General features: G+C 40.2%; 376 protein-coding genes, 21 tRNA genes, 7 pseudogenes, 3 riboswitches and 1 other annotated feature (1 of these 408 running past the window's edge). Of the genes and pseudogenes, 119 read left to right on the top strand and 285 right to left on the bottom strand.

Translation table 11 applies throughout. The features are described 5' to 3' along the window. Nucleotides 1-447 precede the first annotated feature (447 nt). On the bottom strand, nt 448-1,071 hold the full coding sequence (locus tag MK805_RS10715) for a TetR/AcrR family transcriptional regulator C-terminal domain-containing protein (protein ID WP_240875872.1): 624 nt from the start codon (nt 1,069-1,071) through the stop codon (nt 448-450). Nucleotides 1,072-1,190: 119 nt separating this feature from the next. On the opposite strand from MK805_RS10715, the gene MK805_RS10710 reads away from it, so the two are divergent. Next, nucleotides 1,191-2,798 carry an FAD-dependent monooxygenase gene (locus MK805_RS10710; protein ID WP_240875871.1) on the top strand — a complete coding sequence of 536 codons (1,608 nt, stop codon included), beginning with the start codon at nt 1,191-1,193 and terminating at the stop codon, nt 2,796-2,798. Nucleotides 2,799-2,891: 93 nt separating this feature from the next. Here the strand turns inward: MK805_RS10710 and groL are convergent, their stop codons facing one another. The 8 genes from groL to MK805_RS10670 all read right to left on the bottom strand — a co-directional run bounded on the left by groL (nt 2,892) and on the right by MK805_RS10670 (nt 7,978). Next, nucleotides 2,892-4,532 (bottom strand): chaperonin GroEL, encoded by a 1,641-nt coding sequence (groL, locus tag MK805_RS10705; RefSeq protein ID WP_240875870.1) that lies wholly within the window; start codon nt 4,530-4,532, stop codon nt 2,892-2,894. 29 nt (nt 4,533-4,561) lie between these two features. After that, entirely contained in the window at nt 4,562-4,846 is a 285-nt protein-coding gene (gene groES, locus MK805_RS10700; protein ID WP_240875869.1) for a co-chaperone GroES, read from the bottom strand. A gap of 120 nt (nt 4,847-4,966) precedes the next feature. After that, on the bottom strand, nt 4,967-5,716 hold the full coding sequence (gene tatC, locus MK805_RS10695; protein WP_240875868.1) for a twin-arginine translocase subunit TatC: 750 nt from the start codon (nt 5,714-5,716) through the stop codon (nt 4,967-4,969). Between the two features lie 11 nt (nt 5,717-5,727). Next, a complete protein-coding gene (locus MK805_RS10690; protein ID WP_240875867.1) occupies nt 5,728-6,387 on the bottom strand; it encodes a redox-sensing transcriptional repressor Rex in 660 nt (219 codons plus the stop codon). 73 nt (nt 6,388-6,460) lie between these two features. Then, nucleotides 6,461-7,009, bottom strand: a complete 549-nt coding sequence (locus MK805_RS10685) for a 5-formyltetrahydrofolate cyclo-ligase (RefSeq protein ID WP_240875866.1) — start codon at nt 7,007-7,009, stop codon at nt 6,461-6,463. Between the two features lie 222 nt (nt 7,010-7,231). Then, nucleotides 7,232-7,501 carry a PIN domain-containing protein gene (locus MK805_RS10680; protein ID WP_240875865.1) on the bottom strand — a complete coding sequence of 90 codons (270 nt, stop codon included), beginning with the start codon at nt 7,499-7,501 and terminating at the stop codon, nt 7,232-7,234. After that, nucleotides 7,479-7,733 carry a PIN domain-containing protein gene (locus MK805_RS10675; RefSeq protein ID WP_240875864.1) on the bottom strand — a complete coding sequence of 85 codons (255 nt, stop codon included), beginning with the start codon at nt 7,731-7,733 and terminating at the stop codon, nt 7,479-7,481. The genes MK805_RS10680 and MK805_RS10675 overlap by 23 nt, the downstream gene beginning before the upstream one ends. Further along, entirely contained in the window at nt 7,730-7,978 is a 249-nt protein-coding gene (locus tag MK805_RS10670) for a UPF0175 family protein (protein ID WP_240875863.1), read from the bottom strand. The genes MK805_RS10675 and MK805_RS10670 overlap by 4 nt, the downstream gene beginning before the upstream one ends. A gap of 266 nt (nt 7,979-8,244) precedes the next feature. Here MK805_RS10670 and MK805_RS10665 point away from each other — a divergent pair, with 266 nt between their 5' ends. Together MK805_RS10665 and MK805_RS10660 are read left to right on the top strand one after the other, a co-directional pair. After that, the gene (locus tag MK805_RS10665) at nt 8,245-8,550 is read left to right on the top strand and encodes a hypothetical protein (protein ID WP_240875862.1); all 306 of its coding nucleotides are present in this window, start codon (nt 8,245-8,247) and stop codon (nt 8,548-8,550) included. 766 nt (nt 8,551-9,316) lie between these two features. Further along, entirely contained in the window at nt 9,317-9,664 is a 348-nt protein-coding gene (locus MK805_RS10660; protein ID WP_240875861.1) for a hypothetical protein, read from the top strand. A 170-nt stretch (nt 9,665-9,834) separates the two neighbouring features. On the opposite strand, the gene MK805_RS10655 is transcribed toward MK805_RS10660, so the two are convergent. The 22 genes from MK805_RS10655 to MK805_RS10550 all read right to left on the bottom strand — a co-directional run bounded on the left by MK805_RS10655 (nt 9,835) and on the right by MK805_RS10550 (nt 17,329). Next, nucleotides 9,835-10,230 (bottom strand): hypothetical protein, encoded by a 396-nt coding sequence (locus MK805_RS10655; protein ID WP_240875860.1) that lies wholly within the window; start codon nt 10,228-10,230, stop codon nt 9,835-9,837. 259 nt (nt 10,231-10,489) lie between these two features. Further along, nucleotides 10,490-10,978, bottom strand: coding sequence for a hypothetical protein (locus tag MK805_RS10650; protein ID WP_240875859.1), 489 nt, complete (start codon nt 10,976-10,978; stop codon nt 10,490-10,492). A gap of 232 nt (nt 10,979-11,210) precedes the next feature. Beyond that, nucleotides 11,211-11,651: a hypothetical protein gene (locus MK805_RS10645; RefSeq protein ID WP_240875858.1), complete on the bottom strand. Its 441-nt coding sequence runs from the start codon at nt 11,649-11,651 to the stop codon at nt 11,211-11,213. 189 nt (nt 11,652-11,840) lie between these two features. Beyond that, a complete protein-coding gene (locus MK805_RS10640; RefSeq protein ID WP_240875857.1) occupies nt 11,841-12,134 on the bottom strand; it encodes a hypothetical protein in 294 nt (97 codons plus the stop codon). Between the two features lie 76 nt (nt 12,135-12,210). Further along, a complete protein-coding gene (gene tsaD, locus MK805_RS10635) occupies nt 12,211-13,209 on the bottom strand; it encodes a tRNA (adenosine(37)-N6)-threonylcarbamoyltransferase complex transferase subunit TsaD (protein ID WP_240875856.1) in 999 nt (332 codons plus the stop codon). Beyond that, nucleotides 13,199-13,663, bottom strand: coding sequence for a ribosomal protein S18-alanine N-acetyltransferase (gene rimI / locus MK805_RS10630; RefSeq protein WP_240875855.1), 465 nt, complete (start codon nt 13,661-13,663; stop codon nt 13,199-13,201). Before rimI ends, tsaD begins: the two co-directional genes overlap by 11 nt. Next, nucleotides 13,660-14,361: a tRNA (adenosine(37)-N6)-threonylcarbamoyltransferase complex dimerization subunit type 1 TsaB gene (gene tsaB, locus MK805_RS10625; protein ID WP_240875854.1), complete on the bottom strand. Its 702-nt coding sequence runs from the start codon at nt 14,359-14,361 to the stop codon at nt 13,660-13,662. The genes rimI and tsaB overlap by 4 nt, the downstream gene beginning before the upstream one ends. Next, nucleotides 14,358-14,804: a tRNA (adenosine(37)-N6)-threonylcarbamoyltransferase complex ATPase subunit type 1 TsaE gene (gene tsaE, locus MK805_RS10620; protein WP_255724584.1), complete on the bottom strand. Its 447-nt coding sequence runs from the start codon at nt 14,802-14,804 to the stop codon at nt 14,358-14,360. The genes tsaB and tsaE overlap by 4 nt, the downstream gene beginning before the upstream one ends. A gap of 118 nt (nt 14,805-14,922) precedes the next feature. After that, a tRNA-Gly gene (locus tag MK805_RS10615) sits at nt 14,923-14,996 on the bottom strand. A 12-nt stretch (nt 14,997-15,008) separates the two neighbouring features. Next, nucleotides 15,009-15,085 (bottom strand) — tRNA-Pro (locus tag MK805_RS10610). 53 nt (nt 15,086-15,138) lie between these two features. Continuing rightward, nucleotides 15,139-15,224, bottom strand: a tRNA-Leu gene (locus MK805_RS10605). 23 nt (nt 15,225-15,247) lie between these two features. Further along, nucleotides 15,248-15,331 (bottom strand) — tRNA-Leu (locus MK805_RS10600). Nucleotides 15,332-15,344: 13 nt separating this feature from the next. Continuing rightward, nucleotides 15,345-15,420 (bottom strand) — tRNA-Lys (locus MK805_RS10595). Between the two features lie 26 nt (nt 15,421-15,446). Beyond that, a tRNA-Gln gene (locus MK805_RS10590) sits at nt 15,447-15,521 on the bottom strand. Nucleotides 15,522-15,536: 15 nt separating this feature from the next. Continuing rightward, nucleotides 15,537-15,612, bottom strand: a tRNA-His gene (locus tag MK805_RS10585). 10 nt (nt 15,613-15,622) lie between these two features. Next, nucleotides 15,623-15,699 (bottom strand) — tRNA-Asp (locus tag MK805_RS10580). Between the two features lie 28 nt (nt 15,700-15,727). Further along, nucleotides 15,728-15,803 (bottom strand) — tRNA-Val (locus tag MK805_RS10575). A gap of 5 nt (nt 15,804-15,808) precedes the next feature. Beyond that, nucleotides 15,809-15,885 (bottom strand) — tRNA-Glu (locus MK805_RS10570). Nucleotides 15,886-15,903: 18 nt separating this feature from the next. Continuing rightward, nucleotides 15,904-15,994: transfer RNA gene (locus tag MK805_RS10565), tRNA-Ser, on the bottom strand. Between the two features lie 5 nt (nt 15,995-15,999). After that, nucleotides 16,000-16,075 (bottom strand) — tRNA-Asn (locus MK805_RS10560). A 177-nt stretch (nt 16,076-16,252) separates the two neighbouring features. Then, complete coding sequence (locus tag MK805_RS10555; RefSeq protein ID WP_240875853.1) at nt 16,253-16,951, bottom strand: Bax inhibitor-1/YccA family protein; 699 nt, start codon at nt 16,949-16,951, stop codon at nt 16,253-16,255. A gap of 60 nt (nt 16,952-17,011) precedes the next feature. Further along, nucleotides 17,012-17,329: a hydrolase gene (locus MK805_RS10550; RefSeq protein ID WP_240875852.1), complete on the bottom strand. Its 318-nt coding sequence runs from the start codon at nt 17,327-17,329 to the stop codon at nt 17,012-17,014. Nucleotides 17,330-17,475: 146 nt separating this feature from the next. On the opposite strand from MK805_RS10550, the gene cmpA reads away from it, so the two are divergent. Then, nucleotides 17,476-17,610 (top strand): cortex morphogenetic protein CmpA, encoded by a 135-nt coding sequence (gene cmpA / locus MK805_RS10545; protein WP_240875851.1) that lies wholly within the window; start codon nt 17,476-17,478, stop codon nt 17,608-17,610. Between the two features lie 56 nt (nt 17,611-17,666). Here the strand turns inward: cmpA and MK805_RS10540 are convergent, their stop codons facing one another. The 9 genes from MK805_RS10540 to acpS all read right to left on the bottom strand — a co-directional run bounded on the left by MK805_RS10540 (nt 17,667) and on the right by acpS (nt 25,306). Then, nucleotides 17,667-19,823, bottom strand: a complete 2,157-nt coding sequence (locus tag MK805_RS10540; RefSeq protein WP_420833068.1) for a Tex family protein — start codon at nt 19,821-19,823, stop codon at nt 17,667-17,669. A 155-nt stretch (nt 19,824-19,978) separates the two neighbouring features. Beyond that, a complete protein-coding gene (sigB, locus tag MK805_RS10535; RefSeq protein ID WP_240875850.1) occupies nt 19,979-20,764 on the bottom strand; it encodes an RNA polymerase sigma factor SigB in 786 nt (261 codons plus the stop codon). Then, nucleotides 20,730-21,185 (bottom strand): anti-sigma B factor RsbW, encoded by a 456-nt coding sequence (gene rsbW / locus MK805_RS10530; protein WP_240875849.1) that lies wholly within the window; start codon nt 21,183-21,185, stop codon nt 20,730-20,732. The genes sigB and rsbW overlap by 35 nt, the downstream gene beginning before the upstream one ends. 222 nt (nt 21,186-21,407) lie before the next feature. Continuing rightward, nucleotides 21,408-21,758 carry a type II toxin-antitoxin system PemK/MazF family toxin gene (locus MK805_RS10525; RefSeq protein WP_240875848.1) on the bottom strand — a complete coding sequence of 117 codons (351 nt, stop codon included), beginning with the start codon at nt 21,756-21,758 and terminating at the stop codon, nt 21,408-21,410. 5 nt (nt 21,759-21,763) lie between these two features. Then, nucleotides 21,764-22,015, bottom strand: coding sequence for a CopG family ribbon-helix-helix protein (locus MK805_RS10520; protein ID WP_160800440.1), 252 nt, complete (start codon nt 22,013-22,015; stop codon nt 21,764-21,766). A gap of 313 nt (nt 22,016-22,328) precedes the next feature. Next, entirely contained in the window at nt 22,329-22,466 is a 138-nt protein-coding gene (locus MK805_RS10515; protein WP_240875847.1) for a hypothetical protein, read from the bottom strand. Between the two features lie 114 nt (nt 22,467-22,580). Continuing rightward, a complete protein-coding gene (gene alr, locus MK805_RS10510; RefSeq protein WP_240875846.1) occupies nt 22,581-23,759 on the bottom strand; it encodes an alanine racemase in 1,179 nt (392 codons plus the stop codon). 79 nt (nt 23,760-23,838) lie between these two features. Further along, complete coding sequence (locus MK805_RS10505) at nt 23,839-24,840, bottom strand: outer membrane lipoprotein-sorting protein (protein WP_240875845.1); 1,002 nt, start codon at nt 24,838-24,840, stop codon at nt 23,839-23,841. 115 nt (nt 24,841-24,955) lie between these two features. Then, nucleotides 24,956-25,306 carry a holo-ACP synthase gene (gene acpS, locus MK805_RS10500; protein ID WP_240875844.1) on the bottom strand — a complete coding sequence of 117 codons (351 nt, stop codon included), beginning with the start codon at nt 25,304-25,306 and terminating at the stop codon, nt 24,956-24,958. Nucleotides 25,307-25,737: 431 nt separating this feature from the next. Here acpS and MK805_RS10495 point away from each other — a divergent pair, with 431 nt between their 5' ends. The 3 genes from MK805_RS10495 (at nt 25,738) to MK805_RS10485 (ending at nt 26,935) form a co-directional block, all read left to right on the top strand. After that, entirely contained in the window at nt 25,738-25,899 is a 162-nt protein-coding gene (locus MK805_RS10495; protein ID WP_240875842.1) for a hypothetical protein, read from the top strand. 59 nt (nt 25,900-25,958) lie between these two features. Continuing rightward, on the top strand, nt 25,959-26,408 hold the full coding sequence (locus MK805_RS10490; RefSeq protein ID WP_240875840.1) for a DUF2269 family protein: 450 nt from the start codon (nt 25,959-25,961) through the stop codon (nt 26,406-26,408). Between the two features lie 338 nt (nt 26,409-26,746). Continuing rightward, nucleotides 26,747-26,935: a hypothetical protein gene (locus MK805_RS10485; RefSeq protein WP_240875837.1), complete on the top strand. Its 189-nt coding sequence runs from the start codon at nt 26,747-26,749 to the stop codon at nt 26,933-26,935. 38 nt (nt 26,936-26,973) lie between these two features. Here the strand turns inward: MK805_RS10485 and MK805_RS10480 are convergent, their stop codons facing one another. The 4 genes and pseudogenes from MK805_RS10480 to MK805_RS10470 form a co-directional block, all read right to left on the bottom strand. Continuing rightward, nucleotides 26,974-27,201 (bottom strand): heavy-metal-associated domain-containing protein, encoded by a 228-nt coding sequence (locus tag MK805_RS10480; protein ID WP_240875835.1) that lies wholly within the window; start codon nt 27,199-27,201, stop codon nt 26,974-26,976. 196 nt (nt 27,202-27,397) lie between these two features. Then, complete coding sequence (locus MK805_RS10475; RefSeq protein WP_240875888.1) at nt 27,398-27,664, bottom strand: phosphocarrier protein HPr; 267 nt, start codon at nt 27,662-27,664, stop codon at nt 27,398-27,400. Nucleotides 27,665-27,882: 218 nt separating this feature from the next. Further along, nucleotides 27,883-27,975: pseudogene (locus tag MK805_RS18155) on the bottom strand (family 1 glycosylhydrolase); the annotation flags it as partial. 55 nt (nt 27,976-28,030) lie between these two features. Further along, nucleotides 28,031-28,990, bottom strand: a complete 960-nt coding sequence (locus MK805_RS10470) for a helix-turn-helix transcriptional regulator (protein ID WP_240875834.1) — start codon at nt 28,988-28,990, stop codon at nt 28,031-28,033. Between the two features lie 108 nt (nt 28,991-29,098). On the opposite strand from MK805_RS10470, the gene MK805_RS10465 reads away from it, so the two are divergent. Both MK805_RS10465 and MK805_RS10460 read left to right on the top strand, forming a co-directional pair. Then, nucleotides 29,099-29,605, top strand: a complete 507-nt coding sequence (locus MK805_RS10465; RefSeq protein WP_240875832.1) for a dihydrofolate reductase family protein — start codon at nt 29,099-29,101, stop codon at nt 29,603-29,605. Nucleotides 29,606-30,326: 721 nt separating this feature from the next. Continuing rightward, nucleotides 30,327-31,145 (top strand): alpha/beta fold hydrolase, encoded by an 819-nt coding sequence (locus tag MK805_RS10460; RefSeq protein WP_240875830.1) that lies wholly within the window; start codon nt 30,327-30,329, stop codon nt 31,143-31,145. 378 nt (nt 31,146-31,523) lie between these two features. On the opposite strand, the gene MK805_RS10455 is transcribed toward MK805_RS10460, so the two are convergent. Then, nucleotides 31,524-31,661 (bottom strand): hypothetical protein, encoded by a 138-nt coding sequence (locus MK805_RS10455; protein WP_240875829.1) that lies wholly within the window; start codon nt 31,659-31,661, stop codon nt 31,524-31,526. Nucleotides 31,662-31,913: 252 nt separating this feature from the next. Between MK805_RS10455 and MK805_RS10450 the strand changes: the two genes are divergently transcribed. Continuing rightward, a complete protein-coding gene (locus MK805_RS10450) occupies nt 31,914-32,606 on the top strand; it encodes a hypothetical protein (protein WP_240875827.1) in 693 nt (230 codons plus the stop codon). A 597-nt stretch (nt 32,607-33,203) separates the two neighbouring features. Here MK805_RS10450 and glmS read toward each other — a convergent pair. The 4 genes from glmS to cdaA form a co-directional block, all read right to left on the bottom strand. Then, a complete protein-coding gene (gene glmS / locus MK805_RS10445; RefSeq protein ID WP_240875817.1) occupies nt 33,204-35,030 on the bottom strand; it encodes a glutamine--fructose-6-phosphate transaminase (isomerizing) in 1,827 nt (608 codons plus the stop codon). Nucleotides 35,031-35,397: 367 nt separating this feature from the next. Further along, the gene (gene glmM / locus MK805_RS10440) at nt 35,398-36,741 is read right to left on the bottom strand and encodes a phosphoglucosamine mutase (RefSeq protein WP_240875814.1); all 1,344 of its coding nucleotides are present in this window, start codon (nt 36,739-36,741) and stop codon (nt 35,398-35,400) included. Between the two features lie 55 nt (nt 36,742-36,796). Next, complete coding sequence (locus MK805_RS10435) at nt 36,797-37,768, bottom strand: CdaR family protein (protein ID WP_240875807.1); 972 nt, start codon at nt 37,766-37,768, stop codon at nt 36,797-36,799. Next, the gene (gene cdaA / locus MK805_RS10430) at nt 37,761-38,564 is read right to left on the bottom strand and encodes a diadenylate cyclase CdaA (protein WP_240875805.1); all 804 of its coding nucleotides are present in this window, start codon (nt 38,562-38,564) and stop codon (nt 37,761-37,763) included. Before cdaA ends, MK805_RS10435 begins: the two co-directional genes overlap by 8 nt. Before the next feature lie 189 nt (nt 38,565-38,753). Between cdaA and MK805_RS10425 the strand changes: the two genes are divergently transcribed. Next, a complete protein-coding gene (locus MK805_RS10425) occupies nt 38,754-38,897 on the top strand; it encodes a cytochrome P450 (RefSeq protein ID WP_240875803.1) in 144 nt (47 codons plus the stop codon). A gap of 253 nt (nt 38,898-39,150) precedes the next feature. Here the strand turns inward: MK805_RS10425 and rocF are convergent, their stop codons facing one another. The 10 genes from rocF to MK805_RS10375 all read right to left on the bottom strand — a co-directional run bounded on the left by rocF (nt 39,151) and on the right by MK805_RS10375 (nt 41,160). Continuing rightward, a complete protein-coding gene (gene rocF, locus MK805_RS10420) occupies nt 39,151-40,056 on the bottom strand; it encodes an arginase (protein ID WP_240875802.1) in 906 nt (301 codons plus the stop codon). A 305-nt stretch (nt 40,057-40,361) separates the two neighbouring features. Next, nucleotides 40,362-40,435 (bottom strand) — tRNA-Gly (locus MK805_RS10415). A 5-nt stretch (nt 40,436-40,440) separates the two neighbouring features. Further along, nucleotides 40,441-40,515, bottom strand: a tRNA-Gly gene (locus tag MK805_RS10410). A 35-nt stretch (nt 40,516-40,550) separates the two neighbouring features. Next, nucleotides 40,551-40,626, bottom strand: a tRNA-Lys gene (locus MK805_RS10405). Between the two features lie 13 nt (nt 40,627-40,639). Then, a tRNA-Gln gene (locus MK805_RS10400) sits at nt 40,640-40,714 on the bottom strand. 25 nt (nt 40,715-40,739) lie between these two features. Continuing rightward, nucleotides 40,740-40,824, bottom strand: a tRNA-Tyr gene (locus MK805_RS10395). Nucleotides 40,825-40,830: 6 nt separating this feature from the next. Further along, nucleotides 40,831-40,906 (bottom strand) — tRNA-Val (locus MK805_RS10390). 11 nt (nt 40,907-40,917) lie between these two features. Further along, nucleotides 40,918-40,994, bottom strand: a tRNA-Glu gene (locus tag MK805_RS10385). Nucleotides 40,995-41,007: 13 nt separating this feature from the next. Next, nucleotides 41,008-41,083, bottom strand: a tRNA-Thr gene (locus MK805_RS10380). A gap of 1 nt (nt 41,084) precedes the next feature. Continuing rightward, nucleotides 41,085-41,160, bottom strand: a tRNA-Asn gene (locus MK805_RS10375). 660 nt (nt 41,161-41,820) lie between these two features. Here MK805_RS10375 and MK805_RS10370 point away from each other — a divergent pair. From MK805_RS10370 to MK805_RS10350, 5 genes are all read left to right on the top strand, one after another. Then, a complete protein-coding gene (locus tag MK805_RS10370) occupies nt 41,821-42,252 on the top strand; it encodes a MarR family winged helix-turn-helix transcriptional regulator (RefSeq protein ID WP_240875800.1) in 432 nt (143 codons plus the stop codon). Between the two features lie 4 nt (nt 42,253-42,256). Continuing rightward, a complete protein-coding gene (locus MK805_RS10365) occupies nt 42,257-42,871 on the top strand; it encodes an HlyD family secretion protein (protein WP_240875798.1) in 615 nt (204 codons plus the stop codon). A 12-nt stretch (nt 42,872-42,883) separates the two neighbouring features. Next, nucleotides 42,884-43,516: an HlyD family secretion protein gene (locus tag MK805_RS10360; protein WP_240875796.1), complete on the top strand. Its 633-nt coding sequence runs from the start codon at nt 42,884-42,886 to the stop codon at nt 43,514-43,516. A gap of 15 nt (nt 43,517-43,531) precedes the next feature. After that, nucleotides 43,532-45,139, top strand: a complete 1,608-nt coding sequence (locus MK805_RS10355) for a DHA2 family efflux MFS transporter permease subunit (RefSeq protein WP_240875794.1) — start codon at nt 43,532-43,534, stop codon at nt 45,137-45,139. 287 nt (nt 45,140-45,426) lie between these two features. Then, complete coding sequence (locus MK805_RS10350) at nt 45,427-45,894, top strand: CcdC protein domain-containing protein (protein WP_255724582.1); 468 nt, start codon at nt 45,427-45,429, stop codon at nt 45,892-45,894. 112 nt (nt 45,895-46,006) lie between these two features. Here the strand turns inward: MK805_RS10350 and MK805_RS10345 are convergent, their stop codons facing one another. The 4 genes from MK805_RS10345 to MK805_RS10330 all read right to left on the bottom strand — a co-directional run bounded on the left by MK805_RS10345 (nt 46,007) and on the right by MK805_RS10330 (nt 49,701). Then, nucleotides 46,007-46,453, bottom strand: coding sequence for a hypothetical protein (locus MK805_RS10345; RefSeq protein WP_240875791.1), 447 nt, complete (start codon nt 46,451-46,453; stop codon nt 46,007-46,009). Nucleotides 46,454-46,622: 169 nt separating this feature from the next. Continuing rightward, on the bottom strand, nt 46,623-46,937 hold the full coding sequence (locus tag MK805_RS10340; protein ID WP_240875786.1) for a thioredoxin family protein: 315 nt from the start codon (nt 46,935-46,937) through the stop codon (nt 46,623-46,625). A 12-nt stretch (nt 46,938-46,949) separates the two neighbouring features. Continuing rightward, the gene (locus tag MK805_RS10335) at nt 46,950-48,641 is read right to left on the bottom strand and encodes a tetratricopeptide repeat protein (protein ID WP_240875785.1); all 1,692 of its coding nucleotides are present in this window, start codon (nt 48,639-48,641) and stop codon (nt 46,950-46,952) included. Between the two features lie 118 nt (nt 48,642-48,759). Continuing rightward, nucleotides 48,760-49,701, bottom strand: a complete 942-nt coding sequence (locus MK805_RS10330; RefSeq protein WP_240875784.1) for a ribose-phosphate diphosphokinase — start codon at nt 49,699-49,701, stop codon at nt 48,760-48,762. Nucleotides 49,702-49,948: 247 nt separating this feature from the next. Between MK805_RS10330 and MK805_RS10325 the strand changes: the two genes are divergently transcribed. The 4 genes from MK805_RS10325 to MK805_RS10310 all read left to right on the top strand — a co-directional run bounded on the left by MK805_RS10325 (nt 49,949) and on the right by MK805_RS10310 (nt 52,538). After that, nucleotides 49,949-50,671 (top strand): MBL fold metallo-hydrolase, encoded by a 723-nt coding sequence (locus MK805_RS10325; RefSeq protein WP_240875782.1) that lies wholly within the window; start codon nt 49,949-49,951, stop codon nt 50,669-50,671. Beyond that, nucleotides 50,671-51,234 carry a TetR/AcrR family transcriptional regulator gene (locus MK805_RS10320; RefSeq protein WP_240875781.1) on the top strand — a complete coding sequence of 188 codons (564 nt, stop codon included), beginning with the start codon at nt 50,671-50,673 and terminating at the stop codon, nt 51,232-51,234. Before MK805_RS10325 ends, MK805_RS10320 begins: the two co-directional genes overlap by 1 nt. Before the next feature lie 279 nt (nt 51,235-51,513). Continuing rightward, nucleotides 51,514-52,158 carry a DUF2238 domain-containing protein gene (locus tag MK805_RS10315; protein WP_240875780.1) on the top strand — a complete coding sequence of 215 codons (645 nt, stop codon included), beginning with the start codon at nt 51,514-51,516 and terminating at the stop codon, nt 52,156-52,158. Nucleotides 52,159-52,265: 107 nt separating this feature from the next. After that, on the top strand, nt 52,266-52,538 hold the full coding sequence (locus MK805_RS10310) for a hypothetical protein (protein ID WP_240875778.1): 273 nt from the start codon (nt 52,266-52,268) through the stop codon (nt 52,536-52,538). A gap of 64 nt (nt 52,539-52,602) precedes the next feature. Here MK805_RS10310 and argF read toward each other — a convergent pair whose 3' ends face one another. From argF to MK805_RS10235, 15 genes are all read right to left on the bottom strand, one after another. Then, nucleotides 52,603-53,568, bottom strand: coding sequence for an ornithine carbamoyltransferase (gene argF, locus MK805_RS10305; protein ID WP_240875776.1), 966 nt, complete (start codon nt 53,566-53,568; stop codon nt 52,603-52,605). 5 nt (nt 53,569-53,573) lie between these two features. Then, nucleotides 53,574-54,761, bottom strand: coding sequence for an acetylornithine transaminase (locus MK805_RS10300; RefSeq protein ID WP_240875774.1), 1,188 nt, complete (start codon nt 54,759-54,761; stop codon nt 53,574-53,576). Next, nucleotides 54,745-55,533, bottom strand: coding sequence for an acetylglutamate kinase (gene argB, locus MK805_RS10295; RefSeq protein ID WP_240875887.1), 789 nt, complete (start codon nt 55,531-55,533; stop codon nt 54,745-54,747). Before argB ends, MK805_RS10300 begins: the two co-directional genes overlap by 17 nt. A 24-nt stretch (nt 55,534-55,557) precedes the next feature. After that, nucleotides 55,558-56,790 (bottom strand): bifunctional glutamate N-acetyltransferase/amino-acid acetyltransferase ArgJ, encoded by a 1,233-nt coding sequence (gene argJ / locus MK805_RS10290; protein ID WP_240875772.1) that lies wholly within the window; start codon nt 56,788-56,790, stop codon nt 55,558-55,560. A 43-nt stretch (nt 56,791-56,833) separates the two neighbouring features. Further along, the gene (gene argC / locus MK805_RS10285; RefSeq protein ID WP_240875770.1) at nt 56,834-57,862 is read right to left on the bottom strand and encodes an N-acetyl-gamma-glutamyl-phosphate reductase; all 1,029 of its coding nucleotides are present in this window, start codon (nt 57,860-57,862) and stop codon (nt 56,834-56,836) included. Nucleotides 57,863-58,024: 162 nt separating this feature from the next. Continuing rightward, complete coding sequence (gene hisIE / locus MK805_RS10280; protein ID WP_240875767.1) at nt 58,025-58,648, bottom strand: bifunctional phosphoribosyl-AMP cyclohydrolase/phosphoribosyl-ATP diphosphatase HisIE; 624 nt, start codon at nt 58,646-58,648, stop codon at nt 58,025-58,027. Next, nucleotides 58,630-59,403 carry an imidazole glycerol phosphate synthase subunit HisF gene (gene hisF / locus MK805_RS10275; protein WP_240875764.1) on the bottom strand — a complete coding sequence of 258 codons (774 nt, stop codon included), beginning with the start codon at nt 59,401-59,403 and terminating at the stop codon, nt 58,630-58,632. The genes hisIE and hisF overlap by 19 nt, the downstream gene beginning before the upstream one ends. Beyond that, nucleotides 59,400-60,131, bottom strand: a complete 732-nt coding sequence (gene hisA, locus MK805_RS10270; RefSeq protein ID WP_240875762.1) for a 1-(5-phosphoribosyl)-5-[(5-phosphoribosylamino)methylideneamino]imidazole-4-carboxamide isomerase — start codon at nt 60,129-60,131, stop codon at nt 59,400-59,402. Before hisA ends, hisF begins: the two co-directional genes overlap by 4 nt. A gap of 1 nt (nt 60,132) precedes the next feature. Continuing rightward, entirely contained in the window at nt 60,133-60,735 is a 603-nt protein-coding gene (gene hisH, locus MK805_RS10265) for an imidazole glycerol phosphate synthase subunit HisH (protein WP_240875760.1), read from the bottom strand. Next, nucleotides 60,732-61,322 (bottom strand): imidazoleglycerol-phosphate dehydratase HisB, encoded by a 591-nt coding sequence (gene hisB / locus MK805_RS10260; RefSeq protein WP_240875758.1) that lies wholly within the window; start codon nt 61,320-61,322, stop codon nt 60,732-60,734. Before hisB ends, hisH begins: the two co-directional genes overlap by 4 nt. After that, the gene (hisD, locus tag MK805_RS10255; RefSeq protein ID WP_420833071.1) at nt 61,319-62,590 is read right to left on the bottom strand and encodes a histidinol dehydrogenase; all 1,272 of its coding nucleotides are present in this window, start codon (nt 62,588-62,590) and stop codon (nt 61,319-61,321) included. The genes hisB and hisD overlap by 4 nt, the downstream gene beginning before the upstream one ends. Next, the gene (gene hisG / locus MK805_RS10250) at nt 62,586-63,203 is read right to left on the bottom strand and encodes an ATP phosphoribosyltransferase (RefSeq protein ID WP_240875886.1); all 618 of its coding nucleotides are present in this window, start codon (nt 63,201-63,203) and stop codon (nt 62,586-62,588) included. Before hisG ends, hisD begins: the two co-directional genes overlap by 5 nt. 21 nt (nt 63,204-63,224) lie before the next feature. Beyond that, nucleotides 63,225-64,346: an ATP phosphoribosyltransferase regulatory subunit gene (gene hisZ, locus MK805_RS10245; protein ID WP_240875754.1), complete on the bottom strand. Its 1,122-nt coding sequence runs from the start codon at nt 64,344-64,346 to the stop codon at nt 63,225-63,227. Nucleotides 64,347-64,523: 177 nt separating this feature from the next. Next, nucleotides 64,524-64,988 carry a GNAT family N-acetyltransferase gene (locus MK805_RS10240; RefSeq protein WP_240875752.1) on the bottom strand — a complete coding sequence of 155 codons (465 nt, stop codon included), beginning with the start codon at nt 64,986-64,988 and terminating at the stop codon, nt 64,524-64,526. 269 nt (nt 64,989-65,257) lie between these two features. Further along, nucleotides 65,258-65,659, bottom strand: a complete 402-nt coding sequence (locus MK805_RS10235; protein ID WP_240875750.1) for a hypothetical protein — start codon at nt 65,657-65,659, stop codon at nt 65,258-65,260. A gap of 284 nt (nt 65,660-65,943) precedes the next feature. Between MK805_RS10235 and MK805_RS10230 the strand changes: the two genes are divergently transcribed. Further along, nucleotides 65,944-66,678 (top strand): MerR family transcriptional regulator, encoded by a 735-nt coding sequence (locus MK805_RS10230; protein ID WP_240875748.1) that lies wholly within the window; start codon nt 65,944-65,946, stop codon nt 66,676-66,678. 183 nt (nt 66,679-66,861) lie between these two features. Here MK805_RS10230 and MK805_RS10225 read toward each other — a convergent pair whose 3' ends face one another. The 5 genes from MK805_RS10225 to MK805_RS10205 all read right to left on the bottom strand — a co-directional run bounded on the left by MK805_RS10225 (nt 66,862) and on the right by MK805_RS10205 (nt 70,715). Further along, nucleotides 66,862-67,458: a GNAT family N-acetyltransferase gene (locus tag MK805_RS10225; RefSeq protein ID WP_240875746.1), complete on the bottom strand. Its 597-nt coding sequence runs from the start codon at nt 67,456-67,458 to the stop codon at nt 66,862-66,864. 317 nt (nt 67,459-67,775) lie between these two features. Continuing rightward, nucleotides 67,776-67,919, bottom strand: coding sequence for a hypothetical protein (locus MK805_RS10220; protein ID WP_240875743.1), 144 nt, complete (start codon nt 67,917-67,919; stop codon nt 67,776-67,778). A 426-nt stretch (nt 67,920-68,345) separates the two neighbouring features. Further along, entirely contained in the window at nt 68,346-68,843 is a 498-nt protein-coding gene (locus MK805_RS10215) for a hypothetical protein (RefSeq protein ID WP_240875741.1), read from the bottom strand. Nucleotides 68,844-69,108: 265 nt separating this feature from the next. After that, the gene (locus MK805_RS10210) at nt 69,109-69,273 is read right to left on the bottom strand and encodes a hypothetical protein (RefSeq protein ID WP_240875739.1); all 165 of its coding nucleotides are present in this window, start codon (nt 69,271-69,273) and stop codon (nt 69,109-69,111) included. A gap of 116 nt (nt 69,274-69,389) precedes the next feature. Beyond that, a complete protein-coding gene (locus MK805_RS10205) occupies nt 69,390-70,715 on the bottom strand; it encodes a hypothetical protein (protein WP_240875737.1) in 1,326 nt (441 codons plus the stop codon). Between the two features lie 188 nt (nt 70,716-70,903). Between MK805_RS10205 and MK805_RS10200 the strand changes: the two genes are divergently transcribed. The 6 genes from MK805_RS10200 to MK805_RS10175 all read left to right on the top strand — a co-directional run bounded on the left by MK805_RS10200 (nt 70,904) and on the right by MK805_RS10175 (nt 74,000). Beyond that, nucleotides 70,904-71,107 carry a hypothetical protein gene (locus tag MK805_RS10200; protein ID WP_240875736.1) on the top strand — a complete coding sequence of 68 codons (204 nt, stop codon included), beginning with the start codon at nt 70,904-70,906 and terminating at the stop codon, nt 71,105-71,107. Further along, nucleotides 71,064-71,444 carry a hypothetical protein gene (locus tag MK805_RS10195; protein ID WP_240875735.1) on the top strand — a complete coding sequence of 127 codons (381 nt, stop codon included), beginning with the start codon at nt 71,064-71,066 and terminating at the stop codon, nt 71,442-71,444. Before MK805_RS10200 ends, MK805_RS10195 begins: the two co-directional genes overlap by 44 nt. Beyond that, nucleotides 71,441-71,617: a hypothetical protein gene (locus tag MK805_RS10190; RefSeq protein ID WP_240875732.1), complete on the top strand. Its 177-nt coding sequence runs from the start codon at nt 71,441-71,443 to the stop codon at nt 71,615-71,617. Before MK805_RS10195 ends, MK805_RS10190 begins: the two co-directional genes overlap by 4 nt. A 148-nt stretch (nt 71,618-71,765) precedes the next feature. Beyond that, nucleotides 71,766-72,038 carry a hypothetical protein gene (locus tag MK805_RS10185; RefSeq protein ID WP_240875731.1) on the top strand — a complete coding sequence of 91 codons (273 nt, stop codon included), beginning with the start codon at nt 71,766-71,768 and terminating at the stop codon, nt 72,036-72,038. 399 nt (nt 72,039-72,437) lie between these two features. Then, entirely contained in the window at nt 72,438-73,439 is a 1,002-nt protein-coding gene (locus MK805_RS10180) for a hypothetical protein (protein WP_240875729.1), read from the top strand. A gap of 261 nt (nt 73,440-73,700) precedes the next feature. Further along, nucleotides 73,701-74,000 (top strand): hypothetical protein, encoded by a 300-nt coding sequence (locus MK805_RS10175; RefSeq protein WP_240875728.1) that lies wholly within the window; start codon nt 73,701-73,703, stop codon nt 73,998-74,000. 115 nt (nt 74,001-74,115) lie between these two features. Here MK805_RS10175 and MK805_RS10170 read toward each other — a convergent pair whose 3' ends face one another. Continuing rightward, on the bottom strand, nt 74,116-74,643 hold the full coding sequence (locus MK805_RS10170) for a DUF4309 domain-containing protein (RefSeq protein ID WP_240875726.1): 528 nt from the start codon (nt 74,641-74,643) through the stop codon (nt 74,116-74,118). Nucleotides 74,644-74,975: 332 nt separating this feature from the next. Here MK805_RS10170 and MK805_RS10165 point away from each other — a divergent pair, with 332 nt between their 5' ends. The 3 genes from MK805_RS10165 (at nt 74,976) to MK805_RS10155 (ending at nt 78,735) form a co-directional block, all read left to right on the top strand. Continuing rightward, nucleotides 74,976-76,067 (top strand): quinone-dependent dihydroorotate dehydrogenase, encoded by a 1,092-nt coding sequence (locus tag MK805_RS10165; protein ID WP_240875724.1) that lies wholly within the window; start codon nt 74,976-74,978, stop codon nt 76,065-76,067. Between the two features lie 44 nt (nt 76,068-76,111). After that, nucleotides 76,112-76,328, top strand: a binding site (T-box leader). 59 nt (nt 76,329-76,387) lie between these two features. Beyond that, nucleotides 76,388-77,503: a glutamate 5-kinase gene (gene proB, locus MK805_RS10160; protein ID WP_240875722.1), complete on the top strand. Its 1,116-nt coding sequence runs from the start codon at nt 76,388-76,390 to the stop codon at nt 77,501-77,503. After that, entirely contained in the window at nt 77,488-78,735 is a 1,248-nt protein-coding gene (locus MK805_RS10155) for a glutamate-5-semialdehyde dehydrogenase (RefSeq protein ID WP_240875721.1), read from the top strand. Before proB ends, MK805_RS10155 begins: the two co-directional genes overlap by 16 nt. Before the next feature lie 1,048 nt (nt 78,736-79,783). Here the strand turns inward: MK805_RS10155 and MK805_RS10150 are convergent. Both MK805_RS10150 and lgt read right to left on the bottom strand, forming a co-directional pair. Next, nucleotides 79,784-80,236 carry an acyltransferase gene (locus tag MK805_RS10150; protein WP_240875718.1) on the bottom strand — a complete coding sequence of 151 codons (453 nt, stop codon included), beginning with the start codon at nt 80,234-80,236 and terminating at the stop codon, nt 79,784-79,786. Between the two features lie 46 nt (nt 80,237-80,282). Further along, nucleotides 80,283-81,200: a prolipoprotein diacylglyceryl transferase gene (gene lgt, locus MK805_RS10145; protein ID WP_240875716.1), complete on the bottom strand. Its 918-nt coding sequence runs from the start codon at nt 81,198-81,200 to the stop codon at nt 80,283-80,285. Between the two features lie 180 nt (nt 81,201-81,380). On the opposite strand from lgt, the gene MK805_RS10140 reads away from it, so the two are divergent. Continuing rightward, entirely contained in the window at nt 81,381-81,599 is a 219-nt protein-coding gene (locus tag MK805_RS10140) for a hypothetical protein (protein ID WP_240875710.1), read from the top strand. Between the two features lie 14 nt (nt 81,600-81,613). Here MK805_RS10140 and hprK read toward each other — a convergent pair whose 3' ends face one another. Beyond that, nucleotides 81,614-82,537, bottom strand: a complete 924-nt coding sequence (hprK, locus tag MK805_RS10135; protein ID WP_240875708.1) for an HPr(Ser) kinase/phosphatase — start codon at nt 82,535-82,537, stop codon at nt 81,614-81,616. Nucleotides 82,538-82,854: 317 nt separating this feature from the next. On the opposite strand from hprK, the gene MK805_RS10130 reads away from it, so the two are divergent. Continuing rightward, nucleotides 82,855-83,475 carry a class D sortase gene (locus tag MK805_RS10130; protein ID WP_240875706.1) on the top strand — a complete coding sequence of 207 codons (621 nt, stop codon included), beginning with the start codon at nt 82,855-82,857 and terminating at the stop codon, nt 83,473-83,475. Between the two features lie 84 nt (nt 83,476-83,559). Here the strand turns inward: MK805_RS10130 and MK805_RS10125 are convergent, their stop codons facing one another. From MK805_RS10125 to MK805_RS10115, 3 genes are all read right to left on the bottom strand, one after another. Continuing rightward, complete coding sequence (locus tag MK805_RS10125; protein ID WP_240875703.1) at nt 83,560-84,429, bottom strand: cation diffusion facilitator family transporter; 870 nt, start codon at nt 84,427-84,429, stop codon at nt 83,560-83,562. A 197-nt stretch (nt 84,430-84,626) separates the two neighbouring features. Further along, on the bottom strand, nt 84,627-85,397 hold the full coding sequence (locus MK805_RS10120; protein WP_240875701.1) for a metallophosphoesterase family protein: 771 nt from the start codon (nt 85,395-85,397) through the stop codon (nt 84,627-84,629). Between the two features lie 285 nt (nt 85,398-85,682). Next, the gene (locus MK805_RS10115; RefSeq protein ID WP_338057497.1) at nt 85,683-86,561 is read right to left on the bottom strand and encodes an RNA-guided endonuclease InsQ/TnpB family protein; all 879 of its coding nucleotides are present in this window, start codon (nt 86,559-86,561) and stop codon (nt 85,683-85,685) included. A 281-nt stretch (nt 86,562-86,842) separates the two neighbouring features. On the opposite strand from MK805_RS10115, the gene MK805_RS10110 reads away from it, so the two are divergent. Next, the gene (locus MK805_RS10110; RefSeq protein WP_240875697.1) at nt 86,843-88,180 is read left to right on the top strand and encodes an MATE family efflux transporter; all 1,338 of its coding nucleotides are present in this window, start codon (nt 86,843-86,845) and stop codon (nt 88,178-88,180) included. Nucleotides 88,181-88,233: 53 nt separating this feature from the next. Here MK805_RS10110 and MK805_RS10105 read toward each other — a convergent pair whose 3' ends face one another. From MK805_RS10105 to MK805_RS10050, 12 genes are all read right to left on the bottom strand, one after another. Beyond that, nucleotides 88,234-88,560, bottom strand: coding sequence for a phage holin family protein (locus MK805_RS10105; protein ID WP_240875695.1), 327 nt, complete (start codon nt 88,558-88,560; stop codon nt 88,234-88,236). A 103-nt stretch (nt 88,561-88,663) separates the two neighbouring features. Next, nucleotides 88,664-91,522 (bottom strand): excinuclease ABC subunit UvrA, encoded by a 2,859-nt coding sequence (gene uvrA / locus MK805_RS10100; RefSeq protein ID WP_240875693.1) that lies wholly within the window; start codon nt 91,520-91,522, stop codon nt 88,664-88,666. 3 nt (nt 91,523-91,525) lie between these two features. Beyond that, nucleotides 91,526-93,547: an excinuclease ABC subunit UvrB gene (gene uvrB, locus MK805_RS10095; protein ID WP_255724578.1), complete on the bottom strand. Its 2,022-nt coding sequence runs from the start codon at nt 93,545-93,547 to the stop codon at nt 91,526-91,528. Between the two features lie 266 nt (nt 93,548-93,813). Beyond that, the gene (locus tag MK805_RS10090) at nt 93,814-94,911 is read right to left on the bottom strand and encodes a PDZ domain-containing protein (RefSeq protein WP_240875688.1); all 1,098 of its coding nucleotides are present in this window, start codon (nt 94,909-94,911) and stop codon (nt 93,814-93,816) included. A gap of 78 nt (nt 94,912-94,989) precedes the next feature. Further along, nucleotides 94,990-96,435, bottom strand: coding sequence for a S41 family peptidase (locus MK805_RS10085; protein WP_240875686.1), 1,446 nt, complete (start codon nt 96,433-96,435; stop codon nt 94,990-94,992). Nucleotides 96,436-96,631: 196 nt separating this feature from the next. Beyond that, nucleotides 96,632-97,717: a M23 family metallopeptidase gene (locus MK805_RS10080; protein ID WP_240875683.1), complete on the bottom strand. Its 1,086-nt coding sequence runs from the start codon at nt 97,715-97,717 to the stop codon at nt 96,632-96,634. 26 nt (nt 97,718-97,743) lie between these two features. After that, nucleotides 97,744-98,814, bottom strand: coding sequence for a murein hydrolase activator EnvC family protein (locus MK805_RS10075; RefSeq protein WP_240875680.1), 1,071 nt, complete (start codon nt 98,812-98,814; stop codon nt 97,744-97,746). Nucleotides 98,815-98,846: 32 nt separating this feature from the next. Continuing rightward, a complete protein-coding gene (ftsX, locus tag MK805_RS10070) occupies nt 98,847-99,743 on the bottom strand; it encodes a permease-like cell division protein FtsX (protein ID WP_240875679.1) in 897 nt (298 codons plus the stop codon). Continuing rightward, nucleotides 99,733-100,419, bottom strand: coding sequence for a cell division ATP-binding protein FtsE (gene ftsE, locus MK805_RS10065; RefSeq protein ID WP_240875885.1), 687 nt, complete (start codon nt 100,417-100,419; stop codon nt 99,733-99,735). The genes ftsX and ftsE overlap by 11 nt, the downstream gene beginning before the upstream one ends. 411 nt (nt 100,420-100,830) lie before the next feature. Continuing rightward, nucleotides 100,831-102,255 (bottom strand): argininosuccinate lyase, encoded by a 1,425-nt coding sequence (gene argH, locus MK805_RS10060; RefSeq protein ID WP_240875675.1) that lies wholly within the window; start codon nt 102,253-102,255, stop codon nt 100,831-100,833. Beyond that, nucleotides 102,203-103,462 (bottom strand): argininosuccinate synthase, encoded by a 1,260-nt coding sequence (locus MK805_RS10055; RefSeq protein WP_240875884.1) that lies wholly within the window; start codon nt 103,460-103,462, stop codon nt 102,203-102,205. Before MK805_RS10055 ends, argH begins: the two co-directional genes overlap by 53 nt. Nucleotides 103,463-103,667: 205 nt before the next feature. Continuing rightward, the gene (locus MK805_RS10050; RefSeq protein WP_240875674.1) at nt 103,668-104,330 is read right to left on the bottom strand and encodes a hypothetical protein; all 663 of its coding nucleotides are present in this window, start codon (nt 104,328-104,330) and stop codon (nt 103,668-103,670) included. Nucleotides 104,331-104,427: 97 nt separating this feature from the next. Between MK805_RS10050 and MK805_RS17845 the strand changes: the two genes are divergently transcribed. The 3 genes from MK805_RS17845 to MK805_RS10040 all read left to right on the top strand — a co-directional run bounded on the left by MK805_RS17845 (nt 104,428) and on the right by MK805_RS10040 (nt 106,943). Further along, nucleotides 104,428-104,550: a hypothetical protein gene (locus MK805_RS17845; protein ID WP_255724576.1), complete on the top strand. Its 123-nt coding sequence runs from the start codon at nt 104,428-104,430 to the stop codon at nt 104,548-104,550. A 585-nt stretch (nt 104,551-105,135) separates the two neighbouring features. Next, a complete protein-coding gene (corA, locus tag MK805_RS10045; RefSeq protein WP_240875672.1) occupies nt 105,136-106,098 on the top strand; it encodes a magnesium/cobalt transporter CorA in 963 nt (320 codons plus the stop codon). Beyond that, nucleotides 106,095-106,943: a polysaccharide deacetylase family protein gene (locus tag MK805_RS10040; protein WP_240875669.1), complete on the top strand. Its 849-nt coding sequence runs from the start codon at nt 106,095-106,097 to the stop codon at nt 106,941-106,943. The genes corA and MK805_RS10040 overlap by 4 nt, the downstream gene beginning before the upstream one ends. A gap of 30 nt (nt 106,944-106,973) precedes the next feature. On the opposite strand, the gene MK805_RS10035 is transcribed toward MK805_RS10040, so the two are convergent. From MK805_RS10035 to metK, 16 genes are all read right to left on the bottom strand, one after another. Beyond that, nucleotides 106,974-108,239: a glutathionylspermidine synthase family protein gene (locus tag MK805_RS10035; RefSeq protein ID WP_240875667.1), complete on the bottom strand. Its 1,266-nt coding sequence runs from the start codon at nt 108,237-108,239 to the stop codon at nt 106,974-106,976. Beyond that, entirely contained in the window at nt 108,205-108,432 is a 228-nt protein-coding gene (locus MK805_RS10030) for a hypothetical protein (protein WP_240875666.1), read from the bottom strand. The genes MK805_RS10035 and MK805_RS10030 overlap by 35 nt, the downstream gene beginning before the upstream one ends. Beyond that, nucleotides 108,429-109,127, bottom strand: coding sequence for a TerC family protein (locus MK805_RS10025; protein ID WP_240875664.1), 699 nt, complete (start codon nt 109,125-109,127; stop codon nt 108,429-108,431). The genes MK805_RS10030 and MK805_RS10025 overlap by 4 nt, the downstream gene beginning before the upstream one ends. A 357-nt stretch (nt 109,128-109,484) precedes the next feature. Continuing rightward, on the bottom strand, nt 109,485-110,165 hold the full coding sequence (locus tag MK805_RS10020) for an alkaline shock response membrane anchor protein AmaP (protein ID WP_240875662.1): 681 nt from the start codon (nt 110,163-110,165) through the stop codon (nt 109,485-109,487). 27 nt (nt 110,166-110,192) lie between these two features. Continuing rightward, on the bottom strand, nt 110,193-110,981 hold the full coding sequence (locus MK805_RS10015; RefSeq protein WP_240875661.1) for an enoyl-CoA hydratase/isomerase family protein: 789 nt from the start codon (nt 110,979-110,981) through the stop codon (nt 110,193-110,195). Nucleotides 110,982-111,064: 83 nt separating this feature from the next. Further along, nucleotides 111,065-112,172 (bottom strand): peptide chain release factor 2 gene (prfB, locus tag MK805_RS10010; RefSeq protein WP_240875660.1). Its coding sequence is split into 2 segments (ribosomal slippage): nt 111,065-112,099 and nt 112,101-112,172, totalling 1,107 coding nucleotides; the frame shifts between segments, so codons are not numbered across the junction. Between the two features lie 18 nt (nt 112,173-112,190). Continuing rightward, entirely contained in the window at nt 112,191-114,710 is a 2,520-nt protein-coding gene (gene secA, locus MK805_RS10005) for a preprotein translocase subunit SecA (RefSeq protein ID WP_240875657.1), read from the bottom strand. A gap of 234 nt (nt 114,711-114,944) precedes the next feature. Further along, entirely contained in the window at nt 114,945-116,177 is a 1,233-nt protein-coding gene (locus MK805_RS10000) for a glycosyltransferase family 4 protein (protein ID WP_240875651.1), read from the bottom strand. Nucleotide 116,178: 1 nt separating this feature from the next. Next, nucleotides 116,179-117,243 carry a non-hydrolyzing UDP-N-acetylglucosamine 2-epimerase gene (gene wecB / locus MK805_RS09995; RefSeq protein WP_240875648.1) on the bottom strand — a complete coding sequence of 355 codons (1,065 nt, stop codon included), beginning with the start codon at nt 117,241-117,243 and terminating at the stop codon, nt 116,179-116,181. Between the two features lie 116 nt (nt 117,244-117,359). Further along, nucleotides 117,360-117,557: a cold shock domain-containing protein gene (locus tag MK805_RS09990; RefSeq protein WP_240875647.1), complete on the bottom strand. Its 198-nt coding sequence runs from the start codon at nt 117,555-117,557 to the stop codon at nt 117,360-117,362. 315 nt (nt 117,558-117,872) lie between these two features. Next, entirely contained in the window at nt 117,873-118,148 is a 276-nt protein-coding gene (locus tag MK805_RS09985) for an HU family DNA-binding protein (protein WP_240875645.1), read from the bottom strand. 183 nt (nt 118,149-118,331) lie between these two features. Further along, a complete protein-coding gene (locus tag MK805_RS09980) occupies nt 118,332-119,051 on the bottom strand; it encodes a ComF family protein (protein WP_240875643.1) in 720 nt (239 codons plus the stop codon). Between the two features lie 6 nt (nt 119,052-119,057). Continuing rightward, on the bottom strand, nt 119,058-120,413 hold the full coding sequence (locus MK805_RS09975; protein ID WP_240875641.1) for a hypothetical protein: 1,356 nt from the start codon (nt 120,411-120,413) through the stop codon (nt 119,058-119,060). 65 nt (nt 120,414-120,478) lie between these two features. Then, nucleotides 120,479-120,895 (bottom strand): hypothetical protein, encoded by a 417-nt coding sequence (locus MK805_RS09970; RefSeq protein ID WP_240875639.1) that lies wholly within the window; start codon nt 120,893-120,895, stop codon nt 120,479-120,481. Between the two features lie 200 nt (nt 120,896-121,095). Beyond that, the gene (locus MK805_RS09965) at nt 121,096-121,545 is read right to left on the bottom strand and encodes a hypothetical protein (RefSeq protein WP_240875637.1); all 450 of its coding nucleotides are present in this window, start codon (nt 121,543-121,545) and stop codon (nt 121,096-121,098) included. Between the two features lie 127 nt (nt 121,546-121,672). Continuing rightward, the gene (gene metK / locus MK805_RS09960; RefSeq protein ID WP_240875636.1) at nt 121,673-122,857 is read right to left on the bottom strand and encodes a methionine adenosyltransferase; all 1,185 of its coding nucleotides are present in this window, start codon (nt 122,855-122,857) and stop codon (nt 121,673-121,675) included. A gap of 266 nt (nt 122,858-123,123) precedes the next feature. On the opposite strand from metK, the gene MK805_RS09955 reads away from it, so the two are divergent. Next, nucleotides 123,124-124,206, top strand: a complete 1,083-nt coding sequence (locus MK805_RS09955; RefSeq protein ID WP_240875632.1) for an LCP family protein — start codon at nt 123,124-123,126, stop codon at nt 124,204-124,206. Nucleotides 124,207-124,259: 53 nt separating this feature from the next. Then, the gene (locus tag MK805_RS09950; RefSeq protein WP_240875630.1) at nt 124,260-124,880 is read left to right on the top strand and encodes a YigZ family protein; all 621 of its coding nucleotides are present in this window, start codon (nt 124,260-124,262) and stop codon (nt 124,878-124,880) included. 72 nt (nt 124,881-124,952) lie between these two features. On the opposite strand, the gene MK805_RS18150 is transcribed toward MK805_RS09950, so the two are convergent. The 3 genes from MK805_RS18150 to MK805_RS09940 form a co-directional block, all read right to left on the bottom strand. Then, complete coding sequence (locus MK805_RS18150; RefSeq protein ID WP_420833070.1) at nt 124,953-125,156, bottom strand: DUF397 domain-containing protein; 204 nt, start codon at nt 125,154-125,156, stop codon at nt 124,953-124,955. A gap of 269 nt (nt 125,157-125,425) precedes the next feature. Then, nucleotides 125,426-126,847: an alpha/beta hydrolase family protein gene (locus MK805_RS09945; protein ID WP_240875628.1), complete on the bottom strand. Its 1,422-nt coding sequence runs from the start codon at nt 126,845-126,847 to the stop codon at nt 125,426-125,428. A gap of 206 nt (nt 126,848-127,053) precedes the next feature. Then, a complete protein-coding gene (locus tag MK805_RS09940) occupies nt 127,054-128,220 on the bottom strand; it encodes a cytochrome P450 (RefSeq protein WP_240875627.1) in 1,167 nt (388 codons plus the stop codon). Between the two features lie 305 nt (nt 128,221-128,525). On the opposite strand from MK805_RS09940, the gene MK805_RS09935 reads away from it, so the two are divergent. Further along, nucleotides 128,526-128,900, top strand: coding sequence for a hypothetical protein (locus MK805_RS09935; protein WP_240875626.1), 375 nt, complete (start codon nt 128,526-128,528; stop codon nt 128,898-128,900). A 132-nt stretch (nt 128,901-129,032) separates the two neighbouring features. On the opposite strand, the gene MK805_RS09930 is transcribed toward MK805_RS09935, so the two are convergent. The 15 genes and pseudogenes from MK805_RS09930 to MK805_RS09860 all read right to left on the bottom strand — a co-directional run bounded on the left by MK805_RS09930 (nt 129,033) and on the right by MK805_RS09860 (nt 141,889). After that, the gene (locus MK805_RS09930; protein ID WP_240875625.1) at nt 129,033-129,839 is read right to left on the bottom strand and encodes a MetQ/NlpA family ABC transporter substrate-binding protein; all 807 of its coding nucleotides are present in this window, start codon (nt 129,837-129,839) and stop codon (nt 129,033-129,035) included. A gap of 12 nt (nt 129,840-129,851) precedes the next feature. Next, nucleotides 129,852-130,520 (bottom strand): methionine ABC transporter permease, encoded by a 669-nt coding sequence (locus tag MK805_RS09925; protein ID WP_240875624.1) that lies wholly within the window; start codon nt 130,518-130,520, stop codon nt 129,852-129,854. Nucleotides 130,521-130,551: 31 nt separating this feature from the next. Further along, nucleotides 130,552-131,259, bottom strand: a pseudogene (locus tag MK805_RS09920) (methionine ABC transporter ATP-binding protein); the annotation flags it as partial. Between the two features lie 85 nt (nt 131,260-131,344). Continuing rightward, a riboswitch (SAM riboswitch) is annotated at nt 131,345-131,449 on the bottom strand. A gap of 647 nt (nt 131,450-132,096) precedes the next feature. Continuing rightward, on the bottom strand, nt 132,097-132,294 hold the full coding sequence (locus MK805_RS09915) for a hypothetical protein (protein ID WP_240875623.1): 198 nt from the start codon (nt 132,292-132,294) through the stop codon (nt 132,097-132,099). Between the two features lie 94 nt (nt 132,295-132,388). Next, the gene (locus MK805_RS09910) at nt 132,389-133,084 is read right to left on the bottom strand and encodes an exopolysaccharide biosynthesis polyprenyl glycosylphosphotransferase (RefSeq protein ID WP_420833067.1); all 696 of its coding nucleotides are present in this window, start codon (nt 133,082-133,084) and stop codon (nt 132,389-132,391) included. Between the two features lie 88 nt (nt 133,085-133,172). Next, nucleotides 133,173-134,105 carry an NAD-dependent epimerase/dehydratase family protein gene (locus MK805_RS09905; RefSeq protein WP_240875622.1) on the bottom strand — a complete coding sequence of 311 codons (933 nt, stop codon included), beginning with the start codon at nt 134,103-134,105 and terminating at the stop codon, nt 133,173-133,175. Nucleotides 134,106-134,164: 59 nt separating this feature from the next. After that, complete coding sequence (locus MK805_RS09900; RefSeq protein WP_240875620.1) at nt 134,165-134,911, bottom strand: acyltransferase; 747 nt, start codon at nt 134,909-134,911, stop codon at nt 134,165-134,167. Between the two features lie 12 nt (nt 134,912-134,923). After that, nucleotides 134,924-136,231: a nucleotide sugar dehydrogenase gene (locus tag MK805_RS09895; RefSeq protein WP_240875619.1), complete on the bottom strand. Its 1,308-nt coding sequence runs from the start codon at nt 136,229-136,231 to the stop codon at nt 134,924-134,926. A gap of 14 nt (nt 136,232-136,245) precedes the next feature. Next, nucleotides 136,246-137,349 carry a DegT/DnrJ/EryC1/StrS family aminotransferase gene (locus MK805_RS09890; protein WP_240875617.1) on the bottom strand — a complete coding sequence of 368 codons (1,104 nt, stop codon included), beginning with the start codon at nt 137,347-137,349 and terminating at the stop codon, nt 136,246-136,248. Beyond that, nucleotides 137,349-138,395 carry a Gfo/Idh/MocA family protein gene (locus MK805_RS09885; RefSeq protein ID WP_240875615.1) on the bottom strand — a complete coding sequence of 349 codons (1,047 nt, stop codon included), beginning with the start codon at nt 138,393-138,395 and terminating at the stop codon, nt 137,349-137,351. Before MK805_RS09885 ends, MK805_RS09890 begins: the two co-directional genes overlap by 1 nt. A gap of 406 nt (nt 138,396-138,801) precedes the next feature. Continuing rightward, a complete protein-coding gene (gene fabZ, locus MK805_RS09880) occupies nt 138,802-139,245 on the bottom strand; it encodes a 3-hydroxyacyl-ACP dehydratase FabZ (protein WP_240875613.1) in 444 nt (147 codons plus the stop codon). 76 nt (nt 139,246-139,321) lie between these two features. Then, a complete protein-coding gene (pgsA, locus tag MK805_RS09875; RefSeq protein ID WP_255724574.1) occupies nt 139,322-139,840 on the bottom strand; it encodes a CDP-diacylglycerol--glycerol-3-phosphate 3-phosphatidyltransferase in 519 nt (172 codons plus the stop codon). A 64-nt stretch (nt 139,841-139,904) separates the two neighbouring features. Next, nucleotides 139,905-140,588 (bottom strand): DNA-directed RNA polymerase subunit beta, encoded by a 684-nt coding sequence (locus tag MK805_RS09870; protein WP_240875612.1) that lies wholly within the window; start codon nt 140,586-140,588, stop codon nt 139,905-139,907. Between the two features lie 194 nt (nt 140,589-140,782). Next, on the bottom strand, nt 140,783-141,064 hold the full coding sequence (gene spoIIID / locus MK805_RS09865) for a sporulation transcriptional regulator SpoIIID (protein WP_240875610.1): 282 nt from the start codon (nt 141,062-141,064) through the stop codon (nt 140,783-140,785). Nucleotides 141,065-141,205: 141 nt separating this feature from the next. Next, a complete protein-coding gene (locus MK805_RS09860; RefSeq protein WP_240875608.1) occupies nt 141,206-141,889 on the bottom strand; it encodes a M23 family metallopeptidase in 684 nt (227 codons plus the stop codon). Between the two features lie 138 nt (nt 141,890-142,027). Here MK805_RS09860 and MK805_RS09855 point away from each other — a divergent pair, with 138 nt between their 5' ends. Together MK805_RS09855 and MK805_RS09850 are read left to right on the top strand one after the other, a co-directional pair. After that, nucleotides 142,028-142,258, top strand: a complete 231-nt coding sequence (locus tag MK805_RS09855; RefSeq protein WP_240875606.1) for a spore photoproduct lyase family protein — start codon at nt 142,028-142,030, stop codon at nt 142,256-142,258. Between the two features lie 96 nt (nt 142,259-142,354). Next, complete coding sequence (locus tag MK805_RS09850; protein WP_240875604.1) at nt 142,355-142,621, top strand: hypothetical protein; 267 nt, start codon at nt 142,355-142,357, stop codon at nt 142,619-142,621. A 116-nt stretch (nt 142,622-142,737) separates the two neighbouring features. On the opposite strand, the gene MK805_RS09845 is transcribed toward MK805_RS09850, so the two are convergent. The 7 genes from MK805_RS09845 to MK805_RS09815 form a co-directional block, all read right to left on the bottom strand. Then, the gene (locus MK805_RS09845; RefSeq protein ID WP_240875602.1) at nt 142,738-142,938 is read right to left on the bottom strand and encodes a hypothetical protein; all 201 of its coding nucleotides are present in this window, start codon (nt 142,936-142,938) and stop codon (nt 142,738-142,740) included. 67 nt (nt 142,939-143,005) lie between these two features. Beyond that, nucleotides 143,006-143,998, bottom strand: coding sequence for a stage II sporulation protein D (spoIID, locus tag MK805_RS09840; RefSeq protein ID WP_240875600.1), 993 nt, complete (start codon nt 143,996-143,998; stop codon nt 143,006-143,008). A gap of 77 nt (nt 143,999-144,075) precedes the next feature. Next, a complete protein-coding gene (gene murA / locus MK805_RS09835) occupies nt 144,076-145,371 on the bottom strand; it encodes a UDP-N-acetylglucosamine 1-carboxyvinyltransferase (RefSeq protein WP_240875598.1) in 1,296 nt (431 codons plus the stop codon). A 20-nt stretch (nt 145,372-145,391) separates the two neighbouring features. Further along, nucleotides 145,392-146,105: a YwmB family TATA-box binding protein gene (locus MK805_RS09830; protein ID WP_240875595.1), complete on the bottom strand. Its 714-nt coding sequence runs from the start codon at nt 146,103-146,105 to the stop codon at nt 145,392-145,394. 68 nt (nt 146,106-146,173) lie between these two features. Continuing rightward, nucleotides 146,174-146,416, bottom strand: a complete 243-nt coding sequence (locus MK805_RS09825; protein ID WP_240875593.1) for a DUF1146 family protein — start codon at nt 146,414-146,416, stop codon at nt 146,174-146,176. 494 nt (nt 146,417-146,910) lie between these two features. After that, complete coding sequence (locus MK805_RS09820) at nt 146,911-147,123, bottom strand: hypothetical protein (protein WP_240875591.1); 213 nt, start codon at nt 147,121-147,123, stop codon at nt 146,911-146,913. Between the two features lie 185 nt (nt 147,124-147,308). After that, nucleotides 147,309-147,935, bottom strand: a complete 627-nt coding sequence (locus MK805_RS09815; RefSeq protein ID WP_255724600.1) for a Vat family streptogramin A O-acetyltransferase — start codon at nt 147,933-147,935, stop codon at nt 147,309-147,311. A gap of 81 nt (nt 147,936-148,016) precedes the next feature. Here MK805_RS09815 and MK805_RS09810 point away from each other — a divergent pair, with 81 nt between their 5' ends. Then, nucleotides 148,017-148,373, top strand: a complete 357-nt coding sequence (locus MK805_RS09810; RefSeq protein ID WP_240875589.1) for a hypothetical protein — start codon at nt 148,017-148,019, stop codon at nt 148,371-148,373. 46 nt (nt 148,374-148,419) lie between these two features. Here the strand turns inward: MK805_RS09810 and MK805_RS09805 are convergent, their stop codons facing one another. The 11 genes from MK805_RS09805 to ndhC are packed head-to-tail and all read right to left on the bottom strand — an operon-like array spanning nt 148,420 to nt 157,991. Next, on the bottom strand, nt 148,420-149,868 hold the full coding sequence (locus tag MK805_RS09805) for an NADH-quinone oxidoreductase subunit N (protein ID WP_240875587.1): 1,449 nt from the start codon (nt 149,866-149,868) through the stop codon (nt 148,420-148,422). 2 nt (nt 149,869-149,870) lie between these two features. Then, complete coding sequence (locus MK805_RS09800) at nt 149,871-151,334, bottom strand: complex I subunit 4 family protein (protein WP_240875585.1); 1,464 nt, start codon at nt 151,332-151,334, stop codon at nt 149,871-149,873. Beyond that, nucleotides 151,334-153,178 (bottom strand): NADH-quinone oxidoreductase subunit L, encoded by a 1,845-nt coding sequence (nuoL, locus tag MK805_RS09795; RefSeq protein WP_240875584.1) that lies wholly within the window; start codon nt 153,176-153,178, stop codon nt 151,334-151,336. Before nuoL ends, MK805_RS09800 begins: the two co-directional genes overlap by 1 nt. A gap of 13 nt (nt 153,179-153,191) precedes the next feature. Continuing rightward, nucleotides 153,192-153,497, bottom strand: coding sequence for an NADH-quinone oxidoreductase subunit NuoK (gene nuoK, locus MK805_RS09790; RefSeq protein WP_240875583.1), 306 nt, complete (start codon nt 153,495-153,497; stop codon nt 153,192-153,194). A 1-nt stretch (nt 153,498) separates the two neighbouring features. Then, complete coding sequence (locus tag MK805_RS09785; RefSeq protein WP_240875582.1) at nt 153,499-153,996, bottom strand: NADH-quinone oxidoreductase subunit J; 498 nt, start codon at nt 153,994-153,996, stop codon at nt 153,499-153,501. After that, a complete protein-coding gene (gene nuoI, locus MK805_RS09780) occupies nt 153,993-154,454 on the bottom strand; it encodes an NADH-quinone oxidoreductase subunit NuoI (protein ID WP_240875580.1) in 462 nt (153 codons plus the stop codon). Before nuoI ends, MK805_RS09785 begins: the two co-directional genes overlap by 4 nt. 16 nt (nt 154,455-154,470) lie before the next feature. Next, on the bottom strand, nt 154,471-155,448 hold the full coding sequence (nuoH, locus tag MK805_RS09775) for an NADH-quinone oxidoreductase subunit NuoH (RefSeq protein WP_240875579.1): 978 nt from the start codon (nt 155,446-155,448) through the stop codon (nt 154,471-154,473). Then, complete coding sequence (locus tag MK805_RS09770; protein ID WP_240875578.1) at nt 155,448-156,548, bottom strand: NADH-quinone oxidoreductase subunit D; 1,101 nt, start codon at nt 156,546-156,548, stop codon at nt 155,448-155,450. Before MK805_RS09770 ends, nuoH begins: the two co-directional genes overlap by 1 nt. Nucleotides 156,549-156,550: 2 nt before the next feature. Further along, entirely contained in the window at nt 156,551-157,111 is a 561-nt protein-coding gene (locus MK805_RS09765) for an NADH-quinone oxidoreductase subunit C (RefSeq protein WP_240875577.1), read from the bottom strand. Then, nucleotides 157,108-157,581, bottom strand: a complete 474-nt coding sequence (locus MK805_RS09760; protein WP_255724597.1) for a NuoB/complex I 20 kDa subunit family protein — start codon at nt 157,579-157,581, stop codon at nt 157,108-157,110. Before MK805_RS09760 ends, MK805_RS09765 begins: the two co-directional genes overlap by 4 nt. A 35-nt stretch (nt 157,582-157,616) precedes the next feature. Beyond that, nucleotides 157,617-157,991 (bottom strand): NADH-quinone oxidoreductase subunit A, encoded by a 375-nt coding sequence (gene ndhC / locus MK805_RS09755; protein ID WP_240875575.1) that lies wholly within the window; start codon nt 157,989-157,991, stop codon nt 157,617-157,619. Between the two features lie 505 nt (nt 157,992-158,496). On the opposite strand from ndhC, the gene MK805_RS09750 reads away from it, so the two are divergent. From MK805_RS09750 to MK805_RS09725, 6 genes are all read left to right on the top strand, one after another. Beyond that, nucleotides 158,497-159,033, top strand: coding sequence for a M23 family metallopeptidase (locus MK805_RS09750; protein WP_240875574.1), 537 nt, complete (start codon nt 158,497-158,499; stop codon nt 159,031-159,033). A 262-nt stretch (nt 159,034-159,295) separates the two neighbouring features. Next, nucleotides 159,296-159,667 (top strand): GntR family transcriptional regulator, encoded by a 372-nt coding sequence (locus MK805_RS09745; RefSeq protein WP_240875572.1) that lies wholly within the window; start codon nt 159,296-159,298, stop codon nt 159,665-159,667. After that, the gene (locus MK805_RS09740; RefSeq protein WP_240875570.1) at nt 159,664-160,560 is read left to right on the top strand and encodes an ABC transporter ATP-binding protein; all 897 of its coding nucleotides are present in this window, start codon (nt 159,664-159,666) and stop codon (nt 160,558-160,560) included. The genes MK805_RS09745 and MK805_RS09740 overlap by 4 nt, the downstream gene beginning before the upstream one ends. Then, nucleotides 160,557-161,228 (top strand): hypothetical protein, encoded by a 672-nt coding sequence (locus MK805_RS09735; protein WP_240875568.1) that lies wholly within the window; start codon nt 160,557-160,559, stop codon nt 161,226-161,228. The genes MK805_RS09740 and MK805_RS09735 overlap by 4 nt, the downstream gene beginning before the upstream one ends. 97 nt (nt 161,229-161,325) lie before the next feature. Beyond that, entirely contained in the window at nt 161,326-161,961 is a 636-nt protein-coding gene (locus MK805_RS09730; RefSeq protein WP_240875566.1) for an acyltransferase family protein, read from the top strand. Nucleotides 161,962-161,998: 37 nt separating this feature from the next. Further along, nucleotides 161,999-162,217: a hypothetical protein gene (locus MK805_RS09725; RefSeq protein WP_240875565.1), complete on the top strand. Its 219-nt coding sequence runs from the start codon at nt 161,999-162,001 to the stop codon at nt 162,215-162,217. Between the two features lie 88 nt (nt 162,218-162,305). Here the strand turns inward: MK805_RS09725 and MK805_RS09720 are convergent, their stop codons facing one another. Then, complete coding sequence (locus tag MK805_RS09720; protein ID WP_240875564.1) at nt 162,306-163,313, bottom strand: medium chain dehydrogenase/reductase family protein; 1,008 nt, start codon at nt 163,311-163,313, stop codon at nt 162,306-162,308. A gap of 205 nt (nt 163,314-163,518) precedes the next feature. Here MK805_RS09720 and MK805_RS09715 point away from each other — a divergent pair, with 205 nt between their 5' ends. Next, nucleotides 163,519-164,352: an alpha/beta fold hydrolase gene (locus MK805_RS09715; protein WP_240875563.1), complete on the top strand. Its 834-nt coding sequence runs from the start codon at nt 163,519-163,521 to the stop codon at nt 164,350-164,352. Nucleotides 164,353-164,369: 17 nt separating this feature from the next. Continuing rightward, nucleotides 164,370-164,957, top strand: a complete 588-nt coding sequence (locus tag MK805_RS09710) for a TetR/AcrR family transcriptional regulator (RefSeq protein ID WP_240875561.1) — start codon at nt 164,370-164,372, stop codon at nt 164,955-164,957. Nucleotides 164,958-165,073: 116 nt separating this feature from the next. On the opposite strand, the gene MK805_RS09705 is transcribed toward MK805_RS09710, so the two are convergent. From MK805_RS09705 to upp, 12 genes are all read right to left on the bottom strand, one after another. Further along, a complete protein-coding gene (locus tag MK805_RS09705) occupies nt 165,074-165,325 on the bottom strand; it encodes a hypothetical protein (protein WP_240875559.1) in 252 nt (83 codons plus the stop codon). Between the two features lie 193 nt (nt 165,326-165,518). Continuing rightward, nucleotides 165,519-165,914, bottom strand: coding sequence for a F0F1 ATP synthase subunit epsilon (locus tag MK805_RS09700; RefSeq protein WP_240875557.1), 396 nt, complete (start codon nt 165,912-165,914; stop codon nt 165,519-165,521). A 15-nt stretch (nt 165,915-165,929) separates the two neighbouring features. Beyond that, nucleotides 165,930-167,330, bottom strand: coding sequence for a F0F1 ATP synthase subunit beta (gene atpD, locus MK805_RS09695; protein WP_240875555.1), 1,401 nt, complete (start codon nt 167,328-167,330; stop codon nt 165,930-165,932). Nucleotides 167,331-167,352: 22 nt separating this feature from the next. After that, on the bottom strand, nt 167,353-168,219 hold the full coding sequence (gene atpG, locus MK805_RS09690; protein ID WP_240875553.1) for an ATP synthase F1 subunit gamma: 867 nt from the start codon (nt 168,217-168,219) through the stop codon (nt 167,353-167,355). Between the two features lie 40 nt (nt 168,220-168,259). Beyond that, nucleotides 168,260-169,774, bottom strand: a complete 1,515-nt coding sequence (gene atpA / locus MK805_RS09685; protein WP_240875551.1) for a F0F1 ATP synthase subunit alpha — start codon at nt 169,772-169,774, stop codon at nt 168,260-168,262. 21 nt (nt 169,775-169,795) lie between these two features. Next, nucleotides 169,796-170,326, bottom strand: coding sequence for a F0F1 ATP synthase subunit delta (locus MK805_RS09680; RefSeq protein ID WP_240875549.1), 531 nt, complete (start codon nt 170,324-170,326; stop codon nt 169,796-169,798). Continuing rightward, entirely contained in the window at nt 170,323-170,811 is a 489-nt protein-coding gene (gene atpF, locus MK805_RS09675) for a F0F1 ATP synthase subunit B (RefSeq protein WP_240875548.1), read from the bottom strand. The genes MK805_RS09680 and atpF overlap by 4 nt, the downstream gene beginning before the upstream one ends. Nucleotides 170,812-170,980: 169 nt before the next feature. Beyond that, nucleotides 170,981-171,205, bottom strand: a complete 225-nt coding sequence (gene atpE, locus MK805_RS09670) for a F0F1 ATP synthase subunit C (RefSeq protein ID WP_160800256.1) — start codon at nt 171,203-171,205, stop codon at nt 170,981-170,983. A gap of 23 nt (nt 171,206-171,228) precedes the next feature. Beyond that, nucleotides 171,229-171,966 carry a F0F1 ATP synthase subunit A gene (gene atpB / locus MK805_RS09665; RefSeq protein ID WP_240875546.1) on the bottom strand — a complete coding sequence of 246 codons (738 nt, stop codon included), beginning with the start codon at nt 171,964-171,966 and terminating at the stop codon, nt 171,229-171,231. A 9-nt stretch (nt 171,967-171,975) separates the two neighbouring features. Next, nucleotides 171,976-172,350 carry an ATP synthase subunit I gene (locus tag MK805_RS09660; protein ID WP_240875544.1) on the bottom strand — a complete coding sequence of 125 codons (375 nt, stop codon included), beginning with the start codon at nt 172,348-172,350 and terminating at the stop codon, nt 171,976-171,978. A gap of 8 nt (nt 172,351-172,358) precedes the next feature. Further along, the gene (locus MK805_RS09655; RefSeq protein WP_240875542.1) at nt 172,359-172,574 is read right to left on the bottom strand and encodes an AtpZ/AtpI family protein; all 216 of its coding nucleotides are present in this window, start codon (nt 172,572-172,574) and stop codon (nt 172,359-172,361) included. Nucleotides 172,575-172,790: 216 nt separating this feature from the next. Then, complete coding sequence (upp, locus tag MK805_RS09650; RefSeq protein ID WP_240875540.1) at nt 172,791-173,420, bottom strand: uracil phosphoribosyltransferase; 630 nt, start codon at nt 173,418-173,420, stop codon at nt 172,791-172,793. Nucleotides 173,421-173,728: 308 nt separating this feature from the next. Here upp and MK805_RS09645 point away from each other — a divergent pair, with 308 nt between their 5' ends. The 8 genes from MK805_RS09645 (at nt 173,729) to MK805_RS09610 (ending at nt 180,979) form a co-directional block, all read left to right on the top strand. Then, nucleotides 173,729-174,502: an MATE family efflux transporter gene (locus tag MK805_RS09645; RefSeq protein ID WP_240875537.1), complete on the top strand. Its 774-nt coding sequence runs from the start codon at nt 173,729-173,731 to the stop codon at nt 174,500-174,502. Nucleotides 174,503-174,708: 206 nt separating this feature from the next. Further along, the gene (gene bioA / locus MK805_RS09640) at nt 174,709-176,058 is read left to right on the top strand and encodes an adenosylmethionine--8-amino-7-oxononanoate transaminase (protein WP_240875534.1); all 1,350 of its coding nucleotides are present in this window, start codon (nt 174,709-174,711) and stop codon (nt 176,056-176,058) included. Further along, nucleotides 176,051-176,758, top strand: a complete 708-nt coding sequence (bioD, locus tag MK805_RS09635; protein WP_240875532.1) for a dethiobiotin synthase — start codon at nt 176,051-176,053, stop codon at nt 176,756-176,758. Before bioA ends, bioD begins: the two co-directional genes overlap by 8 nt. 3 nt (nt 176,759-176,761) lie before the next feature. Continuing rightward, nucleotides 176,762-177,748: a biotin synthase BioB gene (bioB, locus tag MK805_RS09630; RefSeq protein WP_240875529.1), complete on the top strand. Its 987-nt coding sequence runs from the start codon at nt 176,762-176,764 to the stop codon at nt 177,746-177,748. Next, complete coding sequence (gene bioF, locus MK805_RS09625; RefSeq protein WP_240875528.1) at nt 177,745-178,923, top strand: 8-amino-7-oxononanoate synthase; 1,179 nt, start codon at nt 177,745-177,747, stop codon at nt 178,921-178,923. The genes bioB and bioF overlap by 4 nt, the downstream gene beginning before the upstream one ends. Beyond that, on the top strand, nt 178,920-179,654 hold the full coding sequence (locus tag MK805_RS09620) for an alpha/beta fold hydrolase (RefSeq protein ID WP_240875526.1): 735 nt from the start codon (nt 178,920-178,922) through the stop codon (nt 179,652-179,654). Before bioF ends, MK805_RS09620 begins: the two co-directional genes overlap by 4 nt. Then, the gene (gene bioC / locus MK805_RS09615) at nt 179,641-180,444 is read left to right on the top strand and encodes a malonyl-ACP O-methyltransferase BioC (RefSeq protein WP_240875523.1); all 804 of its coding nucleotides are present in this window, start codon (nt 179,641-179,643) and stop codon (nt 180,442-180,444) included. The genes MK805_RS09620 and bioC overlap by 14 nt, the downstream gene beginning before the upstream one ends. Before the next feature lie 142 nt (nt 180,445-180,586). Further along, complete coding sequence (locus MK805_RS09610) at nt 180,587-180,979, top strand: hypothetical protein (protein WP_240875522.1); 393 nt, start codon at nt 180,587-180,589, stop codon at nt 180,977-180,979. A 72-nt stretch (nt 180,980-181,051) separates the two neighbouring features. Here MK805_RS09610 and MK805_RS09605 read toward each other — a convergent pair whose 3' ends face one another. From MK805_RS09605 to MK805_RS09590, 4 genes are all read right to left on the bottom strand, one after another. Continuing rightward, complete coding sequence (locus MK805_RS09605; RefSeq protein WP_240875520.1) at nt 181,052-181,612, bottom strand: NUDIX hydrolase; 561 nt, start codon at nt 181,610-181,612, stop codon at nt 181,052-181,054. A gap of 86 nt (nt 181,613-181,698) precedes the next feature. Next, nucleotides 181,699-182,172, bottom strand: coding sequence for a DinB family protein (locus MK805_RS09600; RefSeq protein WP_240875518.1), 474 nt, complete (start codon nt 182,170-182,172; stop codon nt 181,699-181,701). A 54-nt stretch (nt 182,173-182,226) separates the two neighbouring features. After that, a complete protein-coding gene (locus tag MK805_RS09595) occupies nt 182,227-182,574 on the bottom strand; it encodes a hypothetical protein (protein ID WP_240875516.1) in 348 nt (115 codons plus the stop codon). A 5-nt stretch (nt 182,575-182,579) separates the two neighbouring features. Continuing rightward, nucleotides 182,580-182,852: a hypothetical protein gene (locus MK805_RS09590; protein ID WP_240875514.1), complete on the bottom strand. Its 273-nt coding sequence runs from the start codon at nt 182,850-182,852 to the stop codon at nt 182,580-182,582. Nucleotides 182,853-183,150: 298 nt separating this feature from the next. Between MK805_RS09590 and MK805_RS09585 the strand changes: the two genes are divergently transcribed. Further along, complete coding sequence (locus MK805_RS09585; protein ID WP_240875512.1) at nt 183,151-184,539, top strand: helix-turn-helix domain-containing protein; 1,389 nt, start codon at nt 183,151-183,153, stop codon at nt 184,537-184,539. 243 nt (nt 184,540-184,782) lie between these two features. Here MK805_RS09585 and MK805_RS09580 read toward each other — a convergent pair whose 3' ends face one another. Beyond that, a complete protein-coding gene (locus MK805_RS09580; RefSeq protein WP_240875511.1) occupies nt 184,783-185,076 on the bottom strand; it encodes a hypothetical protein in 294 nt (97 codons plus the stop codon). Between the two features lie 151 nt (nt 185,077-185,227). Next, nucleotides 185,228-185,458 carry a helix-turn-helix transcriptional regulator gene (locus MK805_RS09575; RefSeq protein WP_240875509.1) on the bottom strand — a complete coding sequence of 77 codons (231 nt, stop codon included), beginning with the start codon at nt 185,456-185,458 and terminating at the stop codon, nt 185,228-185,230. Between the two features lie 485 nt (nt 185,459-185,943). Between MK805_RS09575 and MK805_RS09570 the strand changes: the two genes are divergently transcribed. The 9 genes and pseudogenes from MK805_RS09570 to MK805_RS09530 all read left to right on the top strand — a co-directional run. Beyond that, nucleotides 185,944-186,306 (top strand): DUF1048 domain-containing protein, encoded by a 363-nt coding sequence (locus MK805_RS09570; RefSeq protein ID WP_240875508.1) that lies wholly within the window; start codon nt 185,944-185,946, stop codon nt 186,304-186,306. Nucleotides 186,307-186,479: 173 nt separating this feature from the next. Beyond that, complete coding sequence (locus tag MK805_RS09565; protein ID WP_240875506.1) at nt 186,480-186,866, top strand: DUF1048 domain-containing protein; 387 nt, start codon at nt 186,480-186,482, stop codon at nt 186,864-186,866. Nucleotides 186,867-187,308: 442 nt separating this feature from the next. Next, the gene (locus MK805_RS09560; RefSeq protein WP_240875880.1) at nt 187,309-188,535 is read left to right on the top strand and encodes a serine hydrolase domain-containing protein; all 1,227 of its coding nucleotides are present in this window, start codon (nt 187,309-187,311) and stop codon (nt 188,533-188,535) included. Nucleotides 188,536-188,944: 409 nt separating this feature from the next. Next, nucleotides 188,945-189,532: a TetR/AcrR family transcriptional regulator gene (locus MK805_RS09555; RefSeq protein ID WP_240875503.1), complete on the top strand. Its 588-nt coding sequence runs from the start codon at nt 188,945-188,947 to the stop codon at nt 189,530-189,532. 123 nt (nt 189,533-189,655) lie between these two features. Further along, nucleotides 189,656-190,210: a DUF6022 family protein gene (locus tag MK805_RS09550; RefSeq protein WP_240875501.1), complete on the top strand. Its 555-nt coding sequence runs from the start codon at nt 189,656-189,658 to the stop codon at nt 190,208-190,210. A 59-nt stretch (nt 190,211-190,269) separates the two neighbouring features. Next, nucleotides 190,270-190,443, top strand: a complete 174-nt coding sequence (locus MK805_RS09545; RefSeq protein WP_338057494.1) for a VOC family protein — start codon at nt 190,270-190,272, stop codon at nt 190,441-190,443. Nucleotides 190,444-190,549: 106 nt separating this feature from the next. After that, the gene (locus tag MK805_RS09540) at nt 190,550-190,963 is read left to right on the top strand and encodes a DUF4267 domain-containing protein (RefSeq protein WP_240875500.1); all 414 of its coding nucleotides are present in this window, start codon (nt 190,550-190,552) and stop codon (nt 190,961-190,963) included. 232 nt (nt 190,964-191,195) lie between these two features. Further along, nucleotides 191,196-191,369, top strand: a complete 174-nt coding sequence (locus tag MK805_RS09535) for a hypothetical protein (RefSeq protein WP_240875499.1) — start codon at nt 191,196-191,198, stop codon at nt 191,367-191,369. Then, nucleotides 191,353-191,400 (top strand): annotated as a pseudogene (locus MK805_RS09530) (hypothetical protein); the annotation flags it as partial. The gene MK805_RS09535 and the pseudogene MK805_RS09530, both read left to right, overlap by 17 nt. Nucleotides 191,401-191,699: 299 nt before the next feature. On the opposite strand, the gene MK805_RS09525 reads toward MK805_RS09530, so the two are convergent. The 4 genes from MK805_RS09525 to MK805_RS09510 form a co-directional block, all read right to left on the bottom strand. Next, complete coding sequence (locus MK805_RS09525; RefSeq protein ID WP_240875498.1) at nt 191,700-192,449, bottom strand: ABC transporter permease; 750 nt, start codon at nt 192,447-192,449, stop codon at nt 191,700-191,702. Then, a complete protein-coding gene (locus MK805_RS09520; RefSeq protein WP_240875497.1) occupies nt 192,450-193,211 on the bottom strand; it encodes an ABC transporter ATP-binding protein in 762 nt (253 codons plus the stop codon). It lies immediately after the preceding gene. Between the two features lie 172 nt (nt 193,212-193,383). Next, nucleotides 193,384-193,725: a DUF1048 domain-containing protein gene (locus MK805_RS09515; RefSeq protein WP_240875496.1), complete on the bottom strand. Its 342-nt coding sequence runs from the start codon at nt 193,723-193,725 to the stop codon at nt 193,384-193,386. 70 nt (nt 193,726-193,795) lie between these two features. Continuing rightward, nucleotides 193,796-194,116: a PadR family transcriptional regulator gene (locus MK805_RS09510; protein WP_240875495.1), complete on the bottom strand. Its 321-nt coding sequence runs from the start codon at nt 194,114-194,116 to the stop codon at nt 193,796-193,798. Between the two features lie 639 nt (nt 194,117-194,755). Here MK805_RS09510 and MK805_RS09505 point away from each other — a divergent pair. From MK805_RS09505 to MK805_RS09490, 4 genes and pseudogenes are all read left to right on the top strand, one after another. Then, nucleotides 194,756-195,079 carry a PadR family transcriptional regulator gene (locus MK805_RS09505; RefSeq protein ID WP_240875493.1) on the top strand — a complete coding sequence of 108 codons (324 nt, stop codon included), beginning with the start codon at nt 194,756-194,758 and terminating at the stop codon, nt 195,077-195,079. Next, nucleotides 195,079-195,462, top strand: a complete 384-nt coding sequence (locus tag MK805_RS09500; protein ID WP_240875491.1) for a DUF1048 domain-containing protein — start codon at nt 195,079-195,081, stop codon at nt 195,460-195,462. The genes MK805_RS09505 and MK805_RS09500 overlap by 1 nt, the downstream gene beginning before the upstream one ends. Before the next feature lie 277 nt (nt 195,463-195,739). Continuing rightward, nucleotides 195,740-196,075 (top strand): annotated as a pseudogene (locus MK805_RS09495) (DUF1048 domain-containing protein); the annotation flags it as partial. A 54-nt stretch (nt 196,076-196,129) separates the two neighbouring features. Beyond that, entirely contained in the window at nt 196,130-197,404 is a 1,275-nt protein-coding gene (locus MK805_RS09490) for a serine hydrolase domain-containing protein (protein ID WP_240875879.1), read from the top strand. 343 nt (nt 197,405-197,747) lie between these two features. Here MK805_RS09490 and MK805_RS09485 read toward each other — a convergent pair whose 3' ends face one another. After that, nucleotides 197,748-198,977 (bottom strand): serine hydroxymethyltransferase, encoded by a 1,230-nt coding sequence (locus MK805_RS09485; RefSeq protein WP_240875489.1) that lies wholly within the window; start codon nt 198,975-198,977, stop codon nt 197,748-197,750. Nucleotides 198,978-199,285: 308 nt separating this feature from the next. On the opposite strand from MK805_RS09485, the gene MK805_RS09480 reads away from it, so the two are divergent. Continuing rightward, entirely contained in the window at nt 199,286-200,530 is a 1,245-nt protein-coding gene (locus tag MK805_RS09480; RefSeq protein ID WP_240875487.1) for a macrolide family glycosyltransferase, read from the top strand. 148 nt (nt 200,531-200,678) lie between these two features. Here MK805_RS09480 and MK805_RS09475 read toward each other — a convergent pair whose 3' ends face one another. The 5 genes from MK805_RS09475 to MK805_RS09455 form a co-directional block, all read right to left on the bottom strand. Beyond that, on the bottom strand, nt 200,679-201,098 hold the full coding sequence (locus MK805_RS09475; protein ID WP_240875483.1) for a DMT family transporter: 420 nt from the start codon (nt 201,096-201,098) through the stop codon (nt 200,679-200,681). 108 nt (nt 201,099-201,206) lie between these two features. Continuing rightward, on the bottom strand, nt 201,207-201,755 hold the full coding sequence (locus tag MK805_RS09470; RefSeq protein ID WP_240875482.1) for a TIGR01440 family protein: 549 nt from the start codon (nt 201,753-201,755) through the stop codon (nt 201,207-201,209). Continuing rightward, the gene (rpiB, locus tag MK805_RS09465) at nt 201,756-202,199 is read right to left on the bottom strand and encodes a ribose 5-phosphate isomerase B (protein ID WP_240875481.1); all 444 of its coding nucleotides are present in this window, start codon (nt 202,197-202,199) and stop codon (nt 201,756-201,758) included. Nucleotides 202,200-202,207: 8 nt separating this feature from the next. Further along, nucleotides 202,208-202,657 (bottom strand): low molecular weight protein arginine phosphatase, encoded by a 450-nt coding sequence (locus MK805_RS09460; RefSeq protein ID WP_240875480.1) that lies wholly within the window; start codon nt 202,655-202,657, stop codon nt 202,208-202,210. A gap of 94 nt (nt 202,658-202,751) precedes the next feature. Further along, nucleotides 202,752-203,315, bottom strand: a complete 564-nt coding sequence (locus MK805_RS09455; RefSeq protein WP_240875478.1) for a manganese efflux pump MntP — start codon at nt 203,313-203,315, stop codon at nt 202,752-202,754. Between the two features lie 292 nt (nt 203,316-203,607). Here MK805_RS09455 and MK805_RS09450 point away from each other — a divergent pair, with 292 nt between their 5' ends. After that, nucleotides 203,608-204,375 carry an SDR family NAD(P)-dependent oxidoreductase gene (locus MK805_RS09450; protein ID WP_240875477.1) on the top strand — a complete coding sequence of 256 codons (768 nt, stop codon included), beginning with the start codon at nt 203,608-203,610 and terminating at the stop codon, nt 204,373-204,375. Nucleotides 204,376-204,707: 332 nt separating this feature from the next. After that, entirely contained in the window at nt 204,708-205,475 is a 768-nt protein-coding gene (locus MK805_RS09445; protein WP_240875476.1) for an SDR family NAD(P)-dependent oxidoreductase, read from the top strand. Between the two features lie 284 nt (nt 205,476-205,759). Here the strand turns inward: MK805_RS09445 and MK805_RS09440 are convergent, their stop codons facing one another. Next, nucleotides 205,760-207,292, bottom strand: a complete 1,533-nt coding sequence (locus tag MK805_RS09440; RefSeq protein WP_240875475.1) for a hypothetical protein — start codon at nt 207,290-207,292, stop codon at nt 205,760-205,762. Nucleotides 207,293-207,589: 297 nt separating this feature from the next. Here MK805_RS09440 and MK805_RS09435 point away from each other — a divergent pair, with 297 nt between their 5' ends. Continuing rightward, on the top strand, nt 207,590-208,453 hold the full coding sequence (locus MK805_RS09435) for a COG4705 family protein (RefSeq protein ID WP_240875474.1): 864 nt from the start codon (nt 207,590-207,592) through the stop codon (nt 208,451-208,453). Between the two features lie 110 nt (nt 208,454-208,563). Here MK805_RS09435 and MK805_RS09430 read toward each other — a convergent pair whose 3' ends face one another. The 4 genes from MK805_RS09430 to spoIIR all read right to left on the bottom strand — a co-directional run bounded on the left by MK805_RS09430 (nt 208,564) and on the right by spoIIR (nt 211,502). Then, the gene (locus MK805_RS09430; protein WP_240875473.1) at nt 208,564-209,037 is read right to left on the bottom strand and encodes a GNAT family N-acetyltransferase; all 474 of its coding nucleotides are present in this window, start codon (nt 209,035-209,037) and stop codon (nt 208,564-208,566) included. A 13-nt stretch (nt 209,038-209,050) separates the two neighbouring features. Continuing rightward, nucleotides 209,051-210,094 carry an L-threonylcarbamoyladenylate synthase gene (locus tag MK805_RS09425; protein WP_240875878.1) on the bottom strand — a complete coding sequence of 348 codons (1,044 nt, stop codon included), beginning with the start codon at nt 210,092-210,094 and terminating at the stop codon, nt 209,051-209,053. Nucleotides 210,095-210,149: 55 nt separating this feature from the next. Then, the gene (locus MK805_RS09420; protein ID WP_240875472.1) at nt 210,150-210,575 is read right to left on the bottom strand and encodes a hypothetical protein; all 426 of its coding nucleotides are present in this window, start codon (nt 210,573-210,575) and stop codon (nt 210,150-210,152) included. 291 nt (nt 210,576-210,866) lie between these two features. Then, entirely contained in the window at nt 210,867-211,502 is a 636-nt protein-coding gene (spoIIR, locus tag MK805_RS09415; RefSeq protein WP_240875471.1) for a stage II sporulation protein R, read from the bottom strand. Between the two features lie 112 nt (nt 211,503-211,614). Between spoIIR and MK805_RS09410 the strand changes: the two genes are divergently transcribed. Next, on the top strand, nt 211,615-212,142 hold the full coding sequence (locus MK805_RS09410) for a superoxide dismutase family protein (RefSeq protein WP_240875470.1): 528 nt from the start codon (nt 211,615-211,617) through the stop codon (nt 212,140-212,142). Between the two features lie 74 nt (nt 212,143-212,216). On the opposite strand, the gene MK805_RS09405 is transcribed toward MK805_RS09410, so the two are convergent. Continuing rightward, entirely contained in the window at nt 212,217-213,011 is a 795-nt protein-coding gene (locus tag MK805_RS09405) for a helix-turn-helix domain-containing protein (protein ID WP_240875469.1), read from the bottom strand. Nucleotides 213,012-213,184: 173 nt separating this feature from the next. On the opposite strand from MK805_RS09405, the gene MK805_RS09400 reads away from it, so the two are divergent. The 3 genes from MK805_RS09400 (at nt 213,185) to MK805_RS09390 (ending at nt 218,451) form a co-directional block, all read left to right on the top strand. Continuing rightward, on the top strand, nt 213,185-213,859 hold the full coding sequence (locus MK805_RS09400) for a response regulator transcription factor (RefSeq protein ID WP_240875468.1): 675 nt from the start codon (nt 213,185-213,187) through the stop codon (nt 213,857-213,859). Further along, a complete protein-coding gene (locus MK805_RS09395) occupies nt 213,856-215,211 on the top strand; it encodes a sensor histidine kinase (RefSeq protein WP_240875467.1) in 1,356 nt (451 codons plus the stop codon). The genes MK805_RS09400 and MK805_RS09395 overlap by 4 nt, the downstream gene beginning before the upstream one ends. A 123-nt stretch (nt 215,212-215,334) precedes the next feature. Continuing rightward, a complete protein-coding gene (locus MK805_RS09390) occupies nt 215,335-218,451 on the top strand; it encodes an efflux RND transporter permease subunit (protein WP_240875466.1) in 3,117 nt (1,038 codons plus the stop codon). Between the two features lie 177 nt (nt 218,452-218,628). Here the strand turns inward: MK805_RS09390 and trxA are convergent, their stop codons facing one another. The 4 genes from trxA to MK805_RS09370 all read right to left on the bottom strand — a co-directional run bounded on the left by trxA (nt 218,629) and on the right by MK805_RS09370 (nt 221,098). Continuing rightward, nucleotides 218,629-218,946: a thioredoxin gene (gene trxA, locus MK805_RS09385; protein WP_240875465.1), complete on the bottom strand. Its 318-nt coding sequence runs from the start codon at nt 218,944-218,946 to the stop codon at nt 218,629-218,631. Nucleotides 218,947-219,166: 220 nt separating this feature from the next. Next, the gene (locus MK805_RS09380; protein ID WP_240875464.1) at nt 219,167-220,246 is read right to left on the bottom strand and encodes a hypothetical protein; all 1,080 of its coding nucleotides are present in this window, start codon (nt 220,244-220,246) and stop codon (nt 219,167-219,169) included. 170 nt (nt 220,247-220,416) lie between these two features. Next, nucleotides 220,417-220,656, bottom strand: coding sequence for a hypothetical protein (locus MK805_RS09375; RefSeq protein WP_240875463.1), 240 nt, complete (start codon nt 220,654-220,656; stop codon nt 220,417-220,419). A gap of 136 nt (nt 220,657-220,792) precedes the next feature. Next, on the bottom strand, nt 220,793-221,098 hold the full coding sequence (locus MK805_RS09370) for a hypothetical protein (RefSeq protein WP_240875461.1): 306 nt from the start codon (nt 221,096-221,098) through the stop codon (nt 220,793-220,795). Nucleotides 221,099-221,287: 189 nt separating this feature from the next. On the opposite strand from MK805_RS09370, the gene MK805_RS09365 reads away from it, so the two are divergent. Further along, nucleotides 221,288-222,613: a tetratricopeptide repeat protein gene (locus MK805_RS09365; RefSeq protein WP_240875460.1), complete on the top strand. Its 1,326-nt coding sequence runs from the start codon at nt 221,288-221,290 to the stop codon at nt 222,611-222,613. A 698-nt stretch (nt 222,614-223,311) separates the two neighbouring features. On the opposite strand, the gene MK805_RS09360 is transcribed toward MK805_RS09365, so the two are convergent. The 5 genes from MK805_RS09360 to prfA form a co-directional block, all read right to left on the bottom strand. Then, nucleotides 223,312-223,668, bottom strand: a complete 357-nt coding sequence (locus MK805_RS09360) for a hypothetical protein (protein ID WP_240875458.1) — start codon at nt 223,666-223,668, stop codon at nt 223,312-223,314. A gap of 103 nt (nt 223,669-223,771) precedes the next feature. Beyond that, nucleotides 223,772-224,959, bottom strand: coding sequence for a macrolide family glycosyltransferase (locus MK805_RS09355; RefSeq protein WP_240875456.1), 1,188 nt, complete (start codon nt 224,957-224,959; stop codon nt 223,772-223,774). 3 nt (nt 224,960-224,962) lie between these two features. Continuing rightward, nucleotides 224,963-225,706 (bottom strand): Fic family protein, encoded by a 744-nt coding sequence (locus MK805_RS09350; RefSeq protein WP_240875454.1) that lies wholly within the window; start codon nt 225,704-225,706, stop codon nt 224,963-224,965. Nucleotides 225,707-225,769: 63 nt separating this feature from the next. Continuing rightward, complete coding sequence (gene prmC, locus MK805_RS09345; protein ID WP_240875452.1) at nt 225,770-226,645, bottom strand: peptide chain release factor N(5)-glutamine methyltransferase; 876 nt, start codon at nt 226,643-226,645, stop codon at nt 225,770-225,772. Next, nucleotides 226,635-227,702 carry a peptide chain release factor 1 gene (prfA, locus tag MK805_RS09340; RefSeq protein WP_240875450.1) on the bottom strand — a complete coding sequence of 356 codons (1,068 nt, stop codon included), beginning with the start codon at nt 227,700-227,702 and terminating at the stop codon, nt 226,635-226,637. Before prfA ends, prmC begins: the two co-directional genes overlap by 11 nt. A 100-nt stretch (nt 227,703-227,802) precedes the next feature. Between prfA and MK805_RS18035 the strand changes: the two genes are divergently transcribed. Together MK805_RS18035 and MK805_RS09330 are read left to right on the top strand one after the other, a co-directional pair. After that, the gene (locus MK805_RS18035) at nt 227,803-228,777 is read left to right on the top strand and encodes a CPBP family intramembrane glutamic endopeptidase (protein WP_240875448.1); all 975 of its coding nucleotides are present in this window, start codon (nt 227,803-227,805) and stop codon (nt 228,775-228,777) included. A gap of 183 nt (nt 228,778-228,960) precedes the next feature. Beyond that, complete coding sequence (locus tag MK805_RS09330) at nt 228,961-229,530, top strand: DUF4309 domain-containing protein (RefSeq protein ID WP_240875446.1); 570 nt, start codon at nt 228,961-228,963, stop codon at nt 229,528-229,530. Nucleotides 229,531-229,828: 298 nt separating this feature from the next. Here the strand turns inward: MK805_RS09330 and MK805_RS09325 are convergent, their stop codons facing one another. Beyond that, nucleotides 229,829-230,245, bottom strand: a complete 417-nt coding sequence (locus tag MK805_RS09325) for a thiol-disulfide oxidoreductase DCC family protein (protein ID WP_240875445.1) — start codon at nt 230,243-230,245, stop codon at nt 229,829-229,831. Between the two features lie 165 nt (nt 230,246-230,410). On the opposite strand from MK805_RS09325, the gene MK805_RS09320 reads away from it, so the two are divergent. Together MK805_RS09320 and MK805_RS09315 are read left to right on the top strand one after the other, a co-directional pair. Continuing rightward, a complete protein-coding gene (locus MK805_RS09320) occupies nt 230,411-231,016 on the top strand; it encodes a DUF5819 family protein (RefSeq protein ID WP_240875443.1) in 606 nt (201 codons plus the stop codon). Continuing rightward, a complete protein-coding gene (locus MK805_RS09315; RefSeq protein WP_240875441.1) occupies nt 231,013-231,993 on the top strand; it encodes an HTTM domain-containing protein in 981 nt (326 codons plus the stop codon). The genes MK805_RS09320 and MK805_RS09315 overlap by 4 nt, the downstream gene beginning before the upstream one ends. Nucleotides 231,994-232,344: 351 nt before the next feature. On the opposite strand, the gene MK805_RS09310 is transcribed toward MK805_RS09315, so the two are convergent. Further along, on the bottom strand, nt 232,345-233,253 hold the full coding sequence (locus MK805_RS09310; protein WP_240875439.1) for a LysR family transcriptional regulator: 909 nt from the start codon (nt 233,251-233,253) through the stop codon (nt 232,345-232,347). A 114-nt stretch (nt 233,254-233,367) separates the two neighbouring features. Here MK805_RS09310 and MK805_RS09305 point away from each other — a divergent pair, with 114 nt between their 5' ends. Continuing rightward, nucleotides 233,368-234,135 (top strand): class I SAM-dependent methyltransferase, encoded by a 768-nt coding sequence (locus MK805_RS09305; RefSeq protein ID WP_240875438.1) that lies wholly within the window; start codon nt 233,368-233,370, stop codon nt 234,133-234,135. Between the two features lie 52 nt (nt 234,136-234,187). Here MK805_RS09305 and MK805_RS09300 read toward each other — a convergent pair whose 3' ends face one another. Next, nucleotides 234,188-235,423, bottom strand: a complete 1,236-nt coding sequence (locus tag MK805_RS09300; RefSeq protein WP_240875437.1) for an MFS transporter — start codon at nt 235,421-235,423, stop codon at nt 234,188-234,190. Between the two features lie 357 nt (nt 235,424-235,780). Between MK805_RS09300 and MK805_RS09295 the strand changes: the two genes are divergently transcribed. Then, complete coding sequence (locus MK805_RS09295) at nt 235,781-235,963, top strand: hypothetical protein (RefSeq protein ID WP_240875432.1); 183 nt, start codon at nt 235,781-235,783, stop codon at nt 235,961-235,963. 1,072 nt (nt 235,964-237,035) lie between these two features. Here MK805_RS09295 and pabB read toward each other — a convergent pair. The 3 genes from pabB to MK805_RS09280 all read right to left on the bottom strand — a co-directional run bounded on the left by pabB (nt 237,036) and on the right by MK805_RS09280 (nt 240,246). Continuing rightward, a complete protein-coding gene (gene pabB / locus MK805_RS09290) occupies nt 237,036-238,751 on the bottom strand; it encodes an aminodeoxychorismate synthase component I (RefSeq protein ID WP_240875430.1) in 1,716 nt (571 codons plus the stop codon). 65 nt (nt 238,752-238,816) lie between these two features. Beyond that, nucleotides 238,817-239,020: a 50S ribosomal protein L31 gene (rpmE, locus tag MK805_RS09285; RefSeq protein ID WP_240875428.1), complete on the bottom strand. Its 204-nt coding sequence runs from the start codon at nt 239,018-239,020 to the stop codon at nt 238,817-238,819. A gap of 245 nt (nt 239,021-239,265) precedes the next feature. Beyond that, the gene (locus MK805_RS09280) at nt 239,266-240,246 is read right to left on the bottom strand and encodes a M23 family metallopeptidase (RefSeq protein WP_240875425.1); all 981 of its coding nucleotides are present in this window, start codon (nt 240,244-240,246) and stop codon (nt 239,266-239,268) included. A 232-nt stretch (nt 240,247-240,478) separates the two neighbouring features. Between MK805_RS09280 and MK805_RS09275 the strand changes: the two genes are divergently transcribed. After that, nucleotides 240,479-240,883 (top strand): hypothetical protein, encoded by a 405-nt coding sequence (locus MK805_RS09275; RefSeq protein WP_240875423.1) that lies wholly within the window; start codon nt 240,479-240,481, stop codon nt 240,881-240,883. Nucleotides 240,884-240,941: 58 nt separating this feature from the next. On the opposite strand, the gene rho is transcribed toward MK805_RS09275, so the two are convergent. The 5 genes from rho to MK805_RS09250 form a co-directional block, all read right to left on the bottom strand. Then, nucleotides 240,942-242,210, bottom strand: coding sequence for a transcription termination factor Rho (gene rho / locus MK805_RS09270; RefSeq protein WP_240875421.1), 1,269 nt, complete (start codon nt 242,208-242,210; stop codon nt 240,942-240,944). A gap of 25 nt (nt 242,211-242,235) precedes the next feature. After that, a complete protein-coding gene (gene glpX / locus MK805_RS09265) occupies nt 242,236-243,204 on the bottom strand; it encodes a class II fructose-bisphosphatase (protein WP_240875419.1) in 969 nt (322 codons plus the stop codon). 224 nt (nt 243,205-243,428) lie between these two features. Next, nucleotides 243,429-244,070, bottom strand: coding sequence for a fructose-6-phosphate aldolase (gene fsa / locus MK805_RS09260; RefSeq protein WP_240875417.1), 642 nt, complete (start codon nt 244,068-244,070; stop codon nt 243,429-243,431). A 27-nt stretch (nt 244,071-244,097) separates the two neighbouring features. Then, the gene (fba, locus tag MK805_RS09255; RefSeq protein ID WP_240875415.1) at nt 244,098-244,952 is read right to left on the bottom strand and encodes a class II fructose-1,6-bisphosphate aldolase; all 855 of its coding nucleotides are present in this window, start codon (nt 244,950-244,952) and stop codon (nt 244,098-244,100) included. 301 nt (nt 244,953-245,253) lie between these two features. Further along, entirely contained in the window at nt 245,254-245,619 is a 366-nt protein-coding gene (locus tag MK805_RS09250; RefSeq protein WP_240875413.1) for a response regulator, read from the bottom strand. A gap of 264 nt (nt 245,620-245,883) precedes the next feature. On the opposite strand from MK805_RS09250, the gene MK805_RS09245 reads away from it, so the two are divergent. Continuing rightward, nucleotides 245,884-246,804 (top strand): ketopantoate reductase family protein, encoded by a 921-nt coding sequence (locus tag MK805_RS09245; protein WP_240875411.1) that lies wholly within the window; start codon nt 245,884-245,886, stop codon nt 246,802-246,804. An 11-nt stretch (nt 246,805-246,815) separates the two neighbouring features. On the opposite strand, the gene MK805_RS09240 is transcribed toward MK805_RS09245, so the two are convergent. The 9 genes from MK805_RS09240 to MK805_RS09200 all read right to left on the bottom strand — a co-directional run bounded on the left by MK805_RS09240 (nt 246,816) and on the right by MK805_RS09200 (nt 252,459). After that, nucleotides 246,816-247,121 carry a cytochrome C oxidase subunit IV family protein gene (locus tag MK805_RS09240; RefSeq protein ID WP_240875404.1) on the bottom strand — a complete coding sequence of 102 codons (306 nt, stop codon included), beginning with the start codon at nt 247,119-247,121 and terminating at the stop codon, nt 246,816-246,818. Between the two features lie 220 nt (nt 247,122-247,341). Further along, nucleotides 247,342-248,121 (bottom strand): isoprenyl transferase, encoded by a 780-nt coding sequence (locus MK805_RS09235; protein WP_240875403.1) that lies wholly within the window; start codon nt 248,119-248,121, stop codon nt 247,342-247,344. Nucleotides 248,122-248,166: 45 nt separating this feature from the next. Beyond that, complete coding sequence (locus MK805_RS09230) at nt 248,167-248,931, bottom strand: ABC transporter permease (protein WP_240875401.1); 765 nt, start codon at nt 248,929-248,931, stop codon at nt 248,167-248,169. Next, nucleotides 248,909-249,856, bottom strand: coding sequence for an ABC transporter ATP-binding protein (locus MK805_RS09225; RefSeq protein WP_240875399.1), 948 nt, complete (start codon nt 249,854-249,856; stop codon nt 248,909-248,911). The genes MK805_RS09230 and MK805_RS09225 overlap by 23 nt, the downstream gene beginning before the upstream one ends. Before the next feature lie 16 nt (nt 249,857-249,872). Then, nucleotides 249,873-250,394, bottom strand: coding sequence for a hypothetical protein (locus MK805_RS09220; RefSeq protein WP_240875398.1), 522 nt, complete (start codon nt 250,392-250,394; stop codon nt 249,873-249,875). A 65-nt stretch (nt 250,395-250,459) separates the two neighbouring features. Further along, the gene (locus MK805_RS09215) at nt 250,460-250,675 is read right to left on the bottom strand and encodes a helix-turn-helix domain-containing protein (RefSeq protein ID WP_240875396.1); all 216 of its coding nucleotides are present in this window, start codon (nt 250,673-250,675) and stop codon (nt 250,460-250,462) included. Between the two features lie 9 nt (nt 250,676-250,684). Beyond that, nucleotides 250,685-251,137 (bottom strand): DUF2975 domain-containing protein, encoded by a 453-nt coding sequence (locus tag MK805_RS09210; protein WP_240875394.1) that lies wholly within the window; start codon nt 251,135-251,137, stop codon nt 250,685-250,687. Nucleotides 251,138-251,744: 607 nt separating this feature from the next. Beyond that, on the bottom strand, nt 251,745-252,110 hold the full coding sequence (locus MK805_RS09205; RefSeq protein ID WP_240875393.1) for an FAM171 family protein: 366 nt from the start codon (nt 252,108-252,110) through the stop codon (nt 251,745-251,747). A 10-nt stretch (nt 252,111-252,120) separates the two neighbouring features. Then, on the bottom strand, nt 252,121-252,459 hold the full coding sequence (locus MK805_RS09200; RefSeq protein ID WP_240875392.1) for a hypothetical protein: 339 nt from the start codon (nt 252,457-252,459) through the stop codon (nt 252,121-252,123). Between the two features lie 193 nt (nt 252,460-252,652). Here MK805_RS09200 and MK805_RS09195 point away from each other — a divergent pair, with 193 nt between their 5' ends. Next, nucleotides 252,653-253,972: a helix-turn-helix domain-containing protein gene (locus MK805_RS09195; protein WP_240875390.1), complete on the top strand. Its 1,320-nt coding sequence runs from the start codon at nt 252,653-252,655 to the stop codon at nt 253,970-253,972. Nucleotides 253,973-254,282: 310 nt separating this feature from the next. After that, on the top strand, nt 254,283-256,856 hold the full coding sequence (locus tag MK805_RS09190; RefSeq protein WP_240875388.1) for a YfhO family protein: 2,574 nt from the start codon (nt 254,283-254,285) through the stop codon (nt 256,854-256,856). Nucleotides 256,857-257,083: 227 nt separating this feature from the next. Here MK805_RS09190 and MK805_RS09185 read toward each other — a convergent pair whose 3' ends face one another. Further along, the gene (locus tag MK805_RS09185; RefSeq protein ID WP_240875386.1) at nt 257,084-257,659 is read right to left on the bottom strand and encodes an IS200/IS605 family accessory protein TnpB-related protein; all 576 of its coding nucleotides are present in this window, start codon (nt 257,657-257,659) and stop codon (nt 257,084-257,086) included. A gap of 250 nt (nt 257,660-257,909) precedes the next feature. After that, nucleotides 257,910-258,055, top strand: a riboswitch (FMN riboswitch). Nucleotides 258,056-258,223: 168 nt separating this feature from the next. Between MK805_RS09185 and MK805_RS09180 the strand changes: the two genes are divergently transcribed. Further along, nucleotides 258,224-258,787, top strand: a complete 564-nt coding sequence (locus tag MK805_RS09180) for an ECF transporter S component (RefSeq protein ID WP_240875384.1) — start codon at nt 258,224-258,226, stop codon at nt 258,785-258,787. A gap of 327 nt (nt 258,788-259,114) precedes the next feature. On the opposite strand, the gene MK805_RS09175 is transcribed toward MK805_RS09180, so the two are convergent. The 10 genes and pseudogenes from MK805_RS09175 to MK805_RS18030 all read right to left on the bottom strand — a co-directional run. Then, on the bottom strand, nt 259,115-259,417 hold the full coding sequence (locus MK805_RS09175; protein WP_240875382.1) for a hypothetical protein: 303 nt from the start codon (nt 259,415-259,417) through the stop codon (nt 259,115-259,117). Nucleotides 259,418-259,497: 80 nt separating this feature from the next. After that, complete coding sequence (locus tag MK805_RS09170; protein WP_240875380.1) at nt 259,498-259,800, bottom strand: hypothetical protein; 303 nt, start codon at nt 259,798-259,800, stop codon at nt 259,498-259,500. A gap of 80 nt (nt 259,801-259,880) precedes the next feature. Then, nucleotides 259,881-260,183 carry a hypothetical protein gene (locus MK805_RS09165; RefSeq protein WP_240875377.1) on the bottom strand — a complete coding sequence of 101 codons (303 nt, stop codon included), beginning with the start codon at nt 260,181-260,183 and terminating at the stop codon, nt 259,881-259,883. A gap of 861 nt (nt 260,184-261,044) precedes the next feature. Continuing rightward, nucleotides 261,045-261,389 carry a hypothetical protein gene (locus MK805_RS09160; RefSeq protein WP_240875376.1) on the bottom strand — a complete coding sequence of 115 codons (345 nt, stop codon included), beginning with the start codon at nt 261,387-261,389 and terminating at the stop codon, nt 261,045-261,047. Between the two features lie 132 nt (nt 261,390-261,521). After that, complete coding sequence (locus tag MK805_RS09155) at nt 261,522-261,863, bottom strand: hypothetical protein (RefSeq protein WP_240875374.1); 342 nt, start codon at nt 261,861-261,863, stop codon at nt 261,522-261,524. A 153-nt stretch (nt 261,864-262,016) separates the two neighbouring features. Then, nucleotides 262,017-263,645, bottom strand: coding sequence for a CTP synthase (locus MK805_RS09150; RefSeq protein WP_240875372.1), 1,629 nt, complete (start codon nt 263,643-263,645; stop codon nt 262,017-262,019). 156 nt (nt 263,646-263,801) lie between these two features. Next, nucleotides 263,802-264,266: a DNA-directed RNA polymerase subunit delta gene (gene rpoE / locus MK805_RS09145; RefSeq protein WP_240875371.1), complete on the bottom strand. Its 465-nt coding sequence runs from the start codon at nt 264,264-264,266 to the stop codon at nt 263,802-263,804. A gap of 143 nt (nt 264,267-264,409) precedes the next feature. Further along, on the bottom strand, nt 264,410-264,613 hold the full coding sequence (locus MK805_RS09140; protein WP_240875370.1) for an Lrp/AsnC ligand binding domain-containing protein: 204 nt from the start codon (nt 264,611-264,613) through the stop codon (nt 264,410-264,412). Nucleotides 264,614-264,726: 113 nt separating this feature from the next. After that, a complete protein-coding gene (locus MK805_RS09135) occupies nt 264,727-264,906 on the bottom strand; it encodes a VOC family protein (RefSeq protein ID WP_240875891.1) in 180 nt (59 codons plus the stop codon). Between the two features lie 7 nt (nt 264,907-264,913). Continuing rightward, nucleotides 264,914-264,979, bottom strand: a pseudogene (locus MK805_RS18030) (hypothetical protein); the annotation flags it as partial. A 146-nt stretch (nt 264,980-265,125) separates the two neighbouring features. Between MK805_RS18030 and MK805_RS09125 the strand changes: the two are divergent. Further along, nucleotides 265,126-265,353 carry a VOC family protein gene (locus MK805_RS09125; protein WP_338057492.1) on the top strand — a complete coding sequence of 76 codons (228 nt, stop codon included), beginning with the start codon at nt 265,126-265,128 and terminating at the stop codon, nt 265,351-265,353. 561 nt (nt 265,354-265,914) lie between these two features. After that, nucleotides 265,915-266,520 (top strand): SPFH domain-containing protein, encoded by a 606-nt coding sequence (locus tag MK805_RS09120; protein ID WP_240875369.1) that lies wholly within the window; start codon nt 265,915-265,917, stop codon nt 266,518-266,520. 146 nt (nt 266,521-266,666) lie between these two features. Here the strand turns inward: MK805_RS09120 and icmF are convergent, their stop codons facing one another. Genes icmF through MK805_RS09090 form a run of 6 tightly spaced genes read right to left on the bottom strand, consistent with a single transcriptional unit; the run spans nt 266,667 to nt 275,183 of the window. Continuing rightward, complete coding sequence (icmF, locus tag MK805_RS09115; RefSeq protein ID WP_240875877.1) at nt 266,667-269,849, bottom strand: fused isobutyryl-CoA mutase/GTPase IcmF; 3,183 nt, start codon at nt 269,847-269,849, stop codon at nt 266,667-266,669. Between the two features lie 27 nt (nt 269,850-269,876). Further along, on the bottom strand, nt 269,877-270,827 hold the full coding sequence (meaB, locus tag MK805_RS09110; protein WP_240875368.1) for a methylmalonyl Co-A mutase-associated GTPase MeaB: 951 nt from the start codon (nt 270,825-270,827) through the stop codon (nt 269,877-269,879). Between the two features lie 13 nt (nt 270,828-270,840). Continuing rightward, nucleotides 270,841-271,983, bottom strand: a complete 1,143-nt coding sequence (locus tag MK805_RS09105) for an acyl-CoA dehydrogenase (RefSeq protein ID WP_240875367.1) — start codon at nt 271,981-271,983, stop codon at nt 270,841-270,843. Then, a complete protein-coding gene (locus MK805_RS09100) occupies nt 271,980-273,137 on the bottom strand; it encodes an acyl-CoA dehydrogenase (protein ID WP_240875366.1) in 1,158 nt (385 codons plus the stop codon). Before MK805_RS09100 ends, MK805_RS09105 begins: the two co-directional genes overlap by 4 nt. Next, nucleotides 273,137-273,997, bottom strand: a complete 861-nt coding sequence (locus MK805_RS09095) for a 3-hydroxybutyryl-CoA dehydrogenase (RefSeq protein WP_240875876.1) — start codon at nt 273,995-273,997, stop codon at nt 273,137-273,139. The genes MK805_RS09100 and MK805_RS09095 overlap by 1 nt, the downstream gene beginning before the upstream one ends. Before the next feature lie 7 nt (nt 273,998-274,004). After that, nucleotides 274,005-275,183: an acetyl-CoA C-acetyltransferase gene (locus tag MK805_RS09090; RefSeq protein WP_240875365.1), complete on the bottom strand. Its 1,179-nt coding sequence runs from the start codon at nt 275,181-275,183 to the stop codon at nt 274,005-274,007. Between the two features lie 307 nt (nt 275,184-275,490). On the opposite strand from MK805_RS09090, the gene MK805_RS09085 reads away from it, so the two are divergent. From MK805_RS09085 to MK805_RS09070, 4 genes are all read left to right on the top strand, one after another. Next, on the top strand, nt 275,491-276,429 hold the full coding sequence (locus MK805_RS09085; RefSeq protein WP_240875364.1) for a DMT family transporter: 939 nt from the start codon (nt 275,491-275,493) through the stop codon (nt 276,427-276,429). Between the two features lie 104 nt (nt 276,430-276,533). After that, entirely contained in the window at nt 276,534-276,920 is a 387-nt protein-coding gene (locus tag MK805_RS09080; RefSeq protein WP_240875363.1) for a hypothetical protein, read from the top strand. A 485-nt stretch (nt 276,921-277,405) separates the two neighbouring features. Continuing rightward, a complete protein-coding gene (locus tag MK805_RS09075; protein ID WP_240875361.1) occupies nt 277,406-277,999 on the top strand; it encodes a hypothetical protein in 594 nt (197 codons plus the stop codon). Nucleotides 278,000-278,277: 278 nt separating this feature from the next. Continuing rightward, nucleotides 278,278-278,835: a hypothetical protein gene (locus tag MK805_RS09070; RefSeq protein WP_240875359.1), complete on the top strand. Its 558-nt coding sequence runs from the start codon at nt 278,278-278,280 to the stop codon at nt 278,833-278,835. Between the two features lie 294 nt (nt 278,836-279,129). Here the strand turns inward: MK805_RS09070 and MK805_RS09065 are convergent, their stop codons facing one another. Then, entirely contained in the window at nt 279,130-279,651 is a 522-nt protein-coding gene (locus MK805_RS09065; protein WP_240875357.1) for a YfiT family bacillithiol transferase, read from the bottom strand. A gap of 290 nt (nt 279,652-279,941) precedes the next feature. Then, entirely contained in the window at nt 279,942-281,951 is a 2,010-nt protein-coding gene (locus tag MK805_RS09060; RefSeq protein ID WP_240875356.1) for a (Fe-S)-binding protein, read from the bottom strand. Nucleotides 281,952-282,607: 656 nt separating this feature from the next. Here MK805_RS09060 and MK805_RS09055 point away from each other — a divergent pair. Further along, the gene (locus MK805_RS09055) at nt 282,608-283,705 is read left to right on the top strand and encodes a radical SAM protein (RefSeq protein WP_240875354.1); all 1,098 of its coding nucleotides are present in this window, start codon (nt 282,608-282,610) and stop codon (nt 283,703-283,705) included. Between the two features lie 393 nt (nt 283,706-284,098). After that, complete coding sequence (locus MK805_RS09050; protein ID WP_240875353.1) at nt 284,099-284,539, top strand: DUF4309 domain-containing protein; 441 nt, start codon at nt 284,099-284,101, stop codon at nt 284,537-284,539. 205 nt (nt 284,540-284,744) lie between these two features. Here the strand turns inward: MK805_RS09050 and MK805_RS09045 are convergent, their stop codons facing one another. After that, entirely contained in the window at nt 284,745-285,104 is a 360-nt protein-coding gene (locus MK805_RS09045; RefSeq protein WP_240875352.1) for a peptidase inhibitor family I36 protein, read from the bottom strand. A gap of 388 nt (nt 285,105-285,492) precedes the next feature. Between MK805_RS09045 and MK805_RS18145 the strand changes: the two genes are divergently transcribed. Beyond that, nucleotides 285,493-285,603 (top strand): IS3 family transposase, encoded by a 111-nt coding sequence (locus MK805_RS18145; RefSeq protein ID WP_420833066.1) that lies wholly within the window; start codon nt 285,493-285,495, stop codon nt 285,601-285,603. Between the two features lie 102 nt (nt 285,604-285,705). Here MK805_RS18145 and MK805_RS09040 read toward each other — a convergent pair whose 3' ends face one another. Then, complete coding sequence (locus tag MK805_RS09040; protein WP_240875351.1) at nt 285,706-286,245, bottom strand: hypothetical protein; 540 nt, start codon at nt 286,243-286,245, stop codon at nt 285,706-285,708. A gap of 636 nt (nt 286,246-286,881) precedes the next feature. Between MK805_RS09040 and MK805_RS09035 the strand changes: the two genes are divergently transcribed. Genes MK805_RS09035 through MK805_RS09025 form a run of 3 tightly spaced genes read left to right on the top strand, consistent with a single transcriptional unit; the run spans nt 286,882 to nt 287,992 of the window. Further along, nucleotides 286,882-287,130 (top strand): hypothetical protein, encoded by a 249-nt coding sequence (locus MK805_RS09035; protein ID WP_240875350.1) that lies wholly within the window; start codon nt 286,882-286,884, stop codon nt 287,128-287,130. 10 nt (nt 287,131-287,140) lie between these two features. After that, a complete protein-coding gene (locus tag MK805_RS09030; protein WP_240875347.1) occupies nt 287,141-287,467 on the top strand; it encodes a hypothetical protein in 327 nt (108 codons plus the stop codon). Between the two features lie 15 nt (nt 287,468-287,482). Next, entirely contained in the window at nt 287,483-287,992 is a 510-nt protein-coding gene (locus MK805_RS09025) for a hypothetical protein (protein ID WP_240875345.1), read from the top strand. A gap of 277 nt (nt 287,993-288,269) precedes the next feature. Here MK805_RS09025 and MK805_RS09020 read toward each other — a convergent pair whose 3' ends face one another. From MK805_RS09020 to MK805_RS09005, 4 genes are all read right to left on the bottom strand, one after another. After that, nucleotides 288,270-288,740, bottom strand: a complete 471-nt coding sequence (locus MK805_RS09020) for a DUF2690 domain-containing protein (RefSeq protein ID WP_240875343.1) — start codon at nt 288,738-288,740, stop codon at nt 288,270-288,272. Between the two features lie 277 nt (nt 288,741-289,017). Next, nucleotides 289,018-289,926 (bottom strand): homoserine O-acetyltransferase MetA, encoded by a 909-nt coding sequence (gene metA, locus MK805_RS09015; RefSeq protein ID WP_240875341.1) that lies wholly within the window; start codon nt 289,924-289,926, stop codon nt 289,018-289,020. 18 nt (nt 289,927-289,944) lie between these two features. Then, a complete protein-coding gene (locus tag MK805_RS09010) occupies nt 289,945-291,228 on the bottom strand; it encodes a homocysteine synthase (RefSeq protein WP_240875339.1) in 1,284 nt (427 codons plus the stop codon). A 76-nt stretch (nt 291,229-291,304) separates the two neighbouring features. Further along, nucleotides 291,305-291,412, bottom strand: a riboswitch (SAM riboswitch). 409 nt (nt 291,413-291,821) lie between these two features. Then, on the bottom strand, nt 291,822-292,268 hold the full coding sequence (locus MK805_RS09005) for a hypothetical protein (RefSeq protein WP_240875337.1): 447 nt from the start codon (nt 292,266-292,268) through the stop codon (nt 291,822-291,824). 515 nt (nt 292,269-292,783) lie between these two features. Between MK805_RS09005 and MK805_RS09000 the strand changes: the two genes are divergently transcribed. The 4 genes from MK805_RS09000 (at nt 292,784) to MK805_RS08985 (ending at nt 295,438) form a co-directional block, all read left to right on the top strand. Continuing rightward, a complete protein-coding gene (locus MK805_RS09000; protein WP_240875334.1) occupies nt 292,784-293,542 on the top strand; it encodes a sporulation protein in 759 nt (252 codons plus the stop codon). Between the two features lie 225 nt (nt 293,543-293,767). After that, a complete protein-coding gene (locus MK805_RS08995) occupies nt 293,768-294,196 on the top strand; it encodes a hypothetical protein (protein ID WP_240875333.1) in 429 nt (142 codons plus the stop codon). Between the two features lie 330 nt (nt 294,197-294,526). Beyond that, entirely contained in the window at nt 294,527-294,985 is a 459-nt protein-coding gene (locus MK805_RS08990; RefSeq protein WP_240875331.1) for a hypothetical protein, read from the top strand. A 60-nt stretch (nt 294,986-295,045) separates the two neighbouring features. Further along, a complete protein-coding gene (locus MK805_RS08985) occupies nt 295,046-295,438 on the top strand; it encodes a VOC family protein (protein WP_240875330.1) in 393 nt (130 codons plus the stop codon). 89 nt (nt 295,439-295,527) lie between these two features. Here MK805_RS08985 and MK805_RS08980 read toward each other — a convergent pair whose 3' ends face one another. From MK805_RS08980 to speE, 10 genes are all read right to left on the bottom strand, one after another. After that, complete coding sequence (locus MK805_RS08980) at nt 295,528-297,288, bottom strand: type IV secretory system conjugative DNA transfer family protein (protein WP_240875329.1); 1,761 nt, start codon at nt 297,286-297,288, stop codon at nt 295,528-295,530. 48 nt (nt 297,289-297,336) lie between these two features. Then, nucleotides 297,337-297,537, bottom strand: coding sequence for a hypothetical protein (locus MK805_RS08975; protein WP_240875328.1), 201 nt, complete (start codon nt 297,535-297,537; stop codon nt 297,337-297,339). A 17-nt stretch (nt 297,538-297,554) separates the two neighbouring features. After that, nucleotides 297,555-300,434, bottom strand: a complete 2,880-nt coding sequence (locus MK805_RS08970; protein ID WP_240875326.1) for a hypothetical protein — start codon at nt 300,432-300,434, stop codon at nt 297,555-297,557. Nucleotides 300,435-300,450: 16 nt separating this feature from the next. Further along, on the bottom strand, nt 300,451-302,874 hold the full coding sequence (locus MK805_RS08965) for an ATP-binding protein (protein WP_240875324.1): 2,424 nt from the start codon (nt 302,872-302,874) through the stop codon (nt 300,451-300,453). Then, entirely contained in the window at nt 302,849-303,265 is a 417-nt protein-coding gene (locus MK805_RS08960) for a TcpE family conjugal transfer membrane protein (protein WP_240875322.1), read from the bottom strand. The genes MK805_RS08965 and MK805_RS08960 overlap by 26 nt, the downstream gene beginning before the upstream one ends. 13 nt (nt 303,266-303,278) lie before the next feature. Continuing rightward, a complete protein-coding gene (locus tag MK805_RS08955; RefSeq protein ID WP_240875320.1) occupies nt 303,279-303,569 on the bottom strand; it encodes a hypothetical protein in 291 nt (96 codons plus the stop codon). A gap of 17 nt (nt 303,570-303,586) precedes the next feature. After that, the gene (locus MK805_RS08950; protein ID WP_240875318.1) at nt 303,587-304,558 is read right to left on the bottom strand and encodes a conjugal transfer protein; all 972 of its coding nucleotides are present in this window, start codon (nt 304,556-304,558) and stop codon (nt 303,587-303,589) included. Nucleotides 304,559-305,027: 469 nt separating this feature from the next. Then, nucleotides 305,028-305,429 (bottom strand): YwiB family protein, encoded by a 402-nt coding sequence (locus tag MK805_RS08945; protein WP_240875316.1) that lies wholly within the window; start codon nt 305,427-305,429, stop codon nt 305,028-305,030. 193 nt (nt 305,430-305,622) lie between these two features. Beyond that, nucleotides 305,623-306,501: an agmatinase gene (gene speB / locus MK805_RS08940; protein ID WP_240875315.1), complete on the bottom strand. Its 879-nt coding sequence runs from the start codon at nt 306,499-306,501 to the stop codon at nt 305,623-305,625. A gap of 5 nt (nt 306,502-306,506) precedes the next feature. Then, nucleotides 306,507-307,343 (bottom strand): polyamine aminopropyltransferase, encoded by an 837-nt coding sequence (speE, locus tag MK805_RS08935; RefSeq protein ID WP_240875875.1) that lies wholly within the window; start codon nt 307,341-307,343, stop codon nt 306,507-306,509. A gap of 201 nt (nt 307,344-307,544) precedes the next feature. Here speE and MK805_RS08930 point away from each other — a divergent pair, with 201 nt between their 5' ends. After that, nucleotides 307,545-309,581, top strand: a complete 2,037-nt coding sequence (locus tag MK805_RS08930; RefSeq protein WP_240875313.1) for a transglycosylase domain-containing protein — start codon at nt 307,545-307,547, stop codon at nt 309,579-309,581. Between the two features lie 204 nt (nt 309,582-309,785). Here MK805_RS08930 and MK805_RS08925 read toward each other — a convergent pair whose 3' ends face one another. From MK805_RS08925 to MK805_RS08910, 4 genes are all read right to left on the bottom strand, one after another. Next, nucleotides 309,786-310,280 carry a YwhD family protein gene (locus MK805_RS08925; RefSeq protein WP_240875312.1) on the bottom strand — a complete coding sequence of 165 codons (495 nt, stop codon included), beginning with the start codon at nt 310,278-310,280 and terminating at the stop codon, nt 309,786-309,788. 23 nt (nt 310,281-310,303) lie between these two features. After that, nucleotides 310,304-312,031, bottom strand: a complete 1,728-nt coding sequence (locus tag MK805_RS08920) for a sensor histidine kinase (protein WP_240875310.1) — start codon at nt 312,029-312,031, stop codon at nt 310,304-310,306. Nucleotides 312,032-312,265: 234 nt separating this feature from the next. Beyond that, nucleotides 312,266-312,838 (bottom strand): hypothetical protein, encoded by a 573-nt coding sequence (locus tag MK805_RS08915; protein WP_240875309.1) that lies wholly within the window; start codon nt 312,836-312,838, stop codon nt 312,266-312,268. Between the two features lie 255 nt (nt 312,839-313,093). After that, the gene (locus MK805_RS08910) at nt 313,094-313,846 is read right to left on the bottom strand and encodes a YheC/YheD family protein (RefSeq protein WP_240875308.1); all 753 of its coding nucleotides are present in this window, start codon (nt 313,844-313,846) and stop codon (nt 313,094-313,096) included. 174 nt (nt 313,847-314,020) lie between these two features. Here MK805_RS08910 and yycF point away from each other — a divergent pair, with 174 nt between their 5' ends. The 8 genes from yycF to rlmH all read left to right on the top strand — a co-directional run bounded on the left by yycF (nt 314,021) and on the right by rlmH (nt 321,696). Next, a complete protein-coding gene (yycF, locus tag MK805_RS08905) occupies nt 314,021-314,734 on the top strand; it encodes a response regulator YycF (RefSeq protein WP_240875307.1) in 714 nt (237 codons plus the stop codon). 4 nt (nt 314,735-314,738) lie between these two features. Beyond that, nucleotides 314,739-316,562: an ATP-binding protein gene (locus tag MK805_RS08900; protein WP_240875306.1), complete on the top strand. Its 1,824-nt coding sequence runs from the start codon at nt 314,739-314,741 to the stop codon at nt 316,560-316,562. Then, entirely contained in the window at nt 316,546-317,937 is a 1,392-nt protein-coding gene (gene yycH / locus MK805_RS08895) for a two-component system activity regulator YycH (protein ID WP_240875305.1), read from the top strand. Before MK805_RS08900 ends, yycH begins: the two co-directional genes overlap by 17 nt. Beyond that, entirely contained in the window at nt 317,937-318,680 is a 744-nt protein-coding gene (gene yycI, locus MK805_RS08890) for a two-component system regulatory protein YycI (protein ID WP_240875302.1), read from the top strand. Before yycH ends, yycI begins: the two co-directional genes overlap by 1 nt. A 73-nt stretch (nt 318,681-318,753) precedes the next feature. Then, nucleotides 318,754-319,569 (top strand): MBL fold metallo-hydrolase, encoded by an 816-nt coding sequence (locus MK805_RS08885; protein ID WP_240875300.1) that lies wholly within the window; start codon nt 318,754-318,756, stop codon nt 319,567-319,569. A gap of 134 nt (nt 319,570-319,703) precedes the next feature. Further along, a complete protein-coding gene (locus MK805_RS08880; RefSeq protein ID WP_240875298.1) occupies nt 319,704-320,888 on the top strand; it encodes a S1C family serine protease in 1,185 nt (394 codons plus the stop codon). Between the two features lie 174 nt (nt 320,889-321,062). Continuing rightward, nucleotides 321,063-321,245: a CxxH/CxxC protein gene (locus MK805_RS08875; RefSeq protein ID WP_240875297.1), complete on the top strand. Its 183-nt coding sequence runs from the start codon at nt 321,063-321,065 to the stop codon at nt 321,243-321,245. Continuing rightward, nucleotides 321,235-321,696, top strand: a complete 462-nt coding sequence (gene rlmH, locus MK805_RS08870) for a 23S rRNA (pseudouridine(1915)-N(3))-methyltransferase RlmH (RefSeq protein WP_240875295.1) — start codon at nt 321,235-321,237, stop codon at nt 321,694-321,696. The genes MK805_RS08875 and rlmH overlap by 11 nt, the downstream gene beginning before the upstream one ends. A 2-nt stretch (nt 321,697-321,698) precedes the next feature. On the opposite strand, the gene MK805_RS08865 is transcribed toward rlmH, so the two are convergent. From MK805_RS08865 to rpsF, 20 genes are all read right to left on the bottom strand, one after another. After that, on the bottom strand, nt 321,699-322,991 hold the full coding sequence (locus MK805_RS08865) for a hypothetical protein (protein ID WP_240875293.1): 1,293 nt from the start codon (nt 322,989-322,991) through the stop codon (nt 321,699-321,701). A 140-nt stretch (nt 322,992-323,131) separates the two neighbouring features. Further along, on the bottom strand, nt 323,132-324,436 hold the full coding sequence (locus tag MK805_RS08860) for a hypothetical protein (RefSeq protein ID WP_240875291.1): 1,305 nt from the start codon (nt 324,434-324,436) through the stop codon (nt 323,132-323,134). A gap of 87 nt (nt 324,437-324,523) precedes the next feature. Continuing rightward, nucleotides 324,524-324,910: a hypothetical protein gene (locus tag MK805_RS08855; protein WP_240875289.1), complete on the bottom strand. Its 387-nt coding sequence runs from the start codon at nt 324,908-324,910 to the stop codon at nt 324,524-324,526. A gap of 96 nt (nt 324,911-325,006) precedes the next feature. After that, the gene (locus MK805_RS08850; protein ID WP_240875281.1) at nt 325,007-325,825 is read right to left on the bottom strand and encodes a hypothetical protein; all 819 of its coding nucleotides are present in this window, start codon (nt 325,823-325,825) and stop codon (nt 325,007-325,009) included. A 27-nt stretch (nt 325,826-325,852) separates the two neighbouring features. Next, entirely contained in the window at nt 325,853-327,757 is a 1,905-nt protein-coding gene (locus MK805_RS08845; protein WP_240875279.1) for a VirD4-like conjugal transfer protein, CD1115 family, read from the bottom strand. A 78-nt stretch (nt 327,758-327,835) separates the two neighbouring features. Then, nucleotides 327,836-329,413 (bottom strand): conjugal transfer protein TrbL family protein, encoded by a 1,578-nt coding sequence (locus tag MK805_RS08840; RefSeq protein WP_240875278.1) that lies wholly within the window; start codon nt 329,411-329,413, stop codon nt 327,836-327,838. A gap of 3 nt (nt 329,414-329,416) precedes the next feature. Further along, a complete protein-coding gene (locus MK805_RS08835) occupies nt 329,417-331,297 on the bottom strand; it encodes a VirB4 family type IV secretion system protein (protein WP_240875276.1) in 1,881 nt (626 codons plus the stop codon). Between the two features lie 2 nt (nt 331,298-331,299). Then, nucleotides 331,300-331,944, bottom strand: coding sequence for a hypothetical protein (locus tag MK805_RS08830; RefSeq protein ID WP_240875274.1), 645 nt, complete (start codon nt 331,942-331,944; stop codon nt 331,300-331,302). Further along, nucleotides 331,944-332,285 (bottom strand): hypothetical protein, encoded by a 342-nt coding sequence (locus tag MK805_RS08825; protein ID WP_240875271.1) that lies wholly within the window; start codon nt 332,283-332,285, stop codon nt 331,944-331,946. The genes MK805_RS08830 and MK805_RS08825 overlap by 1 nt, the downstream gene beginning before the upstream one ends. 15 nt (nt 332,286-332,300) lie before the next feature. Continuing rightward, on the bottom strand, nt 332,301-332,567 hold the full coding sequence (locus MK805_RS08820) for a pilin (RefSeq protein WP_240875269.1): 267 nt from the start codon (nt 332,565-332,567) through the stop codon (nt 332,301-332,303). Between the two features lie 110 nt (nt 332,568-332,677). Continuing rightward, entirely contained in the window at nt 332,678-332,851 is a 174-nt protein-coding gene (locus MK805_RS08815; protein WP_240875267.1) for a hypothetical protein, read from the bottom strand. Nucleotides 332,852-332,916: 65 nt separating this feature from the next. Further along, a complete protein-coding gene (locus tag MK805_RS08810) occupies nt 332,917-333,249 on the bottom strand; it encodes a beta/gamma crystallin-related protein (RefSeq protein WP_240875265.1) in 333 nt (110 codons plus the stop codon). A gap of 163 nt (nt 333,250-333,412) precedes the next feature. Beyond that, complete coding sequence (locus tag MK805_RS08805) at nt 333,413-334,699, bottom strand: adenylosuccinate synthase (protein WP_240875263.1); 1,287 nt, start codon at nt 334,697-334,699, stop codon at nt 333,413-333,415. A 204-nt stretch (nt 334,700-334,903) separates the two neighbouring features. Continuing rightward, entirely contained in the window at nt 334,904-336,241 is a 1,338-nt protein-coding gene (gene dnaB / locus MK805_RS08800; protein WP_240875261.1) for a replicative DNA helicase, read from the bottom strand. 29 nt (nt 336,242-336,270) lie between these two features. After that, nucleotides 336,271-336,726, bottom strand: a complete 456-nt coding sequence (gene rplI, locus MK805_RS08795) for a 50S ribosomal protein L9 (RefSeq protein WP_240875259.1) — start codon at nt 336,724-336,726, stop codon at nt 336,271-336,273. 1 nt (nt 336,727) lies between these two features. Further along, complete coding sequence (locus tag MK805_RS08790) at nt 336,728-338,680, bottom strand: DHH family phosphoesterase (protein WP_240875258.1); 1,953 nt, start codon at nt 338,678-338,680, stop codon at nt 336,728-336,730. Between the two features lie 414 nt (nt 338,681-339,094). Beyond that, nucleotides 339,095-339,406 carry a MazG-like family protein gene (locus MK805_RS08785; protein WP_240875256.1) on the bottom strand — a complete coding sequence of 104 codons (312 nt, stop codon included), beginning with the start codon at nt 339,404-339,406 and terminating at the stop codon, nt 339,095-339,097. Nucleotides 339,407-339,653: 247 nt separating this feature from the next. Continuing rightward, nucleotides 339,654-339,881 carry a 30S ribosomal protein S18 gene (gene rpsR, locus MK805_RS08780; RefSeq protein WP_160800395.1) on the bottom strand — a complete coding sequence of 76 codons (228 nt, stop codon included), beginning with the start codon at nt 339,879-339,881 and terminating at the stop codon, nt 339,654-339,656. A 37-nt stretch (nt 339,882-339,918) separates the two neighbouring features. Next, nucleotides 339,919-340,383, bottom strand: a complete 465-nt coding sequence (locus tag MK805_RS08775; protein ID WP_240875254.1) for a single-stranded DNA-binding protein — start codon at nt 340,381-340,383, stop codon at nt 339,919-339,921. Between the two features lie 42 nt (nt 340,384-340,425). Then, nucleotides 340,426-340,716 (bottom strand): 30S ribosomal protein S6, encoded by a 291-nt coding sequence (gene rpsF, locus MK805_RS08770; protein ID WP_240875252.1) that lies wholly within the window; start codon nt 340,714-340,716, stop codon nt 340,426-340,428. A gap of 804 nt (nt 340,717-341,520) precedes the next feature. On the opposite strand from rpsF, the pseudogene MK805_RS08765 reads away from it, so the two are divergent. Then, a pseudogene (locus MK805_RS08765) lies at nt 341,521-342,947 on the top strand (IS4 family transposase). A gap of 102 nt (nt 342,948-343,049) precedes the next feature. On the opposite strand, the gene MK805_RS08760 reads toward MK805_RS08765, so the two are convergent. The 3 genes from MK805_RS08760 to MK805_RS08750 all read right to left on the bottom strand — a co-directional run bounded on the left by MK805_RS08760 (nt 343,050) and on the right by MK805_RS08750 (nt 345,115). Beyond that, nucleotides 343,050-343,424, bottom strand: coding sequence for a hypothetical protein (locus MK805_RS08760; RefSeq protein WP_240875245.1), 375 nt, complete (start codon nt 343,422-343,424; stop codon nt 343,050-343,052). 343 nt (nt 343,425-343,767) lie between these two features. Next, on the bottom strand, nt 343,768-344,868 hold the full coding sequence (gene ychF / locus MK805_RS08755; RefSeq protein WP_240875244.1) for a redox-regulated ATPase YchF: 1,101 nt from the start codon (nt 344,866-344,868) through the stop codon (nt 343,768-343,770). Nucleotides 344,869-344,899: 31 nt separating this feature from the next. Beyond that, nucleotides 344,900-345,115: a DUF951 domain-containing protein gene (locus MK805_RS08750; RefSeq protein ID WP_240875243.1), complete on the bottom strand. Its 216-nt coding sequence runs from the start codon at nt 345,113-345,115 to the stop codon at nt 344,900-344,902. Between the two features lie 157 nt (nt 345,116-345,272). Between MK805_RS08750 and yyaC the strand changes: the two genes are divergently transcribed. Beyond that, on the top strand, nt 345,273-345,845 hold the full coding sequence (gene yyaC / locus MK805_RS08745) for a spore protease YyaC (protein WP_240875240.1): 573 nt from the start codon (nt 345,273-345,275) through the stop codon (nt 345,843-345,845). A 202-nt stretch (nt 345,846-346,047) separates the two neighbouring features. Here yyaC and MK805_RS08740 read toward each other — a convergent pair whose 3' ends face one another. From MK805_RS08740 to noc, 5 genes and pseudogenes are all read right to left on the bottom strand, one after another. Next, nucleotides 346,048-346,905, bottom strand: coding sequence for a ParB/RepB/Spo0J family partition protein (locus MK805_RS08740; RefSeq protein WP_240875238.1), 858 nt, complete (start codon nt 346,903-346,905; stop codon nt 346,048-346,050). Further along, a pseudogene (locus MK805_RS08735) lies at nt 346,898-347,614 on the bottom strand (ParA family protein); the annotation flags it as partial. The pseudogene MK805_RS08735 and the gene MK805_RS08740, both read right to left, overlap by 8 nt. 115 nt (nt 347,615-347,729) lie before the next feature. Further along, nucleotides 347,730-347,879 (bottom strand): HNH endonuclease, encoded by a 150-nt coding sequence (locus tag MK805_RS18140; RefSeq protein ID WP_420833069.1) that lies wholly within the window; start codon nt 347,877-347,879, stop codon nt 347,730-347,732. Next, nucleotides 347,818-349,566, bottom strand: coding sequence for a group II intron reverse transcriptase/maturase (gene ltrA, locus MK805_RS08730; RefSeq protein ID WP_240875236.1), 1,749 nt, complete (start codon nt 349,564-349,566; stop codon nt 347,818-347,820). The genes MK805_RS18140 and ltrA overlap by 62 nt, the downstream gene beginning before the upstream one ends. A gap of 669 nt (nt 349,567-350,235) precedes the next feature. Beyond that, nucleotides 350,236-351,001: the 3' portion of a nucleoid occlusion protein gene (gene noc / locus MK805_RS08725; protein WP_240875234.1), read on the bottom strand. The gene runs 59 nt beyond the window's last position; 766 of the gene's 825 nt are visible here — the last part of the coding sequence; the start codon falls outside the window, past its right edge; the stop codon is at nt 350,236-350,238.

Below are 351,001 nucleotides of genomic sequence, written 5' to 3'. Positions count from 1 at the left end.
AGTAGCTTCTCCTACTTGGTTCCTTGGTGAATCATTACATTCACCCGGTGTTTTGCAACTTGACGAAAAAGACACACATGTCTTTCTCTTCATCTATTTCCTATCCAATTTTCAAAGTGCGACTGTCTCACTTGTTAGTGTTTCAAGCGCGACTTTTATATTTTATAACAACTCGTCCCGAAAATCAAGTAGAAGTTGTTGTCAGTCAGCCGTTTTGTGTGTTGCTCGCGGCGACAAGAAATAATATAACACGGTCAATAAAAGATTGCAACCCTTTTTTTATAAAAAATTTACGATAATCCAATGCCAAAAGAAAGAATATTAGTTGCACCCAATAGGTTCAACTCCAAAGAAAGAAAAAAACAACAGTCCAAGGTAAAGGAATGTTGTTTCATTTTTAGACATCTGAACTAATAAAACCATTCTCTTTGATTGCTTGATTGTACTTCACAATTTACTCTTAATCCCTGCGATTAATACTTCTAATCCAAATTGAAATTCTTTGTCCATATTTGGAATCGAAAGTTCAAAAGGAAGTCCATTTTCTTTCTTATTAGAAATTGGACTATCAGTTTTCAATCTTTTTACATCTATGAAACGATATTCCTCAATAACAAATGCAGATACATAATTGTTTAACATCCATGACACAGAGAATATATCTTCTTTATCAAATCCGAGTTTCATAAAAATATCACTGAACTTTTGAATTGATTTCAGACGGTGTGGTGTAGATGGTGGTGTTTCAACAAGAATATGTGCAGAATCACGAATGGTTAGTAAAACCGATCTCATTTGATGAAATAATTGTATTAATTGTTCTTCCCAAGGTAGTTTTTCATCAGGAAACGGAATTTGTTTGCTTATTTCTTCTGCCATGTATGTCATTAATTCCATTTTATTTTTAAAGTGCCAATATAAAGATGCGCCTTTGATTTCTAGTCTCTCTGCCACTTTTCGCATTGTTAATTTTTTAATTCCTTCTTGATTAAGAAGCTCCAATGAAGCTTTAACAATTGAATCTTTATCGATGTTTTTGCTATTTTCTTGATTCGAAAAATTCCCTGTCACTTTCGAACACTCCCTTCTTGACAAGTATATCATCTTTATTGTAATCTAACATTGTTAGCCAACTAACATTGTTAGATTACTTTGCTAATAAATTCAAATTGGAAAGGTAGATAAATAATATGAATAATAAAGTTCAATCTCATGATAAAACGATTCCAGTCCTCATAGTTGGAGGTAGTTTGGTAGGTCTTTCCCTTTCTCTTCTTCTTGCTCGGCAGGGGATTTCTTCGATGGTAGTAGAACGTCATCCAAACACCGCTATTCATCCACGTGTTGCAGGTTTAACCGCTCGAACTTTGGAAATTTTTCGCTCTTTAGGAGTCGAAGCAGATATACGAAACGTTGAACCGCCGTTCTCGAAGGAGAGTAAAGTTTTCCAAGCGGAAAGTCTTGTAGGTGAAGTGTTTAATCAAACAATTGAGGAAATGAGTGCCTTCTTTCCAGATGACAGTCCTGCAAAAGGAAGCTGTATCGCACAAGATATACTTGAGCCCATACTTCGAAAACATGCCCAGCAGAATGGAGTTGATCTTCGATACCATACAGAGATGACCTCCTTTAAACAAGATCAAGATGGGGTATCAGCTACTATTCGAAATCGATCCAACAACACTACCCAACAAATTCGAGCCAATTTCATGATAGCTGCTGATGGCGGTAAGAGTGGAATTCGAAAACAACTTGGTATTGAACAACATGGAGCAGGAACGATTATGCATAATATGAGCATGGTTTTCGAATCAGATATCGCAGAGTTATTTGCAAAACGAAATGCTGTTATGGGTTTTGTTCGAAATGAAAAAGTTATGGGAGCATTTGTACCTTATCCTGGTACCTCTGTACGATCTAATCTCTATCGAATAGATATTTGGTACGATCCATCCAAAGAATCAATCGCAGATTATCCAGAATCTCGATGCATTCCTTTGATTCGTGCAGCAATTGGGATTCCTGACATTCCAGTAAAATTAAAGACAGTACTTTCTTGGGAAATGGCCGCTCGTGTATCCGATCGCTTTCAAGAAAAACGAATTTTCCTTGTGGGTGACGCTGCCCGTGTACAACCACCAGCTGGCGCTTTAGGAGGTAATACAGGGATTGCAGAGGCACAAAACCTAGCTTGGAAATTAGCTGCAGTGCTTCGTGGTGATGCGAACTATGGTCTGCTCAATACTTATGAAGCAGAACGCTTGCCAATAGCCGATCTAACTGTCAAACAAACTACGGCTTTATCACAACAGCGTGCTACTGAGGAGATCGATCAAATTACAGTAAATACGCTGATGATTAACATGGGTTATCGTTACTTAGAAGGTGCATTTGTCCCAGAAGATAAGCCAGATACCACACAAATAAAACTACCTAACGAGTGGAGAGGACTTCCAGGAACTCGTGCACCGCATGTTGCTTTAGAACAAAACGGCAAGCAAGCTTCAACCCTTGACTTATTTGGTACTAATTTTGTTCTAATGGTTGGATCTGATGGTGAGAATTGGATTCATGCAGCTAATAAAGTAGCAAAGAAATTTAATCTTGCGCTATCTGTTCATCATATAGGGGCAGAATTCACAGACAAGGATGGACAATTCTGTAGCTCTTATGGAATCAAAACAACTGGGGCTGTTCTAGTAAGACCCGATGGAATTGTAGGTTGGAGAAATTCCGATATGGCAGATAATCCAATACAGTCTCTAGAAAGTGCGCTTTCGATTATACTTTTTAAGTAATTATTGCCCACGAGAGCGGTAAAAAACCATTAAATTTGGCCTAAAAAAAGATTCCCTTCCAATGGAAGGGAATCTTTTTGGAACATAAAGCTATTACATCATGCCGCCCATTCCACCCATGCCACCCATATCAGGCATAGCTGGAGCTTTGTTATCTTCAGGCTTATCTGCAACAACAGCTTCAGTGGTAAGAACCATTGCAGCTACAGATGCTGCGTTTTGAAGAGCAGAACGGGTAACTTTAGCAGGGTCAACTACACCAGCTTGAATCATGTTTACCCATTCTCCAGACAGAGCATTGAATCCTACTCCAACGTCTTCTTTTTTCAGACGCTCTACAATAACAGAACCTTCTAGACCTGCATTGTGTGCAATTTGGCGTACTGGCTCTTCTAGGGAACGTTTGATGATAGATACACCTGTTTTTTCATCCCCGATTGGAAGAGAAGCCTCTAATTCTTCTACTGCACGAATTACGTTAACAAGAGCAGTACCTCCACCGGATACGATACCTTCTTCCACTGCTGCACGTGTGGAGTTTAGAGCATCTTCGATGCGAAGTTTTTTCTCTTTCAATTCGGTTTCAGTAGCCGCACCAACTTTGATAACTGCTACACCGCCAGAAAGTTTTGCCAAGCGCTCTTGTAATTTCTCTTTGTCAAATTCAGAAGTGGTTTCTTCAATTTGTTGACGGATGTGAGAAACACGAGCTTTGATGTCGGTAACTTCACCAGAACCATCTACGATAATGGTGTTGTCTTTGTTTACACGTACTTGACGTGCATTACCTAGAGATTCTAAACCAGTTGTTTTCAAATCGAGACCGAGATCTTCTGTGATCACTTGACCACCGGTGAGAATAGCGATGTCTTCTAACATAGCTTTACGACGATCACCAAATCCAGGAGCTTTAACAGCTACAGCAGTGAAGGTTCCACGTAATTTGTTCACAACAATGGTGGTAAGTGCTTCCCCTTCTAGATCTTCAGCAATGATCAAGATAGGACGTCCTTGTTGTACTACTTTTTCCAAGATAGGAAGAATCTCTTGGATGTTGCTGATTTTCTTATCTGTGATAAGAATGTATGGATCATCTAATACTGCTTCCATTTTATCTGTATCGGTCACCATGTAGGATGCGATATATCCACGGTCAAACTGCATACCTTCTACTACTTCAAGTTCGGTAGTAATTCCTTTGGATTCTTCTACAGTGATAACGCCATCGTTGCCTACTTTTTCCATCGCTTCAGCAATAAGTTTACCTACTTCATCATCGTTTGCAGAAATAGCTGCTACTTGAGCAATAGACTCTTTGCCTTCGATTGGTTTTGCAATCTCTTGGATTTGGGTTACAGCTGCTGCAACTGCTTTTTCAATACCTTTGCGAACGATCATAGGATTTGCACCAGCAGCTACGTTTTTCAAACCTTCGCGAATGATCGCTTGAGCTAGTACAGTAGCAGTAGTAGTTCCATCCCCTGCGATATCGTTTGTTTTGGTAGCTACTTCTTTTACCAATTGAGCTCCCATGTTTTCGAAAGCATCTTCTAGTTCGATTTCTTTTGCAATGGTAACACCATCGTTTGTAATAAGTGGAGAACCAAATTTACGTTCCAATACAACATTACGGCCTTTTGGCCCCAAAGTTACTTTTACTGCATCTGCAAGTGCATCTACACCGCGAAGCATCGCACGGCGAGAATCTTCACTGAACTTAATATCTTTAGCCATTTTTAAAAATCCCCCTTCTTATGTAGAAATTACTCAATTACTGCAAGGATATCGCTTTCACGTAAAATGAGGTATTCTTTTTCGCCATATTTTACTTCTGTTCCAGCATATTTGGAGAAAATAACAAGGTCACCAACGTTTACTTCTACTGCAACGCGGTTTCCGTTCTCATCGACACGGCCGCTGCCTACTGCAACAATTCTGCCTTCTTGTGGTTTTTCCTTAGCGGAATCAGGTAGTACAATACCGCTAGCGGTTGTTTCTTCTTTCTCAACAGCTTCTAGAATGACTCGATCACCAAGTGGTTTGATCATGATAAGAAAACCTCCTTTTTGTCGTTCGTTTGTTAGCACTCGTCGTCGGTGAGTGCTAACACCCACTACTTATATTAATCATCTAAGTTACATTTTGCAAGGTCTCTGTGAAAAAAAATCCTAGTCTTCGTTCTCCTTTTCTTCTAATAATGATTCTCTTTCAATTCGCCGATATAACCAAACAGATAATCCAATGCTCACCTCATATAACAAGATCAATGGAACAGCTACCAAGAAGTTGGAAAGTAAATCTGGTGTGATAATCAGGGCGATTACAATTAAAATCATATACGCAACCCTACGCACTTTGATCAATAAGGATGGTGTGATCAGTCTCAGACGTGTTAAAAAGAGAACAACAACAGGTAACAAAAATAATAGTGCCAGTGGGACAATCACGTTCATCATAAAACTGATGTACTGATAAATCCCATACATCTGTTTAACACCAAGTTCTTTCGATATATTTGAGAGAAAATCAATCATCAATGGAAAAACCAAAAAGTACCCAAAGGCTAACCCCCCGATAAAAAGAAGGAAAGCGACTGGAATATAAATGAGAGCTGCTTTTTGTTCCCTTTCTTCCAGTCCAGGACGTACAAATTGCCAAAGATGATAAAGAAGTACAGGTAAAGCGAGAACAAATGCTGCAACCAGCGAGATTTGCATATAAATTTTAAATGAATCAGCTGGTGACAAAGCATACAAAGCAAAGTGTTGATTGGCATCTTTGCTGATGATCTTAAAAATATCTGCTGCATAGATAAAACTCACCACTAAACCAACAACAAAAGTAGCGAGCACCCATATAAGGCGTCGCCTAAGTTCAATGAGATGATCTGTTAATGGTTGGTATTCTTCTTCGCTCATGGATATACCCCTTAAAACTCTTCCTCTTCCAGACTTTCATCTGTTGGAAACTTTTTCAGAAAATAAATTAGCGTCTGAAGTTCCGTAGTAAGATCTATATGATGAATACGTACATGATCAGGTGCTGTTATACGTGCAGGTGTAAAGTTTAAGATTCCTCTAATTCCAGCATCTACAATAAAGTCGGCAGTTGGCTGAGCTACATTTAAAGGAACAGTCAGAATTGCTACTTCCACATGATGCAACAAAATTACTTCAGCTAACCGATCCATGGAATAAACCGGAATACCATCTATATCGGAGCCAATCTTACTTAACTCTTGATCAAAACCAGCAACAATCTTTGTGTTGTGAGAGCGGTAAAAATTGTACCGCAATAAAGCTGTCCCTAAATTCCCAACACCAATGAGTACCACATTTGTGACCTCATCTTGTTTAAGAAAATCTCTTAAAAACTGCAATAGATAAGTAACGTTGTAACCATATCCTTTTTTCCCAAGTTCGCCAAGGTAGGAAAAATCACGCCGGATGGTGGCTGGATCGATCTGTAATGCTTCACTTAAGTCAGCAGAAGAAATCCGCTGTTTGCCAATGGCATGTAATTTTTCTAAATAGCGGTAATATAATGGCAATCTTTTTGCAGTTACTTTTGGGATTTTCTGTTCTGCCAAGGATAGCCACCCCCTCCCAGCTTATATTATACGGCAAAAAATCGAACAGGCAAAATATCAAAGGAGCATATTTTTATATCTCCTTGTTAGGTGTAAGCACAAAATCCATAGGAATATCATGTACTTCTGGATAAATGGTTTCCACTATTTGTTCATCGTAAGCGATTCCACACTTGTAGACATCAGGTAATTTTTCAAAAAACCGATCATAGTGACCTTTGCCAAAACCCAATCGATATCCTTTTCGATCAAAAGCAACACCAGGAACCAAAACCAGATCGAGTTTGGTGATATCTATCTTTTCACAAGACTTATCCGGCTCCATAATATGAAAATCTCCTGTTTCCAAAGCACTAGGTGTCGTGAACAAGCGCGGAACGATCTTATCTTGTTCCATACTGGGGAGCGAAACCCTCTTTCCTGATCTCCAAGCATCTTCGAAAAGCGGATAGAGACTGACTTCATTGCGAACAGCAAAATAAGCCAATATAGAAGTCGCTTCTTGGTAAATGGGAAGTTGCTTGATTTTCTCACAAATTTTACGCGATGCTTGTATACGGTCTGGAGAACTCATTTTTGTCCGAAGTGCTATCATATCTTTTCGTATTGTTTGTTTTTTCAATACATTTTCACCTACGCTCTATCTTTCACATGAACTTATTTATCATACCACTTTTTGAGAGACATGAAAAAACCAAGCTGTATTTTGCTTGGTCAACGTTACTGAAGTCCACAGATGGACAGGCTGGTTGTATGAGAGAATACCAAGATGTTGTTACGTAAGAATTAACTTAATTAAAGAATCAGAAAGTCTAAAAACAAAGAGACAAGAAAGCTAGCTCAACTAAATCTCTCCTACATCGCGAAGGATCTTTGTGTAAAATTGTTTAGAAAGATAAAAATTTACATCAATCAATCGATCAAGAAGAGGTTTAACTTTCCCTATAAAGCCACTTTCTTTTCCCAGTACTAAAATACCAACAGTTCCAATGGGTTTAAGCATCATCGTTCTTGCTGTTTTTCTAGCACTCTGGTCATCCAAAATAACACGTTCTATCTCTAACTCCTTTGCAGCAACCATCACTTTAATCTCACCGGCATGCAAGTAACCCATACATTTTTTTCACAACTTCACCATTTTTCACTTCATATCTTTGGAATGTTTCGTTTTCCACAAGCCTAAGAAGTTCTTTACACCCATACATCTCACCATTCTGATCACTTACCGTTTCCCTATAAACTGCATTTGGAATATAAACTCTATCAAACAGTTCATCTAAAATTTCTACATGACCGATTTTAGATAAAGCGATTATGGGACTTGTATTGCAAACGATTTCTTTCATTTGGATGATCCATTCTCCTCTAACCAACTATCGATAAACTCTCTATCTTGCTCATAATGTTCTGCTGTATATTCACCCCATGGTATACGATTTCTCTTTAATACTTCCATAAATTCAAAAAGTGACAGACCAGATAATCCAGCAGCTCGTTCCAAAGACACTTTTTTCTCAACAAAAAGGAATACTGCAAGAGACAATTGGATTACTTTTTGGTCATATCCTTCAAATTCTAGGTTTTTAACCATTTCATCGGGAAGCTGAACTTCCCATTTTTTTTGTGGTTTATACCCATCCGTTCCACTTCCTTTTTTGTTCTTATCTTACTATATGCACTCCGAAATCTGCTAGCAATGCAAAAACCAGTCCACTCTTAGTCTGCACAATTTATATAAAAAGCCCAAGGTGAAATTTACCCCTTGGTTTGAATACATAAAAGTAATTCCCTCATTTCAAATGCTACTTGCTACTATCATCTATGTCGTCGATTCTTATTTTTGGGGGACGAATGCTTATGATAGTACCACAAACAAACGTCCATCCACCCTTTCCAGCCCCAACTTTAAAGAGCCGAATTTTAAAGGGTGTCTTTGTTTCTCTCCTTACATGCAGCCCCAAAGATCAGGAAGCAGAGGATCAATATCAAGCCTTCCCATACCAGTGGGTTCGCAAAGGAGAGAGAAAACAGCGTCTCCTTGAACTCACGACAAACACCAGCTCTGATCAAAGCTACAGGCTTATCGTCTGGAGAGAACTGCTTCAAAACAGCAGAGAACATAGAAGCCTCATTCGTTACGAAATGTTATCTACAGGTACGTAATCAGTATACCTGTTGTGTTTGGTTTTCAAAAGATATTTTCTAATTTGTAAAATAAGACAGAAGAAGGCTAGCCATAAGGCCAGCCTCTTTTTTATATCAATGAGTTTTTTATCGGGGGACAGATATACGAGGAAGTATGGATACCTCAACTCGACACACTGTCCTTCCGTCCAAATAAGCTGTTAGTGGGGATTGTCTCTCCCTTGAATCAACGAAAGACTAGTACTTCTTGTTCCGCTTGGACTTAGTGCACGCACATACCGACATAAAGGGCGATTCAAGCGATGACTTCAAGAGCAGAGTCGAGATCCTCACTGATCTTAGTCACGGATTTCCGACCTTCAGACCGATCAAACCGAGTCCAGATTCCAGCGTTTCGAGCTCCGCTCGAATGATCGAAAGGATGAAAACACCAGCGACTGCCACAGCGAACAGTGCGACACGGATCCTCATGATTCCAGCTCCCTAGTTACTGAACGGATGTTGTTATGCGTCTAGTATATTAAAAGGAAAGGAGAATACAACCCTTTGTAAAAAAGTACAAAAAGGAGGCCAGCCTTCTAGGCTAACCTTTCTGTGGTCTATATGAAAGTTATGGATTTACAGGGGACAGCGATGTGGACGAATGAATAATCATCGCAACATCACTGCCCTCCCGCCCCTTCGGGTGAGTGGTTGCTCAGTTTCGCTTGAATGGGGCCAAGATGGCATTCCCGATGATGAGCACCATCGTCAGGATACCCGCGGTCACAGAAGTCCACACAGCGTGATACCCGAGGAACTGCCAAGCAGAGTGCACCATGGACATCCCATGCGAAATGACGGGCCAGTGAGACCTCTGCTCCATGCTGGGACCATCTACTGGCGACATCTGGATCGGGGACTCATGGGCGGGATGCTTCGCCTCGTAGTCGGCAGGACCCTTCATCAAGACAAGAAAGAAGAAGCTCATGACCATGGCAAACAGCCCGGAACAGAAGGCGCCACTGATCTTTTCCCGGTTCAAGCGTCCACGGAACTTGTTCATAACTCTCCCTTTCCCAGCATCATGCTGGATTGTAGGACGGGAATGGTCGGTACCTTTATTATATATAGATTTTTCTTTAAAATGTAAAATTATTTTAACTTGATGTTCCGTTCACAAAATTTATTTGCAAACAAAAAAGCTAGCAAAGATACTAGCTTTTCTCATCTATATGGTCTTTCATTATATTGCGGGGGACAGTGATGTGGATGAGTGAGTACTCGATCCGACATAACTGCCCTCCCGTCCTACGGGTGTGATCAGAAGCTCTGGTACCTGCGGAACGGGTCACCGCTGCCGGCAGCTGCGCACATCGCTATGAAGCCGATGGTTCCCGCCGTCAGGAAGGGGTGCTGCAGAGCGCTCTTGGTGGAGTCCCCGAAAGACTTCATGGCGTTTTCGGAGAACTCCGCGATGTTGCGGACAACCGGAATCTGCTCAACATGGAAATCGATGACGGGACGGTGCCGCGAGTGCTCGACCGGGGCGGTGGCCACGGGAGCAGACTTGCGGTGCTCAGCCCCGTTTTCCACGCTCTTCACCACGTACATGGCGAAGAGGCAAAAACCAGAAACGAACAGGAAGACACCGGCCAGAGCCAGGGCCTGGACCAAGAACTGACGGGTACGCTCGGAAAGCTTGGACAGCTTGAACATCTGATGCTCACAATCTCCAGCTATTGCTGGTTGCAGGACGGGATACGATACTTTTATTATATACAAATATTCCTTGTAAACAAAGGCTAATCTACATACATGACAATACGAATTTTATACATCAAAAAAAGCTAGCATTTCAGCTAGCCTTATTTCATCTATATGGACTTTCATTACATTGCGGGGGGACAATTGGTGTGTACGATTGGGTGTCGTAACAGCAATTGTCCGTCCCGTCCGTGGAGCGGTCAGTGTGCGGTCACTGCCCCGAAGGGCGGATGACCGTGGGATTGACCACAATGACCATGCGCTCGATCACGATGACCATGCGTTCGACCACGACGATCACGCGCTCGACCACGACGACCATGTGGAACTGAATCTCGACGTCCAGGCGGGGCTGAGTCTCAACGACCGTAACCGGCTGAGCCTCGATGATGGCACCCCTGGAGATACGGTTCCGACGAGCGGTGTGCACCCGGTAGGCGACGTAGATAATCCCGATGATGCCATAGAGGACCAAGACGATGCTGTAGAAAAACACCAGGTAGATGAGCCAGTGCCTCAGCTCGCTCGAATTGGCGATCGACAGAAGCTGGTCCTTCGACCAGCTGTACAGCGGGAGGACCTCCTTCCGAACCGCGCCAGCCTTCTTAGGGCTGAAGAGGAAGAGTGCCCCAAACAACACGAGGAGAGCGGCGATGATCCTAGCGATGCCGTGCGCGATGGCGTGAATGTTGAATCGCATGGCTGACCTGCTTCCTTCAATCAATGGACGGGACATTCATTATTACTCTTAGTATATGGAAAAAACCGCGAAATGGGAATATTAAAAATATGGAATGAAAAAAGCTAGCACCTCTGCTAGCCTGGTTCTCATCTATATGGACTTTCATTACTTTACGGGGGACAATTGGTGTGTACGACTGGGTGTCGTAACAGCAATTGTCCGTCCCGTCCGTGGAGCGGTCAGTGTGCGGTCACTGACCGGAGGTGATCGCCTTGCGCTCCGGGCGACGCTGCTCTCGCACGTTGGTGATCACGTTCCTGATCTTCGACTTCATCGCCTCGATCTTCACCTCGATCATCTCCTTGAGGAAGTTGACCACGGCGAGGATCACGGGGTCGATGTAGCGCTTCGCGAGGAACGCGATGATGAGCGACAGACCCCAGTGGTGGATGACCCACGACATGCCGGTGTTGTTCACCATGAAGTCACCGATGGCGATGAGCTTGTGAACGAACTCCGCCTTGTGCTCATCCGTCAACTGGACGAAACCGTCCTTCAACTGGGTCAGACCCAGGAGGAGCTGGTGGAGGCCCAGGAGGATGTGCTTCTGAATCGCCTCGGCCCAGTCAGGGCGGACGATGAGGACGGCGATGACGACGACCAGAACCTTGGTGTTGAAGATGCGACGCATGATGTTGACCTGCTCTCTTCGACTAAATCGAATGGACGGGATACTAGTTGACTCTTAATATCAGTATATGGTAAATTCCACAAAATGAGAATACTTAAAATATGTTCATAAACGCAAAAAAGCTAGCAATATCTGCTAACTTTGTCTTTTTTCTTTGTTGTTTCATCTATCAATTTAACCCAAGAAAGTTTATTTACTAGTAGTATTATTCTCCTCAGATTGAACCAAATCTGCCGAACCAAAAATCTTCTCCCAAAACCCATATTTTTTTAATAAAACATATAGTATTGCAGAGTAAATCAACACGCTCTCTATCAAATGAAGTGCTTTTGTCAGATCCAGCACAAAACCATTTATCGTAAAAACAACTTGAACAGGTGCTAATAGTTTCCAAATAACCAATTGTCCTATACTAAATGCAGCGACAAATATAACGAGTTTGCCGAATTTTCTCCATTCTGACTGATTCATACTGCTCTTCATTTCCCCTAATAAATAAACCTATATCATCGAATTGTATCGTAATTATACAAAATCTAGAAGGGAAATTTGCAATAAATTAAACCAATGGGAGATTTGCTACTGCATTTAATTCCAGATCCGCTTTTTTCTCAGCATCATAAAAAAAGTATGCTGCAGATGCAATCATTGCCGCATTATCGGTACAGAGTTCAAGCGGCGGTATACATAATGTCCTATTATTTTGCTTTGCTCTATGATGCAATCGGCTGCGCAGACCGCTATTTGCCGCTACCCCGCCAGCTACAACAAGATGTTCTACACCTCTTTGCTCCATCGCTCGAAATGTCTTCTCTACAATGACATCCAACACTGCATCTTGGAAACTTGCTGCTAAGTTTTTTTCGGAGTAACGCTCATTTTGTTTGATAAACTGCATGACAGCAGATTTTAAACCACTAAAGCTAAAATCGAGTGACTCTTTTCCCAGCCATGCACGAGGCAAGGGATAAGCAGGAGAGCCTTGAGCCGCTAAACGGTCAATGTGCGGCCCTCCTGGATAAGGAAGGTTCATCAACCGAGCAACTTTGTCAAATGCTTCGCCCACTGCATCATCGCGTGTGCGTCCAATCCGCTCAAAACGCATATGATCTTCCATATAAATGAGCTCCGTATGACCACCAGAAACGACTAAAGCGATCAAAGGAAAGCGAAGAGGTGTTACCAAGTGATTGGCATAAATATGCCCTGCGATATGATGAACGGGGATCAAAGGAATACGCAAGGCAAACGCTAACGCTTTTGCGGCTGCCACCCCAATGAGCAGAGCACCGACTAAACCTGGGCCTTGGGTAACTGCTATGGCACTAAGCTGATCTTTGGTTACATTTGCTTCTGTTAATGCTTGTTCGATAATCAACGTAATCCGCTCAACGTGGCGCCTGGAAGCAACTTCCGGAACAACACCGCCAAAAGCTTGGTGAATCTCCATTTGAGAACTTATGACGTTCGACAACACTTTCTCTCCATTTACAACTACAGATACACTTGTCTCATCACAACTTGTTTCGATACCCAGTATCACGGTTTTATCCTTCATTTAAGACCAACCCCATCAGTATGGCATCTTCTCCATTGTCTGGATAATAATTTTTTCTCGTTCCGATCACAGTAAAGCCCAAGTTTCGATAAAGATGTTGAGCTCTTTGATTGGACTTTCTGACCTCGAGTGTCACTTTGGAAGCCCCCAGTTGTTTAGCCAGTTCGATCATATAAGCCACGATTTCTTTTCCTGTACCCTGTCCGCGATAATCAGGATGAAGAGCGACATTGGTAAGTTGAGCTTCATCCAGTACTACCCACATTCCCGCATATCCAACTACGTTTCCATCTACAAGGGAGACTATATAATAAGCCAAATCATTTGCAGTAATCTCATCTTCAAACGAGATTTCACTCCAAGGATCAGTGAAAGAAAGTTTCTCAATCTCCATAACGGAAGAAATATCCGTTACCTTCATCGGGCGAAACAAAACCGTTTTGATAGAGTTCATGTTAAACGCCCCAATAAATTTTTCTCAGCCAATGTCAATTGCAAATAATTAGGAGAGAAGTCATGTCGTTCACCCTTACCTGTTTCCAGCCATTTTTGCAGGGATAATATGCCAAGATTACTTGCACGTGGAAGATTATGACTAGTCGGCGCCATAATCGCTCTTTCTTTTAATGCAGATGTTATTTTATCGCTAAACATAGTGACATCATCACCAATGAATAGTGTCTCATTTTGGTCTTGTTTCAACTGCTCCAGGAGATCATCCACCAAAATAATTTGTTCTGGCAATTTAAGTTGCAGACGGTCTTCTTGCCCTTGGTATACTGCCGTATAGGCTTGTTCACGTCTTGCATCAATTAATGGAACAATATTTCCTGGGAAATGCAGTCCGTTCATCGCGATAACTTCCAGTGTGGAGACAGCAAGAAATGGTTTATGTAAAGCCCATGCAAACGTTTTAATGGTTGTAACACCGATTCGAACTCCTGTATAGGAACCAGGCCCTGCGGTAACTGCAAATAAATCCATATCCGATAACGTCATATCTAAATCTGTTAACAGTTCGCTGATAGCAGGCATCAATCGAACAGAATGATTTTTCTTCAGATTGGTAGTCTTCTCTCCAAGTATTTTTTGCTCATTTAATACAGCAATACTTAGTACAAGCGTAGAAGTATCCACTGCTAATATATTCATAGTCCCCTTAACTCCTTGTACAATGTGGAAGAATCGATTTTAATGGCTCTATCCCCTGTGGGCAGGGCTTCTATTTCAATAAAAATGGTCTCTTTCGGTAACAACGAAACAATTCGTGATGGCCATTCGACTAAACTCACACCATCTCCATATAAATACTCATCTAAACCTAGTTCTTCCACGCTGTCTTCCTCTAATCGATACACATCCATATGATAAAGAGGTAATCTTCCCTCATAAACTTTTAAAATGGAAAAAGTTGGGCTGTCTACATACTCTTCTACACCAAGCCCCTTAGCTAAACCTTGCGAAAAAGTTGTTTTACCTGCTCCCAGTTCACCAGATAAAGCAATAACGGCTCCCTTAGATAACTTCGTGCCTATTTGAAATGCTAATGCTCTTGTTTCCGTTTCATTTGCTGTATAAATAATCGGTTTATCCAAGGTTTAAACACCGTCCATGTTTATGAAATAATACTATCTTACCAAGAAACAGGAAAAGAAGAAAGTTTTGAGGCTCCAGATAAAGGAAAAAGCTGTGCAGATGCACAGCTCTTTGTGATGGAGCGGGTGAAGGGAATCGAACCCTCACATTCGGCTTGGAAGGCCGATGTTCTACCATTGAACTACACCCGCATATATGAAGTTTGGTCGGGGCGACAGGATTTGAACCTGCGACCTCCTCGTCCCGAACGAGGCACTCTACCAAGCTGAGCCACGCCCCGGCTTTGGTATAAAAAAAGAAAAGTTACAGTCATAACTCTTCGATGTGTGAAATTGGTGCGGTCGATGGGACTCGAACCCATACGGCCTAGGGCCACTACCCCCTCAAGATAGCGTGTCTGCCAATTCCACCACGACCGCAAAATATAAAGTTTATAAAAATATGGTACGGGTGAAGGGACTTGAACCCCCACGCCTCTCGGCGCCAGAACCTAAATCTGGTGCGTCTGCCATTCCGCCACACCCGCATATTTTTGAAAATGGTGAGCCATGAAGGACTCGAACCTTCGACCCTCTGATTAAAAGTCAGATGCTCTACCAACTGAGCTAATGGCTCTTACTTATTTAAACTTGCCTAAAAAATGGCTGGGGAGGAAGGATTCGAACCTTCGGTACACGGTACCAAAAACCGATGCCTTACCTCTTGGCTACTCCCCAAAAGTGTGAAAAAAGTGGGGCGATCGAAGGGATTCGAACCCTCGAGTGCCGGAGCCACAATCCGGTGTGTTAACCGCTTCACCACGACCGCCACAAAAAAATGGCGGGGCTGACGGGATTCGAACCCGCGGTCTCCTGCGTGACAGGCAGGCATGTTAGGCCTCTACACCACAGCCCCGTATAGGTAAAGATATATATTTTGAATCTGGTGGGCGTTGACGGGATCGAACCGCCGACCCCATGCTTGTAAGGCATGTGCTCTCCCAGCTGAGCTAAACGCCCAAAAATGGTGACCCGTAGGGGATTCGAACCCCTGCATGCCAGCGTGAAAGGCTGGTGTGTTGAACCGCTTCACCAACGGGCCATTGAAAACCGAAATGTCTGGCGGAGAGAGAGGGATTCGAACCCTCGCATGGCTGACGCCATCTAACGGTTTAGCAAACCGTCCTCTTCGGCCTCTTGAGTATCTCTCCTAAGTTGGCTCCCAAAGCAGGACTCGAACCTGCAACCTATCGGTTAACAGCCGATTGCTCTGCCAATTGAGCTATTTGGGAACATTTTTGAAGACAAGAGTTATTTTATCAAAAAGTGCTACTTAATGCAAGCTTTTTTTATCCGCTTCAAGCGACTTCTATAATCTAGCATGATTTGTCCTTTCACGTCAAGCATAAATTTTCATTCTTACAAAAAAACCTCCTCACCTGATGTGAGAAGGCTTTGCTTACTGCTAATTAGTCTCTGCTCAAAATGTTGATCAAGTTTTGCAAGATCGCAATAAAGTCAATATAAAGCATCAACGCGCCATAAATAGCTACTTTTGTAGCTGTGTTTTCATCCATGGATTGAATGCCAGCACTCATATGTTTAATATTTTGCACATCATAAGCGGTAATCCCGCAAAAAACGACGACAACAATATAGGAAAGGATTAAACTTCCTGTACTACTGTGCAAAAAGAATACATTCACCAAAGTAGCGAGTGTCAATCCCAAGAGAAGCATCAAGAAGATAGAACCCATTTTAGAAAGATCAGCTTTGGTAATAAATCCAATCGCTGCCGAGATACCAAACATACCAGCTGTTATTATAAAAGCTGAACCTATTGTACTGACTTCTACATAAGCAAAATATAAGCTAAAGGTTACCCCATTTATAGCTGCATACAAGAAAAACAAAAACGTCGCTGTGAAAGCAGATATCCTGCCGATCAAAGCCGAGATAGCCATTACAATTACAATTTGAACAATGATGGCACCCCAGATGATACTTCTGTGAAATTCAATTAGGCCAGATATATTTATATTACTACTTAAGAAATAAGCAATAATTCCTGTAAGTAGTAAGCCAGCAAACATCCACGAAAAAACGCGTTGAAATAAGCCTCGATCTGTTCTAACCGCAGAAGAAGATTGATAGTATTGTGGTCCCACTACTCATTCCTCCAATATGGATATAAAAACAATTTCTCAACTCCAAGTATACTTATTTGATCAAGAAAGATCAAGCAAACCTAGACTTTCTATGCTCTTTTTCGTCTCTTCTGTTCCCAATTGGTAAATCGTCGAATAAATTTCTCGAACATTTTCGTCTACATCTGTACTCGCTTTTTGCCGGTCTTCTGTTTGAAAAGGCATATGCGACTGGACAAAAGTATCCCACTCTTTATTATATGTTTGTTGAAACAAATCTTGTAAGTCTTTTATTTCCTGATCTGTTGCCTGAATTTCAAAATCATATGGTGCATCGTCTAACAACTGCTCGGAGTGAATGGTTCCATCAACTGTTACATAATAGGTTTGTTTTTTCATTTAAAATTCACCTCTTCTACCTTTTTCCCTCAAACTTTTCATTTCATGCATACTTTTTTCGCGAATTCTTATAAGTGTAGGCACAAGACAACCCCTGTCTGTAATAAACATAAGTAAATATCAGTTTTATACAGGGGGAATATGCCATGCCCAATTGGCTTAGTAAGCAATTGATGCAAGCATTTCGGCAAAAAGATCGCGGTCAAATACGTTTTTTAAACCGATGCTGGTTTACTTTTATAAAAAAAGAATACGAGAGCAAAGATAAAAATTTATTTTGAGATTGAAAATGAGGAGTTTCAGCAAAAAAAGCTAGGCATCTACCTAGCTTTCTTTTTTATTCTTGTACCATAGTGAGACTGACCCGGTCACGGATTTTATCGACAGAAAGCACCCACACATCCACAATATCCCCTACTGTAACTATATCCATCGGATTACGAACAAATCGGTTGCTGAGCTTGGAAATATGGACAAGACCATCATTTTTTAATCCTATATCTACAAATGCCCCAAAAGCAACAACGTTGCGAACAGTTCCTTTTAAGTGCATTCCTGTCTCCAAGTCTTCCGCTTTTAACACATCGGATCGAAGAATGGGACTAGGTAAAGATTCTCTGGGATCTCTTCCTGGACGGAGCAGGGAATCAATCATATCTCTAAGTGTTGGTACGCCACTATTTAATTCCAATGCCATCTTTGAGACATCGACATTTTTTAACTTTTCCTTGGATTGATCCAGACCCAATTCTTCTACTGAAATACCGAGTTTTAGCAAAAGTTGTTCAGCAATGGGATAAGATTCGGGGTGAATAGGTGTTTTATCGAGTGGATTATCACCTTCGCGAATACGCAAAAATCCAACACATTGTTCGAATGTTTTTGCTCCGAGTTTTGGTACTTTTGTAAGCTGCTTTCGGTTTGTATATTTTCCAATCTTTTCACGCTCTGCTACTATGTTTTTTGCTACTGTCTTGCTCACTCCTGAGATATATTGGAGCAAAGATGGAGAAGCAGTATTGACGTCCACTCCAACATAGTTAACAGCTGACTCTACGACTTGAGTTAATGACTCTGATAGTCTCTTTTGATTTACATCATGTTGGTATTGTCCAACACCAACTGATTTTGGATCGATTTTAACCAATTCTGCTAGTGGATCTTGCAGCCTCCTTGCTATAGAAACTGCACTTCTTCTAGCTGCATCTAACTCAGGAAACTCTTCTTTCGCCAATGGAGAAGCGGAATAAACACTGGCACCAGCTTCATTGACAATCACATAGTACAAGTCTTTATCGGATTCTTGAATCACTTCTGCAATGAAATCTTCTGTTTCTCTTGAAGCAGTTCCATTTCCAATTGCAATTAAACTAATTGGGTATTTTTCTAATAGCGCGTAAACTTTTTCCTTTGCTTCTTCTACTCGATCATTTGGCTTTGTGGGATAGATGACATCAATATCTAATAATTTACCTGTATCATCAACTACTGCTAATTTACATCCAGTCCGGTAAGCAGGGTCGACACCAAGAACTACTTTTCCAGCAATCGGTGATTGGAGTAATAGATGTTTTAAGTTCTCTTTAAAGATATCAATTGCTTTTTCTTCCGCATCTGCCAGCATTTTCGCATGAATTTCTCGATCGATAGAAGGAGCGATCAAACGCTTATAGCTATCTTGCATAATCGGAAGTGTATATGTATTTTCATGAGGGAACCATTTACGAAGTAAAGTATAAACCTCTTCCTCTTGTACCTTAATTTTTAGTTTCAGCACCCCTTCTCTTTCCGCTCTGCGAACGGCAAGAACACGATGAGAAGGCATGGTTCGTATGGATTCTTGATAATCATAGTACATCTCATAAACAGTAGACTCATCAGCATCTACTGCCTTTGATTCTAGTATCCCTTGATTCCAAGTATAGGTGCGTACCCATTTCCTCGTGTCAGCATCTTCTGAAAGCTCTTCTGCCAGAATATCCAGTGCCCCTTTTATGGCTTCCTCAATGGATTTGACATTTTTCTCCTCGTTTACAAAAGAAGCTGCCAATTCTTCGCTATTTACAGTCTCTCTGGACTCTAAAATAATTTTAGCTAATGGTTCCAAACCTTTTTCTCTTGCCATACTCGCCCTAGTTTTACGCTTTGGACGATAAGGGAGATATAAGTCTTCTAACTCTTGGAGTTTGGTCGCTTTCACTAATTTTTGATGCAGTTCTTCTGTCAGCTTCCCCTGTTCATCTATCAATCGGATAATTTCATCTCGACGAGCATACAACCCTGCAATATAGCGATATCTTTCTTCAATTTGGCGAAGCTGTTCTTCATCCAGCTCTCCAGTCATTTCTTTTCGATAACGCGCGATAAATGGTATTGTGTTCCCTGCTTCTAACAATTCCATCGTTACTTTTACTTGCTCTACTCGAAAGGATAACTCTCGAGCAACTTGCTCGATTAAATCCATAACGTCTACAGTTGCTTCCATAACTTCCATCTTTGCACCACCTAAACTTGTGTTCGCTCTATTTTGGCATACTTGGCTATCTCGTGTAAAACAGGATAACGAAAAAAAATTGCCCACAAAGTGGACAAGTTGTAGCTTTCTTCAGCGGGCGCGGGAAAGCATTTGTTATGTAGAATCACAGGTGTCTAAATGATTTCCGACAAATCCATGCGTATCGTTTGACGAAGCTTTTTGAGGGCACGACGCTGCAATCGGGAAACATGCATTTGAGAAATTCCTAGGCGATCCCCCACCTGCTTTTGACTCAAGTTTTCAAAGAAAATCAATTCTAAAATTTCTCTTTCTCGACTACTGAGCGATTGAAAGATCTTCTCTAATAATAATTGCTTATCAATTTTTTCGAATGCTTCATCCTCTGCCCCTACAAGATCAAATAATGTCAGGGGATTTCCCTCGGTTGAAGATTCGATTGGAGAGTCCATGGAGACCGCTTGATAACTTCGACCCATTTCCATTGTCTCTAAAATTTCTTCAGGTGTGACTTCTAGATATTCTGCAATTTCCGTAACCAATGGGGATCGTTGTAGATTGATGGTGAGCTGCTCCACTGCTTTTTTAATACGAGGACCTAGTTCTTTAATTCTGCGGGGAACATGAACACTCCAAGTTTTATCACGTATATGACGTTTTACTTCTCCAACGATCGTAGGGACAGCAAAACTTTCAAAACTTCTGCCCACTTCTGGATCATATCGTTTAATCGCAGCGAGTAAACCAATCATGGCTACCTGTACAAGGTCTTCATATAATTCCTGCCCGCGTGAAAATTTGTATGCGACGGATTCCACCAAGTCGCGAAACTGGGTGACTAGCTGTTCCTGGGCTTCTCTATCTCCTTCCCGCCTATACCGATCGACTAGCTCAATAATTTGATCTTCATCGAGTCGGGTAGGATGCGGGCGACCCGGCATGCTCCTCCACTCCATTCTCTTTTATAAATTTAGTCAGCTTAACTACTACCCCTCCTTCGTCTTGAATATCGACTTGATCCATCAGGGATTCAATAAAATATAATCCCAAATCTTGTTCGCGTAATGCCTTTAGTTCTTGGCTTTCTAAATCTTCTTCGTTTATACACTGATCTGCTACTTCAATTTCGAGGCGATTGGAGAATATATTGCAACATACTCTTATGTCACCATCTCCATCTGTATATAGTGCATCTACTGCATTTGTACAAGCTTCAGATACTGCTAATTTTAAATCCTCAATATCATCATAAGAAAAACCCATCCGATTGGCAATCCCAGAGACCGCTAAACGAGCAATACTGACAAAGTCACTTTTGGCGGGAATGACTAAATTCACCAGATCAAGGGGTTGTTCCTTCATTGCAATTCATCCTCCTGAGGGTTTCAAAATCAAAAACCTTCTTCAATTTGTTTACTTCATTTTTTCCCAATAGATACTGGACATGCTCTTCGCTTGAAACGAACCAAATACATTGTTATGCAAGTGTTAATGAACATTAGATGAATTCACAAGATCATTTCCCCGTAAAGAAAAGTTGTAAACATAAAAAAAAGCAGGCACCATGACCTGCTAAATGAAATGTTAAAAATCAATAAGTCCTAAACTTATCTGAAGTGCATCATTTACTCTACTCATCATTTCTTCATCAAGATGAGTGATTTTATCTGTTAGCCTCTGCTTGTCAATCGTCCGGATCTGTTCCAGCAAAATGACCGAGTCTCGATCAAAACCATATGCTTTAGCATTAATCTCCACATGGGTAGGTAGCTTGGCCTTTTGTATCTGGGCAGTAATCGCGGCGACGATAACAGTGGGGCTAAAGCGGTTTCCTATATCGTTTTGAATAATCAAAACAGGCCGAACCCCACCTTGTTCGGATCCGACCACAGGGGAAAGATCAGCAAAATACACATCGCCACGCTTTACGATCAAGATACCTACACCCCGCTAACCAAACGATCCAAGGTACAATCAGCTTCCTCTTCCGCTTGAAAAGCTTCGTGTGATATCCCTAGATTAATTCGAGCCATTTCCATGTACCCTTTTTTCATCATTTCTCGAATGAAGCGCTTTTTTCTCTCACGGAGATACAACTTCATCGCTTGACGAATAAATTCGCTTCGATTGGAGTTATCCTGTTCTACCAAACCATCCACTTCTTGAAGCAAATTTTTCGGTAGGCTGATCATGATTCTCTTGGTACTAGACAAAATATGTGCACCCCCAACCAATCTACACCGTTAGCGATATTTAGTAAAACCTACAATTTTTACTGTAATGTCCCTATAACACCACATAATACTACCATTATGTTGAATGGAACGCAAAAATATACGATATAAAACATCGCAAACGAAAAACATTCCTAGCAAATATAAAAATAGTCCATATTGAGATTCTACACGATTAAATCGTGAGATTGTTAGGCAGTTAACGCACAATTCATTTCTGTTTTGTGCGACTCCCAAGTTAAGGGCTGTCTCATCAGCCCATTCTATGCAGTTAAAAATGTACCTGCATAGGTGGAATACCTGCTGCCAGCGTTCTCGTTTTTTTACCTCGAACGAATTTACCTCTGAGAAAATTATTGTCTGAAGAAATCCCAATAAAGAGGTAACTTACTGCCAGTAGGATGAGCACTGCTCATGTGCTCTAATTTACAAAATATTCCCTTCGCTTGCAACTATTTTTTAAGGCTTTCAAGAAAGGAAGTATTTATTGTAACTTTATTCGTGCAAAAAAGGAAAATTCCTTTTATCTTTTGTTTCCCTCTTCAGAATGAAGTGCATTCCGAGTTGAAACAAGTTGGCCATTTTGGAAATACAGGCGAGGTACTCGGCTGCCGAGACGGGTTACAATCTCATAGTGAATCGTATCGATTTGCTCTGCAATCTCATCAGCTGTAATCTCCTCAGCCCCTTGTTTGCCAATCCAAACCACTTCATCATGGACAGCCACCGGCATTGCCTTATTTACTCTCAGCATCACTTGATCCATACAAACGCGACCCACGATCGGAACCCGAGTACCACCGACAAGCGCTGTCCCTTTGTTAGACAGATGTCGGGGCAGTCCATCTCCATACCCGATTGGAATGGTCGCGATCCATTCATCGGTGGAAGTCGTATACGTTTTGCCATAACTAATACCTGAACCCTTAGGCAAACATTTAAGTTGTGTGATAGATGATTTCAAACTCAGTGCTCGTTTCAACTTGACATCTGGATTTGATACATCCTGAAATCCATACATACTAATACCTATGCGTACTAAGTTACACCATTTCTGCTTCATACGCAAAGCACCAGCACTGTTAGCAGCATGTCTAAGCGGAATTTCAATTCCTAATTCATCTAATTGTTGCAGAATCTCCTCGAATAGATGCAACTGATGATCAAAGTAATCCGAATTTTCATCATCGGCTGTAGCAAAATGCGTATATATTCCTTCAAGTTCCACCCATTTCAAGTTATTAACCTGGTTGATAAAGGAAATAACTTCACTCGGTGCTATTCCCAATCTACCCATCCCTGTATCTACTTTTAAATGGACCTTCGCAGTTTTCCTCAATCTCTGCGCTACCTGTTCAATCTGTCTTACATGATTTAGATCAAAGACCGTAAAAGTCAAATTGAACGAAAGAGCAGCTTCGATAGCATGTGGAGGAATATATCCAAACACAAGAACAGGAGCTCTTATCTGTGCCTCTCTTAACTGAATGCCCTCATCTACAAATGCTACACCTAAATGGCTTGCTCCTGCAGAGATTGCAGCAAGAGACACAGTAACAGCTCCATGTCCATACGCATCGGCTTTTACCGCCGCAAGGATCTTCGTTTCAACTGGTAAAATTCGGCGAAACTGAGTAATGTTATGCTCAATCGCATCAAGATCCACTTCAATACGGGTATCTCGATAATACGTATGCTCCACTTCCGTTCACCTCAGCAATAGCCAAATGAAAATAATTAGTCTTATTATAACAAAATTGGCTATAGCTTAAAACAAATTATTATTTTTCAGTTTGATTCAATACCGAATTAGCAATTTTTTGCATTTCTTCTAATGGGATATTTCCTACCAGTTCAAAATCTTTCCCATCCATTGTCCAAGAAAGATGCTGCTGGGTAGCAAATTTCATCCAAACACCTTCTGCGTCGTCTAAATCAATGGGATCACCTTTCATCGACGTACTAACTTCCATTGTTTTCGCTAACCTTTGGGTGAGTGTAAACGGTTGTTTCCCCATAAATCGCATCACAACAATAGGTCCATGCATACCTTGAATGGTTTCTTCATCTATTAATCTACTGCCACTAGGCAAGTAACCCGGGGTTACAGCAGATAATGTTTTTGACGTATTTGCCATCGTTTGTTTTGTGTTCTCTGGTAATCCTTGAAGATTACGGTCCATATCAAAAGCATCTTTGTCAAATGTAGTATCCAGTTTAAACTTATCGTATTTGACTTGAACCATTACATGATTATTCTCATCTAAAATGTTAACCCGTTTTGGCAAATAATCTCGATCCAGCCAAATTTGTTGTTTCACCCAAGTACGATGGTAATCATTATTCGTAGCTACATCAAAACGATAATCATTCTTTTCGGTTCGAAATTGCCGCTTTGGGTCTGTGATCACATTTTGTAAAATGGATTGGTACAAATAAATTTGTCCACTATTAAGCGGCCAGTCACTTTGGAAGCGAAAACTTTTTTTCAAGTGTGGAGTTAAAACATATACACCACTTTTGTTTTTTAATAAGATTTGTGTAATATTTTTCTTTGTGTTTGTAAGTGCGACTCGATAAAAATTAGGCTTCTGATACCAAACCTCAATATCAATGGATTGTGGCTCTTGTCCATTGTTTATCGTCATAGTTCCATGACTGGAATACGACTCCAAGTGCTGAGATCGATCAGTTAAATCTTCTATGACATCTTTGGAATCTTTCGGACCACAAGCAGTCAACAATAAAAATAAGCAAAGTACACCAGCCCATCTTGCTTGCATTTCTCTCCTCCTTATCATTTTTAGGAAACAAGATATGTCTGTCCTTTAATTGGTACATGTTTATGCTTGCAAAAGCTGGTTATTCGTGAAAAAAAATAGCCCTTCAACAGAAGAGCTATTTTTCCAATACAACCATCGCCACTGCATAATGATCACTGTGAGAAATAGACAAATGAATGTTAGGTTTATTTTCTGAATTTCCCCACACTGCTTGAGGCGCTCCTAACGAATTAGCAAGTATAGATACATCATGAAAACCAAAATCCGCCCCGATTCCAGTACCTAAAGCCTTGGAAACTGCTTCTTTTGCGGCAAAACGACCTGCTACAAACTCTATCTTTCGCTTCTCTTTTTCTGGTACCAAAGCCTGTTCGCTCGGGGTTAAAATTCGGTTTATCAATCGGTCGATTCCAATCTGCTGAATACGTGACAACTCTACAATATCTGTCCCTATGCCTACAATCACTGCTTCACACCTTCCCAAATTTCTAACTCTATTTAAAGTTTATAAAAAGGCTGAAACCCATAATCAGCTAACCTCCAACATCTTAACTATAACAAGAAAATGCAAAAGTTAGCACATGATGACTGTCTATTTTTTCTATTAAAATTTTCGTGATAATGATGTTATAGTAACGATGTATTATTGGATCTATCTTGGAGAATTCCCATGGGAACTCATCCTGCAGTAGCCTTTCGAGCTTTCGTGGAGTACGTCAACGAGCGATATGGGACGGGCCTTAAGTTGGGACCCACAGGCACTGATGCCTCAAATGGCAGAGTCACTGTCTTGCTTATGGGTACCAAGGTCGTACATCACCAGACCAACGCCCGTTCGAGTATCACCAACGCTCGCGGGGTCATAGCTGATGATCTGGGGCTTTCCTGAGGTAGAACATGAGTGGTGAGACCTCTTCACCACCAGCTGGGCGGCAGCCAGTCGACCCAACACCACCATTTTCATTTGAATACAATCAGCCACTCTTTTTAGGAGTGGCTTTTACAATTTCTATCTCACATCATCCTGATAAGTGGAATCTTTGTTTTGCTTCATGTTAAACTATCATTGACAATTATGTAACATATTTTACATAGGGAAACGAAGGAGCAATACAAACATGTGGGATGTAAAAATTAGCTTGTTTATTCATGTATTCAGTGTAGCAACTTGGTTTGGTGCAACTACTTTAATGGCAATGTTTCTTCGCAATGCAACTCGTACTGATGATGCAGCGATTATGACCAATTCACTAGCAACAGCACATCGGTGGAACCTCACGATGATGATACCAACTTCCGTACTAGCTTTAATAACAGGAATATATATGCTGATGCAGTATGATGCAAACAAACCACTCTGGCTCTTGGTAAAAGAACGAGTTGGATCACTATTTATCATCGTTTTTATTTTAGTTATCGCACTTTATGGTAAAAAACTACTAAAAGCAGCAAAAGATTCTGCTTCAAACAGTACTACTGCTTCCATTGTAAAAAGATATATCATGATATTAAATCTATCTGTGCTCGTCATGTTAGTTCTCATTTTCTTTGTAACTACAAAAATATAGGCAGAAATACGATTTCCAGCTAGCCTGATCAAGGCTAGCTTTTTTATCTTCACAAAGAATATTTGGATTTATAATGGATGTAAGACTTTCGACATCCAATAGACACATATCATCCCCAGTTTTCTTACTAAATTTGTAAAAATGTGAATATTGCAGACGGGTAATATATGGTTTATCATTAAAAATGTATCATAATTGGGGGTGGAGGGATGCTTAATGGAAGAAGATTATAAAAGTGGACAAGAGCGGAAAGAAGAACTCCAAGAAAAAATTCTTCGCGACATCGAGGATCTAAAAGAAACCACCGACCAAGCAGAAAAAGAGGGTTGGTACTAGCCGTGAGCGATCGAAAAAGTTATGAAAAATGGACAACGGAAGAATTTGTGATCAAACGGGATGGCTTACGAACAAGAATAAAAAATGATATTGATTGGTTAGACCAAGTAATCGCACAAGAAGAAAGAGAACTAGCTCAATTAGAAGTAAAAACGAAATCGTTTCTATCATACTTATTTTTACGCAAATAATGGGCTGACCAATAGGAAGCCCAATTTATTTTTGCATCTTATACACCAACTAATTGCTTTTTTCCTACTTCATATCCTTCTTCCAATATAGCATCCACGATCTGTTCGATCTCTAATTGCTGTTCATCGAAAGACACTGATACTTCCTGTTTATTTAAATCAACCACTACTGTGTTCGTCCCCTTTAGTGCGCCAACTGCTTGTTTAATAGCTCGAACACAGTGTTGACAAGACATCCCATTTACAGATAAAAGTATTTTCGACATAACCTTCTCACCTTTCAAATCGATAGTAGTTAATTCGGCAAAACGAAGGAAAAACCTCCCTGTGCTAGAATTATAACTTTTTTCCTCAAAGTATGCCCACATCTAAGAATACTAAAAACCACTTCTAAAGCGGTTTCTTGATAAAAGTAAAAAAGCGCTGTATCTTTCAGTAAGATCAGCGCTTATTCTTCTATAATTAACTAGCCATATTTGAACTTTTTAGCAACTCTTCCAACTTCACAATCGCATCATCTTCATCTGAGCCTTCTGCGGTTATTTTAATTGTCTCCCCTTTTTTAATACCTAATGCCATTACACCCATGATAGATTTTAAATTAGCTTTTTTGTCTTTATATTCTATGTTGATTTCTGAACTAAATTTGCTAGCATTACTCACTAAAAGACTAGCTGGACGCGCATGTATACCTGCTTCTTCTATCACAGTAAATGTTTTTTCTTTCATCATGATCCTCCTGATTTTTTGTAAGAATAAAAAAATCCCTAAAACAAAAATATAAAATTCTTCTTTCCCTACAAACTCTTTTGCTATGTACAGTGCACTGGAGTTAAAGAAAGGTCAGATAAGGTTGTTCTGGTAGTATATTCATAACTAGGATGAAATACACAACCTCATCTTCCCACATTATTTAGAACTATAATTTTTATCCAGTATATTTAGTATTACAGTTCTTCGCCATTAGATGCAACAACATTTTTATACCAATAAAAGCTATCTTTCTTTCTCATTGACAGAGTTTCATTTTCTAGATCGTCTTTACATAGAATGGCGCGCCAGATAGAAAAATATAAAGAAACAGCCGGTCTCGATTCATTGGCTGTTTTCTTTATATTGGTCCATGATATTAACTAGTATTCTCCTCATCTCATTCACTAATTCTACTGGTTTTTGTACCATAGCATCTGTTCCTAAACCAATAAATACTTTTGCTAAAAATAACGTATCTCGTGTATGAATTTTATCTTCCAGCCACCCAGTTCCATCTCTCCGCACATTTACTTGGAAGCGACTCCCGATATCAGCTTCACAACGCTGAACACCTTCTGAAGTCAACTCTACATATAAATCTAGTGAAGCATTCTTCCCTTTTCGCATCGATACACGGTTTCCAAGATGAACATGCTTAAGATCAATTGGTTTTGTCTCGGAAAATTGGATATCAGAAGTGATTTTATCACAACGAAACAGTCGGATATCCTTTCGAATAAAACAATATGCTGGACAATACCATAAACCGCTGCTAGCATATACTCCAATTGGTTGAATTTCTCGAGTAGTTTGCTCTGTCTTGGATTTATATTCTATTTTAATTACTCTTTGCTCGACGGCTGCCTGTAATAAAATCGACAAATAAGGTGTTTTTTGCTGACGTATAGGAATAACAAAATCAAATCGATTTTTCATTTGGTCAATTCGATCACGAACATCCCCTGTCATATAAAAATAAAACTTCTTTAAAGCTGAAGCAGTTTCCTCTTCAAAAGGCAATGAAGAATAGTGCCTTAAGGCATGGCTCGCAAAAAACATAGCAACAGCTTCTTCCTCTGTAAAAGCAATGGGCGGCAATACACGTTCATTTAACACTTGATATCCACCATGCGGGCCGACTTCTGAATACAAAGGAACTCCCAGTCCACTTAACTCCTGCAAATCTCGTAATATTGTCCTCCTAGATACACCAAATTCATCAGCCAATTCTCTTACTGTAAATTTCCTCTTTCGATTAACTGTCATCATCAATTCAATCAGTCGCTGGGATTTATTGGACATTTGTTTTATTCCTTTTTTCATTTTTTAACTATGACAAGTTTTGTCACCATCATAGTCTAAGATAAAATCAAGTTCAACATAGAAAATGATTTTAAGGAGTTATCTAACATGAAAACAATCTTATGGGCAACTTTATCTGCAAACGGAAACTATGCACAATCAAGTCCAGAAAATCCACCAAAAAAAGAAGCTCTTGAAGACTTTATCACTCATGCAAAAGCTGCTGGAAACTTTATTGTCGGTCGAAAAACGTTTGAAGGAATGCTGGCGAGCGGGGGAGGGGGAGAAGATTTTGCAAATTTAGACATAGTCGTTATTTCTCGCAGCAATAAAGAAATACCAGGTGCCACCATTGTCTCCTCTCCACAAGAAGCTTTGCAGTTTCTAAATGAAAAAGGGCATCATACTGCACTTCTCTCTGGTGGAGCTGATCTGCACAACAGCTTTCTTACGGAAAATCTAGTTGACGAAATTGTCTTAAATATTGCCCCAGTACTCGAGGGAAAAGGGTTGAATTTACTTATAAACAAAAGCAAATATACATTTAAGCCCATCGAATTGCTAAATGTTAAATCGCTAGGAAATGGAGTTGTACATCTGCATTACAAAGTCTAACAATAAAAACGTGAATACTTTGACGACTAGCTTTCCGCACACACAAACCCAGCTACTCACAAAAACCGTTGAGTAGATTGGGTTGTTCTATTTAAACGAAATTATTTACTGGCTCCGTAGCAATATGAATCACTACGGATGGTGAATAACTGAAGAAGAAACAGGAGTTCTCTGAGCCCCTACATCTCTTGCAGCCGCCAGATGTGCTCTTCACTACCCTCACCATTGATGTTGACAGTCGCGTTGACAGTTCTTATACAGTTTTAAAACCACTTGAAGTTTTCTAATAAATGTTTTATAGAGATATAATTGTGATGAGAGAAGCTTGTCCTTGGAGTTCCATCCATGAGATGTAACTACTCCTATAAACATTCATGTTTAGCATGATCGCACACTCCACTGCGACTGTAAGCATAGTCTGCCGATTGTCTCAAATAAGACCAAGTCATATTACTAAAATGATCTTATTATTCCCAAAATATATAAAGGTTAAATACTCCATATTCCCCATTAGTAAATATGAGAAAAAATTTTAACACTACACTCTTCTTTTATTTTTATCATTATTGAAACTGATCAATACCATAAGAAATACGAAATTGATGCAATACCAACAGGAAAGTATATTTATATTGTAATCAAAAAGAAGTTGAACAGTAGATGAAGATGTTTATGGAGAATGGAATTAAATCGTTAGGGATAACTAAGGAGGAATAGGCAAATGCCATACTTTGAATCAAAAGATCAAACAAAACTTTTTTATCGTGAATGGGGAGAGGGAAAACCAGTCATTTTTATTTCTGGGTGGTCATTGAGTTCTACTATGTGGAATTACCAAATGATCGATCTAAGCAGCAAAGGGATACGTTGTATTGCTTATGATCGCCGTGGACATGGGCGTTCAGATGATCCAGGGAAAGGATACGATTATGATACACTCACAGATGATCTCCGTGCATTAATTGAGCATCTGGATCTTCATAAAGTTACCCTCATCGGTCATTCCATGGGCTCTGGAGAAGTCGTCCGATATTTAACACGCTTTGCAAGTGATCGGATAGAGAAAATTGTATTACTTGCTGGAAGTGTACCTTACCCAGTTAAATCAGAAGATAATCCTGAAGCATTTGATAGACAACTTTTTGAAGTTGTGCGATCTTCTTGGAAAAAAGATTTTCCTTTGTGGCTGATTGAAAATGAACCAGGTTACTTTGGCTATGAGCTGCCAGATTGCAGTGTTTCACCTCAAATCGGAGAATGGACAAGATCAGATATGCTCCAAACATCGCTTAAAGCTATACTCGATTTCCACTTGGCTGGCATAACGACTAATTTTACAGACGAAGTTGCAAAAATAGATGTCCCTACTTTAATCATTCACGGTGACAGAGATGAATCCATGCCAATTGAATTTTGCGGGGCAATATCAGCACAGCTGATACCCAATAACAAATTTATCGTATATGAGAATGCTCCTCATGGTCTATATATTACACACCGGGAACGACTCAACAAAGATTTACTTGAATTTATTAAGTAAAATTCACTAAATGGAATACGAAATATTCGATGAATAAACAAATAAAAGATCATCTGAAAAATCAGATGATCTTCTTTATCGTATCAATTGTTTATCTCAGTATGCAGACCAACCTGTATCTGCCGTATTGACAACTCCGCACGGCTAAAGCCTTTGGATTCTTGGGACGATAGCCTCTTGACTATTTCATTACCAAGCTAACCCCGTGTGTATGCATCGAGCAATATCAGAACGTTTCATTTAAAAGAAATAATCTACCTAAAAACGCTGAATATTGGCGTTCTTTGCTTTGTATATATTTTGAATACTATTGAAATCAGTATATATCTATGATTAAATACATTTAGTTCCTGTTTTGGTTTGATTTTCGGTCGAGTATTACTCCCGAATAGGCTGAATCCTTTGGATTTCCATCAAATCAGCTGCAAGTAAACAGGCGCCTTGCGGATACGCTTGTGGCAATTGCTTCGATCGTGTGCTGGCTGCTTCTGGTGCACCCGCGCGATCAGTCATCATTAAGCACCCTCGTTGGATGAGTGATGACATTGGTAGTACAAGCTTAGTTGTTTCACGTTTTATGTTTCATGCTTTACGCTTTACGTTTGTGCTTTATGTTCACAATCTTGTGAACACTGTAACACCCTTATGATGTGGATAGTGGGAACGAAAATCGAATACGTGTGGGCGCATGAGAGATCCATTTTCTGTCAGGTGATGACACTGTCGCTTTGTTTTATGGACAAAACATCATCTGAGGAGAGATTTATAATGGATAATAAAAAACTTTCATGTGTGGAGCAGTCTTTTTTACCTCTTACGGGGAGCATCGATGCGGAGAAAGTGGAACAAATCGTTGCTCGTGTATTACCGGAAACTGTCGATCAGCAGCAGGTCATCGTCCAAGTCATTGTCCAATGCGGAATGAATGATGCAAAATTGGAACAAATATTGGATCAAAAATTGGACCAGCGGCTTCAGCAGCATCGGCAGGAGACGAAACAGGACATACAGGAAATTGTAGGTCAAACCGAGGCGCGCGAAGTGAAACGAGATGAGCGGCTTCACAAACGAGTCGATTTTATTCGCTCAGCTGTGATGTTTCTCAAACGACATATCGTCAAAATCTCGTTAAGCGCAACTGGTGTATCTACGAGTGCTTGGGTAGTTTTTTCTCAAGATGTATGGAATGATCTCAAAAAAGAGGTAATCAAGCTTGTTGTGGAGAAAAAACTCGAAACAATTGCAACGGGAATACAGCTGGGTTTACATGGTCTGATTGACCCAGTAGCACCTGTAATAGTGCCCGTATTGTCAGCGCTTTTGCCAGAGTTAGAACTCCATAAAAAAACAGCTACCGCATTGCTGCAAGTAGCTGCCTTTTTCCTAAACCACACGGTACTGGATTGGACCCCCGTCCGTCGTGGTTTAGCATTTATCAGAAGCATGTTTGCTTCTAAATAAACCTGACAGAGGATCGAAGCGTTCACACGCTTTCGATCACTGTCCACATCATTATAAAAAATCCAGATATTTCTGTCAAGGAATGCTGGCTCATTAGACACAAACAAAGCTCACTGTTTTAAATAGTGGGCTGTTTGTGTTTCATACCTTTTTTCACACTCCATACGGCTAAAGCCGTAGGATTCTTGGGACTGTAGTCTTGTGACTACTTCATTACCAAGCTAACCTCGTGAGCCCCACGATTGAACAGGATATTTTATTACCTCATGGAATAGACCTACTGCTTGGTTTTCGCATTTCAGACTATCCATTACATGTAATCGGAAATAGTTTACCATACGGATATGTGTTCGTAAAGATATTTTCTGAAAAAGTGTTGGACTTTTGAGAAGGACAAACCCTCTCTCATCCAACGCTCGTTATCATCCCACGATTCAAACTGTGGGTTTTCTCACTCGCAAATCTATAAAAAAATGGCTAACGACTTTGAGCCGTTAGCCATTTTTTATAATGATAGGTAAGCTTTTGAAGTTATCTCCAGCTTTTCTCCCGCTTCACACCGTACAGGCGGGTTTCCCAGCCTTCATCTCATGTTATTTACTCTACGGTTACACTTTTTGCCAGGTTACGTGGTTTGTCAACATCATATCCACGCTCCACACAAGCATAGTAAGCAAGAAGCTGTAGAGGCACTACTGCTAACACAGGAGCAAATAGATCATGGATAGCAGGAATATACATTACTTCATCGACTGATTTTAGAAGTTCCTTATCGCCTTGTGAAGCCAACCCGAGTACATGTGCACCACGAGCTTTTACTTCTTGAATATTGCTGACCATTTTTTCAAACACTGCGTGTTGAGTAGCAAGTGCAATAACTGGAATACCTTCTTCGATCAAAGCGAGTGTTCCATGTTTTAACTCTCCAGCTGCATATGCTTCGGAATGAATATAGGAAATCTCTTTTAGCTTGAGTGATCCTTCTAATGCTACTGCATAATCCATTCCACGACCTAAGAAGAACAGGTGTTCATGGTGAACAATTGATTTGGTAAAGGCAGCAATCTTATCTGCTTGCGCTAGTACCTCTTCTGTTTTTTCAGGTAAGGACTGAAGTTCTTCCAGCAGATTACCAAATGAAGCAACTGCACTTGTCTCTAACAATTGTGCTAGATACATCCCTAGTAAATAAATAGCGATCAATTGGGAAGTATAAGCTTTCGTCGATGCCACCGCAATTTCTGGTCCTGCCCAAGTGATAATTACATCATCTGCTTCACGAGAAACACTGCTGCCTACAACGTTGGTGATAGCCAAAACACGAGCACCATGTCTTTTTGCTTCTCTTAATGCAGCCAATGTGTCTGCGGTCTCTCCAGATTGGCTCACCACAATAACCAATGTATGCTCATCAATAATCGGGTTACGATATCTGTATTCAGAAGCAACATCGATCTCAACTGGAATACGAGTTAACTGTTCTAAAACCGTTTTACCCACTAACCCTGCATGATAAGCTGTACCACATGCGACGAAATGTATTTTATTGATCTGTTTTACACTTTCTGCTGTCAATCCAACTTCTTGAGACAGGTCAACCAATCCATTTTTGATCCGTCCAGCTAAAGTATCTCGAATTGCCTTTGGCTGTTCGTAGATTTCTTTTAGCATAAAATGGTCGAATCCGCCTTTTTCAGCTGTTTCCATATCCCATGTTACACGCAAAACGTCACGCTTTACAGGTGTACCGTCTGTGGTCATCAATTCCACACCGTTTTCATCCAAAACAGCCATTTCTCCATCTTCCAAGATATATACATCACGAGTATGTTTCAAAATAGCTGGGATGTCAGAAGCGATAAAGTTTTCCCCTTCACCAATACCTACTACTAGAGGGCTGGCCAATCGTACAGCAACTAATTTGTCAGGCTCATAGTTACTGATGATTCCAAGTGCATATGCCCCTCGAAGGCGTGCAACTACTTTTTTCACTGTCGAAACAAGATCTCCATCGTGCATATCCGATAACAACTTAGCAACTACTTCTGTGTCCGTTTCAGAAGTAAATGTATGACCTTTGCTGATGAGCTCTTCTTTCAACTCAATGTAATTTTCAATAATACCATTATGAACAACAGCAAACTGCTCTTCTCCATCAACATGTGGATGGGAATTTGCATCGGATGGTTTGCCATGTGTAGCCCATCGGGTGTGACCTATTCCAAGTTGGCCAGTTAATGCTTTCTCATCAAGATGGCCAGCCAAATCAGCCAACCGGCCTTTTGTCTTTTTCACTCCGATCGTATTTCCGTTGTAAATAGCTACCCCAGCGGAGTCATATCCACGATACTCCAGCTTTTCTAGTCCTTCTAAAAGTACATTTTGAGCTTGTTTCAAACCAATATATCCTACGATTCCGCACATATGCAAAACCTCCATCTATTATCAAATTTTCAAGGTGCTAAACCTTACTCTCCTTTTCGCCTTCTCTCTATTTTTGCTCAGCTGGTCACCCAATTGAATTGTATAGAGAGTCGTCGGTGCAGACGAAACACCGGGAGGCATCCGCCGATAAAAATCGATAAACCTCCTCCTCGTCAACTGCAACGCTTGCAGTCCTGGCGCTTACAACATATAAAAAAATATACTCTTCCCTTCTTTCCAAGCATCACCCCTTATTCGAAAGTTAGATAAACTTTTTAGAATCCACTACACTATCCTATTCAATTTACAAGAAAAAGTAAAGGGTTAAGGAAGAAAAAGCCAAGTTCAACCAAGAACCTGGCCGGATTTATTTTCCCATTTCACGTTGAATGACATCTGCAATCTTTTGCACATACTGTTTCACTACCTCTTGATCTGGTCCTTCTGCCATGACACGAATCAGAGGTTCTGTACCGGAAGGACGAACAAGAACCCGACCATTTTCCTTTAATTGCCCTTCTACTTCATGGATTGCAGTTTGGATTGCTTCGTTTTGTTCCCAGCCTTCTTTGCTCTTTACTTCTACATTTTTTAGCAGCTGAGGATATGTTGTTACACGAGCACTCAGATCAGACAAACGCGCTCCTGTTTCTTTCATCACCTGCAATAGTTGAATTGCAGAGAGCAGTCCATCACCTGTTGTATTATAGTTGAGAAAAATAATATGACCGGATTGCTCACCACCAAGGTTATAACCTCCAGAAAGCATCCGCTCTAATACATATCTATCTCCCACTTTGGTTTTTTCTGTGAGCAGACCTGCATTTTCGGCAGCTTTAAAAAAGCCAATGTTACTCATAACAGTTGTCACAATGGTATCTTGATTTAATTGACCATGTTCTTTGAGATATTGCCCGCAAATAAAGAGAATCTTATCCCCGTCGAGCAATTCACCTTGTTCATCTACTGCAATTAATCGATCTGCGTCCCCATCAAAAGCTAAGCCGATATGAGCACCTTTTGCAATTACTTCTTGTTGCAGCGATTCTGGATGAGTCGACCCGCATTCAACATTTATATTTTTCCCATCAGGTGTACTGTGAATAGTAGTTACATCTGCACCGAGCTCACGAAGCAATTGGGGCGCTAATTGGTATGCTGCTCCGTTTGCTCCATCGACCACTACATGAATACCGCATAAATCAATATCAATAGTCGATTTTAAATGATTTAAATAATGCTGATAAGATTTGGAATCGTCTACTACACGTCCGATTTTATCGGCTATCGGTCTTTGCAATGTATCTTCATTTTCATTGAGTAGCTGTTCAATTTGATCTTCTATATGATCTGCTAACTTTTGACCATTAGCATTGAAAAATTTTATTCCATTATCCGGGAAAGGGTTATGGGAAGCTGAGATCATTACCCCTGCATCTGCTTCCAAATGCTTGGTTAAAAAAGCAACCCCAGGCGTACTGATAACACCTAATCGAACTACATCAACACCAACTGAAGTGATACCTGCAATTAATGCGGCTTCTAACATCTCTCCAGAAAGCCTGGTATCTCTTCCGATTACCATTTTAGCATTTTGGTTTTGTTTGGTTAGTACATAAGCTCCAAAACGCCCTAAACGGAAAACTAGTTCTGGTGTTAATTCTAAGTTAGCTACTCCCCGAACACCGTCGGTTCCAAAATATTTGCCCATGTTATTCCTCCATCATCAAAAAAACAAAAATAACCGATTCGATCATATTCTGCCTTTAAGAAGGCGTCCGACTCATTTTAACATAAATCTCTATCCAGTTGGGGGTCACTTTTTCGACCGGCGAAACAACCTTTACTTCTTGTTTTATCGTTGTATCTTCTGTAACTTGTGACAAATCGATCGATCCAGCAGGATACGTTTGTAGTGTTTTTAGTTTTTCAACAGGTCCATAAACCCTTATATTTAGGGGATTAGTCGTTATCGATTCGACTTTATACCCTTCTGGCGGCGGCTTGCTCACCGTTATTTGAATGGGAATATCTCGGTATCCATATTCCACTTGCGGCTGAGGAGGCGGTGAGACTACAGGTAACTTTTCAATCGGGATAGTTACCTGTGCTTGAATTGGCATGACTTTCACTTTTGGCTTTTTCGCCGTATTGCTATGTACAGCTAAATAAATATCTTGATTAATGGTTTGTTGTAATCCATTTACATTTACTAAAGCTGTAATGTCAGTGACCTTTTCCACTTCTTGTCGAATCCCAGATACACTTACGTAAGTTGGGGTATATGTAAGAGGCAACAACTTATATCCATCTGCCACTGCTCCCCTTGTAATGATTGTAATAGGGATAGTTTTGGTAACTTTTTCTGCTATTTCGACCGATATCGTACTGGGATTTGGCCGAACTTGCACATTGGCAGGTAAACCCTCGACGGAAACTGGTAAAGCTAAATATCTGCCGGCTGACAACTTCCTTAAATCCACAAAAACACGATATGACGGCAAACGATTGATCGTGTTTTTGTCTCCAGTGAACACAAGATCTACTTTATGCTTCTCGCTCAAAACTTGGTACTTTTTTGTATTATATCGATATTCAACTTCAATTCCTCTTACAGTAGTAGAACTGCGGTTAACAGAAATAGGGAGAGTTGGCTCTGATACCATAAACCACAAAATAGCAGCCAGAATGAGCGAAATAACCCGAAGCACCCATTCCCGTTGGAACCAACTAGCCATTTTGAACACCCCTCTCTTTACCCAACTTTACTGGTTTCTGTTTTAATAGTTGGAAAAGATGAGATAAAAATGCTTCATTGGATAAATTTGTTTCCAACAGCCCATTTTGAGCAATGGATACCACACCACTTTCCTCTGAAACTATGATGACAATCGCATCTGATATCTCTGACATACCCAATCCCGCACGGTGCCTGGTTCCTAATGATTTTGATATTCTCGTACTTTCACTCAGCGGCAAAAAACATCCTGCCGCTGTTATCTTAGATTCTTGAATAATAATAGCTCCATCATGAAGAGGTGTGTTTGTAGCAAAAACCGTTCGGATCAGCTCGGAGCTGACATCTGCATTCAGGGTAACACCAGTACGTATATAATCATATAATCCTGTTCTTTGTTCTAGTACGATCAATGCTCCAACATGATTAGAAGAAAAATATTGTACCGCCTTTGCGATCTCCCCTACTAATTGGTTCACTTCTTCTTCCCGAATCACTCGATGGCGACTAAAAAATCCCCCTCTGCCAATTTGCTCTAGTGCACGGCGTACCTCAGGCTGGAAGATGACAATAATCGCTATCACACCGACGGAAAAAAGATTTTCAATCAACCACGTAACAGTACGAAGCTCAAAGTAACGGCTGATGATCCAGAGTAATACAACAACACTAATTCCTTTTACAAGTTGGACAGCTCTTGTCCCTCTGAGCAATAGCAGCAGCTGGTAAAATATGAAACTGACGATAAGGATATCAACTAGATCACTCAGATATTCTTTAACATCGCTGGTTAACATGGATGGGCCTCCAAGAAGTTTCTTGTACCCTTAGTATGCACTATTTTTAAAAAAGAAGTTAGATTCAAAGGAAAAATCATGACGCTATAAATCTAACAAATACAAATCAAAATATTTTCTGTTTATTACAATTAATTGATAATTATAATTAAGTTCAACCATCCCTCTTGTCCTTGGAGGACAGGGAACATGGATAATCCGCAGGAGCTCCTCAAGGGGAGCCAGAACCAGACTGAGAACGACGCGGTGAGCATGGAATATCTGCAGGCGCTTCTCAAAGAGACCCAGGACCTCCGCCGTAAGCTCCAATGGCTTCTGCGTCCATTGTCCTGAGGGAAAGGGGCACCGCTTTGAGTTCTTCTAGACTCGAAGCCGGTGCCCCGCCTGATTGAGCTTACTATAATAGTTATTTTGGAACTCAGTTCAAAACTTAACCTTTTAAAATTAAGTTCTTAACCTTATTTTTCCCATTAACTACTCATGAAAAATCCATCACCATATTATGGTCATTTTCCCATTTGAATTATTGGAACTTAAACTATTTTTTATAGAGAGCTTGATCCTTTAACACTTGATATCTCCCCAACTAGAGAATTTTCTTGCCAAATAAAGAACTGATAAGAGCCACTGCTACTTTCGCTGTAATATTTTCCCGGTCGAGTATCGGATTAACCTCCACAAATTCAGCAGAAGTAATTAGCCCCGACTCCGACATCATCTCCAAAGCAAGGTGACTTTCCCGATAAGTGACCCCGCCAGGTACAGGAGTACCAACACCAGGAGCATCACTTGGGTCTAGTCCGTCTAAGTCAAAACTTAAATGTACTCCATCTGTATTTTTTCCTACTATCGATAAAGCTTCTTCCATTACCCGCGTCATTCCTAAGCGATCGATTTCATGCATGGTAAATACTTTTAATCCCATTTCCCGGGCAATAGCCTGCTCTCCTTTATCCAGCTCACGAACACCGATGAGAACTACATTTTCAGGTTTTACTTTTGGTGTATATCCTCCTATATGAACCAAATCAGGATGACCAATACCTAGACTCGCCGCTAGTGGCATGCCATGGATATTTCCAGAAGGTGATGTTTCTCCTGTATTTAAATCCCCATGGGCATCGTACCAAATAAGCCCGAGATTATGATAATGTTTGGCTACTCCAGCAACGGTTCCGAGCGCCATGCTATGATCTCCGCCAAGCACGAGCGGAAAGCGCTTTCTTTCAATCACATCAGATACGACATTTGCTAAAGATTCATTGACATCACATACAGCTGTTAAAAATTTTAAATGATGATCTCCAATATCAATCGATTCTGGACTAGGCACTTGAATATCACCAAGATCCTCTACATCAAACCCTAAAGCTTTCAAAGCTGTTTGTAATTGAGCGTAACGGATTGCGCTTGGTCCCATATCTACACCACGTCTGCCTTGACCTAGGTCCATTGGCATTCCTATCACGCTTATTGGATTATGTTTGCTCATAGGTTTAACCCTTCTTTCTGATTCTGATAAGCGCATTGTATCATTTTTTAATATAATTTGTAAAATTTTAATATTTATTCTAGAAAATGTATATTTATGATCGCCAATTACATACACGAATTACTTTTCCCGAAAAAGATAAAAACATAGCTGATAAAATTTAATCAAACAAATTTGTAAAGAAACTTAGAAATTTCCCCTAATCTAACTACTACATACATTTGGGTTCATTTCCATAACTTATTAAGTATTGTTCAACGTCACTAAAATAAAAAAAGATACCCATTAAGGTATCTCTTCATCTATGGAGCGGGTGAAGGGAATCGAACCCTCACATTCGGCTTGGAAGGCCGATGTTCTACCATTGAACTACACCCGCATATATGGAGCGGAAGACGGGATTCGAACCCGCGACCCTCGCCTTGGCAAGGCGATGCTCTACCACTGAGCCACTTCCGCAATATATATTTAATCCTATGATCAAAGGTTATAAATGGTGAGCCATGAAGGACTCGAACCTTCGACCCTCTGATTAAAAGTCAGATGCTCTACCAACTGAGCTAATGGCTCTCAAGATGTAAAATGGCTAGGGAGGAAGGATTCGAACCTTCGGTACACGGTACCAAAAACCGATGCCTTACCACTTGGCTACTCCCTAAAAGTAGTTTTATATTTCATATAAGTGGTGGAGGGAGTAGGATTCGAACCTACGAAGTCGAAGACAGCGGATTTACAGTCCGCCCCAGTTGGCCACTTTGGTATCCCTCCGTAAAATGGTGGGCGCTGACGGGATCGAACCGCCGACCCCATGCTTGTAAGGCATGTGCTCTCCCAGCTGAGCTAAGCGCCCATATGAAACTGTGGTGACCCGTAGGGGATTCGAACCCCTGCATGCCAGCGTGAAAGGCTGGTGTGTTGAACCGCTTCACCAACGGGCCGAGACAATGGTTGTGGAGCTCTCTACCAGGCTCGAACTGGTGACCTCTTCCTTACCATGGAAGCGCTCTGCCGACTGAGCTAAGAGAGCATGGCTCCCAAAGCAGGACTCGAACCTGCAACCTACCGGTTAACAGCCGGTTGCTCTGCCAATTGAGCTATTTGGGAATAATCTTTCATTTCGACAAAGTGTATTTTAGCAAGAACACTTATGTATTGTCAAGTTATATCATTATTTATAGCTTTTGTTGCTTTTGGCGACAAGAATTAATATAGCACAGGTAGTATTCCATTGCAAGGACTTTTTTATAAAAAAGAGATATTTTTTCTTAGTACTTAAAAATAGATTGTAAGGCTTCCTATTTATTGCTTTAAAGAAACATATCCATTCATAATTTCACTACTTTTTATGACATAAATTCTTTATCGAAAGACTGAAAGAAAAGCAATAAAAGCGGATGAAGGATAAACAAGATCTGAAAATAATCTCCTATTCCGTCAATAAAAATTCACATTCGAGCAGAATCCTTATAAAATCGGTCTTTTGATATTAAGTTCTAAAGAAACCTGCAATACCTATTTTTCCATTACCTAAATTTAAAAAGAAAACACGACCATAAGTAATATTTACCTAGAGAAAGAAGCGAATGAGTTGGGAAAAGTAAAGTTGTGAAATGTATATTTCTCACGCTATGATTTCCTTTTTTACACTTACCAGGCATATAAAAGTAATTTTTATTAGATATTTTTCCTATTGATATTTCGGATTCGAAACATTATAATACAAAATGTTAATGAGGTGAAATATTAATGTGAGGTGATATTCGATTGACGGATGATGAAGTACTAGAATTTGTTAGTGCCATGCGATATTGTGTGAAACGATCTTTTCACATCCTGCACGAGCATTTCAAAAAGTACAACCTGACTATTCCACAAGGGCAGGTTTTAAGAGTGCTTAATCAAAAAGGCCCCTTGTCTCTAGCGGAAATCAGCAAAGAATTGGATTCAAAACCCAGTTCTATGAGTGGACTGATTGACCGCTTAGTGAAAGCGGGCATGGTGACTCGAAAACGAGATGAAGAGGACCGCCGAGTGGTTTGGATCGCATTAAGCGATAAAAGCAAGCAAATATTTGCTAATTTCCCATTTACACAAGCGCAATATTATCGGACTTATTTAGAAAAACTTTCAGATGAAGAGTTTACTCAACTCTCCGTTAATCTACAGAAGCTTGTGAAAATCTTAGAGGAAGGATAAACCTATGAAACAATGGTTAGCTACGTTTGTCGTAATTATCGTGGTCTTGGGGATAGCCGTTTTTGGATATCAATATGTCACAGATGCACAAACGTATGTTTCTACCGACAATGCAACTTTAGAAGCCGATACGTACTCTATTGATGCAGAGCAGACGGGGGTATTAACGGATTGGAAGATTAAAGAAGGAGATAAAGTAAAAACAGGAGATATAGTAGGGAAAATCCAAAATAAATCTCTTACTTCCAAAGTAAATGCAACGGTTGTAAAAACTAGTGTTTATGCCAATCAAAATGTTTTCCAAGGTCAAACACTAGCCAAAATGGCAAACCTAAATGAAACATACGTATTAGCCTATATTGATGAAGATCAGATCAGTAAAGTCAAAAACGGCAAAGATGTCAAAGTCACGATAGAATCACTATCTTCTGAACCCTATGATGGAAAGGTAATACAGGTCGGATCGGGTGCAGGTGGAGTATACGAGTCAAGCCCTACTACTTCTTCTTCCCGTTCTGAAAAAGAAGTTCAACGTGTTCCTGTAAAAATTTCCGTCAACAATTTACCTATTGATCGTTTGACTCTAGGAGTCCATGCAGAAGTTAAAATAGAAAGATAAGGTGATAAAAAAATGAAAACCGGTAAACTTATTGCAATTAATACCGTTGTATTCTTGATTGTAATAGCAGTCGGAATCGTAGGTATCAACTACTACCAAAATACTGTAAATTATATCTCAACAGATAATGCCAAAGTCTCTGGTGATATGGTACCCGTTACTGTTGTGAATGCTGGTAAAATAACAGATTGGACAGCAACCGTTGGACAACAAGTAACCGAAAATGAAGCAATTGGTAAAATCACTGGTACTAGCACTACTTCTATCACTTCTCCTATCGCTGGTACAATTGTTCAAAGCAAAGGGATGAAAGGTGAAACAGTAGCACCTGGTCAATCTCTAGCTCAAGTAGTAGATCTTAGCAAATTGTATGTCATTGCAAATATTGAAGAAACAGAAATCAAAAACGTAAGTATCGGTCAAGATGTAGACGTAATTGTAGATGTTGATAAAGGTACTACTATTAGCGGAAAAGTAACAGAAATCGGGAAAGCAACGAACTCCGAGTTTTCCTTATTACCATCCCAAAATGCAAGTGGTGATTACACCAAAGAAGTAGAATATGTACCTGTGAAAATCGAACTGGAAAGTTATTCTGCTCAAGTTGTTCCTGGAATGAATGCAACTGTAAATATACATCGCTAAAGGATGTGAATGAATATGACAGATTCATCGAATCATACTATCCGTTCACAGATTCCTTTGCTTGCGATTATTATGCTAGGAATGTTTATATCCGTCTTAAACCAAACGTTGTTAAATGTAGCAATACCACATTTGATCACCGAATTTAATGTGACCGCAACCGATGCAGAATGGTTATTGACTGGATATATGCTCGTGAACGGGATCTTGATTCCTCTATCTGCATTTCTGATAGAACGTTTTGGAATTCGTAATTTATTTATCACAGCAATGATCTTTTTTACTGGTGGATCATTTGTTTGTGGTCTAGCTCCTACTTTTTCGATACTTTTAATAGGTAGATTATTACAAGCTGTTGGTGCTGGGATTCTCATGCCACTGAGTATGACCCTTATCTTGTCTATATTCCCACCTGAAAGCAGAGGGAAAGGGATGGGGATTTTTGGACTTGGTATTATGTTTGCCCCAGCTATTGGACCTACTCTTTCTGGTTGGGTGATGGAACATTATAGTTGGAGATTATTATTTAATGGTATCGCTCCGCTAGGATTATTGGTCCTAATCCTGTCTATCTTTTTATTGAAAGATTTAGGGGGAACCAACAAAAACCTGAAACTCGACTTAATTGGAACGATTTTATCCACCATTGGTTTTGGAGCATTACTTTATGGACTCAGCGAAGCAGGAAGTAAGGGTTGGGATGATCTAATCGTCGATGCATCCCTAGTAGTTGGAGTGATATGTATTTTCTTGTTTGTCATTCAACAATTGAACTCCAAACGTCCAATGTTAGATTTTCGGATTTTGAAATATCCTGTCTTCACTCTATCCAGTATCATTAATATGATCACTACCATCGGGATGTTTGGCGGTATGTTCCTCGTGCCGATTTATTTGCAAAATTTACGAGGATTTACGCCTCTAGAATCAGGATTACTCATGCTTCCGGGTGCAATTCTCATGGGAATTTTATCTCCTGTCTCAGGTGTCTTATTTGATAAAATAGGACCACGTCCATTAGCTGTGGTAGGAATGTTGATCACCCTTGTCACAACTTATGAATTTACAAACTTAACATTGGCAACAAGTTATACCTTTATCGTCGTGCTATATATGGTTCGAATGGTTGGAATGGGTCTTTTGATGATGCCTATCCAAACTGCTGGAATGAACGAATTGCCACGGGAAAAAAATGCTCACGGTACAGCGTTAGCCAACACAACCAGACAAATTGCGGGTTCCATTGGGATTAGTTTTATCACAACGATCTTTACCAATCGCACCACATTTCATATGGGACTATTGCGAAACTCAGCCAATACAATGGACCCTCAGTTTCAGCAATCGTTTATGGATCAAGCTATCCAAATGTCTCAGCAACTCGGGATTCCCATTGAACAGGCAAAAGCTGCAATAAGCAATGTCCTGTATGGTCAAATCGGTCTACAGAGTTCCATGTCTGGTATACAAGATGCATTTTACTGGACAACCGGCATTACGGTACTAGCGTTTATCCTCAGCTTTTTCTTGACAGATGTTCGCAAAAGAAAGAAACCAGTAGTACCTACAACTGCTCCTAAATTAGAAAAACCAAAAGAGTCTTTAGAACCAGTTACAACTTGATAAGAAAAGCTGCTGATCAACTAAAGTGCCCTTTTACAAAGAGGATACACTTTAAACATCAGCAGCTTTTTTACATACTATAAAAATTTCAATCCGCCTGCTGAATGCAAACAGATTGAAATAAAGATTTAATTATAATGAGCATATGTTTTTATGCAACAAACCAATTTGAATGAAACCTGATTTTTCATACCAAAATACATAAAAAAATTTTTGAATACCTATTGCATTAAGTGTATTAGTTGTTATAATACACTTAATGAGAATGATAAAGGAGCGAGATTCAAATGTATAATTACGCTATATATGGCCTTGTATTTCTTATTATAATTTTAATTATTTGGAGGAGAATGAGAATTGGGACGAAACCAATCAAAGGCAATGGTATTGGTATCTTAATTCCTATTCCCATTTTCTTGCTGATGTGTTTCCTAGCTGTCTCACAACAAAAAGGGGCATTCCATGTTTGGTATGAACTTGCGGGGATAATATTTGGATTTGCAATGTCTATTCCGTTAATACTTGCAACAAATTATGAAATTCGTGAAGAAGGACAAATTTTTGCAGTGAGAAATAAAGTTTTCATTTATACTTTTATCGCGATTATTATCATCCGAATTCTTCTTCACCAATACTTGCAAATGTTAGGAACGCAGACAGAAATGATGATATTGCTTGCAGTTGCTTCTGGATATTTGATTCCTTGGAGAGTTGCTTCTTACCTTAAATTTCGTAAGATAAAACAACTAGCTTAATAAGTTGCCATAAAACCTTAAAAAACTTACGGGTAAGTACTGAATCGGCCCGTCCACACATGCAAACACCCCACCTTTGAAGGCAAATTCAAAAATGGGGTGTTTTACTGATTTAATGAGAAGTAGGTGTGAAACCTTTTGGTTTATAGTTATAGACAGTAGCCTTTGCGTTGCATTTCTTTGTATTATCATCCCAATAGTCATCTGAACAATAGATTCTAAGCTGATATTTACCATATAACCCTTTGAATATATGTCTTTTTTCACCTTTATTGGTTAAACCATGTGTAGAAACTCCATCTGTTGCTGATATTTTTTTCTTTGTTTTTACATCCATCAAGTAATAACGAATATCAAATTTGTTGTAGTTATCAACCACAACATAAAGGGTGTGGTTAGAATTTGCAGCTATTACAGGTGTCCAATGGTTATTACGCGTTCCTTTGATGTAAGTTGAAACAGAATAGTTGCCAACAGCCGCATAAGAATTAGACTGAACTGTAAAGATAAACACAAATGCTAAAAATCCTGCAACAAAAGGTATCCATAGCTTTTTCATATAATCTCCACCTTCATAAATTCAAATATAAGTCTCATACTAACATTAAATTTCCGTTTTTTTGAATTAAAAATTTATAGAAATTTTGAAAGTAGTTTTAAAAGGTAAAACTTTCGAAGGAACAATACCTTTTGAGTAAAAAATCCACCTCATTGAGGTGGATTTTTTTTTATTTCATCGAGTCCAAAAACTCGATTACTTGTTCTTTTGTTTTGGCGTATCTACTTGGAAGGCGTCCTACTTCTTTTCCTTCTTCAAAAACGATAAAAGTAGGAATTCCTTTAACATTATATTGCTCGGCAACTGCTTGTTCACTGTCTACATCAATCTCAGCAAACTGAAACTCATCAGCAAATGTTTGTGTGATCTCAGGCATATCTGGTGCAATTCGCTTGCAATCCCCACACCAGTCTGCACTAAACTCAACTACTTTTCTTCCGGAACTCGTAAATTCAGCAAATGTTTTTTCGTTGAGCATGTCCATTGTAAATCCTCCTCAAATCTGTTTGAAGTAGTGGTGTAATAATGGCAATATGAGCTTAGCATTTCTTGCTACAGTAGAAGATGCAACTTTATACTTCTCCGCTACTTGTGCCTGAGACAGCGATAAATCATAGTATTTTGCGACTACATATTCTATAGCGGCTGCCATTCCTTCGACTTTTCGAATCATAATTTCGGAAAACTGCCGAAGGAAATCCCAGAGCATCTTTGCATCTTGTTGTTGGGCACTTTCATAAGTATCCATGTTTTCTAGGAGACGAGCCAGAACTTGCTGCCACTTTTTCTCCTGACTGTTAGAGGAATCCTCTAGTGCTAACATCTCACCATTATATAATACCTCATATGGAGGTTCTGCATCCATATGACGCAATGCAAAGAACGCGATCTGTTTTAATTCGTCATCTTCCGTTGGCTTACGCAAAAAATGGCGCAACAAAGCCTCAGCTTCTTTATGTTTAATCCAACGCATGAAGGTGAGCACTTGTAACTTTGTCTGACGGTCACCATGAGTAAGTGCCCATGTCAAAGAAGTATGGAGAAGTGAATTTTTTTCATATTCCAACGCAACTTTTTCAACCATCTCTCCTTGATTGATCTTTAACATATACTCTTCAAAAGGAAGATGATAATGATAGCAAGTTAGAGATGGAATCGAGGTTGGATTTTTCATCCAAATCTCCATTTGTTCTAAATAAAACTTTGGTATCTCTGAGCGTGGATCAAGCCAAGCAGCTCTTCTCCAATACCGATGTGCAGTAGAAAGTTTCCCCACATGAACAGCTGCTGTTGCTGCATGATGATACAGACTTGCCTCGGGCTGTTCGTCTACTTTTAAAAGCCAAGAAAACAACTCATATGCTACTTGATGTTCTCCTAACATTCCCATTGTGACTGCTAATTTATAGGCAGCAGCCGGTTGAACAGGAACTAGATTTTTCAGCATATCCATGATCCCTCTGGTCATGGTTTCGTTTCCTTCATGTTGACTCAATATCGCTAAATTACATAATGCATGTAAATTGTTAGGATCTGTTTCCAAAATAGTGGTTACTATCTCACGAGCTTTTTCCAGTTGACCAGTATAAAAATAAGCCAAACCAAGATTATGATAAGTTGGGAGATAGTCGGGGTTTTCTTTCGCTAATTCTTCTAGCAATTCCGTAGCCTGTAGAAAACGGCCTTCTTCTAAATGCCATTCTGCTTCTTCATGTTTCTCCCGGAATCCAGGCAGAGGAGCAATCAATTGCTTTGGTAATCGTCCCATTTCATAAGCTACCATGTACAACATTTCTTCTGCTTCTTCTGAATATTCGCCTTCGGGTTCATGTCGTAAATATTCAATTAGGTAGTCTTCTGCCTGTTCAAACGCTTCCATATTTATGGCGTTATTTGCCATATAATAATAACATTCTGCCATAGATGGATCTACATCTTGAAGAACAACTTGTAAAATTTCATTTGCTTCCTGATAGTTACCCAACTCAGCTAAAACGCCAGCTACATTGCAGTAATTAGCAGGATTGTCAGGTTCTTTTTCCATGACAACGCGAAAATACTTTAAGGCCTTATCATACTGATGACGTTCTAGTGATTTAATAGCTCGATCAAAAAAGGTGCTTGCATCCATCTCCAATGAGATGACCTTATGATCTGATTTATGTTTAGGAATGGATATCTTTTTCATATTTTCCTCCCAACCAGTCAGCATCCAAAAAATGCCTGATGGTTTGGTACCCCACCAGTATAACATATTTGGAATTGTTTGCTTACATGAATTGGGAATCTTTCTCCTCTTCTATCTTTTAACCAGAGTCTGAACGAAATAATGTACTTATCGAACCTCCAGTAATAATTATTTTAATCGCATCACTTAATAAAGGTGCCACAGACAATACTCTAAAAGAATTACCTAAGTTCTCAAAAGCAATAGAATCCGTTACTACTACTTCCTTGATACCAGGATGAATCAATTTTTGTACAGCGTTATCCGAAAATAAAGGATGTGTTGCACATATATAAGCTGGATTAGCACCCTTTTCCTGCAAACCTTCCACTACGCTCACAATGGTACCGCCTGTATCGATCATATCTTCAATAATGATAGGTGTACGATTGGTTACTTCACCAATGATATGAGTAATTTTAGCAGCATTGTGTTTGGGTCTCTTTTTTAACATAATCGCAAATGGCGCATCGAGCAAAGTTGCTAATTTCTCTGCCATTTTTGCTCGCCCGGCATCTGGGGAAACAATAACTGGATTTAAAATTTTACTTTGAACTATATGATCGCAGATTAAGTGCAAAGCTGACAAATGATCTACAGGAATATTAAAAAACCCTTGAATAGCAGGTGCATGTAAATCTAAAGTGACAACACGAGATACTCCAACTGTCGACAGGAGATCAACAATCATTTTTGCAGTGATTGGTTCTCTAGGAGCATCCTTTTTCTCTTGTCGTCCATAAGCAAAATAAGGAATTACCGCGCTAATACTTCGTGCGGAAGCACGCCTGGCAGCATCTACCATGATCAGAAGTTCCATCAAATTTTCATTTACAGGATGACCCAGTGTCTGAATTAAAAATACATCTTGATTGCGGACACTCTCTTCAAAATGTACATATATCTCGCCACTTTTAAATCTACTAATTCTAACTTTACCTAGTTCTTTATCGAGGTGAGATGCAATGTCAGTTGCTAATGACAAATTGGAGGTACCTGAAAAAATTTTAACGTTGTTCATCCTTTTGACCTCCATTAGCTTGCATTTCTTGTTTTTATTATAGCAGTCCTTTTGTGACATTGAAAATTAATCGAATAGTAGATTGTTAGACTATTTTCATATGGGAAGGTATAAGAGGGTTTTTCTCCCTCTACCTAATATTTTAACTTCATATACATATCCGTTTTTCAAAAAAGAACTTTACAAAACTAATGATATTAGTTATTATACTAATATCATTAGTTTTCATGATAAGGAGCGGATATAAATGAAAGTCACGAAAATGGATACAACCTATCAACTTAGTTTTTTAGCCAATGTATTTCCAGTAAACTGCTATCTGGTAGAAGAAAAACATGAACTTACCCTTATTGATTGTGCTCTGCCCTATAGTAATAAAGCTATTTTAAAAACGGCAATAGAGATCGGAAAACCGATTACCCGCATCGTATTGACACATGCACATGAAGATCATATTGGAGCATTGGATAAATTAAAACAAGCACTGCCAGAGGCTCGTGTATTCATTTCAAAGCGAGATGCAAAACTATTGCGAGGAGACAATAGCCCTGAGGAAGGAGAAGAAAATACTCCTATTCGAGGAGCTATACCTAAACCCCAATCCATTAAGACAGTTCCAGATCAGTTACTCGATGAGTCTGACACCATCGGTTCACTCCAAGTGCTGCTAACTCCAGGTCATACACCAGGGTCTATCAGTCTGTTAGACAATCGAAACAATCATCTTATCGTGGGAGATGCTTTACAAACTCGTGGGGGCGTAGCGGTTTCTGGTGACATGCGACTTTGGTTTCCCTTCCCTGCGATTGCTACTTGGAGCAAACTAGCAGCTTTAAACAGTGCAAGGAAAATAAAGAATACCGAACCAAGTCTTATAGCTACAGGACATGGAAAAATGTTAAAAAACCCTAATGATTCATTAGCAGCAGCAATACAGCGAGCGGAGAACAAATGGAAGGAGCAAGCATAATGCCACGGGTTGGTTTAGATCAAAGTAAAATCATACATGCTGCAATAGAGTTAGCAAATGATCAAGGATTAGAACAAGTTACGATTGCAGCATTAGCAAAAAAACTCGGAGTTCGCCCTCCGTCTCTATACAATCACTTTAGTAGTCTCATCGAAATACGCACGAAAATCGCGAGAGAGGGGATGCAAAAACTCGAAGATACCTTAATTCGCTCTGTTGCTGGAAAATCTGGAGAAGAAGCCATATTATCATTTTCCAAACAATACCTTACTTTTGCAAATGCGAATCCAGGTCTCTATGAAGCAACGATACAGCCGATGAATGTTCCTGACAATGTTGTTGCTGACACAAGTAAAAATATGATTGATCTTTTGGTTCAGTTACTCTCTGCTTTTTCCTTAACAGAGCAAGAATCTCTTCATTTGGTCAGAGGCCTGCGAAGCATTGTTCACGGCTTTGCTTCCCTCCAACGTGCCGGAGGTTTTCAAATGAATTTTAAAGTAGAAGATAGCCTCTTATATACCATCAAACTATTATGTGATGGAATGAAAGCCAAACAATAAGGTGAGGTGCAAAACATCATGATACTCATCAAGATATCGAAACAGCAGTTCTTGGAATACTGGGATATTGGGGATTTAAAAGTAAAAGCACTTGTGGATCTCCAGCGCAAATGTAGAAAAGCAAAAAAATAGAGGATGTTGATGAAACTATTCCTAGGAACGACTCCAAACAAAAATCTATTAATAATCTTTTCAATAAACGAATAATGACTTCAATTTTATGATATTTTTTTAATATAACGAAATATTTTCACTTCATCCCTTGGGGAGGACCTTCTTTTGAAACGATTAAGTCAATGGCCGCTACTTCTTATGATTATTGCTTATACTGCTGTTTGGCTATGGGCTGCATGGTCGCCTGTTGACCGGTTTGGTTGGTTTTTAGAAAATCTACTGCTTGTCCTGTTTCTTGTTATTTTTATCATCCTGCATCGGTCCTTTTCATTTTCCTATTTCGCCTATTTCTGTATCCTGCTCTTTTTAACTCTCCACACGATCGGAGCCCACTATTCATACCGAACACCCATCGATCCCTGGCTGAAACAATGGTTTGAATTAGATCGAGCGTATTATGATCGGGTTGTACACTTCTCCTTTGGCTTTCTGATGGTTATTCCTTTAAAAGAATGGTATCAGCAAATAATAAAGGTAACACCAAAAATGTATGCATTTATCTCCATCACCACTATCTTTTCTGCTGGAGCATTTTATGAATTGATTGAAATGTGGGTAACGATGATAGTAGATCCAGCATCAGGTACAACCTTTATTGGTATTCAGGGTGATCAATGGGATACCCAGCATGATATGGAATTAGCTCTTTATGGAAGCACTATCATGATTCTAATTGCCACTCTTATCGAGAAAATAAAAGCAAGGTCTTCATTGATGCAACAGAAAAATTCAGATCACATCAAAAGCTAGCAGAAAAATGCTAGCTTTTGTCTCGTTTACTTGAATAATTTTTTAAGATGTATGATTTCCACATCAAAAGCTCATACTATCCAACAACTTAATGGAGGGATATTTGTATGAGATTTTCTTTAGAAGAAATGAACATTCTCACTGAAAAACTAGAAAAAGAAAAAGCGCAGATTTATCAAGACTCCGCGTATGATCCATCTGCAAATGACGTCCATCACTTAGAGACAATTGCTTATCTCCAGCAGCGGTTAGAAGACCAAAAAACCGAACTTTATGAAGAAGAAAAACAATATTTAGCAAGCTTGATCCAAGATGAAATCGGACATATTCATGGAAATGGAGAAGCGGTCTACCAGTCTATTTTAGAAAAAATACAGTAAAAAAACCGAGGCTGGATGCGGATCACTCCAACCCAGCCGGAAAGCTCACTCAGCCTTTCTTTTATTAGAATTCTCCTAGTAGTGCTACTAATAGAGCTTTTTGCGCATGCAGTCTGTTCTCCGCTTGATTAAATACTACCGACTGAGGACCATCTAGTACTTCTGCCGTTACTTCTAACTCCCGATAAGCTGGCAGGCAATGCAGAAAAATGGCATCTTCTTTTGCTTGATCCATCATTGCTTGATTCACCTGATATTCAGCAAAATCTTTCAGTCGTTTCTCTTTTTCTTCTTCTTGTCCCATACTCGCCCAAACATCCGTATAAACTGCGTCAGCCTCTTGTACAGCAAGAAGTGGGTCTGTGTAGAATGTGATGGATGCACCGGTTTCCGCAGCTAGAATCTCCGTTTCTTTCCAAACTGCTAGGTTTGGTTCATACCCGGCAGGAGTCGAAATCGATAGATGTACACCTGTAGCTGCTGCACCATGCATCAAAGAATGCAATACATTGTTGCCATCACCGACATAAGCCACCTTTAATCCAGTCAGATAGCCTTTTTCCTCTTGAAGGGTCAACAGATCAGCGAGAGCCTGACAAGGATGGTAATAATCCGTCAGCCCATTGATAACTGGTACAGTAGATGTTTTCGCTAATATATCTACTGTCTCGTGGTCATATGTCCGAATTAATATCCCATCGATATAACGGGACAGTACTTTTGCTGTATCTTCAACCGTCTCTCCTCTGCCTAACTGAATATCTTGGCGATTGAGATTCATTACATGACCGCCTAGCTGCACCATTCCTACTTCAAAGGAAACACGTGTCCGAGTAGAAGGTTTATCAAAAATCATAGCGAGCGTTTTGCCTGTCAAAGGCTTATAAGCTATTTCGTTCTTTTGAAGTTTTTTCAATTCGTGAGCAAGGCTGAGCAGACTGGTAATCTCATCTGGAGCAAAATCGGTTAGAGTCAGTAAACTCTTTCCAGTACAGGTCTTTAGCGGAGAAGGAATCGATAGGGTAGCCATGTAAATCAACCTCCATTTTGGATGATAGTAAGTTGAGTTGGTTCGCAAACTGCTTCTTTGATCAGATGTACAGCTTGATTCAATTGTTCATAAGTGACAACGAGTGGCGGTAACAATCGCAATACATTTTCTCCTGCTGGCAGGGTGACGATTCCTTGTTTTAACAACTGTTTGATAATTGGTGCAACCGGTTTGGATAATTGTATTCCGATCATGAGACCAAGTCCTCTGATCGCTATGACAGCCTCGCTATCAGATAATTCTTCCTTTAGTGATTCTAAGAAATATCTACCTTTTTCTTTTACATCATGAAGTAAGTTGTTATTTTCAATCTCCGTCAATACGGTTTTCGCCACCGTCATCGCCAGTGGATTTCCACCAAATGTCGTCCCATGTGTTCCAGGTCGAAAAACAGGTTTTAATGCTTCTTTTGCCAGCATTGCTCCAATGGGAAATCCATTGCCCAAGCCTTTCGCCAGCGTGATAACATCTGGCCAGATGCCATAATGTTGAAAGGAAAACCATTCTCCCGTGCGCCCGATTCCGGTTTGTACTTCATCCACTATTAGTAAAATGTTATTTTTCTCACACCAGTTTGCAAGCTCCTGTACAAAGGAATAAGAGGCAGGGTAGACTCCTCCTTCTCCTTTGACCATTTCCAATAAAATTGCCGCAGTTTGCGGATTCGTAGCTTGTTTTACTGCATCGATATTTTCAAAAGGCACCGTGATAAATCCAGCAGGAAGGGGACCAAATCCAGTTTTCACCTTCTCTTGACCAGTTGCTGTAAGGGTTGCTAAAGTCCGACCATGAAAGGAACCTTCAAAAGTGATAATTTCTGGTTCCAAGACCTTCTTCTCTTCTTTTGCCCATTTCCGTGCCAATTTGATCGCTGCTTCATTTGCTTCTGCTCCACTGTTACAAAAAAATGCTGCCCCAAGTCCACTATGTCTACAGAGCAAGGAAGCCACTTCTTCCTGTAGAGAAATAGGAAATAAGTTTGAAACGTGCCAAAGTTGATGAATTTGCTGTATGAGTGCATGAGTAAGGGCTGGGTGATGATGGCCTAAGTTGGTAACGCCAATCCCTGATCCAAAGTCTAGATAGGTTTTGCCAGCTTCATCCCACAGCACAGCACCTTCCCCTTTGACAAATGAAACATCATACTTGATATAGTTAGGAAAGAGTGACATGACTCGATACCTCCTGACGCAGACATGTACCTTCAAATGGATGAAGCATGTCAAATGCAAATGCTTTTGAACCATTTGCGATCCATACTTCTTTTACTTTTTGTAATGCTTTGATTCCAGAACGCGCTTTGGGGATCATACCACCAGAGATTTCACCTGACTCAATATAGCGCTCAATTAAACTCGGTGTTGCTTCTGTCAGTAATTTTCGCTCTGATCCAGTTCCAATAAATATTCCATCGACATCACTTATTAAAATCAAATGACTTGCATTCATCGATTGCGCTATTGCGGCGGCTGCCTCATCAGCGTTGATATTGTAATGAGTCTCATCCCTGTCAACACCAAGAGAAGCAATAACTGGAACCCACCCAAGGTGTAAAATAGTGTGCAGGACAGCGTTATTTACTTCTGTCACGTCTCCAACATAACCCATATAGGGATCATGTTGTTTTGCCTGTATTAACTGCAAATCTACACCGCTTAGACCAACCGCTGATAAACCAGTTGCATGGAGTTTACTTACCATTCGTTTATTGACTGTTCCTGCTAATACCATCTCCGCAATGGTGAGCATCTCATGGTCGGTGACCCGGTAACCATTTATAAAGGTCGATTCTTTTCCTGTTTTTTGTGCCCAAGATGAAACTAGGGGTCCACCGCCATGTACGATTACAAGAGAATACCCTTGGTTTTTTAATTCGGCACAAGCGGCAAAAAAGTTAGGATGCAGATCAGTTAACACACTTCCTCCAATTTTGATCACAATCACTCGAGACAAAAGTGACCCTCCTATCTAAGTACGATAACTTGCATTGATCTTCACGTAGTCGTAGGTGAGGTCACAACCCCACGCAACCGCTTGATATGCTCCCTGTTGAAGATTGATGTGAATATCCACTTTTTCTTGGTTTAATATTTCGGATGCTTTTGTTTCATCGAAGGGAACAGGCAGCCCTTTGTCCACAACCGCAACCGTTCCTAATTTCACTTGAACTTGTTCAGGACGCAATAAAGGCTCCCCGTATCCCGCTGCACACAAAATTCGCCCCCAATTTGCATCAGCACCAAAAACCGCTGATTTTACAAGATTGGAACCAACGATTGCTTTCGCAACTTTCCGTGCCATTTGCCTGCTAGAAGCTCCTGTTACTTCTACTTCAATCAAACGAGTTGCACCTTCGCCATCTTTGGCGATTTTCTTTGCTAACTCTTGACATACATAAGTGAAAGCTGCTTGAAAAGCATCCCAATCGGCATGTTGTGGATTCAGTGATTCATTTCCAGCAAGTCCACTTGCCATCACAAACACGCTGTCATTTGTACTGCAATCACCATCCACTGTGATCATGTTGAATGTTTTATCTGTTGTTTCCTTCAACAGCAATTGGAGGTGATTGGACTCAATCGCTGCATCGGTAGTAATAAAGCCCAGCATGGTAGCCATATTAGGGTGAATCATCCCAGATCCTTTTGCCGCACCTGCAATGGTTACTTCCTTCCCATCTACTTGTAATTTGACTTGAACTTGTTTGGTGAAGGTATCCGTCGTTAAAATGGCTTCTGCAAAGTCATATCCACCTGCTTCATTCGCAGTCGGGATGACTTTTTCTAAACCAGATGTCAATTTGTCCATCGGTAAATACTGTCCGATAACACCAGTAGAAGCGACCCCTACATAGTGTGCAGGGATTTCCAAAAGCTGTGCCGCTTGTGAGGCAATGGCCTTTGCATCTTCTATCCCGCGTTCTCCAGTACAAGCATTGGCAACTCCGCTGTTGACCACAATTGCTTGCAGTTTTCCTTCTTTGTTGATATTTTCTTGGGAAATTTTCAGTGGAGCAGCTTGAAAAGCGTTCGTCGTATAAACCGCGGCAGCTGTAGCTGGAACGGTACAAATAAGTACCCCTAAATCCCGTTTCCGTTTGCGTATCCCAACATGAATACCTGCTGATACAAAGCCTTTAGGAGAGGTAATACTCGCTTGATCTATTATTTGAAAAAAACAGGCTGGGACTGCTAGACTCATCTTCCTATCACTCCTCATCTTTGATTTTCCTTTGGTTTATTGATTATGGGTAAAGGGGTGAAAACAAGAGGCCAGCCGTCTCAGGAAACCCAAAGCGAATGTTGGCATTTTGGATTGCTTGCCCTGCGGCTCCCTTCATCAAGTTATCGATCGCAGATAATAAAATAATGCGTCCTGTTCGTGCACCTACATGAAAACCGAGATCACAATAATTACTCCCTTGCACAAACTTCGTTTCCGGCCATTGCTGCCCTCTGATTCGGACAAAAGGAGCTTGCTCATATGCTGAATGGTAAAGGTTATACAAATCTCTATTTGTATAATTATTCATATTGCCCGCATAAATACTGACCAGAATTCCTCTACTCATCGGTACTTGTTGAGGAACAAAACTCACTGCTACTTCAGTTTCCGCAAAAAGACTCGCATACTGTTCAATTTCGGGTACATGTTGATGCCTATCTACTTTGTAAGGACGAACATTTTCATTTATTTCACTAAACAACATTCCTTGATGTACGCTTCGTCCGGCTCCAGTTACCCCTGATTTAGCATCGATAATAATGGAAGCGGGATCTATTATCTTCTCTTGAAGAAGTGGCGCCAATGCCAACAAAGTAGCTGTTGGATAACATCCCGGATTTGATATAAGCCGGGCATGTCGCAAATCATTTTGAAACCACTCACTGAGCCCGTATACTGCTTGATCGAGATAATCACTCGATGCTGCTGGTTTTTGATACCAACTCTCATATACCTTTGGATCAGCTAAACGAAAATCTCCAGAAAGGTCTATCGCACAGATTCCACGCTCTAATAGCTCCGGAATCCACCTGCTGCTCACACCTGGAGGAGTAGCAAAAAAGACAACTTCTATCCCGTCACACATGCTGTCTACACTCAATTCTTCAAAAATAAGTGATGACTCCAGATGCGGATAAACGGAACTTAACCTCTCTCCCGGCTGCGAAGAAGAAAACACTGCCCCTATTTCAAAATAGGGATGTTGCTCCAATAAGCGGATCAATTCTACCCCGCCATATCCCGAAGCACCTACAACAGCTACTTTCACCAACCTTCACTCCTAACAACACACTCTATAATGAATTATTATACATATTAATTCATATTTATTCAATTGTTTTAATAGAACGCTCTGTAAAAAATTATCTCGGATATATTCTCTATCAAACTAAAAAACGATCCCTATACTTAAATAAGGATCGCTTCTCTATTATTTGCTCGTTCTACCAATATATCTGCTAGCTAATTCATCATAGATTTCATTCATAGGAACTCCTTGATTTTGCAAGAGCACCATCAAATGATATATTAAATCTGCTGCTTCATATCTCAATTCTTCTTTGGAGTTATTTTTTGCTGCAATAATGACTTCTGCTGATTCTTCACCAATTTTTTTCCCGATCTTATCTACGCCTTTTGAAAATAGATAAGTAGTATAGGAACCTTCAGGCAGTTTCTCATGGCGGTCAGCTATTAAGGCTTCTAAGTCTATCAACACTTGACTTGGCGGTGTTTGCATTTCTTCAGCTCCTTCAAAACAGCTTGTACTACCAGTATGACACGCAGGACCATTTGGAATAACACTCAATAAAATAGCATCCTGATCACAATCATAAGAAATATCCACTACTTTTTGTGTATGACCAGAAGTAGCTCCTTTATGCCACAGTTCTTGGCGAGACCTGCTGTATAACCATGTTTCTCTTAACTCTAGTGTCTTTTGATATGCTTCTCTATTCATGTAAGCAAGGGTAAGCACTTGTTTGCTTTCTGCGTGTTGGATAATAACAGGTACAAGTCCATCTGTATCCCATTTTATCTCGTTGATATCCATCTGACTTCTTCTCCTCTTTCACGTAATAATGCTTTTACTTCCATAATGTCTACTTCTTCATAGTGAAAGATCGAAGCTGCAAGTGCGGCTGATGTTTTGGTTTTGGTAAACACTTCGACAAAATCCTCTGCACTGCCCGCTCCACCTGATGCGATGACTGGTACAGTAACAGCATCTGATACAGCGCGAACTAACGACAGGTCAAAACCATTTTTTTGTCCATCTTGATCCATACTCGTCAGCAAAATCTCCCCTGCACCTAGCTCCACTACGTGCTTTGCCCAATCTAGTACGTTCCAATCTGTTCGTTCCCGGCCTCCATGTGTATACACAAACCAAATATCCTCTTTAGCATCATACTTAGCATCTATTGCCACTACAATACACTGAGCTCCAAAGCGGCGTGCGCCCTCTTGAATAAGCTCCGGATTTAATACCGCAGCAGTATTGAGCGAAACCTTATCTGCTCCTGCTCTCAATATCTTTGTCATATCCTCTACACTGCGAATACCGCCACCTACTGTGAAAGGGATCGTTAATTTACTTGCTGCAAGGCGCACCACATCGATCATCGTCTTTCTGCCTTCATGGGAAGCCGAAATATCTAGAAATACGAGTTCATCTGCGCCAGTTTGATCATACAGCGATGCCAGTTCAACAGGATCGCCAGCATCTCGTAAGCCAACAAAGGAGACTCCTTTTACCACCCGGCCATCTTTTACATCCAAACAAGGAATAATGCGCTTGGTAATCATCGGTTTACCTCCCCTAGCACGTCAGCTAGTTTCACTGCACCAGTATATAATGCTTTTCCTACAATAACTCCTGTAATACCTTGGGCTTCTAATGATTTTAGCTGCTCGATATCTTTTGTTGTTGCTACTCCACCTGATGCAATGACTTGTCCACCTGATGATTTGGCTATCTGTATTGCAATATCACTATTTACGCCAGAGAGTAATCCATCTTTTGCAATATCGGTAACAATAAAAGTGGTAGCTCCATAATCGGCCATCTGTTTGGCTAACTCAACCGCTGTAGTTGTTCCTTGGTTCAGCCATCCATGTGTGGCAACATATCCATCCCTCGCATCTAACCCTATTGCAATTTGTTTCCCATATTTGGCTAGTGCTTCTTTTACAAACGTTGGATTATCAATAGCGGCTGAACCAATAATCACGCGCTTCACGCCTAAGGACAGAAGATATTCCAAACGTTCCAAATCACGAACACCACCACCAACTTGAACCGATACACCAGATTCCTTGGCAATGGACGCAATCACTCCACTGTTTGTCAATTCACCTGAACGCGCTCCATCTAAATCTACCAAGTGAAGCCAGGATGCTCCCTCTATAACCCATTTTTTCGCCATTTCAAGTGGCGAATCATGAAAAATAGTCTCTTGATTATAATCTCCTTGAATCAGCCTTACACATTTTCCATCGCGAATATCAATTGCTGGATAGATGGTAAATCCCATTTTATATTCTCCCCTCTGCAAATTGATGGAGGAGCTGCATACCAAGTTGACCGCTTTTTTCAGGGTGAAACTGCATACCAATAACATTTTTACGAGCTACAATAGCGGTGATATCTTCACTATAGTCGGTTGTTGCGATCACATCTTCCGAATTTGTCGCCTTCACATGATAGGAGTGAACAAAATAGACATGTCCTTCTTCGAGGCTGCGAAACAGAGGATGGGGGTGACGGAAAGATAACCAATTCCAACCCATATGTGGAATCGGCAAGTCCATATTCAATTTTTCTACTTGACCAGATAATAAATTTAATCCACTATAATATCCATGTTCATCACTGCTAGTAAAGAGTAACTGCATTCCTAAACAAATACCTAGTAAAGGTTTACCTTGTATAGCTTCCTCCACAATAAGATTTGTCAATTTACGTTTACTCAACTCTTCCATCGCATCGCCAAATGCCCCAACTCCAGGAAGAATTAGCTTATCCGCTTGTTGTATAGTATCCATATCGTCTGTGATTACATATTCATGATCCAATCTTTGTAAGGCTTGACTAAGGCTAAATAGATTCCCCATGCCATAATCAATAATCGCTATCACCCTAATACCCCCTTAGAAGAAGGAACACCTTTGATACTTGGATCAATTCTCGTGGCCTCATGCAAAGCTCGTCCCAACGCCTTAAAGAGTGATTCTATCATGTGGTGCGTATTGCGTCCGTAATGAAGGATAACATGTAAATTCATCTTGCTTTCCAATGCAAGTTTCCAAAAAAATTCGTGCACGAGCTCAGTGTCAAAGTTTCCTACTCGATTACTTGGAAATTCAGCACGGAATTCAAGATGTGACCTGCCTGAAAGATCAATTATCACTTGTCCCAGAGATTCATCCATTGGAACAAAGGCATTGCCATATCTTCGAATACCTGCCCTGTCCCCTAACGCTAGATCAATTGCCCTGCCGATACAGATTCCTGTATCTTCTACCGTATGATGATCATCAATATGATTATCACCGATCGCCCGGACAGCTAAATCAAATTGCCCATGTTTAGCAAATAAATCCAGCATATGTTCTAGAAAAGGCACACCAGTGTGTAAATTAGCTTTCCCTTCTCCATCTAAAGAAAGATTTACATCTATTTGCGTTTCTTTAGTGGATCGATCCACATGTCCTCTTCTGTTCATTTTCCATCCTCCATCCGAATGCGAATCGAAGCCGCATGTGCTCCTAAACCTTCTTGTTCCGCAAGTGTTATCACTTGCTCGCTGTCTCTTTGCAATGCTTCTTTACTATAAGAAATAAGACTCGTTTTTTTCACAAATGTATCTACACTCAGAGCAGAGGAGAATCGAGCTGTGCCACTAGTTGGCAATACATGGCTGGGCCCAGCTATATAATCTCCTACTGTTTCTGGACTCATCGAACCTAGAAACACAGCCCCCGCATGCCGCACATAGCTGAGATATTCCCATGGGCTAACTAACATCAGTTCTAAGTGCTCTGGTGCTACCTGATTAGATAAAGCAAATGCTTCTTTGATATCCGAAGTGAGCACAATGGCACCATGTTTCTCCAAAGATGCTTCAATAACAGATACTCGATCCAACTTCTTTGTCTGGTTTGTTACTTCCGCTGCTACTTTTTTAGCAAGCTCCTCTGATGGGGTAAATAACATTGCAGCCGCTTCTGGATCGTGTTCTGCTTGTGCTAACAAATCGGCTGCTACAAATGCTGGATTTGCCTGCTCATCAGCGATTATCACCACTTCACTTGGACCTGCAAAACTATCAATATCCACTTGACCATATACCAATTGCTTTGCTGTAGCAACATATTGGTTTCCCGGGCCTACAATTTTATCCACTTTCGGAATTGTCTGTGTCCCGTATGCAAGTGCTGCAATTGCCTGTGCTCCGCCTACTTTGTATATTTTTTCAATCCCTGCAACTTGTGCTGCTACAAGAGTTGTCGCAGGAATTACCCCATTCTTATCAGGAGGTGTGACCATTATGATATCTTCCACACCTGCTACGATAGCAGGAATGGCGTTCATTAACACAGAAGAAGGATATGCTGCCCTTCCTCCTGGCACATAAATCCCTACTCGATCCATTGGCCGAACAAGCTGTCCCAAAATCGAACCATCTTTCTCCATGTTCCACCAAGAAGTATCTCTCTCCTTCTCATGAAACAAACGAATTCGCTCAGCTGCCGTTTGAAGGGCTTCTACAAATGATGAATTCACCTGCTGCATAGCAAATTGCTTTTCCTCTTCTATTACGAGCAAAGATTCGAGGTTTGCACCATCGAACTCTTTCGTATAAGCAAATAATGCTGTATCCTTTTTGATCCGAACTTCGTCAATAATGCGTTGGACAGTTGAAATAATATCTCCCTTTTGCTCTACAAGATTCTCCCTAGGCTGCCATTCATCCACCCGAACAATCTTAATCAACTTTCCCCCTCCGTTCGATATGCTTCTTCAATTGATCATAAAAGCGATTTACACGTTTGTATTTCAACTGATAACTTGCACGATTAGCAATAAGTCGAGAAGTAACAGAGGTGATCGTTTCTAGTTCCACAAGCCCATTTTCCCGAAGAGTCTGACCTGTCGAGACGATGTCCACAATCCGATCTGCCAATCCAATCAATGGTGCCAACTCGATAGAACCGTTTAGTTTGACTACTTCGACTTGCTCACCGATGCCACGAAAGTATTTTTCCGCAATGGATGGGTATTTCGTAGCAATCCGACCATTCACTGTATCTTTATCAGGAAGACCAGCAACGGATACACGGCATGGACTAATCTGCAAATCTAGTAATTCGTAAACATTTCTCGATTCTTCCAATAAAACATCTTTACCAACGATCCCTAGATCCGCTACACCATACTCTACATAAGTTGCTACATCCATCGGTTTGGCTAAAAAGAAAGCAAGCTGAGCTTCAGGAGCTGTCAAGATCAGCTTGCGTGTTTCTTTTGTTAGATCATCAGGCACAGGAATACCAGCATCTGCAAGTATTGCTAATGCTTCTTCAAAAATTCTCCCTTTTGGCATGGCAATCGTTAAAAGCTCCACCTATTCTTCCCTCCATACGATATCTGTCTGTGTATCGTCTATCTGAAGTACCACCGTATATCCTAGTTCCCTTAGTTCTTTGGATTTTGCTATTGCTGCTTTTCGCTGTAACTTAGGATAGAACAGCGTCGTTTTCTTTGGTTCCATGCACTCGATGTTACAAGTTTCGATTAAGTTATTCATCCGAAAGGCAAAACCTGTAGCTGGCAGCGGCCTGCCAAACTGTTCATAAAGTTGATCATATCTGCCTCCACTTAATATGGCAAAGCCAACTCCATCCGCAAATCCTTCTAAATACATCCCTGTATAGTAATTGATATTGCCCAGTAAACGTATATCTACAGTCAAATAAGATTCATAACCGTAGTCTTCTAAAATATCCCAAATACGAATGAGCTGTTTTGCTGCTTTTACAACACGATTGGACGAGTGAGACAAAAGAGGCTCTAAATACTCTTTGTGATCCAATCCTCTACAAAGCTGCAAAATATCTGCTACAGCTTCTTTATCTTCTAACTGCTGCAATAACGCTTCAAATCCAACATAGTCACGGTGGATCAGAAAATCGGTCAATTGTGCTCTTTGCTCCTCTGATGGGCAAATAGATTCTAATAAGCCTCTAAGTAACTCCACATGCCCTACAACTAAGCGGAAAGAAGAAGTTTGGCAAGCCTGCAAAGCCGTTATAGCTAAAGCTAATAATTCGGCATCTGCTTTAACTCCCGGCTCCCCTATTAACTCCACGCCTGATTGATAAAGTTCGGCACGACGGCCAGCCGCATATTCTTGGGTCCGAAAAACACTTGCATGATAAAACAAGCGCAGAGGCAGGGCTTCGTGTTGTAGTAAAGAATTTACCATTCGAGCGATAGGGGCAGTCTGGTCTGGCCGGAGAATCAACATCGCTCGTTCCTGTCCAATTAAACGAAACATCTTATCTTCCGAAATTGCACTTGCACGTCCTACTGTTTCCGCATATTCTAACATCGGTGTCATCACTTCTTGATAACCCCAACTGGAAAATACATGTGATAAACGCGACTCTATTTCTCGCTTTTTTCTAGCAAGCTTTGGTGGAACATCTTGAAACCCAATTGGTTTCTCAAATGCTTCTGGACTCATTTTTCACACTCGCTTTAGTATGCTAATGTATTAAAGTAATTGTTAGTTATTGTAACATAATACAACAAGTATGGCTACAACATGCAGAAAAAGATACATCATTATTGTGAAATGATGATCAAGTTATGTATGGAATATGGACTAACAAAAGAAGTATATATAGATTCAAATGATTGTTTATTTCAAAATGAATTCATAGTGATCGCTATGGACATCTTTTTTATACCCTATTGATTCATACAGTCTTTTCGCTTGATGATTCGTAACAGCAGTTTCCAAAATCAAGCCTTTGGCTCCTGTTTCACTTGCATAATCAATTGCTCTGGCCATTAATTGTCTTGCGATTCCTCTCTTTCTTGCAGAAACTTCTACATATAAATCGTTTAAAATCCAAAGTTTTTTCATAGAAACAGATGAAAAAGACGGATACAATTGAACAAATCCTAATGGATAAACCTTACTTTTTTCGTTTTCTAATGCTAAAAAAATAACAGATTGGTAGTTCTCCATTCTTTCTCGAATGAATTTTCTACCACCCTCTAAATCTGATGTTTGATTATAAAATACCCGATACTGATCGAATAACTGTGCTACGTAATCTAAATCGGACAAATCTGCCTGTTTTATAATATATTTATCCATTTCATAATCTCCCTTCCATCTGTATAAATAACAACTTCTGTAAATGCAATTATTCCTATTAGGATTATAGCAAATATTGAAATATCATCTTTTTGAGGATATCGCTAGATCGAAAACGCGGGATTTTCCTGTTATTTAAGCTTTTTTCATATAATTGCGTCGCCCCCATACAAAAACCAAGCCTAACCAAGGTTGATCCTGTAAGGGGGCGGTTCACACAGGAGAATGCCTTCTGATCCAAAAAGGCTGAGGTTCACTCCGAAGGATACTTATTTCTTAGAAAATTGGAACCAACGATAGCTGGCTCCTTGCTTTCGAATGAACCAGAAATCCGAAACACTCTCCACCCATGCGATCTGACCGTCGGTCATGCCATTTAGGTTGACAGTGTATCCAATCCAATAACCATCTTTCAGCACTTCGGGCTTGATGCATCCTCCGAAAGAGTAACCCCACTCGAAGAACAGCATCCCTTCTGAAATAATACTTCGAATCTGAATATTTACTGGATGGTTCCGCGACTGGTTGAACGTTTTTGCGAGGTCTGAACCCAAGCACAAGCCATTGACTGTAGGCTCGTTAAAAAGCTTCCTGACCGACGCACTCGTCTGAAAACCGCCAAGCTTATCCATCTCACGAAAGAAGGCTTCCATTGCGAACAAATCGCTCATCACAAGTCCTTTACTAAGAGACATCACCCTGCATGTAAAAAGTATAACAAAAAAGCAGGATAACGATAATAAAACAATTTATAGCACTCCATATCTTGAAATAAATAGAATAGCTCTTTCGCATCATGCGACATAACTTTTCCAAAATTATGATTATATTCAATATTTTTTATGGAGACGAAAGGACTTTTCAAATCAAAAAATAATAAAAAAGTCTTGATCCCAACGTAACGTCAGGTCGTATAGTAAGGTTACCGGTAAAATCACTCGCGCGAAATGAGGAGATGAAAATAACTAAAAAGCATTGGAAAGTAGGAGAACTTGCTAAACAGACTGGGCTTACAGTTCGAACCCTCCATCATTATGACCAGATTGGATTATTTTCCCCTTCACAGTATTCCGATACAGGCCATAGACTCTATGCCGAAATGGATATCGTGAAGCTACAACAAATACTGTCTCTCAAACAGTTAGGTTTTTCTTTAGATGAAATAAAAGAAGCCATGGAAAATCCGAATTTTGACCCGATTAAAGTTATCAAAATGCAGTTAGAAAGTGTAAAAGAGCATATTCGTCTGCAAGAAGAGCTGCGGAGTAGATTAGAGGGAATCTATAAATTGCTTCATGCTCAACAAGAAGTCAAAACAGAACAATTTATAAAATTAATTGAGGTGATTCAAATGAGTGTAGAGAAATACTTTACTCAAGCACAACTAGAGGAAATGAAAAATCAAACCGCACAATGGAGTCCAGAAAAAAGACAACAAATCGAAAATGAGTGGAAAGAATTGATTGCAAACGTACAGGAGGAAATGAAAAAGAATACACCACCTGAAAGCCCAACAGCCGTAAAATTAGCAAAACGTTGGAAGGAATTGACCAACATGTTTACTGGCGGTGACATGGAGATCGTCCAAGCAGCGGAACGTTTTCATGCAGAGAATGCAGGTAATGCCTTGCAGTATGGGGTAGACAAGGAGCTCTATCAATATATAAAAACGGCCATGGCACATATATAACAATAACTATTTCCGTGGATCGAACCTTCTCATTCATTACCATTAACAATGTCAAATAATCTTTCTACAACGCCATTCTATCCTTTGAAAAAGGGAAAGTTGGCGTTTTTCTTTAGTGTTTAAAATATCAGGCACGAGTCAACCTAACTGTTAGGAGGCTGACTCGTACCGCTCAACGATCACTTACAAGCATGTGCTTTTCTGCTTGATCCGGTCGACGAGCAGGGGCCTTTTTTCAGGCCACTCATCACGAAGAATGCTGTACATCCTCACATCTGCTGAACCGCTTACTTGTTTGATATATTGCCGCAGTGTTCCTTCCAGCTTAAAGCCCAGCTTTTCAACTGCATGTTGCGAGCGAGAGTTTTCAACAGCAACGATCGTTTCTACTCTGTTTACTTCTAGCTCATTGAATGCATGATCTAGAAGGAGAAGCTTACTCTCTACGTTGTAGGGCCCACCTTGAAATTTGCTGCCGAAAAAAGTCGAACCGATCTCGAGTCGACTATTCGACACCTCAATGTGACGATAGGAAGTGGAGCCAGCTACTTCGCCATTAATAATGCAGGCGAAGGGGAGCCTTTCCCCTTTAGAAAAGGCACAGTCTGCTTTTGCGATGTACTGCTTCATTTCCTCAGGAGATTGGGGATTGCTGGTAAACCAGTTCCAGATTCCTGAGTCTCTCCCTACTGCGCACCACAATCCTGCAGCATGCACCTCAGCAAGCGGAACCAATTGAACGTATTTTCCCCGAAGGGTAGTAAGTACTGGTCGTTTCACAGATGCTCCAGTGATAGTTGAGCCAATAGTACTAATTGATTATATCAGACCCTGATCAAAAACATGGAATTTTCTATTATTTTGACTTAGCTGTTCACCATTATATGAAGTTAACTTCATACGATTCTCAGATGGTTTCAAACCTTGAAAAAAGCTTTCAACCGAGGAAAGGTACAATATGCGTGACATAGGCACAATGTTTGATAAACCCATCCACAGCATACATACTATGGAGGCTAGGATTTTCATTATTAAATAGAAAAGAATGAAAACAAAATGTATAATCTTAAATAGGGTTGGTCTGTATTATTCAGACCTCAAGTCACATGAGGAGCTGGCATGTCTCGCAACGAGATTCCCGTCGTCAAGACGCTCAACTTCAAGAAGTAATGTGCGACATTGGGGACGGTTCTATTTGTCGCATAAAATACATCATATTTCCATCTATCGGAAAATGGCATACCAATGGTCTCCCGCAGGATCACCATCCCCACCACCACACATAATTTGCGGGCATTGGGGACAGTTCTCTTGTCACATGGTCAAGATACAATAGAATCGCTCTCTTAATCAAAATAAAAACTTAAACAGTAGCCAAATTCAATGATCTTTTGTTATGTTCCAGTAACAAGTGCATCGTAGAGAAAAGAATCTGATTAACTAGTTGTAAAGTAGAGTAATCTTCATATGGAATGGTTATTCTTGTTTTGATCCCTCAGTTCCATAACAAATCTGGAGCTTGTCCAGCTCAGGATAGAGGTAATTTCTCCAAAGTCAATTTACATCTTCACTCACTGTCCCTATGGAACTAGCACAATGTATACCACAATAATGCAGACCTACTCTTTGCAGCTCTAAATATGGATTAATGGGCTTACGTATAATAGTTATGTATACACAGGCTTGAAATGAAGAAACTGGGCACACTGCTCTGTTCCATACTTTAATTCATCAAAATCTCGATAATGAACAACAATTTGTACAGGTTCCTCTTCATAAAACACCTTGAGCTTCAGTGGACTGTTATGCCGATAACGCTCCCATAACCATAAAGTGTTTTCTTCTATGTTTTCAACATGACTCATAAATTGAACACCACAATACAACATATTGACTTTAACACTTTGAAAATACCGAGAAGCTTCCTTCATATTTTGCTTTCGCTTCACTTGATAATCCGCAAAAAAAGCTGTAGCCTTTGGTGGATATCCGAGCACATCACCAAAGAGTTTTATGTATTCCGAGCTGGTACGATCCTTTCCAGCTATGGAGTTTAAGAATTGTTGCTTTAGCCCTTCGTCACAAAAATATAAAGTAAACTCGTCGTTATCCTCATACTGAGGATAGACTCTTAGCTCGTACACTTGGGCAGCAGTTAACTTCATACGATTCTCATAACACGATGGTTTCAAACCTTGTAAAAAGCTTTCAACCGAGGAAAAGTACAATAGAATCGCTCCTAAAAATGTTTTTTGATATTTATACTATTTATATCAGAAAAGGGAGCAAAACTCCCCTCTTCCTAAGTCTCTTTCATTTCACTGAAATCTTCCGCCCCACACTCTGGACAGTACTTCACTCCATCATGCGTGGTTTTAGTAGTGCGACATTGGGGACGGTTCTCGTGTCGCACTGTGCTCTAAAAAAGTCTTACTTGTCCATAGAATTGGCAGGGCAAGAAAGAATGATGGATTCTTCACCATTCTTAAAAATAAACATTTCATCTACACTTATCTTTTTTAATGTGGTGCAAATTCCCCAATCTATTCTTTCAATATCGGTATTCCTAGTATCTTTTAAAAATTTAACTAGCATTACTTTTCATATAAACGATTGTGCGACAGGAGAACCGTCCCCTTGTCGCATTTCACCAAAAAATAACATGCCATTGTTCTCCCTCAGGAACAGTAGAACCACCACCATCATACATATTAGCTAACTCCTCTCTCTGAACGATATAACTTTGTTGCATATGTTAAGAAATTAGTTTCGTCTTGTAAAGCATCATAACAATTGCATAAACTCGTCATGCTTTTGGTGATTAACTCATCAAATGCATACTCCCTTGCAATCTTTTCTGCTTCAAGACAATAGGGAACAGCCTGATCATATTGACTTTGTTGTATATACCACTCTCCAAAAACTAAACAAGATTGTACAAGAAGCCAGTTATCTTTAATTTTCCGACAGATTTTAATGGAACGCTCAATCAATTGTTTTGACTTGCCCCATTGTTGTTTTCCAATTAATAGCTTTGCAAAGTGAACAAAAGCAAACGGAAAAAGATTTTCTTTGTCTTGCAAGTTAGGCTCTAATTCTAATGCTTTTAAATAATACCTTTCTGCATTAACTAGATCACCTAAACTTTCATATATAATACTGATTTGAGCCCACAGTCTAAATAAGTGATCATAGCTATGGTTAGTCCGTGCTAACCGAATCCCTTTTTTTGCATATTCCAATGCTCGTTCATTCATGCGTAGCTTGTTTAAGATCGTTGCATACAATGTATACATTTGGATAATGACCGATATACGAAATTCTTGATCAAGTGAAAGGTTAATCTTAATATGTTTTTCTAGTTCTTCGACACAGAGCAGGGCTTTTTCCAACAAGTTTAACCGTTCTAAATAAATGCTCTTGTTGAGTAGGAGTAGCCCATAGTGAAATCCTCGATCTTCGCTATGCTCGTAATAATCCAATCCTTTAACTGTAGAAGTCAAAGCTTGATGAAACTGGTCTTGGTGATAATAAACAATACCCAAATTCAAAAAACACCTAGGTATTAGCTCATCTACTGCTAACTCTGGTTGCGCTTCTGCGATATGAATCGCTTGTAAAAAAGAATCCATTGCCCATTTCCAATCTTTTTGAGCCGAGTAACATCTTCCTTTTAAATAATAAACATTGGGCTGTAAAATCGGAATGCTCTCTATTTCTTCTGTTTGATTTAATTTTCCTAAGTCGAGAAATGCCTTTTCTGGATTCCCAAGCAAAGTTTCCTCAATATCTTCTAACTTCTCTTTCAAAGCAATAATTTTCTTATCCGCTTCACTAGCCATCCCAAATAAGATGCCTTTGCCTAACTTCTCGGCATAATACTGATATTTCTCTAGGCTAACAGTTGGCATTCCCCGCTCTATCAAGCTGATCGTTGTACCGCCTAGAGCAATTTCCTCAGCCATCCTCTCAATACTTTTGCCTAGTTTTTTCCGTTCTGCACGTAAAATCCCACCAATTCGAACAAGATCAAGCAACTTTGATCTCTCCTACGGTAGATAGTACCCCATCTACTGTTTATTCTCCTAATTACAGGTATAACATTCCGAAAATTAGGAAGTCAACTGTATATTGTTCTGATATTTCGGATTAGTAAAAATAGGGGAGCCCGATTAAAATTAAGCCAAGTAAAGTTAGATTTACCAAGCAGGAAGAGGGGATAAAAATGAGCTTAAAGTTACAAATTGAGGGAGATAGTAAGGTGGTCCGGGACTTTATTCATTATATTCGCATGGATGAACGCTACACCTTTTATGAATCTGCAAAATATGTATTTTCTCCTGAAAAAGATCAAGTCGAGTTTATCTTTGCTGGGAGGGGTATGGATGACACTAGCGGATATGAAACAGATCGGGAAAGAGTTGGCTAGATATCTGGTCTATTGCTGTGAACAAGAAGATTATGTTACCCGTATGGATCATTTACGCTTAGCGACTTCGCGTCTTGCGCTGATCGAGGCAATCTACTTCCTCTATCAAGATGGGGAGCCAATCGCTGTCCAAAGTACAAAGACAATCCAGCTCACTTCTCAGCAAATAGAGGAGTTATGTACGTTTATCCGCACAGGTGACATACACGATGTAAGACAGCTTCATACTTCGATGATTTGTGATATTGCTGCTTTTGATCTGGAGAAAATCCATCAGATCGAACAGTATATCGAGCAGCTGCTAGCTGATAGGAGTGAAGGAGAGATCAACCGATGACGGAGACAACCAAAGTAACCTATGTGACGTTAGAAACAGAAAATGGCTCTATTGTAATTGAATTACTAAATGCCAGCAAAACACAAAATGATGATCATACTGTTCAGGTGAAAGGTGTAAACTATGATATCTTTGCAGTTCCTGTAAATCACCGAAATCATTCTAATGACTAATTTTTTTATAGCTCAGGACTTTCTTTATTGACTTAAAATGCACCGCCCCCATACAAGATATCGATCCTTAACAAGGATGATCCCTGTATGGGGGCGTGATTACGCAGGGGGGCTTAGGTCAGATTCATCCTCCTACTAGCTTGAGCAAGTGGTACCAGAGGAAGGAGTTTCCTACCCTCTGGATGATCCAAATCTCAGAATCACTGTGAACCCAAGCTACCTGATCATTCACCAGGTCGTTCAGATTGACAGTGGTTCCACACCAGCCATCGGTCATCCTCTCTTCGGGCTTGGTCCATCCCCCGAAAGAAGAATCGCTCCTGAAGAACAGCGTTCCCTCTGGCATGTTCGACCAGGTAGCCGGACGGCCTTGCTTCTTGTGGAACATCGTCGTCAGATTCATAAGCGAACTACATCCTGAGCCGACACCAAGAAAAGGAAGTAGGCCATTGTCGTCAAGACATCCAGCAATTTCCTTAAGGACAGCCTCGACATCGAGCTTAGGGCTCATACCATGACCTTTCCGAATGCCCTGTAGGACACCCTCCAGCATAACGAATGGAACTAGCATGTATTATATCAAACATTTTAATCATCAAGAAAGATATTTCTATAACACAGAAGATTGGAAAGAACCGAAAACAAGTAAACAAAAAAGGAGCAACAGATATTGCCCCTTCCATTTGTTTAGACAATTAGTATTAGTTCAAAAAAACGTTAAGCTCACTTTCCTCATTTTCTATGTTCATGAATAGAATACTGATTTAAAATAGGAGTAGGCAAGTAACAGTCCACATCCGAGCGAAAGTGAAGGCAAACCATGGAGTTGATGTCTCTCTCCGGCCACCGCATCTTCCTCAGCGATGACGCGGACGGTGAGCATGTCCTCATCGTCAACATCCACAGCGGTGGGGTGTATGAGCGAGTCGAGGTTGAAGACGGAGCCGTGTTCACCCCTCTGATGGTGAACACCTGGCACTACTGGGAGGCAACTGAGGCGACCAGCAACCAGCGGCTCAGTCTGGCGGAGATGGATGAGGAGAAGTGGGAGGAGTACTGCTCCAACCCCCTCAGCAACCAGCTCTACGTTCCCGCATCGTCGGAGGACAAGTACTGGAGCTTCATCCGCGTCTTCAACGGCCTCGAAGTGAGGGGCATGCCCAACGACGGCGCTCCTCTCTACGGCGGCGAGTTCCGCATCACCGGCGACCAGCTCACGCTGAGCGAATTCTGCTGGGAAGACGGTACCGATCCACTGCTGAGCACCCGGACGTACACGGAAGCTCTTCAAGTGGGCATTCTGAAGGACGGAACGGACCGTTACGAGTACGGGAAGTTCGCGGTCGCAAACCGTCAGAGCCCCCAGTTGTACTCGGAGAAAAACCCCGGCGTGATTCGAGGGATCCATGGTCTGACCTCCGACTACTTCAAGCTTGGCGAGATCAACGTGATCCCCATCCCTTCCACTTGGACCCCAGACATCGAGAAGCAGGACAGTGTCTGGGAACGCAAGGGTGTCGGCCAGATCACGGTACTGGTGCAGGAGACTCAGTCTGGTCCCCAGTTCCGCGGCATCCTGCACAAGGAAGACGGCACCGAGATCCCGCTGACACCGATCGAGGATGGAGTCTGGTTCGACGGAATCACCCTCGGGTGTGAGGGTATGGGTCAGTTCAACCTCTGGACTGACTGGACCGGGGAGACCACGACGGCCCGGTGGATCGACAACCGTCATCTGGGCAAGGCGAGGAAGTGCCTCGGACGAGTCAACAAGCAGTGGGCCAAGGTCATGAATAGGCTGAAGGAACCGGCTGCTGCGTGACCCCTTCATAGCCGCATACCGGATGTGGGCCTCCCCTGTGCTGTTTCAGCGCAGGGGACCCATTTATAAGAAAGAATATCAAGATAGCTTGAAGAAAATGTTCAATCCTTCAAATTGATTTCTATACGCTGTTATGGCATTTATTTATAAATTAATACAATGCGTCTGAAATTTATTCCCTTTATTTAAGTTTTAAGGATTAGTAACAGAGAGGCAGAGGAAAAGAAAAAGAAAGTATTTTGCACAGAAAGGAACATCCCATTGACGGATTATCCCGATTTTGGTTTATCTTTTGAAGAAGGATTTATATTGGGGATAAAACCTGCTATTTATGATTGGAAGGAAGACCCTCTTTACGATCGTTATCAATTCTACCCTGCTCTATCGATGAACAAATTACGAGGAGACAACATGGGATATCGGTTGTTTTTCCAAACCGAAGCATTACGAGAAAATTTTTGGAACAATCAAAAAAATCCAGAGACAATACTCTACCTACTAGTCTCTTTCAATTTTCTCCTCTACACTATATTCAGTAGAAGCAGGGCTTTCTTTACATAATACGCCACTTCCGATTTTACATCTTTTGCAAATTTATTTTCTGCCTTTTTGAAACATAAAAAAAGCAATTCCAATATAACAGAATTGCTTTGTTACAAAAGCCTATAATCAACTATTAATAAACAGATACTTCTTTAATGGTATCAGGAGCATTGCCTGCTTTGTTGTAATAAAATGCAATCTCTAAAGCATGTTTTCCTGCTTTGTAAGTTACGTAAATTCCATCTTCACCTTTTCTTTCTTTACTAGGCTTTCCTAATTCCCTTTTGACTTCTTTATAAGTAATGCCACTATATTTTTTATCGTTCGAAACAATCAAATTTACACGACCAGATGTTGCAAAGAATCCGATTTTTCTTTTATTGTAACCAAGATACTCTGCATCTGATCCCTGATCTGGTTTGCCCCATTTTTTCACAATATCTTTCGTTTTGGAACCTATAGAGAAGTTTTCACTGTTTGTTGTTTTCCCAGCTATTGCACGTTTTTTCATTTCTTTAATGGTTTGTTGATGGACAATTTGATGGATTTCCACTTTTTTCTCAGCAGCGTGTGTAACATTTATAGTAGTGGTTGCAACACCAGTTATGAACAGTCCAGTTGCCAAGCTAAATGCAATTGCAGTATTTTTCCAATTTTTCACAGGCTTTCACCCTTTCATTGAATGTATTTTCATTTTAAATTATCGTCTATCAAAATAAATATTCATTTATGTCTGCATTGTTTCGAAATAGTGTGTAAAATCGGACATATTTATTCATATACTTTTCTATTTTATATGATAACCATGAGAAACTTTTCTGTACGAGATAGTTGCAACTTAAATATTCTAAAACCCCACTTCTTTATTGGGAAACTAGATTGTTCGAAAGTTTAAAATAGACTACATACAATTTCTAACACAAAGTATCCTCTCGTTTCTCAGCATTCTATGGTATGCTACTTTAGATATGTTTTGTAGAAAGGACGCTACCAATGGTATATAAATCGCTTCGTAAATTGCTTTTCCGGATGAATGCGGAACAAGCTCATACCATGACGATTCGCGGCTTGCAAGTCATGCAGAGCACACCTAAAATCAGCAAATTTATTCAAAAGAGATTTACCATAATAGATAAACGTTTAGAAAGTACAGTATGTGGTCTCTCCTTCCCTAATCCTGTAGGCTTAGCAGCTGGATTTGATAAACATGCCAATGTTTATCATGGGCTGTCTGCTTTTGGGTTTGGTTTTGTCGAAGTGGGAACATTGACTCCCAGGCCCCAGGTTGGAAATCCAAAGCCCAGGCTTTTCCGCTTGATAGAAGATGAAGCCATCATTAATCGCATGGGCTTTAACAATCATGGGATAGAAGATGCAAAAAATACGTTTCAAGCCCTCTCCAAACCAAATATCCCGATCGGGATCAACTTGGGTAAAAACAAAGATACCCCCAATGAACAAGCAAGCAGTGATTATCGAAGCGGATTGATGAGTCTCTATGATTACGCAGACTACTTCGTTCTTAATGTCAGCTCTCCAAATACAGAAGGACTTCGTGATCTTCAACATGTGGATGCACTCCAAAAATTACTCACTTCTGTACTATCTACACGTGATGAGTTACTAAAAGAGACAAGCTCCTATCGCCCTGTTTTTTTAAAAATCGCCCCAGATCTCAGTCTGGAACAAATGAAGGATATCATCCAAACGGCAATAAAGTCTGGAATTGACGGTATCATAGCTACTAATACGACTATTTCCCGGGAAAACTTGCATCCTTCTCCTTATACAAAAGAGAGTGGAGGGTTAAGCGGGCGGCCACTAACCCAGAAATCGACGGAATTTGTTCGCCACATTTACCATATCACCGAGGGTAAAACTCCTATTATTGGAGTAGGTGGTATATTCTCTGGAGCAGACGCATATGAAAAGATATGTGCAGGAGCAAACTTGATTCAAGTGTACACTGGGATGATTTATGAAGGACCGGGAATAGCCCGTAAAATCAATACAGAACTACTCGCCATCTTAGAAGAAAAAGGGGTTCACTCCTTAAATGAAATCGTTGGTTCGAAAACTAGTTGACAACTAACTTGTAAATTCGGTATCGTAATAAAACAGTTATACTTCGGCAAGCATTGATGGAGTGAAGTCTGTCTTAATTGGGATGTTTAGAGAGTAGGATTCTCGGCTGGAAAATCCTATCATCCTAGAGACAGATCCCGCCTCCGGAGCTACTCGTGAAAAGCGAGTCGGTGAGAAACCGTTAGCGTCTAATAGAGTGGGTTTTATATGTCCTCATATAAAATCAATGAAGGTGGTACCACGAAGCCATTCGTCCTTCTCTGGGATGAATGGCTTTTTTAATTTTTATAAAATCACTTCGAAAAAGGAGGGATTTCCATTTGAAAAGGATTGTTGTAAAAGTAGGTTCTAGCAGCTTGGTTGATGAATCTGGTTCCTTGTGCCGATCTAAAGTGAATCAATTGGTCACACAATTAGTATATCTTCATCAACAAAAGCTCCAATTGATCCTCGTCACTTCAGGCGCTGTTGCAGCAGGTGTTGGTGCTTTAGGTTGGAATCGAACTACCATGACTATGCCTGAAAAACAAGCAGCGGCAGCAGTAGGGCAATCTGTTTTAATCCAGCAGTATCAAGAAAGTTTTGCACATCACGATATACCTGTAGCTCAATTATTACTCACTCGATCTGACATCGAAGATCGAAAACGTTTTATTCATATCCGCAATACGATAGAACCTCTTTTGCATCATGGCATTATCCCTATTATTAATGAAAATGACACAGTAGCAGTAGAAGAAATTCGTTTTGGAGATAACGACACCCTTGGCGCATTGGTTTCCTTAGTTGCAGCAGCCGACCTCTATGTCATGTTATCAGATATTGATGGGTTGTATACTTCGAATCCCCGAATAGACAAAAATGCAAAACTGCTCCACCAAATTGAAGCGATCACGCCAGAACTTTGGCAGATAGCTGGAGGAAATGGAAGTTCAGTCGGCACTGGTGGAATGAAAACCAAACTGCAAGCCGCTCAGATTGCTACTCAATCTGGTGTAAATGTTCGAATCGCAAATAGTAATAGACCGAATGTTTTACAACACATCATCGCTGGTAACGCAATTGGAACACACTTCATTGCTGATACTCCGTTAAAGAAGAAAAAACCATGGATTGCCTATGGTACAAGGGCGGAAGGAAGTGTAATCGTGGATACTGGTGCATATGAAGCTTTGACAAAAGGAAACTCTAGTTTATTACTAGCAGGTATTTTATCAACAACAGGTGATTTTGTAGAAGGTTCTGTAGTGGAAATTTGCCACCATGAACAAACAATTGGCAAAGGTATTGTTCATCTGTCGAGTCGTGATATAGACCAACTCATCAGCAAACGCCATGAAGGAGAGCCCCTGCCTCTTCTTCCAGAAGTGATCCATCGGGATCAACTTGTCTTACTATCATCCAAAAGGAGTGTTTCCCTTTGCTCGAAAAGCTAACAACACAAGCAAAAACAGCATCACGCAAACTTGTCACCCTAAGCAGTGAAGAAAAAAACGAAGCAATCCGCCATATTGGCAAAGTACTTTGGCAACAAAGAGAAACCATATTAAGTGCAAATGAAAAAGATTTAGATGCGAGTAGAAAACAGGGATTAACAGAGTCTAAATTGGATCGTTTACGTTTAGATGAGACTCGGATACAGGACATGATCACAGGACTTGAACAAATCGCAGACCTAGCGGATCCTGTGGGTCAAAGCCTACAAACAATCGAGCGGCCAAATGGGCTCACAATTGAACAGATTCGTGTTCCCTTTGGTGTTATTGGTATTATTTATGAATCAAGGCCAAATGTAACCGTAGATGCAGCTGGGTTGACTTTAAAAACTGGAAATGCTGTTATATTACGCGGTGGAAAAGAAGCGATTAATACCAACATCGCCTTAGTAAATGCCCTTCGAGATGGATTGAAAGAAACATCACTCCCCGAAGATGCTATTCAAATCATCCAGCAAACGGAGAGACAAACCATCGAGCAATTGATTCGCAGCAAAGGGAAGGTCGACTTAATCATTCCTCGAGGTGGTGCTGGACTTATTCAATATGTTTTGGAACACTCTCTCGTTCCAGTTATCGAGACAGGTGTAGGAAACTGTCACGTCTATGTTGATAAAGATGCCAATCTGCAAATGGCACTCGATATTGCCATCAATGCAAAAGTTCAGCGTCCTTCTGTCTGCAACGCGATTGAATCTTTACTTGTACATGAACAAATCGCACCTGCTTTTTTACCTGCACTCGTCCCGCTCCTGAAAGAAAAAGGAGTTACGATTCGCGGCTGTGAGCAGACACAAGCCCTGCTTCCTAATCAAGCTATCGAAGCGGCGACAGAAATAGACTTTGATACTGAATTTCTCGATCTGATTTTAGCTATTAAAGTGGTAAAGAATACAGAAGAAGCAATTTCCCATATCGACCGCTTTGGAACCAATCATTCAGAAGCAATTGTTACTGATAATCAAGAAACAGCAAACCAATTCCTCACAAGTGTAGATGCAGCAGCAGTTTACCACAACGCCTCCACTCGCTTTACCGATGGATTTGAATTTGGCTTTGGAGCCGAGATCGGCATCTCCACACAGAAACTGCATGCAAGAGGACCGATGGGATTAAAAGAATTGACAAGTTATAAGTATTTGATTCATGGGAATGGGCAAATAAGAGAATAAAATTTAGGAACTAAAATCAGATAAAGAGCGGATTATACTCCCTCTATATCTGATTTTTCTTTTTATATTGGACAAAAAATCCTTTATGAAAGAACGTGAGAAATTTTTGCGAATTAGTATCTCGCTAGAGCAAATCGAGAAGTGGGTTCGGATGATTATCGAAGAAGTGAGACGTAAAGTCAAATCTCTATCAATAATATCCAAGATATTTGTGCGACACAAGAACCGTCCCCTTGTCGCACGTTATGGATGTTCCTGATATAAAACAATCTCCATCTGCTTCTAGGAGACAATTTTTGTATTCTAGAATACGATCAGTAGCCGAATCAGTAAGTTTAGTAATACCAATATAATTAAACCCAGAATCATTTAAATTGGTTGTATAAAATGGATCAAAATCAGAAAGTCCCATTTCCCAGAACGGAATTTGCAATATAGTACATAAATTTCGTAGTGTTTGAGGGTCAGTTATGTTCTTTATACCTCTTTCCAGATCTGACACATAATTTTCACTTACACCAATTCCCCCATCTGCTTTTGGCCAGGATATATCGTAAAGTTTTTATTTCCCCATGGTATGGACAACAATGAGCGATGGATTCACGCCTTGATTCGCATGGAAATAAGGCACTTAACAAAATTAGAAAAAAAGGACTGAAGCGGAAATGTCATTAAAATTTACTGTTGTAGGTGACAGAGATAAAGTACAGGATTTCGTTGAATCCATAAAAATGATCCCTCAGTAGCGTTTTTATAGTGGATCGAAACTTTCGATTGGTGGAAACGAACTACGGATGGAGTACTACTTTGACAAAACTCCTTATGAAAAACCTTTTATCAAAACAAAAAAGATCAGTAGATTATCCATTACTAGTGAACAATAAAAAAATAGACATCGATTTACTAGATGCAGAAGTTTACAGACATAGGAAATGGGATTACTTATATACATGGAAAGAACTTTGACATTTTTGCTAACTAACAACAGCTGGATTTTATATGAAATAAGGGACATTTGATGATCAATGTCCCATTTTTATGAAATTCCTTATGAGGAACTCCTACTGCCTTTCCCATTGCTCATCACTCTCATTGGGTTGCCAGCAACAAAAGTATAAGGTGCTACATCCTTGGAGACAACTGTACCTGCACCGATGACTGCCCCATCTCCGATCTGAATTCCCGGAAGAATCGTTGTATTCGCTCCGATCATCACATTATCTCCTATGACCACTTCTCCGATACGGTATTCATTTATTAAGTATTCATGGGTCAAAATCGTAGTGTTATACCCAATTATCGTATTTTTCCCAATGCTTATTTTCTCTGGATAAAGCAGATCCATCATGACAAAAAAGGCAATTGCTGTATGTCTTCCGATCTTCATCCCTAAACATCTGCGGTAAAAGCTATTTTTTAACCGAAAAAAGGGAAGATATCGGACTCCCCAGCATACTAGGGTATTCCGCAATACCTTCCAAAAAGAAATCGTATGATACATCTGCCAAAGAGAATTGCTCCCTTTGACTGAGATACGGGTAATCTTTCTAGTTATTGGTCTTCACCTCAGTTGTCACAGCTTTTACTTGTTTTGTGTTTGTAACCTCTGTTTTTTTCGTACGTCTGTATATAATAATTCCTACTGTAACAAAAACAGTTAGCATACTTACAAGCTGAGCAATGCGTATATTCCCACCAGTCAACTGGCCGGCTTGAAAGAGAAGACCCATCGGAGACCAGAAAAATTGAAGCACAGCCGCTAACCAGTCAGGACCATTGAACGCTAAGCTGTCTGTTCGCAGACCTTCAATAAAGAAGCGTCCTAGTGAATACCAGATCATATAACTGAACAAAATTTCCCCGCGTTTTGGCACCACTACATAGCGTAGAAATAAGAGAACACCAAAACCAACCAAATTCCAGAGTGATTCATACAAAAACGTCGGATGATAGGTAACTCCGCCGATTGTCATTTGCCCGATGATCCAATTCGGCAAATGAAGGGAGTGTAAAAAATGGACACTTACTGGACCACCATGAGCTTCTTGGTTAATAAAATTGCCCCAACGTCCAATTGCTTGGGCCAATAAAATACTTGGTGCACAAATATCTGCTAGTTGTAAGAAAGAAAGTTTATGTTTGCGTATGTAGAGATAACCGACCGAAAAAGCAGCTATCAATCCACCATGTATCGCAAGTCCACCCTTCCAAACAGCAATAATATCCTCAGGATGGGTGGAATAATACTCCCATTCAAATAACACATAGTACAATCTTGCTCCGATAATAGCAGAAGGTAACACCCAAATCATCATATCTAAAAGCTTATCTGTATCTATACCTTGCCTTTTTCCTTCCAAAACGGCAAGATACAGACCGAGCATAGCTGCTGTTCCCATAATGATTCCATACCAATGAATTTGGAATGGCCCCAGTGCGATTGCTACAGGATCTATCACAAGCATATGTTCCATCCTTTCAACACTTTACTTCACAAAGTCATTGTACAAGAAAAACAGAATAAAAGAAAACGAGGTGATAAAAACCCTAGTATTCCGATCTTACTTAAAAATAATATTATTTATCAATATAGACAAATTTCATATTACATCTATAGGGTAAAATGTAAAAGGAGGGTGATTATCGTGTTAAATGTAGAAACCTATACAAATATAAATAGTATGGAAACAAAAGGATATGATTGCTTGGAGTGTGGACGAAAAACGAGTGTTCTGGAAAGGGATGGCTATGGAACCTGCCAAACCCCAGGATGTCTCTACCACAATCCCATTCAATTTGTTTACTATCCTAACTGGCTGGAACCAAAAATCAGCCGTGCTGGTCGTACTATTTGGTTTCTGTAGCACCTTAAACATTGTTACTTCTCTTCTAACGAATTTTCTAAACGGGTAACAAACTGTTCTGCTGCATGATACCCAAGTATTTTAGAACGGTAATTCATGGCAGCAACCTCAATCAAGACAGCTACATTTCGACCTGGTCGTACAGGTATGGTCAATTTTGGCAGCTCCGTATCCATTATCCGAATCGTTTCTTCTGACAATCCCAATCGATCATATGGATAATTTTCGCGCCATGTTTCCAATCGAACCACTATGGAGATATTCTTTTTATTCCGCACTGCACCAGCACCAAATAATATCATCACATCCATGATCCCCAAACCGCGAATTTCTAATAGATGTTTGATGATTGGTGGAGCAGTCCCCGATAGTTCTCCTTCTGTCACTTGGGTTATCTCAACAGCATCATCTGCAACCAGCATATGCCCACGCTTGATTAGTTCTAAAGCCGCTTCACTCTTGCCAATTCCACTCTCGCCTGTTATTAAAACGCCGATTCCGTATACATCAACTAATACACCGTGCAGCGTAGATACAGGTGCAAGTCGATTTTCTAAATAATCGGTTACCTTTCCAGCGAACTTGGTTGTGGGCAATGTAGTACGTAATACTGGTACCCCTATCTCATTTGCAGCTTTCAATAAATCTGCGGGAGTATTAAGATTCCGTGTGATACATATTGCTGGTACTTCAGGATGACATATCTTTCTCATTCTTTCTTCACGAACATCAGCTGATAAACTTTCAACGAAAGACAGTTCCGTCTTTCCTAAAAGTTGCAGCCTATCGACTGGATAGTAGGTAAAAAATCCGGCCAATTCCAAGCCAGGGCGGTATAAATCACTCGTTTGAATCATTCGTTCTAACGAAACGCCTTCACCAATTAGTTCTAAATTAAATTTCGCTTGTAATTCCTCGATCTTTACGCCAATACTCATCCAATTCCGCTCCATTCAGCCACATCTTCAAATTATACTTTTCGATCTTCATGTGAGAATATGCTAATATGATGACAACTAGAGTTACTAGGTATCTTATCACATTTTCGTCAAACATATCGAATATGGAGAAAACAATCCGAGTAACTTGGTTTTATACCAATAAATAATGTGCGGATAACATCGTTTTAACTTCTTCACTCACTACCAATTTTGTCTATTATGTAACAATGAAGGTTTTATTATCAAAACTGACAAATCTAATTAGTTAAGGTATAATATTCAGGGTTTTTCAACATCTAAAGGAGTGTTTTCTTTTGATACGGAAGCTGGCTTGGATCATTATCATCGTAGGAGTATTCATGATGGTTTTCAATGGTTTCCAGTGGTGGGATCAACTACGAAGAGTAGTGTATGATCCGATCGCCTCCAAGAAAGTGGCTGCAAACTGGGATGATCGACACACACAAAAGGCATTATCAGAAGGGATAGCCAGCAAAAATACGAAGCTAAAAGTAAGCGGGCAGATCGGAGAGCTTATCATTCCTCGCATGGGAGCAATTCTCCCCATTGTTCAAGGAACAGATGATGAATCGCTAAAAAAAGGGGTAGGACACTATATCGGCTATGGTACTGTAAACCCTGGAGAGACAGGACATGTGGTCTTATCCGGACACCGTGATACTGTATTTCGAGGAGCAGGTCAGTTAAAGATAGGTGACCGACTCTATGTGAAATTTCAAGGGCATATCTACACCTATCAAATTCGCAAAACATGGATAACAAACCCTGAGGATCGAACCATTATCGTCCCTATACCAAAACCAGTACTGACCCTTACGACTTGTTATCCTTTTGATTATATTGGAAGTGCCCCAGAACGATATATTATTCGGGCTGATCTGATTGAAGTTAAAAAAGATAATGGAGCCGTTTAGAGCAAATAAAAATAGACTAAGCAAAATAAGCCAACTCATATGTTGGCTTATTTTTTTAATTTCAACTCGCCATACTCACATGATTTAGCTTGGTTCTACATGAATATGAACATCATAAATGTCATGAGTTTGAATCAATTCGTTTTCCACTTCTGTAGAGATATCGTGGGCATCTTTTATTGCTAAATTTGCACCAACACAAAGGACTACATCAACAACTGCGTTGTTTCCATAATTTCTTGCTTTGATTTCTTTTACAGCTGTAACACCATTTACATTTAAAACCGTTTCTTTGTATTTTTCGATCAAGGCTTCATCATAGCCATCCATCAAATAATGAGTTGCTTCACGGAATATATCCCAAGCTGTCTTACAAATAAGAAGTCCTACAATGATAGCTGTAACTGTATCCAGCCAAGCAAGATGAAACTGTGATCCGATAATACCCACAACCGCTCCAATACTTACATAAGCATCAGAAAGATTGTCTTTTGCTGCTGCCATTACAGCCTGGCTGTTCGTCTTAACAGCAAGCTTTTTGTTATAACGATAAACACAGATCATAATTCCTGCACAAAAGGCGCCGACTCCAGCTGCAACTAAGTTCGGAGGTTCTTCTTTCCCGCCTACTATTGAAGTAATTCCTGTATATAAAACTTGAATCCCAACTGACATCATGATAAAAGAAGCGATGAGAGAGGATAGTGTTTCTGCTTTCCAGTGTCCATATGGATGATCATCATCAGCTGGCTTTTGTGAAAAACGCAGCCCTATGAACACTGCAATCGAAGCAACAATATCCGTGGCATTGTTTAATCCATCTGCTCGAAGAGCTTCGGAATTTGCCATATAACCTATACATAATTTCAGAGCGGATAAAAGGAGATAAGCAATAATACTGATGATTGCACCTTTCTCACTCTTTTTTAAATTCTCATATCGCTCCTGATTCAAATCAACATCTCCCCTCCAGCACAAATGCTATCCCATTCTAACAGCTAATGATGATGTGGGTCTAGAGAAACGTTTTTTTGTAGGTCATAAAAAGTAAACGAGAGCAAAAAATGTTGCGCTTATACAAGGCGCCCCTCTCTTTTTTGTAGAGAGGGGCGCAACACTGTTGGTGCTTTATGGCAGATCTACTGAAAATCCTAACTATCCTTTTTCCTTTGTTGTTCTGCCAGCTTTTCTATCATATTTATCGCTTGTTCTTCCTGCATCGTATTCCGAATATAATTCTCTACAAATTCTTCTGCCTGTGGATCACCGCTCTTAAGGATTGCTTTTGATGCTTCCTCTAGATCATAGGCGGTATATTTTAATTCGAATCCATTTTCATCGATAAGTGCCCAATATGCACCTGGAGCCCCAGTAAAAGGCATACCGACACTCCCTGGATTAATAATCTGCTTATCACCTATTTTCCGCACGAACGGAAGATGAGTATGTCCACAAAAAATCAAAGGCTGTTCTACAGTGTGAAACATCGTTTCTACCAGTTCATCTGGAGTTAGAGGAGTGAATATTTCCTCATCACTTTGCGGTGTAGCATGGCAAAATAAAATCTCTCCTAATCCCTTTACTTCTAGTACCATCGTCTCTGGTAATTCAACTAGAAATTGTCGATCAGATGGAGTCAATTGTTCCCCAACCCATTTTTGTTTCTCCACTCCTTTTTCAGATAAAAAAGGGATCGTCTTCCCTTCTGATACCTCTACCACTTCCCGCTCGCCGTTTCCACGAATCATCTGAACATTACCTGGGAAATTTCTTAGTGTTTCCAACGTCTGTAGTGGCATGGGTCCTGAAACAATGTCTCCTCCAATAAAGAGGACATCAGGTTTGATAGATTTTAATTCTTCTAGTACAGCATGTAAAGCCGGCAAATTGCCATGTATATCATATAAAACTGCTATTTTCATTTTCTTGTTCCTTTCTTTTTATATTTCGAACAAACCTCCAATGAATAAACCAAAAAATAAGTAAAATACACACACAACTAATAATTGTAGGCAAAGGTTGAGTTATTGATTTTGACCATAAAAATATCTCCTCAGGTTGGATAATGAAGTAACCTATACTACTCCTTTTGTGAAAGTCACATCGGCAACCAAATAGATGAATTAACTGAAAAATATAATTTTAAATCCATTTTAAGTGAACCTCTCACGACTAAAGTCGTAAGCTTCGTCTACGAAGGTTGATAGCTAGTCTATCCTTATTCGTACAGGCGTGTCCACTTCGCCTCTAGTGTATAAGCCCGTTAGGGCTACAACGTTACTTTTTCGCAAGATGTTTAATGCGCCATGGATATCTGCGTTCATCAACATTCCCGAAGACGTACGATATAAGCCACGTTTCACCCGTGCACCTCTAAAGGTATACGTTTTCGAGTTGGATGGATCATAGGTGGGCAGTTCATCTTGATCCCAAAAACTCGCTTTGGACGTGTAACTTTCTTCTTGTTGCACAAATGTAATCCCATATAACTGACACAAATATTCCAACTTCGCTTTGATCATCCCAATAGGGATATTCACAAAATTTTGGTTGTTGCGTTTACCTAAGTTGGTGCCTTTTTGCAGATTTTCGTTATATCCGATAACCAGTGTCCCAATGCGATATTTCAAACAATAATGGATTATCTTACGACAGGTCTTGTTCAGGTAATCGTTCACCAAACGATTTCGTTTTGCCACCAAAGCAACTTGTTGATGCGTATGCCCTTTCTGCTTTTGTTTGTCTTTGATTCGCTGCAAATGGGCATTGCGTTTGTTATACCATTGGTTGATTGCCTTTAGTCTTTTTCCATCGATCAGAAAACTTTTCCCTTTGGAGGTGACACAAGCCGCGAGATTGCTAATCCCCAAATCCTGGTTTTTATCGGTATCCCTTTGAACTGCCTGCTCTTCATACGTGTAATGCACTTCAAAGAACCTTGCTCGATGTTTGGGAAGAATACGAATCTCTTTGATTTTCTTGTCCGCCAACAAGGGAGGAATGCGAACCATCAGTGCAAACCAAAAACCGTAACGATTCATCCCACGAATGAATTCACGGGTGTTCTCGCCACAAAAATAAACTATAATGTTAGTAAAGATTCACTCTATTTGAAGGAATATTATGCGTTTCAAACACCTGCGAGAACTCAGTAGACAAGGGTTGCTTGGTATTTTTACGAGCCTCTCCCAGATTAGCCTCAATTTCGCTGACGCTTGGTTTGTGGCAAAGATCAATTTGGTGGCAGTGACTGCCGTAGGAATTGCCGGTGCCATCCTTATCTTGGTACAGAGCCAGATTCTGAGTCCACTAGCTGGTACCACGTCCGTATTTGTCTCTCAAAGTCGCGGAGGCAAAAACCTGTTGGATGATGACGACTCCAAGCTGTTGTCTGATCCATCCAACCAGATTCGGCTTGCTGTTCATCTGCTTTGCTCCGGTACTCGTACAGATCCTCTATGGAGCAGATCCACAGACCACAACAGACGCAGTGAACTACTTGCGGATTCTGGGTGGATGTGCCATCATCCCTTGCATGTTGGGAATGACAGGCGCTATCCTTCGTGGTAACAAAGACAGCAAAGCTGTCTTCCGCGTTGGGGTAACGATGAACTTGATCCATCTTCCACTGGATTATGTATTCATCTTCACCTTTGGTCTTGGAGTAAAGGGTGCAGCATTGGCAACTGTGCTCGCCAACCTCTTTGGACTGGTATTCATGTGGATGTCGGTAAAGTCGTCGATCTTTCTCAAAAAGACTTGGTCGAACGACTGGATGATCCACAAGCTGCTGTTCCAGCAATCCCTCCTCAATAGAAGGAGTGGTGCCCCTTGGAAGACAGTAATCACCCATCTCTTTGAGCTGAACTACACATGGTGGAAGCTACAGAAAAAGATCTTTGCTGACAGGTTTTCTTGGCGTCGTAACGCGATGCTCCAAAAAAAACTGATCGAGCAATCCCTTTCCACGATGGGTACCTTAATTGTCGCCCAAATTTCGGCGTTGTATCTCAACCGAACCACACTTCAGTATGGAACGGAAATCTACGCAGCTGGGCGCATTGCGAAACAAATCAAAGAGCTGTTCGATGTGGCATGGATTACGGGTTTTTCCAATGCGGTATCTCCTCTAGTTGCAGAGTGCTTTGGAAAGAGAAATTACAAAGAAGCCATTCGATACTGCAATTGGGCTGTTGGAGTAGTAACAGTAGGCTCCGTAATCATGTGGGCGATCCAATCCTTCACAGGAAAATGGATCATCGGTCTGTTTACAGATAATGCCCACGTTATCACGACAAGCTATTGGATGCTTTCCATTCTCGTTATCATGGATGGTTTTTGGGCCATTCAAGCTTGTGTATTCTTTTCCCTTCGAGGGGTCTCCTTCACCAAGTGGCAGTTCACCTGTAGTTTGATTGCCAATCTGCTTATTATGATGGCGATCTGGGTCTCAAATCACAATGGATGGGATTACAAAACCATCTACTATATCGAACTGGTCTACTGGATCATGCTTTGTCTTTTTGAGGTAGCACGATTCTATTCGTGCAAGTGGATTCCTGCGCGAACCCCGAAGCATACTGAGCTATGGATTCAAACATGGAGACCGACATGGTCAACGGCTTGGACACCAGCTGGGCTTCCGATGTGGTCCTCCATCTGGTTCCCGCAGTGGAATCGACAAACGGTCGATGATTCTCAATAGATCAAAAAGCACACTCCCCTATGCAAGAGGGAGTGTGCCGCACTTTTCAAAGCTTATTTTAAAATTCCTCTGGCAATGGATGATGCCACTGTCAATATCAATCCTCCGAGAACCGCAGGTACAAACCCATCAATAGTAAATCCATTTACAAAGAAACTAAGACCCCAAAATAATGCGATGTTAATAATTAAACCAAATAGACCAAGTGTTACAAGTGATAAAAGCCATTTGATTGGCCAGATGAGGATATTGATGACCGCTAACAAAATTGCAATCCAAAATGCCGTGCTCCAAGAATCAACATGTACTCCAGGTAAGTAATTCGCAATCAAAAACACAATGACTGCATTTATAACAATTCCTAAAATCCAACGCATCATTCACCTCTCCTCTCAATAAAAGTATATCGATGTTCATCAGTAGTCTCAAGCAACGAAAAGGATTAAAAGAGACCATAGCAAGATCGCTATGGCGCACTTCAGACTAATTCCCTACTGTTACAGCTTGTTTCAAGCGTTTTTGATCTCTTTTAAGGATCGGAGCTAAGTATTCGCCTGTGTAAGAACCTTTTTTCTTTGCCACCTCTTCAGGTGTACCTGTCGCCACAATGGTTCCTCCACCTTTGCCGCCTTCAGGACCTAAATCCACGATATAATCAGCCGTTTTAATTACATCTAAATTATGCTCAATGACAAGAACGGTGTCTCCATTATCCGCAAGTCTTTGCAAAACAGTGAGCAGTCGAGCAATATCATGAACATGAAGTCCTGTCGTCGGTTCGTCTAACACATAACAAGTCCGCCCTGTGCTCCGTTTGTGTAATTCTGAAGCTAATTTTACTCTTTGGGCTTCTCCACCAGATAACGTCGTTGCAGGCTGGCCTAGTTGGACATATCCCAAGCCTACATCCAAAAGTGTTTGGAGTTTTCGTTTGATTTTTGGGATGTTAGCAAAAAACTCTACCGCATCTTCTACTGTCATACTTAGTACATCCGCAACGTTTTTCCCTTTGTAGCGAATCTCTAAAGTGTCACGGTTATATCTTTTTCCTTTGCACTCTTCACAAGGTACGTAGACATCTGGTAAAAAGTGCATCTCAATCTTGATAATCCCATCCCCACGACAAGCCTCACAACGTCCGCCTTTGACATTGAAACTAAAACGACCTTTGAGATAACCGCGTACTTTTGCCTCTGTTGTCGAAGCAAAGACATCACGAATATCGTCAAACACACCCGTGTAAGTTGCAGGATTACTTCGAGGAGTACGTCCAATGGGAGATTGGTCAATACTGATCACTTTATCGAGGTGTTCGATACCGTCGATTTTTTTATGTTTTCCAGGTACTGTTTTGGCACGATTTAGCTGCTTCGATAACGATTTTAGTAAAATTTCGTTGATCAATGTACTCTTCCCAGACCCCGAAACACCTGTTATACAGGTTAGAAGTCCAATTGGAAAAGATGCAGAAACATCCCGTAAATTATTTTCGGATGCTCCAACCACTTTTATCCACTTATCTGTCGCTTCTCGTCTTTTTTCTGGTAATGGGATAAATTTTCGACCGCTCAAATAGTTACCAGTAAGAGAATCTGGATTTTCCATGATCTCTTTTGGAGTACCAGCTGCTATTACTTGTCCGCCATGAACGCCTGCACCCGGACCAATATCCAAAATATAATCAGCACTCATCATCGTATCTTCATCGTGTTCTACCACAATCAATGTATTTCCGATATTTCTCATTTGCTCTAACGTGGTGATCAAACGGCTATTGTCTCTCTGATGAAGTCCGATACTTGGTTCGTCTAAAATATAAAGAACACCCATTAAACTAGACCCGATTTGAGTAGCAAGCCGGATACGCTGTGCTTCTCCCCCTGATAAAGTTCCGGCGGACCGACTTAAGGTGAGATAATCCAACCCGACATTGGACAGAAATCCAAGTCTACTCTCGATTTCTTTTAACACCAATCTAGCAATTTGTCTCTCTTTCTCTGTCAGCTCGAGAGTCTCAAAGAATGTGAGTGATTCAGCAATCGTCAAACTCGTCACATAATCTATATTTTGACCGCCAATCAGTACATGCAGCATCTCTTCTTTTACCCTTGCCCCTCTGCAAGTCGGACAAGGTTTCGTACTCATATAACCTTCCAATTGCTCACGTACCATGTCAGATGCAGTTTCTCGATGTCGACGAGTTAAATTATTTACTACACCCTCAAACATTGTATGTGTATCACGGGAAAAGCCCATATCATTGGTGTATTGAAAACGAAATCTCTCTTTGGAGCCAAATAAAATGATATTTTGTTGTTCTTCTGGAAGTTTCTCAAATGCTTTTGTCTTACTAATTCCAAAATGTTTACAAACAGCATCTAACAGCTGGTTGTAGTAGTTACTAGACGAACTAGCCCACGGTTCGATTACCCCTTTGTTGATAGACAGCTTTGGATTTGCAATCACTAATGTCGGATCTATTTCCATTCGGTTTCCGAGCCCATCGCACGTTGGACATGCACCAAATGGGCTATTAAAAGAAAACATACGAGGAGTGAGCTCAGGAATACTATAACCGCACTCTGGACAAGCAAGATTTTGACTGAATAACATTTCTTCTCCATCGATGACATCGACAAGAACTTCCCCATCTGACAGACGCAATGCCATTTCTACTGAATCCGTAAGACGGGAAGTGATTCCTTCTTTGATCACAATACGGTCGACAATGACCTCAATCGTATGTTTTTTATTTTTCTCCAGTTTTTCTACTTCTGTTACTTCTTGTATTTCTCCGTCAATCCGAACCCTTACAAATCCTTGCTTTTGAATATCTGCTAATATTTTTTCGTGTTCTCCTTTTTTGCCTTTCACGATGGGAGCAAGAATTTGTATCCTCGTTTTCTCAGGTAAAGCCAAGATATGATCTACCATTTGCGGGGTAGTCTGGGACGTGATTTCGATTCCATGACGCGGACAATAAGCTCGTCCAATACGTGCAAACAACAAACGTATATAATCATAAATTTCCGTAACGGTACCAACAGTAGAACGTGGATTGCGGCTTGTTGTCTTTTGGTCGATGGAGATTGCAGGAGACAAACCTTCAATACTATCCACATCAGGTTTGTCCATCTGCCCTAAAAACTGTCTGGCATACGCAGATAAAGACTCCACATATCTCCTCTGCCCTTCTGCATAGATGGTATCAAAAGCAAGGGAAGATTTACCGGAACCACTAAGACCTGTGATCACTACCAATTTATCGCGAGGGATGGTAACATCTATATCCTTTAAATTATGGACACGTGCTCCTCGTATCTCAATATTTTCAATCGCCAACCGTTAGTCCCCACTTTCTGCTTTTAACTCTAAAAGAATATCTCGTAATTCCGCTGCACGTTCAAACTGCAAATCTTTGGCCGCTTGTTTCATTTCCTTTTCCATCTTCTCTAGGAGTAATTGACGTTCTTTCTTAGTCATCTTCTTGCCACTGCGGTCTGTTGTATAGGTTGCCTTCTCTTCTGCAACTTTTGTTGTCGCTTCGATTACTTGGCGGACTTTCTTCTGAATCGTCATCGGTGTAATTCCGTGTTTCTCATTGTGCGCAATTTGAATGGTACGGCGACGCTCTGTCTCTTCGATCGCTTTTTGCATGGAGTTGGTTATCTTATCTGCATACATAATAACTTCACCATGAGCGTTACGTGCGGCACGGCCGATAGTCTGAATCAGCGAACGCTCTGCACGTAAGAAACCTTCTTTATCCGCATCGAGGATAGCAACCAAGGAAACCTCAGGAAGATCAAGTCCTTCACGAAGAAGATTGATTCCAATGAGAACATCAAACTCACCCAAACGAAGATCACGCAAAATTTCCATCCGTTCAATCGTCTTGATATCTGCATGTAAATAACGAACTCGAATCCCTATTTCTTTGAAGTAGTCTGTTAAATCTTCCGCCATTTTCTTCGTCAAGGTCGTAACCAAAACACGTTCGTCCTGATCCACACGTTTATTTATCTCCCCGATCAAATCATCAATTTGACCTTTGATAGGACGAATATAAATTTTTGGATCAAGCAAACCAGTCGGCCGGATAATTTGCTCTACCATCTCTGGAGTTTTTTCTAACTCATATGGCCCTGGTGTCGCGGATACAAACAAGATTTGATTAATCTTACTTTCAAATTCTTCAAATTTGAGCGGCCGGTTATCTCGAGCAGAAGGTAGACGAAAACCGTGTTCTACCAGCATATTTTTACGAGCTTGGTCTCCATTAAACATCGCACCAATTTGTGGGATCGATACATGGGACTCATCTACCACGATCAAAAAATCATCAGGGAAATAATCGATCAACGTATATGGCGGCTGGCCGGGTTCCGTACCGATCAGGTGCCTAGAATAATTTTCAATTCCTGAACAAAATCCAATTTCACGCATCATTTCCATGTCATATCGTGTGCGTTGTTCTAGGCGCTGTGCTTCTAAAAGCTTCCCTTCTTGTTTAAAGAAAGCCAACTGTTCTTCTAGTTCTGCTTCAATCGTTTTCAGGGCTCTTTCCATGACTGCCCCACGGGTGACATAGTGAGAAGCTGGAAAAACAGCGACATGTTCCCGCTCTCCGATGATTTCTCCAGTCACCACATCGATTTCTCTGATTCGTTCAATCTCATCACCAAAAAACTCTACTCGGACTGCTTGTTCACTTCTTGAAACAGGGAAAATCTCGATTACATCTCCACGCACGCGAAATGTACCACGAGTAAAGTTAATATCATTTCTTTGGTACTGAATATCAACTAATTTACGAAGAACTTCATTTCGTTCTTTTTCCATTCCAACACGCAGAGACAGCACCAAATCACGATACTCAATCGGCGAACCAAGCCCATAAATACAAGAGACACTAGCAACGATAATCACATCTTTTCGTTCGATTAATGCGCTTGTCGCTGAGTGCCGTAGTTTATCTATCTCATCGTTAATGGAAGAATCTTTTTCGATAAAAGTATCAGTTTGAGGGATATATGCTTCTGGTTGATAGTAGTCATAGTAACTGACAAAATATTCAACTGCATTATGAGGGAACAATTCTTTTAATTCCCCACATAACTGTGCTGCTAATGTTTTATTGTGAGCGATCACAAGGGTGGGTTTATTCACATTTGCAATAGTCGATGCAATAGTAAATGTCTTACCTGTACCTGTAGCCCCTAACAAGGTCTGTTGTTTTTTTCCTTCTTTTATTCCTGCTGTTAAGGCTTCAATTGCTTTTGGTTGATCTCCACTAGGCTCAAATTCAGACACCAACTGAAAAAGCTTTTCCACGCTTCTCACCGTCCTATTCCTGCAATTCAACATCTATATAAATCCATTATCTCTTATTCACAGCATCCACCATTATAGCATACTTTCGGTGTCAAGCGAAACATTCGTTCCGATATGAATCTCTCGGTTGAAACCACATCCCTAATATCTTACGGTGTGACGAGTAAAACTCTTAAATGGTAAAGTGTTTACTATCCATTTTGTTCTGAACAGTCTTCCAGATGACCTCACAGTGTAACGAAATAAAAAAGGGTGCCGTTTATCGGTACCCTTTTCTAAATCATTAAACTACATATTCTCTACAAGGGATCAGCTCCAACTATTCCCAAGTGTTTAGGGTCTTTCTCATAAATTGCCCGTTGAAGAAAGTGGCTGTCCTGTTGTTCATCTAATACTTCTAACTTACAAAAAGAGGAGAGTGAAACAGCTTGTTCCAAATCTTCTGCTGTCTGAATACGCACCCCATTTAAACGGTGGATAATATCTCCTGTCTTGATTCCTAATACAGCAGCAGGAGTTTGCGGAAGAACGGCTAGTACCTTTAGCCCTTTTTCATCGGAGACGAACAGGGGTACTTTACGTCGTTCCATAAATCGGCTCCAAAGATACATTACTTCATGACCGAACAACGCAAAAACAGCAGCTGCCCATATCCACTCCTTTTGAAATGTTCCTAACCACACAATAATGGACAACACACCTGCATATAACAGTGTAAGCGTGGAAATAAGCCTCTTTTTTTGTTTGAGAGGTTTCGAACAAGTCTTGCTGGCAAATCCCATCATGATAGGCAAAGGCAGCCATCCTGCTGGAGTAAAAGCAACCAAGGAAATAGGCCAAGTTTTGGCAAGCAGATAACCAGGTACACTCTTTCCAGATATATGATCAAGCCGGACTGGTGTACTGGAATTAGAACCTTCTGCTCGAATTAAAATCCATTCTAAGAAATGGGCGAAACCAACGATATACAACCAATTCATCACAGAAAAATGCTCGACTACGTAATACCACTTTACTAGTCCGATTGGTAAGACCGTTATATGCATATAAGGCAGGGCTAAATGAAGCAAGGAAATAAACCCCACAGAGTATGCAATACAGGCAAAACGCCGACGAAATACAGCAAAAGAAATCGTCATAATCCAAACCAAAAATAGCTCGTCTTTATTTATATCAAACATAAAGGAAGATAATGCCAATGAGAGTGCTAATCCCGTCAATAAACCATAACAACACGTTCGGAAAATGGTTGGTAACGGTGCTTCTACAATGTGACCAAAATGCTTTCGCTCTAAGAGGTTGGTATAAATCGTAAATAGGATAGGAAGTAACAATGCAATAATCCATAGTGGCTCTGTCCATAGAAATATCCAAGTTTTCATAAACCCTAGATGCAAAAGGAACCCCCTCCAGTGCAAACATCTACTAGAGAGGGTTTTCGACATAAGTACCAAATATTCCTTTGAGTTCACTATTTATTCACTAATATGAGCCAAAAATTGGATAGCAGTCTGTAATTGTTTATCATTCTTTGGATCTCGCAATAAACTTTGATATGCAATTCCCAAAAATTTTGCTGTCTGTGCATCCAACTCTCCATTTTCTGGAATATTATTGGACTTTTGGAAGTTTTTCAATGCTGCCTCTGTAGCTGTATCAAAGTAGCCATCGGTTCTACCCGGTTTAAAACCAAGCGCATCTAAAATTAACTGCATATTTTTCACATCAGTAGAATTACTATCAGGCTTCCAGGTTTGTTTTCCTTCTGGTAAATTCGCTTGTGTAAAAGCAAATGGAGCAACTTCGATATTTGGAGACAGTCCTTTTGTTCCACCATGTTGATCGATCCATGTACCATTGGGTGTCAACCATTTTGCGATCGTCAGTTTTAAGTTACTGCCATCGGAATATTCAATACTGGATTGAACACTACCTTTTCCATATGTTTTCTGACCGATCACCGTATACTTACCTGACTGTTGAAAAGCGGCGGCCATGATCTCTGCTGCACTAGCACTACTTCCATCTACCAATATTGTGATGGGATACGATTTTACCTGAGTTCCTTTTGCACGATATACTTCTTTGTTTCCTGCTTTATCTTGTGTACTAACGATAATTTTGCCTTCAGGTAGCAACTGCTGACACATATTCACTACTACCTTTAACAATCCGCCTGGATTGCCGCGCAGATCAATAACAAGACCTTTCATTTTCTGCTTCTCTAACTGTGAGATAGAAGTGAAAAATTCTTTATCGGTTGTCTGCGAAAACTGAGAAATACCAATGTATCCAATCTTATTATCCAACATTTTATTGCTAACCGTTTGTTGTGGAATATCTTTTCTGATCGCAGTTACTGTAAAAGGTGCCCCTCCCCCTCGGACTACTTCCAATGTAACTTTGGTTCCTTTTGGACCCCTAATCTTGGCTACTGCTTCATTTAGTTTAAGTCCAACGATACTTTTTCCATCCACTTTGCGAATTTGATCATTTACCTGCAACCCTGCATGTTCCGCTGGTGAATCCTTTACAATTGATTCGATCGTCACTTGTCCGTCCTTTATCACTACGCCAGCACCTATTCCGGAAAAAGAGGAATTCATAATGGAGGAAAGAAATTGTTTTGCCTCTTGAGGATTCATATACTCAGAATGTGGATCACCTAAAGCTGCAATCATGCCACGCAGAGCACCATCCATTAGAGCTTGGTCCGAAATATTCCTCACATAACTGCTTCGAATAGTATCATAAGTCTTTTTCAGTTTTTCTTCATATGCTTTATATTCTTTTGATTCGCTTGAAACTTGATTAGGTAAGTTGCTTGTTTCCTGTCCCATAAAAAACAAGGAAGTTAGCAAACTGCCTAGAGCCATAGCTGCTATCACCATAAGCGCAACTGTTCTACTACGAAAAGTCATATCTCCAGCCCTTTCTTCATCAACAACGTGATCCAGTCTCTCTATGATGTAACACGAAAACGGAGCCCTCCATGATGCCCGTCCATTTTGGTTCTACTCTAACATATTCCTATCGTTTGAGAAATAGAAGAAGGACATCTTTCACGCTGCGAAAGCGTTACCGGATGTCCTTCTTCCATGCTATATACCAAATGGATTAACTACCAAAATATTTCATTGGGTCTTTCGCAGGTGGTTTTGCACCATAACCAATTCGCACTTCAAAGTGAAGGTGAGGACCTGTAGAGTGTCCATTATTCCCAACAGCAGAAATAATTTCTCCTTTGGTTACTTCTTGTCCTACTTTTACTTTTACTTCATAAGGATAACTATGTGCATATCGCGTATAGAAAGGCTGCCCGTTATATTCACCATGATAAATCGTGATAAGCCATCCATATCCAGAAGATACACGACTTTCTACTACAACCCCGTCAGCTGCTGCTCTATATGGAATTCCTATTTTCCCTTGTGTTCCAAAGTCAACCCCTTCATGCATCCTGCCCCAACGAAATTTAAATCCAGATGTAATAGGATAATCCATAGGTCTTTGTAATGGGCCGGTATATGGGAATTTTAATTTTCCACTGCTAATTAATGCTTTATTGATATCGATTAATTCAGACTCGTTGGCATCTTCCATGCCTTGGAGTTCTTTTAATTTTCCTTTGCTTTTGTTTATTTCTGCCATCATTTTATTAAAAGCATCTTTTGATTTATCTACTTCTTTTTGCTGTTTCGCAATCAGTTGGTTTAATTTATCAATCTGCACTTGCACCTGTTCTGTCGCTTTTTTCTTATCTTCTAATAAAGCATAATCTTGTTGAGCTAAAAGTCGAACCATCTCAAATCGAACCAAAAACTCGCTAAAATTATTAGATTGAAGCAATTGAGACATGTAGCCTGTTTCGCCTCTTTCATACAACTGGCGAAGTCGTTCATTAAACTTTTTCTGATAGACTTCTTCTTTTTGTTCGGCTTGCTTTTTAAGAACATCGACCTTATCTACTTGTACTTGAACGTCATCAATCGCTTTTTGACTTGCTGCCATCTGTGCATTATATTTTTCTAATGTCTTATTTCCGCTCGCAATAGAATCCATCACTTTTAATTTATCTTTACGGATTTGCATTAATTCTTCACGTGTTGTTTTGGCATCCACTTCTGTGCTGCTGCCTACAATTATACTGGCACAAACCAAAACAGCTATCGTAGCCGTGAGTATTCGCTTTGTCCTTTGCAACTCAACGTCCTCCCAGAATGTAGCTATTAAGATATGTATGGCATCGGATCAACTGCTTCTCCATTTTTATGTACTTCAAAATGCAGGTGTGATCCAGTAGAGTGTCCGTTGTTGCCGATATCAGCAATCCATTGTCCTTTTTTGACATGCTCTCCGACTGATACACGCACAGTGCTTCGATACATATGACCATATAAAGTGGATAGCTCATCTGAATGTTTGATCACAATGTAATACCCAAAACCATCAGGATCAGATTTAGTTAGAATAACTACTCCGTCATCCGCTGCAAAAATTTTCTTACCGTCAGGACCAGGCTTGTTATCATCGATGTCTATACCTTTGTGTTGTCTCCCCCAACGATAACCAAACCCTGAAGTAATTGATCCAATTCCAGGTTTCATCAATACACCGGTGCCAAAATTCCCACTATATTGCTGAGATGCTAATTTTTCCAATCGCTCTTGCTCTTTAATAGCTGCTTCTGTAACTTCCTCATCATGTTGAATATTAGCAAGTTCTTTGCTGATTCCTTGTGTTTTCTTTTCGATTTCTGCGATTTTGGCTTTTTCTTTTGCAAAAAGCGGTTGAATCTTTGCTCGTAAAACCTCAATGGATTTCTTTTTATACGCAATAGACTTTGCTGTTTGCTTGTACTCTGTCAACAAGTTACTATCATTCTTCACGATGAGACGAATACCTTCTACACGAGCAAAAAATTCCCCAAAAGTTTTGGCAGAAATCAATTGCCCCATATAACCCATTTCGCCGCTTTGATAGAGATGGATCACTCTTGCATTTAACTGTTTTTGCTGCTGCTTTAACAACTTTTCATTTGCTGCGATGTCTTTATTCAGTTGTAGAAGCTGAGTATCATATTGATCCATTTGTTTTTCGATCGGTGCGATTTCCTTCTTCAACTGGTTCAATTCGCTCTGAGCTTGTCCGAGCTGTTGATTTTTCGACTTTTTATTTTCTTGTATATGCTTCAGCTTTTCTTGTTGTTCGGATTTCTTTGAAGGTGCAGCATAAGCATCTGCACCCCATAAACTAAATGCTAGGCAAGTAGATAGGCTAGCAATAAATAGGCGTCTCATATAATCCCCCCAAGTTCTGTGGTGTCAAAAATCTATATTTTGAGGAACTTACGAACAGAGAGTAAACTACCAGAGATACCAATTATTGCACCTAAAACAAATGTACTGACTGCTAAATATGCCCCTAGGGAAGTTACAGGCATCATCTGAATAACGGTATATGCAGCACCTGAATTCACTGTATCGAAAAATGCTTGGTACAAGATCAGCAAAATCCCTATCGGTAATATAGCACCAACTACCCCGATAAAAGCACCCTCGATGAAAAATGGCCAACGAATAAACCAGTTACTCGCACCTACGAGTCTCATAACTTCAATTTCTTTCCGTCTTGCAATAATGGTCAGTTTAATTGTGTTGGAGATGAGGAACGCAGCTAACACAGACAATGCGATACCGAAAATAAGAATGACATTTCGAACTACACCAGAAAATCCAAGTAAGGTTTGGGTCACTCCACCACCAGAGTCTGTTGCTACAATACCATCGATGCTTTTAGCTTGTGATTCCAGTTCTTTCACTTTTTTGGGGTCGCTTGGCTCGATTCGAATAATGTCTGGTAATGGGTTTTGATCACCGGACTTCAAACCTTCAATAAAGTTTGCATCTCCCCAGCTTTTCTTCATCTCTTCTAAACCTTGATCTTTAGGGACAAGATCAGCTTTTTTTACGAGCGGATTTTGTTTCACTTTATTGAGAATCTCTACTTGTTTGGCTTTTGGCATGCCATCTTGAAGAGATGCTCGCACAGCTAATTGCTTGTCCAATTCTTTGGTCAAGTAATTGATGTTAAACGCAAAAATAAGGAACACTCCAAAAATCAAAAGTGTTACAGCCACAGTACCCATTGCCGCAAAGCTCATCCATGAGTTTTTCATGATTCCGCGATACGCTTCGCGAAAATGGCGACCTAAGGTTTCAATCTTCATAACCGTATTCGCCTCCCAATTCGTCTCGCACAATCACGCCTTGTTCGATCGCAATAACTCGTTGGCGCATCGTATTTACGATTTCTTTGTTGTGTGTTGCCATAACAACTGTCGTCCCGCGTGCGTTAATCTCTTCTAAGAGGTACATGATATCCCAAGAGTTTTCTGGGTCTAAGTTCCCAGTAGGCTCGTCTGCGATAATAAAAGTGGGATTATTGACAATTGCCCGAGCAATGGAAACCCGCTGTTGCTCCCCACCAGATAACTGGGATGGCAAGGCCTTCATTCTATCTCCCAATCCTACTAACTCTAACACTTCTTGAACGCGAGGCTTCATTTCACGTTTTGGTGTTTCTACTGCCTCCATTGCAAATGCAACATTCTCATATGCAGATAAGTGTGGCAATAACTTATAGTCTTGAAACACAACACCAATCCGGCGTCTCACATAAGGAATTTTCCAGTCACGAACACGTTTTACATTTACACCATTAATCAAAACAACGCCATGAGTTGGTTTTTCTTCCCGGTACATGAGTTTGATAAAAGAACTTTTTCCTGCACCACTTGGCCCTACTATATAGACAAATTCACCTTGGTCTACCTTTACATCGATCCCTCGCAGTGCTTCAATTCCATTGGGATAGACTTTCCATACATCGTGCATTTCTATCATAAAATCACCTTCCGTTTTAGCACAGCATTTGTCGTTAGCGATTTTGCCTATCACTTAGGATAGGTAGTCAGGTATTTCTCGAAACTTCTCTCAGTTTCCTCTTTTAATAGGAATAATAGTCAATAAATAAAGAATAACATTCCAAGTCAACAGTATTTGGTAATCAAAAGTAAAAGAAAACTTTCTTCCAATTTGCTATCGAGTTTGTGTTTCTAGAGTAAAAGAATCCACTGTCCAAAAAACCTGTTTTCTATTATAGCATCATTCTTAACGTTTCCTAGACTAATATTTTTCTAAATGATGATATATTCGAATTTGACAGCAAAAATCTCCAGTATAAGCAATAATACTTACTGGAGACTTATTATAACAGATCTTGTCTTTTTCATCGTTGGCAAGAAAAACCAAATATTAGACTTGAATGAGCCTCTTAGCAGTTTCCGCTGCTTTTAACCATTGCTTTGTCTCATCAAGAGACCGACGTCTTAATATTAATTGATTCTCGACTTGTGCTCTAGCTGTGCCACCTTCACTCTTTCTAGCTTCTACTACATTTTCTTCAGCTAGAAATGCATAGATATCTTCTTCTACGATGGGAGAGAATTGTTGGTATTCATCTAACGATAATGCCAGTAAATATTTTTGTTTTGAAATAGCATAAAGTACCGTTTTTCCGGTAATTTCATGCGCTTGTCGAAAAGGCACTCCTTTTGAAGCCAAATAATCTGCTAAATCTGTTGCATTGGAATAACTCTGTTGTATATTTTGTAACATTTTTTCCTTTTTGACAACCATCGTTTCGATAACAGCACTCATCAAGGTTAGACAATTTTCTGTTGTTTCGACTGCATCAAATAAAGCTTCTTTATCTTCTTGCATATCTTTGTTAAAGCTGAGCGGCAGAGCTTTCAGCATGGTCAGAAGACCCATCATATCCCCAAAGACTCTCCCTGTTTTCCCTCTGACCAGCTCGGGAATATCTGGATTTTTTTTCTGGGGCATCATACTGCTGCCTGTGCAATATGCATCATCTAGTTCGACATATTGAAATTCTTCACTCGTCCAAAGAATAAGTTCTTCAGCCAACCGTGACAAGTGCACCATGATCAAGGAACATGCAGAGGTTAATTCCACAATATAATCGCGATCGCTCACTGCATCCATACTATTCTCATAGAGGTTTGCAAAATGGAGACGATCCTTGACATATTGGCGATCGATAGGAAAAGTAGTACCTGCAATCGCTCCTGCTCCAAGCGGACACATATCTGTCCGTTTATAACTATCGATTAATCTACCCATATCCCGCTCCAGCATACTCGCATAAGCGAGCAAGTGGTGGGCAAATCTCACTGGTTGTGCCCGTTGCAAGTGCGTATACCCAGGCAGCAGGGTATCTACATTTTCCTCTGCCTGTGAGAGCAGCGCTTCTGATAAAGCAACTGCCTGTTCTACCAGTTCCACTGTTTTTCTTCTCGCATACAGATGCACATCTAATGCACTTTGATCATTTCTGCTCCGACCTGTATGTAACTTACCCCCAACTGGCCCGATGAGATCAATCAGCATTTTTTCAATGTTCATATGAATATCTTCATGTTCTACGGTATATTGCAATTCTCCAGCTTTTGCTTTTTCCAGTAACGTTTTCAGTCCAGCTTTGATCGTTTCGGTCTCTTCGATCGTCAAAATTTCATTGGCGCCCAGCATCTCGACATGCACAATGCTTCCAATGATATCTTCCATCACTAACTTTTGGTCAAAAGAGATCGATGCTTGAAATTCAAGCGCCAGTTGATCCGTCGACTTGGTAAAGCGACCGCCCCAAAGTTTCATCTGCTTTCACCTCATCTTCATGTATCGTTGCATAAATATGCGTCGGTAATCCCCATAATTTAATAAAACCGACAGCAGCTTGATGATCAAATGTATCATCTGTAGAATAAGTAGCCAACTGTTCGTTATACAAGGAGTATTCTGACTCCCGACCTGTAACTGTTGCAGTTCCTTTGTACAATCTCACACGCACAGTACCTGTTACAAATTTTTGCGTTTCATCGACAAATGCATCCAATGCCAATTTCAAAGGAGAGAACCAGAGGCCGTCGTAAGCAAGTTCTGCCCATTTCTGTTCGATCGATGGTTTAAATCTCGCTACATCGCGTGTCAAAGTCAAATATTCTAACTCTCTGTGCGCAGTAATCAATGTAATCGCTGCTGGGCACTCATATACTTCCCGTGACTTGATTCCTACTAAGCGGTTCTCCACGTGATCAATTCGACCGACACCATGTTCGCCTGCAATTTGGTTTAACGTGGTGATCAATTGATGCAAAGGTAATTTTACACCATCTAATGCCGTTGGAATCCCTTTTTCGAAAGTAATGACTACTTCCACTGCTTCATCTGGTGTATTGTCAATGGATTTCGTCAACTCATAAGCACCTTCTGGTGGAGCAGTCCAAGGATTTTCCAGTACACCGCATTCACAACTGCGTCCCCAAAGGTTTTGATCCACACTGTAAGGGTTGTCTAAGTCAATGGGAATTGGAATATTGTGTTCCTGTGCATATTTGATCTCTTCATCACGGGACATCGCCCATTCCCGAACAGGAGCAATTACTTTGAGATTTGGATTTAAAGCTTGAACCGAAAGATCGAATCTCACTTGGTCGTTTCCTTTCCCAGTACATCCATGTGCAACGGCAACTGCTCCTTCTTCCTCTGCTACTTGCACCAAAATCTGCGAGATCAAAGGACGAGACAATGCAGATACGAGAGGGTATTTCCCTTCATACATCGCATTAGCTTTTAAAGCAGATGCGAGAAAATGTTTCGCATAATGTTCTTTTGCATCGACAACAACTGATTTTACAGCTCCTACTTTCAACGCTTTTTCTTTGACAAAATCCAAATCTTTTCCTTCCCCTACATCAAGCGCAACAGCAATCACATCATATCCATAGTTTTCCGTCAACCAGCGAATCGCTACGGAAGTATCTAAACCGCCCGAATAGGCAAGTACAATTTTTTCTTTACTCATCATTCATCCGCTCCCATGTAATAAAAATTCATCTCAATGAGTTATTATACATGATTATGCAAAAAAATGTATCAAAAAGTTATTTTTTTATAACTTCTTCTTTCTGGCAATGGTAATATACATATTTTCCCCCATAAAACCACGCGGCGGACACCGCTCTCCTTGACGTTTGTCTTAGAGAGCTGCGCCCGCCACATTTGACTGGTTACTTGCGCTTGCCGCCGGACATGCCGCCCGAAGACGACGAGCCGCCCGAGCTGCCACCCTTGGACGTGCCGCCCGAAGACGAGCTACCCGAGCTGCCGCCCGAAGACGAACCACCCGAGCTGCCGCCCGTGGACGTGCCACCGGAGGTCAGCGTCTTCGGCTTGGACGGAGTCGCCGGGGTCAGCGTCTTCGGCTTGGACGGCGTCCCCGGGTTGACGTTGTTCGACGTTCCCGGCGTGGACGGCTTCCACGACGGGGTCGCCTTCCACGTGCTCACCGGCATGGCCGTGGCCTTGCGCTTCTTCTGGCCCTCGAAGCAGAACACCAGCTTCCTTCCCGTCCCCGGGACGAAGCTCAGCTTCTTGCCGCGACCGCACCAGTACTTGATGGTGAGGCGCCAGTTGTTGACCGGCGTCATCACCGCGGTCTTGGAGGGCTCGTAGCACTTCTGGATCTTGCGCCCACTGTCCTTGTAGACCGCGTACTCGTCGCGCTCGCAGCGAACCTTCACCGCCTTGGACTTCCAGTCGGCGATCGGCGTCGCGTCGAGCCGAGACGCCTTGACCGCACCGTAGTGTGCCGGCGTGGACGAGCATCCCGCAACGAGCGATACGGCCACAGCGGCCGTACCGAGGGCTGCCAGAGGCTGCTTGAACTGCATGGGTCCTCCCCAGTCAAAAGTATCTCCCAGATGGAGATTCTTATATCTATCGTAATCAAAAACGAACAAAAGGTAAAGGAAAATTATTAAAATTCCAATGAAATGGCGCGGCGGACAGCTGCTCCTCTCTAACCGAAGTCAGAGAAGTGCTGCTGTCCGCCTTGATCAGTCTCAGCGGATGTCGCAAGTGTCAGCGGATGCTGTTTCTACCTTCTTCTAGCTTCACCCTGTGGCCGTAAGGGCCAAAACGGCGAAGAGGACAGCTGCGACAAATCGCTTGAAGTTGCTCCCCCTGTAATTCCACAAAGGGGCGACTGATGTTTCTTTTGTTTATCTCACATTTACTGACCTTTCAAGATCGATGGGCATGGATTAGTTCATGTTCGGTTTGCCCTTCCTCCGCCTCCAGCGTTCCTCCGGAGTATGGGGATCATGCTGGTGTTCCTGTTCGTGCTTCGTATGTTCCATGAAGTGATGAGACATACTGTTCCAAACCTGCTCGACTCCGACCTGTTGGAGCCCCAGCACACATGCCACTAGAAACGACAGGAGGATTTCAAGGAGGATTTCATATGGTCGCAGAAGCATATCTGTCTCTTTCTCTGTGTTTTTGCTTCCTGTCTTCCTCATCTTACGTGTACTGCGACAGGTGTATAAGTCTCGTTGGCATTTCTTATCCTACTGTTAAACAGATATTTATACACTCTTAATAGAAACCGTTTTCTATTAATTTTTCGTATAGTTGTGCTGTGATTTTTTTCAGTCTAAAATGAAAGGTATGCTATGAAGAGGAGTTTATGAAAATATGATTCGTATACTGGCCTATAGCAAATCAGGAGAAGTGCTAGAAGATTTAAAGCTTGAAGATATGGAACAAAAGCGTAATGAATTAGCATGGTATTGGATTGATTTCAATGAACCGACAGCAGAAGAAGCCAATGAATTGTACAAGCTCGGATTCCATGAATTAGCAATACTCGATTGTCTTCATCTGCAACAGCGTACGAAGCTGGATGATTATGATGATTATCATTTTTTCGTAATCAATGCGATTGATAAAGATAACCTCAGGCCAAAAGAAATAGATATCTTCCAGCATCGTCAATATGTCGTCACTTTCCACTATAATCCCCAAGATGAAATTAATATCGTGTGGAAAAGAATGCTGAGCGACTCCAATGCTCAATCGCTTGGCAGCAGATATATCTGTTATAAAATCATCGACAAAATAACAGATTCTTTCTTTCCAGTGGCAGAAAAATTGGAAGATCGATTGACACAAATTGGTATGCGCCGGGAAAGAGCAGGGAGAATGCAGAAACAGATGGATGAAGTATTTCACATTCGCCGGAAATTACTGCGCTTGCGCCATGCTGTCTATCCTCTGCGTGATCTCATCTTTCGAATCACGCAATCGGATCATCTCTCTGGCAGTGACGAAGAACGGCGGTACTATATGGATGTCTATGATTATTTGAGCAAATTGAGTTCGATGATTGATTCTAGCAGAGAAATGGCATCCGATATTCGCGATAATCATATCTCTATCAACTCCAATCGAATGAACATCATCATGATGACATTGACTTTGTTCACGACCATCTTTATGCCGCTTACATTCATCGTTGGTGTCTATGGCATGAATTTTGAATACATGCCAGAGTTAAAATGGCATTATGGTTACTTTATGATCCTCGGTATTATGCTTATTATTGCACTAGTGATGTACACATGGTTCAAACGTAAAGGATGGTTTTTTAAAGAATGAAAAACTACCTCATTGTCTTTGCTTCCTTATGTCTATTGACAGCTTGTTCGATTGTTTCAAAATCAGAACTACAGCGGGTCCAACAAACACAAGTGAAACAACACACTACTGCTTTGAAGAAAAAAACAACCATTCCTTCCAAAACACAAGAAATAAAACGTTATCAAAATCGCAAACCAATAAAATGGGGAGTGGATGTTCCAGGAGTGGTGCGAAAACTGCCGACGAACGGCAAAGTAATCGCGCTTACCTTTGACGCTTGTGGAGGGAAACATGGAAGTGGTTACGATAAAGCTATTATTCAATATTTAAACAAACACCACATTCCTGCTACTTTGTTTATCAATTCCAGATGGATCGATGCCAATCCTGATACATTTATGGAGCTTTCTCATAACCCATTATTTGAAATCGAAAACCACGGAACGGAACATCGGCCGTTATCGGTAACAGGGCGAAGCGTCTACGGGATACAGGGAACCAAAAATGTTTCAAATGTTTACAATGAAATTAACGGCAATGCACAAAAAATAAAAAAACTAACTGGCAAATTCCCTAAATTTTTCCGTTCTGGAACTGCCTATTATGATGATATCGCTGTCCATATCGTGAACGACTTAAATGAAATCCCCGTTAATTTTGATATTATCGGAGATGCTGGGGCAACCTTTACTACCAAACAAGTAGAACATTCGATGCTTCGTGCAAAACCTGGTTCCATTATCATTTTGCATATGAATCAACCGAAAGGAGATACTGCTGAAGGAATACAAAAAGCAATACCACGTTTGTTACAGGAAGGCTATCACTTTGTAAAATTAGAAAACTACTTAAAGACCAAATAAAACGCGACCTCACGAAGAAGTCGCGTTTTATTATTTTAAAGCCAAAGGTAAGAAATAAGACATATCATGCGTAATCCCTTTATCTACACGGCCAATTACCGCTGATGGTTTACCACCCACTAAAAATGAACCTAACAATAATTTTCCCGTATATAAACCATTGGATGTTTCCACTGTTATGGCAGGCAATTCCACTTTTGTTTGATAGACCATAGGTTGATCCCAGTAGTATTTTTCTATATCTGCTGTCTCTAATGTTCCATCTGCATCATAGATAGAAACTGCACCGCCTTCCCGGCCAAAGAAAGGTTTCTTCACATATGGAATTTCCCCACGAAACTGATTTTCCAAGTACGTAGGAAGGCAGTAAGTGGATATTACTTCCCTCTCTTCAGCTGAGAAAAAAATATTCGATTCATATAAATTCCAAATAAGTGCTTGAAGTGCTTTTGTCTGTGCGATAAATCCAGATGGAGGGTTAATCATAGTCAACCTCTTTTTAGCCACCAATTCCAAAAGCTTTGATCCGATTGGAAAGCCTTTGGTAGTCCGGTCTTTCGCCATCATTTCCAATGCATGCAATCGGTAGAGGACGTCTACTTGTCGATATTCCCCGTCCGCCAATCTCGTTACGAGGCATTCCGTATTTGGGTCATATGCTAAATGCAAAATAGGAGAATAAATACCTGACAGCCCAGATTGCTTTAATAAATACTTGGTGGTTCCTTGATCCTCATCATCGGCCGAATCACAGCAAAAAACAATATTTTTTGTGGCATGACCTTTTTGTCGATAGTAATCAACGATGTCCGTAAATGCCTTTTTAATATCAGATGTTGTACCATCATTCATATTTTCAACTTGATAGTAACGACAAACTTCTTCATTGACATAAAACGCCTCAACGATACTCGTGGGTGTATCGCTATTAAACTCCAACATCTTTAAACCATCTGATGTGTAAGCGAAATCAAATCTTCCAATCGTAGTAATCGCCTTATAATCAGTAGACAGTGAGATTGCTCTCCACGTTTCTGGAGGATAGCCGAGTTCTCTCCACAATTCCTCTGATCCGAGTCTTACTACTTCCGCAACCCGAACAAAAATATTTCCTAATAACTTCGTAGCAAGCTCTATTTCTGTTTTCCACGTTTGATCAATTACAGCAAATGACGCTAAGGCATATTCTTGACCGTTCCAAATATCCCACGAAAAAGTATCTCTTATCGGTTCATAGATTCGCTTTCGATGATAATGATAATCACCCACCACTGCTGGATGAGTCGTAACTATCATAAACGATATATGCCTCCCGTTTACCATTTATCACTACATAGGAATTTGGGTCTACTTGGTCAGAGGAATCATCACAATATTGATCATTATCGTTATCATAACAAAGGGTATAATTGTCCAGATCATTATCATCGCACCCAGCTAATAGAAGCATGCTAGAAGCAAATAACGAAACAACTAATTTACTCTTCATCCATTGCCTCCCATTGTATGTGTTATATTATTTTCTTTCTTCTGTTTACGGAGGTAACCAGCAAGCAGCACTAATACTATTAATACTATATTTACTGCGTACTCAATCCAAGGAAAATCTTTTATAAAATCATGAATGATAGGCTCTTCCGCAATCATTCCTCCAGCCGTCCAAGCTAGCACTCCTGAACCAATATATAAAATGATTGGAAATCGATCTACTAATTTTATAAATAAGGTACTTCCCCAAACTACTAATGGAACACTTATCACTAACCCGATCACTACTAGTAAAATGCTTCCATGTGCGGCCCCGCCTACCGCTAACACATTATCCAAACTCATAATTGTATCTGCTAATATAATGGTTCGAAGTGCGGACCAGAAACTCGTTCCAGCTTTTACATCTTCATGATTATCGTTATCCACTAATAAATTATAGGAAATCCATACTAAAATGAGCCCTCCAACGAGTAACAGCCCAGGTATTTTAAGTAGCCATACAATCGATACAGTTGCTATTATCCGCAGCGTGACAGCTCCAGCTGTCCCCCAAAAAATTGCTTTTTTTCGCTGCTCCTGCGGCAGCTTTCGTGAAGCCAAACCAATTACAATCGCGTTATCCCCAGCTAATACTAAATCAATAACAACAATAGTCAGTAACTTAGACAGAAACTCAAGTGATAATATTTCCATTTTTCCCCTTCCTTTCCTAGGCATAATAAAAACCCTTACTTGCTAGCTTTTAAGAAGCTAGAAGTAAAGGTCTCGCAAACAACGTCCTAGTTGCCAACAAAGCCGGAGATCGCTCTCGTAATGACGACTTTGTTGTAGTAGCTACTCCCCTTTATCTAAAAAGGTGCACGTACTATTCTATTCACCCTCATCATACTGGACAAATATGCAGCCTGTCAAGGATGTTCAAAATTTTACCATTCTAATGATATTTTACCCCTTATTTGAAGATTGAATTAAATTGATTTCCTTTTGACCCTTTACTGCCCCATTATCGCTATTTTTGGACCAAAAAAAACCACCTTCTGAAAAGGCGGCTTAAAACATTCTCTTGGAACGTCGATTAGGAAAACGAGGGGATGGATCTTCTTCTGTATTGGCAGTACTGTTTGAATCCTTGCGCAAAGAAGGATAAGCAGTTTTGTTCGTCAAAGGCCTGCGTAAGGGCGACCGAGAATTATTTGTCGTCGTATTTGTAGTGCTGGTATTATTGTTCGAATTTAGTGGTGTTCTTCTCGCAAATGATGGACGTTTGTTAGTGAAATTTTCATCGGTCGTAAGTGCCGTGTTCCGAGATTGTAAAATACTTGATTTATATTGTTTCCGATTGAATTGGCGATCTGAGGTCAATGAATCTTGTACTGCTGGAAGGTTTAGATTCTCTTCTTCTTGCTCATAATCATCTAACTCTAGATCATCCTGTTCTTCCTGTTTATTCACATACTCCTGCTTATCCAACTCTAATACATCTTCACGTGGTTGACGACGCGGTAAATGTTGAGATGCTTGCTTACGTTGTTGACGTGCTAATGTAGATCGTCTTACTTTCTCTACAGGAATACGAGTAGTATTATCCAGTTCACCATCTGGAAAATATGTACCCAATTCATCTACTTCTCTACTACGCTTACTACTTATTAAAGCAGATAATACAATAATTGCAACAATCACAAGGGCAACACCAATCCAAAAAATTGGGCTCATGACTAAACTCCACATGTTGTATCCTCCATTCCCCGGGAAATATTACTCTCCCCGAAAAGTTGGTTTGCGCTTCTCAAGAAAGGCGTTCATTCCTTCCGACCGATCCGCTGTTTGAAAGGTAAGCCCAAAATAAGAGGCTTCTAGCTGTAGTCCTTTTTCCAAGGGCATCTCTAGACCATTATGAATGGATTTTTTCATATAATGAAGGGCAATTGGTGCCAGTTTTGCTAATTTTTTTGCAAGTGTTTTTGCTTCTGGTAATAATTGATCGATAGGAAATATCTTTTGAACAAGGCCAAGTCGAAATGCTTCTCTGCTGTCAAAGCTCTCACCGGTAAAAGTATAGTACTTAGCGTTTTTCTCTCCGATTGCTCGTGCTAAACGCTGGGTACCGCCATATCCTGGCAGAATACCAAGATTAATCTCCGGCTGTCCAAATTTAGCATGTTCAGCAGCAAGTATGATATCACCAGCAAGTGCCAATTCACAACCTCCACCAAGTGCAAATCCATTGACTGCCATTATAACAGGGATCGGCATATTTTCCACCATATCAAAAACACTCTGCCCAAGTAAAGCTTGTTTTTCGGCCTCAAAGCCATTTTTGATCTTACTCAACTCTGTTATATCAGCACCAGCTGCAAAAGCTTTTTCACCAGTACCAGTGATAATAAGCGCTTTGATTTCACTACGGGTCATGACATGATGCAGGGCGTCCCTTATTTCTGTTAACATTTGCACATTCAGTGCATTCAACACTTTTGGACGTGATAACCGCAATATCCCAATTGACTGTTCGAATTCGAGGGTAATACAGCTCCAATCTGTCATTTGCATCGCCCCTTTAGGAATCTTTCCTATTTTATCACAGAAAAGCGAACCCTCCAACCTGATAGAGAGCTCGCTTTTCTTTATTACTTTGTTTCTACTTGTTTTTTGAGAAAGGCTTCCATAAATCCATTAATGCCACCGTCCATAACTGCTTGAACATTTCCATTTTCTACAGACGTGCGATGATCTTTTACTAAGCTGTATGGATGGAATACATAAGATCGAATTTGGTTACCCCAACCGATTTCTGTCTGTTCCCCTTTTATCTCATTTAGCTTTTGTTCTTGTTCTTCCATTTTCTTCTCATACAAACGTGCTTTTAATACTTTCATCGCTTTGTCACGATTTTTGATCTGAGACCGTTCAGATTGACAGGTAACCACTACTCCAGTTGGAATATGTGTTATCCGTACTGCTGAATCAGTTGTATTAATATGCTGTCCACCTGCACCGCTAGCGCGGTAAGTGTCTACTTTTAGATCTTCTGTACGAATTTCAATTTCCACATCGTCATCTAATTCAGGGACCACGTTTACCGAAGCAAAGGAAGTATGTCTTCGCCCCGATGCATCAAACGGGGAGATTCGAACCAAACGGTGAATTCCTTTTTCTGTCCTCAAATACCCATAGGCATTTATTCCTTTGATCAGCAGAGTAACACTCTTCAAACCGGCTTCATCACCTGGTAAATAGTCAATCATTTCAATCTTATATCCACTTTTCTCCGCCCAGCGTGTATACATTCTCAGGAGCATTTCAGCCCAATCCTGAGATTCTGTACCCCCAGCTCCTGGATGCAGCTCCAAAATTGCCGAATTACGATCATATGGGCCGCTTAATAACTGCTGTAATTCAAATTCATTTACCTGCTCCTGGAATGTTTTTAAACTCGCTTCACATTCACTTAAGAGAGATGGATCTTCTTCCTCCTGTAACAATTCCATCATCACTTGTATTTCGTCGTTTTGAGCAGTCAATTGCTGCACTTGTTCTACAATATCTTTGACTTCCCGCAACTGTGCGATCTTCTGTTGTGCTTTCTGCTGATCATCCCAAAATGTCTCTTCTGCCATCTCTGCCTCAAGAGACACCAGCTTAGACTGCTGTTCTTCTAAGTCAAAGAGACCCCCTAAGATCAGCTAAACGTTTCGCTGTAATATGAAACTCTTGTTTTAATGCTTGTAAATCCAATTCAGTCAGCCCCTTGTATTATTTCTTATAGTGACAGTTTTTATATTTTTTGCCGCTTCCGCATGGACAAGGGTCATTTCTACCAACTTTATCTGCACGACGGAGAGGTACTACTTTTGGTTTTTCTTCTCCAGTATCCCCACCTGAAATAGGGGTTACATTCATCGTAACCTCTTCTCTTGTCAGTGTTTCTTCCTCTTGCACAACAGCTTTCATGACATATTTGACTACTTCTTCTTGAATTTCTTGAACCATCGCTTCAAACATCGCAAATCCTTCAAATTGATAGGATCGAAGCGGATTGTCTTGTCCATATGCACGTAGATGGATACCTTGTCGAAGCTGGTCCATCGCATCAATATGATCCATCCATTTGCGATCAACCGTACGCAGAACTACAACTTTGGAGAATTCATTCATCCGCTCGTCCCCAAGCTCTTGTCTGCGCTCTTCATAATACTTCTTTGCTTCCTCGTAGAGAAACTCAACTAGTTCTTCAGGATTTTTATCTTCTACATCTTCTTCATCGATTCGATCTTCTGGCAATACATTTCCATGAATGTATTCTAAAATATCGTCTAGTTCCCACTCTTCCTCATCGCTGCCAGCTGTGTGAACTTCGACAATCCGCTCGATCGACGATTTTACCATCGGCAAGACAACATCATCGAGATTTTCACTTGTAAGTACTTGACGACGCTGTTTGTAAATAATTTCACGCTGTTGGTTGAGGACATCATCGTACTGCAAGACCCAGCGTCTAGCATCAAAGTTGTTGTTCTCCACTTGTTTTTGTGCATTTGCTATTGATTTTGTAAATATATTACCCTCTAGTGGCTCACCATCATTCATTACACGACTGATCATAGCTTTGACCCGATCAGGGATGAATCTCTTCATCAAGTCATCCTCAAAAGAAAGATAAAACTGTGTAGAACCTGGATCACCTTGACGACCTGCACGGCCTCGAAGCTGATTATCTATCCTTCGGCTTTCATGCCGCTCTGTACCAATTACATGAAGTCCACCTAATTCAGCTACATTTTCTCCAAGCATAATGTCCGTACCGCGACCGGCCATGTTGGTAGCAATGGTAACAGCTCCATATTGTCCAGCTTCGGCAATAATTTCTGCTTCTTTGGCGTGGTTTTTCGCGTTGAGCACTTGATGCTTAATCCCTTTTCGCTTTAACAGCAAAGATAATTTCTCTGAGTTTTCAATGGAAACAGTACCCACAAGAACAGGTCGCCCAATCGAATGCATTTGCTCTATTTGTTCAATAACGGCTGAAAATTTTTCTTGTTCTGTTTTATAAAGAACATCAGACAAATCTTGACGAACTGTTGGCTTGTTAGTCGGAACAATGACTACATCCATGTTGTAAATACGGCGGAACTCTTCTTCCTCTGTTTTTGCTGTACCAGTCATACCCGCCAACTTGTCATAGAGCCGGAAGTAGTTTTGCAGCGTTACTGTTGCCAGCGTCATACTTTCATGCTGTACTTCAATGTTTTCTTTTGCTTCAATTGCTTGGTGCAATCCATCACTATAACGACGCCCATGCATCAAACGACCAGTAAACTCATCCACTATCACTACACCATGTTCGGCATCTACTACATAATCTTGATCACGATGCATCGTAACATGTGCTTTTAATGCTTGTTGAATGTGATGGTTTAGGGTGATATTTTTCATATCATAGAGATTGTCTACTTTTAGAGCATTCTCTACTTTTTTGACTCCTTCGTCTGTCAAAGAGATTTGCTTGGTTTTGATATCAAGAGTGTAATCATCTTCCGCTTTCAACCGACTCACCACTCGATCAGCAGTGTAATAAAGATCTGTCGCTTTATTTGCTTGTCCACTGATAATGAGTGGTGTTCTGGCTTCATCGATCAAAATACTATCTACTTCATCGACTATCGCAAAGTTTAATTCACGCTGAGTTAATTGTTCTTGGTATGCAACCATATTGTCTCTTAAATAATCAAATCCAAATTCATTGTTGGTACCATACGTGATATCTGCTTGATATGCTTCACGTTTTTCATCAGGCGAAAGAAAAGGTACATTTAATCCTACTGTCAACCCAAGAAACTCAAATATTTGCCCCATCCACTCTTTATCTCGTCGAGCCAGATAGTCGTTGACAGTAACAACATGCACCCCTTTACCAGTTAGAGCATTGAGATATGCAGGCAAAGTGGATACTAAAGTTTTCCCTTCCCCTGTTCGCATTTCAGCAATATCACCATTGTGCAAGACCATTCCCCCGACCAATTGCACACGGAAGTGACGCATTCCAAGTACTCGCTTAGAAGCTTCACGAGTTACTGCAAATGCTTCAGGAAGAATATCGTCCAAAGTTTCCCCTCTGGATAATCGATCTTTAAATTCTCCCGTCTTTGCTCTTAGTTCCTCATCAGACAAACTAGAAATGGACTCTTCTAGCGCATCAATTTGTTCTGCAATTTGAAAATACTTTTTTACTTGACGTTCATTTGGATCAAGTAACCGTTTTATTGTTTTTAACATCAGGCATCCCCCTGCAATCTATCTATCGTTACCTATTTCCCGTATAAGTAAACATACTATCTAACAGTGTAACAAAAAATAGGATTTTTTTCACTTCCTGACTGGTGACATTTGGGGAAACTCAAAAACCTAGTCATCACTAGGACTAGGTTTTAAGTCTATTACAGCAATTCATTTACAAGTTAAAATTGTTCCGATAGAAAAGGGATCATGACAATGCCCTTTTTTTCTAAGCTATTTAACAACCAAATTTTTCAAAATACCATAAAACTTTTTGGCTAATTTTTGGCGATCCCCTTCTCGATCAATAAAGGCACGACCATTAACTTTGATTTGCGCCAATTGCTCATCCGAATAACTACTCAATTCTACCATCGCTTCTGCTAAGCCTTTTGGGTTTTCTGCCCCACTGAAAACACCAACTTTGTTTTCCTCTACAATCTGCCGGACTTCACCGTCCACTGTAGTAATGATAGGCTTCCCTAAGAATGTATAATCAAATAATTTATTAGGACGTGCTCCACGAAATACTTCATTATCCGCAAGGGAGATAATTCCAAAGTCAGCCGCATTTGTATAATCAAAAATCTCCGCCTTGGGTACAGGGTCTTTCAAGTGAACATTTTTCAACCCTAATTCTGCAACTCTTTTTTGTAAACGTTCTTTATCTGGACCATCCCCAATAAGAACAATGGAGTATCCTTCTTCCGGTAAATACTGCCCTGCTTGGACAACATACTCCAGCGCATTTGCTGGTCCGTGAGCTCCTGTATAGACTGCTACATAGTCTGATTCTGAAACTCCAAGTTTGGCGCGATATTCTTTTCGTTTTGTTTCATCAGGAGACCAAGATCCGACCACTACGCCATTGGGAATCAGATCAATCTTATCCATCGGAACTCCTCGATTGGCAATATATTGGCGTTGGTGTTCCGCTAAAACAATTATTTTATCAGACTTCTTATACAGTTGGTTTTCCATCCATGTTAACGCTTTAAGTACCGTGCCTTCTCGAACTCCACCCATCTTTACAAGAGAATCCGGCCATAAGTCCCGCACTTCAAATACAAATGGAATCCGCTTGATTTTAGCTACCAGTAATCCTGCATACGCAAGGAAGAGGTGTGGTGAAGAAGCGATGAATACATCCGGTTTACGACGGAAAAGAGCAGCAAAAAAGAATACAAATGCAAAACTGATCATGTTAATGATTCGACGAAAATCATTCACTTTATGCGGGAAAGACCAAAGCCATGCTAATTTCAGTCCATCCACTTGCTCGATTTGCGCTTTTTCTTCTGGTGTGATAAAAGTTCTGCGGGGATGGACAAACTTAGATAAAAATAATGTTACTTCTGCATCTTCTTCCTTTGCCCATTCTCTTGCTAACTCAAAATGACGAGTAATACCGGCAATATTTGGCGGTACAGCATAGTGGTTAGCGAGCCAAATTTTAAACCGTTTCATGTTATAAACCCCGTTTGATGATCTCGACCAATTTTTCTGCTGTTTTTCCATCACCAAATACGTTTGGAATATGGGAAAAATCTACTGTAAACTCGGAAACTGCCTGTAAAATAAGATCCGTATTTGCACCAACTACTTTGTTTGCTCCATAAGTAACCGTTTCGGTCCACTCTGTTTCATCTCTCATCGTGATGCATGGTACTTGAGCAAAAAATGCTTCTTTTTGTACACCACCGGAATCAGTCAAGATCAATTTCGCTTGGAATTCAAGTTGAATCATATCCAAATACCCAACTGGTTCGATCACATGGACATTATCATTGGAAATACTAAGACCACTTTCTCTCAGCTTACCAACCGTACGAGGGTGAAGTGGTAATATTGCCGGGATCGGCAATTGATTGATAGCGTCTACAATTGCTTTTAATCTCACAGGATCATCTGTGTTTTCTGCACGGTGAAGAGTAATCAAAGCATATGACTTTGGTTGTACAGGAAGGCTGCTTAAAATTTTTGCTTTTCCTTCTGCTAACTGGGTATTGTAGTTAAATGCATCTAACATCACATCACCCACAATATGGACACCTTCTGTGATCCCTTCTTTTGCTAAATGCTTCACAGCAGTATCAGTCGGGCAGAAGAGCCATTGAGAAATGTGGTCAGTCAATACACGATTCACTTCTTCTGGCATTCTACGGTTAAAACTTCTTAGTCCTGCCTCGACATGGGCAACAGGAATATGTAATTTTGCCGCAGCTAGTGCACCTGCAAGGGTAGAATTCGTATCTCCATAAACCAGTAATGCATCAGGTTTCTCTGCAAGCAAGACTTCCTCTACCTTTTTTAGCATTTCTCCGGTTTGTGCACCATGCGACAGAGACCCTACATGCAAGTTGTATTCTGGAACTGGTATCTCCAACTCTTCAAAAAATACATCAGACATGGATTTATCATAATGTTGACCGGTATGTACTAAAATTTCTTCTCCTTCGGCACGCAATACTCGGGATACAGGAGCTGCTTTGATAAATTGCGGGCGTGCACCAACAACTGTTACTACTTTCATGAATGAGAACCTCCCTTATTTCAAAAACGACTGCCACTATAATAACACAAGAGATTGCTTGAAAAATTGTATAAATCAAAAACTCCCCACGATCGCGTGGGGAGTTTGCTAAACTCTTATTTTTTTTCAACGTTGGCTGCTTGTGGCCCACGGGAACCTTCAACAATATCAAATTCTACCGTTTGACCTTCTTCGAGGGTTTTAAAACCTTCAGATTGAATAGCAGAGTAGTGTACGAATACATCGTCACCGTCTTCACGCTCGATGAAACCGTAACCTTTTTCAGCGTTAAACCATTTTACTTTGCCTTGCATGGAAAAACATCCCTTCTTCTAAAAACTGAAATCTTAGTACAAGAACTATTCTCCTGTAATTTCAATATAACATTTGGAAAAAATTAATGTCAAGCAACCAACTTTTCCCTATATTATGAATAGCTATATACAACATTTAAACACAATATTATCCACAACATCCACAAAAACAAGTAAAATAGGAGTTATTCTATTCTTATTTTTCCCATAACTCGATATCCAAAATACTGATACTTTTGCAAGGGATGTATAGTTTTAAAAAAATGGATGGTTTCTATTCTGTAAAATAACAAAATAGATACCATCCATTTTCCTCTATGAATTAACCGATTCTTTTAATTGTTTTCCTGGTTTGAAAGAAGGAACTCGGCTAGCTTCGATTTGAATTTCTTCACCCGTTTGTGGATTACGTCCAGTTCTAGCAGCACGCTCACGAACTTCAAAGTTTCCAAAACCAATCAACGTAACTTTATCTCCATCTTGAAGAGCGGAAGAAATAGAACTCAAAACTGCATCGACTACTTGCCCCGCTTCTTTTTTGGTTTTTCCTGTAGACTCTGCTACTTTTTCAATTAGCTCTGTTTTATTCATGCTTTATTTCCCCCTAGAATAGGTAATTTCAGACAGTCTCCCATATATTTAGGGAATTCTTGGTGAATAGACTATTGCTATTTTTAAACCCAAGCTAACCCCGTCTGTCAAACGGTTAAAAGTAAAACCGCTATCACTGGTTTTGCCCAGTAATAACATTTCCATACATGCTCCTTCTACAAATTATCTCGCAAAGGTAACAGCATAGACAGTTTGAGCACCTGCATGACGGAGGATTTTCGCACACTCTCGTATCGTAGTACCAGTTGTGTACACATCATCCACCAACAAAATCGTTTGAGATGTAAAATCTAGTTGCATCTTATCAGGCTGAATCCCAAAGCAATCACGTAATGACTGAATCCTAGCATTTCTGCCCAGGTTAGCCTGAGGTGGCGAGGCTTTTATTCTTTCCAATAGGCTTGGAGCGGGCAAGCCTAAACTTTTTCCGATCTGTTCTGCAAGAAGCTGGGATTGATTAAAACCACGTTCTTTTATTCGATTTTGGTGAAGAGGTACACTGGTTATCAAAGTAAATGGAATAGGAGAGTAATGCTTCTCCACCGTATCACACATGATAGTACCGATATATTTGGCATAGCCTTCATCACCTAAATACTTAAAGCGAGCTAACACTTTCTTTGTCTTACTCGTATAAGAAACAGCACTTACATTTTGAACTCTATCTCGATGTGATATCTGAAGACAATCACCACACACATTCATATCATCATCTAGCGGCCGAAAACAAATCTCACATATAGGTGGATGTATAGGAGATAGGTTTACTGTACACTCCTTACAAACTTTAGACCATGCACTAGCAAAAAATAGCTGCTCTATGGATTGATCACAAAACCAGCAACTAGGACGAACCGGAAATAAGGAAGACCACCACCTCATACGGTATTACGCCTCCTTTTGTAAATATCCTTCTTTTTTAGCCAACTCATTTAGATAAATGTGTTCTTTTTTTGTCTGGACGATCATTTCCGTATTCATTTCCCCGATAAACAAAACTTCACATTCAGGAAAATAAGCGTTTAATCCGATAAAATGAGTCAATTCTACTAATCGTTTACGATCAAATGTTGGATGATCAGCATGAAGTAAACAAAGATGTAAATTTGCAATTTGCATCTTTTCCATTAATTGTTGAGGCATAAGCATAAACATAAATTTTTGCTCAGAAAATAAAATTCTTAACTCTTCAGATTCTTCATTCTCCACCAAAATACTGCAAGTTTTATTTGCAACTTCAGGCATTACGGTTTGAAGCCACTTTAAGGTTACTTCTACTTCTTCTTTTGTAGGGACAAGAATCAGTGCTTGGCCGTTTAACGCTTGTACCTCTTCCACAAATATATGAAAAGGATGAATAGGCTTATTTCTCTTGATGTGTTTGCGGAGATTTCGATATTGGACAAATTTTGGAATGGGTATAGGATATCGATGCAAGCGAACCGGATGAACAACATCATTGCGATCCCACTTAGAAAGGGTGGTACGGATCACTAACTGTCGACCTTTTTCTGCCATCGATCTTTCCCAAGCATGACATGCCTCTGGTACTAAACCATCCCAAATCACCAGATCAAACTGCTGATTGTAAGTCAGCAGATCCCATTTTGTCCCTAAAACCAATGTTGTATCTTGACTATCTATGTACTTGACCAACTTTGGCATTAACAAGGTAAGTTGATCCATCGTTTTTGCTATTTTCTTTTTCTCTTGACACCAAAAAATCCGCTTCTTCTTATGAAGAAGATAGATTAAAAAATCCAATAAGATGAGTAATTCACCACTTCCGGGGATAAGTACAGCATGAATATGTTTGGTAGTTCTTTCATATAATGATTTTAGGTTGCCGCTGGTATGTTGTAGTACTGCTGTAAGTGGCAAATTAGCATGGATTAAAAAATCTTGTTTTCCCTCCGTTGTTGGCAAAAAAGAAAATAAGGGAGTACAACTTTTGACTCTTCCGTAAAATAAGCATCTTCTGCAATAAAAACATGTTTTGTTGCTGCAATGAACACAGTCACTCACTGCTATGTCAGATGCTCCAGCACCACACTTGTTGCATTTTCGGAAAATAGACCAATTTGAGTGCTTGATCGCAGGTTCTTTTTTCAACACACCTTCTTCTTCCCAGGCTTGAAGTAGATGTTGTATATTACCTGACTCCTTTTCATCCAAAATCTGTCTCATATCACAGATCGTCAAACATCTTCCAGCAAGTTTGTTGAAAGCAGATAAAAATTCCAATAAAACGCCTCCAACAAAAAAATCAGCCACCCTAGGTGACTGATTTTTTTGTACTCTTGTTAGTGTTATGCAGTTTCTTTGTCTTCATCAATATCACGCAAATCCAGTACAACCACTTTTTCTTTCTGCTGCTCCGCTTTCAGCCATTGGGTCAGCTCTTCTTCTGTAGAGAGTTTATGCGAAAATACATCTAGATGGTCATACTTCTGCTTTAGCCGTTCAATAATGGAAATAGTGTCATCCGATGATCCCATATCCAAACAGGTAATCCGCCCTTTTTTCAAGCCATCAGCTCTAAGATGATTCGCTATGTGATAAGAACGAATTAGCCATTCAATGGACTGTTGACTATTGTTCGTAATAATCACAAGATGTGATGCTTTATGGTGATATAACCCCTTGCCAAATGTGAGCAACCTTTTGTACAGGAACACGAAAGCGACGACGAGAACTGCCCCAATCAGGAGGTACCAGTAACCCATACGCCCATCCTCCTCTTATATCAGTGTGTTTACGGTTACTTTTAGGTAAGAGTTTACTCGCAGTATATGCTGTCTTTTAACAAATGGTTTAACGGTTCTTTCGAAAATGTAATACTATTTACATTTTACCACTTTCCTGTGATAAATAAAACGTCTGAATGTAGCAGGCAGCGATGACCCCGTCATCACTGCCTTTGTCGCTACAGCTGGAACATTTCAGAAAAGGGACAGCTGTAGCTTGTCTCTCCCATTTTGCAGGGTTCGAGCTTTTCACCATCCGTTCGGGTGAGTCTTTCGAGACTCCAATCTCCCTCGATTAGGAGGTCTGACGGCTTATCCTTCTCAATTACCAGCTTGGGAGCGAAGAGGAACAGGTCACCACAACGAATGAAAGCAGAGCCATTTCTTGGATCTTTATCCCGTCCCGCCTTCTTATCTGGAGTACTTTTCACCGTATCTCCCAGCAACTCTCTCATCGTTCGAAGGGGATCGTACCCCAAACGATATCCATGGAGTTCAATACGGTTTTCATCTCCCTCTACTCGGTAATAACCGACCCTGCATGGATGTTCTCGACTGTCCGAATTACGGTAAACAGCAGATTGATAGACAAACCCAGGCGAAATAGGATCAGAAAGCAGGGTAAGCATCGTTTTCCTCTCTATCGCACACCTACTTCTTGCCATTAATTTTATCAAAAAGTTACATACTGAACATGAAAAAATAAGTTAAAAAACATCTTCCTTTTATTAGAAAGATGTTTTTCTCATTCTCTACTTATGCTTCTGCGCGTAGAATATCTGCTTTGTCAGTTTTCTCCCAAGGGAGCTCGATGTCAGTACGGCCAAAGTGCCCATATGCAGCTGTTTGTCTGTAGATAGGGCGACGTAAGTCCAAAGAACGAATAATTCCAGCTGGGCGAAGATCGAAATGCTTTTCTACTAATTCGACAAGACGATCTTCCGAAACAGTTCCTGTTCCAAATGTATCCACCCGGACCGACACAGGACGAGCAACACCAATCGCATAAGCGAGCTGAACTTCACACTTTTCAGCTAAACCTGCGGCAACGATGTTTTTAGCAACATATCGTGCAGCATATGCAGCAGAACGGTCCACTTTTGTCGGGTCTTTTCCAGAGAATGCTCCTCCACCATGTCGAGCATAACCACCATACGTATCAACAATAATTTTGCGTCCTGTTAGACCAGCATCTCCAAGTGGACCTCCGATTACAAAGCGACCAGTTGGGTTGATGAAATACTTGGTTTGATCATCCAGCATTTCTTTTGGTACGATAGGAGCAATAACATGGTGATGGATATCTTCTTTAATCTGCCCGATGGTGATATCTTCAGCATGCTGGGTAGAGCAGACAATCGTATCGATGCGTACGGGTTTGTTACCATCATACTCGACAGTTACTTGAATTTTACCATCTGGACGAAGATAACTTAGCGTTCCATCTACACGAACTTCATGCAGCCGACGCGCAAGTTGGTGAGCCAATGAAATAGGCAATGGCATAAGTTCAGGTGTTTCGTTCACTGCAAAACCAAACATAAGACCTTGATCACCAGCACCAATTGCTTCGATTTGCTCTTCACTCATGGTACCTTCTTTTTTCTCATAAGCTTCGTCAACACCTTGAGCAATATCCGCAGACTGTTCATCAATGGAAGTCAATACAGCACATGTTTCTGCATCAAAACCATATTTCGCTCGATCGTACCCTATTTCCTTAATAGTAGAACGAACTAATTTTGGAATATCCACATAACAATTGGTACTAATTTCTCCAGCGACTAAAACCAAGCCAGTGGTAACAGATGTTTCACAAGCCACACGGGCATTTGGATCTTTTGATAGAATAGCATCTAAAATGGCATCTGAAATTTGGTCACAGATTTTATCTGGGTGTCCAGCTGTAACAGATTCAGATGAAAATAGAGTACGACTCATTTGATTGTTATCCTCCTTTACTTTATCCAGAAAAAGTTATTTTCCGTCCTTTTCGGCACAATACTCATAGATTAACGTATCAGATACAGAAAAACAATAACGAATACAAAAGATATTTATATCGAAACAACAAAACGAATGGGAAAATAAAAAAAAGTAGTCAACATTGTGTTTTTTTCCCTATATCCTTGAAATAAACTATCATTACATTGTAGTATGTTTTATAGTGCGAAATTATTATCTTTTATTAGGAAGGAAATGGACCGATGATGGAGCGCGTGGAACATAGCCGTAAAAAACGGGTTAATCATAAAAAACGAAAAAAATGGGTTCTACGGATTTCTCTATTCTCTTTAGTGGCCATTTTAATCGTAGGAATTTACTTTGTTGGTACCATCTGGGGTGCTCTGACTAAGGGACATGATACCGACCAGCAAAAATCTAAATTCCGCACACAAGAAGTTGATATAAATAAAGATCCCTTTACTGTATTATTTATCGGAACGGACCAATATGATGCAAAAGCGGAAGAAGAAACATACCGCACTGATGTACTGATGGTTGCAGCAGTAAATCCACAGAAGAAAACGATTAAATTGGTAAATATACCAAGGGATACCTATGCGACTATTGCCCATACAGATGGCTTTAAAACGAAAATAAACGCTGCCGCCTTTTGGGGTAAACAAAAAGGCGTAAACCCAATACAAAATACTCGTGAAACGGTAGAAACCTTATTGTATGGTGTGCCAATCGATTACTATGTGAAGATTAATTTTAAAGGTTTCATTGATATCGTCAATGCAGTTGGCGGTGTAGACGTAAACGTCCCAATGACCTTTAGAATCAGTACATTTGACCGAGTCGTTCAATTTAACAAAGGACCTATGCATCTAAGCGGAGAAGAAGCACTGCCTTATGTGCGAATGAGAAAGAAAGATCCACTAGGTGATCACGGCCGAAACAAACGCCAACAAGAAGTAATCAATAAAATTTTGGATAAGATAGTGAGTTTTAACTCTCTCTCCAATTTTTCCAAGATAACAGATGCAGTTGGGAATAACTTAACTTATAGTATTAATCCAGATGAATTTTTAAGTCTTGCTACCATTTATAAAAACACTCCAAAATCTGGCATTCAAACTTTGACAGCGCAAGTAGAAGATAAAAAAGTAGATGGTGTATGGTATAGCTTCATGAAAGAAGACGAACGCAAACGACTTAGTAAAATATTGAAAGAGGAACTAGGTCTGCCAACAACAGATAACGGAGAAGTTGATTCCAACACAGATAGTAGCAATGGTGGAGACAGTAGCGGAAGCGATAGCTCAAACAGTACCAATAACTAACAACTACAGAATAGAGCGGCCTTGTGCCGTTCTATTTTTTTGGGGGTCATGCTATGGGAATGACGATAGGTGAATTTGGAAAAACAGAAATAACCATTCAGAAATCCCGGTTTATTTGTCAGGCGAAGAGAGTAGAGACAGAAGAAGAAGCAAATCAATTTTTAACCACAATACGCAAAAAATATTGGGATGCTACTCACAATTGTTATGCCTATATCGTCACAGATCAAATCCAAAAATCTTCCGACGATGGGGAACCAGCAGGAACGGCCGGCCGCCCGATTTTGGAAGTCATCCATAATAAAAGACTGACATATACTGCAATTGTCGTCACTCGATACTATGGAGGGATAAAATTAGGCACAGGTGGTTTGGTTCGCGCCTATAGTCAAGGAGCTACTGCTGCTATCGAAGCCGCAGGCATCGCCCTTCGTTCCTGGTATCAACAACTCATCCTCACCTTTGACTACTCATTCTTAGGAAAAATGGAACATGAACTTCATCAGGCTGCCCTTATTTTAGATACTCCAGTGTACAGCGATAAAATAACATGGTCGGTCTGGGCTCCTGTTGATAAAGCGGATTACTATAAACAAGCCTTTATCGATTGGACAGCTGGGCAGGGTACAGTCATGGAGGGAATACAAGAAGAAAAAATAATAGCAGAGACATAGATGTGCCCCTAGACGATGATCACTCACCATCTAGGGGCTTTTCCTTTACCTGCTCGTTAGATCAGAGCAGGCTCAGGGCTTGAAGGTCTGGATGAAGGCCTCCCAAGCTCCGGAGGAAACGGTGAAGGTCGGCCCTGAGACACGCTTACTGTCGCGAACCTCGATCACCGTGGCGACTGAGGATCCGACGGTGTCAGAGGCACAGACCTCTACGCAGTTCCCGCCGTTTCCGCCGGATTCACTGGACTTCGTCCAGACACCTCGTTCGAGTGCCATAAATTTCTCCAACCGCTCTCTCTTCACACCATTGTCTAATGGTGTTTCTTTACCGCATTTCCATTGTAAAGTAATGCGAACTAAAATTTAATTATTTTATAATAGTAGCAATTACTGTATTGAGGTAAAACCAGCACGCAACAAACTGTAATCCCAAAAAACAAAGAAATGACTTGAGTTCCCTTTTTAACAGGCTTCTCAAGTCATTTCATAATTTCTATTTGAACGTAAAGGAAGAAGGATACAAATTTAGAGAACCTACTACTAAGTTATAGCAGTGTCAACATCCCCCAATAATAAGCCCAAATACTAAATAAGATACCTAAGAACACTAACAGACTATATCGAAATATATCAGGTCTAAGGGCTTTGTTACTAAATCCACGGAGAGCCAAGATGACAGAAAGTAGAGTTGTAAGCCATGCAAACATTTGAATGATCATCCAGATGAGCGGGCGATCCCACATGATTGGGCCTATGATTTTCGCCCCTTTGGACCAAATCATAATAAAGTAAGTCGCAAAACTAAGAGTAGCTATTAGTCCTGAGGTGATAGTCCAGCCTGCATATCCTGTAATCGGGGATGCTTTCTTTTCTTTTCGATGAAACATGGAATTTAGTATGGCAACAAGGTAACCGATCAACAAGATACTGAGTACTGCAATTTCCACACCTAGTGAATCATACACCTTCACGTCTTGAATGAGATTGTGATAAACCTCTACATCTTGTACAGGAGTTTGTCCATATACTTTCGATACTGGAGGTTTTCCTTTTACTACTTGATCCAACCAACTTGTTACTCCCTCCTCATAACCTGCTGCAAAAGCATCATACCTTTCAAATCCCGTTTTATCTGTTTGATGAGCAGCATGATCTGCATTTGCCACAAATAAAACCGATCCATACTTGTTGCCATTTTCCCTCCATATTTGTTTTAGTTTTTCTGATCCTTCTACAGCAGGAGTAAGACGATCTTTTGCTCCCCAAACTGCGAGAATTGGTTGCTTTACTTGTTTTAAATAGTATTCGGCATTATGGTCTGCTTCTGGAAACATACCAGAAGTAAATACAAATCTCGATCCTTTTATTACTAAGGAATCCATAACATTTTGCGATATAACCCCATTTTGCACGAAGCGGTTTTGGATATTGTATGTTTGTTGTTGAATCGGAGTAATCACTGGTGTTCCTAATAAAACTACAAACGAAATATCTTTTGATTTGGCAGCGGCCATCGGAGCAACCCATGCACCTTCGCTAAATCCCCAAATCCCAACTTTTTGTTTATCTACACCTGATTGAGATTGAAGAGTATGCACTGCTGCTAAAGCATCTTCTGATAATACTTCTAATGTACGATTTTTGGATTTGTCTCGTTTATCATAGATCAAAGTCGCAAAGCCTGCTTTAGCAAATACTTCTGCATCTTGTCTTAACTTTTCTCTTTCTTTTTGACCTGAACCGTGAACCAGAACAATACCTGGATGTTTTTCTGTCCCTTTAGGCATCAAAACGGTGCCGTGCATGGTAGTATTTTGGCTTTGAAACGCTATCTCTTTCTCTGCATAATCGTTGATAGGTGCAGCATGAACATATAAGACATTTGTCAACACAGTAAAACATATCAGAATTAGCATTATTGCCGTAAGACGAAGTATCGATTTAGCGGAGGTTATTTTTGATTCCACTTTATATTTCCTCTCTTCTTCTTATTTAATAATTCGATTATAGGAAGCATTAAATATGAAGGCATCAAGCAGAGGATGGGAATTCCACTAAGACCTGAGTCCCAAAATGTTTAGGACTACAGGTAAGTTGATCCTTAAAAAAGATAATAAAAAGACTCGAGCTTTAATTTAAACTCAAGTCTTTTCACAAATCCAAGCAAACTGCATTAACGCTTTTTAAATACAATAGGCAGTGATTTGATGGAAAACATAAGATTTATTTCATTCATCTCTAGTTCCTTGCTAGTATCTTTCAATTCTAGTTGTTTAAACTGGGAAAATAGTAATTCCAAAACAATTTTCGCTTCTAATCTTGCTAATGGTGCACCTAAACAAAAATGAATACCATGACCAAAGCTTGTATGCTTTAAATTCGTTCTGTTTAAATCAAATGTATCTGGATTTTCAAATACAGATGCATCTCTATTTGCTGATCCCATCCAAGCATTGATTAGGTCACCTTTTTTTATAGTTTGACCACCTAATTCAACATCCTTTGTAGCAATTCGATTGATGTATTGTACAGGCGCTCGATATCGTAATATTTCCTCAATTGCTGTTGGAATAACTTCAGGATATTGGTAAAGATGCTCTTGAATTTCTGGATTTTCGATAAAAGTATATATAGCAGCACTGATCAAATTAGTTGTTGTTTCATTCCCAGCAACTAATAAAGTAATACAGAATGCAAGGAGGTCTTGTTCTGATAGTTTTTCTCCTTCTAGATCAACTCGTTGTAAGTGGGAAATTAGATCGTCTTTTGGATCTTTCAATCTTTCTTCAAATAGATTCATAAAATACTGAGCCATTTCTTGCTGAGCTTGGAAGTATCCGTTGACTCCACCTTCTACTTCTGTAGGGTTTTTCACAATGATAGTGGACCAAAATTTAAATTTGTCTCGATCCTCATACGGAACACCAAGCATTTTAGCAATTACTTGTATGGGTACTGGAACAGCTAAATCAACTGTAACATCCATTTCTCCTTTATCCGCTACTTTATCTAACAATTCCTTCGTTATTTCTTGGATCCAAGGTTTCATGTTCTCAATCACATTAGGTGTAAATGCTTTGGATACGAGTAACCGAAGTTGTTTATGGCGCGGGGGGTCTGTTACTTGAATAGCAGCCGATAAAATATTGTCTACTTTTGGGGCATATTCAGATGAAAAGTTTTCCCAATCGTAAAGTACTGTCTGCACATCGTGATAGCGAAATACATGCCAAGCTCCTTTTGCACCGAAATAATGCATGTAATCTTTATCATAATAGACTGGATTCTCCGCAGACATTTTTTTATACCAAGGAAAAGGATTAGAAACGGAATGATTCAATTGATCTCCTCCAGAAATAAAATTCAATCTATCTCATATTCTATTCTATTACAGGAAGAAAATAAATCAAAATTACCACTATTAATATTATTATGTTTATGTAGTGGGAAAATAATGTACAATACATATTATATGGATGCAATATTAATCCATCCATATTATAATAATTAAATCTATTCAAAATAAGTAGAATTAAAAATAACATGTTATCCATTTCACCCATATACCAACAAACTTAACATCATTAGTTTTGTAAATATTATTAAATCTAAAAAAAGTAGACCATTTGAGAAAGGATAAAAATTATGATTAAAACAATAACGATGTTTAAAAAAATAGAAAATGTTGATGCTCTTCTCAAGTTTTATATTGAGACCATCTTTCCAACCATTCACCAAATCCCAGGAGTTCTCTGTACAGATATCACAAAAGTATATGATGTAAGCCCCGATATCGACCAAGATGTCAAAGGACTTGATATCATTATGGAGACTCACTTCGAATCAGAAGAAGTAATGAACGGACTTGTTTTTTCGAAAGAAGGGTATGAATTAATGTCCAAAGCAACTCAAGTATCTGGTTGTGAAATCTCTTTTTTTGTTGGTAAAGAAAAAAGGTTTTCCGGTGAACTCACAGATGATTTGCGAAAAACAATCGCTAAAATCGGGTATGAAGAATAGCATCACCTTAATAAGCATGAATTCAAATAAGTACTGTTCTTTTTTATATGACCAACTAACCTGTTTCATTAGATTACATATTCAAAACCGAATAAATTTAAAAGAAGATCCTTTAATAGGATCTTCTTCTCATTAAAATGCTGGTACTACAGCACCTTTGTATTTATCTTCTATAAACTTTTTCACTTCAGGAGAATTCAACACTTTAGCTAGCTTTTGAATACGAGGATCATTCTCTTTTCCTTTTTTCGTTGCGAGCACATTCACATATGGAGACTTAGAATCTTCGATAAAGATTGCATCTTTTGTAGGATTTAGTTTTGCTTGAAGTGCATAGTTGGTATTGATGATCGCAAGGTCAACTTGATCTAGAACCCTTGGTAACATAGCTGCTTCAAGGGGCTTGATTTGGACATGTTTTGGGTTAGAAACAATGTTTTTAACGGTTTTCTCACCATTTCGATTGTCCAGCTTGATCACACCATTTGCATCAAGCAATAGCAGAGCACGAGTGATCTCTGATGTAGCATTTGGAACAGCGATCGTAGCACCATTTTTAATTTGAGACTTATTTTTGATCTTTTGAGAGTAAGCACCCATTGGCTCAATGTGAACACCAACTACTTTTACCAAATGAAATCCGTTTTCTTTATTTGTTGTTTCCATCCAGGGAATGTGTTGAAAATAGTTAGCATCAATTTGTCCTTCTTCTACAGCACGGTTTGGTAATACGTAATCTTGAAAGACTTTTACTTGAAGATCAACACCTTGTTTTTTCAAAATCGGTTTTACAAAATTTAAAATTTCTGCATGAGGGACTTGTGTTGCTCCTACTGTCAATGTTTGTGATCCTGTACTTTTACTAGTATCTGTGTTTCCACAAGCAGACACGATAACTGCAAGGATGAGAGAAAAACTCAATAATAGCCACTTTTTCATTACCATTCACCTCTATGATTGTAGATTTCGTTTATCTAAGCGACGGGAAATAAAATCCCCGATCCATTGAACCAATTGCACCATTACCACAAGTAGTATTCCACAAGCAAACATCATTTTTTCATCAAACATCTGAAATCCATAGCGGAGTGCAAGGTCACCAAGACCTCCTCCTCCAACCATACCAGCCATTGCAGAATAACTGATTAAACTAACACAGGAAACAGTCAAACCCGAGATGATCGCCGGCATTGCCTCCGGCAGAAACACCCGCAATATAATGGTGAAGGGTCCTGCACCCATTGCTTCTGCTGCTTCTACTACACCACGGTCAATCTCTCGGATAGCAGTCTCCACCATCCGAGCAAAAAATGGTGCTGCACCAGCAATCAATGGAATGGTCGCTGCAGTTGTTCCAAGTGATGTACCTAAAATCCATTTCGTAACTGGAAATAAAAATAAGATCAAGACGATAAAGGGTACAGCACGAAAAATATTAACAATAAATCCTAACACCTTTTGCAGCCAAGTTAGTTCCCAAAATTGTCCTCGATCTGTGACTACTAACAAAACACCTAAAGGTACACCAATCAGTGCAGCAAAAAAGGTAGAAATCGCGACCATCCACAATGTTTCTTGCGTTCCTTGTAAGATGAGATTCCAATCTAAACTAGGAGACATTTCGATTCCCTCCTTTCTTAGGAGTTAGACCCAAAAAAGATTTGGTTACATCGTGCCTAGGGTTGGAGAAAACGTCCTCTACTTTTCCTGTTTCCACGATGCGGCCAGCCTCTAGGACTGCAACTTGGCTGCAAACTTTTTCTACAACAGACATCTCGTGAGTAATAAACACAAACGTAATACCTGTCTCCCGATTAATCTCTTGAATTAATTGTAAGATGGAGTCTGTCGTTGCAGGATCAAGTGCAGAGGTGGCCTCATCACAGAGTACAATCTCTGGATGATTTGCGAGTGCTCTAGCAATTCCTACACGCTGTTTTTGCCCACCACTTAGTTGTGAGGGATAAGCATTTTTCTTGTCCGAAAGTCCGACACGTTCTAACAACTCTTCGACGCGAGCCTTGATCTCAGACTTTTTCTTGCCCACAATTTGCATCGGAAACGCGACATTTTGAAATACGGTTCGGGACGATAACAAATTAAAATGTTGGAAAATCATTCCAATATTACTGCGAAGCTGACGTAATTCCAACTTGTTTAGATCCGTAATATTTTTACCCTTAATCAAAACATCGCCCTCAGTTGGCTGTTCCAATCCATTTATCATTCGCAGCAAAGTACTTTTACCTGCGCCGCTATGACCAATAATCCCAAGCATTTCTCCTGTCTGTACTTCTACAGACACACGATCAAGTGCTGTTACTTCAGCATATCGTTTGGAGACGTTTTGCAACTGGATGAAACTCAATTTCAAAGCACCTCCTAAAATAATAAAAAACCCTTTTTGCACAGATGCAAAAAGGGATACATTTTCATATCGCCTTCTCTCATCTGTCAGAACCAAAAATTCTGTAGGAATTGGCACCTTTCCTTAACGGATGGTTGCCGAGGTATCATAGGGCCTGTCCCTCCACCTCTCTGGATAAGAGAACTACATATCAAGTTAACTTTATTATAACGAATAAAAATATAAAAATCAACATGGAAATATAAAGAATAAACATAGAAACCTATTTCAGGGTCGACCGAAGTTGTAACTGCTCAACGAATTACCTCGAAATTATGAAAGTCCAAAAAATATCCGTCCCCCGTGCTTTGACAGCCACGGAGGACATCAAATTAGACCAATTTATTTCATGCCAACATCATTCTGAAATAATAGAAGTGCCAAATTGTAACAATGACAAATGATATTACCCCAACATTACAGTTCATTTACATTTCTCCCCAAATCCTTTAAACCTCACACATTTTGAATATAATAAAGACATCAGATCAAAACGGAGGTGTCTTTGATGCAATACACAGTGGTAGGTAAGTTTTTCTGGTTGGGAGTTATGAATGCAGTTTTACTCAGTATTCCAATGTGGGGTCTTATCTACTTGGCGCTAAAAAGCATTTTTTAGACCCTGTGTAAGAAAATCAGGACACTTATATAGAAATAGCACCCCAAGGGTGCTATTTTTTATCTATAAAACAGGCCATTCGCAGCCCTTGTAATCATCCCCCTGCTTTTTGGCATCTAACTCCAATTATCAGGGGCTCGCTTTCCTCTCGGAAAGGAGGTCAAGGTGCGTCATCTCAGATGGATAGAATGAAGCACAGTATCATTCACAAATGCCAGTTCAAAGACCGCAGCAGCTGGCTTGCCGTCCATCCCAAGTTTGCGAATACGAGGGAGACGAGCGTCATAACTTCGAGCCTCTTCCTCCGACATTTCAATTAGCTTATTGAGTACTTGGTGGAGGTACCTGTTGTACTCATCAAAACTCATGTCTATCCCATCAAAAAGACGTCACCTGCCAACACTAAAATAATACTTTATCTCAACCAAAATAAAAAGATGGAGCAGATAGCTCCATCTTTTCTTATCTAGCTCCATCCCCAGTAAAGACAACTTTAATGGTACGGAAAAAGATTTTTGTATCTAATTTAAAAGATTGTTTTTGAATGTAGTACATATCCAAATCCAATTTCTCTGCTGGGGTCATTTCATAACCACCATTGACTTGCGCCCAACCCGTAAGACCTGGTTTTACCAACAATCGATTTTTAAATCCAGGGATCTCTTTGTCAAATTGCTCGGTAAACATGGGACGTTCGGGACGTGGACCGATTAAGCTCATTTCACCATTCAAAACATTGAATAATTGTGGTAACTCGTCAATCCGCGTTTTACGAATAAAACTTCCTACTTGTGTAACACGTGCATCATTTTTTGAAGCCCATTGTGGTCCATTTTTCTCAGCATCATTACGCATCGATCTTAATTTCCATACGTTAAACAGTTTTCCGTTTTTGCCAACTCGTTCTTGTTTATAAAAGATAGAACCAGGTGACTCAAGTTTAATCGCAATCGCAGTGACGAGAAGCACCGGCAATGTGACAACCAGCAGTAAAAGGGAAAATAATATTTCAAAAGTACGTTTTACCGCAGGATACATAATCCTACTTATACCTGTATCCCCAAAATACAACTGTGTCTGGTTTTCCGCCATTACTTTGGAACGCATCTCTTCACCACTCCTACTTCTATATCTATATCCAAATTTGTTTGATTTCATTACGAAAGTAACATTTATGTTACAGGAATATTTCATGACCTGTAACTTAGTATAAAATAGTTGTAATGAAAGTACAAGAGGTTAAATGTTACAATATTTTAGTAGAATTTTGAAGTGAATAATACTGATAAGTCTTACGTAAACCCTCATCCAATGATACTTCTGGAGTCCAATGTAAATTGTTTTTTGCCTTATTTACAGTGAAATAACTGTGCTTAATATCTCCAAGCCGCTCTTTTTCATATATGGTTTCTAGAGCCTTCCCACTGATTTGCTGTAGTTTTTCCACCAACTGATTCAGAGTAGTATGTACACCTGTTCCAATATTAAACACTTCGTTATTTCCGGCTTTCAGCGCTGCCAGATTTGCTTTGGCGACATCTTCCACATATATATAATCTCTTGTTTGCTCTCCATTCCCAAAGATCGTAAAAGGACTTTCCGCCAGCACTTTATCGATGAAAATAGAAATAACTCCGCCTTCGCCTTGAGGGTCTTGACGAATACCATACACATTTGCGTAACGTAAGATGGTGAATTCCATCCCATACATTTGCTGATACACCCGTAAATACTGCTCTGGTGTGTATTTGGAAATCCCGTATCCAGAAAGTGGACCTACAGGATGTCTTTCATCAATGGGTACATACTGTGGATCTCCGTAAACTGCTGCCGAAGATGCATAAACAAACTTTTTAGTTCCATAAAGACGTGCTGCCTCAAGAAGATTAATCGTACCGAGAATATTCATATGTGCATCATAAACTGGCTGACGGACGGATGTCTGCACAACAGTTTGTGCTGCCTGATGAATAACTGTTTTCGGTTTTTCTCGTTGAAAAACTTCTTGGATTTTAGCATCTTCCATATCGATGCGATAAAAAGCTGCCTTTGGATTTAGGTTTGTCTCTTTACCGGAGGACATGTTATCAATAATGACCACTTCATGACCTTTTTCCAGCAATTGATCGACAATATGTGAACCGATAAAACCAGCTCCACCCGTTACAAGAACCTTCATCTCCTTCACTCCTCTCCTATGAAAATGGGAACAAGTTTTTTGCTTGTTCCCCATTGAGATTACTCTTGGTTTTCCAGTTTTTCTTTGTCTGGCACATCACGCAAGGTACGAGCAGGAACACCAACATATACTTTTGCTCTTTCTGTATCTTTGTTAACCAATGCCCCTGCTGCAATAAAACTCTCTTCTGCAACAGTAACACCCGGCAACAAGATAGAAGCTCCTCCAACTCGAGCGCCTTTCTTGATAAGTGGCCCACGAACCAATTTAAACCGCTCTTTGGTACGACCCATAAAGTTATCGTTGGTTGTCGTAACAGTTGGAGCAATAAATACTCGTTCTTCGATAGTTGTATAAGCGGTAATATAGGCATTGGTTTGAATTTTGGTATAGGACCCAATCTCTACTTGGTTTTCTACTGCTACTCCTCGTCCAACCACAACGGAGTCACCAATAAAAACTTTCTCTCGAATAGATGCTTGATCTCCCACCATCACTTCACGACCGAGTTTACTGCCTCGATAAAGTACTGTATTTGCCCCTAATGTAGTTCCTTCGCCAATTTCAAGTGCAGGCAAGCTTGTATCTACTTTTACAGTAGAAGCTTTAGCCGGTCTTGGCCAACGGCCAACTACACAATTATCCGAAATGAACACATGATCCTTGACAACTGTATCAGCATGAATGGTGACATTGTTTCCAATGGTAACATTATCCCCAATCACTGCTCCTTCTTCTATCACAGAAAAATAGCCGATCTTGACATTCTGTCCCAATTTTGCTGTGTCATGAATGTAATGTTTCATAAGACACCTACTTTATAATTTTTCGTAGTAAGCTTTGATGTTTTTGATATCTTTTAGGGCATTTCGTGTATCGAAAATAGCAGCGGAAGTATCAGCAATTTGTTGATAGTCAAATGCAGTATGATCCGTTGTAATCAATACCAAATCTGCTTCTTTTAGTTTCTCTTCTGTCAGTTCAACCGTCTCATAAACCTTTCCATCAAGTCGGAATGAAGAAATATGTGGATCTACTAATTCAAAATTAGATTGGTAATTCTCGAGCAGCTTAATGATCTCCATAACAGGTGATTCGCGATAGTCATCAATATCTTTCTTGTAAGCTACACCGAGTACTAACACATTCGCACCTGAGAGTGACTTTTGATAGCGGTTCAAGATTTTCATCGTACGATCAACTACGAAGTTCGGCATTTCATTGTTGATCTCACCAGCCACTTCGATCAAACGAGTATGATAATTGTATTCACGTGCTTTCCAAGTAAGGTAGAAAGGATCAATTGGAATACAGTGTCCACCTAAACCCGGCCCTGGATAAAAGGCCATAAATCCATAAGGTTTTGTTTTGGCTGCTTCGATTACTTCCCATAAATCAATGCCCATTTTATTACAGAGTATAGCCATTTCGTTTGCTAGGCCAATGTTGATATTACGGAATGTATTTTCCAATATCTTTTCCATTTCAGCTACCTTTGGGCTAGAAACTTCATGCACATCGCCTTCTAATACACTGCGGTACATGGCAGCAGCGATTTTGGTACAAGCAGGGGAAACACCACCCACTACTTTTGGCGTGTTTTTTGTATTAAAGGTTTTATTTCCTGGGTCTACACGTTCAGGTGAGTAGGCAAGATAAAAGTCTTTTCCTACTTTTAAGCCTGTTTCTTCCAAGATCGGTTGCAGCACTTCTTCTGTCGTACCAGGGTACGTAGTACTTTCTAATACAACCAGCATGTTTGGATGGAGATATTTTGCAATTTCTTTACCAGATGCCTCCACATATGTAGTATCTGGTTGTTGATACTTATCCAAAGGAGTAGGTACACAGATTGCAACAGCGTCTACCTCTTGGATTCTTGAATAATCGACAGTAGCAGTTAATTGACCTGTACGAATAATTTGCTTTAGTTCATCATCTACAACATCACCGATGTAGTTTACACCATCGTTCACCATATCAACGCGTTTTTGCTGCACATCGAAACCGATTACTTTATAACCAGCTTTTGCTTTTTCTACTGCAAGGGGCAAGCCTACATAACCTAGGCCCACAACCCCGATTACTGCTTGTTTCGACTCAATTTTTTCGAGCAAACCGTTCACGAGCGTTCATCCCTTTACTCAAAGTAGTTTCTCACAACTTGAACAATATGATCAATTGTCTCTTCATCGAGCTCTGGATAGAGTGGAAGAGCAAATATTTTTTTGGAAATGGTTTCTGCGTTTGGTAAATCTCCCTCTTTGTAACCAAGCTCTTTATAAACTTCTTGTAAATGAAGTGGCAGAGGGTAATAGATACCGGAAGCGATACCATTTTCTTTTAGATGAGCCATTAAACCTTCACGGTCTTCTGTCTGTACATTGTACAAATGGTAAATATGTTTACGATCTTCAGCACGATAGGGAGTTACCACTGGCAGTTCCGCTAATTTTTTGTTGTAGTACTCAGCTTTCTGTGCACGTGCATTGTTCCAATCATCTAAGTGCCGTAATTTAATCCGCAATGCAGCAGCTTGAATCTCATCCAAACGACTGTTGTAACCAATCATGCTGTGATAATATTTTGGACTACTTCCATGCACACGCAAAATACGAAGTTTTGCAGCCAATTCATCATCGTTGGTAACAATCATTCCACCATCGCCATAACCACCGAGGTTTTTCGTTGGGAAGAAGGAAAATGTAGCAGCATGACCCCAAGATCCAATTCTCTTTCCTTTGTACTCTGAACCAATTGCTTGTGCCGCATCTTCTAAGACGAAGATATTGTGTTGTTCGGCGAGTTCCATAATAGCATCCATTTCAGCTGGTTGGCCAAAAATGTGTACTGGAATAATCGCTTTTGTTTTGGGAGTAATAGCTTTTTTCAATTGCTCTACATCTAGGTTGTATGTTTTGGGATCAATGTCCACAAATACAGGAGTAGCTTTTAATTGAGAGACAACTTCAGCAGATGCAAAGAAGGTAAATGGAGTGGTAATGACTTCATCTCCCTCTTTTACTCCAGCAGCATCTAAAACGAGTTGCAGAGCATCTGTACCGTTTCCTACACCAATAGCATGCTTTACGCCGCAGTATTCCGCTATTTCTGTTTCTAATGCTTTTGTTTCAGGACCTAAAATATAATGTCCACTTTCCAATACACGATCAATTGCATCACGTACTTCCTCACGAATACCTTCATATTGTTTGGTAAGATCTAACAAAGGAATTTTATTCATTAATTAATAGCTCCTTCTCGAGATTTTAACAACTGATCCATGCGTACAGGTTGACCTGTTTCCGCAGCTTGTTGGCATGCAATTACAAACGCTAAGGCTTCTCTGCCTTCTTTACCAGAAACAACTGGAATATAATCTTGAGCGATTGCATTGGTCATATCTTGGATAATACACTCATGTCCAGGAATACCAAATGGATCTTGATCTATTTTTTCAATCGTTTTTTGTTTTTCTTCTTCACTTAATCCTTCAAAATTCCAAGTCTTAATCCAGTTTGCATTCGGTCCGCCAATTATTGCAGTACCTGTTTCTCCAAAAATAGATAAAGATTCTTCTAGATTTTTTGGATAGATGGTAACTGCCGCTTCTAAAACTCCCAGTGCTCCGTTTTTAAAACGAATAACAGATAAAGAAGTATCTTCTGCTTCGATATCACGCAAACGCGTAGCATTGTAGGAGCTAACTTCTTCGATTTCTCCCATCATCCATAGCATCAAATCCATGTTATGGATTGCTTGGTTCATCAAAACTCCGCCATCCATCGCTTTGGTTCCTCGCCATGGTGCTTGATCGTAATATGCTTGATTGCGATTCCAACGCACTGTCGCATTTGCATGACCAATCTTGCCAAATGCACCCTTATCCAACTGTTTTCTTAGCTCAATAATAGCCGGACGGAAACGATTTGGATGGACAACTGCCATTTTTACATTGTTTCTTTCACAAGCCTCCATCATCGCATCTGCATCTTCTAAGGTAAGTGCCATTGGCTTTTCCACTACAACGTGCTTTTTAGCTTCTGCAACTTGAATAGTTAGTGCTTTATGTAGCCCACTTGGAGTACAAATGGAAACAACATCTACTAGGTCGCTGGAGAGCATGTCTTTTAAGTCCAAAAAACCTTGGACATTATCTGTGACAAATTCCTGTAATCGTTCCTCATTGGTATCACATACAGCAGTCAAAACCGCGCCTTCCACATTTGCAATAGCCGCAACATGTTTTTTGGCGATATGACCGCAACCTACTATTCCATAGCGGATCATGTTATGTTACTCCCTCTCTTTAAGCAACATTTAATGTTACAGTAACATTACAACCACTGTAACACAAATGAAATGTTTTTGGTATAGTCAACCATAAATAGACACACTTTTTTGTCAGTCTTTGTATGTATTACAAGGATCTTGCCTACTAAAAGCCCACGTAATACGTGGGAAAAAAGAGTCTGTTGCAATTGTCATAAAAAAATAAAGAGCCACATAGATAACGATTAGAATGCACCATTAATAATGGTAATCATTATAACTCCTTCTATAAAATAAAGAGCCACATAGATAACGATTAGAATGCACCATTAATAATGGTAATCATTATAACTCCTTCTATATAACTCTACATGCGATTGGCTGGTCCATCTGATCTAAAAATTCCATAGATATATGTGGAGTATTACTTATCATTATCTCCATCCATGATAGCAAACATGATTTCTCCGTCAGCAACTATTTTGTCACCAACACGGGCTACAGCATTCCCTTTTCCCATTTTCCCACGTAAACGCGTCATCTCTACCTCAAGTCGAAGAGTATCTCCTGGCTTTACTTGTCCACGAAAACGGACACGGTCAATCCCAGCAAAGAAAGCAATTTTCCCTTTGTACTCATCTAATATAAGTATCGAACATGCTCCCACTTGTGCCAAAGCTTCTACAATTAAAACACCAGGCATCACTGGGTATTCTGGAAAATGCCCTTGAAAAAAAGATTCATTCATCGTTACATTTTTGATTCCAACCGCTTTTTGACCAGGAACTACTTCTATGATCTTGTCAATTAACAGAAATGGATAACGGTGAGGGATAACTTCCTGAATCTTATTAATATCCCATTCCATGTTTTTTCAACTCCTTTTCGCTAGCCATCTATACTCGATACAGTTTAGCATACGTAGTCAACGATGACGAGATAAGTTACTCTTTATTAGCAGAACGAATGAGAACGAAATAGATAAGAGAGGTCAAATAAGATAATCCGATGACAAACCAAAGAAATGTTTGTGCACCATTAATGGAAAAGAGAAGGGTAAACAAAGCAATATAGAAGAGCACCGTTGTAAGTTTCCCCATAATATTTGCTGGGATTGTCTTCTTACCTTTTAAGTGAAACAGTGTGGAATAAATAATCATGGAAATATCACGCAAAAAGACAGCAAATGCTGCCCATAAAGTAATTTTATGTGTAATGAGAAGAGATAAAAATACGGCAATAATCATTAATTTATCTGCTAAGGGATCAAGAAGACTGCCTATTTCAGTTACAAGATTATAACGCCTTGCTATATATCCATCCACCACATCTGTAATTCCAGCAAGTAATATAATTGCTACAGACCAAAATAATTTACTAGGTATATCAGAAAAATATATAAATAGATAGGTAGGGACCAAGAAAAAGCGAAAAATAGTAAGGATATTTGGTATGTTTATCATCTAAGACCCTCCAGCCTACCACAAAGAATCCCGTCTTTGTGGCAATTCACACAGACGGGGTTGTTTATCCATAAATTAAATTGTAAACATGCATCCACATATTCATATCAAATATATCACTAACCGGCTGGCCGCCTACAACCGTGTGACCAATAATTAAACTAACAAATAAAACAATAACTAAAAGTGCAGGGATTCCTAAGATCCATATACTACGTTTTACCCATCTGGAATCTGTTGTATACTCTTCTTCGTCTTCCTCATACTCAACATGATCTTTTAGCGGAGGCTGATGATGAATGGTGTTTAATTCTTCTTCTAATTTTTGCGGATTCAACGAATTTAATTCCTGTTCAATCGCTTTTAATTGTTCTGCATCAAACTCATAAGTTTTAAAATCAATTGGAGTCAGGGTATCTTCAATTCCTGCGAGTGGATCTTGTTTCTTCTCTTCCTTCTCCTCTTGGGATGAAACATCTGCTTCTTGTTCTTTCTCTACTTCCAATAAGGTTGCTGAAACCTCAGATTGAACACTATCTTTCTCAGTAGATTCTTGTTTTTTTTCTTGTTTTTTTTCTTGTTCTTTTTCCGCTATTACTTTTTCTTTGCTTTCTTTTTGCTCTTCTTCAACCTGACCCTCTTGTTGTTCCTTGCTCCACTTTAATTCCCCAACAGGCAAACGATTGTCATCCTGTTCTACTTTGACTTTGTCGTTCTTTGTATCTTTTTTATCTTCTAATTGACTCATGTGTCATACCTCTCCAATTACGATATGCTTGTCCATCGAAATCACATAACAAAAATATAACAAAGCATACCTTGATTCGTCTACTAACACCAGTGAATATTGTATTATATATTTTACCATATAATCAGAAGGTCGGAGATGAGATGATTATGTAAATTTTGAATACATCCGACCTTCCAAAATATGGAAATTATTTATATAGAAATCCGTGCTACATCCTTGTTCCCTGCTTTGCGCTTATATTTTATTTTGGTAGCTTCTCCACCACGTAGATGTCTTATGGATTTATGATATTCTAATATTTCTTTTACTTCATTAGCTAAATCCGCATTTATTTCTGGAAGTCTTTCTGTTAAATCTTTATGCACTGTACTTTTTGAAACCCCAAATTCCTTCGCTATTACTCGTACAGTACTTTTGGTCTCTACAAAATATTGACCAATTTTTATCGTTCTCTCTTTTATATAATCATGCAACTCTCCTCTCCTCCTTTCTGCTTGTTTGATACATTATATGAAGCGTACAACCGGTTATGCTGGTACAAGCCAGAAAGGATAGTTGTTATAAAGTTGAATGAAGAAACCACAAAAAAACGCCCTGATCATAAGGGCGCATTTTTATTTTACATAGTCATTTGGATTTAAAGCTTGGTTATTCTTCCGAACTTCGAAATGAAGATGTATACCTTCGTTTTTCTCAAATTGGTTTTGTCCTGCTTCCGCAATGACATCCCCTTTAACGACTGTTTGGTTCATTGTTACCTTTACATTGGACAAACTTTGATAAATGGTGGTTAATCCATTTTCATGTTTGATCTCTACTATTTGACCAAGAACAGGATTTTTCTCTACTCTGACTACTTTTCCGGATGCACTGGCAACTACATCAAATGATTTTCCATTTTTTCTAGCGAAATCAATTCCTGTATGAGGCCAATAGGTATCCGCATATTTGACCAATGCGCTTTCCTTCGCTTTATCACTAGCATTTGCATCATAAAAATCCATTGTTTTGGTAACTGTTGGATCACTGGCCACTGGCAAGGAAATCTGTTTTAGATTGTCAGATGGAACTTCTTCCACTGGTAAAACAGTATCGACATCTGGACTGTTTGTCCGAGTTACATCCTGTTGTTTAGCAGACTGGTACCACCATGCCATCCCGAGTACACATACTGCAACAGTCATATAGAGCGCTGGAAAAAACCATTTTTTGTCTAAAAGTTGAGTAGGTTTTTTTGTTTTTTGGTTTTTGTTTTCATCCAGAAAAGAAACTTTGTTTTTTGGTTCTTCTGGTTTCATAAGCCTGATCACCTCTAGTGACCAGTCTCGACGCATATTCACCTGTTTATACCTTTGTTGGTAAATTTTGTTTTATCTTTAAGAAAAAACGGAACACTTGGTTTATATTTGGCAAGAGACAAGTGAGGGAATGCCGATTTGATTCAAAAGTTACATAAAACTGGTTACCCATCGATTTACAAAAACGGGCAAAATATTATTGAAAAAAGGTATCCTAAAACAAAATTGGTGATGAACGAAGAGAAGGGCGAAAAAAGAAATGGGGGCATTATTGAAAAACGAAGTATCTATACCAATGCACATATGGAGGCAATTCGTGTGCATATGAAAAAACTTGTGGAACAAGCAAAAATCAGCTATTTGACTTAGTTCTTGTCTAAAATGAATTAAAATGGGCTCAGGATGAGTCCGGACCACTTATGTGATCCAGTCTCACCCTGAGATGTCCCGGAGGACTGCTACTGGATGCGGCCCTTACGTCCCCTGGACCCCGATCCGCTGGTTCCCGGGACAGGCACGACCGCTCGTATGGTGCCCACCGTCGACCAGTGGGTGCTCTCCTTCCGCTTGGAGCGGGGGACGGCCGTCTTCGGCTGGTTCCGCGTCTTGACGCGCTTGCCCTGCTTGGCCACTGTTCCTCCAGAACTTGGCTCGTTCGATCATCTTCATTATATTCAAAAGAAAAAGGAATTTCAATCAGGAAATACTTTACTTATTGTTTATTGCAAATAAAGAAAAAACACCAGCATACAAAAGAGTTTGCTGGTGTTTTCCTTTATATATAGAATTTCATTTTTGCCTTCAGACTGCCATACATGACGCATGGCAGTCCTTTTGAATGACCCGAGTTACTTTACCAGCAGGAGATCGGATCGTTCCTTAGAAGCAATGTCATAGACATGTGCTTCCACGTAGATCTCTACACCATCTTCCGGATCAGGGAGACGGCGGACCTTTCCATCCCGTACATACGCCGGCATGATCACTGGGACTTCCTTTCCGTCCTCCTTAATGATTCTCTCGGTTGCATTCAAAGAACGACTCGCCATGATTCCTCTTCTCGTCTTTCACGGACGAAACCTTTTTGATTATAAAAAAATTATAATCAAACATCAACTAATTTGTTATATTTTTAATCTTCACATGTTGGTAGTAATGATAAATAATTTGTTCTGCTGACTTTCCTTGCTTTGCCATCAAATTTGCCCCCCATTGACTCATGCCGACACCATGTCCAAAGCCATGGGTGATAAAAGTAATGTGACCTCCCGCTTGCCTCCAAGAAAAATCAGAAGATGCTAATCCCAATGCCTCTCTTACATCTCTTCCAGTAAAAATGTGATCTCCTATTTTTATTTGAGCAATTCGTTTTCCAGACGTTCTCTTTAAAATTATTGGATGACTTTGTGAGAAAGCAGTGATGGAAACTTTTTTCCCAGTGTGTTGTTCCAACGCTTTGACGACAAAAGATAAAGGTAATGTTTTACTGCGCATAAACTTTGGAGATCGTCTATCCCAAGTAGAAGGGACACTTCGCAAGTATGGGTAGGCTTCTTTAAAATATTCCTCGGAGTTTTCTGTGTACCCATTGCTAGTAGAAAAGAAAGCTGCATAGATCGGTTTATTTTGATAGGTGATAATTTTTCCTTTGGTTGAGTTTACTGCCGCACGAACTTTTATCATATTTTGTTGATAGTAAATTCCCCATTTTTCCTTTAGTTTTTCATCTGTAGCATATACTTGATCTTTAACCGTATCTGTAACGGTTGCTTCCTTATTTTTTACACGACTATAAATATAAGTTCGAGCCGCAATCGCCTGTGCCCGAAGGGATTCGGGCTCGAATTCTACTGGCATCTCAGAAGCTACCACCCCGCGAATATAATCTTCTAATGGCAGTCGAACGGTCTTTTTTTCAACAGATAACTTTACATTTATATAAATTTTGGAGTCATCGGCTAGGTTATTGTTATGTTCAGGAGCGAAAGCATCTACTTTTATACCACCTTGCTGAAAGTCTACTAAAACCATTGGAATCAATACGATCGCTAGTGGTAAAAGGACAAAAAGAGAACACATCAATCCAACAAATTTGTAGTTATAGGACAAAAAAAAACCTCCTAACAGGAATCTTTCTCTTAGCCTATTAGGAGACTTACTAGGTTAGAACTATCTATCAAATTTCCTTATGCATAGGAATGACTAGTTGCTGAAACTTCCTCTTCCACACTCACACGCTTGATTTTTGCACCTAGTGACTGTAGCTTCCCAACAATATCCACATAACCACGATCCACATGATGTAAACCGTACACTTCCGTATCTCCATCTGCTACAAGCCCAGCTAAGATCAAAGCTGCTCCTGCACGCAAATCTGTAGATGTCACTTGTGCACCTGAGAGAGGATGGCCACCTTCGATCACAGCTGTTCTGCCATCGATTTTAATATGAGCACTCATCCGTTTAAGCTCTTCCACATGCATAAAACGATTTTCAAATACAGTTTCGGACATGAGACTCGTACCTTTGGCAGTTAATTGAAGTGCCATCACCTGTGATTGGAGATCAGTAGGAAAGCCTGGGTAAGGTAAGGTTTTGACATCAATTGGTTTTAATTCCCCTTCTGCCCGAACCAAAATACCATCTTCACTCACCATCACTTGGACACCCATCTCTCGTAATTTCGCAATAAGAGGGATGAGATGATCCGCTATCGCCCCTTCTACAAATACTTCCCCACGAGTGATAGCAGCAGCTACCATATAAGTTCCCGCTTCAATCCGATCCGTAATCACGGTATACTCGGTTCCATGTAAAAAATCGACTCCATCAATGCGAATCTCATCGGTTCCAGCACCTCGAACCTTTGCCCCCATTGCATTGAGGAAATTTGCTAGATCGACAATTTCCGGTTCACATGCTGCATTCTCGATAACCGTACGACCATTTGCAAGGCTAGCTGCCATCATTATATTTTGGGTAGCACCAACACTTGGGAAATCCAAATAAATGCTCGCCCCTTGCAGTCGGTCTGCAACTCGGCCTTCAATATGTCCAGCCTCAATTTCAAATTGGACTCCCATTGCTTCTAAACCTTTTAGATGCTGGTCGATCGGACGGCTGCCAATCGCACATCCTCCAGGTAACGGAATTCGCGCATGTTTTTTTCTCGCCAGAAGTGGACCCATAATAAGAAACGAAGCCCGCATCTTCCGAACTAAATCATAAGGAGCTTGTGTCGTCTCAAATGTTTGAGCATCGATGTGTACGCTATCTTCTCCGAGTTCTGCTTTTATTCCTAGGCTAGACAACATTTTGGTAATCGTTTTTACGTCGTCTAACATAGGTACATCCAAAATGGTAATACTTCCTCTTGCCGGCAAAATAGATGCCGCTATCAACGGCAGAACCGCATTTTTAGCACCATGTACTTTTACTCTGCCTTGCAAACGGTTACCACCTTGAACGATAATTTTTTCCACATGTCTTCCCCCCAGATGATCTAATATTCTACTGTAATAATTGGTGAACCAATTGTCACGATTAGCTTGCCATCTTTAACATCACGATGGGTCGCTACTTGGAGGTTCATTTTTCCTCCCCCAGTTTGGATACTCTCCGAAAACAAAGATGAGTACGCGGAAATACTCACGGTCTGATCGGTTTCCATTCCTTCTATCTCTTTTGCATCTAATAGTTTTACTATGTTATGAGCTGTCTTTATTGTATCTGTAGAATGATCTAAATTTCCTTGTATCGAGTAATGCAGATGTGTAGGAATCTCTTGTTTGAAAAGGAATTTTTGGATTCGTTCCGCCGCCTTAGGCCAATCATCTTTTGGCTTTCCATGGCCTGTCACTTGTATCGCTATGTATGGCTTTGATACTTTTGCCTCAGGTTGGTCGATGATCATATAAAAAGAGACCTCTAAATTCCCCCATTTTCCAGAAGCATCATAGCGAATACCATCTTGATCCGTACGTTTTTCAACTTTGCCTAGTGAAAGCTCATTCACCCATTGTCGCATGTTTTTCCCTGCTTGTGAAGCAGATACCAGGTGACCCGTACGACCACTGTGATGAACAACATAAGATGTCGGCTCGATCTCCATTTTGTAAGCTACTCCAAGTAACGTTTGAGGTACCGCTGAACCTGGTTGGCTACTTCCCATCAAAAAAATACTGCTAATAAGCAAAATACCAATCCATCGCAACATGATAAACTCTCCCTATAGCCATTTGCTATCCATTGTGTACGAGCGAATGAGAGTTTATACAAATGATGCTAGAAAAGATATTGCCCTATAATCCTAGACCAATCTAAATAATTGATAAAGAAAAGTGCTAGTTGATGGCCAATGATAATCGACAACATCATCATGACAATAAAAGCAAACCAAGGCTCTTTTATCTTCAATATCGCTTCGATCCGAACACGGAGTAACACCCACCATGTAAAGGCAATCAAGATTAATGAGAAGATGATGTTTGTAAGGGAAGAAACACCAAGTTCTGTTGCTTGCTCCATGACAGCACCTCCATAGTTCACGGTTCACACAACAAGTCTATCGTACACGAAAAAACAGTTCCACCGCAAAACATTTTTTGAGATTATTCATGCAAAAGGTTCAGATAATGGACATTAACCCCCTCTATATCTATGTATGTAACGGAATTTAACTAATTTATTCTTTGTAGTTGAATTAAAAGGAAATTAGAAGTATAATAAAATTCTTAATATGTGTCGACCACCGATGCGGGAAGGTAGCGTATGCGTCTGCATATGTAGCCGACCTAAGGTCGGCACGTGCAAAGCTGCACTCCGCTTGATATAGAGGTACGACTGGGCCCACAACACGAGTCGCGAATCGGGTTGCCGGCCGGCCGAAACTCATGTCGGGTGTGATCCAAGTGTAGCTGGTGCGGTATTCATTATTGTATGAGTGCTGCACCCCGTGTGAATAATGAACGAGCCTATATACAAAATCCTCCCTCATCACATGATGAAGGAGGATTTTTCTACTAAAATAACCAAAAAGCTAAGCCAAAACCAAAAGTAAACAAAAGCAAAAAAATGATAAACAAACCAATAATAAGACCAGCAAACCAGATACCCAAACCAGGGATAGAGATACGCTGTGTACGATAAGTGCGTTTCAAACCATAATACAACAACTTACCAAAAAGAAATGCCAATATAGGCAAAAGAAAAAGTAGTATTTTTAGAATAATCATTCTATTCTCTTACCTCTATCCTCTCTAAAATCACCTTCTTCCCTCTTATTTTACAATGAAAGTGAAAAGAAAATCATATATCATTTCAGAATAACATGATAATAATTGCATTTCCCTTTATTTACGAAAGAAAAAGATCTCAACAAACAGGTCTTTCTCCTCTTACAATTCTAGAAATAAAGATGCTATTTTGCCGCTCGCTTTAAACCATCCAAATCGCCGCTAACAATCTTATCAATGTTTGCAGATATGAGTTCAATATCCCAATCCCACCACTTTATTGTTAGCCACTCATCTATTTTTTCTTTCGAAAATCGTTTTTTTATCTCTTTTGTTGGATTTCCTCCAACAATCGAATAGGCTTCTACATCTTTGGTAACAACTGCATGAGCAGCGACAATCGCACCATCGCCAATTTTTACTCCCGGCATAACCGTCACGTTTCTTCCAATCCAAACATCATTACCAATGACAGTATCACCTTTAAACGGAAGATCCTCTAGTGATGGTACAAACTTTTCCCATCCATTTCCAAATAAATGAAATGGATAGGTTGATCCATCCATTTGGTGATTAGCTCCATTCATAATGAAAGTAGTACCTGCTGCAATAGAGCAAAACTTTCCTATGATCAGTTTGTCTCCATAAACATCATAATGAAACAATACTTGATCTTCAAATGGCTCCCCATTCTTGGAATTGTAATAAGAATAGTCCCCAGCTTGTATATTAGGATTAGTGACGATATTTTTTATGAATTGTACGTTAGGATTTTGCTCCATTGGGTACTTTGTATTTGGATTAGGTCCCAGCACTTTGATCCCTCCAGTAATCGTTGCAAAAAGCAAATGAATATATATGTTACAATAATAACACCCAATACGTTTGGAGGGATGAAAATTAATACGGATTTTATTCATATCAAACGATTTTCAGGAGAGTTAGTGATTTCTCAGGTGAAATATCCTTATCGATATACTTTGACAAAGAAAGAATTTATCTTTCAAAAGCCACATATGACCTATCATCTCATGCTCTCAGATATCATTGGGATGATTCCTTATACACTTCCCAAAAATGAACTTCAACACCCAACTTGGCAGCACTATCAGATTCGTGCCAAAGCTCTACATGTAGTGAGTCGTAACGGTACATTTGAAAAGGAATCTGCTGACTTGATCCTGCCCCTTCATCCTCGAATGGTTCGTGCGTTAGCAGAAATGGATAACTTTGTACAAATTGGTGATTAAGATATAGATAGGAAATCCCCATCTACTAAAGATGGGGATTTCTGCTTTATGCGATCCATGCGCTCAAGCTTTGTAATACAAAACTTGGCATAATTCCAAATAAAAATGTCCCTATAAGCGTTATTGCAATTACGATTCCTGTTGACCAATGAATTTTGTCTAGCGATACTTTGTCATCATCTTGCCAATACATCTGACGGATCAATCGGAAGTAGTAGTAATAGGAAATGACAGTCGTGAGCAGCATAGTGCCAGCGAGCCAAAATAAACTATTGCCAAATGCGCTGATGAGTATGGTAAATTTCCCAATAAAGCCTGCCGTAAATGGAATTCCTGCTAGGGACAATAAAAATACAGTCAAACAAAATGCAAGCCATGGTGACCTCTTATACAAACCACTCAGCATTTTTTGGTCAGGACTGCGCTCTTTGGCGATTACTTGTAAAATAGCAAAAGCACCTGCGCTAGCCAATAAATAAGCAACAAAATAATAATATAAGCTGAAAAATGCTTCTTTTTCTTTACTCAATAATAAACTTATGACCGCAACAAGCATATAACCTGCATGCCCGATACTAGAGTATGCCAATAGCCGTTTTAAGTTTGATTGTTTGAGCGCTACGACATTTCCGACGATCATAGACAGCATGGCAATGACCAGTAATGCAGGGACAACCACCATATGTACAATTGGCTTGAGTCCATCCGAAGGAAACAATCCACTCAACAATCGAAGGGCAAAGACAAAACCAGCGATCTTAGAAACAACAGCTAAAAAAGCAGTGACTGTTGTAGGCGCACCTTGGTAAACGTCAGGAGCCCACATATGAAACGGAACAGCAGCGATCTTAAACCCAATCCCAATGAACAGAAGCACTAGTCCTAGATATAGTAACAACCCATGTTCATTATGGTAGGCAATAGAAAGTGAATCAGACATGCCCACTAATTTTGTGGTGCCTGTTAAACCGTAGAAAAAAGACATTCCGTAAAGCAAAAAGGCCGAAGATGCACCGCCATAAACTACATATTTCCATGCTGCTTCACTTGAGATCATTCGATCCCGCTGCATACCTACCAATACATATGAAGAGAGACTGAGCAGTTCCAAGCTGACAAATAAAGAAATTAACTCAGAGGAGCTTACTAGTGTCATAGCGCCTAGTAAAGCTGCTAAAAGAAGTAGATAATATTCTCCTTTTGCAGAAACTTTTTCGGCAAATGAGAGAATGAGCACAAGTAAAGTCCCTACAATAAGCAGAATTTTGATAGATCGAATAGTGGTATCACTTATGAAGCTCCCGCTGAATAAGTTGATAACTTCTCTGTCTTGCAGTAACACAAACAGTCCTGAAGCAATCACCGTTAAAATAGAAATAAAACCCAAAACAAACCGCGAGCTATCTTTGTTTAACAAAATCTCCCCAACTAGTACTAAGGCAATCCCTACTAGTAAAATCCATTCTGGAGAGAGTTGCATGATCATTTCATTCATCTTTAACCCCTCCATCCAGATGCTATGGTATTAAGCGCACCATTTAAAGTGTTGCTTATCAGTTCAGGATAGATTCCAATTCCAATGATGAGTAAGACCAAGACAAACATAGGAAGCCATTCTTTCCAATCCATGTCCCTTGCTTTAAAGGCTTTTTGCTGCCCGCCAAAAGTAACTGACATCAAAGCCCGTAAGGTATAAACTGCTGCTAAAATCAAGCCTAATGTCCCTACAGCAGCATAAATCGGATGTTTTTCAAACAACCCTAATAAGGAAAAGAACTCACTTATAAATCCTGATAACCCTGGAAGTCCTAATAATCCCAGACTCGCTACCATCAAAATACCTGAAAAAATCGGCATTGACTTTGCAAGCCCTCCAAAATCCTCTAATTGGGTTGATTTGGTTCGCTGATAGAGAGCACCAACTAAGAAAAAGAAAAGAGCAGATAACAATCCATGGGAAATAGATTGAAAGACAGCACCTTGCAATCCAACCTGATTTACAGCTGCGATCCCTAATAGCACGATTCCCATATGACTGATACTGGAGTATGCCAACACACTCTTTAATTCTTGCTGAGCAAAAGCTAAAATGGCTCCATATAGCAAGTTGATAAGTCCTAACACAGCTAAAACAGTAGAAATGTACTCCATATAATTCGGAAACATACCGACTCCAAATCGAAGTATCCCATAAGCACCCATTTTTAATAAAATCCCTGCGTGAATCATGACGATAGAAGGAGGTGCTTCTACATGGACAAGTAACATCCAGCGGTGAAAAGGGAAGATTGGCAGCTTGATTGCAAAAGCTATCAATAAAAATGTCAACAGTGTCCAAATAACTCCAGAAGAGGGACTTACGGCTATTGCTTGCTTCAAAACCTCGTAATCCACCGATCCATAAATTACGTATATTCCCACAATTCCTATGAGCAAAAATGCTGAACCTATTCCGTTGTAGATCAAAAAATGATAAGCTGCTTTCTCTTTTTGGGAATATCCCCAAATTCCAATCAAGAAAAACATGGTTACTAATGTAACCTCAAAAAATAAGAAAAACAAAAATAGGTTAGATGCTAGAAAAACTCCCATCATCCCGAATTCTAACAATAAAAAAAGTGAGAAATAGGTCTTTGTACGTTCTTTAACATAGATTGAAGCCATGGACGCAATAAAACTAACTAACGTAGTGAGGACGAGTAATGGCAAAGATAGCCCATCTATTCCAAGACTATAGAAAAAACCATCTGTTGATCCAAAATGAAACCAAGATATATTTTCTTTAAACTGTAATCCTTGACTCGCTTGGAATGGAAAGTATAAGTATAGGCTGAAAACAAAAGCGATAAAAGTAAAGATACTAGCTAGAACACGATGCGATCTTACTGCTGTCTTAGACAAAAATTGAATTACTACCACACCTAAAAGCGGAATACTTAGCAAATAAGAAAGAAGTCCCATCAGAAGATCAACCTCCCCGCTGTGATCGTTAGGAGAAGAAGCAGAAAACCAAAGACACTTATTAAAAGATAGCGTTGAACTTGACCATTCTGTACATATGAACCTATCGTACCAAGTTCATATGGTAATGATTTGATGAAACGAGCAATACCTCCAATAATAAAACGGTCCCAACCCATCAATACCCAGCCTAATCCTTTAAGAGACCATACAAATAACGCTTGGTAGCACTCATCTACATAAAACTTACGATAAGAAAGTCGATAGCCAAAACCACTATACTTCATGAGAGATGAGGCAGATATCCATTGTTTTTGGTACACCGCATAAGCCAAAAATATACCTAACAGAGCAACGAATGCAGCCAGAAGGGCTATCCACCATAAAGTTCCACTTTCCGAACTCTTCAACCATTGTCCTAAAATAGGTTTTGGAAATTGAACAAAACCAGAAATTACGGGAAAAACAGCCAATACCCATATTGGTACTTGATAATACCAAGAGAAGGTCTTCGTTTGACCCACTGCTCCTCTTCCTGTGAAAACGAGAAAATAGAGTCGAAATATATAAAAAGCGGTACAAAAAGCGGTTAGCAATGCTGCTGCAAACAAGTCATATTTTCCACTTTGATATACTGCTGCAAAAATTTCATCTTTTGAAAAGAAACCGGAAAATGGAGGAATCCCAGATATACTAAGCCCGCCGATCAAAAATGTAATCCCCAGCCATTTCTGTTCTTTTCCTAATCCACCCATTTTTCGAATATCCTGTTCATTGCTAAATGCTACAATGACTGCACCTACAACCAAAAATAGCAAAGCTTTAAAAAATGCATGGGTAAATAAGTGGAATAAGCCAGCCGTTAAACCTAACGAACCAAGCCCTAACATCATATATCCCAGCTGACTTACAGTAGAATACGCGAGTACCCGCTTGATATCCGTTTGAGTCAAGGCGATAAGAGCTGCAAATAATGCTGTAAATGCCCCTATATACGATACAACAGTTAAGGCAGTAGAAGATGCTTCAAATAACCAAAAAGTTTCCGCCACAAGAAATACTCCTGCTGCTACCATAGTCGCTGCATGGATTAAAGCACTGACCGGTGTAGGCCCTTCCATAGCATCAGGCAACCATGTATGAAGCGGAAACTGACCGGATTTTCCCGCCGCCCCTGCAAAGATCAAAATAGCGATAAGGGTAATCATACCAGCAGATATTTGATTGGTTTTTACTGCTTCTTGTATGATGGAAAAATCGAAACTACCGACTTTCCAAAACAATAGGCAAATCGCGATAAATAAACCAACATCACCGATTCGAGTTACAATAAATGCTTTTTTAGCAGCTTGTTTCGCTGATTCTTTATAAAAATAAAACCCAACAAGCAAGAAGGAACACACACCAACTAACTCCCAGAAGAAGTAGAGTTCCAGGAAATTCGGTGCAATCACCAAACCGAGCATAGAAAACGTAAAAAGCGATAAATAGGCAAAAAAGGTATTACTTCGTTCATCAGCCTTCATATAACCAATGGAATAAATTTGAACCAAACAACTAACAAAAGACACAATAAAAAGCATGAGCACTTGAAGGGGCGCAAAACTAGCACCAACCGTAACGACTTTTGAACCAATATGTAACCAGTTGATTTGCCATGTTGGGATGTTGTGATTCCAAATGAAACTCTGTGCAATGAGATAAACAGCAAACACAAAAGACAAAAACGTCAGCCCAACTCCAATGAAGGATACAAGTTTTTTCGTGCCTTTTGTTCGCAGTAATAATTGCACAACAAATGCAAGCAGCGGAAGCAAAGGGACTGCCCATGCTAAACCTGTCATTGTTATCAGCCTCCTAACCTTTCAAAGAATTGTATTGATCCGCTTCTGCTGTCTCTTTTTTACGATATAAGGAAATAAGGATTGCTAACCCAACCGCAGCTTCAGCTGCTGCAACGGTGATGGTAAAAAAGGTAAAAATTTGCCCATCTATATTTGGAAATAACCCTAAACGCGAAAATGCAACCAGATTTAAATTGACAGCGTTTAGCATCAACTCAACGCTAAATAGCAACATCACCGCATTCCTTTTGCTCAATACCCCATAAAGACCAATACAAAATAAAATAGCTGCCAAAGCCAAGTAAGAAGTCAAATACATATCACTTCTGCTCCTTTCTGGCCAGTACAATAGCCCCAATTAATGCAACCAACAATAAAATGGATGCTAACTCAAAGGGAATAGCATATTGTTTAAATAAAATACTGCCTATCTGTTGCACACTAGGGCTAGATACCTTTTCGGCAGGGGTAAAGATTGGTGATTGATAAATAATGACCATAATAATTACAAAAAAGCTAATTATCGTAGCAAGACTAATCCATTGATGGTACTGAAAAGATCGACCAGGACTTCCTTCTTCCGGCTTTGTCAGCATAATCCCAAAAATCATCAAAATCGAAATTCCCCCCGCATAGATCAACACCTGTACAACAGCTAAAAACTCTGCTTGTAACAAAAAATAGATTCCAGCGAGACTAAAGAATGTAAAGGCAAGAGAAATAGCCATATGCATCACACGGACTGAGTTAAGAAAAAAAACCGCACCTCCTATAGCAAAAACCGACAAAATAGAAAAAGCGAAAAACTCAGCATTCATGAAGGTGATCCTCCTTTTGGCTTTTTTGCTGGAAGAGGATTTAATGTATTTTCAGAACGGATATTTTCATCATTAGCAAATAACCATTCTCTATTTTTGAACAATTCATCACGGGAATACGTCGATAACTCAAAATTATTGGTCATCACCACTGCTTCTGTAGGGCAGACTTCTGTACATAAGTCACAAAGGATACAGATTTCAAAATTGATATCGTACGTATCGATCACTTTCCCCTTTTGCTCAGGATCAGGATTCTTTTTGCCAGTTAAAGAAATGCAATCAGTTGGACAGACACGAACACATTGATTGCAAACGATACATTTATCTGGATCAAAATATTGTATCCCGCGAAATCGATCAGGCATCTTAAGGGGTTCCTTGGGATAGTTGTAGGTTACTTTTGGTTTCACCATATTTTTCAAGGTGACATTTAAACCTTTCATCAAACCAAGCATTTTTAAGACCCTCCTTTTAGTAGTATAGAGTAAAAAAAGGAACTTCTTTTAATAAAGTAGTGATCACAATATTTGCTAAGGCCAGAGGCAGCAATACTTTCCATGCAAACTGCATCAACTGATCGACACGAATCCGGGGCATCGTTGCTCGTACCCAATATAAGAAGAAAACAACCAGCGCAAATTTTATGATAAACCAAACAATTCCCGGCAAAAATGTTAGACCAAACGGGGCATTCCAGCCTCCCAAAAATAAAACCGTAGTAAGAGAAGACATCGCAAAAATATATACATATTCCGCCAACATAAAAAAAGCGAAACGAAAACCACTGTACTCCACATGATAACCTGCTACGAGCTCTGATTCTGCCTCAGGCAGATCAAAGGGAGTACGATTTAATTCCGAGACAGAAGCAATGATAAAGACAACAAATCCAATTATTTGGGGAAACACAAACCATGTTTTCTGTTGCGCCGCAACGATTTCATTTAAATTAAGGGAACCAACTGTTAATACAATTCCGACTACAGATAAAACAAGCGGAATCTCATAACTAATCATTTGAGCCGCCGAGCGCATACCTCCTAATAGAGCATATTTATTATTGGAGGCCCATCCTCCTATCAATATGCCGATAGTAGTGATACTAGAAATCGCCATATAATAAAGCAGGCCTACACCGATATTTGCAAACTGTATTCGGGAACTAAACGGCATCACCGCAAGTACGGCAAAAGATGGCACAAATGCAAGGATAGGAGCGAGTTTAAACAGACTACGATCTGCATTTTTTGGAATGGTATCTTCCTTGATCAGCAGTTTTAAAATATCCGCCACTGTTTGTAGAAGTCCCCAAGGACCTACTTGGTTAGGGCCTATTCTTCCCTGTATCCAGCCGATCACCTTTCGTTCCGCTAAAATGGCATAAGTGACAAAACCGAGCACAATGAACAATAAAATAACAGGGCCTAAGTACAGGAGCAATGCATCCATCAACCATCCACCTCACCCAATACAATATCGATTCCACCCAAGATAGCTACCAAATTGGAGATATTTTCATCTTTTAGCAATGTTGGGAGGATTTGCAGATTATAAAAGGATGGCCGACGAAATTTAAGCCGCCATGGTTTATCCTTCCCTTTACTCACGATATGACATCCTAATTCTCCGCGTGGAGATTCAATCCCAACATATACTTCTCCTTCTGGCACGCGCAAAACACGTGGTACTTTTCCCATGATCTTTCCTTCAGCTGGGAAGTCATCAACTGCTTGAGCTACTATTTTTAGTGATTCGTCTATTTCTCTCATCCTACAAAGGTACTTTTGGTAGAGATCACCTGCTTCACCTACAGGGACCTCAAAAGTGAATTTTTCGTAGATGGAATAGGGTGAATCCTTGCGTAAATCCCAATTCAAACCGGTAACGCGCAGGTTCGCTCCTGAAAGGGCAAAGCTTATGGCAGTTTCTTGGTCATAAACACCAATCCCTTTCGTTCTTTGCATGAAAATTTCGTTCCCTGTTACCAGTTGATGATACTCTTTCATTTGCTTTTGCAAATAGGTAACAAAATGGTCCACTTTTCCTATCCAACCGCTTGGTGCATCCCATTTTACCCCACCGACACGCATATAGTTGTAGGTCAGCCTCGCTCCGCATAACTCGTTAAATAAGTCCAAAATTTGTTCGCGGTCCCGAAATGCATAGAGAAATGGACTCATTGCTCCTATATCAAGCAGATATGTACCCATCCAAACCAAGTGGCTCGCAATCCGATTTAATTCCATTACGATTACTCGTAAAAACTCAGCTCGTTCAGGAATTTCCAACCCCATCATCTTTTCTGTTGCATGTACAATGGCATAATTATTGGTCATCGCAGATAGATAATCCATTCGGTCTGTATAAGGAATGATTTGCGTATAGGTTAAATCTTCGGCCAATTTTTCGGTACCACGATGTAAGTAGCCGATTACTGGTTCAGCTTCTACAATGCGCTCTCCATCCACCTTTACCAGTAAACGAAGTACACCATGTGTACTAGGGTGCTGCGGCCCAACATTTAAGAGCATTTCTTCTGTCCGAATCAAGGCTACACCTCCTTATCCAAGGCAACATAATCTTTTCGTAGCGGATGGCCTACCCATTCATCTGGTAATAAAATTCGTTTGAGTTCAGGATGACCTGTGAAATGAATTCCCATTAAATCGTACATTTCCCGTTCATTCCAATTTGCCGCAGCAAATAAATGAGAAGCACTTGGAAGAACAGCTTGCTCACGGTCGAGTTTTACTTTTACTGCAACCCGTTCTTTGCGATTTAAATCATGCAGGTGAAAAACCACTTCTAAATGTGTTTCATAGTCAATGGCAGAAGCATTTTGTAGATAGGTAAAATGTAGATCAGGTTCATTTTTTAAAATAGATAAAACATCGATCCACTTTTCCTGGGAAATAATAAGGGTAGGTAAATGGTCATTTGGTTGGTTAATATAACCCTCTAAGACTGCCCGTTCTCCCAATTTTCCTTTTAACTGAGTGACGAGATCATCCACAACAGGTTGTTTTGGGGAAGGTGGCAGTGCCTTCTCATCTACTACTTTTTTGGCGGCTGGCTTTGGACGCACAGGTGGCTTTTTATCTTCCTCACTCACTGACTCGTCACCCTCTTTCCAGTTTTTGCTTCATAACGTATTTTCTCTTGCAGTTTATGGATTCCATAGATTAGAGCGGCAGGATTTGGTGGGCACCCAGGAATATAAACATCTACAGGTACGATCTGGTCGACACCTTTCACGACCGAATATGATTTGACATACGGCCCGCCTGCTGTCGCACATGATCCCATTGCAATAACCCATTTTGGTTCGGGCATCTGATCATATAACCGACGTAACAATGGAGCCATTTTCTTTGTCACCGTACCAGCGACAATCATCAAGTCCGATTGTCTAGGAGAAGCTCGGAATATCACACCAAATCGATCGAGATCATAATGTGAACCTCCTGTTCCCATCATTTCAATCGCACAACATGCAAGTCCAAATGTCAGCGGCCACATGGAGTTACTTCTTGCCCATGCCTTTACTTGATCTAAGGTAGTAGTAAGAACATTTCTGTCCATCGTTTGACGTGTCAAAGGGTCTATATTTTCAAAGTTTACTTCCACTCTAACACCTTCTTTTTCCAAGCATAAATAAGTCCCAACACCAGAAAGCCGATAAATAGTCCCATCTCCAACAAGATGGCTAATCCTATATCAGATCGTAAAACATCATAAGCGGCTGCCCAGGGGAAGAGATATATCGCTTCCACATCAAAAACAACGAAGAGAAGAGCATACAAGTAATATCGAACATGAAACTGCACCCAACTGCTTCCAACCGATTCAACACCGCTCTCATAAGTTTTCGCTTTCTCATCTGTCGGCCTAGAGGCTCTCAATATACGGGCTAGTATAAACGCGGCTATCGGCAGTAAGACAGCGATAATAAAAAAGATGGAAATAATCAGAAATGCTTTGGTAATCGGCATAAAAGAATCCCCTTTGCATTCATCCTCTGTCAAAATAAAACGCTTTCAGTTTTTTAAATAAAAAGAATATAGTTGTCCTTAGAAGGTAAATTTTTTATTTCCCTTCATCTTTATTCGAGTTGGTTATTCAACTTGCTACACAATACTAGACAAAATTTTACGAAAAGAACTATCTTTTGACCTGATTATAGCAAAAAAAGAAGAGTTGTGTCTAATTATGCACAAGAAATAGAATATACTGTTGCAATTATATAGTATTTTTTACCTTATAAGTTGGCATGTCTATATGAAAAAAATTAAGTTCTATTACGTACAATAGAAACAGAACGAAAAGAGATTTCCTAAAATTCCACTTCTATTTATCCTGAGTACCTAAGAAAGAATAAATTACTAGAGTTACTGGATAACATAATTCCAATCCGATTTGCGTCCATATTTTGAATATAATTTCATTTATAAAGGAAAACATTGCTTTATCTCTAAGAGATATACAGGGGGTGTTTTTGTGAAAAAAATAAAATCCTGTTTTTTATCTCTTGTCCTTTTCTTCTCTTGTTTTTCTATTGTAGAAATAAGTCCTGAGCAGAGCTATGCTGCTCCCTCCTTTCAAATGCCATTTCCTTGTGGACAAACGTGGAAAGGAGAAACTCGAAAAGACCATAATCCAAAGCTATCCATCGATCTTAGCCGAAAAAATGGTTATGGAGATACAGTTGTCGCTTCTGCTTCTGGAAAAGTGAAAAAGATTGGAAACCTCGGTAATAGAAGCTATGGAAAGTATGTCTACATTGATCATGGAAACGGGTGGGAAACTCGTTATGCACATCTTAGTAACATCAGTGTAAAGAAAGGACAGACAATCGAAGCAGGTCAAAAAATTGGAAATGTAGGCACCTCAGGTAATTCCTCTGCTCCTCACCTACACTTTGAAGAGAAGCATAATGGTGTTATAAAACCTGTCTATTTTAACTCTAAAAAAGTTTATTACTTTGGAAAAAGAAACTATAAAAGCGCAAATAAATGCTCTTCTCAAAAGAAATAGCGATAACTAGAAATAAAACTAACAAAATATTCAATAATCCGGTCGATATTTCCCTATTATCGGTCTAATAAGTGTATTACTACTGAACCCGAGGTAAAACCTCGGGTTATTTCTATTTAAGTAAACTACTTTACCTTTGAGAACATTTTACTTGTTCTGATGTGTTGAGTTTTTCAAAAAATATATAGAAATTGTTGACAACAAAAATTTAATCCTATATGGTTAGTTACATGAGTAATTAACCAGTTTGGTGGTGAAGGTTATGGATAGTTTAATCGATGATAGCCGTCCGATTTTCGTGCAAATTGCTGAACGAATCGAGGACGATATCATCAAAGGAGGGCTACTTGAAGAATCGCAGGTCCCTTCCACGAATCAATTTGCTTCTTTTTACCGGATCAACCCGGCTACGGCCGCAAAAGGGGTGAATTTGTTAGTGGATCAAGGAATTTTATACAAAAAACGCGGCATCGGTATGTTTGTCGCGAAAGGGGCACACGCGAAATTGATGGAGAAACGGAAAGAACAATTCTTTGCACAGTATGTCGTGAAGATGATTCAAGAGGCAGAAAAGTTGGGAATCACATCGGAAGAATTGACAGACATGATTAAGAGAGGGGTAAAAACAAAATGAGTCATGCAGTTGAAGTACACCGACTGACAAAATCATATGGAGACGTAACAGCAGTCCATGATGTCAGTTTCTCCATCGAAGCAAATAAAATTTACGGGCTGCTTGGAAGAAACGGTGCCGGCAAAACAACGCTCATGAAAATAATTACTGCTCAAATATTTGCAACATATGGGGAGGTAAAAGTTTTCGGTGAAGTCCCTTATGAAAACAGTCATGCGCTTAGTCAAATTTGTTTCATTAAAGAAAGCCAAAAATATCCGGAAAACTTTCGCATTATGGATGTATTGGATGTGGCTGCTTCGATTTTTCCAAACTGGGATATGGAATATGCCTATACATTGATTGAGGATTTTGAGCTTCCACTGAAGAGAAGAATGGAGAAGCTTTCCCGAGGAATGCTCTCCTCTGTCGGAATTATTATCGGACTAGCCAGCCGTGCACCGCTTACGATATTCGACGAACCTTATTTGGGACTCGATGCCGTGGCTAGAAGCTTGTTCTATGATCGATTGATTGAGGATTACGGGGAACATCCGCGAACCATCATTTTATCCACACACCTGATCGACGAAGTAAGCCGGTTTTTAGAGCATGTTATCGTCATCGATAACGGCAAGATACTTATCAATGAAGATAACGATGTTCTTCGCGAACGCGCAATTACCGTCACTGGGCAGACAACAAAGGTAGAAAGCTTTACAGCAGGAAAAGATGTGATTGATCGTACACCGCTTGGTGGATTTCTCTCAGCCCATGTCATGGGGGAACTAAGTACAGAAGATCGCAAACAGTCTGAAGAACTTGGACTTGAACTCACTCCAGTATCGTTGCAACAACTGATCGTTCATCTGACAAGTGCAAAGACTCATAAAAAGGAGGAGGAAGTACAATGAACCACATAACAGGTGTCATGAATATGCACTTTAAAGCGAAATGGTGGTTTTTCATCCCATGGATCATTACGTTTCTTATCTTTGGTTCCAATCTTGTCATCAGCTTTCTCATCGGTGTGCCGATCTCTTATCCTGGCAGTATCGCCCCTACCTGCATTAGTTTGCTGGTTATAGCGATCGTTATTGTCATTCGCATGTTTCCATTTGCACTTGGATTAAGCGTACGAAGAACGGATTTCTTTTTAGGTGCCACAAGCATTTTCGCTGTGATAAGTGCTGGATTTGCAATTGTATTGTTTCTGTTTTCACTTGTAGAGCAGTGGACAGGTGGATGGGGTACGAAATTACACTTTTTCCACCTTTCGTATTTAAATGACGGGTCAGTTATAGAGCAACTATTAACGAGTTTTGTGTTCATGCTGAATATGTGTTTTCTTGGGGTTGTTATAGGGAGCATCTTTCAACGATTTGGTCGTACCGGACTACTTATTTTCTTCGGCACCGTCTTTGTTGTTGCCACCATCGGTTCGTTAATTTATGGATGGTGGGTAGATATCTTTCATTTGTTCATCCAGCATTCCGCATTTGAACTTGCGATCGGCTCCATACCATTGGTTGTCATCTATATCCTTGCATCATATGTAATGCTTCGTAAAGCGACCGTTTAAACGGAAGATAAAGAACTCTCTTATTAAACTGCATTTTATGGGTGGGTTGGTAGATACATTTTTAAACATCTTTAGAAAAGGAAACATAGATATTACCATGAATACAATAAATAACATTCATATAGAGAAATCATCGTCTCAAAAAGCCGGTCGGTTATTCTTTATTGATAACCTAAGGTCAACACTCACCATATTAGTAGTGCTGCATCACTTGGTTTTCTTTTCCATTGCTACGAATGTGTTCAAACCCGAATCAATTGAAGCTACTATTGGAAACCTATTCCTCTCTATCAATCAAAGCTTTTTCATGGGTCTGTTCTTCCTTATTTCAGGCTATTTCGTTCCATCTTCTTTGGAGCGTAAAGGAGCCAAACGTTTTCTCCGAGATAGATTCATTCGACTGTTTATCCCTATCATCTTTTACGATTTCATCCTTAGCCAAACCCAAGCAATCGATGCTTATATTTTCAATCGGGAACCGTTGACATGGAAGACCTATTTCTCCCATATAACATATGGGCCTGTGTGGTTCGTTGGAGTACTTCTGATTTTCATTTGTTTATATGTATTTTGGGTAAAAGTCATTAGAAAACACACCAAGTTAACTGATCGCCAGAATATCTCCCTTACCTACACCAAGATCATCATTTTCGTCATCCTATTAGCAGCAGCAAATTTCATTGTTAGACTGTGGGTCCCGGCTTTTGGTCTACCTGGTGGCTCAACTCGATAAATACAAGGTACAATAAGCTATTGATTATATTTAATTATTGATGAGATTATATAGATACTTGTTATTTTCCAAACAAAGGAGTAGCCAAAAAAATGTCTCTGTCGGTCAAGATCCAAAGTCACTAAATGTAGACTTTTCAGGAAGCAATGTTCAATCTGATTTTCCTATTCAACAAGGAACTATCTCTACATCAACAAACGAAGTTGATAATCGCCAGCTCAAAGGGGTTATTGGTACAAGTGATGCAAACACATAATGGAGATATAGTCTTTATCCGATAATAATCTAGAAATAATAATGAGCACTCTAACTAAAAGAGTGCTCACTTCATTTGCTTTTTATTTTTAGGTATATAAAATAATTTTCCCAACTTTATTTGATGTTTCTATTAATTCATGAGCTTTTGCAACTTCGCTCAATGGAAAACGTCCAAAAATGATAGGCTTTATCTCTTCCTTTTCCAACAAAGAAAAAAGATACTTTAAGTCTTCTTGAAACCAGTCTAGATGGTCTTTTTTAAACCCAGAAATGGTGTACAAATAAGTCTTATTCCCATTCTCTGTCTCACCTTTCGAAGTTAATTCATCCCAGTCTCTAGCCCAGTCTTGAGCATTTCCTTCCTTAAGAATAGAAGTGTAGCCAAAACCAACAAATCTGCCTTTCTCACTTAGTATGTTTTGGGATCGCTTATAGTTCGTACCACCAATTGGATCAAATACAACATCGATTCCTTCAGGTACTTCTCTCTGCAAGATTTCCACGAAATCTTGGTTTTGATAATCGATCGGGACAGCACCAAAAGAGGAAACCACATCATGTTTCATTTTCGAGGCTGTTCCATACATTTTCAATTTGGCTCGTCTTCCTAGATCCAACAAGGCCGTTCCGACCCCTCCACTCGCACCATGAATCAATATGCTTTCCCCCTCAGTCACTTTTGCCACTCGATGCAGCATTTGATATGCGATCACATAATTCAAAATGATCGCTGCACCCATTTCTGGCTCTATCTTTGGCGAAATCACAACCAGCTCATCTTCTTTTGCATAAACATAAGATGCATATCCACCCGTTCCACCAAAGAAATATGCTACTTTATCTCCAATCACAAAACCATTGGTTCCCTCTCCTAACTCCTCTACTATTCCAACGCCATCATATCCAAGAGTCAGGGGAAGAGATAAAGCTGATGGAAACTTCCCAACTCTACGCATAACGTCTCCAAGTGCAACACCAGCAGCTAAAACCTTAACACGAATTTCCCCTTGTGTCAGCTTTCTAATAGGTTCCTCTATTACTTCCAATACATCTGGACCGCCAAATTGATTGATCTGGACACATGTATTTTCCATTTTCAAAAACCTCCTCTTTTCATGAAACAGAATACTACTTCGAGGATGCTCTAAGTCAATGTGGATAACTGCTATTAAATTAAAAACTTAATATTCATATATTGATAAAACTCCTTGCATGTTTAGAAGTATCCATATAATATATCAATAAATTAATTGATTGATCGACTTAGTCAATCAAAATACAAACAGGTGGGGCTTGAAAATGACAACAAAAACAGAATTTATCAACTCAACGATTATATCCAATGATGGTACTGTTATAGGCTACAAAAGTATTGGCCAAGGTCCAGGGGTACTTATCATTCATGGTGCTTTAAGTGACTCCAATGACTTTACTTCCCTAGCTATTGAACTTTCTTCTTTTTTTACTGTGCACATTGTGGATCGCAGAGGACGCGGCATAAGTGGACCACAAGGGAACAACTTCTCCATTCAAGTTGAGTGTGAAGATGTGAAAAAAATACTAGAAACTACTGGGGCAAACTTAATTTTTGGACATAGTTTTGGAGGTCTTATTGCACTTGAAGTTGCAAAATCATTTCCAACTGCCAAATTAGCTCTTTATGAACCTGGTGTAGTGATTATGAAAGAAAATTGGGATTGGCTGAGCGAATATGAATCGGATATGAAAAAAAGAGACTATCGCGCGGCATTTGCAAGTTTTGTTAGAGGCTCTGCCCAATCTCCTTTATCAAGGCTTCCAAAATGGTATGCAAAATTCATCTTGAGACTAGTCATTCGGGGTGAGCATTGGCAGAAGATATATAGTCTATTAGAAGAAAATCTGTCCGAGCACAAGGAAGTACATCGACTTGCAGGAACTTATCGAGACTATGATAATATAAAATCTGATACCCTTTTCATGTTTGGAGAAAAAAGTCCTACATCAGTCAAACAAATGACCGAAACATTAAATGGAACCATCCAAAAAACAAAGGTGATATCATTCCCAGAGTTAGATCATTTTGGACCGAATAATAAGAATAAACCGGTAGAGATTAGTAAACATATCGCAAATTTCTTTCTTCAAAAATAACAAAGGTGGAGAAAAATATGCCACGGTTGGCAAAAGAACAACTGGAACAAATCCATAAGGAACGAAAAATACAGATAGCTCAAGCTGCTACCAAGGTGTTTGCTAAACACGGTATTGCTGGAACTAAGATGAGTATGATCTCACAAGCTGCTGGTATTAGCCATGGGCTTTTGTATCACTACTTTAACTCAAAAGATGAACTGTTCACTTCACTAGTTAAAAGTGCAATAGAGACATCCACAACTGAAATACAAAAATTGATCGAATGGACCGGCGGCACACCATTAGAGAAAATAAAACTATTAACAGAATCTATCATAGATGAAGATGGTGCGCCTTTCTTCCAATTACTTCATATTGCAAGAAATTCAAAAGATGTTCCAGATGAGGTAAAAGAGCTCCTTACAAACTACTCTTTGGACTTTTATATTAAACAGTTATTTCCGTTATTTAAAGAGGGTCAGGAAAATGGACAAATGGTGGAGGGTGATACAGCAGAACTGATTGCCGCTTATTTTACCGTTCTTTCAGGAGTGATGGTTCTAGGAGATGGCTATCCGCTTCCAAGACCTGAATTACTGCTACGAATCCTAATAAAACCTTAATATTTTTCGAGTTATTGTTAAAACAATTTGCCCCATCTAAAATCATGTAATCTTTATTGTTATTGGCCCAGCAAGATATCAACGATACCTTGCTGGTTGCCCAAAGAATTACTCCATTATACCTTTTTCCTTGGAGTCACCTTGTTCGACAACTCTACTTCTACTCCAGGGAATCTTGGCTCCAGCTCTTCCTTCTGAGCCTCAGCGGCCTTGATGGCGGAATCCGAATCAGGAAACGGGACTCCATTCTCATGGGGAAGTACCTTTACATACTCTCCTGGTACCTCTACCCTCACAACCCAACCCGATGGGTTGCCCATGTAAGGCACGCATTTCAAGATTCGAATGTTTGGGGTGATGTTGTCCATGAACTTCTCTCTAGGCAGCAAACATTAGAAAATATTATAACAAAATTACAATTATGATGGATATACAAAAATTATCTTTACATATACTTAACTTATTAATAGAAGGGAATCTCCCTTTTTAAAATCCAACTTAGATATCCATATTCACATAAAAAAACACTTCCTTATACAAGGAAGTGTCTTCTTTGATATATTATTTCCACTTAGCTACTTCTAAACGATTTACTGCGCGTTTGAGTGCAAGTTCCGCACGTGCTAAGTCTCCTTCGTGTTCTGCGATTCGTCCTTGGGCTCTCTCTACAGCAGCTTCTGCCCGTTCTACGTCAATATCAGTAGAGAGCTCAGCTGTTTCTGCAAGAATAGTCACACCACTTGGGCGAACTTCCAAAAATCCTCCGCTTATCGCGATCCGCTCTTCGTTACCTTCATTTTTCACTCTTACGACGGTAACAGATAAGGGACTAACAAGTGGAGCATGGTGAGGAAGAATACCGATATCCCCATTTGCAGCACGAGTAATGACCATTTCTACATCTTTGGAGTAAACTTTTCTTTCTGGGGTCACGATGTCCAGTTGCATTTTACTCATTTGACAACACTCCCACTAGACGGTAACGCCAAGGGATTTTGCTTTTTCAATGGCTTCGTCAATATTTCCAACCATGTAAAAAGCATCTTCAGGAAGATGGTCGTGTTTACCTTCCAAGATCTCTTTGAAACCACGAACGGTTTCTTTTACTGGTACATACACCCCAGGTTGTCCGGTAAACTGTTCTGCAACGTGCATGTTTTGGGAAAGGAACTTCTCGATTCTACGCGCACGAGCAACCAATTGTTTGTCATCTTCCGATAGTTCATCAAAACCTAGAATTGCAATGATATCTTGTAATTCATTGTAACGCTGCAAGATTTGTTGTACACCGCGTGCAACATTGTAATGTTCTTCTCCAACAACCGCAGGAGTTAAGATACGTGAGGAAGAAGCTAGTGGATCAACCGCTGGGAAGATACCTTTTTGTGTTAAGCGGCGTTCCAAGTTGGTGGTTGCATCCAAGTGCGCAAACGCAGTTGCTGGTGCTGGATCTGTATAGTCGTCCGCAGGAACGTAAATCGCCTGAATAGACGTTACAGAACCAGTCTTGGTCGAGGTGATACGCTCTTGCAATTGACCCATCTCCGTTGCAAGCGTTGGTTGGTAACCAACCGCTGATGGCAGACGACCAAGAAGTGCGGACACTTCAGAACCTGCTTGGGTGAAACGGAAAATGTTGTCAACGAAAAACAATACGTCTTGACCTTCATTGTCACGGAAATATTCAGCCATGGTAAGACCAGTTAACGCAACGCGCATACGTGCACCTGGCGGCTCGTTCATCTGACCAAATACCATTGCGGTTTTGCTGATAACGCCAGAGTCTTTCATCTCATGGTAAAGGTCGTTCCCTTCACGGGTACGCTCTCCAACACCGGAAAATACAGAAAGACCACCGTGTTCTTGTGCAATGTTGTTAATCAATTCTTGAATCAATACGGTTTTCCCTACACCTGCACCGCCAAAAAGACCAATTTTTCCACCTTTTGCATATGGTGCTAGCAAGTCTACTACTTTGATTCCGGTTTCCAGCATTTCTTGTTCAGTTGATTGCTGTTCAAAACTTGGAGCCGGACGGTGAATCGGTAGTGTTTCTTTTACATCTACAGGCCCTGCTTCATCGATTGGTTCACCCAACACATTAAAAATCCGACCAAGTGATGGACGACCAACTGGAACAGAAATAGGAGCACCTGTATCTTCTACATCCATTCCCCGAACTAAGCCATCGGTAGATGACATAGCAATTGTACGTACGTTGTTATCTCCAAGATGAAGAGCTGTTTCTAATGTGAGCGATGTTCCATCGCTTTTCTTAACGACAAGAGCATTATTGATTTCAGGCAGTTGTCCACGTTCAAACTCAACGTCAACGATCGGACCCATTACCTGTAAAACTCGCCCTAGACCCATCTTATTCCCTCCTTAACAAAAACTATAATGCTGCGGCGCCACCGACAATTTCGGCAATCTCTTGTGTAATTGCTGCTTGACGAGCTCTGTTAAACTCAAGGGTCAAATTGCCGATAATCTCAGTCGCATTATCCGTCGCATTTTCCATTGCATTCATCTGTGCCGCATGTTCACTTGCTTTTCCTTCTAAAAGTGCATTATAAATCAAAGTCTCCGCATATCGAGGCAGTAGCTCGGCTAATACCTCTTCTTCCGATGGCTCATATTCATAAGCGGTTTTTTGACTTTTTTCTTCTTGCACCAACTCATCTGATGCTAATGGTAAGAGTCTTTTTTCCATAGGACGCTGAACAACAGGATTTACAAACTCGTTATACAACAAATATAGTTCATCATAATTACCATCCGCATAGTTACTCACAGCATCTTTAGCAATATTGATTACCTCTGAAAACTGTGGAATAGCAGATACCCCTGTCGTTTGACCGATGATAGGAAGGTTGCGTTTTTTCAACACTTCCAAACCTTTGCGACCAATAACAAAAACTACGTACTCATCTTTTGAGCTATGCCGTTCTTCCAACTTTTGCATGAGCAGACGGATCAAGTTACTGTTATAACCACCCACAAGCCCACGATCTGAAGTTACGATCAGATATCCGGTTTTAGAAACTGGTCGTGACTGTAGCATCGGATGTTTCACACTTGATCCACCTTGTGCTAAACCTGTGATAACTTCTTTTAGTTTTTCTGCATAAGGACGGCTTGCTTCTGCCTGTTCTTGTGCCTTACGGAGATAAGAAGCAGCTACCATTTTCATCGCTTTTGTTATCTGCTTGGTTTTCTCAAAAGAATTTATCTTTAATTTAATCTCTCGCATCGTTGCCATCGTTGATTCACCCGCCTTTCCTCTCAGGCTTCATCAGTCTTTACGCTGTTACAGAAAAACCTTTTTTAAAGCTTTCAATCGCAGCTTTTAATTTCTCATCGTTTTCATCTTCCATCTTCTTATGTTCACGAATACTAGCCAAAATATCTTCATGACTTGCATCCAAGAAAGAATGGAATTCTTTTTCAAAGCGGCGTACATCAGCAACTGGAATATCATCCAAATGACCTTTGGTTGCCAGGTAAATGGATATAACTTGCTTTTCTACTGCCATTGGCTCATTTTCATCTTGTTTCAAAATCTCAATGACTCGCTCACCACGTGCAAGTTTTGCTCTTGTAATTGGGTCCAGATCAGAACCGAACTGAGCAAATGCCGCAAGTTCATTGTATTGGGAAAGGTCTAGCTTTAAGCTACCTGCTACTTTGCTCATTGCTTTGATCTGAGCAGAACCTCCTACACGGGATACGGAAAAACCTACGTTTACTGCTGGGCGAACACCTGAGTAGAACAAGTTAGACTCTAAGAAAATTTGACCGTCTGTAATCGAGATTACGTTGGTAGGAATATAAGCGGAAATATCGCCTGCTTGTGTTTCGATAAATGGCAATGCGGTAAGGGAACCGCCTCCGCGCTCATCGGATAATTTTGCAGCGCGCTCTAATAAACGGGAATGCAGGTAGAATACATCCCCTGGATATGCTTCACGACCTGGTGGGCGACGTAGAAGAAGGGATAATTCACGGTAAGCAGCCGCTTGTTTGGATAGATCATCATATACACATAGCACATGTCCGCCATTGTACATGAAAAATTCACCCATCGAACATCCAGCATACGGTGCCAAGAATAGTAGCGGAGCTGGATCAGATGCGCTTGCTGCTACAACGATGGTATATTCTAATGCACCATGGCGACGTAGTTTTTCCACTACTTGTGCAATGGTTGATTGTTTTTGTCCGATTGCTACATAAACACAGACTACATTTTTACCTTTTTGGTTGATGATGGTATCGATCGCAATCGTCGTTTTCCCTGTTTGACGGTCTCCGATGATTAACTCCCGTTGTCCACGACCAATTGGTACCATCGAGTCAATTGCTTTTATACCAGTCTGCATCGGCTCATGAACAGATTTCCGATCGATAACCCCAGGTGCAGGGGACTCTATAGCACGAAATGCAGTGGTGTTAATTGGGCCTTTTCCATCTAGTGGCTGTCCAAGAGGATTTACTACACGTCCGAGTAATTCTTCTCCTACAGGTACTTCCATCAGACGACCCGTACGTTTTACTTGATCACCTTCACGAATTTCACTGTAAGGACCTAAAATAACAACCCCAACGTGATTTTCTTCTAAGTTTAAAACCATTCCCATAATGCCGCCTTTAAACTCTAAGAGTTCACCAGCCATTGCATTTTGGAGACCGTGAACGCGGGCAATACCGTCCCCAACTTGGATAACGGTACCGACATCGCTAATTTCAAGGTCCGCTTGATAATTTTCGATTCGTTCTTTAATCAGCGAACTGATCTCTTCTGCACGAATGCTCATACCGATTTTCACCCCTATGCTTTAAGCATTTAGACGTTCTTGAAAACGGAGCAATTTGGTTTTGAGGCTGCCATCATAGAGGCGGTCGCCTACCTGTACAATTACTCCACCTAATATATCTGAATCCACTCGCTCTTCGATCACTAGTTTCTTGCCGATAATCTCTGCAAAAGTAGTCACTAGTTCTGCTTTTTCACTAGCAGTCAACGGGTATGCAGCTGTTACAACTGCTTCTGCCATACCAGTTGCTTCTAAGGCCAGTCTTTTATACTCAGCAGCAATTCCCGTAAGTTCATTTTCCCGTCTCTCATCTACCAACAAATACAAAAAGTTTTTGGTAAGAGGTTGAACTTCTGCAAAACTATTTTCTAAAATAGCTTTTTTCCGCTCTGAGGAAGTTGCCGGATGAGATAACCACTTTGAGATATCCGAACGTGCAATTGATTCGAGTATAAGTTTCAAATCAGCCCCTATTTCTTGGAGCAAGCCATGTTTTTGGGCGACTTCAAACAAAGCTTTTCCATATCGTTTTGCTACTAACGATATATTCATTGCATTCTTCCTACTTGTTCAAGATAACGGTGTACCAACTTTGATTGATTGGTCTGATCCAATTCTTGACCGATCAATTTTGTAGCCAGTTGTACACTCAATTCTCCTACTTCTAGACGAAGAGCAGACAATGCTTTTTCCTTCTCACGGTTAATTTCGTTTGTCGCCTCTGCTATCAACCGTTCTGCTCTTTCGTTAGCTAAACGGATAATTTCTTCCGCTTCACGCTCTTTTTGGACTTTTGCCCGCTCAATAATTTCTTTTGCTTCTTCTTTTGCTTGTTGCAAGGCTGCTTTTTGATCCTCGATTAGTTTTTCTGCATCTGCACGTTGCTGTTCAGCCGACTTGATTTGTCCATCTATATAATCTTGTCTTGTACGCATTGTTGCGAGCATAGGGCGAAGTGCAAATCGAGAAACCAAAAGCATCAGAATAAGGAAAATCACCAACTGAGCTAACATTGTCCCCAAATTTAAGCTTAACAAAGGAGGTCACTCCTTTCGGTTATAGTGGATAAACCAATACAAATATTTTCGTTACTAAGAACAGTTGTATCTCCTAAAGTTAAAACAATAGCGGGAGATTTTGTGCCCCCGCCCATTTACTGAGATCCCGCAAAAGTTCCTTTACGGTTGGACTAGCACATTACCTGACTTAAATAACTCCAAAGAGAAGAAGAATACCAAGAGCCACACCGATAATTGGCAGCGCCTCGATCAATCCGAACAAAATCATGGTTTGACCAAATAGTTTGCTTTGAGATTCAGGTTGACGTGCGATTCCTTCGATATATTTTGCGAAAAGATTACTGTTACCGATTGCTGCTCCGAGTGCTGCGAAAGCGATCATGATTGCACCTGCAAGAATATTTAAATCCATTTATATGTTCCTCCCAAAAAAGTTTAATGATCTGATGTCATCTTTTGTGCGATATACACATTTGCTAGTACAGTAAAAATATAAGCTTGGATTGCCCCGACGAATACAGAGAATCCCATCCATGCTAACATTGGTATCCCAGTCAAGTAGATTGGACCTTTTGTAAGCATAATAACGATCAAAACTTCCCCAGCAAAAATATTTGCCCATAGACGCATAGCATGAGTTGCTGGTTTTGAAAATTCTTCGATTACATGAAGTATACCTAGCGGACTCAAGAAGTGTTTAAAATATCCCTTTACACTCGTCCGAAGTCCCATATAGTTTGCAAACAGGGCAATAGCAACAGCCATCGATATCGTTACATTCAGATCCGCAGTAGGAGATTTTAACCATGAAACTTCATGAGTCTTTTGCAAAAGCCCCTCTGTAATCCCTAGTGCAGGAACTGCATGGTGGGCATCAGCTGATACCATCATGATGACCCCAAGTTGGTTCGCTATCAAAATAAACAAAAAGAGAGTGAAGGTAAACCCAAGATATTTTTCTGCTGTCCGGTCATCAAAACTCATCCGTGCTATTCCACGGCTAAAGTCGATCACCATCTCTACTACATTTTGAAGTTTACCGGGTCTCATTTGACGTCCACGGGTAGCAAGAATAGTAATGATGAGTACGATAACAGCAGTTAGCAACGAACCGATTATGACAGTTAAATCGAAAGTTAAACCGAGAAAAGTAACCTTTGGTGATAATTCCATTCCGATAAGTCACCCCCTTTGTGCTTTAGGAGTTGTAAAGTAGGAGAAAATAGATAGGATATAGCAAAGTGGCAGCCCAATGAGTACACTCTTTACATCAAATGTAGCAGGATATTTGGCCGCAATAAGCATAGCGAAAGCTACCACGAAGAAACGATTGATCATTCCAGTTCCTCTGATTTTGTTACCTGCTAGGGCATTTTTGAGTACAAGCTCTAGCTTCCAAGATAAGTACCAAAAATTATACAGGCTTACAGATGTCCCCAAGAGGAGTCCGCAAAAAAAAGCACGGTATGGGGTCAGAAAAACCATGATCAGAAACACGATGAGGAGTCCAGTAGTGAGGACCATCACGCGACGGCGAGTGGTTAGTTTTGATTCCATGAGGGAAGTCATTCCTTTAAAAAAGCTTTTAGCGTGAAGGCAGCACTGACAAAACCGATCGAAAGACCTAAAACTAGGCCGATAAGAAGCCACAAAGGCTTGGTATGCCAAGTATCGTCTGCCAGTTTCCCTAACCAAGCGCCACCAACAGATAGGATTATCACTTCCGTACCCATTGAACCAACCATCGCTACCAGACGTAACGCACTTTTATCTTGATTCACACGGAAAACCCCCTATTGGAAGTAATTTAATGGGGTATTGGTGAAAAATTGTTGGTTCGAGGGTAATTGTCTCAATTAGTCGTTTCCCCTGCTAATACTACCGGATGCCTTCTTTCATTGTCAACGCTTTCGTACCCTAGAATGTGAATAATTCGTCACATATTTGCAATATCCTTGAATTAACCCTGTAAAATCAATGTAATCTCCGTGAAAAAATTACTTTGTTCCAAATAATCTATCCCCTGCATCTCCCAAACCTGGTACAATGTAGCTTTTTTGGTCTAATTTTTCATCTACTGCTGCAACATAAATATCAACATCAGGATGATCTTCTTGCAACCTCGCGATTCCTTCGGGAGCAGCAATCAAGCACATAAATTTCATGCTTGTCGCCCCAATTTTCTTCAATTGATCGATTGCAACCGATGCTGATCCGCCTGTAGCAAGCATAGGATCGATCACAATCAATTCACGTTCTCCTATATCTGATGGCATTTTGGCATAATATTGGACTGCCTCCAAAGTCGCCGGATCGCGATACAATCCAATATGACCCACTTTTGCTGCTGGAATTAGTTTTAATACGCCATCAACCATCCCAAGTCCTGCACGTAATATGGGCACTAAGCCAATCTTCTTTCCTTCAATCATTTTACATGTCATGGTGGTCACAGGTGTCTCGATCTCTACTTCCTTAAGCGGTAAATCTCGAGTAATTTCATATGCCATCAAAGTTGCTACTTCATCTACCAGTTCCCGAAATTCCTTAGTTCCTGTATTTTTATCCCGAATATACGTCAATTTGTGTTGAATCAAAGGGTGATCAAAAACGTATACATTGCTCATATTCTCATTCCTCTTTTCTTGTATCCATTATCGACGATGTACTTTTTTCCATACCTAAAAAAAGCCCCTTATTGAATATAGAGGTTCTGAAAAGAAATTACTAGCTTTAAGAATGAATCAATAGTATCTCTTGATTAAAAATCTCCTCCTCTTCCATATGGTTTCTATTCTTATGCTAGAATAAAAATATTCCGACTATAGTTAAGGACAGTACAGTGGATCAGAAATCCCGTACACGCAGAATACTCGACACCGTCGGGTGGTCTGGTACAGGGCAACTCTCGAAAACAGTCACAGGCTTTATCAACATGCTGCTGGTTGCTCACCTCGGTATCCAAGCGGTGTTGATCGTGGCGTCGACCTTTATGGTTACGCTCGTCTATACGGCAATCGATCAATCTTATGGTGGTACTACATCACCATGGGTCAGCCAGTGCACTAGTGAAAAGAAAAAAAATCTGCCGAAAAGCTTGCAAGTCCTGAAAGACCCATGCAAGGATATGGCAGAAAATCAGACGTTGCTCGTACAAACGATCATACTCCAAACATTGTGGTTTTCCATGGTATTTGGGTTGCTTGTGGGATGGATTGCTATTGTCTTCCCAAGCGAACTCCTTCAGCTATTCGGCAGCAGTGAAACAGTCGCACAAGCAGGATCTGCCTACTGTCAAGTGATGATCGGGCTGATTTGTCTGTCCTCCTTTTCCAACGTACTGGAAAACACTTTGCAAGGGCTGGAACAAGCCAAACGTTCCGCACAAGCGAATGTCGTCAAGAATGGAACACATCTGCTGCTCGGTCTGGGAGGGATCTATTTCCTGCACTCTGGAGTAGTAGGGATTGCATGGGCAGCGATTTTGGGACAGGCAGCAGGATTGATGTATGCCGCCCGTTTCCTGCGGAAATTGGGGTTCCAGACAAAGCTCATCCTCCGTCCTAACTGGAACTTCCAGAAGGATGCCCTCCATAACGCGGCTCCACTGATGGCGGACATGTTGTTCTACCAAATGAATAACATCTTCATGTTCAACATTCTGCGAAGTTACGGTGAGGTCGTTTTTGCATCTGCAAACTGTACATAAACGATCTTAAAAATGTTTACTTCCAATAACAAAAAAGTTAACCACAACTCTTTACGCTGGTTAGCTTTTTTCATTTGTTCCAAACAAATATAAACCCCAAAAAACCGAACTGAATAAAAAATCCCCCTTGTTGTGTCAAGAAAGTTCTGTTATATTCCCAATTGTAAACTAACATAAAAATATAGTTTACAATTGGAGTGTGAATTTTGGAAAATTACGAAGAATTATTACAAAAAAACAGTCAATACCTTTGGAATCCCTTTACCCAAATGAAGGAGTATTTGCAGGAGGAACCACTGATCATTGAGCGAGGTAAGGGAGTAAAGCTCATCGATGTCAGAGGCAGAGAGTACTACGACGGAAATGCTTCCGTATGGCTAAACGTATTTGGGCATAACCGTAAAGAACTAAATGATGCACTCTCTGAACAATTGAGTCGAATCGCTCATTCTACGCTGCTGGGGATGTCTAATGTACCTGCAATTTTATTAGCGGAACGATTGGTACAAATAACACCTGATCGTGTCCAAAAAGTATTTTTCTCGGACAGCGGAGCGGAAGCTGTAGAAATTGCATTAAAGATGGCCTTTCTCTACTGGAAACACCGAGGAAAACCAGAGAAGCACATTTTTCTCAGTATGCAGAACGCTTACCACGGAGATACAGTCGGCGCAGTAAGTGTCGGTGGAATTCCAACATTCCATCACGCATTTGACCGATTGTTATTTCAAACTGAAAAAGTACCCTATCCATATCCTTATCGCTTTTCTGGAACCGAACAAGAATGTGTAGAAACATGTTTAGCTGAACTTCAAAAGAAATTGGAGGAGAAGGCTGATCAGATTGCTGGATTAATTGTTGAACCGATGGTACAGGGTGCAAGTGGAATTATAGTCGCTCCCAGAGGCTATATGGCGGAAGTAGAAAAACTATGCCGCCAGTATGATATTTTGCTATTGGCAGATGAAGTAGCTACAGGATTTGGAAGAACGGGAAAAATGTTTGCTTGTGAACATGAGGCAATAGAACCTGACATTCTAACAGTTGGAAAGAAATTAACGGGAGGTTATTTACCAGTAGCCGCAACTTTAACCTCCGATGAAATCTATCAAGCTTTTTATGGTGATTATGCAGACCAGAAAACTTTCTATCATGGGCATTCTTATACAGGCAACCAATTGGGCTGTGCAGTTGCACTAGCAAACTTAGATCTTTTTGAGCAGGAAAAGATAATCGAACATGTCAAAGACACCAGTGAGCAAGTTGCCCAGTGGTTAAAAGAATTTTACCAACTCTCCCACGTTGGAGAAGTTCGTCAGCTGGGATTGATGATAGGGATCGAATTAGTGAAGGAAAAAGAGAGCAAAAAACCCTATCTTCTTGAAGACACAATCGGTCAACGAGTATGCAATCGAGCAAAAGAACTCGGTTTAATCACTCGACCTTTGGATTCTGTAATCACTTTTCTGCCTGCCCTTATTGCTGCGAAAGATGAGCTGCGGGAAATGCTCGATATTCTCTATCAAGCAATTCAAGAGGTAACAGAAAGTGAATAAAGGAATTTTTATCACGGCTACTGGAACTGAGATTGGCAAAACAGTCATAACTGCTGGACTTGCTTTGGCGCTTAAAGCGTGTGGTTATCGAGTAGGAATCATGAAACCTGTTCAAAGCGGTCATCTGATCCATGCAGATGAAAGTGATGGAATGCGTCTGAAATATTGGGCTCAAATAGAAGACCCCATTGAACAGATTGTAACGTATAGTTTTCCCGAACCTGTTGCACCACAATTAGCAGCAGAAATCTATCAAGTACAGATGGACCCCTCTATCATCTTAAACCAATTGGCACAGTTAACGAACAAATATGATGTAGTCCTTGTAGAAGGGGCAGGGGGACTAATGACACCAATAAGTGAGCAATACTGCATAGCTGATCTAGCACGAGATATCGGTTTTCCTCTTCTCGTGGTCGCTCATCCCTTGCTGGGAACAGTAAACCATACTGCCTTGACAGCCCTCGGTGCTCATCAATACGGGCTATCTCTAGTCGGTGTTATTTTAAATGGATTAAAAGAAACAGAAAAAGACCCAAGCGTACCACATAACCCTCGGTTCATTGAACAGATAGCAAAGGTTCCAGTGCTCGGAACAGTACCTTGGTTAGATTCCTTTACACCTGAAAAATTACAACAAATCATGCAAGCTAACATAAATATTCCAAAACTTATACCCCGTCTAGGCTGGGAGGCATAAAAAATGAACACCTTAAACTGGGAGACATATGCGGATAAAGCTTTATCAGGTGATTTATTATCGGCAAAGGAAGCAATGTCTGTATTAGAAGCGGATGATATTGAGCTGTTAGCATTGCTGCAAGCTGCTTTTCGCGTCCGTCACCATTACTTTGGTAAAAAAGTAAAACTGAACATGATCATCAATGCGAAAAGCGGTTATTGTCCAGAAGATTGCGGTTACTGCTCCCAATCTATCCTCTCCAAAGCACCTATTGAGAAATATACCATGCTGAATAAAGATGTCATCGTTGATGGAGCTAAGGAAGCAGTAAACCGTAAAGCTGGTACTTATTGTATCGTCGCTAGCGGTTATGGACCTACTGCCTCTGAACTAGAAGAAGTGATAGAAGCAGTGAAGGAAATAAAAAGAGACACAAAATTAAAAGTTTGCGCTTGTCTTGGAATACTGCGTGATGACCAAGCTTTGAAATTAAAAGAAGCTGGAGTGGATCGATACAATCACAATTTAAATACGAGCAGCGACCACTTTGCCAATATTACAACTACTCATACTTATGATCAACGTATACAAACTGTAGAAATGGCAAAAGAAGCAGGAATTTCCCCATGCTCTGGATGTATTGTGGGAATGGGTGAAACAAAGGAACAAGTTATTCAGATCGCCGCCGCATTGCGTGAACTAGATGCCGATTCCATACCGGTTAATTTCCTAAACCCCATCAAAGGCACACCATTGGAACACACAAAAGAGTTAAACCCTCGTTATTGCTTGAAAGTTCTAGCTTTAATGCGATTTATGAATCCAAGCAAAGAGATTCGTGTATCCGGTGGAAGAGAAGTAAACCTTGGACAACTGCAAGCCCTCGCTCTTTATCCCGCTAATGCTATGTTTGTGGGAGATTACTTGACAACAGAAGGTCAAGCAGCAAATCTTGATCATCAAATGATTAAAGATCTCGGATTTGAAATCGAACTTTGTGCCCTATGAAGAACTGGGAACTAGAAGTAAACAATGAATTACACCAACTGGCTGATAAAGACTTAATGCGTGAACTGAAAATTACTCTTCATGCTGCTAATTCTGTGTGTATGCGAGACGGAAAAAAATTGCTGAACTTCTCCTCCAATAATTATTTGGGACTAGCTAAGCATCCTTTGCTGATTCAAGCCATGCAAAAGGCTGAAGAAGCAGGTTCACCTTCTTCTCGTTTACTAGTGGGACATGAAGATGCAACACATTATTTAGAGGAACAACTGGCAAAATGGCAGCAAGCTGAATCTGCTCTCGTATTCAGCAATGGATATATGGCCAATCTTGGTGTTTTATCTGCTTTTTTAAACAGCAGGGACGCGGTTTTTAGTGATCAATTCAATCATGCCAGCATTGTCGACGGTATTCGTTTAAGTGGTGCAAGGTCATTTCGATATCGACATAACAACATGAATCATCTGGAAAGCCTGCTGCAAAGAGCGTCTAAGAAGAACTATAGACGAAAACTTATTGTCACAGATGCTGTATTCAGTATGGATGGAGATATCGCACCTCTCCGCGAAATCATCTTATTGAAAGAAAAGTATGGAGCGGCTTTATTTGTCGATGAAGCGCACAGCGTTGGAACAATGGGGCCTCTTGGAAGAGGTTTAGCCCATCATTTGGGCATTGCGGATCAAGTAGACTTACACATGGGTACATTCAGCAAAGCATTTGGGGTATACGGAGCTTATGTAACAGCTAAAAAAGATTGGATTCGATATCTCATCAACACTTCCCGGAGCTTTATTTATACTACTGCTCTGCCACCCTGCATAATAGCAGCAATTATTCAGTCTTTAAAGGTGATCCAAAAAAGCGATAAATCTCGCCATCTATTGCATCGCAAGAGTATGGAATTTCGTTCTGAGCTTACAAAGTATGGATTCGATACAGCAAATTCCTCTACCCAAATTGTTCCGATTGTAATCGGCGACAGTTTCCAGGCATTAACCTTCAGTCAAAAACTTATGGAAAAAGGAGTCTTGGCTGTAGCCATCCGTCCGCCAACCGTACCAGTTGATGGTGCAAGGCTTCGATTCTCTTTGATGTCCAGCCATCGAGAGGAAGATATCCAAAAAGCAATAAAATCCATAATTCAAATTGGAAATGAATACGGTGTGATCCGATGAAAAAACAACATTCTTTTTTGTGGATTTCGGGATGGTCTCTAACTTCAGATATGTGGAAACCTTTTATCAAAAAGTGGCCAAATGTGCATCATCACAGCCTCTCCTTCGAAAATTGTAAAACGGTTGAACAAATCGAGGAACATGCGGTCCAAATTTTTCAAAAAATCGAACACAAACCCGTCATTATTATTGGATGGTCACTTGGAGCAATGATAACACTACAACTTGCTCTTCAATATCCAAAACAAATAAATCATCTATTCTTGATAGCTGGTGTATCCTCATTTATCCGAACAAAACATCATAAATTTGGATGGCATGAATTAGCAATCAAGAGAATGAAAAAACAGTTGGATAGAGATGTTCATCAAACCATTCGGCTGTTTGATCAAACAATGTTCACTCAACATGAAAAGCTCAGTGGCTGTGAAGAAGAATGGCACAAGGAAATGCGGGAAAATATTCCTTCTGTGTCATCCCTTCAGGCTGGATTGGATTACCTACAGCAATTTTCTTTTGATGAACACACAAAATTTATTCATACCCCTGTTTCGTTACTCTCTGGCGAAAAGGATGAGATTTGCTCTTTGAACTCAACACAATACTTAGCAAATCAACTTGCCTCTTCTACCCATTCCGTCTGGAAAGAGACTGGACATGCTTGTTTTTATACAAATCAAGAGAAGTTTCATCAGTGGATACAGGAGGGATTGCCCCATGCGGGTGAATAAATCATTGGTTGCACGAAGATTTGACCGATCATCCTCCACTTATGACCAATATGCTGTGATCCAAAAGCAAATAGCGCATCGATTACTCCAAACTTTGGACAAATGCAATCAACCAATAAGACGCATTTGCGAAATAGGCTGCGGAACGGGATATTTGACAAATCTACTCATACAAAAGTATCCAGATGCAGAGTTAACAGCCATAGACCTAGCGCCAAAAATGATCGAAACAGCAAAAAGAAATATCCCACATCCAAACATCCATTGGCACACTGGGGACGCAGAAGATGTCCATGCATACTTATCAGGTAAATATGATCTGATCATTTCCAATGCAACAATTCAGTGGTTATCAAATTCGAAAGAGACCATCATGTCTTGGGGAAAAGCACTCCAACCGAACGGGGTGCTTCTAGCATCCACGTTTGGCATAGATACTTTCCAAGAACTTACAAACCTGTTTCAAAAGTTAGAGAAAAAGCAAGCTGACCAACATCACTTAACCATGCACCCCTCTACCTTTTGGAAAAAGCTGTGGGAGTTAGCTGGGCTTACTTCTGTTAATGTCCAAGAAAACAGGGAAAAAGTTTCTTACTCTAACTGCCGATCTTTTTTACGTAATATAAAAGCGACTGGAGCCAATTATTCCGTATCGCAATCCTCCTCACTGGCAAATCATTTGTTATTAAAAAATGTCATGGAAGAATACGATCGGTTATATCGGGAAGAAAATGGAGTATACGCTACCTATCATGTCATCCATTTATATGGCCAGAAAACCAGTGAGTAGACAGTCATCTGTTATTAATGTGAAAAGGGGAAATAGGGAAGTACTCATTTACCCTTTTTTGGTTTTGTACATCAGGTAAAATAATAATAAATGAACCGAATTCATAGAAGGTTCTGCGACTTACAAAAAGGGGATGATTCTATTGAAAAAATGGTTGGGAGCTTTATTTGCTTTTGTTGTGATGTTCGCTGTTCAAGTTAATGTGACTCATGCTGCTACAACTTACTGGTCTGGTTATGCACATTTTAGTACGAGTTTCACCACGAAAACCTTTTATTTATCTAACAAACAGTTAGTACTTGACTTCGAAAAATATGCAAGCCCTAAAGATGGTTCCTTTCGAATTGAGTTGCGGAAAAAAGGCTCAGGCAAACAAGTAGACTACTGCATAGGTGATGCATATGCAGACAAAAAAGGCTACGATGCACAATGCTTTTTCGATAGTAAAAGAAGCGCAGGCAACTACTATTTGAAATTCGTCAATCTTACCAAAGGCACCACTATTCATATCCCAAGCTATACATTGCATGATTAAAAAACTATCTGTAAGCAAACAAGACGGCGTTCCATTATAGAATTGCCGTCTTTGTGTTTTTTTAAGACTGGATTAGATGTTCGTTTTTTGTATGATGAAATCATTTAATTTGTTTGCTAACAATCGCATAGGCATTTCCTCAAGAGACAGCCATGCATAATCGGTCACTTCTTCTTCCTGTAAAATAATACTTTGAGAGGAATCCAAACGAAATACAAATCGAAAATCGGCATGCCAATGCCCGGGTTCATCCTTTTGGGGATTAGACGGTATTTCATGTAAGTCAATATCAATTGGTACATTTTCCTCCTGTATGCAGTGGAGACAATTCAAAGGAATACCAGTTTCTTCAACTGCTTCCCGTAAACTAGCATCGATAAGAGATTGATCTGTCTCCTCACAATGCCCTCCAGGCAGCAGCCACTTCTTTAAAATCTTATGTTTAATGTGTAGTACCCTATTATTTGGGTCTATAATCACAGCACTAGTAGTGACATGTCCGGATACGTTTGTACGTAAGGTTATAGACGTATTCATAGATTCACATAGCGGTTGTAATGATGCTATGTTATCACTTGGAAATTGGATGGAATACAAATGGATCACTTGCTTGATTTCCTCTTGCATTATCATGGGAACACATATCCTTTTAAGAGAGATTAGAAAAATGGGGAAATAACTCCTTGATGCGCTAATGTTAAACTAACGGGTGCGTTAGTTTAATAGGTTTGGTTCTCTTGATATGCCTTCTTTACCCGTTCAATCTGATCAAGGTGGTCGCGGACATGTTGCACTCGATATTCCAGCAATTGCTTAAATGTGAACCGCCCCTGATCGACATACACCCCTACTCGTTTGCTTTGTTCACTAGTTAGATGGTCCAGAATAGGCTGCATACTGGAACGCAGCAATTTGAAAAGAAGCAAATGCTGTTCACGGTCCAACAAATCATACCCCAAGTTATTAGCCCATGCGTCTTGGTCAAATGAAATCAGAATCGGCTCATCCTCCGCCAAGACTTTTTTTAGCCGAGATGTGGACGAGATCTCAGAATCCGTTACATGTATGAGAATTTGATGAATGCTCCATTTGTTTGATGCGGGCTTGTAACGAAGCTGCTCTTCGGTCAATCCTTCAATGGCTTCCCGAAGCATTGTGTATCCTAAGGCATATTCCTTAATTAACTCCTCCAATTCAATACCTCCTAATTACAAGTAATATCTTTACATCGAAAACCTTCCCTTAACTTAATCTGCATTTTCAACTTCTTTCCCTTTACCTGAGGCGAAAATATCAAAATTTTTACCTCGTATATAGGTCACACCATTTCCCATCTCTATCACTTCCGCATCAAGTAATATAATCCCTATCTCTTTCCCACGCTCGCTGGTAATCGATAATTTACTCACTTTCCTAGTAGAGATGCTGGGCTTAACGTACGGATTTTCATCAAAAAAATAGTCAATCCGAAGCTCATTCCCTCCAATCGAAAGCCTAGTCCGCTTATAAAACCGCCACTGATGGCTTATATTTAAAAAATCCACAAATGCCCTTACCTTCTCCCGGCATCCTTCCACCATTAACCTCAAAGCCATTTCGTTCACCTCTGATGTTTTGTATTTGCGATTTGTTGTAATCGCCTAATTTCCATGCGAATCAAAGCATGTATCCATCTTTCATGGTGATCCAATCCATACGGAAAGAGAAACCGAACAATATATTCCTTCTCTAAACATCGGAGTTCTTCCACCACTTCCTGCTTATGCTGATGCATCACATCCACTGAATATTGGTGTTTATCTGCTATTTCCTGTAAGACGTTCGTCACTTCCAGCGGGATCGTTTTGTTTTCTATTATCCAATCTAAATCCATGCGGGATATAAGTTCATCACTGGAATACTCGCTTTTCTTCGTCTCATAGCAGCCCCCTCTTTCTAGGAAAAAATCACCTATTGCTTCTTTATCTGGAATTGTACTATAATTCCGATTAATATTAAAATTTCATAAATAGATTACTATCGATCTATATAAAATCTAAATAATGATCAATTTACAATTAATTAAATCGATACTTTTATTGATTTCGTTTTTAGGATTGTAATTCAGATATTTCTTCCCCTTTCCACTCACTTTTTCAAGAAAAAATTATTTCAACTGGAGGTAAATAGAAATGTATCATTGGAATTTAGCAAAAATGGGCAGGCTGCTGCGAGATAAGCGGAAAAAAGCGGGTATTAACATGACAGCATTAGCAGATAAACATATTTCGATGGCGACCATATCGGATATCGAGACAGGAAAGCGGAAGGTCGGGGAGAAAAAGATACGCTATTATTGCGAAAAGCTAGGAATTAATTACGATCAACTGCTGACTTTGTTGGAAGAAAAAGAAGAGGATTATGAAAGACAAGCAGCCAGAATCCGCCTAAGACTGCAAGCCATCGAAGATGAAATCAAATATACAAGTCCAAAAACCGCATTGCGCAGCTTAAAAGAAATCCAATCGAAACTAAAGAAAAATGATGTCTTTCAATGTGTCCTTACCTTTTTATTTGCAAAGTGTTACCTCAAAGATAAAAAGCGGGAAAAAGCCTATGACTACTATCTCAAAGCGATTCGCTTATATGAAGAACATCAAAGCGACCCCGAAATACAGCAAAGCAACATCAAAGCAGCCAGTTTATATGGACTGGGGATCATTTATTACCGGCAAAATGATTTAGAAAAAGCGTTGTCATGTACAATCGATGGTTTGGAACACTTTACTCCTCATGCAAAGCGAAGCGTCTTTAAATATGCTTTACTCATCAATCAAGCGATTTTTATGGAGAAGATGGGGGATCGGGATAATGAAGCCTTACAAATTTTAGAGGAGAAAATGTGGCCTTACCTGCATGAAATCGATTCAGAAATTGTGCTAACAATGTATGATCTGCAAGCAACACTCTACAATAAATTCCGAATGTACCCCAAAGCGATTGAGTATGCAGAAAAAGGCATTGAACTCGCCCGAGATGTAGGAAATATAGACCGAGGATATGAGTTGTGGACCACACTGGGAAAAATTTATATTAACTTACAGCAATTTGATTTAGCGAAAATTTGTTTTGAAGCGACTTCCAAGCTAGAAGATAAAGTAAAGAGACAATTCCTCTCTGTTTCTATTTATAACAACACCCAACTTGCATTGCTTTATTTAAATGAGAAAGATTTAGAGAAAGCAGCAAGAAGCATAGAAAATGCTATCTACCTAGCAAAAGAGAAAAATGACAAGCTAGGTCTCTGCGAAGCTTTTATTGTACAAGCGGATTATTATTTTATTTTAGGAAGTAGCAAAGATGCAGTTATTTTATTAGAAAAAGCTATGGAAATTGCGGATCAGTACTCCCTTCAAACACAAACGTTAACCATCGTATTGAAATTATCACAATACTATGCAACGATAGATACAATAAAACAACAAGAATATTCTATTTTATTTTGCAATCTTAGCGACCAATATGCTAGGAGGAATCAAATACATGGCACAAGTTACTCTTCGGTTTACAAAACCACCTGACCACTAAACATTTCGAAAGGAGACACAAGAGATGAAACGAGTCACTTTTCGGTTTACAGACCCAGATGATGAAAAGTAAACAAAAATGCTCAGAAAGATTAGGATAAAAAAGTCAAGGATAATACTTAGCATCCTTGACTCTTTCCTATAAAACAATCCTTTTCAGCGAATCAAAACGATAAACCATTTGAAAATCCGCATACCAATGCCGGGCTCAACTCTATTGTTTTTCCTGCTATTCCCTTACAATTTCTTACTTAAATACACCCAATAACCCAATCCCAAAATGATCGTAAGAGACATAAGAGTGGTGATACAAACTCTCAGTTGTGTATAATCGATCGTTTTCCACCCTGTAACAAAGATAACAAGTGCCAATCCAACCCATAAAAATACAAGCAGGAAACGAAATAATTTGTAACCCATCAATTGCGCTCTTTCATCTTTGCCTTCTTTTGAAATCAAAATTACCAATACGATTAAAGCCAAAAAAGCAAATACAGCCAATCCATTTGTAATGGTGATAATTGTTCCCATTATCTTCTCTCCTCTTTAACCTGTTGAAATACTTTCATTCATCTTCCAATCCATTAGCATCTTTAGACTTTTAGGATCAAACCTATTACTAAAGCGAGACTAATAAAAACCAGCACAGCTAATGGTCTATGATCCATCCATACTCTCCTCATCATTTCCCCACTTCTCCTTTGTTGTATTGAAACACTTCATTGATATCTACTCCAAAAGCATTTGCAATTTCAAAACCTAGTGCTAGAGAAGGAGTATATTTCCCCTTCTCAATTGAAATGATGGTTTGCCTGCTCACCCCTGCCTTTTGGGCGAGCTCTTGTTGCGTCATTTTATATTCCGCTCTTAAAACGGCTATTCGATTGATCAACTCTCCGGCTCTTTCTCCCATTCACACACCACCTTAACCAAATGTAAAGTTTGTTTTACTCATTGTAATGTTTATTTTACCTAATGTAAAGTAATTTTTACTTTTTGTAAGCTCTATTTTACTTTTAATCACAGAACCAGCAATTGCACTTCGAACTTTAAATGGATCAACAAAATGAAAAAACCGATATTTACTTCATATCGGTCTGTTTTACACAGAAAAGAAAAAGATCACACAGTTATATTCTTCTTAAGCTCCTGAAAAAGGTAATTTCAAATACACTACAAGCGATCGCCTACTTGCATGTCCAGAAAGACTGAATGAGTGTATCATTGATTCTCTTCAAACCATTTCAAAAAAAATAAATCAGACGATTGACACTGCCATCTACTTAGTATTATTATATAGAAGTACTGAGTGATACAAAATAGAAACAGAACGCAATCAACTTCAAGCCTTTTGGCGTTTTATCCCATCAAAAATAAACGAATTAAAGGAGAATCAAGATGGAAAATATTTTTACAACTTTAAACAGATGGAAAAAAGGAAAAGCCGAATATAAAAGATACAAAAAACGGATGAATGCTCTGCCAAGCAATTATCAAACCATGATGAAAGAGATAGAGCACTATTTATGGACTTTTGAGTCTGGTGCTGATGATGGCATGGGCATGATTAAGATCCTGACGGATGTAGTGAAACGATTTGAATCAAACGCTCAAGAAGGAAAGGATGTACTGGATGCAGTGGGTCAAGATATCAGTGGTTTTTGCGATGATCTTCTAAAAGACGTTAAGACTGAAACATGGGAGGAGCAAAGAAAGAAACAACTGAATCAAACCATATACAAAAGACTTAGAAGAGCCTGACAGAAACCTCTCTAGAAAAAAATTAAATCAGACTATTGACACGGCTGACTACTATGTATTACTATATAGAAGTAATAAGTGATACAAAATAGAAAAAGACGAAATCAACTTCAAATCTTTTGGCGTAAATGAGATTTAACCATCAAAAATAAATGCATAAAAGGAGAATCAAAATGGAGAAAAATATTTTTTCAAAATTAATAGATTTGGCTATTGGAGCGAAATGGAAACAAGAAAGAGAAGAATATAAAAGGTACAAAAAACGGATGAATGATCTGTCAAAGGATTATCGAATCGTGATGAAAGAGATAGAGAATTATTTATTGACTTTTGCATCCGACACGGAATCTACCATGGCTATATTTAAAGCACTAAGAGACATACTGGAACTTTTTGAGTCAAGTGCACAAGAGAGAAAGGATGTGCTGGATGTAGTAGGGCAGGATATTGGTGGTTTTTGCGATGACCTGTTACAGCAACTTCAAGTGCAAACCTGGACCGAAAAAAGAAAACAACAATGGAGCGATAACATTCGCAAAAAGTTCAGTAAAGGAGCATAACGATGGCACAAAACTAGACTGCACTCCTCCAAAAAAATAAATAGACGATTGACACCGCCTACTACCTAGTTTTACTATATATCGCTGAGTGTTACTTAATAGGAGAGAGATTCACTTTGGAAAACTCGACTGAGATGCTAAAGGAAGTGCGGATGATGCGGAAGGATGAAATAAAAAACAAACCTAATCAACAAATATTTCTAGATGGGAGACAGCCTAATAAAAGCCAATAAAGAGTTTTACCAATAAGTATAATAATACTATTTATATAAATAAAATTATACCTATCTTTAGTAATATTCATCCTTTATACTAAATGAGGATGAATATATATGTGACGATCATTAGGGCTGATAAAAAAGTAAAAAAAAGAAACCAAATGAAAAAGATGACAACAGAAGATTCTCGCTCATTAGGAAATAGAAAAAAGGAGAGATGCATGATGGGACAAAGTAACAAAGGCTTCTCCAAAACAGGGCTGCAAAAAATACGCGAAGTGCTGACACGTTATGTTGATTCCGGAAAGATTCCTGGGATCGTTGCCCTAGTCAGCCGGAATGATGAAACACATGTCGAAGAGATCGGCACGATGCGCCATGATGGTGGCGCGCCGATGCGCCGGGACACGATCTTTCGGATGGCTTCAACGTCCAAGCCGGTCGCAGTGGCGGCGGCGATGATTTTGCTTGATGAGTGCAAGCTGCGGCTGGACGACCTAGTAGAGCAGTGGCTGCCGGAGCTCGCCAATCGGCAGGTACTGAAACGGATCGACGGACCATTGGATGATACCGTGCCGGCAAAACGCCCGATCACCGTACGGGACGTACTGACCTCCACGTTCGGACTCGGCATGGATATGACAGCACTGGGCACTCCGATCATGAACGCGATCTTAGGGCAGGGACTGACTCCCAATGTGCCACCGATGCCTGATCCGGATGAGTGGCTGCGCCGCCTTGGTGCGCTTCCGCTGATGCACCAACCCGGAGAGCGCTGGCAGTACCAGATCAGCAACGATCTAATCGGTGTGCTCGTAGCCAGAGTCACCGGCCAGTCATATGGGGCGTTCCTGCGCGAACGCATCTTCGAGCCGTTAGGCATGAAGGACACTGGTTTCTACGTTCCCGAAAGCAAGATCGACCGGCTGCCGCCCCTCTACGCTCCCGATCCGCAAACCGGAGAGTTCCACGTGTGGGATGAGGCCAAGGGGGGACTCCACAGCCAGCCTCCGGCGTTCGAGAGCGGTGGCGGCGGACTTTCTTCCACCGTTGATGACTATTACGCCTACTTCAAGATGCTGCTGAATCACGGGATGCATGGGAACAAACGGATCTTGTCCAAACAAGCTGTCGAACTGATGACCACCAACCGCCTCACGCCCGAGCAGCTGGCAGCCCGGGACGAATTGGCCAGAAACAGTGTACATGTATCATTTGGCCAAGGTCAGCACGGCGGCTGGGGCTTCGGGATGGCAGTGCGTACTTACCGCGGCGACTACGCACCCATCGGCCAGTTTGGCTGGGACGGCGGAAGCGGCACCTCGACCTATGCCGATCCTGAAAACCAGCTCATCGGAATCCTGCTCACCCAAGTTGGAGCGTCCGTTCCGGATCCGGTTCATCTTATGCTCGACTTCTGGACCATGGTCTACCAAGCAATCGAAGACTAAGATCAGTCGACTTAGGTCTTATTTAAAAGAAAACGCCAAGCCAGAACTCATAGGCTTGGCGTATATTTTTGTTCATATGAGATTCTAATATTAGAATTTACATATATCCATCTGCTTTGCGGATAATTCATTTATTCGTTTAAAAACAAGGATTACTAAACATTTTTAGGAACTTAAGTACTGAAAAATAGTCGTGAAAGTCATCTTAATCCTTTATATATCAAGGATTTACCTCTTAAAAGCCCTATGGGATCAGCCACCATCCATTGTGGCTTTGGTAACAGGTACCACTTAAAAGCAAGCTGGATAATCAAACAGACAACCCACATTGAATTTAATATCTTGACTTCTCGCTATATTGTGCTATGATAATGATAGTTACTAATAACTAACATTAACGAGTGGTGGAATGATGCAGAAATCAGAAACAGGGACCGCAGACCGGATTTTACAGGCAGCCATACAACTGATGAAGGACAAAGGTTTTAAAGCAGTTACCATTAAAGAAATTGCACAAAGTGCACAAGTAAGCGAAATGACGATTTTCCGGCATTTTGAGACGAAAAAAAGGTTATTGGAGACCGCAATTGAAAAACACTCCATTGTTACATCATTCCAAAATCTTTTTGAAACCCAAATTACATGGGAGCTGGAAAAAGATTTGTATCTCATCGCTTCGACTTATTTGGACCAAATGGAAGCAAACCGTTCTATTTTCCTTATTTCTGTCCAAGAGCGAACGACAATGCCAGAGTTAAGTTATCATGTCTCCCATAATCCAAAAAAACTAAAACAATCCTTAGCTCACTATTTTCAAGTGATGAGTGAAAAAAAGAAAGCAAAGATCGAAGACCCAGATAAACAAGCAATCTCTTTCTTAACTTTCTTTTTTGGATATTTTGCTTCTCTCACATTCCTAGGAAACCAATTTATTACGGATTCAAAGGAAGATTTTATCCAACATTGTGTGCAAACCTATTGCCGCGGTATCACTTAATTTTTTTTGCTTCAAAATGTTAGTGACTAATAACTATCATTTATTCCTGCTGTCTCTTGTCTCTATCATCCATTGATAGACAGAAGAGGCGGAAACGCCAATACCTTACAGGAGTGATGTGTCATGACCGCAACACTTGTTTCCTATCTCGAAAAAAATCAAAATAAAGCCAAGATTTTTGCTGTTGGCCAATTTCTAGAAGATCATGTAACCGCAACCTGGGATGTTATCTTAACAGAGAAGAAAGCACAGTTGGACCATGCATTTGCAACCGTAGGTGAACCTTCGTATGGAACCTATTTAAACTTCCTCTACCAAAATATCCATTCCCAGTTGAAAGATGCTGGGCTACGGGTTTCTACCCGACTCCCTGGTGATATGGAAATTTCAAGAGAATGGGGAACAAACCCAGATGAATCCGATCAGTATCGCTGCATGTGGAGTACATTGTATGAACATGAAACGGATGAGCCGCTTGGAACCATCGTCACTGTTTTGCCACATGATCATACTCAGTTTCGCGTACCAGCAAAACCGCCTGTCTTCGCTTTAGCAGAAACAACCAAAGATGAAGTTGTAGCAACTCTGTCCAAACGGTATGCAGCATTCGATTTTGCTAATCTTCCTGAATTCCATGTTTATGTCGCTCAGTTAAGAGCCAATCAAAAGAATCAATAGTTTATCCTTCCCCTCACTCTATTGGGTGAGTCATCGGTTCCATATCCAAAAACTTTCATGTGGGGTTCAGTCAAGAAAGCAAAGAGCAAGTGAATCAGATCAATCAACGCTTAAAAGAAGATGGATATACAGTAAAACCTCCAACACAATTGCATACATGGACGTTTTATGTTGAAACACCAGATAATTTTACGGTTGAAGTCTATCATGAAGTAGATCGAAATAAGCGTTGACGAAAAAAATTCCTTCATAGAAGTACCGTACTTAAAAATGCGGTACTTCACGTTATATTTCCATTATTTTAAAAATATAGTAGAGCTGAAAAAGGAGATCGACAAAATGAGTCCATTCTATTGGGGACCAAAGGCTGTAACGTTTTGGCTGGTAGGTGTTGTTACACTATTGCTGTTGTGGATAGGAGTAGAAGGATTTCTTACTCCAGAAACGGCAATACAAAGTTTTGGACTGCCATTGCAAAATGCCGCGGACAAATCCATTGTTTGGATTAAAGCGGACCGTGATTTATTCCTAGGAGTATTTTTACTAGCTTTGATGGTGCTTCGGATGAGAAAAGCATCCATGGTATTTTTATTAGCTGCAGCAGGTATGCCTGTAGTAGATGCGATTTTAGTATTGCAAAATGCAGTAGATAAAACGCCATCATGGATTCATATCGTAACAGTAGTATACATGTTGATCGTGAGTTGGATGTTGTACCAACAAGAGAAAAAAGCAAAACATTCCAATGAATAGAAAAGCAGGAGGACAATCTCCTGTTTTTCTGCATGTGTTCGCAATCATTATCATACGCAACCTTTCCTTTTATTCCTAAAAAACCATGAAATATGGATATCATAACGCGGTTTTCATTCGTGTGTATCCGCAGAAAGAGATATTATGGAAATTTTGGAGCGTTAATATGAGCAGTTGGAGAAAAAGAAGTTATCCAGCAGTTGGTTTCACACCATGCCAGAATTAAAAAACGGTGATCTATTGGGTTGGCAAAAACCTCATACCAGATAATCCTTGTGATGAGGTAGAGCTGATCCCAGAAGATCGTTTTAAAACAAAGTGGATAGATAAACAGGTAGAGCGTCGATTGATCACAGCACTTATGGGCAAGAGGTTACTTTTGTGCGACAGTTGGTGCTGTGAATAAGGAAACCATTTGCAACTATATGGAAGGATAGCAAGATGAGCAGGATGATGTGTTTAATATTAAGGAATAACAGGCTTTAGCCTGAATATGCGACTTTCTTCAGTCGCAATGGGAACCTACCGGCTTTAGTCCGTAGTGGTTCAGTTTACTCTTCACCACAGATGAATCCTTTCACACAGAACCAACAATTGAACGACGAAATCGGCCAACGGAAGTAAATAACAGCATAGAAAAAAATCGATTCCTTTTATGTTTAGGAACCGATTTTTTAATTTGGCTTATTAAGCTCAAAGGCTGACTATTGGTATAGCTAATCCCATAATGGTGTTTTTACCCTAAATGACGTTTAAATTGTTTACTGGCGAAAAAGTAAGAGATGACCATGATGCCGACGCACCAAGCAAGCGCGATCCAAATACCGTTGCCAACAGATCCTCCATATAAGAGAGCACGAATGGTATTCACGATGGAAGTCACTGGCTGGTTCTCAGCAAACACACGGACCATTTTAGGCATGGTTTCAGTAGGAACAAACGCCGAACTGATAAATGGCAGGAAAACCAGCGGGTATGAATAGGCTGTCGCCCCTTCCATAGACTTCGCTGTCAATCCGGGAATGACCGCCAGCCATGTCAGCGCCAGCGTAAACAGCCCGAGTATCCCAGCTACTGAGAGCCAATCCAGGATATCCGCATTGGAACGGAAACCCATCAAGAGAGCGATGAGGATAACCACCACGACAGTAAGCGCATTGGAAACAAGCGAAGTCCATACGTGAGCCCACAAAATCGACGAACGCTTGATGGGCATGGTAATGAAACGCGCCATCAGTCCGCTCTTTACATCCGTAAACAGCCGCAGGGAAGTGTAAGCGACGCCGGATGCAATAGCCATCAGCAAGATTCCTGGCAATAAATAATTGACGTAGTTGTCCGTGCCTGTCTTTATGGCGCCGCCAAATACGTAGACAAACAGCAGCATCATCATAATCGGCGTAATCGCCACCGTGATAATCGTATCCGGGCTGCGCATGATGTTGCGCATTAAACGCCCTAGTAATACCCCTGTTTTGCTTTTCATTTACATCTCCTCCTTTTTGCCGATGATCGAGAGGAAAATCTCCTCCAATGTCGGCTGCTTCTCGATGTACTCCACTTTCGCTGGCGGGAACATCGCTTTGAGTTCAGTAAGGGTACCTGTCGCAATGATTTTCCCGCCATGCAGGATGGCGATACGATCCGCCAGTTGTTCGGCTTCCTCCAGGTACTGGGTCGTCAGCAAGATGGTCGTGCCGCCGTCGGCAAGCTCCTTGACGGTATTCCAAACTTCAATCCGCGCTTCGGGATCAAGCCCTGTCGTCGGTTCATCGAGAAAAATGACCGCTGGCGTCCCAATCAGGCTCATGGCGATGTCAAGTCTCCGCTTCATCCCGCCGGAATATTGGTCCGCCCGCCGATTGGCTGCATCGGTCAGGCTGAATCTGGCAAGCAGATTGTCCGCGACTTGTGCGGGATTGGACACACCCCGCAACTTGGCGATCATTATCAGGTTTTCCCGTCCTGTGTGCATGCCGTCTAAAGCTGCGAATTGTCCTGTCAGGCTGATGCCCTGGCGGACATGATCCGGTTGACGCTGGACGTCAAAGCCGCTAATAGCTACTTCGCCGCTATCAGGCTTCATCAGCGTCGAGAGGATGTTGACCGTCGTCGTCTTGCCCGCTCCATTCGAGCCCAGCAGTGCGAAAATTTCGCCGCGCCGCACCTCAAAATCCACTCCCTTTAAGACTTCCTTGTCTTTAAAGGATTTCTTTAACCCTTTTACAGAAATTGCTGCATTGCTCATACTTTTTTCCTCCTTATAAAAGCGCCTTGCAAAGTTGGATTTCCTATATATCCTCCTATTTAGTCTGACTGATAATCTGTACCACTTATTACTAGGTTAAAAATATAACTGAATAGCGAAGGCTGCAATTCACATTTGTAACCAGCTAATCAGTTGGCATTATCTATTGAATTTATTTTTTTCTCAATTGCTTCATGATACTCTGATTCAAATCTTCACGATACTTAGCGACATAAGTTTTAGCGTTTGTCACTAGTTCGTCGGCAAAAGACGCTACATCATCTCCGGTGATTTCCAGCACTTGTCTGCCTTCTGCCGCACCGGCTTCGAACAACTCGATTAATTCATACTGAATGCGCAGCATATCCATCCCGTTGCCCGCTGAGAAATTCCACATGTAGGTTTGAATTTTCTTAAATACAAACTGGTAGTCCTCTGGCAGGGCTTCCACTCGTGCCATCATCATCTTATATTCTTTTTTATCAGCAATCATTTTTTTGAACATTTCCATCATGTTATTTTACCTCCTTATTTATAAAGCTAACAAGACACTCCAAAAGCATCGGACAAAATATCTTATGAAGCTAAATTGACTTTAAGGCGTTGATTTTTGATGATACAAAATCCCATTTTTTCCAAAACAATTCAAGTTCTTGGCGACCAGCCTCATTAAGGGAGTAAAACTTGCGAGGCGGTCCCATATCTGACGGTTTCTTTTCAATGTTCACAAGTTTTTTCTTTTCTAATCGCACGAGGATGGTGTAGACCGTCCCTTCCACGACTTCAGTAAACCCAAGATCGTTCAGTCGGCGGGTAATCTCGTAGCCATAGGTTTCATGACGGCTGATGATTTCCAAGACACAGCCTTCCAGCGAACCCTTCAGCATTTCAGTTAAATTTTCCATATTCTTAAGCCTCCTTTATTTCGTCCCTCCTCAATGAAGTCTGACTTATATTCAGTATTTTGGGGAAACACACTATTAAGTATTACTCATTACATGTACACTGTAACACTGATTAGTAGAGGGTGTCAACATTTTTCTTAAAATATTTTTGCGCCTTACTATTCAGTGGTGTCGGTATTAAGTGAAACTAACTACAGGTAAATAGTAACACGTAGTAGACAAACTTGTCAACTGGATTTCCAAGATATTTTTAAAAACAGCTATCCCCATTGGATACGGCCGATATTCTTTATGGAGATTTTACTTCTTCCTATTATAAAGAGGTTGTTGCATAAATCTAATTTGAACAATGAACAAAGTTGTTTATGTTTTCCGCCACTGCCCACTGAAAACCACAAAGAACCCCATCGATGCAAAGCGAGACTAGGAGCTTTGCGACTTAGCGAGACTTGTGCCCTTGGTGCAAAGCGAGACTAAAAGTTCAATTGATGGCTGGCATGTCCAGAATTACGCTAAAAAGTCATCATCTATTCCCTGCAATCCATTTTAAGAAAAAATAAATCAGACTATTGACACGGCTATCTAATCAGTATTATTATGTAGTAGTATTAAGTTATACAAAGTAGGGAGGTGTTCGTTATGGAAAATTTGACGGAGATGCTAAAAGGGGTTTTGGAAGGTTGTGTCTTGGAAATCATCAGCCGAAAAGAAACATATGGCTATGAGATCGTGAGAAGGCTGAATACTCTAGGCTTTGAAGATGTTGTCGAAGGAACCGTATATACCATTTTACTGCGGCTGGAAAAGAAAAAATTAGTCGACATTCAAAAAAAGCCATCGAAAATCGGACCGCCCCGAAAGTTCTACACACTCAACAATGCGGGACGAAGTCAACTCCATACCTCTTGGCGCAAATGGGCTTTTGTCACATCAAAAATAAGTGAGTTAAAAGGAGAATTATAATGGATAATATTTTTTTGAATTTGAAAGATTTGATTTTGGGGGAGAATTGGAAACAGGAAAAAGAGGAATATAAAAAGTACAAAAAACGGATAAATGCTCTGCCAAGGGATTATCAGATCGTGATGAATGAGATCGAAAATTATTTATTTACTTTTGCATCCGACACGGACTCTACCATGGCCATATTACAAGTGCTAAGAGATGTGCTGGAACTATTTGAATCCAGTTCTCAAGAGGGAAAGGATGTACTTGACGTAGTGGGACAGAATGTCGGTGATTTTTGCGATGATCTGTTAAAAGAAATTCAGGTTCCAACATGGACGGGACAAAACAAAGAACAACTAAACCAAACCATACACAAAATGCTTAGAAAAGATAAATAATAATATCGCATACTGAAATCCTTTCAGAAAAAAATAAATTACCCTATTGACACCTCACCTACTTAGTATTATTATATAGTTGTACTAAGTAATACGCAGTAGTAGAAGTGCTCCAGCTCTGGGATATTTGACCGAGTTGCTAAAGGGAATTCGATAGAAAAGAACAAATAGGACCACCTAGAAAATTCTACTCACTGAACATGAACAGTCAAAATCAACTCCAAACCTTTTGGCGAAATGGGATTTTACACATCAAAAATGAATGAATTAAAGGAGAATGAAGATGGAATACAATATTGTTTCGATTTTAAAGAGATGGAAAGAAGAAAAAGCCGAATATAAACGTTACAAAAAACGAATTCATTCACTGCCAAGAGATTATCAGATCGTGATGAATGAGATCGAAAATTACTTATGGAATTCTGCATCTAACCATGACTCCGCTATGATCATGTTTAAAATGATGCAAGATATATTAGAATTTTTCGAATCAAATGCACAAGAGGGAATAGATGTGCTGGATGTAGTGGGTCAGGATGTAGGCGAATTTTGCGATGATCTGTTGCACGAGCTTCGAGGGCAAACCTGGATCGAAACAAGAAAAGAACAATGGAACGAAAAAATTCGCAAAAAGCTCGGAAAAGAGAAAGTAAGAGAGGGAAACCAAATGGAAAAGAACACAACAGAAGATTTTAGTCTGTCAGAAAATACAAAGGGACGAACCAACAAAGGATTCTCCGAAACAGGGCTTCGCAAAATGCGTGAGGTACTAGCACAGCATGTCGATTCTGGGAAGATTCCAGGGCTCGTCGCTCTAGTCAGCCGAAACGGCGAGACCCATGTCGAAGCACTTGGCACAATGCGCCATGATGGCGGTGCACCGATGCGCCGGAACACGATCTTCCGACTGGCGTCCACTACCAAACCAATCACGGTTTCAGCGGTAATGGTCCTGCTCGATGAGTGCAAACTGCGCTTGGACGACCCAGTAGACCAATGGCTGCCTGAACTCGCCAACCGGCAAGTGCTGAAACGTCCGGACGGTCCACTGGATGAAACTGTACCAGCGCGGCGCCCAATCACCGTGCGTGATCTGATGACTTCCACATTCGGGCTTGGAGTGGATCATTCGTTGCTGGGCTCCCCGATCATGAACGCGTTCTTTGAGAGTGGGGTATTTGACACACCAGGGCAGGAAATGCCTGATCCAGATGAGTTTATGCGACGCCTAGGCAAACTCCCGTTGATCTACCAGCCCGGAGAGCGCTGGCAGTACCATATCAGCCTTGAAGTGCTCGGTGTGCTCGTTGCCAGAGTTACAGGTCAGACATTCGAAGAGTTCCTGCGCGAACGCATTCTCGATCCACTGGGAATGAAAGACACCGGTTTCTATGTGCCCGAGAGCAAGATTGACCGGCTGCCGCCTGCCTACATCCCCGATCCGCAGACCGGAGAGTTCAACGTGTGGGACGAGGCAGCAGGCGGACGCTACAGCAAGCCTCCAGCGTTCCAAGCAGGCGGCGGTGGGCTGCTCACAACCGTTGACGACTATCATGCATATTTGCAGATGCTGCTGAACCACGGGATGTACGGAAACAAACGAATCCTGTCCCAACCCGCAGTTCAGCTGATGACCACCAACCGCCTAACGCCAGAACAACTAGCCTCTCGGGAAGAATTGGCCAGAAACAATGTCCATTTGTCATTTGGCCAAGGGCAGCACGGCGGATGGGGCTTCGGAATGGCAGTGCGCACCTACCGCGGCGACTACGCGTCTATCGGCCAGTTCGGCTGGGACGGCGGAAGCGGCACCGCGGCATACGCTGACCCAGAGAAACAGCTCATTGGAATTCTGTTCACCCAAGTTGGGATGTCCACTCCAGATTCAGCACATGTTATCCAAGACTTTTGGACTACTGTCTACCAGGCAATCGAAGACTGATTCCTTGATCAGTCAAGATTTAGGTATTGTTTAAAAAACGCCAAGCCGAGAAGCATACTCAGGCTTGGCGTATATTTTTGTTAATAGGAATATCTAATATTAGGATTTACATATATGTCCATCTACTTTGCAGGTGACCAGCTTAGCTGCGAACCTTGATCCAAATACTGTCTGTTCGGTCTCTGATCTTCCATTAAAGCGACTGGTTGCTGATTAATTGCTTCAACAACTTGACAAAATTAGGTTTTTCAGTGGACAGTGAGCCAAAAAATTCCTCATCGATTCTTTCAATGACAGGTAACTACTGATTGGTTTAAACATAAAAAGACATGAGTCCGGATGCTTACGCATATAAAGGAAACTGACTTGTCAACTTCGCAACTCGTGCTCGTGCTTTTTCAGCCGTAGAAGCATCTTCTCTCTCTTTCAATGTAAGAGCGATAATAGCTGCGATCTCGGCCATCGCCTCTTCATCCATGCCACGACTGGTTGCAGCTGGAGTTCCGATGCGAATACCACTTGTTACAAAAGGACTTTCTGGATCAAATGGGATTGCATTTTTGTTCGTGGTAATGCCTACTTGATCAAGCAAATGCTCCGCTTCTTTTCCAGTTAATCCGAGGTTTCGAACATCGATGAGCAAGAGATGGTTATCTGTTCCACCAGAAATCAGTTTTAGACCATGTTCCACTAGTTGATCCCCGAGTACTTTTGCATTTTTCACTACTTGCGCCCCATATGCTTGGAAAGATTCACTAAGTGCCTCTCCTAATGCTACAGCTTTCGCCGCGATCACATGCATCAATGGACCGCCTTGAATTCCAGGGAAAATCGATTTATCGATGGCCTTGGCATACTTTTCTTTGCACAAGATCATTCCGCCACGTGGACCGCGAAGGGTTTTATGAGTGGTGGTCGTAACAAAATCTGCATATGGAACTGGGCTTTGATGCTGCCCTGTAGCCACAAGCCCAGCGATATGTGCCATATCGACCATGAATAAAGCTCCAGCCTCATCCGCGATTTCCTTTAACTTCGCAAAATCAAATTCACGAGGATATGCACTTGCCCCAGCTACTAATAACTTTGGTTTATGTTCTAACGCCAATTGGCGTACTTCTTCATAGTTAATGCGATGTGTTTCTGCATCCACACCATAAGCTACAAAATTATATAAGATACCAGAAAAGTTAACAGGACTTCCATGTGTCAAGTGCCCGCCATGAGCAAGATTCATCCCCAATACCGTGTCCCCTGGTTCCAGCACAGTGTGATATACAGCCATATTTGCTTGTGCTCCTGAGTGGGGCTGCACATTGGCATGCTCTGCACCAAAAAGTTTTTTCGCACGGTCACGAGCTAAGTTTTCTACGATATCTACATGCTCACAGCCACCATAGTATCTTTTCCCAGGATAACCTTCTGCATATTTGTTAGTAAGCACAGAGCCCTGTGCCTCCATGACTGCGGGACTTACAAAATTTTCGGAAGCAATCAATTCAATATTGTTTTGTTGTCTCTTTAATTCAAGCTGAATTGCTTCAAAAACTTGTGAATCTTGATCTTTTAACATGGGTTTTCCCCCTATTTCCGAATATTTTCCTCTATCATCATAACAAATGTTAATATTTTTTGCTACCGTCCCATTACATTAATTTCATATCCATTTCACCAGATGCCTGTTTCCTTATTTTTCGTATACCTTGCTTCCTTCATACAATGAACTCATTTTACTACTACGCCTAATACATGTCGATTTTTAGAACAAACAAATATAAAAGTATTTATATATTGTATAATCTGAATAATTTATACATTTTTTTCAGATTTACGTTCTCCATTCATACAATAAAATGATACGATTTTTATATTTGAAATGAGGTGTTTATAATAGCTAAGGTATTAGTCGTCAATTATTTAGGAGAAGGACATGTTAATCCTTCTATTGGTCTTATAAAAGAACTAGTCCAGCGTGGTGAACAAGTCACTTATTACACAAGTGACCTGTATAAAGAAAAGTTACAACAAACAGGGGCAGAATTCCGTCCGATCTCCATGAAAGCACAAGCATTGATGAAAGAGCTTGTAGCAAATTTCCAAGATCATAAAAACAAAAGCCCCGTTATTGGAAATATGGATAAAATGATGCAGTCCATGGAATGGATTACGGATGAAATTTTAGCAGATATTCAAAATGAAGTTTATGATTATGTAATATTTGATGCCCAAAGTTTCCCTGGGAAATGGGTAGCAGACATAAAGAAATTACCATCATATGCACTTTGGTCTACTTTCGCTTCCAGTGAAAAGACGAGCTTTTTCAAAAAAGTAATGGAAAAATGGTCACCTGAAATGAAAGAACAATTTCTAGCAAAACAACAAGAAATGGAGCAAATCACAAAACGATTAGAACAAAAGTATGGTGTTCCCATCCCTAGTTTTCTAACTGGAATGGTCGTCGATGCCGAACTGCACATCATCTTTACTTCACGCTTGTTTCAACCAGAGTCAGAACATTACAATGAAAATTATGTATTTGTGGGGCCATCTGTCACAGATCGACCAGAGCAATTGGATTTCCCGATTGAAGAAATTCAAAACAGACGTGTTGTGTACATGGCATTAGGTACGATTGTTAATAAGCGAGTAGATCTGTACCAAATGTGCATAGAAGCTTTAAAAGATCTCGATGTAAAAGTTGTTCTCAGCATTGGGAATTATTTATCACCAGATGACATTGGATCGATCCCTGATAACTTTATCGTGCGCAATTATGTCCCTCAATTGGAAGTTTTAAATCATAGTGATGTTTTCATCACGCACTGTGGAATGAACAGCACAAACGAAGGATTATATTTTGGAAATGCCCTTGTCATGCTACCACTTGTAAACGATCAACCAGTTGTGGCAGAACGGGTAGAGAAGCTAGGGGCCGGCCTCTTGCTTGATCCACAAAACTTAGATGCAGATACATTGCGAAAATCGGTTCTAGAAGCTTTAAACAATCCTGTATACAAAGAAAACAGCTTAAAAATAAGCCGTTCTTTTCAAAAAGCTGGTGGATATGTTAAAGCAGTGGATGAATTGTTAAAAAGTACAAGAAAAAAAACAACAAATAATTTATAAAGATTAAAGAAAAAACTCCTAATCCAGAGAAAAGGAATACTTTCAAAATTGACAAAAAGCACTTCTGAGAGAAAACTCAGAGGTGCCTCTTCGATTTGAATCTACCACTTTTTACTGTTTTTATATTTTCTTCAAAAAACTTTTCCTTTTATGTCCCTTTATATATACAGATCATTCCTGAAATCAGCAATAAAACTCCAATAAGGCGAGGTGTATTAAATAACACTTGTGTACTTTGAAACAAACCAAAATGATCGATAACCATACTCATAATAATCTGACCTATGACTACACAAACTAACGCAAGACCTATACCTACCCTTGGAACTGAAAAAGCTAGAACAGATATGTATATTGCCCCTAACATTCCTCCAATCAACTGCCATTTAGGAACATCTACAACTGCATAAAGATTTCCTTTTCCCATAAACATAACCACAATAAACAAACAGATAGTTCCGATAACGAAAGAAACTAAAGCTGCTTGAACCGATCCAATTGCTCTGCCCAGTGCCCCATTGATACTTCCTTGAATGCTCAATCCAAATCCAGATAAAACCAGAAGCATAGGGATTATAATATTTTTCATATTTTAAGAGCCTCGATTTTAATAATTTTATACTATCGGTAAATGATATTTACCAAAAGAACGCCACTGTCAGCGCTCTTTTGGCATTTATTCATTTTCTAGTATATAAACAGCACGACTTCCCCCGATTAACTTTGGTCTAGTCCTCGCCATCGTAACATAAGCTTGTCCAATATAAGACTTTTTGGGGCGTACGGGAACTGCCACAGGTTTTAAATGCATTCCGATCAATGTACTGCCTATATCTATTCCCGCATCTGCCGCTATGGATTCTACTAATATACTATCTGGCAGTTGGCGAAACGCATATGAAGCCATCGCTCCTCCAGCATGTCTTACTGGTACTGCTGCAACTTCTGTTAGATGTAAACGCGTGGCTGTTTCTCTCGACACAACAAGTGCACGATTGAGGTGTTCACAGCATTGAAAAGCGAGCATAAATCCAAATCGCTGCCTATATTCGGAGAAGACCTCATAAATAGACTCAGCAACTCGATCGCTTCCATAGCTCCCAATTCGCTCACCTAACACTTCGCTCGTACTCACACCAACGACAAGCAATTTCTGTTCATCAAGCGGAAAAGCATCAAGTAAATCTTGGAGAGCCGCTACTGTCTCCTGATGAATCTGTTCCATTTAAAGCAATTCCTCAAGTTTGGCGATCTTTTTAATACGTCTTTCATGTCTACTGCCTTGGAAAGAAGCTTTAAGCCATGCATCAATAATCGACAATGCCAAATCTCGGCCAACTACTCGCTCACCAAGACAGAGGATGTTGGCATTGTTGTGTTCACGGCTCATTTTGGCAGAAAACTCATCAGAAACAACCGCTGCACGAATTCCTCTAATTTTATTTGCAGCGATGGACATGCCTATGCCTGTCCCACAAACTAAAATACCTAAATCCACTTCTTTATTTACCACTTTATTCCCTACAGGAGCTGCATAATCAGGGTAATCGACAGACTCTTCCACATATGCACCACAATCTTCAAATGCGATTTCTTTTGACTCTAGATAACTGATGATCTCTTTCTTTAAGTGAATTCCACCATGATCTGAACCAAGTGCTATTTTCATTTTTTAAACTACTCCCTCGACCACTTTTTTATTAGGTCTTCCAGATGCTGATGTATCTCTTCTGCACATCGACGATATACTTCAACAGAAGAACCATATGGGTCTATAATATCAAATGAATCATCTGTTATATATTCTGTTAGTGTATAAACTTTTTTATCCGACGAAGGCGATTCTAACAAAATTGCATTTTTGTGTTGAAGTGTCATGGTAAGAATCACATCTGCCCATTCGAGTAGTTCATGATCTAATCTTTGAGCACAATGGTCTGTTTGGATACCTTCTGAAGTCAGCACTTCTTTCGCTTGTGGGCTAATATCGGCTCCAGGTACAGCATAAATTCCCGCTGAACGAACCTCTAGCGGGAATTGTTTTTGTTTTGACATATGGGTAAGAATTGCTTCTGCCATCGGACTTCGACATGTGTTACCTGTGCAGACAAACAAAACACGTTTCAACTTATTTCCCACCTTTCTTCATTCCTTTCAGTGGGTATGCGCAAAAAGGACCCCACAACATGTATAACACATTCCAAAAATATTTGACAAATACTTACCAAATAAATTGGACTCCAAGTGTAATGAGAACAAATCCACCGAATACTTCTCCATATTTCCCGATCCAGCTGCCCATTAAACGCCCAAAATACAATCCAAACCAAGACATTATTCCTCCAGCTAATCCACAAAGAAAGACCGTTAACATCGGGTCTGTTGCAAAGAAACCTAAACTTAACCCAGCCGATAGCGAATCTAAACTTACACTGAATGCAATCAGCATGATTCCAATAATCGTTCTATCACTAAATGGTAGAGTATCTTCCCTGTCTTGAATACTCGACCAAAACATTTGTAGACCGAGTAAGCAGAGCAATGCACCACCAATAATAACTGCAATATGGTGAAAGTAAAGACTTAAATACTGTCCAATCCAGATTCCAATCAAAGGCATGAAAATATGAAAAATAGCAATAAAAATACTGATTAAAATGGCTTTGCTACGGGTAGGTTTTCGCATACCAAGACCCAACCCAAGTGAAAAAGCATCCATTCCTAAAGCAATAGCAATGATGCTGAGTGTAAAGAATTGCCCCCATGCCAATGTGTTGATATCCATGGTAACCTCCTTGTCCTTGGTTCATAAGACAAGGTTATGCAGAGAAGAAGAAAGATAGAATCTAGAAAAATAGGGTATGCGAATGATAATGAAATGTGTTCCATTTCTATCACAAAGCTTACATCTTCTCGTGAACTAATTAGCAATTTCTACTTTAAATATCTTGATTATGCTATTATTTCATTATAATTAACTTATATTTAGTTTAATTATCAATCTTTAAAAGATAATTAGCAATTTCTATTAGTTTTTCCGATTTTTATCAGAAAACTCCATGAAAGGGTGAACAAAATTGGATTTTCATGACAAAGTTGTGATGATCACTGGAGCTGCAGGAGCTATTGGGAAGGTATTAAGTAAACGTTTTCACGAAGAAGGAGCTATCTTAGTACTAATCGATAAAGATAAGGAAAGTTTAGATGCATTAAAAAATTTCCTGCCAAAAGATGTTGAAGCATTATACTTCCATGCAGATTGTGCAAACGAGGAGATGGTAGAACATTATGTAAACAAAACAGTGGATTTGTTCGGTGGAATTGATGCATTTGTTCATTGCGTAGGTATTACAGGTGATGTAAAACCTGCTACCACACTCGACACATCTCATTTGATGGAAATTTACCAATCAAATGTTATCACCGCATTTTTAAATTATAAATACGTTTACCCAGTAATGCAAAAGCAACGCTATGGTTCGATTTTGTTTACATCTGCTGTGTTCGGTATTCGCGGCCTGCCACATTTTGCAGCATACTCTACTGCTTGTCATGCATTACTTGGATTTATGAAATCCGTAGCACTTGAAGCAGCACTCACTGGTGTAAGAATAAATGCACTAATACCTGCACCAACTAACTCTCCTGTGATGGAGGAAGTGGAGAAGGCACTATTCCCAAGTGATCCAGACATAGGACGAAAGCATATTTTAGGATTTCTTCCTTTTGGTCGATACGTAGAGCCAGAAGAAATAGCGGAAACAGCGGTGTACATGTCTTCCCATCGAGCGAAATATATTAACGGTACATCTCATATTATTGACGGCGGTATGTTAGCAAAATAATGTATGTAAGCTTGAAACAACTATTACCTTTCTCAATTTCATTTTTATTTGGATGGAATAAACGGCAAAATGGATATATCCCTCACTATTATTAAGTAATCAGTTTGCTGTACATATCCGATAAACAAAAATTAAAAAAGAATCAGGAATTTCAGCACTATCCACGAGATAGACGCAACTCCTAAAAATCGAAAATATTTATTTATAAATCCCATATTTTTTACTCATTTATTCAAAATATAACAAAGAGGGAAGCGATTATGTCATTCCATTAATACAAATAAATAACTTCTCCTCTATGGAGAAAAACCTTTAATAAAGGATGATTCTAGGTGGAATTTAAAGATAAAGTTGTGATGATCACTGGAGCTGCAGGAACGCTTGGGACTTCATTGAGTAAACGATTTCAAGAAGAAGGCGCTATTCTAGTTCTTATTGATAAGGATAATGATAAGTTAGATGAACTAAAAGAAAAATTGCCAATTGGATCAGATTCCATTTTTATTCCAGCTGATTGTAGAGATGATGAACAAGTAAAACTCTATGTCAATAAAACAGTCGATCTATTAGGTAGTATTGATGTCTTAATCAATTGTGTGGGCATTTATGGCCCTATTACCCAAGCTTCTGACATTTCATCACATTACATAATGGATACGTTTGAAACCAATGTATTAACTTCCTTTTTGAATTACAAATATGTGCTGCCAGTCATGCAGAAACAACATAGTGGATGTATCCTTTTTGTATCAGCTGTTTTTGGATTACGAGGGTTGCCATTCTTTTCTGCCTATTCGATGGTATCTCATGCACTGCTTGGATTTATGAAGTCGGCTGCATTGGATTGCGTCTCATCAGGAGTACGAGTAAACGCAGTAATTCCTGCACCTATGAAATCATCTATGATGGATGAAGTGGAGAAAATACTCTTCCCAGATGATCCAATGATGGGAAGACAGCAAATTTTAAGCTTGCTTCCAATGGGACGTTATTTGGAAGCAGATGAAGTAACTGAAAGTATTTTATTTTTAGCTTCTGACAAAGCAAAATACATTACTGGAACATCTCACATTATTGATGGTGGAATGACTGCAAAGTAGTGAAGAAATGGTTATCAAAAAAATATACTTAAGCATCAATACAAATCTGTAAGTTTTATATTTATTCTGCACATATTCTACATTTATTAAATAAAGGATCATACCTAAGTCAAAACTAATTGGTATGATCCTTTGTATTTTTTTGGCGATAGCTCCATATTGTTGAATACTGTACTTAAGTCTGCTGGTATTCAAGGAAAGCCTTTAATAGGAAGGATTGGCTCCGAGATGAGCCTGACCTACCCGACTGGACAAAACACCCAATTTTTGATTTCCTAAAATTTTTATTTATTTGCTGCGTTTATAACACTAAGTGAATGGTTAAGAGCAGACTTGCACTTGCTGGCTTCAGGGTTTGACGAACGAATGGATGCTAATACAACGTCAATCGTTCCATCAATTTTCGTCCATGTTGTGCCATCAATTGCCCTAAGTCTAGGTTCCTGTGTATCCCATTGATGTTCCAGATCGTCCGCATCTTTTTTTGCTGTGGAAAAGTCATTTGAGTTTACAGCTTTTAGCATATCATTTTCAATTTTAACAAAATCCGTTAATTGCCTACTTAATGTGGTTGCTGATGAAGTACTATTTGATGCTGATTTATTTGCACCATCTAAGACTTTAAGCGAGTCCTTAAGTGCAGATTTAGACTTGTTAACATCGGGGCTAGATGAACGCACCGATGATAATACCACATCAATCGTCCCATCGATTTTTGTCCATGTTGTGCCATCAATTGCCCTAAGTTTAGGTTCTGCTGCATCCCAATCGTGTTCCAATTTGTCCGCATCTTTTTTTGCTGTAGAAAGGTCATTTGAGTTTACAGCTTTTAACATGTCATTTTCAATTTTGATAAAACCTTGTAACTGTCCAGCTAAAGTCGTTTGCGCTGTATTAGATTGTGATGCGATATAGTTACTGCGCCAAATATAACTTCCTACTCCAAGAACTAAGAAAATACATAATGCCGCAATGGTTTGTACCAGAACATTTTTCTTGTTTCCATTTTTCTCTACGGTTTCATTTCTGGTGGCTGTTATATCAATTTTTGAAACAGCAAGATAGATGATGATTAGTAATATAGCTAACAGAAAAATAACACTTGTAACCGTTGTTCCTAAACCTAATCCTCCATTAGCTTTTGGTTGAGATAGGTAATCTCCGAGGGATGCTCCAAGCGGACGAGTTAAAATATATGCAATCCAAAACGCTAGTATTCCATCTAATTTCATTTTCCATGCCAAGAATATACAAGCAATGATGACAATGACTGTTAATCCCGTTTTAAGATAGCCAAACCCTAATTGTTCAGAATATAAATCACCAACTGCTGTTCCAAGTGCAAAAGTGAAAAGAATGGTAAGCCAGTAGAAAACTTCTCTTTTTATTGTATAAATCGAGTGGATCGACAATGTTTTTTCACTAAGATACCAAAAAAGAAAAGTTAATCCAAGGAGTACGGAGAAAACGATTGTACTAACCTCAAGTCGTATTCCCATATTATCTGTCATATTATCCGTTACCAATGTACCAAATACGCTTATAAGCACAACTGTTAACCAATAAATGCCGGGAACATATTTTCTTACACTAAATTGAAGAAACAAAACAATAAAAAAAGCGACTCCCATAATGATCGTAGTATTCATTAATCCAAATCCAAGATTGAAATTCAAAAAATCAGCAAATGTTTCCCCGACAGTTGTACATAAGACTTTGATGATCCAGAAGAAAATAGTAACTTCTGGTACCTTGCTTAAAATTTTCCGACGTTGGCCTGAATAAGTTTGTTCAAGACCGGCTAAGTTTCCGTTCAAAGAACTCATCTCCTTTTTGGAAGTAGTCATTGCTGCATCTCTATTTTCTGTTTTTATCATCTAACTATGAAAATTAGTTGAAAAAGCGCACGATTTCCATTCTAGTATGTGGAATCATTTCCTAAATATGTAATAAAAGAACTAGCCCTCTATTTAAAGCTGGTTCAGCTTAAGATATGTACGGTAGCCCCTAACAGCCCGACCTTACAATACAAAAAGCCTTTTTTTCATCGTTCTTTCATAGTTGGATGCGAGAATTGTATTTTAAAAATTAAAATAAAAGGGGAGAGTACATAAATGTCAACTGCTAAAAAAATCGTAAATTCATCGATTAACAAGATTCCTCAATTGACACTTCTATTTTGGATTATGAAGATCGCAGCAACAACACTGGGGGAAACAGGCAGTGATTTAGTTACTGTACCTGGAACGCAGGATAATTATTTAACTCCATTTCTATTTTTCTTAGGTGTTTTTGCTGTCTTTTTAACCATTCAGTTGTTTGTTAAGAAATATGTTTCTCCTGTTTATTGGACAGTTATTCTTTCAACCAGTCTTGCGGGAACAGCATTTTCGGACTATATGGACCGTTCATTAGGATTAGGATATATGAAAGGTTCTTTTATATTAATAAGTTTGTTAGCAATTATCTTGGCATTTTGGTATTTCACTGAGCCAACATTAAATGTTAAAAGTATTGCAACAAAACGGGTTGAAGTTCTATATTGGATTGCTATTTTAGTTTCGAATACACTAGGAACAGCTGCAGGTGATTTTTTATCTCACAAGGCAGCAGGAGTTGGAACGTTAGCTAGTGGAAGCAGCTATCTTGAACAAGGATTAGGACTTACAATTGCTCAAGGCGCAATGCTAACAGGAGGATTAATATTAATCATTCTTTTAGCGTATAGATTTACGAATATAAATAGAGTGTTTTTATTTTGGGCAGCATTCGTGTTGACTCGTCCGTTTGGAGCTACTTTCGGGGATTTCTTGATTAAACCTCAAGAAAAAGGCGGTCTAGGACTACAAAATGGATCACAAATCGCTTCTGCTATTTTATTAGCTGTTCTTGTAATCTGTCTAATTATTGAGTTCGTAAAAAGTAAACCGAAACAAGATGGATCTATTGAGTCTGAAACATATGAAAGTGCTATCTAATCAGTCCTTATGATAAGAGCATTGAGAAAAATTTTCTTTCAATGCTCTTTATTTTTGCTTAGAAAATGATAGAGCATTATATTAATAACTTGATTTCTACCTACTTTTTTTTAAAAGCGGGTGATTTCTGATGAATTTCTATAAAGGACAGTTAAAGACAGCATCGATTTTATCATCAATTGATCTACTTTTTGGAAACCCAAGGAAAGATACAAGTTAATTGCTGGTGCATTAACAGAACCAGTTTGAACTTTAAATCCGCTTACTTGATTCTCATATTTATGAAATAAAAATTGAATCATTGTTCTGCCTATCCCTCTGCGAAAATAAGCTGGATGAACGAAAACCCGATGAATATCTAACACCTTTTCGATGATTTGAAAACTAATCACACCAACTAGTATTTCCTCATGATAATACCCAAAAAATGTTTCTGTTGTGCTTTGCAAGCTCTCTATTGTATCTTTTAGCGGCGGTATATCTTCCATCCCTATTATTTGTGCTTCCACTTGGTATGCTCGAATTTGTAGTTGAAGAACTTGCTCAGCAGTGTACCTGTCCGTTATATTTAGCAGTTTTATCATGGCATTCACCTAACTATGAGATTGTTTTTCCTTCCGCTGCTTTATTTAATCGATTCATTACAGACAAATATAAACCACTTAATGGGAACGTCTCAGATAGAATGAAATCTATATCCATTAGATCAAACTTACGTAATACATCATATAATCCTTTTGCCACAGATTCTGGAGAAGTGCGACTGCCACAAACTACGATTTGAGCTCCCGTATATTTATCTTCATTTTCAGATGTAGTTAATATACCGACACGATATCCGGATTTCATCTTTTCCCGGGAAATAGTTTGAATCTTCTTCACCATGTCTTCACCTGTCACCAACCACATTTCCCCTTTCGGAGCATAATGGCGATATTTCATCCCAGGAGATCGAGGTTGTTCTTGTAGAGCAGTATCCACTAATACATCTCCTACTACTGACTGTAAATCTTCTAATGTAATTCCCCCTGGCCTTAGTAAAACAGGAGTCTGACCTGTTACATCAATCACAGTGGACTCTACCCCAACCGATGTACTCCCGCCATCCAAAATGAGATCGATTTTCCCATTCAAATCCTCCTCTACATGGCTTGCACTTGTAGGACTCGGCCGGCCAGACCGATTGGCACTCGGAGCAGCGATTGGAACATCCGCCAGTTCTAACAGAGCAAGAGCAAGTGGATGATCAGGTATACGAATACCAACAGTAGTAAGTCCAGCAGTTACACTCGTTGCAAAATCTCCCCTGTGTTTCATCACATAAGTAATAGGCCCTGGAGAAAATCGCTCCATGAGTTGTCTAGCAACACTTGGGACTTCACTTACCCACTGTTCGATTTGCTCTAATTTAGCTAGATGTACAATCAGCGGGTTATCACTTGGTCTGCCTTTGGCTTGAAAAATCTTGCGAACTGCTGCCTCATTTATTGCATCAGCGCCTAATCCATATACTGTTTCGGTCGGAAATGCTACTAAGCCGCCTGTTTGCAAAAGATGGGCGGCTTTTTTTATATCAGAGAGCTGGAGATAAAAGTCTCGTTTTTGTTCATATGGAAGATTAATTACGGTTGTCACTTTGATACCCCTTGTTTTTTATTATCTTTTCAAGGTATCGAATTGGGCACAAAAATGCAAATTAAGGATGAAGCGGATAGCTTAATAGCATGCCACTTGAAGCTACTTGTCTGTAGTGGGGTGAATTTTCTATACTTTCTGGTACCTCACCTGACGGTGTGAAACCCAAATCTAGCATCCATTTTGATGTTGGCGGAACAACCAAACAGAGTTGTTTTTTTCCTTGTTTCTGACAATACCTCATGAAGTGATCGAATAAAGCACCTAATTGTTCTATTGTAGGGATTCCATTTGTAAACCTCAATGAATGCAAGTATCCTACGTCTTCATGTAACTCTATCGCCAACATCCCAATGGGTTTTTCATCCACTAAGGACTGCAAAATAAAATAATCATCGATTTTATGTATAGGCTCACTAGAGACACTCAAATTACAAGTATTTATCCATTTTCGATCTTCTTCTACTGCTTTGCGTAAAAAAAACATTCCAAAACTCCTTTTTGTTCATAGTTTGTTTCTAATCTATGAAACAAGAGCTTATTTAGAACTATTTTTCCAGATGAAAGGCTTAGTTTTTCCATAAAGTGAATAACATGACTTTTTGGATAAATCCAAGCTACGATGAAAAGAGAATCCCAGTCTGAAAGGACATCACAACAGATGACCATCGGTAAGGACTTCCAGCGGCTGAACCTCGCGATCGTGGCGGCGGCTCTGCATTACCCATGTGAAAGCATGTCGATAAAGCAGAGCCGCCGCGACATTTGTAGGACTTTTTTAAAATAACTCCTTCACTTCATCCAACAATAAAAACCGAACTTCTAAATGGTTTGCTTTGACTTGTTTTTTGTCTTTACCAGCCTCTGCGTATACTTCTCCCTCGGGATGAACATCAGTGGACAAAACCGCACCACTGTCATTTTTCGGAAAAGCCTCACCTTTCCCCATATCCACAAAACAGAGGGGAGGAAAAAGCACACACCACCAGTTACCCCCCTTACCAGAACCAATAGTCACTAAAAGTGCTTCATAATTGCCAGCTGCATATACTTGATCCCCATATAGCTTTGTAGGAAAAGGAACTTGTCCAAATTGAACTTTAACTGGATAAGAAAAGCCATATTTCTTGATCGTCTCTTTGGCTAACTGTTGAAACAATAGCAGATGCTGGCGAACCATTTGCCGGGCTTCTGCTATGTTTTTTGGTTTATGTACCCATGTTTTCATTTCACTCACAATTTCATTACGAACTTGACGTTTGAGCCACTGATCTTGAACAGAATCACTATTGGCGAGAATCCGAAGCCTTACCGCTTCATTTGGAATACTTGGTACACGGCTTTCCACTGAATGGTGACTAGATACAATCCACATCGATAAGAAAAATGTTATAAGTGCAAAAAACTTTTTCATGTAGTTCCCTCCTCCCTATTCAGTATGGACAAATGAGAGGAAGTTTAGTCGTGTTACCATTCGGAAAATTTTGTTATAATTACAAATAAATATTTTCGAGGAGGGACTTCGTATGCGTATTTATCTCCTTTTGTTACCTTTTTTGGTATCTTATCTCACATTAGGCTGTACATCACACGCATCCAAACAAGCCGTAGCAACGTTAATTGATTCCAAAGGAATGAATGTAGGAACGGTGAAAATAACGGAGAATCACGATGGGGTACAAGTAGAGGTAAAAGCACAAAATTTACCTGCAGGTCCTCATGCCTTCCATATCCATGCGATTGGAAAATGCTCTGCCCCAGATTTTAAATCCGCTGGTCCTCATTTTAATCCAACCGGAAAACAACACGGTCATCTCAATCCACAGGGAAGTCATGCAGGGGACTTGGGAAATATCACTGTCAAAAGTGATGGAACATTTCAATTAACCAAAAAACTTGAAGGAATTACATTGGAAGCGGGACAAAAAAATTCACTCTTTCAAAGTACAGGTACCGCTTTTGTGATTCACGAAAAACCAGATGATGAGAAAACTGACCCAACTGGAAACGCTGGTAATCGTATCGCTTGTGGAATAGTGAAGGTTTCAAAATAAAAATTACATACTTTTCCATATAATCTGGCTCATGAAGACAACAGTAAATGTCTTCATGAGCCGTTTTTCCCTTGTCAGAAGAGGATTGGAATACCTCTCTTCTCCATCCGCTGGAGAGCCTCCTTAGCTTCTGTACTGCCTAGTGGAGAAAGCAGGTAGTGTATGTTTTTATCTCTCAAGAACTTCCCAACCAATTCCTCGTGATACAACCTTTCGAGGAATGTGTCGGTGGCTTCAGGAATCTCGTCTGCCTGAATTTCATTTTCACCTTGCAGCAAAAATAGGAGCACCTTCAGCCGTGATTCTATAAGCAGCCTATCAGGACTTGTTTGCAGTGCTACTACAAACGCCATAAACTGGTCCACTGAAATAGAACCATTGGTTGAGCCTACTTCAATCGCGGAAAGCCGGGCACTTTTCATACGGACTCCCAGAGCTTCTACCTCTTCAGAAAACTGCTTGACAGACCATCCATACGTTATCCTCATTTCCCGAACATTATCAGCAACAACTCGAGCGTAATAGTTTTTCGGGTAAGGGACAAGCTCTTCTCTCTCGAGGATGACAAAATCCCTCAAGTCAAGCTTATCTGGATGCTCCGTAAGCAGCCACTCAGGGGTTGTACGAAATATCTTCGCACAGGCTATGAGTTGATCTATAGTCAAAGTAGGTACTGCCTGAGAAAAAGGTATACCTCGTTCGATTAGGGAAATGTTCTTGATTCCCACTCCCAGCAAACGAAGCTTTAGCTCGCAGACTCGCTGCGACCAGCCCCAATACGCTCTGATCAGCGCGATATTCCTTCCCACCACTCCAGAATAATAAGTTTCCACTTCTGTTCGTGGGCCATTCTTCCATGCAGATGGCATTTTTCTTCCTCAAGGGATAACGACAATACCAACTGATTATACTGAAAAAGAATAGTTTTATAAACATAATCAATAAATATTAATGAATTTCTATACAAATTTAAATAAATACAGTTTGATCTCATCCATCAAACATGGTAATCTTACCCAAAAAACAGCTGTGAGGGCAACCTATGGTACATATTCTCATCGTAGAAGATGACATTCATATTCGAAATATGATTGCATTTTATTTAAAAAAAGAAGGCTTTGAAATTCATCAGTCGGAAAATGGTGATCATGCTCTCACTACGATAAACTCCAAACCGATCGATCTGGTAGTTCTAGATATTATGTTGCCAGAAAAAGATGGATGGGAAGTTTGCCGAGAAATTCGTAAGGCTCGCGACACCCCGATTTTGATGGTAACTGCAAAACGGGAAACCAATCAAAGGATCAAAGGGTTGGAGATTGGAGCAGATGACTATATCACGAAACCATTTGATCCATTAGAACTAGTTGCAAGGGTAAAGGCGTTACTTCGACGTGCTCGGATGACCTCCCGTAACTGGGTAAAAATAGGGGATACCATTATTGATGCAAATAGTTATACCGTCAACACAGGACACCAAATGATACAACTCCCTCCGAAAGAATTTGAGCTTCTTTTTCAATTAGCCAGCTACCCTGGTCAAATATTTACTAGAGCTCAATTGATTGAAAGAATCTGGGGCATTGACTTTGTTGGTGATGAACGAACAGTTGATGTCCATATCAAGCGGCTGCGACAACGCTTTGATCAAGAAACCAATGCTTTTCAGATCACTACGGTTCGAGGTCTTGGCTACCGATTGGATGTGCCCTCATGATACGCACCTTATATTTTCGGTTGGTTGTTACTTTCATTGGTGTCGTTTTTATAAGTTTAGTCATTTCATTTTTTACCGCTGATATACTTTATCGCCAAGACATAGAAAAGCAAATCCAGCAAACTATCGTCCGCCAAGGGAAAGAAATAATCTCTTTATACCAACAAAATCCTTCAAAAAACATAGATTCATATCTGAAGAGTATTTCCCGACTCCATTATGATATCTGGTTATTTACTAACTCCAAAAATGGAAAATATTTTAGTGTGAATTCCAAAAAAACAAGTGCCCCTTTTACGAATAAAGATATTCAATTTGTGAAGAAAGGCGGAATTTATTATGGAAAACCGAATACGAAATCGTTTCAAGTGGTAGGACTGCCTTTCCAAATTAATAACCAACCCCATGCACTCTTCATTAAACTCAATGAACTGAGATTTAGTGAAAAAATAAACCAAATTGTACACACGATTCTTTACAGCGTTTTTATCATAGGCAGTATTTTGATTTTGATTGCATCTCAATACCTTGTAAGACCGTTAAAAGCGATGACATCGGCAACCAAAAAGCTATCCCAAGGCAACTTTGATATTCATCTTGAAGTAAAACAAAAGAACGAGCTGGGCACGCTAGCACATAGTTTTAATCGGATGGCTAAAGAATTAAGAGAGCTGGAACAAATGCGGCAAGACTTTGTGTCCAATGTATCTCATGAAATCCAATCGCCTCTCACGTCCATACGAGGCTATTCCGAAATGTTAAAAGACCAAACCATTTCCATCGAAGAACGAACTGCATTTCTCGATATTATCCAGCAAGAAACCGAGAGATTGTCCCGTTTGAGTGAAAACTTGCTAAAATTAGCTTCCCTTGAATCCAATCACCATCCTTTTCATGCTGAATCTTACCGTTTGGATGAACAACTTCGAAGACTTGTAGCCTTCTTGGAGCCACAATGGTCAAAAAAGCAGTTAAAAGTAACAGTGAAGCTAGAAAAAATAACGGTCTTTGCTGATCAAGACCAGCTCAGTCAAGTATGGCTGAATTTGCTCAGCAATAGTATCAAGTTCACACCGGATGAAGGAAGCATTCACATCCAACTTACAAATACAGAACGACAAATCATCGTTCAAGTAACAGATACAGGGATTGGCATCCCAAAGGATGTCCAACCGCATATTTTTGATCGCTTTTACACCGGAGATCCTGCTAGAAACCGTCTGAAATCTGGTAATGGACTTGGATTATCCATCGCCAAAAAAATAGTGGAATTACATGATGGTCAAATAAAAGTAGATAGCGAAGAAGGCAAAACGACAACTTTTACTGTTACTTTGCCAAAACAAATATAAAGCAACCTTTTTCCAAAGATTGCTTTTTTATTCACCATTTTGTCAAAACTATAGTCGTTTGTTCATACTGTGTTCATCTTGGACGACTACTTTTATAGCAGCAAAATAAAGGAGGAGCCCTTCGTGACAAAATGGAGCTTAAAAAATAACATTGTTATTATCTTGCTCGCCATTATTGTGATTGTTTCTGGTGTGCTTGTTACAGGAAAGCTGAAATTAGAAACAATCCCAGATGTAAGCAACCCGATACTTACTGTACAAGCCAATCAACCCGGCGCTAGTGCAGAAGATATAGAAAAAGATGTAACAAAACCGCTTGAAGATGCCATCAAACAACAAAATGATTATGAGAGCTTTACGAGTACTTCAAGCGATAATGTAACAAGTATTCAAATCACATATCCTTATGGAACAGATTTGGATAAAAAAGAACAGGAATTAAACAATAATTTTGCAAAAGTGGCTTTGCCAGAAAAAGCAGAGTTTCAAATTAAACGCATTAGCCTAGAGGACTTGCCTGTTTATTCCGCTGCACTTTCCACCAAATACGAAGCGGATTTGCAAAAAGAATTAGAAGACAAGATCATCCCTGAACTAGAAAAAACAGATGGCGTTAATGAAGTAACCCTAAAAGGAACAAAAACTACAAAGGTCGCAATCCAAGTAAACCTGGAAAAAGCCAGACAAAAAGGGTTATCGCTGAGCACGATTCAGCAGTCAATCCAAAATCAAGAGTATGCACTGCCTGCTGGTTCTGCTGAAACAAAAGACAATACCATAGCGGTTCGTTTAGTCGGACACATTCAAAAAGTCGCGGATTTAAAAAATATCCCGATCATCCCTACAGCAGCAGGAGCAAACCCACAGCTTGCTGCATCCGTAAAACCAGTTAAACTGGGAGATATTGCCCAGATCAAAACGATCTCAGAGCAAAATGAAATCAGCAAAGTCAATGGAGAAAATGCATTTCAGATCGAGGTCACAAAAGATAAAGATGCCAACACAACGGACGTCTCTAAAGCGGTACGGGATATACTGGCGAAGTACCAGCAAAATGTCGCTTTTAAAATTCATACGATCGCAGATCAAGGAGATGCCACAGAAAAATCGATTTCCAGTTTGATTCACGAGGCCCTGTATGGAGCAATATTTGTCGTGTTGATCATTGCCCTCTTTTTGCGCAATATCCGGGCAACCATCATCGCCTTAATTTCTATTCCGATCTCCATTCTAGTTACATTAAACTTGATGGAACCGATGGGATATACCTTAAACATTATGACCCTTGGTGGACTAGCAGTCGCTGTTGGACGAATTGTTGATGACAGCATCGTGGTAATCGAAAATATTTTCCGTTGGAAGCAGCAAAAAGGAAATGAACTTACCCAGAAGCAAATTGTACTAAGAGCAACCAAAGAAGTGGGAACTGCTGTAGCTTCTTCTACCTTCGTTACGATCGCAGTCTTTCTTCCACTTGCCTTTGTCTCTGGTATGGTTGGAGAAATTTTCCGTCCCTTTGCTTTAACAGTAGCTATCTCCATCCTAGTGTCTTTGATCGTGGCATTTACCTTGATCCCTATGCTGGGAGCATCGTTCTTTAAAAAAGTTGCCTATCATTCCGAAGAAACGAGACTTTCTCGTATCTATGGAAAATTACTGCATGGTGCGCTGCGTCAGAAGGCGTTGGTGATCATTGCATCCCTTTTCTTATTGATCGGTTCACTCGCAATGATTCCTCGTCTCGGCTTTTCTTTCTTACCATCAGGAGATGCAGAACTTGTTACGTCTGAGATTACCTTACCGACTGGTACAACACTTGGCGCTACAGAGGATCTGGCAAATAAATTAGAGAACAAAATGAAAGAAATGAATCTCTTTGACAAGCGGCAAGTGACAGTTGGTATGTCGAATATGCTTCAGATGGCAGATACAAATCAACAAAAGATAACATTTACATTAGAGCTGAAAAACGGCGTATCCGTCGATGATGCTCTAACCAAAGTAGAAAAAGAAATGACGAAAATAAGCCAAGATAAATATCCAAATGCAAAAGTCAAAGTATCCGAACAAGCACATGCAGGACCTGGATCAGGAAATAATGTCGAGGTCAAACTATATGGAGATAATCTAAAAAATTTAACAACAGCATCGAATCAAATAGAAGATCTATTCAACCAAAATAAAGACCTAAAAAACGTTACCAATAATAGTCAAGAAACCCGTAAGGCATGGAACATCACCTTAAATCAAGAAGGAAAAGACTTAGGTCTTACCCCAGGCCAAGTAATGCAGACAGTGAGCGAACATCTTCAACCATTAGATGTCGGAACTTATACATTGGATGGGTTGGATAAAAGTCTCGTACTCGAATATAACGATAAAATTTCAACAGAAGCACAGTTAAAAGCGATAAAAATCCAAACAGCTAAAGGAGAAAAAGCATTATCGGACATCGCAGATGTTAAATGGAGCAATGTCCCAGCATCAATTCTGCATGAAAATGGTGACACATATACCAAAGTAACTGCCTTAGTGAAAGGGAACAATACGTTAAAGGTTACCGATCAAATCAAGCAAGATATTGATGCCTTATCTCTCCCAAGCGGCATTACGGTGCAAGTTGGCGGCGGAAATCAAGATATTACAGATGGACTCACTAGTCTTGGTATCTCAATCGTCATAGCCATCGGATTGGTATTTGTCATCTTGAGCATGACCTATGGCGGATTACTGACCCCATTGGTAATCTTGTCCTCTCTCTTGTTTGTTCCCATTGGAGCGATAGCAGGATTATTGATAACCGGACAACCGATATCGATGAGTGTGATGATCGGCCTGTTGATGCTCGTTGGGATCGTCGTCACCAATGCAATTGTGCTGTTAGATCGAGTAGAAAGCAAACGAAAAGCAGGATTGGGCTTACAGCAAGCTCTGATGGATGCAGCAAAAACGCGTCTGCGTCCGATCTTAATGACAGCTCTCGCTACCATCTGTGCCTTGATCCCATTGGCTCTGTCTACCGATTCTAGTTTGCTGATTTCCCAAGGGCTGGCAATAACAGTTATCGGCGGTTTGACAACCTCAACACTATTGACACTGTTCTTTGTTCCTGCACTCTATGCTCTTGTTGGGAAGTTTCGGAAAATCGAAGTTGATGCAGCAGAACTGGAATTAGAACAAAAAGTAAGTCCGAAAAAAGAGGAAAACAAGGAAAAAGAAAGAGAATTGGTAGAGGTTTAAGACAGCACATAAACACCTTCTGTTATCGTATATCGATGAGAAGGTGTTTATTTTTTCTCTTCATTTAAGAACATTAAATCACTCAGACGTTTTATGGTATACATTCATCATCAAATGACAAGAAACCTACTCTGGGTTTTATATAAGATAAACAGAAAATTCCCAACTGGAACGTATCTATTGATGCCTATCTACAAACTGTTTCAACCTTTCTTTAGACAGTAACCCAAACTCTTTATCTACTGGTTTCCCATCTTTAAACAAAATGACAGCAGGGATACTCCTAATTCCAAATTTAGCAAATGTATCTTTATTTTCATCTACATTCATTTTTATAATTTTGACTCTCCGTTTCTCTTCTGCACCATATGCCTCCAGTATAGGAGCGAACATCTGACAGGGTCTGCACCAAGGCGCCCAAAAACTCACGAGGGTCAAACCTTTATTCTGTATATCCGCTTTAAGGGAAGCATCTGTCCCATGATAGATAGCCATTTTAAAGTTCCTTTCTGCTTTGAACATATTTTTATTTATATGAACCCTTGTTTCATTGGTGAGGCTATTTCAGAACTTGTACATATACCTATTACTGGAACACTGACAAATGAATATGGTTACTGTCTGAATTACATCGAAGGGAAAAAGGATATATCACTAAAAAAACAAAAAACGATAAGGACTTCTATCCTTAACGTTTTTTATATCAAACCATATATTACAACCTGACTTTTTCTAGCAAACGTTTATACTTACGCTGTCGTTTCACATTAGCCAACTTCTCCGCACATTTACTTCCCTTTTCCAATAAAGAAACAGAAGGATTGTGGATCTTCTGGAACAGATATTGTCCTTGCCAAAAGCTCTGTTTTGCTAGTTTCTTTTTCTTTTGCCGGTAACATCCAAGACTTATATCAAACCATGTCTCGGTTAACGATCTCCCTAAGTTCGTCTCCCTCCAGCCCTGAAAATTCTTCAAATGTTTACCCCATGTTTTTGCAGTTAAAAATGCATTTCGATAGTCTTCTGTGGAAATATAAAGTTTCACAAGTTGATGAATAGCAACTGCTTTATCCCAATCCAATTCTAATTCCTCAATATGTCTAATCTGATAGTAAATTGCCTTTTCTATATTCCCAGCATCTTCTGCATAATGGGACAGCTCTTGATCACTTCGTCCCTCTTGCTTTTCCACTTGTAAAAATAGCTTTTCTGCCTCAATGCTATCCTCTAGTAGAACAGCTTGTTCGAAGAGAGTAGCTATATCTTCGTCTTCTTTTTGCTTTGGATATCTCTTCTTCATTCCTTCGAGAAACCGATCTATGGATTGTTCTGTATACATCCCCCGCAGATGATCTCGATGCTCCCATAAATAAAGGTTGTCTTCTGTTATTTGCTGTTCCTCTAAATACGCACATGTTGCTTTTACCCCTGCTGAAAAAATAAACTCTGCATCATATCCACAGTATGTATCAAAATTCGCATACTTCGCTTTCTCAAACAGCCAGACATTTTCCACTTCTCGGTAAGAAGCCAGAAGATACGATAAAAGCATAAGCACATCACTGTTTCCTTGAAACGGATCACTTTGCCTGCTCTCTACCTCTTGTTCCAGTAAATATTTGATTAATGATTTATCTGTCGGCTGATGATCATATTGCAATGCCGTTGCCAATGCATATCGTTTCTGGTAGTTCACATCTTCTGATTGATCATTTTGGACAAATGCAAACTCATCCCATAATTGTCGTGTCTTTCGGATATTGGAAAGATTGTTTTCCACTTCCTTTATCTCCATAAGCTTCACCCTTCTCTTGTTGTCTATAAGATGATTTTACACGACTTAATAAACGAAAAATTACGAAAGTATATCAAAGTTTTTACCAATTATCAGAATGTAGCATTCAAGCTAGAAGAAAACGAAAATTTAGGGTAGATTCAACAAAATATCTGAATCTACCCTAGTGCTCAATGCCTTCTTCGTCTGATAAATTTTGCAGCAACATAAACAATAACAATGAAAGCAAGAAAAAAATATACAAGGATACCAGTAATTCCACTGTCCCCATCGATGTCATTACCATGGGAAATAGAAGAATGATGCGAGTGATAGGAATGATGCGATTTAGCATAGCTTTGTTCGGTTTGAAACAAAAATAGAACAAAGACAAGAGTTATGGAAAGTAATAAGGATGTAATACGTATCAAATAAAGACCTCCATTAAATTAAGATAAATCTATTTTACATGAATAAAAGAAAAAGAGGAGTGTAATCTAGTCTGTTTAAAGAGTTTCCAAAAGAATAAATTTTCCTATTTATTAGATTCCGAGAATCAGTGAAAATCTAGGAAAAAATATCAAAGTTTTTACCTATGATCAGCATAGTTCCATTCATATCGATAACCTTTGAATCTAGCAAATCAAACTCAATTGTTCGCTGTTCATCTACCTTTAATGAAATCCTTTTGATATCTCGTTTTTCCTCTCGTAGAAATCGTGATTCATCAAAATAATATTCCACCCGCATTTCTACCGGGCTAATAAAATACTTAGATCGATCATAAAAACGATATGTTTTATAGCTAAGAATCTCTTTGATAAAACCTCGTACTTTTTCATTTTCTCCCTCTACAACCAGCTTTAAAGCCATCTCATCCCCACCATTTCGATATGTAAAATTCTTACTAACAGTCTATTCATTTACATAATTTTTAGCAATAACAAAATAATTTTACTTTTATTCTGTTATTTATTTATCAATTTGTAATTTGTTTCAAGTTCAGATAAAATCACCGAAAAATCTATTATCCATTACGGAGAAAAAAAGGAGAGTGGCAAAATGAGAAAAGATATCGTAGGTCCTGTCTTACTGGAAGAGCGAAGAAAACAAGGGAAAACACAACAAATGATGGCAGATGCCCTTGGAATAGGAACAACCACCATCAGCAGTATCGAACGCGGATTGCCCACCGTTGCCGATGAAAAATACATCGAGTATGCGAAGTTTCTTGGAAAAGCAGAAGAATTATTTGGGATTATTGATGAAATGATGGAGCGGGAAAGAGGTGTGATGCAGGAATTACAGCATATCGAAGATGTCCTGACTGCTGTACCTGAAACCGCCCTTAAGCAGATAGATGGATTCCCAGACTTACATATATTTCGTGATGCCAGTGCATTTGCCTCTTTCTTACGAGGTCGTGTCTACTATGAGCAAAAGAAATATGGCAAGGCGAAAAAACAGTTGGAGTTAACATTAAAAACACTCGACCAATGCCCCAATCTTGCAAACTCCAACCTGCCGCCGATTTGCTATAACGATCTTGCACGTATCGCTTTTTATGAGAGCAATGACTATGAAAAAGCTTGGCAGCTTACCCAAAAGGCAATTGACTGCTTTGTAGACGATGGGGACAGAAAATATTACAAAATCTTTCTATACTTCAATCAAGCGATCTACTTGGAACAGCTAAACAGAATCGAAGAAGCATGTCAGTATCTGGAGTACTTATTAGATAATCCAGATTCTTTTAAAGACCATTTATCGATTTCCATTCAGGTATATGAACGGTATGCTTTGCTATTAAAAAAATTGGATATGCCTTTGAAAGCACTTAAATATGTCCAAAAAGGTCTGCAAAAGGCTTGGAAAAACCGATCTTATAAACGATTATTCTCCATTTGGTCTACAATGGGTAGTATTCTAACTCAATTAGGGCAATTAGATGAAGCAAAAATTAGATATCAAAAATCGTTGGATTTAGTTTCCTATGTGTCTAAAAATTCACCACTGATTGCAGACACTTATTACCGCTTTGGAAAACTATTAAGGGATAGGAAAGAATATAAGGAAGCAGAACAACAACTATTACTTGCCACTAAGTACTCCGAAAAAACCAATGATATTGATACAAGATTACACAGTTACGCAACATTAGGAGATGTACAACTAAAGTTAAATAAAAAATCATCTGCAAGTGAATCATTCAATAAAGTCAGAGAATTACTTGATTCACCTAATGATGAAAATGTAGTAACAGTAGATATTTACATTATGCTGAGCGACTTCTATAGTATTATAGGAGACGAGAGTATGTTAAAACATTATCAAGATTTAGCTTGGAAAGAGTGGAGAAAAGGAGGTGTTAAACATGTTGTACTATGATCCAAAAGGTGATCCAGAACCAGATTAGCTAAAAATAATTCGAAACCTTCTTACATCAGTAAGAGGGTTTTTTATTCACTTTACAGAGATCCATATCCCAGTCTACCGGAAAAGTGCAAATATTGGACTTCGGAAATATGAAAGCAGCAAATCTGCGGGATAATAATCAGAAAATATTGATATTGATAATATATTACATATTATTTAAAATATTTACAGATTTAAAAAACTAGAAAATAATGGGAGGCATGAAAAAATGAGCATATTTATTACGCATAGAGGTTACGAGAGCCTTAAGAACATACATGGAAAATTAAATAGAAGTATTTCAATATCAGTAAGTTTGTCTTAGTCAAAGTACTGCCAAACTTTTTATTTTATTTGTTTATACATTCTATAATTCTATTTGGCGAAGATATTTCTTTTACATAAGAGCCCTAAGTCAATAACCGATGAAAAATAATCGGAAGTAAGTGATTGAACAACGGCTTTAGTGGGAATAGCATAGGGCATTTTCACACTTATATGGCACATAAAAGCGAGACTAAGTATCAGTTACAAATTCGTTAACTTTCACTTGTCTCGCACCTAGCTTCATTTATCTGAACAAAAACGAATGTACGGGCGGCTGACTCTTAGGATCAAGAGTAGCCGTCCTCCAAAGCAAAGTGCCTTGGAGGAACCGCCCACCCTAGGGCTCACCGCAGACGCGGGAGCTTGGCGTCTCCCCAGAACTTGTAGCCCTTGGGAAACTCCACGAGCTTGTAGCCACCCACTTCCCCGCAGGCGAAGTAGTAGCAACCACCCCACACGACAAGCTTCTGGGTCCACTCGGGGACATCTACGATCTGGAGACCGCAATTGTCCGCCTCACGTGCGATGGTCATGGTGAGCTTCTCACCGTCCCACGAGAGAAGGTGGAGCGGGAGCATGTACTCCTGCTCAAACACAATCTCCTCTTCCGGGTTGTCAGCGGTGAGGATCGCGCCCTCCTCCGTGTTTTCGAGGGTGCAGGTGACGTTGCCGATCACGATGCCAGGAATGGTGTTGATCATGGGAACTCTCCTCAGGTATTACGGGCGGTTGTTGAGTACCTATAGTATACCAGATGGAAATAAGTTTAAAAATATTCGTTTTGTTAAATAATATTCCGACAGATCACTCAAAAGTTGAACCTTTCCATTCAAATATATCATCTACAACCTTCTGGTATCCCCCTGCTCCTCGAAACGAATCTCCTATTTTATGGGCATGTTGCTTGTACGTCGAATCAGATAATAGAAGCTCTGCTGTTTCTCGCAAAACAGCTGGTGTTACTCGGTGAAAATCTAACTGAATACCGGCTCCTAGTTCCTTAACCCGTTTTGCAACCATCGGTTGGTCATTGGATATAGGCAACACTGCTAATGGTGTAGCAAAATACAATCCTTCACTCGCACTATTCATGCCGCCATGTGTGAAAAATACATCTGTATGCTGGAGTATTTCTAGTTGAGGCACATAGTTACGAACAATAAAGTTATCAGGAATAGTTCCTAACTCTTCGATCTTTGTGTTTTTCCCAACAGAAAGGACTACTTTAGCATCCATACCCGCAAACGCTCGGAAGCATTTTTGGTAGAACTCGACTTGCTGATTCACAATCGTACCCATTGAAATATAAATGACTGGTTTCCCTTGTAACTTTTCATATGGAAAGTTTTCTGCATCTTTTCGCAGAGTGATAGATGGGCCAACAAATCGGAATGTTTCATCAAATTGATCCGCATTATTTTGAAAATATTTCGATGTAAAGACAAAAGTGAGATCGCCCGGAAAAGACATGATCCGCTTAAAGTCATGTAGTGGGATGGAATTCAAAGCATAAGCTTTTTTTAAATTATTTAATATCTCCTTTGATTTAACCAAGTATTCCCTATCAACTTCGGTATAAGATTTTCGATCCACCTTGGGATTTCGTTGATCCATCGCAAGCATGGAGCAGGATGAGATTTTCGGAAGATGCAAAATATCTGCGATGATCCAACCAGCAGCACAACTGCTATCAAAAATCACATAGTCATACTCTTCCTCTTGTACTTTAGGTAAAATCGTACGAATTCTATGTTCTGTATCGCGGAGCATGTGATAGATCAAAAACATCATAGGTGTATCTGGTGTATTTGTTTTATCTAATCTTTTCTCATAGGCACGAAACGTTGCACCAGTTTGTTCTATTCGATCTCGATACTCTCTAGAACAATAATATGTTACTTTCTCCCCCCGATTGACCAATTCTTTGATAATCCCCAATGTTGGATTTACATGACCATCTCTGGCGACATTAAAAAACAATACATTTGACATTATCTATACTCCTTTATTAAATACAGATAAATAAAAGGATAGGGACTTTTCAGCCAATCTAGTAATTAAAACTAAGAAATCAGCGGGATTTCTCGTATCATCATATTTTTGCAACGCTTCATAGTAAGAGACTCGTTCCTCGACAGGCAAGATAACAGGTGGATAGCCTTGTTTCATTAGTTCAAGATTGGTTATAAGCCTTGCTGTCCGTCCATTTCCATCGATAAAAGGATGGATACGAACAAAGTCACAATGTAAATAAGCTGCTTGTTCGAAAGGGTGAAGGGTACTCCACTGATCGTAATATTGTTGTATGAGCTGTTCCATCTGAATCGGTACTTCCCATGGTTGTGGCGGTATATGATCACCAACCGTCACAGGTACACTTCGATATCGGCCAGCATCCGCTGGTCGAATCCGCCCAAGTACGATAGCATGCAGGTGTTTGACATGCATCTCACTTAGTCTTTCTTCTTTTTGTGCGAGTTCTTCTAGATAGAGAATTGCTTCTTTATGATCAACAGCTTCTAAATGATCTTTGAGCGATTTACCTCCAACTGTCATTCCGCTTTCCAATACTACTCTTGTCTCCATCAAAGAAAGGCTGTTTCCTTCAATCGCATTGGAATGATAGGTCCAATCCACGATAAACTTCTCTCTGATACTATTTTCTGTGTCGGGATGGATTTGATTTTTTTGTCGAATTGCTTGTAACTGCTCTCTCATCTCGTCAATTTTAGCAAACATGGTATTTCCCCTTTTGGCCTTCGTATTTCTCTATTGACATATCCTATATGTTAATCTCGCTACCTAACCACGTTCCACCAAACCAATTACATATCGATCTCGACCACTCATATCTTGTAGTACTTCTACTTCTCTACTTTTAGGCAGTTGTTGTACAAGATTTGCTACCTGCTCTCCTTGCTCATCTCCGATCTCAAATGCGATCAACCGTTTCCCGCGAGCCGGCATCTGGGCTATTTGAGAGATAATCTGCCTGTAAGGATATATTCCATCTTCTCCTCCATCTAAGGCTAAATGAGGTTCATAATGTTGTACTTCTTGATCCAGTGTACCAATGACCTCCGAAGGAATATAAGGAGGATTGGAAACGATGACATCTACGGTTTCCACTCTTACAGGTTCTAAAAACGAGCCTTGTAAAAAGGTAATTTTATCTTCAACGCCATGTCGTTTCGCATTGTCTTTTGCAATTTGCAGTGCATCTGCTGATAGATCGATAGTGGTTACTGACCAGTGGGGACGTTCCAACTGCAACGTAATGGCAATACAACCGCTGCCTGTACCCACTTCTACTACACGTATCGGACGATCTCTATAGAGAACATCTGCCTTATGGAGGACATGTTCTACCAACAATTCTGTTTCTGGGCGAGGGATGAGGACATCAGGTGTGACGTGAAAAGGCCGGCCGTAAAAATCAGCTTTGCCGAAAATGTATTGCAGCGGCTCATGATCACCTCTGCGCTGAATCCACTGGTAATACTTCTTAGCTTGCTCTTCTGTCAATGTCTTGTCCCACATTAGAAAAAAAGACGCTCGATCAACTGCTAATAACTCGCGAAGCATCCACTCCGCCTCAAATAATCCGTCTGCTATTCCCTTTTGCTTCAAAAAAGAGGAAGCCTGATGGAAGGCTTCCCGAATGGTGTTATTGTGCATGTTTTAATTGCTCCGTCTGCTCATGTAAGATCAAAGCATCAATGACTTCTTCCAAGTCACCATCTAAGATCATGTCCAGTTTGTGCAGAGTCAAACCAATCCGATGGTCCGTCACCCTGCTTTGTGGAAAGTTATACGTACGAATACGTTCACTGCGGTCTCCAGTACCTACCGCCGATTTTCTTGCATCTGCGTATTTTGCCATCTCTTCTTGTTGTTTCATATCATAAAGACGGGCACGCAATACACGCATCGCTTTATCTTTGTTGCTGATCTGCGACTTCTCATCTTGACAAGATACAACGATACCAGTAGGAATATGTGTGATTCGAACTGCCGATTTGGTAGTATTTACACTTTGTCCTCCAGGACCGCTAGAACAGAACGTATCAATCCGTAAATCTTTATCATGAATCTCGATTTCTACATCTTCAGCCTCAGGCAGTACTGCAACAGTAGCAGTAGAAGTGTGGATTCTTCCACCGGACTCTGTCGAAGGTACACGTTGTACACGATGGGCTCCACTTTCGTATTTAAGACGGCTGTAAGCTCCTTGGCCTTGAATAGAAAACACAACCTCTTTCATCCCGCCAAGTCCAGTTGAATTGGCTTCTAATACTTCTATTTTCCATCCATGGCGTTCCGCATATCGTCCATACATCCGATATAAAGAAGCAGCGAACAATGCAGCTTCGTCTCCGCCTGCTGCTCCACGAACTTCGACAATCACGTTTTTATCATCATTCGGGTCTTTTGGAAGAAGTAAAATCTTGATGTGTTCTTCCAATTGCTCTTTTCGTTCAGACAATTCATCGACTTCTGCTTTAACGAGTTCACGCATCTCATCATCCAGCTTTTCTTCTAACATTGCCTTGGCTTCTTGCAGCCCTTCTATTACTTGTTTATACTCCAAGTAGGCATTGTTTTGTTCTTCTAGATCACGCTGCTCTTTTGAATATGTGCGTAATTTATTTGGATTATTTATCACTTCTGGTTCACATAATAATGTACTTAGCTCTTCATAACGATTATGAATGGACTGGAGTCGATCCAGCATTTTTCTCACTCCCATTTTTTAACCATAAGTCAATTGATTGTAACATATTTATAAACGAGTGGAAAGAACATCAAATTTATCTTAGAAGGGGACCCCATTTGTGTTAGATATTGCTTTGCAAGTCGCGCCTTTTTTGCTTGTCTTTTTCTTCCTCCAATTTGGGATCAAACAACGAGGCACACACCCTAGACTATATGAATGGATTACACGTATTATTTTTACGATTATTATTGCTGCATATGCAATAGTGGCTGTCACCAATGCAACCGCATTTTTACATTTGAATCACATCCGTGAAAAGGATGTTTTGCAATCCTTAGCCCTATTCATCGTCTCAGTGGCTGCACTATTGGTCTTTATCCCGCCAATACGCAGACTGATCAGTCATTCGATATCGATAGAACCTGATAATGACGTACATACAATCTCCCTCAGTCTCAGTTTTATTGTCTTTCATGTTTATATTTTAACTGCTTTTTCCCTGGAACAGCTAATCCAAAATACATCTGAGGGAACAACCATAGCCAGCTTGTGGACACAAGATATTTTGCTTGCTCTAATCGCACTATTTGGTGTTGGCTGGCTCCAAAAAAGGGATACAAAAGAAACATTAGCTCGTCTTGGTCTTGTTCGGCCAACCTGGAAAATGTTCTTTATTGGCATATCATTTGCCATCGGCTTTGTCCTTGTAAACATTCTATTAGAACAAATAGCCAGCATCATAGGTTTTGGGATCGATCCCAATGTGGACAAAATCACCAATCAACAGTTAGGACCACTATTTGGAACGATACCCGGTATTTTAACACTAGGATTAGCTGCTGCTTTAGGGGAAGAACTGATATTTCGCGGTGCAATGCTGCCGAAGTTTGGGTTGATCTATACAAGTATATTATTTACCTTGATCCATGCCAATTATGGTTTAAGTGTTGCTACCCTCATCGTATTTATACTCGCTATTACTTTGGGGATACTTCGAAAACGTCACAGCACCACGCTCACGATGATCACTCATGCGAGTTATAACATTATATTAGGATTGATCGCTCTAGCAGGTTCTCATCTTGCTCAGTAAACCTATTTTTCGCATATAGGACTAGATATGTTATTACACGTATCTAGTCTTTTTGTTCCATCTGTATAAGCAACTTCATATTTTCGCTACAGACGGTTTACATTTAGGAAACAATTTGTTTATTTTCATGAAAAATTCCCTCTGTAGAATGAACTTACATTCAAAACAAAGGGGAAACAAATAATGAATAAAAAAGATTTTGGAAAAGGCATTTTGGTTGCTACTTTAGCAGTTGGAACTTTATTTGGAGGATTGATTGCGACACAACCTTCCTATGCAGCAAATAACATTCATGCTGCACAAGCACATAATGAGCAGAATCATGCCAAGCTACTGAAACAAACCATGCAACTTGCCAATAAAGGAAAAGTAATATCAAGTGGAGAATTTGGCATCTATTCTTCCCAAAAATCAATTGAATCCAAATGGGGGAAACCTGACTCCGACAGTAATCGAGCAGAAGGAGAAATGAAATACAACAAACACGCTACTCTTTTTTACGTTGGAGATGATGTTACAGATCACGGTGGAGAAACAGTCGTTTATCAACTACAAACTACAGATAAAAGGTATGCATCCGTTACCTATAAAGAGATCCAAAAGACATTAGGAAAAGGCTATGTATACAAAGATAAGAATGGCGGTTTTGTCAGTTATGAAGTTGCTGATGCAAAATCACTTACCTTTTACTTCAACGTTGACAAGAAAGGTAATTTCACTAAGATCAAATACGTAGAAATCACATTACCTTAAGGAAGTAAAGACTTAGTCTTCTTGAATCAGAAGCCTAAGTCTTTTTTATTCTTGACATACAACAAAGCACTCAAAGATCTTTTAAAGGAGAGATTGGTGCAGATGAATCCATTTGTTGTCGGATATATCAAATAACTCGAAAGGGTGCTTCATTGAAAGAACAATGTTAAGTAACCTAATGAATGGTGTGTAACTTACAAAATTCATTTTCATGAATTCATGTATATACCAAAAAACTGCCTGTTATAGGAAGTTTTTTTACCTTAAATCCTCCAATAAATTAATATGGCCTTCTTGTTCAAAGAAAACGCTGCCGTATCTCAGGTGTAGGAATCATGCAGCTCTCCTGTTGTCCAAACCAGCGATATCGGTTTTTGGCGAACCAGTGATAAAACGAATCCCGAATGAATTTCGGTATGATTTGAAATACAGATAACACTTTCCACATACCTGTTAATTTTCGGAATATCTGCAAGATAGCAGTTGATTCTGTATATACTTTTCCATTTTGAACGAAGACGATAGAATCTAGTGAAATTTTTTGATTATGGGCTAGTAAGATCTCCTGACCTTCCTCTGATTGAAGAGAAGCAAACTTGAAAATTCCTTTGGGATCGCGTTTGATGATAAACTTTACCCAGTTATTACATACGTTACATACCCCATCAAATAGCACATATGTACCTGCTGCATCTATTTTTATATCGGTTGACATAGGATGTCATCCCCTTTGAATTTGTCCATTATTTGAATTCCCGCATCCACTGCTTTTAAAACTAGCGGTTTACCTATACTTGACATATTCATTCTACTACTTCCTTTTGCAAATTTGTGTTATTTTTATATTACCTTATTTTTAAGAAAAGGGAGAGAGAACTCCTTGTCACGAAAAATACTCGTTTTCACTACAAGTGCGATATTGTCGATCGTTTTATTGATTCATTTTAGCTTTACCTTTCTCTACTTATCGCCAGCGAATCCGTTTAAAAGCAAACACTGGGATATGATAATTGGCTATATGAATCCATTGTTTACGCAAAATTGGAAACTATTTGCTCCAAATCCTGCCAGTCAACAAGAGAACTTGGATATCCGGGTTCAATATGTGGATAACCAAGGAGCGACAAGAGAAACGGACTGGAAAAGTATCACCTTGCCTGTCATCAAAGAACTGCAATCCAATCGTTTTTCCACCAATGCCCGCTTCTCCGAATTTCAGAGTTCATTGATCAGTGACTTCGTATGGGGAGAAAAAGAGGATAAAGAAAGCGCTTTTCGTTCCATGCAGACTTATGTGAAATATGTGCTTACCACGAAGAAATTCACCGTGCCCGGAACTATTAACAAAATACAGCTGCGTGCAGTGATCAACAAATTCCCTGACTATGAAAATAGGACCAAGCCTGATTCGGCAGGGAAAATCTCTTATTACTATAGCAACTGGTGGGAACCTTCCAGTGTGAATACAGGAGGTGGTAAAGCATGATCAATCGACTTATAAACTTTCTCACCACAAAACAATCTCTGATTGGATTGAGTTTGGTTCGCATTATATTCGGTGTTGCTATGTTGTATGAGCTGGCACTCAATATACCCACTCGGTTTTTACTTTGGGGGCCGAATGGAATCGTTTCTTATGAAGCTTATCAAAAAATTACAGAGAGTAACAACATACATACCTTATTTGACTTGGGCCCTGATCTTTGGGTCGTGAACGCGGTCATCTTCGGTGGGATTGCTGTTAGTATTCTTTACATCATCGGTTTCCAGACACGTATTATGGGGGTCTTGATCGCGATCTTGATGTTCTCCATCTACACACGGGATTACAGTATTACCCATGGTGGAGACAATATGTTGCGACTCCTATTAGTTTATCTGATCTTTGCTAAAACAAATGCGTATTTCTCTGTAGATGCATGGTGGAGAAAGCGGCGTAAAAAGAAGTTGTTTGCCAAAATCCGTGATAATCAAGGGATCCGTGATTTTGTCGCCATCATTCACAATTTTGCATGGATAACGTGTGTAATCCAGCTCATATTTATGTATTTTGCTTCTGGCAGCTATAAAGTCATGGGCGAACTATGGCAAAATGGTACAGCTCTCTACTATGCCAGCCGTGTCCAAGAATTTTACACCCCAGGAATTAATGATTTACTGTGGAAATACGAACCATTGTTAATTTTTGCAACCTATGCGACAACCATTTTCCAAGTAGCATTTCCATTTTTACTGCTCAACCGATATACCAAATACTTTGCCATCTTTTCCGCTTGTCTCCTCCATATTGGAATCGCGGTTTCCATGGGACTCGTGGACTTCTCTTGGGTCATGATCGGTTGTGAATGTATGTTGTTATTCGATAAAGACTACCATCAACTTGCTGTTTGGTGGAAACGTATCTTTAGCAAAAAAGAAACCAAAACAGAAGCACCGCCAAACGAAACTCCTGTTGCAACCTAAAAAAGCCTGCATTAATCTTATTCGGATTAATGCAGGCTTTTGAATTCATGTAAGCAATTTTGCTTATTTATCGGTTATGTTGCCCGTACGGACAGTGTCAGGCGACCACGAATGGTCTCACTTGACTAGCAGCCGCCCTCACCCGGCCGGAGAGTCCTGGGCGGCGGGGTTCGAGATTGGGGCGGGAGTCCGTTCGAACCTTCCCCACCACAGACAATGAACATACACCCTCCTTGGGGTGATTTGAATGGGTCCTTCCTATCTAATTTTCATTATATTCTAATAATTATTATCCGTAAATACATCCATCAAAAATTCTCCCTCTTCTAAAACTTATCCCTTTTCTTTACGCTAGTAAGTATCCATAAATGTTCTTGCAACATTACTCAAATACCGGTCTTCCCGATAGGCAAACACCAACGTACGAGTTGGTTTCCCTTCTAATGGAAGGTATAACATATCTGTCCGCTCTCTTGTTACCATCAATGGGACAATCGTAACACCTAAGCCTGAAACTACAAACGATTGGGCTGTTTCCATATTACTTGTCAAAAAGTGAACATTAGGCTGAAAACCAGCTTCCGCACACAAATCCAATACGATACGGCGAAAACCGTACTCTTCTTTTAATAAGATAAAAGGTGCTTCTTGAACATCTCCTATAGGCACTGATCTTGTTTGATACGCTTTTTTTCCAGCATGTCGTACCACATTGCGTAATTTTTCCGGCATCCAACTTTGTTCTTTTCTTGGCACCGCTAAAAAAAGCGGTTCTGTCACCATAGTATGAGTAGTTATTTTTTCATTTTCTACAGGCAGCGATAAAACAGCTAGGTCTACTTTTCCTTCAAGGATCAACTGCTCTAATTTTGCTGGTGTTTCTTCTACTAGCTTTATTTCAACTTGCGGATATCTCTCCAAATACATTTGAATAAGTGGAGGTAAAACATAGCCTCCTGTAACAGCAGGTGTCCCTATGGTTAGGGTAGATCCAATACCTTCTTTATGATCTTTCATCTCCCGCAAAAGATCATCATGAGCTCGCACGATCTTCTCTGCTCTCTTCATAAACTGAAGGCCTTCGGGTGTAGCCTCTACTTCATTTCTTGTCCGATAAAACAAAGTTACTCCTAATTCTTTTTCCAACTTTCCAATTTGCTGACTGAGAGAAGGCTGAGCAATATGTAAGCGATTTGCCGCTTTGGTAAAACTTTTTTGTCGGTATATTTCTAAAGCATAACGCAAAACACGCACTTCCATGATGATCATCTCCATAGGTAAAAACTATGGTACTGATTATATCTATATCTTCGACTTATGGAAAATCCTCTAATAAAATAAGAAAAAATGAAACATTGTGTAGGAGGAGACAGGATGACATCCGCTTCTGAACAATTTGCAAAAAATCCTGAGCAATACCGAGACAACAAAATCTTTGCAGCAGGAAAAGATTTAGAAAAGATGAAACATGCAGTTAAAATTCCCCGTATTCAAACGCTGTTAGACATAGGAGCAGCAGCAGGTCACACTGCAATAGCCTTTGCAGATATTGCAGAACAATGTGTAGGGATTGACGTTACTCCTGAAATGGTAAAGGTTGCGAATCAATTTGCCAAAGATAAAGGAGTAGAAAATGTACATTTTCAAGTAGGTGATGTAGAATCACTTCCCTTTGAAGACGAAACGTTTTGCGTTGTTACCTGCCGGTTTGCCGCTCATCACTTTCCCCAGATTGAAAAAGCGATGAAAGAAATCAGTCGTGTATTAAAACCAGGTGGAGTCTTCCTGTTGGTAGACCACTATGCACCAGACAATCAAGAGCTGGATAGATTTATTAACGAAATTAATCAGACACGTGATCCTTCTCAAGTTAGGGAGTATTCCTTGTCAGAATGGAAGGAACTCATTCAAAAAAACGAGCTGACCTATGAAGAAATAGCCAAATGGGATCTTCCACTCCAATACGATAATTGGGTATCTCGTTCCTCTACACCAGAAGCAGCAAAGGAAAAGTTGCAGCATTTATTTCAATCTGCATCTCCTTTAGCAAAAGATACTTTTTCTATCACTTATAAAATGGATGGATCAATTGATACTTTCTGTTTAAAATCGATCTTAGTTCGCGGTGCCAAAAAACAATAAAATGCAAAAGAAGACGATAAGGTTGTGCCTTTTCGTCTTCTTTCATCATATGTCAAGTTAAACTATCCGCTGTCTGCTTATTTTCTTGGGGAATGAAACTACGTCTTTCATCTATTCTTTTTAATAAGAATGCATAGACAATTAACAACATACTAGAGACTATATAGATCCATTTTATGTTGACGAGATCACCCAAAGGTCCAGCTACCAGCATCGCAAGCGGCGACATAATAGAGGAGATACCCATCACTAGAGAAAATACACGACCCATATATGCTGGCTCCACATTTTCTTGTAGCACTACTGTTAGTACTGTTGTCATTACTGGCAGAAACACACCTGCTAATGCAATCAAGATGACATACATACTGAAATAGGGAGAGAAACCGATAATTGCCGTCAATACGCCAAACATAATCATAGATAACACCAAAGTCCGTATTTTGTTGTTGATTTTTAGTCTCATTAACAACATACTGCCAACAAGGGAACCTAGTCCCCAAGCTAACTCTCCAATAGACAGCAATTGTACATCTGCACCAAACGTACGTTGAATAAATAAAGGCGCTAGATAGGCAACTGGGGTTAGCAGAGCGAAAATCACTAAGGAAGAGACAAACATACTTTTTAAAAGAGTAGATGTCTTGATATAAGCAATGCTGTCTTTAAAATCAGTAAATAATGTAGTTGATTCTTTCTTTTCTCTCACAATGGTTGGTACAAAAATGAATGCTAGCAGGCTGAGTTCGATGAATGCAGTAGCAGTATCGATATAAAATGTTAGTTCTAAACCAAACTGGCCAAATACAAACCCGCCTATTACAGGACCCAAAATGAGAATCAATGCTTGTGCACCTTGAAACAAACCATTGATTTTTGTCAACTCTTCAGCTGGTACAATTTGCTGAACCAGAGCATTACCTGCGGATTGTTGGATCGCTTGTCCGATCGAACGCAGGGTGGAAATAACCAGCAACAAAATAATATTTTGAAAACCAAAGTGAAAGAGAACTGCTGTGCAGAGTGTGAGAAGAGCAATCGAACCATCTGAGATCATAATTAAAGATTTGCGGTTAAATTTGTCTACCAATGTACCAGCAATTGGTGCAAACAAGGCTAACGGTAAATTTGCAGCGATCATCCCTAATGTAAGCCATAACCCTGAACCCGTTTTTAATGAGATATACCAAATCATCGCATACGTAACAATTGCAGAACCAAATAAAGAAAAAAACTGTCCGATAACAAATAAGTATGTTTTTGTTTTCCAATTATCAACTTGTGTCATGTTGATCCTCCTCATAGATGACTAACCATTCATTCATTTTTTGGGTCAAAAAAATTTCTGTTTCATAAATTTGCTATCTTTTTCTTACTGCCAAAAAGCTTATGGTATGCATTTAAAGTGAAATGATATCTATCTAACAATACGATAGCACTATTTAATAACCACTTAAATGACTGACTGTATAGTCATTATATTTGGTAGTGATGAATTCGTCAATACTTTTTTATCTCTTGATTCGAAATTAATTTCTCGATTCCCAAAGCCTCCTTCGACAGGCGATGTTAAAGGATAATTGAACGGCTAACAAAATGTTTAATAAAATATAAATGAATCACTTCTTCTTCCAAGGGAGAGAAAATGACTAGTTATTGTGATCCAGACAAAGAGGGCTTATTCTCCAATTCCATTGTGGATAGCACCAGGAGAGTCGTCGGTTACCAAGATTTGCGAGGAGCAGAGCTCGCCGAAGGCAGTCGCAGCTTCTCCATCGATTCCCCTTCCTCTGATGGTGATCCTCTGACTGGAGAGAACGATTTCTGAGCTGAAAAGGCTGGATGCTCTCGTAAGTATCCAGCCCAACTTTTTTATTCAACTTTTAAATCTTTCTCAATAGACAATTGCATCCAACCAGACCGATATTTCTTTACGAGATCACTTCATAAAGTGTTTCAATTTTTAAAAATTCTATTAATCTTAATATAAATATAATTATTTATATTATTACATAATTGAACATTATAATAATCTTTTATAGAATCATATACAGGAGTGGTAAAAGGAATCCACTCATTACTTACTGGGAGTGTAAGTGGCAACTAGCGAGGATGACAAGAAGTCAGAGTGGGGTTCGGCAGCAGCTGCCATGAACGAGAAACTGCCGGACAACATACGGCAAGACGCAGCTGGTGCAGCAGCCGAGAAGGCCAAGGAAAAGGGCTCACAGCCTCCGAAGGCCGACGGCAGCACCCACCGCGGGTAGCAGAGTGAACTCTCGGTAAATAGGGTTGTGCGGTGGTGCAAACTACCACACAACCCCGATTTAAGCATAATACATCTGATGGATAAAGCTCTGTAGGATATAATATACAATTAGGATACTTTTCCAAAGATCAGAAGATTGAAATATATAATATTTTTATATAAAATATCTATGAGGAGTGGTAAACGGAATCCATTCCCAATCTACTGGGAGCTGTAAAATGGCCATCGAAGATCCCAAGTCAGCGACTTGGCATTCAGCGGCTGTCGCACACAACGAGGACCTGACTCTCGAAGTGAGGCAGGAAGCGGCAGGTGCAACTGCCGCTCTGGACAAGCAGGATGCGCAGGTGCCCCCGCCTCCGCCCAGCAACCACATCACCCACCGCGGGTAGCAGAGCGGTGCTCTCGGTAAAAAAGGTTGTGTGGTGGTGGAAACCACCGCACAACCCCCGATTTACAATATCTTCTTTGGTTATAGAAGTTCTATATAGATTACCTAATACCAGTTTAGACTTTAACAAATATAGTTATTTATAAAAAGAAGAGGCACACATAGCCTCTTTTTTTAATTTCTTATCAAAATAACAGGCATCCTATTTTTAAGAACATTCGCTATGAATAAAAAACTAAATCATAGTCTTTCCTTATCATAAACTAGTTTCACCTTTATCCAGCCACGTACACTATTCACCAACCAAATACAACTAGCCCGTTCTAAATCCTCTCGATACAAAACTCTCTCTTCTACTTCACCGAATTCCAACAAACTCGCCCTCATAACTCCTGCTAAAAGCCCAGCATCGCGGTATGGTGTTACCAACTTACCATCTAATTCTAGTACGAGATTACCGATTGTAAACTCGGTGAGTTCTCCTCTTTCATTCCATAGCAATGTATCAAAGTACCCAGCTACTTTTAACTCTTCATACATTTGTCTATTGGTTGTTTTATGATAGAGAAATATATTTTCACTGGAAATCGGGGTTTTTGCTAGTGTTGTAATGACAGGTTGTACAATGTTCTTTAGCGCTTCTGCTTGTAACTCTATTTCCCCCTTAGAAGAAACAAGAAGTCGTACTTTGTATACTCCAGATGGATATTTGCTTGACAACAAAGCCAATTGTGACCTTATTTCTTCTTCTGGAAAGGCGTATGCAAAGTAATTTGCACTTTCGTTCATTCGATTTAAATGCTTTTCCAATAAGGGATAGGTTCCATTTTCCAAACGAATGCTTTCCAATAACTGATGGGTGTATGGCTTTGACGCTAATATTTTCGCTTTGGTAATGACCTCTTCATACTCGCCACCACTCGTGGAATCCCATGTAATTCCGCCCCCAACTCCATAAGTTGCCTTGTTTCGCCTCTGATCAATGAAAACCGTGCGGATACCCACATTGAATACTGCTTCTGCCCCTGGTTTTAAATATCCGATCGTCCCGCAGTATACTTCTCTTGGGGACTGCTCCAAAGAAGTGATCAGCTCCATTGTTTTCCTTTTAGGAGCACCTGTGATTGATCCGCAAGGGAAGAGAGCTGTAAATATATCTGTTAGCGTTGTGGTGGGTGGAGTTTTGGCGTTAATGGTGGAAGTCATCGTCCAAAGGGTAGGATATTGTTCGACGGTAAATAAATCAGGAACATGAACCGTTCCAGGCACTGCAATTTTCCCCATATCATTTCGCAGTAAATCCACGATCATCAGGTTCTCCGCACGGTCTTTTGCAGATGCTAGCAACTGTCTTGCCCGAAGGTCATCTTCTTGTTGATAACGCCCTCTCTTTGCTGTTCCTTTCATCGGTCTTGTGATTAATTGATCTTGTTCCCAGCGGAAAAAGAGCTCTGGAGACACAGATAATATCTGAAAATCACCAGTATCCAAACAGGCATTATACCCGGATTGCAAACTCGCTAAATGTCGGTAAAACCCCCATGCATCTCCATGGAACTCAGCATGCATCCGAATGGTGTGATTAACTTGATAAGTATCTCCTCTTGCGATGGCATCATGTATCGTTTGGATCGCTTGTTGATATGTTTCCCGCGAACAGTCAGGCTCCCATTTGCCTACTTGGTAATCTCCAAACTCATTTTTTGTCATGTGATCAGGCTCTCGAAAGACAGCAAACCATGCTAGTGGTAATTTATTATCTTTATTCACCATAAGCTTTGGATCAAAAGCGGGGCCGGCCTCATAGGAAACAAATCCAACTGCATAAAACCCTTTTTTCCACAAAGATTCTACTTTTTCCAGAAGAGGCTTCACCTCATCCAATTTCTTTGCAGCCAATATTTCTTCAACTTGGTTTGTATGTAAATGAAAATCTTTAAAATCAATTGCAATCATACTCTGAAAACCCCTGTTCTAACTATTTCCATAAAAAAAAGCAAGCAGTGTTTGCTTGCCTACGATTAATCGATGTTGTATTTCTTTTTAAAACGATCTACACGTCCACCAGCGTTAGCTGTTCTTTGTTTACCGGTATAGAAAGGATGACATTTGGAACAAACATCAACTTTCAACTCATCCACAGTAGAACCAGTTTCAAAAGTAGTTCCGCATGACATGCAAGTTACTTTTGCCGTTTTATAATTTGGGTGTATTGCTGCTTTCATCTATTGTCACCTCATTTCAATCCATCCGTATAAATCCACTGGAGTATTATAGCATGTTAAACTTTAAGCTGCAAGGAATGGTGATGTGAAAGCAATTTTTACTTAATGGCTTGTTTTTTTCAATTCAGAGTAAATGTTCCTTTTTTTAAGTAAAATACGAAACAAACCACTGCAAATAATGCATGGTTTTCTATCGGCAAAAGAGACACTTTCCCATTTTAGGGAAAATGTCTCTTTTGCAAAACTTACCTTAACACCCGCAGAGGATTGATCACTTCACCATTTTTATGTACTTCAAAATGCAAGTGATATCCTGTAGCATTGCCGGTCTCACCCATAAACCCTAGTCTTTGGCCAGTCTCCAAATACTCTCCTATGCTGACTGAGATACGACTAAGATGCGCATAGAGGGTAACCCATCCTCCGCCGTGGTCAATCATTACCATATTGCCATAACCGCCGTGATATCCTGCTTGGATTACTTTCCCACTGAGAGAAACACCAATTGGCTGCTTCGACTTCTTGGAGCTCCAAATATCTAGACCTTTATGCATCCTGCCATGCCGCCAGCCAAAATTACTGGTTATCATCCCTGAAACAGGCCATTGAAACTGGAAACTTCCAACAGAAACCTTGTCACGCTTGCTAACCACCACTACTTTATGTTTTGTTTTTATTTTCGGCTCTTTGGGGGTTGGTTGAGGGACTGGAACTTTTTCTTTTTCCACAATGAAAACTTTCTGTCCAGCATCCAATGGATTTAACAAGTTTACCTTTGGATTTAATTTAAAAAACAATTGCAAAGACATCCGATTTCGCTGGCAAAGTTGATAAACCATTTCCCCGCCTTTAGAAGTGTACTCCTTTACAGCTAATGGAATTTTTAGTTTTGTTCCTGCTTTCAATTTGTTTGGATTGGCAATGTTGTTCAGCTGTGCTAATTCTTGATAGGAAACTCCATACCGAAGTCCTATCGCATACAACGAATCCCCTTTGTTTACCTCATATGTGATCTTATTTCCTATGGAGATGGTCAGTTGCTTTCCTGATTGATAAAGAGTCTCCTTCGCATCAAGTGTAGCAATCTTCCCTTCTGGCTTACTTGCCGTTAAAAGTCCTGCCACTATCGGATGGGAATCTGTGTTACCAGCCCAAGCTACAGCAGTAGCAGCCGAAACTGTACATACACCGATACTTGAGGCTAGGAGCGTCTTCTTACCAGACATCACAACACCTCATATCCATGATATTGGGTACCCATGACTCCAATTTATGCAGGGTACCCACAACATATGAAAGCTTTTGGTAGAAATATCTATGTTCAACTAGAGACAAGTATGGAGAAAAACGGCGTTAGCCCTTTCCTCATCCTATTTCCATCAAACTTAGGCTCTTGTCCAAACAATTAGTCACTTATCTGAATAACTAGTTAGGGAATGAAAAATGGGAGGGCTATAAATGGATTATTTTGATGAGTATCTAAACACATTTGACTATGATTTGGATGATGATTTTGAGGAAGATCTCGATTCGTTTGATTATGACCCAGAATTAGCACAACAGTTCCCACCTGACCAATTTCAAAGAGAACGATTTGGCGGGGGGTATTATGGACCAGATCAATTTCAACGGGAACGTTTTGGGCAAGGGTTTTTTGGACCTGACCGTTTTCGTCGAGTTGGATTCAATCCTGGAAGAACCCCTGGAAGAAACCGCGTACGCTGTTGTGTGTATCGCAACATAAATACCGGCAGATTAAGAAAAGTATGCCAAGGCAGAGGAAGAGGCTGCTCAAATCGACTCGGTAGAAATTGGAGATTGATCGACTCCTTTACTACAAATAATTGCAATCGTTGTATCTAATAATAAACCCCTTGTTCTATCTTTCTCAAGAGGAGAAGAACAGGGGGTACGTTATCGTTTAATGGGCTTTTTTACGTTCGGCTGGACGGGATTCTAGTGAGGCTAGAAACTCTTGATTATTTTTGCTGTTTTTCAGTTTGCGAAGAAATGCATCCGTGAAGTCATGATTATCACTCAATCCTTTACGGATCGACCACAGCTTATCTAACTCTTCTTTCGTAAGAAGTAAATCTTCGCGTCTGGTACCAGATTTGCGAATATCAATAGCAGGATAGATACGGCGTTCTGCCAGTTTGCGATCAAGATGAAGTTCTAAATTACCAGTCCCTTTAAATTCCTCATAAATAACATCATCCATCCGTGATCCTGTATCAACCAGTGCTGTAGCAAGGATCGTGAGGCTGCCGCCTTCCTCGATATTTCTAGCAGCTCCAAAAAATCTTTTTGGTCGATGGAAAGCCGCAGGATCAATCCCGCCAGACAATGTTCTTCCACTTGGAGGAATAACTAAGTTGTAGGCACGGGCTAAACGGGTGATACTGTCTAATAAAATCACGACATCTCTTTTATGCTCTACCAAACGCTGAGCACGTTCTAGTACTAGTTCTGCTACTTTAATGTGATTTTCTGGCAACTCATCAAAAGTAGAACTGACCACTTCGCCTTTCACAGATCGTTGCATATCTGTTACTTCCTCTGGGCGTTCATCGATCAACAACACAAACAGTTCTATATCAGGACGATTTTCTGAAATGCTATTGGCAATCTCTTTTAATAACATGGTTTTCCCAGCCTTTGGCTGAGCTACAATCAAACCACGTTGGCCTAATCCTACGGGAGCAATCAAGTCCATGATTCGAGTGGAAGTTTTGTGTGGTTCTGTTTCTAGTAGTAGTCGCTCTTGTGGATATAATGGGGTAAGTCCAGCAAAGTGAAGTCTCTCTCCGGCTGTTTCAGGGTCTGCACCATTTACAGCTTCTACATGCAGCAATCCATAATATCGCTCATTTTCTTTTGGAGGTCTAACTTTACCAGAAACCAGATCTCCTGCACGCAGGTCAAACCGGCGAATCTGCGAAGCAGAGATATAAATATCTTCAGATGAAGGAAGGAAATTGATAGGGCGCAGGAAACCATACCCTTCTGACAAAATATCCAATACACCTTCCATAAAGAAAAATCCATCTTTTTCTGCATTTGCTTTCAAGATTGAAAAAATAAGTTCTTTCTTTTTCATTTGGCCGTAATAAGGGATTTGATAATGCTTGGCCAGTTTGTAAAGCTCGGTGAGCTTTTTATTTTCCAATTCACTTATTGTGTAATCCAATTTAGTTTCACCACTTTTTCGCAGCTTAGGTCTCTAATACCAAATTCGGTTTCTTTTCTAATCGATGAGTGCCATCAATAAATCTTACCGTTCCTGTCTTTGCTCGCATAACTAATGATTGCGTTGTCGCGATATTTCCTTTATAACGAACACCTTTTAACAATTCTCCATCTGTCACGCCCGTAGCAGCGAAAATAGCGTCGTCGCCTTTCACTAAATCCTCCATTCGAAGAATGCGTGATGGGTCTGCGATGCCCATTTCGATACAACGTTGTCTTTGTGCTTCATCTTCTGGCAGCAGTCTTCCTTGGAAATCTCCTCCGAGACATTTCAGTGCCACTGCAGCTAAAACACCTTCTGGTGCACCGCCGGAACCAAATAAAATATCAACTCCAGTGTCTGGAAAACCTGTATTGATCGCTGCCGCAACATCTCCATCGGTAATCAACTTAATTCTCGCACCGGCTTTGCGGATATCTTCGATCAATTTCGCGTGACGCGGGCGATTTAGCAATGCTGCTACTAAATCCTCTACATCTTTCCCATTTGCTTTTGCTACAGCTTTTAAATTATCTTCTACAGGAGCATCCAAGTCTACTTTACCCACGGCTTTTGGTCCAACAGCAATTTTGTCCATATACATATCAGGTGCATGCAGGAGACATCCTTGGTCCGCAATCGCAATGATAGCAAGTGCATTCCAAGCTCCACTAGCGACAATATTGGTTCCTTCTAATGGATCAACTGCTACATCCACTTTAGGCTCTAATCCTGTCCCTAATGTTTCCCCAATATAGAGCATGGGGGCTTCATCCATTTCACCTTCTCCGATTACAACTGTACCGTGCATATGAATCGTATCGAATACTTTTCTCATCGCAGTAGTAGCTGCATCGTCAGCTTCCATTTTTTTACCGAAACCCATCCATCTACCAGAAGCAATGGCTGCTGCTTCCGTTACACGTACAAGCTCCATTGATAAACTTCGTTCCATAGCTTCAACCCCTTCTTCTTATGTAAGGTAACACATGCGGCGCGAATTTGGAATAATGGACTTGAGAAATTATAAAGAAAACTTACTTTTTTAGAGAGAGGCATAAGGAGAACACAGCGGCAAAGAAAATTTTTTTACTTCCCATTTTCTTAGAAAACCTCATTTTTTCTGTCAGTTTACAAAAAGAATGGGCCTGGCGCTTTTTAAGTGCCAAGGCCATTAACTTATTTGCGGTTTTTCCAATCAGATTCAAACTTCTCGATACCTTGGGCTGTCAGTGGATGCTGCACCAATGTTTTAACTACACTATAAGGCATTGTAGCAATATGTGCACCAGCCATAGCAGCTTGAGTAACATGAATCGGATTGCGGATACTCGCTGCAATAATTTGAGTTGGGAGGTTATGGATGCGGTATAAATCAGCTACTTGTTCTATAAGGTAAATCCCTTCTTCACCAATGTCATCTAGACGACCCACAAATGGACTTACATAAGTAGCTCCTGCGCGAGCAGCAATCAGTGCTTGGTTCACAGAGAAAATAAGGGTAACGTTCGTTTTAATCCCTTTTTTCGCAAAGTGATTTACAGCTTTAAGTCCTTCCCAAGTCATGGGACACTTAATGGTGATCTGTGGGGCAATATCAGCCAGACGCTCCCCTTCTTCAATCATTCCGTCTGCATTTGGGCTCATTACTTCTGCACTTATTGATCCATCTACTAGTGTAACCAACTCTTTTAAAACATCTTCAAACACGCGGCCGGATTTTACAATCAATGATGGATTTGTGGTAACCCCTGCAACGACACCTAAAGGTACAACCTCTTTTACTTCATCTACATGTGCTGTATCTAAAAAGATTTTCATGAGATACTAGTCCTTTCTTTTCATAAATTAGGCTTTATGAGAACTGCCAAATAATCTCATTTTCCCACGTACTACTTCCTTGATCGCATCACGTGCTGGGCCTAAATATTTACGGGGATCGATGAGATCAGGCTTAGAAGAGAGCAGTTCTCGGACAACTTTGGCACTTGCTACTTGATTTTCGGTATTCACATTGATTTTAGCTGCACCATAGGATATGGCTTTTTGGATAGATTCATCTGGTACACCAGAACCACCGTGCAATACGATAGGAGCATCAATCGCTCGGCTTACTTCATCGATAATATTGTAATGAATCTTCGGCTCACCCTTATACATACCATGTGCAGTTCCAACTGCAATAGCCATTGCATCTACTTGAGTCTCTTGCCAAAAACGAATTGCGTCCGCAGGGTTGGCGAGGGATGCATCTTCTTCTGCTACATCAAGATCATCTTCTACACCACCAATGGTACCTAGTTCACCTTCCACAGATATGCCTACCGCATGAGCTGCTGCTACAACTTGCTTTGTCAGGCGAATATTTTCTTCAAGCGGATAATGAGAACCATCAAACATAACAGAAGAAAAGCCTTCTCGAATACATTGCATAACTACTTCAAAGCTACTTCCATGATCCAAATGAAGGGCTACTGGTACACCAGACTCCTCTGCTGCAATCTGAGCCAATGCGACTACATTTTTAATCCCCATATATCTGATTGCACCTTCACTTGCACCAAAAATGAATGGAGATTGTTCTTCTTTTGCTGCCGCAGCGATAGCTTGAACAAATTCCAAGTTATTCATATTAAACTGACCTACGGCAAATTTCTCTTTCTTTGCTCTAGGTAGGAACTCATTCATAGAAACAAGTGGCATTCTCATTACCCCTTTTATTATATGTAATCAGCAAAAAGCCAACCCCCAAAGGTCGGCTAGGCTTTCTTATATATTAGTACAATGACACAGTTTGGTCAAAGTTTTAGGGCAACCTTTATTTTTTTGTAGGTAAAAATTGGATAATTCATAGTACTTATCGAGTTTTCACCTAACATTTGAAGATAATATTCTCCAACAATTTCCTTGTTATCATTAAGTTTTAATCCATGTACTTTTAACTTCCATAAACTTACATTGCATTATTCTATGTATAGACATGTTGCTTGGAATACATCCCAACTTATGATACCAATTGGCGAATCACTTCCGATCGTAACTCTTCAATATCAAATGGCTTTGTAAAATGAGCAAGCGCCCCTAATTTTGTCGCTTCATCGAGCATATCAAGCTCCCCATACGCTGTCATCATGATTACTTTGGAACGGCAAGATACTAATTGCAGTCTTCTAAGCAGTTCCAGTCCATCCATCCCGGGCATTTTCATATCCAATAGAATCAAATCAGGATCTTCCAATGAAATGATATCTAATGCCTGTTTTCCATTTGCCGCTTGAAAAACTACAACATCATCTTTAGAAAACACTTCTTTAATTAAAATACGTATACCAAATTGGTCGTCCACTACAAGTATCTTTTTAGGATTCATCTGCGTACCCGTCCTCCTTCAAAACAACTCTTACCGGTTTCCTTATATATGATCATTCTGTATTTTTCCTTATAACGGTATGGTTTTCCTCCTTTTTTGAACTCAGATATTTTGTATAGATCAATGGATTCCGCGAAAACCTTCAAGAAATGAGTCCTTTCTTTGAAATATTTGTTTTAGACGCACCCTGAATGAAGATGTTCTTTTACTTTCAAACATGTACAATAACATTATTGGTTAAATTTATATAGGAGGGATGCAGCCATGCGTGTCCTAGTCGTCGGAGCTGGTGCAGTTGGTGGCTATTTTGGTGGCCGCCTCGTGGAAAAAGGAGCAGACGTCACCTTTTTAGTTCGAGATCGAAGAAAACAACAATTAGAGACTGGGCTGGTTATACATAGTGTAAATGGAGATGCCAGCTTCCCTGTCTCCACGATCACCCAAGGAGAATCAACTCAGCCTTTTGATCTCATTATTCTCACTACAAAAGCATATCATCTGGACGAAGTGCTCCCTAGCCTTTCATCTTATGTTGCGGAACATACCACCATTCTCCCCCTGCTCAACGGGATCGCTCATTTTGAAAAACTAAGAAATTTCTTCGGTTCCGAGCGGGTAATCGGTGGTTTATGTTTTATTGAATCCACGCTGAACACCAAAGGTGAAGTGGAGCATTACAGCCCGCAGCACCGCATCGTCTTTGGTGAATTTGACGGCAAAAAAACAGACCGCATCAGAGCGATCGAAGATTTATTTGCTGGCGCAAACCTAACCGCTGAATCCAGTGACAATATCAACAATGAGATATGGAAAAAATATATATTTATCAGCGCGATGGCAGGGATGACGTGCTTAACAAGAAGCAGTATTGGTCCTATTTTAAAATCGCCAAATGGCATCGAAACGTATGAACGTTTGCTAAGCGAAATATGTGCAATCGGCAAATCTCAAGAAGAGACATTAGATGCAGATGTATGGGATCAAACGATGGGTCGGGTACGAAGTCTCCCTGATGAAATGAAATCTTCCATGCTTCGTGATATGGAAAAAGGATTACCGATCGAAACCGATCACTTCCATGGAACATTGCTGCGGCTGGCCCCAGCAGATTTGGATGTACCGCTGTTAAAAACGATCTACAGCACCCTTTCCATCTACCAAGCGACACAAGCGGCTAATAAATAAGCCGCTTGTGTTTACATCAAAATCAATCCGACAACCGAGATAACAGCAATAAACAGACCTAAACTAATAAAAATGATCGGAAGTGTATGTCCTTTTTCATCAAGATGCATAAAGGTATAAAGTTGTAAAAATACTTGCATGACAGCAGCTCCGAGTATGATCCAAAATGTAGTCGTCGTGGTGAAATGAGGGTAAGCTACGAGATAAAAGGAAAGTGCGGTAAACAGTACCATCCACACAAAAGACCAAACAAAACGCGATGCAGATCGTTTTTTGTTGCCATTCACATGGGTTTGCTTATTTAACGACGGTTCCACTTTATTGCCCCCTCTCCCTACAGTTGGAAGCGCTTACCATTATTATATACGAATTCGCAATTTTAAAAAAGATGGGTTGATAAATCATCTTTTCTCATCTCTATGGAAAATTTCTTGTTTGAAAAAATCAATGAAACAAAAAAACCATGACAAAAAGGTATTAAAAAAACGGTTAGATCAATTGATCTACCGTATCTTGAAAATAGCTTTTACAGGTAACTCAGACTGCTCCATAACGTCTGGATCTATTTTGGAAATCATGAATTGCTTGATAAAAAGTATCCTTAGTAAAATCTGGCCACATTAAATCAGTAAACCATAATTCACTATAAGCAAGTTGCCACAAGAAAAAGTTGCTGATGCGAATCTCACCACTTGTACGTATGACTAGATCAGGATCTGGTAATCCTCTGGTTAGCAACATGTGATTCATCAATTCTTCATTTATATCTTCTTTCTCGATATTTCCTTTTTGTACTTCGTCTATAATTTGGCGAATTGCAAATAATATTTCATCTCTTGCACCATAGTTAATGGAGAAATTAAGGATCATACCTGTATTGTTTTTCGTTTTTTCCTCGAATTCTAACAGAGCTTGTTGTGTAAAAGAAGGCATCTTCTCCTTACTGCCCAACATTTGCACTTTCACATTACTGTCAATCAGTTCTTTTAAATCGGTCTTAAGAAACTGCTTTGGCAACTTCATTAAATAGTCGACTTCTTCTTTCGGCCGCTTCCAATTCTCTGTCGAAAAAGAATAAAGCGTTAATATTCGAATACCTAAATCATTAGCAGCCCGAATGGTTTCTCGTATGCTTTTCATTCCTGCTGCGTGACCGGCTGTTCTTGGTAAGCCTCGTTTTTTAGCCCATCGGCCGTTACCATCTGTAATAATCGCAACATGCTCGGGAATCTTCAGAGTTTGAATTTCCTTAACTAATTCTTCTCTCGTTTTTATGGAAGAATTAGCTCCAGTCCATTTTTTTATCGCACCCCACATCCTGTATCCCCCGTTTCAAATTGTTACTATCATCCTTTTCCAACTTTATGAGAAATCCCTGCGTGAAAAACGAATGAGACTCAATAGCAAAAATAATACCATCCAAACCCCTAAAATAGTTAAGCCAAAAGGCAGACTAGAAGAAGTAAGATCTTCATTCACTAGATGCCCTGGTAACATCCATTGTGCAGCAAACAAAAATTTTAGAGCCTGCCAATGATGCTTCTGAGCTAGGACTAAAAGAATGGAAGTACTAATGACAATCGCCATCGATATCCCAAAAGCAAGAGAAGCATTATCTATGAAAGTAGACAAAGCTAAAATGAAAGTTACAATAGAAATCAGGCTTAAAAGTTGTAATCCATACATTTGAATGGTTAACATTCCGATACTTTTGCCATGTCCGATAATGGTGGCGACTGAACTCCAAGATCCAAATCCATTTTTGATTCCAACGAAAAGGTAAAGACCTATTGCTAATAAGAAAAGAATAGACCAAGAGATGATTATTCCTGCAATCCATTTACTAATCCAAATACGTATACGTGAAATAGGTTGAACAATTAGCAGTTTAATTGTACCTTGTGAAACCTCATTGCTTATCGAATCAGAAAATACTAAGGAAACAAGGAGTGGTAAAAATAAAAACGATGAAAGACCATAGGTCAAAGTAATAATGGATTGAGCTGCTGTCTGATCTCCACTACTCATACCTGAGAGTAAAATCAAAATAAAACAAATTCCCAGTACTCCCCACATTTTTAATTGACGAAATATTTTGACCATCTCATTTGTAATTAACCCTATCATGAATATCATCCTCTTTCATTGTTTCCATAAATACATCTTCTAATGTGTTTAAGACTGGTTCGAAACGCAAAATGCCTACTTCTGATAAAGCTAATTCTTTGACGAGCTTATTTGTATCTGAGCTGCCAGAGATGATAAAGCTGTTAAGTGTGTCCCCCACATCAAATATCCAGCCAAGTTGTTCAAAAATTTGTTGCGTCATTTGCCCATCGGATACCACTATACGAAATTTACTCTGCTCCATTTCTATCGATTTCATATCACGAACAAAAAGCAACTTTCCATTTTTGATAAATCCCACGTTATCACATATCTCTTGTACCTCAGATAATATATGACTGGAGATGAAAACAGCTATATTCATTTCTTTTGCCAATCGTTGTACGATCGATCTTAACTCGCGCATCCCAAGCGGATCAAGTCCATTGGTTGGCTCATCGAGGATGAGCAGCTGTGGCTGATGTAGAATAGCCTGTGCAATGCCTAAACGCTGCTTCATTCCAAGTGAATAGGAAGAAACTTTATCATGAATTCGTTCTTCCAAATTAACAAATTGAACGGCACGTTTTATATCTTCATGGGAAACTCCCTTTTTTGCCCGTTTACATTGCATTAAATTCTGATAACCTGTTAAGAAACCATAGAAGTCTGGTGTTTCCACAATGGCACCAACATGTTGAATCGCTTCTTCATAATTTCTCTTTAAATCACACCCCATTAAATGGATTTCTCCTGACGATGGTTGAACCAATCCGACAAGCATACGGATGATTGTTGTTTTCCCTGCACCATTAGGCCCTAAAAGTCCAAAAACTTCACCTGGTTTGATAGAAAGCGAAACATCCTCTACAACGGTTTTATGGGAATATTTCTTATAAATCTGTTTCATTTCTAATGCGAATTTATTTGATCGAGTCGAAGACATCGTGGCTCCTCCATACTTATTGAATTCTGTTTATCTTCCGAACAACTACAAAAATAATACCAAAGGCAATGACAGAACAGATGAGATACATCGTCCATGCCAATAATACGAGTTTGCTGATACTGTCAATCCGTTTTTCTGTTTCATACAAAGAATGTGCAGCAACAATGTAGTTATGATTGGTTTGAATCGCTACCGTTGCAAAGCGAAGCCCCGTTTTGGTTTCCCATGTAACCCTGTCTTCTCCTTTTTTCTTGACAGTATCTAAGACCCCTTTGGGATAAGAGGGATTTTGGTTGTTCATCCGTCCAGATGTAGCTAATAAGTTTTGATGTTTATCAAAGATCATGACAAATGTATCCATGCTTTTGGTTATATCTATTTTATTTACAGGAATACTCGATGTTGGATTTTGACCATGTTGAAGATTATATGCTGTATCATGAGCTGCCTGTGCTGGAAGCTCATTTGCCCCTAGTCTTATGGATTGTTGCGTAACCAAATAAGTAAGTGAACAAGTGAATGTGACAAGGAACAAGAGAACACTCCAAATAATAACTATCAATCTGTTTCCTTTCATCGTAAACTCACACCTTCTTCTGTTTAAGTTGAATCATCCGCTTGATATTCCAAAATATCAGCAGGCTGGCAATCCAATGCCCTACACAATGCTTCTAAGGTAGAAAACCGAATCGCTTTCGCCTTATTTGTTTTCAAAATGGATAAATTAGGCAGTGATATTCCAACCTTTTCCGCCAGCTCTGTTGCACTCATTTTTCGTTTGGCAAGCATGACATCAATATTTACTATAATCGGCAAGGTTTCACCTCAAATCGTCAAATCATTTTCCTGTTTTATTTTCATCATCGTTTGAAAAAGTTGTGCCAATATCAAACTCACCAATCCAATCATAAAAGCAGCAATCATCAGGGTTAGGGATAATAAATTTTTCAACAAGAAAAATGTCCCCATGGCATAAAGCAGAAAATCCACAAATGCACAAATGCTTATCACATTTAATGCTCGAATACTGCTTAAAATAAAAGGTTTCTTTTCTAAAACGTTTTTGCAGAGCCTTCTTAGCATAATGAGCAAGATGAAAAATGGTATGGCTGTAAGATACAAAAATACAGTTATATACAAGGTATTTGTTAGATGCATCCCCATCCTATCTACATATTGCTGAACTAAAAATGGCAGGATCAATAGGGCAACAGCCAAAAGTACGATGAGTAGCATGATTAAAAAATTCAGAAACTTAGTCCAAAAAATATTTCTCATCCAATCAACTCCTGAAAATTGGTACATATTCAATATAACATCATGTTTAATGATTATCAATATTAATTTATTGTTTTTCGATAAATAATATTTACTTGTCGTTAAAACACAGGATCAAACCAACTTCAGCACTTTAGGAAATCGGCTTAGAATCTAGTGAAAAAATAGGATCATCCTAACATGAACAATGATCTGCATACAAAATAAAAAAGCCGTCTTCCGACGACTCAAGTCTATCTATATTTGATTACATTCGGGAGCCTGGACAGTGAGTGAACACTGACCAGACTTTGAGTTGAGGTGACCGGGTCACCTTGTTGCGAGGGTCATGACAAGCCGTGACTTGTCGAGTTGCCGCAGCACCCTCCCTCTCGACAGGGGGTGCAGTTGGGGTTCCAACAACCACACAGCGTCATCATCAGGATGACCAGCTCCAGCTCCATGGCGATCTTCCTCAAGTCATCAGCACCACTATGGGGTACTGGATAATTGCATTATAATACAAACTGACTATTGGAAAACATATCCAGAATGAAAATACAATTAGACCCATCGCATGATGAGCCTAATCAGGTTTTCTATCCAAAACCATTGTTAAGCAGGAACATTATACTTCATCTTTTTCCCTGCACCTTAAAACCTTCTCAAACTCCACAATATTGTCCTCTGTATGGCTTAATACAGAGCGGTATTGATCTGTCGCTTGTTTTATCGCCTCATTTGCTATATCCATGCTGGGATACGGTCCGATCAACTGAGGTGGGATACTGAGTGGTGTAGGGCGATGATCATATACAGCGAGATAAACGTAATCGGGTGGAGTTTCTGCAATCGTTGTTTTTAACTCGGGAAATTCCTCATACGCCTCATCTTTTGTTAGGATTTTATACGTTTTTTCCGTAAGGGATGAAAACCTGCCCATCAATCCATCTCCTTTGTAGCGAACATGCTTTAAACAGATTCTACAATACATAGCAGATCTCCTACTCCTTGCGGCTTGGATGGGCATAGACATCATAACTCATCCCAAAAATCGTAGTTTTTCCATCTAGTAAATTCACTAGTTTTATATCCAGCAAATCTATCTCTATCTTCTTTGCTCCATGCTCGTCTGGGATTTCCATGATAACCTTCGCAAGTGGCTTTTTATCTTCGGATAATCTGTTATTTGTTCTCTCTACATAGCATTCCACTTTCATTTCTACTGGATTTAGTAAAAATTCATGAATGTGATAAAATCTGTACCTTTTATCTTGTTTTAAATCACGAATATACCTTTGTACAGAACACTCTTCGCCTTCCACAATAAGCCTCATCGACATTTTTTTCTCTCCTTCTCATGCTAAGTGTTTCCCTGTAAATAGTTTATGATTATTATAAAAATTCAGCAAATACTATCTTTATTCATTTAAATGCTGTTTATTTTGTAAATAATTGCAATTTATCCAATCATTCTGGTAAGATGAGCAGAACAAAATTTACCAATATACTGCTCTATAAAAGGATGGATGAGAAATGAGGAGAGATATCGTCGGAGCGATTCTAGCAAAAGAAAGAAAACGCTTAAATTTAAACCAACAAGAAGTAGCAGACAAAATGGAATTAGGAAAAACAACCATCAGCTATATGGAAAGAGGACTCCCCACTGTTGGCGATGACCGCTATATACAGTATGCTGAATTTCTGGGAATTGCGGAGGAGTTATTTGGGGTTGTGGATGAAGCTACTGAAAGAGAACGATCTGTGATGGAGGAACTGCTTCATATTGAGGATATCATAACGGGTAATCCCAAAGAAGCTTCCACATTATTGGCAGAATTAGATGTAAATATGTTTCAAACTGCAAAGGTTTTTGCTACCTTTTTAAAAGGGAGAATTGCTTTTGTACTTCAAAAAAGAAAAGATTCAAGAGATCTCCTTAACAAAGCATTACTTGGTTTAGATGAATGCCCAGATTTAGCTCATTTTAATCTACATGCTATTTGTTTAAATGATTTAGGACGTTTAGCTTTTTATGAAGAAGACTACCAATCAGCACTAGAACACACAGAAAAAGCTATTAATGTGTTTCAGGAGAACGGAGAGAGGATATATTATAAGCCTTACCTCTATCTAAATAAGGTTATATATCTAGAAGAGTTAGGTAGAGATGAAGAAGCTTGTAGGGAGCTGGAATTTCTTTATGAACACATTGATAAAATTAAGGAAAATATTGCACCTGTCATTCAGATTTATGAACAGTTTGCAACCCTACTCTTAAAAACAGGACAACCCTTAAAAGCTTTAGAGTATGCACAAAAAGGACATCAAGTAGCTTGGAAAAACCGGCAATATCGTAGATTGTTTTCGATATGGTCCTTGATGGGAGAAATATACGTTGCTCTGGGTAGACTGAATGAAGCAAAAATCCGTTATCGCAAAGCTATTGCATACAGAGAATATGTTTCTGATTATCCTGATCGTATTGGAATTACCTATCTAAACTATGGAAAGTTGTTAATTGCGTTGGGTGAAAGCCAGTCATCAGAAGAACAAATTTCAAATGCAGTTAAATCATTTCGAAAATCGAAAAATAAAGAAATCAATTTGATAGAAGCATTAATCACACTTGGACACTTAAAAAGCGAGATGGATTTAATTCTAGAAGCAGATAAAATCCTATCTAGTGGTAATAATAGCAGAGCAGTGTCAGTTGACATTTTTCTGAAAATGTGTGATTTTTATGAGAATAAAGGTAACGAACAAAAATTTAAGCAATATCAAAACTTAATGTATCGTAAATTGAAGGAGGGTGCTTCAAATGAAAAGGTATGGGAACGGCGATCCATTAGGTGACTCCTGTCTATCTTTAAATGATGCCAAGTATATTCAATAAAACCCCTATAAATAGTACTATCCCTTCTAATAAAGACAGATTCAAAAAAATGCAATGTATGGAGAATAAAGGAGGATTTTTCAAATGACCATGTATGGAGATGGAGATCCTCTAGGTAACAGTTATCTTGAAAACGATGGCGATCCAGCAGGTAAAGACAAGTGAGAAATGATTACTCAATTAAGGGATCATCCCCTCTAAAGACAGGGTTCTGCTTAGAGGGGATTTTCTATAATACCATTCAACAAGAAATCATAAAAGGAGAGAGAGATGTCAGCTGATTCAAATGAAATAACGACCAAAAATCCTGCTGCCTCTGAAAGTTTTTGGTTGAAAGACAATAAAACATATGCCATGTTACTAGCAATTTTCCTAAGCATTATCTGCATGTGTATTAGCGGTATCCTAAGAGGCTCATTCCCTTTCGGTGATATCACGCGAAGCGTTAACGACTTAGGGAACCAATTTGTACCTGTACATACCTACTACTGGGATTTACTCCATGGAAAGGCAGAGGGCGATCTTTTCTATAATTGGCGCAGTGCCTTTGGGACAGGCTTTTATGCCGATTTTGTTACCTATTTGAGCAGTCCATTTGAATTATTGGTCTACTTTTTCCCCCGGGAAAAAGTCAATCTAGCTGTATATGTCATCACGCTGCTAAAATTAGCCTCAGCTGGTGCAGCTATGAGTTTTTATCTGTCATCTTGGAAAAAAGGGTCTTGGGTATTTGCTGGATTGTTAGGCGCTTCTTATGCGCTCTGTGGATGGGCAGTCGATGATAGTATTTTTGTGCCCATGTGGTTGGATGGATTGATCGCTTTTCCGCTCATTTGCTTAGTTGGGCACTGGGCATTGGAAGGAAGACGGGTTTACTTGGGGATATCTTTGGCAGCTCTCTGTTGGATCGCTAACTTTTACACGGCATATATGGCTACAATTGGAGCTGTCATTGTGATACTCATCCGGATGTTTACAATGAAAATGACAGCAAGACAGAGAGGGATCGTGCTTCTGCGCGGTGCGGGAAGGCTGATACTGGGTATAGGGATCGCCATGCCACTCATTTATCCGATTTTAAAAGCGACTTCTATCGCTCAACAAACTTTGACCGAGCCGTTTCAAGCTGTGCCATGGATTGATCTGCTCTCTCGACTTTTCCCTGCTACAGAAGGGATTGGTCTAAGTCCAAGTATTTTTGTAGGCACACCAGCTCTCCTGTTAGCATTTATCTTTCTCTTTCAAACCAATATAGCTTTGCGCACCCGGTTGATCTGGTCGATAACAACCTTGGTCGTCCTGCTATCGTTTCAATGGAACCCAACACAACTGTTCTGGCATGCTTTTGCAAAGCCCAACGGAAGCTCATTTCGAGAGGCATTTATCTTTTGCGGGCTCTTGACCATGCTCGCTTGGATGGCCATCCATCATTTGAAAAAGTCCAACCTGCTGACTTTAGTAGAAGCTAGTATCCTATATGGACTACTTATGGCTGTTACACAAAAAAGTCCACTACTAACGGATATTACTTTTCCACTTGTCGGTGCAATAGCTGTTGTCACGATTATTGCACTTGGAATCGTCATATTTTCGCTTTCTAAACAAAAATATATCTGGGGAGCAATCGCCATCTCGTTAATCATACTTGGATTTGCTACAGAATCTTCTCTATCATCTGTGATAGTAGATCAAATTCGGTATGATAGATTCACTTCCACCCCTGAATGGGGAAACTGGCATGATCAAGTAAGAGGACAAATTGTTGCAAATCAAAACTGGCCAACCTATCGGACGGAAACCGGGACAACTTTTATTGCCAAAAACGATCCTTGGCTTTTAGGCGGGCAAGGAATCGTATACTATAGCAGTTTGACGATGAAAGATACAACAAAATTGGTGACAGATTTGGGATTTGGCTGGGATCGCTGGGGCAGAGGATTACTCAGCATGGACAATGAAGTAACAGATGCTATTTTCTCTGTTGGCAGAAGAATCATGACAACTGTTGACCCGGATGGTTTGGTTCACGTACATACAAAAAAACAAGCAGTCCCTCCACTTGTTACAGTACATGCTGATCTTCCTGCTAAAACCAAACCAACTATAAATGTCTTTCTCAATCATGAATTATTTTTCGGAACTAAAATATATGAAATTCCAAAACCGAAGTTCATTATTTCCAAAGATACGGCTCCTGTACATCAAACCCAAACAGCATATATCCTATCACCGCAAACCAATAGTAAACCGGGAACTTATACTCTACAGACAGCTTGTAAACCGGGGTCTATCGTCTATCTTTATACTCCATATCTCTATGGAAATGCGAGACTTACCAATCAAAAAACAGAGGTGAAAATACAAGGTTCAAACGCCTCTATTCGCGCACCAATCATGAAGCTAGGAAAAGCACCTTCTTCTGGGGAAATAGCCGTTGCCATCCACACCTATCGAGGTGGAGAGATGGGAAAACAACCGATTGCTTGTCTGAATCAATCGAAATTCGTTCATGCAGTAACACACTTGCAAAGAACAGGAGCTACTCGTGTGGAAGCATCTGGCCACTCCATTACTGCGACATTGCCCAAGGGAAGTACGGGTTCAGCTGTTATTTCGATTCCAAATGCTCCAGGGTGGAAGTGTTCTAGTGGGAATGGAAAAGCCGCTCAGCCAAAGAGCTTTTTGGGCTTGATCCGGATTCCGCTTAAAAAAAATGCAAGTACTGTCTCATGTGAATACACGCCGCCTGGATTATGGGTTGGAATCCTCTTCGGAATACTATCACTCGTGATAACTTTGCTATTGCCTTTGAGCAGCAGAATCATCCATTTTAAACTTAAATAAGAATAACAAATAGTCCAAACAGAGCCTATTCTCTGTTTGGACTGCACTCTATCCGTCAATATAAACAAATCTAATGGATGAAAATTTGTCATTGTACTCTTTCGGCAAACTTGCAACTTTTCCATTTTTAATGAATTTAGCGCCAGTATACATTTTTCCTTTATAATAGGCGTCGGCGTGAACCTCTCACGACTAAAGTCGTAAGCTTCGTCTACGAAGGTTGATAGCTAGGCTATCCTTATTCGTACAGGCGTGTCCACTTCGCCTCTAGTGTATAAGCCCGTAAGGGCTACAACATTACTTTTTCGCAAGATGTTTAATGCGCCATGGATATCTGCGTTCATCAACATTCCCGAAGACGTACGATATAAGCCACGTTTCACCCGTGCGCCTCTAAAGGTATACGTTTTCGAGTTGGATGGGTCATAGGTGGGCAGTTCATCTTGATCCCAAAAACTCGCTTTGGACGTGTAACTTTCTTCTTGCTGCACCAACGTCATCCCATATCGCTCACACATATATTCCAACTTCTCTTTGATCATCCCAATGGGAATATTCACGAAATTTTGATTGTTGCGTTTGCCTAGATTACTTCCTCTTTGCAGATTTTCGTTATATCCGATAACCAGTGTCCCAATACGATATTTCAAACAATTCAGATATTTCTTTTCCTGAAAGTAATGCTGGCGAACTTGGTATAAGCCTTGGTTGTACAAATTTTTGGCAGTATGACACAAGTCTTTTAAAATCAGATATTCTTCTTTCGAAAGATGTTTGAGTTGTTGTTTTACAGTGAAATACATGATTTCTCACCTCTTTTCTACTAAGGACGAATCCCAATATACAAAATATGGATGAATTTGTCAAAAAAGAAAACCAAAAACCGTAACGATTCATCCCACAAATGAATTCACGGGTGTTCTCTCCACAAAAATAAAATATAGGAAGAATTAGAATCAGAGTAACAAAGAAAATGAAGGGTTCAATAGAAACTCATCAGCATATTGACAAGATTATCTTTACCTATATAATAAAAGCGTATAAACTTCATATGGTATCCTTCGGGGCAGGGTGAAAATCCCGACCGGCGGTGATGGTTTTTATAACCTCAGTCCGTGACCCGGGTTGGCATGAGCCAAAACGGTGGATTCGGTGTAATTCCGAAGCCGACAGTATAGTCTGGATGGGAGAAGGATAAAGAGACAGAGCAAAAAAATGTTATTCGCTTGCTCTGGTTTCGATGTGCTTTTTTTCTGCGTAAAAAAAGCCTATTTCGTCATGAAATCAAACCCCCGAAAGTAAAGTCTTTTGGGGGTTTTTTATGTCCCCGAAGACCAGCTGAGAAGGTAAAAAAGGAGAATAATTTTATGCAAACACGCAAGCTGGTCCTATTGTCTGTTTTAACGGGAATTGCTCTACTCATGGAGTATCTGAATTTCCCATTACCACTTTTTCCTTCATTTTTGAAAATCGATTTTAGTGAAATACCCGCTTTGATTGGTGCATTTCTCTTTGGTCCGCTTTCCGGTGTGCTTATTGAGTTTCTTAAAAACGGGCTGCATTTTCTCTTGTCAGGAAGTGAAACCGGTGCTGTCCCACTGGGACAAATGGCCAACTTTGTCGCTGGAAGTCTCTTTGTCATCACATCTGTAGGTATTAGTAAAAAGATCTCGGGACTCAAAGGCATGGTCATCGGAACAACCATCGCTACGATCTTGATGACTGTATTGCTAACCATAGCCAATTATTTTGTCATCTTCCCTTTGTATAGTTATTTGATCAACTGGACAGTCACAGGCGAAGCAAAAAATGTACTCATTTTTTATGGGGTAGCTCCATTTAATCTCTTAAAAGGAGTCTTAATCGGCGCGTTATTTATTCCACTCTACCAAAAGTTATTCCCAATATTATCTCTGCAAACAAGAAGATGATATTGCATTTTAAAGATGATCTTTTTATTTAACATAAAAGCCTCTCAGATATCTGGGAGGTTTTGTTAATTCCCCTCAGGTCCCTTTTTGTTGATGAATAAAGCCAGAATGACATGGCGCTTTTAAGTCGTGTAATTGCTATCTACGATGGATTCTATGCCTCATGAGGGCTTTGACATAAAAAAGGCATCCCTTCAAGTTATCTTTCATGATCAACTTTTGGGATGCACATCTGTTCTTTTTGCAATCGCTTGCTTATTTGTTTCTTCCAAATCTTGATACGATGACACTTCTACACTTCCTAACTAACCCTCTACCAAATCAAAACTATCTGCTGGCTACGTGTGGTTTCACTTCAGGTTTTACTTCTGGATGCACTACATCTTGAGGTTGAACGTTTGGAGCTGCGAATGGCGCTACTTGTGGTTTCACTTCAGGCTTTACTTGTGGATGTACTACATCCGCTGCTTGTGGTTGGACATTTGGGGCTACTACAGGCACTACTGTTGGTTGAACGTTTGGTTTTACTTCTGGATGAATAACATCTGCATGTGAAATTGCTGGTAGAGCTGGGATTGCAAATCCAATCGCTAGAGCAGAAACCGCAATAAATTTTGTGAATTTTTTCATATACAACCACTCCTAAATGTAATTGTTTTTATTCATACCTTGACACTTCTACACTTGCTAACTAACCCTCGATCAAAAAATTATTTGCCTGCTACATGTGGTTCCACTTCAGGTTTTACTTCCGGATGCACTACATCTTTAGGCTGAACATTTGGTGCTACAAATGGCGCTGCTTGTGGTTTCACTTCAGGCTTTACTTGTGGATGTACTACATTCGCTGCTTGAGGTTGAACATTTGGCGCTACTACAGGCATTACAGTTGGTTGAACGTTTGGTTTTACCTCAGGATGAATAACATCTGCATGCGAAATTGCTGGTAGAGTTGGGATTGCAAATCCAATTGCTAGAGCAGAAACTGCAATAAATTTTGTGAATTTTTTCATATACAACCACTCCTAAATGTAATTGTTTTCATTCGTACCTTGACACTTCTATACTTTCTAACTGACCCTCGATCAAAAAATTATTTGCCCGCAACGTGTGGTTTCACTTCAGGTTTTACTTCTGGATGCACTATATCTTGAGGTTGAACGTTTGGAGCTACAAATGGCGCTGCTTGTGGTTTCACTTCAGGCTTTACTTGTGGATGTACTACATCAGCTGCTTGTGGTTGAACATTTGGCGCTACTACAGGCACTACTGTTGGTTGAACGTTTGGTTTTACTTCAGGATGAATAACATCTGCATGCGAAATTGCTGGTAGAGTTGGGATTGCAAATCCAATTGCTAGAGCAGAAACTGCAATAAATTTTTTAAAATTTTTCATATAAAATCACTCCTAAAATTTAATTGTTTTAATTCTTATCTTGATTATAGCAGGGGAAAACATAGAAAACACAGGCAATTGTGAATAAAAATCAAAAAAACCAAATTTTCACTAATAAATATTTAATTACATTCAATATTATTTTTTTAAAAATAATTATTTATTTTTTAGTATTTTTCTTTTGATAAAGATATATTCTATTCTAAAAGTAATTGAAAATATTTCTATATCAGCCCAAAACCAGCAAACGGATACCTGAGAAAATATAATAAAAAAGAGACCGATTTCTATTTTAATCGGTCTGTTGCTTTACACGAATTGGTTTTGATCGACTCTGTATAGCTAAATTGGACTTGAAGCAGTCATCAAATTCCTTTCTTGCCATACGCCCTCCAAATAAGCTTGTACTGCTTCTAATTTTCTCTCTAGCGAATACTTCGTCATAAAAAACATCGCCTCCAATGTTAGTAGGTCGTGTCTAACATTAGGGGCGCAGTACAGATCAATTCAGAAGTCATCTTATAGTCGCCTAGTATTTTTTATTTATTGTTTACTTTTTGGGTTACAGTTCAGCTCTTATAGATCAAGTGTTTTATTTTTACCTAGTTATAATAGTTGTGCTATTCCCTAGTATTTATCAAGTCCTAAGTAGAAAATCTTCGAAGAAGAGAAGAAAAAACAACCCTATATTATCCATATGAAATCTCAAATTCCTTTTGCATTTGCAGGTCTTGGGGATCATGGCCCAGTGACAGAAGGTACTTCTTAATAGACATTTCCGGGGGAATATGCAAATTTACCCATTTTGTTATTAGTTTGATGGGTATGTGGGGATACCCTTTATAAAAGGATTTGTCTGTATTAATCGTAAAACTTCACATGAGCCCATTCTGATTTATATCTCTTTTCTACATAATATTTTCCTTTTGGTATGTTTCTATAAACTAGGCATTTTCCTTTCAATAATTCCTTATACGGACTATATTCATCTGGAGCCCATCTTATATCTCTATTCAAACGATAGTAGCCACCAGGACCGTCAACTAAACAAAATTTAAAGTCACCGCCACCAGAATTTATCCTTTTACTTTCATCTTTGAATGTGTCTTGTCCAACATAGTTCCATTGGCCATGTTTACTTGCAAAAGCACCAGAAAACGGGATACAAAAAGTCAAAATTAGGGAAATTGCTAGTACTTTTTTCAAGAGAAAACCTCCTAAATAACCATATTTTATTAATTATGAATAAATATATCAAAGTTTATCCTCTGATTTTATCAATAAATTGAATATTGGGTGAATTAATGGGAAGCAGTGATAAACCTTGTTTGAAGGAAATCAAAATCGAGAACTATCCCATTTGGGATAATAGAAAGATGAATTTAAACCTGCTTCTTCTGCTCGCTGAGAAAGCTGAGGATCATAAGTAGTATATGAGGTTACTTTATCCCCGCCAAATCGGCATAAAGTCTCATTTACTTTGCGCATTAAAAACCGAAATACCTCTGATCCTACCTTCTGCTCCAACTGACCTCCAAAATCATTGGAAAAATTAAATTTATTCTCCGATTTTCCCAACCCACCAAAACCATAGTAAGTATCACAAACATCACAACTACAAGCATTCCCTTGTTCCTTCGGGCAAAATAGTCGATCTGCTAACTTTTTTCCCCGATCCAAAACTACTCTTGCTGACCACCGCTTGCTAATTCATAAGCTAGAAAAACACCTGCCACCCCTACTCCAATAATAGCTACATCGTACAATGACCTATCTCTCCTTTGAAAAGAAAAACCATCTATCCCTACGACAGATGGTCTTATATCTTTACTTTTACTTGCTTTCGATCATTGCTTTTTCACCAAGCTTGCACTTTAAAGCTGCTGCGACAAAATCACGGAACAATGGCTGCGGGCGATTTGGACGGGAAGTAAACTCTGGGTGGAATTGAGAAGCTACAAACCAAGGATGGTTTTTGTATTCTACAATCTCCACAAGACGGCCATCTGGAGAAGTACCCGAGAACACATATCCTGCTTGCTCCATTTGCTCTTTATATTGATTATTGAATTCATAGCGATGACGGTGGCGTTCATAGATTAAATCATCATGGTAAGCAGTCGCAGCTAACGTCCCCGCTGTTATTTTACAAGGATACAAACCAAGACGCATGGTTCCGCCTAGGTCTTCGATATCTTTTTGTTCTGGAAGCAGATCGATGATAGGATGGGGAGTATTTGGATCGATCTCGGAACTATGTGCACCTGCAAGGTTTAATACATTACGGGCACCTTCAATACACATCAACTGCATTCCCAAACAAATACCGAGGAAAGGAATTTTCTTTTCTCTTGCAAAACGAGTAGCGATAATTTTTCCATCGATACCGCGATCACCAAAACCACCAGGAACTAAAATGCCATCTACATCTCCAAGCAATTCTGCCACATTCGCATTCGTCACTTCTTCGGAATCCACCCATTTGATGGAAATATCACTATTGCTTTCAAAACCAGCATGCCTCAAAGCTTCAGCAACACTTAAATAAGCGTCAGGCAGAGAAACATATTTCCCCACAATCGCAATATTTGTTTCATGCTTTAAGTTTTTCACTTTTTGGACGAGTGCTTTCCATTCTGTCATATCAGCAGGACCGACATTTAAACCTAAGTGGCGGACAACTATTTCATCCAATTTCTCTTCTTGAAGCATAAGTGGTACTTCATAGAGGGTATCTGCGTCAAGAGCTTCGATCACTGCTTCACGATCAATATCACAAAATAAAGCAATTTTTCGTTTCATATCTTCAGATAGAGAGTGTTCCGAACGGCAAACGATCACATTTGGCTGAATACCAATACTACGGAGTTCTTTTACACTATGCTGCGTTGGTTTTGTTTTGAGTTCTCCACTTGCTTTGAGCATAGGAACCAATGTGCAATGGATATACATCACATGCTCACGGCCAACATCACTTTTAATCTGACGAATAGCTTCGAGAAATGGGAGACTCTCGATATCTCCGACAGTACCTCCGATTTCCGTAATCAAAACATCTGCTCCAGATTCTTTGGCAGCACGAAAAGCACGTTCTTTTATTGCATTTGTGATATGTGGAATAACTTGAACAGTAGCACCTAAGTAATCGCCGCGGCGTTCTTTATTGATGACACTTGAATAAATTTTCCCTGTTGTCACATTGCTGTTTTTGCTGAGATTAATATCAATAAAACGTTCATAATGGCCTAAATCTAAATCCGTCTCTGCTCCATCATCGGTAACAAAAACTTCTCCGTGCTGATAAGGACTCATTGTCCCAGGATCGACATTTAAGTATGGATCAAATTTTTGGATTGTTACTTTTAAACCACGATTTTTAAGTAATCGCCCTAATGAAGATGCTGTTATACCTTTCCCTAAGGAAGAAGCCACTCCACCAGTTACAAAAATATACTTGGTCATGTTCATATCCTCCCATTTGCTATGATTCCCAATAAAATAGAAAAAACGCCCTCAATATGAGAGGCGTTTCGTATTTCCACAGTTATTCGCTCTTGTGGAGCCCAACAAGTATTTTATAGAAGGAACTATGCTTTGTCAATAAAGCATTTGTGTGTTCTAATAATCTTCTTCTTCGTCTTCCTCGTCTTCGTCATCGTCGCTTCCAAAACCATTGATATCTTCGTCGTCATCGTCTTCATCAAAATCGTTATCGCTCTCTAATTCATCGATTTCATCTGTGAAATCATCGTCATCCGAACCAAATAGATCCTCATCGTCCAAATCAACGTCATAATCATCTTTCACATTTGCAACGATCGCCGAATCCGTAGACTGTTCGATTGGATACCAATGTTTTAAACCCCACAAGCTTCTTCCTACACAAACGAAACGACCATCAATATTGATCTCTGTGTAGAGTTGAGCGATATATTGCTCGATATCTTGCTGGGTAAACCCTTTTTGATTAGCAACAGTGTCCAAGATATTGCGGTAAAGTTGAGGTTCTCCAACTGATTTTAAGTGATCATATGCTAAATCGACCATAGCCGTTTCGCGAATTTTTTCTGTTACATTTGCCATTCTCCGCTCATCCCCTCTAAATAAAGCTCGTATCACCTATTGTATCCAAATTGCGAACCAAGTCAAACTACACCTAGGAAAAAGAGGAAAATTATCTTTGTTTGAGTGAATAAAATAAAAAAGTCCAATCTCTACTTATTTCATCAGATGAGATTTTCCATGCTGATAAACGATTTCGAAGGACCAAATCGCTTCAATGTTTCTTGGATACTTGTCAATTCCGGTAATGACTTTGTCTGAATGGTTACCAAAAAGTTATATTCTCCACTAATTCGATGGAGATTCGTTACCCATTTTGAATTTTTACATAGTTCGATAAAAGAAGTGCATTTTTCTGTCTTTATCATCAAAAAAGTAGTTAAACTTTTGTCTATTTTTTCTAAATCTATCGACACATGATATCCCGTAATGATACCTTGATCCTCTAATTTTGCGATTCGCTCTTTTACCGCAACTTGGCTTAATACAAGGTTTTTGCTCCAAAATGGAGTGCCTTTTGATAGGTTTCATCTACATTATCTACGTACAGAGCAAAATGCAACAATGCACCGTGAGCTACTTCATCGGGTGAGCTTGCTTTTTTTCCTTGGGCAGCGATGACAAGGGGGAGACATAGCAATTTTCCTGCTGATAGTAGCAATTGGAATCCTCGCATTATCTTGTAATAGCTCTAAAATCTGACGGTCCACTTCATCAATCTGATTTTTAATCATAGCCCCACCCCCTTATATAAAAAGGAAATCACCTAAAAAAACTTATAAATCGTATCTATTTTACCATGAACACCTCTTTTTTGTTATTTCGTCAGCCCTGCTGAAATTTCTATAATGAAAGCATCATTTTGAAGGAGGATGTTTTCATGAGCAGCAAAGGATTAGCCCATATTGCCATCCAAGCAAGAAATTACCGAAAAACTATCGATTTTTATACAAAAGTATTCGGATTTAAAGTAGGCCATTTTTGGAGGTTGCCAGCTTTCCACATTAACGAAGCATCGATCCTCATCTCACCAGATGGGCGTACTTGTATCGAGATGTTTGACAACGAATACAATGGAACTAGGAGAACCCAAGTTGGTAGTCCGTAATGCCTTGGTTTATAGTCCAAATGGTGAAGTAGTGGAACTGATAGAAGAAGTGAACTTTGATCTTTCTTGATAATTAGGAGAAAACCCTCTTATAATCATAGTGTTTTACTGGGATCGATCGAGAGACAAAGGTACGAAATGTCTGATCCCGAGGCGAACCGCGAAGAGCACCTCAATAATATCCGTAGGGAGATTTGCTGCTGCAAAAATTCTCCTAGACCCTACGGTAAAGGAAGAGCTAAAGGCTCCCGCTCAAGAGGTCTTCGACGATGCCCGAGCGCAGCTCGAGGAAGGGATTATCGAGTGAAACACTCACTCCTATAGTCCAAAGGCGGCTGCTTCTACTCCAAGTGGGGTAAGAGAGCAGTCCGCTGGTCATTTCAATCACTCATCTTTGTTTTACATTAAGAGCAACGATTTATTTAGATTGCTCTTTTTTTGTATAGATTTTACCTTTCATCCTTATAGGATAGCCATTTCTTAAAATGTATAATTTTATTAATTTATGATAAATTAAAAGTAAGGAACAAACAGTCACCGCCTTCTAGATGGGAGCAACAAATGCGCATGCTCACCAGCATTGTCCCGGCCGTCGCTGGAAGCATTGGGTTTATCGCCCCAGCCTTCCAGTGCTTCAAGTCGATCCGACAGGGCAAAGTAGGGATAAAGTTCCGGTCAGGGAAAGTCGTCAAGAACAAGGACGGATCAACCAAGATATTCAAAGCCGGCACCCACCTGAACGTGCCTATCATCGACAAATTCAGGACGATCTTCGTCAATCACACCAAAATCTACAACCCTCAGGTCGTACTGCTTCGGGATAACACTGAGTTTGAGGTGAGGGCGAGCGTCTGGTATCAAATCACCGATCCTGAAAAGGCATTGGTGGAGATCGAAGACGTTCAAACGAGCCTGGAACATCTGTGTATGACCAAGGTACAAGAGGTACTCTCGGTACGAACATCGAAGACCCGAGACAAGGTTGCCGATGCATTGTTGGCGGCCGTAGAGGAAGATGCTGGAAAGTGGGGCGTCAAGTTCCTCAGCTTTCAGCTCGTCGACTGTCACGCTGTCGGAAACACGGACAAGATCATGTCAATGGAACCGAAAGCAATAGCCTCTGCCAAGGGATTCAAGGTGTTCTTGAGGACATTGTTCTCCAAGTAGCCTCTGTCGCTGAGGTCAACTGGTAAGTGAACATTTGCATCCCTCGAAAATCGGTGCACCGGGCGGAATCGAGGAATCCTGACTTCTCTTCCGTCCAAAAAGACCTGATCTCCATCCGCAAGGACAGAGGTCAGGTCATCGCTTGTTTACATATTTCTTCGATATTGTCCACCAACTTCATAAAGTGCTTTGGTAATTTGTCCGAGAGTCGCTACTTTTACCGTCTCCATCAACTCAGCAAATATATTGCCATTTTGATTTGCTACTTCTTTAAGTCTCGCTAGTGCTTTTTCTGCTTGCTCCTTGTGCTTCGCTTGAAAGGCGAGTACATGCTCTACTTGGCATTTCTTCTCTTCTTCCGTAGCCCTTGATAACTCCATTTTTATCTTTTCCATCTTACCCTCAGGATTCTCAAATGTATTGACTCCGATAACCGGTAATTCCCCGCTATGTTTTTTCATCTCATATAACATCGATTCTTCTTGGATTTTACTCCGTTGGTACTGGGTTTCCATCGCTCCAAGTACACCGCCGCGATCACTGATCCGCTCAAACTCCTGTAAGACAGCTTCTTCTACAAGGTCGGTAATTTCATCGATGATGAAAGAGCCTTGAAGGGGATTTTCATTTTTGACTAGGCCTAATTCTTTGGTAATAATCAATTGAATCGCCATCGCTCTGCGGACAGATTCTTCAGTTGGTGTTGTTATTGCCTCATCATAAGCATTGGTATGGAGGGAATTACATTGATCATAGAGTGCAAGAAGTGCTTGGAGGGTAGTGCGAATATCATTAAAATCAATCTCTTGAGCATGAAGAGAGCGACCTGATGTTTGAATATGGTATTTGAGTTTTTGGCTTCGTTCATTTGCTCCATAGAGCCGTTTCATGGCGACTGCCCAAATGCGGCGAGCTACCCGGCCGATCACCGCATATTCTGCATCTAGACCATTACTAAAGAAAAAGGACAGATTGGGAGCGAAATCATCGATTTTCATCCCTCTACTCAAATAGTACTCTACATAGGTAAAAGCATTGGATAAGGTAAAAGCCAATTGAGTGATCGGATTTGCCCCTGCTTCAGCGATATGATAACCGCTTATACTGACAGAATAATAGTTACGAATGTGCTGTTCGATAAAATACGCTTGCATATCCCCCATCATTTTTAACGCAAACTCGGTTGAGAAAATACATGTGTTCTGCCCTTGGTCTTCTTTTAAGATATCTGCCTGCACCGTACCGCGAACTGCTTGAAGTGTAGAGGTGATGATGTTTTTCTCTTCTTCGCTGGATGGAGCACGATGATGTTCTTGCTGAAACTTCCTGCGTTGTTGATCGATCGCTGTGTTGAGATACATGGCTAGAATGATCGGAGCAGGACCATTGATGGTCATCGAGACACTTGTATTAGGTGCACATAAATCAAACCCAGCAAATAAAGCGTGCATATTATCTAGTGTGCAAATACTCACCCCTGATTCTCCTACTTTTCCATAAATATCTGGTCTTTCTGCCGGGTCTTCTCCATACAGAGTCACACTATCAAAAGCAGTGGACAACCGTTTGGCTTGATCATTTTTGGATAAGTAGTGAAACCGGCGATTGGTTCGCTCAGGTGTCCCTTCACCAGCAAACTGTCTTTTGGGGTCTTCATCCTGCCGTTTTAAGGCAAATACACCAGCAGTAAACGGGAAATGTCCAGGAAGATTTTCTTTGTATAACCAACGAAGCAAATCCCCTAAATCGCGGTAAGCAGGCAGGGAAACCTTGGGAATTTTACTTCCTGCAAGGGTTTCTGTGTATAAAGGTGTAGTAATTTCGCGATTTCTCACTTTGGTAATAAGGTTTTCTTGTTTATATTTTTCAACGACAGCTGGCCAACCGCCCAGCAGAGTTTGATTTTCCACCTTTAGCTCATTCCAGAGTTCTTGCTTTTTCCGTTCTAATTGGTCTATATCAGGAAGCAGCCTTTTTACACCTTCTAGTTGATACACTTTTGTTGCAATATTTGCTTGTTCCTCTGCTTCCTGATGATACTTACGGATCGTTGAGGCAATTTCTCGAAGATAATGCATTCGTTCTGGAGGGATAATGAAATTTTTGGGCTGAACATTTTCAAGCTGAATCGCAGTGGATTGCCATTTATTCGGTTGTTTTTCATTCAAAAGCCTGAGTAAAGCGTGATAAAAACGATTGACCCCTTGATCGTGGAAATGATTAGCCATGGTACTATATACAGGCATTTCATCGACAGGAATATCAAACTGTTCCCGATTTCGCTGGACTTGTTTTTTTACATCACGCAAAGCATCTTCTGCTCCTTTGTGATCTGCTTTATTAATTGCGATGATATCGGCATAATCCAGCATTTCGATCTTCTCTAATTGAGAAGGAGAACCATACTCAGCAGTCATGACATAGACCGACAGATCGCTGATGGGGACAATATCGGCATTTCCTTGGCCGATACCGCTTGTTTCTACAAGGATGAGATCGAAGTCAGCATGATGTAAAACTTCTATCGCTCCTTCGATCGCACTACTCAACTCTGAGCGGGCTTGCCTTGTAGCAAGACTTCGTAAAAAGATTTGCGGCTGATAAATCGCATTCATCCGGATGCGGTCACCGAGTAATGCCCCGCCTGTCTTCTGTTTAGAAGGGTCAATCGATAATATGCCGATTCTTTTATCAGGAAAATCATCTGTAAAACGACGAACCACTTCATCCGTTAACGAGCTCTTTCCGGCACCGCCAGTGCCTGTAATTCCGATAACCAATGCTCGTTTCCCGGTTTTCGGCACTGTTCCCCCTTGCTCGACATACGTTATTGCCCGGGAAATAGCATAGTCGTCAGATAATGATTGATCACTCCAAGTCCTCCCTATCACAATCGGTTGATCCGTTTTTTCAATCATCCAATTGATCATTCCTTGGAGCCCTAGTTGTCGTCCATCTTGAGGAGAAAAAATCTTTGCTACCCCATAAGATTCCAGAGCTTCGATTTCAGAAGGGATAATCACCCCTCCACCGCCGCCAAATACCTGAATATGATCTGCCCCTTTTGCCCGAAGCAAATCGATTAAATAAGAAAAAAAGGCAACATGCCCCCCTTGATAAGAAGAAAGCGCAATACCTTGAACGTCTTCTTGGATTGCAGCTGTCACAATCTCCTGTACAGAGCGGTTGTGTCCAAGATGTATGACTTCAACCCCAGACGCTTGCAGCAATCGGCGAAACAAATTGATCGAAGCATCATGTCCATCAAACAAGCTTGCAGCAGTTATAAAGCGGATTGCATGCTTTGGAAATCGTCTGACTTGTTCCATACCCAAATCACATCCCTCCACTGCCTCTTATTCGCTCTCGCTTGCAAATAGTTGCTTTGCCAACATCTCAGCTAGTTCTTGCGGTGTTGTTTCTCCTCTGTCTAATTGGGATACCAGCCCCTTAAAACTCTCCTTTTGCATGAGGGTTTTGCGCCTCTGTTCATACAGCAGCAATAATTCTTCCTCTACTTCTTGGTAAAGTTGGGCCAATCGCTGTTTTTCCCATTCTCCAGTCTGTTTGAGGTATTGATCATGTTTCTGTAAACACTCCCAGAGGTCAGTTATACCTTGATTTTGCTGGCTGCTTGCCGCGATTACACTTGGCATCCAAGCTCCTTTTCCTCCGCTTAACTCCAACATGTCTTCGATCTCGGCGATCAAACGAGTGGCGCCCGCTTGATCTGCTTTGTTCACCACATACACATCAGCGATCTCCATTACACCCGCCTTGGTCACTTGTATCATATCTCCAGCACCAGGGTGGAGTACCACACATACCGTATCTGCAAGGTGCATAATCGAAAGCTCCGACTGACCGACACCAACAGTCTCAATTAAAATAACATCAAACCCAGCAGCATCGAGTACACGGACACAATCTTTGGTATGGATTGATATACCACCCACTTTTCCTCGATTCGCCATACTCCGCAAATAAATCCCTTCATCCATAGCATGGCGATTCATTCGAATCCGATCGCCTAAGATAGCTCCTCCTGAAAACGGGCTCGTCGGATCGATTGCTAAAACACCAACAGTAAGCCCCTTTTTCCTTAAATGAACGAGCAGCGAGCCAATAAGTGTACTTTTCCCAGCCCCAGGAGAACCTGTTATCCCAATGACCTGTGCTTTTCCGGTGCAGGGTAGAAGCTCTTTTAACATCGATTTGGCTTCTTCATCTCGATTTTCTAGTTTGGTGATCGCTTGCGCAATCGTACGTTTATCTTTTTGGCGTAAAAGCATCAGCCAATCTTCCAACTTTTTCCCACCTTTATCCCTTTGTCAAATATTTTGCGATGACGATGCGCTGTATTTCATTGGTTCCTTCGTAGATTTGGGTGATCTTTGCGTCGCGCATCATTCTCTCTACGGGATACTCTCGTGTATATCCATACCCGCCAAATATTTGTACTGCTTCTGTTGTGACTTGCATTGCGGTGTCCCCAGCCAATAATTTAGCCATCGCAGATGCCTTCCCATAACTTTTGCCATTGCTCTCTAACCACGCAGCTTGATAGGTTAAAAGTCTTGCAGCTTCGATTTGTGTTGCCATATCTGCCAGTTTAAATTGAATCGCTTGCTGCTCTGCCAATGTCTTGCCAAATTGCCTGCGCTCTTTGGCATAGGCTAGCGCAGCATCCAATGCCCCTTGGGCAATGCCGACTGCTTGTGCTGCGATTCCATTTCTCCCGCCATCCAGGGTACGCATAGCTATCGTAAACCCTTGTCCTTCTTCGCCCAATAACTGGTCAGCAGGAACACGGCAATCTTCAAGGATGATTTCCAAGGTAGGAGAAGAACGAATTCCTAACTTTTTTTCTTTCTTGCCAAAGGAAAATCCAGGTGTGCCTTTCTCCACAATAAAGGCGCTGATCCCTTTATGCCTTTTCGTCGGATCTGTAACAGCAAAGACGATGTAAATTTCTGCTTCTCCCCCATTGGTGATAAATATTTTATTTCCATTTAACACATATTCATCACCTTCACGAATAGCTGTTGTTTTCATGCCTGCTGCATCCGAACCTGATCCTGGTTCTGTTAACCCATATGCGCCCAGCTTCCTCCCCTCGGCTAAGGGACGCAGGAAACGCTCTTTCTGAGATTCAGAACCATATGCAAAAAGCGGCCAACTGGCAAGGGAAATATGCGCAGATAAAGTAACACCCATCGATGCACACACCCGAGATAACTCTTCGACTGCAATCACATAGCTGAGAAAATCGCTTCCTGCTCCGCCAATCTCCTCACTCCACGGTATACCAGTCAATCCCAACTCACCCATCTGATCAAAAAGACTGCGGTCAAACCGCTCCTCTTCATCACGAATACTGGCTGTAGGGGCAATCTGTTCTTCTGCAAATTGACGAACCATCTTTTGCATCATTTCATGTTCTTCATCCCATTTGAAATTCATTTTTGTCTGCTCCTCTCCTGAGTCAAGGTGCTCGCTATCACGACACGCTGAATTTCGTTGGTTCCTTCGTATATTTGGGTTACTTTTGCATCACGAAATAAACGCTCAATCGGATAATCTCGAATATAACCGTTGCCGCCAAAAATTTGCACTGCTTCTGCCGCCACTTTCATCGCTGCATCAGAAGCATACAGCTTTGCCATCGAAGCTTCCCTCCGGCATGCTTTTCCTTGTTGTTTGTAAGAGGCAGCTCGATATATCATCAGTCTTGCAGCTTCGACCATCGTTGCCATATCTGCGAGTTTAAACTGAATCGCTTGCTGATCTGCTAGAGGTTTACCAAATTGTACTCGGTGTTTGACATATTGCAGACAGTGTTCTAAGGCACTTTGAGCAATACCAAGCGCTTGCGCTCCTATGCCAATTCTTCCGCCTGCTAGATGCTGGAGAGCGATTTCATACCCTTGCCCTTCTTCTCCTAACAACTGACTGGCTGGTACCTGAGCTTGATCAAAAATAAGTTCTCCTGTATGAGAGCCGTTTAAGCCCATCTTTTTTTCTTTTTTGCCAAAAGAAAAACCGGGTGTACCTTTATCGACAATAAAGCTGCTTATCCCTTTTGTTCCTTTTGCTGGGTCGGTCACGGCAAAGACAATGTATACATCTGCTACTTCCGCATTGGTGATAAATACTTTGCTGCCCGTAATCACATATTTATCATTTTCCCTGACTGCCCGCGTTTGAATCTTACTTGCATCGGACCCAGCCTGAGGCTCTGTTAAAGCAAATGCCCCAATCTTTTTTCCCCAGCAAAGATCACTCAAGTACCTTTGCTTCTGTTCCTCTGTCCCAAAGTGTAAGATCGGCATTGTAGCAACAGAAGTGTGCACCGCTAAAATCACCCCGACTGTGGCGCTTACCCTCGAAAGTTCCTCTAAGGCAATAATATAGGAAATAAAATCTGATCCGACTCCGCCTGCTTCAGCTGGGATGGGGATACCCATAAAACCCATCTCACCCATCTTGTGAATGACTTCAAGCGGAAATACTTCTGCTTCTTCCATTTTAGGTATATGGGGAGGGATGTGTTTTTCCGCAAATTGACGAACTACCTTACGCATCATAGTTTGTTCATCTGTAAACGTAAACTCCATCACTCTGCCCCCCTGTAATCATAAAATCCCCGCCTGCTCTTGCGGCCTAACCAGCCTGCTGCTACATACTTTTTTAATAAAGGACAAGGACGATATTTGCTGTCTGCAAAGCCCTCATGTAATGTTTCCATGATCGAAAGACATGTATCTAAACCGATAAAATCGGCTAACTCTAAGGGGCCCATCGGGTGATTCATTCCCAGTTTCATCACATCATCCACTGCTTCCGGTGTTGCTACCCCTTCATATACAGCATAGATTGCTTCGTTAATCATCGGCATCAATATGCGATTGGATATAAAACCGGGAAAATCGTTGACTTCTACCGCTTTTTTCCCCAATTTTTCGGTAACGCTTAAGACAGCTTGATACGTTTCTTCACTTGTGGCCAAACCGCGAATCACTTCAACCAATTTCATAACAGGAACGGGATTCATAAAATGCATCCCAATGACACGATCAGCTCGATCAGTCGCAGCAGCTAATGAAGTGATAGGAAGAGAGGAGGTATTACTTGCAAAAATGGCAGAAGAGAGGGCTAATTGATCCAGTTTAGCAAATAGCTCTGTTTTTGCCTGTTTTTTTTCAACAATCGCTTCGATGATCAGATCAACATCTCTTACAAGATGCAAATCCGTTGTCGTTTGAAGGCGGTTCAAGTACGTAGTTTTTTGCTCGGCAGTACATCTCCCTTTCGCGATTTGCCGATCAAAATTTTGCGTAATTTTTTGGACGCCTTTTTCTAACCAATCATCCGATTGATCGATCAAAATGACCGAATATCCAGCTCGAATCGAGACTTCTGCTATTCCACTGCCCATTTGCCCAGCACCGATCACTGCTAATCGCTTCATCTTGATCCCTCCATCACTTCACTTCGATTAACACTGCATCTCCTTGTCCTGCTCCGCTGCAAATTGCCGCGACTCCAAGTCCGCCCCCGCGGCGGCGCAATTCATATGCCAGAGTGAGCAAGATGCGAGCCCCGCTTGCACCGATTGGATGTCCAAGTGCGACAGCTCCACCGTTCACATTTACTTTCGATTCATCCCAGCCGAGTATTTTCCCTGTCGCTAAAGGGACTACAGCAAATGCTTCATTTACTTCAAATAAATCAATATCTTTTACATTTAATTGATGCTGGTGTAGAAGCTTCTGAATGGCATAAGCTGGAGTAACTGGGAAACGCTCCGGTTCCATCGCAACTGTAGCATGCCCTAAAATCGCAGCGAGCACATTTACTCCGAGTTCCTCTGCTTTTGCTCGTGAGCTGACGATCATCGCCGCGGCACCATCATTGACTCCTGGGGCATTTCCAGCTGTAATCGTTCCGTCTGCTGCAAAAGCTGGGGAAAGTGCTGCTAATTTTTCACTGCTGCTGTCACTGCGAATGGATTCGTCCGTTGTAACCAACGTCGTAGATTTACGATTTTTCACTGCTACTGAAATGATTTCTTCTGACATCACTCCAGCATCGACCGCTCTAGCTGCTAACTGATGACTGCGAACTGCCCATGCATCTTGTTCTTCTCTACTAATCTGGTATTCTTTCGCTATCGTATTTCCATGTATAATCATATGCACACCCTCAAATGCACACCACAAACCATCATGTATCATCAAGTCAACCAACTGCCCATGACCCATCCGCTGTCCAAATCTCGCTTTGGGCAGGATATAGGGAGCATTGCTCATGCTCTCCATGCCGCCAGCAACAATTAACTGACTTCCTCCAGCACGGATAATCTGCTCTGCCAATGTCACGCTGCGAATTCCGGATGCACAGACTTTATTGATCGTTTCTGTCGGAACATGCCAAGGAATACCAGCGAGATGCGCTGCTTGGCGGGATGGGATCTGTCCTGCTCCGCCTTGTAACACCATTCCCAATAACACTTCTTCTACTAAATCAGCAGAAACACCAGCTCGCACTAACGCTTCCTTGATCGCAATAGCCCCAAGTTCTACCGCAGGGATCGTATGAAGAGAGCTGCCCAATTTTCCAATCGGTGTCCGTGCTCCTTCTAAGATCACTACTTCGCTCACACTCCCACCTCCAGCAGATCAAAATTGACTGTTTCAACATTAAAATGAAAACGTTATCAATATTAAGGATACCTTATCGAGGAGGCATTTACAATTCCATCAAATCATCTTAAATAGCCATATGGCTTCTTACATTTTTATGTTTTGGAGAACAGAAATATTTTTATTATCTCTTCCTCACATAAGCCTGCTTCCCTACTAAAATCATACTTCTTTTAGAAACGGGATTTACCAACTTTTCTCTAAGCAGAAAATCCATACTTCCACTAAAATAGAAATAGAACCTACAATGGAAGGAAAGAAGAACGTGCAGAAGTTTGTTACCCATCCTCTGGGGTTTCTGATCACCATTCTCGCAGTTACCCTGTTATGGGGAAGTCCTGCTCCCATTATCAAGTTGAGTTATACTTGGTTATCGATCAGCCCAGATGAATACAGCAAGGAATTTTTATTTGCAGGCTATCGCTTTCTGTTATCTGCTCTCATCCTCTATGTCATTTTACGAGTTAGGAAAAAAGGAAAAATCTTTACTCCAGCTGCTTTCCAGCATTTGAGCAAAGTAGGATTCGTCCAAAACTTTTTGCAGTATCTCTTTTTTTATGTGGGGGTAAGTATCTCTTCCAGCATGGTTACCGTCATTCTCACTGGCACCGCTTCCCTGTTTCAAATTTTAATCGCTCATTTTATCGATGCAGATGATCGGTTAACATTGCGGAAAATAGCTGGAGTAACCATAGGTTTCCTCGGAATTTTTGTCGTCAGCCTTCACTCTATCTCTTCAGGAGTGGGCTTTGGAGCGGGAGAAATACTATTGCTTTTAGCCAATCTAGCAGGAGCTGCTGGAAATCTGCTAGCACGCCATGAATCGAAAAGATATGACATTGGTGTTATTACCTTTTATCAACTGTTCATCGGTTCCCTCTGTCTCATTGGCATAGGGATTTGGAAAACAGGACTGTTGCCTTTTCACTTTGATTTCCAATCTGGAACTACTTTTGTTTATTTGGCATTTGTAGCAGTGGTCGGGACATTTTTTTGGAATATCTTGCTTCGTTATCACCCTGTGAGTAAGACATCCATTTTTTTGTTTCTCATCCCGGTATTTGGCGTTTTTTACTCTTCTTTTCTGTTAGATGAAAAACTCAATTTTTACACGTTTATCGGCTTGATTCTCGTCTGTTTGGGGATTGTCGTCGTAAATGCGAAAAATAAAACAGCAAAAGAGCAGATAGCACCGGAAGTGTAACTCATACAGATCATTTGGCAAACCAACCGACATCTCCTATAATAAAGAGAGACAGAGGCGATCTACGAACTTCGGGAGGAGATATGTCGCCTAATATCCATCCCATGGCATGGATCAACCTTGCCATCCTGCTGGTCTTCATCGCTTGGAGAATCTACCGAGCCAAGGTGATAAAGGAGCTCGAAGTAAGCGGGCTGCGGATCTTCGCCTGCGTCGTCTTCACCTTTATCGGCGTCGGTTTCATCGAAGCGATAAACGGCGTGATGGGAGCACGATGGTTCTTTGCTCCTATGGCAGCGGTGATACTGGGTTACATCTTGAGGGGCAAGAAGCCCGCGCCCAAGCCTCTCTACATCCCCCCTGCAAGGACGAGGACAAAGAAAAAGAAGAGGAGTTCAGAGGATCTGCAGGAAGAGATGCTGCAGGAACTGCGTCGTTTTCGTCGTTCCGTTGACGATGTCGGATACTGGGTGATGGACGACCACGACTGATCGAAGGAGAGTAGATCACCTGTCGGCTGTGTGCTAAGTTCACACACAGCCGACCCCGAGAATAAAGCATGAACATATAGATAGCCAGCTCCAGCACAGTTGGAGCTGGCTTTTATTGTAAAAAAAGAGGAAATCATCATTTGACAACTCCATACGGCTAAAGCCATTGGATTCTTGGGACGATAGACTCATGACTATTTCATTACCAAGCTAACCCCGTGTGCCCCACGGTTTACGTATGTTGATTTCTTATTTGCCGCAAACAACTTGGTTTTCGCCTGCTGCGACTATACATATATTACTATGCGAATACTTGTTTGTAAAGTTACTTTTTTTCAAAGGTTGGACTGATGAAAGGAAATTCCTTCTCTTCGTCCAACTCTCGCTTTCATCCCACGATTTGTATTTAAACCGTGGGTTTTCTTGCTCGCAATGCTATAATAGAAGTACATCAACCGTGATCCACAACCTCCCGGGAGTTCAAAGTGTTTGTTTTTTATCTGCTGGCCATGGCCGTCTGCATCGTTCACGAGATTGGCCGTTCCAAGCAGAGGTACGGTCTCTACAAGTCCGAGCGGCGTCGCAAGTGCAAGCAAGGCATCGCCTTTGCCTTCATCTGGCCGATCACCTGCGGTCTGCTGTACCTGATGAGCGCACCTGAGTGGGTTCTGTTCCTCTTCTTCCTGGCTGTCTTCGCCATCGTGGTGTTCGTCACCAAGATCAGGTGGAACATCGAATACTTCTGGGGCCTCACCGACTGGATCATCGCGGTCGGGAGGGACCTGCTGGGCTTGATCGCCAAGAAGTTCAAGTCGAAGAAGGTGTCGCTGAACAAGGCTCCGGTGGCTCCGGCTGCTCCCGCTACTCTGGTGGCTCCGGTTGCCCCGGTGACTCCCGCGGCTCCGGTGGCTCCAGTGGCTCCGGCTGCTCCGGTTGCCCCGGTGACTCCCGCGGCTCCGGTGGCTCCAGTGGCTCCGGCTGCCCCGGTGACTCCCGCGGCTCCCGCGGCTCCGACGGCTTTCAAGGTCACCGACAATCGTGTTGGAGACCGGGACTTCCTCGGTTTCAAAAAGTCCTGAGATTCCACAGGGGGGGTGGATCACAGCTGACTACATGCTACCTAAGTGTGTAGTCAGCCGTGAACATATAAGGAATGAATAGATAGAGAAACCAGCTTCTAGTAGATTAGAGGCTGGTTTGTTTTGTTTCTAATAAGACTTCGATCGTAATTTAAGTTATTTGGAAAAAGGAAACATTTACAATTATGATTTTTAACCGATTGTCAACTAGAGGTATAGCGTATTATAATGAAAGTAAGTATTCGTGATCCACCTACACTCCTGGAGGAGTATCTCTCATGGACACTGCCATGAAGCTCTTTCTGTTCTGGAACGTCGGCATGCCCCTGTCAGCCGCCGTGTTCACGGGCCTCATGGCCCACCGCTTCAAGGAGCATCGTCAAGAGTTCAAGTTGCGACTCACTTTGGCGGGCATCGCCATCTTGTTCGGGTTCATCTTCCCCTGGCTCGCGATCGCTTCTGGTCTCTTCTGGATCAAGCGAATCAAGCAGCAGCACCCGGCACAGCACCCGGCGATCCCGACGACGACGCCGCAGCAGCACCCGGCACAGCACCCGGCGATCCCGCCGATGCCGACGACGCCGCCGCAGCTGAACCCGGCGCAGCAGATGCTGTTCGACCGCTACGTGACCATGTTCAAGCAGAACGCGGACAAGTACTACCTGGAGCTTCCGAAGCTCTGGGACGCTGACCAGACGGTGTTCCACATGGTACGCGCCTACGTGGACGCCATGTCGTCGACCGCGGCCCCGGCACCGGCAACCCCGGCCCCGACCGCACCGGCGACCGGTCAGGTCGACGTGACGAAGAAGCTCATTCTGCCCCAGGGCGACTGACACTCCACAGGAGGGTGGATCACGCCGACCGTACGAGCAACATCGTACGGCCGGCTGGTATATAATGATTCAACATATAGATAAAACCAGCTCTCATCGTTTGGGAGCTGGTTTCCGTTTAGCAAGAACACCTTTGGAGAAATCTCCCTTACAGTACGGCGAAATAATTTCAGATTTATTTGTCAATGGGACAAATTCATACTATAATCAGCAGTGAATATAATAATGAACCTATAGAAAAACCAGCTCTTATTCAATAAGAAGCTGGTTTTGTTTTCCCTATTTTATATTACTTTACCAACCTTTACGCTCACGAAGCGACGTAATATGAGCGACATGATGCTCACTATGCCAAGCATAAAGAGCCGTTGTGATATCAAGATTCATCGGCCCAAGTTCTGGGTGAAGAAAGACCTTTTCCCAATCAGAAGGGGAAAGAGAACGCAGTAAAATTGTCCAACGGCAGTGCAGACCGTCTATGACAGCAAGGGAACTGGAAATCGGCGCATGCTTTGCATCTGGAAGCTCTGCCCATTTTCCCTCATCATAGGTGCGAATAGTGGGGGATTCTTCGGTCAACGCAAGACGAAATCGGGTATAGCTGTTGATATGACTATCTGCCAGATGGTGAACCACCTGCCGGACAGTCCATCCTCCCTCTCGGTAAGAGGTATCGAGTTGTTCCTCTGTTAAACCTTCTACTGCATCCTGTAAAGCTGAAGGAAGGTTTTCTATCGTTTGAATGAATTGTTGACGCAGCTCTGAGGTGAATTCTGCCGGTTTTTGAAACTTACCTATCGGATAACGGTAATCCATCTCATTCCCACCTCTTCATTAAATTTTGACACTATGTATCTGACAATTTATATACTATGTTATTCAAAAATATAAAAGTCCTTACTTTTTGGCAAGGACTTTGTTCCTTATTCTCATCATGTATCCTTGGGATAACTTAGCTTCTTCTCTTGATTTTATAAGATCCAAAGCTATTTTCCCTTCCAATTTCTCCTTTTGTACAACTCTTCAAAAACTGGATCTGCTGATATTTGTTCGCTGATAAACTGTTTAATGAAACTCATCTCTTTCCCACCATTATTAATTTTCCTTTAAAGTACAGACTGTGCCAACAGCTCTGCTACATCAAACGTTTGTACCTGATCCTCTACTTCCATCGCTTTTGTTCCATCGGATAGCATCGTCAAGCAATACGGACAAGCACTGCTGATGATGGTTGGGGATACTTCCAAAGCTTGCTCTGTTCGGGCAAGATTTACCCTTTTTCCTTCTGTCTCCTCCATCCACATCATCCCGCCGCCGGCGCCGCAGCACATGGCATTTTCTCGATTTCGCTTCATCTCTACCAATTCCACTCCGGGAATCTGGCTCAAAATGTATCGGGGTGCTTCGTATTCTTCATTGTACCTGCCTAAGTAACAAGAATCATGGTAGGTGATGCGTTCTCGGATGGTTTTACGAGGGACAAGTTTCTTCTCTCTTACTAACTGAGCTAAAAGCTGCGTATGATGGATAACTTCGCCTTCCCAGCCTAGGTCTTTGTACTCGTGTTTAAATAAGTTAAAAGCGTGAGGGTCAGCTGTGATAATCTTCTTCACTTGGTGTTTTTGAAACTTTGCGATGTTTGCTTCTGCTTGCTGTTGGAACAAAAATTCATTGCCCAAACGTCTTGGTGTGTCTCCTGAGTTTTTTTCTTGATTTCCGAGAATAGCAAACGAAATTCCTGCGTTGGTCAACAATTCCACCACAGCTTGGGTTACTCGTTTTGTTCTCGTATCATAGGAACCCATCGAGCCGACAAAAAACAAATACTCGAAAGTTGGATTTTCTTTTACGGTTGGCACCGCTACGGTACTCTCGTCTGTCCAACTCGCCCGTTCTTTTTTGCTTAGTCCCCACGGGTTGCCTTGTCGTTCAATATTATTAAGCGTTCGGGAAGCTTCCGGGCGGATGCTTCCTTCTGTAAGAACCAAGTATCGGCGCATATCGATAATTTTATCGACATGTTCATTCATCACAGGACAGGCATCCTCACAGTTGCGGCAAGTGGTACAACCCCATAACTCTTGGGCTGTAATGACATCGCCCACAAGTGATACGTCTTTGCTCTGGGCTGTCGCAGCTGCTTCTGTAGCAAAAGCAAATGCAGGCATCCATGGAGTGGTGGATGTGATCGCTGCTCCCTTGGCTGTCAAATGATTGCGCATCTTTACGATTAAATCCATTGGAGATAACATCTTTCCTGTTCCAGATGCTGGACAAACAGAGGTACAACGCCCGCATTCTACACATGCATATAGATCGATCAACTGATTTTGCGCAAAATCTTCGATTTTTCCCGCACCAAATGTCTCCGCAGACTCATCTTCAAAATCGATCAGGGACAGCTTAGAACGATCCCTTCGCAATACCACATTTAACGGAGCGACAAAGAGATGAAAGTGCTTGGACTGAGGAACATAAAGTAAAAAACTAAACAAAATAACAGCATGCATCCACCAGCCGATATAAAACAAGACACTGCCTGCGGCCGGTGTCATCCAGCTGATAAAAAAGAAAGCGATTGCAGAAGACAACGGAGCAGTCCAAGTAAGGCTTTCTTGCAGCCAAACTTTTTCAAACGCAGAAGACCAAATAATGGACAAGAGCAGGGAAGTGAGGAACAAAATGACCAAACCAGAGCGAAAACCCCTTTTTAGTCTGGGGAGTTTCTCCACATAGCGACGATAGTAAGCATATCCAGTAGCGAGGAATACGAAGAAAACAGTGACTTCTTCTAAGCATTGAAATACCGAATAATAGGGGATCGGCAGATGATGTCCCAGAAACAAGCCTTTGATAAACAAATCGATTGCCCCAAATTGAATGAGGATAAACCCGTAAAACATGATCACATGCATCCAGCCGCTTTTCTTATCTTTTAACAGCTTCTTTTGACCAAAAATATAACTCCATGCACCAGCAAAATTCCACTCCCACTGCACCTTTTTGCCAAGTGAGATGTAGCGGTAGCGGCTATATACAATCCGGCTAAATAAGAAGAGAACTGCTGCAGTTAACAACACAAACAAACTGAGGTGAATCCAATACAAAGTCTGCATTCCCATTGCTCCTTTTTGTCAAATGAATACAAAGAAGGGCTGATAAAACAAAACCTTTGCCGACTAGCAAACTCTTGCATTATTTAAATAGGAAGCTACCTTAGACATCCTAGACCAAAAAACAGAACCTAAAACCGTATGAAATTCTCACTATCATAAGTATATTGTATATGTTCATCATCTTTCCTTCCATTGTAAATTTGATCTCCTGCCTAAACGGTTGCAATTGGAATTTACCTCCAAAATACTCTTCTTCCCATCACCCTTTCTACATAAGACATGAAATCCTCATGGACACACGGTTCCTGCTCTATTCCACAGAATTATTTTCATTTGTTGGTCAAATTGCGCTTTGTTGTACGAATACTGGTTATCCATTTTCAGAATTGTTATAATTAATAGGAACACGGAATAAGCCTATTTCGAGTAGCAGAAGGAAATACCTTTTCCTCAGTAGGCGTGGCAACCGATCAATAAGGAGTTGATCGGAATGGTGTTCACTAGGACTCCAGACAAATCATCTGGAGAAGCGGATCTCTCTTTGAGAGTCTCCAAGAGGATAAACCTCTAGAACGAAAGGGTAACGGTGATATCTGTTCCAACTGTTTCAACCTTTCGATTTCTAGAGGATGAACCTCTAGAACGAAAGGATCAACGTGGTAACTGTTCCAGTAGTACCTACCTTCGTTGAGAAGGACCTGTCGCTTCGCGTGAAGGTCGGTGATGCTTGCGGGCTCACCTGCACCTTCTGTCACAACGAGGGGGTTCCGGTGACTTCCGACAACCGCAACCTTCTTATCAGTCCCATAAAAGAGTCAGCCCCTATCTGGAAGGATGGAGGAAAGTCGGGTCGACGGTCCATCTACAGCCAAAAGAACGGAGTAAACTTCCTATCCGACCTGGTGGAACCAGACGACGAGTTCGTCGCAGCGCTGAACATGATTCGCGAGGTGTTCGGGACAACGGAAATCCACCTCACGGGTGGGGAACCGACCCTTCATCCCCGAGTCGCGGAAATCGTCCGAGTTGCCACAGAGAACGGCTTTGTGGTGGGGATGACCTCCAACGGAGAGAACCCCAAGGCGATTCCATCCAGCGCGGCAATGGGTCTGGACCGCGTGAACTTTTCCATCTTCGGAACAACTCCCCAGGAGCTCGCCGAAGTACAGAACGAGAAGTTCCGAAACGAAAAGCTGGCGGCAGTGAAGCTGAGGTCATTGGCGAGGAGCATCGATGCGGCACTCTCCAACGGCGTCAAGGCAAGTGCGAATATCGTCGTTCTCAACCACGACCACATTCCACGTGTCCACCGTCTGCTGGAGCAGTATTCCAGCGAGCTTTCCGTCCGGCTGCTCAATTCGCTGGATGACGGTCAAGCATCCATCGATGCCATCAATCAAATATTCGCGGACCTGAACGCCAAGCCGGTCGCGAACTACGTGACAGCAGGAGTCTCAGGCGCTCGAACCGTGTACGAACTCCCCGACAAAAGGAGGATTCAGTTCAAAAAAATTCGAACCGTCCGACTCCCCGACACATGTCAGGGATGCAGCCTCAATAACCCCATCGACTGCCAAGAAGGCTACTATGGCATGCGGCTCTACAAGTCTATGGGAGGAGGTTACATCGTCGGCATCTGCATTCAGCGGATGGATCTTGCTATGCCTGTGGTTGAGTTCGTCAACAGCCTTCAGTGCCAGGAGGTATTGGACTTCAGGGAACAGGAGTACAAACAACTGAACGCTGCAAAGTAAAGGCAGCCACGCTCGTGGCATCCTTGCAGCCCATGCAGGAGGAGAAAGACACCTCCCGCTAACCAGGTTTAATCGCTAGTCGATCGTATGGTCGAAAAGCGAAGAGTGAGCTGAGGCTCTACCTGGGTCCCCCTCTTTCTGAAGAAAGAGGGGGACACTGATTTATGGAGTTATTTCGAATTTGCTTTAGAAAACAATGTTACATAACATAAATCTTCAGTTCATAGTTGTATATACAAACTATTAGATAGTATACGTTTTTCTACACGGCAAACTTCTTTTACTACTACCCAAAAAAATATATTTTTCGTAATGTTATGGAAACAATTCCGAAACAAGTAATTGTTAGAGTAATATTTGTGATTTATATTACAATTTTAAGGAGTTTTTGTTATGAAGAAAATAACTATGGCCTTTTTATCTGCTATTGTTGCTTTGATTGTTATACTCACCGGATGCAGCCAATCTGGGGCAGACTCTAATAAGAAAGAGTCTACAGCAACGAAAAAAGAGGTACCAGCATCAACAGAAGATGATCCAATTAGTAAATTAACTGTATCACCAGAACATGAAAAGTTGATCAAAGATGCATTGGAATCAGCAAAACAAGGAAAGCAAGTACCGATGGATAAGAACTATAAAGAAGTTTCTTGGGGCGAAATAGAAAAAGTATTAGGTGAACCTGCGATGAGTGGACCGGAAGATGGAGGTTCTATGACTTATGCAGCAGGTAAATATGAGATTACGTTTTTGTTCAAGGGTCCAGATTCACCAAAATATTTTCAAAAAAAACTCGTTTCTATGAAGGTCGAAGCAGCAGAAATAACAAAATAATGCTACCTTCTTAGGGGGGATGATTCTACAGAGACCCTGTCCTACCCAACAATGAGGGGTCATTCTGGGAATAAAATACATTACAGAAAGGAGTCTATCTTTGTTCAGATAGACTCTTCTTTTATGATCAACGATGTCCAAAAACTGAAAGGGCAATTCTATCTATGTTTATCATGTGATCTAAGTCTTCTTCAATCTGTACATTTTAATAGGTTTTATGTACTTCTACAGCAGAAATTTTATCGTTGTAACTAGCATTAAATTTTGCAATTTTTTTACTTTTCGTAACGCCAAATCCATGGTTGTTCTTCTTGCTGTCCAGACTATTTTCCCACAACACAATCGTCTCACCTGGTTTAACCGTATATATTGCTGAAGAAGCAATATCATTCCAGTCATCACCCACATAATTATGGGTTCCACAGAATTGCTTATGTCTACCTTTAAAGTTTGCATGTTCATATAATGTCACACAAGATTTGGCGGGTGTAGCAAAAGATGAAATGGGTAATGCAAAAGCAAAAAGCAGTGTTAGTGAAAAAATAGATACTATTACTTTTTTCAAAAGACTACCTCCTTAAATGAGTATATTTTTGATAGTCATGATAAATATAAGTTTAGCAAACAATTTTATACTAAGATGTGTCCAGATAAAGAAAAAATCACTAGTTTCCATACAGAGATGTCATTCCATTAAGAACTGCTCTTGTGAGTTCTCTCAATAGGGGTCGCCGTAGGGGAACAACAGCATAGGCTTGTAAGTTCTATCACTGTGAATAAGATGCAAGTCAGTTAGGCTGCATTTGGTGAAACGGGCGAAGCTCTGCCCTGTGGGAAAGTGCTAAAACCCATGACTTGGCACTACTAGCAAGGATTGCGATTGGATGCTGCCTAGTATATGGGAAAGATCACGATAGAGTAAACAAATAGAGAATCCCACCCTCTGAATAAAGGTGGAATTTTGTGAGTATGTAAACTGGTTTAACAAATTTCATATACATGTAACTCTTGGATATCTAACTCCAGAGGAGTACAAACAGTTACACCTTAAAGAAATTGTCTAGTTTAGTGTTGACATTCCATTGTATTACTTATATACAAAGAATTTTCACGCTTTACCTTTTTACCTAACTTTTACCCCCAAAAAAATGCTCCAAGTGGAACAGTTAGCCTGCAATAACAATGCCCCTTTTTTCTCTTATGTACTCACATGCCTTTTCTAGCGCGTTATAGTCACCATGTGGCACTTCAATATCAATATCAATATCATCCCCCCACAAATACAGCGTTTCTCCCTCTGTCCGTGGGTGCTTGTATGTATTCCATAGCCAAACTACCTCATCATGGACAATTTCTGCATCCGTAGCGAACCAGAAGCCCGCCCAAATAACTCCCAACGATTCGGGCATTTTACTCGTTTCCTTTTTTATCTCACAGCCACGGGCGAAGAATTCCACGCTTTTTTGGGGGAAGCCTAAGGTTGAACCTATAAGAAATTCTTCCTCATAAGAACCTCGCTCTACCTCGTTTAATGCTTCCTCAAACGCTCGTTTCTGTTCTTCTGTGTGAAAATGAAACGTGTTATCTTCATCGTATTCCACACAGGGGTAATGCTCTACCAGTGGGTAAGCCTGTCGGTAGGGTTCGATAACTAACGCCGGCTTATAACCGTCTAAAAACGCCTCGTAATCCCTTTTCTTTCGCATTCCAAGCCCTCCTATATGTACATTAGCCCTCTAAGGGGCTAATACAATCACTTGTCGACAATGTGGCGACATTCGCTGCAAATCCACTCTCCTTTTTTCCATGATACGTTCTCGTTAGATTTACAACGTGGACATACGGGCGGCTTCTCGTTCTGTTGATCGATCCAAAATGACAAGCCATCCAGATGAGGCGGTTGTACTTCTTTCTCCACGGTTAAACACTCCCATCATATGTTCTTATGGGTCGTTTGTTGGTATAGAGTACATCCCATGCTACAAGAAAAATTTACCACAAATTGGACAAAGTGAAACCAAAAAAAGACGACTTTTTATGGCTAGTCATCTTTTTGTTCGATGTGCTTTCAAATGAATCAACAGCTATTAAGTAGAATGAAGCTTATGTAATGGAGAGATCGAGGGTGATCAAGTAGATGCAAATGGATGCTGCCTAGTGTATGGGAAAGATCGTGATAGAGTAAACAAATAGAAAATCCAACCCTCTAAATAAAAGGTGGGCTTTCGTTTAACCTACTGGATCGCCTTCTGTTGAATGATATTTCATGCTAGTCCCCCCTTAGTTTTACCCCATTGGATCGCCATCGTTTCTTCCCTGCTGTACATCTCATCTAAAAATCAATGAGTTTAGACTGGGTCATCGAAAATCGAACGATCCCACTTGAAGTCACCGAAATCCTTCAAAAATTATCGGATAAACATCAATACTCTGTCGATGAGATGCATCAGCACAAGCATGAAATCGTAAATGAGCTTCAACTCATAGGTAAAGGTTACATCGTAAAGTTTTTATTTCCAAATGGAATAGATGATAACGAAAGATGGCTGCATGCTCTCATTCGAATGGAAATCAGGCGGCTGCAAAAATAATAGGATGGCGTTGCGGTTATCCGTGGAAGGAAATAGAACAAAAGTTAGTGAGTTTATGGAGGCGATCAAAAAAATTCCCCAATGGCGGTTTTACCAAGGATCAAAGGTGGCAATCGGCGGTGACGAACTGAGAATAGACTACTTTTTTGATGAGAAACCTGCCGGGCCGTCATTGGTAACAAATCGGGCTAGTACTATATCTCTTAGCCTTGAAAATGGCAGCAAGCTGGAGTTTGTGCTATTGGATACAGAAGTTGCGAATATGGGCAATGGGATTACCTATGTACATGGCAAAAGTTACGACATCTTCGCTGATTCAAAGGAAAGAGATAATTGATATAGTAGAGTTACTATGAAAAAACAATTTAAAAATCAGCATCGTACACTAGAGAGTTTTGGATATGAATTTCTCGTCATCTGTCCTCACTGTTCCAAACACGCTAAAGTTACTTCTCTAGGTGAACCTTATCCGTTTCTAAAAGACATCACCAAACGTTTTCTTTGTACCTATTGTGGAGTGAGTAAAGACCTTGTTCCAAAGAAAAATCGAGCAAAGCAAAACATCATATCTTATGGGCCAAATTATAAAAAGGAGTTTATCAGTATCGGAGGAGCTTTTGACTGGTACTTCGGCTATCCGCTTGTTTTGCAAATCCCATGCTGCGGCAAAACATTATGGGCCTATAACCGGGAGCATCTAATGTATCTTAAAAGCTATGTGGAAGCCGAACTCAGAGAACATTATCCCTATTATTTGAGCGTAGAGAGCATGCTGCCAAACTGGATCAAATCAGCGAAGAATCGGAAACTGATCTTGAAAGCAATCGCAAAGTTGGAGGAGAGGCTATTTCATGATACATAAACCCGTATAAGAGCTCTGTATCGGTGAAAAAAGAACAAGCGTACTGTTGGAATTCTTATACAAAAAATCCCCCCTATGCATCCCATCTCTCAGAAAAAAGAAATAGAGATGCCGAGAGGGGAGGCAGGGAGGTTAGGAGTGGGGCTTCTACTTTTCCAGCTATTGTGATGCTTTGTCCAATTACGATTAAAGGAATCCCCGTCAGCCAGAGGTTGGCTCATATATTCGTTTTGGTGCAAGTATTCTTTCTTCAAGAGGCTTGCAGAAGTAGAACCTTTTAATAAGAACCAGTACGAATCTTAGAAAGGGGATGGGGGTTATCTGGTTTCTTAATGTAAACCTGCGCATAGGAAGTATGTGGGCTTAGGTCATAGACCATGGCACTATAACAGCTGGTTTGTCCAGGTATGATACTACCATTACCTCTCGTACAAGTACCTATATGCTTATCCGTATTCCGGGTAACAAAAGCAAGAATTTCATATCCTTTGGGAAGGGGCTTATTTAGTTTTACATATGCCCAAGCAGTTTTACATTTGCTACTAAACATGAGATACAAGGTACCAGTTATACTGCCATAGGAAATTTTTTTCGTTTTCGGTGCCCATCCAGTCTTATGACAACCAGTTTTCACAGGACTTTTACGGTCATATTGATATTGATAAGCATAAGTCTGATTGAAACCAGTAAACAAACCAAAAACACTAATGACAGCAGCTAGCAAGCCAGCACTTAATTTACGCAACAAATGGAATCACTCCCTCAATAAAATGTAAAATGATTAACCTTTTCAAGTGTGAAATTGTCGTACATGAGTAGGATTGACTTGATCAATCTTCACAACTAAATATCTTCATCAGACTTGAAGACCTCCCTTGCTAATTTCGAAGGCAACTAAGTAACTCTCATTCCATTTTCCCTTTTATCAGTTTTATTGGATTTCTCTGACTATTATACCATACGGTATGGTATTTTGAAAAGGCACACTATCAAAAAAATAACCGATCGAATGATCGGTTTTCATTTTAATTAAATTCGTATGGAGTTTCTTGGTAAACGTAATAGTTCAGCCAGTTAGTAAACAATAGATTGGCATGTGAACGCCATGTATGAACGGGAAGGTTATCCGGGTTATCTTGCGGAAAATAATTTTTTGGCAGATTTATCGGCAGGCCTTTATTCACATCTCGGATATATTCCTCCTTTAACGTAAGTGAGTCATACTCCGAGTGGCCTGTGACAAAAACTTGCTTTCGATCTTTGCTGGCGAGAATGTAAACCCCTGCTTCCTCTGATTCCGAGAAAATTTCCAGTTCACTGCACTTCTCTATGTCTTCCCGCCGGATATCGGTATAGCGGGAATGAGGTGCGTAAAAAAGGTCATCAAATCCGCGCAATAACCTCGTATTCGGCTTGGAAACTTTGTGAGCATATATCCCGGATAACTTTTCAGGCAGCGCATATTTTCTAATACCGTAATGGTAATAGAGTGCAGCTTGTGCTCCCCAGCATATGTGCAAGGTGGAGGTGACATGAGTCATTTTCCATTCCATGATCTGCTTCAGCTCATCCCAGTAATCTACTTGCTCATACTCCAGATGCTCCACTGGAGCTCCGGTAATGATTAATCCATCGAATTTGTCTTCGGCTATTTCTGCAAATGTCTGATAAAAAGTTTCCAAATGGCTTGGTGATGTATTTTTTGAAGTATGCGACTGCAAATGAAGGAAACTTACCTCTAGTTGCAGAGGAGAATTACCCAGTAACCGAAGCAGCTGTGTCTCTGTTGTGATCTTGGTAGGCATGATGTTCAAGATCACGATTTTTAGCGGTCGTATATCTTGATGAAAAGCTCGCTTTTCTGGCATCACGAAAATGTTTTCCTTGCGGAGGATTCCAGCCGCTGGAAGGTTGTCTGGAATCTTAATCGGCACAACTTAACCTCCTATAATTTATATTTGTTGGCTTTTTTCAAGTGCTTGTGCTAAATCCTCAATGATGTCATCTACGGATTCAATTCCAACTGACAAGCGAATAAGTTCTGGGTTTACACCAGCTGCTTTTTGATCTTCCTCTGTGAGCTGTTGGTGTGTTGTACTTGCCGGGTGTATCACAAGGGACTTCGCATCTCCGACATTGGCTAGATGGGAAAATAAAGATAGATTTTCAATCAAACGTTTTCCGGCTTCGAGCCCGCCTTTGATACCAAACGTAAAGATGGCTCCTTGGCCTTTTGGTAAATATTTTTGCGCTTTTTCATAAGAGGGATGTCCTTCTAACCCAGGGTGGTTTACCCATGCAACACTGTCGTGGTTTTCCAAAAACTTGGCAACTTTGAGTGCATTTTCGCTATGTCGTTCCATACGCAGGTGTAAGGTTTCTAACCCTTGCAGCAATAAAAATGCATTAAACGGCGAAATAGCGGCACCTGTATCACGCAGCAGCTGGACACGTGCTTTAATAATATAAGCAAGATCTCCTACTGCTTCTGTATAAGAAACGCCGTGGTAACTTGGGTCTGGTTCTGTTAAATCAGGGAATTTACCATTTTTCCAATTAAACTTCCCAGAGTCTACTAAAATCCCGCCGATACTCGTTCCATGTCCCCCTATAAATTTGGTTGCGGAATGAACAATGATATCTGCTCCAAAATCAAATGGGCGGCTTAAATAAGGCGTAGCAAACGTATTGTCAATGATCAGTGGTATGCCTGCTTCATGCGCTGCATTGGCTACTGCTTCTACATCTAATACGTCCAACTGAGGGTTGCCGATGATTTCTGCAAAAACAGCTTTCGTTTTATCGGTTATCGCTTTGCGAAAGTTGTCCGGGTTAGTCTGATCTACAAAATGCACATGGATTCCCAACTTGGGGAGTGTATGTCGAAATAAATTATAAGTGCCGCCATATAGGTTGCTGGAGGCTACAATTTCATCCCCAGCTCTGGCGATATTTAAAATCGAGTACGTAATCGCTGCTTGACCTGAACTAGTTGCGAGCGCTCCTACCCCGCCTTCCAGCTCGGCAACTCTTTTTTCTAAAATATCCGTCGTGGGATTCATAATCCGAGTGTATATATTCCCAAATTGTTTTAACGCAAATAAGTCAGCGGCATGCTGTGTATCGTCAAATACATACGAAGTTGTTTGATAAATAGGAACAGCTCTTGCATTGGTAGCAGGGTCTGGCGCCTGCCCCCCATGAACGGAAATCGTTTCAGGTCGAAATGTACTCAATGATAATTCCCCCTTTTTTATCGCACAAAAAAAGCCACCTTCTTATCCAGAAGAGGCTTTGGGTTTCTAATTCCTCATCTTATCTGCTAGAGACTCTTGTCTCTACAGGAATTGGCACCTTCTAGTGAATCACTAGGGTTGCCGGGCATCATCGGGCCAGTCCCTCCGCCTCTCTGGATAAGAGATATGAAAATATATAGTTCAACACTCGGTTTACTCGATTATATTGAATTTTGTGTTAACTGTCAATACTCTTCTTGTTATATTTCCATATTTTTGTGTGGATTTCCCCTAATACTTATGGGGTGTCGTATCGGGTGTTCCAGTGTGGTGAAAGGATATATAAGGTTACGTTCTATTATTTTTGTTCCGTTATTTAGATGAAAAATAGGATAAAAGCGGAGCCGGGTGACCTTACCACATGGGAAAGATCACCCGACAGGCGGCTTATCGATAAGCCTATTCCCACTTAGACAAGCGGGGCGAACTGCGCACGCAGCTCCTTAGTTGCGGCTAGAGATAGGCTCCCTAGCCGCTTTTCGCACGAAAAGACTCCAGTTCCGCCATTTTAGGCGAAACGAGTCGCCGGTGATTTATCGCCGACGCCCATTGACGATCACAGTACTGTTCGAGACGTGCGGCGCCATGATCCCTACAGTGCCACCCACGTTGACGTTGATCACGGGACCGCTGGAGTTTCGGCCGCTCCCCTTCACATACTCCATGTGGAGGCGATTGTCCTTCTTGAGGATTCGGATTCGATTGGTGCCCTTCGAACCCGTCAGGGTCCAGGTGTTGCGCTCCCGGCGGAGCACCAGTTTTCCGTCCTGAATCTCCGAGCCCCGAGCCATCCGAATGAGCCGCTCACGACTCAATTTGACCCTTCCATGATACTTGATAGTGGCGGCGATGATCTCGTCGAAGTTGTCTCCGTAGATCTTCACCTCCTTGGAGGTAACAATCTTCTCGAAGTTGTCTCCGAGGACCTCGACGTCCTCGGCGGTCTCGATGTACTCGACGTTGCTGTCCTCAATCTGCATTTTCGTGCGCCTTTCATTCTCGATCGAGGAAAAGGATTTTTTCCTTCTCTACTCTATTGACTCCATTGTACCTTAAAATCAGAAAATAGTGTGACCAGAGCAAATAAATGCTCTGGCCTAATGACGACAAATCTTGAACTGCTTATTTGATACTTTTGATATTTCCGATTCGTGCTTAGCTAAGTTACAGGACAACGTATCAAGGAAATAACACATAAATATAAAAACAAGCTCTATTCAGCCGAAGACGGTGACATTAGGTCACAATACCTCTCTCTTAATGAAATCGTTTCCAAAAAACTTGATTCTATATTAGAGGGGAACATCTATTTTTGTTCCACTGCTTCACATGTGCGACGTGAAGTCGCTTAAATAACTGTTTCACACTACGATGAAGCCTACTGTTCCATACATCCCCTTATCACCTACTTTGCTGAATCTGAAAGTAAGAGTACTCTTTCCGAAAAACAGATGGTATGATAAGAAAAAAGATAAGTTTTTGGGAGGATGAAAAGTTGTTTGAAACCGTACTTGCATCTATGGGAATGGGAGCAGCAAAGATTGACTTACGTTTAGACAAAGAAATAGTGACAACAGGACAAGAAGTTACTGGGCAGATCGTAGCTACTGGCGGTAATGCCGAACAAAAGGTGGAAGGACTTTCTGTTTACTTTATGCTCAAATCCGTCCATGCTAGAAGCGGCAGTGACTTAACAGAACGCATCGCCATGATCGATGTCACACATGAAGAATTTGTGATTCAACCAAATGAAACGATTACTTTTCCATTTTCCTTTACTTGTCCAGCAAATATACCAGCTTCCTCAATCAATACGAAATACTACTTTATTACGAACTTAGAAATTAAAAATGCAATTGATTCACATGATCGAGATTTTATAAAAGTATTGCCTGATGAACGAGTAGAACAGTTTTTGACAGGATTCAAACAACTTGGCTTCAAACAAACTTGGGAAGGTCTTGTAACAGATGATCAAGGCTGGTCCCAACTTATCCAGTACCATCCAACCACTTATTTTTATGGAGTTTGCAGCCAGATCGCTGTATATTATCATCATAATCTAGAACAAGATACGATCGACGGAGTGCTAGAAGTTGGGGAGCATCATGGCAATAATTACTCTGCACTTATCGATATGTTTCACTTGGATGAAAAGATACGTCGTTTTGAAATAACTTCTGAAGACTTAAGCACACAAGAAAAGGCAAAAGCTCGGATAGAACGCATTGTAAAACAAATGCTAAAAAAATAATCATTGATAGCAATCTCTAAAAGAGATTGCTTTTTCTATTTGAAATAAGTGATCATTTATTGAATAATATAGAAATAAACAGTATAATTAATTAAATATTATATCTATTCCATAGATATGAATTTCTACATTAGGTTAACATCTACTATTTTTTATGGTAGATCATTCATCACTTTCTAACAACACACCAAAGACCAAAGCGTCTAGCGAAAGGATATGAGTACTATGTATAAAACGATCGCAATATTCAAAAATATAGAGGATCTAGGGACTTTCCATTCGCAATATTTAGAACTATTGCTTCCTCGAATCAATAACTTACCTGGCAGTATCTGCACAGACATAACTACAGTGTCAACACTAATGACAGGGGATGAATTAGGTGAACTACAATATATGGTCGAAACACATTTTGAATCATTAGAAATCATGAATGAAGTGTTGTCTTCCCCCAAAATAAGTCAATTTTTAACGAGATGGCTTGAAGAAACCCCTGCTGACATATCTTATTTCACAGGTAATACGGTTCGAATTTACTCTGATGCTGCAAAACAAAAATTGGTAGAGCTGACTGAGGAATCTCATAACAACACGTTAAGTGAAGTACAAAGTTTAAAATACATAGAATCCTCCATCAAAGATGACTTCAAATAAAATCTTTCTGTGATTGGTTTTATTTGATTTCAAACAATTTGTGGCAATTTTTCATTTCGAGGATGTCTTTTTTGGGAAATAAATGTTAATAAATTGAATTTTGTAAATTTAAGGGTTATAATGATATGCATTGATTTTTACAATCAAATCCTCGACTTCCCTGATAAGTGTATAAGTAAATAGCAAAAATTCATTGCTTTCTTGTAAATAAAATTGGACCATGACAAAGCAATAGTCGAGGACCATTCATTTTGTTTTACGTATACAGATTAGAATAAAAATATACATTCTAATCTAGGACAAACCTCCTATTGAAAGGAAATGAATGCTATGTACAAAACAATCACTTTTTTTCGAAACATTGAAGAAGAAAAATTTAGAAAGCTGTACCTCGAAGGGCTGCTTCCCTTATTCTACAACTTACCTGGTTTCATTTGTACTGACGTAACTTCCGTTTCTTCTGTTATGGAAGGTGATCTTGGCAGTATTCAATACATGATTGAAGCCCATTTTGAAACAGAAGAAATCATGAATGAAGTGTTGGCATCTCAAGAAATTGGAGAAATGATGCAGACAGCATTAAAAGAATCCGGTGGAGACATATTTTTCTATACGGGTCACACTGCCCGAATTTATTCCGATAACGCCAAAAAGAAATACAACAAAGAAGATAATGATGGGTCTGTATTAGATGACTATACAGGGGATAAACTCCTAACGTATGATTATGACACACCCGAAAGTAAAAATAACAACATGTCCACATACACCAAAGGAAAGCTAAATTAACGCTTAAACTATTCTATCTTCTCCTTTTCTGAAAGTATATCTTGTAGAATGGGGTGTTCCATGATACATACTGAACCAATTATTGCTGTATCTAATGTCGCTGATAGTTTAAATTGGTATACCCGGTTATTAGATTGTCATCATACACACACCCATAACGAAGTATTTGATCAACTAATCGACCAAGATGGAAAAATACTGCTCTGCCTCCATCGGTGGGGAGATCATCAACACCCATCTTTAGAAGACCCCGACAAGGGACAACCAGGAAATGGATTACTTCTTTTCTTTCGTCTAGATCATTTCGATGCAGCTTGGGAAAGGGCACAGGCTCTTGGTACTCCAATCGAAGCCCGTCCCCACTATAATCCATTTGTTCTACACCAAGAGTTTACACTAAAAGACCCAGATGGTTACTATATAACAATCTGCTCCCTACGCGATAAACAATGATAAAAATGGATTCATGACTTGCTAAATCGATGCAAGTCTTTTTTTTATAGTAAAAGAGACTCCAAATAGATGAAGTCTCTTGGGAGAGCTTAGCCCACTGCTTGAGTTGGAGGTTGAGGAGCTGGCCTTACTTGTGTTTTTACTACTGTGTTATCTGGGATTTTCTTGATCAGCATCGCTTCCCCTTGACGGAGATTTTTTAGCACGTTTGGATGGATGACCAATTCTTCATCTTCTCGAACCGTTCCCATCAATTTGGACATGTTACCAAAGAGCTTTTCCTCTGTCATGGTCGTTTTCACCAGTATTTTATGTGTTCCTACTACGTTGGACAAATACTCAGCGGAATCTGGAACATCTTGACGGTGAACAATTTTGACGTTGGTGTTACCAATAACTTGACCGACCAATTCTTCTCCCCCTGCGGCAGATAAGTCAGCTAACTCCTGAGTGGCAATAAAACAACAGAATCCAGCAGCACGGCTTTTGTTGATCATGTTTACCACTTGTTCTCCTGCAAATAGGTTAAATTCATCGAGAATCACATAAATATAGTCTTCCCGTCCACCTTCGATAAGTGCGGAAGCTACACTTTTCAAATCCTCTACAATCATCGCACCAAGCGCTGGGGTGAAGGAAGAGTAACTAAGTCCAGATAGAGAGAGCATCGCTACCCGTTTTGCTTTCACCGCTTCGAGCAAATCTATCGTTTTAGCTCCTTCTTTATCTTTAAACAATCTGCCTACATCACTTTCTGTCAATAAAGCCACACGGTCTTTTAGACCATCGATCGCATCTTTGTGTCCTTTGTCTAGACCGTTGATATATTCTTTGATGTTATCTGCTTCTTCTTTTGGTATATTTCTTAATTTTTTCACAACGGCCATCAAGTTTTTCTGCGTCAACATACTCTGTACCACATGCAGGTCAACCGGAATCTCAGCTAATTGCAAAACACGGAAAACCAACTGAAGATAACGCTCTGCGGCACGTTTGTAGTATGGCTCTGACCATTCTTCCATCGCCATCATTTTATCTTTCAGCTCGGTTGCTTTCCCATGGCGAAATGGATTGTAGTGCACATCCCCGCTATAAGAAAATCCTTGGAACTCTCTTCCATAAGCTTCGGACATCTCTTTCATTTCTTCTAAGAAACTGATATCCCCTTTACCATCGACGATAATAACCGGCTTCCCCCGGCGAATAGCACTCTCTAAAATTACTGTCAGTGTATTCGTTTTACCGGCCCCTGTTGCTCCACTGACAAATACGTGCATATTCACTTCTTTATCGTAGAGGGGAACAGGTTTCCCATTATCATCTAAACCCAATACCACACCATCATCAATAGTAGGTAAGTCGGTCAGTTTGCTCAATTTATGCACAACTGGTTTTTCTTCTTTCGGCGGTTTTACGGGAATAGGCAGCAGTTCCGGGCGGTTTTTAATAAACCACATAAAAAGACCTGTCATTAAAACACACACTACTAATGATGCAGGTGTCATATTCAATAAACTGTCAGGCAACGCATCCCAAAACAACTGACTGGCTTTACCTGCTTTTAACCCATCAAACCACTGGGAAGCCAAATTCATCAAACCATGAATATATAAGTTAAAAAAGCTGAGCGGAATCCCAATCACACTGAGCAATAAACCGCTCCATATAAACCAAGCCGGTTTCCAAGCTTGTCTTACCGCGACGATGGTCAAAATAACCGATACGATAAGCGGAACAAAGAGAAAAACGATCAAAAATAGGGCACCCAGCATTTCCATGGCGAGAACTCCGCCTTGCTGTCTGCGTTGGAACTCTTTAAACTGCATCAGATCATCGTCATTACCGAACATATTCTCACTCCTCTCTAGGAAGGGAAAGCCCCTGTCAAACGACAGAGGCTAGAAGAACAGCATTAACACAAGTCCACGTATGAATGCAACGATACAAAAAATCAATGCCACAGCTATAATTACGAACCTTTTTTTGTTTGCGTATACCTCTATTGCCCATTCTTTCGTCAGTTGCTTTAACAAGATCCACCCATCAGCGGCTTTTTCTTTAAAGGAGCGATTTTTTTTTGGTTCTTGTGAATCCATCATTTCCATTCTCCTTTTCCTTAAGGTTTCCTGCCGCCAGGTGGTGGGGTGTTAGGTGGTCTTTGTTGCTGCTGCTTCCTCTCCACATCTTTCAATCGTTTGGAGATTTTCTCCATCCGATCTTTGTACGTGTACAGGTCTTTCATATCAATTTGAAGCATTGCTCCTAACATATCCGTCATTTGGTTCATATCTAAGCCAGCTTTACCTACAAAGTTTTCAAATACTGCTGGTGCTTTCGCCGAGCCAGCTAAATTTTTCGTAAACTCTGCTTGCATATCGGCAATTGTCTTACGGAGTTCATCAGGAGAAACCATACCGCCCCGCTTCTGCTCAAGGATCTCATTGATCTTCATCGCTAAGGCACTATCATCAAACTGTTGATGTATTTTTTGTTGTTGAGCATTGAGACCAGATACCTTAATATCTACTTTTTGAGTACCTGTTCCACCTTTCACAGGCATATCTACCTTAATGGTTACAGGGCTGTCGGGAATATTCCCAACGTTCAGACCCAAACTTTCCAACCTCTCAATCGCTTGTTTTTCGAGGTCTGCCATAGCTTGCTTACGTTCTGCTTCATTTGAAGGCAAATATTTTCCAAAGTCACCTGAAAACACAACTTTCTGGTTCCTTCTAGTAAGATCCTTCCCAAAATGACTGAGCTCGATGACTTGTGGACCCATAGCTGCTGCTTGAGTAACTCTATTAATCTCATTTTGAATACCTTCAGCTCTTACTGACTGTAAACCTTCAAACATTTCTCTTATATTTTTCGTTTCAATACGTGGTTTTGGCTTCATCGCTTTTCGTTTTAAGTTTAATTTTTTATAACTATCCATTTCATTTTTAAATCTTGCCATCTCTGCCGTTTGGGCTGTCTGCCAGTCCTCAACATTTTCTTTTCCAAATTGCGCTACAAGTGCATCATATTCTGGAGTACCCTTAGCTGGCATTTTATCTGGCAACGGCATATGTCTTGCCATCGCATTTGCCATGGCGTTATCGCGAATACGATAGAGTTCTTCTTGTTTCTTTTTCGCTAGTTCAGGATTTAATTGTTCTAATCTATTTCGGCCTTCTGCAGTTGTTACATCCACGCCATAATCTCTGCGCATTTGATCTGCAAATTTTGCATCATCTTCATTTAGGCCCTCTTTGCGATCTTCGTAATCTCGATCTTCGTCTCGTTTCTTTTTCTTTTCATCTCGCTGATCACTTCGATAATCAGCTACTTTTTCCAATCCATGATTTATCCCTTGCTGCGCAGCTCCGCCTACACCTCTTCTAGCGATAGCCATACCGGCTTTTACACCACCAGCACTGCCATACATAGCACTAACACCTGCGATGGCATAACCGGCACCTTTTTCTGCTATGTTATAAGCCTTCTTGAGGGCATCTTGTGCTTCTGTACTGTAACCTTGCAAATATCTTCCGTTTCCAAGTGGGATATTAGCAAGCTTTTGAGTAACTTCTCCAAGTGCTCGATGAAATGCCAGTGTCAATAAAATAATAATTACCCATGTATTTATCAATCCGGCCTTTTGAACTTGGTCAGCTGTAGCAAAATCATATACTAACTTCGTTTCCGTTCCCAAAAACGCAAGCATAACCGCATACATACATAGGGATTGGCCTATTTTCCACAATATTGTTACTGCAGGCTCTAAACCCCAAGTCGGCAAAAGGCTCATGATCAAATAAAAAGCAAAGGCCAATCCCCGCCCCAAGGCAATAAACTGCCAAATAAGAGCCAAAACAGCTACATAAGCAAAACAAAATATCCCGATTGTCGCAAAAAACATGACCATACAGGAGTTAACAAGCCGGTCGACTGCTTTACTAGGAGTTAACCACATCACTTGATCCATGCCTGTTTTATCGTTCTGGTCTTTCATTTTATTATATGCTTTAACTATTACATCCGCTCGTTTATCCCCTCCCATATCGTATCCTACCTTTAGTACATTTTGCCAAGGAATCTTATTTGCCAGTTCTGGACTGCCAAAGTTAACGAGCATATATGGCAAATCAATAAAGATGCCATACAAATTTTCTTTCAGCGCATTGCTGACTGCTTCCTGTTGTGCTTCTCCAGACTCAGAGTTGATCTTATCATCTTGAGCTAGACCTGTAATACCAGTTAGAATGGTTACCCCAACTATGTGGCTGACTCGCGTCATTGTCTGTAAATAATTCCCCATATTGGCAAAAAGCGTAGCCGATAAAGCAATGACAAGAATAGTTTTTACAAACGTGGACCACAACTGTGTGGTCTTTCCAACTATCCAGTAGTAAACCATCCAAGCAACAGCTACCGCCCACATCAAATACATCATCGGATCCCAAACTGTTTTCTGGACACTTTCTATTGCACGATTATAAGAATCAATAATAATATTGATGATCTCTAAACTAAAAGCCCATGTGAGCCAGTATGTTGCGAAAGCAGCCCAACCGACATATTGCTGCCATAGTATTGTGTTTAATATGTTGATGTAATAGGAGACATCAAAATACTTTCCAACCGACTTGCCAAATTTATACGTTACTGCACCAGATGCACATTCTCCTGTTACCCCTTTTATAATAGTATTATATATACTCTTGGCCAAACCGCCATCAGTAGAGACACATGAATTCGCAAATTCTTGTTTGTCTTTGTCTGGTCCTAAGCTTTGCACATAATCAAGTTGAAGTGCAGCTAGGCCATATCTTTTAAACATGGATTTACTGTTCTTATCTGTCTTATCCTTTGGAAGGATGTCTCCAGAAGTCGGTGTGTCATAATTCTTTTGATCGTTTGGACTGTCGGCATTAGCAGTTGAAGAAGACATTGCTAGTACAAACACCATGGTGCATAACACCATTGCTAAAAAACGCTGCCACCTTTTCACAACTTCACCCCTTTCTCTAGATGCCGCCCTCTGAAACCACTTTGGATGCTTCACTCGCTTCTGGTTTGGTATTAAAGAGTTCTACTAAGTCTTTTTCTGGGGTAATGAATTGAATAAATCCTGATCTTCCTTCTAGATCTTTCATATATCCGTAACCAGACAGCGCTTTACTCCGTCTTTGCTGAAGTACATTGCGCAATCCCTCATCATTTACATCTAAATTGAGCGCTTCAATAGCCAGCGTTGTTTCATTTTCATCACTTGTCCCTAAGCATACATAGACACTGACGTTATTCAAGATTTCATTGTCTATATCGGAAGGGTTTTGGGTCGCAAACCAAATACCAGCATTAGCAGAACGTCCAGCACGCTCTAAGCGGTTAGCGAGTGATTTCCCTTGATCTGTACGCAGCCAAATCCATGCCTCATCTAGTGCCGCAACACGGAATCCCCCACCTGTACCACGCAAAACAAATTGTTCAGCCAAGATAGCTGTCATAGACATAACTGCTACAGACGCTTCTTGTCTAAGCCCATTGGCACGTTGTTTTTCAGGTGGAAGCTCTAAACCTTCCAATTGGAGCAGGATAATTCCATTATCGGGAACACGCACGCCATTACCTTCGCCAAACACTAGTTTCCCGAGAGGCAGGCGGGCAATCCGCATCAAGTATTCTGCAAGATCACGGCCATCTTCGTCTTTGTGCAGCTCCTCCACCATTTTCGACATACTCGGATTTTCATGTTTTAATGCTCTTTCCGCAGCAGATAGAAGCATATTCTTATCTCCACGGGAAAGATTCCCTTCAAACTGGGAGATAACCGATACAGCGATCTCACTTGCAAATTCTGGGTCATGCGATAACAGTTGGAATGGATCTAAAGCTCCTGGGTTTTGCCGGCCGTCTAACTTTAGAACGTGAACACGATCTTCCAATCCTGGTAAACGTCCCACCCAGTGACTCCGCTCTCCTTTTGGATCAACTACGAAAATACGAGCTCCCCAGAATAGGGCTGTTTTATGGATAAGGTTGTTCAATGTATGTGATTTACCAGAACCAAGGGTCCCTGTAATGACCATCGAAGCATTTTGGTTAATCTGCGGTCCTCGTTCTGGATTTAATTTCACAACAGAACCACGACGTGTCAAACCTACTGGGACACCATTTGGATCTCCTAGAATTTCCGATGCTCCAGGCATAACGATGGAAGCAGCAACTTCCGGCAGCATTTTCTTCACATACCCGCGGGCAGGGTAACGGTCATTTGGCAGCCAAGCTTCAAATAGATTTCGTTGTTCCCCTGTAGGTCTTGCTGCCACAAAACCTCTGCGGTCAAAGAAGTTGATCACTTGCTCGGAACGACTGTTCACTTCTTCTTGATCGTATCCATCGACCACAAATACGACCCGGCTGTCCAAAATCGGCGGCCGATTTTTCTTCAATTCAAACTCAAGGCCTTCCGCCATACTTTCTTGCTGCATTAAATCAAGTGGAACTTGATCTACTTGTCCAATGTGGCTCGTAGCATCTTTGATATCTTTGCGTTTTCTCGTTACCATGCTTGTCGCCTGCTTATTTGCGATCATCTTCCAGCGGAACATCGCTTCCACTGGGAAATCAAACTCACTAGAGAGCTGATGGAAGAGCTCTGTTCCAGGGGAGTAAATTTCATCAGGAAAAGATCCCAATGTGATGAAACTGACAAAACGACTTTCATTTTCTTGATCACATAGCACATAACGGAAACCATAAGCCCGGCTGCCTTCAGCAAGCCAAGCGTAGTCTTGCTGACCTTTTGGCCACACACTGCGCATGGCTTGAGGTAATGGTTTGAGTGGCATACCCCGGTAAAAATGATGGCGGTAAAAATCTGCAATTTCATGTTCCATCAGCGGGTCAAGACGACTGAGAGATCCTGCTCTCTCCTCAAATGCCCGCTTTGACCACGAATAATCAAAAGATTTCTCCAGTGCATATTCTTTTTCTTCTTTAAATACACGTTTTCCAAGTCCAAGAAAGGCTTCAAGGGCACGTATAGGTATCCCAAAAGTTTGTGTAATCCATTTATAATTTTGCGGTATGGGAAGAGGCAGCTCAAAAGCAACGATAAAATCATAATCTGGCAATGTACCACGCTCGATTAAGTTGAGCCATGTATTCATAGATTCATAAGCTTTATGTCTTCGTTCACTCTCTACTGTGTTTACCAATCTATCAAGGTAATCCACCCAGTTAAAACGCCTGCGCATCATCCACATTTGAGCCGTTAATCCCGGTTCTTGAATCTGGCGAAAAAACTGAGTGGCATTCATCCATTCGTTTTTCTTGCCATCAATAGATAGAGGTGAATATGAAAAAGGGATGACCCGGTAAAATGCCCAGGGTCGTCCTTCTATAAATGCAACATTCTTTTCAATCTGTGTCGGTATCGGTAGCATAATGTTTTATCCCTCCAACCATATGGGTTAGTTGGTAATCTCCTTCTTCGGTTACATCTGGAATAGGTACCCCTCTGGACCAAAGTTTGTGTGAAAATAAAAAGGTTAGAGAGCTCCAAAAATATTGATAAGGCGGTCTACCCTCCAAATCAACCCGAGAGAGTAGCCACGCTGCGCCAAATGGTATAATTGCAAAACGGAAAACAGGCGGGATAGTAGTAGTTATCCACGGAACAATATTGCCCATAAAGATAAAAAATGCTTCTAAAAGAACGATAATTAATAACTCAGAAAGACTGACGGGTATGGGGAGGCGAAAGCGTTCGATATGGTAGAAAACTTTTTTCAAACCCCATACCGCATCAAAAGTTATGATTCTTTCAGGCCTCATTTATCTCGACTCCTCACTTACCATTAGAGAGTATACTTTGTACAGCTTTCGAAAGGCTGTTTAACATTCCTTTTCCAGCTGTACCATCTGTTCCAGTGAAGAGAAAGAGAATACCTGCGACGACGATTCCGCCGAAAAGGGTCATCAAGCTGCCATTCATCCAAGCACGTAAACCCAAAATCACAAGAGCTGCTACAATAACCCAGCTCGCTTGTCCCAAAATCCATTGTGCTGCGTTTTGGAACAAATTTTTGTCGACTTGCCCATCCAAAAAAGTCGGTATATGTTCAATAATATGCAACATTTTAAGTCCCCCTTGTTTTAATTAATGGAAACAATAAACAATTTCCCATTCTTCTCTTGGAATGTTACATGGTAATTCAATTGGAACTCCACATTATTCGAATCTCTCATCGAGATATAAACACTTACTTTTAATGGATTATCATTACTGTCTGGCAGTATTTGCTGGACTCCTACAAATTGGGCATTCAGGTTTTCTTCCCAATTCGTTGTTGGTATTGGTTTCCCATTCGCCATATAGAGTGCGCTGGCCTCTGTGTGACCTTTTAACCAGTCACTGAAGAAATCTTCTAATACCGTCTGCATCGCATCTTTTTGCGGGATATCAATTTGCGGCTGATCTTGATCGTCTGTACTTGTAACTCCTTCTGGCTCTGCTATCAAAGCTGGGAGTGCTGATACCTGCCAAGTACTGCCTGACTTTACTACTGGAAGAGCAAGGAAAAGTGCTTTGTCATCATTTGTTTGCAATCGGGCTACGACCTGAGCTATATTGTTTTTTTGATCTTTCCATGTAGCCTGCCAAATATCCACTTCTTTTGCACTCACACCTTGAAATGGCTGCTGCTGATCCCCTGTTGAAGATGTATTGGTTGTAGTGGAGTTATTTGATGCTGTTGAATTTTGCGTTGTTGAATTTTGCGTTGCAGTGCCAGAGGTCTGATTTTGATCCGTATTGATCCTCAAATCCGCATTGGTGCTGATATAACTATATAAGTTTGGCGTTATAAAAGGTGTTAACTTTTTAATGCGGTCATCATCTGCACCATCTGGTTTGATGGAATACCAATTTTCTAAAAATAACTTCGCGACACTCTTTGCTGTATCCGGTACTTCATTAGATGTACTCGTCTGTTGTACAGCTGGTTCGTCTCTCCCAGCTATTTGGAAGTAGACATCTACTAAATTTCGAATTAAGAAGACTACCAAGACAGCATAAATAACAATTCTAGCGACTTGTTTCAATCGTGCGTTTCTTGTCGGGTTCAAGGTAATCCCCTCCCTCAAGCCAATATCAGATAAAATAATTCATTAGGTCCTGAGAACATTTTATAACATCCATTCTAAGTTGACTATATGATTCAAAAAAAGAAGCATGTTATCTCGATTGATAATTGTGGAAAAATAGGAGCTAAACGGAAGAATCAATTAAGCCTTTAATTAAAGATATTAAATTTTTAAGTAATTCATTTGGAATAACGACCTTTCTTCATAAAGTAAAGGTGAAAGCTTCGACTCGATAATTTGTAGCAATCCAATTATTTTTGCAGATAATTAAATGTCTAAATCTGCCAAATATCCTTTGCTTTCTGAGTAGTATCATTGTCTGTAGTATAAGGCAATTTATAAGACTTTGTCTATCTAAAAGATAAAATTCAACTTTAGATTTTTTAACGGAATTCGTACAAAATAATTAATTACGCTAAATATGGCTGTTTTGTTAAATTTATGAAAGCACTTACAACTTCCATTCTAATTCTAATTGGTAATCTCCTAATTTCATTTGATTGCTCTCTTCTAAAGTAAACTGACAACTGATACTTTCGGAAGTCCTGAAATAGGAGTGAGTTTTGACAACCACCTCTATTTGGCCTCCAGGTAACTCCATCTTACAGAGAGTAGGCTCTCCTGTTACATACGTTTGTTGGTAGCGGATAGGACCATTTCGTAATATTATCATTTTATTTTCATAGGAAAATATCCTTACGGTTGAGATCTGTTCCCCTTCACCCTCTTGATATAAAATTTGAATTTCGTCTTCGATTTGCAAAAATTCTGCATCAAATTGTTGTTCGATCACCTCTGGATGATCCCCGTCTACTGCATGGATGGTTGATTTTATATACAGGGTTTTGAGCATACCGTTCACCTCTTCTGTAGAATAAAGAAATAGGGCGTAAAGAAGCCCTATTTGAGTAGATAAGAAAGTATAAATTTTATCTTATCTACAAAGCGAGACTAGGAGCACAGCGACGTAGCGAGACTTGTGCCCTTGTCTGAGGTGCATAAGTGCAACTAAGACTCTGTCAGCGCCTTAAAAGGCTTGTCAGTCGTCAAGTTTTCTTTATAAAACCTAATAACATTTCCCGAATGATTTTTGCCGCAGTTATCGGTGTTTTTTCTGTAGGATCATAAGCTGGGGCTACTTCTACTAAATCTGCTCCAACCACATGAACAGATGAACGAGCTATAGCATGGATACTGCTTAGTAACTCTCGAGTGGTAATCCCGCCTGGTTCTGGTGTTCCAGTCCCTGGAGCATGAGCTGGATCTAACACATCAATATCTATCGTGACATACACAGGTCTTCCAGCAAGACTCGGCAACACTTGCTCTAAAGGCTGCAAAACATCAAAGGGATGAAAATGAATACCCGCTGATTTTGTATAATCTACTTCCTCTCTTGTCATCGAGCGAATACCAAACTGATATACATTTTCTCCACCGATTAACTGAGAGATCTTATAAAGCGGAGTTGCATGAGAATACATTTCGCCTTCATAATCACTGCGCAGATCAGCATGTCCATCGAAATGAAGTACTGCTAGATTCGGATACTTTTTCGCCACTTGTTCTACTACGGGCCAAGTGACTAAATGCTCCCCACCCATACCGATCGGAATTTTCCCCAAATCGAGCACTTTCCTTACAAAATCACCTATTTGCTGCAAACTCTTTTCTGGATTTCCGAAAGCAAGGGGAATATCTCCTGCATCGTAATAACAGATCTCTGTAAGTTCACGACCTAAATAATGACTATACTCTTCATGTACCAATGAGGATTCTCGAATTCGGCTGGGCCCAAAGCGGGCCCCAGGTCGAAAACTCACGGTCCAATCCATAGGCATACCATACAATACAGCAATTGATGCATCTATATCATCTGAAGCCCCAATAAACACATTTCCTGCGTATTTTTCATCAAATCGCATGACTGTTACTCCTTATTTTCTGTCAATTCTTGCACAAATACAGGGAGTTGAAATAATGATTTATGCATACTAGCTTGATAATACTTGGTATCCAGTACAGCGAACTTTGTCTCATCTGCCTCTAATGGATCATATTGCTTGGAACCAAGGGTAAAACTCCACAAGCCGCTTGGATAAGTAGGAATGCTTGCTGTATACAAACGAGTTACTGGAAAAGTACTGGAGATATCAGCATAGACTTGACGAATAAGGTCTCTGTTAAACCAAGGAGATTCTGTTTGTGCAACCATAATTCCGTCTGTTTTCAATGCTTCTGACACTTTTTGATAAAAAGGTTTTTGAAACAATCCTACGGCTGGCCCAACAGGTTCTGTAGAATCAATCAAAACAACATCATATGTATTTGGATGCTCTTCAATATGACGTATACCATCTACTACTTGAATATCAACACGAGGGTCAGACAGACCTGACGCAATAGCTGGGAAATATTCTTTGGAGGCTTCAATTACCCGGCCATCGATCTCTGCTAATACAACACGCTCTACTGAAGGGTGTTTTAGTACCTCACGAACTACTCCACCATCGCCTCCACCAACAATCAGCACTTGTTTTGGGTTTGGATGGGTATGAAGTGCTACATGAGAAATCATCTCATGATAGACAAATTCATCTTTATCTGTTGTCATCACCATGCCATCTAACACGAGCAGATTTCCAAATTGATGTGTTTCTACGACATCCAATGTTTGAAACTCAGTGACCTCTGAGTGAAGTGTTCTTTTTATTTTTGTAGTAATACCATGATTTTTCGTCTGTTTTTCTGTATACCATAATTCCATATCCATTTTGTCATTTCTCCCTTACGTATAGAAGATGTATTGTCCTTATCCTATCCAAGTCCATATAAAAACTTATCGTATCTTCTACAAAGATGAAAGTTTTTTGCAGGATGACTCTATAAAAATGAATGAATTTCCTCTTTTTCCCACAAACTATGCTTGAAGTTTTACTAGTATGGTCGTGGAAAAGAGGAATACAGCATGAAGAGTGATTCAAACTCTATCGATGGTTTCACTTGGTGGAGACGCTTGAAACAAATGAAAAATATCCTTCGATACCTTATCATCTGTGGATTTATCTGCTCTGTATGTCTACTCGTTCTCGTTCTTTATCTCAAATCTAAACCGTTACCACCGCCAGATATTGGTGCATCCAGCATGATCTATGACGATCAAAACAAACTTATGGATCGAATAGATAATGGAGAACTGCGAGAGCCTGTCCCCTTGAGTAAAATTCCAAAAGCTTTAGTCGAGGCCACTCTTGCTGTAGAAGACCAAAATTTCTATCACCATTTTGGTTTTTCTATAAAAGGCATCATAAGAGCTGCTTGGGCTAATATAAAAGCCGGCCGCGTAACCCAAGGCGCAAGTACAATTACTCAACAACTGGCAAGAAACTTGTACCTCACTCATGATCGCACATGGAGTCGAAAAATAAAAGAAGCATTGCTCACGATTCAACTCGAACTTCATTATAGTAAACAAGAAATTTTGGAGATGTATCTGAACAAAATCTATTATGGCAATGGAGCATACGGCGTAAATCGGGCTTCCCAAGTATATTTCCAACAACCAGTCGAAAAATTAAATCTATCTCAATGCGCCTTTTTGGTAGGGATACCTAGAGGGCCGGCATACTATTCTCCATATGATCATTACCAACGAGCGAAAGCAAGACAACACATTATTTTAAATCTTATGGCTCAAAACCATATGATTACCAAACAAGAAGCATATAAGGCGAGTATTGGTAAACTTGCAATTCATAGTCCAACCAAACTAGAAACCCAGAGGGCTAACTATTTTCGTGATTACATCATTCGCACAGCAGTAGATCAGTTTGGATTAGATGAGAGCTGGGTTCGCAGCGGCGGCTTAAAAATATATACCACCTTAAATCAAAAAATGCAAAAAGACGCTGAAAAAGCAGTGACCACTACACTTTTGAATCATCCAGACTTGCAAGGTGCACTATTATCTGTTGATCCTCGCACGGGTCAAATCAAAGCGATGGTGGGAGGTCGAGACTATCAATCCTCTCCCTATAATCGTGTATTTGCCCATCGACAACCAGGATCATCCTTTAAACCAATCCTGTATTTAAGCGCATTGGAACATGGGTTTACTCCTATTACAAAGATTATGAGTCAGCCTACTTCTTTTCCTTATGGAAATAGCGTTTATCATCCTAGCAATTATCAGCAAAACTATGCAAATAAACCAATTACGTTACGAGAAGCTATTGCCAAATCTGATAACATCTATGCAGTTACCACAGAGTTTCAAATAGGGATCGACAAAGAAATAGAGATGGCAAAACGACTTGGGATAAGGAGCAATCTGTCCGCAACACCATCGCTTGCTCTTGGAAGCTATCCAGTCACTCCATTTGAAATGACAGGAGCCTATACTGCCTTTGCAGCTAATGGAAACCGACAAGAATTGTTTGGCATTCGTAAAATTGTCGCTTCTGATGGGACAATTATTGTCTCAAACGAACCGAAGTCAACGACGGTTACTACCCCAGCCAATGCTTTTTTGATGACAAATTTACTTCGGAGTGTATTTCAGTCTGGCGGTACAGGTCACAGAGTGAAACAAATGTTTTCTGGAGCAATAGCAGGAAAAACAGGTACCACTGACCGTGATGGATGGTTGATCGGGTATAATCCAAATTTATTAACAACAGTATGGGTAGGCTATGACAAAAGAAAAGACCTTCCCCATGATAAAGCAAGGCTGTCCCAGTATATCTGGGGAAAATACATGAGACAAGTAGCATCGTACCAGCCACTTGGGATGTTTAGTATTCCAGCAGGCGTAAAATCTGTCTATATCGATGAAAAGTCTGGATACTTGGCTAATGAAAACTGCCCAAGTCAAAAAATGGAGTACTTCGCAGAGGGGACTGAACCAACTATACCCTGTCCTGTACAGGAGCAAGGGCAAAACCCTCCGGCTTCATCTGCCTCTCCATCATTAGTAGACCAAATAGCAAAATGGTTAGGCTTTTGAATAATCAACTTCAGATGAGCAAATTCACTAACATTAGTCAGGTAGAGTAATCAATCAGGTTAAAAACATCATCAAAAAAGGCGGCTCCTACCAAATGGTGGAAATCCGCCTTTTTTGTGTCCTAGTAAGGTTCCAAACATTGTAATCCTAACACAACTACAATATTTTACAATACTTTCTAATGTATGTTCATATTATTGTCACTTATTCAGCCAGTAATGTCTTTAATTCAACCGTACTGTTTTCCCACATGCTTGGGTCATGTTTGATGAGAAAGTCCTTCAATTGTTTCTTTTCTTGTTGATCCAATTCATCTAAACGAATTTTTCGCTTTAATGCATCGTCCATACGGTTCACATGATGGGCCAAATTTTTCCAGCCTTTTCGAGTTTCCTTATTAACAATCATTGGACATGCTGCAACTCCAGCATAATATGGACCATGCTCATTCCGATCAACTGCTACCCAGACAACCCAGTACAATTCTCCATCTACTTCATCTTTATTCGTCGTAAATTTTATTCCACGTTCCAATGCACTTTTTGCATGAATCAGTCCAAGATCAATCTTGGCTTGATCTTTGTTTACCCAGAGAGCAGATAAATTGCTAAGATTTAAAACACCTGTATGGTAAGCACCGTGTGTTGTCGATTTTCCAGTAACAATTTGAAACTGTGGCTTTTGTTTTTTTTCATCCATCAGAAATCCCCCTCATCATACCTTTAGCTACTAATCTCTAGATTAGCCTCTAAATCGGGTTCCATACAAGAGGAATCTTCCAAAACACGAGGGATATGAATATGGAAAGTAGTACCTCTGCCCGGGAGACTAGTCATATGGATCTGTCCCCCATGTTCTGTAATGATGCGGTGACAAATAGATAACCCCATACCAGTTCCTTCATCTTTTGTCGTAAAAAACGGATCAAAAATACGGTTCATATTTTCAGGTTTGATTCCTTCTCCACTATCGTGGATGTGAATGCAAACTCGATCTCGCATTTCTTTCCAACTCAGTTCAACTCTTCCTTTTACAACAAGTGCGTCAAGACCATTTTGAATCAAGTTGATCAATACTTGCTTTAATTGTTCCCCATCTGCCTCCATCTGGACAGGATTTTTCGGGGGATGGCAAGTGAGCTCATGTCCCATCAATATAGCCTTAGGTTCCATCAAACTAAATACATCATTCATTAACTGATCTAAACTAAATGTAGAGTATTTTGTAGGCCGAACCTCGCTCAGATTAAGGAATTGTCTCAATAAATCGTTAATTCGGTCAATTTCGGGAAGGATAATAGATTCCCATTTTTTCACTTCGCTCGATTCTTTGGCAGAAATTTGAACAAATCCTCGAATCGAAGTGAGAGGATTTCGAATTTCATGTGCTAGACCGGCAGCCAATTGGCCCACAGCAGATAGTTTTTCCAGATGCCGGCGTTTTTCTTCTTCATTATGACGTACTCTCCGCTGTTCAATAGCTAACCGTTCCTCTGCTCTGCGAATAAGCTCATCTGCATTTTTTGCATCATCTGGATAGGTTGCAGTTCCAATACAATAGCGAAGATATGGAAGTTGATTGCGCAGTTCTTCCATCACAATATCAATCGATTGGAGAACATTACGAAGATCTGCATTATCCGCTAGTAAACCGATTGCAAACTGGTCACCATCATATCTTGCAAGGTGTACATAAGGAGGCAAATATTTTTTCAAATAAGAGCCTAAGCGAATCAGCAATTGATCTCCAAACTCTATACCTTCTTTCATGTTAATTCGCTTAAAATCAGTCAAATCAATGCTAATAACATGATAAGCTTCATGATTGCAACATTTTTCCAAGCCTCGATGAACTTGTTCTTGAAATCCGCCCAAATTGTATAGTCCCGTCAAATAATCCCTTCGATAGGTCTCTTCAATCTCATCGTTATAATCCCAAAGACGGTGTTGTGCTTCTTTAAGCTTATTGACTAAATGGAGATTTTTCCCACGAATCAAGCGAAGTTCATGGAAGGCATGCCGTACCTTGCCACCAATCCAACTGACCAAAACAAAGGTAATAAACTTAGAAGCCATATCATAATTTTGGCTGGAATACCAAGAAGTAGAGACTTTAAGCCCTAAGTATACACCAGCAAACAACAATGTCATTATACTGATGCGTTCTCGGTCTGATCGAACAAGTACGATCCCAAAGACGATGAGGTACACCGGAAATATAGATAGTTTCATAGAAAGGGTATCGATCAAAGCTACCATTATCAGAACACAGAACATATATAAATATCTAGGCAAACGGGCAATAGCTCGATTACTCATTAAAAGTAGGCCGGTTAATAAAAGAATAGAAGCAGCTAAGACAATACTGTATAGAAAAGGATGGCTGACAAACCATGGATCAAACACGTGATATAAAAATCGAGTATAAAAACGCTGGCAATCTTCTTGCAAGTTGATCCTCCTGTTCTTTATTCATCTTTATTTTTGGCTGAGTTTCCTTTTTCAATCTGTAAGTGGTATTTCAACTTGTTTCCACTTTTTCCGTGAAGAATCCTCCTAATAATGGTTATTTCGACAAAACATATCAAAATTCGTCATTTTATATTTTTCCGATTATAGGAATTACAAACAAAAAAAATACTTTTCCTCATTAGATGGGAAAAGCACGTAAGGGATAAATTACCCTTAACCCATATAATTAACTAAATGTGTAAATCCTTTTTCGTCACGAACCTCTTTTTTTTCGGTTTCCGTTTGATTGGCAACTTTTTCCCACATAGGATAGGCTTCTTCTACAGCGACTTGTTCTCTTTTGAGCAGAGTAAGTTTTTGAGCATCGTCTCCATAAGCATACATCGCTTGTGGTTCATTTACATATTGAGCTTGTCCAACATGACGGGGAACAAACAACTGTTGATCTTGAAGTAATGTATGCACAACGGTTTCTTTCAAAATATTCTTGATTTCTTCGCTGCGGTAACCGCTTTCTAAGTTCTTTATCCATTGATAAACAGGGCCGTCATCTGGTGTGAAAGTAACATTGCGCTGAGTAGGAACATAGTCACTTTTGGTTTGGATTTGTTCTTTCAACATTCTAGGATCACAAATGGATTGTAATGGAAAATAATTGTTACGCAGATAAGATTGAATGCAATATTTTACCAACATTGGAAATTGACCTTTTGGCAAAATTTCATACCAGTAACGAACGAGACGATCTTTTTTTCCTAAATATACACCAACTGTGATAGATGACATTTGTAAACACACCTTTTTCCAAAATTTTTCTCATCCAATTTAACAAACTTAAATGCCGAACAATTAAATTTGTTAAATTACTTTGAATTAATAATAATGGTAGCAGTATCCAATAGTCTGCGTCAACAGAATACTTTGTCGAATAAGCTCGTATATTCTCGGAAATGAAAAAAACATGCTTTTTGCATGTTAATTTTCTGTTACAACAGCAAAGATAGCACGTCAAAAACACCAAAAATGGAAAAATTAAACCAATTATACAATCAGTTTACGAATTCTTCTTATATTGTTATACATTTGTAAGTTTTTGAGTTCACGGAACATTCCATACGTAGGTCTAGTGTTCACCTCAAACACCCATATGTTCCCATTAATGTCAAGGCCAGCATCAATTCCTAGTTCACGAAGTCCTTTGAATCGGTTCGATAGTACATGTGCAACCCGATATGCTAATTTCTTAAGTTCTTCCATTTTTTTAGACACATTATTCGGAAAGACTTTAGCAACAGCATCCTTTGCGGTATATGGTTTTCCACCCTTGCAAAAGTTGGTCACAATTTTTCCTGGTGCTGCTAACTTTGCAGCTAGCCCCGTCAGCTCCCATTTATGATCAATTCGCTGAAGCATCAAACGAATATCAAACGGACGCCCATTTATCGTTGCAAGTCGTATTCCTTGTTGAATAAGGTAACGTTTATTAGGCTTCAAATAAGTATCAATAAGTGCAATAACTTTATCCTTTGGCACAATTTTATGATGTTTTAAACTTTTACACTCCACTAGTTCATCTGCTACTTTCTTTACACGAATAATGCCAACACCGCCGCCGCCTTTATCAGGCTTAACAAATACGGTTCCAAATGTATCCAACATGGCGAGCAGGCGATCTTCTCGATACCAAACCGTTTTGGGCATATAGGGTTTCATCCATGAATCATGCTCTAAAATAATGGTCTTTAAACCTTTACTGGCGATTTCCTGAAACGCTCTCTTCTTTTTGACAGCCATTTCTCCCCCTCCTCTAACATCCATCCTATTCCCGAAATACTAGAGCAGCTCGCCCATTTTTACAGTTTTTTTAAGAAGTGCCCAAATACGAAATAAACACGAGCTCCATAAGTTGTTTTCTTACATCTAATTATGCGAAAATAGCTTTATCTGTGGAAACGGGAGTTGGGTAAGTTGAATGCGAAGATTTTAGTAGTGGAAGATGAAAAACCGATCGCGGATATCATAAAGTTCAATTTAGAAAAAGAAGGATATCATGTCGAATGTATCCATAATGGAGATGAAGCAATTCAAGCTGCAATATCCGCCCCACCTGATCTGATGTTACTCGATTTGATGTTACCTGGATCAGATGGCATCGAGGTTTGCCGAAGAGTGAGACAAGTATCGGAACTACCTATTATTATGCTTACTGCAAAAGATTCTGAAGTGGACAAAGTAATCGGGTTAGAAATGGGCGCAGATGATTATGTGACAAAGCCATTTAGCAATCGGGAATTACTCGCGCGCGTCAAAGCAAATTTACGCCGCAGCAAACAATCCGAAGAAAAAACAACGATTCAAACCCCAGATAAAAATATCCTGTCTATCGGAGACTTAGCAATTGATGGTACAAGCTTTGTAGTGAAAAAGAGAGAGAAGACAATTGATCTAACACACCGCGAGTTTGAGTTATTATCCTACTTATCAAAACACCTCAATCAAGTATTAACACGCGAGCACCTGTTGCAATCGGTTTGGGGCTATGATTATTTTGGGGATGTTCGTACAGTTGACGTTACTATTCGTCGTTTACGGGAAAAAATAGAAGATGACCCCGGAGCACCAGGATATATTATCACGAGGCGTGGAATCGGGTACACCATGCGAAATCCGCAGTCGGAGTAAACAAATGTTACAAGCATTTAAAAATTTACAATGGAAACTTGTTGTTATTTTCTCTTTGTTGATTCTCATATCTGTGCAGCTGATTGGGGTAACATTTCTCAATTCCCTGCAAAAGTTTTACTCGGATGACTTTATTAATAGCTTAAGGTCACAGGCCAACTTATTGAGTTCACCTATGACCCAAGTACTCGAAGAGAATAAATCCTTAACAGAAACAAAAAAAGAAACCGATAAATTTTTGAAACAACTGCTTTACCTAAATACAAAAAACGGTACGACAACTACTGTAGAAATTGAAATATTAGATGATCAAGGATACGTCCTCAGTTCAAGTACCGAGAACTCCAAAAATATAGGTAAAAAGAATTTACGTGCACAAAATGCTACTGGTAAATTGGATTCCACCTTTATTCGCAGAGATCGAGCTACTGGAAAAGATTATCAAATCTACATCAAACAGTTGGAAAATACGAACCAGCAAAGAATCGGAACCATATATATAGAAGCTTCATTGGACCCAATCTATGCAAAAATCAGGAGAATTGGCGAACTATTATTCCGGTCTTCTTCTGTTACTTTGGTTGCGACTGCCATTTTAATTATTTTATTATCACGGACAATTACTACGCCGCTAAAAGAAATAACACAACAAGCAACAGCTATGGCAGCAGGGGATTTTAATCAGCAGGTTGCAGTAAAAAGCGATGATGAAATAGGAAGATTAGCTAGAGCCTTTAATTATCTTGCTGCTCATTTAAGACGAGCACTATCTCAAAATGAAGAAGAACGTGAGAAACTGGAAACAGTACTTGCAAATATGAGCGATGGGGTTTTAGCTACTGACCACAAAGGAAATATCATTGTAAAAAACAGCTGGGTTGAAAAAATGATAGGTTCAGAGATTAAACTTGGAGACCGGCTAAAAGATGTACTTCCAATGGAGGACAATATTGTCTTTCCATTGGATCATGTACATGAAGAGTACATCGAACTCCATCCAAATGATCCAAACTCCTTTATGATGATTAAAGCTACCTTTACACCAATCAAGCGCGGGGAGAAAGAACTGGTTGGGCTTATTGCGGTACTCAGCGATGTAACAGAAGAAGAAAAACTTGATAGACAACGAAAGGATTTTGTCGCCAATGTCTCTCATGAACTTCGAACACCTCTGACCACAATAAAAAGTTATCTAGAAGCATTAAAAGATGGAGCTATTCATCAACCGGATATTGCTTCTCACTTTCTCAATGTTGCCGATACTGAGGCGGAGCGCATGGCCCGATTGATAAGCGATCTTTTACAGCTGTCTAGATTAGATGCACGCGAGTCTTACTTCGATAAACAGCCGATAACGATCGAACATTTACTTCAACCTGTTTACGAGCGTTTTTCTATGACTTGTAAACAAAAAGATATCGCTTTGCGGCTCCACATCGATGATGGACTTCCAATGGTGGTCGTAGATCGTGATAAGATGGATCAAGTTTTGGATAATATTGTTTCTAATGCAGTGAAATACACACCAGCTTCTGGTTCCATTACAATAAAAGCAATACAGAGTGATTCAAATATGGTTCAAATATCCATTGCTGATACTGGTCTTGGTATTCCTAAACAAGATATAAGCCGCTTGTTTGAACGTTTTTATCGGGTGGACAAAGCCCGATCAAGAACGCTTGGAGGAACTGGTTTAGGATTGTCTATTGCCCAGGAAATAGTTCATTCCCATAATGGGGAGATATGGATCGAAAGTGAGTATGAACAAGGGACAACTGTCTTCTTTACTTTACCTACAAGGAGCGAGGCTAATGGCACTGATCAATAAAATAAAAACCATTAGTCTAGTGATTTTGGTCATCTCTAGTGTGATTCTTACAGCTGTTTTATGGTATAGTACACCTTCCTATGATGAACAAAACATCGCCTATATTCCAGCACCTTATATCGCCAAAGATAATTATTATGTAAAGAAATATCTATTTCAGCTGACTGCACCACCTTTTCTTATCTCTCATACGCAAGGGAAAAACCAATTGATCACACAACAACAATCCACCCTATTTCCTAAGTTGATCCATAACATACATGGAATGAAATTGGATGGATTTGAGGTAATCACTCCAACTGCAGATGATTGGAATCTCCTGTTTCATCAGACAAATGGTTTGGAAATGTCTTTTCTTCAAGATTTACCAGTAGAACAGCTAGATGCGTTCTTTTTCCAGTTATTAAAAAATGAACCCCTCTTTCAAAGCATATCTACCATCAGCAGAGTGTGGTTATTTGAAAATCCTGCGACAAAAAAAAGCAGTATCTGGTTTATTTCCGATCAAGATGGAAAAGTGATCCAAGCAAATACTGACTTTGATGTTGATCAATGGCCCAAAATTTTAGAACAAGTCCAACAGACACCAAATCTAATGAGTCTTGAAGCAGTTCCAACAAATGGAGAAAATCCATGGGACAAAGCAAATCAAAATAAACCTTTTTCTCGTATTCTCTATATGCCGAATGGATCTATTTCTATTCCGCAGTTAACCTATTCCAATCAAACAATCGGCATCGACAGCATAAAAGAGTGGCTATTCCAAGGTGATAACATCGAGCCGATCGATCTGTCAAAAAATGAATCTGTTTTTATGAATAACAACCAAATCTTAACCTTTTACAAACAACAATCGTATATGGTGTATGTAGACAACTCAAAAACAGATGGCACCACATCCCTTGGTGTAGGCAATGAAATTGATGTAATAAACACGAAGTTTATGGCCAAACACCATGGCTGGACTGGGAATTATATTTTAGACAAAATGTCTCAGCAAGATAATGCACATCTGTATACTTTTCGTCTAATAAGCCAGGCATTGCCGGTGTATTGGGAAGGTGATACCACAAAAAATCCACATCTGGATACGATTCAACTTCAAGCAGGCAGCAGCATCAATGCTGTATCCAAATATGTACGTTCTTTACATTACTTATCAAAAAAACCGACGAAACAGATTAATTTCATTCTGCCCAATAAAGAGACAATCCTAGCTGAATTAACAAAAAAACAAATACCGATTACTTCCGTAAATCGAATCTATCCGATTTACAAAGCGAAAAACAATTCTCATGGACAAGTAGTAATGACACCTTGTTGGCAAATGGAACTATCTAATGGCGAAAAGATCCAGATAGGGGGCGTGTCGTAATGGATTGGCAACGAGCGCAAAATTATCTGATCACAGCTTTCGTCTTAGTAAATTTATTTTTGATTTTTCAAATCCAACAAACGATGGAACAAAAAAACGCTTCCCTTGCAGTGGATAAGATCAGTAATACACAAATTAGAAGTTTACTTACAGATAATCACTTTGAACTAGATGTCCCAAGACCAAAAGACGTTGCCGAATTAAAGATTTGGCAAGGAACACCTTCTAAGATCAGTGGTTGGCAGGAGTTAAATCAGGGTTACCAAAAACGGATTGCCCCTAATACCATGGTGGTACACAATGTACCAGAATTAAAGGCAGTATTATCCAAAGAAGTACCTTATTTCTCGGAATATCAGTTGCAATCAAAACCACACAAGCTAACTGGAGAATGGATATTTGTACAACACATCGACCGTCGACCGCTGTATGGAGGAAGAGTAGAAGTTGAAGTAGCAAACAATCAAATCCAATCGATTTATATGAACCACTTTGACCTACAGGAAACATCAAAAGTATTTGCAGTCACCGACTTTAACACTGCTCTGTACAACTTAATCAATGCAACAGCAAGAAGCAGAACACAACATATCAAAAAAATCCAATTAGGTTATCAAACACAAGCATATAACAATGGGACATACTTCTTCATTCCGGTATGGAGATTTTGGCTAGATGAGAAACAGTATGATGTCTACGCCATCAGCTTTGGTTCAGTTAAAAGCGTAGAAGTGGTAAAGTAATACTACTCTAGTTAAACCTTGGAGAAAATTAGATCTTTGCGCAAAAATGGATGTATAGATAGGAGTATTTACTGTGAAGTTTAGTGTACTAGCAAGTGGCAGCTCTGGAAATGCCCTCTACATAGAAACTGACAATACCCGTCTGTTAGTCGATGCAGGCCTAAGCGGTAAGCAATTAGGAGGGCGACTAGCACAAATTGGTGTGAATCCAGAAAGCCTCACTGCTATCCTTGTAACTCATGAACATATTGATCACGTAAAGGGACTAGGTGTCATGGCAAGAAGATATCAATTGCCAATTTATCTAAACGAAGCAACCTATCAGCATCTTCCATCTAGTGTTGGAGATATACCCACTTCTATGCTTCATTTTATGGATACAGGTTCCTCTATTTCCATTGCGGATATAGGCGTTCAGTCTATTCCAATCTCTCATGATGCAGCTGAACCGATGGGATTTCGTTTTTTTGAAAAGGATGAATCAATGGCAATCGTTACAGACCTTGGCTATGTCAATGAGAGGATCATACAATCTCTCGATGGAGTCCACAGCCTGATATGGGAAAGTAACCATGATGTCAATATGTTACGTATGGGAAGCTATCCATGGAATGTAAAACGTAGAATATTAGGAGATACCGGCCACTTATCGAATGAGGACTCAGCAATTGGCCTTTTAGAAATTATAAAAGGATTAGGTGAACAAGTTTATCTTGCTCACTTGAGCCAAGATAACAACTTGCTAGAGTTAGCACATCTTACAGTAAAAAATATGCTAGAAGAAGCTGGTCTTCAAGTTGGAAAAGACATTGTCCTCAAAGAAACATATCCAGATAGACCTACTCCTTTACAAAACGTAAAAATGCAATCGGCAATAGTTAGTGCTTAACCTGCATATTATGTGGAATAGAGTCAAATACTTTGTAAGTAGTATTTTTTCTACATAATCGCAATTAAGCCTAAAAGATATGCCTAGTAGGCTAAATACGCATAATTCGTAGATAATCTCGAGGGGGAAATCCTATGGGGTACTATAATGACCAATATTACGGTAATAGTCATGGTCCGCGTCGTCGATCCCTTGTATTTTTATGTATCGTCTCGGCGATTATCGGTGGACTGATCACACTCTTATTCGTGCCTTTACTTGCACGAATAGGATACTTTGATAACTCACTTGTGCAGAATCAAAATACAATTCCACAATATACCCCTACGAAAACAACGAGTGTCAAAGTCAACTCACAGATCACAGAAGCAGTAAACAAAGTACGTTCTGCAGTTGTCGGAGTCGAAAATCTTGGCAGTTCCGATGATCCCTTTAGTACGGAAAATGTGAAACAGGGAACAGGCTCAGGAATAATCTTTCAAAAATCCGACGGTAAGGCCTTAGTCGTAACGAATTTCCATGTCATCGAGGGGAATAAAAAAGTCCAAGTTGTCCTTCCGCTGAGCAACGATAAATCCAAAACAGTACCAGCAAAAGTTTTAGGATATGACCAAATTACAGATTTAGCTGTCCTAGAAATTGATGCAGCAGGTGTAACCGAAGTTGCTGAATTTGGAAACTCTGACACCCTGCAAGCTGGAGAACCTGCGATAGCAATTGGAAATCCACTTGGGCCCCAATTCTCCCAATCGGTAACCGTAGGTGTTATCAGTTCCCCAAAACGTACAATTGATGTTACGGAAACAACATCTACGGATGTTATTCAGACAGATGCCGCGATCAACCCCGGAAATAGTGGGGGAGCTTTGGTAAACGCAGCTGGTCAAGTGATCGGCATCAACAGCTTAAAGATTGCCGAGAGCGGAGTAGAAGGACTTGGATTTGCTATTCCTGTTAATGACGCACAGCCTGTCATTCAACAACTGATCAAACTAGGGCATGTGCCTAGACCATACTTAGGTGTTCAACTTTATGATTTACAAGAAATGCTACCTTCTGCATGGGATGAATTAAAACTTCCTGAATCTGTACAAACTGGGGTTTTAATTAAAACAGTTGATGCAAACACTCCTGCGGCCCGTGCTGGATTGAAATCTCGTGATGTAATTGTAGCAATCGATAAACAATCTATCGATAATAGCTCTGAACTGCGAAAATATCTCTATACGAAGAAAATTGGGGATAAAGTCACCCTGACCATTTATCGTAATGGAAGCAAATCAACCGTTTCCGTAACTCTTGCTGAAAGTCCACATTAAAATAGACACAACCCCCGAAAAGCTTTATCATAAAAATGCTTCGCTAAATAGCGGAGCATTATTTTTATAGTAGATAAGAAAGTATAAAGTAGTGTGACTTGTGCCCTTGCCTGAGGTGTATAACCTTGAAAGGCTGGCCAGTCGGCAAATTTTCTTTAGAGGATGTGAACAACAATGTATGCTTGCAAGGAACATATTGACTATGTAATGGAAGATTTTATCGACAAATTCGCGGTAGCTCCAACGATGGAAGTAATGGATTCGACCGACCATAAAAGTTGTGATTGGTGCAGTCAACCTGCTGCCTATTTTCTAACCATAGAAGAAGAGACGGAGGAATCGAGCTTTGCAGATTAATCTTATCGCTGTAGGTAATTTAAAGGAAAAATACTTGAAAGACGCTTGTGCAGAGTACCAAAAAAGATTACAAGCTTATGCAAAGCTTAATCTTTTTGAAGTCGAAGAAGAGAACAAGGGGAGTGTTACCACTCGAAAACAAAAAGAAGGAGAAAAAATCATCAAGAAGATTTCAAATGATACCTTTGTCATTGTCTTAAGTATCGACGGGAAAAGCTTATCTTCCGAGCAATTTGCTGAGAAAATAAACCACTTGGGAACATACGGAAATAGCCATCTTACCTTTATCATTGGCGGTTCCGATGGCTTATCTTCTGAAGTTATACAAAAAGCAAACCTACAGCTCTCTTTTTCCAAAATGACATTTCCCCATCAATTGATGCGTGTATTTTTGCTAGAACAAATTTATCGGGGATTTAAGATTATTCGAGGAGAAAGTTACCACAAGTAAATTTATTGATTTAAGCCGGTTTTTAGCTTTGCGTAATTTATGATTTTTTCTTGGTTTGTGCCTTTAGCAAATTCCATGGCTTCTTGAAGGCTTCCTTCACTTACATAAGCTCGAATGATCACTTTTCCTCTTCTCACATTAATTGGTACTTGCCTATAGAGTTCGAGAACCTTCTTATATTCTCTATTATAAGCCGCTTGCTCAAATTGAATGATGATGGAGCTACTTTTGACTGACAGAAGTTCGTTTAATTGATCTCTCTCTTCCAAATACTGAACGATGCTCTCTGCATATGTTGGATCTAAGTCTAACGCTTTTTGAATCTGCTCTGTTCTCACATATGTATACAAAACTACTTTTTTATCCTCTGAAGGCAAAGAAGAAAAGTTTAGTTGTTTAAAAATCTTTTCCGCTGCTTGATATTTGCCTGTAGCAGCAAATCGAATGCCATTTTGCAAAAGAGCGGTTTGTTGTTGCTGATTTGGAACAGGATCTGCATGGTTAACCTTTTGCTCAGGCAATAAAAAGGGGGTAAGAAGGGCGAGTACACCAAGCGTTATGGCGATCCATTTCGGTTGAATCACTATTTTCTTTTTTCTAGCACTGTTTCCATTTTGATTGGAGACAGGAGGTAAGGCTTGCCTTGGTTTAGTAAGAGTCAAACTCCATTTCTTTTTGGGCTTTACTTGATCATCGATTACAAGACGATTGGTATAGTCAATATTCTCTAGTTCCAACCAAGTGGATGCCTTCAATATTTTTTTGCCAATATGAGAATACGCTGGATGGATCTTTGTGCCTATTTCTTTTCCCAATCTCTTTATTTCTCCATAAGACGTGTCCTCTGTAAGCAAATAAAAAATAAGCTGTTTTATCGATTCTACTATCGAGTCAGGCTTACGTTCTGGAAACAAACCATGAACTCCACGAAATAAAACTTTTACTTCATTTAAAGGACCAATTACAATATTGATCGGCTGATAGAACGTATATACTTCTTGCTGCCTCTCAAAATATTGCCCGAGAAATATTAATTGTGTCACAACCTCTGCAACATTATGGGATAAACGAAATTTCTCTAATGGCATATAACCTGGGTCTATTTCAAAAAAAATCCGAAATACCTCTTCTTGCATATCACTTTCAAATGTAAATGGTACTGCACAGTCTACATCAGGAACAGCCTCGCTATACTCTTCATAACTATGTATCCGCACTTTCGATAGTGGCAACTCGTAGCGGACTTGATTGCCATCTAATACAAATGTTCCATCTTCACACTGTATCCGTTTCATGGTCAACCCCTCTGTCAAGACATTGGTGAATTTCTTTATTTGTATGGAATATATACCTATGTTAATAGTTTCCTTTTTTATCTTCCCCTGCATAAAATTAATGCTTTTGAACGATCTAACAATGTCTTATGCTTCCTTTATTATCTTTCCAATCCATCCCAAGGGATATCTTTTGCATCTATTTCCAAGTGATCTCTTGGCTGCTGTTTTTCCGAACTTCGATCCGTCGCCTGTAATTCCTCATTTGCTTTGAAGATATCGTCTATGTTTTTCCATTTTCCGTCGACATAGGCCAATTGTGGCTGAAACTCGCCTTTTTCATTAAAATGACCAAATAACATTTCACTGCTTTTAAAACGTACTGTATCACGATAATCAATTTGATATTCTGGAATAATCATGTTAATTCTTGCAGATGTATATCCATTTCCCGTTAATGGATTATAAGGAGCATTATCTGATATATCACCATTGTCTTTCAAAGTGAGCTCTCGCTGGAAAGGTATTTTGCTCTTTTCACTTACTTCTGGACTAGTAAAATATATAGCATAGATCTTTTTTGTATAATCTCCATCCAAATGATTGGATTTATCAAAATCCAATCTCAAGACACCATAAATCAGTTCATCCTTGGTAAACATATCTTGATACAGATTTGCATCCGCAACAAATCCTCCAATGCCATCGAAATTCCTCACATTCGAGGTACCTAAGTAACGGTCTTTTTCACTCTCATGAAAAACTCTTACTGCTTCTTGTAAAGCTGGTATCTTGTTCCTTGTTTCTTGCACAAATTCCCACTCTTTATCTGTCATGCAACTGGCAGATAAATGAATCAAACTCATCAATTTCGTTAATTGTTCCTTACTGTAACCAGCCTTTTCTAAAGCTTCTGAGAAATGGTTTGGGGTAAATCCTACTCTTTTTACTTCAGCAGAGCGGGCAAATTTGAAATAAGTTTCGGGAGTGTTTTGTATATCTTTTTTTATGTCTCTTATCTGATCTGCTGTTATTCTAGGTATGTCCTTTACTTTATCTAGTAATTTATTTATTCTTTCGTTCATTTCTTTTATTTCTGTAGAATTCATAATTCCTACTTTTCCTATATCTGAAAATATAAAAGGAGATACTTTAGAATCTTTTTTCATCAATTCCTCAATTTTTTCAGCAAAAATATTACTTTTTGTTATTTTCCTCAAATTTGATAAACCTTTTAGAATGGGTACAGTTATTGATTCTTTTCTAATCCTACCGAATTTACTAATTACATTCTTAGCAATTGATAAATCTCCATTATTTATTTGTTCTAAATAATCCTTTGGAGATCGTTTAACTTTAATATTCACATTGTGATAGCTCTGATTATTTCTTTCTATTTTAAAATTTTCCCTCTTTGAATATAGAGATTCAACAAACTTATTAGAAATATATAAATTAATTTGCATTACCTCCTCAATGTTTGGTGTGGTAGAGAGAATCTTTCGAATATCTCCCTCTACCAATCATATTTCAATTCATTTTTGTATATAAACTTAAACCCATTTGCTTCCTAATACTTTGTCGTTATTATCATAGAAAATAATAATCTCAAATCTATCCTTTTCATTTATGTCTTTTTCTGCATACCTCTGTGAATACCCATTTTCATTAATTTCTTCTTTTCCAATTGGATATAAAAACATTGCAATTCTAATATTTTCTTCGGTGATTTCTCTACTAGCACCAATAACAATTTGTTCCTTCATACTCTCTTCGAAACTGTTTTCAACTATTCTTTTTAATACATCTTCTAATAAACGTGAGCTTACTAACTTACCATTTTTATCATAGATATACTCCCAATGACCCTCCTCCTCAAGCAACTTTCCATAGTAGCAAATCCTCTTATCCCCATCCTTAATCTCTTTCTTTAACTCCAACGACTTCCTCCCTAACATTTCCTCCACATAATGCCTTGGTGCCCCGATCATATCGGACAAAGCTCTCATCCTCTCTTTTTTCAATTCATTTTCGTACTAAATCTCATCATTCCGAACAAAACTCTTTTGCTTTATTTCATCTTTAGAGTTATACATGATGCGGTAGATAAATATATCTCTATCTCCTCTTTGTAAACCATATCTTTGAACAGTGGTTCTTTCATCTAGCCGCTCTAATTCTCCTAATGGGACATACCCTGCTGAGGCGAGAATTCTCTCGACTTCTGCTCTTTCGGTTCCCATTAAGAGTTCTTCTTTTAAAAGATCCATTCTCTTTTGATAAAGGTATTGCAATTGTGCTTCGACCTCATAATAGGAAATCAGTTTTTGTTTACGATTGTAGACAAAATGCCAATATCCGTGCTCATCTTCTACTTTGCCATAGGAACAATTGATAAGTCCTTCTTCTATTTCCGTCTCTCTCTTAGGCTCAAATTTGTGTTCACTGGCTAAATATTCCTCTACTTTTAAACGTTCTTTCCCTCTTAAATCCTTCATTCTAGCCCTGATATATTCTCTATCTCGCTGCTCCTGTTCATATCGAGCCGTAAGCCCAACATCATTTAGTGCAACTTTAAAAAAGAAGTTTTCCAAGTCTTCTTGGGTAGCATCTGGGACATTTTCTTCCACATAAACCATAAACTGTTTCAATATTTCCCTTACTTGATCTGTATGATCTTCGATATCTTCTGGGGATGCTGGACTTGCAACCGAACCGATCTCTTTTAATTTTTGATCGAGCAGGGCCTCTTGTTCAGGTTTGAGGTTTCGCCGTATCCGCTGTTCTAATTTCGTAACCCGCTGCTGCCTGTCAATAGCTTTGAGCAGATCATCTATTTCTTGGTATTCATCCAAACCTAAGTCCCCCTTTGGATAAGGCCTTTATTTCACCCTTTTTTGTTGCATATCTGTAAAAAACGCACGTAACAAATCAAACTTTTGTTCTGAGTAATTGGGAGCAGTTGGTGATAACTTTGCCAATTGCTCATCTAGCTCTTGGGCCAGTTCTATAGATAAGTTCGCACGAAGGCGACTTTCCAGCTGCTCTACTCCTTGAAGAAGGTAGGTGTCCATGTTTTGCTCTTGTTGTTTGTTAACAGTTTCTTCTCTTGGTTCTTCCTTTTGTACTGCTTCTGGTGTAGCTCCCACTTCGAAAGCCATTGGTGTTTGATAGTCAAAACGACTTGATCTATTTTGATCATGCAAGATACCTTTAAAGAACTCCCATTGATACATCTTCCGTAACTTTGCGGGGTACATACCAGAGATTAATAACATCCCCTCGTCTCGATGCATTCGCGAGAGTTCATCAGCGTTGATCAACATTCGCTCCCCATACTGCTTGGATAAGGAAGAGTTCTGTTCTTTCCCTTTTGTTTTGGAGGTAGATCTGGTCTGAATCGTTGTTTTACCGATCAATTCGGAGAAATACTCCGCAGTCATCTTATCATCTACTCCTAATAGATAACGCAAACTACAGTTTCCGATGATGCCCTCTGCTTTTTCTTTGGTGTATTGATCTACTAGCTGTCCCATTGATTGCACTATAGTACTTATACTGATACCATAACTGCGGCAAGTTGCTAAAATTTGCTCAAATCGCGGGATCCTCCCGATATTTACAAATTCATCGAGCAATAAACTGACTTTTACTGGCAGCTTGTTATAATTGTGATCTGCGACATAGTAGAGACGTTGAAACAACTGTGTGAAAAAAGTAGAAGTTAAAGGCTCCCATGTCGCATCTGCAATTGGCAGGATACAATAGATGACCATCTTTTTCTTTCCAATATCATCGAGGGAAAAGTCGCTCTTCTCCGTAAATTTACGGACATCTGATGCGTCAAACTTTGATAAGGTAATCCCCAAGGAGATGAAAATACTAGCCCTTGTCTTGTCTTCCGCCATCCGAACAATGAGATAAGATTGATATGCAGGATGATCGGGAGGCAAGTTTGAAAAAAATTGATCCATCTTTTTGGGAGTACGTCCCTGCACTGTGAGAATCTCTTTCACTTTTGCGAGGTTGGCCTCATCAGGACACTCATAGCGGACGTAAAGGAGTAATGTTTTTAGTAATGCGATCTCCGATCTCGTCCAAAAATCATTTTCTGCATTCTTGTCGCCTGAATTTGCTACGATAGTAGTGGCTACTTGTTCCGCCTCGATCTCTTTTGTGATGTAATCCAGTGGGTTATAGCGGTCACTGATGTTCATTTCTAAAAAGTTAACCAAGTGAACTTCATAGCCTTGTTCTTCCTTTAACTTCGCGGTCGCCTCAAAAATTTCCCCTTTTGGGTCGGTAACTACAACGGAACGTTCCTGCTCATGAATGAGGTTGGTTAAGAGATAGGATTGAGTTTTCCCTGACCCCGGTGAACCAACAAGAAAAACATTGCGGTTTGGTATTATTGTCTCTTCAGGTAAAATAAGCGGTTTATTTCCTAACAGCCCCAGCATAATTCCAGACGGATTCTGCAAATTCTCTTGTGCACTTTTCTTCCATGTATGTTTTGCAAAGTAGCGGTCATTCATCAGTTCTGATTTCTTGGCAAAACGGGAAGTACCATGAGCCCCATAATATGCTGCATGTTTAAATGTTCGTCCAGCCAAAAACAAAAACACCCGCCGGGCAACCATGCCAGCAAGGACAATGATCACCAGCTGCATTTGCATAAACAGACCAATCCCCGTCGCTTGCCGAATCACATCAGGCAGCTGGCCCCATTTAAACTGCGACAGCCCTGCCGGCACTGCGACAAGCAGTATCGCCAGTACAACTTCCAATACCAGCGCAGCCCCTACTGCGATGATAAACGCCCCAATAATGGGGCGGCGATAGTGACCGATAAGTCATCCTCCTCTCTATTTTCTTGTCAGTGAGCGAAAAAGAGCTTGGCCACCGGATACAAGACCCCCTGCAACTCCACCCTTCAGTCCTCCTACAAATTTACCAGCGATTCCGCCACCTCGGGACCACCACCCTCCAGATACGCCATTTAGTGCTCCTTGAGTAGCTGATGCTCCAACAGCGGCACTTCCTGCTCCAGTCGAAGTGCTAGACTGAAACCACTCTTTGACCATCTCAGGCGCACGGAACGTCAATACTAAGAAACCAATAACCATAAAAATATGTACTAATCCACCCTTTGAAATCATCTGAATAGAAAGCACAAAGAGTATTGGCTGGATCGACTGAGTAACAATAATCCCCAACAAATTTCTCCACCAAATAGGAAAAAAGTTCATTTCTTTATTGACCAGCGTAACAATCGCAATTGGTCCAATAATTACGAAAAAAGCAAACTCCGCAGAACGAATCCCTATCTGGATAAGGATAGTAATACATAATACAGCTATAATCACTAGCAAAACAAGTAAATAGTCACCACCACCAACGACTACTATATCTAGTAACACATTAATACTGACTTGTAATTTCGTGAGGTGGTCTAGAGCATAAGCAGTAAAAGCATTCCCTAAATCAAATAAATGATCACAAATCCACGTCAAGGTTGAAACTAACCATGCCGCTACAACCGTATTGCGGATCAAAGGTTTTATCTCTGAATAATCTTCTTGTAAAATCATTAACGAGAGAATTCGTACCAACTGGTAAACCAAAAACAACAACAAAAACGACCATGATAGACTGCTAAATCCTGTCTTTAATGACTTTATCATCGGATCACCGGATAAATCTCCTAAGCTAAACGCAGCCTTTAACATAGCAACAACGGCTAGTAAAATTCCTTTTGCCAGATTATAAAACCAACTATTGGCATAGCACCCTAATTCCCATGCATTACAATTTGAGTAGGGATCTTCTGCCGCTGCATCATCAGCTGCATCTTGTACTATTTCTACTGTCTTTGTTGCTTCATCGGCTGCTGCTTGTGCTGCATTGGCTGCTGTTATTGCTTCACTGGCTGCTTTTTCTGCATCCGCCTGTAATCTATCAATGGAGTCTGAATCATTTAAATCCCAAGTATTTGTCTTGTTTGCTTCATTGAATGCATTCTCGGCAGCTGTCTGTGCCATTTTTGCTTGGTCTATCGCTATTATTTTTTGCTGCTTTGCTTCTTTTAATTTATTTTCTGCATTTGTCTTTTCTTTTGCCCTCGTTGCCGCATCTGTTGCCTTCTTCATTCTCTTCCATGAATCTACGGATGCAATTTGTGCTTTTTTTGCTGTGTCTTTAGCGTCTAATGCTTTATCTTTTGCTGTTACTGCTATTTTTTTTTGTGCTTCTGCACTATCTCTTGCTGCTTTTACCCTTTTCTCCAACGCTGCATCTTCAGGGTTCTTTTGATTATCCGCAGGTTTATTTTCCGATGTCCCCGCTGGCTTTTTCGGCGGGGGTGATGGTGATGGTGCTGCCAAAGCCACATTACCAGCCAGATTAAACAATAAGACAAAACATAACACGATTTTTGCCCACATACCTTACACCCCGCTCCCATACTTCCTCTGATACCAAGCAGCATCCCATAGTTTAAGCTCAGCTGGGGTGAGTTCGACTTGAAGGTGGACTTTCTTACTACCTACCACATAGATGCCTTTTCCCGCATTTTGGTGTTTATCTGCATCTTGGATAACGAGCAGCCGCTCTTCTTCTTCGGAGAAGTTCTCAGATGTCCTTTCTCGAATACTGTTCATCTCTTCCTGAACCATAGGTAGATAAAGTTTGGTTACAGAGTTTAAGATTACAGCTTCCCCATAGTTTCGCGAGCCTTCTACAGCGCTTAAGAAGTCCCCTACTTGCTGCGTAGCAGATGTAACACCGCCGGAGAAAGAACGGATCAACTTATACATAGAAGCTAGGAATTCCATCGCTAGTGGATTTTTTGGATCAGAGAGAATATGTGCTTCATCGACGAAAATTTGATGGACTTTTTTCTTGTCCATCGTGACATCGTCCCACAAGAAGGTGAGAATGTTATACATCGCGACCTGCTGTAAATCCCCTTCGTTGCGCAGGTCAAATAGATCAAACACAATCAAATCGTTTGATAGGTCTACATTGGTAATTCCATTAAACGCTTTAGAGTACGATCCTTCTACATATGGGTATAACACTTGGTAAAATCCAGCCAGTGGCGTATATTGTTCTTCTGTATGCATTAACAAATCTATCTTCTGGTATAAATCTTTCATGGTCGGGTAATCCGAACTCTGTTTCGTCTTAAAGTTGGTATCCCACGTTATCCCTTTATCCCGGTAAACTTCAACCAGCACTTTTTCTAACAGTGCCATTCCTACTTGCTGCTCTTTTAAATCTTTATACATCAGGGTAAACATCGTCTTTAAACGGGAAATCTTTTGATGTAAGAGGGATGCTTCTAAGGGCTGGCCGGATTCATCTGTTGCGATCGTTGCGTTCATGATCTCAAAAGGATTGATCACATTATCGTTCATCGGTGATATTTTGATCCATTCCCCGCCGAGTTTTTGTGCCTTTTCTCCAAATTCTCCTTTTGGATCAACTACTCGAATAGTCGTCCCCTGCATCCAGCGGCGCATCATATCCCCAAAGAGGTAGGTAGATTTCCCTCCGCCACTTGTTGCAATCACTACTTCATTGCGATTTAACAATTCATCATGATCGACTAATACGATACTGTTGGTTTTTAAATTTTTTCCTTTGATAATTCCTTTTTCACTGACAATTTCACATTCATCAAATGGAAATAAAGCAGACAGAGATTCACTATCAAAGTTTCGGAATGTCATCTCAGGAATTTTATGAGAACGGGTAGGTAAAACACTTTGAAAGGCTTCTAACATCCGGAAATGCGGAGTAAGTAATTTTAGAGATTTGCTCATCTGTGTTTTGACTTGATGCGTTATCGAGTTTAACTTGTCTAGACTTTCTGCTTGAATATGCACAAGCATATGCTCTACAAACATTTCGCTCGATCCATTTACTAGATTTTGTAAAAGGATTTCTGCATCTTGCAGATCATTCTCTATTTGAATTTGATCTACAGGTCTCAATCGAGGTTCTTGCAGACGGGTTTTGTATTCAATAACTGCACGATTTAATGATTTAATCATTTCTCCCGATGGAGTAGGCTCTATATGATGAATCACGGAAACATTGGAAGACATCGTATGTAATTTCTCCAAAAAACCAGCTTCTACCTGATTAGCGAAGTGAGAAACGACTAAAGTTCGAACATAGTTGCCCCCCAGCCGTAAATAGTTCGCACCCTCTTCAATACTATCAGGTGTAAACAGATCAAGCATGGAATTCATTTCCGTCACACTCTGTTCGATATCTGGTTCTTCTTTTTGATTCGTTTTTTTAAAAAAACGGGTAAGCAATTCTACTCCTCCTCCCGTCTTTTATACTGCTCAACGGCTTTCATTAAATTACCTTGTCCAATGATATAAGGATATTCTTTTTCATAGCTTCCCACTGCCAGCTGAGCATTTTCATAATCAAAAAACATATGGATATATTTAGCTAACTCATGGTTCCATAATTCTCTCACTTGCAATGTATGTCGATAAAGCATTTCCTCTATGGCTAACTTTATATCTCTTGTACGAAGTTTCAGTTTTTCAATAGCATCTTCTTTTGCATTCTCACTAGAAAATGGCTCATCCAAAATAACATATCTGCTTCGGCGAATCATATCTCTATCTTCTTGTAATGCTTTTGCATATTGAATATAACTAGATAACATTTCTTTTTTATAAGGGTTCTCCAACTGTCTCAACTTATCTTTTAACTGGAGAATATACTCTTTTAAATCCATTGGTTCTGCTACCCTTGCTATTTGTATCGGTTTTCTCAATCCGCGTAAAAATGATTCATAGCCTTCTAATACTTCTTTCTCTTCTGCATAAGACATCAAATGTGTATTCACAGCACTTACAGATAGTACTTTGATCAGTCTCTTATCTGTTGTTTCAATCATTTCATTATAAATACCCTTTATAGGAATAAGTTCTTGTGCAGTTTGCACTATTCTCCCACTCCTCTCATCTTTCCTTTTGAAAACGGGTAGACTCGCTGGCGTCGATTGAAACGAATTCTCCATAAAAGTTGTTGATATAGCGCAATATTTTTTCGTTCTGGGATAGGGCGAACAAATAACATTGCGCCTCCTAAGGTAACAGGGAGCAATGCAGCAAATAAGCGATAAGATAAATCCCAACTATTAGGGACAAAGTATTGATAACAAAGGTATCCTAAAAGGCCGAGTGGCAATAAAATTAAACCTTCTCGCAGTGTAATGCCCCGCCAAATATGAAATGATTTACTAATTTGATTTGGTATTAAAAATCGCTTTCTCTCTTCTGCCATTCCGTTCTCCTTTTTTTAGAATGCACCATCTAACCAACTAACGATATTTTTAGCCATAAAGCACAGAGCTGCCGCTGCTCCAACCCACCACATTCCAGATTTTAATTTTGCACGAGCATGTTCATCTGAAGCTAACATAGAAGCAATTCCCAGTCCTATAAAAGCAAGTGTTGCTATCGGAGTTGCAATACTAAGTAAACCATTAATGACATCATTAGTTAAGAATTTAGAGATTTTCGCAAATGGATTAGCAGCTAGAAAATGATAGATTTGCCAGTTCATAAAAAATTTCAGTCCTTTTTATTCGAATTATCACACCTTCTATTATAAATTAATTTGATTTTCATTTTACTTAATTGTTATTATTTTTCATAAATTGTCCTTCTTTACATTTACTCTTCCTCTATTTCTAAATAAAAAATTTGTTTATAATTATACATTTCGTACAAGTGAGAGGATAACAAATAATAGGCGGCAATCAGTCTTCGAGATAAAATAATCGTGTTTGATAGGTTATCGGTTTGATTAATCCCCAATAGGCTTCCCACAATGAAAAAATGCATCAAATATCAAAAAGAACCAGTTATGAAAAACTGGCTCTTTCTAATCTAAAGAATTATCCTTTTCTAGATCATTGGTTGTGAATTCTTATTGAGGATGTAATGGGATCTATGCCATCATCTTGTTTTCCTTCAATGACATAACTAGCACCTTTATAGTTTATGTCATCGTAGATGGTGACAGTAGCATTACCTTCCACTTTCACGGAACGAGTTTTATCATTAAAATGATATTTCCCTAAATCAGGGGTGTTTTGACATATTTTTATACTTTTGCCTTGGTAATGCTCTTTTTCATAAAGAATCACACATGTTGTTGCTTTTTTAGGAGCGGCAAATGTGAAGTTTGGAACTAATGCGAAAACAGAAGTTAGGATGGATAGGGCTAAAACATTTTTTCTCATCTTTCTATCTCACTCTCCTCGTTATCATTATTCTTATAGAATATATTTCACTTGTTTCGGAATAGTTTCAAAAATATATCCAATTTGTAAATTATCTTCCATATGAGAGGAGGGTTCCGCACAAAAAAATCCTCTGATTTGCATCAGAGGATAAAAATTATTTTTATACATATGCAGGTCTTACTTGGATAGTCTGGTCGCGATCTGGTCCTACTGAGAAAATAGTCAATGGAATACCAGTTAATTGTGTAATTCTCTCAATATAGTGCTGGGTTGCTAATGGGAGCTCATGCAAAGAACGAGCACCAGTGATATCTTCCGTCCAACCTGGAAGCTCTTCAAAAACGGGTTCACACTCTGCTAATATGCTAAGATCTGCTGGATAGTTTTCGATGACCTGTCCTTTGTAGCTATATGCCGTACAAATTTTAACGGTGGGTAAACCAGTCAAGACATCGAGAGAATTAAGGGATAGACCAGTGATCCCACTCACACGGCGCGCATGACGTACAACAACGGAATCAAACCAACCGACACGTCGTGGTCTTCCTGTCGTAGTACCATACTCCCGGCCTACCTCACGGATTTGGTTTCCTACTTCATCATTTAACTCAGTAGGAAATGGTCCATCTCCAACACGTGAAGTATACGATTTTGCAACACCTATGACTTGGTGAATTTTGGTCGGACCTACTCCTGAACCGATACAAACACCACCTGCAACAGGGTTAGAGGAAGTTACAAAAGGATAGGTACCTTGGTCGATATCCAACATAACTCCTTGAGCACCTTCAAATAGTACTCTTCTACCTTGATCAATGGCATTGTTTAGAAAAACAGATGTATCGGTTACATATGGGCGAATACGATCGACAATTGCCATATAAGTATTGTAAATATCGTCAAATTGTAATCCTTCTTGACCGTAGAGCTGCTCCAACAAACGGTTTTTCTGTTCTAGATTGCGGCGCAATTTATCTGCAAAAATCTCAGGTGTCAATAGATCAGCAACTCGGATACCAACTCGCGCTGCTTTATCCATATAAGCAGGGCCTATCCCTTTCCCTGTCGTTCCAATCTTATCGGTTCCTTTTTGTGCTTCTTCTGCCAAATCCAGCTTGATATGGTAAGGCATAATGAGATGAGCACGATCAGAAATCCGCAAGTTGTCTAAGTTCACATTATGATTTTTTAAGTAATCCAGCTCTTCTACCAATGCCAGAGGATGGATCACCATTCCATTGCCTAACACACATTTTTTATCTCCATAAAATATCCCAGAGGGAATCATATGCAATTTATAACGTGTTCCACCGAACACAATAGTATGTCCTGCATTGTTGCCACCTTGGTATCTTGCTACAGTTTCTGCTTTTTCTGCTAAAAAATCGGTTATTTTGCCTTTTCCTTCGTCTCCCCACTGGGTTCCAACAACGACTACGGTAGACATATAATCCCTCCAGGATTCATCTTTTTCATGTAAGAATTTGCTTGCTATTACCCTATTGGGCAAGTATAGAAAGTTTTCATCTTATTTTGATCAGAAAAGATCTTATACATTCTTCACTACCAAACCATGTACATTCTATAGGTTGAACATAGACATGTCAAATAAAAAAACGAACATTAACCAAAATAATTGGCAATATATTCGTCATTTAGGCGGCCGGAGCTCCAGAGATAAAAATTTGTTATAGTTTTTTAAGAACAATAACTCAACGCGACCAACAGGTCCATTTCTCTGTTTGCCGATAATAATCTCTGCTATATTCTTTTTCTCGGATTCTTCATTGTAGTAATCATCTCGGTATAAGAACGCAACCATATCTGCATCCTGCTCAATAGAACCAGATTCACGCAGGTCTGATAACATAGGACGTTTGTCTTGTCTTTGTTCTACGGCACGAGATAACTGAGACAGAGCGATAATTGGCACGTTAAACTCCCTCGCCATCAACTTAAGGGATCGAGAAATTTCCGATATCTCTTGCTGACGGCTTTCGATTCCTCTACCCGAAATGAGTTGGAGATAATCAATCATAACCAAACCAAGCCCATGTTCCGCTTGCAGTCTGCGGAGTTTTGCACGAATATCAAAAATGGTGATACCAGGAGTATCATCTATAAAAATAGACGCTTCACTGAGTGTCCCTATCGACATCGTTAGTTTTTCCCAGTCTTCCTCATTTAAATTACCCGTTCGAAAAGCTTGGGCATCAATATTTCCTTCTGAAGCGATCATCCTCATGACCAACTGAGCAGAGGACATCTCCAAACTAAAGATAGCTACTGTTTCTCCTGTTCTGGTTGCCACATTTTGAGCAACATTTAACGCAAATGCTGTTTTTCCCATACTAGGGCGGGCTGCTACAATGATTAGATCAGATTTTTGAAATCCGGATGTCATCTTGTCCAGATCAATGAATCCAGTCGATAAACCTTTTAATCCTCCCTTATTATAATGAAGGGCTTCAATTTGCTCATAGGATTCTACCAAGACATCTTTAATCGCTGCAAAAGAACCTTTAATTCTTCTCTTAGCAATATCCAAAATCTTCTTTTCGGCTGATTCCATAATACCTGTTATATCTTCTTCACTCGTGTAAGCATCACCAATAATCTCAGAAGCAGTACGAATCAGATTTCGTTGCATCGATTTGGTTTCTACGATTTTCGCATAGTAATCAACATTAGAGATGGCAGGGACAAGTGCAGCTATTTCTGTTAAATAGCTAACTCCCCCTACCTCTTCTAATAAATTTTTATCTTGCAGGAGCGCTGTTAGTGTAACTAAATCGATAGGTTCCCGCTTTTCAGCTAACTCATTCATCACTTGAAAAAGTCGTTGATGTCCCTGCCGATAAAAATCTTCTGCGCGTAGAAGCTCATTTACATTGGTGAGTATATCGGGATTAAGAAGAATGGCTCCAAGTACTGCTTGCTCCGCCTCTATATTTTGGGGAGGCAGACGATCTGTCATTAAATCATTCATCTATCAAGTACCCCTTAAGATACCCCTTATTATTTTCCTTCTACAACTACAATTTGGACTGTCAGGGTAGTAGTTACTTTTGGATGTAATTTAACAGGGATTTTTACGAATCCAGCTTGTTTGATCGGCTCTTTTAACGATATTTTCTTCTTATCAATTTCAATTTGAAATGCATCTTTAAATGCTTTACTGATTTGTTTAGAAGTTATTGCTCCAAATAAGCGGCCGTCCTTCCCCGCTTTTGCTTCAATCTGCAATGTATGGGCTGCGATCTGTCCGCTCAGCTCGTTCGCTTCCGCTAACTCTCGCTTCTGTTTCTCTTCATCTAGTCGTTGTTGTTCTTTTAGCGAATTCATATTCCCACCAGAAGCCGCTACAGCGAGTTTACGCGGAAGCAGGAAATTCCGACCATATCCTTCTGCTACTTCTTTAACCTCACCCTTTTTACCGGTACCTTTTACATCCTGCAATAAAATAACTTTCATCTTACGTCTCCCCTTCGCTGTTTAGCATTTCTTCTAGATGTAAAATCAAATTTGATTCTGCCTGTTCTAAGCTGACACCTTTCAGTTGGCAAGCAGCATTGGTAAGATGGCCTCCGCCACCCATCTCTTCCATGATCACTTGTACATTTAGTTTACCTGCTGATCTTGCACTGATAGCCACCATTTTATCATCTCGGCGAGCGATAACGAAAGATGCTTCTACTCCATGTAGATTTACCAAAGCATCTGCTGTTTGAGCAATCGTTATTTGATCATAATACTTATCTTCTTTCCCAACAACAATTGCATATCGATCCAATACAGTTTTGGTATTCTGCAATAATTCTGAGCGATTCATCAGCGAAGATAAATCTTCACGAAGCAGGGATTGAACCATAAATAGATCAGCACCATGCCTCCTGAGAAAAGAAGCAGCTTCAAAAGTCCGTGAGCCGGCACGCGCTGTAAAATTTTTGGTATCCACCACGATCCCAGCTAATAAGGCCGTCGACTCTAATGGGTCTAAAGTAAGATCATCTTGGTATTGCAGTAACTCCGTTACTAGTTCACAAGTAGAGGATGCGTATGGCTCAATATAACTGAGTACAGCATCTTCAATGTAATCTTCGCCTCGTCGATGGTGATCAATAACAACAATTTTTTCTGCACGCTTGGTCACTTCCGGCTCAATGACAAAAGAAGGTTTATTCGTATCAACTAAGATCAATAATGTATCTGGTTCTTCAATTACTTCTAATGCCTCTGCTGCTGTCACTAAATTTTCCTGCAAGGCGTGTTGTTCTAATTCTCTCATCAAACGCTGAGTTGTCATATCTGGGCGGTCTACCACCATAAAAGCAGGGCGGTCATGCAAAGAAGCAAATCGAAGCATTCCGATAGCTGCTCCCAAAGCATCCATATCTGGATCGCGATGTCCCATCACCAATACTTGTCGACTATCATCTATGAGTTTGGAAAGAGAACCTGAGATAACACGAGCTCGTACCCGGGTTCTTTTCTCCATTGCATTTGTCTTTCCACCAAAAAACTTTACACGTTCTTTTCCTTGGACGGCTGCTTGATCTCCTCCGCGGGCTAAAGCAATCTGGAGTGCTGCTTGCGCGTGATTAGATCGGTCTACCATATTGACACCAACACTAGTAATCCCAATACTTAATGTGATCGGAATCTTATGTTGTCTAGTCTGTTCCCGTACCAAATCTAAAATATCAAATCGATTTTGAATTAACTGCTCCAATGTTTGTTGATTTGTCACTACAAACATTTTATCCGTATCAATTCGCTTTAGAGCAATATCATAACGTTTCGCCCAAGTAGTGATTGTATTTAAGATATTTGCCTGAAGTTCTGCTTCTTCTTGATCAGATAACCCTTGTCCGGCTTCATCATAATTATCCAATTGTAAAAACCCTAGGACCGTTCGTTCCAACTCAATTCGCTTATGCAAAGTTGCAAGAGGAGTAACATCTTGAATCATGTATAAGCGATTTTCGGGGTAATGGGTAAATTGATAAGAGCGATTTCCCATAATTAAGGAGAACGAACCTGCAGTTGGCGTCTCAGGTGTGGGGAAAATATCGGAGATCGGTTGATTTATCAGATCTCTATCACCAAACATATCTTGAATAAATGAATTATGCCAAACAATCTTATTTTCTTCATCATAAAGAAACACACCTATAGGTAACTTGGACAAAGCCAACTTGCTAGAATGGTCTAACTGATTTACTAAATTCTCCGTATAAGATCGAAACTGTTTTTGAAATATCGATTCAGTAACAAATATACTTACGACAAGGACAACAAAACTTATCGCAACTAAAATAATCATCAAGCCTCTATTAGACCACCAAAGAGAACTGGTCCAAACTATCCATAACAGAGCACAGACGATGACTAATCCGCGCCATCTAGCAGTAACAAATTTCGGCATTGTATTCCCTCACCAACGGATAAATGAGATATCCATGGAACTATATATGTATATTCTACCCCAGATATACGTCTGATCAACTATCGCCGAAAAACTTTATCGTATTGTTAAAGAGCATACTCTTTTTGAATCCATACATGTATTTCGTAACATGTATACTGTGTTTCGCTGATTTACGAATGTGAGCTAACTCTGTCTGATAAATAAAAGCAGGCATACTCCAACACAAAATACCCAAAAATTACCAAATGATAATCTCCTAACAGAGTCACTTTGATGACTGTCATTTGGGACAAAGGGAACATATACTAGTTTCCTATTACATAAAAACAAACTGAAAAACATAGCATGATCATAATCAAGCTTAAAAGTGATGAATTTATGAGACAGGGGATATAAGTTTTCATCATAACATCATCGTTTTGTTATATATTCGTCTAAAGTAGATAAGTCCCCATACCATTGCTCCAATTGATGCCCTTCTGATACATGCTCCCTAAGTTTTGTAGTCACTGCCTGATCCAATTCTCTAAAAGGTAAACCCATACGTCGAGCTAATACATAAATAGTGACAAGCAAACTAGACAAGCTATCTATTATCATATTTTGATTAGCATGATGCAAGCCTTTAAATAAGTTAGATATTTGATCCAAAACTTCTGTTTTTAACCAATCTATAACACGAATATTTTTGGCAAATTGCATACCCCGTTCTGGTCGAGACACCTTGATCCCTCCTATCTAGGAGAGATTTCCACAAAACCATTGGTAATTCCTCCCTAATAAGGGATTTATATGCATGATCGCAAAATAAATCGCGATAGAGTAGTCTCTTCATTTCCATAAGGGGAAATTTTTAGCTAAGAAGCTTCAGAAAACAATTTTTCTTTAGATTGAAAGAAATTACCCTTGTTGTACAAATCCGCTCATAAGAAAAAACTGCTGACCTATTTGGTCCGCAGTTTTCTGTTTTCTAGTCGTTTGTATATGGAAGCAATGCCATTTGACGAGCACGTTTGATTGCATGAGTCAACTGACGTTGGTATTTCGAGCTAGTTCCTGTTACACGACGAGGCAAGATTTTACCACGTTCACTTACAAACTTGCGAAGCAAATCTACATCTTTGTAGTCGATGTAGGAGATCTTGTTTACTGTAAAGAAACAAACTTTACGACGCTTATGTCCACGACGACGAGCCATCACAGGTCCCTCCTTTTCTTTCCATTTCCGTTTTCACTTAAAAAGGAAGATCATCATCAGACAAATCGATAGGTTTGCCAACACTTTGAAATGGGTCTTGGTTGGACTGTTTGTTCTGCTGGTTTTGGTTGCTGTATCCCATGTTGTTATCGCCAAAGTTATTATCGTTGTTTTGACTATTTCTGGAATCCAAAAATTTCACTTGGTCTGCTACTACTTCCGTAGACCAGACCGTACGGCCTTCTTGGTTTTCATAGCTACGAACTTGTAAACGACCCTCTAGCGCAACCAAGGAACCTTTGTGCAAATACTTCGCGCAATTTTCAGCTAAACCCCGCCATACAGAAATGAAAATAAAATCGGCTTCTCGTTCTCCTTGCTGATTTGCATAATTGCGTTCTACAGCAAGTGTAAATCTTGCGATAGCTGTGCCACCATTAGCAGTGTATCGAAGTTCAGGATCACGTGTCAGCCTACCAACTAGAACGACCCTATTAAGCACTAGCAACCTCTCCCTTTTGCATGATGATCGGTCTTACATTCTCTATTTTTGATCCAAATTAATGGTCAGAAATCTCATCACATTGTCATTGATGTTCAATACGCGTTCAACTTCTTGCACTGCATCAGCGTTTGATTGGAATGTCGTAACGGTATAGAAACCTTCACGATAGTTATCAATCAAATAAGCTAAACGACGTTTTCCCATATCTTTCACTTCTTCTACCTGTCCACCCATATCGCTTACAATGGATTGTACTCTTTCACGGGTAGAGGTAAGAGCAGCTTCGTCCACATCTGGACGTACGATAAACATCAGCTCATACTTTGACATATTTACACCTCCCTTTGGACTAGCGGCCCTATGATGACATAGAGCAAGGAGTGAGCTATACTCACACAATAACCTATTCTAGCAAATGACTCTAGTAAAAGCAAGGAAGCTCATAAGTTCCTTTTGAAATGTATATGGATCAACATCTTTACCGATCGTATGTTCTATGATATAAAAGTAAAATGAATAATGCAACCCTCTTTTCACAAAAGTGTATGAATGATGGAAAGAGCTGGTCTAATGATCTTCTCTTTGCATTTTATGTTTCCATTGACCTAGGTTCAACAACAAAAGGTCAAATTGAAGAAGAAACCTCACAAACAAAAATAAAGCTCAGATGGTTGATACCATTTGAATTCATGAAAAACAATTCTAAAATTGGCTATTTTTAACAATGGTTCATGTTACCTTAGATAACGTTTTAATTCCAAATAGAAATTCTCTCTCGTACCACACTTGACACTCCTTACGGCTGAAGCCGTAGGATTCTTGGGGCGGTAGTCTTTAGGCTACTTCATTACCAAGCTAACCCCGTGAGCCCACCCACGGTTGAACTGAGTTTTGTTACAGTATGGAATAGATTTACCGCTTGGTTTTCGCATTTCAGGTTATACCTTACGTGTAACTGGTAATGGTTTACTATTAGAATGTATGTTTGTAAAGATGTTTTCTGAAAAAGTGTCGGATTTATGAGAGGGCTAAACCCCATAGCCATCAAGTTAATAACAAAATAATCCCCCAAAATAAAAAAAACACGCTATTCTCTCTTTATGACTTAGAAATGAAAGGAAGGCGTGTTTTTCTGTGAATGTATCCACCAAAGAAGAACTTCATTTGTTTTCACAGGTATTGCAGAAATATCTTTCCCCTACAGAAGTTGAGCAGTTGGCAAGAACTACTGAATTTGTAAGACGAAGAAGTAAATGTCGGGGACAAGATTTGGTGAGCTTATGTGTTTGGTTGAGTCACAACCTAGCAAGTACTTCTCTGACTCAGTTATGCAGTGAGTTGGAGGCTGCGACAGGAATTAGCATGGGTGCAGAAGGATTGAATCAGCGTTTGAACGAACAGGCGGTGACTTTTCTTCGACGACTATTTGCACAGTTACTGAAAGCAGAGCTAAGTTCATCTTTTGCCCTCCCAACCAAATATCAAGATGTTTTCACACGGATTCGTATCCTCGATTCGACCACCTTTCAGGTACCCGATTCCTTGGCCGAGCATTACCCAGGTTCAGGAGGAAGTAGTCATACGGCTGGGGTAAAAATCCAATTGGAATACGACTTACATAGTGGACAATTTTTGAATGTGGATGTGGGAGCTGGGAAAAGAAATGACAGGCTCTTTAACCCCGCTTGTTTCCCCACTCTTCAATCAAAGGACTTGTGCATACGAGATTTGGGTTACTTTTCGCTGGATAACTTAAAGCAGATTGATCAACAGAATGCCTTCTATCTATCCCGTTTGCCACTCACAAACCGAATCTATCAAAAAACCCAACACCCGAATTCCTTCAGAATGGAGCACTCAAGAAAAAAACGGAGTATCTCTTATTGGATCTGGAAGAAAAAACGAATCAGATGAAACCGGGAGAAACCACGGAAATTCGAGATGCTTTCATTGGGTACAAAAAACTACCTGCACGTGTTATTTTGTACCGACTTACGGATGCACAAGTGAAAAAGAGAAGAAAAAATCAGGATTTCAAAGAGAAGAAAAAAGGAAAGGAGCTTTCGGATAAAAGAAAACGGTTAACCCATATCAATGTCTATATCACCAATATTGCTTCGGAGATTGTCCCAAAAGAGCATATTCACCATCTTTATTCCCTACGTTGGCAGATCGAGATCGTATTCAAAACATGGAAATCCTTTTTTCAGATCGACCGATGTAAGAATGTGAAACGGGAACGATTGGAATGTCACCTGTATGGACAACTTATTGCCATCTTAATCTGTTCTTCTACCTTGTTTCGAATGCGAGATCTTTTGTTACGCAAGAAACAAATTGAGTTAAGCGAGTATAAGGCGTTTTACATGATTCAAACTTATTTTCCTATGTTTTTTCAAGCCCTACAAGAAAACACCCAGGCATATACAAAGATCCTCCTTCGCCTATTCCATCTGCTAGGAAAAAATGGACGAAAGTCTCATCGATATAAGAAAAAGACGATCTTTGACATTTTGGGTGTTGTTTATGAGTTTAGCCTCCCCACTGCGAAAGTAGCATAATTTTAAAAAAACAAGCCTAGTTAGGCTTGTTTGGTGTGCTATTTTATAAAATTGGGCGGTGTGGAACAACTTGTTGCTCCACACCAGATCCCGTTGTCGATCTCATTGCTCCCAACGGAGAGGCAGGGAGTTTACCAGCTCTGTCCCACGGACGGTCACCTCATCGAACGACACTTCGTCGACGAGGAGCATGGCGATTGGGCCCTCCTCCTCTCGGAGGAGGGGATCACGCAGGAGCGGAGTAGTAGCCACTCCTGTTGCGTTGATGACGACTTTGCTGAGGGACTTCTTGTGCTCCCTGTTGGCTACGAGAAGCATGTGCTCGGACGACGAAGGGATGAACGCCTTCGAGTCCGGGTCATACGTAGCACCGAACAAGTAGCAGGACATTCCCTCGATGTGAGGCGCTCCCTGCTCTCTGAAACGAAGCAGATATGAGTTGTTTCTCTCGGGAACAGGGTAAACGTCAACCTGCATGGCTCTTTCTCCTAGTGTGTGTGAGATTGCACATCGGGCTTTGTATTTTCATCATACGGTATTCCTATTGCTTTGTAAAATTTATTCATCATCAGAATCACTCGTCAATTCTATTTTTTCCTTAGCTTGATAGGCATGGGGCTAAAGGATGAAGATGAGCTCGTCCTGGGTCAGCTCCGCAGGCTGGGAATCACTGGTCGTCTGAGACATCGCTTCCCTCTTTTTCTGTTCGAGAGTCCGTTTATTTCTTGGACTCAAACCTACATTACAATTTTATTTTAGTGCAAAAAAAAGCAAAGAACAATCCGAGGGAGTGGATTATTCCTTGCTCATAAAATCGTTTTTAAACATTAAATCGGAAAGTAATGATATCTCCATCCTGTACAACATATTCCTTACCTTCCAAACGCATTAACCCTTTTTCTTTTGCCCCAACAAATCCACCAGAGGAAATCAAATCTTCATAGCCTACAATCTCCGCACGAATAAATCCTCGTTCAAAATCAGTATGAATGACTGCACCTGCTTGTGGGGCTTTGGTTCCTTTGCGGATCGTCCAAGCTCTAACTTCTTTTTCTCCTGCGGTAAAGAATGTGTAGAGTCCCAGTAAACGGTAAGCTGCATGGATCAGGCGATCTAAACCGGACGACTCTAGTCCTAGTTCTTCGATGAACATCTCTCTTTCTTCCCCATCAAGTTCTGCAATCTCAGCTTCTACTTGTGCACTGATGGTTACGACTCCAGCACCTTCTGACTCAGCGATTTCCCGAACCCGCTGAACATATGGGTTTTCATCCGCATTTGCCACTTCATCTTCACTAACATTCGCGACATATAGGACATCTTTCATAGTTAAAAGATTGTACGTTTTTAATTGTACCAGCTCATCCGTAGCAACATCCGTCATTCTCGCTGGCTTCTCTTCTTGCAGCGTCGTCAAAACCTTTTGCAGCAATGCTTGTTCTTGAACTGCTGCTTTTTCTCCTGTTTTGGCTTGGCGAGCTACTCTGTCCAACCGTTTCTCTACTGTCTCCATATCTGCCAATATCAACTCTAATTGAATCGTGGCCATATCACTAGCTGGATCAACTTTTCCAGATACGTGAGTAATATTATCGTCTTCAAAACATCGCACCACATGTAAAATCGCATCTACTTCACGGATGTGAGATAAAAACTTATTCCCTAAACCTTCCCCTTGGCTGGCACCCTTTACCAGACCGGCAATATCGACGAATTGGCAAGCAGTTGGCACTACTTTTTGAGGATTGATCAGTTCTGATAACCTTCTTAACCTTTCATCTGGTACATCTACTACACCTACATTTGGTTCAATCGTACAAAAAGGATAGTTTGCTGATTCTGCACCAGCTCTTGTAATTGCGTTAAATAAAGTGGACTTTCCTACGTTCGGTAATCCTACAATTCCTGTTGTCAATGCCACTGCCTTTTCCCCTTTGCTATATATCTCAAAATTACTTTGCTTGATCTCCATCTTTTTCTGCTGGGATCAACACTTTTTTTAAGCGTTGTTCAAATCGAGTTCTTGGAAGCAGGACACTATGATCACATCCTGTACATTTCATCCGAATATCCATACCCATTCGAATTACTTTCCATGCATTTGTTCCGCATGGATGTCCTTTTTTCATTTGGACAACATCACCTAAGCCAAACTCTTTTCGCTGCACTATTTATCACCTACTAATAGTGGTATTTAACCTATCAACGGTAGGAGTTTTTCTCCTTAACTCTTCAAATCTAGTAATTCAAATGATAGGATGCGTATAAATTACCAGCTTCTTCCGTATACTGTTAAAGAGCTTGTGAGTAATGGAGGGAGTTACCTTGAACCAATCAATTTCCTATAGCATTCCCCATACTGAACCTTCTGCAGCCCTAGATGTTACCCATTCCATTGCATCTATTTTAGATACATTTTCTTATCAAAAAATCGTATGTGTCTGTATTGGAACAGACCGCTCTACAGGTGATTCTCTTGGTCCGCTTGTTGGTACCTTTCTCTCCAAACAAGAATCTGATCACTTCATTGTACTTGGGACGCTGGATGATCCAGTTCATGCTTTAAATTTACCAGAAAAAATGACTTACCTTCAACGTCTCTATCCTAACGCTTTAGTCATTGCAGTAGATGCCTGTCTAGGTAAATTAAATAGTGTTGGCTCGATCCAAGTAGGAGTAGGCCCAATTAAACCTGGAGCAGGTGTGAATAAACAATTACCTGAAGTTGGACAAATTCATGTAACGGGCATCGTCAACGTCGCTGGATTTATGGAATATATGGTACTACAAAACACACGTTTAAGCACGGTAATGCGAATGGCTCAAATCATCTCTGATTCGATCTTAAATGCGATAAACATGCAATCTACCCGAGATGTATGGACCCATGAAATCTAACCTGTTCAAATAAAGAAAACTTGCCGATGTGTCTTGCCATTCAAGGCACAGACAGAGGCTTAGTTGCACTTATGCATCTCAGACTAGGGCACAAATCTCGCTACGTCGCTACGCTCCAAGTTTCGCTTTGCAGATAAGATAAAATTTATACTTTCTTATCTACAAAAAAATAGAGGGAGAGCTCCCTCCCTTTGCTTCCAAATTATTGAATCATATGATCTTGTTGGATCAGTTCAATAAGCCGTTCTAATTCTCTATCGGAAAAGTACTCAATTTCTATTTTTCCTTTTTTTCGCCCAGGTTTGATCTTTACAGGGGTGGAAAATACTTGTTGCAGCATATCTTCATACCGTTTTATAGTCGGTTCCACCCGTTTTGGAGCCTCTTTTGTTTTTTGTGGTTTTTCGTGATTAACTCGTTGGATCCATTCTTCTAATTGACGAACACTGGCTCTTTCCTTGATCGCTTTTGTTGCTAATTGTATTTGCAACTGCTCGTCTTTTACTCCTAAAATCGCCCGAGCATGTCCCATTGATAATGTTCCACGTGAAACATCAGATTGAATTTCCATTGGCAACTGCAAGAGACGAAGAAAATTGGTAACATGCGGTCTGCTCTTTCCTACACGAATCGCTAATTCTTCTTGTGTCAATGTTAAACGATCCATCAATTTCTGATAAGCAGTAGCAATTTCCATCGGATTAAGATCTTCTCGTTGCAAATTTTCTACTAAGGCAATCTCCATCATCTGCTCATCTGTAAATTCTCGTATGACAATAGGCACTTGCTCTAGTTCTGCTAATTTTGCAGCTCGAAGCCGCCTTTCACCTGCGATTATTTCATAACCGCGAATGCTTTTACGAACAATAAGCGGCTGAACTACTCCATGCTGTTTGATCGATTCAGATAATTCCTGAATCCCTTGATCATCAAAATTTTTGCGTGGCTGATACGGATTAGGGCGAAGTTCTTCTACATTTGCCTCGCTGATCACATCTTCTTTCTCAACATCCACCTTTGTAAACAGTGCATCCAAACCTCTACCTAGGCCTTTAGCCATTCGCCACTACCTCCTTGGCTAAACTCACATAACACTCTGCACCACGCGACTTTGGATCATATGCAAGAATAGGTACTCCGTGACTGGGTGCTTCGCTCAATCGAACATTTCTTGGAATCACCGTTTGATATACTTTGCTTTGGAAGTACTTTTTCACTTCTTCCATTACTTGCATAGACAAATTGGTCCGTCCATCAAACATGGTAAGTAAGACGCCTTCTACTTCCAAACGTTTATTTAGATGTTTTTGGACAATGCGAATGGTATTTAATAGCTGTCCTAAACCCTCTAGTGCATAAAATTCACATTGAATCGGGATCAGAACAGATTCTACAGCTGTTAGTGCATTCAAAGTAATAATTCCTAATGAAGGAGGACAGTCAATAAAAATATAATCAAATTGGTCTTTTACTTGTTGTATCGCCCATTTTAGTCTGAGTTCTCGTGATATAGCTTGGCTTAGTTCAATTTCAGCACCAGCTAACTGAATGGTCGCTGGCAATAACCATAGACGATCTACACTAGTGGGAATTATCACTTCAGCAGGATTCTTTTCGTTCATCAATACATCATACACACATTCTTCTACATCCGCTTTATTTATGCCTAATCCGCTTGTTGTATTTCCTTGGGGATCTATATCTATCAATAATACTTTCTTTTTCATTGCTGCAACACTAGCTGCTAAATTGATTGATGTCGTCGTTTTGTAGGGTAGGAACCCAGCGCCTTACTGCGTCACCGCAGCAGGTTTCTGTGAACCCCCCTCCGAACCGGACGTACACCTTTCGATGTATCCGGCTCTCCAGTCGTCCCTAAGTCATTTACTCCTTATGGAGTTTTTTGTTAACATTTCCGCGGTGAATGTCAAGGTGGCATTTCTTACAAACGATGAGTGTTTTTCGATTCATACTACTCATAGATAGCACCCATTGAGGAATCTGTTTCCCTCGCTTGGTGTACTTCTTTTTTATATCTTTCAGCTTTCGAATGTGATGGATCTCCAAATTCTCTCTCTTCGCTTTTTAAGCCACAAAGCTCGCATTCTTTTGCATTAAGTCTATCAAAAATTTGGCTTCGCCCTAGGATATTGAACTTTTGAGTGTCCACATCCTCTGCTTTAGGAGAGTTTACTTTCTTGATGGATTGGTTGAAATAAGTTATGACTTTTTCACCTTCGGTTTTAGTCATATATTTCATACCTACCAATTTTCTTGTTCCAGTCCCATTCTTTAGCTTTACGTCTATACCGTATTTATCAATAACTTTTTTAACAGAGCATTTCTCTTTTCGAGCAATGGTCTTAACCAGACTGTAGTAGTGGTAATACTTAAGCTTACCTATTTTTGTGCTTACGTCTGTTGCTAAACAGTAGTAATTGTAGAGTCCTTTAATCTCGGCATTATACTGAGCAATCATATCTAGAATTGGTAGATTAATTCTCGCATTATGATGTACTGACTTCCCATTTTGAACAAAAGGTTTAAGCTTTTCTCGGATCACTTCACTAGGAACAAGGAGTTGGATCGTTTCATTTGCTGCTCTCTTTTTCACACCTAAAGTATTCTCCGTCAGTTTGGTATCCTCTTTTGTTTTAGCGATTTCGTAACCAAGGAACTTCACTCTGTCATTCGATAAGTTGGTGATAAGAGTCTTGTCCATGTTTAGCTCTAACTTAAGTTGTTGAGCTAGGAAGTCTCTTGTTTGATCCCTGATTTCGTTTGCCAGAGCCTTTGAACCTATGATAAGAACTAGAAAATCATCTGCATATCTTACATATTTCACTTTGATGTAATCCTGATCCAATGGATCTTGTGCAGGTAGTTTCCTCATATGTTCTAATGCTATCTTAGCTATTTCAACATCGCCCTTCTTCTGTGCTTGGTGCCTTTTGGAATTCCAACTCATGTACTCTTTATTACGTTTTCTCACTGTGTCTGTAGAGTATTTCTCACATATCTCCTTCATAAACTGATCTAATTCATGAAGATAGACATTCGATAGAATTGGACTGATGATTCCACCTTGCGGTGTTCCTGAGAATGTAGGGTGTTTTTGCTTAAACTCCAAATATCCAGCTCTGAGAAACCTACGAATAAGCTCAATCATTCTACCATCATCAATCTTCTTTGACAGTAAACAAAGTAATACTTCATGGTCAATGTTGTCAAAGAAACTTTTGATGTCACCCTCGATCACCCAATTCGACCCTTTGCAGGTACTTTTAATGGTGTGAAGGGCAGTATGGCAACTTCTTTTAGGTCGGAAACCGTGTGAAGTGTCCAAAAATTTTGGTTCATAGATCGCTTCAAGGATGAGTCTTAGGACTTCCTGTACCAATTTATCCTCAAAACTAGGTATGCCTAGAGGTCTTTGACCGCCACTTTTCTTTGGGATATGCTTCCTCAAGACCGGATTCGGATAGTAGGTCTCTTTTTTCATCTTTTCGATAATCCGATTCACTATCTCTACATTAAATCCATCGATGGTTTTTCCATCTACACCAGCGGTCATATTACCTTCTTTTGAGTAGATTTTCGCATAAGCACTTAAATACATGTCTGGATTAAACAAATGACGGTATAGTCTTTGAAAGACGAAATTCTCATCGTTTTTTGCCTTCTGACCTAGTAATGATAAAATTACCTCGGCTGTTTGCATTTCGCATACCTCCGTAAATTACCATTCGGACAACCTGCCTTCCTTCGCCATGTAGTAGGTTTTCCCCACCTCGGACTACTATGAAGGCTCCGTAGCCTTAATGGATATTCAGAGTTCTTTAAGGTTTCCCCTTCACTCATAGCTCCTGCGGAGCATTCCATCTTAGGCTATCTCCGTTTAGATATTGTGAATACATAGAGAGCGACTTAGGTTCCCGTTCGTTTCTTTTACGTATCTCTGATACGCTGGGGAATTCGTAGAGAGTATAGGAACCGTCGGAAAATGTTCCTATAACGTTCTCCCGTGTACGTTTCGATTAGCCTTCGTACACCTCGGCGGGTTAGAGCCAAGAAACTGGGTTTAAAGCAGTTTAGCTTTGACCATATCACTCCATTGGTCTCGCACATCAATCTGCTAGCTAATTTCGCAAATCATATGCTTTACTGACATGCTATGTTCCCTTTCAATGTTTCCATTTCAGGTTAGTCAGTTGACCATCAAGATTTCTCTCTAATCTTGAGCCCTCTTTAGGGCAATACTCACAAACCCTTACGGACGCACGCCGACGCCTCCCTTTTGATTTGCTATTGCAATTACTCTTCCCACGATGTCACCTACTCACTTTTTAACATTTTTCTCTATCATTCTATAGGAAAATCATTTTGCCAATCAATCCCTTGTAGCTTTTGGAATACGAATCTTCAATTCGTAAAACTGATCAGACTCTTCTTCAGAAGCAATGACATCCATTCCTGTCTGCTTAATCATATCCAAAGATTGTCGGATTGTATTAACAGCTAAACGAAAATCCCGTGAATATGGTTTAGCAGTTCTCTTTGAAGGTTCTTTTGTCTCCAATAATTTTTTAACTCTTTCTTCTGTCTGTTTTACATTTAGCTCTTTTTCAATTATTTCAAGTAAACATTTGTGTTGTTTTTCCTCATCTTTTAAAGCTAAAAGAGCACGAGCATGCCTTTCTGTAATCGATCGATCTAGCAATGCTTCTTGCACAAATGGCGGCAGCTGTAATAACCTTAGTTTGTTCGCAATAGTGGATTGGCTTTTCCCCAGCCTTTGAGCTAATCCTTCTTGTGTCAAATGATGCACTTCTAATAATTGCTCTAAGGCTTTCGCTTCCTCTATTGATGTAAGGCCTTCTCGCTGTAAATTTTCTATCAGTGCAGCCGAAGCTGCTTGAGAATCACTAAGTTCTCGTATAATGGCAGGAATAGTAGGAAAATTTAATTTCTTAACTGCTCTTAACCGTCGTTCTCCCGCTATTAATTCATAATGTTTGCCTCTTTGGCGAACTACTACAGGCTGAATAACTCCGTGGAGCCGGATTGTCTGACACAATTCTTCTAGCCGATCATCTAAGAAAATTGCTCGTGGTTGATAAGGACTAGGTTTGATGAGGCTCACAGGAATTTGTTTT

This window comes from Shimazuella soli, from assembly GCF_022511585.1.
GTDB classification, from domain to species: Bacteria; Bacillota; Bacilli; order Thermoactinomycetales; family Thermoactinomycetaceae; genus Shimazuella; species Shimazuella soli.
The sequence above is the reverse complement of the archived record's forward strand: the minus strand, read 5'-3'. Positions and strand labels throughout refer to the sequence as shown.

Excerpts from the sequence above, each read along its gene's own strand:
- MK805_RS10710 (WP_240875871.1), top strand. The coding sequence starts at position 1,191 with ATGAATAATAAAGTTCAATCTCATGATAAAACGATTCCAGTCCTCATA.
- groL (WP_240875870.1), bottom strand. The coding sequence starts at position 4,532 with ATGGCTAAAGATATTAAGTTCAGTGAAGATTCTCGCCGTGCGATGCTT.
- groES (WP_240875869.1), bottom strand. The coding sequence starts at position 4,846 with ATGATCAAACCACTTGGTGATCGAGTCATTCTAGAAGCTGTTGAGAAA.
- tatC (WP_240875868.1), bottom strand. The coding sequence starts at position 5,716 with ATGAGCGAAGAAGAATACCAACCATTAACAGATCATCTCATTGAACTT.
- MK805_RS10680 (WP_240875865.1), bottom strand. The coding sequence starts at position 7,501 with ATGGGTTACTTGCATGCCGGTGAGATTAAAGTGATGGTTGCTGCAAAG.
- MK805_RS10675 (WP_240875864.1), bottom strand. The coding sequence starts at position 7,733 with ATGAAAGAAATCGTTTGCAATACAAGTCCCATAATCGCTTTATCTAAA.
- MK805_RS10670 (WP_240875863.1), bottom strand. The coding sequence starts at position 7,978 with ATGGTTAAAAACCTAGAATTTGAAGGATATGACCAAAAAGTAATCCAA.
- MK805_RS10665 (WP_240875862.1), top strand. The coding sequence starts at position 8,245 with ATGATAGTACCACAAACAAACGTCCATCCACCCTTTCCAGCCCCAACT.
- MK805_RS10655 (WP_240875860.1), bottom strand. The coding sequence starts at position 10,230 with ATGTTCAAGCTGTCCAAGCTTTCCGAGCGTACCCGTCAGTTCTTGGTC.
- MK805_RS10650 (WP_240875859.1), bottom strand. The coding sequence starts at position 10,978 with ATGCGATTCAACATTCACGCCATCGCGCACGGCATCGCTAGGATCATC.
- MK805_RS10645 (WP_240875858.1), bottom strand. The coding sequence starts at position 11,651 with ATGCGTCGCATCTTCAACACCAAGGTTCTGGTCGTCGTCATCGCCGTC.
- MK805_RS10640 (WP_240875857.1), bottom strand. The coding sequence starts at position 12,134 with ATGAAGAGCAGTATGAATCAGTCAGAATGGAGAAAATTCGGCAAACTC.
- tsaD (WP_240875856.1), bottom strand. The coding sequence starts at position 13,209 with ATGAAGGATAAAACCGTGATACTGGGTATCGAAACAAGTTGTGATGAG.
- rimI (WP_240875855.1), bottom strand. The coding sequence starts at position 13,663 with ATGAACTCTATCAAAACGGTTTTGTTTCGCCCGATGAAGGTAACGGAT.
- tsaB (WP_240875854.1), bottom strand. The coding sequence starts at position 14,361 with ATGAATATATTAGCAGTGGATACTTCTACGCTTGTACTAAGTATTGCT.
- MK805_RS10550 (WP_240875852.1), bottom strand. The coding sequence starts at position 17,329 with ATGAAAAAACAAACCTATTATGTAACAGTTGATGGAACCATTCACTCC.
- cmpA (WP_240875851.1), top strand. The coding sequence starts at position 17,476 with ATGCCCAATTGGCTTAGTAAGCAATTGATGCAAGCATTTCGGCAAAAA.
- MK805_RS10540 (WP_420833068.1), bottom strand. The coding sequence starts at position 19,823 with ATGGAAGTTATGGAAGCAACTGTAGACGTTATGGATTTAATCGAGCAA.
- sigB (WP_240875850.1), bottom strand. The coding sequence starts at position 20,764 with ATGCCGGGTCGCCCGCATCCTACCCGACTCGATGAAGATCAAATTATT.
- rsbW (WP_240875849.1), bottom strand. The coding sequence starts at position 21,185 with ATGAAGGAACAACCCCTTGATCTGGTGAATTTAGTCATTCCCGCCAAA.
- MK805_RS10520 (WP_160800440.1), bottom strand. The coding sequence starts at position 22,015 with ATGATCAGCCTACCGAAAAATTTGCTTCAAGAAGTGGATGGTTTGGTA.
- MK805_RS10505 (WP_240875845.1), bottom strand. The coding sequence starts at position 24,840 with ATGCAAGCAAGATGGGCTGGTGTACTTTGCTTATTTTTATTGTTGACT.
- MK805_RS10495 (WP_240875842.1), top strand. The coding sequence starts at position 25,738 with ATGAGTGGTGAGACCTCTTCACCACCAGCTGGGCGGCAGCCAGTCGAC.
- MK805_RS10490 (WP_240875840.1), top strand. The coding sequence starts at position 25,959 with ATGTGGGATGTAAAAATTAGCTTGTTTATTCATGTATTCAGTGTAGCA.
- MK805_RS10480 (WP_240875835.1), bottom strand. The coding sequence starts at position 27,201 with ATGTCGAAAATACTTTTATCTGTAAATGGGATGTCTTGTCAACACTGT.
- MK805_RS10475 (WP_240875888.1), bottom strand. The coding sequence starts at position 27,664 with ATGAAAGAAAAAACATTTACTGTGATAGAAGAAGCAGGTATACATGCG.
- MK805_RS10470 (WP_240875834.1), bottom strand. The coding sequence starts at position 28,990 with ATGTCCAATAAATCCCAGCGACTGATTGAATTGATGATGACAGTTAAT.
- MK805_RS10465 (WP_240875832.1), top strand. The coding sequence starts at position 29,099 with ATGAAAACAATCTTATGGGCAACTTTATCTGCAAACGGAAACTATGCA.
- MK805_RS10460 (WP_240875830.1), top strand. The coding sequence starts at position 30,327 with ATGCCATACTTTGAATCAAAAGATCAAACAAAACTTTTTTATCGTGAA.
- MK805_RS10455 (WP_240875829.1), bottom strand. The coding sequence starts at position 31,661 with ATGATGACTGATCGCGCGGGTGCACCAGAAGCAGCCAGCACACGATCG.
- MK805_RS10450 (WP_240875827.1), top strand. The coding sequence starts at position 31,914 with ATGGATAATAAAAAACTTTCATGTGTGGAGCAGTCTTTTTTACCTCTT.
- glmS (WP_240875817.1), bottom strand. The coding sequence starts at position 35,030 with ATGTGCGGAATCGTAGGATATATTGGTTTGAAACAAGCTCAAAATGTA.
- glmM (WP_240875814.1), bottom strand. The coding sequence starts at position 36,741 with ATGGGCAAATATTTTGGAACCGACGGTGTTCGGGGAGTAGCTAACTTA.
- MK805_RS10435 (WP_240875807.1), bottom strand. The coding sequence starts at position 37,768 with ATGGCTAGTTGGTTCCAACGGGAATGGGTGCTTCGGGTTATTTCGCTC.
- cdaA (WP_240875805.1), bottom strand. The coding sequence starts at position 38,564 with ATGTTAACCAGCGATGTTAAAGAATATCTGAGTGATCTAGTTGATATC.
- MK805_RS10425 (WP_240875803.1), top strand. The coding sequence starts at position 38,754 with ATGGATAATCCGCAGGAGCTCCTCAAGGGGAGCCAGAACCAGACTGAG.
- rocF (WP_240875802.1), bottom strand. The coding sequence starts at position 40,056 with ATGAGCAAACATAATCCAATAAGCGTGATAGGAATGCCAATGGACCTA.
- MK805_RS10365 (WP_240875798.1), top strand. The coding sequence starts at position 42,257 with ATGAAACAATGGTTAGCTACGTTTGTCGTAATTATCGTGGTCTTGGGG.
- MK805_RS10360 (WP_240875796.1), top strand. The coding sequence starts at position 42,884 with ATGAAAACCGGTAAACTTATTGCAATTAATACCGTTGTATTCTTGATT.
- MK805_RS10355 (WP_240875794.1), top strand. The coding sequence starts at position 43,532 with ATGACAGATTCATCGAATCATACTATCCGTTCACAGATTCCTTTGCTT.
- MK805_RS10350 (WP_255724582.1), top strand. The coding sequence starts at position 45,427 with ATGTATAATTACGCTATATATGGCCTTGTATTTCTTATTATAATTTTA.
- MK805_RS10345 (WP_240875791.1), bottom strand. The coding sequence starts at position 46,453 with ATGAAAAAGCTATGGATACCTTTTGTTGCAGGATTTTTAGCATTTGTG.
- MK805_RS10340 (WP_240875786.1), bottom strand. The coding sequence starts at position 46,937 with ATGGACATGCTCAACGAAAAAACATTTGCTGAATTTACGAGTTCCGGA.
- MK805_RS10335 (WP_240875785.1), bottom strand. The coding sequence starts at position 48,641 with ATGAAAAAGATATCCATTCCTAAACATAAATCAGATCATAAGGTCATC.
- MK805_RS10330 (WP_240875784.1), bottom strand. The coding sequence starts at position 49,701 with ATGAACAACGTTAAAATTTTTTCAGGTACCTCCAATTTGTCATTAGCA.
- MK805_RS10325 (WP_240875782.1), top strand. The coding sequence starts at position 49,949 with ATGAAAGTCACGAAAATGGATACAACCTATCAACTTAGTTTTTTAGCC.
- MK805_RS10320 (WP_240875781.1), top strand. The coding sequence starts at position 50,671 with ATGCCACGGGTTGGTTTAGATCAAAGTAAAATCATACATGCTGCAATA.
- MK805_RS10310 (WP_240875778.1), top strand. The coding sequence starts at position 52,266 with ATGAGATTTTCTTTAGAAGAAATGAACATTCTCACTGAAAAACTAGAA.
- argF (WP_240875776.1), bottom strand. The coding sequence starts at position 53,568 with ATGGCTACCCTATCGATTCCTTCTCCGCTAAAGACCTGTACTGGAAAG.
- MK805_RS10300 (WP_240875774.1), bottom strand. The coding sequence starts at position 54,761 with ATGTCACTCTTTCCTAACTATATCAAGTATGATGTTTCATTTGTCAAA.
- argJ (WP_240875772.1), bottom strand. The coding sequence starts at position 56,790 with ATGAGTCTAGCAGTCCCAGCCTGTTTTTTTCAAATAATAGATCAAGCG.
- hisIE (WP_240875767.1), bottom strand. The coding sequence starts at position 58,648 with ATGGATATCAACGAGATAAAATGGGATACAGATGGACTTGTACCTGTT.
- hisF (WP_240875764.1), bottom strand. The coding sequence starts at position 59,403 with ATGATTACCAAGCGCATTATTCCTTGTTTGGATGTAAAAGATGGCCGG.
- hisA (WP_240875762.1), bottom strand. The coding sequence starts at position 60,131 with ATGGGATTTACCATCTATCCAGCAATTGATATTCGCGATGGAAAATGT.
- hisB (WP_240875758.1), bottom strand. The coding sequence starts at position 61,322 with ATGAACAGAAGAGGACATGTGGATCGATCCACTAAAGAAACGCAAATA.
- hisG (WP_240875886.1), bottom strand. The coding sequence starts at position 63,203 with ATGCCAAAAGGGAGAATTTTTGAAGAAGCATTAGCAATACTTGCAGAT.
- hisZ (WP_240875754.1), bottom strand. The coding sequence starts at position 64,346 with ATGAGTCCAGAAGCATTTGAGAAACCAATTGGGTTTCAAGATGTTCCA.
- MK805_RS10240 (WP_240875752.1), bottom strand. The coding sequence starts at position 64,988 with ATGGATAAATATATTATAAAACAGGCAGATTTGTCCGATTTAGATTAC.
- MK805_RS10235 (WP_240875750.1), bottom strand. The coding sequence starts at position 65,659 with ATGAGCGATTTGTTCGCAATGGAAGCCTTCTTTCGTGAGATGGATAAG.
- MK805_RS10230 (WP_240875748.1), top strand. The coding sequence starts at position 65,944 with ATGAAAATAACTAAAAAGCATTGGAAAGTAGGAGAACTTGCTAAACAG.
- MK805_RS10220 (WP_240875743.1), bottom strand. The coding sequence starts at position 67,919 with ATGCCATTTTCCGATAGATGGAAATATGATGTATTTTATGCGACAAAT.
- MK805_RS10215 (WP_240875741.1), bottom strand. The coding sequence starts at position 68,843 with ATGAAGTTAACTGCTGCCCAAGTGTACGAGCTAAGAGTCTATCCTCAG.
- MK805_RS10210 (WP_240875739.1), bottom strand. The coding sequence starts at position 69,273 with ATGCTAGTTAAATTTTTAAAAGATACTAGGAATACCGATATTGAAAGA.
- MK805_RS10200 (WP_240875736.1), top strand. The coding sequence starts at position 70,904 with ATGAGCTTAAAGTTACAAATTGAGGGAGATAGTAAGGTGGTCCGGGAC.
- MK805_RS10195 (WP_240875735.1), top strand. The coding sequence starts at position 71,064 with ATGACACTAGCGGATATGAAACAGATCGGGAAAGAGTTGGCTAGATAT.
- MK805_RS10190 (WP_240875732.1), top strand. The coding sequence starts at position 71,441 with ATGACGGAGACAACCAAAGTAACCTATGTGACGTTAGAAACAGAAAAT.
- MK805_RS10180 (WP_240875729.1), top strand. The coding sequence starts at position 72,438 with ATGGAGTTGATGTCTCTCTCCGGCCACCGCATCTTCCTCAGCGATGAC.
- MK805_RS10165 (WP_240875724.1), top strand. The coding sequence starts at position 74,976 with ATGGTATATAAATCGCTTCGTAAATTGCTTTTCCGGATGAATGCGGAA.
- MK805_RS10150 (WP_240875718.1), bottom strand. The coding sequence starts at position 80,236 with ATGTATCATACGATTTCTTTTTGGAAGGTATTGCGGAATACCCTAGTA.
- lgt (WP_240875716.1), bottom strand. The coding sequence starts at position 81,200 with ATGCTTGTGATAGATCCTGTAGCAATCGCACTGGGGCCATTCCAAATT.
- hprK (WP_240875708.1), bottom strand. The coding sequence starts at position 82,537 with ATGAGTATTGGCGTAAAGATCGAGGAATTACAAGCGAAATTTAATTTA.
- MK805_RS10120 (WP_240875701.1), bottom strand. The coding sequence starts at position 85,397 with ATGAAAATAGCAGTTTTATATGATATACATGGCAATTTGCCGGCTTTA.
- MK805_RS10110 (WP_240875697.1), top strand. The coding sequence starts at position 86,843 with ATGATGACGACTCCAAGCTGTTGTCTGATCCATCCAACCAGATTCGGC.
- MK805_RS10105 (WP_240875695.1), bottom strand. The coding sequence starts at position 88,560 with ATGATGCGTTGGATTTTAGGAATTGTTATAAATGCAGTCATTGTGTTT.
- uvrB (WP_255724578.1), bottom strand. The coding sequence starts at position 93,547 with ATGTTGAATTGCAGGAATAGGACGGTGAGAAGCGTGGAAAAGCTTTTT.
- MK805_RS10085 (WP_240875686.1), bottom strand. The coding sequence starts at position 96,435 with ATGACTTTTCGTAGTAGAACAGTTGCGCTTATGGTGATAGCAGCTATG.
- MK805_RS10075 (WP_240875680.1), bottom strand. The coding sequence starts at position 98,814 with ATGAGACGCCTATTTATTGCTAGCCTATCTACTTGCCTAGCATTTAGT.
- ftsX (WP_240875679.1), bottom strand. The coding sequence starts at position 99,743 with ATGAAGATTGAAACCTTAGGTCGCCATTTTCGCGAAGCGTATCGCGGA.
- ftsE (WP_240875885.1), bottom strand. The coding sequence starts at position 100,419 with ATGATAGAAATGCACGATGTATGGAAAGTCTATCCCAATGGAATTGAA.
- argH (WP_240875675.1), bottom strand. The coding sequence starts at position 102,255 with ATGAAACTTTGGGGCGGTCGCTTTACCAAGTCGACGGATCAACTGGCG.
- MK805_RS10055 (WP_240875884.1), bottom strand. The coding sequence starts at position 103,462 with ATGAGTAAAGAAAAAATTGTACTTGCCTATTCGGGCGGTTTAGATACT.
- MK805_RS10050 (WP_240875674.1), bottom strand. The coding sequence starts at position 104,330 with ATGCAGTTCAAGCAGCCTCTGGCAGCCCTCGGTACGGCCGCTGTGGCC.
- MK805_RS17845 (WP_255724576.1), top strand. The coding sequence starts at position 104,428 with ATGAAATGGCGCGGCGGACAGCTGCTCCTCTCTAACCGAAGTCAGAGA.
- corA (WP_240875672.1), top strand. The coding sequence starts at position 105,136 with ATGATTCGTATACTGGCCTATAGCAAATCAGGAGAAGTGCTAGAAGAT.
- MK805_RS10040 (WP_240875669.1), top strand. The coding sequence starts at position 106,095 with ATGAAAAACTACCTCATTGTCTTTGCTTCCTTATGTCTATTGACAGCT.
- MK805_RS10035 (WP_240875667.1), bottom strand. The coding sequence starts at position 108,239 with ATGATAGTTACGACTCATCCAGCAGTGGTGGGTGATTATCATTATCAT.
- MK805_RS10030 (WP_240875666.1), bottom strand. The coding sequence starts at position 108,432 with ATGAAGAGTAAATTAGTTGTTTCGTTATTTGCTTCTAGCATGCTTCTA.
- MK805_RS10025 (WP_240875664.1), bottom strand. The coding sequence starts at position 109,127 with ATGGAAATATTATCACTTGAGTTTCTGTCTAAGTTACTGACTATTGTT.
- MK805_RS10020 (WP_240875662.1), bottom strand. The coding sequence starts at position 110,165 with ATGTGGAGTTTAGTCATGAGCCCAATTTTTTGGATTGGTGTTGCCCTT.
- MK805_RS10015 (WP_240875661.1), bottom strand. The coding sequence starts at position 110,981 with ATGACAGATTGGAGCTGTATTACCCTCGAATTCGAACAGTCAATTGGG.
- secA (WP_240875657.1), bottom strand. The coding sequence starts at position 114,710 with ATGTTAAAAACAATAAAACGGTTACTTGATCCAAATGAACGTCAAGTA.
- MK805_RS10000 (WP_240875651.1), bottom strand. The coding sequence starts at position 116,177 with ATGAAACGGTTTAAAATTTGGCTCGCTAACCACTATGCTGTACCGCCA.
- wecB (WP_240875648.1), bottom strand. The coding sequence starts at position 117,243 with ATGAAAGTAGTAACAGTTGTTGGTGCACGCCCGCAATTTATCAAAGCA.
- MK805_RS09990 (WP_240875647.1), bottom strand. The coding sequence starts at position 117,557 with ATGCAAGGCAAAGTAAAATGGTTTAACGCTGAAAAAGGTTACGGTTTC.
- MK805_RS09985 (WP_240875645.1), bottom strand. The coding sequence starts at position 118,148 with ATGAATAAAACAGAGCTAATTGAAAAAGTAGCAGAGTCTACAGGAAAA.
- MK805_RS09980 (WP_240875643.1), bottom strand. The coding sequence starts at position 119,051 with ATGAGGTGGTGGTCTTCCTTATTTCCGGTTCGTCCTAGTTGCTGGTTT.
- MK805_RS09970 (WP_240875639.1), bottom strand. The coding sequence starts at position 120,895 with ATGGGTTACTGGTACCTCCTGATTGGGGCAGTTCTCGTCGTCGCTTTC.
- MK805_RS09965 (WP_240875637.1), bottom strand. The coding sequence starts at position 121,545 with ATGCTTACCCTGCTTTCTGATCCTATTTCGCCTGGGTTTGTCTATCAA.
- metK (WP_240875636.1), bottom strand. The coding sequence starts at position 122,857 with ATGAGTCGTACTCTATTTTCATCTGAATCTGTTACAGCTGGACACCCA.
- MK805_RS09955 (WP_240875632.1), top strand. The coding sequence starts at position 123,124 with ATGATGGAGCGCGTGGAACATAGCCGTAAAAAACGGGTTAATCATAAA.
- MK805_RS09950 (WP_240875630.1), top strand. The coding sequence starts at position 124,260 with ATGGGAATGACGATAGGTGAATTTGGAAAAACAGAAATAACCATTCAG.
- MK805_RS18150 (WP_420833070.1), bottom strand. The coding sequence starts at position 125,156 with ATGGCACTCGAACGAGGTGTCTGGACGAAGTCCAGTGAATCCGGCGGA.
- MK805_RS09935 (WP_240875626.1), top strand. The coding sequence starts at position 128,526 with ATGATTAAAACAATAACGATGTTTAAAAAAATAGAAAATGTTGATGCT.
- MK805_RS09930 (WP_240875625.1), bottom strand. The coding sequence starts at position 129,839 with ATGAAAAAGTGGCTATTATTGAGTTTTTCTCTCATCCTTGCAGTTATC.
- MK805_RS09925 (WP_240875624.1), bottom strand. The coding sequence starts at position 130,520 with ATGTCTCCTAGTTTAGATTGGAATCTCATCTTACAAGGAACGCAAGAA.
- MK805_RS09915 (WP_240875623.1), bottom strand. The coding sequence starts at position 132,294 with ATGAGTTTTGATGAGTACAACAGGTACCTCCACCAAGTACTCAATAAG.
- MK805_RS09910 (WP_420833067.1), bottom strand. The coding sequence starts at position 133,084 with ATGAAATCAAACAAATTTGGATATAGATATAGAAGTAGGAGTGGTGAA.
- MK805_RS09905 (WP_240875622.1), bottom strand. The coding sequence starts at position 134,105 with ATGAAGGTTCTTGTAACGGGTGGAGCTGGTTTTATCGGTTCACATATT.
- MK805_RS09900 (WP_240875620.1), bottom strand. The coding sequence starts at position 134,911 with ATGAAACATTACATTCATGACACAGCAAAATTGGGACAGAATGTCAAG.
- MK805_RS09890 (WP_240875617.1), bottom strand. The coding sequence starts at position 137,349 with ATGAATAAAATTCCTTTGTTAGATCTTACCAAACAATATGAAGGTATT.
- MK805_RS09885 (WP_240875615.1), bottom strand. The coding sequence starts at position 138,395 with ATGATCCGCTATGGAATAGTAGGTTGCGGTCATATCGCCAAAAAACAT.
- fabZ (WP_240875613.1), bottom strand. The coding sequence starts at position 139,245 with ATGGAATGGGATATTAATAAGATTCAGGAAGTTATCCCTCACCGTTAT.
- pgsA (WP_255724574.1), bottom strand. The coding sequence starts at position 139,840 with ATGATAAACATACCAAATATCCTTACTATTTTTCGCTTTTTCTTGGTC.
- MK805_RS09870 (WP_240875612.1), bottom strand. The coding sequence starts at position 140,588 with ATGAGTCAATTAGAAGATAAAAAAGATACAAAGAACGACAAAGTCAAA.
- MK805_RS09860 (WP_240875608.1), bottom strand. The coding sequence starts at position 141,889 with ATGAAACCAGAAGAACCAAAAAACAAAGTTTCTTTTCTGGATGAAAAC.
- MK805_RS09850 (WP_240875604.1), top strand. The coding sequence starts at position 142,355 with ATGCGGCCCTTACGTCCCCTGGACCCCGATCCGCTGGTTCCCGGGACA.
- MK805_RS09845 (WP_240875602.1), bottom strand. The coding sequence starts at position 142,938 with ATGGCGAGTCGTTCTTTGAATGCAACCGAGAGAATCATTAAGGAGGAC.
- MK805_RS09830 (WP_240875595.1), bottom strand. The coding sequence starts at position 146,105 with ATGTTGCGATGGATTGGTATTTTGCTTATTAGCAGTATTTTTTTGATG.
- MK805_RS09825 (WP_240875593.1), bottom strand. The coding sequence starts at position 146,416 with ATGGAGCAAGCAACAGAACTTGGTGTTTCTTCCCTTACAAACATCATC.
- MK805_RS09820 (WP_240875591.1), bottom strand. The coding sequence starts at position 147,123 with ATGATTATTCTAAAAATACTACTTTTTCTTTTGCCTATATTGGCATTT.
- MK805_RS09810 (WP_240875589.1), top strand. The coding sequence starts at position 148,017 with ATGAAAATTAATACGGATTTTATTCATATCAAACGATTTTCAGGAGAG.
- MK805_RS09805 (WP_240875587.1), bottom strand. The coding sequence starts at position 149,868 with ATGAATGAAATGATCATGCAACTCTCTCCAGAATGGATTTTACTAGTA.
- MK805_RS09800 (WP_240875585.1), bottom strand. The coding sequence starts at position 151,334 with ATGGGACTTCTTTCTTATTTGCTAAGTATTCCGCTTTTAGGTGTGGTA.
- nuoL (WP_240875584.1), bottom strand. The coding sequence starts at position 153,178 with ATGACAGGTTTAGCATGGGCAGTCCCTTTGCTTCCGCTGCTTGCATTT.
- nuoK (WP_240875583.1), bottom strand. The coding sequence starts at position 153,497 with ATGTATTTGACTTCTTACTTGGCTTTGGCAGCTATTTTATTTTGTATT.
- MK805_RS09785 (WP_240875582.1), bottom strand. The coding sequence starts at position 153,996 with ATGAATGCTGAGTTTTTCGCTTTTTCTATTTTGTCGGTTTTTGCTATA.
- nuoI (WP_240875580.1), bottom strand. The coding sequence starts at position 154,454 with ATGCTTGGTTTGATGAAAGGTTTAAATGTCACCTTGAAAAATATGGTG.
- nuoH (WP_240875579.1), bottom strand. The coding sequence starts at position 155,448 with ATGGATGCATTGCTCCTGTACTTAGGCCCTGTTATTTTATTGTTCATT.
- MK805_RS09760 (WP_255724597.1), bottom strand. The coding sequence starts at position 157,581 with ATGGACAGAAATGTTCTTACTACTACCTTAGATCAAGTAAAGGCATGG.
- ndhC (WP_240875575.1), bottom strand. The coding sequence starts at position 157,991 with ATGCCGATTACCAAAGCATTTCTGATTATTTCCATCTTTTTTATTATC.
- MK805_RS09745 (WP_240875572.1), top strand. The coding sequence starts at position 159,296 with ATGGATAGTTTAATCGATGATAGCCGTCCGATTTTCGTGCAAATTGCT.
- MK805_RS09740 (WP_240875570.1), top strand. The coding sequence starts at position 159,664 with ATGAGTCATGCAGTTGAAGTACACCGACTGACAAAATCATATGGAGAC.
- MK805_RS09735 (WP_240875568.1), top strand. The coding sequence starts at position 160,557 with ATGAACCACATAACAGGTGTCATGAATATGCACTTTAAAGCGAAATGG.
- MK805_RS09730 (WP_240875566.1), top strand. The coding sequence starts at position 161,326 with ATGAATACAATAAATAACATTCATATAGAGAAATCATCGTCTCAAAAA.
- MK805_RS09720 (WP_240875564.1), bottom strand. The coding sequence starts at position 163,313 with ATGGAAAATACATGTGTCCAGATCAATCAATTTGGCGGTCCAGATGTA.
- MK805_RS09715 (WP_240875563.1), top strand. The coding sequence starts at position 163,519 with ATGACAACAAAAACAGAATTTATCAACTCAACGATTATATCCAATGAT.
- MK805_RS09710 (WP_240875561.1), top strand. The coding sequence starts at position 164,370 with ATGCCACGGTTGGCAAAAGAACAACTGGAACAAATCCATAAGGAACGA.
- MK805_RS09705 (WP_240875559.1), bottom strand. The coding sequence starts at position 165,325 with ATGGACAACATCACCCCAAACATTCGAATCTTGAAATGCGTGCCTTAC.
- MK805_RS09700 (WP_240875557.1), bottom strand. The coding sequence starts at position 165,914 with ATGAGTAAAATGCAACTGGACATCGTGACCCCAGAAAGAAAAGTTTAC.
- atpD (WP_240875555.1), bottom strand. The coding sequence starts at position 167,330 with ATGGGTCTAGGGCGAGTTTTACAGGTAATGGGTCCGATCGTTGACGTT.
- atpG (WP_240875553.1), bottom strand. The coding sequence starts at position 168,219 with ATGGCAACGATGCGAGAGATTAAATTAAAGATAAATTCTTTTGAGAAA.
- atpA (WP_240875551.1), bottom strand. The coding sequence starts at position 169,774 with ATGAGCATTCGTGCAGAAGAGATCAGTTCGCTGATTAAAGAACGAATC.
- MK805_RS09680 (WP_240875549.1), bottom strand. The coding sequence starts at position 170,326 with ATGAATATATCGTTAGTAGCAAAACGATATGGAAAAGCTTTGTTTGAA.
- atpE (WP_160800256.1), bottom strand. The coding sequence starts at position 171,205 with ATGGATTTAAATATTCTTGCAGGTGCAATCATGATCGCTTTCGCAGCA.
- atpB (WP_240875546.1), bottom strand. The coding sequence starts at position 171,966 with ATGGAATTATCACCAAAGGTTACTTTTCTCGGTTTAACTTTCGATTTA.
- MK805_RS09660 (WP_240875544.1), bottom strand. The coding sequence starts at position 172,350 with ATGGAATCAAAACTAACCACTCGCCGTCGCGTGATGGTCCTCACTACT.
- upp (WP_240875540.1), bottom strand. The coding sequence starts at position 173,420 with ATGAGCAATGTATACGTTTTTGATCACCCTTTGATTCAACACAAATTG.
- MK805_RS09645 (WP_240875537.1), top strand. The coding sequence starts at position 173,729 with ATGCTGCTGGTTGCTCACCTCGGTATCCAAGCGGTGTTGATCGTGGCG.
- bioB (WP_240875529.1), top strand. The coding sequence starts at position 176,762 with ATGAACACCTTAAACTGGGAGACATATGCGGATAAAGCTTTATCAGGT.
- bioF (WP_240875528.1), top strand. The coding sequence starts at position 177,745 with ATGAAGAACTGGGAACTAGAAGTAAACAATGAATTACACCAACTGGCT.
- MK805_RS09620 (WP_240875526.1), top strand. The coding sequence starts at position 178,920 with ATGAAAAAACAACATTCTTTTTTGTGGATTTCGGGATGGTCTCTAACT.
- bioC (WP_240875523.1), top strand. The coding sequence starts at position 179,641 with ATGCGGGTGAATAAATCATTGGTTGCACGAAGATTTGACCGATCATCC.
- MK805_RS09605 (WP_240875520.1), bottom strand. The coding sequence starts at position 181,612 with ATGATAATGCAAGAGGAAATCAAGCAAGTGATCCATTTGTATTCCATC.
- MK805_RS09595 (WP_240875516.1), bottom strand. The coding sequence starts at position 182,574 with ATGGCTTTGAGGTTAATGGTGGAAGGATGCCGGGAGAAGGTAAGGGCA.
- MK805_RS09590 (WP_240875514.1), bottom strand. The coding sequence starts at position 182,852 with ATGGATTTAGATTGGATAATAGAAAACAAAACGATCCCGCTGGAAGTG.
- MK805_RS09585 (WP_240875512.1), top strand. The coding sequence starts at position 183,151 with ATGTATCATTGGAATTTAGCAAAAATGGGCAGGCTGCTGCGAGATAAG.
- MK805_RS09580 (WP_240875511.1), bottom strand. The coding sequence starts at position 185,076 with ATGGGAACAATTATCACCATTACAAATGGATTGGCTGTATTTGCTTTT.
- MK805_RS09575 (WP_240875509.1), bottom strand. The coding sequence starts at position 185,458 with ATGGGAGAAAGAGCCGGAGAGTTGATCAATCGAATAGCCGTTTTAAGA.
- MK805_RS09570 (WP_240875508.1), top strand. The coding sequence starts at position 185,944 with ATGGAAAATATTTTTACAACTTTAAACAGATGGAAAAAAGGAAAAGCC.
- MK805_RS09565 (WP_240875506.1), top strand. The coding sequence starts at position 186,480 with ATGGAGAAAAATATTTTTTCAAAATTAATAGATTTGGCTATTGGAGCG.
- MK805_RS09560 (WP_240875880.1), top strand. The coding sequence starts at position 187,309 with ATGGGACAAAGTAACAAAGGCTTCTCCAAAACAGGGCTGCAAAAAATA.
- MK805_RS09555 (WP_240875503.1), top strand. The coding sequence starts at position 188,945 with ATGATGCAGAAATCAGAAACAGGGACCGCAGACCGGATTTTACAGGCA.
- MK805_RS09550 (WP_240875501.1), top strand. The coding sequence starts at position 189,656 with ATGACCGCAACACTTGTTTCCTATCTCGAAAAAAATCAAAATAAAGCC.
- MK805_RS09540 (WP_240875500.1), top strand. The coding sequence starts at position 190,550 with ATGAGTCCATTCTATTGGGGACCAAAGGCTGTAACGTTTTGGCTGGTA.
- MK805_RS09525 (WP_240875498.1), bottom strand. The coding sequence starts at position 192,449 with ATGAAAAGCAAAACAGGGGTATTACTAGGGCGTTTAATGCGCAACATC.
- MK805_RS09520 (WP_240875497.1), bottom strand. The coding sequence starts at position 193,211 with ATGAGCAATGCAGCAATTTCTGTAAAAGGGTTAAAGAAATCCTTTAAA.
- MK805_RS09515 (WP_240875496.1), bottom strand. The coding sequence starts at position 193,725 with ATGATGGAAATGTTCAAAAAAATGATTGCTGATAAAAAAGAATATAAG.
- MK805_RS09510 (WP_240875495.1), bottom strand. The coding sequence starts at position 194,116 with ATGGAAAATTTAACTGAAATGCTGAAGGGTTCGCTGGAAGGCTGTGTC.
- MK805_RS09505 (WP_240875493.1), top strand. The coding sequence starts at position 194,756 with ATGGAAAATTTGACGGAGATGCTAAAAGGGGTTTTGGAAGGTTGTGTC.
- MK805_RS09500 (WP_240875491.1), top strand. The coding sequence starts at position 195,079 with ATGGATAATATTTTTTTGAATTTGAAAGATTTGATTTTGGGGGAGAAT.
- MK805_RS09490 (WP_240875879.1), top strand. The coding sequence starts at position 196,130 with ATGGAAAAGAACACAACAGAAGATTTTAGTCTGTCAGAAAATACAAAG.
- MK805_RS09485 (WP_240875489.1), bottom strand. The coding sequence starts at position 198,977 with ATGTTAAAAGATCAAGATTCACAAGTTTTTGAAGCAATTCAGCTTGAA.
- MK805_RS09475 (WP_240875483.1), bottom strand. The coding sequence starts at position 201,098 with ATGCTTCTGGTTTTATCTGGATTTGGATTGAGCATTCAAGGAAGTATC.
- MK805_RS09470 (WP_240875482.1), bottom strand. The coding sequence starts at position 201,755 with ATGGAACAGATTCATCAGGAGACAGTAGCGGCTCTCCAAGATTTACTT.
- rpiB (WP_240875481.1), bottom strand. The coding sequence starts at position 202,199 with ATGAAAATAGCACTTGGTTCAGATCATGGTGGAATTCACTTAAAGAAA.
- MK805_RS09455 (WP_240875478.1), bottom strand. The coding sequence starts at position 203,315 with ATGGATATCAACACATTGGCATGGGGGCAATTCTTTACACTCAGCATC.
- MK805_RS09435 (WP_240875474.1), top strand. The coding sequence starts at position 207,590 with ATGTCAACTGCTAAAAAAATCGTAAATTCATCGATTAACAAGATTCCT.
- MK805_RS09430 (WP_240875473.1), bottom strand. The coding sequence starts at position 209,037 with ATGATAAAACTGCTAAATATAACGGACAGGTACACTGCTGAGCAAGTT.
- MK805_RS09420 (WP_240875472.1), bottom strand. The coding sequence starts at position 210,575 with ATGTTTTTTTTACGCAAAGCAGTAGAAGAAGATCGAAAATGGATAAAT.
- spoIIR (WP_240875471.1), bottom strand. The coding sequence starts at position 211,502 with ATGAAAAAGTTTTTTGCACTTATAACATTTTTCTTATCGATGTGGATT.
- MK805_RS09410 (WP_240875470.1), top strand. The coding sequence starts at position 211,615 with ATGCGTATTTATCTCCTTTTGTTACCTTTTTTGGTATCTTATCTCACA.
- MK805_RS09405 (WP_240875469.1), bottom strand. The coding sequence starts at position 213,011 with ATGCCATCTGCATGGAAGAATGGCCCACGAACAGAAGTGGAAACTTAT.
- MK805_RS09400 (WP_240875468.1), top strand. The coding sequence starts at position 213,185 with ATGGTACATATTCTCATCGTAGAAGATGACATTCATATTCGAAATATG.
- MK805_RS09395 (WP_240875467.1), top strand. The coding sequence starts at position 213,856 with ATGATACGCACCTTATATTTTCGGTTGGTTGTTACTTTCATTGGTGTC.
- trxA (WP_240875465.1), bottom strand. The coding sequence starts at position 218,946 with ATGGCTATCTATCATGGGACAGATGCTTCCCTTAAAGCGGATATACAG.
- MK805_RS09380 (WP_240875464.1), bottom strand. The coding sequence starts at position 220,246 with ATGGAGATAAAGGAAGTGGAAAACAATCTTTCCAATATCCGAAAGACA.
- MK805_RS09370 (WP_240875461.1), bottom strand. The coding sequence starts at position 221,098 with ATGGCTTTAAAGCTGGTTGTAGAGGGAGAAAATGAAAAAGTACGAGGT.
- MK805_RS09365 (WP_240875460.1), top strand. The coding sequence starts at position 221,288 with ATGAGAAAAGATATCGTAGGTCCTGTCTTACTGGAAGAGCGAAGAAAA.
- MK805_RS09360 (WP_240875458.1), bottom strand. The coding sequence starts at position 223,668 with ATGATCAACACCATTCCTGGCATCGTGATCGGCAACGTCACCTGCACC.
- MK805_RS09355 (WP_240875456.1), bottom strand. The coding sequence starts at position 224,959 with ATGTCAAATGTATTGTTTTTTAATGTCGCCAGAGATGGTCATGTAAAT.
- MK805_RS09350 (WP_240875454.1), bottom strand. The coding sequence starts at position 225,706 with ATGTTTGCTAAAATTGACGAGATGAGAGAGCAGTTACAAGCAATTCGA.
- prmC (WP_240875452.1), bottom strand. The coding sequence starts at position 226,645 with ATGCACAATAACACCATTCGGGAAGCCTTCCATCAGGCTTCCTCTTTT.
- prfA (WP_240875450.1), bottom strand. The coding sequence starts at position 227,702 with ATGCTGGATCGACTCCAGTCCATTCATAATCGTTATGAAGAGCTAAGT.
- MK805_RS09330 (WP_240875446.1), top strand. The coding sequence starts at position 228,961 with ATGAATAAAAAAGATTTTGGAAAAGGCATTTTGGTTGCTACTTTAGCA.
- MK805_RS09325 (WP_240875445.1), bottom strand. The coding sequence starts at position 230,245 with ATGTCAACCGATATAAAAATAGATGCAGCAGGTACATATGTGCTATTT.
- MK805_RS09315 (WP_240875441.1), top strand. The coding sequence starts at position 231,013 with ATGATCAATCGACTTATAAACTTTCTCACCACAAAACAATCTCTGATT.
- MK805_RS09310 (WP_240875439.1), bottom strand. The coding sequence starts at position 233,253 with ATGGAAGTGCGTGTTTTGCGTTATGCTTTAGAAATATACCGACAAAAA.
- MK805_RS09305 (WP_240875438.1), top strand. The coding sequence starts at position 233,368 with ATGACATCCGCTTCTGAACAATTTGCAAAAAATCCTGAGCAATACCGA.
- MK805_RS09300 (WP_240875437.1), bottom strand. The coding sequence starts at position 235,423 with ATGACACAAGTTGATAATTGGAAAACAAAAACATACTTATTTGTTATC.
- MK805_RS09295 (WP_240875432.1), top strand. The coding sequence starts at position 235,781 with ATGACTAGTTATTGTGATCCAGACAAAGAGGGCTTATTCTCCAATTCC.
- pabB (WP_240875430.1), bottom strand. The coding sequence starts at position 238,751 with ATGATTGCAATTGATTTTAAAGATTTTCATTTACATACAAACCAAGTT.
- rpmE (WP_240875428.1), bottom strand. The coding sequence starts at position 239,020 with ATGAAAGCAGCAATACACCCAAATTATAAAACGGCAAAAGTAACTTGC.
- MK805_RS09280 (WP_240875425.1), bottom strand. The coding sequence starts at position 240,246 with ATGTCTGGTAAGAAGACGCTCCTAGCCTCAAGTATCGGTGTATGTACA.
- MK805_RS09275 (WP_240875423.1), top strand. The coding sequence starts at position 240,479 with ATGGATTATTTTGATGAGTATCTAAACACATTTGACTATGATTTGGAT.
- glpX (WP_240875419.1), bottom strand. The coding sequence starts at position 243,204 with ATGGAACGAAGTTTATCAATGGAGCTTGTACGTGTAACGGAAGCAGCA.
- fsa (WP_240875417.1), bottom strand. The coding sequence starts at position 244,070 with ATGAAAATCTTTTTAGATACAGCACATGTAGATGAAGTAAAAGAGGTT.
- fba (WP_240875415.1), bottom strand. The coding sequence starts at position 244,952 with ATGCCACTTGTTTCTATGAATGAGTTCCTACCTAGAGCAAAGAAAGAG.
- MK805_RS09250 (WP_240875413.1), bottom strand. The coding sequence starts at position 245,619 with ATGAATCCTAAAAAGATACTTGTAGTGGACGACCAATTTGGTATACGT.
- MK805_RS09245 (WP_240875411.1), top strand. The coding sequence starts at position 245,884 with ATGCGTGTCCTAGTCGTCGGAGCTGGTGCAGTTGGTGGCTATTTTGGT.
- MK805_RS09235 (WP_240875403.1), bottom strand. The coding sequence starts at position 248,121 with ATGTGGGGTGCGATAAAAAAATGGACTGGAGCTAATTCTTCCATAAAA.
- MK805_RS09230 (WP_240875401.1), bottom strand. The coding sequence starts at position 248,931 with ATGATAGGGTTAATTACAAATGAGATGGTCAAAATATTTCGTCAATTA.
- MK805_RS09225 (WP_240875399.1), bottom strand. The coding sequence starts at position 249,856 with ATGTCTTCGACTCGATCAAATAAATTCGCATTAGAAATGAAACAGATT.
- MK805_RS09210 (WP_240875394.1), bottom strand. The coding sequence starts at position 251,137 with ATGAGAAATATTTTTTGGACTAAGTTTCTGAATTTTTTAATCATGCTA.
- MK805_RS09205 (WP_240875393.1), bottom strand. The coding sequence starts at position 252,110 with ATGTATTGTAGAATCTGTTTAAAGCATGTTCGCTACAAAGGAGATGGA.
- MK805_RS09200 (WP_240875392.1), bottom strand. The coding sequence starts at position 252,459 with ATGTCGATGAGGCTTATTGTGGAAGGCGAAGAGTGTTCTGTACAAAGG.
- MK805_RS09195 (WP_240875390.1), top strand. The coding sequence starts at position 252,653 with ATGAGGAGAGATATCGTCGGAGCGATTCTAGCAAAAGAAAGAAAACGC.
- MK805_RS09190 (WP_240875388.1), top strand. The coding sequence starts at position 254,283 with ATGTCAGCTGATTCAAATGAAATAACGACCAAAAATCCTGCTGCCTCT.
- MK805_RS09185 (WP_240875386.1), bottom strand. The coding sequence starts at position 257,659 with ATGTATTTCACTGTAAAACAACAACTCAAACATCTTTCGAAAGAAGAA.
- MK805_RS09180 (WP_240875384.1), top strand. The coding sequence starts at position 258,224 with ATGCAAACACGCAAGCTGGTCCTATTGTCTGTTTTAACGGGAATTGCT.
- MK805_RS09175 (WP_240875382.1), bottom strand. The coding sequence starts at position 259,417 with ATGAAAAAATTCACAAAATTTATTGCGGTTTCTGCTCTAGCGATTGGA.
- MK805_RS09170 (WP_240875380.1), bottom strand. The coding sequence starts at position 259,800 with ATGAAAAAATTCACAAAATTTATTGCAGTTTCTGCTCTAGCAATTGGA.
- MK805_RS09165 (WP_240875377.1), bottom strand. The coding sequence starts at position 260,183 with ATGAAAAATTTTAAAAAATTTATTGCAGTTTCTGCTCTAGCAATTGGA.
- MK805_RS09150 (WP_240875372.1), bottom strand. The coding sequence starts at position 263,645 with ATGACCAAGTATATTTTTGTAACTGGTGGAGTGGCTTCTTCCTTAGGG.
- rpoE (WP_240875371.1), bottom strand. The coding sequence starts at position 264,266 with ATGGCAAATGTAACAGAAAAAATTCGCGAAACGGCTATGGTCGATTTA.
- MK805_RS09140 (WP_240875370.1), bottom strand. The coding sequence starts at position 264,613 with ATGATAAAGACAGAAAAATGCACTTCTTTTATCGAACTATGTAAAAAT.
- MK805_RS09125 (WP_338057492.1), top strand. The coding sequence starts at position 265,126 with ATGAGCAGCAAAGGATTAGCCCATATTGCCATCCAAGCAAGAAATTAC.
- MK805_RS09120 (WP_240875369.1), top strand. The coding sequence starts at position 265,915 with ATGCGCATGCTCACCAGCATTGTCCCGGCCGTCGCTGGAAGCATTGGG.
- icmF (WP_240875877.1), bottom strand. The coding sequence starts at position 269,849 with ATGGAACAAGTCAGACGATTTCCAAAGCATGCAATCCGCTTTATAACT.
- MK805_RS09105 (WP_240875367.1), bottom strand. The coding sequence starts at position 271,983 with ATGAATTTCAAATGGGATGAAGAACATGAAATGATGCAAAAGATGGTT.
- MK805_RS09100 (WP_240875366.1), bottom strand. The coding sequence starts at position 273,137 with ATGGAGTTTACGTTTACAGATGAACAAACTATGATGCGTAAGGTAGTT.
- MK805_RS09080 (WP_240875363.1), top strand. The coding sequence starts at position 276,534 with ATGGCATGGATCAACCTTGCCATCCTGCTGGTCTTCATCGCTTGGAGA.
- MK805_RS09070 (WP_240875359.1), top strand. The coding sequence starts at position 278,278 with ATGGACACTGCCATGAAGCTCTTTCTGTTCTGGAACGTCGGCATGCCC.
- MK805_RS09065 (WP_240875357.1), bottom strand. The coding sequence starts at position 279,651 with ATGGATTACCGTTATCCGATAGGTAAGTTTCAAAAACCGGCAGAATTC.
- MK805_RS09060 (WP_240875356.1), bottom strand. The coding sequence starts at position 281,951 with ATGCAGACTTTGTATTGGATTCACCTCAGTTTGTTTGTGTTGTTAACT.
- MK805_RS09050 (WP_240875353.1), top strand. The coding sequence starts at position 284,099 with ATGAAGAAAATAACTATGGCCTTTTTATCTGCTATTGTTGCTTTGATT.
- MK805_RS09040 (WP_240875351.1), bottom strand. The coding sequence starts at position 286,245 with ATGCGAAAGAAAAGGGATTACGAGGCGTTTTTAGACGGTTATAAGCCG.
- MK805_RS09035 (WP_240875350.1), top strand. The coding sequence starts at position 286,882 with ATGAGTTTAGACTGGGTCATCGAAAATCGAACGATCCCACTTGAAGTC.
- MK805_RS09025 (WP_240875345.1), top strand. The coding sequence starts at position 287,483 with ATGAAAAAACAATTTAAAAATCAGCATCGTACACTAGAGAGTTTTGGA.
- MK805_RS09005 (WP_240875337.1), bottom strand. The coding sequence starts at position 292,268 with ATGCAGATTGAGGACAGCAACGTCGAGTACATCGAGACCGCCGAGGAC.
- MK805_RS08995 (WP_240875333.1), top strand. The coding sequence starts at position 293,768 with ATGTATAAAACGATCGCAATATTCAAAAATATAGAGGATCTAGGGACT.
- MK805_RS08990 (WP_240875331.1), top strand. The coding sequence starts at position 294,527 with ATGTACAAAACAATCACTTTTTTTCGAAACATTGAAGAAGAAAAATTT.
- MK805_RS08985 (WP_240875330.1), top strand. The coding sequence starts at position 295,046 with ATGATACATACTGAACCAATTATTGCTGTATCTAATGTCGCTGATAGT.
- MK805_RS08980 (WP_240875329.1), bottom strand. The coding sequence starts at position 297,288 with ATGTTCGGTAATGACGATGATCTGATGCAGTTTAAAGAGTTCCAACGC.
- MK805_RS08975 (WP_240875328.1), bottom strand. The coding sequence starts at position 297,537 with ATGATGGATTCACAAGAACCAAAAAAAAATCGCTCCTTTAAAGAAAAA.
- MK805_RS08965 (WP_240875324.1), bottom strand. The coding sequence starts at position 302,874 with ATGCTACCGATACCGACACAGATTGAAAAGAATGTTGCATTTATAGAA.
- MK805_RS08960 (WP_240875322.1), bottom strand. The coding sequence starts at position 303,265 with ATGAGGCCTGAAAGAATCATAACTTTTGATGCGGTATGGGGTTTGAAA.
- MK805_RS08955 (WP_240875320.1), bottom strand. The coding sequence starts at position 303,569 with ATGTTGCATATTATTGAACATATACCGACTTTTTTGGATGGGCAAGTC.
- MK805_RS08945 (WP_240875316.1), bottom strand. The coding sequence starts at position 305,429 with ATGCTCAAAACCCTGTATATAAAATCAACCATCCATGCAGTAGACGGG.
- speB (WP_240875315.1), bottom strand. The coding sequence starts at position 306,501 with ATGCGATTTGATGAAAAATACGCAGGAAATGTGTTTATTGGGGCTTCA.
- speE (WP_240875875.1), bottom strand. The coding sequence starts at position 307,343 with ATGGAATTATGGTATACAGAAAAACAGACGAAAAATCATGGTATTACT.
- MK805_RS08930 (WP_240875313.1), top strand. The coding sequence starts at position 307,545 with ATGAAGAGTGATTCAAACTCTATCGATGGTTTCACTTGGTGGAGACGC.
- MK805_RS08925 (WP_240875312.1), bottom strand. The coding sequence starts at position 310,280 with ATGGATGAAAAAAAACAAAAGCCACAGTTTCAAATTGTTACTGGAAAA.
- MK805_RS08915 (WP_240875309.1), bottom strand. The coding sequence starts at position 312,838 with ATGTCATCTATCACAGTTGGTGTATATTTAGGAAAAAAAGATCGTCTC.
- MK805_RS08910 (WP_240875308.1), bottom strand. The coding sequence starts at position 313,846 with ATGGCTGTCAAAAAGAAGAGAGCGTTTCAGGAAATCGCCAGTAAAGGT.
- MK805_RS08900 (WP_240875306.1), top strand. The coding sequence starts at position 314,739 with ATGTTACAAGCATTTAAAAATTTACAATGGAAACTTGTTGTTATTTTC.
- yycH (WP_240875305.1), top strand. The coding sequence starts at position 316,546 with ATGGCACTGATCAATAAAATAAAAACCATTAGTCTAGTGATTTTGGTC.
- yycI (WP_240875302.1), top strand. The coding sequence starts at position 317,937 with ATGGATTGGCAACGAGCGCAAAATTATCTGATCACAGCTTTCGTCTTA.
- MK805_RS08880 (WP_240875298.1), top strand. The coding sequence starts at position 319,704 with ATGGGGTACTATAATGACCAATATTACGGTAATAGTCATGGTCCGCGT.
- MK805_RS08875 (WP_240875297.1), top strand. The coding sequence starts at position 321,063 with ATGTATGCTTGCAAGGAACATATTGACTATGTAATGGAAGATTTTATC.
- MK805_RS08865 (WP_240875293.1), bottom strand. The coding sequence starts at position 322,991 with ATGAAACGGATACAGTGTGAAGATGGAACATTTGTATTAGATGGCAAT.
- MK805_RS08860 (WP_240875291.1), bottom strand. The coding sequence starts at position 324,436 with ATGCAAATTAATTTATATATTTCTAATAAGTTTGTTGAATCTCTATAT.
- MK805_RS08840 (WP_240875278.1), bottom strand. The coding sequence starts at position 329,413 with ATGTGGGCAAAAATCGTGTTATGTTTTGTCTTATTGTTTAATCTGGCT.
- MK805_RS08825 (WP_240875271.1), bottom strand. The coding sequence starts at position 332,285 with ATGGCAGAAGAGAGAAAGCGATTTTTAATACCAAATCAAATTAGTAAA.
- MK805_RS08820 (WP_240875269.1), bottom strand. The coding sequence starts at position 332,567 with ATGAACTGGCAAATCTATCATTTTCTAGCTGCTAATCCATTTGCGAAA.
- MK805_RS08810 (WP_240875265.1), bottom strand. The coding sequence starts at position 333,249 with ATGAGAAAAAATGTTTTAGCCCTATCCATCCTAACTTCTGTTTTCGCA.
- MK805_RS08805 (WP_240875263.1), bottom strand. The coding sequence starts at position 334,699 with ATGTCTACCGTAGTCGTTGTTGGAACCCAGTGGGGAGACGAAGGAAAA.
- dnaB (WP_240875261.1), bottom strand. The coding sequence starts at position 336,241 with ATGAATGATTTAATGACAGATCGTCTGCCTCCCCAAAATATAGAGGCG.
- rplI (WP_240875259.1), bottom strand. The coding sequence starts at position 336,726 with ATGAAAGTTATTTTATTGCAGGATGTAAAAGGTACCGGTAAAAAGGGT.
- MK805_RS08790 (WP_240875258.1), bottom strand. The coding sequence starts at position 338,680 with ATGCCGAAATTTGTTACTGCTAGATGGCGCGGATTAGTCATCGTCTGT.
- rpsR (WP_160800395.1), bottom strand. The coding sequence starts at position 339,881 with ATGGCTCGTCGTCGTGGACATAAGCGTCGTAAAGTTTGTTTCTTTACA.
- rpsF (WP_240875252.1), bottom strand. The coding sequence starts at position 340,716 with ATGTCAAAGTATGAGCTGATGTTTATCGTACGTCCAGATGTGGACGAA.
- MK805_RS08760 (WP_240875245.1), bottom strand. The coding sequence starts at position 343,424 with ATGCAGGTTGACGTTTACCCTGTTCCCGAGAGAAACAACTCATATCTG.
- MK805_RS08740 (WP_240875238.1), bottom strand. The coding sequence starts at position 346,905 with ATGGCTAAAGGCCTAGGTAGAGGTTTGGATGCACTGTTTACAAAGGTG.
- ltrA (WP_240875236.1), bottom strand. The coding sequence starts at position 349,566 with ATGCAAACAGCCGAGGTAATTTTATCATTACTAGGTCAGAAGGCAAAA.